At 33.5% G+C, this 461,373-nt stretch carries 389 protein-coding genes, 5 tRNA genes and 9 pseudogenes; 256 read left to right on the forward strand and 147 right to left on the reverse strand.

The window, feature by feature from the left end:
* Positions 1-108: 108 nt before the first annotated feature.
* Positions 109-828 (reverse strand): DUF1349 domain-containing protein, encoded by a 720-nt coding sequence (locus tag BXU10_RS00005; protein WP_223255355.1) that lies wholly within the window; start codon positions 826-828, stop codon positions 109-111.
* 237 nt (positions 829-1,065) lie between these two features.
* On the opposite strand from BXU10_RS00005, the gene BXU10_RS00010 reads away from it, so the two are divergent.
* Together BXU10_RS00010 and BXU10_RS25705 are read left to right on the forward strand one after the other, a co-directional pair.
* A complete protein-coding gene (locus tag BXU10_RS00010) occupies positions 1,066-1,590 on the forward strand; it encodes a hypothetical protein (protein WP_223255356.1) in 525 nt (174 codons plus the stop codon).
* 33 nt (positions 1,591-1,623) lie between these two features.
* Positions 1,624-1,737, forward strand: coding sequence for a hypothetical protein (locus BXU10_RS25705; protein WP_369803399.1), 114 nt, complete (start codon positions 1,624-1,626; stop codon positions 1,735-1,737).
* A 60-nt stretch (positions 1,738-1,797) separates the two neighbouring features.
* Here BXU10_RS25705 and BXU10_RS00015 read toward each other — a convergent pair whose 3' ends face one another.
* From BXU10_RS00015 to BXU10_RS00050, 8 genes are all read right to left on the reverse strand, one after another.
* Entirely contained in the window at positions 1,798-2,901 is a 1,104-nt protein-coding gene (locus tag BXU10_RS00015; RefSeq protein WP_078225588.1) for a pectinesterase family protein, read from the reverse strand.
* An 88-nt stretch (positions 2,902-2,989) separates the two neighbouring features.
* Positions 2,990-4,294, reverse strand: a complete 1,305-nt coding sequence (gene fucP, locus BXU10_RS00020) for an L-fucose:H+ symporter permease (RefSeq protein WP_078225589.1) — start codon at positions 4,292-4,294, stop codon at positions 2,990-2,992.
* A gap of 21 nt (positions 4,295-4,315) precedes the next feature.
* Positions 4,316-4,756 carry a MaoC/PaaZ C-terminal domain-containing protein gene (locus BXU10_RS00025; RefSeq protein WP_007809657.1) on the reverse strand — a complete coding sequence of 147 codons (441 nt, stop codon included), beginning with the start codon at positions 4,754-4,756 and terminating at the stop codon, positions 4,316-4,318.
* 185 nt (positions 4,757-4,941) lie between these two features.
* Positions 4,942-6,006: a Gfo/Idh/MocA family protein gene (locus tag BXU10_RS00030; protein WP_078225590.1), complete on the reverse strand. Its 1,065-nt coding sequence runs from the start codon at positions 6,004-6,006 to the stop codon at positions 4,942-4,944.
* A gap of 2 nt (positions 6,007-6,008) precedes the next feature.
* Complete coding sequence (locus tag BXU10_RS00035) at positions 6,009-7,232, reverse strand: extracellular solute-binding protein (RefSeq protein WP_078225591.1); 1,224 nt, start codon at positions 7,230-7,232, stop codon at positions 6,009-6,011.
* A gap of 2 nt (positions 7,233-7,234) precedes the next feature.
* A complete protein-coding gene (locus BXU10_RS00040) occupies positions 7,235-8,371 on the reverse strand; it encodes a CaiB/BaiF CoA-transferase family protein (RefSeq protein WP_078225592.1) in 1,137 nt (378 codons plus the stop codon).
* A gap of 4 nt (positions 8,372-8,375) precedes the next feature.
* A complete protein-coding gene (locus tag BXU10_RS00045) occupies positions 8,376-9,518 on the reverse strand; it encodes a CaiB/BaiF CoA-transferase family protein (protein WP_078225593.1) in 1,143 nt (380 codons plus the stop codon).
* Positions 9,519-9,521: 3 nt separating this feature from the next.
* Positions 9,522-10,661: an ABC transporter substrate-binding protein gene (locus BXU10_RS00050; RefSeq protein ID WP_078225594.1), complete on the reverse strand. Its 1,140-nt coding sequence runs from the start codon at positions 10,659-10,661 to the stop codon at positions 9,522-9,524.
* Positions 10,662-10,948: 287 nt separating this feature from the next.
* Here BXU10_RS00050 and BXU10_RS00055 point away from each other — a divergent pair, with 287 nt between their 5' ends.
* The 6 genes from BXU10_RS00055 (at position 10,949) to BXU10_RS00080 (ending at position 16,540) form a co-directional block, all read left to right on the forward strand.
* A complete protein-coding gene (locus tag BXU10_RS00055) occupies positions 10,949-12,136 on the forward strand; it encodes a glycoside hydrolase family 105 protein (protein WP_078225595.1) in 1,188 nt (395 codons plus the stop codon).
* 17 nt (positions 12,137-12,153) lie between these two features.
* Positions 12,154-12,918 (forward strand): SDR family NAD(P)-dependent oxidoreductase, encoded by a 765-nt coding sequence (locus tag BXU10_RS00060; protein ID WP_078225596.1) that lies wholly within the window; start codon positions 12,154-12,156, stop codon positions 12,916-12,918.
* A 96-nt stretch (positions 12,919-13,014) separates the two neighbouring features.
* Positions 13,015-13,869, forward strand: coding sequence for a fumarylacetoacetate hydrolase family protein (locus BXU10_RS00065; RefSeq protein ID WP_078225597.1), 855 nt, complete (start codon positions 13,015-13,017; stop codon positions 13,867-13,869).
* A 1-nt stretch (position 13,870) separates the two neighbouring features.
* Positions 13,871-14,884 carry a zinc-binding alcohol dehydrogenase family protein gene (locus BXU10_RS00070; RefSeq protein WP_078225598.1) on the forward strand — a complete coding sequence of 338 codons (1,014 nt, stop codon included), beginning with the start codon at positions 13,871-13,873 and terminating at the stop codon, positions 14,882-14,884.
* A 19-nt stretch (positions 14,885-14,903) separates the two neighbouring features.
* Complete coding sequence (locus tag BXU10_RS00075) at positions 14,904-15,701, forward strand: SDR family oxidoreductase (protein ID WP_078225599.1); 798 nt, start codon at positions 14,904-14,906, stop codon at positions 15,699-15,701.
* Positions 15,702-15,706: 5 nt separating this feature from the next.
* Complete coding sequence (locus BXU10_RS00080) at positions 15,707-16,540, forward strand: amidohydrolase (RefSeq protein WP_078227861.1); 834 nt, start codon at positions 15,707-15,709, stop codon at positions 16,538-16,540.
* 76 nt (positions 16,541-16,616) lie between these two features.
* Here the strand turns inward: BXU10_RS00080 and pelA are convergent, their stop codons facing one another.
* Both pelA and BXU10_RS00090 read right to left on the reverse strand, forming a co-directional pair.
* On the reverse strand, positions 16,617-17,822 hold the full coding sequence (gene pelA, locus BXU10_RS00085) for a pectate lyase (protein ID WP_078225600.1): 1,206 nt from the start codon (positions 17,820-17,822) through the stop codon (positions 16,617-16,619).
* 70 nt (positions 17,823-17,892) lie between these two features.
* Positions 17,893-19,581, reverse strand: a complete 1,689-nt coding sequence (locus BXU10_RS00090; RefSeq protein ID WP_078225601.1) for a glycoside hydrolase family 28 protein — start codon at positions 19,579-19,581, stop codon at positions 17,893-17,895.
* Positions 19,582-19,986: 405 nt separating this feature from the next.
* On the opposite strand from BXU10_RS00090, the gene BXU10_RS00095 reads away from it, so the two are divergent.
* The 5 genes from BXU10_RS00095 to BXU10_RS00115 all read left to right on the forward strand — a co-directional run bounded on the left by BXU10_RS00095 (position 19,987) and on the right by BXU10_RS00115 (position 28,617).
* On the forward strand, positions 19,987-22,491 hold the full coding sequence (locus BXU10_RS00095; RefSeq protein ID WP_078225602.1) for a right-handed parallel beta-helix repeat-containing protein: 2,505 nt from the start codon (positions 19,987-19,989) through the stop codon (positions 22,489-22,491).
* A 170-nt stretch (positions 22,492-22,661) separates the two neighbouring features.
* On the forward strand, positions 22,662-23,726 hold the full coding sequence (locus BXU10_RS00100; protein WP_078225603.1) for a Gfo/Idh/MocA family protein: 1,065 nt from the start codon (positions 22,662-22,664) through the stop codon (positions 23,724-23,726).
* Positions 23,723-25,303, forward strand: a complete 1,581-nt coding sequence (locus BXU10_RS00105; protein ID WP_078225604.1) for a sodium:solute symporter — start codon at positions 23,723-23,725, stop codon at positions 25,301-25,303. The genes BXU10_RS00100 and BXU10_RS00105 overlap by 4 nt, the downstream gene beginning before the upstream one ends.
* Before the next feature lie 148 nt (positions 25,304-25,451).
* Entirely contained in the window at positions 25,452-26,867 is a 1,416-nt protein-coding gene (gene dgt / locus BXU10_RS00110) for a dGTP triphosphohydrolase (protein WP_078225605.1), read from the forward strand.
* Positions 26,868-27,102: 235 nt separating this feature from the next.
* On the forward strand, positions 27,103-28,617 hold the full coding sequence (locus BXU10_RS00115; protein WP_189328043.1) for a right-handed parallel beta-helix repeat-containing protein: 1,515 nt from the start codon (positions 27,103-27,105) through the stop codon (positions 28,615-28,617).
* Positions 28,618-28,788: 171 nt separating this feature from the next.
* On the opposite strand, the gene BXU10_RS00120 is transcribed toward BXU10_RS00115, so the two are convergent.
* Positions 28,789-29,997 (reverse strand): MFS transporter, encoded by a 1,209-nt coding sequence (locus BXU10_RS00120; protein WP_078225606.1) that lies wholly within the window; start codon positions 29,995-29,997, stop codon positions 28,789-28,791.
* A gap of 100 nt (positions 29,998-30,097) precedes the next feature.
* Between BXU10_RS00120 and BXU10_RS00125 the strand changes: the two genes are divergently transcribed.
* From BXU10_RS00125 to BXU10_RS00315, 40 genes and pseudogenes are all read left to right on the forward strand, one after another.
* Positions 30,098-30,895 carry a helix-turn-helix domain-containing protein gene (locus tag BXU10_RS00125; protein ID WP_078225607.1) on the forward strand — a complete coding sequence of 266 codons (798 nt, stop codon included), beginning with the start codon at positions 30,098-30,100 and terminating at the stop codon, positions 30,893-30,895.
* 255 nt (positions 30,896-31,150) lie between these two features.
* A complete protein-coding gene (locus BXU10_RS00130; protein ID WP_078225608.1) occupies positions 31,151-33,334 on the forward strand; it encodes an alpha-L-rhamnosidase C-terminal domain-containing protein in 2,184 nt (727 codons plus the stop codon).
* A gap of 244 nt (positions 33,335-33,578) precedes the next feature.
* Positions 33,579-35,252 carry a hypothetical protein gene (locus BXU10_RS00135; RefSeq protein ID WP_078225609.1) on the forward strand — a complete coding sequence of 558 codons (1,674 nt, stop codon included), beginning with the start codon at positions 33,579-33,581 and terminating at the stop codon, positions 35,250-35,252.
* 185 nt (positions 35,253-35,437) lie between these two features.
* The gene (locus BXU10_RS00140) at positions 35,438-36,562 is read left to right on the forward strand and encodes a glycosylase (protein ID WP_078225610.1); all 1,125 of its coding nucleotides are present in this window, start codon (positions 35,438-35,440) and stop codon (positions 36,560-36,562) included.
* A gap of 153 nt (positions 36,563-36,715) precedes the next feature.
* Positions 36,716-40,033, forward strand: coding sequence for a glycoside hydrolase family 2 TIM barrel-domain containing protein (locus tag BXU10_RS00145; RefSeq protein WP_078225611.1), 3,318 nt, complete (start codon positions 36,716-36,718; stop codon positions 40,031-40,033).
* Positions 40,034-40,227: 194 nt separating this feature from the next.
* A complete protein-coding gene (locus BXU10_RS00150) occupies positions 40,228-43,680 on the forward strand; it encodes a glycosyl hydrolase (RefSeq protein WP_223255357.1) in 3,453 nt (1,150 codons plus the stop codon).
* A 235-nt stretch (positions 43,681-43,915) separates the two neighbouring features.
* On the forward strand, positions 43,916-45,340 hold the full coding sequence (locus BXU10_RS00155; RefSeq protein ID WP_078225612.1) for a sialate O-acetylesterase: 1,425 nt from the start codon (positions 43,916-43,918) through the stop codon (positions 45,338-45,340).
* A gap of 208 nt (positions 45,341-45,548) precedes the next feature.
* Complete coding sequence (locus BXU10_RS00160) at positions 45,549-47,879, forward strand: DUF5703 domain-containing protein (protein WP_078225613.1); 2,331 nt, start codon at positions 45,549-45,551, stop codon at positions 47,877-47,879.
* A 15-nt stretch (positions 47,880-47,894) separates the two neighbouring features.
* Positions 47,895-50,342 carry a polysaccharide lyase family 1 protein gene (locus BXU10_RS00165; RefSeq protein ID WP_078225614.1) on the forward strand — a complete coding sequence of 816 codons (2,448 nt, stop codon included), beginning with the start codon at positions 47,895-47,897 and terminating at the stop codon, positions 50,340-50,342.
* Between the two features lie 146 nt (positions 50,343-50,488).
* Entirely contained in the window at positions 50,489-52,507 is a 2,019-nt protein-coding gene (locus tag BXU10_RS00170; RefSeq protein ID WP_078225615.1) for a glycoside hydrolase family 127 protein, read from the forward strand.
* An 89-nt stretch (positions 52,508-52,596) separates the two neighbouring features.
* Positions 52,597-53,589, forward strand: coding sequence for a pectinesterase family protein (locus BXU10_RS00175; RefSeq protein ID WP_078225616.1), 993 nt, complete (start codon positions 52,597-52,599; stop codon positions 53,587-53,589).
* Between the two features lie 847 nt (positions 53,590-54,436).
* Complete coding sequence (locus BXU10_RS00180; RefSeq protein ID WP_078225617.1) at positions 54,437-57,802, forward strand: SusC/RagA family TonB-linked outer membrane protein; 3,366 nt, start codon at positions 54,437-54,439, stop codon at positions 57,800-57,802.
* A 19-nt stretch (positions 57,803-57,821) separates the two neighbouring features.
* A complete protein-coding gene (locus BXU10_RS00185) occupies positions 57,822-59,792 on the forward strand; it encodes a RagB/SusD family nutrient uptake outer membrane protein (RefSeq protein WP_078225618.1) in 1,971 nt (656 codons plus the stop codon).
* Positions 59,793-59,940: 148 nt separating this feature from the next.
* A complete protein-coding gene (locus BXU10_RS00190) occupies positions 59,941-61,650 on the forward strand; it encodes a polysaccharide lyase family 1 protein (RefSeq protein ID WP_078225619.1) in 1,710 nt (569 codons plus the stop codon).
* A 117-nt stretch (positions 61,651-61,767) separates the two neighbouring features.
* Positions 61,768-62,439 carry a DUF3826 domain-containing protein gene (locus BXU10_RS00195; protein ID WP_189328044.1) on the forward strand — a complete coding sequence of 224 codons (672 nt, stop codon included), beginning with the start codon at positions 61,768-61,770 and terminating at the stop codon, positions 62,437-62,439.
* A 102-nt stretch (positions 62,440-62,541) separates the two neighbouring features.
* Positions 62,542-64,242, forward strand: a complete 1,701-nt coding sequence (locus tag BXU10_RS00200) for a polysaccharide lyase (RefSeq protein ID WP_078225620.1) — start codon at positions 62,542-62,544, stop codon at positions 64,240-64,242.
* A gap of 87 nt (positions 64,243-64,329) precedes the next feature.
* Positions 64,330-67,482, forward strand: a complete 3,153-nt coding sequence (locus BXU10_RS00205) for a DUF6298 domain-containing protein (protein WP_078225621.1) — start codon at positions 64,330-64,332, stop codon at positions 67,480-67,482.
* A 71-nt stretch (positions 67,483-67,553) separates the two neighbouring features.
* The gene (locus BXU10_RS00210) at positions 67,554-68,948 is read left to right on the forward strand and encodes a glycoside hydrolase family 140 protein (protein WP_078225622.1); all 1,395 of its coding nucleotides are present in this window, start codon (positions 67,554-67,556) and stop codon (positions 68,946-68,948) included.
* A gap of 48 nt (positions 68,949-68,996) precedes the next feature.
* Entirely contained in the window at positions 68,997-70,571 is a 1,575-nt protein-coding gene (locus BXU10_RS00215) for a glycoside hydrolase family 28 protein (protein ID WP_078225623.1), read from the forward strand.
* A 471-nt stretch (positions 70,572-71,042) separates the two neighbouring features.
* A complete protein-coding gene (locus tag BXU10_RS00220; RefSeq protein ID WP_078225624.1) occupies positions 71,043-71,960 on the forward strand; it encodes a glycoside hydrolase family 43 protein in 918 nt (305 codons plus the stop codon).
* 58 nt (positions 71,961-72,018) lie between these two features.
* The gene (locus BXU10_RS00225; RefSeq protein ID WP_078225625.1) at positions 72,019-73,893 is read left to right on the forward strand and encodes a six-hairpin glycosidase; all 1,875 of its coding nucleotides are present in this window, start codon (positions 72,019-72,021) and stop codon (positions 73,891-73,893) included.
* A 229-nt stretch (positions 73,894-74,122) separates the two neighbouring features.
* Positions 74,123-76,867, forward strand: a complete 2,745-nt coding sequence (locus BXU10_RS00230) for a glycoside hydrolase family 78 protein (protein ID WP_078225626.1) — start codon at positions 74,123-74,125, stop codon at positions 76,865-76,867.
* Between the two features lie 9 nt (positions 76,868-76,876).
* Positions 76,877-78,304 carry an acetylxylan esterase gene (locus BXU10_RS00235; protein WP_223255358.1) on the forward strand — a complete coding sequence of 476 codons (1,428 nt, stop codon included), beginning with the start codon at positions 76,877-76,879 and terminating at the stop codon, positions 78,302-78,304.
* Positions 78,305-78,534: 230 nt separating this feature from the next.
* Positions 78,535-81,000 carry a glycoside hydrolase N-terminal domain-containing protein gene (locus BXU10_RS00240; protein ID WP_078225627.1) on the forward strand — a complete coding sequence of 822 codons (2,466 nt, stop codon included), beginning with the start codon at positions 78,535-78,537 and terminating at the stop codon, positions 80,998-81,000.
* Positions 81,001-81,347: 347 nt separating this feature from the next.
* On the forward strand, positions 81,348-82,916 hold the full coding sequence (locus tag BXU10_RS00245; protein WP_078225628.1) for a glycosyl hydrolase family 65 protein: 1,569 nt from the start codon (positions 81,348-81,350) through the stop codon (positions 82,914-82,916).
* Positions 82,917-83,132: 216 nt separating this feature from the next.
* Complete coding sequence (locus tag BXU10_RS00250) at positions 83,133-83,594, forward strand: transglycosylase domain-containing protein (protein WP_223255359.1); 462 nt, start codon at positions 83,133-83,135, stop codon at positions 83,592-83,594.
* A gap of 95 nt (positions 83,595-83,689) precedes the next feature.
* Positions 83,690-86,164 carry a family 78 glycoside hydrolase catalytic domain gene (locus BXU10_RS00255; RefSeq protein WP_223255360.1) on the forward strand — a complete coding sequence of 825 codons (2,475 nt, stop codon included), beginning with the start codon at positions 83,690-83,692 and terminating at the stop codon, positions 86,162-86,164.
* A complete protein-coding gene (locus BXU10_RS25115) occupies positions 86,161-86,448 on the forward strand; it encodes an alpha-L-rhamnosidase C-terminal domain-containing protein (RefSeq protein WP_255405965.1) in 288 nt (95 codons plus the stop codon). The genes BXU10_RS00255 and BXU10_RS25115 overlap by 4 nt, the downstream gene beginning before the upstream one ends.
* A 128-nt stretch (positions 86,449-86,576) precedes the next feature.
* On the forward strand, positions 86,577-87,725 hold the full coding sequence (locus BXU10_RS00260; RefSeq protein WP_078225630.1) for an exo-alpha-sialidase: 1,149 nt from the start codon (positions 86,577-86,579) through the stop codon (positions 87,723-87,725).
* Between the two features lie 54 nt (positions 87,726-87,779).
* Positions 87,780-88,673 (forward strand): sugar phosphate isomerase/epimerase, encoded by an 894-nt coding sequence (locus BXU10_RS00265; RefSeq protein WP_078225631.1) that lies wholly within the window; start codon positions 87,780-87,782, stop codon positions 88,671-88,673.
* 102 nt (positions 88,674-88,775) lie between these two features.
* The gene (locus tag BXU10_RS00270; RefSeq protein ID WP_078225632.1) at positions 88,776-91,508 is read left to right on the forward strand and encodes a glycoside hydrolase family 20 zincin-like fold domain-containing protein; all 2,733 of its coding nucleotides are present in this window, start codon (positions 88,776-88,778) and stop codon (positions 91,506-91,508) included.
* A 263-nt stretch (positions 91,509-91,771) separates the two neighbouring features.
* Positions 91,772-95,260, forward strand: coding sequence for a malectin domain-containing carbohydrate-binding protein (locus BXU10_RS00275; RefSeq protein WP_078225633.1), 3,489 nt, complete (start codon positions 91,772-91,774; stop codon positions 95,258-95,260).
* Between the two features lie 189 nt (positions 95,261-95,449).
* Complete coding sequence (locus BXU10_RS00280; protein ID WP_078225634.1) at positions 95,450-97,873, forward strand: sugar-binding domain-containing protein; 2,424 nt, start codon at positions 95,450-95,452, stop codon at positions 97,871-97,873.
* Positions 97,874-98,024: 151 nt separating this feature from the next.
* Positions 98,025-98,831, forward strand: a complete 807-nt coding sequence (locus BXU10_RS00285) for an SDR family oxidoreductase (RefSeq protein WP_078225635.1) — start codon at positions 98,025-98,027, stop codon at positions 98,829-98,831.
* A 12-nt stretch (positions 98,832-98,843) separates the two neighbouring features.
* The gene (locus BXU10_RS00290) at positions 98,844-99,149 is read left to right on the forward strand and encodes a hypothetical protein (RefSeq protein ID WP_078225636.1); all 306 of its coding nucleotides are present in this window, start codon (positions 98,844-98,846) and stop codon (positions 99,147-99,149) included.
* A 17-nt stretch (positions 99,150-99,166) separates the two neighbouring features.
* Entirely contained in the window at positions 99,167-100,081 is a 915-nt protein-coding gene (locus BXU10_RS00295; RefSeq protein ID WP_078225637.1) for an AraC family transcriptional regulator, read from the forward strand.
* Between the two features lie 3 nt (positions 100,082-100,084).
* Entirely contained in the window at positions 100,085-100,354 is a 270-nt protein-coding gene (locus tag BXU10_RS00300) for a MazG-like protein (RefSeq protein WP_223255361.1), read from the forward strand.
* A 222-nt stretch (positions 100,355-100,576) separates the two neighbouring features.
* Positions 100,577-102,024 (forward strand): annotated as a pseudogene (locus tag BXU10_RS00305) (IS1182 family transposase).
* A gap of 415 nt (positions 102,025-102,439) precedes the next feature.
* Positions 102,440-103,612, forward strand: coding sequence for a hypothetical protein (locus BXU10_RS00310; protein WP_078225638.1), 1,173 nt, complete (start codon positions 102,440-102,442; stop codon positions 103,610-103,612).
* Positions 103,612-106,071, forward strand: a complete 2,460-nt coding sequence (locus BXU10_RS00315; RefSeq protein WP_078225639.1) for a tetratricopeptide repeat protein — start codon at positions 103,612-103,614, stop codon at positions 106,069-106,071. The genes BXU10_RS00310 and BXU10_RS00315 overlap by 1 nt, the downstream gene beginning before the upstream one ends.
* A gap of 63 nt (positions 106,072-106,134) precedes the next feature.
* Here the strand turns inward: BXU10_RS00315 and BXU10_RS00320 are convergent, their stop codons facing one another.
* Positions 106,135-107,391 carry an MFS transporter gene (locus tag BXU10_RS00320; RefSeq protein WP_078225640.1) on the reverse strand — a complete coding sequence of 419 codons (1,257 nt, stop codon included), beginning with the start codon at positions 107,389-107,391 and terminating at the stop codon, positions 106,135-106,137.
* 381 nt (positions 107,392-107,772) lie between these two features.
* Here BXU10_RS00320 and BXU10_RS00325 point away from each other — a divergent pair, with 381 nt between their 5' ends.
* The 9 genes from BXU10_RS00325 (at position 107,773) to BXU10_RS00365 (ending at position 115,442) form a co-directional block, all read left to right on the forward strand.
* Positions 107,773-109,014, forward strand: a complete 1,242-nt coding sequence (locus tag BXU10_RS00325) for a ribulose-bisphosphate carboxylase large subunit family protein (RefSeq protein ID WP_078225641.1) — start codon at positions 107,773-107,775, stop codon at positions 109,012-109,014.
* Complete coding sequence (locus BXU10_RS00330) at positions 109,014-110,393, forward strand: four-carbon acid sugar kinase family protein (RefSeq protein WP_078225642.1); 1,380 nt, start codon at positions 109,014-109,016, stop codon at positions 110,391-110,393. The genes BXU10_RS00325 and BXU10_RS00330 overlap by 1 nt, the downstream gene beginning before the upstream one ends.
* Positions 110,390-111,052, forward strand: a complete 663-nt coding sequence (locus BXU10_RS00335; protein ID WP_078225643.1) for an aspartate/glutamate racemase family protein — start codon at positions 110,390-110,392, stop codon at positions 111,050-111,052. Before BXU10_RS00330 ends, BXU10_RS00335 begins: the two co-directional genes overlap by 4 nt.
* 136 nt (positions 111,053-111,188) lie before the next feature.
* Positions 111,189-112,472, forward strand: coding sequence for a bile acid:sodium symporter family protein (locus tag BXU10_RS00340; RefSeq protein WP_223255362.1), 1,284 nt, complete (start codon positions 111,189-111,191; stop codon positions 112,470-112,472).
* 254 nt (positions 112,473-112,726) lie between these two features.
* A complete protein-coding gene (locus BXU10_RS00345) occupies positions 112,727-113,035 on the forward strand; it encodes a hypothetical protein (RefSeq protein WP_078227865.1) in 309 nt (102 codons plus the stop codon).
* 56 nt (positions 113,036-113,091) lie between these two features.
* The gene (locus BXU10_RS00350; RefSeq protein WP_078227866.1) at positions 113,092-113,841 is read left to right on the forward strand and encodes a hypothetical protein; all 750 of its coding nucleotides are present in this window, start codon (positions 113,092-113,094) and stop codon (positions 113,839-113,841) included.
* A gap of 34 nt (positions 113,842-113,875) precedes the next feature.
* The gene (locus tag BXU10_RS00355; RefSeq protein WP_123921929.1) at positions 113,876-114,526 is read left to right on the forward strand and encodes a hypothetical protein; all 651 of its coding nucleotides are present in this window, start codon (positions 113,876-113,878) and stop codon (positions 114,524-114,526) included.
* 51 nt (positions 114,527-114,577) lie between these two features.
* Complete coding sequence (locus tag BXU10_RS00360) at positions 114,578-114,961, forward strand: hypothetical protein (RefSeq protein WP_123921930.1); 384 nt, start codon at positions 114,578-114,580, stop codon at positions 114,959-114,961.
* Between the two features lie 112 nt (positions 114,962-115,073).
* On the forward strand, positions 115,074-115,442 hold the full coding sequence (locus BXU10_RS00365; protein ID WP_031455587.1) for a hypothetical protein: 369 nt from the start codon (positions 115,074-115,076) through the stop codon (positions 115,440-115,442).
* A 107-nt stretch (positions 115,443-115,549) separates the two neighbouring features.
* On the opposite strand, the gene BXU10_RS00370 is transcribed toward BXU10_RS00365, so the two are convergent.
* The gene (locus tag BXU10_RS00370; RefSeq protein ID WP_078225647.1) at positions 115,550-115,828 is read right to left on the reverse strand and encodes a hypothetical protein; all 279 of its coding nucleotides are present in this window, start codon (positions 115,826-115,828) and stop codon (positions 115,550-115,552) included.
* 316 nt (positions 115,829-116,144) lie between these two features.
* Here BXU10_RS00370 and BXU10_RS00375 point away from each other — a divergent pair, with 316 nt between their 5' ends.
* Positions 116,145-117,509: a hypothetical protein gene (locus tag BXU10_RS00375; RefSeq protein ID WP_078225648.1), complete on the forward strand. Its 1,365-nt coding sequence runs from the start codon at positions 116,145-116,147 to the stop codon at positions 117,507-117,509.
* 43 nt (positions 117,510-117,552) lie between these two features.
* Here the strand turns inward: BXU10_RS00375 and BXU10_RS00380 are convergent, their stop codons facing one another.
* Both BXU10_RS00380 and BXU10_RS00385 read right to left on the reverse strand, forming a co-directional pair.
* Entirely contained in the window at positions 117,553-118,752 is a 1,200-nt protein-coding gene (locus tag BXU10_RS00380) for a PQQ-binding-like beta-propeller repeat protein (protein WP_078225649.1), read from the reverse strand.
* A gap of 200 nt (positions 118,753-118,952) precedes the next feature.
* The gene (locus BXU10_RS00385) at positions 118,953-119,750 is read right to left on the reverse strand and encodes a winged helix-turn-helix domain-containing protein (RefSeq protein ID WP_223255363.1); all 798 of its coding nucleotides are present in this window, start codon (positions 119,748-119,750) and stop codon (positions 118,953-118,955) included.
* Between the two features lie 231 nt (positions 119,751-119,981).
* Here BXU10_RS00385 and BXU10_RS00390 point away from each other — a divergent pair, with 231 nt between their 5' ends.
* Positions 119,982-120,578: a hypothetical protein gene (locus tag BXU10_RS00390; protein WP_078225651.1), complete on the forward strand. Its 597-nt coding sequence runs from the start codon at positions 119,982-119,984 to the stop codon at positions 120,576-120,578.
* Positions 120,579-120,819: 241 nt separating this feature from the next.
* Here the strand turns inward: BXU10_RS00390 and BXU10_RS00395 are convergent.
* Positions 120,820-120,890, reverse strand: a tRNA-Gln gene (locus BXU10_RS00395).
* A 248-nt stretch (positions 120,891-121,138) separates the two neighbouring features.
* On the opposite strand from BXU10_RS00395, the gene BXU10_RS00400 reads away from it, so the two are divergent.
* Positions 121,139-124,417 carry a DUF2723 domain-containing protein gene (locus BXU10_RS00400; RefSeq protein ID WP_078225652.1) on the forward strand — a complete coding sequence of 1,093 codons (3,279 nt, stop codon included), beginning with the start codon at positions 121,139-121,141 and terminating at the stop codon, positions 124,415-124,417.
* 92 nt (positions 124,418-124,509) lie between these two features.
* Positions 124,510-125,145, forward strand: a complete 636-nt coding sequence (locus tag BXU10_RS00405; protein WP_078225653.1) for a polysaccharide deacetylase family protein — start codon at positions 124,510-124,512, stop codon at positions 125,143-125,145.
* Positions 125,146-125,164: 19 nt separating this feature from the next.
* Here the strand turns inward: BXU10_RS00405 and BXU10_RS00410 are convergent, their stop codons facing one another.
* The 7 genes from BXU10_RS00410 to BXU10_RS00440 form a co-directional block, all read right to left on the reverse strand.
* Positions 125,165-125,464 carry a co-chaperone YbbN gene (locus BXU10_RS00410; RefSeq protein ID WP_078225654.1) on the reverse strand — a complete coding sequence of 100 codons (300 nt, stop codon included), beginning with the start codon at positions 125,462-125,464 and terminating at the stop codon, positions 125,165-125,167.
* 73 nt (positions 125,465-125,537) lie between these two features.
* Positions 125,538-126,773 (reverse strand): metallophosphoesterase, encoded by a 1,236-nt coding sequence (locus BXU10_RS00415; protein WP_078225655.1) that lies wholly within the window; start codon positions 126,771-126,773, stop codon positions 125,538-125,540.
* A gap of 174 nt (positions 126,774-126,947) precedes the next feature.
* On the reverse strand, positions 126,948-127,148 hold the full coding sequence (locus BXU10_RS00420) for a hypothetical protein (protein ID WP_078225656.1): 201 nt from the start codon (positions 127,146-127,148) through the stop codon (positions 126,948-126,950).
* A 100-nt stretch (positions 127,149-127,248) separates the two neighbouring features.
* The gene (locus tag BXU10_RS00425; RefSeq protein WP_223255364.1) at positions 127,249-128,592 is read right to left on the reverse strand and encodes a cell wall metabolism sensor histidine kinase WalK; all 1,344 of its coding nucleotides are present in this window, start codon (positions 128,590-128,592) and stop codon (positions 127,249-127,251) included.
* 10 nt (positions 128,593-128,602) lie between these two features.
* A complete protein-coding gene (locus tag BXU10_RS00430) occupies positions 128,603-129,277 on the reverse strand; it encodes a response regulator transcription factor (protein WP_078225658.1) in 675 nt (224 codons plus the stop codon).
* A 187-nt stretch (positions 129,278-129,464) separates the two neighbouring features.
* Positions 129,465-129,698, reverse strand: coding sequence for a hypothetical protein (locus BXU10_RS00435; RefSeq protein ID WP_078225659.1), 234 nt, complete (start codon positions 129,696-129,698; stop codon positions 129,465-129,467).
* A 49-nt stretch (positions 129,699-129,747) separates the two neighbouring features.
* On the reverse strand, positions 129,748-129,945 hold the full coding sequence (locus tag BXU10_RS00440) for a hypothetical protein (RefSeq protein WP_078225660.1): 198 nt from the start codon (positions 129,943-129,945) through the stop codon (positions 129,748-129,750).
* A 267-nt stretch (positions 129,946-130,212) separates the two neighbouring features.
* Between BXU10_RS00440 and polA the strand changes: the two genes are divergently transcribed.
* From polA to BXU10_RS00460, 3 genes are all read left to right on the forward strand, one after another.
* Positions 130,213-133,056, forward strand: a complete 2,844-nt coding sequence (polA, locus tag BXU10_RS00445; protein ID WP_078225661.1) for a DNA polymerase I — start codon at positions 130,213-130,215, stop codon at positions 133,054-133,056.
* An 810-nt stretch (positions 133,057-133,866) separates the two neighbouring features.
* Positions 133,867-134,097, forward strand: coding sequence for a hypothetical protein (locus tag BXU10_RS00455; protein WP_078225662.1), 231 nt, complete (start codon positions 133,867-133,869; stop codon positions 134,095-134,097).
* A gap of 105 nt (positions 134,098-134,202) precedes the next feature.
* A complete protein-coding gene (locus tag BXU10_RS00460; RefSeq protein ID WP_078225663.1) occupies positions 134,203-135,009 on the forward strand; it encodes a hypothetical protein in 807 nt (268 codons plus the stop codon).
* A gap of 247 nt (positions 135,010-135,256) precedes the next feature.
* Here the strand turns inward: BXU10_RS00460 and BXU10_RS00465 are convergent, their stop codons facing one another.
* The 5 genes and pseudogenes from BXU10_RS00465 to BXU10_RS00480 form a co-directional block, all read right to left on the reverse strand.
* The gene (locus tag BXU10_RS00465) at positions 135,257-135,547 is read right to left on the reverse strand and encodes a hypothetical protein (protein WP_123921931.1); all 291 of its coding nucleotides are present in this window, start codon (positions 135,545-135,547) and stop codon (positions 135,257-135,259) included.
* Positions 135,548-136,055: 508 nt separating this feature from the next.
* Positions 136,056-136,241: pseudogene (locus BXU10_RS25710) on the reverse strand (hypothetical protein); the annotation flags it as partial.
* Between the two features lie 65 nt (positions 136,242-136,306).
* Positions 136,307-139,477: an ABC transporter permease gene (locus BXU10_RS00470; RefSeq protein WP_123921933.1), complete on the reverse strand. Its 3,171-nt coding sequence runs from the start codon at positions 139,475-139,477 to the stop codon at positions 136,307-136,309.
* Positions 139,470-140,354 (reverse strand): ABC transporter ATP-binding protein, encoded by an 885-nt coding sequence (locus BXU10_RS00475; protein WP_078225666.1) that lies wholly within the window; start codon positions 140,352-140,354, stop codon positions 139,470-139,472. The genes BXU10_RS00470 and BXU10_RS00475 overlap by 8 nt, the downstream gene beginning before the upstream one ends.
* 60 nt (positions 140,355-140,414) lie before the next feature.
* On the reverse strand, positions 140,415-142,571 hold the full coding sequence (locus BXU10_RS00480; RefSeq protein WP_078225667.1) for a TonB-dependent receptor: 2,157 nt from the start codon (positions 142,569-142,571) through the stop codon (positions 140,415-140,417).
* A 122-nt stretch (positions 142,572-142,693) separates the two neighbouring features.
* Here BXU10_RS00480 and BXU10_RS00485 point away from each other — a divergent pair, with 122 nt between their 5' ends.
* From BXU10_RS00485 to BXU10_RS00500, 4 genes and pseudogenes are all read left to right on the forward strand, one after another.
* Entirely contained in the window at positions 142,694-143,662 is a 969-nt protein-coding gene (locus BXU10_RS00485; protein WP_223255365.1) for a helix-turn-helix transcriptional regulator, read from the forward strand.
* 229 nt (positions 143,663-143,891) lie between these two features.
* Complete coding sequence (locus BXU10_RS00490) at positions 143,892-144,320, forward strand: hypothetical protein (protein ID WP_078225669.1); 429 nt, start codon at positions 143,892-143,894, stop codon at positions 144,318-144,320.
* 52 nt (positions 144,321-144,372) lie between these two features.
* Positions 144,373-144,546 (forward strand): annotated as a pseudogene (locus BXU10_RS00495) (conjugal transfer protein TraD); the annotation flags it as partial.
* Between the two features lie 29 nt (positions 144,547-144,575).
* Positions 144,576-145,928 (forward strand): hypothetical protein, encoded by a 1,353-nt coding sequence (locus BXU10_RS00500; protein WP_078225670.1) that lies wholly within the window; start codon positions 144,576-144,578, stop codon positions 145,926-145,928.
* A gap of 281 nt (positions 145,929-146,209) precedes the next feature.
* On the opposite strand, the pseudogene BXU10_RS00505 reads toward BXU10_RS00500, so the two are convergent.
* The 6 genes and pseudogenes from BXU10_RS00505 to BXU10_RS00530 form a co-directional block, all read right to left on the reverse strand.
* Positions 146,210-149,309 (reverse strand): annotated as a pseudogene (locus tag BXU10_RS00505) (type I restriction endonuclease subunit R).
* Positions 149,296-150,453 (reverse strand): AAA family ATPase, encoded by a 1,158-nt coding sequence (locus BXU10_RS00510; RefSeq protein ID WP_078225671.1) that lies wholly within the window; start codon positions 150,451-150,453, stop codon positions 149,296-149,298. Before BXU10_RS00510 ends, BXU10_RS00505 begins: the two are co-directional and overlap by 14 nt.
* 1 nt (position 150,454) lies before the next feature.
* Positions 150,455-151,627, reverse strand: a complete 1,173-nt coding sequence (locus BXU10_RS00515; protein WP_078225672.1) for a restriction endonuclease subunit S — start codon at positions 151,625-151,627, stop codon at positions 150,455-150,457.
* A pseudogene (locus BXU10_RS00520) lies at positions 151,624-153,170 on the reverse strand (type I restriction-modification system subunit M). The gene BXU10_RS00515 and the pseudogene BXU10_RS00520 overlap by 4 nt, the downstream one beginning before the upstream one ends.
* Before the next feature lie 48 nt (positions 153,171-153,218).
* Positions 153,219-153,908, reverse strand: coding sequence for a nucleotidyl transferase AbiEii/AbiGii toxin family protein (locus BXU10_RS00525; protein ID WP_078225673.1), 690 nt, complete (start codon positions 153,906-153,908; stop codon positions 153,219-153,221).
* Entirely contained in the window at positions 153,901-154,422 is a 522-nt protein-coding gene (locus BXU10_RS00530) for a hypothetical protein (RefSeq protein ID WP_078225674.1), read from the reverse strand. The genes BXU10_RS00525 and BXU10_RS00530 overlap by 8 nt, the downstream gene beginning before the upstream one ends.
* A gap of 278 nt (positions 154,423-154,700) precedes the next feature.
* Between BXU10_RS00530 and BXU10_RS00535 the strand changes: the two genes are divergently transcribed.
* The 5 genes and pseudogenes from BXU10_RS00535 to BXU10_RS00555 form a co-directional block, all read left to right on the forward strand.
* Positions 154,701-155,006: a DUF4134 domain-containing protein gene (locus BXU10_RS00535; RefSeq protein ID WP_078225675.1), complete on the forward strand. Its 306-nt coding sequence runs from the start codon at positions 154,701-154,703 to the stop codon at positions 155,004-155,006.
* Positions 155,007-155,017: 11 nt separating this feature from the next.
* Positions 155,018-155,347: a DUF4133 domain-containing protein gene (locus BXU10_RS00540; protein ID WP_078225676.1), complete on the forward strand. Its 330-nt coding sequence runs from the start codon at positions 155,018-155,020 to the stop codon at positions 155,345-155,347.
* A complete protein-coding gene (locus BXU10_RS00545; RefSeq protein WP_078225677.1) occupies positions 155,344-157,848 on the forward strand; it encodes a TraG family conjugative transposon ATPase in 2,505 nt (834 codons plus the stop codon). The genes BXU10_RS00540 and BXU10_RS00545 overlap by 4 nt, the downstream gene beginning before the upstream one ends.
* A 92-nt stretch (positions 157,849-157,940) precedes the next feature.
* A complete protein-coding gene (locus BXU10_RS00550) occupies positions 157,941-158,555 on the forward strand; it encodes a DUF4141 domain-containing protein (RefSeq protein ID WP_223255444.1) in 615 nt (204 codons plus the stop codon).
* Between the two features lie 2 nt (positions 158,556-158,557).
* Positions 158,558-159,040, forward strand: a pseudogene (locus BXU10_RS00555) (conjugative transposon protein TraJ); the annotation flags it as partial.
* A 203-nt stretch (positions 159,041-159,243) separates the two neighbouring features.
* On the opposite strand, the gene BXU10_RS00560 reads toward BXU10_RS00555, so the two are convergent.
* From BXU10_RS00560 to BXU10_RS00570, 3 genes are all read right to left on the reverse strand, one after another.
* The gene (locus BXU10_RS00560; RefSeq protein ID WP_078225678.1) at positions 159,244-160,566 is read right to left on the reverse strand and encodes a site-specific integrase; all 1,323 of its coding nucleotides are present in this window, start codon (positions 160,564-160,566) and stop codon (positions 159,244-159,246) included.
* A gap of 267 nt (positions 160,567-160,833) precedes the next feature.
* Positions 160,834-160,911, reverse strand: a tRNA-Val gene (locus BXU10_RS00565).
* A gap of 175 nt (positions 160,912-161,086) precedes the next feature.
* Positions 161,087-162,313: a folylpolyglutamate synthase/dihydrofolate synthase family protein gene (locus tag BXU10_RS00570; protein ID WP_078227868.1), complete on the reverse strand. Its 1,227-nt coding sequence runs from the start codon at positions 162,311-162,313 to the stop codon at positions 161,087-161,089.
* Positions 162,314-162,442: 129 nt separating this feature from the next.
* On the opposite strand from BXU10_RS00570, the gene BXU10_RS00575 reads away from it, so the two are divergent.
* Both BXU10_RS00575 and BXU10_RS00580 read left to right on the forward strand, forming a co-directional pair.
* Complete coding sequence (locus tag BXU10_RS00575) at positions 162,443-163,138, forward strand: MotA/TolQ/ExbB proton channel family protein (protein WP_078225679.1); 696 nt, start codon at positions 162,443-162,445, stop codon at positions 163,136-163,138.
* Positions 163,139-163,141: 3 nt separating this feature from the next.
* On the forward strand, positions 163,142-163,537 hold the full coding sequence (locus BXU10_RS00580) for a biopolymer transporter ExbD (protein ID WP_031455604.1): 396 nt from the start codon (positions 163,142-163,144) through the stop codon (positions 163,535-163,537).
* A 396-nt stretch (positions 163,538-163,933) separates the two neighbouring features.
* On the opposite strand, the gene BXU10_RS00585 is transcribed toward BXU10_RS00580, so the two are convergent.
* From BXU10_RS00585 to BXU10_RS00595, 3 genes are all read right to left on the reverse strand, one after another.
* On the reverse strand, positions 163,934-164,836 hold the full coding sequence (locus BXU10_RS00585) for a hypothetical protein (protein WP_078225680.1): 903 nt from the start codon (positions 164,834-164,836) through the stop codon (positions 163,934-163,936).
* A 248-nt stretch (positions 164,837-165,084) separates the two neighbouring features.
* On the reverse strand, positions 165,085-166,311 hold the full coding sequence (locus BXU10_RS00590) for a Glu/Leu/Phe/Val dehydrogenase dimerization domain-containing protein (protein ID WP_078225681.1): 1,227 nt from the start codon (positions 166,309-166,311) through the stop codon (positions 165,085-165,087).
* A 101-nt stretch (positions 166,312-166,412) separates the two neighbouring features.
* Positions 166,413-167,000, reverse strand: coding sequence for a chalcone isomerase family protein (locus BXU10_RS00595; protein ID WP_078225682.1), 588 nt, complete (start codon positions 166,998-167,000; stop codon positions 166,413-166,415).
* Positions 167,001-167,417: 417 nt separating this feature from the next.
* On the opposite strand from BXU10_RS00595, the gene BXU10_RS00600 reads away from it, so the two are divergent.
* The 5 genes from BXU10_RS00600 (at position 167,418) to BXU10_RS00620 (ending at position 171,387) form a co-directional block, all read left to right on the forward strand.
* Positions 167,418-168,560: an acyl-CoA dehydrogenase family protein gene (locus BXU10_RS00600; protein ID WP_078225683.1), complete on the forward strand. Its 1,143-nt coding sequence runs from the start codon at positions 167,418-167,420 to the stop codon at positions 168,558-168,560.
* 125 nt (positions 168,561-168,685) lie between these two features.
* Complete coding sequence (locus BXU10_RS00605) at positions 168,686-169,663, forward strand: M20/M25/M40 family metallo-hydrolase (RefSeq protein ID WP_078227869.1); 978 nt, start codon at positions 168,686-168,688, stop codon at positions 169,661-169,663.
* A 35-nt stretch (positions 169,664-169,698) separates the two neighbouring features.
* On the forward strand, positions 169,699-170,376 hold the full coding sequence (locus BXU10_RS00610; RefSeq protein WP_078225684.1) for an SDR family oxidoreductase: 678 nt from the start codon (positions 169,699-169,701) through the stop codon (positions 170,374-170,376).
* A 27-nt stretch (positions 170,377-170,403) separates the two neighbouring features.
* Complete coding sequence (locus BXU10_RS00615) at positions 170,404-170,769, forward strand: four helix bundle protein (RefSeq protein WP_078225685.1); 366 nt, start codon at positions 170,404-170,406, stop codon at positions 170,767-170,769.
* Positions 170,770-170,784: 15 nt separating this feature from the next.
* On the forward strand, positions 170,785-171,387 hold the full coding sequence (locus BXU10_RS00620; protein WP_078225686.1) for a SprT-like domain-containing protein: 603 nt from the start codon (positions 170,785-170,787) through the stop codon (positions 171,385-171,387).
* A gap of 69 nt (positions 171,388-171,456) precedes the next feature.
* Here the strand turns inward: BXU10_RS00620 and BXU10_RS00625 are convergent, their stop codons facing one another.
* The 7 genes from BXU10_RS00625 to gcvP form a co-directional block, all read right to left on the reverse strand.
* Complete coding sequence (locus BXU10_RS00625; RefSeq protein ID WP_031455613.1) at positions 171,457-172,218, reverse strand: ABC transporter ATP-binding protein; 762 nt, start codon at positions 172,216-172,218, stop codon at positions 171,457-171,459.
* On the reverse strand, positions 172,218-172,964 hold the full coding sequence (locus BXU10_RS00630; RefSeq protein ID WP_031455614.1) for an ABC transporter permease: 747 nt from the start codon (positions 172,962-172,964) through the stop codon (positions 172,218-172,220). The genes BXU10_RS00625 and BXU10_RS00630 overlap by 1 nt, the downstream gene beginning before the upstream one ends.
* An 80-nt stretch (positions 172,965-173,044) precedes the next feature.
* Positions 173,045-173,893: a glycosyltransferase family 2 protein gene (locus BXU10_RS00635; RefSeq protein WP_078227870.1), complete on the reverse strand. Its 849-nt coding sequence runs from the start codon at positions 173,891-173,893 to the stop codon at positions 173,045-173,047.
* A 95-nt stretch (positions 173,894-173,988) separates the two neighbouring features.
* Positions 173,989-174,510, reverse strand: coding sequence for a methyltransferase (locus BXU10_RS00640; protein WP_078225687.1), 522 nt, complete (start codon positions 174,508-174,510; stop codon positions 173,989-173,991).
* A 236-nt stretch (positions 174,511-174,746) separates the two neighbouring features.
* Complete coding sequence (locus BXU10_RS00645) at positions 174,747-175,805, reverse strand: 3-oxoacyl-ACP synthase III family protein (protein WP_078225688.1); 1,059 nt, start codon at positions 175,803-175,805, stop codon at positions 174,747-174,749.
* A gap of 258 nt (positions 175,806-176,063) precedes the next feature.
* Positions 176,064-177,353, reverse strand: coding sequence for a hypothetical protein (locus tag BXU10_RS00650; RefSeq protein ID WP_078225689.1), 1,290 nt, complete (start codon positions 177,351-177,353; stop codon positions 176,064-176,066).
* A 355-nt stretch (positions 177,354-177,708) separates the two neighbouring features.
* Positions 177,709-180,558, reverse strand: coding sequence for an aminomethyl-transferring glycine dehydrogenase (gene gcvP, locus BXU10_RS00655; protein WP_078225690.1), 2,850 nt, complete (start codon positions 180,556-180,558; stop codon positions 177,709-177,711).
* 220 nt (positions 180,559-180,778) lie between these two features.
* On the opposite strand from gcvP, the gene BXU10_RS00660 reads away from it, so the two are divergent.
* The 4 genes from BXU10_RS00660 to BXU10_RS00675 all read left to right on the forward strand — a co-directional run bounded on the left by BXU10_RS00660 (position 180,779) and on the right by BXU10_RS00675 (position 184,037).
* On the forward strand, positions 180,779-181,591 hold the full coding sequence (locus BXU10_RS00660; protein WP_078225691.1) for a hypothetical protein: 813 nt from the start codon (positions 180,779-180,781) through the stop codon (positions 181,589-181,591).
* Positions 181,592-182,032: 441 nt separating this feature from the next.
* The gene (locus tag BXU10_RS00665) at positions 182,033-182,584 is read left to right on the forward strand and encodes an inclusion body family protein (protein ID WP_078225692.1); all 552 of its coding nucleotides are present in this window, start codon (positions 182,033-182,035) and stop codon (positions 182,582-182,584) included.
* An 83-nt stretch (positions 182,585-182,667) separates the two neighbouring features.
* Positions 182,668-183,207, forward strand: a complete 540-nt coding sequence (locus tag BXU10_RS00670) for an AidA/PixA family protein (protein ID WP_078225693.1) — start codon at positions 182,668-182,670, stop codon at positions 183,205-183,207.
* Positions 183,208-183,629: 422 nt separating this feature from the next.
* Complete coding sequence (locus tag BXU10_RS00675; protein WP_078227871.1) at positions 183,630-184,037, forward strand: DUF1842 domain-containing protein; 408 nt, start codon at positions 183,630-183,632, stop codon at positions 184,035-184,037.
* Positions 184,038-184,318: 281 nt separating this feature from the next.
* Here BXU10_RS00675 and BXU10_RS00680 read toward each other — a convergent pair whose 3' ends face one another.
* The 13 genes and pseudogenes from BXU10_RS00680 to BXU10_RS00740 all read right to left on the reverse strand — a co-directional run bounded on the left by BXU10_RS00680 (position 184,319) and on the right by BXU10_RS00740 (position 193,509).
* Positions 184,319-184,777 (reverse strand): SRPBCC family protein, encoded by a 459-nt coding sequence (locus BXU10_RS00680; RefSeq protein ID WP_078225694.1) that lies wholly within the window; start codon positions 184,775-184,777, stop codon positions 184,319-184,321.
* Entirely contained in the window at positions 184,774-185,727 is a 954-nt protein-coding gene (locus BXU10_RS00685; protein WP_078225695.1) for a hypothetical protein, read from the reverse strand. The genes BXU10_RS00680 and BXU10_RS00685 overlap by 4 nt, the downstream gene beginning before the upstream one ends.
* A 48-nt stretch (positions 185,728-185,775) precedes the next feature.
* The gene (locus BXU10_RS00690; protein WP_078225696.1) at positions 185,776-186,180 is read right to left on the reverse strand and encodes a hypothetical protein; all 405 of its coding nucleotides are present in this window, start codon (positions 186,178-186,180) and stop codon (positions 185,776-185,778) included.
* Entirely contained in the window at positions 186,177-187,088 is a 912-nt protein-coding gene (locus BXU10_RS00695) for a TIGR01777 family oxidoreductase (RefSeq protein ID WP_078227872.1), read from the reverse strand. Before BXU10_RS00695 ends, BXU10_RS00690 begins: the two co-directional genes overlap by 4 nt.
* A gap of 2 nt (positions 187,089-187,090) precedes the next feature.
* Positions 187,091-187,912, reverse strand: a complete 822-nt coding sequence (locus BXU10_RS00700) for a hypothetical protein (RefSeq protein ID WP_078225697.1) — start codon at positions 187,910-187,912, stop codon at positions 187,091-187,093.
* Between the two features lie 11 nt (positions 187,913-187,923).
* The gene (locus BXU10_RS00705; RefSeq protein ID WP_078225698.1) at positions 187,924-188,310 is read right to left on the reverse strand and encodes a hypothetical protein; all 387 of its coding nucleotides are present in this window, start codon (positions 188,308-188,310) and stop codon (positions 187,924-187,926) included.
* Positions 188,311-188,328: 18 nt separating this feature from the next.
* Positions 188,329-188,676, reverse strand: a complete 348-nt coding sequence (locus BXU10_RS00710; RefSeq protein WP_078225699.1) for a hypothetical protein — start codon at positions 188,674-188,676, stop codon at positions 188,329-188,331.
* 7 nt (positions 188,677-188,683) lie between these two features.
* Complete coding sequence (locus BXU10_RS00715) at positions 188,684-189,427, reverse strand: YqjF family protein (RefSeq protein WP_078225700.1); 744 nt, start codon at positions 189,425-189,427, stop codon at positions 188,684-188,686.
* Positions 189,428-189,432: 5 nt separating this feature from the next.
* Positions 189,433-189,759, reverse strand: a complete 327-nt coding sequence (locus tag BXU10_RS00720) for a hypothetical protein (protein WP_078225701.1) — start codon at positions 189,757-189,759, stop codon at positions 189,433-189,435.
* 68 nt (positions 189,760-189,827) lie between these two features.
* Positions 189,828-190,330: pseudogene (locus BXU10_RS00725) on the reverse strand (GbsR/MarR family transcriptional regulator).
* A gap of 89 nt (positions 190,331-190,419) precedes the next feature.
* A complete protein-coding gene (locus BXU10_RS00730) occupies positions 190,420-190,911 on the reverse strand; it encodes a hypothetical protein (protein ID WP_078225702.1) in 492 nt (163 codons plus the stop codon).
* A gap of 2 nt (positions 190,912-190,913) precedes the next feature.
* A complete protein-coding gene (locus BXU10_RS00735) occupies positions 190,914-192,080 on the reverse strand; it encodes a hypothetical protein (protein ID WP_078225703.1) in 1,167 nt (388 codons plus the stop codon).
* A gap of 16 nt (positions 192,081-192,096) precedes the next feature.
* On the reverse strand, positions 192,097-193,509 hold the full coding sequence (locus BXU10_RS00740; protein ID WP_078225704.1) for a hypothetical protein: 1,413 nt from the start codon (positions 193,507-193,509) through the stop codon (positions 192,097-192,099).
* A 172-nt stretch (positions 193,510-193,681) separates the two neighbouring features.
* Here BXU10_RS00740 and BXU10_RS00745 point away from each other — a divergent pair.
* Positions 193,682-194,943 (forward strand): annotated as a pseudogene (locus BXU10_RS00745) (cation:proton antiporter).
* 47 nt (positions 194,944-194,990) lie between these two features.
* On the opposite strand, the gene BXU10_RS00750 reads toward BXU10_RS00745, so the two are convergent.
* Positions 194,991-195,650, reverse strand: a complete 660-nt coding sequence (locus tag BXU10_RS00750; protein ID WP_078225705.1) for a vancomycin high temperature exclusion protein — start codon at positions 195,648-195,650, stop codon at positions 194,991-194,993.
* Positions 195,651-195,780: 130 nt separating this feature from the next.
* Positions 195,781-197,808: a M3 family metallopeptidase gene (locus tag BXU10_RS00755; protein WP_078225706.1), complete on the reverse strand. Its 2,028-nt coding sequence runs from the start codon at positions 197,806-197,808 to the stop codon at positions 195,781-195,783.
* A 220-nt stretch (positions 197,809-198,028) separates the two neighbouring features.
* Between BXU10_RS00755 and BXU10_RS00760 the strand changes: the two genes are divergently transcribed.
* Complete coding sequence (locus tag BXU10_RS00760) at positions 198,029-198,697, forward strand: hypothetical protein (protein WP_078225707.1); 669 nt, start codon at positions 198,029-198,031, stop codon at positions 198,695-198,697.
* Between the two features lie 115 nt (positions 198,698-198,812).
* On the opposite strand, the gene BXU10_RS00765 is transcribed toward BXU10_RS00760, so the two are convergent.
* From BXU10_RS00765 to BXU10_RS00800, 8 genes are all read right to left on the reverse strand, one after another.
* Complete coding sequence (locus BXU10_RS00765; RefSeq protein ID WP_078225708.1) at positions 198,813-200,009, reverse strand: IS256 family transposase; 1,197 nt, start codon at positions 200,007-200,009, stop codon at positions 198,813-198,815.
* Positions 200,010-200,114: 105 nt separating this feature from the next.
* Positions 200,115-200,600 (reverse strand): 5-(carboxyamino)imidazole ribonucleotide mutase, encoded by a 486-nt coding sequence (purE, locus tag BXU10_RS00770; RefSeq protein ID WP_078225709.1) that lies wholly within the window; start codon positions 200,598-200,600, stop codon positions 200,115-200,117.
* A gap of 98 nt (positions 200,601-200,698) precedes the next feature.
* Complete coding sequence (locus BXU10_RS00775; protein WP_078225710.1) at positions 200,699-201,295, reverse strand: HNH endonuclease domain-containing protein; 597 nt, start codon at positions 201,293-201,295, stop codon at positions 200,699-200,701.
* Position 201,296: 1 nt separating this feature from the next.
* The gene (locus BXU10_RS00780; RefSeq protein WP_078225711.1) at positions 201,297-202,598 is read right to left on the reverse strand and encodes an AAA family ATPase; all 1,302 of its coding nucleotides are present in this window, start codon (positions 202,596-202,598) and stop codon (positions 201,297-201,299) included.
* A gap of 78 nt (positions 202,599-202,676) precedes the next feature.
* Positions 202,677-203,825: a 5-(carboxyamino)imidazole ribonucleotide synthase gene (locus BXU10_RS00785; protein WP_078225712.1), complete on the reverse strand. Its 1,149-nt coding sequence runs from the start codon at positions 203,823-203,825 to the stop codon at positions 202,677-202,679.
* 54 nt (positions 203,826-203,879) lie between these two features.
* On the reverse strand, positions 203,880-204,431 hold the full coding sequence (locus BXU10_RS00790; protein WP_078225713.1) for a hypothetical protein: 552 nt from the start codon (positions 204,429-204,431) through the stop codon (positions 203,880-203,882).
* Between the two features lie 24 nt (positions 204,432-204,455).
* On the reverse strand, positions 204,456-206,552 hold the full coding sequence (locus tag BXU10_RS00795) for a TonB-dependent receptor (protein ID WP_078225714.1): 2,097 nt from the start codon (positions 206,550-206,552) through the stop codon (positions 204,456-204,458).
* 219 nt (positions 206,553-206,771) lie between these two features.
* Complete coding sequence (locus tag BXU10_RS00800) at positions 206,772-208,049, reverse strand: sorbosone dehydrogenase family protein (RefSeq protein ID WP_078225715.1); 1,278 nt, start codon at positions 208,047-208,049, stop codon at positions 206,772-206,774.
* Positions 208,050-208,234: 185 nt separating this feature from the next.
* Between BXU10_RS00800 and hpt the strand changes: the two genes are divergently transcribed.
* The 5 genes from hpt (at position 208,235) to BXU10_RS00825 (ending at position 214,372) form a co-directional block, all read left to right on the forward strand.
* The gene (gene hpt, locus BXU10_RS00805) at positions 208,235-208,765 is read left to right on the forward strand and encodes a hypoxanthine phosphoribosyltransferase (RefSeq protein ID WP_078225716.1); all 531 of its coding nucleotides are present in this window, start codon (positions 208,235-208,237) and stop codon (positions 208,763-208,765) included.
* Between the two features lie 131 nt (positions 208,766-208,896).
* Positions 208,897-209,469 carry an adenylate kinase gene (locus BXU10_RS00810; RefSeq protein ID WP_078225717.1) on the forward strand — a complete coding sequence of 191 codons (573 nt, stop codon included), beginning with the start codon at positions 208,897-208,899 and terminating at the stop codon, positions 209,467-209,469.
* Between the two features lie 200 nt (positions 209,470-209,669).
* The gene (locus tag BXU10_RS00815) at positions 209,670-210,944 is read left to right on the forward strand and encodes a hemolysin family protein (protein ID WP_078225718.1); all 1,275 of its coding nucleotides are present in this window, start codon (positions 209,670-209,672) and stop codon (positions 210,942-210,944) included.
* A 105-nt stretch (positions 210,945-211,049) separates the two neighbouring features.
* Entirely contained in the window at positions 211,050-212,051 is a 1,002-nt protein-coding gene (obgE, locus tag BXU10_RS00820) for a GTPase ObgE (protein WP_078225719.1), read from the forward strand.
* 176 nt (positions 212,052-212,227) lie between these two features.
* The gene (locus tag BXU10_RS00825) at positions 212,228-214,372 is read left to right on the forward strand and encodes a S46 family peptidase (protein WP_078225720.1); all 2,145 of its coding nucleotides are present in this window, start codon (positions 212,228-212,230) and stop codon (positions 214,370-214,372) included.
* Positions 214,373-214,431: 59 nt separating this feature from the next.
* Here the strand turns inward: BXU10_RS00825 and BXU10_RS00830 are convergent, their stop codons facing one another.
* Together BXU10_RS00830 and BXU10_RS00835 are read right to left on the reverse strand one after the other, a co-directional pair.
* Positions 214,432-215,022 carry a Uma2 family endonuclease gene (locus BXU10_RS00830; protein WP_078225721.1) on the reverse strand — a complete coding sequence of 197 codons (591 nt, stop codon included), beginning with the start codon at positions 215,020-215,022 and terminating at the stop codon, positions 214,432-214,434.
* Positions 215,023-215,089: 67 nt separating this feature from the next.
* On the reverse strand, positions 215,090-221,362 hold the full coding sequence (locus BXU10_RS00835) for an alpha-2-macroglobulin (protein WP_078225722.1): 6,273 nt from the start codon (positions 221,360-221,362) through the stop codon (positions 215,090-215,092).
* Between the two features lie 129 nt (positions 221,363-221,491).
* On the opposite strand from BXU10_RS00835, the gene BXU10_RS00840 reads away from it, so the two are divergent.
* The gene (locus tag BXU10_RS00840) at positions 221,492-222,178 is read left to right on the forward strand and encodes a lipopolysaccharide assembly protein LapB (RefSeq protein WP_078225723.1); all 687 of its coding nucleotides are present in this window, start codon (positions 221,492-221,494) and stop codon (positions 222,176-222,178) included.
* Between the two features lie 67 nt (positions 222,179-222,245).
* On the forward strand, positions 222,246-223,601 hold the full coding sequence (gene murC / locus BXU10_RS00845) for a UDP-N-acetylmuramate--L-alanine ligase (RefSeq protein ID WP_078225724.1): 1,356 nt from the start codon (positions 222,246-222,248) through the stop codon (positions 223,599-223,601).
* 86 nt (positions 223,602-223,687) lie between these two features.
* Here the strand turns inward: murC and BXU10_RS00850 are convergent, their stop codons facing one another.
* The gene (locus BXU10_RS00850; RefSeq protein WP_078225725.1) at positions 223,688-224,323 is read right to left on the reverse strand and encodes a DUF1287 domain-containing protein; all 636 of its coding nucleotides are present in this window, start codon (positions 224,321-224,323) and stop codon (positions 223,688-223,690) included.
* Positions 224,324-224,413: 90 nt separating this feature from the next.
* Here BXU10_RS00850 and BXU10_RS00855 point away from each other — a divergent pair, with 90 nt between their 5' ends.
* The 4 genes from BXU10_RS00855 to BXU10_RS00870 all read left to right on the forward strand — a co-directional run bounded on the left by BXU10_RS00855 (position 224,414) and on the right by BXU10_RS00870 (position 227,117).
* Positions 224,414-224,875, forward strand: a complete 462-nt coding sequence (locus BXU10_RS00855) for a GNAT family N-acetyltransferase (RefSeq protein WP_078225726.1) — start codon at positions 224,414-224,416, stop codon at positions 224,873-224,875.
* Between the two features lie 13 nt (positions 224,876-224,888).
* The gene (gene radC, locus BXU10_RS00860) at positions 224,889-225,578 is read left to right on the forward strand and encodes a DNA repair protein RadC (RefSeq protein ID WP_078225727.1); all 690 of its coding nucleotides are present in this window, start codon (positions 224,889-224,891) and stop codon (positions 225,576-225,578) included.
* 3 nt (positions 225,579-225,581) lie between these two features.
* Positions 225,582-226,268 (forward strand): YjjG family noncanonical pyrimidine nucleotidase, encoded by a 687-nt coding sequence (locus BXU10_RS00865; RefSeq protein ID WP_078225728.1) that lies wholly within the window; start codon positions 225,582-225,584, stop codon positions 226,266-226,268.
* Positions 226,269-226,361: 93 nt separating this feature from the next.
* Entirely contained in the window at positions 226,362-227,117 is a 756-nt protein-coding gene (locus BXU10_RS00870; RefSeq protein ID WP_078225729.1) for a hypothetical protein, read from the forward strand.
* A gap of 12 nt (positions 227,118-227,129) precedes the next feature.
* Here BXU10_RS00870 and BXU10_RS00875 read toward each other — a convergent pair whose 3' ends face one another.
* Positions 227,130-228,407: a replication-associated recombination protein A gene (locus BXU10_RS00875; RefSeq protein ID WP_078225730.1), complete on the reverse strand. Its 1,278-nt coding sequence runs from the start codon at positions 228,405-228,407 to the stop codon at positions 227,130-227,132.
* Between the two features lie 215 nt (positions 228,408-228,622).
* On the opposite strand from BXU10_RS00875, the gene BXU10_RS00880 reads away from it, so the two are divergent.
* Complete coding sequence (locus tag BXU10_RS00880) at positions 228,623-229,390, forward strand: rhomboid family intramembrane serine protease (RefSeq protein WP_078225731.1); 768 nt, start codon at positions 228,623-228,625, stop codon at positions 229,388-229,390.
* Between the two features lie 109 nt (positions 229,391-229,499).
* On the opposite strand, the gene rlmB is transcribed toward BXU10_RS00880, so the two are convergent.
* From rlmB to BXU10_RS00910, 6 genes are all read right to left on the reverse strand, one after another.
* Positions 229,500-230,234, reverse strand: coding sequence for a 23S rRNA (guanosine(2251)-2'-O)-methyltransferase RlmB (gene rlmB / locus BXU10_RS00885; protein ID WP_078225732.1), 735 nt, complete (start codon positions 230,232-230,234; stop codon positions 229,500-229,502).
* A gap of 88 nt (positions 230,235-230,322) precedes the next feature.
* Positions 230,323-231,714 carry a SusD/RagB family nutrient-binding outer membrane lipoprotein gene (locus tag BXU10_RS00890; RefSeq protein ID WP_078225733.1) on the reverse strand — a complete coding sequence of 464 codons (1,392 nt, stop codon included), beginning with the start codon at positions 231,712-231,714 and terminating at the stop codon, positions 230,323-230,325.
* Positions 231,715-231,731: 17 nt separating this feature from the next.
* On the reverse strand, positions 231,732-234,797 hold the full coding sequence (locus tag BXU10_RS00895) for a SusC/RagA family TonB-linked outer membrane protein (RefSeq protein WP_078225734.1): 3,066 nt from the start codon (positions 234,795-234,797) through the stop codon (positions 231,732-231,734).
* A gap of 301 nt (positions 234,798-235,098) precedes the next feature.
* Positions 235,099-236,559 (reverse strand): SusD/RagB family nutrient-binding outer membrane lipoprotein, encoded by a 1,461-nt coding sequence (locus BXU10_RS00900; protein ID WP_078225735.1) that lies wholly within the window; start codon positions 236,557-236,559, stop codon positions 235,099-235,101.
* 11 nt (positions 236,560-236,570) lie between these two features.
* Positions 236,571-239,894 carry a SusC/RagA family TonB-linked outer membrane protein gene (locus BXU10_RS00905; RefSeq protein WP_078225736.1) on the reverse strand — a complete coding sequence of 1,108 codons (3,324 nt, stop codon included), beginning with the start codon at positions 239,892-239,894 and terminating at the stop codon, positions 236,571-236,573.
* An 86-nt stretch (positions 239,895-239,980) separates the two neighbouring features.
* The gene (locus tag BXU10_RS00910; protein WP_078225737.1) at positions 239,981-241,684 is read right to left on the reverse strand and encodes a hypothetical protein; all 1,704 of its coding nucleotides are present in this window, start codon (positions 241,682-241,684) and stop codon (positions 239,981-239,983) included.
* A gap of 175 nt (positions 241,685-241,859) precedes the next feature.
* On the opposite strand from BXU10_RS00910, the gene rpsL reads away from it, so the two are divergent.
* From rpsL to ctlX, 37 genes are all read left to right on the forward strand, one after another.
* Entirely contained in the window at positions 241,860-242,243 is a 384-nt protein-coding gene (gene rpsL / locus BXU10_RS00915; protein ID WP_007136570.1) for a 30S ribosomal protein S12, read from the forward strand.
* A gap of 116 nt (positions 242,244-242,359) precedes the next feature.
* The gene (gene rpsG / locus BXU10_RS00920) at positions 242,360-242,836 is read left to right on the forward strand and encodes a 30S ribosomal protein S7 (RefSeq protein ID WP_017495022.1); all 477 of its coding nucleotides are present in this window, start codon (positions 242,360-242,362) and stop codon (positions 242,834-242,836) included.
* 11 nt (positions 242,837-242,847) lie between these two features.
* Entirely contained in the window at positions 242,848-245,004 is a 2,157-nt protein-coding gene (fusA, locus tag BXU10_RS00925) for an elongation factor G (protein WP_078225738.1), read from the forward strand.
* A gap of 11 nt (positions 245,005-245,015) precedes the next feature.
* Positions 245,016-245,321 (forward strand): 30S ribosomal protein S10, encoded by a 306-nt coding sequence (gene rpsJ, locus BXU10_RS00930; RefSeq protein ID WP_007803605.1) that lies wholly within the window; start codon positions 245,016-245,018, stop codon positions 245,319-245,321.
* A 405-nt stretch (positions 245,322-245,726) separates the two neighbouring features.
* Positions 245,727-246,344, forward strand: coding sequence for a 50S ribosomal protein L3 (gene rplC, locus BXU10_RS00935; protein WP_007803612.1), 618 nt, complete (start codon positions 245,727-245,729; stop codon positions 246,342-246,344).
* Entirely contained in the window at positions 246,344-246,973 is a 630-nt protein-coding gene (rplD, locus tag BXU10_RS00940; RefSeq protein ID WP_031456040.1) for a 50S ribosomal protein L4, read from the forward strand. The genes rplC and rplD overlap by 1 nt, the downstream gene beginning before the upstream one ends.
* A 7-nt stretch (positions 246,974-246,980) precedes the next feature.
* Positions 246,981-247,271, forward strand: a complete 291-nt coding sequence (gene rplW, locus BXU10_RS00945; RefSeq protein WP_007803621.1) for a 50S ribosomal protein L23 — start codon at positions 246,981-246,983, stop codon at positions 247,269-247,271.
* 9 nt (positions 247,272-247,280) lie between these two features.
* The gene (rplB, locus tag BXU10_RS00950) at positions 247,281-248,105 is read left to right on the forward strand and encodes a 50S ribosomal protein L2 (RefSeq protein ID WP_007803623.1); all 825 of its coding nucleotides are present in this window, start codon (positions 247,281-247,283) and stop codon (positions 248,103-248,105) included.
* Positions 248,106-248,111: 6 nt separating this feature from the next.
* Positions 248,112-248,390: a 30S ribosomal protein S19 gene (rpsS, locus tag BXU10_RS00955; protein ID WP_012022488.1), complete on the forward strand. Its 279-nt coding sequence runs from the start codon at positions 248,112-248,114 to the stop codon at positions 248,388-248,390.
* 6 nt (positions 248,391-248,396) lie between these two features.
* Positions 248,397-248,810, forward strand: a complete 414-nt coding sequence (gene rplV, locus BXU10_RS00960) for a 50S ribosomal protein L22 (protein ID WP_007803631.1) — start codon at positions 248,397-248,399, stop codon at positions 248,808-248,810.
* A gap of 5 nt (positions 248,811-248,815) precedes the next feature.
* Complete coding sequence (rpsC, locus tag BXU10_RS00965; protein WP_007803635.1) at positions 248,816-249,577, forward strand: 30S ribosomal protein S3; 762 nt, start codon at positions 248,816-248,818, stop codon at positions 249,575-249,577.
* A gap of 19 nt (positions 249,578-249,596) precedes the next feature.
* The gene (rplP, locus tag BXU10_RS00970; RefSeq protein WP_007803637.1) at positions 249,597-250,022 is read left to right on the forward strand and encodes a 50S ribosomal protein L16; all 426 of its coding nucleotides are present in this window, start codon (positions 249,597-249,599) and stop codon (positions 250,020-250,022) included.
* Positions 250,023-250,035: 13 nt separating this feature from the next.
* On the forward strand, positions 250,036-250,227 hold the full coding sequence (gene rpmC / locus BXU10_RS00975; protein WP_007803639.1) for a 50S ribosomal protein L29: 192 nt from the start codon (positions 250,036-250,038) through the stop codon (positions 250,225-250,227).
* A gap of 17 nt (positions 250,228-250,244) precedes the next feature.
* Positions 250,245-250,505: a 30S ribosomal protein S17 gene (rpsQ, locus tag BXU10_RS00980; RefSeq protein WP_007803646.1), complete on the forward strand. Its 261-nt coding sequence runs from the start codon at positions 250,245-250,247 to the stop codon at positions 250,503-250,505.
* A gap of 2 nt (positions 250,506-250,507) precedes the next feature.
* Positions 250,508-250,876, forward strand: coding sequence for a 50S ribosomal protein L14 (gene rplN, locus BXU10_RS00985; protein ID WP_007803649.1), 369 nt, complete (start codon positions 250,508-250,510; stop codon positions 250,874-250,876).
* An 11-nt stretch (positions 250,877-250,887) separates the two neighbouring features.
* On the forward strand, positions 250,888-251,202 hold the full coding sequence (gene rplX, locus BXU10_RS00990) for a 50S ribosomal protein L24 (protein WP_007803650.1): 315 nt from the start codon (positions 250,888-250,890) through the stop codon (positions 251,200-251,202).
* Positions 251,203-251,204: 2 nt separating this feature from the next.
* Positions 251,205-251,756: a 50S ribosomal protein L5 gene (gene rplE / locus BXU10_RS00995; RefSeq protein WP_017495015.1), complete on the forward strand. Its 552-nt coding sequence runs from the start codon at positions 251,205-251,207 to the stop codon at positions 251,754-251,756.
* A gap of 3 nt (positions 251,757-251,759) precedes the next feature.
* The gene (gene rpsN / locus BXU10_RS01000; RefSeq protein WP_031456037.1) at positions 251,760-252,029 is read left to right on the forward strand and encodes a 30S ribosomal protein S14; all 270 of its coding nucleotides are present in this window, start codon (positions 251,760-251,762) and stop codon (positions 252,027-252,029) included.
* 105 nt (positions 252,030-252,134) lie between these two features.
* Positions 252,135-252,533 (forward strand): 30S ribosomal protein S8, encoded by a 399-nt coding sequence (rpsH, locus tag BXU10_RS01005; protein ID WP_007803657.1) that lies wholly within the window; start codon positions 252,135-252,137, stop codon positions 252,531-252,533.
* 18 nt (positions 252,534-252,551) lie between these two features.
* Complete coding sequence (gene rplF / locus BXU10_RS01010; RefSeq protein WP_078225739.1) at positions 252,552-253,094, forward strand: 50S ribosomal protein L6; 543 nt, start codon at positions 252,552-252,554, stop codon at positions 253,092-253,094.
* 11 nt (positions 253,095-253,105) lie between these two features.
* The gene (rplR, locus tag BXU10_RS01015; protein WP_031456035.1) at positions 253,106-253,456 is read left to right on the forward strand and encodes a 50S ribosomal protein L18; all 351 of its coding nucleotides are present in this window, start codon (positions 253,106-253,108) and stop codon (positions 253,454-253,456) included.
* 3 nt (positions 253,457-253,459) lie between these two features.
* Positions 253,460-253,984 carry a 30S ribosomal protein S5 gene (gene rpsE, locus BXU10_RS01020; protein ID WP_085950271.1) on the forward strand — a complete coding sequence of 175 codons (525 nt, stop codon included), beginning with the start codon at positions 253,460-253,462 and terminating at the stop codon, positions 253,982-253,984.
* 12 nt (positions 253,985-253,996) lie between these two features.
* Positions 253,997-254,179: a 50S ribosomal protein L30 gene (gene rpmD, locus BXU10_RS01025; RefSeq protein ID WP_078225740.1), complete on the forward strand. Its 183-nt coding sequence runs from the start codon at positions 253,997-253,999 to the stop codon at positions 254,177-254,179.
* 11 nt (positions 254,180-254,190) lie between these two features.
* Positions 254,191-254,643 (forward strand): 50S ribosomal protein L15, encoded by a 453-nt coding sequence (gene rplO / locus BXU10_RS01030; protein WP_017495009.1) that lies wholly within the window; start codon positions 254,191-254,193, stop codon positions 254,641-254,643.
* 12 nt (positions 254,644-254,655) lie between these two features.
* Positions 254,656-256,002, forward strand: coding sequence for a preprotein translocase subunit SecY (secY, locus tag BXU10_RS01035; protein WP_031456034.1), 1,347 nt, complete (start codon positions 254,656-254,658; stop codon positions 256,000-256,002).
* 7 nt (positions 256,003-256,009) lie between these two features.
* Positions 256,010-256,225 carry a translation initiation factor IF-1 gene (gene infA, locus BXU10_RS01040; RefSeq protein WP_007136545.1) on the forward strand — a complete coding sequence of 72 codons (216 nt, stop codon included), beginning with the start codon at positions 256,010-256,012 and terminating at the stop codon, positions 256,223-256,225.
* Positions 256,226-256,237: 12 nt separating this feature from the next.
* Entirely contained in the window at positions 256,238-256,354 is a 117-nt protein-coding gene (gene ykgO / locus BXU10_RS01045) for a type B 50S ribosomal protein L36 (protein WP_002987490.1), read from the forward strand.
* Between the two features lie 2 nt (positions 256,355-256,356).
* Entirely contained in the window at positions 256,357-256,731 is a 375-nt protein-coding gene (gene rpsM / locus BXU10_RS01050; RefSeq protein ID WP_031456033.1) for a 30S ribosomal protein S13, read from the forward strand.
* 8 nt (positions 256,732-256,739) lie between these two features.
* Positions 256,740-257,123, forward strand: a complete 384-nt coding sequence (gene rpsK / locus BXU10_RS01055) for a 30S ribosomal protein S11 (RefSeq protein WP_007803677.1) — start codon at positions 256,740-256,742, stop codon at positions 257,121-257,123.
* A 91-nt stretch (positions 257,124-257,214) separates the two neighbouring features.
* Entirely contained in the window at positions 257,215-257,820 is a 606-nt protein-coding gene (rpsD, locus tag BXU10_RS01060) for a 30S ribosomal protein S4 (RefSeq protein WP_031456032.1), read from the forward strand.
* Between the two features lie 21 nt (positions 257,821-257,841).
* The gene (locus BXU10_RS01065) at positions 257,842-258,834 is read left to right on the forward strand and encodes a DNA-directed RNA polymerase subunit alpha (RefSeq protein ID WP_026109818.1); all 993 of its coding nucleotides are present in this window, start codon (positions 257,842-257,844) and stop codon (positions 258,832-258,834) included.
* Positions 258,835-258,870: 36 nt separating this feature from the next.
* Entirely contained in the window at positions 258,871-259,362 is a 492-nt protein-coding gene (rplQ, locus tag BXU10_RS01070) for a 50S ribosomal protein L17 (RefSeq protein ID WP_078225741.1), read from the forward strand.
* A gap of 246 nt (positions 259,363-259,608) precedes the next feature.
* Entirely contained in the window at positions 259,609-260,718 is a 1,110-nt protein-coding gene (gene carA / locus BXU10_RS01075) for a glutamine-hydrolyzing carbamoyl-phosphate synthase small subunit (RefSeq protein ID WP_078225742.1), read from the forward strand.
* Between the two features lie 112 nt (positions 260,719-260,830).
* Entirely contained in the window at positions 260,831-262,123 is a 1,293-nt protein-coding gene (gene eno, locus BXU10_RS01080; RefSeq protein WP_078225743.1) for a phosphopyruvate hydratase, read from the forward strand.
* Positions 262,124-262,278: 155 nt separating this feature from the next.
* Positions 262,279-263,556, forward strand: a complete 1,278-nt coding sequence (locus BXU10_RS01085) for a citrate synthase (protein ID WP_031456028.1) — start codon at positions 262,279-262,281, stop codon at positions 263,554-263,556.
* A 60-nt stretch (positions 263,557-263,616) separates the two neighbouring features.
* Entirely contained in the window at positions 263,617-264,531 is a 915-nt protein-coding gene (locus BXU10_RS01090; RefSeq protein ID WP_078225744.1) for a dimethylarginine dimethylaminohydrolase family protein, read from the forward strand.
* Between the two features lie 14 nt (positions 264,532-264,545).
* Positions 264,546-265,481: a citrulline utilization hydrolase CtlX gene (gene ctlX / locus BXU10_RS01095; protein WP_078225745.1), complete on the forward strand. Its 936-nt coding sequence runs from the start codon at positions 264,546-264,548 to the stop codon at positions 265,479-265,481.
* Positions 265,482-265,564: 83 nt separating this feature from the next.
* On the opposite strand, the gene BXU10_RS01100 is transcribed toward ctlX, so the two are convergent.
* A complete protein-coding gene (locus tag BXU10_RS01100; protein WP_031456025.1) occupies positions 265,565-266,194 on the reverse strand; it encodes a MarC family NAAT transporter in 630 nt (209 codons plus the stop codon).
* A gap of 155 nt (positions 266,195-266,349) precedes the next feature.
* On the opposite strand from BXU10_RS01100, the gene BXU10_RS01105 reads away from it, so the two are divergent.
* The 59 genes from BXU10_RS01105 to BXU10_RS01395 all read left to right on the forward strand — a co-directional run bounded on the left by BXU10_RS01105 (position 266,350) and on the right by BXU10_RS01395 (position 331,536).
* Positions 266,350-266,715 carry a CoA-binding protein gene (locus BXU10_RS01105; RefSeq protein WP_031456024.1) on the forward strand — a complete coding sequence of 122 codons (366 nt, stop codon included), beginning with the start codon at positions 266,350-266,352 and terminating at the stop codon, positions 266,713-266,715.
* A gap of 166 nt (positions 266,716-266,881) precedes the next feature.
* Positions 266,882-267,502 carry a recombination mediator RecR gene (gene recR, locus BXU10_RS01110; RefSeq protein ID WP_031456023.1) on the forward strand — a complete coding sequence of 207 codons (621 nt, stop codon included), beginning with the start codon at positions 266,882-266,884 and terminating at the stop codon, positions 267,500-267,502.
* Between the two features lie 69 nt (positions 267,503-267,571).
* On the forward strand, positions 267,572-268,360 hold the full coding sequence (locus tag BXU10_RS01115; protein WP_078225746.1) for a polysaccharide biosynthesis/export family protein: 789 nt from the start codon (positions 267,572-267,574) through the stop codon (positions 268,358-268,360).
* Positions 268,361-268,376: 16 nt separating this feature from the next.
* Positions 268,377-270,827 (forward strand): polysaccharide biosynthesis tyrosine autokinase, encoded by a 2,451-nt coding sequence (locus tag BXU10_RS01120; RefSeq protein ID WP_078225747.1) that lies wholly within the window; start codon positions 268,377-268,379, stop codon positions 270,825-270,827.
* Positions 270,828-270,840: 13 nt separating this feature from the next.
* Positions 270,841-271,824, forward strand: a complete 984-nt coding sequence (locus BXU10_RS01125; protein WP_078225748.1) for an SDR family oxidoreductase — start codon at positions 270,841-270,843, stop codon at positions 271,822-271,824.
* Positions 271,825-271,862: 38 nt separating this feature from the next.
* Positions 271,863-273,254, forward strand: coding sequence for a UDP-glucose 6-dehydrogenase (locus BXU10_RS01130; RefSeq protein ID WP_078225749.1), 1,392 nt, complete (start codon positions 271,863-271,865; stop codon positions 273,252-273,254).
* A gap of 11 nt (positions 273,255-273,265) precedes the next feature.
* A complete protein-coding gene (locus BXU10_RS01135; protein ID WP_078225750.1) occupies positions 273,266-273,742 on the forward strand; it encodes a UpxY family transcription antiterminator in 477 nt (158 codons plus the stop codon).
* A gap of 273 nt (positions 273,743-274,015) precedes the next feature.
* A complete protein-coding gene (locus BXU10_RS01140; RefSeq protein ID WP_078225751.1) occupies positions 274,016-275,299 on the forward strand; it encodes a nucleotide sugar dehydrogenase in 1,284 nt (427 codons plus the stop codon).
* A gap of 30 nt (positions 275,300-275,329) precedes the next feature.
* A complete protein-coding gene (locus tag BXU10_RS01145; RefSeq protein ID WP_078225752.1) occupies positions 275,330-276,331 on the forward strand; it encodes a mannose-1-phosphate guanylyltransferase in 1,002 nt (333 codons plus the stop codon).
* A 4-nt stretch (positions 276,332-276,335) separates the two neighbouring features.
* Positions 276,336-277,382, forward strand: a complete 1,047-nt coding sequence (rfbB, locus tag BXU10_RS01150; protein ID WP_078225753.1) for a dTDP-glucose 4,6-dehydratase — start codon at positions 276,336-276,338, stop codon at positions 277,380-277,382.
* A 48-nt stretch (positions 277,383-277,430) separates the two neighbouring features.
* On the forward strand, positions 277,431-279,854 hold the full coding sequence (locus tag BXU10_RS01155) for an SLBB domain-containing protein (RefSeq protein ID WP_078225754.1): 2,424 nt from the start codon (positions 277,431-277,433) through the stop codon (positions 279,852-279,854).
* Positions 279,855-279,864: 10 nt separating this feature from the next.
* A complete protein-coding gene (locus BXU10_RS01160) occupies positions 279,865-280,926 on the forward strand; it encodes a Wzz/FepE/Etk N-terminal domain-containing protein (RefSeq protein ID WP_078225755.1) in 1,062 nt (353 codons plus the stop codon).
* Between the two features lie 21 nt (positions 280,927-280,947).
* The gene (locus BXU10_RS01165) at positions 280,948-281,667 is read left to right on the forward strand and encodes a hypothetical protein (protein ID WP_078225756.1); all 720 of its coding nucleotides are present in this window, start codon (positions 280,948-280,950) and stop codon (positions 281,665-281,667) included.
* A 46-nt stretch (positions 281,668-281,713) separates the two neighbouring features.
* Positions 281,714-283,189 (forward strand): lipopolysaccharide biosynthesis protein, encoded by a 1,476-nt coding sequence (locus BXU10_RS01170; protein ID WP_078225757.1) that lies wholly within the window; start codon positions 281,714-281,716, stop codon positions 283,187-283,189.
* 5 nt (positions 283,190-283,194) lie between these two features.
* Entirely contained in the window at positions 283,195-283,965 is a 771-nt protein-coding gene (locus BXU10_RS01175) for a glycosyltransferase family 2 protein (RefSeq protein WP_078225758.1), read from the forward strand.
* The gene (locus tag BXU10_RS01180; RefSeq protein ID WP_123921934.1) at positions 283,958-285,328 is read left to right on the forward strand and encodes an O-antigen ligase family protein; all 1,371 of its coding nucleotides are present in this window, start codon (positions 283,958-283,960) and stop codon (positions 285,326-285,328) included. Before BXU10_RS01175 ends, BXU10_RS01180 begins: the two co-directional genes overlap by 8 nt.
* A 48-nt stretch (positions 285,329-285,376) precedes the next feature.
* On the forward strand, positions 285,377-286,759 hold the full coding sequence (locus tag BXU10_RS01185) for a hypothetical protein (protein WP_078225760.1): 1,383 nt from the start codon (positions 285,377-285,379) through the stop codon (positions 286,757-286,759).
* Positions 286,725-287,849, forward strand: a complete 1,125-nt coding sequence (locus BXU10_RS01190; RefSeq protein ID WP_078225761.1) for a glycosyltransferase family 4 protein — start codon at positions 286,725-286,727, stop codon at positions 287,847-287,849. The genes BXU10_RS01185 and BXU10_RS01190 overlap by 35 nt, the downstream gene beginning before the upstream one ends.
* 55 nt (positions 287,850-287,904) lie before the next feature.
* A complete protein-coding gene (locus BXU10_RS01195; protein WP_078225762.1) occupies positions 287,905-289,038 on the forward strand; it encodes an SDR family NAD(P)-dependent oxidoreductase in 1,134 nt (377 codons plus the stop codon).
* Positions 289,035-290,057: a hypothetical protein gene (locus tag BXU10_RS01200; protein WP_078225763.1), complete on the forward strand. Its 1,023-nt coding sequence runs from the start codon at positions 289,035-289,037 to the stop codon at positions 290,055-290,057. The genes BXU10_RS01195 and BXU10_RS01200 overlap by 4 nt, the downstream gene beginning before the upstream one ends.
* A 15-nt stretch (positions 290,058-290,072) precedes the next feature.
* Positions 290,073-290,975 (forward strand): NAD(P)-dependent oxidoreductase, encoded by a 903-nt coding sequence (locus BXU10_RS01205; RefSeq protein WP_078225764.1) that lies wholly within the window; start codon positions 290,073-290,075, stop codon positions 290,973-290,975.
* Positions 290,976-291,089: 114 nt separating this feature from the next.
* Complete coding sequence (locus BXU10_RS01210) at positions 291,090-292,052, forward strand: glycosyltransferase family 4 protein (RefSeq protein WP_078225765.1); 963 nt, start codon at positions 291,090-291,092, stop codon at positions 292,050-292,052.
* The gene (locus BXU10_RS01215; RefSeq protein ID WP_078225766.1) at positions 292,052-292,477 is read left to right on the forward strand and encodes a WxcM-like domain-containing protein; all 426 of its coding nucleotides are present in this window, start codon (positions 292,052-292,054) and stop codon (positions 292,475-292,477) included. The genes BXU10_RS01210 and BXU10_RS01215 overlap by 1 nt, the downstream gene beginning before the upstream one ends.
* Entirely contained in the window at positions 292,470-293,618 is a 1,149-nt protein-coding gene (locus tag BXU10_RS01220) for a DegT/DnrJ/EryC1/StrS aminotransferase family protein (RefSeq protein WP_078225767.1), read from the forward strand. The genes BXU10_RS01215 and BXU10_RS01220 overlap by 8 nt, the downstream gene beginning before the upstream one ends.
* A 25-nt stretch (positions 293,619-293,643) precedes the next feature.
* Positions 293,644-294,192, forward strand: coding sequence for a dTDP-4-dehydrorhamnose 3,5-epimerase (rfbC, locus tag BXU10_RS01225; RefSeq protein ID WP_078225768.1), 549 nt, complete (start codon positions 293,644-293,646; stop codon positions 294,190-294,192).
* The gene (rfbD, locus tag BXU10_RS01230; RefSeq protein WP_078225769.1) at positions 294,192-295,037 is read left to right on the forward strand and encodes a dTDP-4-dehydrorhamnose reductase; all 846 of its coding nucleotides are present in this window, start codon (positions 294,192-294,194) and stop codon (positions 295,035-295,037) included. The genes rfbC and rfbD overlap by 1 nt, the downstream gene beginning before the upstream one ends.
* Positions 295,038-295,115: 78 nt before the next feature.
* Positions 295,116-296,000, forward strand: coding sequence for a glucose-1-phosphate thymidylyltransferase RfbA (rfbA, locus tag BXU10_RS01235; RefSeq protein ID WP_078225770.1), 885 nt, complete (start codon positions 295,116-295,118; stop codon positions 295,998-296,000).
* Between the two features lie 82 nt (positions 296,001-296,082).
* Positions 296,083-298,050, forward strand: a complete 1,968-nt coding sequence (locus tag BXU10_RS01240; RefSeq protein ID WP_078225771.1) for a nucleoside-diphosphate sugar epimerase/dehydratase — start codon at positions 296,083-296,085, stop codon at positions 298,048-298,050.
* 103 nt (positions 298,051-298,153) lie between these two features.
* Positions 298,154-299,017: an ABC transporter permease gene (locus BXU10_RS01245; RefSeq protein ID WP_078225772.1), complete on the forward strand. Its 864-nt coding sequence runs from the start codon at positions 298,154-298,156 to the stop codon at positions 299,015-299,017.
* Positions 299,018-299,078: 61 nt separating this feature from the next.
* Positions 299,079-300,344: an ABC transporter ATP-binding protein gene (locus BXU10_RS01250; RefSeq protein WP_078225773.1), complete on the forward strand. Its 1,266-nt coding sequence runs from the start codon at positions 299,079-299,081 to the stop codon at positions 300,342-300,344.
* On the forward strand, positions 300,341-301,063 hold the full coding sequence (locus BXU10_RS01255) for a hypothetical protein (RefSeq protein WP_078225774.1): 723 nt from the start codon (positions 300,341-300,343) through the stop codon (positions 301,061-301,063). The genes BXU10_RS01250 and BXU10_RS01255 overlap by 4 nt, the downstream gene beginning before the upstream one ends.
* Positions 301,064-301,071: 8 nt before the next feature.
* Positions 301,072-302,067, forward strand: coding sequence for a glycosyltransferase family 2 protein (locus BXU10_RS01260; protein WP_078225775.1), 996 nt, complete (start codon positions 301,072-301,074; stop codon positions 302,065-302,067).
* On the forward strand, positions 302,068-303,009 hold the full coding sequence (locus BXU10_RS01265) for a glycosyltransferase (protein WP_078225776.1): 942 nt from the start codon (positions 302,068-302,070) through the stop codon (positions 303,007-303,009).
* Entirely contained in the window at positions 303,010-304,158 is a 1,149-nt protein-coding gene (locus tag BXU10_RS01270) for a glycosyltransferase (protein ID WP_078225777.1), read from the forward strand.
* On the forward strand, positions 304,142-305,164 hold the full coding sequence (locus BXU10_RS01275; RefSeq protein WP_078227873.1) for a glycosyltransferase family 2 protein: 1,023 nt from the start codon (positions 304,142-304,144) through the stop codon (positions 305,162-305,164). Before BXU10_RS01270 ends, BXU10_RS01275 begins: the two co-directional genes overlap by 17 nt.
* Entirely contained in the window at positions 305,161-306,234 is a 1,074-nt protein-coding gene (locus tag BXU10_RS01280; RefSeq protein WP_078225778.1) for a glycosyltransferase family 2 protein, read from the forward strand. The genes BXU10_RS01275 and BXU10_RS01280 overlap by 4 nt, the downstream gene beginning before the upstream one ends.
* 18 nt (positions 306,235-306,252) lie before the next feature.
* Positions 306,253-307,068 (forward strand): polysaccharide pyruvyl transferase family protein, encoded by an 816-nt coding sequence (locus tag BXU10_RS01285; RefSeq protein ID WP_078225779.1) that lies wholly within the window; start codon positions 306,253-306,255, stop codon positions 307,066-307,068.
* Between the two features lie 10 nt (positions 307,069-307,078).
* A complete protein-coding gene (locus BXU10_RS01290; protein WP_078225780.1) occupies positions 307,079-308,173 on the forward strand; it encodes a glycosyltransferase family 4 protein in 1,095 nt (364 codons plus the stop codon).
* On the forward strand, positions 308,174-308,836 hold the full coding sequence (locus BXU10_RS01295) for a cytidylyltransferase domain-containing protein (protein ID WP_078225781.1): 663 nt from the start codon (positions 308,174-308,176) through the stop codon (positions 308,834-308,836).
* Between the two features lie 22 nt (positions 308,837-308,858).
* Positions 308,859-309,899, forward strand: coding sequence for an N-acetylneuraminate synthase family protein (locus tag BXU10_RS01300; protein ID WP_078225782.1), 1,041 nt, complete (start codon positions 308,859-308,861; stop codon positions 309,897-309,899).
* Positions 309,892-311,034 carry a UDP-N-acetylglucosamine 2-epimerase gene (gene neuC / locus BXU10_RS01305; protein ID WP_078225783.1) on the forward strand — a complete coding sequence of 381 codons (1,143 nt, stop codon included), beginning with the start codon at positions 309,892-309,894 and terminating at the stop codon, positions 311,032-311,034. Before BXU10_RS01300 ends, neuC begins: the two co-directional genes overlap by 8 nt.
* Positions 311,024-312,418, forward strand: a complete 1,395-nt coding sequence (locus BXU10_RS01310) for a UDP-glycosyltransferase (protein WP_078225784.1) — start codon at positions 311,024-311,026, stop codon at positions 312,416-312,418. Before neuC ends, BXU10_RS01310 begins: the two co-directional genes overlap by 11 nt.
* Entirely contained in the window at positions 312,415-313,053 is a 639-nt protein-coding gene (locus BXU10_RS01315; protein WP_078225785.1) for a CatB-related O-acetyltransferase, read from the forward strand. The genes BXU10_RS01310 and BXU10_RS01315 overlap by 4 nt, the downstream gene beginning before the upstream one ends.
* Before the next feature lie 55 nt (positions 313,054-313,108).
* Positions 313,109-314,536, forward strand: a complete 1,428-nt coding sequence (locus BXU10_RS01320; protein WP_078225786.1) for an MBOAT family protein — start codon at positions 313,109-313,111, stop codon at positions 314,534-314,536.
* 6 nt (positions 314,537-314,542) lie between these two features.
* A complete protein-coding gene (locus BXU10_RS01325; protein WP_078225787.1) occupies positions 314,543-315,523 on the forward strand; it encodes a hypothetical protein in 981 nt (326 codons plus the stop codon).
* Positions 315,524-315,532: 9 nt separating this feature from the next.
* Positions 315,533-316,984 (forward strand): MBOAT family protein, encoded by a 1,452-nt coding sequence (locus BXU10_RS01330; protein ID WP_078225788.1) that lies wholly within the window; start codon positions 315,533-315,535, stop codon positions 316,982-316,984.
* A 153-nt stretch (positions 316,985-317,137) separates the two neighbouring features.
* Positions 317,138-317,911: a hypothetical protein gene (locus tag BXU10_RS01335; protein WP_123921935.1), complete on the forward strand. Its 774-nt coding sequence runs from the start codon at positions 317,138-317,140 to the stop codon at positions 317,909-317,911.
* Positions 317,912-317,975: 64 nt separating this feature from the next.
* Entirely contained in the window at positions 317,976-319,409 is a 1,434-nt protein-coding gene (locus BXU10_RS01340; RefSeq protein ID WP_078225790.1) for an MBOAT family protein, read from the forward strand.
* Positions 319,409-320,290 carry a hypothetical protein gene (locus BXU10_RS01345; protein ID WP_078225791.1) on the forward strand — a complete coding sequence of 294 codons (882 nt, stop codon included), beginning with the start codon at positions 319,409-319,411 and terminating at the stop codon, positions 320,288-320,290. Before BXU10_RS01340 ends, BXU10_RS01345 begins: the two co-directional genes overlap by 1 nt.
* Positions 320,290-321,207 carry a hypothetical protein gene (locus tag BXU10_RS01350; RefSeq protein WP_223255366.1) on the forward strand — a complete coding sequence of 306 codons (918 nt, stop codon included), beginning with the start codon at positions 320,290-320,292 and terminating at the stop codon, positions 321,205-321,207. The genes BXU10_RS01345 and BXU10_RS01350 overlap by 1 nt, the downstream gene beginning before the upstream one ends.
* On the forward strand, positions 321,204-322,370 hold the full coding sequence (locus tag BXU10_RS01355; protein ID WP_369801753.1) for a glycosyltransferase family 4 protein: 1,167 nt from the start codon (positions 321,204-321,206) through the stop codon (positions 322,368-322,370). The genes BXU10_RS01350 and BXU10_RS01355 overlap by 4 nt, the downstream gene beginning before the upstream one ends.
* Entirely contained in the window at positions 322,367-323,902 is a 1,536-nt protein-coding gene (locus BXU10_RS01360) for a glycosyltransferase family 2 protein (RefSeq protein WP_078225792.1), read from the forward strand. The genes BXU10_RS01355 and BXU10_RS01360 overlap by 4 nt, the downstream gene beginning before the upstream one ends.
* The gene (locus tag BXU10_RS01365; protein ID WP_078225793.1) at positions 323,899-324,897 is read left to right on the forward strand and encodes a glycosyltransferase; all 999 of its coding nucleotides are present in this window, start codon (positions 323,899-323,901) and stop codon (positions 324,895-324,897) included. The genes BXU10_RS01360 and BXU10_RS01365 overlap by 4 nt, the downstream gene beginning before the upstream one ends.
* Positions 324,894-325,682: a hypothetical protein gene (locus BXU10_RS01370; protein WP_078225794.1), complete on the forward strand. Its 789-nt coding sequence runs from the start codon at positions 324,894-324,896 to the stop codon at positions 325,680-325,682. The genes BXU10_RS01365 and BXU10_RS01370 overlap by 4 nt, the downstream gene beginning before the upstream one ends.
* The gene (locus BXU10_RS01375; RefSeq protein ID WP_078225795.1) at positions 325,669-326,508 is read left to right on the forward strand and encodes a bifunctional 2-polyprenyl-6-hydroxyphenol methylase/3-demethylubiquinol 3-O-methyltransferase UbiG; all 840 of its coding nucleotides are present in this window, start codon (positions 325,669-325,671) and stop codon (positions 326,506-326,508) included. Before BXU10_RS01370 ends, BXU10_RS01375 begins: the two co-directional genes overlap by 14 nt.
* 6 nt (positions 326,509-326,514) lie before the next feature.
* Positions 326,515-327,639 carry a glycosyltransferase gene (locus BXU10_RS01380; protein WP_223255367.1) on the forward strand — a complete coding sequence of 375 codons (1,125 nt, stop codon included), beginning with the start codon at positions 326,515-326,517 and terminating at the stop codon, positions 327,637-327,639.
* On the forward strand, positions 327,636-328,715 hold the full coding sequence (locus tag BXU10_RS01385) for a glycosyltransferase family 4 protein (protein ID WP_078225797.1): 1,080 nt from the start codon (positions 327,636-327,638) through the stop codon (positions 328,713-328,715). Before BXU10_RS01380 ends, BXU10_RS01385 begins: the two co-directional genes overlap by 4 nt.
* A gap of 16 nt (positions 328,716-328,731) precedes the next feature.
* A complete protein-coding gene (locus BXU10_RS01390; protein WP_078225798.1) occupies positions 328,732-330,081 on the forward strand; it encodes an O-antigen ligase in 1,350 nt (449 codons plus the stop codon).
* 60 nt (positions 330,082-330,141) lie between these two features.
* The gene (locus tag BXU10_RS01395; protein WP_078225799.1) at positions 330,142-331,536 is read left to right on the forward strand and encodes a sugar transferase; all 1,395 of its coding nucleotides are present in this window, start codon (positions 330,142-330,144) and stop codon (positions 331,534-331,536) included.
* 6 nt (positions 331,537-331,542) lie between these two features.
* On the opposite strand, the gene BXU10_RS01400 is transcribed toward BXU10_RS01395, so the two are convergent.
* The gene (locus tag BXU10_RS01400; protein ID WP_078225800.1) at positions 331,543-332,673 is read right to left on the reverse strand and encodes a DUF4105 domain-containing protein; all 1,131 of its coding nucleotides are present in this window, start codon (positions 332,671-332,673) and stop codon (positions 331,543-331,545) included.
* A 25-nt stretch (positions 332,674-332,698) separates the two neighbouring features.
* Positions 332,699-333,682: a PorV/PorQ family protein gene (locus BXU10_RS01405; RefSeq protein WP_078227876.1), complete on the reverse strand. Its 984-nt coding sequence runs from the start codon at positions 333,680-333,682 to the stop codon at positions 332,699-332,701.
* Between the two features lie 273 nt (positions 333,683-333,955).
* Between BXU10_RS01405 and BXU10_RS01410 the strand changes: the two genes are divergently transcribed.
* Complete coding sequence (locus tag BXU10_RS01410) at positions 333,956-334,672, forward strand: phosphatidylcholine/phosphatidylserine synthase (RefSeq protein WP_078225801.1); 717 nt, start codon at positions 333,956-333,958, stop codon at positions 334,670-334,672.
* A 7-nt stretch (positions 334,673-334,679) separates the two neighbouring features.
* Positions 334,680-335,531, forward strand: coding sequence for a GH25 family lysozyme (locus BXU10_RS01415; protein ID WP_078225802.1), 852 nt, complete (start codon positions 334,680-334,682; stop codon positions 335,529-335,531).
* Positions 335,532-335,622: 91 nt separating this feature from the next.
* Here BXU10_RS01415 and lptB read toward each other — a convergent pair whose 3' ends face one another.
* The 4 genes from lptB to BXU10_RS01435 form a co-directional block, all read right to left on the reverse strand.
* Positions 335,623-336,363, reverse strand: a complete 741-nt coding sequence (gene lptB, locus BXU10_RS01420; protein ID WP_012022391.1) for an LPS export ABC transporter ATP-binding protein — start codon at positions 336,361-336,363, stop codon at positions 335,623-335,625.
* A gap of 166 nt (positions 336,364-336,529) precedes the next feature.
* Positions 336,530-336,880 carry a carboxymuconolactone decarboxylase family protein gene (locus BXU10_RS01425; protein ID WP_078225803.1) on the reverse strand — a complete coding sequence of 117 codons (351 nt, stop codon included), beginning with the start codon at positions 336,878-336,880 and terminating at the stop codon, positions 336,530-336,532.
* Positions 336,873-337,688 (reverse strand): twin-arginine translocase subunit TatC, encoded by an 816-nt coding sequence (gene tatC / locus BXU10_RS01430; RefSeq protein ID WP_078225804.1) that lies wholly within the window; start codon positions 337,686-337,688, stop codon positions 336,873-336,875. Before tatC ends, BXU10_RS01425 begins: the two co-directional genes overlap by 8 nt.
* Positions 337,688-338,653 carry an SIS domain-containing protein gene (locus BXU10_RS01435; RefSeq protein ID WP_031455963.1) on the reverse strand — a complete coding sequence of 322 codons (966 nt, stop codon included), beginning with the start codon at positions 338,651-338,653 and terminating at the stop codon, positions 337,688-337,690. The genes tatC and BXU10_RS01435 overlap by 1 nt, the downstream gene beginning before the upstream one ends.
* 84 nt (positions 338,654-338,737) lie before the next feature.
* On the opposite strand from BXU10_RS01435, the gene recQ reads away from it, so the two are divergent.
* From recQ to BXU10_RS01450, 3 genes are read left to right on the forward strand one after another with little or no spacing between them, the layout of a single operon-like run.
* A complete protein-coding gene (gene recQ, locus BXU10_RS01440; RefSeq protein ID WP_078225805.1) occupies positions 338,738-340,930 on the forward strand; it encodes a DNA helicase RecQ in 2,193 nt (730 codons plus the stop codon).
* 9 nt (positions 340,931-340,939) lie between these two features.
* Positions 340,940-341,698, forward strand: a complete 759-nt coding sequence (locus BXU10_RS01445; protein ID WP_078225806.1) for a hypothetical protein — start codon at positions 340,940-340,942, stop codon at positions 341,696-341,698.
* 4 nt (positions 341,699-341,702) lie between these two features.
* Entirely contained in the window at positions 341,703-342,125 is a 423-nt protein-coding gene (locus tag BXU10_RS01450) for a hypothetical protein (protein ID WP_123921936.1), read from the forward strand.
* A 72-nt stretch (positions 342,126-342,197) separates the two neighbouring features.
* On the opposite strand, the gene BXU10_RS01455 is transcribed toward BXU10_RS01450, so the two are convergent.
* Complete coding sequence (locus tag BXU10_RS01455; RefSeq protein WP_078225807.1) at positions 342,198-342,437, reverse strand: hypothetical protein; 240 nt, start codon at positions 342,435-342,437, stop codon at positions 342,198-342,200.
* A gap of 111 nt (positions 342,438-342,548) precedes the next feature.
* Between BXU10_RS01455 and BXU10_RS01460 the strand changes: the two genes are divergently transcribed.
* The 3 genes from BXU10_RS01460 to BXU10_RS01470 all read left to right on the forward strand — a co-directional run bounded on the left by BXU10_RS01460 (position 342,549) and on the right by BXU10_RS01470 (position 346,597).
* Positions 342,549-344,108 carry an NAD(P)/FAD-dependent oxidoreductase gene (locus tag BXU10_RS01460; protein ID WP_078225808.1) on the forward strand — a complete coding sequence of 520 codons (1,560 nt, stop codon included), beginning with the start codon at positions 342,549-342,551 and terminating at the stop codon, positions 344,106-344,108.
* 77 nt (positions 344,109-344,185) lie between these two features.
* Positions 344,186-345,277, forward strand: coding sequence for a hypothetical protein (locus tag BXU10_RS01465; protein WP_078225809.1), 1,092 nt, complete (start codon positions 344,186-344,188; stop codon positions 345,275-345,277).
* A 510-nt stretch (positions 345,278-345,787) separates the two neighbouring features.
* The gene (locus BXU10_RS01470) at positions 345,788-346,597 is read left to right on the forward strand and encodes a polysaccharide lyase family 7 protein (RefSeq protein ID WP_051872889.1); all 810 of its coding nucleotides are present in this window, start codon (positions 345,788-345,790) and stop codon (positions 346,595-346,597) included.
* 91 nt (positions 346,598-346,688) lie between these two features.
* Here the strand turns inward: BXU10_RS01470 and msrA are convergent, their stop codons facing one another.
* Together msrA and msrB are read right to left on the reverse strand one after the other, a co-directional pair.
* Positions 346,689-347,309, reverse strand: coding sequence for a peptide-methionine (S)-S-oxide reductase MsrA (gene msrA, locus BXU10_RS01475; RefSeq protein ID WP_078225810.1), 621 nt, complete (start codon positions 347,307-347,309; stop codon positions 346,689-346,691).
* Between the two features lie 11 nt (positions 347,310-347,320).
* Positions 347,321-347,872 (reverse strand): peptide-methionine (R)-S-oxide reductase MsrB, encoded by a 552-nt coding sequence (gene msrB, locus BXU10_RS01480; protein WP_078225811.1) that lies wholly within the window; start codon positions 347,870-347,872, stop codon positions 347,321-347,323.
* Positions 347,873-348,168: 296 nt separating this feature from the next.
* On the opposite strand from msrB, the gene idi reads away from it, so the two are divergent.
* The 7 genes from idi (at position 348,169) to BXU10_RS01515 (ending at position 351,274) form a co-directional block, all read left to right on the forward strand.
* Positions 348,169-348,696, forward strand: a complete 528-nt coding sequence (gene idi / locus BXU10_RS01485) for an isopentenyl-diphosphate Delta-isomerase (protein ID WP_078225812.1) — start codon at positions 348,169-348,171, stop codon at positions 348,694-348,696.
* 23 nt (positions 348,697-348,719) lie between these two features.
* Complete coding sequence (locus tag BXU10_RS01490) at positions 348,720-349,130, forward strand: 6-carboxytetrahydropterin synthase (RefSeq protein ID WP_031455952.1); 411 nt, start codon at positions 348,720-348,722, stop codon at positions 349,128-349,130.
* A 3-nt stretch (positions 349,131-349,133) separates the two neighbouring features.
* Positions 349,134-349,592 carry a peroxiredoxin gene (locus BXU10_RS01495; RefSeq protein WP_078225813.1) on the forward strand — a complete coding sequence of 153 codons (459 nt, stop codon included), beginning with the start codon at positions 349,134-349,136 and terminating at the stop codon, positions 349,590-349,592.
* A 60-nt stretch (positions 349,593-349,652) separates the two neighbouring features.
* Positions 349,653-350,621 (forward strand): type I phosphomannose isomerase catalytic subunit, encoded by a 969-nt coding sequence (locus tag BXU10_RS01500; protein ID WP_078225814.1) that lies wholly within the window; start codon positions 349,653-349,655, stop codon positions 350,619-350,621.
* 56 nt (positions 350,622-350,677) lie between these two features.
* Positions 350,678-350,944, forward strand: a complete 267-nt coding sequence (locus tag BXU10_RS01505) for a hypothetical protein (RefSeq protein WP_031455949.1) — start codon at positions 350,678-350,680, stop codon at positions 350,942-350,944.
* Positions 350,945-351,022: 78 nt separating this feature from the next.
* Positions 351,023-351,096: transfer RNA gene (locus tag BXU10_RS01510), tRNA-Thr, on the forward strand.
* Positions 351,097-351,200: 104 nt separating this feature from the next.
* Positions 351,201-351,274: transfer RNA gene (locus BXU10_RS01515), tRNA-Thr, on the forward strand.
* A 150-nt stretch (positions 351,275-351,424) separates the two neighbouring features.
* Here the strand turns inward: BXU10_RS01515 and BXU10_RS01520 are convergent.
* A complete protein-coding gene (locus tag BXU10_RS01520; RefSeq protein ID WP_078225815.1) occupies positions 351,425-352,144 on the reverse strand; it encodes a DUF4369 domain-containing protein in 720 nt (239 codons plus the stop codon).
* Between the two features lie 180 nt (positions 352,145-352,324).
* On the opposite strand from BXU10_RS01520, the gene BXU10_RS01525 reads away from it, so the two are divergent.
* From BXU10_RS01525 to BXU10_RS01545, 5 genes are all read left to right on the forward strand, one after another.
* Complete coding sequence (locus BXU10_RS01525; protein WP_078225816.1) at positions 352,325-353,227, forward strand: DMT family transporter; 903 nt, start codon at positions 352,325-352,327, stop codon at positions 353,225-353,227.
* A 66-nt stretch (positions 353,228-353,293) separates the two neighbouring features.
* Positions 353,294-353,647: a DoxX family protein gene (locus BXU10_RS01530; RefSeq protein ID WP_078225817.1), complete on the forward strand. Its 354-nt coding sequence runs from the start codon at positions 353,294-353,296 to the stop codon at positions 353,645-353,647.
* Between the two features lie 30 nt (positions 353,648-353,677).
* On the forward strand, positions 353,678-354,382 hold the full coding sequence (gene aqpZ, locus BXU10_RS01535; protein ID WP_078225818.1) for an aquaporin Z: 705 nt from the start codon (positions 353,678-353,680) through the stop codon (positions 354,380-354,382).
* 305 nt (positions 354,383-354,687) lie between these two features.
* Positions 354,688-354,966 carry a DUF2805 domain-containing protein gene (locus BXU10_RS01540; protein WP_031455944.1) on the forward strand — a complete coding sequence of 93 codons (279 nt, stop codon included), beginning with the start codon at positions 354,688-354,690 and terminating at the stop codon, positions 354,964-354,966.
* A 98-nt stretch (positions 354,967-355,064) separates the two neighbouring features.
* Positions 355,065-356,918, forward strand: a complete 1,854-nt coding sequence (locus BXU10_RS01545; RefSeq protein ID WP_078225819.1) for a peptidase M61 — start codon at positions 355,065-355,067, stop codon at positions 356,916-356,918.
* Between the two features lie 78 nt (positions 356,919-356,996).
* Here the strand turns inward: BXU10_RS01545 and BXU10_RS01550 are convergent, their stop codons facing one another.
* A complete protein-coding gene (locus tag BXU10_RS01550; protein WP_078225820.1) occupies positions 356,997-359,408 on the reverse strand; it encodes a prolyl oligopeptidase family serine peptidase in 2,412 nt (803 codons plus the stop codon).
* Between the two features lie 262 nt (positions 359,409-359,670).
* Here BXU10_RS01550 and BXU10_RS01555 point away from each other — a divergent pair, with 262 nt between their 5' ends.
* Together BXU10_RS01555 and BXU10_RS01560 are read left to right on the forward strand one after the other, a co-directional pair.
* Entirely contained in the window at positions 359,671-360,678 is a 1,008-nt protein-coding gene (locus tag BXU10_RS01555; RefSeq protein WP_078225821.1) for a 3-oxoacyl-ACP synthase III family protein, read from the forward strand.
* 90 nt (positions 360,679-360,768) lie between these two features.
* Positions 360,769-361,440 carry a copper homeostasis protein CutC gene (locus tag BXU10_RS01560; protein ID WP_078225822.1) on the forward strand — a complete coding sequence of 224 codons (672 nt, stop codon included), beginning with the start codon at positions 360,769-360,771 and terminating at the stop codon, positions 361,438-361,440.
* A gap of 93 nt (positions 361,441-361,533) precedes the next feature.
* Here the strand turns inward: BXU10_RS01560 and BXU10_RS01565 are convergent, their stop codons facing one another.
* Entirely contained in the window at positions 361,534-363,930 is a 2,397-nt protein-coding gene (locus BXU10_RS01565) for a TonB-dependent receptor domain-containing protein (RefSeq protein ID WP_078225823.1), read from the reverse strand.
* A 285-nt stretch (positions 363,931-364,215) separates the two neighbouring features.
* Here BXU10_RS01565 and argS point away from each other — a divergent pair, with 285 nt between their 5' ends.
* Positions 364,216-365,997: an arginine--tRNA ligase gene (gene argS, locus BXU10_RS01570; RefSeq protein WP_078225824.1), complete on the forward strand. Its 1,782-nt coding sequence runs from the start codon at positions 364,216-364,218 to the stop codon at positions 365,995-365,997.
* Between the two features lie 91 nt (positions 365,998-366,088).
* On the opposite strand, the gene BXU10_RS01575 is transcribed toward argS, so the two are convergent.
* Positions 366,089-366,991, reverse strand: coding sequence for a DUF6607 family protein (locus BXU10_RS01575; RefSeq protein WP_078225825.1), 903 nt, complete (start codon positions 366,989-366,991; stop codon positions 366,089-366,091).
* 103 nt (positions 366,992-367,094) lie between these two features.
* On the opposite strand from BXU10_RS01575, the gene BXU10_RS01580 reads away from it, so the two are divergent.
* The 3 genes from BXU10_RS01580 (at position 367,095) to BXU10_RS01590 (ending at position 372,443) form a co-directional block, all read left to right on the forward strand.
* On the forward strand, positions 367,095-369,227 hold the full coding sequence (locus BXU10_RS01580) for a TonB-dependent siderophore receptor (RefSeq protein WP_078225826.1): 2,133 nt from the start codon (positions 367,095-367,097) through the stop codon (positions 369,225-369,227).
* Between the two features lie 17 nt (positions 369,228-369,244).
* Entirely contained in the window at positions 369,245-370,684 is a 1,440-nt protein-coding gene (locus BXU10_RS01585; protein WP_078225827.1) for an HmuY family protein, read from the forward strand.
* A 190-nt stretch (positions 370,685-370,874) separates the two neighbouring features.
* Positions 370,875-372,443 (forward strand): hypothetical protein, encoded by a 1,569-nt coding sequence (locus BXU10_RS01590; protein ID WP_123921937.1) that lies wholly within the window; start codon positions 370,875-370,877, stop codon positions 372,441-372,443.
* Between the two features lie 207 nt (positions 372,444-372,650).
* Here the strand turns inward: BXU10_RS01590 and BXU10_RS01595 are convergent, their stop codons facing one another.
* The 9 genes from BXU10_RS01595 to BXU10_RS01635 form a co-directional block, all read right to left on the reverse strand.
* A complete protein-coding gene (locus BXU10_RS01595) occupies positions 372,651-373,442 on the reverse strand; it encodes a T9SS type A sorting domain-containing protein (RefSeq protein ID WP_078225829.1) in 792 nt (263 codons plus the stop codon).
* A gap of 6 nt (positions 373,443-373,448) precedes the next feature.
* Positions 373,449-373,964 carry an ankyrin repeat domain-containing protein gene (locus tag BXU10_RS01600; RefSeq protein ID WP_078227877.1) on the reverse strand — a complete coding sequence of 172 codons (516 nt, stop codon included), beginning with the start codon at positions 373,962-373,964 and terminating at the stop codon, positions 373,449-373,451.
* Positions 373,965-373,983: 19 nt separating this feature from the next.
* Entirely contained in the window at positions 373,984-374,529 is a 546-nt protein-coding gene (locus BXU10_RS01605; protein WP_078225830.1) for a YceI family protein, read from the reverse strand.
* A gap of 11 nt (positions 374,530-374,540) precedes the next feature.
* Entirely contained in the window at positions 374,541-374,888 is a 348-nt protein-coding gene (locus tag BXU10_RS01610) for a hypothetical protein (RefSeq protein ID WP_078225831.1), read from the reverse strand.
* 25 nt (positions 374,889-374,913) lie between these two features.
* Positions 374,914-375,777: a DUF5777 family beta-barrel protein gene (locus BXU10_RS01615; RefSeq protein WP_078227878.1), complete on the reverse strand. Its 864-nt coding sequence runs from the start codon at positions 375,775-375,777 to the stop codon at positions 374,914-374,916.
* Between the two features lie 10 nt (positions 375,778-375,787).
* Positions 375,788-376,177 carry a hypothetical protein gene (locus BXU10_RS01620; RefSeq protein ID WP_078225832.1) on the reverse strand — a complete coding sequence of 130 codons (390 nt, stop codon included), beginning with the start codon at positions 376,175-376,177 and terminating at the stop codon, positions 375,788-375,790.
* A 127-nt stretch (positions 376,178-376,304) separates the two neighbouring features.
* Entirely contained in the window at positions 376,305-378,755 is a 2,451-nt protein-coding gene (locus BXU10_RS01625; protein ID WP_223255368.1) for a TonB-dependent receptor, read from the reverse strand.
* 84 nt (positions 378,756-378,839) lie between these two features.
* A complete protein-coding gene (locus BXU10_RS01630; RefSeq protein ID WP_078225834.1) occupies positions 378,840-379,739 on the reverse strand; it encodes a FecR family protein in 900 nt (299 codons plus the stop codon).
* Positions 379,740-379,789: 50 nt separating this feature from the next.
* A complete protein-coding gene (locus BXU10_RS01635) occupies positions 379,790-380,305 on the reverse strand; it encodes an RNA polymerase sigma factor (protein ID WP_078225835.1) in 516 nt (171 codons plus the stop codon).
* A gap of 415 nt (positions 380,306-380,720) precedes the next feature.
* Here BXU10_RS01635 and BXU10_RS01640 point away from each other — a divergent pair, with 415 nt between their 5' ends.
* The 10 genes from BXU10_RS01640 (at position 380,721) to BXU10_RS01685 (ending at position 391,384) form a co-directional block, all read left to right on the forward strand.
* Positions 380,721-381,599 carry a hypothetical protein gene (locus BXU10_RS01640; protein WP_223255369.1) on the forward strand — a complete coding sequence of 293 codons (879 nt, stop codon included), beginning with the start codon at positions 380,721-380,723 and terminating at the stop codon, positions 381,597-381,599.
* A gap of 164 nt (positions 381,600-381,763) precedes the next feature.
* Positions 381,764-383,116 (forward strand): signal recognition particle protein, encoded by a 1,353-nt coding sequence (gene ffh, locus BXU10_RS01645; RefSeq protein WP_031455924.1) that lies wholly within the window; start codon positions 381,764-381,766, stop codon positions 383,114-383,116.
* Between the two features lie 130 nt (positions 383,117-383,246).
* Positions 383,247-384,131, forward strand: a complete 885-nt coding sequence (locus BXU10_RS01650) for a bifunctional 5,10-methylenetetrahydrofolate dehydrogenase/5,10-methenyltetrahydrofolate cyclohydrolase (protein ID WP_078225837.1) — start codon at positions 383,247-383,249, stop codon at positions 384,129-384,131.
* Between the two features lie 212 nt (positions 384,132-384,343).
* Positions 384,344-385,270 carry a magnesium transporter CorA family protein gene (locus tag BXU10_RS01655; RefSeq protein WP_078225838.1) on the forward strand — a complete coding sequence of 309 codons (927 nt, stop codon included), beginning with the start codon at positions 384,344-384,346 and terminating at the stop codon, positions 385,268-385,270.
* Between the two features lie 406 nt (positions 385,271-385,676).
* Positions 385,677-386,291, forward strand: coding sequence for a hypothetical protein (locus BXU10_RS01660; RefSeq protein WP_078225839.1), 615 nt, complete (start codon positions 385,677-385,679; stop codon positions 386,289-386,291).
* 4 nt (positions 386,292-386,295) lie between these two features.
* Positions 386,296-386,586: a transcriptional regulator gene (locus tag BXU10_RS01665; protein WP_078225840.1), complete on the forward strand. Its 291-nt coding sequence runs from the start codon at positions 386,296-386,298 to the stop codon at positions 386,584-386,586.
* A gap of 136 nt (positions 386,587-386,722) precedes the next feature.
* The gene (locus tag BXU10_RS01670; protein WP_078225841.1) at positions 386,723-388,105 is read left to right on the forward strand and encodes a DUF4173 domain-containing protein; all 1,383 of its coding nucleotides are present in this window, start codon (positions 386,723-386,725) and stop codon (positions 388,103-388,105) included.
* Between the two features lie 255 nt (positions 388,106-388,360).
* Positions 388,361-388,834, forward strand: a complete 474-nt coding sequence (locus BXU10_RS01675; protein ID WP_078225842.1) for a hypothetical protein — start codon at positions 388,361-388,363, stop codon at positions 388,832-388,834.
* A 65-nt stretch (positions 388,835-388,899) separates the two neighbouring features.
* Entirely contained in the window at positions 388,900-390,645 is a 1,746-nt protein-coding gene (locus tag BXU10_RS01680; RefSeq protein WP_078225843.1) for an ATP-binding protein, read from the forward strand.
* Positions 390,638-391,384, forward strand: coding sequence for a LytTR family DNA-binding domain-containing protein (locus tag BXU10_RS01685; protein WP_078225844.1), 747 nt, complete (start codon positions 390,638-390,640; stop codon positions 391,382-391,384). The genes BXU10_RS01680 and BXU10_RS01685 overlap by 8 nt, the downstream gene beginning before the upstream one ends.
* A gap of 39 nt (positions 391,385-391,423) precedes the next feature.
* Here BXU10_RS01685 and rluF read toward each other — a convergent pair whose 3' ends face one another.
* The 4 genes from rluF to BXU10_RS01705 all read right to left on the reverse strand — a co-directional run bounded on the left by rluF (position 391,424) and on the right by BXU10_RS01705 (position 395,187).
* Positions 391,424-392,236, reverse strand: a complete 813-nt coding sequence (rluF, locus tag BXU10_RS01690) for a 23S rRNA pseudouridine(2604) synthase RluF (RefSeq protein WP_078225845.1) — start codon at positions 392,234-392,236, stop codon at positions 391,424-391,426.
* A 166-nt stretch (positions 392,237-392,402) separates the two neighbouring features.
* Complete coding sequence (locus BXU10_RS01695) at positions 392,403-393,254, reverse strand: alpha/beta fold hydrolase (RefSeq protein WP_078227879.1); 852 nt, start codon at positions 393,252-393,254, stop codon at positions 392,403-392,405.
* A gap of 55 nt (positions 393,255-393,309) precedes the next feature.
* Positions 393,310-394,089 carry a zinc ribbon domain-containing protein gene (locus BXU10_RS01700; RefSeq protein ID WP_031455912.1) on the reverse strand — a complete coding sequence of 260 codons (780 nt, stop codon included), beginning with the start codon at positions 394,087-394,089 and terminating at the stop codon, positions 393,310-393,312.
* Positions 394,090-394,092: 3 nt separating this feature from the next.
* A complete protein-coding gene (locus tag BXU10_RS01705; RefSeq protein WP_078225846.1) occupies positions 394,093-395,187 on the reverse strand; it encodes a Nif3-like dinuclear metal center hexameric protein in 1,095 nt (364 codons plus the stop codon).
* Positions 395,188-395,290: 103 nt separating this feature from the next.
* On the opposite strand from BXU10_RS01705, the gene BXU10_RS01710 reads away from it, so the two are divergent.
* From BXU10_RS01710 to lpxK, 3 genes are all read left to right on the forward strand, one after another.
* Positions 395,291-395,542, forward strand: a complete 252-nt coding sequence (locus BXU10_RS01710; protein WP_078225847.1) for a DUF2683 family protein — start codon at positions 395,291-395,293, stop codon at positions 395,540-395,542.
* A 64-nt stretch (positions 395,543-395,606) separates the two neighbouring features.
* Positions 395,607-395,798, forward strand: a complete 192-nt coding sequence (locus tag BXU10_RS01715; protein ID WP_304529078.1) for a Txe/YoeB family addiction module toxin — start codon at positions 395,607-395,609, stop codon at positions 395,796-395,798.
* 4 nt (positions 395,799-395,802) lie between these two features.
* Positions 395,803-396,813: a tetraacyldisaccharide 4'-kinase gene (gene lpxK, locus BXU10_RS01720; RefSeq protein WP_078225848.1), complete on the forward strand. Its 1,011-nt coding sequence runs from the start codon at positions 395,803-395,805 to the stop codon at positions 396,811-396,813.
* Positions 396,814-396,826: 13 nt separating this feature from the next.
* On the opposite strand, the gene BXU10_RS01725 is transcribed toward lpxK, so the two are convergent.
* The 3 genes from BXU10_RS01725 to lipA all read right to left on the reverse strand — a co-directional run bounded on the left by BXU10_RS01725 (position 396,827) and on the right by lipA (position 400,678).
* Positions 396,827-398,725 carry an ATP-binding protein gene (locus tag BXU10_RS01725; protein WP_078225849.1) on the reverse strand — a complete coding sequence of 633 codons (1,899 nt, stop codon included), beginning with the start codon at positions 398,723-398,725 and terminating at the stop codon, positions 396,827-396,829.
* Between the two features lie 26 nt (positions 398,726-398,751).
* Positions 398,752-399,750, reverse strand: a complete 999-nt coding sequence (gene gap, locus BXU10_RS01730; RefSeq protein ID WP_078225850.1) for a type I glyceraldehyde-3-phosphate dehydrogenase — start codon at positions 399,748-399,750, stop codon at positions 398,752-398,754.
* A 61-nt stretch (positions 399,751-399,811) separates the two neighbouring features.
* Positions 399,812-400,678 (reverse strand): lipoyl synthase, encoded by an 867-nt coding sequence (gene lipA / locus BXU10_RS01735; protein WP_031455905.1) that lies wholly within the window; start codon positions 400,676-400,678, stop codon positions 399,812-399,814.
* 238 nt (positions 400,679-400,916) lie between these two features.
* On the opposite strand from lipA, the gene BXU10_RS01740 reads away from it, so the two are divergent.
* Positions 400,917-401,780, forward strand: coding sequence for a M48 family metalloprotease (locus BXU10_RS01740; protein WP_078225851.1), 864 nt, complete (start codon positions 400,917-400,919; stop codon positions 401,778-401,780).
* A 53-nt stretch (positions 401,781-401,833) separates the two neighbouring features.
* On the opposite strand, the gene BXU10_RS01745 is transcribed toward BXU10_RS01740, so the two are convergent.
* The 11 genes and pseudogenes from BXU10_RS01745 to BXU10_RS01795 form a co-directional block, all read right to left on the reverse strand.
* Positions 401,834-402,214, reverse strand: a complete 381-nt coding sequence (locus BXU10_RS01745; RefSeq protein ID WP_078225852.1) for a PH domain-containing protein — start codon at positions 402,212-402,214, stop codon at positions 401,834-401,836.
* Positions 402,215-402,262: 48 nt separating this feature from the next.
* Complete coding sequence (locus BXU10_RS01750) at positions 402,263-403,012, reverse strand: DUF4184 family protein (protein WP_035136608.1); 750 nt, start codon at positions 403,010-403,012, stop codon at positions 402,263-402,265.
* Between the two features lie 88 nt (positions 403,013-403,100).
* Positions 403,101-403,943: an energy transducer TonB gene (locus tag BXU10_RS01755; protein ID WP_078225853.1), complete on the reverse strand. Its 843-nt coding sequence runs from the start codon at positions 403,941-403,943 to the stop codon at positions 403,101-403,103.
* A gap of 158 nt (positions 403,944-404,101) precedes the next feature.
* Entirely contained in the window at positions 404,102-404,653 is a 552-nt protein-coding gene (locus BXU10_RS01760) for an RNA polymerase sigma factor (protein WP_078225854.1), read from the reverse strand.
* A pseudogene (locus tag BXU10_RS01765) lies at positions 404,644-405,749 on the reverse strand (glycosyltransferase). Before BXU10_RS01765 ends, BXU10_RS01760 begins: the two are co-directional and overlap by 10 nt.
* An 82-nt stretch (positions 405,750-405,831) precedes the next feature.
* Positions 405,832-406,446: an FMN-binding negative transcriptional regulator gene (locus BXU10_RS01770; RefSeq protein ID WP_078225855.1), complete on the reverse strand. Its 615-nt coding sequence runs from the start codon at positions 406,444-406,446 to the stop codon at positions 405,832-405,834.
* A gap of 82 nt (positions 406,447-406,528) precedes the next feature.
* Positions 406,529-407,026 (reverse strand): hypothetical protein, encoded by a 498-nt coding sequence (locus tag BXU10_RS01775; RefSeq protein WP_031455897.1) that lies wholly within the window; start codon positions 407,024-407,026, stop codon positions 406,529-406,531.
* Between the two features lie 30 nt (positions 407,027-407,056).
* Positions 407,057-408,070: a UDP-N-acetylmuramate dehydrogenase gene (murB, locus tag BXU10_RS01780; RefSeq protein WP_078227881.1), complete on the reverse strand. Its 1,014-nt coding sequence runs from the start codon at positions 408,068-408,070 to the stop codon at positions 407,057-407,059.
* Positions 408,071-408,387: 317 nt separating this feature from the next.
* Entirely contained in the window at positions 408,388-409,446 is a 1,059-nt protein-coding gene (locus BXU10_RS01785; protein WP_078225856.1) for a glycosyltransferase, read from the reverse strand.
* A gap of 9 nt (positions 409,447-409,455) precedes the next feature.
* Positions 409,456-410,133, reverse strand: a complete 678-nt coding sequence (locus tag BXU10_RS01790; RefSeq protein WP_078225857.1) for a DUF2461 domain-containing protein — start codon at positions 410,131-410,133, stop codon at positions 409,456-409,458.
* A 51-nt stretch (positions 410,134-410,184) separates the two neighbouring features.
* Positions 410,185-411,264, reverse strand: coding sequence for a DNA replication/repair protein RecF (locus BXU10_RS01795; protein ID WP_078225858.1), 1,080 nt, complete (start codon positions 411,262-411,264; stop codon positions 410,185-410,187).
* Between the two features lie 241 nt (positions 411,265-411,505).
* On the opposite strand from BXU10_RS01795, the gene BXU10_RS01800 reads away from it, so the two are divergent.
* From BXU10_RS01800 to BXU10_RS01825, 6 genes are all read left to right on the forward strand, one after another.
* The gene (locus BXU10_RS01800; RefSeq protein WP_031455892.1) at positions 411,506-412,285 is read left to right on the forward strand and encodes a hypothetical protein; all 780 of its coding nucleotides are present in this window, start codon (positions 411,506-411,508) and stop codon (positions 412,283-412,285) included.
* Positions 412,286-412,368: 83 nt separating this feature from the next.
* On the forward strand, positions 412,369-412,941 hold the full coding sequence (ribH, locus tag BXU10_RS01805) for a 6,7-dimethyl-8-ribityllumazine synthase (RefSeq protein WP_078225859.1): 573 nt from the start codon (positions 412,369-412,371) through the stop codon (positions 412,939-412,941).
* A 174-nt stretch (positions 412,942-413,115) separates the two neighbouring features.
* Entirely contained in the window at positions 413,116-415,029 is a 1,914-nt protein-coding gene (gene mutL, locus BXU10_RS01810; RefSeq protein ID WP_078225860.1) for a DNA mismatch repair endonuclease MutL, read from the forward strand.
* Positions 415,026-415,838 carry a rhomboid family intramembrane serine protease gene (locus BXU10_RS01815; protein ID WP_078225861.1) on the forward strand — a complete coding sequence of 271 codons (813 nt, stop codon included), beginning with the start codon at positions 415,026-415,028 and terminating at the stop codon, positions 415,836-415,838. Before mutL ends, BXU10_RS01815 begins: the two co-directional genes overlap by 4 nt.
* 45 nt (positions 415,839-415,883) lie before the next feature.
* On the forward strand, positions 415,884-416,747 hold the full coding sequence (locus BXU10_RS01820; protein ID WP_078225862.1) for a rhomboid family intramembrane serine protease: 864 nt from the start codon (positions 415,884-415,886) through the stop codon (positions 416,745-416,747).
* A 16-nt stretch (positions 416,748-416,763) separates the two neighbouring features.
* The gene (locus BXU10_RS01825; RefSeq protein ID WP_078225863.1) at positions 416,764-417,810 is read left to right on the forward strand and encodes an endonuclease/exonuclease/phosphatase family protein; all 1,047 of its coding nucleotides are present in this window, start codon (positions 416,764-416,766) and stop codon (positions 417,808-417,810) included.
* 68 nt (positions 417,811-417,878) lie between these two features.
* Here BXU10_RS01825 and BXU10_RS01830 read toward each other — a convergent pair whose 3' ends face one another.
* From BXU10_RS01830 to BXU10_RS01865, 8 genes are all read right to left on the reverse strand, one after another.
* Positions 417,879-418,499 carry a WbqC family protein gene (locus BXU10_RS01830; RefSeq protein ID WP_078225864.1) on the reverse strand — a complete coding sequence of 207 codons (621 nt, stop codon included), beginning with the start codon at positions 418,497-418,499 and terminating at the stop codon, positions 417,879-417,881.
* 115 nt (positions 418,500-418,614) lie between these two features.
* Complete coding sequence (gene lepB, locus BXU10_RS01835) at positions 418,615-420,309, reverse strand: signal peptidase I (protein WP_078225865.1); 1,695 nt, start codon at positions 420,307-420,309, stop codon at positions 418,615-418,617.
* Between the two features lie 47 nt (positions 420,310-420,356).
* Positions 420,357-421,064 carry a 4-hydroxy-tetrahydrodipicolinate reductase gene (gene dapB, locus BXU10_RS01840; protein WP_078225866.1) on the reverse strand — a complete coding sequence of 236 codons (708 nt, stop codon included), beginning with the start codon at positions 421,062-421,064 and terminating at the stop codon, positions 420,357-420,359.
* Between the two features lie 43 nt (positions 421,065-421,107).
* A complete protein-coding gene (locus BXU10_RS01845; RefSeq protein WP_078225867.1) occupies positions 421,108-421,674 on the reverse strand; it encodes a DUF5683 domain-containing protein in 567 nt (188 codons plus the stop codon).
* Positions 421,674-422,576, reverse strand: a complete 903-nt coding sequence (locus BXU10_RS01850) for a ParB/RepB/Spo0J family partition protein (RefSeq protein ID WP_031455882.1) — start codon at positions 422,574-422,576, stop codon at positions 421,674-421,676. Before BXU10_RS01850 ends, BXU10_RS01845 begins: the two co-directional genes overlap by 1 nt.
* A 5-nt stretch (positions 422,577-422,581) precedes the next feature.
* Positions 422,582-423,349: a ParA family protein gene (locus BXU10_RS01855; protein ID WP_031455881.1), complete on the reverse strand. Its 768-nt coding sequence runs from the start codon at positions 423,347-423,349 to the stop codon at positions 422,582-422,584.
* Between the two features lie 216 nt (positions 423,350-423,565).
* Positions 423,566-424,825, reverse strand: a complete 1,260-nt coding sequence (locus tag BXU10_RS01860) for a hypothetical protein (RefSeq protein WP_123921938.1) — start codon at positions 424,823-424,825, stop codon at positions 423,566-423,568.
* The gene (locus tag BXU10_RS01865; RefSeq protein WP_078225869.1) at positions 424,779-427,274 is read right to left on the reverse strand and encodes a DUF2339 domain-containing protein; all 2,496 of its coding nucleotides are present in this window, start codon (positions 427,272-427,274) and stop codon (positions 424,779-424,781) included. The genes BXU10_RS01860 and BXU10_RS01865 overlap by 47 nt, the downstream gene beginning before the upstream one ends.
* A 487-nt stretch (positions 427,275-427,761) precedes the next feature.
* Between BXU10_RS01865 and BXU10_RS01870 the strand changes: the two genes are divergently transcribed.
* Complete coding sequence (locus BXU10_RS01870; protein ID WP_189328045.1) at positions 427,762-429,525, forward strand: tetratricopeptide repeat protein; 1,764 nt, start codon at positions 427,762-427,764, stop codon at positions 429,523-429,525.
* 187 nt (positions 429,526-429,712) lie between these two features.
* Complete coding sequence (locus BXU10_RS01875; protein WP_078225871.1) at positions 429,713-430,180, forward strand: hypothetical protein; 468 nt, start codon at positions 429,713-429,715, stop codon at positions 430,178-430,180.
* A 9-nt stretch (positions 430,181-430,189) separates the two neighbouring features.
* Here the strand turns inward: BXU10_RS01875 and BXU10_RS25715 are convergent, their stop codons facing one another.
* Both BXU10_RS25715 and BXU10_RS01885 read right to left on the reverse strand, forming a co-directional pair.
* Positions 430,190-430,516, reverse strand: a complete 327-nt coding sequence (locus BXU10_RS25715) for a GIY-YIG nuclease family protein (protein ID WP_078227882.1) — start codon at positions 430,514-430,516, stop codon at positions 430,190-430,192.
* A tRNA-Pro gene (locus tag BXU10_RS01885) sits at positions 430,476-430,550 on the reverse strand. Before BXU10_RS01885 ends, BXU10_RS25715 begins: the two co-directional genes overlap by 41 nt.
* A gap of 152 nt (positions 430,551-430,702) precedes the next feature.
* Between BXU10_RS01885 and trxB the strand changes: the two genes are divergently transcribed.
* Entirely contained in the window at positions 430,703-431,650 is a 948-nt protein-coding gene (gene trxB, locus BXU10_RS01890; protein ID WP_078225872.1) for a thioredoxin-disulfide reductase, read from the forward strand.
* A 93-nt stretch (positions 431,651-431,743) separates the two neighbouring features.
* Here trxB and BXU10_RS01895 read toward each other — a convergent pair whose 3' ends face one another.
* From BXU10_RS01895 to BXU10_RS01920, 6 genes are all read right to left on the reverse strand, one after another.
* On the reverse strand, positions 431,744-432,250 hold the full coding sequence (locus BXU10_RS01895) for a DUF6756 family protein (RefSeq protein ID WP_078225873.1): 507 nt from the start codon (positions 432,248-432,250) through the stop codon (positions 431,744-431,746).
* A 33-nt stretch (positions 432,251-432,283) separates the two neighbouring features.
* The gene (locus BXU10_RS01900; RefSeq protein ID WP_078225874.1) at positions 432,284-433,117 is read right to left on the reverse strand and encodes a GIN domain-containing protein; all 834 of its coding nucleotides are present in this window, start codon (positions 433,115-433,117) and stop codon (positions 432,284-432,286) included.
* An 85-nt stretch (positions 433,118-433,202) separates the two neighbouring features.
* On the reverse strand, positions 433,203-433,934 hold the full coding sequence (locus tag BXU10_RS01905) for a head GIN domain-containing protein (RefSeq protein ID WP_078225875.1): 732 nt from the start codon (positions 433,932-433,934) through the stop codon (positions 433,203-433,205).
* Positions 433,935-433,937: 3 nt separating this feature from the next.
* Positions 433,938-435,656 (reverse strand): PspC domain-containing protein, encoded by a 1,719-nt coding sequence (locus BXU10_RS01910; protein ID WP_078225876.1) that lies wholly within the window; start codon positions 435,654-435,656, stop codon positions 433,938-433,940.
* Positions 435,657-435,659: 3 nt separating this feature from the next.
* A complete protein-coding gene (locus BXU10_RS01915) occupies positions 435,660-435,992 on the reverse strand; it encodes a PadR family transcriptional regulator (protein WP_017498072.1) in 333 nt (110 codons plus the stop codon).
* Between the two features lie 223 nt (positions 435,993-436,215).
* Complete coding sequence (locus tag BXU10_RS01920; protein WP_223255370.1) at positions 436,216-436,695, reverse strand: DUF4870 domain-containing protein; 480 nt, start codon at positions 436,693-436,695, stop codon at positions 436,216-436,218.
* 230 nt (positions 436,696-436,925) lie between these two features.
* On the opposite strand from BXU10_RS01920, the gene BXU10_RS01925 reads away from it, so the two are divergent.
* A complete protein-coding gene (locus tag BXU10_RS01925; protein ID WP_078225877.1) occupies positions 436,926-437,378 on the forward strand; it encodes a DUF4442 domain-containing protein in 453 nt (150 codons plus the stop codon).
* Positions 437,379-437,448: 70 nt separating this feature from the next.
* Here the strand turns inward: BXU10_RS01925 and BXU10_RS24910 are convergent, their stop codons facing one another.
* From BXU10_RS24910 to BXU10_RS01965, 8 genes are all read right to left on the reverse strand, one after another.
* Positions 437,449-437,604, reverse strand: coding sequence for a hypothetical protein (locus BXU10_RS24910; RefSeq protein WP_189328046.1), 156 nt, complete (start codon positions 437,602-437,604; stop codon positions 437,449-437,451).
* A 195-nt stretch (positions 437,605-437,799) separates the two neighbouring features.
* Positions 437,800-438,468, reverse strand: a complete 669-nt coding sequence (locus BXU10_RS01935) for a hypothetical protein (protein ID WP_078225879.1) — start codon at positions 438,466-438,468, stop codon at positions 437,800-437,802.
* Positions 438,469-438,548: 80 nt separating this feature from the next.
* Positions 438,549-440,789 carry a multicopper oxidase family protein gene (locus BXU10_RS01940; protein WP_078225880.1) on the reverse strand — a complete coding sequence of 747 codons (2,241 nt, stop codon included), beginning with the start codon at positions 440,787-440,789 and terminating at the stop codon, positions 438,549-438,551.
* 6 nt (positions 440,790-440,795) lie between these two features.
* Entirely contained in the window at positions 440,796-443,213 is a 2,418-nt protein-coding gene (locus BXU10_RS01945; RefSeq protein WP_078225881.1) for a heavy metal translocating P-type ATPase, read from the reverse strand.
* A gap of 216 nt (positions 443,214-443,429) precedes the next feature.
* Entirely contained in the window at positions 443,430-443,990 is a 561-nt protein-coding gene (locus BXU10_RS01950; RefSeq protein WP_078225882.1) for an AraC family transcriptional regulator, read from the reverse strand.
* A gap of 2 nt (positions 443,991-443,992) precedes the next feature.
* Entirely contained in the window at positions 443,993-444,523 is a 531-nt protein-coding gene (locus tag BXU10_RS01955; RefSeq protein WP_078225883.1) for a DUF3347 domain-containing protein, read from the reverse strand.
* 98 nt (positions 444,524-444,621) lie between these two features.
* A complete protein-coding gene (locus tag BXU10_RS01960) occupies positions 444,622-444,981 on the reverse strand; it encodes a hypothetical protein (protein ID WP_223255371.1) in 360 nt (119 codons plus the stop codon).
* Positions 444,982-445,051: 70 nt separating this feature from the next.
* On the reverse strand, positions 445,052-445,885 hold the full coding sequence (locus tag BXU10_RS01965) for an AraC family transcriptional regulator (RefSeq protein ID WP_078225885.1): 834 nt from the start codon (positions 445,883-445,885) through the stop codon (positions 445,052-445,054).
* Between the two features lie 101 nt (positions 445,886-445,986).
* Between BXU10_RS01965 and BXU10_RS01970 the strand changes: the two genes are divergently transcribed.
* From BXU10_RS01970 to BXU10_RS02000, 7 genes are all read left to right on the forward strand, one after another.
* Positions 445,987-447,153: an MFS transporter gene (locus BXU10_RS01970; RefSeq protein WP_078225886.1), complete on the forward strand. Its 1,167-nt coding sequence runs from the start codon at positions 445,987-445,989 to the stop codon at positions 447,151-447,153.
* Positions 447,154-447,824: 671 nt separating this feature from the next.
* A complete protein-coding gene (locus tag BXU10_RS01975) occupies positions 447,825-451,076 on the forward strand; it encodes a TonB-dependent receptor (RefSeq protein WP_078225887.1) in 3,252 nt (1,083 codons plus the stop codon).
* A 17-nt stretch (positions 451,077-451,093) separates the two neighbouring features.
* Positions 451,094-452,884: a RagB/SusD family nutrient uptake outer membrane protein gene (locus BXU10_RS01980; RefSeq protein WP_078225888.1), complete on the forward strand. Its 1,791-nt coding sequence runs from the start codon at positions 451,094-451,096 to the stop codon at positions 452,882-452,884.
* A gap of 39 nt (positions 452,885-452,923) precedes the next feature.
* A complete protein-coding gene (locus BXU10_RS01985; RefSeq protein WP_223255372.1) occupies positions 452,924-454,483 on the forward strand; it encodes a DUF5123 domain-containing protein in 1,560 nt (519 codons plus the stop codon).
* A gap of 209 nt (positions 454,484-454,692) precedes the next feature.
* Complete coding sequence (locus tag BXU10_RS01990; protein WP_078225890.1) at positions 454,693-457,941, forward strand: pectinesterase family protein; 3,249 nt, start codon at positions 454,693-454,695, stop codon at positions 457,939-457,941.
* Between the two features lie 209 nt (positions 457,942-458,150).
* A complete protein-coding gene (locus BXU10_RS01995; RefSeq protein WP_078225891.1) occupies positions 458,151-459,017 on the forward strand; it encodes a T9SS type A sorting domain-containing protein in 867 nt (288 codons plus the stop codon).
* A gap of 141 nt (positions 459,018-459,158) precedes the next feature.
* Entirely contained in the window at positions 459,159-460,058 is a 900-nt protein-coding gene (locus BXU10_RS02000) for a carbohydrate kinase family protein (protein WP_078225892.1), read from the forward strand.
* 37 nt (positions 460,059-460,095) lie between these two features.
* On the opposite strand, the gene BXU10_RS02005 is transcribed toward BXU10_RS02000, so the two are convergent.
* A complete protein-coding gene (locus BXU10_RS02005) occupies positions 460,096-461,316 on the reverse strand; it encodes a DUF763 domain-containing protein (RefSeq protein WP_078225893.1) in 1,221 nt (406 codons plus the stop codon).
* Positions 461,317-461,373 lie beyond the last annotated feature (57 nt).

Here is a 461,373-nt window from a genome sequence, read left to right on the forward strand (position 1 = left end):
ATTCAAACAAATAAAATCTAAGAAGAGTTTTAATTATTTAAATATGTGCTATTAGAAAAGGGGATAAATTATATAGATCCACTTTTGTAATAGCACCTTTTCGTATTTCTAGATTCCTAAACGAAAATCTTTTACACTTTTTTGTTCTAAGCAAATATCTTCGAAATAACTTGTTGTTCCTATATCTACCGGGCATTGTGCACTGATTCCTGTCCAAATTTCTGCAGGATAATTGTTTTTATATAAACGAACCATTTGCCAATTTTTATTGTCAAGCGAATAATAGCTGGCAACTGTTTCTGTATCTGATGAAATTTTCATGTAAACAGTTTTGCCATCAACAATGTCATGATTATTATCGTCTGAGGTTCCTATGGTACGGACTGTGACAATTCTGTGATTACCGCGTTCATCCTGCTCAAAGCAAAATTTTTGATAAAAACTGTCGTTTACATATAGGTATAATACACCGGCATTGTATAAACCGTTTTTAGTGAATTTCGGGCTTATTTTTGCTGTTAACGTAAAGGGTTTTGTGTTATCAACTTTAGATAAAAGAATAGGTGCCGAATTATTTGATAGTTTATTATTTGGATCTGAGAAATAATCTTTTTTCTCTCCCACATGAAATAGTATGTTTTCTTTATTATCCACTTTTGCTAGCGTATCAGCTCCATTAATTGATTTTGTAAAATGTATTTGGCTTAGTTTGATATCGCATGGAACTCCACGGACAATCGCTGAGTCTTTTGGTTTTGTTGCAGTATTTTTCGCTGTTTTATTTTCTTTAGAAATATTGTTACAACCTGTAAATAAAATAATTTGCAAAAGACTGCAGAAGATAATGGATTTAGATTTTATAAATGTTTTTGTTAAAAGTATAAATAGTCTAACTTAGTTTTTCAAAATTTACATTTTACTTCTAATAACGACAATACGTAAAATTAACCAATTTTATTTGAACAACTATTACAGATATATCCATTGAAGATCAGTTAACTTCTACTTTATTAAAACAAACTTTTTTGAATGAAGAGGCATTACACGTAGAAGATTATAAAAAAAATGGCTGCTGCTTATGTTTCTATAGAGCAATGTGTCGCAGTACTTTCGGATTTTCAGGCTGACTGTAGTTATATTTATGCAGGTAATTTTGGTAAATTGCTCGGACTCTTAGGTGATTTGTTTATCGATTCTGCTTTTGAAGACTGCATATTTGATAAGTTAAATTCTGAGGATGTAATCGAGCGCCATGCCTTAGAACTTCATTTTTTTCAATATCTTAAAAATCTTCCTGAAGAAGAATATAGAAATTACAGTACTTTTAGCCGTTTACGTTCTTCTGATAAGAAAAATGTGTATTACATTATCCATAGAACTATGTATCTTAAAAGATCGCCAAATGGGAGTGTTTTATTTGCATTGTGTTTGTATGCAGCATCAACTAATTCAGAATTTAGAAAGGGGATTGATGGTAAAATTGTAAATATTAAAACAGGAGAAACCATATCATCTGAAAAATATAAACCTTATACAGAAAGTCTGCTGTCTCAAAGAGAGTTAGAAATTCTGACTCATCTTGCAAAATGAAGCAATAGTGATCAGATTGCAAGTCTGTTAAGTATTTCGGTTTATACTGTTCGTCGCCACAGACAGAATATAATTCAAAAACTGCAGGTTGCGAATACAACCGAAGCTTTAAAAACAGCTTTTGTTATGGGATTAATAAAGGTATAAGTTTGAGAAATAAAAAAAGCCTTTAAATATGATTTAAAGACTTTTGAATGGCGGTTTATTTTAAAATCCTTTTTCAAAATTTGAATCGGCATTTTTGGCTTTTTTTGAAGGTAAGACAGAATCGCATTTGTCTTTTTCAATTACAGGATTCCAGTCACCTTCAAGATTACTTGCAGTTGTTGTGTTGGCAGCAAATATTTTTTCTTTGGTATATTCTGCAGCTTCTGTTTTGTTTAACTGTTTAGACCATGCTATTCGATTATCAGATTTGGAACCTGGGCCATAACAATTATATTCTGCATAGAATGAGTTTTTCCAGTTGTCATATCCCTTGTGTTCTGGATCTTTTGACCATATAGACCAGCCTTCGGGAATAATAGTTGAATCTTCATAAGAATTAATGAAAACCGTATTTGCACCTGCTCCCCATGGTCTTCCAAGAGATACTTTTGAAACGGTTGTTTTAGGATATTTCATTATGACACAATCTTTAAACACAAAACCATATTTGCTTTTTCCTGCTTCGTGATTTCCTGCAGTGATATAAGAGTCTTTTCTAGACTGAATAAAACAATTTTCAAACAAGGCTATTCCTGCGCCAAAGATGAAGTCTGTCGTTCCATCAATGATACAATCTTTGATGTAGGTTCTCTTATTTGCTTTAAGATAAAATGTATCTTGAAAACCGCTCATTTTGCAATTGTGAAATATGGCCCTGTCGCCGTTTACCATTAAAGCTACAGCCTGTCCCCCTTTTTTATACTGAGGTAACTCGCTACTAATAGTGTTTTCAAAGGTTATGTTTTCTGCAAAAAAATCATTTGCTTCAATTGATATACTGAATGATTTGCTTGTGCCACCGGCAATTTCAGCATAATCATCGTAGGTAAGAATAGTGTTTTTGTAAGATTCGCCTATTAAGGATACATTTTTCTTTCCTGAGGTTAGTTTTAATTTCTCTTTATAAGTGCCAGGTTTCACAAAAATGAGGGTACGTTTAGAACTATTCTCAGGTACAGCATTAAAAGCATCCTGAATTTTTGTGTAATTACCGCTTCCATCAGCAGCCACTACAATATCATAAGCAGTTTTGTTTTTTTGGGCGTATAAAACCACGTTGAAACTAATGAGCAAGAAGTAAAAAGTAAGTAGCGTTTTTTTCATATTAGATTTGAATGATAGCAGTTAAAAAATAAATTTCCAAGGAACAAATTTTGAACCTTGGAAATTTATAAAAATAATTGAAATTGAACTAAGAAACGATATTTTTTACTTTATGTCCAAATATTCCGAAATAAAGAATAATCACGAAACATACTAACGGAATTATATAACCTGACTGAATATCGTCATGTTTCATGTCAATTAAAGTTCCCATTGCATAAGGAAGGATTGCTCCACCCACAATAGACATTACCAGCCATGAAGAACCCGTTTCGGTATTCGATTTTAAACCCACCAATCCTAAAGAGAAAATAGTTGGGAACATGATTGACATAAAAAAACCTAATCCGCCCAATGCGTAAATAACTGTAATACCTGATCCGTAAATCGCTACTAAGCAAAGCAAAGCACTAATTATACAATAGATAGAAAGTAAAACATAGTCTTTGACAAATTTCAAAAAGAATGTTCCACTAAAACGACCTATCATAAACAGAAGTCCATATATGCCAAGGTAATAAGCAGCTGTTTTTTCATCTAATCCAGCTTCTTTTTGAGCTATTCGGACAAAAAAGCTGGTTACACATACTTGGGCTCCAACATAAAAAAACTGTGCTACAACTGCCCAACTTAAGTGAGAAAATTTTAAAACAGAGAAAAAACCTGGTTTAACTTCGTTTTCTGTTTGTTTAGACTTCATTGATGGCAAATGCATAAAATAAAATATTATAGCTACCAACACCAGAACACTGCCTAAAATAATATAAGGCAATTTTACTGCCGAAGCCTCTTCTAATAAGTAGGCTGTTTTTGCCGTATCTGACATTGCGGCCATCTCTGCTGGGGTGTAGTTAATTCCTGAAAGTATAAAAATACCTCCCAAAATGGGGCCTAACATGGCTGCTAAACCATTAAATGAGGCAGCCAGATTTAATCTAAATGAAGAAGATTCTGCAGGACCTAAAATAGCTGCGTAAGGATTTGCACTAGTTTCTAAAATAGTCAAGCCGCAACCAATTACAAATAAGGCAAACAAAAATAATTCATAAGTTCTGCTGTTTGCGGCGGGTACAAAAAGAAAAGCTCCAATTGCGAAAACTAATAATCCAGTGATAATACTGTTTTTATAACCAAATCGTTTAATAAGCATTCCAGAGGGAATCGCCATAATAAAATAAGCAAAATAGATAGACGTATCAATCAATGTTGATTCTCTGTTGTTGAGCTGACAGGCTTTTTTTAGATGTGGAATCAAAATACCGTCAAGACCATGAGCCATTCCCCAAAGGAAAAATAAGCTGGTAATTAAAATAAAAGGCAAAAGATATTGATTTGTTTTGCCGCCTTCTGTTGGGATTTCGTGTTGGTCACCTGTTTGGTTAGTTACTTGCATAGTTAGATTTTTATTTTAGGGTTATTTCTTTTTTACTAATAAAAGATGGTCACATACCAAAACCACTTCACCTCTCTGGTTGATGATTTCTACGTGTTCGGTCACCGTTCCCATATCCGGTTTTTTAGCTTCTCCTTTTTCAGAAATCGTAATTTCTGAATGAATGGTATCACCAATATGAACGGGTTTTACAAATCGCATTCGGTCATAACCTTTAGAGAAAGCCTCCGGGTTTATTTCAGATGCTGTCAAACCTATACCGATACTAAAAACCATTGTTCCATGTGCAATTCTTTGTCCGAAAGGCTGTGTCTTACACCATTCTTCATCCATATGATGCGGGAAAAAATCTCCGGTATGTCCTGCGTGGACTACAAAATCAGTTTCTGTAATTGTTCTGCCTAATGTAACTCTTTTATCGTTAAGTTGATAGTCTTCGAAAAATGTGGATTTGAAATACATGTTTTTTTAGTTTTTAAGTCCTTAGTGATTAGTCCTTAGTGATTAGCTAATTACTATGGACTAGCGACTAATTACTATATTTATATAATTTTTTTGGGCGTTTTAACACGCTTTCCGCTGTATCTTTTTTGGCAGAAAAAGCCAAAAAAGGATGCCGCTTCAATCGTTAACGCAGGCAAACGTTCTTATAATTCATTTAGTGGAATTCCACCTTTTTGATTACTGATATAACAAGCTTCAACAACCTTCATCGTATCTAGCACATCCTGAACACTTGCTAATAATTTGTCATCAGAACCTTCTTTGAAACGCATCAGGTTTGACATAGTACCAATGAAAGCCTCCGGAAACCAGGAACCTTCCAAATTGATTTTTTCCCATTCGTATGTACCATCTTTTTCCAAAGCAACTTCAAATTCGTCCGGCATACCGTCAGGGTAATTCATCAATAAGCCCATTTTGGCTTTAATCGCTCCTTTTGTTCCTTCCCATTTGATGTAGCTTTCTTCGTGTTTAGAGCCAAAATGATGATCGTGATTGGTATTGATAACCACACGCATCGAATCGCCATAATCCAAAATAATCGAAGAACGGCACGAAGATAATTTTTTCAAAGGATGATGAGTCGTTTTGGCATAAACCCCTTTTGGGGTTCCTAAAAACGAACGAGTGCAGTCAATATAATGCACACTGTGAAATAGAATCTCCAATCTTGGATGCTCCTTAATCAGTGGGAACAATTCCCAAGGGGTATTTACCGTAACTTTAAATTCTAAATCATACAAATCGCCAATCATACCCTGATTTATTATGTATCGTGCTGCACTGACAAAAGAGGCAAAACGCAACTGAAAGTTGATTGCTGCGACTAATTTTTTTCTTTCACAAACTGCTACAATTTCTTTGGCCTGGGCCAAATCATTTCCCATAGGTTTTTGAATCAGCACTGCAGCACCATCTGGAAGCTGTTCTAATATTTCTATATATTGATCAGGTAATACGGTAATGTCGTACACTGCGTTCGATGGCGCAATTTTTACAGCTTCGGCTACATTTTCAAAAACATTCGGAATGCCAAATTGTTCTGCCATATCCTGTGCTTTCGAGAGCGTTCTGTTGGTAATACCAAAAACACTCATGCCAGCCATTTTATAAGCTGGAAGATGAGCATCTTTTACTATACCGCTTGCGCCAATAATAATAATCGGTTGCTTTGTTTCTGGCAATAAGGGTTTATATGGAATATTCATAATTATATAATTTGCAGAATAAGATTCTGTGTTTCTTCTAATAATTTTTCGGATGGAATGTTGCTTTCTAATGATTTTAAAACCATCTTGTCAATAAGCTCGGCTACTTTTGGCCAAACCGGAGTTTGAGGAAGTGTCAAAGCATTTTCATGCAATGTTTCCAGTTTATGATAAAACGGAATCATTTTATTTATTTCAACATCATTCCAGGTTGATTTTCTGCACCCGATTCCACCTTCATTAGTTAGCAATTTATCGCTTTCCGGCGTAGTGGCAAATCGCAGAAAATCGTACGCCAGTTTTTGATGTTTGCTTCCTGTGCCAATGGTGTATAGCCAATATACATTCAACGAAGCCGTTTTATGGTTTTCGTTATGCGGTAATTCCGTGATATCTACTTTTCCTTTTATTTTCGATTCTTCAATCACTTCGCACATCGAGGCAAATCCAAACCAGTTGATTGCCATTGCCGCTTCTCCTTTGGCAAAAGCTATACCGGCTTCAACAGAACCAAAATTTTTTGATTGCGGATGAATGGCTTTTTTATTGTTGGATATTGTTCTGTAAAAATCCAAAGCATCAATCGCCGCTTTGTGGTTAATATCGATTTGATTTTGAGGGCTCAATAAAGAACCGCCTCTTGTCCATAACTGTAGACAGAAATCAAAAACCATGTTATGACCGTCAGGATAATGCGCAAAAACAGAACCGTATAAATTTTGCTCAGGGCGGTTGAAAAATTCTGCAATTTGAGTAAATTGTTCCCAGGTTTTGGGAGGAAGTAATTCGTATCCAAATTCCTTTTTGAAATTTTCTTTTTCAATCGGATTTTCAAATAAATCTTTTCTATAAATCAGACATTCCGGGCCATCATGAAAAGGGAGCCCGTAAGTCCCGTTATTAATCTGCTGTAAATTCAATAAAGACTGATGCCAGCCTTCAGGATAATTTTGAGGAGGATTGTCAGAAATTAATGAAGTCAAATCCAGAACCGCTTTTTCATTCGCAGCATCAAAAATCCAGTCGGTATTGATGTGAGCAATATCCCAGTTTCCGTTTATTAAACCTTTATTGGTAATGGTTTCTTCGTATAAATCGTGCAGTTCCAGCGGAATCATTTCTGCTTCAATGGTAATCTTGTTTTTCAGGCAGAACAAATCCCACAGCTTTTGCAATGTACTTTCAAAAGGATCAAATTTCCGGACAGCGATTCTTAACTTTTCCATTATTAGGCTATAAATTCTTTAATAATTCGTTCGTTGTCCTGTCCTAATTTTGGAGAACCTTTACCTGATGTAAAAATTTCTCCGTCAATTCTAATAGGACATCGGGTTGTTTTATAAGTGTAGCTGTCCAGCATTTCAACTCGTTGCACGAAATTCAGAACCTGAAAACCCTCTTCTGCAAAAAGCTGTTTATAGTTCAGGACTTTGGCACACCAAATATCAGCGGGCTCCAAAATATCCAGCCAGTGTTGCGTTTCCTGAGTCTGCAAATGAGTTGCCAGAATGTTTTTGATTTCATCCCTCAATTCAAATTTATTTTCAGGAAATTGCAATAATTCATCACATTTTAAAAGCGAAGCCAAAACCGGAATCGATCCCATAGCCAGGGCTAAGTAGCCATTTTGAGTTTTGTAAATTCCGTAAGGTGCACCCAAATAAGCATGAGCATTATTGGATTTTGTTCGAACAGGTAATTCACCTCCGTCATTAAAAAACGTGGTAATCGTTTCAAACTGAAAATCAAAAGCCGATTCCAGCATACTTACCTGAACTTTGGCTCCGATATTATGGGTTACTTTTCTATATAAAGCAGCTAAAATTCCTTGTGCCAAATGTGCTCCCGCCAACATGTCTACAATCGATAATCCCATCGGAACCGGACCATCTTCCTGATTTCCACTTAACCAGGTTAAGGCTGTCAGTGATTGTAGTAATAAATCCTGTCCGGGTAAATCTTTTAGTCTGGATTTTGTACCGTAGCCTGAAATTTCAGCATAGACAATATTCGGATTGATTTCTTTTACTTCGTCATAACTCAAACCTACACGTTCCATTACGCCGGGTCTGAAATTGTGCATGACCACATCGGCCTTAGCCAGCATTTTTTTTAGCTTTTCGAGTTCATTCGGATCTTTAAAATCGATAGCGAATGATTCTTTGTTTCTGTTGATGGTATGAAATACAGAGGATTCTCCATTCATAATCAAATCAGACGTATATAAGGTTCGGCAGATATCTCCAGTTCCAGGTTTCTCAATTTTTATCACACGGGCACCCAGATCTGCCAATCGCAGACTAGCTGAAGGCCCGGAAAGAAACTGGCTAAAATCTACTATTAAATAATCTTCTAATGGTTTCATTCTGCTAGTTTAAAAATTGTTCGTTTATTGTTAAATTGTCTTCACCAACTTTAGGCGCTGCTTTAGTACTTGTTAAAATCTCACCATCCAGTTGAATTGGGCTTCTGGTTGTAACCAATTTTTTGCCTGCCGAATTTTCTACCGTTTGTTTCAATTGCAGTTCATTCACAAAGGATTGGCTGTCTAATTCCTGGTAATTAAGTACTTTGCCACACCAAACTCCTTGTTTTTGAAGTAATTCAATCCAATAATCTGCTTTTTGAGTCAATAATTTTTCGGCTAATAATTCTCTGATTTCATCTCTTTGCGAAAACCATTTGTGTTTATCAGTGTAATTTTGGAAATCGATTTCCAAAATACTTCCAATAAAAAGCAAATCGCCCATTGCTAAAGAAATGTAACCGTCCTGAGTTTGGTAAATACCATAAGGGGCACTCAGAAAAGCATGAGCGCTTCCTTTTACATTACTTCTTTGAGGCTGTTGTCCGCCGTCATTTAAATAGGAAGTTATTGCTTCAAACTGAACATCCAAAACCGATTCGAGTAAACTTACTTCTACCAAAACCCCTTTTCCTGTTTTGGCTCTTTTCAATAATGCAACCAAAATTCCCTGTACAAAATGATTCCCACACATCAAATCGGCTACAGCCAGACCAAACGGAACTGGTCCCTGACTTTTTCTCCCACTCAGCCAGCTTAATCCTGAAAGTGACTGCAGTAATAAATCCTGTCCCGGTTTGTTTGCCCAGGGGCCTTTGTCTCCGTAACCTGTTATGGTTCCGTAAATTATTTTTGGATTGATATTCAAAACATCGTCAAATGTCAAACCAATTTTATCCATTACGCCCGGCCTGAAATTATGGGTCATAATATCAGCTTTGGTAATTAATTTCTTTACTAAAATTAAATCCTCAGGATTTTTAAGATCAGCTGCAAAAGATTCTTTATTTCTGTTAATGGTATGAAAAAGCAAACTGCTGTCATCCACAAAAAGATCTTTGATGCTCAATTGGCGACAGGCTTCACCTTTTACGGGACGCTCAATTTTGATGACCCTTGCTCCTAAATCAGCTAATTTTAATCCGGCAGAAGGTCCCGCCAAAAATTGGCAAAATTCCAAGACAACTAATCCTTCTAATGGTTTCATCTGTTATAAGTTTAAAGACTTTATGTAATGTGTATCCATTGCGGATAAAGCAGCTTTTTCATCACCTCCATTCATTAAATAATCACGAACCACATCTCCCGCATGATCCTGAAAATACATGTGTCCGGAATATCTTGGTCTTAAAAAAGCTCTTTCTAAAGCAGGCAATGTATTTTTGAAATAATCATGGGTTATGCCGTTAATTCGGTCATTTTTCCAGGCTTGCAAATGCCCCGGTTGTCCGCCATTATCTGAAAAAATATTTTGTTGTACCTGAGAAGACCCTGTAAATTCAGCATATTTTATTGCTTCCGGAATATGCTGACTGAAAGAAGAAACAGCCAAACCGGTTCCGCCCAAAGAACTAATCATCGGTTTGTCATTCAATTTTACCAAGTCATAAAAATGAAGTAAATTTTTGCTATAACCAGTTCTTGAATAATTAGAATAACCGTACGCAAAAGGGCAGTAAGCAATTTCATCAGTATTGACCATCGCTTCATATACCTGAATCGGGTTTCGGTTAAAATTTGCCGGATCCATTAGCTGAGCAAGTTCACGATGCATCTGCAAAGCTTTTTTTCCTGTTTCCACAGAAATTACTTTTTCCTGAGACTGAAAAGGAGTTTCACCTAAACTGCAGCAAAAAGAGTAAAAAGTCATTAGCGAATCTACCGGAATTCCTGCAAAAGCGATCAGTCCTTTTTTTGCTAAAGCCAATAAATCATCATAGGTCTGCGGAACTTTTAACTCATTTTTTTCCAAAATATCTAACCTTGCGGCTGCTACAGGAGTTGCTGCATCTATTGGTAATGCCCATAATTTATTGTGAAAGACGTAGCTTCCGTAAGACTTACCAACGGTATTAATTTCCTGATCTTTTATATATTCGGCAGGAAGATAATCTGATAAAGGTAAAATTGTTTTGGTATCGGCACCAAATCCTGTCCAGGGATGATCTATAACCAAGAGGTCAAATCTTTTAGCTAAATCTTCAATAGAAGCATCTGCAAATTCCTGTAAACTCCTTTTTTCCCAACTTATTTCTATATCAGGATTCAGCTCTGTAAAACGCTGAGCTGTGGCCACCATTGGCAATAATCCTCTGGTGTGGTTCCACGTAATCCCTTTTAGTTTTTTCATTTTGATAGTATAAATATAATAAATGTAATTTTCACATTTACAAATATAGAAATTAGATTCAATTGCTAAGATTATATGATTTATTTTTTCTCAAATAGTGCAGGCTTTTTTTATATTTTGTACAAATTACACATAAAATGTGATATTGTTTTTAATTATATCTATTTTTAAGCACTGATCCTTAAAATAAGTGTCGGGTATTCATATTAAGTTTTATATTTGTAAATGTGAAAATCACATTTATTTTCACATCAATTTCACATCAATACAATTTTTAAAGTAGCGATATGCTTAAAATTTCTTTTCTTTCCAAAATGATTGTCTTACTGATTTTTGTAACGGCAATTTCAAATGCTCAAAATACAATTCCAACGAAGCTAAAATGGTCAGAAAGAATGGCTTTAACATTAATGCAGCGTCATCCGCAATCGTATATGCTTGATGATGCTCCAATAGCACATATAAGTTATGTCCATGGTTTGGTTACCTATGCTTTTCAACAATTAGGCGAGCAAAAAAATGATGAAAAATACGCAGTTTATGTCAAACAATATGCTGATGAATTGATTGATGCCGACGGAAATATTAAAACGTATAAATACGAGTCATTTAATATCGATAATATCCCTACAGGCCGAATTTTGTTTGATATCTATGAACAGACTAAAGACAAACGATATTTAACTGCCATGCAGACTTTGCGTAAACAATTAGAAGAACAGCCTCGTACTCCAAGCGGTGGTTTTTGGCACAAAAAAATATATCCTAATCAAATGTGGCTGGATGGTTTGTATATGGGTGAACCATTTTATGCAAAATATACCGTAACGTTTGAAAACGGTGTTAAGTTAGATGATGTTGCTCATGAATTTGAATTGATTCAGCAAAAGGCAACGGATCCAAAGACAGGATTGTTATACCATGCTTGGGATGAGAGTAAACAAATGCCATGGGCAAACAAAGAAACTGGTGTTTCACCTAACTTTTGGTCCCGATCAATGGGCTGGTATGTGATGGGATTGGTAGATGTTCTGGATTATTTTCCTAAAGATCATCCAAAGCGAAAAGAACTAATTTTGTATTTAAATAATATTTCGAATGCCTTAGTGAAATTTCAGGATCCATCAGGATTATGGTATCAGGTTACGGATATGGGAACAAGAGAAGGTAATTATTTAGAAACTTCAGGTACGGCTATGTTTGCTTATGCTTTTGCGAAGGGAGCAAAAAAAGGATATTTGCCTAAAAAATTCAAAAAAATTGCTGAAAAGGCCTTTGATGGTATTACTTCAAAATTTGTTAAAGTATATCCAAATGGAGAAATTGAAATTACGAATGCCTGTGCTGTTGCTGGTTTAGGAGGAAATCCATATCGTGATGGTTCGTATGAATATTATATTAATGAAAAAAGAAAAGATAATGATCCTAAAGTAACCGGACCTTTTATTCTGGCTGCTTTAGAACTAAATAAATAATACTATAATTTAAAAATATGTTTTCATTACAAAATAAAAAAGCCGTCATAACCGGCGGAGGAAGTGGGATAGGAAGGGCTATTGCAACTTTGTTTGCGAAACAAGGAGCAGAAATTCACATTATTGATTTAACTATTGAAAGTGCTCAGGATGCAGTTGCTGATATTGAGCAATTGGGAGGAAAAGTATTTTCATATGTGTGCAATGTAGTAAATCAGAAAGAGGTAGTCGATACATTTGAAAAAATTGGAAATATCCATATTTTGATTAATAATGCCGGTATTGCACATGTGGGAAAAGTCGACACAACTTTGGAAATCGATTTCCAAAGAGTAATGGATGTAAATGTAAAAGGCGTTTACAACTGTTTGTATGCTGCAATTCCACAATTTAGATTGTCAAACGGAGGTGTTATTTTGAACATGGCCTCTATTGCATCATGGGTTGGGATTCAGGATCGTTTCGCTTATTCAACTGCTAAAGGAGCTGTAATGGCAATGACTTTATCAGTAGCCAGAGATTACATTGATGAAGGGATTCGATGCAATTCGATTTCGCCTGCGAGAGTGCATACTCCTTTTGTAGACGGATTTATCAATAAAAACTATCCGGGCAAAGAAGCTGAAATTTTTGAAAAACTGTCTAAGTCGCAGCCAATCGGACGTATGGGACAACCTGACGAAATTGCTGCACTGGCTTTGTATTTATGTAGCGATGAAGCCGGATTTATTACCGGAAGTGATTATCCTATTGATGGAGGATTTATAAAATTAAATAATTAAAAAAGAGATGCTAAGGTTCTGAGATACTAAGCTGCTAAGATTTTAGCCTTAGAAACTCAGAACCTTAGAATCTTAGTAACTTAAAAAATTAAGAAAATGAAATTAATACGTTTTGGAGCTGCCGGACAAGAAAAACCGGGTGTTATTATTGGAGAAAAAAGATATGATGTTTCTTCAATTGTTTCGGATTTTAACGAAGCTTTTTTCGAAGACAATGGTTTAGAGAAATTAAAGAAAGCTTTAGAAAGTAATCCAGCATTACCGGAAGTAGGAGCAGATGTACGTTTAGGTTCTCCGGTGGCAAGGCCTTCAAAAATAATCTGTATTGGATTAAATTATGTAGATCATTGTCATGAAACTGGCGCTCCGATTCCAACTGAACCAATTATCTTTTTCAAATCAACTACCTCTTTATGCGGTCCGAATGATGATTTGATTATTCCAAAAAACAGTGAAAAAACTGACTGGGAAATCGAGCTGGCATTTGTGGTAGGTAAAAAAGCAAGTTATGTAGAAGAAGCAGAAGCTTTGGATTATGTTGCCGGATATGCTTTATTGAATGATTACAGCGAAAGAGCTTTTCAAATCGAAATGGGCGGACAATGGGCAAAAGGAAAAGGTTGTGATACTTTCGCTCCTCTTGGACCCTTTTTGGCTACACAGGATGAAATTGTAGATGTAAATAATTTACCAATGTGGTTAACAGTTAACGGAAAGAAATTCCAAAACAGTAATACTTCTAATCTGGTTTTCAAAATACCATTTTTAGTGCATTATCTAAGTCAGTTTATGACCTTGCTTCCTGGTGATATCATCAGTACAGGAACGCCTCCGGGAGTTGGATTAGGAATCAAGCCGGATCCAATCTATATCAAACCGGGCGACGTTATTGAATTGGGTATGGATGGTCTGGGATCAAGTAAACAAGTAGCTAAAGCTTATTCTAAATAAAATGAAATATATTGTTTGCGAAAAACCGCAGGAGTTTCTAATCAAAGAAAAACCAATGCCGGAACCCAAAGAGGGAGAAGTACTTTTGAAAATTAGAAGAATTGGTGTTTGCGGAACCGATATTCATGCTTTTGGAGGAACACAGCCTTATTTTGAATATCCGAGAATTCTGGGGCATGAATTGGCTGCCGAATATATCAAAGGAAACGCCAAAGGTTTCGAGCCGGGTGATAAAGTAACATTTATTCCTTATTTCAGCTGCGGAACATGTGTGGCCTGTCGAAATGGTCTGACTAATTGTTGTGCCAATATTAAAGTCTTCGGTGTGCATATTGATGGCGGAATGGCCGAGTATGTTACGATTCCTGAACAGTATTTACTTCACGGACAAGGTTTAGATTATGATGAACTTGCTTTGGTTGAACCATTAGCGATTGCAGCTCACGGAGTAAGAAGAGCAGCAGTACAAGCAACGGATACGGTTTTGGTAATGGGAGCAGGTCCTATTGGATTAGGATTGATTCAGTTTGCGAAAATTGCGGGTGCAAAAGTAATCGTTATGGATATCAATGAGTATCGTCTTAATTTTTGCAAAGAAGCACTTCAGGCTGATGAAACTATTAATCCGTTACATGATGATGTGGCTGTAAAATTAGCAGAATTGACCAATGGCGATATGGCGAATGTAGTCATTGACGCTACCGGAAATCAAAAAGTGATGAACAGTGCTTTTAATTATATTTCGCATGGTGGAAGATTCGTATTGGTGGGACTTCAAAAAGGAGAATTGAATTTCAGTCATCCTGATTTTCATAAAAGAGAATCTACTTTAATGAGCAGCCGAAATGCGACTATCGAAGATTTTGAATATGTAATGCAATGTCTGAAAGCAGGTAAAATCGATCCGAAAAAATACATTACACACAGAGCTGATTTTTCGGAAATGATAGGTGAATTTACAAAATGGATCGACCCTAAAAACAATACTATAAAAGCAATTATAGAATTAAATTAATTCTGAAAAATATAATATTATGGATTTACATTTAAAAGGTAAAATTGTAGTCGTATCAGGTTCTGCCGGAAAAGAAGGAAGTATCGGCGAAACTATCATCAATCGATTGGCAGATGAAGGTGCTATTCCGGTTTTGGTAGACAGAAACAGCAGAGGTATTGGCTATGCAGAAGCTTTGCAGAAAAAAGGAATTGACTCTTTGTTTGTACAAACGGATGTTACCAATCCGGATGAAATGCAAAATGCAGTAAACAAAATTGTTGAAAAATACGGCAAAATTGATGTTGTTATCAATAATGTAGGTGTCAATGACGGTGCCGGATTAGATGCTACCTACGAAGAATTTATGAATTCATTAAAACTGAATGTAGTAAGTTACTTTTTATTGGTAAAATTTGCACTTCCCTACCTAAAAGAATCAAAAGGAAATATTTTGAATATTGGTTCAAAAGTAGCTTTGACAGGACAAGGCGGAACTTCAGGATATGCCGCTGCAAAAGGCGGTGTTCTTGGGCTTACGAGAGAGTGGGCTGTAGATTTGATTCAGCATGGAATTCGTTCTAATGCCATTATTATTGCTGAATGCTATACACCTGCATACGAAGACTGGATCAAAACAGTACCAGATGGCGAAGCCGTTTTGAAAAAAATAAATAAAAGCATTCCGTTTGAGTCCAGAATGACTACAACAGAAGAAATCGCAGATACGACACTTTTTATTATCTCAGATCGTTCTTCTCATACTACTGGACAGTTTGTTTTTGTAGAAGGAGGTTATGTACATTTGGACCGTGCTCTAATCAGTGATGTAAATTAATGAGTATGAGCCGAATTGACTCCCATCAGCATTTTTGGATATTTGATCTGGTTAGGGATAGCTGGATTGACGATTCGATGCAAAAGATTCAAAGGGATTTTTTACCCGAAGATTTATGGCCGTTGCTTTCCCAAAATGAATTTTCAGGCTGTGTGGCTGTTCAGGCCAGTCAGTCTGAAGAAGAAACCAATTTTTTATTGGATCTCGCTTCAAAAAATGATTTTATAAAAGGAATTGTAGGCTGGGTTGATTTGAGAAGCGAAAATATTTCAGAACGATTAAATCACTTTTCGAAATATCTAACACTCAAAGGCTTCAGGCATGTTGTGCAGGGAGAACCGGATGATTTTATGTTCGGGGAAGCTTTTCGTAACGGAATCAAGGCTTTAAAAGAATTTAATTTTACTTATGATATCCTGATTTTTCATCATCAGTTGCCGGCTGCCATAGATTTGATTAAAACTTTTCCTAATCAGCCTTTTGTAATTGATCATATTGCAAAACCGGATATAAAATCGGGTGATATTGTATCATGGAAAAAAGGAATTGAGGAGATTTCAAAATTCGAAAATGTAAAATGCAAAATTTCCGGAATGGTGACGGAAGCTGATTGGAATAATTGGAAACCATCCGATTTAAAACCGTATCTGGATGTAATTTTTGAAAACTTCTCTGCAGATAAATTAATGTTCGGATCCGACTGGCCGGTTTGCAATGTAGCTTCCGACTATAACGAACTGGTAAAAACATTAGAAGATTATATGTCTCAGCTTTCAATAGAGGATCAGAATAAAATCTGGTCTGAAAATGCGAAATCATTTTATAAGTTGAATGACTAAAATATTAATTTCAGTTAATAAAAAAAGCGTGAATTTCTACAATTCACGCTTTTTTTATATTTAGTTTGGGCTTTTATTATTTCAAAACATCAGTTTCAGGAGTCCATTTTTTCTGCCACTCCGGATATTTTTTCAATGCTTTTTCAGGGTTATAAGTATACCATGCATAACCGCTTCTGCGTTCACGGCTAACTTCTGCCAATGAATACAAGTATACACTGTCTCTGTCACAAAACAAAGGTTTTCCTGTTCCTAATTCGTAATAGCGTGTCCAAATTGGCGGTGCTGTCGAATCGGTTACAACACGACGATCATCTTTAACTTTCTTGAATTTCGAATCAAATTCCGGAGCTTCAAAAGTTTCTACTCTGGTATTGTATATTTTAGAATCCTCAAACCATCTAACCGCACTTTGTACCGATCTGATAATTTGTTCGTTCGGATTTTCAATTTTCATTAAAAATAAGACAATATCAACACTTTCTGCATTACTCACACTTGGCGGTTCAAACTTTCTCGCCCATACAGGAAGCAATGTTACCTCGTCATGTTGCTGACACCAGGCACTCAGTTTTCCATGGTCAGAAATTTGTGTTTTTAAAATGCAGTCAATTCCTTTTTCATAAGCTGTATTTACTTTGTTTTTTGTTTCAGCATCTATAAAACTAAAATTAGGATCGTTCTGTACTATTTTATCCAGCAAATTCATAATCCCCATATAGGCGCCGTCATTAAAAGTAATATGACGGCTATATCCTTTTTCCAGTGGATAATATTGCGGCCATCCACCGTTAGGATATTGGGCTTCCAAAATAAAATCGATACCTTTCAGACAGGCTGTTTTGTATTTTTCTATTTTAGTCAGAGTGTAAACCTGCGCCAGATAATAGACATGAGTATAAGTGGTGCCGTTGTCAAAAGTGGTATGTAAAACAGATCTTGAACCTACAATATCATTTATCTGCTCAGGCGTCAAAATAGCACGCATGTCATAATTTTTTGGCCATCCGCCATTATCGCGCTGAAAATAGATGATGTTATCCGCAATTTTGGTGTATTCGGATTCTTCATATTTCGGCTGATTCGGAATCGGATTTACAATATTGTTTTTATCAGCAATACCATACCAGTGATTCATACTGTCGCTAAATGGTTTTGTACTGATTACTGTCGTCTTTTTCTCTTTTTCAGATTGAGCGACTGAATAAAGAAATGAAAAAGAGGTGAGTAGGATTCCAAATAATAAGCTATTATTTTTGGACAGACTTTGTGATGTTTTCATAGTAATTTGATGAACTTCAGTTGTGCTTAGTTTAAACTTAGACACAACTGAAACTTAAAGGTTTAATTAACTATAGTTTTACCGCAGATTTTGGAACAGTTTCTCCTATAACCGTTTTTTTGGCAAAATCGGAATTGGCTGAAGGAACAAATTCTACATTCTCAGTAGCTTCTCCATTAATAGTAATGGCGTTAGATGAAGTAGAGTTGAATTCAATATCCTTGAATGACATGTTTTTACCGTTATAAATATCAATTACATTCGGTTTCTCAATATCAAGTTTTGCATTGTGAATTTTGATTCCGTTAGCATCCACAATGGTAAAGCCTTTTTCTGCTTTAGCAATTAAATTAGAGATTTCTATATTTTCAAGGTTCATTTCAGGTAGTCCTTGTAAAAATACTGCCTGTTGCGCACCTTTGATCGTTACATTTTTTATCGAAATGTTTTTGAACTGAGGCGTTTTTTCATCGACAGGCATCTTTTGATTAACAATTTTATCACCGCCTTCTTCCAAAGTTTCTGCGATGGATTTTCCTCCATAATAAAGGTTGAATGAAATCGCTTGTGACGGAATATCGGTCATGAAAATATCAGAAATAAAAATATTTTCAACAACGCCTCCGCGTCCACGGTTACTTTTAAAACGCAATCCAACATCAGTTCCCATAAAAGTACAATTTGAAACGTGCATGTTTTTTACTCCGCCCGACATTTCACTTCCCACAGTAACACCACCATGACCATGATACACGATATTGTTTTTTATGATAATATTTTCACAAGGCACACCTCTGTCACGCCCGTCTTTATCTTTTCCTGATTTAACACAAATTGCGTCATCACCTACATCAAAACTTGAATTTTCAACAATCACATTTTTGCAGGATTCAACGTCAAGACCATCTCCGTTTTGTGAAAACCAAGGATTACGAACCGTTATATTTCGAACAATCAAATCTTCAATCATTAAAGGATGAATATTCCATGCTGGTGAATTTTGAAATACAGGTCCGTCAAATAATACTCTTTTGCTGTTTTGAATACTCACCAATACCGGACGAAGGAAATCATGAATGGCTTCAAACTCTTCTTTAGTTTTTAAATCCAAACGTACATTCTGATCCGCTCCAACTGAAGCTTTCATGAATGTTTCTGATGGATACCAGCTCGTTTTACTTTCGTTAAGCACTCCGCCTGAAGAAACAAAATCTTTCCATTGGCTTTCTGTTAGTTTACTTTTTTTAACTTGTCTCCAAACTTCGCCTGAACCATCCCAGACACCATTTCCTGTAAAGGCAACGTCCTCAAGGTTTTTTCCGTAGAGTGGAGAGATACAACGCCAGGTGTTTAAACCTTCAAAGCTGGTTTCAATGATTGGGTATAAACTTTTATCAGGAGAAAATTTGATTAAAGCTCCGGTTTGTGCATGTAATTCGATTTTGCTTTTTAATATGATTGGACCAGTTAACCAGATTCCCGGAGGAATAATAAGTTTTCCGCCCCCTTTTTTTGAAAGCGCATTAATCGCATCTTCAAAAGCTTTTGTATTTAAAACATATCCTCCGTTGACAGCACCAAAATCTTTTAAGTTGACAGTGTTTTTTGGAATTTTTGGTTCATTGACCTTTGCCATTTTAAATTCAATGTTATCGTAGGTACCATTGGATTTTAACTTTTGGGCTACCGCATTTCCTGAACAGCTTATGGTTAGAACCGCCATAAGCATAAGGAAAAAATGTGTTGGATTAGTTTTCATTCGTATTGAATTAGTTAAAGTTTGATTTTTTTAATTACCAAAATAATAGGATATGTCTATCTTAGTAAAACTTTTTTTATAAATAGTAGAATAAGTTCCCTAAAAAAACGAAAATACAATAATGTAATCGATTGCACAAATTTAATAAAATTTTTACAATATATTTAATAGGTGGAATAGTAATCTGATTGTCCGCAAAGCAAAATTTGAATCTTTTTTACTTATTATTTAATGCATATTGATTATACGTATTTAAAGAATGCAGGAGGGAGCAGGACACTTATATTTTTATGTTCTATTAAATTGTACCCATTATTTGGTAAAAGTGTAAAAAACACATTTATTTATGAGTCTAATACAGTCAAGAAATAAAAACCTTTGCGGCTTTACCTAAAAAAGAAAAAAATGCGTTTAAATATTTTTACTAAAGTTCTAATTATTTTTTTAATAACAATTTGCACATTCTCATTGCATGCTGCTGAAATCTGGGTTTCTCCTCAAGGAAAAGATACTAATGAAGGAACAAAATCGAATCCTTTGGCAACAGTTCAGATGGCGGTGCGAAAAGCCAGAGAACTACGCCGTCTGAAAGATCCATCCATCAAAGACGGAATCCGTATAATTGTCATGAACGGAACGTATTATTTAAACGAACCTTTATTTATAAGACCTGAAGATTCCGGAACAGTAGACAGCCCGACAACTATTCAAGCGAATGCCAATGCCAAACCAATATTAAGCGGAGGTGTCGAAATTAAAAACTGGAAAAAATCTACACTTGCTGTAAACGGCTTAAAAGCCGGAACAATTTGGGAAGCCAATGCTCCTCAGCAGGCAGGTGAAATTATCAATTACCGACAATTATGGGTAAACGGAAAAAAAGCCGTTAGAGCGAAAAGTACTTCTGGAAACCAAATGGACAGAATTTTGTCCTGGGATGCAGCAACAGAAACCTGCTGGATTCCATTCAAAAATAAATCCCTTAAGTTTGAACCGGGAATGGAAATGTTCATCGTACAATGGTGGGCGATTGCCAATCTTCGAATCAAAAATATCGAAATCAAAAAAGACAGCGCGAGACTTTCATTCGAACAGCCTGAAAGCCGAATCCAGAGCGAACACCCTTGGCCGGCTCCGTGGATTTCTAAAAATAACGGAAATTCGGCTTTCTATCTCAGCAACGGAATCACGATGCTGAACGAACCGGGAGAATGGTTTTTAGACAGAAAAAAGGCGAAAATCTATTACATTCCAAGAAAAGGCGAAGATTTGGCTTCTGCTAAAGTGACTGCGCCGGTTTTGGAAAATTTGGTAAAAATTGAAGGTACTTTAGATACTCCGGTACATCATTTTAATTTTAAAGGAATTTCATTCCAATACAGCAACTGGCTTCATCCCTCACAACAGGGTCATGTGCCTTTGCAGGCGGGAATGTATTTATTGGATGCCTATAAATTAAAAACTCCGGGAACTCCAAATCAGGCGAGTTTAGAAAATCAGGGCTGGGTGGGAAGACCAAGAGCGGCTGTTGAGGTAAATTATGCTAATAATACACTTTTCGAATCTTGTAGTTTTGAACATTTGTCATCTACAGGTTTGGATTTGCACAGAGGAACGAATCATAATATTGTGAAAGGAAATTTATTCAAAGACATTGGCGGAAACGGAATCAATCTGGGTGTTTTCTCTGAAGAATCTTTTGAAGCGCATTTACCTTATACCGTAAAAGATGATAGAGTAGTTTGTTCAGATGAATTGATTACCGATAATTTAATTACCAACGTAGCCAACGAAGACTGGGGATGTTTGGGAATTGCAGCAGGTTTTATAAAGAATCTGACGATTGAACACAACGAAATTTCAGATGTGGCGTATAGCGGAATTTCGATGGGCTGGGGCTGGACGCACACCGAAAACGTGATGCGAAACAATAAAATTCAGCGAAATAAAATTCATCATTACGCCAAACATTTACACGATGTAGCCGGAATTTATACGCTTTCATCACAGCCTGAAAGCAGCATAGAAGAAAACTATATTGATAAAGTGTACAACAGTCCGTATGCACACGATCCGTTTTTGTGGCTGTATTTGTATACCGATGAAGGAAGTCAGGGCTTTACGATTAAAAACAACTGGATTCCGATTCAGAAAATATTGAAAAACAACAATGGTCCGAAGGGCAATATCTGGCAGGATAATTATGCTTTTGTTGATCCAAAAATCAAAGAAAGTGCTGGAATTCGTGCGCCATACAACGACCTATTAGCGAAAGAAGTTGTTGTTGACGAAGCCTGGGGATTACAGGAAATGCCTAAATCGGTAGCGATTGAAGTAATCGGAAAAGATCTGGATATCGAAAAAATCAAATCGACGATAAAAGGTTTCCGAATTGTTGGCGAAGAATTGTACCAATGGGAAAATCATCTGGTTATTTACGGATTGATGAATCAGCCGGAAAGAACGAAACGAAAACTGGCTCTGGCTTTTCCTAAACTGGAAATTAAAATTTACGAGAACCCGGTTTATGATTTTCAGAATTTCCAAAGATGTAAAGATGCCAAAGTAGTTTCTGAATGGGAGAATATCGTTTTGACTGCGAATTTGGTAGAGGACGAAAAACTGCAAAAGGAGTACGTAGATTATCACACAACCCAATTCGAAAAATGGCCTGAAATCGCAAAAGGTTTCTGTAATGCCGATTTTCAGCAATTGCAGGTTTTCAAAAACGGAAGACAATTGATCCTGGTGATTAGTATTCCAAAAGGAGAAAGTTTAGATAAACTGAATCCAAAAACCACCGAAAACAATCCGCGAGTAGACGATTGGAACACCTTAATGAAAAAATACCAAACTGGAATCGAAGGCGCAAAACCTAATGAAACCTGGATATTTTTGAAGAAGATTTAGAAAGAGAAAATAGAGAATGTAGTGATCTTAAACACTCACTTCTCGATTAGCAAGTTCATTGCGAGGAACGAAGCAAACTCACTATGTTGCTCACATTTATTACTCTCGTAATGTGATTGCTTCGTTCCTCGCAATGATTTAATAAATATCGTTAATAAATAATATTACAAATGTTAAAAATAGCCATTTTAGGACTTGGAGAAGGTCGAAGTACCATGTCGGCCGCTTTGTCGAGCTCAAAATTAGAGCTGGTAAAAGTATGTGACAGAAATGAGGAATTGTGCCAGCAAAGAGCAAAGGAATTTGATTTCCATTCCTACACTACCAACTATGATGATTTATTAAAAGATGATTCCATCGACATCATCGCCATTTATACGCCCGATCATTTACACGCAGACCACGTTAAACAAGCTTTACTGCACGGAAAGCACGTCGTGTGTACTAAACCGTTTATCGATGATCTTTCGGATGCCAAAGAACTATTGGAACTAAGCAAAACAACCGGTAAAAAGGTTTTCATCGGACAAAGTTCAAGATTCTTCGAACCGGCCAAAAGACAAAGAGCCGATTATGAAGCCGGATTAATAGGCGATTTAATTACAATCGAAGCGCAATATCACGCCGATCACAGATGGTTTTTGAAAAAAGAATGGTCGCTTTTACAGTCTTTCAAATGGTTATACGGAGGTTTGAGCCATCCGGTAGATTTCATTCGTTGGTATCTCCCAAACATTCAGGAAGTAATGGGTTACGGAATGATCAGCAGTAATGGAGCAGTTGCAGGTTTGAAAAACGAAGATACGATGCATTTTATCTTCAAAGCGACAGACGGCAGAATTGCGCGTGTAAGCGGAGTCTATACTTCACCAACACAGCCGGCACAGCGCGATAGCGGAATGAGTACGATTTTAAGAGCAACAGAAGGAGCCAGTCAGGCCGATTATCACGAATTGCGTTATGCTGTTACAGATAAAACCGGTGAAGAAAAAGTAATCACCTGGGGCGACAGCACTATAAAATACTATTTCCGTTTTGAAGGTCAAAGTCATCACGGTGGAGAATATCAGAACTATCTGGAATATTTTGTGGATAGTATCGAGCAGAATTTTGAAGCCTATCCAAATATGGAAGAAGGTATCGGAACAGTGGCGTTGCTTCAGGCAATGGATCAGTCTTTACAAACCGGAATGCCAGTAAAAATTGCTGATGTTCTTAACGAATACGGACTATGAACAGCATCTACGATAAGTTAACGGCCTTAGATTTTATGATTGTTGCGGCCTATCTGGTGATTTTATTGGTCATTGGGTATGTGGTGAGCGTGAAGCAGAGTAAGAAGAACGAAACGCTTTTTATGGCGGGAAATTCCCTGAACTGGTACAATATCGGATTCAATATGTGGGGGACCAATGTGGGGCCATCGTCGTTATTGGCTTTTGCGAGTATTGGTTATGCAACCGGAATTGTAGCCGGAAATTTCGAATGGTATGCTTTTGTGTTTTTATTGCTTTTGGCGATCGTTTTTGCACCAAGATATATTGCCAGTAAAGTCAGCACGATGCCCGAATATATGGGGAAACGCTATGGCGACAGTACTCAGACAATTTTGGCCTGGTATGCTATGGTGAAAATTTTGGTAAGCTGGCTGTCACTGGGATTGTTTAGCGGAGGCATTTTGGTACGCCAAATTTTAGGCATTCCGATGTGGCAGAGTGTTACCGTTTTAGTGATTTTCTCCGGAATTTTTACGTATGCCGGAGGATTGAAAGCTATTGCCAAAGTGAATGTTTTTCAAATGATTTTATTGATTGTCGTTTCACTAACCTTATCGTATTTAGGGTTACAGAAAGTAGGCGGCATCGAAGCTTTGATTGCCAAAACACCTTCTAATTTCTGGAATTTAGTACAACCTGCAGACGATGCGAATTATCCGTGGCCTGCTATTTTATTGGGATATCCTGTGGCGGCAGTTGCCTTCTTTTGTACCGACCAATCGATGGTGCAGAGTGTTTTGGGGGCTAAAAATCTGGAGCAGGGACAATTGGGAGTAAACTTTATTGGCTGGCTCAAAGTAATGGCTTTGCCGTTGTTTATTTTACCGGGAATCCTGTGTTCGGTTTTGTTTCCTGAATTGGAAAAAAACTCGGATTTGGCTTATATGACCATGGTGACGAATTTATTCCCAAGCGGAATGAACGGTCTGGTAATTTGTGTTATGATTGCCGTTTTGGTAGGAACTATTGGTTCCTCATTGAATGCCTTAAGCACCGTTTTTACGAATGATATTTATGTAAAGAAAATGAATCCGACAGCTTCTATCAAAGAACAGATTAAAATCGGAAGATTGACGATTGGAGCAGGTTGTCTGTTCGCCATTCTGATAGCCATTGCGATTGACAATATCAAAGGGCAGAATTTATTCAACATCTTTCAGGCTGTTTTAGGTTTCCTTGCGCCATCATTATCGGTTGTTTTCTTATTGAGTGTTTTCTGGAAACGCACCACAAAAAAAGCCGTTAACGCTACTTTGTCCTGGGGTTCAGCCTTTAGTTTATTTGTTGGGGTTTTATATCTATGGATTTTTCCGGCAGATAAATACCCGGTTTGGCCACACTTTTTATTGATTTCGTTTTACATTTTTGCTGTGCTTTTAATTGCGGCAGTGCTAATTTCATTAACCGATAAAAATCCTGAGGTTAATTTTTCAGATGAAAGGGATATTCCTAAAGCGAGTAAAAAGGTGAAACTTTTGTTTGGCTTTTTGGGATTGACGATTTTGGTTTTGTATTTGGTTTTTAATGGGAATTAAGTAGGTTTTAAATATATAATAATGAAGACGCTTTCTTTTTTAAGGGAGCGTTTTTTAAATGTTTGAAGTAAAGAAATATAAAAATGATTTTAATCCATTATATTTGAAAATGAATAAACAAGAAAAACCATCATAAATTTAAAATAATATGAATAATTCAGAAACATGGAAGAAATTACTATCTCCAAATAGAATTAAGGATGCAAAAAAGAATAAACAAACTGCTGAAGGTGGAAGCCATGATATGCGAAATCCATTTGAGCGAGATTCTGACAGGATTATTTATTCTTATCCATTTAGAAGGCTTCAAGATAAAACCCAAGTAATACCTCTACCTATAATTGATTTTGTACATACAAGGTTAACTCATAGTTTAGAAGTGGCTACAGTAGGTAGAAGCTTAGGTAGGATAGTTGAAACTTTCTTGTTAAAAGAAAAGGATATTACAAGTGATCAGATTGGACATATACCAAGTATAATTCATGCGGCTTGTTTAGCACATGATATTGGAAACCCACCATTTGGGCACTCGGGAGAAGATTCAATTTCTGATTATTTTAGAAATGATAAAGGATTTGATTATATTGAAGAATATTTTCATAAAGATGATGAATTTTATAATTCAAAAATTAATGATTTACAATGTTATGAAGGAAATGCATTGGGATTTAATTTGTTAACTAAATATGAAGATGTTGGTTTGAATTTGACTTGCGCTACTTTGGCAACTTTTACAAAGTATCCAAGATTATCATATATAAATGGTGATTCGAATAAAGATAATAGGTGGAATAATGATAGAGTAAGTCAAAAAAAATATGGTTTTTTTGTTACCGAATTGGAAGAATTTAAAATTGTAGCTGAAGAAACAGGAATGATCCCATTAAAATTAGGAAATGGAGATTTTTCCTGGTGCAGACATCCTTTGTCTTTTTTATTAGAAGCTGCTGATGATATTTGCTATAGAATAATTGATTTAGAAGATGGTTTTCGTATAAAGAAAATACCATTTGTAGAATGTGAAAAGGATCTTATGCCTATAGCAGAATTAGATAATAATTTCAAATTAGATAAATATAACTTGCTGACCACCGAAAATAGAAAGTTTTCATATTTAAGAGCATTAACTATAAATGTTTTAATTAATAAATGTAGTGATGTTTTTCAAGATAAATATCCGGAAATCCTTTCTGGAGATTTTGATAAAGATTTAATAAAATGTATTGATAATGTAGCTATACAAGCTTCAATAAGTGGAATCAAAAATACTGTTAAAAAATATATCTATATTTCTTCAGACGTGTTAACATTAGAAGCTGCAGGATATGACGTCTTAGGCGGTCTATTAAGTGAATTTATTGAAGCTTCAAATTTTTGCCTGAGCTGTTCTGAACCATATTTAAGTAAAAAGGCAAGTAAATATTATGATTTATTACCAGATGAGTATAAATCTAAAAATGATGATTATTATATTCGCTATCAAAAAATTGCCAACTATGTGGCAGGTATGACTGACTCTTACGCATTAAATTTATTCCAAAAAGTAAAAGGAATAAAATTATAATGTTCATTTCAAAAATATCTTTAGGAAAACACATAGTTTTAAAACAAATTCTATGTGTTTTTAAATTAATGGAAAGTTCTTTCCAAGACAATCCAAAAGTTATACACAACCCAATTCAAAATCTTCTTCAATAATTTTCAAAATCAAATTCAATTTCACCAAAACCATTGAATTAATTCAATATTTTTATAAAAAACCATAAGTACCTTGTGCTGTTCAAACTAACACAAAACTTATGAAAAAAATCTACTATTTCATGCTGTCCCTTTTAGTATCGGGATCAGTTTCAGCAGCAACTTATTATGTAACACCAACCGGAAGTGCTTCTAATTCGGGTTCGAGTTTCTCTAACGCCATGAATTTTAAAACCGCTGTTGGCAAAGCTGTTGCCGGAGATGTTATTTTATTACAGGCCGGAACGTATACCATTGCGTATACTGCGGGTGCCAAAAACACTATTTCGTTTACAAAATCGGGAACTTCTTCAAGTCCTATTAAGGTAGAATGTGTAAACAACGGAAGAGCCGTAATAGATTTTTCGTTTCCGGATCAGGAATGGGTACAGGATTCGTATGGTTTTAGCATTACAGGTTCTTATTGGAGTTTCAAAGGAATTGCCATTACCAGAGCAGGTTATCAGGGTGCTTATGTAACAGGTTCTAATACTACTTTTGAAAATTGTGCTTTTTACAACAATCGAAATACCGGTCTGGAAATTAACAAAGGAGGTTCGAATACAACGGTAAAAAACTGCGATGCGTACAGAAATTATGATCCCAAAAAGAAGGGAAGCATGGCTGATGGTTTTGGCCCAAAACAAGAACAGGGACCCGGAAATAAATTCATCAACTGCCGTGCCTGGGAAAATTCAGATGATGGATACGACTGTTTTGACAGTACCCAAAAAGTAACTTTCGAAAACTGCTGGGCGATCAGAAACGGAGTTGATGTTTGGAATTATGGAGGCTTTACCGGAAACGGAAATGGTTTTAAAGTAGGTGGAAATTCTGTTCCGGCAGACAATGTACTGACCAAATGTGTTGCAATAGGACATCCCAAAAAAGGATTCGATCAGAACAACAATACCGGAAGCATAACACTATATAATTGTACAGGATTCGGAAACAACATCAACTTTGGTTTTGGAAATCCGGTGCAGTCGGGAAAGAAACATATTTTCAAAAATAATATTTCATTATCCGGAACAATTTCTATTTCAAACGCTACACAGCAAAACAACTCGTGGAATCTAAGTGTCACTGTAAATACCTCCGATTTTACAAGTACCAGTACTTCACTTGCCATCGGAGCCCGACAGTCAAATGGTGATCTTCCGACTAACTTGCCTTTCAAATTAGTTCAGGGAAGCGATTTGATTGACAAAGGAACTAATGTTGGTCTTTCGTATTCCGGCAGTAATCCTGATTTAGGTTATTCCGAAAGTAACTTTACAACTGCTAAAAAAATAAATTCAGATCTAAATGTGGAAACAATAGAAGATGTTAATTCTGATTTCACATTTAATTATTATCCAAATCCGGTAAAAAACATCCTGACAATAGAATTAGACAACGAAATGGCAAAAGGCACTTTAATTGAGCTGTTTGATTTGTCCGGTAAATTGATTGTTACTAAAACTGTGAATAGGCAAACAGAAAACTTAAGTTTAGAAAATCTTCCATCTGGAGCTTATATTTTGACTTTAACAACTAATGGAAATAAAATTAGTAAACGTATTATTAAAGATTAAAGGGGTACAATTTTAGTGTTTCACTTTGAAAATTAGATACAAAAAAACAGATAGTTTTCAGTTAGAGAACTATCTGTTTTTTTATGAAATACTGTAAGATTGTTTGCAAAACTTGCTTTAAATGCCAAAAAAGAAACCTTTGCGACTTCGCGACTTTGCGAGATTAAAAAATTAGGCCTTTTTTCTTGCCTCAATATTCGGCAGAAACCCAGTGATAACTCCTATCAACGGCAGAAACGCACAAATCTTAAAAACATATTCGATACTGGTGGTATCGGCAATTTTTCCTAAAACAGCAGAACCCAAACCGCCCATTCCAAAAGCAAATCCGAAGAAAAGACCAGCTACCAGCCCCACTTTCCCCGGCATTAATTCTGTTGCGTAAACTAAAATCGCAGAGAAAGCAGACGAAAGTATCAGACCAATAATTACAGATAAAATTCCAACCCAGAATAGAGAAACGTAAGGCAGCATCATCGTAAAAGGAGCAACACCCAGAATCGAAACCCAGATTACATATTTTCTTCCAAAGCGATCACCAATTGGTCCGCCAATCAAAGTTCCGGCAGCGACTGCACCCGAAAATAAAAATAAATAAACCTGAGACTGCTGAATCGAAATATGAAATTTATCAATCAAAAAGAACGTATAATAACTCGTAATACTGGCCATGTAGAAATATTTGGAGAAAATCAAAACCAACAAAATAATCAGGGAAACGATTACTCTGTTTTTAGACAAATGATGCGTTTCAATTTTATGCGCTGCTTTATTGGCATTTCTTAAAGCCAGATGTTCCGTGTACCAAAGTGCAATTTTATATAAAGCAAGAATTCCGATCAGGGCAATAAGACAAAACCAAGCAATATAATGCTGGCCATGCGGAATCACTATAAAAGCCGCTAACAAAGGTCCGATGGCACTTCCGGCATTTCCGCCTAACTGAAAGATAGACTGCGCCAGCCCTTTTTTACCGCCCGAAGCCAGATGGGCTACTCTGGAAGATTCAGGGTGAAAAATAGAAGAGCCGATTCCAATTAAGCTCACAGACAATAAAAGGTAAGTAAAACTCGAAGCAATCGAAACAAGAAATAACCCGGTCATGGTAAAACACATTCCGATAATTAACGAATAAGGTTTTGATTTTTTGTCGGTATACATGCCCACAAATGGCTGTAGAATAGAAGCAACAATCTGATAGGTAAAAGTGATAATTCCGATTTGGGAGAAACTTAAATTGAAATTGTCTTTCAGCAACGGATAAATTGACGGGACCACCGCCTGCAAAAGATCATTGATCAAATGCGAAAAACTGATGATGAATAAGATTGAATACGTCGTTTTTTTAATTATTTCAGGATTGGCTTTAATGGTTTCCATGAGTTGTTTTTTAGGTTACGACAGATTTTAAAAATGACATCTGTAATTATTTTACAAAGGTGAAAAGAAATAACAATGTCTTAATTACTATATTTGGACAATGAATAACGATGTTCGGACATATAAAGTAGTCGATTTTGGATTTCAAATAAATCCTGAATTACCCGTTGTCGGTTATACCGAAGTGGTAAACGATGCTGTTTGCGTTTCGCATTCGCACCCGCGGGCACAACTTATTTACGCAACAAGCGGCGTGATGAATGTTGTGGTCGACAATCAGATTTGGGTGGTTAATCCGTTGCAGGGACTTTGGATTCCTGGTGGTTTGGAGCATCAGGTTACATTTCAGAAAGATGTCAATTTGTACAGCATTTTTATTGACCCATCGTTTACGGACGGACTCCCAACTTCTAGCTTTTCTTTTGATATTTCGATATTCCTGAAACAATTGCTTTTTAAAATCATTTCTTTTGGAACTGAAGGGAATCTTACACCTGCAAAAAGAAGAATTATTGACGTGTTTTTAGATGAACTAACCTTAATTGAACCGAGCGCTACTTTCCTGCCTACAACGAATCATGAGAGACTGCAAAAAGTAGTAGAGCTTCTGCTCAACGATGTGGCCAGTAAAAACACAATCGACCATTATGCAGAAATTTCTTTTATGAGCAGCAGAACCTTATCCCGATTATTCATTAAAGAACTCGGAATGAATTTCAGCGACTGGCGCACCCGCTTAAAATTACTCGAAGCCATAAAGCGACTGGGCGAAAAACAATCTATAAAAGAAATCGCACTCGATTTGGGTTATGAAACTGCCAGTGCGTTTATTTATATGTTCAAAAAACACTTGGGTACGACACCTGCTAATTATATTTTGGAAGATCAGAAATTATGATATTGCTGAAATTAAGATAATAAATTGTTCTATTCCAGATTCCTTCTTCATCTCACATATAGTTTTATTTGTTGTAATTTCTGTTTTTAAGTTTTACTTTATGAGCTTTTATTTTTTTAGTGCAACAGTTGTTTCTAATTGTGTTTTAAAATTCTTTCAAAACGGCAATATTTTGTTAATTTCAGGATGGTACAGGACAGTACAGGTTATGAAATGTAAAAGGAACACTTATCTTTAAACCCAAAATATCTTTTTATGCGAAATCGATTTCTAAATTTCAAAAAATTATTTGTTTTTATTATTTTATTTTCCTCAGCTTTTGTATTTGCTCAGGAAAATAAGCCTGCCACATGGATCTGGTATCCAGGCGATTTTGAAGTTTGGTTAAGCAATAAAATGCAGGTAAGACGCACAGAACGCGAAGCTGTGTTTCCTCCACTTTGGCAATATTATAGTCCTTATGCTTTGGTCACTTTTCAAACAGAAGTAGATATTCTAAAGCCTGACGAAGTAAAAATCTTCTCAGAAGGACCTTTTCAATTACTTTTAGATGGCGTTCAAATTTACGGACAGCCAAAATCGATTACTGTTCCTGCCGGAAAACACAAAATTTCCTTTAAAGTTTATAATCAGGAAGTGTTGCCGGCTATTTATATTTCAGGTCAATACGTTAAATCTGATGCATCTTGGAAAGTAACAAATGAAGATAAACTTTGGATTGATGAAACTGGAAAAGCACAACAATCCGGTACACCATGGGTGCCTGTTGGTTCTTGGAATTTTAATTCGCCAGAAAATAAACCTTCTGAGTTTAAATTAACAACGAAACCTTTAAGCGCTAAAAAAACAGAAAAAATAGGAGATGGTCAGTTGGTAGATTTTGGAAAAGAAACTTTTGGTTACATTAAAATTCACGGTTTAAAAGGAAAAGGGAAACTAGCACTTTATTATGGAGAATCTCGCGAAGAAGCTTTGGATTCTGCCAAATGCGAAACCTTAGATCATTTATCTTTTGATGGAAAACAGCCTGAAATATACACGCATAATGGTTCGAAAGCATTCCGTTATGTTCAGGTACAAGCAGATGCAGGTGTAAAATACGATTCGATTTCGATGCTTTATGAATATTTGCCATTAGATTATCGTGGTGCATTCAAATCATCTGATGAACAATTGAATAAAATTTGGGATGTGTCGGCTTACACAATGCATTTAACGTCTCGTGAATTTTTTATAGATGGAATCAAACGTGACCGCTGGGTTTGGTCTGGCGATGCTTATCAAAGTTATTTAATGAATTATTATTTATTCTTTGATTCGGCTTCTGTAGAACGAACGCTTTTAGCACTTCGTGGAAAAGATCCTGTAACGGCTCACGTAAATATCATCATGGATTATTCGCTGTATTGGTTTGTAGGTGTTTACGATTATTATTTACACACAGGCGATACGAAATTCATCAAAACTTTTTATCCAAGAATGAAATCACTTATGGATTTCTGTTTAGAAAGAAGAAACAAAAACGGATTCCTGGAACCATTAGAAGGTGACTGGGTATTTATTGATTGGGCAGACGGACTTCCAAAAACGGGCGAAGTTAGTTTTGAACAAATGCTTTTAGCGAGAAGTTTAGAAGCAATGGCTGTTAGTGCTGAAATTGCAGGTAAAAGTGAAGACCAAAAACAATATCAAAAATTAGGAGATGATTTAAAAACGAAATTATTTGATGTCTTTTGGGATAAAAAAGAAAACGTCATGAAGCATCAGCGCATCGACGGTAAAATGCAAAATATTGTAACCAGATATGCTAATATGTTCGGTATTTTCTTTAATTATTTTAATGAAGAACAGAAACAAAGTGTAAAAAATAAGGTGTTGCTTAATAAAGATGTTCTTCAAATTACAACTCCTTACATGCGTTTTTACGAATTGGAAGCATTGTGTGCCATGGGCGAACAAGATTACGTTTTAAAAGAAATGAAGGACTATTGGGGAGGAATGCTAAATGAAGGCGCAACCTCTTTCTGGGAAGAATACAATCCGAACAAAAAAGGAACGGAACATTTAACGATGTATGGTCGCCCTTACGGAAAAAGCCTTTGCCACGCATGGGGCGCAAGTCCGATTTACTTATTAGGAAAATATTATTTAGGTGTAAAGCCAACTGCGCCGGGTTATTCCCAATACGAAATCAAACCAAATTTAGGAGGTTTAAAATGGATGGAAGGAAAAGTGCCAACGCCAAACGGAGAAGTTGCCGTGTATTGCAATACCAAAGAAATCAAAGTAAAAGCAGGCGAAGGAGAAGGAAAATTGATTTTTGAAAGTGCCAGCAAACCTAAAACAAATTCAGGGACCATTACAGAATTAGCAAAAAATAAATATCAGTTGATTCTAAAACCGAATGTGGAGTATAAAGTGAGTTATAAGGCTATTTAAGTTATAAGTTATGAGAGATTAGCCGATAGTTTATAACGTCTAATTTGTCATTCTGAGGAACGAGGAATCACACTCGTAACCACAAAGATTGTCACGTCAGTTTTGTCATTTCGACGAAGGAGAAATCTTCGCAAGAGGCTCCACAAAGTTTGATCTGCAAAGCGTGCTCAGCAAACGAAGATTTCTCCTTCGTCGAAATGACAAGATTGGGGAAATTTAGAAGTCAATAAAAAATAAAAAAACAATGTTTTCAAAAAATAATAAATACAACTTCAAAGTAAAAGCCATTTTCCTAATGCTGTTAATTGTCTGCATCCAAGCCACAGCACAAACCGCATGGAAAACAGCATCATTTGAAATTGTAAAATCCAATTACAAAACGTTCAAAACCACGCAATACGCTCATGTATTTTCAGGAAGCAAACACAATATTGTTCGTTTAGCTCCAGAACTTCAAGGTTTGACAGGGATTGAACTTCCTTTAGACAAATATAAAAATGGAACTAATGCTTCATTGCAATTAAAATTTAAAGAACCTGTTACGGTTTTAATAGGTGTTTTTCAGGATAAAAATGCGGAATATCTTCAAGCTGATAAGCTTCAAAATGCCAAATTAATTTTAGAAAACGGATTGACGATTACAGGTTTACCTCCTGTAAATGTGTATGCAGTTTCATTTGCAAAAGGAACTCAAACAATAAATCTGGGAAAAGGATTATTTGCTGTTTTAGGAGTCGTAAAATCTTCTGAAAAATTAGAAAAAAGAAATGCAGAATTTCCAGACGGAAAACTCTGGAATCCAACTTTTATCGTTGAAGGATTTTCAGATGAAAAACCGCTTTTCGAAATCATAGGCGGAGAAAATAAACCGGTTATTGATGAAGGAATGTCTGGAACAGAAGGAATTCAAGGTGGTTTCGAAGGCGGACGAGTAGTAAAAGTTGGCGATACGTATCATATGTTTCCAACCGAAAGAGCAGGAGAAAAAGGTGTTGATTACTATTACGATCGTGTAAAAACTAAAATTGGACATTGGACAAGTAAAGATGCAATCCATTGGAAAAGAGAATCAACCATTTATAAAGCAAGCGGAACTTACGCTGTAACGGAAGACGATAATCCAATGAATGATCGCCGTGCCGCAATTTGGTCGTATATGCCGGTTTTTAACGAAAAGGCAAACAAATGGTACGGCTATTATTTGGCTTATACGGTTAGCAAAGAAATAGAGCCAAATCATTCATTTGGAAGAATATGGCGTTGCGAATCAACGGTTGAAGGAATCAATGGAATTGGCGGACCTTACAAAGATATGGGAATTATTATGGAACCGGGATTGGACTCTCAGCCTTGGGAAGGACGTCAGGGTGTGGCTTCATTTTTTCCATACCAAGTTGGAGATAAATACTTCGGATTTTACAGCGGTGCTTATCCGTTTAATTCATGGGCAGATTATCCGAAGAAATCAGGAAAAGGCTGGTTTGTGGCTTTAGCCGAATCCAAAAGTTTAGAAGGCCCTTGGTTAAGAATGAATAAAGGTTTGGAACCCATTAAAACAATGCATCCGTTATTCGTAGAAAACCCAATTGTAAGTCAATTACCAAACGGTTTGTACATCGCGATTTTCGATGGAGGCCCAGACGGTTGGGGACATCATTTACCAAATATGATTGCGTACTCGTTATCAGCAGACGGAGTTAATTGGGCAGAAGCACATTATTTACCAATAGAAACCAAAGTTGATAAATGGTGGGATATTATGAGAACGCCTTTGTGTTTAATACCTGAAGGAAACGACGTCTACACAATAGTTTATAATGCAATCGATTTGAAAAGAAGATTTCATCCAACCGGAATGGTAAAAGTAAAATTAAACAAAGACGTGATGGAGTCTAAATTAAGGGAATTGAAAAAATAAATTAAAGTTTCCCGCAGATTTTGCAGATCAGGCAGATAAAAAAATCTGCAAAATCTGCGAGAGAAAAATAAAAAAAACTCTGTGTCTTAACGACTTTGCGAGAGCTAAATGTAAAGCTTAGAAATTAATCTCACAAAGACACAAAGTAAAAATACTTAGATCCTTCGTGGCAAAAAAACATAAAAATGAAAATTAAATACCTAATTCTAACCATTTCAGCACTTCTCTTATCAAGTTGTGCAACCAAATACAAGAAAAGAGAAATTACCGACAGCGTAATGCAGGAGATTTATGAGGAAATTAAAACACCTTATAAATACGGTTTGGTGATGGTTCCTACCGACAACTCATACAAAATGGATTGCCCGAGTGTATTTAGAAAAGACGGAAAATGGTATATGACGTATTTAATTTACGACGGAAGAGGTTATGAAACATGGTTAGCAGAAAGTGACAATCTTTTAGATTGGAAATATTTAGGTAAAGTAATGTCTTTCTCAGAAAATGAAAAACATTGGGATGCCAACCAAAAAGCAGGATATATTTCGTTGCAAGATCCAACTTGGGGAGGAAGTTACGAATGGGAAAAGTACGATGACAAATATTGGATGAGTTATTTTGGCGGAGACAGCAAAGGTTATGAAGCAGGCGTTTTATCAATCGGAATGGCGTATACCAAAGAAGAACCGACAAAACCACACGAGTTTCAAAGATTAGAAAATCCGGTTTTAACACCAAAAGATAAAGACGCCAAATGGTGGGACAATAGTACGATGTACAAAAACAGTGTGATTAGGGATAAAGATAAGTTGACAGGACACAATTTCATCATGTATTATAACGCTCGTGGTGATAGTATAAATCCTGCTAAAGGCGCAGAACGCATTGCGATGGCAGTATCAAACGATATGAAAACATGGAAGCGTTATGGCGATAAACCATTAATCAACCATCATAAAGGAATCTCAGGAGATGCTTATATTCAGCGAATTAATGATACTTGGGTGATGTTCTATTTTGGAGCTTTCTGGACGGGTTGGGATCAGGGTGCGTTTAACCGTTTTGCCGTTTCGAATGATTTAGTAAACTGGATGGACTGGAAAGGCGACGATTTAGTTAAATCTTCTGAACCTTATGATGATATGTTTGCCCATAAATCTTTTGTGGTAAAACACGATGGTGTTGTCTATCATTTTTATTGTGCCGTAAACAAAGCAGAACAAAGAGGAATCGCCATTGCAACGTCTAAAGATTTAGGGAAAAGCAAATTGAATTTTGTGGCTCCGCCGGAGAAAAAGATGAAGAATTAAGTAAAAAGAATTAAGTATTAAGACCAAGTTTGTCATTTCGACGAAGTAGAAATCTTCACAAGTAGCTCCTCACTGAAGGGTTACCAATTTTTGTAGAATGTAGTAAGGAGATTCCTCCTTCGTCGGAATGACAAAAGAACTAAAAATAAAATAATGTTTAAAACCAATCATATTCAGCAATTTTTCAACTTTCGACTTTCGACTTTCGACTTTTTGATTGTAATTTTACTATTCACAACTTACACACATGCCCAATCCGTAACAGGAGAACCAGCGGGAATTCCAGAATTGCATAAAAAATACCAGTTTGCACCTTGGGAAGATCCAACTGTTACAAGCATCAACAGACAGGCGTCAAGAGCAACAGCTTATTCATACGCAAGTGTTGAAGACGCATTAAAAGGCGACAGAACCAAAAGTAGAATCCAAATGCTAAATGGCGATTGGGATTTTAAATATGCCGTTAATCAAAAAGAAGCTCCAAAAGATTTCTATAAAAATACTGTTTCAGGCTGGGATAAAATCGAAGTGCCTTCTAACTGGGAAATGAAAGGTTATGATAATCCAATTTACAAAAGTGCGGTTTATCCATTTAGACCCATAAATCCGCCTTATATCCCTAAAGATTATAACGGAGTTGGTTCGTATCAGCGCAGTTTTATCGTACCGGAAAATTGGAAAGATATGACCGTGACTTTACATTTTGGAGCAGTAAGTTCCGGTTTTGAAGTGTGGTTAAACGGAGAATTTTTGGGATATGGAGAAGATAGTTTCCTGCCATCCGAGTTTGATATTACACCTTATTTAAAAGCAGGAGAAAACGTAGTTTCTGTTCGTGTAATCCGTTGGACGGATGGTTCTTATTTAGAAGATCAGGATCACTGGCGTATGAGCGGAATCCAGAGAGAAGTTTTTATTATGGCTGAGCCAAAACTGCGTATTCAGGATTTCTTTGTTCAAACGAAATTAGACAAAGAATACAAAGATGCTATTTTCAAATTGCGTCCGAAAGTTGAAAATCTTACAGGAGAAAAAATCAAAGATTATACGATGAATGTTCAATTGTACGATGCCAATAATACGGCAATGTTCAAAGTACCACTTCAAAGACCTGTGATTGATTTAATCAACGAAAGTTACCCTCGTCTGGATAATGTACGTTTTGGATTCTTCCAAGAAACCATTAAAAATCCGAAGAAATGGAGTTCAGAAGAACCGAATTTATATACAATGGTTATTTCGATAAAAGATAAAAACGGAAATGTTACCGAAGCCAAAAGCTGTAAAGTTGGTTTCCGTTCGATTGAATTTTCGAAAGAGAACGGAAAAATGCTCATTAACGGAAAAGAAACCTATGTGTATGGCGTAAACCGTCACGATCATCATCCAACAAGAGGAAAAGCGGTTACGAGAGAAGATATCAAACAAGATATTACAACGATTAAGAAGTTTAATTTCAACTTTATACGAACAAGTCACTATCCAAACGATCCTTATTTTTACGAATTGTGCGATCAATACGGAATCATGGTGATGGACGAAGCCAATCAGGAAACTCACGGAATTGGTGGGAAATTAAGTAACGATCCAAAATGGACGAACGCTTATTTGGAACGTATGACCCGAATGGTCGAAAGAGATAAAAACCATCCATCGGTCGTAATGTGGAGTTTGGGTAACGAAGGTGGTAAAGGACCAAATCATTCCGCCATGTCGGGTTGGGTTCATGATTTTGACATTACACGTCCCGTACATTACGAACCAGCGCAGGGAAATGCAAAATTAGACGGATATATCGATCCGCTTGATCCGAGATACCCTAAAACAATCGATCACGCTTATCGATTCGAAAATCCGCAAGATGATTCGTATGTAGATATGGTGAGCCGTTTTTATCCTGGCGTTTTTACTCCGAAATTTTTAGTCGATCAAAAGAAAGATACAAGACCGATTATTTTCGTTGAATATTCTCATGCAATGGGAAATTCAGTTGGGAATTTAAAAGAATTATGGGATGAATTTCGTTCGCTTCCAAGAGTTATTGGAGGTTGTATCTGGGAATTTAAAGATCAGGGATTAGTAAAATTCGATTCCAGATCAGGACAGAATTATTTTGCTCACGGAGGCGATTTTGGTGAAAAATACCACGATGGAAATTTCAATACAAAAGGAATTGTAGATTCTAACGGAAAACCAAAAGGATCAATTTTTGAAAATAAATGGGTATATCAGCCAGCGGTTTCAACTTTAAACGGGAATCAGTTAGAAATCAAAAATCGCAGTGCTGTAAAATCTTTGGCAGGATATATTCCGGTTTTAAAAGTTTTGGAAAACGGAAATATCATTAAAACACAAATTCTAGAACCATTCAATTTAGAGGCAGGACAATCCACAACATTAAATGTGACTCAGTATCTTCCAAAAATGAAAGCAGATGCAGAGTACATTTTGAATATCGAATTCCAGCTTTCGAAAGATGAAATTTGGGCTTCTAAAGGATACGCTGTCGCAGAAGATCAGTTTCTGCTGAAAAAGAAAGAAGTTGTTTTAGAATCCAAAAAAGGAAATCTAAATGTTTCCGAATCAGATTCAGATTTTAACATCAAAGGAAAATCTTTCGACATCAAAATCAACAAAGCAAACGGAGCCTTGAGTTCATATGTTTTCAATGGAGAAGAACAGGTTTTTGCACCTTTACTTCCGAATTTTGTTAGACCTTTAACTGACAATGATAAACGTGGTTGGAAATCGCAAAAATTGTTGAAACAATGGTATAAAGCAAAACCAAAATTGGTTAACATTTCAATTGATAAATCAGCTTCTGAAATTAAAATCACAAGTAATTATGAAGTTATAAAAGACAGCGCAAGCGTAAATGTAGTATACAACATCAAACCAGATGGACTGATAAAAGTAGATTACAGCTTGAAAGCTTCAAACAAACTGCCAAACATTCCAAAAGTCGGAATGCAGATGGGAGTTCAAAGAAAATTCGATCAGATTTCTTGGTACGGAAAAGGAGAATTAGAAAATTACAGCGACAGAAGTTTCGGTTCGTTTGTTGGGAAATATTCACTTCCATTAAATGATTTTATCGAACATTATCCAAAACCACAGGAAAACGGAAACCGATGTGATGTAAGATGGATGGCATTAAGTACTCCGCAGAAAAATAATGGTTTTTTAGTAGTAAACGACACTAAAGTTTTAAGCATGAGTGCATGGCCTTATACACAAGAAAACTTAAGCTCAGCAGGACATACGTATGATTTGAAAGACCCTGGATTTTTGACGGTAAACATCGATTTAATCCAAATGGGAGTAGGAGGAAATGATAGCTGGACGATTGTTGCACAGCCATTAGAGCAATATCAGATTAAATCTGGAAATTATGAGTACAGTTTTTATTTGACGCCTTTCAGCGGTTCAAAAAATCAATTGGAAAATAGTTTGAAGAAGTTTAAATATTAATTGATAATTGATAATTGATAATTGATAATTGATAATTGATAATTGATAATTTTAAAATTAAAAACTAAAAGTTAAAAGATACAGTTTGTCATTTCGACGTAAGGAGAAATCTTCGCAAGAGATTCCACAAAGATTGGACTTTCGTTACGGAGCTACTTATGAAGATTTCTCCTTACGTCGAAATGACAAAACAAATGAAAAATAATAGTAAAATGTCTAACCGCAACCAAATTTTTCTTTTCAAAAAAGACTTTCGACTTTGGACTTTCCAACTTTCGACTATTATCTTTTTACTCCTCGCAGGCTTCGTCTCTGCACAGGAAATCCATAAAAAAGAATCTTTTCAGCCAACACTAGAATCCTCAAAACCTTGGGTGTATTGGTATTGGATGAAATCGGCGTATTCTAAAGCAGGAATCACAGTCGATTTAGAGGCTATGAAACAAGCCGGAATTGCAGGTGCGTATTTAATGACCATTAAAGGTCCAGTAAATCCACCATTAATTGATCCTCCTGTTTTACAATTGACTCCTGAATTTTGGGATATGATTCATTGGGCTTTTAAAGAAGCAGATCGTTTAGGTTTAAAATTGGCTTTTCATGGAGCAGATGGATTTGCTGTTGCAGGAGGTCCGTGGATGACGCCCGAAATGTCGATGCAGAGAGTGGTTTGGTCCACAACTGAAATTTTAGGAGGAAAAAAAGCAGCTTCAAAACTTCCCGTTCCGGAACATTACAAAGACTATTATAAAGACATTGCGACTTTTGCTATTCCGATAAAAGAATATCAAACAACATCACAAATTCAATTGCCAAAAGTTACAACATCAAATAATTCAGATGCTTCATTTTTGGCTGATCCTAAAAAAGACGAAAATTTCAAGTTTGCCGATGCAGGCTGGATTCAGTACGAATTTGCTCAGCCTTTTACCTGCAAATCGATTGTAATTGAAACCAAAGGAAGAGATTATCAGGCACAGCGCTTAATTGTGGAAGTGAGTGATGACGGAGTTCATTTTAAATTCCACGAAAGACTGATTGCACCGCGTCACGGCTGGCAGGATATGGATTTTCCAAACACGCATACCATTGCGCCTGTTATGGCAAAATATTTCAGGTTTGTTTATGATCCAGTAGGAACAGAACCTGGAGCAGAAGATTTGGATTTTGCAAAATGGAAACAAAACCTGAAAGTAAGTAAAATTACACTTTCAAATCAGTCCTTAATCAATAATTACGAAGGAAAATCAGGAGCAATTTGGCGTCTGACTCCAGAAACTACTGAAAAACAAATACCAAATACAGATGCATTCAAAAAATCAGAAATTATTAATATTTCCAATTTTGTTGATGCTGACGGAAATCTGAACTGGAAAGCCCCAAAAGGAAAATGGAAAATTATCCGAATGGGACATACTTCGACCGGACATGAAAATGCAACGGGCGGAGCAGGAAAAGGATTAGAAGTAGACAAATTTAATCCAGAATTAATCCGTTTTCAATTAGATCATTGGTTCGGAGAAGCCGTTCGTTCTGCTGGTCCTGAACTGGCTTCAAAAGTTTTGGAAATCCTTCATTTTGACAGCTGGGAATGCGGAAGCCAGAACTGGTCTTCGGTTTTTCAGTCCGAATTTAAAAAGAGACGTGGCTACGATCTTGTAGATTATCTCCCAGTTATGGCTGGAATTCCGATAGAAAGTGCCGATTTCTCAGAGAAAGTTTTATACGATGTTAGAAAAACAATTGCCGATTTAGTTGCCGATAATTTCTACGGAACTGTCGCTCAGATTGCAAAAGAATACAACGTTAAGTTAAGTTCAGAAAACGTTGCGCCAACAATGATGAGTGATGCGTTGTTGCATTATAAATATGTTGATTATCCAGGTGGAGAATTTTGGCTGAAAAGCCCAACGCACGACAAACCTTTTGATATGGTCGATGCCATTTCGGGCGGACATATTTATGGAAAAGATATTATTCAGTCGGAATCTTTTACGGCTTTGCGAATGGATTGGGATGAACATCCCGGAAATCTAAAAACAACTGCAGACCGCAATTACGCTTTAGGAATTAACCGTTTATTCTATCACGTTTTTGTGCATAATCCCTGGACGGATAGAAAACCTGGAATGACTTTAGACGATATTGGAACTTTTTTCCAGAGAGACCAAACTTGGTGGAAACCCGGAAAAGCCTGGTTTGATTATTGCCAAAGAGTGCAGTTTCAATTGCAAAAAGGAAAACCAGTAATTGATTTGGCAGTTTTTATTGGTGAAGATTTTCCTTCTCGTTCTTTTGTTCCAGATCGTTTGATGCCTTTTATTCCGAATGTTTTTGGAAAAGAAAGAATCGAAAGTGAGAAAATACGTTTGGAAAATGAAGGTCAGCCTACGGCTAAAATGCCTAAGGAAGTGACCTATTCTAAAAATATTACCGATTTATCACAATGGATTAATCCGTTAAATGGTTATCAATACGATTCTTTCAATGCCGATGTTTTAATCAACAGAGCAAAAGTAATAAACGGAAAAATTTCATTTGATGGAGGAATAGAATATGGCGCTTTATTCTTTCCGGGAAGTCATAAAATGGCGCCAAATAAGATTTTATCTTTGGCTTCCGCCGAAAAAATCCTGCAGTTGCTTAAAGACGGCGCAACGATTTTTGTAGATGAAAAACCAAACATTCAACCCGGAATTCAGTCAGAAGCGGATCAAAAAAAATGGCAGAATATAATTGCTGAAATCTGGAATAATGCCAATTCATCAACATGGAAAATTGAAAAAGGAACGGTTATCAAATTACCTTATTTAGGAAATGATTTTGCTTCCATCGGAATTACACAAGATGTTTATTTTCCGAACCTGAACAGAACCGATTCAGAAACTATTGCCTACACACACCGAAAAGCAGAAAACGAAGATTTATATTTCCTTTCAAATCAAAATTCAGCAAAGAGAATATTTGATGCTTCGTTTAGAATAGCAGGAAAAATTCCGCAATGGTACAATCCGGTGACTGATAAAACGACAACTTTAGCCAATTGGAAAATAGAAAACGGAAGAACAATCGTTTCAATAAATTTAGAGGCCAACGAATCCGGTTTTGTGATTTTTAAAGACGAAACGAAAGATGTTTTAGCTAAAGGAAAATCTTCTGAATTTGAAAAAGTTCAGACTTTAGATGAGAATTGGGAATTACAGTTTGATACTGAATTTAAAGGTCCGAAAGAAGTCGTAAAAACAAATAAACTTTTTGACTGGAGCACTTCTGAAAACGATCAGATTAAATATTATGCAGGAACTGTGGTTTACAAAAAAGACTTCATTTGGAAAGGAAAAGATGCTAATAAAATATGGCTTGATTTAGGCGAAATAGCCAATATCGCAGAGGTTTCAATCAACGGAAAAGACTGCGGAACAATTTGGACTTTCCCTTTCAAAACTGATATTTCACAGGCATTACAAAAAGGAAAAAACACAATCATAATAAAAATTACGAATACCTGGGCAAACCGTTTAATAGGCGATCAAAAACTTCCAAAAGAAGATAGATTGACATGGACAACAGCGCCATTTAGATTGGAAGGAAATCCGTTATTGAAAGCGGGATTGTTAGGACCGGTTGTGATTGTTAAGGAAAAATAGATATATGTACCGAGCCTACGGCTCTTTTTTATGATGGTTAGCATTATAAACTGGACTAAAGTCCAGCCTTACAAAATGTTTCGAGCCGAAGGCTCTATTACATAATGTTAGAGTTCAGAAGGAACGGTTTATATTGTAGCGTCGGGTTTTAACCCGATGAATAGGAAGAAATGATTCATATTGTATCAACGGATTTTAATCCGATGAAATACAGATTAAAATAAAAATAATAGAAATGAAAAAATTAATTATTGCATTATTAACGATTTTAGTAAGTTTTCAAATCAATGCCAAAATCAAATTACCAGCATTGTTTACCGACAATATGATCCTGCAGCAAAAATCTATCGCACCAATCTGGGGATGGGCAGAAAAGAATGCAAATGTTACGGTTAAAACATCATGGAATTCTAAAATTTATAAAACAAAAGCAGATGCTTCCGGTAAATGGAAAACTGAATTACAAACGCCAACAGCAGGAGGACCTTTTACAATTGAAGTTAAGGAAGGAAACGAAAAAATAACCATCAAAAATATTTTGATTGGCGAAGTCTGGCTTTGCTCCGGACAATCGAATATGGAAATGCCGTTGAAAGGATTTCAAGGACAACCCGTTAAAAACGGAAATGAAATCATCGTAAGATCAGCAAATAAAAACATTCGTTTAATTACAATTCCAAGAGCAACTGTTTTAGAACCTTTACAAGATTTTGAAGGAAAATGGGAAACAGCTTCCCCAAAATCAACATCTAATTTTAGTGCAACAGCTTGGTATTTTGGATCGCTGTTACAAGAAGTTTTAGATGTTCCGGTTGGTTTAATTCATGTTTCTTACGGAGGTTCGAGCATGGAAGCGTGGATGAACAAAGAAATGCTGAAAGATTTCGCAAGTGCCAAAATCCCAACTACCAAAGAAGAATTAGCAAAAGATCCCAATCGTGTGCCGACAACTTTATTTAACGGAATGCTTTCGTCTGTAATTGGTTACGGAATCAAAGGTTGTATTTGGTACCAAGGTGAATCGAATTACGAAAGAGCTTCGGAATATAGTGCTTTGATGAAAAAAATGGTCAGCAGTTGGAGAACGATGTGGAATCAGGGCGATTTTCCTTTTTATTTTGCTCAGATTGCGCCATTTAATTATGCCTCATTTCATCCAAAAGATTATTTAGAAAAATACAATTCAGCTTATTTAAGAGAAGCGCAGTTTAAGGCTTCAAAGGAAATTCCAAACTCAGCAATGGCAGTTTTAATGGACGTTGGAGAAGAAAACAATATTCATCCGATGGACAAAGAAAAAGGAGGAAACCGATTGGCTTTTCAGGCTTTAGCAAGAACTTACGGAATCGAAGGTTTCGAATTTGAAAGTCCGAAATACAAATCAATGGAAATAAAAGACGGCGCTATAACGGTTTCTTTTGATGATGTTGCAAACGGAATTACGTCTTATGATAAAGAAGTTACCGGTTTTGAAATTGCTGGTGAAGACAAAGTTTTTTATCCGGCGAAAACTGTGGTAAGAAGAAAATCAGTGGTTTTGACTTCTGATAAAGTAAAAAATCCAGTTGCAGTAAGATATTTATGGAAAGATTTCGCTAAAGCGGAATTGTTTAGTGCAGGAGGTTTGCCGGTTTCTTCTTTTAGGACGGATGAGTGGTAATTTATAATTGTTTAATGGTTTTTTAACCTCTAGTTTGTCATTTCGACGAAGGAGAAATCTTCGCAAGTAGCTCCGCAATCTTTGTCGATTATGCAACGAAGATTTCTCCTTCGTCGAAATGACAAAGAATGAGAATAAATCTGTGAGAGAAAATAAAAAAAAAATAAAATAACTGCAAGGTTTTCAGAATCTTGCAGGAGATAGAACGATGAGAAATAATATACTATTAATACTTTTCTTTACCACGCTTTGCCTTAAAGCACAAATCCCTGCGCTTGATAATTACAATCAAATATGGACAACGCAAAGCAACAATTCATCAGAATCTATGCCTTTGGGTGGAGGTGATATTGGTATGAATGTCTGGGTGGAGAAAGGCGATTTGTATTTTTATTTTTCACGAAGTGGGACTTTCGATGAGCATAATACTTTATTGAAATTAGGAAGAGTAAAAATTAATTTAAGTCCGAATCCGTTTGAAGGAAAAGATGGCTTTCATCAGGAATTAAAACTGAAAGATGGATATGTTTTAGTTGGACAGAATAATACTAAAATAAAACTTTGGGTGGACATTTTTAAACCGATTATTCATGTTGATTTAGAAAGTAAAACTTCGCTTAAAATGACTACTTCTTATGAAAGCTGGCGTTTTCAAAATCGTTATCCGAAAGGAAAAGAAAACAACGCTAATTCCTATAAATGGGCTCCTCAAGGAGAGCTTATTACGTATAAAGATTCCATTTCGTTTGAAAATAACGGTATAAAATTCTACCACAGAAATAGAGAAAATACTGTTTTTGATGTCGCAGTTAAGCAACAGAAAATGGAATCGGTTAAAGACCAAATGCTGAATCCGATTACGAATCTGACTTTCGGCGGATTTATTAAAGGCGAAAATTTAAAACCAAACGGAACTTACTTAGGAAAATACCAGTCAACTGATTTTAAAGGTTATAACTTATCAAGCATAAAACTATCGAAAAAACATTCTTTAGAAATTTATTTAAATACCAATCAATCTGATTTTTCTACTTGGGATAATGGATTGAAAAGTTTGATTTCATCCAATAAAAGCACTTCAAAACAAGCTAAAAAAAACACTCAAAAATGGTGGAATAATTTCTGGAACCGCAGTTTTATTTTTACACAAAAAAATCAATCGACTGCAAAAGATTCGTTGTATCAAATAGGGCAGAATTATCAGTTATTCCGTTACATGTTAGGATGCAATGCCTACGGGAAATATCCAACCAAATTCAATGGTGGATTGTTTACAGTTGATCCCGTTTTTACAAATCCCGATTTGAATTTTACACCTGATTTCAGAAATTGGGGAGGCGGAACGATGACGGCTCAAAATCAAAGGTTAGTGTATCATCCGATGGTAAAAAGCGGTGATTTTGATATGATGAAATCACAGCTTGATTATTATTTGAGCCTTCAGAAAAATGCTGAATTAAGAAGCAAAGTCTATTGGAACCACAATGGAGCATCGTTTGCCGAACAATTAGAAAATTTTGGTTTGCCAAATCCTACAGAATACGAATGGAAACGTCCAGTAGATTATGATCCGGGAATGGAGTATAATGCCTGGCTCGAATATGAATGGGATACTGTTTTTGAGTTTTGCCAGATGATGTTGCAGCAGAAAGAATATGCAGGAGAAGATATTCAGAAATACAATCCATTCATCATCAGCTGTCTTCGATTTTTTGACGAACACTATCAATATTTGGCTAAAAAAAGAGGCAGAAAAGCTTTGGATGGAAACGGACATTTAGTACTGTTTCCGGGTTCTGCTGTCGAAACGTACAAAATGACCAACAATGCCAACAGCACTATTTCGGCATTGAAAATAATTACGGAAAATCTTTTAAACCTTTCTGAAAAAGAATTGTCCAAAGAAGACACAGAATACCTGAAAAGTTTTCAAAACCGGATCCCTCCTTTGAATTTTGGAACTATCGAAAACCACAAAGTGCTACTTCCGGCAAAAACATGGGAACGAATTAATAATACCGAAGTGCCACAATTGTATCCGGTATATCCGTGGGGAATTTACGGAGTTGGAAAACCCGATTTAGAAACGGCTTTGAATACATGGAAATACGATTCGGATGCAATAAAATTCAGAAGTCATATCGGCTGGAAACAGGATAATATATTTTCGGCAAGATTAGGCTTAACCGAAGAAGCAGCAAAATATAATTTGTTGAAAATGGCCAATTCAGACCGACGTTTTCCTGCATTTTGGGGACCAGGATTTGATTGGGTTCCAGATCATAATTGGGGCGGATCGGGAATGATTGGCATGCAGGAAATGCTTTTACAGGAAGTCAATGGAAAAATTTATCTCTTTCCTGCCTGGCCAAAAGAATGGAACGTTCATTTTAAATTACATGCTAAACAAAATACAACAATTGAGGTTGAATTAATTAATGGCGAATTGAAAGTTATTAAAGTAACTCCGGAAGGAAGAAAAAAAGATATTATAAATCTGTTAGGGATTTCAATAGAAGAAAAGAAAAAATTAAACTAACTATTACTAATTAAAATGATAAAGAAATTTTTTAGCACTGCTGCTTTAGCATTGCTTTTAACTGCCAACGGACAGGCACAAAATAAACAAATTATAAAGGTCGATTTTGATTTTTTTCAGAGGAGACTGGAAGAAGTTCATGCTCCGGGTTATGACTCATGGGTTGTAAATGAAATGAAAGAAGACCAAAAAACTTTTAATGGTGTAACATTTAAACTGAAAGGAAATTTTAGTTCGAAATGGTATAAAGTGGGGATGAATGCTCCATTTTACAATAGATTGGGAGCTGACGGACTGGTTACAGCAGGAAATCTGGAAATGAAAATCAGTGGGTTAAAGCCAGGAAAACACACGCTTTTAACTTTTCACAATGCTTTTGATGTTATCGCCGGAAAAACTTTTTCACCAATAAAAATCTTTGTAAACGGAAAATTAGCGGAAACAATCAATGCCAGTGAGAGAGCGAATGCGAAAATAGATGCCTCTATGGCATATATTATTTTTAATGCAGTAAAATCGAAAGAAGTTATTATTCGTTTTGAAATTGACCTAACAACAAATCCTGATATTGTAAAGCAAATCGTAATCAATGGTTTTGAAATTGATACACCTAACTTAATGAATCAGGCGCGTTCTCCAAAACCGGAAAATGCAAATGAACATGTTGTTACAACAGACAAAAAGTTTTTGCTGGAATGGGATGCTCCAAAAAACGCAGTGGCACATAAATTGTTTTTTGGAGAAGATAAAAATGCTGTTGCCAATGCTGTTGAATCATCAAAAGAATTCAAAGGTAAATTAATGGACAGAACATTTTCAGTTTCTGATTTATACAGCGGTTCAACGTACTACTGGCGTGTTGATGAAATAGATGCTAAAGGAAATGTCACTCTAGGAAATTTGTGGTCTTTCAAACCGGCTCAATTGGCTTTTCCGGGAGCAGAAGGTTACGGACGTTTTGCCGTTGGAGGCCGTGGCGGGAAAGTCGTTGAAGTAACCAATCTTAACGATGACGGACCTGGAAGTTTACGTGACGCCATTAATCAGCAAATAGGACCAAGAACCATTGTGTTTAATGTTTCGGGTAATATTCAATTGAAATCAAGATTAGTGGTAAATCAGCCATACATTACCATTGCAGGACAGACAGCTCCGGGCGAAGGAATTACGATTAGCCGTGCACCAATTGGTTTGACGGGTGATGACAGTGTTATTAGGTTTTTGAAAGTTAGAATCGGTGGGGGAACTACTTTTGACGGTATGGGACTAACAGGTGCTAACTTTAGCATAATTGATCATTGTTCCATCAGCTGGACTATTGATGAATCGTTCAGTTCCCGTGGCGCACATCACATTACATTACAGAGAACTTTAATTTCGGAGGCTTTGAATGTGGCAGGACACGATAAATATGAAGCAGGAAAAATGCACGGATATGCTGCTACCATTGGAGGTGATATCGGAAGTTTTCACCACAATTTACTGGCACATAATTATGGCCGTAACTGGAGTGTTGGAGGAGGTTTAAGCGGTGACGGATTTTATACCGGAAGAATTGATATTCGAAACAATGTCGTTTACAACTGGGGAAAAAGAACTACTGACGGTGGAGCAAACGAAGTGAATTTTGTAAATAATTTCTATAAACCGGGTGCTTCAACAGGGATTTTTGTAGCACTAAATGCACAGCACGAGGGAGTTGGTAAAGGAATGCAGCGTTACTTCTTTGACGGAAATGTAATGCCTGGCTATTTTGATGAGAAATCTCAGGAAAAAGGCAGAAAAAGAACCATTACTAATAACGATAAAGTAGACTATGAGACATTTGTAGACAAACCTTTCTTTGATTCTTATGTAAATACGCAGTCAGCAAATGGAGCTTATAAAAATGTGCTTTCAGATGTTGGTGCGAATCAGCCATTTTTTGATAAACACGATAACCGAATTATAGAGGAAACTTTAAGAGGGACTTTTACATACAAAGGAAGTAAAAGCGGTTTAGGCGGAATGATAGATAACGAATCTGATGCCGGAGGATGGCCAGATTTTGCATCAGAAACCCGTCCTGAAGACTGGGATACGGATCATGATGGTTTGCCGGACTGGTGGGAAAAAGCATTCAGTTTAAACGAAAATTCTAAAGCAGGAGATTTTTCAGATGCGAATTTAGATTTAGATGAAGACGGATTTACGCAATTAGATAATTATTTAGACTGGATGGCACAGCCGCATTTCTTTATAAAATCGGGTGAGAAAACAGTTTTAAATGCTGCAGACTATTTTAAAGGTTACGAAACAACCCCGGTATTTACTTTTTCCGATCTTACTAATGGGAGAGTAGTCTTAAAAGGAAAAGAAGTTCAGTTTACGCCTATTGAACCAGGATTAGCATCTTTTGTATTAACAGTTAAAGATGCAGATGGTGATACAATGAGCCGTAAAATTAATTTCCTTGTGAAATAATAGAAAGATTTGAAGCAGATTTGATTTAAGAAATTTGCTAAGATTTCAATTTAAAAGCAAAAAATAATCTCCCAAATCTGCTAAATCTGCGAGAAAAATTAGCCTCCACAGATTCAGCATATCAAGGAGATAAAAAATTATATCAAATGAAAAAGCACATTATCCTATCGTCTTTATTCCTTTCAACAGTAATTTTTGCCCAAAACAAAGGTTTGGTAGCCAATTCTGAAAGCCCTTATTCTAAATTACAGAGTGTAGGTTTGCAGGATGTAAAATGGACAAACGGTTTTTGGAAAGAACAATTTGATGTTGAAACCCAGAATACATTACCTTATATGTGGGACTTGTATCATAATGATGAGGTTTCGCACGCTTACAAAAATTTTGAAATTGCAGCTGGAGAAAGCAAAGGAACTTTCAAAGGACCATCTTTTCATGACGGGGATTTTTATAAAATTTTTGAAGGAATGGCAGCGACATATGCAGTTACTAAGGATAAAAAACTTGATGCAGAAATGGATAAAGCCATTGCACTTTTCGCGAAAGCACAGCGAAAAGACGGCTATCTGCATACACCGGTTTTAATCGACGAACGCTGGGGAACGCTTGGGCCGGAAGAAGTGAAGAAACAATTGGGTTTTGAGAAATACAATATGGGACATTTAATGACTGCAGCTTGTATTCATTACCGGGCGACAGGAAAAACTAATTTCTTAAACATTGCCAAAGGCGTTGCCGATTTCCTATATGATTTCTACAAAAAAGCTTCACCGGAATTGGCAAGAAATGCAATCTGCCCTTCACATTATATGGGAATTGTCGAAATGTACCGTACGACGAAAAATCCAAAATATTTGGAATTGGCCAATAATCTAATCGATATCAGAGGGACGACCAATGATGGAACAGACGATAATCAGGACAGGATTCCGTTTAGACAGCAAACTACCGCAATGGGTCATGCCGTACGAGCTAATTACCTGTACGCAGGTGTAGCCGATTTATACGCAGAAACCGGAGAGAAAAAATTACTGGATAACTTGGAATCAATTTGGGATGATGTAACATATAGAAAAATGTATATCACAGGAGCCTGCGGTTCTTTGTATGACGGGGTTTCTCCAGATGGAACTTCGTATAATCCAACCGATGTGCAAAAAATTCATCAGGCCTACGGAAGACCTTTCCAATTGCCAAATGCTACAGCTCATACCGAAACCTGTGCTAATATTGGAAATGTGTTGTGGAACTGGAGAATGCTTCAGATTACAGGAGATGCCAAATATGCGGATATTGTGGAATTAGCTTTATACAATAGTGTTTTGTCAGGAATCAGTCTGGAAGGAAAAGAATTCTTTTATAACAATCCGCTGAATGTTTCCAAAGATTTGCCTTTCAAACAAAGATGGAGCAAAGAACGTGAAGGTTATATCGCTTTGTCAAACTGCTGTGCGCCAAACGTAACCAGAACGATTGCTGAGGTGAGCAATTATGCTTATAACTTTTCGAAAGAAGGCTTGTATGTGAATTTATACGGAAGTAATAATCTGAATTCAACAACACTTGCAGGAGAAAAAATTGAAATTGAACAGCAGACAAATTATCCCTGGGATGGAAAAGTTACTTTAAAAATAGTAAAAGCTCCGAAAGAGGTTTATACTTTTTTATTGAGAATTCCAGGATGGAGCCAGGGGACAACGATTGCTGTAAATGGCAAAAATATTAGTGATGCAATTGCTTCCGGATTCTACCAAAAAATAGCACAAAAGTGGAAAAAGGGAGATGTCATCGAATTGAATATCCCAATGCCGGTGGAGTTGATGCAGGCAAATCCATTGGTAGAAGAAGTAAAAAATCAGGTTGCCGTAAAAAGAGGTCCGATTGTGTATTGCTTAGAATCTGATCAGCTTCCGGCCAATACAAGTATCAACGAAGTTGTTTTAGATGTAAATTCGAAATTCACTACCGATTTTATCAAAATTCATGACAGACAACTGCTTAGTATAACTGCCAGTTCATCAATTAATAATGATACTTCCTGGGATAAAAAGCTGTACAAACCTATTTCTACAAAAGACAACAAGGAATACAGTATCAAATTAATTCCTTATTTTGCATGGGGAAATCACGGAAAAGGCGAAATGTCTGTGTGGCTTTCTCATTAAAAAATAATTTACCATATAAGTCATATAAGTTCTGTTTTTTAAAACTTAAAGAATGTTATATAATTTACATGGCTAAAAAATAAAATCTTATGAAATATATTGTTACTTTATTTTTAGCATTCATATCTGCTTTATCATCAGCGCAAACAACAGATAACCGATTTGAATTAACTGTGGCACAGGATGGATCCGGAGATTTTAAAACCATTCAGGAGGCTATTAATAAAGTAAGGGATCACGCAGAAAAACGAGTTATCATTACAATCAAATCGGGTATTTATAATGAAAAGGTAGTGATTCCGGCTTTCAAAAGAAATATTACTTTAAAAGGTTCAGACAGAGAAAAGACGATTATTTCATACAACGATTATTCCGGAAAACCCTTTAGAGGAATTGACGTTACGGGAGATACAAAATTTAGTACTTATACGTCTTATACTTTGTTAGTTCAGGGAAATGATTGTTCGGTAGAAAATCTGACTGTAGAAAATACAGCTGGTAAAGTAGGTCAGGCAGTGGCCTTGCATACTGAAGGTGACAGGGTTTTTGTGAAAAACTGTTCAATTTTAGGAAATCAGGACACTTTGTATTTAGCAAAAGGGGGAACCCGAAATTATTTCGAAAACTGTTATATCAATGGTACAACTGATTTTATTTTTGGTGCAGCAACAGCATACTTTTATAATTGTACTATTGAAAGTTTAAGCAATTCTTATGTGACTGCGGCATCAACACCCCAGGAAGATAAATACGGATTTGTATTTGTAGATTGCAAGCTTACTGCAAAAGAGAGCACAGTAGATAAGGTTTTTCTGGGACGTCCGTGGAGGCCATATGCAAAAACAGTGTTTATCAATGCAGAATTGGGCGCACATATTGTTCCCGAAGGTTGGAATCCATGGAAAGGTGATAAAAATTTCCCTGACAAGGAAAAAACGGTTTATTATGCAGAATCAGGCAGTAAAGGGGAGGGCGCAAAAGATATGTCTAAAAGAGTTTCATGGTCACATCAATTGAAAAAATCTGATCTAAAAAACTACGGTTTGGAAAAGGTGTTAAATGGCTGGAATCCTAAAAATTAAACATGATCATAATTATTAAATACTTACAACCATTTTATTTTCAATATTAGTTTTTAAGTCTATAAACTGTCTATCAACTTTTTTACTAATAAAGGTCAGGTGTATGTAACTCTAAATCATTTTAAGAACTTTGAAGCAGGTCATTTTCCTGCTTTTCTTTTTGGAAAAAGGCAATACTCATTTTCAGACTTCAGGAAAGAAAAGTAGACAGATTAGCGTTTAAGGGAATGAAGAAGTACAGTTTTAAACGGACTATAATTCTTTATTAATGTTGTAATAGTCTTAACACTCAAAACTTACGATAAATCTTAAAGGGCATTAATAAGTATTAACCTATATAAAAGTTGGTTTTAATTTTTTTTATAAATTTTTTTGATTTTTTATTATTATCCCGAAATGCTATTTTTTGTAAGATGTTTCGCTGAAAGAAATCGATTTCCTACAATGTTTTTAAGAAGAAAGAATTAAATTAAATTACTGTTTTTTTAATGTGTTTGCTAAAACCTGTCTATTTGTGGGTATTTTTTCTTACTTATTTTATTTGTATATTGTTATATTCAAAATTTCCTCATTTTTTTTAGTGTTACTCTATTTTGTCTTACATTTTTTTGTTGATATAGTTTTTTTATTGGATTTTTTTTGATGATAATATCGAAGCAGGATGCCACAGGACAGTTGTGATTTTCAATCATTATATTTTTGAAACCAAGTAATAAATGTAGTTTTAACGTTTAAAATTTTGCAGGTATTTAAAAGCCGTATAAATGCAGCATTTTTCAACAACAATAAAAATATATTTTTATAAACTAAACTAACCTAACTATTAATCTAACTAAATCAAAAATTTATGAAACAAGCACTTATCAAAAGATGTAGTTTTATTTTGTTTGCATTGATGAGCATTGTCACTTATGCCCAAAATGGAAGCAGTCAAATTAAGATCACTGGTACCGTTACAGATAATTCAGGGCTGCTATTACCTGGAGTTAACGTAACTGAAAAGTCATCGAAAAATACCGTTACTACGGATTACAGTGGTAGGTATGAAATTATTGTAAAGCCTGGTGCAACATTAGTTTTTTCTTTCATTGGAATGAAGAAAACAGAAATACCTTTGAATGGACGTACTAATTTAGATGCTAAGCTACAAGAAGATTCTAATGTATTAGATGATATCGTAGTTGTTGCATACGGTACTCAGAAAAAGAATAATATCACTGGTGCTATAGCAACTATTGATATGGAAAAAATCCAGGATTTACCCGTGTCGAATTTATCAGAGGCTCTAAGAGGCCAGGTTCCTGGTGTTTCGATTAATGGAGGTTCTGGCCGCCCGGGAACAGCAGCAGATATTCAGATTCGTCAAACATTTTCTTTGTCAAAAGATGGGGGTTCTGATCTTCCTTTGATTGTAATTGATGATATGGTTCAGATAGATCCTACTACAGGTAGATCAACACTGGAAACTTTTAATAGATTAGATCCTTCTGAGATAGAAAGTATGACTGTATTAAAGGATGGTTCTGCAGCTATTTATGGTTCTCGTGCATCTCAGGGAGCAATAATTGTTAAAACTAAAAGAGGGAAAGCTGGGGTTACTAAGTTTAATTACATTAGTCAATTTGCAGTAAATGATGCTGTAAGTCATAGTAAAACAATGAATTCGTATCAGTATGGACTTTGGGCCAATCGATTTATGATTGCTGATAATAGAGCTGGAACAAATAATTCAAGTCTTTTCTCTGCAGATGAGTTAGAGCAAATGAAGAGTTTGAATTATGACTGGTTAGATAAAGCATGGAAACCGGCTATACAACAAAAACACGCACTTACTGTTAGTGGAGGTAATGATAAAGCCACTTATTTCGCGGGTGCTAATTATTTTACACAAGGGGCTAATCTTGGAGAACAAAAGTATGATAAATGGAATTTCCGTACAGGAATGACTGCTAAGGTTTCTAAAAACTTAGATTTTTCAGCTTCTGTTTCCGCCTTGACAGGTCATACACAAAAGTCATATTCTAAAGCTTCTGCAAACATTAATGACAGTAGTTATGGTTCTAAAGCTAATGGAGGAGGTGAACAACAGGATTATGGATATTTGGTTCATATGCCAAAATATATTCCTTGGCAAACAACAGTTAATGGCCAGGAATATTGGATGTCGCCTTTTCCTAGAACTGATCGAAATTTAGGAAGTGCGAATGCAAATACAACTATTGCGGGTTGGAATTACTTTGCAACTTTAGATAACGGATCTAAATCGGTAAATGATGATTTTGGTTATAATGTTAATATGTCGTTGAATTATAAAGTGCCTTTTATTAAAGGACTGTCTTTCAAAGGAACTTTTGCAAGAAGTGAGAATATTGATAAAACTGAACAAATTCAGTTGCCGTATGTTATGGCAAGAATTAAAAATTATGAAACTCAGGATAATCACTTAGCTAGTGGGGCAACTGATTCAGATTATTCTATAGATACTAACGTAAGAAATTCAAGAGTGTATTATGATACTGCTTTTAATAAAAGCACGCAAACTAACTTTTTTGCTAATTATGACAGAACTTTCGGAAACCATGAAATTAGTGCTATGGCAGGTGTTGAAAAATCAGAGGCAGAGTATAGCAGTACGCGTTTGGCTTATGAAGAGACAACAGCAGATTATGCAGGTACTTATTTGACAGCAGGGAAATTATCTACTTCAAATTCTACAGCATTAAGAGGTGAATCAGGAACACTTTCGTACTTAGGTCGTTTGAACTATAGTTATAAATCAAAATATTTATTTCAGTTTGTTTTCCGTACTGATGCATCTACAAAATTTGCACCTGAAAATTATTATGGCTTTTTCCCTTCTGTACAAGCTGGTTGGGTAGTATCTAAAGAAGATTGGTTTCGAGATTTGTTACCAGGTGTAAATAATTTGAAATTACGTTATTCTATTGGTAAAACCGGAAAAGATAATATTTTACCTTGGCGTTGGGCAACATACTATGATATTATTGCTGATAAAGGATACGTGTTTGGAACAACAGCTGGAGGGACTTTAGGCAGCGGAATTAATACAAGAGTATCGCCAAACAGAAATGTAGGATGGGATGCTACTGTAAAAAATAATTTTGGTATTGATTTAGCATTCTTGAGAAACAGACTGCAAATTACAACAGATTTGTACTATGACAGAAGTACTGAAATGCTAACAGCTGCGGCAAGCACAGTTGGTGTGCCAATATCTGTAGGAGGAGGGTTTGCAGAAGAAAACTTAGCGACTATTAATGCATGGGGTTCTGAATTCAGTATTAATTGGAATGATAAAATAAAAGAAAATGTTAAGTATAATATAGGGTTAAACTTTGGCTTTTCTAGCGCTAAACAAGGAGCTTATTACGATGTTCCTTATGCATTGCCATCAACTAATCAAAGGAGAGAAGATACATCTTTGGTTTATCCACAATGGGGATTCCAAACTTGGAAACAAACCTCGACACATGATGGAATTTTACGTACTGATGAAGATATTCAAAGCTATTGGAGTTACTTGACAGAAAGAGCTACAGCTGCTGGAGGTACTCCAAATTATAATGGAATTACAGATGTATCAGGAATGAGAAAAGGAATGTTGGCTTATAAAGATTTAGGAGGTGTTTTTGACAGTACAACAGGAGTTCAAAAAGGACCTGATGGAAGAATTATGACAGGAGAGGATTTTACGAAGTTAGTTAACAAAAATAAAACTTATGGGTTTACAACTAATTTAGGAATGTCTTATAAATCATTTTTTATGAAAACTCAAATCGCTACTTCTTGGGGTGGTTACAGATCTATCGATGTTGTGAAACAAGGTGTTGGTTCGACTCATAATATGTGGGCACATGAGAGTTATTGGAGTGATATGTATGGCGATGATAACACAGATGGTAAATATCCTAACTTAGCTTATTATGATTCATCAATGCTTGGTTCTGCTTCAGATTTCTGGCAATTAAATACTTTCCGTTGTACAGTAAGAAACTTAACTCTGGGTTTTCAGCTTCCTAAAGAAATTTTGTCTGAGCTTAAAATTTCTAATGCAAGTATTGGTGTTACAGGAAATAATCTTTGGGATTTGTATAATCCATACCCAAATCATTATCGTAACATGTATGATACTTCGTATGAAGCATACCCTACACTTAGAACATGGTCAGTTAACTTAAACATTACATTCTAAAATTTAAATTATCAGAACAATGAAAACAAAGATTAATTTATATATAATGTTAGCACTTTTACTGGTGGTAGGTGCTTCATGTAGTGATGATTTCTTAGAAGATAAGAAAAATTACGGTCAGATTGATGATTCATTTTATGAAAGTGAAATACGTACAAATTGGTATATTAATAATGTATATTATGATTTCTTTTCATCATATACATCACCTTTAGCCAATACGGTTGGTTTATATAATACAGATCAGTCAAAGTTGACCGAAGAGATAGGAGGGATTACAGATTTGATTAACCCAAGTAAGACATTTGTTAATGCAGCTGACGGCTCTACTTATTATGGAACTACAATAACTTCGAGCACAGCAAATAATGCTTATAGTAGAATTAGAGATATTAATGGTTTTTTACGAGACATAGATGTAAAAGGTGCAGGTTTAAGTCAAACATTTCGTGATAAGGCGAAGGGACAAATGTATTATTTGAGAGCTATCCAGTATTTTGATTTGATGCGTACATATGGAGGAGTGCCAATTGTACTTACCGTACAAGCCGCAAGCTCAACGGATGAAAGTATTAAATTACCTAGAGCAACTGTTGCTGAGGTTGTAGTTCAAATAGTTGCTGACTTAGATTTGGCTGCTACTTTATTACCAGGACAATGGGATGTTGCGACAGATTATGGCCGTTTTACAAGAGGAGCAGCTTTAGCTCAAAAATCACGTGTTTTGTTAACCTATGCTAGTCCTTTATTCAATAAAAACTGGGATAGCGCAACAGAGCGTTGGGATGCAGCATTACAAGCTGGATTAGCTGCAGAAACACAATTAACAGCAGATGGTTTTGGTCTATATGGTACATCGGCTAAAGATTGGGCTAGTATGTTTTTGATTGATAATGGTTTTTGTAAAGAAGCAATTACGATTCAGATGTTATCTTCTAATACTACTGTTGCCTTAAATAATTCATGGGAGAAATCGATTCGTTTAAAAAGCCAATCCACTGCTACTGGAGGAATTTCTGTTCCAAAAGACATGATTGATTTGTTTCCTATGAAAGACGGTTCTAAACCAACAGCAGGTAATGGTTATGATCCATTTCTTTTCTTTAAAGATAGAGATCCTCGTTTCTATAGAACATTTGCATTTTCAGGGGCTAAATGGCCATACAAAGAAGCTACATCTAATACTGTATGGGGGTATCGTTGGGTTGATGCTTCTAATAAAGAATACTTTAGTGATGGAAATCAAACATCAAGTCCTGCTTATGTACGTAAAATGTCTAACCCTGCAGCTTCAAATGCGACAAGTTTTCAATATTCAAGTACAGATATTTTTGAATACCGTTATGCTGAATTATTATTAAATATTGCTGAATGTTATGCAGCAAAAGGAGATATTGGAAATACTTTAGCTTATTTAGGTAAAATTAGAAACCGTGTAGGTATTCCATCTACTAATAACTATGGTATAGGTACATTAGCCGATAAATATGCAGCTATAAATGCTGTTTTGTATGAAAGAAGAGTTGAATTAGCTTATGAAGGAAAACGTTTTTGGGATGTTCAGCGTTGGATGCTGTATAGTGATGATGCAGTTGATGGTACAGTCGACAATACTAATCAAAAATTAGGATTGGCACCTATAAATGGTACTCAAAGAATTGGTCACTTTTTGCAATATAAAAATACTGCAACATCTACTGATCCTTTAACTGCCGCCAGAGCGAGTATTACAGTAGATCCGGATGATGCAAACTTTAATGCACAAATAACAGCTTTAGCGAATTTTTATACTACTAATTTTGTATTAACTAATTTGGTAACTCCTATGGATAACAATGGTACTACTACAGCAGTAAATATACTTTGGCGACCAAATTATTATGTAAAAGGATTGACCTTAACTATTCTAACACAAAATCCATGGTTAAAACAAACGATTGGATGGAATGATGCAGCTAATGCAAATGGAACTTTCAATTACCAAGAATAAACTTATAAATTAAAAATGCCTGAAAATAATCAGGCATTTTTGTTAATATCTTAATAAAACGTTAACATTAAAATTAGACTTTTCACCTGTATTCCCTCAAAAAGATACAGGTGATTTGTTTAAAACGAATTACCAAATTAAAATTAACATGAAAAATTCAGCATTATTTATCTTATCGCTGTTGGTTTTAGGGAATGCAAAATGCTTCGCTCAATATCCAAAAATAAGTCCTGAAATGGCTGCGCAATCAAAGGCTTTTATAGATGAAGCTGATAAACGTTCAGATGAAGCCTGGGAAAAAGCATTAGTAATTATCGAAGAAGAAGCCAAACACGGGAAGCCTTTTATTCCATGGGCATCAAGACCAAACGATTTACCACAGGCGTCTATACCTGCTTTTCCAGGAGCTGAAGGAGGAGGTATGTACACTTTTGGGGGTCGTGGCGGAAATGTTTACACCGTTACAAGTCTTGAGGACAGAGGTCCGGGAACTTTGAGAGAAGCATGTGAGCAAGGAGGTGCCAGAATCATTGTATTCAATGTATCAGGAATTATCAGAATAAAAACGCCGTTAATTATTCGGGCACCTTATATTACTATTGCAGGACAAACCGCTCCAGGAGATGGAATTTGTGTAGCAGGAGAATCTATCTGGATTAATACTCACGATGTAATTATAAGACACATGCGTTTCCGCAGAGGAGAAACTTTTGTTGGTCGTAGAGATGATTCAATAGGAGGAAATCCTGTTGGAAATATTATGATTGACCACGTTTCTGCAACTTGGGGATTAGACGAAAACATGTCAATGTACCGACATATGTACAGCCCGGGTGCAGGTTATCCGGACGAAAAGAAACCTACCGTAAACATTACTATTCAAAATAGTCTGTTCGGAGAGGCATTGGATACCTACAATCACGCTTTCGGAAGTACATTAGGTGGGGAAAATTGTTCATTTATGAAAAATATGTGGGCCAGCAATGCAGGTAGAAACCCTTCAATTGGGTGGAACGGAATCTTCAATTTTGTGAACAATGTGGTGTACAACTGGTACAACAGATCAACAGACGGAGGTGATTATACAGCGAACTACAATATCATCAATAACTTTTACAAACCGGGACCAGTAACAAATTTAAACGAGCCTATTAGCTACAGAATCTTAAAACCGGAATCAGGAAGAAGTAAACTGCCTTATATGGTTTTTGGTAGAGCTTATGTAACAGGAAATATAGTGAATGGTAACGAAAAAGTAACCAAAGACAACTGGGATGGTGGAATCCAGATCGAAAATAAAAAAGGGGAATTAATGGGGTATGATGAAGCTAAAACTTATTTCGATAAAATGAAAAGCGACACACCTTTCCCAATGCCTTGGTTTTCTAAAATCATGAAAGCAGAAGATGCTTATGAATTTGTTTTGAAAAATGTAGGTGCAACATTGCCAATCAGAGATAAGGTTGACGAAAGAATTGTAAGAACCGTTAAGACAGGTGTTCCTGAATACGCAAAAGGTTTGGAGAAAAAAGAGTTTTATCAATTCGAACACAGACGTTTACCGAAGGATTCTTATAAACAAGGAATCATAACGGATATTTCACAAGTGGGCGGATATCCGGAATACAAAGGGAAACCTTATGTTGATACAGACAAAGACGGTATGCCGGATGCATGGGAGAAAAAATACGGTCTGAATCCAAAAGATCCATCTGATGCAAAAGGAGATTTAAACGGAGACGGTTATTCTAATATAGAAGATTACATCAACGGTGTAAACCCGGCTATCAAAGTAGACTGGACTGATTTAGCCAACAACAAAGAAACTTTGGTAAGACCTTTGTTAGATTTAAATTAAAAAAATAATCTGCTCAATCTGCGAAAGTAATTTTTTACGCAGATTGAGCAGATCTGATAAAATCACTGATTAGTCGATTTTAAATTATAAAAATAGACTAACTTAAAAGTTTTAAAAATGACATCAATTAAGAAATTAGCTGTATTGTTTTTGCTTTTTGCCTTTTGCAAATTAAGCGCACAACAATATGCAGATCCAGAATACATCAAGGTTACCAATGAAAGAGCTTCGAAAATTGTCGAAAAATTAGCTTTGAACAATAAGGAAAAAGAAAACGCTGTAAATAATATTATCGCGCAGCAATTCCGTGATTTAAGTAAAATTCAGGACACAAGAGATACTGAAATCAAAAAGGTAAAAGACGATACTACTTTAGCCAAAGAAAAGCAAAACAAGAAAATCGACAAGCTAAAGGCTGATGCCGACAAATCAATTGCCAAATTACACAAAACCTATTTGAAAAAATTAGGAACACAATTAAACGAAGCGAAAATCACTGAAGTAAAAGACGGAATGACTTACGGCGTACTTCCAATTACGGTAACCGCTTATAATGATATGATCCCTACTTTGAACGAAGCTCAAAAAAAATATATTTATGATGCTTTAGTTGAAGCCAGAGAACACGCCATGGATGGTGGTTCATCAAAAGAAAAGCATGCCTGGTTTGGTAAATACAAAGGAAGAATCAACAATTATTTGTCTAAAGAAGGTTATGATTTAACTAAAGAGCGTGAAGGCTGGAATAAACGTATTGAAGAAAAAGAAAAGAATAAAAAGAAGGAATAATCGTTGTTTTTCTTTATAAGTGTGTTTTTAACATTTTTAAGTTAAACCTTTTGCGAATTACAGTGTCAAACTATTCTAACTAATAATTTCATATTAACACTCATGCAAAACAATTTACAAAAGACCACTCTTAGAAGAACAATTATGGTAGCTTCCTTTTGTTCTCTTTTTTCATCAGCCTATGCGCAATATCCTGATATTCCAAAACCAATTCAGGAAAAAACCGATGCCATGATGAAAGCTGAAAGTGAGCGTTTGGATCAGATTTGGAAAGCCAATGAACACATCATCAAAGCCGAAGAATTGCAAGGACGTCCTTATGTACCCTGGGCGGCATTACCAACTGATTTAGTTCATGCTGATATTCCTGCTTTTCCAGGTGCAATGGGTGGCGGAGCTCAGACACCAGGTGGACGAGGCGGTAAAATATTTGTTATTACAAGTTTAGAAGACAGTGGAAAAGGAACTTTTCGTGAAGCACTCGAAGCCGTTGGAGCCCGTACAGTAGTGTTTAATGTTTCGGGAATCATTCGCCTTAAAAAGCCAATTACTGTTCGTGCACCTTACATCACTATCGCGGGACAAACTGCACCGGGTGACGGAATTTGCGTTGCGGGAGAATCTGTTTTATTAGACACACACGACATTATTATTCGTTACATGCGTTTTCGCCGTGGAGAAACCGAAGTGACCCGTCGTGACGATGCTTTGGGAGGAAACGTAATCGGAAACGTAATTATCGATCACTGTTCCATGAGCTGGGGATTAGATGAAAATATTTCGCTATACCGTCACCAGTTCCAGGCGAATGAAAAATCAAAATTAGAGAAACTCCCAGCAGTTAATGTAACCATTCAGAATACCATTTCGGCAGAAGGTCTGGATACCTACAATCATGCTTTCGGAAGTACTATAGGTGGTTTAAATAGTATGTTTATTCGCAATTTATGGGCCGATAATATTTCGAGAAATGCCTCAGTTGGAATGTATGGAAGTTTTAACTTTGTGAATAACGTCGTTTTCAATTGGTGGAACCGTACCCTTGATGGAGGTGATTATCGTTCACAATACAACATTATCAATAATTATTTCAAACCGGGACCAATCACCCCAACTGATCAGCCGATTCGTTACCGAATTATCAAACCGGAATCTGGTTCTATCAGTCCTAAAACATTCGGAAAAGCTTTTGTTGACGGGAACTTTATTGTGGGTTCACCTGAGGTGACAGCCGATAATTGGAACGGAGGAGTGCAATTAGAAGATTTGTCGTCTGAAATAACCAAAGACTTTTTAGCACAGATTAAACAAAATAAGCCTTTTAAAACGCCACCAATTTCTATTATGAAAGCTGAAGAGGCCTACGAATTTGTACTACAGAATGCCGGAGCAACACTACCAAAACGTGATGAAGTAGATGAAAGAATCGTTAAACAGGTTCGTACAGGGAAAATTGAGGTAAAAGACGGCCTGGAAAATACAATTGGTGCAGCATACATCAAAAGGAGATTACCAGCCGACTCTTATAAAAAAGGAATTATAACGCATCCAGATCAAGTAGGCGGTTATCCCGAATACAAAGGAAAAGCTTATAAAGATTCAGATAACGACGGGATTCCGGATGCGTGGGAAAAGAAATTTGGTTTGAATCCAAACGATGCGTCAGACGCAAATAAAGATTCAAATGGTGATGGTTACACGAATATTGAAAAATATTTTAATGGTATAGATCCAAAAGGAAAAACAGATTGGACAAAAACAGAAAATAACAAGGATACATTATCAAAAATATTATTACAATAGTTTTTTAAGTTAGTTGACAAGACCTGACAGAATTAAAAAGCTGTCAGGTCTAAGTTTAAAATGAATAACCTATAAATAAAATTTAAAGTGAATTTTATCCAGTTAAAAAATATCATAACAAAGCAGGATTTACTCGTTTTATCCTGTTTTGTTATTTTCTTTAGTGCCAATTTTACTAATGCACAAAATACATTTCCCGATATTACAAAATCCAAAGAAGGAAAACTGGAACGAACAGCCGATACACAAGGAAACCAGATTCCGGATTTTTCTTTTGCCGGTTATAAAGCTTCTTCGGTTGTGATTCCAAATGTGGCTGTTAAAGCTTTTGTACCGCATATGGATGGTGATGCCACAAAAACAATTCAATCCGCAATAGATTATGTTGCCAAATTGAAAGCCGATGCAACTGGTTTTAAAGGAACAGTACTTTTAGATAAAGGAACTTTCAAAGTTTCGGGAGAAATTAATATTAAGGAAAGCGGAATTGTACTAAGAGGAAGCGGTTCAGGAAATAACGGAACAATACTTTTAGGAACTTCAATTAACAGAAAAGCCATTGTCAATATCAGCGGAATTAATAATCAGCTTTTAAAGGAAACATTCCAATTAGATGCAAATTATACGCCATTAGGAGTAACAGTTTTAACCGTAAAAAATGTATCCAATCTCAAAAAAGGAGATCATATTTTAATCAATACTCCAATTACCAAAAAATGGATTGATCTTTTATTCATGAATGATTTCGGAGGGGAAAGCGGTTGGATTGGCTGGAAAGCCGATGATTTCGTGATACGTGCGGACAGAGAAATTATAAATATTCAGGGAAATAAAATTACAATTGATGCGCCTTTAACGAATGCTTTAGACGAAGAATTATCAAAATCAACTGTAGTAAGTTACATCTGGTCAGGAAGAATTAATAATTCAGGTGTTGAAAACCTTACTTTGAAATCAGATTACGATACCACAAATCCAAAAGACGAACAACACAGATGGACAGGAATTTCTATCGAAAATGCAGAAGATATTTGGGTACGACAAGTCAATTTTGAACAGTTTGCAGGCGGTGCGGTTTCAATTCTAAAAACGGCCAAAAGAATCACTGTTGAAGATTGTCTGGCTTTAAATCCAATTTCGGAAATAGCAGCACATAGAAGAAATACTTTTTATACAGAAGGACAGCAGACTTTATTTCAAAGATGTTATTCTGAATTCGGATACAATGATTTTGTAGTGGGAGGTTATGCGACTGCAGGACCCAATGTCTTTTTGCAATGCGAATCACATTTACCGTATAGTTTCAGTGGATCTGTTGGAAGCTGGGCAACCGGAATTCTTTTTGATGTTTCCCTAATTGATGGAAATGCCATTAGTTTTAAAAACAAAGAACAGGACGGAAGAGGTTTAGGATGGAATGCTGCCAATAGTGTCATCTGGGAAACCTCGGCATCAAAAATTGAAAATTACAGTCCGCCAACGTTCAATAACTGGGCGTTTGGAGTTTGGGCGCAATGGGCAGGAAACGGACATTGGAAAGACGTGAACAATCACATCAGCCCAAGAAGTTTATTTTATGCTCTGCTTGAACAACGTCTGGGAAAATTACCGATGGATGCCCAAATTATGGATTTAGGTTCTGAACCTTCTTCAAGTCCAACGTTGGAACAAGCAGCCACTTTAACAGCCGAAGCTTATAAATTAAATGAAACTTTAAAAGAGTTCATTACTAAAGCTTCAAAAAGAAATCCAATTGCGATTGATTATGCCAAAGCAAAACGCATTGACGAAGTAAAAGCCGATGCAGTTGCAAATACCAATACCGATAAAATTACTATCACCAATGGATTATTAACCACTTCAAAAGGAGTAATCACCGGAGAAGTTGTAGACGTTCCTTGGTGGAGAGGCAGTTTACGCGAATCTGAAATTGCAAAATCAAGACCGCATATTACCCGATTTGTACCGGGACATTATGGAGTGGGTTATACCGATAATCTGGAGGAAACCGTAAACTATTTAGTCGAAAACAATAAATCGGCAATTGATCATAATTACGGATTGTGGTACGAACAAAGAATGGCTGATCACGAACGCATCAGAAGAATCGATGCCGATGTTTGGGCACCATTTTACGAACAGCCTTTCGACAGAAGCGGACAAGGAATTGCCTGGGATCATCTGAGCAAATACGATTTGACCCGATACAACGCCTGGTACTGGAACCGATTGAAAACCTTTGCAGAATTAGCGGGTCAAAAAAATAAAATCTTATTAAACGAAGCTTATTTTCAGCACAATATTTTAGAAGCCGGAGCACATTGGGCAAGTTCCCCTTGGCGTCCAGCCAATAATATCAACACAACCGGATTACCTGAACCACCGCCTTATGCAGGTGACAAAAGGATTTTCCTTGCCGAACAATTTTATGATATAAAAAATGCAGACATTCGAAAACTGCACGTAGCATTCATCGAAAAAAATCTGGAAAACTTTAAAGATAATGCTAACGTTCTGCAACTTACAAGTGCCGAATATACAGGTCCTTTAAGTTTTATGCAATTTTGGATTGATGTAATAGCCAATTACGAAAAGTCGAATAAAAATGAATCTAAAATTGCTTTAAGTGCCACAAAAGATGTTCAGGATGCCATTCTAAATGACGAAACAAGAGCCAAAACTGTTGATGTAATTGACATCAGATATTGGTATTACAGAGAAGACGAAACATTATATGCCCCAGAAGGCGGAAAAAATTTAGCACCACGCCAACACGCCCGTAAAATCAAAACCGGAAAAGAAACAGATGATCAGGTGTATCGAGCCGTTCGCGAATACCGTGAAAAATATCCGGAAAAAGCAGTATTGTATTCAACTATGGGAGCACCACGATTTGGCTGGCCGGCGTTAATGGCGGGAGCGTCTTTGGCAAATGTTCCAAAAATTGAACTTTCTGCCTTTCATTCTGCCCTTGCTGGTATGAAGTTTGCAGCAGGAACTACTTTTTCAGACAAGTTCTGGACACTGGAAAATAAAGGCAATGCCTATCTTTTTTATCTGAAAAATGACCAGGATGTTTCAATCGATTTATCCAATCATAAAGGAACTTTCGAAGTATATATAATCAATGCTTCCAATGGAACTATCACCAAAAAAGCAAATGTCAGCGGAGGAAAAAAAGTCGTAATTCCACAAGCTGAAATCAAGGAAAAAGTACTTTTTGTAATGAAGAAAAATTGACGACTGATAATAAACAATAAGCAAAATAAATCTGCGCAAATCTGTTGGATCTGCGTGCAAAAATAAATATAATGAACCTGAAAATTAAATACCTATTCGTCCTTTGTATACCCTTTATGTTGACAGCACAAAGCGGATTTTCTCAATCCAAAAACCTGCCAAAACTTAAAGTTTCCGAAAACAAACATTATTTTGTGACCGAAGATGGAAAACCTTTCTTTTGGTTAGGCGATACAGGCTGGCTGACATTCGGAAAACTAGACAGAGAAGGCGTTGTTAAATATTTAGAAGACCGAAAAGCAAAAGGATTCAATGTCGTTCAGGTGATGGTGTTGCATAATGTGAATGCTGTAAATGCGTATGGCGATCAGGCATTAATGAATGATAATCTGGCCCAGCAAATTACTTCACCCGGCAACGATCCAAATGATGCTCCCGAATACGATTATTGGGACCACATAGATTACACTTTAGATGTAGCCCAAAAAAACGGAATCTACCTTGCAATGGTGCCGGTTTGGGGAACTAATATTAGTAGTGCTAAAAGTAAAGTAACAAAAGCGGATGTTGAAAAATATGCAAAATTTTTAGCCGATCGATATAAAAAAAGAACGAATATAATCTGGCTGAACGGTGGCGATACCTACGGAGATAAATTTCAGGACATCTGGAACGCACTCGGAAGTACTTTAAAAACCAGTAACCCGGATCAATTAGTGACTTTCCACCCATTCGGAAGAACCGATTCATCAGAGAATTTTCACAATGCAAGCTGGCTGGATTTCAATATGTTTCAGTCCGGTCACAGAAGATACGATCAGGATTCGGTGAAACCTTTCAAAGAAGATAATTACAAATTTGTGCAAAGAGACTGGGATTTAAAACCAACAAAACCAACCCTTGACGGAGAACCATCATACGAAGGAATTCCACACGGTCTGCACGATACGTTACAGCCAAAATGGACGGCCAGCGATGTACGTCGCTACGGATACTGGTCCGTTTTTGCAGGTGGAGCAGGTTACACTTACGGGCACAATGCCGTAATGCAAATGTTCAGAAAGGGTGACAATCCGGCCTACGGAAACAAAGAATTATGGAATGACGCTATCAATGCACCTGGAGCCGGGCAAATGATTTATATTAAGGAATTGATGGAAAGATATAATTCGTTGGACCGTATCCCTGATCAGACCTTAATTGCAAATCAAGGTAAAAAATATGATTATTTAGTGGGAACAAGAGGGCTTAATTATGCACTAATTTATACGTATAATGGCAGAAAAATGTCCATTAATATGGGGAAAATCTTGGGAGATAATGTTCACGCAAGTTGGTATAATCCAAGAAATGGTGAGAGAAAACAGATTGGTTTTTTTCAAAATAAAGGGATAAAAGATTTTCAACCAACAGGTAAAAAAGAAGATGGCAATGACTGGGTACTTATTTTAGAATCTGAAGAATAAAAAATCTGCTAAAATCCGCATAATCTGCGTGCTAAAAAAAATATCAAAATGAAAATCAAAAACATCATAATCATACTTTTCTTCATAACCGGACTAAACACCGCTTTCGCAAACGATGGCTGGCTAAACATCCTGAACGAAGGCGGAAACAACAAAGGAATAAAATGCACTGAAGCCATTCAAAGTGCCATCGAAAAAGCATCTAAAAACGGAGGCGGAACCATCTTTTTCCCAGCTGGAGAATATTTAACAGGAGCTTTAAAACTAAAAAGCAACATCACCATCCATTTGGATTCAGGAGCACTTTTGAAATTTTCAGAGAATTTCGACGACTATCTTCCGTATGTAGAAATGCGTTACGAAGGCATCGTGATGCAGTCGTTCTCCCCATTATTTTATGCCAAAGATGTCGAAAATATCACCATCAAAGGTAGAGGCGTAATCGACGGACAAGGAAAAGCGTGGTGGAATGAAGTCTACCGAATCGAAACCGCCAAAGGGCCGATTCCGGAAACCAAATACCAAAAAATGTGGACCGAGCAAAACAAAGGAATCGTTTACGAGCCTTATTATAAAAGAACAATTGACAAACACTTTTTCAGGCCTTCTTTTTTCCAGGCTTACAATTGCAAGAATATTTTAATCGAAGGAGTAACCTTCAAAAACTCGCCTTTCTGGACCATAAATCCTGAATTTTGCGACAATGTAACCGTAGCGGGAATTACAATTAATAATCCGCATTCCCCAAATACAGACGGAATCAACCCTTCGTCCTGTACCAACGTTCACATTTCAAATTGCCACATCAGCGTAGGCGACGACTGTATTACCATCAAATCGGGTCGCGATGCAGACGGTCGTAAATACGGAAAAGCAACCGAAAATGTAACCATCACCAATTGCACAATGTTAAGCGGTCACGGAGGTGTCGTTATCGGAAGCGAAATGTCAGGCGGAATCAAAAAAATCACCATTTCCAACTGCGTTTTCGACGGAACCGATCGTGGAATCCGTATCAAAGCCGCTCGTGGAAGAGGTGGAGTTGTAGAAGACATTCGCGTCGACAATATTGTAATGAAAAACATCAAGGAAGAAGCCATTATTTTGGATCTTTTCTACGACAAAGACAATCCCGTAGAGCCCGTTACAGAGCGTACGCCGATTTTCAGAAACATCCACATCAGCAACGTTACAGGCGGAAACGTCAACAAAGCCGGATTCGTTCGCGGAATCGTTGAAATGCCAATCCAGAACATCACCTTCTCCAACATCAATATGGACGGCAAGGAAGGTTTTACTATAAACACAGCGACCGATGTAGAATTTCACGACGTAAAAGTCAACGCAACCGTGGGTTCCTCTTTCAAAATCAGCGATGCTAAAAACCTGATTTTAGACAACGTAGGTTCATCGACACCGATAAAAGGAGTTCCGGTTATCAAAATCGACAACGCCTCGAACATTATGATCAACAACAATTTTTCGTTCAACGCCACCGATATTTTCATCGAAGCCAATGGAAAAGATACCAAAAATATTTTTCTAAAAAACAATGTATTCAACAATGTGACTACGGTTGTGAAAAAAGGAAAAGACCTGGATAAAAAAGCAATTACAGAATAACGTAATTATTTTCAGGAGCAGAAAAATTGGGCATTTTAGGAAGCATCGTCCCGCTTTCCGTTACAAACGAAGTTCACTGAACTCCGATGAAAATAAAAGTATAGTGAAGTAATCTTTTGTGCCGAACACCGGCACAAAAGGATTTCCACTGCAATCGGGGCTAAAGAGAAACATTTGGATTTTTTGACATTAAGAAGAAATACCAAATCCTTTCAGAAATGGTTTTAAAAATAGAATACACCAATTTTTTAATAATTAAAATTTGCGAAAATTTGTGCAATTTGTGGTGAGAAAAAATAAACACCAAATCCTGCAAGGTTTCCAAAGCCCGGTATTAGTTGTCCACATAGCTCTGTGTTTTTATAAAAGTGAAACGCCTTTTTAGATAAAGAAAACTATGTTTCTATGTGTTAAAAATATATTGAACACCTACAAGGTTTTTTGGAAACCTCGCAGGATAAAAAGATAACAATGAAAAAAATATTCATCATACTAACGCTTTCACTTTTCGCTGTAAGCTATTCCCAGAAAAAAAAGGAAATTTTCCTTTTCACCTCTTTCAGGGAACCCGCTACCGAAGGTTTATACCTAGCCTACAGTGAAGACGGCTACAACTGGAAAGGTTTGGAAGGATCCTTCCTAAAACCCGAAATCGGAGCCAGCAAAATTATGCGTGATCCCTCCATCACCAAAGGCGCAAACGGAACCTATCACATGGTCTGGACAACCGACTGGAAAGGCGGAAACGGATTCGGATACGCCAGTTCAAAAGACCTGATTCATTGGTCAAAACAGGAATACATTTCCGTAATGAAACACGAACCCGAAGTCGTAAACGTATGGGCGCCCGAGATTTTTTATGACGATGTCAAAAAAGAATACATTATTATTTGGGCATCCACAATCCCATTCCGATTCGAAAAAGGAGTAGAAGACGAGAAAAACAACCACCGAATGTATTACGTAACCACCAAAGATTTCAAAACCTTTTCTGATACCAAATTGTATTACGACCCAGGTTTCAGCGTCATCGATTGTGTAATTGTCAAAAAAGGCAAAAAGGATTATGTTTTGGTTCTAAAAGACAACACCAGACCAATGCGAAACATAGAAGTAGCTTTCGGAAAATCACCATTAGGACCATTCGAAAAAAGATCAAAACCCTTGACGGAATATTTATCAGAAGGTCCAACGGTTGTTAAAGTCGGCAAAAACTGGTTGCTGTATTATGACAACTATGGATCCAAAAATTACAAAGCCTTAAGCACCTCAGATTTTGTAAAATTCGAAGATGTATCATCAAAAATATCGCTTCCCGAAGGACACAAACACGGAACAATTACAACAATTTCCGAAGAAGTTCTAAAAGGATTAATTGAAAAGAAATAATGGATTTACTCGACCGCAGGGTTCATAATCCTGAGTTGGTGAAATAAATAAAATAAAAATGATTGCATTTCAAAACATAAAAACCAATATCGTATCAGCAACAACCATTTTGTTGAGCTGTGTCGCAGTCAATTCGGCGCAAGCCCAACAAGACACGATACGATATACAGGAAAAACACTTTCCAATGTCGATTACCATCACGGACAATTAAGTCCGGCAGTTGGCGTTCACGCCACACAAATTATGCGTGCCAGCCGTGAACATCCGGAAAAAGCAGATGGTTTTGGCTGGACCTACAACCACCAGTCGATGATGGCGTATTGGAATAATACATTTTACCTACATTATTTAAGCGACCCTTCAGGAGAACACATTCCGCCGAGCCAGACTTTTATAATGACTTCGAAAGACGGTTTAACCTGGACAAAACCAGCCGTACTTTTCCCAATTTACCACGTTCCTGACGGCTTTAAAAAAGAAGGAGTAGAAGGCGTAGCCAAAAACATCGATGCCATTATGCACCAGCGGATGGGCTTTTACGTTTCATCCGACAACAGATTACTGGCAACCGGTTATTACGGAGTTGCCTTGGACAAAAAAGACGATCCGAATGACGGAAAAGGAATTGGTCGTGTAATTAGAGAAATTTATAAAGACGGAACTTTTGGACCTATTTATTTCATCAGATACAACAAAACTGGAAACCCGTTGCCAACGACCTTCCCGTTTTACACAAAAAGTAAAGACAAAAAATTCATCAATGCATGCGACGAATTGCTGTCAAAGCCTTTGATGATGCAACAATGGGTCGAAGAAGCTGATCGTGATGATGCTTTGGTGCCATTAAAAAAACAGTACAAAGCCTTCAATTATTACCATTTACCAAACGGAAACGTAGTTGGTTTATGGAAATTTGCTTTAACATCATTAAGTAAAGACGAAGGAAAAACCTGGGAATACACACCGTTAAGAGCACCCGGATTTGTAAACAGCAATGCCAAAATCTGGGGACAAAAAACTTCGGATAACCGTTATGCAACCGTTTACAATCCGTCAGAATACCGCTGGCCATTGGCGATATCAACCAGTGATGACGGACTGAATTACAAAGATTTATTATTGGTTCACGGAGAAGTAAGTCCGATGCGTTACGGAGGAAACTACAAATCTGCCGGCCCGCAATACGTCCGCGGAATCCTCGAAGGAAACGGAACTCCGCCAGACGGAAAATTGTGGGTAAGTTACAGTGTGAACAAAGAAGATATTTGGGTGGCTTCGGTACCAGTTCCCGTAACAAGCGAAGTAAAAGAAAACGCGAATGATATTTTCAATGATTTGCCAAACGGAGAAGAATTAAAATTATGGAATACCTATGATTTGTCCTGGGCTTCCGCCAAAATCGAAAAGAAAACAGATGGAAAAAAATGGCTGACCTTAAGAGATCAGGACTTTTTTGATTATTCCCGTGCCGAACGTGTGATTCCGTTTGCACAAAAAATGGAAGCGACTTTAACCGTTAAACCTGAACAAAACAATCATGGATTATTGCAGGTAGAGTTCCAAAACAAACAAGGATTGCCTGCGATTCGCATCGTTTTCGATTCGGATGGAGAAATAAAAGTAAAACACGGAGCCCGTCACGGCGGAATTGGAAAATACGAAGCCGGAAAAGAATATACAATTACAGTAAAATTAGACGTGACTTCCCGTTGGTACACCGTAAAAGTGAATGACGGCAAAGAAACCAACAAAATATTCTATGCTCCGGTTGATGGTATTTCGCGCATTATGTTCCGCACAGGCGATCAGCGTTACACACCAAATGCAGATACAGAACCGGACACACCAGATTTTACCGATTTACCGGATACAGGAAAATTAATTCCCGAAGCAGTTTTTAATATTCAGTCTTTGGTTACGAAGAAATTGTAATACTAAGATTAAGACCAATAGATTTTACACAATATTGTCATTCCGACGGAGGAGGAATCTCCGTAAGAAGCTCTACAAACAAAGTCCTCAACAGTGCGGAATAGCAAGCGGAGATTCCTCGTTCCTCGGAATGACAAAAAAGAGGCTTTGGCATGGTAATAAACGGGTTGAATACTTTAAAAAAAAATAAAAAATAAAATCTGCTCAATCTGCGAGTAAAAAAATAAATATGAAGAATTTAAAAAACATATTTTATCTCTTTTTCCTATTAGTAACTTTCATCTCGAAAGGACAAATTTCTGCTGAGCATTTACGATGCGAAATGACAGAAAATCCATTGGCTGTAAACACTAATCAACCAAGATTAAGCTGGCAATTGGTTTCCCAAAAATCAAATGTATCACAAACTGCGTATCAGATTTTGATAGCTTCTTCAGAAGAAAAACTAAAGAAAAATGAAGCCGATTTCTGGAACAGCGGAAAAGTAGTTTCCAATAAAAATCTTCAAATTACCTACAACGGAACTCCATTAAAAACCGAATCCAAATATTTCTGGAAAGTAAAAGTCTGGAATCAAAAAGAGAAATCTTCCAATTGGAGTAAAACAGCTTCTTTCAGAATCGCACCTTCAGCATTAAATCCAACTTGGATTGGCGCCATTACCAAAGCCGACAGTCATTTACCGGAAGGCAGAAATTACCATACCGCGACTTTCAAACGAGAAAAAAAAGATGCTCTAATCAATGCTTCCGATTCGTTGTCGCGCAGAAGTATTATGCTTCGTAAACCATTTTCGGTTAACAAAGAAATAAAAGAAGCAGTAGTGTACATTTCAGGTTTAGGACATTACGAATTAATCATTAACGGAAAGAAAATTGGCAACAGCGATTTTGCCCCTTTATGGACAGATTACGACAAAACGGTCAACTTCAACACCTATCAATTATCTGCTAATCAACTAAAAAAAGGCGAAAATGTAATTGGAGTTTTATTAGGAAACGGAATGTACAACACACTTGCCGAGCGCTATTCGAAATTCTATGTAAGTTTTGGTCCTCCAACTTTGTTTTTCAAAATGAAAGTGATTTACAAAGACGGTTCCGAAGACATTATAAAATCAGATGAAAGTTGGAAATACAGTAAAAGTCCGATTACCTACAACAGTATTTTTGGAGGCGAAGATTACAACGCCAATTTAGAACAAAAAGGCTGGAACGAAAAAGGATTCAATGATTCGGCTTGGAAAAAAGTAATCGTTCAGGAAGCACCAAAAGGTGTTTTAAGACCACAGATTACAACACCCATTACAATCCAAAAGCAGTACGAAGTTAAAAAGGCAAAAGAACTGAAACCTAACTTTTTTGTTTTCAATATGGGACAAAATCTTTCGGGATTTACCACCATAAAAGTCAAAGGAAAAAAAGGACAAACTGTTCGTGTTTGGGTAGGTGAAAGCCTGAATGAAGACGGAACAGTTAGTCAGGGAAAAACTGGAAAACCATATTATTACGACTATACATTGAAAGGTGAAGGCGTTGAAGAATGGCAACCGAAATTCAGTTATTACGGCTTTCAATATGTGCAAATAGAGAACATCAATTATAAAGAAACTAATAACGAAAATCTGCCAACATTGGTAGATTTGAAATCGAATTTCATTTACAATTCGGCAGGAGAAGCAGGAACTTTTGAATCGTCCAATGACATTTTCAATAAAACACACTTGCTGATTAACAACGCTATCAAAAGTAATTTTCAAAGTGTTTTCACCGATTGCCCGCAACGCGAAAAATTGGGTTGGTTGGAAGAAATTCACTTAAACGGACCCGGATTATTGTTCAATTATAACCTCGAAAGTTTTATTCCGGCGACAATGCAAAACATTTCCGATTCGCAACGAGATAACGGTCTGATTCCAACCATCGTTCCCGAATATGTAGTCTTCGGAGGCGATTTTACAGACTCACCGGAATGGGGTGTGACAGGCGTGATTCTGCCTTGGATGTATTACGAATATTACGGCGACGCTTCGTTAATCGAAAAATATTATCCCGTAATGAAAAGATATGTGGATTATTTGGGAACCAAAGCCACCAATCATATCGTTTCACACGGTTTGGGCGATTGGTACGATTATGGAACGCATCCGGCGGGTTATTCCAAAAACAGCCCGATTGCGCTTTCGGCCACTTCTCATTATTTTTATGGAGCGAGTTTGCTGGCAAAAGCCTCCAAATTATTGAACAAAACAGAAGATATTGCAAAGTACGAAAAGCTGACTTCAGATATCAAAAACGCTTTCAACAAGGAATTTTTCAATCCCGAAACCAAACAATACGGAACCAGCAGTCAGTTCAGCAATGCCGTTCCCGTTTTTATGGATATTGTAGAACCGCAATACAAACAGGCGGTTATGCAGAATTTATTAAACGACATCAAAGCAAAAGGCGACCGATTAACAACAGGCGATGTCGGAAACCGTTATTTATTTCAGGCTTTGGCACGAAACGGCGAAAACGAAACGATGTATAAAATGAACAATCACTACGATGCGCCGGGTTATGGTTTTCAGATTAAATTTGGCCTGACTACTTTGACCGAGCAATGGGATCCGCGCAAAGGAAATTCGTGGAATCATTTTATGATGGGACAAATCGAAGAATGGTTTTACCAAAGCCTGGCGGGAATCGTTCCCGATGATCAAAATCCGGGATTTAAACATTTCTTTATTCAGCCGGAAATCGTGGGCGATATGACTTTTGTAAAAGCAACCTACAAATCCATTTACGGAAATATTGCTTCGGCCTGGGAAAAGAAAGACGGTAAGTTAATCCTGAGAGTGGAGATTCCTGCCAATACATCAGCGACCATAAAATTGCCAATCGAAAAGAATTCAGAAATAAAAGTCAACGGAAAACTGACTAAAGATTTGAAATTAGGATGCGGAAAATATACAATTGAATGCAAATTATAAGATTTAAAAATGACGACAATTAAAAACATACTTTTTGCTCTACTGGTTTCAATCTTTGGATTGACACTTGCAAACGCGCAATGCACATCCGATACGAATTTCAGAAAACCGGTTACGGAAACCATCAAAAACATCGAAACCATTTTCAAAATCACCGTAATTGATGACAGAGGTTTATTGAAAGGAAAAGAACTCGATTACGCTGATTGGCGAATCGAACAAGGCAATCTGGAAGTTTCTCTGGCGAATGTTTTAGTCCCTTTTGAATTGACGTATTTCAAACAGCCGGACGGAAAATACCAAATCCGAAAATATGAAAACCATAAAGTTTCAGTCGATAAAGGAAAAGAGCGTTTAGATTATTTGACCACTTTATATTCCAATGTTGCCGACTGGGAAAAACGAAAAAAGGAGTTAAAAGCTTGTATGACCATGTCATTTGGTTTAGACAAGGCGCCCCCAACACCAAAGTCTAAACCACTTTTAACGCCAAAAAGAATCTATAAAGATTACAGCGTCGAGAATATAGCTTTAGAAATACTGCCTGGCGTTTACACAACGGGATCGATTTACAAACCCTATCCGTTAAACAAAAAATCAGCGATTATCTTAACGCCCGATGGACATTTTGGTGACGGAAGATACCGAAAAGACGAGCAATACCGTTGCGCCATAATGGCCAAAATGGGCGCGATTGTAGTAAGTTATGACCTGTTTGCCTGGGGCGAATCCTTATTGCAATTCCCCGAAGAAACCCACCGAAATAGTATCGCCTCAACCGTTCAGGTCTTGAGCGGAATCCGATTATTGGATTATCTGGCAACCATAAAAAATGCCGATGTTTCGCGAGTTGGCGTTACCGGCGGTTCCGGCGGAGGTTCGCACACGATGTTTTTGGCCGCTTTAGACGATCGAATCACGGTTTCGGCTCCCGTGGTGATGGTTTCTTCGCATTTTTCGGGCGGTTGTCCGTGCGAGAGCGGTCGCGGAATCCACCTTTGCGGAAACGGAACCAACAATGCAGAAATCTCCGCAATGATGGCGCCAAAACCACAGTTAATCGTTTCAGACGGAAAAGACTGGACCTTGGCCGTTCCCGAATTAGAATTCCCTTTTATCCAAAGAACCTACGAATTATACGGCAAGAAAAGTCTCGTAGAAAACGCCCATTTTGCCAAGGAAGGCCACGATTTTGGCGTTTCAAAACGTATGGCACTGTATCTGTTTATGGCGAAATATTTAGGCTTGGATCTGAACAAAGTGAAGAACGAAAAAGGCGAAATCGACGAATCGACTTGTGTGATTGAGCCTTATGAAAAATTATATGTTTTTGGCAACAAAGCCGAAAATCTACCTAAAAATGCCCTGAAAGACATCAACAAATTATATGAAATGTTCGGAGAAAAAAATCTGAAAGTGTATGAAGTCAAGAAGTAATATTTGGGCGTGACCCAATTTGAAAAAGGGGCAACTCTCGAAACCGCTTAGTCGCCCCTTTCCCAAATCGGGTCGGGCTATCCGCGCTACTTCGGTAGCCAGCTTCTATCCCTCACGCACTCTCGTAAATCAAGAATATTTGTCTTTGATAAAAATTTAGGAATAAAAAAATATGAATTTAATAATTGATTAGCCAACAACAATCAACTATTAACCATCAACCATAAGTTATGAAGTTAAAAAGTAAAATTACAGCAATCTGTTTGGGAATTGTTTCCTTCGCTACAACGGCGCAAACCAACAGCCAACTAAAATTGTGGTACGACAAACCCGCCACCATCTGGAATGAAGCTTTGCCTTTGGGTAACGGCCGTTTGGGTGTAATGGTTTTTGGAGATCCTGCTGTGGAGCGTTTGCAATTGAACGAAGAAACCATTTGGGCAGGTTCACCAAACAGCAACGCGCATACCAAATCAATTGAAGCATTGCCAAAAGTAAGACAGCTGGTTTTCGAAGGAAAATTTGATGAAGCACAAGCATTGGCAACACAAGATATTATGTCGCAAACCAATGACGGAATGCCGTATCAGACTTTCGGTAGCGCTTACATTTCGTTTCCGGGACATCAAAAATATACCAATTATTACCGTGACTTGGATATCGAAAACGCCACTGCAAAAGTAAAATACACCGTAAATGGTGTAGAATTTACCAGAGAAATATTGACATCATTTTCAGATCAGGTGATTGTGGTAAAATTGTCGGCAAGTCAGCCGGGTCAGATTACGGCGAATGTTTTTATGAACAGCCCTATTGACAAAACCGTTCCGTCAACTGAAGGTAACCAAATTATCCTTTCGGGAGTTGGGACTAATTTTGAAAACGTAAAAGGAAAAGTAAAATTTCAGGGCAGAATCGAAGCCAAAAATAAAGGCGGTGAAGTTTCAGCAAGCAACGGAATCTTAATCATCAACAAAGCCGATGAGGTAACACTTTATATTTCGATAGCGACCAATTTCAAAAACTATCAGGACATTACCGAAGACGAAATAGCAAAAAGCAAATCGTATTTGGATAAAGCTTTGCCGAAAAGTTTTGATGAAATCAAAAAAGCGCACGTTGCCTATTATCAAAAATTCTTCAACAGAGTTTCATTGGATTTAGGTTCTAACGATGCCGTCAAAAAACCAACAAACGAAAGAATTCGTGATTTCAAAAATCAATTCGATCCGCAGTTGGCGAGTCTGTATTTTCAATTTGGACGTTATTTATTGATTTCGAGTTCACAGCCGGGAGGTCAGCCTGCTAATTTACAGGGAATCTGGAACGATATGGTAACGCCTCCGTGGGATTCTAAATACACTACAAACATCAACGCCGAAATGAATTATTGGCCGGCAGAAGTCACCAATCTTACCGAAATGCATGAGCCTTTTATCCAAATGGCAAAAGAGTTAAGCGTTACGGGAGCAGTAACGGCAAAAACAATGTACAATGCGAACGGCTGGGTTTTGCATCACAACACGGATATCTGGCGCGTAACTGCTCCGGTTGATTCGGCTGCGTCAGGAATGTGGATGACTGGTGGAGCCTGGATTTCGCAGGATTTGTGGGAACGTTATTTGTACACAGGCGATATCAATTATTTAAAAGAAATATATCCAATAATTAAAGGCTCTGCCGATTTCTTTTTGGATTTTATGATTATGGATCCAAACACAGGATATTTAGTGGTAGTACCATCAAGTTCTCCTGAAAATACACACGCTGGTGGAACAGGAAAAGCAACGATTGCCTCCGGAACTACGATGGACAATCAGTTGGTTTTTGATTTGTTTTCGAATGTGATTAAAGCTTCGAAACTGGTTGCTCCGGATGACAATTATACAAAAAAATTAAGTGAAGCTTTAGCAAAAATGCCTCCGATGAAAATTGGAAAACACAATCAGTTGCAGGAATGGCAGGAAGATTGGGACAATCCGAAAGACAATCACCGACACGTTTCGCATTTGTACGGCTTATTTCCGAGTAACCAGATTTCGCCAATCAAAACACCGGAATTGTTTGAAGGAGCTAAACAATCTCTGATTTACAGAACAGACGAATCGACAGGCTGGTCAATGGGCTGGAAAGTAAATTTATGGGCCAGATTATTAGACGGAAATCACGCTTATAAACTGATTCAGGATCAATTGCATTTAGTAACCGCTGACCAAAGAAAAGGTGGTGGAACCTATCCAAATATGTTGGATGCTCACCAACCGTTTCAGATTGACGGTAACTTCGGCTGTACTGCCGGAATAGCCGAAATGCTGATGCAGAGTCAGGAAGATGCGATTCATTTATTGCCTGCTTTACCAACGGTTTGGAAAGACGGAAGCATCAAAGGCTTGGTAACCCGAGGCGGATTTGTAATCGATATGACGTGGAAAAACAATAAAGTTTCGACTTTGAAAGTGTATTCAAAATTAGGAGGAAACTGCCGATTGAAATTGGAAAACACCTTAAGAGCAGAGAAAGGAATCGTGCTTAAAAAAGCAAAAGGTAAAAACCCGAATCCGTTGTTTTATGATGTGGAAGTAAAAAAACCGATTATTTCTAAAGAAGCAAAATTGCCTAAAGTGCAATTGCCGAAGTACACTGAGTATGATGTGGAGATGAAAGCGGGGCAGACTTATAGTTTTTCGGCGAATTAATTATTGATCATAATAAGTCATATAAGTTTAGTTTGTCATTCCGACGGAGGAGGAATCTCCGTTGCTAGATCGACAAAGATTGGAAGCTTTTGATTGTGGAGTTACTTGCGGAGATTCCTCCTCCGTCGGAATGACAAAAATGAGACAAAAGAATATAAAATTTAAGGTCTTGAAACCTTAAAGAAGTAGAAATAAAAATAAACGTGATCGTGAGACTGCGTGAGTGATGGCAGTGGAGCTCTTTTTTTGAGAGGCTTTTTCAGCCGAACAAAAAAAAGCGGGAACGTACAGCACGACCCGAAGTTTTTCACGGAGGGTCACGCCCAAAAAATTAAAATAAACAGAATATGTTACACCAATTTAAATACAAAATAATGGCGATTGTCATCCTGATTTCGGCTTTGAACAGCGGTTGTAAATCGGGAGCGGGGCATTCTAAAAAAGGAACTTCCGTAGTTTTGAAAGCGGATGATTTTAAGCATTATGTGGATTATTTCAACACGATGGAAGACGAGAATTTGAAATTTGCGATTCCGAATGACAGTGCGTGGGCGTGGATGGAAAAAAATGTTCCGTTGTTTGAATGTCCACAGCAGAATTTTGAGGAGATTTATTATTACCGTTGGTGGACGGCTCGAAAACACATCAAGAAAACGCCACTTGGTTTCGGAATTACTGAGTTTTTGGTAGATCGTTCGTATGCCGATAAATACAATTTGATTGCTTGTGCGGTGGGGCATCATATTAATGAATTTCGCTGGATGCACGATCCGCAGTACATTGAGCAGGATGTGAAAATTTGGTATCGTGGCAATGAAGGAAAACCGATGAACAAATTGTATAAATTCAGCAGTTGGACAGCTGATGCGTTGTACAATCGTTATTTGGTGAATAAGGATGAAAAGTTCTTGTTGGATATGTATCCGGATATGGTTATAGATTATGCGGTTTGGGAAAAAGACCGTCAGCGCAAAGATGGTTTGTTTTGGCAACACGATGTAAAGGACGGAATGGAAGAATCGTTGAGTGGTGGGCGAAAAGTACAAAATGCAAGACCGACGATAAACAGTTATATGTTTGGAAATGCTGTGGCGATTTCGAAAATGGCCGAGATGAAAGGCGACAAAGAAGTAGAGTCGAAATTTAAAGCTAAAGCCGATGTTTTACAACAATTGGTAGAAACCAAATTATGGAATCCGAAAAGTGAATTCTTTGAAACGTTTACCGAGAAAGATACTTTGGCACAAGTTAGAGAAGCGATTGGATTTATTCCGTGGTATTTTAATCTGCCACAAAAAAATAAAGGTTTTGAAAAAGCCTGGGAACAGATTAAGGATGAAAAAGGGTTTTCGGCACCTTTTGGATTGACAACTGCCGAGCGCAGAAGTCCGCGTTTTAGAACTCACGGAACCGGAACCTGCGAATGGGACGGAGCGATTTGGCCTTTTGCGAGTTCGCAGACCTTGACTGCTTTGGCAAATGTTTTGAATAATTACAATCAAACTTTCGTTGCGAAAACCGATTATTTCAAACAAATGGATTTGTATGTGCAGTCGCAATATTACCGAGGAAAGCCATACATTGGAGAATATCTGGATGAAAAGACAGGCTATTGGCTGATGGGAGACAAAGAAAGAAGCCGTTATTACAATCATTCGACTTTTAACGATTTGATGATTACGGGATTAGTTGGTTTACGCCCGAGAGCAGATGAAAAGATTGAAGTAAATCCGTTAGTTCCACAGGGAAAATGGGATTGGTTCTGTTTGGATAATGTGTTGTATCACGGGAATATTATCACGATTCTTTGGGACAAAACTGGGGAGAAATATGGTAAAGGAAAAGGGTTTAGGGTTTTTAAGAATGGTAAGGAAATTGCGGTTTCAGAAAAATTGGAGAAATTAGTTTCGGAGTAAATTTGTATTAAAATGGTTCACGCAGATTTGGCAGATTGAGCAGATTTTATTTCTGTCCAGTTTGTCATCCGAGTTACGAGAGTTATTTCTAAGTAACTCACAAAAAACTAGATAATTTATTATTGATAAATGTTAAAGAAAACAACTAAAAATATTGCTTTAATTTTAATTCTATTTTTTGTAGTCTATAATTTCTTGCTGAGTGATTTTAATCCAATGTTTAAAAATGAAAGGTTTGTTTATTTGACAAGTGCGTTAAAAGAAACTGAGAAAGAAGATTTAAAATCGATTGTTGAGATTTACAATAAAATTCATAAAACTGTAAAAGAAAGACAATGTATATCTGAATTTGCAACTTCACATATTGGTCCAAATAGACACGGATTTTCATTGACTAAAAAAATATATACATTAAAAATTGAGAAAGATTTCAGTAAAAATCATTGTTTGAAATTTGGATTATTAAACTACGATTTTGGGTATAAAAATATCGGAATAAAAAATGCTTCAAAATTTTATTTTGGTAAGAGTATTGAAAGTCTTAATGAGGATGAAAAGATCACTCTCGTTGCGATGTTTGAAAATTCAAGTTTATATAATCCATTAAGAAATAAAGATTTTTTGATGAATAAAGTGCGACTTTATAAAAGAATCTTACATCAAAAAAAGGATAACTAACATCTTAGCTAAATTGTAATTCTAAGTATATTTTTAGTCAATAAAATAATCTGCCGAATCTGCTAAATCTGCGAGAACAAAAAAATAAAAATAAAATGAAAAAGTTTTTTTTACATCTTACATTCATCATTATAACCCTGATTTCACTTTCGGCGAAAGCCCAAACAAAAATCAGCGTAACAAACCTGCAATGCGAAATGCTGAACAATCCCGAAGGAATTGATGTGGTACAACCGCGATTGAGCTGGCAAATAAAAGCCGATGTGAATGCCGTTAAACAAACGGCCTATCAAATTATGGTTGCCTCGACTTTAGAAAATCTAAATGCGAACAAAGCTGATTTTTGGGATAGCGGAAAAGTAACAAGTGACGAATCTGTCAATATTATCTACAACGGAAAAAAGTTGGGAGACCGACAAAATGCGTTTTGGAAAGTAACTGTTTTCACGAACAAAGGAGAAGTTGAATCGGCTACAACTGCTCATTTCAGCATTGGAATTTTAACCTATGCTGACTGGAAATCGACACGCTGGATTGGGTATGAAAAACTGTCGAAAGATGATAGCGTTTCGCAGTATTCGAGATTGTCTGCGCGTTATTTGCGAAAAGAAATTGATTTAAAAAAACAAGTCAAAAGTGCCAAAGTGTATATAATGGGAATGGGTTTGTATGAGCTGTATATCAACGGAAATAAAATTGGCGATCAGGTTTTGGCACCCGTTCCGACGGATTATACAAAAAATGTAAAATACAATGTTTTTGATGTGACTTCACAATTGAAAGAAGGCAAAAATATGCTGGGAACGATTTTAGGAAACGGACGTTTTTTTGCAATGCGTCAGGATTACAAACCCTATAAAATCAAATCATTTGGTTTTCCGAAAATGGCTTTGCAGTTGTTTGTTGAATATACCGATGGAACCAAAGATATCATGCGAACAGACGACACCTGGAAATTAACTACTGACGGACCGATTTTATCGAACAATGAATATGACGGTGAAGAATACGATGCCCGCAAGGAAATGAAAGGCTGGGCGACGACCAATTTTGACGATAAAAACTGGGTAAACGCCAGATACGTTCAGGAACCGGGTGGTTTTTATGAAGCACAGATGATGCCGAATATGAAAATAATGGGCGAGGTAAAACCAATTTCGATAAAAGCGACTGCCAAAGGAACTTATATTTTGGATATGGGTCAGAATATGGTGGGCTGGTTGCAACTGAAAGTCAAAGGAAAAAGTGGCGACCAAATCACAATGAAATTTGCCGAATCTTTGCAGGCTGATGGTTCGTTATACATTGCCAATTTGCGTGATGCGAAAACTACTGACGTTTATACTTTAAAAGGTGAAGGCGAAGAAATATGGGAACCTCGTTTTATATTTCACGGTTTCCGATTTGTAGAGATTTCAGGTTTTCCGACCAAACCAACTTTGGATAATTTCGTTGGAAAAGTGGTGTATGACGATATCAAAACGACTGGAACTTTCGAATCTTCAGATGCGACGATGAACCAGATTTTTAAAAATGCGTGGTGGGGAATCAGCGGAAATTACAAAGGAATGCCAATCGACTGTCCACAGCGAAACGAACGTCAGCCTTGGTTAGGAGATAGAACAACAGGTGCTTATGGCGAAAGTTTTTTATTCGACAACCAGACTTTGTATGCCAAGTGGCTGGATGATATTAAATATTCCCAAACACAGGATGGAGGATTGCCAGATGTGGCGCCGGCATTTTGGCGCTATTATGGGGATAACGTGACCTGGCCGGGGACGTATATTACTGTGGGCGATATGCTGTACCAACAATTTGGTGATGCAGAAGTGATCAAAAAACAATATCCGTATATGAAAAAATGGATGGTGTATATGGAAGAAAATTATCTGCAAAATGATTTAATGGACAAGGACAAATACGGTGATTGGTGTGTTCCGCCGGAATCATTAGAGTTGATTCGTTCCAAAGATTCTGCCCGTTTAACGGATGGACAATTATTATCAAGTGCGTTTTATTATCAGCTTTTGGGCATTATGAAAAAGTTTGCCAAAATCGCAAGTGCCGATGCCGATATTGCCCATTATGATAATTTGACAACAAGAATCAAAAAAGCATTCAACGCCAAATTTTTAAATACCGAAAAAAACTACTATGCCAATAATACCGTAACGGCAAACGTATTGCCTTTGGCTTTCGGTTTGGTTCCTGAAAACTTAATTGACAAGGTTTTCCAAAATATGGTTAACGAAGTGGAGGTTACTAAAAACGGTCATATCAGCACGGGAGTTATCGGAACACAATTTTTGATGCGAACGTTAACGAACTTCGGAAGAGGGGATTTGGCTTATAAACTCGCTTCCAACAAAACATATCCAAGCTGGGGTTATATGGTCGAAAACGGAGCGACAACCATTTGGGAATTATGGAACGGAAATACTGCTGATCCAACAATGAATTCTCAAAATCACGTGATGCTTTTGGGTGATTTATTGATCTGGTACTACGAAAATATGGGGGAATCAAGAGCAATCCCGAAACTCCGGGTTTCAAACAAATTATTATGAAACCTGATTTCAGAGCGGGATTGACTTTCGTAAACGCCTCTTACGAATCGATTTACGGATTAATTAGAAGCGACTGGAAGAAAAACAAAAACACTTTAGAATGGAAAATTACCATTCCGGCCAATTCATCGGCTGTGGTGTATTTGCCAACAGCGAATGCTTCATCGGTAACGGTAAACAAGCAAAAACTGGCTCAGTTTTCATCTTCTTATAAAACAGAAAATAACAACATAGTCCTGACTTTAGAATCGGGTTCTTATACAGTAAATCTAAGGCTTCAATAAGATAATTCGGGACAGTACAGGATGCTTGTCTGATTATTTAGTGTCATTTTTACACTTAATATTTTTTTTCCATTCTTATAATTGTATAGTATTGAAAATAAACACTATAATATTTTAAAATATAAATAATGAAATTGAAACAAATAACTATCGCTTTTTTTGGACTGCTACTTTTGGGAAGCTGTAAATCGGCTTTGGAAAAAAAGACCTGGAAAGAAGGAATTTTGGTAGATGAATTCATTTACGAAAAAGCACCTTATCCGTCCTGCCATTCCGTAACGATTGTGGAAGCAACCAATGGAGATTTGGTTTCGGCCTGGTTTGGAGGATCACACGAAAGACATCCGGATGTTTGCATTTATTCGGCCATAAAGCCAAAAGGAAGCGACAAATGGGGTGAACCCATTAAGGTAGCTGATGGTGTAATGAAAGACGGCACAAGATTTCCAACATGGAATCCTGTTTTATACCAAATTCCGGGTGGCGATTTGATGTTATTTTATAAAATCGGACCAAAACCATCTGAATGGTGGGGCATTTACAGAACTTCTTCTGATGGCGGAAAAACCTGGTCTGATAAAATTGATATGCCAAGTAAAGATTTTCTGGGTCCAATCAAAAACAAACCGGTTTTATTGAGCAACGGAAACTTATTACTTCCTTCAAGTACCGAAGGAAATGGCTGGCATTTGCGTATGGAATCCACTCCTGACTTCGGAAAAACCTGGGTGATGGGAGATACCATTTCAAGAGGGAAACAAAAAATCAACGCCATTCAGCCAAGCATTCTGTTTCATAAAGACGGAAGCATTCAGGCGATTGGGAGAACCAAAAACAGAGCTATTTTCAGTACATTTTCTAAAGACAACGGAAAAACCTGGTCGGATTTAGAACTAATCGGATTGCCAAACAACAACTCCGGAACCGATGCGGTAACGCTTAAAAACGGAAAACATTTATTGGTTTACAACCACGTTTTGCCTCCCGGAAAAGAAGCCAAAGGACCAAGAACACCTTTGAATCTTTCTATCTCAGATGACGGAATCAATTGGAAAGCAACATTAGTTTTGGAAGATTCAAAAATCAGTCAATATTCTTATCCGTCAATAATTCAAAGTTCAGACGGAATGGTGCATATTGTGTACACCTGGAGAAGAGAAAAACTAAAATACGTAAAAATCGATCCAAGTAAGTTAAAAGCAATTCCAATCAAAAATGGAATCTGGCCAGGACAAGAAGGTGTTGAAGTGAAAGCTGTTAAAGCGGAAGAAGAGTAAAAATTAATTATGAATTACGAATTGAAAATTACTAATTCGTAGTAAAAATAAAATATGAAAAATAGTAGTTTCATTAAAACTATCGCTGTAGTTCTGACAATTGTTTTGGCGGGAACATTCAACAGCGAAGTTTCAGCTCAATCATCCAAAAAGCAAAAATATAAAGTGGCCGTTTGTGACTGGATGATCTTAAAAAGACAAAAACTGGGAGCTTTTGGTTTAGCCAGTGAAATAAAAGCAGACGGAATCGAACTAGATATGGGCGGTTTGGGAAAAAGACCCACTTTCGACAGTAAACTGGGTGACCCGATTGAAAGACAAAAGTTTCTGGATAAGTCCAAAGAATTAAATGTTGGAATCAGTTCCATCGCAATGTCTGGTTTTTATGCACAGTCTTTTGCCAAAAGAGAATCCATAACACTTATGATTGAGGATTGCGTCAAGGCAATGAAAAATATGAAGGTAAAAGTCGCTTATCTACCATTAGGTACAGAAAGCGATTTGAATAAAAATCCCGAATTGCGTCCGATAATTATTGAAAGATTGAAATGGGCAGGAAAACAAGTCGGTAAAATTGGAGGAGTTATCGCCATTGAAACTTCATTAAACGCCACCGAAGAGAAAAAACTGTTGGAAGAAATTGGCTGTAAACACATCAAAAGCTCTTTCAATTTTGCGAATGCCGTGGATAACGGAAGAGACATCGCAACCGAATTAAAGATTTTAGGCAAAAAACATCTGGCACAAATTCACGCTTCCACAACAGATAGTGTTTGGCTGGAAAACGATAAAAATGTCGATATGCCAAAAATCAAAAAAACGCTGGACGAAATGAAATGGAGTGGCTGGCTAATCGTAGAACGTTCCCGTGACGTAACGCAGGTTCATAACATAAAAGCGAATTACGGAGCCAACGTTGCTTATTTAAAACGCATTTTTCAGAATTAAATTAATTACCGCAAAGACGCAAAGGCACAAAGAAAATTTAGCTAAGGATTAAATAAATTAAAACTTTGCGTCTTCGCGTCTTTGCGGTTAAAAAAAAATACAATGAAATATTTAAGCTTACTTTTTTTAGGACTATATGTAACTTTTGCATCAGCGCAAAACATCACCATCGTTCGTGATGCGAAAGCACCAAGAGCGCAATATGGTGCCGAAAAACTATCAGAAACTGTAACAGCAAAAGGACTCAAAGTAACTTTCGCAGACAAAACTCCTAAAAAATCAAAAGATAAAGTAATCGTTATTGGCGAAAAAGGAACTGATTTCTGGAAGCAAAATTCAAAAAGCGCTAAAATTGACGACAACAAACTGACCAAAAAAGAAGGCTTTCAAATCCGCACGCAAAAAAACATCATTTTCATTGAAGGAACAGATGCAACCGGAGCTTTGTACGGAGCTTTGGAATTGGCAGACCGAATCAAAACTTCAGGTGAAATTCCATCCGAAATCAATATCGAGGACAGTCCCGAAATGGTATTGAGAGGGTCTTGCATCGGAGTGCAAAAACCGGTTTATCTTCCGGGAAGAGACGTTTACGAATATCCATACACGCCCGAGTCTTTCCCTTGGTTTTACGATAAAAAACTATGGACAAAATACCTGGATATGATGGTTGATAACCGACTAAATTCCCTGTATTTATGGAACGGACATCCTTTTGCTTCGTTGGTAAAACTAAAAGACTATCCGTTTGCTGTGGAAGTAAGTGAAGAAGATTTCAAAAAGAACGAAGAAATTTATAATTATCTGACTGTAGAAGCGAATAAAAGGGGAATCTGGGTGATTCAGATGTTCTATAATATCATTGTTTCCAAACCTTTTGCAGAGCATTACAACATTAAAACACAAGATCGTTCACGTCCAATCACACCAGAAATTGCTGATTATACCAGAAAATCAATCGCGGCCTTTATCGAAAAATATCCAAACGTGGGATTATTGGTTTGCCTTGGCGAAGCAATCAACACGATTGAAGATGACGTAGAATGGTTCAATAAGACCATTATTCCGGGGGTTCAAGGCGGAATGAAAGCTTTAGGCAAAACCGAAGAGCCACCAATTATCGTTCGCGCTCACGATACCGATGCACCTTTGGTAATGGAAAAAGCACTTCCGTTGTATAAAAATTTATACACGATGCACAAGTACAATGGCGAGTCCTTGACGACTTACACGCCACGCGGCCCTTGGGGAGAAATTCACAAAAAGTTAAGCGCTTTGAATTCGGTTCATATTTCAAACGTTCATATTTTGGCTAATTTGGAGCCTTTCCGTTACGGTTCTCCCGACTTTATTCAGAAAACGGTTCAGGCAATGCATAGTGCTCACGGTGCTAATGCGCTACATTTGTATCCACAGGCATCCTATTGGGATTGGCCTTACACGGCCGATAAAACCAAAACAGGCGAGCGATTGCTCGAAATGGATCGCGACTGGATTTGGTACAAAGCCTGGGCAAGATATGCTTGGAACAGCAAAAGAGATCGAAACGAAGAGATTCAATATTGGAGTGAAGATTTAGCTGCTAAATACGGAACGGATGTAGAAGCAGCCAATAACATCCAAAAAGCATACGATGAGTCTGGAGAAATTGCCCCAAAAACATTAAGACGTTTCGGAATCACAGAAGGAAATCGTCAGACTTTATTGTTAGGAATGTTTGAAAGTCAATTAGTAAATCCAGCCAAATGGAGAGTCTATCCCGGATTCCACGAATCTTGTGGGCCAGTGGGCGAATTGCTTTTGGAATACGCTAAAAAAGAATGGAACAAAGAACCACACGTTGGGGAATTGCCAACACAAATCATTGCCGAAATCACGCAACACGGAAAATTAGCCGTTGAAGCCATCGACAAAGCCGAGTCAAAAGTAACCAAAGACAAGGAAGAATTTCTCCGCCTCAAAAACGATATGCACGCTTACAAAGCCTTCGCCGATTTCTTTTCGGAGAAAGTGAAATCCGCGATTTTGGTCTTGCGTTACAGTTATTCCAACGAAATTGCTGATTTGGACAAAGCCTTGCCGCATTTGGAAAAAAGCATCAAACATTATGAATTATTGGTGAGTCTGACCAAAGATCATTATTTGTATGCCAACAGTATGCAGACTGCACAACGCCGAATCCCGATTGGTGGAGACGACGGAAACAACAAAACTTGGGCCGAATTATTGCCACATTACGAACGTGAATTGGCTAATTTTAAACGAAATTTAGAATTGCTGAAATCGTCAAAAGATGGTAAAATTGTAACTAAAGAAGGTAAACCGTGGCAAACTGCCGAAGTAACTTTGTTGTCAGAATCAAAAGGAACTTACGCAGTCAAAAACGGAACAAAAGTGTATGGAACAGCAATTTCAGAGTTCACAAAAGTAGCTCCTGAACTGCAAAACCTAAAAGGAATTGCATTCGACGAGACAGCACAAAACGAAAAGGGAACACAGCTGAAATTCAAAAATACCAAAGCAGTAAAACTGGTGGTAGGTTATTTCAATTCCGACCAAAAGAGATTTTTATTTCCGCCAAGTCTGGAGACAGACGCAGCCGGAAATGCCCACGGTCAGGCCGAAGTAATCCTGGCAAGCGCAATGAATTTGAAGGAATTGCCACGAATCAACATTCACACCTACACCTTCCAACCGGGCGAAAACAAACTCGATTTGGGTAAAGGAAGAGTCCTGATTTTGGGCTTCATCGACGCCAATCAAACCATTACAACCCGTGATGTCGGCTACATCGACGAAGGCGAAAAAGGTGCGGTAGACTGGTTGTTTTATTAGGATAATTTGGGCGTGACCCTTCGTAAAAACTACGGGTCGGGCTGTACGTTCCCGCTTCCCGATGAAAAATCGGGAGAGCTCCACTGCCATCCCTCACGCAAAATGATTAGAGTGGAAATTTCCGATTTCCTGCAAGGTCTTTTTTTGACCTTGTAGGTATTTGAAATTAAAAATTATACTTACAAGGTTTTGGAAACCTTGCAGGATGTAAAAAAATAACCCAACTTAAATGACCTTATATGACTTATATGGTTTGAAAATATATGAAGAGATTAATTTACATACTATTTTTTATAACTGCTTTTTCTTCGTCGCAAACCCAAGAAAAAGGAGCGACCTTTCGTAAAGAAATTTCGCTGAACTCCTCTTGGGAAACTATTGTTTTGGACAAACTTCCTGAACAGGAAGAAACCTTTGTGCAAAATCCAAAAGTAGATGCACAATGGCAAAAAGTAAACGTACCCCACAACTGGGATCAGTATTACGGATTCCGAAGAACCAAACACGGCAATTTACACGGTACAGCTTGGTATCAAAAAACTTTAAAACTAGATAAATCCGATTCAGGAAAACGACTTTTCCTCTTTTTCGAAGGCGTAAGTTCCTATGCAACAGTTTGGGTAAACGGTAAAAAAGTCGGTGAACACAAAGGCGGAAGAACCACTTTTACAGTCGATATCACCAATGCTGTTTCTTTCGAAAAAGAAAATAATATAATCGTCAAAGCAGCACACCCATCTTTCATTGCGGACTTGCCTTGGGTTTGTGGCGGTTGTTCGGGAGAATGGGGATTCTCGGAAGGTTCACAGCCAATGGGTATTTTCAGACCAGTAACTTTAGTCGTTACCGATGAAGTTCGCATAGAACCTTTTGGTGTTCATATCTGGAATGACAAAGCAACTTCCAAAGAAAAAGCAATCCTGAACATTACGACCGAAATCAAAAACTACGGAACTTCAAACCGAAACTTAACTATCGAAAACACCCTTTTTGATAAAAACGGAAAAAAAGTAGTTAGCATAAAAAGTGATATCAAAAACACTTCAGGAGAAACAAAACAAATAGCACAAACACTTCCTGAAATTGCAAATCCAAAATTGTGGTCGCCAGCCAATCCGTATTTATATGAATTGGTCACTACAATTTGGGAAAATGGAAAAAAAATAGACGAATTAAAAACACCATACGGAATCCGTTGGGTAAGCTGGCCAGTTAGCCGTGACGGAAAAGACAATCGTTTTTATATTAACGATGAACCCTTATTCATCAACGGAACCTGCGAATACGAACATTTAATAGGAAACAGTCATTCATTTTCCGACGAACAAATCCATTGCAGAATCGAGCAGATAAAAGCAGGAGGATTCAATGCTTTTCGCGAAGCACATCAGCCACATAATTTAAAATACCAGGAAGAACTGGACCAAAACGGAATCCTGTTTTGGAGTCAGTTTTCGGCACATATTTGGTACGACACACCCGAATTCAAAGAAAATTTCAAAACCTTATTACGAGAATGGATTAAAGAACGCCGAAATAATGCATCGGTAGTAATGTGGGGATTGCAAAACGAAAGTACGATTCCAAAAGAATTTGCCGAAGAATGTACTCAAATCATTCGCGAAATGGATCCAATGTCGGCTTCGCAACGCATCGTTACGACCTGCAACGGTGGCGAAGGAACCGATTGGAATGTCGTGCAAAACTGGTCGGGAACTTACGGTGGCGATCCGTTCAACTACGATGTCGAAATGAGTACGCAATTGCTAAACGGAGAATACGGTGCCTGGCGTTCACACGATCTCCACACCGAAGGCGAATTCGACCAAAAAGGAGTTTTAAGCGAAAACCGTTTCTCTCAACTAATGGAAATCAAAGTCCGCGAAGCTGAATCGGTAAAAGATAAAATCGCAGGACAATTCAACTGGCTTTTTGCCTCGCACGAAAATCCGGGACGTGTACAAAACGGAGAAGGATTCAGAGATATTGACAAAGTTGGACCAGTAAATTACAAAGGACTTTTCAGCATTTGGGGTGAACCTCTGGACGCGTATTATATGTACCGCGCCAATTATGTTTCGAACAAAACCAATCCAATGGTCTATATCGTTTCGCACACCTGGCAGAACCGTTGGGATGCTCCGGGAATCAAAAATGGCATCGATGTTTATTCGAATTGCGATGAGGTCGAATTGTTCAATGACATCAATAAAGCATCACTCGGAAAACTAAAAAATCCGGGATTGGGGCAGCACTTTCAGTGGAATAATATCAACATTCAATACAATGTTTTATACGCTGTAGGTTATGTAAACGGAAAAGCGGTCGCCAAAGATTATATCGTTTTGAATAGTTTGCCAAAAGCACCTAATTTCAAGGTATTAGAAACCAAAAAAGAAACGCTATTACAGCCTCAAAAAAACTACAATTACATTTACAGAGTCAATAGTGGCGGTAGCGAAATCACGGATTCTTTCGGAAATTTATGGCAGGCAGATGTTCACAAAAGCGGAGACAATACGTGGGGTTCTTTGTCGTGGACAGATAATTTCAAACAACTGCCGGACTTTTATGCCAGTCAAAGAAGCACTTCCGACCCAATTTCGGGAACAAAAGACTGGAAATTATTTCAGAGTTTCAGATACGGAAACGACAAATTGCGTTACGAATTCCCAGCTCCCGACGGAGAATATCTGGTAGAATTGTATTTCACAGAACCCTGGTACGGAACCGGTGGAGGACTGGATTGCAAAGGCTGGCGTTTGTTTGACGTAGCGATAAATGACAATGTGGTGTTGAAAGATTTGGATATCTGGAGTGAAGTCGGACACGATTCGGCGCTTAAGAAAGCCTTCGTTGTAAAAAGTGTAAATGGAAAAATCGTTATCTCTTTCCCTAATGTAAAAGCAAGTCAGGCTATTATTTCAGCAATTGCCATTGCAACCAAAGATAAAAATGCAAAAGGAGCTTCGCCTTCGCCACGAAATATTCAGAACGTTGCAAGTAATTCACAAACTAAAATTGGTTCCTGGCTGGATATAAATTCTAAACAATATTCAGATTCTGAAGTTGTTTTTACGCAATTACCTGCTGAAGTTTATGGAGCAGATTATTTGCAAGTATCATCCAATGCAAAAAGTTCAGGTTCATTCGTAACCAAAGAAGATTCAGAAATTTATCTTTTTACTCAATCAAAAGATTCTATTTCAGGTTATAAAAGAATATACGAAATCGCTAAAAATTCAGATAAAGTGGAGTTTTCGGTTTTTCATAAAAAAATAAAAAAAGGAGAAAAAGTAGTTTTTGAAAACAGCACAATTGCTGTAGTTCCAACTTATGATATGGGAGAAAAAGACGATTCAAGACCAGTTGTACTTTTAGAAGCGGAAACCGCCAAAACCACCGGAACCGGAATCGAAAAAGGCAATTTCAAAAAAGCCGATTATATCGAGTTTACACAAAAAACAAAAAACAGCATTCAGTTTGAAGTAAAACCAGGAGTGGCCGGAATTTACCTGATGCGTTTCCGATTTATGAACAGAAACGAAACTCCGTTAAAAGTCAAATTCAAAATGGAAGACGCCTACGGAATCCTGATGCGAAATGATACGATTGAGTTTCCTTCAGCAACAGAAAAATGGAAGATATTGAATACAACTTCCGGCGGTTATATTAATGCCGGGACCTATAAAATCACAATAGAATCAGAGGATATGAAAGGCTTGCTTTTGGATTCTTTTGAGTTTCAGTAAATAATTTAAACCATATAAGTTATATAAGGTCATTTTAAGTTTGATTTTGCGTTGTTTTGTCATTCCGACGAAGGAGGAATCTTCGTTGCAAGATCGACAAAGATCGACTTTGATTGTGGAGTTACTTGCGGAGATTCCTCCTTCGTCGGAATGACAAACTGGTCGTAATTGGATTATAATAATAAGTTTATGAATAAAAATATTCTACAAAAAATAACAATTGTATTGGCATTGTCGCTTTTAGTTGCCTGTGCATCAAAAAGTAAAAACGCCAGAATCGTTGAAGATTTCAATCAAAACTGGAATTTCAAATTAGGCGATCATCCAACGGCAATTCAACCTGATTTCAATACTTCCGATTGGAGAAATTTGCAATTGCCACACGACTGGAGTATTGAAGGTACTTTCGATAAAGACAGTAAAACCAAACAGGCACAGGCATTTTTGCCGGCAGGAAAAGGCTGGTACCGCAAAACATTTATACTTCCGGAAGATTGGAAGAACAAAAACGTTTCCATAGAATTTGACGGTGTTTTCAAAAACAGTGAAGTCTTCATCAACGGACATTCGTTAGGAATGCGCCCGAACGGATACATTTCATTTACTTATGAATTGTCGCAATATCTGCATTTCGGAAAGGAAAACGTAATCGCCGTAAAAGTCGATAACGATGCACAGCCCAATTCAAGATGGTACACCGGTTCCGGAATTTACAGAAACGTGCGATTGGTGGCGAGCGAAAAACTGCACGTTGCGAAATGGGGAACGTATGTAACGACTCCGGAAGTTTCGGCAGAAAAAGCATCGGTTCGCTTGGAAGTAATGATTGAAAATAAAACCAATTCCGAAAAAGAATTTCAATTGGTAACTTCTATTTTGGATGCGAATAATAAAGAAGTCGCGAATGCTAAAACAACAGAGAAAATCGATGCGAATTCTAATGCAAAAAAAATCCACAATCTAAACGTAAACCAGCCAAAATTGTGGGATACCGAAAATCCGAATCTGTACAAAATTGTCACTACGATTTACGAAAATTCAAAAGCAGTTGATAATTACGAAACACCTTTAGGATTTAGATTCTTCAATTTCGATGCTGAAAAAGGATTTTCATTAAATGGAAAACCAACCAAAATATTAGGCGTTTGCCTGCATCACGACAATGGAGCTTTGGGAGCTGTGGAGAACATTCACGCACTCAAAAGAAAACTGAAAATCATGAAAGAAATGGGGGGCAATGCCATCCGAATGGCTCATAATCCGCACTCTTTAGAAATGATGCAGTTGTGCGATGAAATGGGATTTATTGTTCAGGATGAGTTTACCGATGTGTGGAAAAAGAAAAAAGTAACCAACGATTACCATAAAGACTGGGATGCGTGGCACAAACAGGACTTGGAAGATTTCATCAAAAGAGACCGAAATCATCCTTCGGTAATTATGTGGAGTATTGGAAACGAAATCCGTGAACAATTTGACAGCACCGGAATTGCGATTACCAGAGAACTGGCTCAAATCGTAAAATCGCTCGACATGACTCGTCCCGTTACGAGCGCTTTGACCGAAAATGTTATCGAGAAAAATTTCATTTACCAGTCGGGAGGTTTGGATTTGTTGGGATTCAATTACAAACACGAAGATTACAAAGACTTTCCGGTTCGTTTCAAAGGGCAGAAAATATTGGCTTCCGAAAGTGTTTCGGCACTTGAAACCCGTGGACATTACGATTTTCCTTCGGACGGAATTAAGGCCTGGCCTCCAAAACACGGTGCGCCTTTTGACGGAAACGCTGACTGGACCGTTACGGCTTTCGATCAGGTGCAATCCTATTGGGGAACTACGCACGAAGCCAATTGGAAAACCATCAAAAAACAGGATTTTATGGCGGGAACTTTCATCTGGACAGGCTTCGATTATCTGGGTGAACCCGATCCGTATCCGTATCCGGCACGAAGTTCGTATTTCGGAATCGTAGATTTGGCGGGCTTTCCCAAGGATGTTTATTATATGTACCAAAGCGAATGGACGACCCAACCCGTTTTGCATCTTTTCCCGCACTGGAACTGGCAAAAAGATCAGGAAGTCGATGTTTGGGCGTATTACAACAATGCCGATGAAGTAGAATTGTTCTTAAACGGAAAATCTCTCGGAAAAAAATCAAAGCAAAATGATGATTTACATATTTCATGGCGCGTAAAATTCGAACCCGGAACGATAAAGGCCATTTCCAGAAAAGACGGAAAAGTAGTTTTGGAAAAAGAAATTCATACTGCCGGAGCAGCTTCCAAAATTGATTTGAAAGTAAATAAAGCAACTATCAAAAATGATACTTACGATTTGGTTTACGTCACCGTTTCGATCACAGATAAAGACGGAAATCTGGTTCCGAATGCCGATCATAAAATCGATTTTGAAGTAACCGGAGGCGGTAAACTCGTTGGACTCGACAATGGTTATCAGGCCAATCTGGATTCTTTTAAAGCTTCATCCTACAAAGTGTTTAATGGAAAATGCATCGCCATCATCCAATCCAACGGGAAGAAAGAAAACATTCAGTTAAAAACTTCCACCGTAAACGGAATGTCAGCTACAATACTTGTAAAAGTAGAATAAGAACTTCAAAAAATAATTGTATTCAAAACTCCATTAGCGATAATGGAGTTTTTTTATGCACGTCATTTTGGCTAATCCAAACTCCAAAACGGCTAATTCCAACTTGAGACTTCGGCTGATCTTTGCATTATAAATTTAAAACAATCAAAAAATGCAAAAGACAATTTTTATTACAGGAGCTTCATCAGGATTAGGAAAATCAACAGCAAAATTATTTCAAAGCAAAGGCTGGCAGGTAATCGCCACCATGCGTAATCCCGAAAAAGAAACCGAATTAAATCAATTAGAAAACGTAATTGTACTTCCGCTTGACGTTTCAAATTCAGGTCAAATAAAAGCAACAATCAAAAATGTCACAGAGAAATATACTGTTGATGTCGTGTTGAACAATGCCGGATATGGTTTAATTGGTGCTTTAGAATCTTTGGAAGAAGAACAAATTGAACGTCAAATCGAGACTAATTTATTGGGTGTTATTAAAGTTTCAAAAGCTTTTGTATCTCACTTTCGTAAAAAGAAAAGCGGCACTTTTATCAATGTCACTTCGACATTTGGCTTAATGGGTTTTCCGACTTGTTCGATTTACAGTGCTACCAAATTTGCGGTTGATGGTTTCTCTGAAAGTTTAGCTTCAGAATTGGTTCAATTTGGTATTCAGGTAAAAGTAGTCGCGCCGGGCGGAATGCAGACAGATTTTGCAGTTCGATCTATGGAAGTTGCACAACATCCTGCATACGAAAAACTAACGGCTGAAGTAAGCAAAGGTTACAGCGCAGAAAAACTGGAGAATTACACCAAAGCCGAAGATGTTGCCCAAATTATCTACCAAGCGGCAACTGACAATAAAAACCAACTGCGATATGTTGCAGGGAATGATGCCAATGCTTTGTATGATGAACGTTTGAAATTGGGTGCCGAAACGCAGGTCCAAAACATCAAAACTATGTTTACTTTTTAATTTTAGAATCACATGAAAAATAAAGCGATAGAATTGACTACTTTTAAACTAAATGGTTTTACAACACAACAATTTATTGATGCGAATGCTGAAATTGATGCATTTTTACAACGTCAAAAAGGATTTTGTTCCCGAACTATTTTCGAACTCAAAAAAGGCGTTGTGTATGATATGCTCGTTTGGGACAGTGCCGAAGATGGAACCAATGCCATGCACAAATTAATGTCAGAACTTAGTGATTCTGTTGTTCACGACATGATCGATCAAAGTACCGTGAGCTGGAACATTGCGCCAGTAGAACATTTCGTAAATTTGTAAAACAATCGTACTTCAAAATGAAAAATCAGCCTAAAATATTCCAGTCGATATCAGAATTGCATAAAGCGATGGGACAGCCAAAACCCATGCATCCGCTAATTAGTGTTTTGGATTATGGCAAAGCGATTTTTGATCCAAAGGATTTTGAGCAGGGCATCATTTTAGATTTTTATAAGATATCTTTTAAAACTAATTTCTCCGGAAAATTGCGTTACGGACATGGTTTCTATGATTTTGAAGAAGGCGGAATGTCATTTGTGGCACCCGGACAAATTTTGAAAATGCAGGAAGAAGAAGCCGATTACAGCGGAATGTCACTAAATATTCATCCTGATTTTATTCGGCCTTATACATTAAATGAAAATATTAAAAAGTATGGTTTCTTCTCGTATTCTGCTGCCGAAGCTTTGTATTTATCAGAGAAAGAAAAGGAAACAATTTTCGCTGTTTTTGCTAATATTCAGGACGAACTCGATCAGCGAATTGACAATTTTAGTCAGGACGTAATTATTTCGCAATTAGAGCTTTTGCTGAATTACAGCAATCGTTTTTACAACAGGCAGTTTATTACCCGAAAAGCGGTTAATAACGATGTGCTTTCTAAACTCGAAAACCTGCTTGAAGATTATTTTAATACCGAAAAATCGCTTGAAAATGGCTTGCCAACGGTACAATTTGTCGCAGATGAACTGCAATTGTCATCAAGATATCTGAGCGATTTATTGCGAAGTGTTTCGGGGCAAAATACACAACAGTTTATTCATGATAAACTGATCGAAAAAGCAAAAGAATACATTGCAAAAGGAACTTGGTCTATTTCTGAAATTGCTTATAAACTTGGGTTTGAGCATCCGCAATCGTTCAATAAATTGTTTAAGAAAAAAACGAATGTGAGTCCGGTTGCTTTTCAGGAATTATTCAATAAAAATTAAATTATGGCATCAATAAATTTTGAACAATTAAAAGAACGTTCTTTAAAAATAAGAGCAAAATATAGGGAACTTGAACTTACACATCACGGCAGCGAATGGACGGTTGAAGAAGATGCATTGGCTTTTTTAACCGATGCAGGTTTGGTTGGACGTCACGTAATGTCTCAGCAAGGAAGATGGCCAAAAGGAAATACAGAAGAAGAATTGAAATACAAATTAGGAGAATCTATTTGGTGGCTTACCGTTTTAGCCGAAAGAATGAATATTAATTGAAGAAGCAACCGAAGAATTTTTAACTAAAACAGAAGAATTGTTTGAGTAATACATTTGATTGATTTTCTTCGATGTAGATGAACATATCAAAAAACTCCGTTAGCGATAGAGGGCACTGAAAAAGTCTTTTCACAAATAAATTGTTAATTAATAAGGAGCAGAAGCTAAAAGTTTTCTGCTCCTTTTTTTGTATCTTTTTAGTGTAATCATAAGGCTTTTTAGATGTTAATTCAACAGCACCAAATTCAGTTTAGTCCCTACTCTTCATTATATGATTTAATTGTTCCTCAGGATAATCTCCTTAGAAAAATCAACGAACTCATAGACTTTTCATTCATCTACGATGAGTTGTTAAATAAATATTGTACAAATAATGGTCGCACAGCAGAAAGCCCAGTGCGTATGTTTAAGTATTTGCTTCTAAAAACAATTTATGATGTCTCGGATGTTGATATAGTAGAACGTTCACGTTTTGACATGTCTTTTAAGTATTTCTTAGAAATGACGCCAGAAGAGAGCGTTATTAATCCAAGTTCATTGACTAAATTTCGTAAACTTCGTCTTAAAGATACAGACTTATTAAATCTACTCATTGGTAAAACAGTAACTATAGCTGTTGAAAAGGGAATCATTAAATCCAGGTCTATTATAGTAGATGCTACACATACTTTATCGAGATCAAATCCATTTGCAGCAATTGATGTATTAAGAGAGCGCTCTAAACTTCTACGAAGAACAATATATTTATTTGATGATAAATTCAAAAAGCATATGCCTGAGAAGAACACTACCAATGAATTAGAAAAAGAATTAGCTTATTGTAAAGAACTGGAGCAGCGTATAGAAAAAGAAGAATCTTTGAGTTCTATACCTGCTGTAAAAGAAAAGCTAAACCTGCTTAAAGAAACTATAGAAGATACTCAGGAAAATTATATTTTATCAAAAGATACAGATGCTAAAACGGGTCATAAATCCGCTGATAGCTCTTTCTTTGGATACAAGACTCATTTAGCGATGACCGAAGAGCGCATCATCACAGCGGCTGTAGTAACCTCAGGAGAGAAAGGAGACGGACCAGAATTACCTAAACTTTTGAAGATTAGTCAGGAAAATGGAATCGATGTTGATACTATTATTGGTGATGCAGCTTATGCAGGGAAAGAAAATCTTAAACTTACAAGTGAGCAAAACATTCAAATAGTAGCCAAGCTAAATTCTTCCATAACACAAGGATTCAGAACAGATCAAGACAAATTTGACTACAATAAAGATGCTGATAGAATGGTTTGTCCCGCAGGACATATGGCTATACGAAAATCGAAACAGGGTAAAAAAAATGTAGGAAGAAATCAAGTAGAGACCCATTATTTTGATGTCGAAAAATGTAAGTCTTGCCCATTAAAAGAAGGATGTTACAAAGAAGGATCAAAAACAAAAACATATTCAATATCGATAAAATCAGAATTACACAAAGAACAAATTGCTTTTCAAGAAACCGACTACTATAAGGAAAAGGCAAAACATCGATACAAAATAGAAGCTAAAAACAGTGAGTTAAAAAATGTACATGGCTATGATAGAGCAATATCATATGGCATCACCAATATGCAAATGCAAGGACAATGGCTATTTTTACAGTCAACTTAAAAAGAATACTGAAATTAATATAAGAAACCATAAAATAAGTATACTTCTATAAAATGCCCCTCTATAAATCAAAAATCAACACATATAACGTCAAATAAAAAACAGTTATAAAACGAAAAACGCTTATAGCGGATTTTTTAAAGTCCTGTTATAAGCGGTTTTTTATTGTCCAAAAAATAAACCTGATCAAAATAAGGGATGTTTTTCAGTGCCCTCTAGCGATAATGGAGTTTTTTTGTGGAATTTCGTTTATGATTTGGGCATATCCCTACGGGTCGGGCTGTCCATTATATCTTTTGTTCCCTAAAGAAGGAAAACAAAAGGATGCCATTTCCATCCCTTATGCGGGAGTTGGTTTCAGAAGATGTTAATTTTTAATATACAAATTTGTATACATACAAATTTGTATATATATTTGTCTGAAATAAAAAATGTAATATGATAAATAATATAACTGGTTCTCCTGTAGAAGGCAACAATTTTTTTGGAAGAGAAAAGGAATTAGAATATGTATGGAAACATATTCAAAAAGGAAATTCAATAATACTATCTGCTCCTAGAAGGGTTGGGAAATCTTCTTTAGCAAAAAAAATAATAACGCAGGCTCATGCTGCAGGTTGGAATACTTTGGAAATTAATCTGGAAGAAATTAAATCTGAAGAAGGCTTTTTAAAAGTCTTTATTAAGGAATTACAAAAGCAGGATTGGTGGGAAAAAGCAAAAAGTACTTCTTCCGATTTAATTGAGTCATTACTATCTGGAATTAAACTGTCAGGAGAAGTATTTGGTGTAAAAGGGAGTTTTGAATACCAAAAAGAAAAAGAGGATTCATATGATAATTTAAAAAAGTTACTTAATCATGGAGAAGAAACATTAATAATGGTTGATGAACTAACAGTATTATTAAATAGTTTTATAGAAAGCGATCCTGTTAATGGAAAGAAAAATGCTGAATTCTTTTTGAACTGGTTAAGAAGCTTTAGACAAGTTTCAGGAACTAAAATTCATTGGATATTTTGTAGTTCAATAGGGATAGATAATTTTACAAGTCAACATAATTTGAGTCATACATTTAATGATGTTGATCCTTATTCAATTGGGGCATTTAAAAGAGAAAAGGCTAAAGAACTGCTATTTGAATTAGCAAAATCAGATCAAATTGTACTTTCCGAAGAAATAATTGATTATAAATTGGATAAGTTAGGATGGTTACTTCCGTATTTTATACAGATTTTATTTTTTAAATTCTATCATTTAGTACAGGTTGAAGATAAAGAAATTACAAATGAAACTGTTGACGAAGCATACAATTTATTAATAAGCGAAAAACATCTGAACACTTGGGAAGAAAGGTTGCAAGAGTATAACGAATTAGAAAATTATGCCCGAGAATTGTTGAAAAGGCTTTCAAATAATAAACAAGGAGAGAGTAGAAGTGTTCTTGTTTCTTTTTTAAATACTAAAATTAATGATCCTGAAAAGGCGGATTCAACTTTAAGTAAACTTCTTTATATGTTGCAAAACGATGGCTATTTAATTGAAGAAGAATTAAAGTATAGTTTTCGTTCTCCGCTATTAAGAGATTTTTGGTATAACAGATTTTCAAAATAATGGATAAAGTAAAACACATATCATTAAGTCAATTAGGCTTATACAATCCACAGAGGTTGGATGATGAAACTGTTGAAAGTTTGTTTGTTGTGAGACAAAAATACTTTCAGTTATTGATGGATAAGATTAATAAGGAAAAACCAAATAGTATTCCACAGCATTATTTGTTTATTGGTCAGAGGGGAATGGGGAAAAGCACTTTATTAAAAAGAATAGAAGTGGAGTTAAGAAAGGATGATTCGAAATTTATTCCATTACTTTTTCCGGAAGAACAATACAACCTAAATAATTTATCAGAATTCTGGCTGAACAGTTTAGATGCTTTAGCCGATGTTTTGGAGTTGATAAAAATGAAAGACGAAGTTAGGTTAATTGACTCAAAAGTTAAAGAACTTGGCAGTATTAAAGATGATGAAGAATTGGCAAGACAAGCTTTTCAATTTTTGATTGAAATGTCAAAAAAAATCAACAAAAGACCCGTGTTGTTAATCGATAATATGAGTTTTATTTTTGATAGATTAGATAAAAGTGAGCAACATAAATTGCGTGCATGGCTGATGCAAAACGAGGCACCAATTCTTATTGGAGCAAGTGCTGTAGAAATTGAAGATACTTTTGATTATGGTGCGCCTTTTTATGATGCTTTTCAGATTAGTTACTTAAATAAATTGAGTTTTGAAGAGCTTCTGGATATTTTAAATAATCTGGCAAAATTGACCAATGCGCAGGAAATTTTAGCAAATATTAATGAAGAGATTGCTCGCCTAAAAACTATACATCAGCTTACAGGAGGCAATCCAAGAACAGCTGTAATGCTTTTTAAAATTATCGTTAAAGGATTTTCCAAAGAAATTAATGACGATTTGGAAGCATTATTAGATGAGATAACACCGTTGTATAAAGCTAGATTTGAAGAGTTATCTGTACAAATGCAGATTATTGTTGATGCAATAGCTTTACATTGGGATCCAATGAATCTGGAACAACTGAGAGCCGAAACCAGATTAGAAAACGGTCAACTTTCACCTCAATTAAAAAGATTAGTGGAATTAGGCTGGCTAGAAAAATTAGATGCTTATAAAGCTAAAGGAAGCGCTTATCAAATTAGTGAACGATTTTTTAATATCTGGTTTTTGATGCGCCGAAGCAGTCGCAGACAAAAGAAAGAATTATATTGTTTGTCTAAATTTTTAGAAACTTTTTATGGAGAAGATTTATATACGATGGCTAAAAATAGTTTAGCGATAGAGAGTAAAAGTCTAAATCATATTACGTACAATTTGGCAATGGCAGAAGTGGTAAAAGATAAAGATTTGAAAAAACAACTTACCGATAAATGTTATAAAGACTTAAAATATGAAGCTAAAGAGAATCCTGAAATTTATGAAAAATTTGGTTTGCCTAAAGATTTGGATCTAATTAACATATCGAATGATGAATATTTAAATCTTGAAAAAGAATATTTAGATGAAGCCATGGCAAGACATACGGATGCTAATTCTTGGTTTAACCTAGGATGTTTTTATCAAGAATTCAAAAAGAATAAAAAATCTGAAAATGCGTATTTAACAGCAATAAAGTTAACTGAATATAATTCAGGAGCGTGGAATAATTTAGGAAATTTATATAGAAATGATTTAGAATTGAACGGAAATGCAGAAGAGGCCTATTTGAAAGCTATTGAATCTGATGTAAATAATCCATTGCCAGTATATAATTTGGGAATATTATATCAATATGATTTGGAAAAATATGAACAAGCTGAAAAGATGTATCTTGCTTGTAATAAAATGAATCATAATGATTTTGAATCGTTTTTTAATTTAGGTAGGCTATATCATCAAAATTTGCTAAAGTATAATGATGCTGAAAAAATGTATTTGAAAGCAATTGAAATAAATCAAGATGATTCTGATACGTGGAATAATCTAGGAAATATATATCACGATAATTTACAAAATGAAGAAAAAGCTGAAAAGGCATATTTAAGAGCAATAGAATTAGATCCTAATTCGCTAATACCAAAGTATAATTTAGTTTTCTTGTATAGAGATAAAATGAATAAGCTTAATGAGGCAGAACTTTATTTTAGCAAACTAGAAATTGATAAAGAGGCAGAAGATAGTTATTGGTTAAATAAATCACTTTTTGAATTGTATAAGCGAAATGAAGGTATTGCAAAAGAATATATTGAAAAAGCATTCAAGAAAATAGAAGATATTCTTCCTGTAGATACTCAGGATGATTGGTGGCGTTTTGGAGCAGTTGCTATAAAATTAGGTTACGCTAATTGGTTTTTATCTATTCTTGAAGAAAATGGTTTTGATACTATTTTAGCGCCTTATTATGTAGCCATAAAAGCATTAACTGAAAAAGATAGCAAAGGTTATCTAAATAGTAAAGCAGTAGAAATACGGGATCCGGCAAGAAAAATAATGGAGATTATGGAAAAGTATTAATCAAATTTTAAATCAAAACCTCATTTTTAATTTAATGAGGTTTTGTGTTTATTTGCTCAACCCTCATTCCCCCTCTGTCATATCTATAGTTTTTGGATGCAAACTCAACAGTTGTAAAACAATCGCAGTAACCACAACAAATAACAGCAATACAAAAACGTGTCTCATTCCTCCATTATCAGCAGCTTTTCCTAAAAACTCGGTGATAACAGCCCCGGCCGAAATACCTACAAAATTCATAATTCCGTATCCGGTAGCACGGTAGCGGGGTGCAACAAACTGGCAAAGAATAGGCATATTGTTCGTGTCGTATATTCCGAATCCAAGTCCAAAAAGAATAGCACCAAAAATAATAGCTGCTGTGTCGCAGCAGTAGCCAAATAAAAACAATGCCGGAATGGTAAGAAACAATCCAATAGCGCTGGTGTAAATTCTTCCTTTAAGATGTTTCATCACCCATCTGTCTGAAATGGCACCACCAATTAAAACGCCAAAAAAGGAAGACATCGAAATGGTTACTGTTGCAATTGGTCCCGCCAGAGACATGTCTAAATGTAACGTTTCAGTAAATAAGGTCGGTAACCAGTTTTTGGCGGCCCAACCGGGTAAACTTGGTGCAGAGAAATAAAAGAGTATAACCCAAAAGGAAATATTACCAAATAATATTCCCAATCCTTTAAACATCTGTCTGAATTCAGAGATTGTAGATGACTTTTTTGCAGGATCAAAAAAATACGTTTTCTTTTCCTGTAAAAAAAAGATCAGTACGAAACTGTAAAGTACACCAAGTAAGCCTACGGAGTGAAAGCTGAAATGCCAGGAAAAATGCTTAGAAACAGTCGCTCCAAAACCGCCTAGTGCCTGTCCTAAATAAATTCCGGTGGTATGAATGGCAATAGCAAAAGAGCGTGTTTTTTCCTGATGGTAATCTGCAATTAAGGATAATGCTGCCGGAATATAAAAAGCTTCACTAAAACCCATAATGCCGCGCAAAATATAAATCTGATTGAAAGTGGTGGCATAACCCATCGCCATAGTCACCCCGGACCAGATAAAAAGACTTGCTATGATGATTCTTTTTCGGTTAAACCGGTCCGCTATAATTCCGGAAACAGGGCTCATAAGCGCATAGATCCAAAGAAAAATAGCCATTAGGAGACCGAAATTTTCAGCTTTAGCCAATTCAGGAATGTCATCCATCATGGCTGACTTCATAGTGGAAAGCATTTGTCTGTCTAAATAATTCAATAAAGCAACAAACCACAACAATCCCACAACAATCCATGGATAGGATTTTTTTTCATTCAATTTTGCAATCATTTTCTTTTTTCAAAATAAAGGCCGAATATACGAATTCAAACGCAACAGGAAATAATTGTTTTTCGATCTGATTTGTTTGTGGTGTTTGCTATTTGATTCTTACTTTGTTTTCTTTTTTGAAAGATTATAAAAATGTAAAATGTTGTTTTCTAGCCCCGATCGCAGTGAAAATCCTTTTGTGCCGGGGTTCGGCACATAAGATTGCAACGAAGAGCGGGACTAATGTTTACTGATAGTTCCCAATCTTTCTGCTCCTGAAATTAAAATATAGGATTCAGGTTATTAACTTGACTTCAAAAATAAATTCGCATACAGTACACAGCAGGACACTTACTCCCTATAAATTCATTTATTTAGGATTTCTTAAAAAATTGAAAAACAATGGAAAGAGTTTTTGCAGAATATCTTATCGAGACGCCTTATGATGTAGAACAGGCTTCGGCGGTTTTGGCGGGCGAGCAGTCCTCGGGAACTTTTGTATCTGTTCCGGGCGAAACCGAAGAATTGAAAAAACGTTTTGCCGCAAGGGTAGAGGATATTCAGTTATTGGATTTGGCAGACAAACCATCCATTCCGGGCGGAAGTATTCCAGGGAAAAAATACCAGAAAGCAAGAGTAAAAGTAAGCTGGTCGATAGAAAACTTTGGCTATAATCTGCCGGTTTTGATTAGCACTTTACAAGGAAATCTATACGAAATCACACAATTTACCGGATTGAAACTAATGGATTTTGAAGTGCCGGATTCTTTCGCAACTCATTTCAAAGGACCAAAATTCGGAATCAAAGGCTCTAAATTATCCTGTGGCGTAACCGACAGGCCGATGATTGGAACGATTATAAAACCAAGTATCGGAATGAGTGTGGAGGAAACCGCGACTTTGTTAAAATCACTGATTGATGCCGGAATCGATTTTATCAAAGACGATGAATTGATGGGATCTGCCGCCAATTCGCCTTTTGATGAAAGGGTAAAAGCGATTATGAAAGTCATTCGTGACAACGAACAAAAAACAGGTAAAAAAGTAATGTACGCCTTCAATATCAGTGATGAAATTGACGAAATGCAACGAAAATACGATTTGATTAAAAAAGAAGGAGGAAGCTGTGCGATGATCAGCATCAACAGTGTGGGGCTTTCGGGAACAAAGAAAATCTGTGATCAGGGCGAACTCGTTATTCACGGTCACAGAAACGGCTGGGGAATGCTGAACCGACATCCGCTGTTGGGAATTGAATTTCCGGCTTATCAAAAAATTCAGCGTCTGGCAGGAGTCGATCAACTGCATGTTAATGGCATCCAGAATAAATTTTGGGAATCGGATGATTCGGTAGTGACTTCGATAAAATCCTGTTTGAAACCCTTTTTGGGCGGATACGAAATATTACCTGTAGTATCTTCGGGACAATGGGGCGGACAAGCCGTAGAAACCTACAGAAGAACCCAAACCACCGATTTGCTGTATATGGCAGGCGGTGGAATCTTGGCACATCCAATGGGGCCAAAAGCCGGAGTAAATGCATTACAGCAAGCCTGGACAGGAGCCGTTGACGGTTTGTCTGTAGAAGAAACCGCTTTAAAATATCCGGAATTTGCAGAATCAGTTAAGAAATTTTCGAAATAATGAAGGACGATAAATTGCTATTGGCCTATTATGGCGACGACTTCACGGGCTCTACGGATGCCCTTGAATTCCTTACCCTGGCCGGAGTGAAAACCGTTCTCTTTCTTCGAAAACCGGAACAAAAAGACCTGGATCGTTTTCCGGGAATTAAGGCGATTGGTCTGGCTGGAAAAAGCCGATCGATGTCACCGTCGGAAATGGGCACAGAACTTTATAGTGCTTTTGAAAATCTGAAAAGTTTTGCCCCAAATCACTTTCATTATAAAGTCTGTTCCACTTTCGATTCGGCACCACATGTGGGAAACATCGGAAAAGCAATCGAAATCGGAAGCGAAGTTTTCAATCAGAAAACGGTTTTGGTTTCACCATCAGCACCACATTTAGGGAGATTTTGTGTTTTCGGAAATCTGTTTGCCCGAATGAGAACGATCGGAAACGGCGAAATTTATCGTATCGACCGACATCCATCCATGATCAAACATCCTGTTACACCCGCTTTGGAAGGCGATTTGACTTTGCATCTGGCAAAACAAACGGAGAAATCCATCAATCTTGTCAATTTAACAACAATCGAAAAAGGCACATCAGCAGTTCTCGAAGCGGTAGAAAACAACAATGCTGAAATTCTGTTTTTTGACGGTTTCAATTTGGAACATCTCAAAACCATCGGAAGTGTTTTTAACCAATTGACAACTGACAAAACATTGTTTTCAGTAGGTTCATCCGGAATCGAAATGGCTTTGGGACTGGCTTGGGAAGACGAAAAAATCATCGGAAACGAAGCGATATTCGAATCAGCAGGAGAAGTTTCGCCCATACTCGTTTTATCGGGAAGCTGTTCTCCGGTAACATCCAGTCAAATTGAATATGCACTCGAAAATGGGTTTCTGGAAATCGCTTTAGAAAGTAAAGCTGTCGATATTCAACGTCAGGAAGCAATTATAAAAAACGCCGTTGCTCGAATTGTTGACAATTTCAATCAGGGAAAAAGCACGATTTTGCATACCAGCACAGGTTCAAGTGACCCGCGTATTGCTGAAACAGAGGCGTATTTCAGATCAAAAGGAATTTCGGAAAATGATATTCAGAAACAATGCAGTACTCTTTACGGAAGTGTTTTGGGGAGAATCACCAAAGAAGTTTTAAAAGCAGTTCCACTAAAAAGAATCCTTTTTGCAGGTGGCGATACTTCCAGTTATGCTGCCTCCGAATTGGAAATTCTGGCATTGGAAATGATCGCGCCAATAGCGCCCGGAGCACCGCTTTGCAAGGCCGTTTCGGACAATGAATGGGTTAATAGAATAGAAATGAATTTTAAAGGCGGACAAGTAGGTACGGCCGATTATTTTATAAAAGTATTAAAAGGAGAAAAATTATGAGTGCAAAAGTTTTAGGTTTCGTACATACATCAGCAACATTGGTTCCGTTGTTTCAGCAATTGAGTAATGAGTTTTTAGAGGGAATTGAAACATTCAATATAGTCGATGACAGCCTGATTAAAGACGTAATCAAAAAAGGAAAATTAATGCCCAATACGGCTTCCAGAGTGGTGAGTCACGTTAAACTTGCTGAATCAGCAGGTGCGGATGTAATTTTGGTAACCTGTTCGTCTATTGGTGTAGCGATTGAAACCGCTGCGACATTGAGTAACGTTCCGGTAATTCGTGTAGATCAGGCAATGGCGGATGAAGCAGTACAGATCAGCAATAAAATTGGAGTGATTGCCACTTTACCGACGACTCTTGAGCCAACGAGCGACCTGGTACGAAGAAGAGCCGAACTGGCAGGTAAAAATGCAACAATTACTTCCAAATTATGCGAAGGCGCTTTTGAAGCTTTAATGAGCGGAGATGCCCCAAAACATGACGAAATGGTAGCCAAAGCCCTAAAAGAATTAATGCAAGAAGTTGATGTAATTGTTTTGGCACAAGCTTCAATGGCGCGTGTAGTTGACGGTTTAAGCACCGAAGAAAAACTAGTGCCAATCTTAGCAAGTCCAGCCATTGCCATGAAAAAACTGGCAGAGCTTTATTTCTAACAAAAAAAATCATCATATAAGTTATATAAGGACATTTAAGCTAAGCGCAAAAGGCAACAACTTATATTTACTTATATAACTTATATGGTTTAAAGAAAAGTTCTGAATAAAATAATATGTTTTAATAATGTTTAGTATGCGTAAATATTTTCTTTGGGCTGCCCCACTATTTTTCATCGTTGCCGGTTTCGGCTGGTTACAGCAAATAGAAATTCTTTGGAAATTGGGTCTAATCTTTGGATTTTCCAGTATTGCCATTGGGGTAGGGCATCTGAAAGCATTAAGCGGCTATCAATATACGTTTTGGATTATCACAGCTGTCTGTGCCGGACTAATCTATCCTGATTTTTTCCTGCACGTCGGCAGTTTCGATATGCGCAACAAATGGCTTATTCTGATCATCATCCAAATGGTAATGTTCGGAATGGGAACTCAAATGAGCATTGAGGATTTTACAGGCATCCGAAAATCAGGTAAAGGTGTTCTGATTGGCTTGCTAGGACATTTTACCATCATGCCGATTATGGGTTTTTTAATTGCCAAAACATTTGCTTTTGAACCCGAAATCGCCGCCGGAATTATCCTGATAGGCTCCTGCAGCAGCGGACTGGCTTCCAATGTAATGACGTATATTGCAAAGGGAAATCTGGTTTTGTCCGTAACCGTAACGGCAATGTCTACTTTGGCAGCACCGATTATGACACCTTTCCTAATGAAAATATTTGCAGGAACTCTGGTTGAGGTACATTTTTTCAATATGATGATGGAAATTATCAAAATTGTGCTTGTGCCTTTGGCTGCAGCCATGATTCACGATATTCTGAAAAACTATGGAGCTGTCGCAAAAAGAAGAATTTATGTTTTGACTATTTTTTCAATAATTTGGTTGGCAGTTGTTGTTTTCTTCGGAAATTCTTTTGCTGTATCGGAAGACAGTACAGCAGCTCACGTTTTAGAAATCGTAAATTTCAGCTGTGGTGCTTTTATCGTGGGAGTATTATATCATTTATTGTATAAGGTGTATTCAAAAATTGATACGATTATGCCGTATTTCTCGATGTTCGGAATCATCTATTTTACGTTGGTGACTACCGCTGCGGGAAGAGATAACTTAATTCAGATTGGATTTTTGCTTTTCTTGGCTTCGGTACTGCACAATGGAGCAGGTTACTTTTTTGGTTATTGGCTCAGCAGATTAAGCGGTCTGGACAAAAAAAGCAGCCAGACAATTGCTTTCGAAGTCGGTCTTCAAAACGGCGGTATGGCTTCCGGATTGGCAGGAGCGATGGGAAAGCTGGCAACCGTTGGTCTGGCCTCAGCGGTATTCAGCCCGTGGATGAATGTTTCAGGTTCTCTACTCGCTAATTACTGGCGAAAAATAGGCAATCCCGAAGAGGAAACTACTACTGATATACATTAGAAAATAACAACTCCATTTTAACGATGGAGTTTTTTATAGGATTTAGTTTTATAATTTGGGCATAACCACAAGGGTCGGGCTGTCCATTGTATCTTTTGTTTCCTAAAGAAGGAAACAAAAGGATGCCATTCCCATCCCTTATGCAACAAGCAGTTTCATAATCAGGTTTTGGTTGATTTGTTTAAAATTTGTACTAAAAATAATGTTATATTAGCAGTATAATGTTAAAAATTGAGACGCAAAATAAAACATATATGATAACGGTGAAAGTAACCTATACAGTAAAATCTGAGTTTGTAGCAACAAACAAAGAGAATATTAACAAATTTCTGAGCGACTTCAAAAAATTGAACCCGTCTGAATTTAGTTACAACGTTTATTTACAGGAGGACGGAATAACTTTTCTTCATTTTTCAACCTACAAAAATGAAGAAATACAAAAGCAAATCCTCAATATTCCATCTTTTAAATCTTTTCAGGAACAAAGAGATAAAAGTGGATTAGATAACACACATAAAGTTGAAATTTTAAGTCTTGTAGGTTCTTCGACTGATCTTTTATAAAATTGGTGTAGAAAAGTGAAACATTAAAAATGTTGATGATCATTCAAATTAAAATTATGAATAAAAAATATTTCGTTTCAATTATAGCAGCATTTTTTGTTCTGTTGCAGAGTTGTAACAATTCCAATAAAAGTCAAACTCCTATTGAAAAAGAACAGGTTTCAATCAAAGAAGAAAAGAAATCAGAGGCAGTAGGGCGAAATTTAGAAACCCGAAAAACAATAGCCGATTTTATTCCGGCAGGCTACAAGATTTTTCAGGAAATTAAAGGAGATCTCAATAAAGATGGAGTAGAAGATCGCGTAATAATCATTAAAGGAACCAATAAAGAAAACATTATTACAGATGAATATCGTGGTGAATTAGATCGCAATAGAAGAGGAATAATTGTGCTTTTTAAGGAAAACGGCAATTACATTCAGGTAGTAAAGAATTATGATTGCTTCTCGTCTGAAAATGAAGATGGCGGTGTTTACTTTGCACCTGAATTAGACGTTAGTATAGAAAAAGGAAAACTCTATGTGCACTATGGTCACGGAAGATACGGATATTGGACTTATACTTTTAGATTAAAAAACAATGATTTCGAATTGATTGGATATGATTCGAGCGACAATTTCGGACCAAGAATTGATAGCGAAACCAGTATTAATTATTTAACAAAGAAGAAAGTAACTAAAACAAATACCAACCAGGAGGGAGAAGGTGGCGATGAAGTATTTGAAGAAAAAACAGAAAAAATAAAAGTGAATAAACTGGTTCAGTTATCAAAAATTAAGGATTTTGATGAGCTTGAAAGTACATAAAATCTATAAGTTGTTATTGTAATTAAATCAAAAAATGCAGAAACGAAAGAGAATATATTACTCAGCAGGATTAATCAGTATCATACTGCTTCCTATTTTATGCTTAATTCATATCAAAAACAGTAAGCCATTTAGAAATAGCTATTCGATGAGTTTTCAAAATTGGGACGGACAGGAAAATTCAGAATTCTTTAAAAATAATATAGCTTTTTTAAATACTAAAAAATTTACGACTGTTGCCTTAACGGGCAATACTATTTCGGATAGTATTAAATTAGAAGAGGCTCAAAAAAACATCCAAGTATTAGTGAAATCAAAGGATTCGGTTAGCGGAATTAAATTTCACTTTGGGCAAAAATCGCAATACTGGACTTATATTAGAGTTTTGGATATTATAAACATAGAACAAGGAGGGAATTATTTTAGTTATAAAAATGATATATTATTCACAAATCCAAAGCCCCCAAAACCTGTAAAATTTGACAAAAATGCAGAGCCTTTGCGAATTATTATTTGTGGTTCTGGTGGTTTTGATTCTGACTTTGAAGAAGATGTGTGGGGGCCAATATGGCAAAAAACAATTGAAATAGGCAAAAAATATTACCTGCCTATTATAGCGTATATCCTGATGCTATTTTTTACTTTTAGAAGAATCGTAAAAGAATATAAAGAGCCTGTAATATGAAATATTCAGATGGTAAATTTATTAAAGTTAAAAACAATAGATAAACAAAAAATGAAAAAAATCAGTATTGCCCTGTTGGGAATTTTAGCAGTAATTTTAGTTGGATGCAGTGGTTCAGATACCTATCGAGGTTCATGGAAAGCAACCGATTCGAAAGGCGTAAAGTCTGATTTATTTTTCAATGCCAAAGATTTTACAGTAACAAACAACAGTGGAAAAAAAGAAAAATTTGAATATACCCAAAATTCTGTTGAAGTTATAAATTCAGTTTCTACCTATGGAATTCAATTGGAAGATGGAAGAGGCTATAAAATCAGTTTTCCGAAATCTGATGACGAAAGTATAGGGATAATTACGGATCAAAATGGAAATCCGTTATACGCCATCAGCAGAAAAAAATATATCAAATACGAAGATATTTTTAAATTGTATTAAGATAGAAAACAGCTTTGTTTGTTGTTTGGTTTGTTATAAATAATTGACTACAAGTATTTTGTGTTTATTTTTTTTTGTAACTTGTTTCCTGTTTAACCTATAATCTAAAATCATGAAAAAATCTAACTTATTTATTTATGTGATTGTATTATTAGCAGTATTAATGGTTTCATGTCATAAAGGACGAAACAAATTGGTAAATTCATGGAAAATCACCAATGTGGAAGCAAAATTACCGCTTTCGGATTCTTTAAAAAATGAAATTCTTACTAAAGGAACCTTAACTTTTACAGAAGACGGACATGTAACAGGTTATCTTCAAAGTGAAATAACAGATGGTACTTTTGTTTTAAGTAAAGGAGGGAAAAGTTTAGTGATTAAAGACGAAACGGGAACTCCTTACCCTTGCGAAAGCACTATTACAAGTGACAAGCTCATATTAGAGAGTAAAGAGATGAAAATCACACTAGATAAAATATAATAATTAAAACCCTCCCAAAATCAACTGATTTGGGAGGGTTTTAATTACATGTTTGGATGAGATTTTTTTAAATAGTAATCATTTATCAATTTCAGAATTAATCCCAATTATTGTTTTTTGAAACGGCAATTTTGCCTACTCCCATAAAAAAAAACATACTCGAGCTCAAAGAGATACAGACCAAGTACTTCTATAGCCCATCTACCTGTTTTCCATAGAGAATATTTCAGAACTGTGAGCCATAAAATGATCATTAAACAATTGAAAGCGTATACAGCCGCCGTAATTATGGTTCTGAAATCAATTAAAATAACAATAGGAGTAAGCGCTTCAACTCCTGACATTCCATAGGCAGGAAAATCAGAAAGTCCTTTTTTTGAAAGCATTGTTTTAATGAATTTTAAACCGTCACTAAATTTCGAAATACGAAGGAAGAGTATTAAAACGATAACCGTACTAGAATTATTTTTCGGCGATTTAAAGCATATTTAGATAAAATAATGCGGGTAATGTATCAAAAAAGTAATTAATTTTTGTAGTAAAATTAATTTTATATTAGCGCATAAGAAAAGCTGACTCATAACTTTAGATGATTTGTATATCAATACTTAAAAGTTTACTGAGAGACTATAGCTGTAAACCGTTATTTTAATCTGAATTGCTGAAAAAATGAAATCAATTAACCAAAAATAAACAATATTGATGAATGCTGTACTTTGGGAAGAAGTTTTAAAATTTGAATTGGATAATCCAAATGATGAATATGGTTTTTTGACTAGATTAGCTTTTGATAATAAATGGACTATACATTTTGCAAAAACTGCAGTCCTTGAGTATAAAAAATTCATGTATCTGGCCGCTGTTACTAATGAAATGGTTTCACCTTCAGAAATCGTCGATATTGTCTGGCATCAACACCTCATTTTCACGGGTTCATATTCTGATTTTTGCTCACTATTGTCTAAAAGGATTGAACATATTCCGTCGACTCATAACCGGTCTGAGGCAGAGAAATTCCATAAGGCTAAAGAAAAGACAAGAGAATTGTATGAGCAGAATTTTGGAAAACAACCTCAGGAAATTTGGGAACATTCGAATGCACTTGATTCTTTAGGTTTAGATAGAAGCAAGATTGAAATTGTCAGACTTAAAAAAGTGTTTTTAGGATTATTTGCACTTCTCATTTTCCCAATTTATTATTGTGTCAAGCCAGTTTTAATACAAATTCAGAATCCTGATTTTTTGATTTTTTATATTTTATTGTTTGCAGTGGTAATCACTTTGTTGATGCGCTTTGTAAAAACAGCCTTAAATTCCTTTTATGAGAATATAAAATCAAATTTAATTTTGTTAAATCTTAGTCCTTTTGAACTTGTTTTTCTTCAAAAAAATAAATTAGAATTTGTTATTCACGGGGTTGTAAATAATTTAATCAGCAATAATAAAGTGGAGGTTTTAGGGAATAATAGGCTGAACCTCATTGATGAAGGGTTAACTGATAATAAATATGAAAATTGTGTTATTGAGATCATGAAAGAATATGAGCCCATGCCTTATCCTCAATTGTTTAAAATAGTATCCCAAAAACCAATATTTGGACAATTAGAAAAAGCAGTTGTTGGAATTAGGCAAAAAATTACAGAATCTAAGCAATTTATGCAAATTATAAAAAGTGCTATGTTGATTTTGGGTCTGGTTTTAAGTATTGGTTTTAGCAGACTTGTTTCGGGTGTTTTAAGAGATAAACCAATTACTTTTTTGCTTTTTGTGCTTTTTGCATTAGTGATAATATCTAATTTTTATTTTCACAAAATAATAGATTACTTGTTTAGTGATACAATTCCTATGTCTTTTAAAGATGAAAAAAAGAGTACTGAAGCTGAAAAAGACTGGCAATGGAATTATTTTCTGTATGGAGAAGTGATACTGGCAACTTCTTTCATTCCTTTAACAGGTTATGTAAACAGAAATGCAGGTTCAAACGGAGGATCTGGCTGTGGAAGTTCTTGCGGAAGCTCCTGCGGCAGTTCTTGTGGTAGTTCCTGTGGCGGGTGTGGTGGAGATTAAGAAGAAAAGAAGCTACTCATTACTGAAACAGCTTCTTTTTTTGCTATCGAATTATTTTTAAATATCCGCTATAGATGTCGTCCTTAATAGAGGTTCTCATGTACATCATGTTTTCGTCTTTTGTTTCAAATTCAAATTGAATTAACCCGGCATCACAATAATAAAACACGGACACATCATCCGGAAATTCAAGATTTGAAATAGGTAAGGTTGTTAGTTTTGCTTCGAATAATAGTTTACCATTCTCTAAATCTATCTGAAAAAGTTTTCCTTTACGGGTATAGCCCCAAAGCGTATCATCATGTTCAGTAATGTATTGAATATTATCTTCCATAAAATCAGTTTTCCATATCTGAGTACCTGTTTTTGAGTCAACAGAATATACAGAAGAAACTGTTGAACCTTGTGTCCCAAAATATATTTTTTTGTCTTTGCAAAATATACGTTCCTTAATGTTGTATTGATTTTCGTCTAATTTAAATTGCCACAGATTATCTAATTTATTAGGGCCTAAAGCAAAAAGTACATCCTTTTCATTTGCTATAAATACATTTTCACCATCTGTTACAGGTTTTCCGTTCATAGCGGTCTCGAAACTTCTTTGAGAGAGAGGTTTACCTGTGTTTGCTTCAAAACTGTAAAAACTGGATCCACTTGGTGTAAAAATTTTATTGTCAAAATAGAGAGCCGGAATATCGTTATTTAAGCTGTCAAACTTATAATTCCATACTAAAGCTCCATTTTTTATATCAAGAGCATAAATATTGCCGTTCTGAGCATTTACATAAAGTTTTCCATTATTTACGATTGGAGTTTGATTTTTGAGTATGATCTTATCTGTGCTATTTCCTATTCTGGATTTCCAAAAAACATCACCACTTTGGTTGTCAATTGCGAAAATTTCACCGTTAATAAAAGGAACGTATACAACACCGTCATGTAGCGTTACTGCATTTGCACACATTTCTGTATAGGAATCAGTTGCTTTTACAGTCCATACAATTTGTTCGGAATCTAAATCAAATGAAAAAAGGTTGCCATCGTAATCATAAATCAGGATTCCATTATCGTATAACGGAACTTTTGCAAACGGATTTATGATTTTGTTTGTGACTACATCATTAATTGGTGAAACTTCCTCATTAGAAGGATTCGTTTTGCCAGGTTCTGAAACGGTTGGCACTTGTCCAAAGACATTTATAACTGTAAATACAAATAAAAGAATTATGAGTTTTTTTTTCATTTTTAAAGTTTTGGTTGATGAATTGATTTCTTTACAGCAATAAAGTTGCCAAACAAAACAATATCTATGTCAAATGTAATAAAAAATTATTACAGCGTTTTTAGAAGAAAATAACCTTGGGGAAAATCCTGTTTTTTAACAGATGAGATGTGAATACACTCAATGTCTTCTTCTAAAGTAATTTAGGGTAATGTGGTACTTTACTGACTGCTAATTTCAAGCTTATATCCTTTGCTGCGTATAACAACAATGTTGATATTTGGATCTGATTCTAGTTTTTTTCTAAGCTTAGATATAAACATATCCAAACTACGGCCTACAACAACACCTTCATCTTCCCATATCTCTTTTTGCAGGCGGCTTCTCTCTATGGTCGAGTTGGGTGACAATGCAAAGATGAGCAATAAACGGGTTTCCGTTCCGGTCAGGTCTGTTGTGTTTTCATTTATAATGAGCTTCCGATTCTTCGCGTCGAACAGCACCGAGCCTAAAGTGTACATATTAGTGTATTGACTCTCGGGCAAAACTTTTCGTGGCTTAACAGATCTCAAAAAAATAAATCCGGTAAATACTAAAAATGACAGGCTGCCCAGAAGATATCCGTTTTTTGCAGTATTTATTCCCGTCGGTTTGAATTTAATATTCATCATGTAACATGCTTTGGGTTGCTTTCTTCCTATACATGTTACAATATCATCTTTTTTATTTTTGGAGATGGCATATCCATAAACTATACTGGAGTTGCCGCAGTTCAGGATGTTAACAACATAATCACTTGCGAGCGGGTCTTTTGCCAACAAACGCCGGGTTATATTCACTAGTGAGGCCGGTTGAAAAGTAAGATCGTTCTCAAACCTGATCTGGTATTCATTTTCGGCGATCTTTTTTACCGCTAGCACCCTTGATATACTATCGCCCGACTCTAAAAGTAGTTCGTGTCCAATCTTGCGGAGTAAAACTTCTCTTTTGGCAAAGTCAAAGTCTTCACGATCTTCCATACTGAAAGCGGCACAGATTATACAGATAAACGAAAGTAATAGTGACCCGAACACGTATTTGCGTTTTCCTGAGATTAGATTTCGACTAAGTTGCATTGTGTCAAGTTTTTATTTACAAAGTTTACATTTTTATTTACAATTTTAATCTCTCAAACCGAAAAATATCAAAGTAATTTCGCTGCATAAACTTTAAGAGATAAAACTATATTATTAATTAAATCTACAAAAAACATGAAAAAAATAATTTATGTGTTGATCTTACCTCTGGTTGTGGTAAGTGGACTTGTATTTAGCTTCGCTCCGTTTCCCAATGGCTCGGATGCTAATCGTGAAATTAAAAACGAGACTTCTAAAAAGTCAATCCCAAATCCCCTCTCTGCTGCTGAAAGAAAAACGGTGTTAAAAAAATGGGAGGCTACCCCTGATGGTATAAGGTACAAAAAATGGGAAGCATCTCCTGCGGGTAAAAAAGTGTATGCAAGTGCTGCCAAAATAAGGATGGCTGTCAGGGATTATACCAATATGAAGGGAGTTGTAACGTCTCTTTCTCTTCCACCAGGTTCAAGATTAGGTTTCGGAGTGATGGTCAGGATTAATGGGGATGATTATATACTTAGTTTTGGGTCGGAAAAGTCTGATAATAGTTTTTTAAACTTTAACAATGAATTTCAGCAATTGCATAAACTGAAAGTTAACGACAAAATAATTATAAAAAGCCATGCGGTATCACATGCTCCCAAGTATTTATATCCAATAGTATCGGGAGATTATGTAGAATTAGATAGTAAAATAATTTATAAGCGTGCACCTCGCAACGGCGGTTGCTGAGTAAATCAGGAAAATTCTATGACCTTTTAGCTGATCAGGCTATATCGGATTCTATTGAATTTCATATTAAGATCACCGCAAAAAAAATCTGAATACTGAATGTGTTATTATGATGACATCATTCTATTTATGCTTAAAAAATGCATTGATTCGTTTTGGCATTGATTTCAAACTTCTTCTGTCTTTTTTGGAGGAAAAAATTGGCATAAAAAAAAGCCTCTCAGTTGAGAGGCTTTTTATGTTGGTCTACAAGGACTCGAACCTTGAAAGACTGCACCAAAAACAGTTGTGTTACCATTACACCATAGACCAATAATATAGCGGTTAAGCGAGTGCAAATTTAAAGCTTTTTTTAGTTTGCGCAAATTTTTTTGATAAAAAATTTAATTATTTTTTGTTTTTTTTTCTTTCGAATTCGTAATAAAGTTACAAGTATTTCACAAACAGCAGGTTACTTTTGCTAAATACTTTTGTAGAATTTTTTGTTAATGCTCGTTTCTTTACACAAAAAAACATTTTCTTTGTAACATAGAAAACATACAAAATTTTAACATCTAAATATGGCACAATTCAATTTCAATAAATGGAATACAATTATTGGTTGGTTTGCATTTGCAATCGCTTTAATTACCTACACACTAACTGTTGAACCAACCATGAGTTTCTGGGATTGTGGCGAATATATTGCCACAGCAGCTAAACTTGAAGTTGGCCATCCACCAGGAGCACCGTTATTTCAAATGATGGGTGCCTTTTTTGCGATGTTTGCTTTAGATAATCAACATATTGCTGTAATGGTAAATATGATGTCTGTTTTTTCAAGCGCTTTTACTATTTTGTTTATGTTTTGGTCATCCTCAATGATTTTAAAAAAAATCATTGCACGTTTTGCAGAAATCGATCAAAATAATTCAATTGTAATATTGGGAAGTTCTTTTGTTGGGGCTTTAGCGTATACGTTTTCAGACAGTTTTTGGTTTAATGCTGTTGAGGCTGAAGTTTATGCCATGGCTTCTTTATTAATCGCGTTGCTTTTTTGGCTTGGATTGCGTTGGGAACAGGATATGGATAAACCAAAAGGAAACAAATGGTTATTAATCATTTCTCTTGTTGTTGGACTTTCGTTTGGGGTTCACTTTATGGCTTTATTGACAATTCCTTCTATAGGATTTCTTTATTACTTCAAACACTACGAAAAAGTTACTATAAAAAACTTCATTATTGCCAATGTTGTAGTGATAGGTATTTTGTTGTTTATCTTTAAATTACTTCTTCCTTTAACAATGGCTTTTTTCGGTAAGACCGAAATTTTTATGGTTAACAGTATGGGACTTCCTTTTAACTCAGGAACCATTTTCGTTGCTTTGCTCTTTATTGCTTTCTTTTATTTTGGTTTAAAATTTACCAAACAAAAAGGGCTCATTTTCTACAATACCATTATTCTTTGTATCTTATTCATTTTAATTGGTTTTTCTACCTGGATGATGCTGCCTGTACGCGCAAATGCCAATACAGTTATCAACGAAAACAAACCATCAGATGCTATAGAAGTTCTTGCTTATTATAATCGTGAACAATATGGAGTAAATCCTTTATTTTATGGCCCTCAATACACCGAGGTTTTTGCCGGATTAGATGCCAAAACCCCTTATTTGGACAAAGCGCCTAATTACGAAAGGGATTATAAAACCGGTAAATACATCATTACGAATAATTATAAAAATGCAGATCAAAATAGTGATGATAATCAAAAAACAATTCTGCCTAGAATGTGGAGCACAGAAACAGCTCATATTCAAAATTACATCAACTTTACAAATCCGCCACAATTTAAAATAAACCCTAATTACCCTTACGAGGATGATTTAGCAAAGTACGGAATTGATGCTAGTCAGTTAAGTGAAGATGAATACAATAAAGCCACTGCTCAATTACGTAATGAAGTTGAGAAAACGGTTCACGAATTCAGACAGGCTTATGCTCAAAAGCAAATTGATAACGAAGGGTATATCAAGTTTTTAAGAAGTTATGGGGATTATTTAATTATCGAAAAACCAACAACTGTTGATAATTTCAGTTTCATGTTTGAATATCAGTTTGGATATATGTACTGGAGATATCTGATGTGGAATTTCGTTGGAAGACAGAGCGATGTTCAGGGAAAATATGATAATTTAGACGGAAACTGGATCAGCGGAATCAAAGCTTTAGATTCAGTACATTTGGGCTCACAAGACAATCTGCCTTCTGACGTACTAAATAATAAAGGACGAAATGCCTACTATTTCCTTCCTTTTATCCTGGGATTAATAGGATTGATGTATCATGCCAATAAAGATCTTAAAAGTTTTTATGTTCTTTTGGCGCTGTTTCTGTTTACAGGAATTGCACTGAAAATTTACTTAAACGAAAGGCCTTTTGAACCTCGTGAAAGAGATTATGCCTTGGTTGGTTCTTTTTATGTGTTTGCAATCTGGATAGGATTTGGAGTTTATTCATTATATGAGACCATTCAAAAATATCTGGCTCCAAAAATTGCCGGTCCAATTATTATTGCCGGAAGTTTATTGGCAGCCCCTGTTTTAATGGCTTCTCAAAACTGGGATGATCATGACAGATCAGGCAAATATACAGCTGTTGCAATGGCAAAAGCATATCTGAGTTCATGCGACAAAGACGCTATTTTATTTACCATTGGAGATAATGACACTTTCCCATTGTGGTATGCACAAGAAATTGAAGGTATTCGTACCGATGTAAAAATTGTAAACACAAGTCTTTTTATGACCGACTGGTATATTGACCAAATGAAAGCCAAAGCATATGAGTCAGATCCTTTACCAATATCTTTTACACATGATGAATATGTTGGAGATAAATTAGACTATGTAGCTCATATTCAAAAAGTGGAAACACGTTGGAATATTAATGATTTCATTACTTTTATTAAGCATCCTAAATCGACTGTTACTTTACAAAACGGTCAAACCATTCACTTTTTCCCAACTAATAAAATAAGGGTTCCGGTTGATAAAAATACAATTATCAAAAACAAAGTGATTAATCCTAAATACAATGATTCTATAGTTCCCTATTTGGATATAGATATTAAAGGGACTTCGATATATAAAAATCGCCTAATGATGTTAGATATCTTAGCAAATAATAACTGGAAGAGACCAATTTATTTTAGCGGCGGTGCTTTTGATGATGAAGATTATTTATGGCTGAAAGACTACTTACAGCTTGACGGAATGGTATACAAATTAGTTCCAATCAAAAATACACCTTCAAAAGATGGAGGGCCAATGGATATGGGGCAAATTGATGCTGATAAAATGTATGACATCGTAACAAAATGGGATTGGGGTAATAGCAATGGAGATATTTATCATGACCCTGAAACCAGAAGAAACAGTATTACTTATCGTACCAATCTTTCTCGCTTAATGAATCAGCTTATTGCTGAAGGCAAAATCGACAAAGCTAAAAATATAATCAATCTTGCCATGACGAAAATGCCGTTAGACAAATATGGATATTATTCATTAGTAGAACCTTTTGCGGGCGGTTATTACAAAGTAGGAGAAAAAGAAAAAGCCCAGGATTTGCTAAATAAATTGGTTCAAAAATACAAAGAGAACCTGAATTATTATGGAACCTTAAGCGGTGCTGATCAATCTGATCTGGCCATTGACATAATAACAGATATAGAACGTTACAGAAGCTTGCTTCAGGTTATGAAAGAAAATAAAGACAATGCTTTTTTTAACAATCATAAAACAACCTTTAATACGTATGTAAATGTATTTGAACGTTTTGGTCGTGAAAAAGAATAATATACGAAAAAGATATTGATTAAAAAAATGCAGCGCTGTTAGATAAATAGCGCTGCATTTTTTAATTTTACATATCTCTAAATTGTTTCAAAATGAGCTTTTATTGGGTCAAAACAAATTCATTTATAAAAAGGGTATTTTCTAAATATTGTTGGGATATTCCAAACAAAGAAAAGAAAATATACCTAACATTTGATGATGGTCCGACTCCCGAAGTTACAGACTGGGTTTTATCTGAATTGAAGAAATTTGATGCAAAAGCGACTTTTTTCTGTATTGGAAAAAACATTAATGCAAACACTTCTTTGTTTGAAAAATTAATTTCAGAAGGTCATTCAATAGGAAATCACACCATGAACCATGCAAATGGATGGAAAAGCAAAACAAATGATTATATTGAAAATGTAAAAAATTGTGCTGCTGTATTGGCCGGGAAAAAACTGAGTAGCTCACTATTTCGTCCTCCTTACGGAAAAATCAAAAAGGCACAATCTAAAATCTTACGAAATTTAGGCTATAAAATAGTGATGTGGGATGTTTTAAGTGCCGACTTTGATCAAACTATTACACCTGAAAAATGTCTGGAAAATGTTACTAAAAATGTAAAATCCGGAAGCGTAATTGTTTTTCATGACAGTATAAAAGCATCACAAAATTTAAAATTTGCACTACCTAAGACTTTAAGCTATCTAAAAGAAAATGGATTTGTATTTGATGTTGTCAGCTAAAACAATCCCTGGTTTTTCATTAGCCAAGCTGTTCCTGAACGATTCCAATAATGGTATTAGCATCCAATTCACCGGATTGTCTCCAGATCATTTGGCCTTCTTTGTAGATCATCAGAGTTGGAAGTCCTTTAATTCGTAGAGCTTCTGCTAATTCCTGATTTTTATCAACATCTATTTTAATTACCTTGGCTTTATCACCAAGCGCTGCTGCTACATCCTTGATTACAGGATGCATAGAAACTGATGATTCGTTCCAGTCTGTGTAAAAATCTATTAACACTGGAACCTGAGCATTTATTAGTTCTCCAAATTTTGACATAAAACCAAAAATTTAAATTTTTAAATCTACTAAAAAGAGATTAACATTATACAAATGTAGCATTTTTACCGAATTAAGCCACATTGTTACCCTTTTTTAGTTCAATAACCGTGATTTCCGGCATAATACCAACACGCCCCGGATAGGCATGAAAACCAAATCCTCTGTTTACATAAATGTACCTTCCTAAATTTTCGTAAAGCCCTGCCCATTGCTTGTAAATGTATTGTGCCAGACTCCATTTAAAATATCCTGGAATTTCAATACCAAATTGCATTCCATGAGTATGTCCTGATAATGTTAAATGGAAGTTTTTAGGGTGGTTTTTAATTTCGGCCTCCCAATGGCTTGGATCGTGACTCATTAAGATTTTAAAATCATTCTGAGCAACTTCTGCAGACGCTTTATTTAAGTCTCCGGCTTTCTTAAAATTCACCCCCCAGTTTTCTACTCCTATCAACGCCATTTTATCATTCCCTTTTTGAATATAAGTATGCTCGTTCAGCATTAATTTAAAACCAATTTGTCCGTACAGGTTTTTTATTTCCTGAAAATTTTCATCCTTTTGTTTCTCTGAAGGCCAGGTAACATATTCTCCATAATCATGATTTCCTAAGATCGAAAACTTGCCGTATTTGTACTCTTTTATCCGGTTAAAAGCATTGATCCAGGGATGCATTTCTTTAGCATGTGTATTAACAATGTCCCCGGTAAATAAAATCATGTCAGATTCCTGCTCGTTAATTAAATCGATAGCATAATTTATTTTTTCTGAATCGTCAAAACTCCCACTGTGAGCATCTGAGATCTGAGTAATTTTAAATCCATCAAAAGCATCCGGCAAATCAGGAAAAAAAATAGTTTGTTTAAAAACTTTAAAATTATATTTTCCTTCAAAAATTCCGTAAATCAACGACAAAAAAGGAACTGCAGCCAATCCTAAAGCAATTTGACTAACAAACCTTCGTCTGTCCGGCATCATTTCTTTTCGTGGTGCATTATACATGAAATAGTTTAAGATACTAGCTCCTATTCTAAAAATGTCTTCTCCAAACAAAATAAGCGTAATTACAATTTTAGGAACATAAACCAATAACATTAAACCCATTGTAAACATGGTATATTTGGTTTGCCCAACTGAACGGTCAAATTGCGTAAAAGAATAGATGATAAAAACCAAAAGTAATACACTGATTAGCTGATAAGCCATTAAAACCCATCGTAATTTGATTAAAGTGCGCAAGGCCTGGTAAGAATAGAACTCAATAAATAAAAAAAGAGCACACAGAATTATAAAACGAAGAATCATTATTTACAGTTTTAAACAAAGTAACAAAGAATGAAAATTTTACCGCTTTCTATTATCAAAATTTTAACTCAATAAACAGCAAAAAGCTGATGAATTACTCCATCAGCTTCCGCTACAATTTTTTTTTTAACCTTTTATAATCCACAACAAAGTCTGACTTGCAAACTTTACTGTTTACTTTTGAACTTTTGCAGCTTCTGGCTTAACAGCATTAGTTTCTGTTTTTTTGTCAGCTTTTGCTTTTTTATGTTCTTTCTTATTAGGCTTAGTAGCCTTAACTTCTTTTGATGCTGTTGTTTGAGCAGGAGTTGTTTGGGCATTTACCATTGCAGCTGTTCCTATAACAAACACTGCAAACATTACTAACTTTTTCATAATTGTCTATTTGTTTAATTTGTATTGTTTCATTTATTTGATTCAAAGATAGAATCGCTAAATGAAGACAAAATGAATATTGAGGTTTTCAGGAAAAAAATTAACTTTTAATTTTATCTTCAGTTTCGGAAAACAATAAAGTGAATGTTGTTCTCTTATTTAAAATAGAGAAAATCTTAATTTCAATATGATGAAAAACAGCGATACTTTTAGCAATAGCCAATCCAAGTCCCTGTCCTTCCTGATCAGAACTCACTCTTGCAAATCGGTTAAAAATATTCTCGATTTGAGATTCACTTAACCCAATACCGGAATCTTCTATCGCAATAAAATATTGATTGTTTAAAAAACCATCAGAAACCATAATGCTTCCATCAGTTTTATTATACTTTATGGCGTTTGTAACCAAATTATAAAACAGGATATGAATTAAGGTTTTATTTCCTGTAAAAGAAAAATCATCTTTCATTTTATTGACAAACGCAATTCTTTTATCATCAATTCGATCCTGAAGATCTTCTTTCAGATCATTAATTATTTCCTTAAAATTAATGTGTTCATTTGATTCGTATTGGTTGTTTTCAATTCTTGAAATCAGTAATAAATTATTGATAATTTTTTTTAACATGTCTAACGTTTTCAAAGAACCTGCAATTTTATCAATGGCATTGTCATTTAAAGATTCATTTTGCAGCAAATTTTCCAGCTTATTTTTTAATAAAGCAATTGGCGTTAAAAGCTCGTGGGAAACATTCGAAATAAATTGTTTTTCTTTTTTAAAAACTTCAGCGATACGATCCATCATTTGATTCAAAACAAAATCAAGTTCTTTAAAATCTCTGGATTTTGCATTAATAGGCGTGTGATCAAAAGCTTCCGGTTCGTTGACACGCCTTATTTTAGTATCAATAATTTTATAAAAAGGCTTCAGTAAATATTCGATATAAACGGTATCCGCCAAAAAAGTAATCAAAAGAATAACAACCAAAACGATAATAATAAAAAGCCTAACACTAAACGTAAGGTCGTTTACTTCGCTGAGACTACTTCCAATTTCAAGCTGATAATCCTGATTTCCATAAGTAAAATGATATTGCAGAATTCTATATTCATTTTCTTCTCCTTCTATAATTCGGTTATCATTACTAAAAGTTGTTTTTTTCTGACTGGGTTTTGAAGACAATCTGGAAAGAACCAAAAACTCGCTGTGTAAAGTAGTAAACTGCGAATATGTTTCGGTCGAATCATCTGAATTTTCTATAAGATCATTAATTTCCTTTTGATTGAGGAGGTCAATAAATTTTTTCTTTTTTTCGATCAATCCATTATTTATGTGCCGATACACAACATTTTCAACCAAAATGGGCAGCATTAACCACAAAACCAAAATAACCAACAGTCTTGTCAGTGCATTAAAAATGGCTAATTGATGTTTTATTTTCACAAAAAATTATTTATTCATTAATTCTATACCCAACATTGCGAACTGTTTCGAACCAATCTATCGAATTGTGCTTGTCCAATTTCTTTCTGAGATTTCGAACATGAACGTCAATAAAATTCGAATCTGAATTTACCTCCAAAATGTCTCCCCAAATATGTTCCGTTAATTGTAGTCTTGTAATTACCCGATTTTTATTTAAAACCAAATATTGAAAAATATCAAACTCTTTTTTGGTAAGGTTTATTGGTGTTTCGTTGTAGCTTACTTTGTAATCCTGAAGCTGAAGTATAAATCCGTGGATGCTTAAATTATTTAAAGTAAAACCATGAATTCTTCGAATAACAGCAAATAACCTGGCGGCCAATTCTGTCAACGCAAAAGGTTTTGTCAGATAATCATCAGCACCAAGGTGAAGACCATTGATTCTGTCATCTAATTCTCCACGTGCAGTAATTACAATAACAGCTATTTTTGATTTTGTTTTTCGAATAGCTTTCAAAACCTCAAAGCCATCACCATCAGGCAATCCTAAATCCAGAAGGATTGCATCATAATCATTACTGCCAAATTCCTCCAACGCATCTTCGCAATTATTTGCAATTTTACAGATATATCCTGTAGTACAAAGAAAGTCGTAAACTTCTCCGGCAAGCTCTTTATTATCCTCAACAATCAAAACATTCATAAAAACAACAATTTAAGCACAACTAAAATTAATCAATTATAAAAAGTCCTGTCGCGCATTATTAAAAAATTAACGAATGAAAAAAAGCTGACAAATTTCTTCATCAGCTTCTTCAATCGCATTCTTATAATCATTATTCCTGTTTTGCCTCCGTTACAATAGTTCGAAAACAAAACAAAAGCAATTCTTATTTTTTCACGCTGGCTGCTTCTTCTTTTGAAGCTTCAGCTTTTGCTTTTTTATTCGCTTTATGATTATGGTGTTTTGTTGCTTTTACCTCTTTGGCCGGAGTTGCCTGCGTTGGAGTTGTTTGCGCACTAACCATTACACTTGTTCCCAGAACAGCTGCTAAAACAATCAATAAATTTTTACTCAGACTAAGTGTGTTGCTTTTTTTGTTTTCGTGAATCTGTGATTTCATGATTTCTTAAGCTTTAAATTAATTACCTTTTATTCTAAATTACTTTTTGTTATTTTTTTACTTTTGCTGTTTCTGCTTTCGGAGCTTCACTTTTTTCTGATTTTGCTTTTTTCTCAGATTTGTGTTTCGGATGTTTTGTTGCTTTTACTTCTTTTGCAGAAACTACTTTAACTTCTTTTGCTGGAAATGCGCTAACCATTGCACTTGTTCCTAAAACTGCTACTAATAACATCAATAAATTTCTCATGATTTCTAAGTATTTAAATTAATAATATTTATTTTTTACACTCCAAAATTACTTCTGTAAAATGAAGACAAAATGAAGAAAGTACTGACCAATAAAATTTTAACTTGATATTAACTTAAGCTTTTTCATTGTACAACATCTGGAAGTTCATGAACCTCCTGTTTAATTAAAAAAACATCTGATTAAACTGTCACAAATATTTAAATTCATAAAACAGAATCATTTTTAAAACCCAATTGTTTATTTTTACAGACTAATATTTTTTTTATGTCAACTCAAAAACGCCTTTTTCTTTTAGATGCCTACGCTTTAATTTTTCGTGGTTATTATGCTTTTATAAAAAATCCGAGAATCAATTCAAAAGGGATGGACACATCTGCTATTATGGGTTTTATGAATTCCCTTTTGGATGTTATTAAAAGAGAAAAACCAGATCATTTGGCTGTTGCTTTTGATAAAGAAGGGAGCCAGGTAAGAACCGAAATGTACTCAGATTATAAAGCAAACCGCGATGCTACTCCTGAGGCAATCAAAATTGCGATTCCCTATATTCAGGATTTACTAAAAGCCATGCATATTCCAATTATTGAAATTGCCGGCTGTGAAGCAGATGATTTAATTGGAACAATTGCCAAACAAGCCGAAAAACAAAACTATAAAGTTTTTATGGTAACGCCCGATAAGGATTTTGCCCAATTGGTTTCTGAAAACATATTCATGTATAAACCAGCCCGAATGGGTAACGGGATTGAGATTTGGGGGATACCAGAGGTTTTGGCAAAATTTGAAATTGAAAGACCAGAGCAGGTAATTGACTTTCTTGGTATGATGGGAGACGCCGTAGATAATATTCCGGGATTACCGGGCGTAGGTGAAGTTACAGCCAAAAAATTTCTTAAAGAATTTGGCACAATGGAAAATCTTCTTGAAAATACTCATTTGCTAAAAGGCAAAATGAAAGAAAATATCGAGGCTAATAAAGACAAGGGGATTTTATCTAAAAAACTGGCAACTATTATCTGCGACTGTGATGTGATTTTTAATGAAGATGACTACGAACTTTCGCGTCCCGACATTGAGAAAACCGATGCTATTTTTCAGGAACTGGAATTTAGAAGAATGGCAGAACAATTTGACAATTTATTTAAAGTAGGAGGAGGGAATGAATTAGCCGAAAATAATGCTCCGGATGCTAAATTATATAAAAAGCCTCAGCCTAAAAATGAGGATCAATTTGATCTTTTTGGAGGAGGAACAACTGAAGAAAATCCTGAAGCAGCAAGAGCTTCATTTTACAATACTTTAGAAAATACACCTCACTCGTATCAGGCAATTGAAGGAGATTTAGGAATTAAGTTGCTTTTACAAAATCTGCAAAAACAAATTTCGGTTTGTTTTGATACGGAAACTACAGGTTTGGATGCTTTGCATGCTGAGTTGGTTGGAATTTCCTTCTCCTATGAAAAAGGAAAGGGATATTATGTCCCGTTTCCGGAAAGTCAGGAAGAAGCTCAGGTTTTGATAGACAAATTCAGACCCTTTTTTGAGAATGAAAACATCGAGAAAATTGGTCAGAATTTAAAATATGATTTAAAAATTCTTTCTAATTATGGCATTACAGTAAAAGGAAAGCTTTTTGACACCATGATAGCGCATTACCTGATTAATCCTGATATGCGTCATAATATGGATATTTTAGCCGAAACGTATTTAAAATATTCGCCTAAATCAATCGAAACCTTAATTGGAAAAAAAGGTAAAAATCAGATTTCGATGCGCGATGTTGCACTTGAAGAAATTAAGGAATACGCAGCTGAAGATGCTGATATTACATTACAATTAAAAGAGATTTTTACAGAAGAATTAGATAAAACAGAAACTAAAAAGCTTTTTGAAGACATCGAGATTCCGTTAGTAAGTGTTTTGGCTGCTATGGAAACAGAAGGAATTCGTTTAGATGTTGAGTTTTTAAGTGCCATGTCAAAAGAAATGGATGTTGAAATTAAAACTTTAGAACAAAATATTTACGAAATAGCTGGCGAGAAATTTAATTTGGCTTCACCGAAACAATTAGGCGATATCTTATTTGACAAGCTTAAAATTGGTGGTGCTAAACAAAAGAAAACCAAAACCGGTCAATATGCTACCGGTGAAGAAGTTTTGACGTATTTAGCAAACGACAACCCAATCGTAAAAGAAATTTTAGACTGGCGACAGATGGTGAAATTACAAAGCACTTATATTTTGGCTTTGCCAGAACAAGTTGATAAAAAAACTTTACGTGTTCATACTGATTATATGCAGACAGTTGCTGCAACAGGTCGTTTGAGTTCTAATAATCCAAACTTGCAAAATATTCCGATTCGTACCGAAAGAGGTCGTCAGATCCGTAAAGCTTTTGTGGCACGCGATGAAAACCACACTTTAATTTCTGCCGATTACTCCCAGATAGAATTAAGAATCATTGCCGCCTTAAGTGGTGAAGAAAACATGATTAAAGCATTTCAGGACGGAGAAGATATTCACAAGGCAACAGCGGCAAAAGTTTTTAATGTGCCGTTGGATGAAGTTTCCCGTGAACAGAGAAGCAATGCCAAAACTGTAAACTTTGGAATTATATATGGCGTTTCAGCTTTTGGATTAAGCAATCAGACTTCATTATCAAGAAGCGAAAGTGCTGCTTTGATTGAAGCTTATTACAATACTTATCCAAGATTAAAATCATACATCTCAGACCAGGTAGAATTTGCCCGCGAAAACGGATATGTTCAAACTATTTTGGGACGCCGCCGTTATTTAAAAGATATTAATTCAGCTAACGCCGTAGTAAGAAGCGCTGCAGAAAGAAATGCTGTTAACGCTCCAATTCAGGGAAGTGCTGCGGATGTGATTAAAATTGCGATGATCAACATTCATAAAAAACTTCAGGAAGAAAATTGGAAATCAAAAATGTTGCTTCAGGTACATGATGAGCTTGTATTTGATGTTCATAATGACGAATTAGAAAAAATTCAACCCATGATTAAGCACGAAATGGAAAATGCTTTTAAAATGGCCGTTCCTTTAGAAGTTGAACTTGGTTTGGGTAAAGACTGGCTGGAAGCTCACTAGAAAATAACAGTGATAAATTTGTTTTTCAGATGGAGGGTATTTGTTTAAGGAAATTTAATATGTAAATCTAATCTTTCTAGAAGGTAATTACCATATAAAGTTTTCTAAAAAAAAAATTTAAAGATAACAAGCAATGTCCAGAAATCTCAGGGCGTTGCTTGTTTTATAAAAGATAATCTCAAATTTTTAATTTTTTGAGAAGATAACTTTTAATTACCAGTCAATCTTAAACTATTTTGAAATACTTCGGCGGAATCTTTCAATGCAAAAATAAAAGCATTTAGAGCGCAGTTCAGAGGAGTAAGGAATGTAGAGTTTTTCCTTTTTAGACTAACTAAAATTTATGCATAAATTTTTATAAATCCACAGGTTTTTGTAATAGATCCCAAAGGTCGAATGAAAATATAAAGTATAAAGTATAAAAAAAACTCCTTAATTTCTTAAGGAGTTTCTTTGTGGGCGATGAGGGGTTCGAACCTAATTAGCTTAACCCGCACCAATACCGTCTTTTTATTTTTAGAAAATAGCTGTGCCATGATTCTGCCACAATTATCATTTTTATACAATATCTTAAAAAAAGCTCCTGCTAGAAACTTCTTGTATTTTAAAGAACGTTATAATCCTTTTATTTTAAACAAAAATACAACTTATTTTTAATTTTCATCTAAATGGCAAAACTCTTTTTGTCCTTACATATCTGATAACCAAGGCAAGCAAAATGGAAGTGTATAATTACTTATCGTGCATAATTTAGATTGGCATTTTTTCTTTGCCCTATTTTTGAAGTATAAACTATATAAATATCAAAAAATGTCAAAGAAAAATCAAATTGCTTTCAGTAAAATCAGTGCACAAAAAATCAAAATAAGTCCAAGGAAGCAAAAATCAATAGATAATAGATCTAATCAACTAAATCCTAATAATATTGAATATAAGAAAGTCCATCTAAACAAGAATGAGATAGCAAATTCTAAGAAAGAAGATTACTGTGACTGGGATGATGATAGTTTTGGGGACGATTGGGAATTTAATCATGATTAACTTGAAAATAAGTGCGCAATATTATTCAGAGTTTTATAATCAGACAGTGATATAATTTACTAGTTTTGATTCTGTTACTTTTTCATTTTATAAACAATTCTTTTTATGGTAAACAAACTTTTAGAAAATTATAAGAAACTGTCTTTTGAAAAAGAAGAGGAATTGATTACTATTTTCTTCGTTATGGTTTATGGAGGTGAAAAAGAATTGATATCCAAATTAAATGAATTAAAAAAACAATCAAAAACTGATGAAGAAATTTTTGAAATTTTGAAAATTGAAACTAATTTTAATTTTTGGCTGAAATTATCCGAAACATTAAGATTTAATAATATAACAGATTTAATTGAGACTACATGTAGACTAGAAGTGAACAGCGAGTTAGCTAGTTCGATTACTGATCATGAGCGCTTGACAAGAATGTTTACGATTCAGAAATCATTTGGAGAATCTGTTTTAGCAACTTCATTTGATATTAATTTAAAAGGCAAAACCAAGGAAGAAAGCAAAATACTTTTAAAAAAAATAGCTTATATAACCAAGGAGACTATTGCTGCAGAATTTAAATGTAATAAGAGAACCTTAACAAAATGGCTTAAAATTTATTTTGGGGATAGATTTGTTAGAAAAGATCGAAAGATTACTATAGATGAATATGTAGAAATTTTTGAAGCGTTCTTTTTGAATGATGATGAAAGCCTAAACTTGAATAATGATCTAAGTAAATATTTAAAAAGATTGCAAGAAGGTGTCAATTTCAACAAAAGTGATTTAGCCCTTTTATGTGATTCTGACTTGAAAACTCAAAGAGAAAACCTGAAAAAAATAGCTTATTACTCATATTTAGATAAATTTCCATATTCCATTTTTAAAAAATTAGCAGGTGAAATGGGATATGAATTAGAGTTTTAGTTTTTATAGAATTTATTTTCAAAAATTAAAAAAATAGAAACTTATCGATGGTTTAAAGTTAGAATAATTCTTGTGTAATTACTTTATTAGATTTGTTGTATTGCATATATAAGTAGTAAATAACAACCTTAAAAAATAACAAATAAATATTGTTTTAATTTCATAAGAGAAATAGCAGTTGTTTTTTAAAGTTGTTATGAACTATAATTCTAAAAATGTACTAATGTAGTTAGTGAGACACTGCTGACTATTGAAATAACCTGGTCAGTTCTTTATCAACATTAGTTTCTAATTTGTTTTTATAATTATTCATGAAAATTGTCAGTTCATCAATCGTCTTGATATGCGTATAGTCTTCAGAAATTATTTCTATCCAATCTTCATTAATTTTTTCTTTAATTGTAAAATATCCAGTTGCTCCAAAAATTATTACAAATAGACGTTCATCAAAATGTTTTGTAAATTTTATATTTTCTTCTTTGAAAAACATACTATTGCCGCACTGTTTACCCTCAGAGTTTAATTTAAATTCAACCAAAGCAAGAGCAATTAATTCGTTTCTATAACTGTAGCAACATTCTTGCTTTTATAACTATATTAGTTAACGCAACATTATTGCTTTAATTGTGGAAATAAAAAATTATTTACAAAATTTATTAATAACGCTTTTGAGAACTTGTAAATATTTTTTCATCCAAATCAATTCAAAAAAATGTAGTGTCCCTGTTTTTCTTTTTTGAGTAACCTTTTTTGCTTCATTAAGTACCATGTAAAACAATATTGGCTTGGTCTAAATTTATTATGATAGGTGTAATTATACTCGAAATAGAGACAGTTTTTCGTGAGAAAGAAACAGATATCATAAAGAAAGCTAATAACAAAAAGTGGTATTCTACTTGTATGAATTGAGTTTTAGCCAAACTAAAAATTATATTTTAGTAATATAAATGTGAAGTGTTTTGTTTTTTGAATTTAAAAAACGGCTCATTACAATAATGAACCGTTCTACCAACTAAAACAAAACAAAATATGATTTTTGATAAAAGTTAATCGTTTAAAAAAGCAGTTTCTGCTGTTGTGTTAGTAGCTCTAGGGATAGGAAAAGGGTCTTTGTTGGAGAAAAAAACATCTTGTAAATCCATAATTTCATCAGCGGTGCAAATGCAGTTTTCTAATTGCTGGCGTACTTGTTTTTCGTCGAAAGAAATGCCAATAAATACCAATTCGTTTAATCTGCCCCCATAATCGAGCGTTCTTCGATACTATTTTAATTATCCACAAAACTTTAGAAGTTTATTTATTCTAAAAATGTAAAATCTTTAGCCGAAATTTTCTTGTCTTTGTTTACCGAATAGAATGTCCTTAATTTATCTAAAAACACTGTGGCTCCTTGTGTTTTAGACAATTTATAAAGTTCTAATCCTCCTTTTGATTCTGAAATATAATCTGCATAATCGTCACTTTGTTTCCAATATATTTCTTGATTGCTGGCAGAAGAAATTCCTTTTTGATAATCATCTTCTAAATTTTTTAGATGCTGTTCTAAAATAGTATTCCCAAAATCTTTTTGCACAAAATGTAAAGCCAAATATTCCGGGATTGATTTTATTACTACAGGAAAACCTTGTGATTGCGTTAGATATAATCTTTGTACATATTGTTTTGCAATCATTTTAGTAAACAAGTAATTGATAAATTCATCATTTGCATTATTACTGGTTTTAGCAATCCAAGCATAGTTTTCGGGCAAATAAATTATATTATCAGCTGTTTCTAATTTGTTATCGTATCGTGGACGTTCAGCAATTATTATTGTGGGATAAGGATAATTTCCAAAAATTGGATACAAATTCTGCAATGCTTTTTTTACTGCATTTTCAATAATATCAAGATTATATAAATGATTTGGGTGTGCATAAATTTCAATTTTTTGAGGCTTCCTATCCAATGTTTTAGTAATCTCAATTTTCTTGGAATAGAATTTGGCCGATAGAATTGTAAAATCATACCAAGTACCTGAAAAGGATTGGTAGTTATAATAATTTCTTTCACTGCTTACCCACACTTTTTTGAGTACTCCTGGAACAATTATATGTTGCTCTTTTGCTGTACTTATTGTAAAATTATAGCTTATACTATCCGCTAATGATGAGGCATAAACATTATCACTAAATTTAGGAAAACGATTTTGCAATTTGGTTAAACCTAAGAGTGAACGGTATTGATTTTTAGGAACAATTCTATCAGTATCAAAACCAATAAATTTTGGAAAAATATCGTTTTTAAAATAAGATCCGTTAAAAGTTAAATGCTGTTGTGGATCATTATTTGTAAATCCTTTGTGCTGAATGTTTGCTTCTACTACAAGTTCTACCTGTTGATTTTTTTCTATGGCAGGCGTTATCAAATAAATAGCGTGCTTTAGTTTTTTATCATCTTGAATTTTTTTCAGATTATGTTTTTTTACTGCCAATTTTTTGATAGTATAAAAGTCAATCCATTCAATATGCAAGGTGTCTATTTTTTTATTGTTTTTATTTTTTAAGGTCATCTCTGCATTTAGCAATAAATATCTCTCATTTGGGAACAAATCTATAGTTGCCTTTATGTTTGTAACTTTAACCTGCTTGCTATTACTATATTTACTGTATTTTTTTTCATACAAAGCGTTTTCTTCCCGTTGTTGCTCTTTGCTTAAAAATTCATTATCGATTACTGTTGTTTGATTTATTTTATTGGCATAAATAATAAAAATTGTTCCTGACAATAATAAACCCAATAGAATTGTATAGCTAAATCTCTTTTTGCTGTTTTTCACTCTTTGCAATAGTGATAATGGAATACCTCTTTGCCAAACAATAAAAGAAAGAAAAAACAGGAATAAAGCGAATGATGACCAGTAAATTACAAAATAGCTATTTGCTTGTTTAAATATGCCATATCCATTCATATCGGTATAAAAATCGCCTCCTGGAGCAAATGTAAACAGGTATTTGAATTGTTCAATCATTCCCATTTCTTGCGCAACTGCTGTAAACATAAGCAACATACAAGTAATAATGTAAGTAATGTGTTTTTTTGCCGTTATTGATGCAATAAAAACGGTCAATAATACATACTGAAAATATTTTGGCAACCACCTGCCAATCAATTCTCCTATATATACATCTATTTGATAATCATAAAAGCCTTTAAAAGTTTGCACTACAATTCCCATTACAATAAAGCTTAATGAAAGCAGTAGAGATAATAAAAACATTGCCAAAACTTTTGATAAAATTACACTCCAATTTGTTATAGGGGTAACGTCTGAAATTAACCAAAAATCAACTGTTCGGTCTTTATATAATAATTCTGTTGTAGAAACAATAAGGAATAAATAAATAAAAAAAGCCAATGGTTTGGTTACTTTTAGAATTTCTGAAGTAATGGGTAATGTTTGCGTTTCTGAATAATAGGTTTGATGGTATATGGTAACATAAACGATAAAAAGCGTGAAAATGAAGCCCATAAAAATTTTAAAACCAATAGGCCGAATTGAATTTTTAAATTCAAATAATGCCATACGCAACATCGATGATACATTGCTTTTTAAGGATAAATCGATTTTAATTATAGGCAGATTTAATGGTGGAATTATTGTATTTGCTGGTTCATCATTTTTAAATTTAATTTTTTTCTCACTAAATTTTAAAAACGAAAACCCCTTGTAAGCAACAAGAAGCAAAATGGTAGCAATGCTATACCAAATAAGTCTATTGATGAAGAAAGATCCTTCGAGAGGTAATGTAAAACTGTTTTTTTGTAAAGCAGTAAGATTTTCTAATTTTAAATGCAAATTGGCAAAACCAGAGGCATCAACCATAGTATATACTTCTCCATAATCTTTGGAAGAGTCTCCAAAAATTAAAAGAACAAAAAATAAGAGTGTTCCTATGTAAGCACCCATATTTTTTTTCATTATTGTTGCAAGCGAAAAACTTACACTAAAATAAACAAAAATATTAGGTAAAAAGATGTAAAAAATAGCTTTAAAAAAATTAGCCAAATCAAAAGTCATCAGCTTTTCTTGAGGCGAAATACCAGTGTAAGGATATATTAAAATACCAATAAGGTAGCCTGTAGAGAGTGCTAATAAGATAAAAAAAGAACTCAAATAACGACTCCAGAAAAAAGCAGATTCACTTACAGCTGTGGTGTAAAACAGTGAGGCAGTTTTATCATCTAAATCTTTGCCCAATGCTTTGGATGCAAAAAAAGCTACCAGAATAAAAGTTAAGTATCCTGTTCCTGCCAGCACAGCGTAAACAATTGCTGGTGCATTATGAAATGAAGTGTCGGCACTAAAAAAGTCTGAAGTGTGTTTTATATAAAAAACCCCTTGCAGTACAAATAAAATAAAGAAAACGTAATTGATTCTTTTTTTTGATTGTTGTTTCAGCTCAAATAAAAAAATATTTTTAAACATATTGATTTCTTTTAACATTTATTACTGAAAAGTAGGCGTCTTCTAAATTTGTTGCTTTTGGCCAAAAGCTACCATTAGGCATTTCAGGATCCAGTACAGTGATGATGACTTCACCTCTATATATACGTGAAGAAATAATATTATACTCTTGATTGTATTTTTTAAAATCATTTTTTTTAATTTTTCTCTCCCAAATTTTATTCTCTAAACTCATTTCAATATCATCTGGATCTCCGGTTATTAGCACTTTTCCGTTTCCAATAATAGCCATATCATTACACAAAGTGTTTACATCTTCAACAATATGTGTAGATAAAATTACAACAGCATTTTCTCCTATTTCACTCAAAATATCATAAAATCTATTGCGCTCTACAGGATCTAATCCTGCCGTTGGCTCATCTACTATTATAATTTTAGGGTCTGAAATAAGTGCTTGCGCAATGCCAAAACGCTGTTTCATTCCTCCTGAAAAAGTTCCTAGTTTTTTATTTCTTGAGTCCCATAAATTAACCTTATTCAAAAAATAATTTGTTACTTCTAGAATATTTTTTTCGTTTTCGATTCCTTTTAAGCGGGCAATATGACGCAGTAAATCGGTCGCTGAAACATCAGAGTACACTCCAAATTCTTGGGGTAAGTATCCTATTATTTTTCGCATTTCATTGGGCTGTTTAAAAACATCTATTTCATTGAATTTAATGCTTCCTGAATCAGCTTCTTGCAGAGTAGCAATTGTTCGCATCAGGCTTGACTTTCCGGCTCCATTTTGCCCAAGCAAGCCAAACATTCCTTTTTTAATCGTTAAATTTATATTATCTAGGGCTTTGTGTCCGTTTGAATAGGTTTTCGAGAGGTTTTTTATTTCGAGTTGCATATTTTTTTATTATGAGATAATTATTCTATCTATTGATTCGTTTTTTAGATTTTTTCTTACTTATAAATCTACTCTAAACGTAGTTCCAAAAGTTTGAGGAGCACCTAACAAAGAATAACCGTTACTTGCAGATGATGCGTTAAAGAAGGCCAGATATTTACTTTTTGTGGCGTTTTTTATCCAGAAACTCAATTCCCAGCAACCGTGTTTTACAGCTAGATTTGCATTGAGGATATGAAAAGGGGCTTGCTCTACAGTATTATAATAATTCATATATTGCTGTCCGTAATATTTCCATTCTGGTGTAAATCGTATATCGGTATTTTTAAAAATAGTGTGTTGATACGAGAACGAAAGTGTGGAGGTAATATTAGGCGTAAAAACCTGTTTGTTTCCTTTATAATCCAAAACAGTAGTTGGATTGCTCGGATCCAAAAGTAATAAAGATTTGAATTCTGTTTGTGTGAATCCTAGATTATAATCCACTTGAAATCCTTTGAAAATAAGAGCCGAAATTTCGGCTTCGGCACCATACAAATTAAGTTTTCCGTTGTTTGTAATTGCTTGTTCTAAATAATCAGGAGGCAAAAAACCAGTTTGCTGTTGATCATTCCATATACTGTAAAAAAAGGTGGTGTTTGTTCTCAATTTATTACCCAGCCATTGTGCTTTTTGCCCTATCTCAAAAGTGTTTAAATACTGTGGTTTGTAGGAAGTATAATTTGGGTTTGTAGTGTATTGATTCAAACCGCCGGGATTAAATCCTCGTGAATAATTAGCAAACAACAAAAAATCATCTTTTAATTTGTAAGCAAAACCGACCCTTGGAGAAATTGCTACATCTTTTCCAGAGAAGTTTTTTTCTGGATTCATCATAGGTGGATAGGGTTCTTTTATAAAATCTCCTTTCAACACCATTTCTCTCCAAGAATAATCTAATCGCAGTCCGGCAATAACATCTAGTTTATCGGTAAGGGCATAATTTATATTGGTGTAAACGGCTAATCCGTATTCTTTTCTGGTAGATTGATTTCCTGTACTAAAAGGCGCACTTGCATAATTGGACCCCAAAGCCACCGCATCGCTACCAACAAACGTTCGTGTTTCTGTATTGTAATGATCATCCAAAAAACCATACAATCCTATTACATATCGCAATTTGTCTTGATTTTTGGTCGCTATTTTAAACTCTTGCGTAAAAGTGTTTATAGGGTCATTTTGTGTGAATTTAAACCAATCATATTTCGTAAAATCGACATCATAATCGTCATATTTATCATTTAGGAAGGTGTAACCACTAACAGACGAGAAAATATGTTTGTCTGTTTCGTATTTTGCCAATAGCGAATTACTAAATAACATTCTTTTTTCAATATTGCTACCATTAGCTGTATTGGTATAAGATGGGGCAAAAGCTTCTTCTTTTGTGTTCACATACGGAAAAATTCCTTTCAAATTATTGTATTCAATTCTGGAATTTAATCGCAACGAAAATCCATTATTTCCAACATATTTCAAGAAAATATTACCACCCGTATTTTGTGTTTTATCATAATTCCGATTCAGAGTAGTATTGTAATAAATACCCTCAAGACCATTATGATATAGTGAAGCTCCCGCAAAAAGTTTATCTTTTATAATTGCTCCAGATGCCCCAGCTTTTGTGCGCAGTAAATTATAATTTCCAACACCTACCTCGGCAAAACTGTGAAAAACATTGGTTGGTTTTTTGGTAGTTATTGCAATTATACCACCAAAAGCATTTCCGCCATACAAGGTACTTTGTGGGCCTCTAAGAATTTCTATCCGTTCTATATTCTCAATTTGACTAGACATAGAATAGGCATTTAGCATAGGAACGTCATCTACACTGACTCCTACCAATGATAAATTGGCACTAAATTGAAAAATCCCTCTTAAAGATATAAAATTAAGTGTTGGACTTCCAGCATTTGAAACATAAAGGTTTGGCGCAAATCCTGAAATATCATTTAGTGATTGGATAACACTGCTTTTTATTTTTTTCTCATCAATAACCGTAATTGGAGTGGCTGTTTTTTGTACTTTATTTTCCCTTTTTTCTCCATAAACGGTGACTTCATCGAGTACATTTTGTTTTGAAATAGGAATTGTATCCTGGGCATTTATAATTTGGGTAAAAAACAGAACAAATGATAAGTATAATAGTTTTGAATTCTTGAATTTAATAATTTTCACAACGACTTATTTAGAATGTTTATAAATAATTTTTTAACTTTGCGAAGTTAGTTTTAGATAAACAGAACAGCGTACGCCAAAAGGAATAAAATCTACGTAATACGGAAAAAATGAAAATACGATTGCATAGTGCAGACCTAGGAGAAATATTTTTAGAATCTAGTCATAATGGTTCAATTACTAAACAATCAGATATTGTGGAAGTAACCCATAAGAATGAATTTTTTTTTGGAAAAGGAGAATATAAAGAATTATACTTTGATGGAATACATATTGGCTACGGCAATATAGAGGTAGCCAAAACTACTATTATCCAAGTAGATACTGATATGGAAACCGTTGAGATGCATTTTGCGCTGTCAGGAAACAGTCAGTCCATTTGTAATGACACCAAAAAGAGCATAGAATTTGGTATTAATCAGCATAATATTATTTATGCTAATCAATTTAAAGGGGAAATGATATGGAGTCCTAACACAGGATTGCAAATTTTTGAAGTAAATTTACTTCCTCAATTTTTTGCAAATTTTTTACCGGAACAAGGCGTATTGTTTAAAAATTTTGCAAAAATAATTAATAAAAAAACTACAGGATTTCTCAATAAACATAATTTGAGAATAACCGTTAAAATGCATTCTGTAATAAATGAAATTATCAGTTGCAATCGAAAAGGAATATTCAAAAAAATGCTAATTCAAGCCAAAGTTATTGAATTACTCCTTTTACAATTAGAACAAATGAGTGAGCACGAATGCGAAGTATTTTGTTCTCTGAAAAAAAAGGATATAGAAAAAATGCACAATGCAAAAGAACTTATTTTAGCCAATTTAAACACTCCTTGTTCACTCATTACGCTAGCACACCAAGTTGGCACGAATGAGTTTACGCTGAAAAAAGGATTCAAAGAAGTCTTTGGAACAACGGTTTTTGGATTAATCAATGATGAAAAAATGGAACTTGCAAAAAAAATGCTCCTTGAGGAAGGTTTTGCAGTTAATCAGGTGTCCGAATTAATTGGATATAAAAACCCCCAACATTTTACTACAGCCTTCAAAAAAAAATATGGAATAGTACCTAGTGCTATAAAATAGTAGTGATTTACATAACTCAAAGAAATATATTATAAGTTTTGGTTGTAAAAAAGTACAGTTTTGAAAATTATTGTAAATCTAATAGAATGAAAAAAACGGCTCATTATAATAATGAACCGTTCTACCAACTAAAACAAAACAAATTATTAGAGCTTTTAATTTACGTATAAATAAGGGACTCCTGCCCACTATAGAAATTGCAGGGTATACTTTTTATGTTGATTTACGAATGGACAAGCTAAGACCCAAAGATGATTTCCTTTCCCAAGGCATTGTATTTTCAGATATTGAAAGCTACTATAACGGAGATAAAAGAACCTACACCATTCCTTATAATCCCAAGACACGCGAATTTCAGGAGCCTGATTATCTAAATTTAAAAGAGTTTCCCAAAGATTTAATCGCTGTGAGATTTCCCTCCGAAAGATTATTGGACAGGATTGGTTGGAACCGGAAGTATGGATTGGACATAAAGCATGGACTGGTAAAGCAAGGATTAAAATTGCAGTTTACAGCAAAGAATGTTCCGTGGAAAGAAACTTTTCTAGTCGACTTAATTAAAAGTAATCTTAGAGCAGAAAAACGGCTAAAAAAAGAGGACGAAAAACAACTGCCAATCCAGCCAAAAAAAAGTAAACAAAAAGGTAGAAAAATGTAAAGCGAAAATGCTAAACAATAAAAGTTTGACATTTTTTTTATACCCAATTTCTGTTCAGAAAGTACAGGGTACTGAATTATTCAGCCTGCTGGAAAATTCCATTGAGGGTGCTTCCCGAAAAATTGCCGAGCTTTTGGATAGCACACTTTCATTTGAAACAGAAGCGGGTTCTTCCTTTTTGCGGAATAATGATTTAGGAGATTTTGATATTGGAGCGTTTGTATAGACTTCTTTATCATTTATAAATAAGAAACTATGGAAAGAGAATTGCAGACTATCAACATAGAACCAGTAAGTTTGCTTGACTTGCGGTTGAATAAAGGCATACTGCCTACGCTTGATATTGCAGGTCATACATTCTATGTGGATTTACAAATGGACAAACTGCGACCAAAGGACGATTTTAAATCCAAAGGCATAAACTTTACTGAAATAAAAGACTACTATGACCGTGATAGACGGGCGTATGTCATTCCCTATAATCCTACTACACACGAATTTCAGCAGGACGATGTTTCTGCAATGACCGAACTGCCTAAAGATGTTATTATCGTACAGTTCCCCAATCAGTATGAATTGGATATAGTGGGATGGAATAAAAAGTACAACAATAGTTTTATTAATCAAGACGTAAAGCAAATGCACTTTGAAGCCCGCACCCTGCCGTGGGTAGATACCAATTTAATAGAACATATAAAGCGTAATGTTGCGGAACAGCTACAACCAAAAGAAGAATATATCGTCAATGAGCCAAAGGACAACTTGTACAGAATACCCACCGATACCGCAAGGGTACTTCCAACATATAAAATACACGAAACGGAATTTATCGTAGATGTCAATCAGTTGAAACTTCGGGGAAAAGACAATCCGAAAAATGTAATTTCTATATCGGATATGGATGAGAAAGCAATACAGGGTTACAAATTTTGGTACAGCCCGAAAAGCAAGAGCTTGACAACATACGCTGAACAGGGAGCAAAATTGGCAGAGATACCCGATTTTGTAAAACTTGACCCAATAGGAATGGCAAAGAAACATAACATTTCCGAAGATAAAATAGCGGAAATGGACGATTTTAAATTAATGGTTAATCAAGATGCGTTTGATAAAATTGCCTATAAAGGGATTATACCAACGATAGATATTGCAGGACACACCTTTTATATTGACTTGTTTAATGACAAATTACACCCTAAAGACGATATTTGGTCACGTGGCATCATCTTTTCCGAGCTCAAATATTATTATTCGCATAAAGACAATACCTTTACCATTCCTTACAACCAAAGAACACATACCTTTCAGGAAGTGAGCCTGAATGTTAAGGAAATTCCCGAAGACCTTATTGTTGTACAAATACCCCAGAAACGTACCCTTGACCCAATTTGGCAAAATAAGTCAGGAAACTTAAATAGTTCGGATTATCTTAAAAAAGAGGGTGTACATCTGCATTATGAAGCCAAAGTAATACCGTGGCATCAAACCCGCTTTGCCGAAACTATCAAAAGAAATAATAGTCAGCAGGTAAAAGCAGAGCAAAAACCGTCCATTAGTCCAATGCCAAAAGAAAGTACAGTAAATAAAAGAAAAGGTCGCAGAATTTAAATCCAATATCCTAAATAAATAGTTAAGCTATTGCGCAGTTGCCTTTGCACTGAAACGGAAGCTAGTTCTTTCACTTTGCGGAAAAATTATTTGGAAGGGTTTGATATTGGGGAGTTTGTGTTAACTACCCAATATCATTTTTTGGTTCTACCCATCTTTCAAAATCAAATAGCCTTCTAAGTGTAACTGTAAACATTCTATCAATATTAAATTCTAGAGGAATCCAAAATGCTTGATAGAATGCTTGTTTTATCCAGATTTTCAAAGTACAATGAAGTTTTTTATATTTGGCCACCAACACCTTTAAACTTCTCAACAAATGATGCGATTTTTTGAAAAACACTCTGTTTTTTACTCAAATATTGAGGATTTAAAGGACTCATTTTAGGTAAAATGGTATTGAGTTCTGTTCCGTTTTCATTAGCAAATTCACGCTTTAGAGATGCAGAAATATATCGTTTTGCTGCTTCCTCATTTAAATTCTCCTCTGTAATTAATTCTGAAGCCTCTTTATTCTGTTTTTCTTGCGCATATTTGAAAAATGAATCTATAACATTCGCTTTATCTTGAATGGTTTCAAGGTCTGTTTCATTTATAAAATCTACAACTAAACTCTCTTTTGCTCTGTTACCTATACTCGCTCGAATAACCCTACGAACTTCTTCAATCAAAATGGCTTTATCTTTGGTCTTTTTGTTATGCTCAAAAATCAATTCAAGAATATAATCAAGGTTTATTTCTTGAGATTTAAGCAGGTCTATTTCAAAGACAACATCATCCCAATCAATATTTGATTCTTCTGATTCTTTGCCATTTTTTTCACGTCTTAACCAATCACGTATATCATTATAAGTTGAGCGATAATCTTGAATTGTTCGTTCTGGAAGCAAGTGTATCTCTCGCATCGCAGTTATTTCTTCGTCTGTTACATAGTAAGCTTCTTTAAATGCTTCAATGGATTCAGTGTCGTTTATATCTATTGTTTGAAGTGCTTTAAGATTGGTAAACTCAATTCTGTAGGATGTTTTCAACTCGCAAGTACTCTCCAAATAGTTTTGAGAACTCTTTTTTATCCTTTTCTGTTACTATTTCATCGGGATTTGAGAACTTTTCATTTAGCTCCTGTACGACATCTACAAAACCTCTGCGTGCTTCTCCTGTGGTAATATCTGTAAAGCCTTCTAAAAATTCTTTGTAGCTCTTTTCGAGTACAACATTTTTAGTGTTTTTGTCTCCAAATAACGTTATGGCATTAACAGTAGCTGTTTCTAAATCTCTAAAAGTAATAATATTTCCAAAGGTTTTTGTAGCATCATAAATACGGTTGGTACGAGAAAAAGCTTGCATTAAACCATGATAACGCAAGTTCTTATCTACAAATAAGGTATTAAGTGTTGGAGCATCAAATCCAGTAAGGAACATACCCACTACAATGATAAGGTCAATTTCTTTATTCTTTACACGTTTTGCTAGGTCACGATAATAGTTTTGGAACTCTTTACTTTCGACTCCAAAACTAGTTTTGAACATTGCATTATAGTCTTTTATTGCTTCAGTTAAAAATTCTTTAGCACTACTATCCATTGCAGAAGGTTCAAAGTTTTCATCTACTATTTCACCAATGGCACTCTGTTCTTCGTTTGCAGCATAGGAGAATATTGTTGCAATTCTTAAAGGCTTTTCATTATCTTTTTGCTGGTTGTTTAATTCCTCATAATAACATTTAGCAGCATCCACACTACTTACTGCAAACATGGCGTTAAACCCTTTGTTCCCTCCTTGATTTCTGTGTGTTTTTATTCTAAAATTCTTTATAATATATTGTGAAATTTCTTTGATACGTACTGGATGTAAAAATGCTTTTTTGTTTTCAGCAGCCGTTAACTTTTTCTCATCAATTTCTGTTTCTATACTCTTAAACTGTGCTCGTACATCATTGTAATCTACTTTGAATTTAAGCACTTTTTCATCTCTAATAGCATCTGTTATTACATAAGAATGTAATTCACGACCAAATACACTTGCTGTTGTTTCTGCACCTAAAGCATTTTCAGGAAAGATTGGAGTACCTGTAAAACCAAATTGATAGAACTTTTTAAATTTTTTGTTCAGATTCTTTTGGGCCTCACCAAATTGAGAACGGTGAGCTTCATCAAAAATGAATACCACTTGCTTTTGATAAATAGCTAAATCATTCTCGCTTTTCATTAGATGGTTTAGCTTCTGAATGGTTGTGACAATTATCTTATTGTCCTCTTTTTCAATATTTCTCTTCAAACCTGCGGTACTGTCGGAACCGTTTACGCTATCTGGCGAAAATCTTTGGTATTCTTTCATTGTTTGAAAGTCCAAATCTTTACGATCTACTACAAAGAAAACTTTGTCAATGAATTCTAAATCAGTAGCTAAGCGAGCCGCTTTAAAACTGGTAAGTGTTTTACCCGAACCTGTGGTGTGCCAAATATAACCACCACTTTCGACTTTCGACCACTTTTTGGCTTGGTATGAACTTGAAATTTTCCATAGCATTCTTTCAGTTGCTGCAATTTGATAAGGTCTCATGATAAGTAATGTATCACTTGTATCAAAAACCGAATACGTGAGCAACACATTTAATAAAGTGTTTTTTTGAAAAAAGGTTGTTGTAAAATCTTTAAGATCTTTAATCAATGTATTATCGGCTTTTGCCCAGTTCATAGTAAAGTCAAAGCTGTTTTTATTACGCTCCACGGTGTTTGCAAAATAACGGCTATCAGTTCCATTTGTAATAACAAAAATCTGTAAGTATTTATATAGCGAGTTGCTGCTATTAAAACTCTCTTTAGAATAACGATGTAATTGATTAAAAGCTTCGCGAATAGCAACGCCTCGTTTTTTAATTTCTACCTGTACCAATGGTAAGCCGTTGACTAAAATGGTAACATCATAGCGATTGGAATGGGTTCCTTTTTGTTGAAATTGTGAGATGACCTGAACCTTATTACGAGCAACATTTTTTTTGTCAACTAAGTAAATGTTTTGAATATGTCCGTCATCAAAAACAAAATCGTAGATGTAATTGTCATGAATTTTTCTTGTTTTTTCGACCAAATTATCACTTGGCTTATCTAAATATTCCTCCAAAAAACGAGACCATTCACTATCAGAAAACTCCATGTTGTTAAGCGCTTGCAATTGTACTCTTACATTTGCCAACATGGATTCAATAGTAGTCAGATTAGGATTTTCATACCCTTGATTGATTAAATCTTGAATAAATTCTTTCTCAAGAGCGGTCTCTGTTTGGTAAACAGCTGGAGTTTCATTTACCTCTAAATATTTTGTGTATGCGTCTAAAACAATAAAATTGTTCGATTCTGCTATGGTTTTATACTGTGTCATTTTCTGTTACAATTGGGATAATAGTTGATTTAAAACTGTACATTCTTTTTATTTCTTGCACTAAGAAGCCAAGAACTCTCTTATCATTTTCATCAACAATTGAAATTTCTTCACCATGATGTTTTGAATGGCTAGAAAGATTAAGTATACGATCATAATATGCTTGGCGTGAATCTTGTGGCAAAAGCTCTTCCCATTTATTGTAACCTAGAAAAGTGGATGTCTTTTCTAGTATGTTACGAAGAAAATTAAAATGATATTTTTGGATATTAACTGGTGGTTGTATGGCTTTTTCTAGTTCTGACAATAGAAACAGATGATACGAGAATGGAGAGTCACTCAATTGCTCAACTATTGAAAAAGTACCATCATCCATTTTTTCTAAACGCCACTTCATAGTTTTTTTTACTCTATTAAATTCATTGTATAAAACATTATAGAAAAGTGGATTGTGTGTAGTTATGATGAACTTCAATTCCGACGTACTGGACTTAATTTGTTTAGCAATATTTACAGCCAATTCAATCAAATGCGCATCATCTAAAGAGCTAACCGGGTCATCAATAAAGATATATTCTAAATTATTAAAAGCTGGTGTACTACGCTCCTCTGGTTCAGGAATATTCAATATTCCAATAACTTCTTCCAATAAACTATAAAATACACACCAAATAAAATTACTTTCTTCTCCCTTTGATATTTTTATATTTTCAAGACTGTCGTCACCTCCACGCTCCATAGAAAAGGTAACTTCTGAAAAGTCTTCACTGAATTTTGGTGTTATAAATGGACTAGTATAATGCTGAAAATTGGAAACTATGTTACCATCTTGACCTTGTTCTTTAAGAAAATTGAGTGCTAAATTTGTGAAACCATTTGGTCGAATTGTAAGTTTTCTATTTAAATCAGCATCCAAGTCATTATCCCAGGAGAATAGGTCTTCTGTGAACGCATTATAATAAAGCACTTTAATTCCTGTCTCCTCTTCTAACTCCTCATCACCTTCAATATCTTTCGGTGCTACCAAAAGTCTAAACTCACGTGATAACCGTGTTTTTCCTGTGCCATTAAAAGCATAAATTAATTGCACTCTTTTATTAGCATCGATAAGAGATTGTGCTATTTGAGTTAATGATTGTGCCATATTATTCTACTAAATTATCTTTTGGGAATGTTAACAACAAATCTCTATAATACTCATATTGTTTTTTTCTTAATGCTATTTCTTTTGGCAAACCTTCGCTGATAGAATTAGTTAAAATGTCAAATTTGTCTAGTATGGAAACTATTTTTTCTTGTTCTTCTGGAGATGGATATGGGATAGCAAAATTATTTAACTGTTCTAAATTCAGATTTGGTTGTGCAGAACCTTTTATATTTAGTTCTATATACCTTGTCATATGACTAGATTTTATCAGATGATATATATATTTTAAATTAACATCATCATTCAATCTAATTATTGCTAAAGCTTGATTTGTATTTGCAGGCAAAATCTCTTTTGGAACAATCGTACATTTGCCTATTGTTGCTCCTGCAATTGTTATCAATATATCATTATGTTTTAAAATTGACCTTTTCAATTCTTTATTATGTGTATCTTCATCAATGAATGATAATTTTTTAGAGTTAATATTTGAACCATCGAATGCTTCTGTTTTTATGAAAGCGATTCCAGTTTCAGTATATTTTCTTGGTGTTGTGCCTTTTGTTATCAATGAGGTCAATTTCCCCAAACTTTTCCATTCCACTTCTCCCTTTTCAAAACTCAACAATTGCTCTCTGTAAAATTGGTATTGTTTTTGACGCGCTGTAAGCTCCGAAAAGGTATCGAGAATTGCAACTATTTTTCGTTGAATTTCAAGAGATTTTTTAGGATTATCCGGGCATGGAATTGGGATTAATTTATTTGCATAATTACTAATCCATTGTCTTTTGTGGTCACCATCAACTAATTCACTAGGTAAGGTATTCATCCAATAGTAAATATATTTTAATGATGCTTTAGATTCATCTTTAGATGTAATCATCTTCATTGCCGATGACTTTGCTTTAAAATCAAAATCAACCCATTTATTGGCTGTAGTAAAATCATCAAAAATTATAACAGGGTTTTCTGATGCTTTATTAATACCATCAGTTTCGTCTGTATATCCGAGAATAAAAGTTTTACCAGCTGTCAAAACTGGAGTTTTAAAATTATCACTATAATTTTTTGAATTTACTAAATATCTAGTCGGCTGCTCATAATCAGCAAACTCTTCCAGTGGTTTCCATTCCACTGTAATACCGTTTAATAGTTTTTCTAAATAACTCATGCTTCAATATCATTTATAATTGCATCTATCTCAGCACGAAGTTTATCTATTTTTTTTACTGTTTTGGCAACTTCTTTGTTCAACTCCACTATGTTAGTTTTTTCTCGTATGTTTTTCGGTTCTACATAGGAACTTACAGATAAATTATAATCGTTTTCAGCAATTTTAGTATTGTCAATAGATTTTGCAACATGCTCTACATTAACTTTACTATCAAATAAGGCCATTATTTTTTCAATATGTGCATCTGTCATCATATTGTTGTTGGTCACCTTCTTGAAGAAATCTTCGCCACTTGCATCAATAAATTGTGTTGTATTATCTGTCTTATGTTTTGAAAGTACCAGAATTGTTACCGCTATAGAAGTTCCATAAAACAAATTGGGTGCTACTGAGATTATGGTTTCTACAAAGTTATTATCCACTAAGTACTTTCTAATTTTTTGTTCGGCACCACCACGATAAAAAATACCTGGAAAACAAACTAAGGCTGCACGTCCTTTACCGGAAAGATAACTAAGAGCATGAAGGACAAATGCAAAATCTGCTTTTGATTTAGGAGCTAGTACACCAGCAGGTGCAAAACGGTCATCATTTATAAGTGTTGGATCATCATCTCCAACCCATTTTACCGAATAAGGCGGATTTGAAACAATGGCATCAAAAGGTTTGTCATCAATAAAGTGAGGATGATGAAGCGTATCTCCTAAAGCTATATTAAACTTGTCGTAATTGATGTTGTGTAAAAACATATTCATACGAGCCAAGTTATACGTAGTATGGTTTATTTCTTGACCAAAAAATCCCTCTTCAATGATATGCCATCGAAATGCTTTTTTGCTTGAAGCAGTAAAGAACCTGAACCCGCCGCAGGATCATAAATTTTATTTACTTTTTCTTGTTTGTGCATTGCCAATTGAGCAATAAGTTTAGACACATGCACAGGTGTAAAAAACTCACCGCCAGATTTTCCTGCATTGGCTGCATAATTGCCAATAAGAAATTCATAAGCATCACCAAAAAGGTCAATTTCGTTGTCTTCAAAATTACCAAAATTTAATTCCTCAACACCTTTCAAAACAGAAGCTAAACGGCTGTTTTTACTTTCAACGGTATTACCTAATCTTGAACTAGTGGTGTCAAAATCGGCGAATAATCCTTTTATATCTTCTTCTGATGGATACCCATTTGCAGAACTTTCGATTGAAGTGAAAATAGTTTTTAAATCTGTATTCAGGTTTGGATTTGTATTGGCAGTTTTAGCAATATTTACAAAAAGTTGGCTAGGATAGATAAAATATCCTTTTGATTTTATTGCATCATCTTTTATTTCTGGTGTTATTACCTCGTCTAATAAATTTAGATAGTCAACGCTATCATCTCCACCTTCTATATATTTTGTGAAATTTTCGCTAATAAATCTATAGAAAAGTGCTCCCAACACAAAGTGCTTGAAATCCCATCCATCAACAGATCCTCTTACTTCATTGGCAATTTTCCAAATTTTAGCTTGTAATTCAGCTCTTTGTATTATACTTGTCATTGTTTTTATTTTTGTAAATCTTTATTTTTAAGTATTCTTTATTAACTTTCAACGTGTAATTATTTCTATTTTCTCCATTAACATTTGAAATCGTTCCTCTCTAATTAACGGATGGATGTGCATGGCTAAAATTTCGTTTGCTTGTGGATGGTTTTTAATAGTTGTAAGTTCTTGCTTTATGTATTGTTTCAAATCCTCTTCGCTTGCGAGGATTTCTTCGACTATTGTTGTTCTATTGTCAATCAAATAAATGATGTCTTCGTAGTCGTGGCTTCCGTAAAAGTCATTTTGTCCTCGGTCTTTAAATGCTTCTAATTTGGTAGCCAGAAAATAAGGGGATGGTAATACGTTGATCTTAATTCCTTCGGGCAATTCTATTTGTTGCAGGTGTTTGAATCCAGGTTTGTACCATTTATTGGATATACCAATGCTACTATCGTCAGCAGGCATAATGTCTATGGCGATATTTTCAAACTGATACGAACATATAGATTGTCCTTGAGGATCTGGATAAAAATTAAGTTCAGCTAATCGTTCTTGCATTCGTGTCCATTCATAATAATTCGCTAAATTAATGGTCATGTCTATGTCAGAAGTTGGACGAATTTCTTCAGCAGCTGGATCATCAGTATATAAACTAATTACTGCTCCTCCAATGAAGACCATCTTTTCATTTAATTCCTTTAAACCTTTCGCTACTTGAGCAACTAATGCTAGATTGATTATTTTATTATACATGCAGTATTCTTTTTTCTAATTCTCTTTTTGCCATTTCTTTTTCTCTTACTCTTCCCACTCTAATAGCATCAACTAAAGTTAACAATTCGTATAAATCGTTGTCTTTTAATGAAGCTGCTACGAGCGTAGGGTATAAAGGTTCTATTGCTTGACCACGGTCAAATCCTTTTGCATAAGGCCAAACATATTTATCAGTTGCTTGAATTATTTTATTTAAAGGCTCTGCTGAATGAGCTGTTAGCATTCCTCTAACTAATGCCCCAGGTTGTTGCGGAAAAGCATAGGCTACACCATGAATTAAAAATTCGTTAAAAGCAATTTTGTTCACTTTTTTTCTGGCATCATCAATTAGTCCTGCATATTTGGAACGATTTAAAGACTGGCTTACTTCCGATTGACTCATGCCTAATTCCTGAGCAATAGTATGGTGAAACCAAGATTTTTCACCTAGTGCAATTATTTTTAACAGAATTACAATGTCTTGCGGTTTAAGATTGTTTTTTGCTTGTGTCATTCTAATATTTCATATTGCGATATGCAATATTAACTATAAAATATAGAATAAGCAAATTTTTTAAATCCCTTATATTGCATATTGCGATTTTCGATATACAAATATTTGGTTGCTGAATTTTAGTGATTATTATAATCCTAAAGTAAAATATAACGCCACTAACCGCCAAACAATTCCTTTGACTGCCACTTTGTTATAACTCCTCAATTTCCATAACACCTTTGTCTCAAAATCCCGCAAAGTGCGGAAAAACAGTAACAAATTAATGTGTTTCAATTATGGAAAAACAGAGAAAAAAAGTTTTGCTGGTAGCCGTGGCAATACTGTCAGGAATTGGTGCGTTCGCACAGGGAAACGGTACCGCGGGTATCAACGAGGCTACCCAAATGGTAACGTCTTATTTCGACCCAGCAACCCAATTAATTTACGCCATCGGTGCGGTGGTCGGGTTAATCGGAGGAGTTAAAGTGTACAACAAATTCAGTTCGGGCGACCCCGATACAAGCAAAACAGCGGCATCGTGGTTCGGTGCGTGTATCTTCTTGATCGTTGCGGCGACTGTTCTACGTTCATTCTTCCTTTAATCTTTTGCCTTATGAATTACAATATCAACAAAGGCATAGGAAGAACAGTTGAATTTAAAGGACTGAAAGCACAATACCTGTTCATCTTCGCTGGCGGATTGCTCGGAACGCTAATTCTCGTGATGATACTGTATATGGCTGGCGTAAACTCTTACGTCTGCCTATTCATCGGTGCGGGCGGTGCAACGCTGATCGTATGGCAGACCTTTTCACTGAACAAAAAGTACGGTGAACACGGACTAATGAAAATCGGGGCAGGAAAAAAACATCCCCGATACATCATTTGTCGCAAGCCTGTACACCGCTATCTAAAATTCACTCCAAAATCGAATGCTCTATGAGAAACGTATCAAAGACAACAACGCTGGAAAACAAATTTCCTTTGTTGGCAGTAGAAAACAACTGCATCCTTTCCAAAGATGCCGATATTACCGCCTGCTTTGAAGTTCGTTTACCGGAACTGTTTACGGTAGCTTCTGCAGAATATGAAGCCATTCATTCCGCTTGGCACAAGGCTCTTAAAACTTTGCCCGATTTTACGGTTGTTCACAAACAGGATTGGTATATCAAAGAAAACTACGCTCCCGATTTGGCAAAGGAAGACCAAAGTTTTTTGGCTAAATCCTACCAACACCATTTTAATGAGCGAGCGTTTCTAAACCATTATTGTTACCTATTCCTGACCAAGAGCACTAAGGAAAAAATGCGGATGCAAAGCAACTTCAGTTCGCTTTGCAAAGGTACATTGATACCAAAGGAAATCAGGGATAAGGAAACGATACACCGCTTTATGGAAGCAGTTGCACAATTTGAGAGGATTGTGAATGATAGCGGTTTTGTAAGCCTGAAACGATTGACGGAAGATGAAATCATCGGTACGGATGAAAAACAGGGATTATTGGAACAATACTTTACATTGTCGAGGGAAGCAGGAACACCGATGCAGGACATCGCTTTGGGAAGTGAAGAAGTCCGCATCGGAAACAAAAGGTTGAGCCTGCACACCTTGTCCGATACGGACGACCTGCCCGGAACGGTATCCGCTGATACCCGTTTTGAAAAACTATCTACTGACCGGAGCGACTGCCGTTTGTCGTTTGCCTCACCTGTTGGATTGCTGTTGAGCTGTAATTACATTTACAACCAATATTTATTCTTAGATAACAGTGAAGCCAATCTCCAAAAGTTTGAGAAGTCCGCAAGGAATATGCACTCTTTAGCAAGGTATAGCAGGGCAAACCAAATCAACAAAGAGTGGATAGAAAAATACCTGAACGAAGCACATTCGTTCGGTCTTTCTTCCATAAGGGCACACTTCAACATTATGGCTTGGTCGGAAGACCCGACAGAACTGAAACAGTTGAAGAACGATTGTGGTAGTGCATTGGCACTAATGGAATGTAAGCCCAGACACAACACTACGGATGTAGCCACTTTGTATTGGGCAGGAATGCCAGGCAATGCTGGTGATTTTCCGAGTGAGGAAAGTTTTTACACTTTTATCGAGCCTGCTTTGTGTTTTTTCACAGAAGAAACCAATTACCACAATTCGCCTTCGCCATTTGGTATCAAGATGGCAGACCGCCTGACAGGGAAGCCTATCCATTTGGACATATCGGATTTGCCAATGAAGCGTGGGATTATCACGAACCGCAACAAGTTTATACTCGGTCCTTCTGGAAGCGGAAAATCGTTCTTCACAAACCACATGGTTAGGCAGTATTACGAACAAGGTGCTCACGTACTACTCGTAGATACGGGTGATTCCTATCAGGGCTTATGTGAACTCATCAAAGGAAAAACCAAAGGCGAAGACGGTGTGTACTTCACTTATACAGAAGACAACCCCATTGCCTTTAATCCTTTCTATACCGATGACGGCGTGTTTGATATTGAGAAGCGTGAAAGTGTCAAGACTTTGATACTGACCTTATGGAAACGTGATGATGAACCACCAACTCGTTCAGAAGAAGTAGCGTTGTCCAATGCCGTAAGCGGTTACATCGACCGTATTAAACAGCACAGCGAATTTCCTTCCTTCAATGGCTTTTATGAATATGTAAAAGGAGATTACCGCAAGGTATTGGAAGAAAAACAAGTTCGTGAAAAAGACTTTGACATTGCCAATTTCCTTAATGTATTGGAACCCTATTACAAAGGTGGTGAGTATGATTATCTGCTCAATTCCGATAAGCAGTTAGACCTGCTTTCCAAACGCTTTATCGTGTTTGAGATTGATGCGATTAAAGACCATAAAATCCTTTTTCCCATCGTGACCATCATCATTATGGAAGTATTCATTAACAAGATGAGAAGATTAAAAGGGATCCGTAAACTCATACTAATTGAGGAAGCGTGGAAAGCCATTGCCAAAGAAGGTATGGCAGAATACATAAAATATTTGTTTAAAACCGTCAGAAAATTTTTTGGTGAAGCTATTGTCGTAACGCAGGAAGTGGATGATATTATTCAGTCGCCCATTGTCAAAGAAAGTATCATAAACAATTCTGACTGCAAAATTTTGCTTGACCAACGCAAGTATATGAACAAATTCGATGACATACAGGCAATGTTGGGGCTTACTGATAAAGAGAAAGGGCAGGTACTTTCCATCAATATGAACAACGATGCAAGCCGACTCTACAAAGAGGTTTGGATAGGTTTAGGAGGTACGCATTCGGCAGTTTATGCCACCGAAGTTAGTTTGGAGGAATATCTCGCATACACCACCGAAGAAACCGAAAAACTGGAAGTGATGCAATTAGCTTCAGAATTGGACGGCAACGTAGAACTCGCCATTAAGCATATCGCAATGGAAAGGCGGGACAAAGCAAATCAATAGTCATTAACATTTTAAAATTCAAGAAAATGAAATCAAAGATTCACGAACACAAAAATCAAATAAAGATGAATGTGAGTAAAAAAATTCTTTTTATGGTATGTACGGCACTAATGCTCGCCGTAGCACCGTCAGCGAAAGCCCAATGGGTTGTTACAGACCCTACAAATCTGGCATCGGGTATTCTTAATAGTGCCAATGAAATCATACAGACTTCCTCCACGGTATCGAATGTAATTAAAAATTTCAAGGAAGTGGAAAAGGTGTATAAACAAGGTAAGGAGTATTACGACAAGCTACAAGCTGTAAATAATCTCGTAAAAGATGCTCGTAAGGTACAGCAGACCGTCCTGCTTGTTGGAGACGTATCCGAAATGTATGTACAGAATTTCGGTAAGATGATGAACGACCCAAATTTTTCTGCACAGGAATTAACAGCTATCGCCAACGGCTATTCGACACTATTGAATGAAAGTACCGAACTGCTGAAAGAACTCAAACAGATTGTAAGCTCTTCAAGCCTTTCGCTGAACGACAAAGAGCGTATGGATATTATTGATAGAGTGTACAAAGAAGTAAAAGAATACCACAGTTTGGTACGCTACTACACCAATAAAAATATCTCCGTGAGCTTTTTGAGAGCAAAAAAACAGAACAATACCAAAAGAGTGCTTGACCTATATGGAACTCCTAACCAAAAATACTGGTAGATATGGAATTTCAAAATCTTCACGAAGTCCTACGATCATTATATGATGAGATGCTTCCACTGTCCGCCGATATGGCGGCAGTGGCTAAAGGAGTAGCAGGTTTGGGAGCTTTGTTCTATGTCGCCATAAAAGTATGGCAGGCCTTGAGCAGAGCTGAACCCATTGATGTGTATCCTTTGCTCCGTCCGTTTGCTTTGGGCATTTGCATTATGTTTTTTCCAACTATGGTATTAGGAACAATCAATGCCGTGTTAAGTCCAATAGTACAAGGCACACACACAATCCTCGAAAATCAGGTGCTTGACCTCAACGATTTACAGGCTAAAAAAGACCTGTTGGAAAGGGAAGCGATGTTGAGAAATCCCGAGACGGCTTATCTCGCTTCTGATGAAGAATTTGACAAGAAGCTCGAAGAATTGGGCTGGTCGCCCTCTGATTTGGCAACAATGTCGGGAATGTATATGGAACGTGGTATGTACAGTATGTGCACAGATAGCCCACAGCCAACCGTAAAAGTGGTAATTAATCCTGCTACAGCAATTAAGGAAGGACAATTAGTACCATATAAGCCTTGTTTGGAAATTTAGTTATAATCTTACCATAGAACGGATGAAAAACAGGAACTACAAAAATCCCACTACTAGTGGGATTTTTATATAACAACACATTTAAAATATTCTAGAGAAATTTAGTAACCACTTTTTCCGCTGATAGCAAATTTTTTCTTTAAATCTAGAATTTCATTTTCAAGTTTTTCCAAAATTAACAAACCATTATCGGAGTCGAAGGATGCTTTTTTATTTAGTTTATTTCTCAATTCAATCATCTGTTGACCAACTGTCTGCTGCTCGGTTATTGCATATTCTTCCGTTTGTTGTACCGATTGATGCCCTAGCATTTCTTTTACAATGTGAATCGGTACGTCATTAGCAAGTGTAACTGTACTGCCAAAAGTCCTTCTGGCTTTGTGTGTATTTAAAATAATATTCAATCCACATAAATCAGCAATTTCTTTTAGATAAGCATTCATTTTCTGGTTTGATTTTACTGGAAGGACAGTTCCTCTGCTAAGACAAAGAGGATGATTTTTGTATTTTTCTATAATTTCAAGAGCCTTTGGCAGTAATGGAATATTTGTTGCTGATTCTGTTTTTTGACGGTCAGACATAATCCAGTATTCGCCATCAATGCCTATCTTGATATCTTCCTTCTTAAGTTGAAACGCATCAATGTAAGCTAAGCCAGTGTAACATTGGAATATAAATACGTCACGTATAACAGTCAATCTTGGAGTAGAAAAAGTATGATTCTCAATCTTATGCAATTCTATTGCTGTGAGTGGTTTTTTCTTGGTTTTTGTCTTTTTCCCTTTGAATTTTTTGAAAGGGTCCTCCTTAATGATTTCCTTATCAATTGCCCGTCTCACAATTTTCCTGAAATTCGTAATGTACTTTAATGCCGTATTGTTATTACAACTTTTTACTGTCTTAAGATAAAACTCATAATCTTTTATAAATTCATAATTCAAGTCCCTGAATTCCATATCTTCCAAGTTGAATTTAAATAATAGAAATTCTTTTACATGTTTTTTAGATATTTCAAAACGTTCATGAGTACCAATAGCATATTCTCCCTTGCCTACAAGAGCTAGTAATTCGTCATTATGCTTTAGGAATTCTTCAAGCACTTTTACTTTTGGTGCTAGTCGTCCCATAACAAAGTCTATTATTTTTTGAGACGTAATAGAATGTTCTGCATAAAGCAAATCATTTCTATACTTGTTGATCTTAGTTTCAATTGCATCAAGGAAAAAATTAATGATCCTGGCGTCTTCTTTTGAACCTACAGCTCTTTCAGCTTTTTGATCCCATCGGGTCATATCCCATCTACGTTTTGTAGAAGTTTCCTTGGGAATTCCATCAACGATAATTCTTAAGTAAATATACCTAAGATTGCTTTTTTTTCGTGGAACCTTCAAAAAGAAGGTTAATCCAAAACTGCTTTCTATCATAATTCAACAATTTAAATGAGTAAATGTCGAAATATAACGTCCTAAAATCAAGTCGTTAACGTATTTTACATGTTGATTATCAATGTTTTAATTGTTGTTTTGTGGCGCATTTTTTTTAAATTTAAAAGTGCCATAAAAATGCCATGTAATTTTGAGCGTTTTTGAAAATTTTGTAGAAATAGATATAAATAAAAAATACCTGCAAAATTTAAATTTGCAGGTATTTAGTAAGATTGTGGAATTTTATGTACTCATTCCTTAAATAGGTGGTGGGCGATGAGGGGTTCGAACCCCCGACCCCCTCGGTGTAAACGAGGTGCTCTGAACCAGCTGAGCTAATCGCCCTTTCGGGTTGCAATGTCTTGCGTTATTGCGAGTGCAAATATACGTTAGTTTTTTAGTTCTCCAAAGAATTTTCAGTAAAAATTCAAAGAATTTGCATTAAAACTTATATTTTACTGGAATTGAATTTGTTATAAAACCATTTTTTTTCGAACTTTTTACACTAATTTCAATTTGATTAGTCCAAAGGCAATTCGGCAACAACAAAAGTGCTTCCGCCAACGTAAATAAAATCGTTTTTAGACGCATTTTTCTTTGCCTCCTCAAAAGCAATTTCAACCGAATCATATTTTTCGCCAATTAAACCATGTTTTTCTGCAGCTTCTTTCAGTATTTCGGTTGGCAAACCTCTTGAAGAATCCGGTCTACAGAAATAATATTTCGCCTTTTTAGGGAAAAGAGGCAAAATAGAATCAAGATCTTTGTCATTTACAACGCCCAAAACAATATGCAGGTTTTCAAAGGTTTCTTTCTGAATCTGTTTCATCACAATTGCCAGACCATGTTTGTTGTGTGCCGTATCGCAGATTATTTTCGGATTTTCTCCTAATTGCTGCCATCGTCCCTGTAAGCCAGTGTTTTTAGAAATATTTAATAAACCGGTTTTTAAATTCTCAATAGAAACTTTAAATTCTTTTTGGGCATTTAAAACAGCAATGGTCTGCTGAACCGTTTTTTTGTTATGAAACTGATAATCCCCAATTAAATCTGAAGGAAAAACTTCGGAAATTAAATCAGCTGCAAAATAAATCGGTGCTTTATTTTCTTCGGCTTTAGCCAAAAAAACAAGCTGTGTTTCCGGAGTATATTCTCCAATTACCACCGGAACATTAGGTTTTATAATACCGGCTTTTTCTCCTGCAATTTCTCTTGGTGTATTTCCTAAAAACTGCATATGATCCAAGTCAATGTTGGTAATCACCGAAACAAGGGGAGTGATAATGTTAGTAGCGTCAAGTCTTCCTCCCAAACCTACTTCAATAATGGCGATATCTACATTTTCAGAAGCGAAATAATCGAATGCCAAACCAACAGACATTTCGAAAAAACTCAGGTCATTAGCTTCAAAAAAATCTTTGTGTTTGGCAATAAATTCAACAACAAAATCTTCTGAAATGTTGCTGCCGTTAATTTTTATCCTTTCTCTGAAATCCTTTAAATGTGGAGAAGTATACAGTCCAACTTTGTATCCCGACTCCTGTAAAACTGAAGCCAGCATATACGAAGTTGATCCTTTGCCGTTAGTTCCTGCTACATGAATACATTTTAGTCGGTTTTGCGGATTGCCAAGATGCGCCGTCAATATTTTAATATTGGTCAGGTCTTCTTTGTAAGCCGAAGCGCCCTGAAGCTGATACATGGGCAATTGGTTAAACATCCAATTAGTAGTTTCCTGGTAGTTCATTTTTTGAATAAAATAGCGGTTAATTGAAATAATTTTCAATTTTATTAGTTTAATATTACAGTGAAAATTATCTTTATTGCAAATTTGAAATATTTTTTAGAATTAATTATTATAAACCAGAATTAATATATGTTTAGCTTCATTCAATTACAAACAGATACCATCGCAAACGCTGCATCTAACGTAGTTATCGAAAAAATTGCACCCAATACCGAAATCTCAGTTTTAGGATTTATTTTAAAAGGAGGTTTTTTCTTAATACCAATTGCCATTTTATTATTTTATACTTTTTACGTAATTATAGAGCGTTATTTATACATTACAAAAGCCTCAAAAATCGATAACAGATTAATGCAGGATGTAGGTGATAAGCTGAATGCCGGAAATATAGAATTGGCCAGAACAATCGTAGAAAGAAGTGATACTGCAGCTTCAAATATTTTGAAAGAAGGAGTTTTGGTTATTGGAAGACCTATTGCAGAAATCGAAGCCAACATGGATCGTGCTGCAGATATAGAAATTGGCGAAATGGAAAGCCGCTTAGGACATCTTGGACTTATTGCAGGTATAGCGCCAACGCTCGGGTTTGTTGGAACTATTTCAGGAGTTATTAAGATTTTTTACAGTATTTCTGTAACTGAAAATATTAGTATCGGAAACATTTCCGGTGGATTGTACGAAAAAATGATCAGTAGTGGTGCAGGACTTATTGTAGGTATTATTGCTTATAGTGCTTATCATATTCTGAACGGTAAGATTGATGATTTTGCTTTAAAAATCCAGAAACAAATATTAGCTTTTGTCAATATAATTCAAAGAGCATAAGGTATGTCTATTAAAAGAAAAAGAAGATTTCATGCTGAGGTGGCAACATCCTCATTAAGTGATATTATGTTTTTCCTGCTGTTGTTTTTCCTTATTATTTCAACGCTTGCAAATCCTAATGTTATTAAGATGACTTTGCCAAAAGCGAAATCTAACGAAAAAACGAATAAACAATTAATCAGTTTATCGGTTACCGAAGATAAAAAGTTCTACATCGACAAACAGCCGGTAGAGTTCGAAGAATTAGAAACCAGCCTGATGTCGAAAATAGGAGACGATAAAGCGCAAACTGTTGTCGTTCGTATTCCTTTTAACTTACAGGTTCAGGATTTAGTAGATGTGTTGCAGATAGGAGTGAAGAACAATCTAAAATTTGTAATTGCTACGAGTCCGAAGTAAATTTGGGCGTGACCACAATAAACATAATGGGCTAATCAGCAGTGTGTTGATTGGCCCATTATGTTTATTCCGGTCGGGCTATTCGCGCTACTTCGGTAGCCAGCTGCTATCCCTCACGCGAGAAAAGAGAGTATGAAAGAAAGAAAAGACATAGAGGAAAGAACATAGAAGAAAGAGGAACGAGGAAGAAGACAGATTAAAGAAATAGTAGCCATAGCCATAAAGTATGTCATTTCGATGTAAGTAGAAATCTTCGAAAGTAACTCCGCAACGAGAATCCAATCTTTGTCGAGCTTCTCGCTAAGATTTCTCCTTACGTCGAAATGACAAAAGTCAATAAGAAAGGCCTTCTGAAAATTTCCAGAAAGCCTTTCTTATTTAAGTTTTATATGTTTTTTAATTCAAACTAAAATTATAAATAATTTTACCAACTTGTTTGGCAGGAGCATTATTGTCAGCATCCCATTTCGTATTCATTGCAGCAATTTTTGCCTGATCTAATAAGCATCTGGCCAAATTTGTAGTTCCTTTTATTCCAGGTGTTGCACTTATTGTTCTTCCACTTTGATCTACTGTAACTTCAACGACTACTTTTCCGGCCTCATCACAGGTATATTTTGGTGCCGGTTTCGATAATGCTTTTCGGTTTCCTAAAGAATATCCTGATCCGCCGCCAGAGCCTCCACCAATTCCTGCTCCGTATCCGCTTCCTGTACCAATACCATTTCCGGTTCCGTTGCCACCACCAGTTCCTCCACCGGAACCTCCTGAGCCATAATATCCGTTCGATCCTAAACTTCCGTTCGCTTTTCCTTTGTTTCCTGCCACTTTATCATCTCCGTCACCACCTTTATTCGAACCTTTTAAAATGCTGGATAAAGCATCGTTTGTAGAATTAGAAACTTTTGGTTTTTGAGGAACAGGTTTTTCTTCCGGTTTAACAACTGGAGTATTTTTTTTAGGTTTTTCTTTTACGGGAATAATCACATCTTCCTCAGCAGCAGTTGAGTTTTCCTGAGTAATAATTGCTTCGTCCGGAGTTGCTTTTGCAGGAGCTTGTTTCGCATTGTTTTTTACATCAAGAACTTCACTTTTATAATTGGCTCCTGAACCTAAATCGCTGTCTCCAAAATTTACGGTTATACCTCCACCTCCCCCACCTTCAGCGAGAGCTACATTGTTTTCAGGATTATAAGGGGGCCAAAAACGTATAAAAAACAACAGCAATAATAGGACACCATAAATTGCCGTAGAGATTAATAGTGATTTCTTTTTATCTGAAGAATCGGTAGAAGTCATTTTGATTCTGAATTTTGTAATTGTATTTAATAAAAACGTCTAAAAGTACTAAAAATTGTTTAAAACGAAGGGAGGATTTAAACTCAGAAATGAACTCTATATTTTTTTTTCCAAAGATCTTGCAGATTTAGCAGATTCATTTTTTGTTGCATTGAATGAAAAGTCTCCCTAATCTGCTAAATCTGCGAGCAATAAAAAAAGGACCAAATTTTATTATTTGATCCTTTTGAAATAGGGTGTGAAAATTTTTATACTAATTGTTTCAATGCAATCTCAAAAGCAGTTGCACTAATATTTGTTTTTGACGAGTTTAAGGCATGTGCTTTTACAATCGCACTTTTTATGATTTCTGAAGTATCATTAAAAATTGCTTCATCTGTCATTTGAACTTTTTTCTCCATAAAATATGCAAAAACTCTGGCCATACCACAATTGGAGATAAAATCAGGAATTAAACTTACTTTACTGTCTACTTCTTCCATGATCGATCCGAAGAAAATTTCTTTGTCTGCAAATGGAACATTAGCACCACAAGAAATAACTTCTAAGCCATTTTCAATTAAACTGTCAATTTGATTTTGAGTAACCAATCTTGAAGCAGCACAAGGCGTGAAAATTTCAGCCCCAATGGTCCATATTTTTGAGTTGATTTCCTCAAACGGAATCATATTTTCGGCAACCAGTTTGTTTCCGTCCTTGTTTAAAAACAAAGTTCTGATTTCCTCAAACGAAAAACCTTCTTGTTTGATAAGGCCTCCGTCACGATCAATAATTCCAATTATTTTGGCACCCATCTCAGCTAAATAAAAAGCGGCAGCAGAACCTACGTTTCCAAAACCCTGAACAATTGCTTTTTTGTCTTTTATATCTCCGCCGTAAGTTGCATAAAAATGGAGAACCGCTTCAGCAACTCCAAAACCGGTAATCATATCTGCAACAGTATATTTGCGGGTTACATCTGGTGAAAATTTTGGATTTTCTATAACTTTAATTACTCCCTGGCGTAATTGCCCAATTCTATTAATTTTATCAGCTTCTGTGGGTTTGAAATGGCCGTTAAAAACGCCTTCTTGAGGGTGCCATACACCACATTCTTCGGTCATTGGAATTACTTCGTGAATTTCATCTACATTTAGATCTCCACCGGTTCCATAATAACTTTTTAACAAAGGCGAAACCGCTTTATACCAACGCTGTAAAACGCCTTTTTTTCGGGGATCGTTAGGGTCAAAATTAATTCCTGACTTTGCGCCTCCAATTGCAGGTCCCGAAACAGAGAATTTAACCTCCATTGTTTTGGCCAATGATAAAACTTCGTTAACATCGAGGCCTTTTCTCATTCTGGTACCTCCGCCCGCAGCTCCACCACGGAGAGAATTAATAACAGTCCAGCCTTCGGCTTCTGTTTCAGAATCTTTCCAGTTAAAAACAATTTCAGGTTCCTTATTTTCAAATTGCTGCAATAAATCTTTCATTTTGTTGAGATATGTTTATTTAAAGCAAATATATAGAATAGATTAATGTGAATACTTTATTGTTTACAGAAATCTGAAATTTATATTTCAACCTTTTTAAATTAGTTGTTTTTACCCAATAACTCCTCTTTTAGATCCTTATCAACCGGGTTTTCTGAAAGCCAGATACCAAAAAAAGCTTTTTTAAACTCGAAGCTTTCAATTTTTCCTTCGTATTTATCATTTTTATAAATCCATAATGATTTATCTAAAGGGTTGTAGATTAGGTTAAAACTATCACCTGCTTTTGTAACTTCTCTGCCTATTAAAGCTTCTAATTCTTGTACTTCTTTATTTAATTTTAGTATTCCGGCTTCACCAACAGATTTTTCCATTCCTTTTGCCAATGCTTTTGATAGTTTTTTTGATGTAACAAGCGATGACGTTATCTGAATTCTGATCGCCATTTCGATATCACTTTCTAAAATGACATGGGCATCCTGAGTCAATTGTGATAAATATAAGGCCTGAACGTATAATTCTGTAAACATCTTAGAACGTTCCCCAACACCATTTAAGGTCAAGGTGTTGCCTTTGAAATCAAGAGTTCTTGGAACAGTAACTCCGCCTACTTCTAATTTTTTTTGTGCATTAACAGTGGAGAACTGTAAACTTAAAATGAATGTAAGTAATAGTACAATATTTTTCATAATCTTTCGGTTTTGTTTTTTGTAAAATTAATGCTAAATTGTTAAAATTCATCTCTTAAGTTAAATGTTTTTTATATTTTTTAAGGCTATTGAGTTAATAATCAAAATGGTAAGAGTAATTTTACTGCAGATTTGTATTCTTTTATATTTTTACCATATTGTCTTTACATAAGTATGTACAGTAGTTTGTTTTACGTTCTATTGTCTATAATTTTACGCTTAAATTCTGAGTAATGTGTTGTGAAATTAAAGTTTATTTGTTTTTTTTTTAACGCAGTAACGAAAACGTTATAGTATTTTTGGATAAAAACCTAAAATACTATGCACGCATTGTTATTTGACATTTAAAATTTATCTTTGAAAAGCTTTTATATGGATAACAAGAAGAGCACTTTAACAACTTAAAGAACCACTATTATGGATTTTAATCTAACAGAAGAGCATTTAATGATTCAGCAGGCTGCAAGGGATTTTGCTCAAAATGAATTGTTGCCGGGTGTAATTGAAAGAGACGAAAAACAGATTTTTCCGGCTGAACAGGTAAAAAAAATGGGACAGTTAGGATTTATGGGAATGATGGTTGATCCTAAATACGGTGGAAGCGGTCTGGATACAGTTTCGTATGTAATTGCGATGGAAGAAATTTCTAAAGTTGATGCATCAGCTTCGGTAGTGATGTCTGTAAATAATTCTTTAGTGTGCTGGGGATTGCAGGAATTTGGAACCGAAGAGCAGAAACAAAAATATCTGCCGGGTTTGGCTTCGGGAGAAATTCACGGCGCTTTTTGCTTAAGTGAGCCGGAAGCCGGGAGTGATGCAACTTCGCAAAAAACAACAGCTATTGATATGGGAGACCATTATTTAGTAAACGGTACAAAAAACTGGATTACTAATGGAAATACGGCTTCAGTTTATTTAGTAATCGCACAAACGCATGCTGAACTGAAGCATAAAGGAATAAATGTTCTGATTATGACCAAAGATATGCCGGGTTTTTCTGTTGGGCCAAAAGAACAAAAAATGGGAATTCGCGGTTCTGATACACACTCATTAATGTTCAGTGATGTAAAAGTTCCGAAAGAAAATAGAATCGGGGAAGATGGTTTCGGATTTAAATTTGCTATGAAAACGCTTGCCGGAGGCCGCATCGGAATCGCTTCACAAGCATTAGGAATTGCATCCGGGGCGTATGAATTGGCTTTGAAATATTCAAAAGAACGTAAAGCTTTCGGAACCGAAATCTGTAACCATCAGGCCATTGCATTTAAATTAGCAGATATGGCCGTAAATATTGAAGCTGCCCGTCACTTATGCATGAAAGCTGCCTGGGATAAGGATCAGCATAAAAATTATGATGTAAGCGGTGCTATGGCAAAATTATTTGCTTCGCAGGTGGCTATGGATACTGCGGTTGAAGCCGTTCAGATTCATGGAGGGAACGGATATGTAAAAGAATATCATGTAGAACGTATGATGCGTGATGCTAAAATTACGCAGATTTATGAAGGGACATCTGAAATTCAAAAAATTGTAATCTCGAGAGCAGTTATCGCCGAATAATTTTTCTCTTTTTAATATCCTGAACCCTTTCTGCTTTTTTAGCTTTGAAAGGGTTTTTTTTACGATTATTTTTTTTAATTTTCAGAAGTTTTGTTCATCAGAACACAAATTTAAATATTCTTTTTATGAAAAAAATGTACTTTCTTCTCTCATTAGTTTTATTGGGCTGCAAATCTAATATGCCAATAGTTGGTGAAAAAACTTCAAAGACAGTATCAGAATCTGTTGAAAACACTTATATAGTAGAACAAAATGAGGTTTCAGATTTTTTAAAATTTCTTTCTTCAGATGAACTCGAAGGAAGAGAGACAGGAACACGGGGTATCGAAAAAGCAGCTGTTTTTTTAGAAGATTTTTTTAAGAATAATAATGTAAAACCCTATTTCAGTACATATCGTGACACACTTACAAATTTTAAATCACCGGCCTATAATATTGTGGGATATTTAGAAGGAACCGATCCGGAACTTAAAAAAGAATTCGTGGTTTTAAGTGCGCATTACGATCATATTGGTCTGCTAAAAAATAAGCAGAATGATATGATTAATAACGGTGCAAACGATGATGCTTCCGGAGTAACCGTGGTAGCAGAAATGGCTAAGTATTTTGCGAAGACAAAATCGAATAAAAGAAGCATCCTTTTTGTGTTTTTTGCAGGAGAAGAAAAGGGACTCTTAGGATCTAAAAGTTTGGTACAAAAACTTAAAGAGAAAGACTTTAATTTGTATGCCCAGTTAAATATTGAAATGGTTGGTGTGCCAATGAAGCGTGATTATCTGGCCTATATCACAGGTTTTGATAAATCAAATATGGCAGAGCGAATTAATCAGTATACAGGAAAAAACACGATTGGCTTCCTTCCCAAAGAGGCAGAATATGAACTTTTTTACCGTTCTGATAATTATTCTTTTTATGAAGTTTTCAAAAAACCATGTCAGTCCATAAGTACTTTTGATTTTGAGAATTTCGAATTTTATCATCATCCATCAGATGAATTTCAGGTAATGGATATTCCGCATATAACTAAATTTACGCAGGAGTTTTTACCGGCTATAGCTATAATTGTATCATCTCCGACTCAGGAAATTACGATGACCAAATAAGAGTTGTATTCATAAGATTTGATTATTTTTGTTTTATGAAAAATATTATTATTACCGGAACGAGCAGAGGAATAGGTTATGAACTGGCTCTGCAGTTTGCAAATGCTGGTTATCAGGTTTTAGCCATTTCAAGAAAAATTCCACAAGCACTTTTAGAACACCAAAACGTTACTTGTCTTTCAGTTGATTTGGCAGATGAAACCCAACTTGATACTGTGAGCCATTTTCTTTCTTCAACGTGGAAAAAAATAGATGCTGTAGTACATAATGCAGGAGCTCTTTTACTAAAACCTTTTGAAGAAACTACTCAGACAGATTTTGAAAGTATTTACAAAGTAAATGTTTTTGCTGTCGCCAATCTTACCCGGATTTGTTTACCGTATCTTCAAAAAGGAAGTCATGTCGTAACCATCAGTTCGATAGGAGGGGTACGGGGTAGTCTTAAATTTGCAGGACTTGCGGCTTACAGTTCAAGCAAAGGAGCCGTTATTGCTTTGACAGAATTATTGGCTGAAGAATATAAAGAAAAAGGTATTTCATTTAATGTTCTGGCGTTAGGATCTGTTCAGACCGAAATGCTAAATGAGGCTTTCCCCGGCTATCAGGCTCCAATTTCTGCAGAAGGAATGGCGACTTATATTTATGATTTTACTCTTAACGGGAATAAGTATTTTAACGGAAAAGTCTTGGAAGTTTCTTCGACAAATCCTTAACTAATTATAAATTATGAGTTATGAATTATGAGTGAAAGTATTGTAAAAACTAAAAGTTTTGAATTAGCTGTAAGAGGGGTTAATTTTTATAAACATTTAGTTTCTGAAAAAAAGGAGTTTGTAATGAGCAAGCAATTTTTGCGTTCTATTACTTCCGTTGGCGCAAATGTTCGTGAAGCTGTCAATGCTCAGAGCAAAGCTGATTTCATTCATAAATTATCAATTGCCCAAAAAGAGTGTGATGAATCTATGTATTGGCTTGAAATCTTAAAAGAAACGGATTATATTTCTCTAGCAGAGTTTGATTCCATACATCAACAATGCAATGATGTGCTAAAAATAATTAGAAGCATTATAATTACGTCCAAAAAAAAACTTATAACTCATAATTAATAATTTATAACTATTGTGAGCGAAACATTAGCCAAATATATTCCGGAGCATGCGGTAAAGCCCGTTTTCGATTTGATAGTTGCCAATCAGGTGCATCTGAAAATTGTAAATGAACGCCAAACGCGTCATGGAGATTATAGAAGAGGTTCAGGTGGTAAACATGAAATAACGGTAAATGCAAGTTTGAACAAGTACAGATTTTTAATTACACTGGTTCATGAAATAGCACACTTGGTAGCTTTTGAAAAGTTTGGCAGGAATATAAAACCACACGGTAATGAATGGAAACTTACTTTTCAGCGTTTGATGGTACCGTTTATTCGTCCAGAGATATTTCCTAATCATATTCTTCCCTTATTGGCCAGACATTTTAAGAATCCATCTGCAAGCAGCGATACGGATACCACTTTGTCTTTGGCTTTGAAGCAATATGACAAAGAAAATGATAAAAACTACGTTTTCGAAATTCCCTATGGCAGTGTTTTCAGAATCAAAAACGGAAAAATTTTCAAGAAGATTGCCGTTCGGACAAAACGTTTTGAGTGTCTGGAAATTAGTTCCGGAAAATTGTATCTTTTTAATCCGAATGCTGAAGTAGAGCTAATCAATATTCAATAAAAAGAAATTCCAAATTCCATTTTTTTAAGTTTGGAATTTGGAATTTTTATTTTGAACATTTAAAAGATTTTACCCTTTCAAATAAGCTTCTCTTACCTTTTTGAATAAATTTGAAGAATAAACAAATTTTACGATGTCTTTATTCTCTGTTCTAAAGATTTCTTCTTTAGTTCCCTGCCACGCTTTAAGCCCTTTCTTTAAAAAAACAATATTTTCTCCAATCTCCATAACCGAGTTCATATCGTGGGTATTAATCACGGTTGTAATATTGTATTCTTTGGTAATTTCCTGAATCAAATTATCAATCAATGTTGAAGTATTAGGATCCAGACCAGAATTTGGCTCATCACAAAATAAGTATTTTGGATTATTTACGATAGCACGTGCAATTGCCACACGTTTCTGCATACCTCCTGAAATTTCAGATGGCAGTTTTTTGTGAGCCTCAACTAAGTTTACCCTTTCCAGAACAAAGTCAACACGTTCTTTGATTTGGGCTTTGTTATTATTAGTGAACATTCTTAATGGAAACGCGACGTTTTCAGCAACAGTCATCGAATCGAATAAGGCACTTCCCTGAAAAACCATTCCAATTTCAGTTCTTAGTTCTCTTTTTTCATCAGGATCTAAATCAGAATAAATTCTTCCGTCGAACTCAATCGTTCCTGAATCAGGAGTATGAATTCCTAATAAGGTCTTTAGTAGTACCGTTTTTCCGGATCCACTCTGACCAATAATCAAATTGGTTTTTCCGGATTCAAAAACGGTCGAAACGCCTTTTAAAACCTTACTGTCACCAAATGATTTTTCTATATTTTTTACTTCTATCATTATCCTAATAATAATTGGGTTAATATATAATTAAAAAGAATGATACAAACCGATGTCCATACAAACGATACCGTACTCGCTTTACCAACTTCCAGTGCTCCGCCTTTCATGTAATATCCATGAAAGGATGGAATCGTGGCCAATAACATAGCAAAAATTAAAGTTTTGATAAAAGCGTAGGTAATATGAAAAGGTATAAACTCCCATTGAGCTCCGGAAATAAAATCCTGACTTGTCGAAAATCCACCATAAGCAGAAGCAAGCCAACCTCCAAAAATACCTAAAAACATACTGATTCCAATTACAAATGGATACATGAACAAAGCTATAATTTTTGGAAAAACAAGATAGTTTAAGGAGTTGACTCCCATAACTTCTAAAGCGTCAATTTGTTCTGTAACGCGCATCGTTCCAATGCTGGAAGTAATATATGACCCCATTTTTCCGGCCATAATTACCGAAATAAAAGTAGGAGCAAATTCCAGAATTACCGATTGACGTGTTGCAAAACCAATTAAATATTTAGGAATTAACGGATTGGTTAAATTTAAAGCAGTCTGAATGGCTACAACTCCTCCGATAAAGAAAGATATAAAGCAGACAATTCCAAGAGAGTCAATAATCAGGTCGTCGATTTCTTTTAAGATTAAACTTTTCATTACAGGCCATTTGGTCTGTTTATTGAAAATTTCTTTCAGCATTAAAAAATATTTCCCTACCTGGGATAAATAACGAATTAACATCATAGTTTTACAAATATTGGCTAAGGTAAAAAGAAGTTATGAGTTTTGGGTTATGAGTTCCCGTTTTTCGGTTTCTTTGGCAATCAAATTAACTTTTGTTTCATTTTTTGAAAACGATACTTTCTAATAAATTTAGCCTGTTCAGGGGTAACCAATAATGGTGTTTTGGCTTTTTTTGCCTTCCAGAAACCTTTTATGTAATCTAAGAAAAGAAGTGGTTTTTTCTTCATCATCGCCAATTTTGCAGAAGCAATTGCAGTAATCCAAAATCCATATCCTAAAGTGTAAAAAGCTTCACCTTGTTTATAACGGGCTGTTTTATTGTAATTGGCACCGGTTGGTTTTAGGTGTTTTACATGTAAAGATTCGTCTGTGACAATTTTCCAGTCGTAATATTTACAAAGCAATTCATCTACCGTGTCCCAACCCATTGCAGGGCGTAATCCGCCAATTTGTTGATATGTTTCTTTTCTGTAAGCTTTTAAGGCTCCTCGAATATGATCTTTATCGGTTAGGTTTTCCAGGATCCAGTCGCCGTTTTTTTCGATATAGCAAAACCCGCCTGCCATTCCCACTTTTGGGTCAGATTCGAAATGTTTGATAATGGATTCAAAATAATTAGCAGGAAAAATCAAATCGCCGTCTATTTTTACGATGATATCATATTCGGTATCTAAAGTTTCAAAACCTTTTTGAAAAGCCTGAATCACTTTGCTTCCCGGCATATGAATGGCGTCTGAAGTTTTGTTTACAACAGAAATAAACGGGTTTTCTTTTGCAAAACTTAATACAACTTCTTCTGTTTTATCGGTAGAATTGTCATTGACAACTACAACCTTTGAAGGTAAAACGGTTTGTGATACCAGAGATTGTAAAGTAAGGCCAATTAAATCCTGTTCGTTATGAGCCGGAATGACGATGTAATATTTCATAATTTTCAATTTAAATTCCAATTTTTTAAAATTCCAAATTCCAATTCAAATAGTTTTAAATTGGAATTTGGAATTTATTTTTTTGAAATTTGCTATTAGGCTTTTTCCGCGTATACAATATAATAACGATTGGTGAAACTGCGTAAAAAAGGTCTTAATCCAAACTTTTTTACTGGGTTTGTCCATTTTTGTCTGTCGATGATTTTCCAGCCTGTTTTTTCCAGAAGCCAGTCTAACTGCCAGTCTTCAAATTCGTGATAATGCCTGTCCCACATATCTGTTTTAGAACGATAAGCAGGTGAAAACCACAAACGCATCGGAATTGAAATCAAAAGTTTGTCTGATTTGATTTCGTTTAAAATTGTAAACGGATTCAATAAATGTTCGAATATTTCGAATGCGGTCACCACATCTGAATTGGCATTTTTCAATGAATCCTGATTTAAATCCAAATCTTCACCAATTGTATTGTTTACGGAGTATCCAGCTTCTTTCATGATTTTTGAAAATGGATTTTCGACTCCCAGATCCAGGATCGTTTCAGAGGTTTTGATGTGTTTTTGTAAAAATTCTAAGGTAAGTTTGAATCTTTTATTCGGAAACGTTTTTTCGTACATAGTATGGATGTGAACGAAGCAGGGCCAGTTCTTAATTTTATGATTAGGTCGCAAATATACAAAGATATCTTCTGATTTTGGTGTTTTTTAGCCCGGATAGAAATGAAAAGCCCACGACTTAAAAAGTGTAGTTTTTGCAGGTTTAAAGAAGCGACTGGAAGAAGCTTTTTTAAAGCAATAAAAACACATTTTTTAAGTGTGGACTTGTAATGGATAGCCGGAATAGCTGCTAAAATTTAATATCGGTATACAAATGCATTAATGTTCATTCCTGCTCCAACCGAAGCGAAAATGACCACATCGCCTTTGTTGATTTGGTGATTTTCCAGTTTTCCCTGAATTAACAGGTCATATAGTGTGGGTACAGTTGCAACACTGCTGTTTCCTAAATCGTGTATACTCATAGGCATAATATCTTTAGGGGCTGTTTTGTCGTATAATTTATAAAAGCGATCAATTATGGCTTCATCCATTTTTTCGTTTGCCTGATGAATAAGGATTTTTTTTACCTCATCGATAGCAATTCCGCTTTTATCCAGACAGTCTTTCATGGCATTTGGAACATTGCTTAATGCAAATTCGTAAATTTTACGGCCATACATTTTGATGTATTTGATATCGGGATCTAGATCCGGATTGTATGATTTTCCGAAGAAAAGGAAGTTGGCTTCATCATTTGCAAAAGTGGCACTTTCGTAAGATAATAAACCGGCTTCATCTGTCGAAGCTTCTAAAATTGATGCTCCGGCACCATCTGAGTAAATCATCGAATCGCGGTCGTGTTCGTCAACTACTCTCGAAAGGGTTTCTGCCCCTATGACCAAAACTCTTTTTGCCATTCCGGATTTTATAAAAGCATTGGCCTGCAATACACCCTCAATCCATCCCGGACAGCCAAAAAGAATATCATAAGCAACACACTTAGGATTTTTAATATTTAATTTGTTTTTGACACGCGTAGCTAAACTAGGGATCATATCAGACTGATTGGTGCCGGTTTTTACGTCACCGAAGTTGTGCGCAAAAATGATATAATCTAAAGATTCTTTATCGATGTTGGCGTTTTCGATTGCTTTTTCAGCTGCGTAAAATGCCAAGTCAGATGTAGTGTGTTTGTCTTCGGCATAACGGCGGTTTTCAATACCCGTTATTCCTTTGAATTTTTTAATTACGACTTCGTTTGGGTATCCAAAAGGTGTTCCATCTTCATTAAAAAAAACATGTTTATCAAAATCGGTATTCTTAACTTCTTTTTGCGGAATATAGCTTCCGATACCTATAATCTTTATTTTCATTAGTTTCTTTTTCCAAAATTTTAAGCTAATTTATAAATAAATATATTATTTAAAGGATAAAAATTACTATGCATGCATATAATTATGAAATAGTAATTTTTTAAGTGATATAATGATTATTTTTTAATGATTTTTTAATTTTACAGAGATTTCAAACGATTGAAATAGGTGTTCTATAGTAATTATTTTGATTTCAATTTAAAAAAATACCCCAATCTGAATTTTCGAATTGGGGAGGTTGCAATACTTTATTTTGTGCTATTTGTCAATTCTTTCGAGGCTAACAGCTCTTTTATTAATCTCTTCATTTACAGTTTTAAATTCGCCTTCTTTACTGATTTCTGCAAATATTTTTTTACCATCTTTTAGTCTTAAAGCACTAAATTGTACTTTATCATTATTGTCAGCATTTAAAGTGTAAACTTCATATTCTCCAGAGTTGAGCAATTTAGTATATTCATGTGTGTTTAAATTGACTTTATATAATTCTGTTTTTGTTGCGATATAGTAATTTTCTTTAGAAGTTACAATTTTTGCACCTTGATCAATAGCTGGCAAATTAATAGGCTTGATAGAATTATCGTCTTCAAAGAATTCCCAATTCATTACTCCCCAGCTGTAGTAAGTGTCTATAAATATAACTGATTTTTCTTTTTTTATCATATAAGAACCCTGACTAGATGTTCTAAACATGTTGCCTATATCTGCATAAGGCGTATTGCCTTTAATAGCCCATACCATAGTGGTACTTATGTTATCACCATCTATATTTATCTTGTTTATTTGTGGGTGGTATCCATCATTAAAAGTATAAGTAATGAAATAAAAGTTGCCATTGCTTCCTAACCAAAATTCACGATTATCTTTTCCCTCTACCTTAACTTCATAGATACCACCATTAGCTTTTCTTATACGAATACCATATTTATCATTGCCATTGCTCATGTCATATTGATACATACAGTTTCCTTTTGAATCAACTTCAAAAGCCATAGCAGATTGTCCACTTGGCAGATAATCTAATACATTAATATCATCTGGGTTGTTTAATGATAATTTCCCGATTGAATTAGATGCTTTGTAATAATATATATTTCCTTCAGAATCATTTTTAGGTAAAATTTCACCTAATTTTCTACTGCCAAAAGAAAAGTTAATTGACGAAGCATCATAAATAGCACCATCGCTTTTTCGTACTAAAATATTCGTATACTTTTTATCTGATATGTTAAATACACCTGAAAGTAAAATATAATCAGAGTTTAAATTTTGCACACTTGATACAATTGGGGCAGTAGCATCTGAACCGTCTTCATTGGTGAGATTTAAAGGAACAAAAGTACCATCATTTAAAACTTTAAATAAATTTGTTTCGTTTGCGAGTGATTTATTTGTAGTAGAGCTTTCAATAACAGCAAGACTTTTTGCATCTGAAATGTTTAAAACAGTTTTTTGAGATCCGCTTTCACCGTTTTCTCCATTATCGTTGGAACAACTAATGAATGTTAATAGAATGATAGTACATAATGGATGTAGAATTTTTCTCATATTGGCTTTTATAAATTAAAATATATTTTGTGCTAAAGTAAAAAAAAACGGTTACTATTTCCTGCAAAAATAATTTTTTTTAACAGAGAAATAATAAAAAAAAGAGGCTGTCCGAAAAGTAAAATGAATTGTTATATTTCTTTATTTCAATGATAATTTAGTAAAAAATGTCTTCTAAAAGAGTTTTTACTGATATATGACTAATAAAAGAGGCTGTCCGAAAAGTATGGACAGCCTCTTTTTTATACTAAAATATTTGGCCTCCTATTGGAGACGAATTTCATTTATGCAACTCTCAGAGGCTAGCTTCGACTTTTCGGACAGCCTCTTTGGTGTTATAAATAAACTAAAAAAATTAATTCTCTATATATGCTTCAATAGGAGCACAAGAACAAACTAAGTTTCTGTCACCATAAGCGTCATCTACACGACGAACTGATGGCCAGAATTTATTGTCCGCAATGTAATCTAACGGGTAAGCTGCTTTTTCTCTGGTGTATGGAAAATCCCAGGTATCGGCTGTAAGCATTGCTAAAGTATGCGGTGCATTTTTCAAGACGTTGTTTTTATTCTCTGCTGCAGCGGTTTCAATTTCTTTTCTGATTGCAATAAGAGCATCACAGAAGCGGTCTAATTCGGCTAAGTCTTCTGATTCAGTTGGTTCAATCATAAGTGTTCCTGCAACAGGGAAAGAAACTGTTGGTGCGTGGAAACCGTAATCCATTAAACGTTTTGCGATATCACCCACTTCGATTCCGTTTTCTTTGAATGAACGGCAATCTAAAATCATTTCGTGAGCCGCTCTTCCACATTCTCCTGTGTAAAGAATTGGATAATGTCCTTCGAAACGGGATTTCATATAATTGGCATTCAAAATAGCATGTTCGGTAGCACTTTTTAATCCTTCAGCTCCCATCATGGTGATGTAGCCGTAAGAAATCAAACATACCAAAGCTGATCCGTAAGGTGCAGATGAAATGGCTGTAATCGCTTGTTCACCGCCTACATTAAGGATTGGGTTTGTTGGTAAAAACGGTACCAGTTTTTCGTTCACACAAATTGGTCCAACACCTGGTCCGCCGCCACCGTGAGGAATAGCAAAAGTTTTGTGTAAGTTTAAGTGACAAACGTCAGCACCAATAGTGGCAGGATTTGTTAATCCAACTTGCGCGTTCATATTAGCACCGTCCATATAAACTAATCCGCCGTTTTCGTGGATTAATTTTGTAATATCGATGATAGTAGACTCGTAAACTCCATGAGTAGAAGGATAGGTTACCATTAAACAAGACAAATCGTCTTTGTGTTCAATCGCTTTTTCTTTCAAATCTTCAACGTCGATGTTTCCTTCCGGAGTCGTTTTGGTAACTATAATTTTCATTCCGGCCATAGCTGCAGAAGCCGGGTTGGTTCCGTGTGCCGATGATGGAATTAAACAAACATTACGGTGACCTTCGCCACGTGAAATATGATAAGCACGAATAGCCATTAAACCAGCATATTCTCCCTGAGCTCCAGAGTTAGGTTGTAGAGTAGTGCCTGCAAATCCTGTGATTACGTTTAATTGCTCTTCTAATTTTTTAAGCATGGTGATGTAACCTTCTGCCTGTTCAATTGGAGCGAATGGGTGAATGCTGTTCCAGTTTGGCATTGATAAAGGCAGCATTTCTGATGCAGCGTTTAATTTCATGGTACAAGAACCTAACGAAATCATCGAGTGATTCAATGATAAATCTTTACGCTCTAATTTTTTGATGTAACGCATCAACTGACTTTCTGAATGATAATTGTTGAATACATCATGCGTTAAAAAAGAAGATGTTCTTTCTAATGAAGCAGGTAATTGACTCGTCTCAGTTAACTCAGAAATCGTTAAAGTTTCTTTTCCTAATGCTTTAGCAAAAATGGCAACAATTTGATTGATGTCTGCTACTGAAGTTGTTTCGTTTAATGAAATAGAAATCGTATCGGCATCAATATAGAAGAAATTTACTTCGTTTGTTTCTGCAACAGCTTTTACTTTTTGAGCATCTGCTTTAACTAAAATTGTATCAAAGTAAGCTGTGTTAGTTTGGTAAACTCCTAATTTATTTAAAGCTTCAGCAGTAGTAACCGCCGATGCGTGAACTTTATTTGCGATGTATTTTAAACCTTTTGGTCCGTGGTAAACGGCGTACATTCCGGCCATAACGGCCAATAAAACCTGTGCTGTACAAATATTTGAAGTCGCTTTTTCACGTTTGATGTGCTGTTCACGGGTTCCCAAAGCCATACGTAACGCACGGTTTCCGTTCACATCAATAGAAACTCCAATGATACGTCCTGGCATAGATCTTTTGTATTCATCTTTAGTTGCAAAAAATGCAGCGTGAGGTCCGCCATATCCCATTGGAACACCAAAACGTTGCGTAGTTCCAACCACAACAGCAGCTCCCATTTCTCCCGGAGAAGTTAAGGTAGCTAAAGATAAGATGTCAGCAGCAACAGCTACTTTAATTTCGTTTTCTTTTGCTTTAGTGATAAAAGCGGAATAATCGTTTATTTGTCCGTATTTTCCAGGGTATTGTAAAATAGCTCCGAAGAATTCATTAGAGAAATCAAATGTTTCATGGTTTCCAACAACCAATTCAATTCCAATTGGAGTCGAACGGGTTTGTAATACTGATAATGTCTGAGGTAAGATTTCTTCAGAAACGAAGAATTTGTTTACGTTGTTTTTCTTTTGATCACGGGTACGAACATCAAATAATAACGCCATAGCTTCAGCAGCTGCCGTTCCTTCGTCTAGTAAAGAAGCATTTGCAATTTCCATGCCTGTCAATTCGATAACTGTCGTCTGGAAATTTAATATCGCTTCAAGGCGTCCCTGAGCAATTTCAGCCTGGTAAGGTGTGTAAGCTGTATACCATCCCGGGTTTTCGAAGATGTTTCTTTGAATTGGAGCTGGTACAATCGTGGGGTGGTATCCTAAACCAATATATGATTTGAAAACTTTATTTTTTTTGCCTAATTCCATGATATGGGTAGCATACTCATATTCGGTCATTGCCGGATCAAGGATTAAATCATTTTTTAAACGAATTCCATCAGGAAATGTTTCATAAAGTAATTGGTCCATGTTGTTAACACCAATTGTTTTGAACATGTGTTCAAGGTCATTTTCTCCTGTCCCAATGTGTCTTAAAGCAAAAGCATCTGTTCTCATTTGTAACTTTCTGTATTTTTAAGAGAATGTAATTTACAAAGTATATTTTCCTGTTTAATGGTATGCTATACAAGGTTTATTACATTTTATAGTAAATGTGTTGTTTTTTTGTGGCGCAAAATTAAGTATTATTAATAATTTAATGGGTATTTTTAACTTCAATTTTTATGAATTTTTCAACCAATAGGTGGGTTTGTTAACAATTGATTAGATTTGAGAGATGAAATTACTGAAACACATATTTGATTTTTACTTAAACAGCAGTATTCACGTGGCTTTGTCCTGTTATGCTCTTGTACGGATTACGTTTCATGTATTTCATATACAGTACGATGAATCGATGGCATTGTTTGTGTTTTTTGGAACAATTGTAGGATATAATTTCGTAAAATATGATGCGTTGGTTCGGGTTAAGAAAAATCCAATTGGAACCCAGCTTAAAATTATTGCTGTTTTGAGTTTTATTTCGGTGATTTTAGTTGGTTATTATTTTTTTCATCTTAAACGTGTCACTCAAATTGTTTCTGTTGGAATATTTGCCATAACAGCACTTTATACCTTACCTTTTTTTCCAAATCGTAGAAATGCCAGAAACTGGGCAGGAGTAAAAATTTATATTGTAGCCCTTTGTTGGGTAGGGGCTACGCTGGTTTTACCTTTAATAAATGCGGAACTTCCGTCAACATTGGATTTTTTTATTAAATGCCTGCAACGATTTGTATTGGTTTTTGTATTGATTTTGGTTTTCGAAATTATTGATTTAGCCAATGATGATCCGCATTTACAGACTGTACCGCAAACCATAGGCGTAAAGCGAACAAAATATTTAGGGTTTTTATTGCTGGTTCCGTTTTGGTGGCTAGAGGTTTTTATCTCTACATTTAATTATCATGATGCCATTATTAATCTTATAATGGTCATTATCTTAATGCTTTTTATTGCATTTGCAAATCCCAACCGCTCTAAATATTATACTTCTTTCTGGGTCGAAAGCGTGCCGATACTTTGGTGGCTGATGATTGTTTTATTATAACTCTTTCCCTTCATTACTATTTTATTCTACTCAAAATAGGTGTTTTTTTAATATTTAAAATTTCTCTGGACGAGATATGGATCGTTATATCTTACTATAAAGTCTGTTTTAATTTTAAAATTATAGAAATAATCGTACATATGTTTTGCCTCTTTCGTAACTAAGAACTTACGTTTTATGACATTTATTCATTTAAAATTATATATCTGATATAGTTTTGGGTATGAAATAAATGCTAGCAATAATTTATTCTAATCTTTTTTTATTGATTTTCAGTTAATTACTGTTTTTTTTTAGCACTGTTTTTTGAGATTCAACTTAAAAAAAAATCAAACCAACAGGTGGAGCAGAACCCACTAAAAAAACGAACTGTTTCGTACAGTAAAAAACGAAGGCGTAACCCAAAAAGCCTTATGAGTAGGGAAATAAATAAATCAAATCATGAGTCAAGCTTCTTCAGCAGCCTCAGCTGCACAGATCGATATTCTTGTTGTAATAGACACAGAATATATTAAAAGTCATTTTCCTAGAAACACTGATCCTAATAATGCTCCTGGAATAGATCATAACAGCCAATATATGATAGGTTATAGCCCAAGAGGAATTGTTTCTGGTCAGGGTACAGCAGATTTAAGTTTTAGAGCAAACGTAGGAGATTATGTTTCTTTTAGAGGATCATCAATTCAGCAAAACTCTGATGATTCTGTAATCCTTTACGGAATCAAATACTGGGTAGGAGATAAAGTATTTAATACATTTACAACAAACATCGTTACAAGAAACAGAGCTGTACAGCCTAATCCTGATCAGCCAAATGGTATTCCTCCAGTTTTAACAGTTCAAAATTTTACTAGTTATGACTCTAAAATAGCCAGAGGCGGAACAGAGAATTTTTATGTATACATCGCTGTTTATACTCTTGCTTCTGATGGACAGACTCAAGAATTATATGGTTACTACTATTGGGATCCACAAGTTGTAGTTCCAGCTTAATTCTTATTAAGCCCTAATAAACTTTTAGAAAACACGAACTGATTTTTTTTGTTCGTGTTTTTTTAATCATAAAAACAATTAAAATGGACAATTCTTTATCAACTCTTCAGAAAAAAACGGTTTGCAGAATTTTGATTGTTATTGATACAGCCGCAATTAAAAGTAAATATTTTAATCAGGATATTGATCTGGAAGAACCAATTAAAATAGAACAGGCTAACTGGTTTGCAATTTGTCAAAAAAAGAATCCTAAGGCTGTAAATTCGTTGCATACGATTAGTGTTGATTCTAAAAAAAATGACAAAATCATAATTTCGGGAATTTCTATTGATGGAGACTCATCAGATGCCATTATTCTAAATCAAATATTAATTAAAAAAAAGGATATTAATTTTGAGTCAGTTTGTTTAACAAAGAAAACGGTTTCAAATAATGAAAATAGTGAAAATGGATTGCCTGTAATTAATACAGAGCAAAATGTAATATGGTTTGAATCGATAGTTTCTCATTCTGGAAAACGCAAAATTATAATATACTTCTCATTATATTATTTAAACTCAGATGGTAATCAACAGGATTTATACGGCCGTTTTTGGTTTCCTTTAGAAATTAATATTTTATGATCATTTGGGATTAAAATTTTTTAAAAACTAATTTTTAATTCTGTCAAAACATTCAGTGTTTTTAGTCAGGATTTTTTGTTTACTTCATCTCTTCTTGTTAAGAGTTTATTTAAGAGTGTTTTATCATTATTGATGCTTATGTTAAAAATGAATTAAATAGGATAATTGCCTGTATATCAATATTTATCGCATTCATGCCTAAAAATCTCCCATTCATAACATTTTTATATTTAAATCTATTTGTCTGATATAGTTTTGATGTGGAAAGTTAAGGTAGTCATGATAACAGTCTTTCGTTTTCTTTTCAATATGATAAAACAATTAATATCTATACAAGTCAAGTAGTGGAGCAGATACCACTAAAAAAAAACGAGGCGGTTCTGAAAAGCCTTATGAGTAAGAAAACATATAAATTCAAAGTTATGTCAGATTTATTAGCAGGTGCTTATTTAGCAAAAGGCACAATCGGGAATGTTGGGATGCCGGGTGCTCCAGTTGCATCATTTGTTTTAGTTGTTGTACCATCTCAACATTCTGTGTCAGGTACAGTAGTAATTACTCAGGCTATACAAGGTCCTGATAGTTATATCGTAGTTCCGGTAACAGGAAAAATATTTTCAACCGGAATAGGAAAAGTGACACAAGTTGTTGGTTTAAAAGGGCAGTATGTGCACTCAGTTCCTCCACCGGCATTTGGTTCTTTCCTTGCCGACTTTGAGGCTAATTTAGCAATCGACAACGAATGGAACGGTACTGGAGGGTTCTCATATTATGAACATAATATAGAAAACGTTCCGGTTAAAGCTGCAAATCAGGTTGAGTTAGTATAAAAATTAAGTAATTCAATTATAATTTATACTTAAGAGGCTCGTATAATAACAAGCTCTTTTGTTAAAGATTTAATTTTAAAAATGCTTAAAGGCTGTATGTTTTTTGCGTGATCCTGTTCTGAATGCTAATTATTTAAAAACAAAGTGCTTCGAGAAAATAGAAAACGAAAATAAACAGTATCAAGAGTTTGTTCGTACCAAACAATAATAACACTAGCAGATTACTCTTTTTTGGGGGAAAGTTAATTCGTTTTGGGGAATTAAAGTTGTGACTTTTAAAATTAAATCTCTTTATTTTCTGCTATTTTTTTGAGCGTTTTATTTCTTTCCAGAAGAAAATAAATTAGATGGTTTTTTAAAAGCAGGGTATCGAATAATTTTCCGATAATGCCAAACGGAGTTTCATATTGCAGTTTATCTGTCATTATGGTAACTCCGTTTTTTTCTTCAAAAAAATGCTCATGTTTGAAGGTTTTGAATTTTCCTTCCTCCATTTCATCCACAAAATAGTCATAAAAATTCATTGCGGTAATCCGGCTTTTGTGAGTCAGGTAAAATCCGAAATGTTTGCCACGCCAGGTTACTGTTTCATTTAAATTGATTAAACCCGAAGTCACACCAGCAATTGCTTTTTCTTTTGAAGGAGCTGCAGATTTTTGGTGAATATCGATATTTCGTGATACGTCAAAAGCGATTTTTAACGGAGCATTTATTTTTGTGATGAGATGAATGGTTGTCATTTTTGATTTTCACTTCTTTCTTTAATTACTTTTAAAATATTGTTTTGGATATCTTTCATGACCCATTTTCCCCAAATTCCGGCATATGAATTGAATGTGGTTTTCATTGAAAAATTGCTGTACAAAATCAATTTGTATTGGTTATTTGCTATTTTTTCTAATTCATAAGTACCGTCCAACATATCAAAATATTCTCCACCAATTAAAATGTGTTCATCTAATGTTGTTGAAGGAATTTCAAAAGTATTTGCTTTTATTCGGAATTTCATAAGCTTTAAATCTTTGTATTCTGTCACTGTCTCATTAAAAACAAGACCTTTTTCAAAAATTGCTTTTCGATAACCTCCAACCTCTTGTTTGTCTAATTCGGCTTTGATTGGTTTTGGGAAACCAAGCCACTTCGTCAACTTCGAAGAGTCTTCTTCTTTTTTAATCTCCTTAACAGAAGTTACATTATTCCATATTGTTGCATCATTAGCATTAATAATTATGGAAGTATAGGTTTTAAAAACTTCAGGGTTTCTTGGAATGTTGTTCTCAATTGGACCAATTATAAAAGGAAGTAAAACAAGAATTGATAGATTTAAATTTTCCTGCTTTTTGGATTTTTTTACTTTAAAATGTCCCGCAATTAATCCTCCAATAGAACTAAAAATCAAGAATAAAGGTGAAATCATTATCCAACATGCCCAACCTTCCAAACCAATTAATATGGTTAAGAAAATGACCAATATAATCGGCAGCCATGGCGCAAAAAATCTATAGTTTACAGATTTTACTTTTTCGATGCTTGAGTAATAAACTGTAAGCGCTCCAATCGCAACAGGAACCAGTAAGAAAAATGTCCAAGTCATCACTGATAAAAAATCATCAAAAATAGAAGCACCAAATATGATTCTTAGCAATAAGGCAAATAAAACGGGGATTATAATTATTTTTAAATATTTCATTGGTTTAGTTTTGTTTAGTTTTTTTGTAAAATAGTATCATTATTGTGGTCATGATTGTTCCTCATGTTTGAAATTTAAGTTAAAAATTGACCCAGTAATAATTGATGAAATCAAATAAGAAATGGCTATGAAATGCGATAAAGTACCGCCTATGAAGGCTGTAGTTATAAAAACCCCAATTGCGGTTATTAAAATTAAAATGGCTTTCGAAAACAAAATCGGTAAATCTTTAGTGGAAAAATAATAATAAACAAAAGCATATACTATATATGTTGGTATTGAAAAGATAAGGCTGGCGATAAGTACTACGGGATAAAATTCTAATAAACCAAACGATAGATTAAATCCTAAAACAGGAATAAATGCGATTATTTGTGAGACAACTGGGCCTATTAACAGATTAAAAATCCAATGTTTAAATAAATAACTCCAATCTATTTTTTGTGTTTTCATTTGTGCAATAAATTTTTAAAAGCTTCATCAATAGCTCTAAACTTAAATTGAAACCCATTTTCTAAAAGTCGTTTCGGAATCACATTTCGACTTTTTAAAACCAATTCGGTTTCTGTTCGAATAAAAAAAGAGCCGATTTCCAATAAAAAATTACTCATCGGAATTCCGAAAGGAAAACCAACCGTTTTTCGAAGTTTCTGCATGAAGTCTACATTTCGAATGGGTTCCGAAGAAACGACATTAATAACGCCTATAATTTCTTTTTGAATGATAAAATCAACCGCATTCGCAAAATCCTCTTCGTGAATCCAGCTGACAAACTGATTACCTTTTCCTTGTTTCCCTCCAAAACCAATTTTTGCCAAAGTTTTCAACGGAATAAATGCACCTCCTTTTTTCCCTAACACGATTGAAGTTCGCAAAGCGGTTTTTAAAGTATTCGGTGTTTCTGTTTTAAAGAATGCTTTTTCCCATGAAAGCGCCACATTGATAGAAAAATCGTTTCCAATTTCGCCATCAGTTTCATCCATTTGTTTGTCTAAAGAGAAACGATAAATGGTTGCGGTTGAAGAATTCAGCCAGTGCTTCGGTGGGTTTTGACAATTTAAAACTGCTTTGTTCAGGATTTTGGTACTTTCAATTCTGGAGAGCAAAATTTCTTTTTTATTTTTTTGAGTATAACGGCAATCGACAGATTTACCCGCCATATTGATTAAGACAGCAGCGTTTTCCAGTTCTTTTTCCCAGCCGGAGAAAGTTCTGGCATTCCAGTTTACATATTTAATTCCGTCGATTGTTTTTGAGTTTCCTCTTGTCAGAATTACGATTTCATCAAATTGATTTTTAAAATGATTTACCAAAACCTGTCCTAAAAAACCCGTTCCGGCTGCGATAATGAGTTTTTTCATCATTAGAAATTTAAAATTAAAAACAGGGCAATAATTCTATAGAGAACCCAGGTGTAAGATAGATAAAATGGAAGTTTTAAAATTTTAATTCTTCTAAAATGTTCCAAAAACATAATGATTACCGTTACTCCAAACCAACCTAAAATTATCACTTGCGAAAGTTGAATAAATGGACTCAAAATTAAAACCGGACTTAAAATTAAAGATCCCAATAAAGAAACCGTCATTAAATTTCCTGCATAATTGAGAATCGTTTTACTATCAAACTTTAAAAGAAACAAACTTTGGAAAACAATTTGTCCAAGGGCTAAAATGAGTTCTCTTGTAATAGTACTTTTCGGAAAATTCAAAATCAAATTAGAATATCCAAATAATATAAAAGTTGTTACTGTTACAGCAAATCCGATAAACAGAAATCTGTATTTATAATTGAAATCAGGAATGCATTGCAGTTTGTTTTCTTCTTTTATGTTTCCCGGAATAATTACTTTTCGGTTATAAGAAACAAAAGAATACAGTTTTTTAAGAATGAAATGAATAGGTTTTCTAGTTGCAATTTTTTCAATTACAGGAAAAGAAAAACCAACAACTTTAATTAAACTATCAATTCCGTAAACTACAGTTTGTGCCTTGTTGTCAATCAAAGCAATTTCGTTTGGAGCACGTTTTAAGTCTACAAAATTTTGCTCCTCTTCAGATAATAGACAATAAGATTTTCTTCCGTTTTGATCTAACATTCCGCTTTTTACAAACCCGGTTGTGTACAAATTGCAAAGCGGGCAATCTTCGTCATAAAGCAAGGTTTGGTTTTCGAGCGTTTTCATGAGATAAATGCTTAAGCTTTATAAACCAGTCTTTCTTCTTCCTGAGCTTCTTTCGCTTTTCTTTTTCCTCTAAAAAAGAAATACAAATTAAAGAATAACATAATACCCAAATAAATAGAAAATCCTCCTATTTTGTAGCTTAATCTTTCAATCAGTTCCTGATAGCTGTTTTCGCTGATATTCATTTGAAGAATCATAAGGGCAAAACCAATATTTAAAAGATAAAAACCGGTTTCAAAAAGTTTGTTCGTTGCATCGGCTATATCTTCGCGGCCTTTAAAAATATCCAGCATAAAGATTTTGCCATTTTTGAAAAGCGTTTTAGAAACATAATAAGTAAGGAATAATGCAATTGGTAAATAAATACTGTAACCGATTAAAATTTTTGTAGTTTCCATGATATTTGATTTTAGTTGTTATTTAATGAGTTTATGAATGTACTTTGTTATAATTATAATATTTAAATAATGTAATACTGATATAATAAAAATAATGACAGCCGTTTTGAAACAGATGATTTCGGTTAATTGCGTTACCGATATTATTTTTTGCCATGAAATCAATGTCATCGCACAATAACCAATATTTAAAAGATAGTAGCCTAATAGTAAAACCTGATTGATTTTTTGACAGATGTCAGCATGATTCGGAATTAGTTCTGCGACATAGATGTTTCCGTTTTTGTAGCAGATTTTTCCAACTCTCAGGATAATAAATATTGTAATGCTGAGATAAATGAAGTAGGCGATGATGTTGAGGTTCATAATGATTTCAGATTAACATTTCGTGTTCTAATACATTTAAAAATTCCAGTTTTCGTTTATTCTTTACTGTGATTTTTGAACCTTTTGCCAGAAATACAGAGGTTGGTTTTTGAGTCTGAAGAAATCCAAAATCGGTTCCGTATGTGTTTTCAAAATCAATATCAACATGATGCTTTAAAACCTCAAGCTGTTCCCATCTGGGATGTATTACTTCGTATTCAAAAGTGGTTTTTTGATTGATTTTTGTATAGCCGAAATAATGTTCTGTAATAAACTCAGCTTCAGAATCAACCTCAATTTCTTTAAAATCTTTTGTAGTTTTTAAATGAATTGTATTCCAGTTTTTATCGTTTTTCCATTGATATATAAAAGTTTTTGTCCCCACATTTTCTACAACTTCATGTCGCATTTCTTGAGTCTCATAATGTTCCTGATACAATGTATTGGCAATAAAAGTGATCGCTTTTTTCGGAACAATTTCTTTAATAAAAACAACGCCTCGTTTCCATTCGCGATTCTCAAAACGTTTTACATAGAATCTCAAATTAACTTCTTCAAAATTGACATGAAACGGAACTTTCAACCCTAAAACTTTGGTATTTTTAAACATAAAGCCAACTAAGCTGACATAACATTTGTTATTCCAAAGATCAATTTCAGTTCCGGCTGGAACATATTTTTCTAAAACTTCACGATTAACCTCGTAATTGAATAAGGCTAAGTTTTTCCATTCTGCTTTTAAGAAGTTCATGATTATTATATTTTATAAATTAATAAAGAGAGGTAAATGGCGAGGATTAACGGAATTGGGACTAAAATATAAGTTAAAAAGTGATTATAATCTATGATATGATTCATTAGCCAAAGTCCAAAAAAGAAAGCAACTCCGTATATGTACATTTTAAGGTTTTTATTTTTTGGATTATCAGCAAGCATTTTTACTCCTATACAAAACTGAAGAAACCCGGTAACCATTGTTGATAATAATGCTATTAGTAGGGCATATTTAAAAAACGGATATGTTATTGCAATTACAAATGGAATTAAAATGGCTATTGTGTTAATACGCTTGATGGTTTTCATAATTATAGTTTGTTTTAAACTTTCAGAAAAAAATGAAAGTTTTGATTAAATTTTTTTAAGTTGTAGAATTATTTCATGATTTTCATAACCAATTTCCCTAACCAGTTATCATTAAATTCAGTCATTTTGTCCAGCATATTATCTGCTTTTAGAACAAAATCATACAATTTTGTGGTTTGATCTACAAAGTGTTTTTCTTCTGCTGAATCTTTGGCTTCGATTGTCGAAACTTCTTTTAAAATTTTAAGAGCAGGTTTGATTTCTCTTTTGCTTCTCTCTCTCGAAATTTTCACAGCTAATTCGTCTAAATCTTTTTCGGCTGTAAAGAACTCTTTTCGTTCTCCTGCTTTATATTCTTTATACACAATTCCCCAATCCATTAAAGCACGAAGGTTCATACTGGCATTTCCTCTGGAAATCTGCAATTCTTCCATAATATCTTCCATAGAAACAGCTTCGTTGGAGACCATTAATAAAGCATGAATCTGTGCCATGGTTTTATTAATTCCCCATTGAGAACCTAATGCTCCCAGGTTTGTACAAACTTATTTTTTGCTTCTTTGAATTCCATGAAACAAATGTAAGTAAAAGTTTTTAAACTTTCAAAAATAATTGAAAGTTTGTTTCTGAAATAGGTATAAAATGATGAAACGGAATTTCTTATTTTCTTAAAATGATAGACATACCGCTGCCGAAAAAAGATTCCGAATCAGATTCATACTTTGTGAGTTTAAAATCAAAGGTGTATTTACCGTCCTTGGGAGCAGTAAATTTTTTATTTTCAAATTCAAATTCAAATTTTTCACTATGTATTATGGTGTCTTTTTCTTTCGATGTCTTTTCAGTTATATCTTCAGAACTTGCTGTAGCGTTTATTATGTGATTTGTTCCAGAAAATCTGCTGATACTATCAAATTCAATTGCTTTTTTATTTTCTTCAATTAGATATTTAATGGTGTAGTCTGGATATGGCGTAGTGCTAATTATTTTGGTCCAAAATGAAATGGTTTCTCCTTTTTTTAAACTGATTTCTCCAGAAGAAGTAATTTCATCTTTTGATATAGGTACTTCAATTAATTCTTCTCCGATAGAATGACAACTGGAGAATGTTATTAATGTTATTAATGGAATAATTTTTAGTATGATTTTCATATTTATTTTTTTGGGGAAAGAATATCCAACGTTTTGTTTTTTGAATAATAATTGAACATTTTAATGTAAAAGTCTCTCGTAAGATCTGAAACTTGATTTGTAATTAAGTAAAAACTATTTCCGTTATATTGTACATTACAAATCAATTTTTCAAAAACACGATCATTATATTCTGGATCCGTAATTTTTAAATCGGTAAGATTCTCTATTTGAGAATAGTTGTAATTATTGGATCGCGAGTATCTATAGTCAATAAAATTTTTTTCAAAATCGTTACCGATATTTTCAGGCAGTTCGTAAGTCTCTATGGTATTTGTTTTTACTGCATTTAGAAAATTAAGATAAACTAAATCCATTGCATTATTTGATCTGTAAAACGTTACATAATCATAGTTTCCTTCTGATCTTGGCGAAACTGACTGGTTTGTATCCAGGAAAGCTTTCATCTCTTTGTCTATTTTATTAAAAATAGATTTGAATAAATAGATTTCAGCATAGGGATTATTTATTACATATTCTTCCCATGAATTGAAAGGTTTATTTTTGAAATCCTTTTTTAATAAATTTTTACCATTCTTAAGCATATGAAGGGCAAGATTTTCTTTTTCAGGAAATTTTTCAAAATGATCGGATGCTCCATTGAAAATAATATAGCTTTTTGTGGCAGGATCGTAATCGTAATGTATGACGGTAAAATTTTCACCGTAAATAATACTGTTTGAATCTTCAAAGTAGATATTGTTTTCTTTTACAAGCTGGTTTTTGATTTGTGAAATGCTTATTAGATTAGGGTTTTCATCTTTGATGATATAAACGCTTTGTGAGCAAAACCTTTCATTTGGAAGTAAAGCTGAAGTTAATTCAATAGCGATAACATCTTTTCGGGTTTCAAAATCTATTTTTCCAAATTCCAAATCAATATTACCCTGCTCATAGACTGTAACTTCGGCAATGTAATTTTCCGGAATAGCAATATTATATTTACCCAGTTCCGATAATGAAGTCAGATTTACTTTTAAATTAAAAATCTTTTGAGCATCTTCTTTGGTAATTTTTGTCCCTTGCTCAATTAATTCGTTATTGGCTTGATTTTCTTCAAGATTATACCTTTTGCAACCTGATAATGATAAAAGGAATACCAGTACATATATTATTTTGATAGTTTTCATGATACGCATTTATTGTTTAATTAAACTTATCAGTATTTGCTGTTACCTTTTCTTCGTTTTGGGTGTTTGAATACACAACATAAAAGGATTTATGTAAAACATAATACAGGACATAATACAGAATAAAAACACCAAAACTGGAGAGCCATAGAAAGGATAAAATCTTGTCTTTAAAAAAAATGAGATAGCCTTCTGTAAAATCAAAAAAGCGTTTTATGTCTTCAAAATATAAAAACAGAACTACTGCAAAAGGAACAATTTTGGTCATGATTTTATAATTCGCAACCAAAAGTATTGCTAGTATAAATACAGGAATTTTTATCAAATCGTTGATGGTTTTTACTTCATTTGTAAAATATTCATATATTAAAAAAGCACTTAGTAAAAAGCAATAAATAGCTAAATGAAGTTTTTTGTTTTTCTTTAAATTAAGAAAATATTGCGTAACGTTTTCTGTTTTTTTTGTTAGCAGTAAAAATATAAAACTAAAAATATTCAAGATAGGAATAAGGCTAAAAGCATTTATAATTCCGAAATATTTTTTTAAGGAATAGCCGCGAAATTGAATCAAGTTGCCTAAAAATCTTCCTGAATACACTAATAGAAAATAGTTTGACACTAATTTGATTACTTCAGCTAAATCAAAACTTGAAGAAAAAAGAGAAATTGTAAATATCGATTGGGCCAGATTTAAGAGCGTTAGAATCAAGAGAAAAAAACTGATTATAAAGCCCCATTTAAAGAATTTTGTATCAATAAATTCTTCGTCAATTGGTTTTCGAATACTTTTTATTCCTCCAGATCTATTGGTAATGTAGAAAAAGCCAACAAGTGCAAATAAAATTTTGAAGGTTTTGATAAATTCCATAATGGTTATGAATATATCCTGTAAATAAGGTTCACTGAAGTTTAAAAAGGTAAAATTTCCAAATGCATCGGTAACTTCTAAATCAATAACATTGAATAAAAGTATAGATATCAGTATTGGAAAAAACCATTTTGTTTTTTTGGAAACATTAAAATTTTCTAGCGTAAAGTAGTGCTTAACAAAATAAAGAAAAGGAATAATAAATGATAAAAAACTGATGGTTTTGTAAATGTAACCGCTTTTATACCAGGTTAAAAAGTAAAGATAATGTGTGAAGTTATAGTCTAATAAAAATGAAATATTATTTTTGAAAAAATAAAGAGCACTCAATAATTGTAAAATGATTCCAGTCTTAATTTTATTGTTTTTATAAAAATACCAGGAAAGAATTAATGAGTTGGAAAACCAAAAAAGTACACGCCAAATTTGTTTAAATATAAATGTGTCCGGGGTAAAAACTTCGATGTAATACTGGAGCATACTTAAAGAGAAAAGTATAATTCCGAATACCCAAATTTTATTAATTACATTATTTTGGGTTTCGCTAAAAGTTAATTTCATAAAGTGGTTTAAAAAAAAGAGTAATTACGTACAAAAATATTCTTTTTAAAACGATATCAAAATTTATAGCTGTAGAAAGTTATTTTTTTTAAATAATTATAAAGTTGTGTTAATTCAGCCCTCGAATTTTAGATTAAATAATGAGAAGGATATTTTTGTAAAAATCACTTTTATGGAATTATACTACACCTTTTCGGTACTTATTGTACTGGCTTCTTTCTTCGCCTATTTAAACCTAAGATTTTTAAAACTTCCGGGAACGATCGGAATAATGATTATTGCCATGTTGGTTTCTGTCGGAATACGTCTTCTGGGAGATTCTTATTTTCCGGTTACAACCAAACACTTTTTTGAGTTAATAAAACAATTTGATTTCAACGAAATCCTAATGGGCGCTGTGTTGAATTTTCTTTTGTTCGCAGGAGCACTGCACGTAAATATGGCTGATCTCAAAGAACAAAAAGTGCCAATAATGATATATTCGACATTAAGTGTCGTATTGTCGGCATTAATTATTTCGATGCTGCTGTATTATATCGCACCGCTATTAGGAATTAATATTCCTTATGTATTTTGCCTTGTTTTCGGAACTTTAATTTCGCCGACTGATCCAATTGTAGTGTTGGGAGTTTTGAAACAAGCAAAAGTTCCTAAAAGAATCGAAACTAAAATTGTGGGAGAATCGTTGTTTAATGATGGAGTAGCAGTGGTTATGTTTGCGGTTGTTTTAAAAATGGCTACAGATCCAACATTTGATATGAGTTTTGGCTCAATTGCCTGGCTTTTCGCAAAAGAAGGAATTGGTGGGCTTTTATTAGGAGCTGTTTTAGGCTTTACGGCTTCAAAAGTTATCAAAAAAATTGACGATTATAACGTTTCTGTTTTAATAACCTTATCTATAGTAATGGGGGATTTTTGATTGCCAAAAGCTTACACGTTTCAAGTCCGCTGGCAATGGTTGTTGCCGGTTTGATTATCGGAAATTATGGTAAAAAAGTAGCGATGAGCGAAGTAACAAAAGATTATCTGGAGAAATTTTGGGAACTTATAGATGAAATATTAAATGCGATTTTATTCTTATTTATCGGATTTGAATTATTGCTTTTGCCAAATCTGGACAAACAATTAGTAATTGGTTTGGTAACTATTTTAATTGTACTGTTTGCCAGAGTTTCGTCAATCGTTTTACCATGGAAATTCTTTGATATCTTCAAGTTCTTCGGAATAAAATCTGCCTACAATAAAGGCTCTTTAACTGTATTGGTGTGGGGTGGAATACGTGGAGGAGTTTCTATTGCTTTGGTACTTTCACTGCCTGATGGAGAATATAAAAACCTACTTTTGGAAATCACCTATATTGTTGTTTTATTTTCAATTGTAGTACAAGGATTAACAGTTGGAGAAGTTGCCAATAAAGTTTTAGAGAAAGAATAAAACAATGAACATAAAAAAAACGAAGCCTTATTTTTGCTTCGTTTTTTTTACCTTTTATCCTCTTTAGAATAATTGGACTGACCATTTATATGAATCGGATTTCCTAAAAAATGAGGCTCTCTATTTCTTAAAACATCAAAAAAGGATTTGAATGTCGAAATATATTCCCTGAATTTGACATATTGATAACCGTGGTATTCTCCTTTGTTAGCCGAATAACCTGCCGATTTTATTCCAAGACTTCTTCCGATATAAATGGCGCGGTTCAAATGATACTCCTGTGAGATTAAAGTTGCCTTTTTAATTTTAAAGATATATTTTGCTCGGTACATCGTAGAGTAAGTATCAAAACCCGCGTAATCAATAAAAATTTTTGTGGTGTCAACTCCATGTCGCTGGCAATAATTTTTCATAACTGTCAATTCATCGTATTCATTGCGTCCGTTGTCTCCTGAGAGCAGAATTTTATTGATTCTTTTTGCTTTGTACAAACGAATCCCGGCATCTAGTCTGTCTTTTAAATATTTGCTGGGCTGGTCACCATTGATTCCGGCTCCAAAAATAATTCCAACATCATTTTTTGGAAATTTTCTTAAAGAATAATGAATATATTTTTTGGCAGATGATTTTACGTGATAGTTTATAGAAACAATTGCAATCAATCCAATAATGGCAAGATAGAGCGCTATTTTAAAATATTTTTTCAAAATGTATAGTGTAATGTTAGGTTCAATGACGAAGATAACTAAAATTATTTTTAGATAAAATCAAATAAAAAAACCGAAGCTGCAAAGCCTTGGTTTCTAAAATATCTAATTTCTAAAAATCTAAGAAAGTCTATAACAGTCCCGCTCTTTTCAACAAAGCCTCAGGCTTTGGTTCCTGACCTCTGAAACGTTTGTACAAAGTCATCGGATGTTCTGTTCCTCCTTTAGAAAGCACATTGTCTTTAAATTTTTTCGCTATTTCTGTGTTGAAGATTCCATTTTCCTGAAAATATTCAAAAGCATCAGCATCCAGAACTTCAGCCCATTTGTAGCTGTAATATCCGGAAGAATATCCACCCTGGAAAATATGTGAAAAAGCTGTACTCATGGCATTTTCTTTTACATCCGGATACAATTGAGTGTTGGCAAATTGTTCTATTTCGAATGCCTTTAAATCAGTAATTCCGGTCGGATCCTGTCCATGCCACGCCATATCTAATAATCCGAAACTTAACTGACGTAAAGTTGCCAAACCTTCCTGAAAACTGGCACTTTCCTTAATTTTCTGAACATACTCAATCGGAATAATTTCTCCGGTTTCATAGTGGTTTGCAAACAAAGCCAAAGCTTCCGGTTCGTAACACCAGTTTTCCATAATCTGACTTGGCAACTCTACGAAATCCCAATAAACAGAAGTTCCTGATAAACTTGGGTACGTTGTGTTGGCCAGCATTCCGTGTAATCCGTGACCAAATTCGTGAAATAAAGTGGTTACTTCATTAAAAGTCAATAACGAAGGCTTTGTTTCGGTTGGTTTTGTAAAATTGCAAACGTTCGAAATATGCGGTCTTTCATTTACACCGTCTTTTACATATTGTGATTTAAATGAAGTCATCCATGCACCGTTTCTTTTTCCTTTTCTTGGAAAGAAATCAGCATAGAAAATCGAAATCAAATTATTTTCAGCATCTCTTACTTCATAAGTCGAAACTTCTTCATGGTATTTATCGATATCAAAAACTTCGGTAAATGTTAATCCGAAAAGTTTATTTGCAACTGTAAATGCACCTTCTAAAACTTTTTCCAATTGAAAATACGGTTTTAGTTTTTCATCATCCAAATTGAAAAGCTGTTGTTTTAATTTTTCAGAATAATAAGCACCGTCCCATTTTTCCAATTGTTCGATTCCGTCTAATTCTTTTGCAAAAGAAGTCAATTCTGAAAATTCTTTTTGTGCTGCAGGTTTAGCTTTTGCCAGTAAATCGTTCAAAAAAGTAAAAACTTTATCAGGGCTTTGCGCCATTCTCTCTTCCAGAACAAAATGTGCATGTGTTTTATACCCTAATAAATTCGCTCTTTCAAAACGTAATTTGGCAATTCTCAATACATTTTCCTGATTGTCAAATTCATTATTCTGAAATGATCTTGCTCCAAAGGCAATCGCCATTTTTTTACGAAGCTCGCGATTGTCAGCATAAGTTAAAAATGGAATGTAGCTTGGGTGATCCAATGTGAAAATCCAGCCTTCTTTTTCCTGACTTTTGGCCAATAATCTTGCTGCTTCAATTGTGCCTTCCGGTAAGCCGGCTAAATCACTTTCGTTGGTTAAATGCAATTCAAAAGCATTGGTTTCTGCTAAAACATTCTCTCCAAACTGTAAACTCAATTTAGATAATTCTTTGTCGATTTCGCGTAAGCGGTCTTTTTTATCTTCGGCAAGATTAGCTCCGTTTCTGGAGAAACTTTTGTATTTTTTGTCTAAAAGCGTAGTTTGTTCCGGATTGAGGTTCAGACTTTCTTTTTGATTGTAAACAGCTTTTATCTTGGCGAATAATTCAGCGTTTAATGTTATGTCATTTCCAAATTCGGCTAATAAAGGAGAAACTTCCTGAGCGATTTTCTGCATTTCTTCATTCGTTTCTGCCGAATTCAAGTTGAAGAAAATACTAGAAAGACGGTCCAGAATCTCACCTGAATATTCCATGGCAAGAATAGTATTCTCAAAAGTTGGTGCTTCAGGATTGTTTACGATCGCATCAATTTCGGCTTTAGCCAAAGCAATTCCTTCCTGAAAAGCTGGAAAATAATCTTCGATTTTAATTTGTGAAAAAGGTGCAGTATTATGTTTGGTTATAAATTTTGAAAGTAAGACACTCATTATGATATAATTATTTTATTTGTTGAAGTCAATATTTTTGAATTTCAAAGATAGCAATTTATAAAAATTCAGCGACCTAAATAAGATTGATTCTTGGCATAAAACCTTCTTAAATTGTGTTAGAGTTATGTTATTTATTCTTGTAGGCGGTTTTAAAAGCGTAAATTGAAAAAATACGTTAGCATCATAAAATGTTAATCATAATTATAAAAATTAAAAGATGAATTATCAAGTTATAATAAAGAATATCGATACGGTGAATGAAGTGGAAGGATATTGGTCTGATGAAGATTTAATTCAGTTATTAGGAAAATTCAATTATCCCGATGGTACGACAGCTGAGAAAAGCAGTTTACCGGAATTATTAGAAATGGCTATTTCGGATTATGAGCCTAATGAAGCTGCCGCAATAGTTTTGGAATATAAATTAGGAGATCAATTAAGCGAAGGACAGATTGAGCAAATTTCGAACAACATGTTAATCGATAAGGTTTGTGAAGAATATCCGGAAATACACATGCAAGGTACTTTATTCAATGTCAATCAATTGCTTTTTAAAGCATACAATGGAAAATTTCCAAATGCAAAAGCTTCTGTAGTTCATTTTTCAATGACGCCAACGGATGGAGAAATACAAAAATTGACTGAAGAAAATGTACTGAAATTGTTGAATAATGGTTTGTCAGACAGAAATCTTATCAAAAGATTGTTTGAAAATCAAATATCTCAAAACATTCCATTCACTGAAGCAGAAAGTATTATCTGGGAATTGACAACAGAAGATGATGTAAATTATAACTTGGTTACGTCAGAAAATTGGATAAATAAAGAAGATATAACGGATTATGAATTTGAATCTGTTCTTCAAGCAATTGAAGATGAAGCGTAATTTCTAAAACGCTATAAAAGTAAAAAGGCTTCCGTAATTGGAAGCCTTTCTACTTATAGGTGACACTGTCCTAAAAAGTGTGTAAGTTTAAAAATAACGGGGTTTGGCTTTTTAATTAAAGTTGAACCCTTTTTTCAAATATAGTTAAGAACTGATTAAGTATTAATCCCCAATTATGGATTGGCATTGTCCATTTTTTAGTAGCTTCTCTTAAAGCCAAATATACCGATTTTAAAACAGCTTCGTCCGTGGGGAAAGACAATTTATTTTTAGTGTATTTTCTAATCTTTCCATTAAGATTTTCAATCAAATTTGTTGTGTAAATGATTTTTCTAATTTCTAACGGAAAGTCAAAAAAGATAGTGAGTTCTTCCCAGTTTTCCTGCCAAGATTTGACGGCATAAGGATATTTCTGATTCCACTTAGATGCAAAATCTTCAAGAGCAGCTTTAGCTGAATCTTTTGTTGGAGCATCATAAATTTGCTTCATATCTTTGGAAAATTCTTTTTTATCTTTCCAGACTACATAACGAGCTGAGTTGCGTATTTGATGTACTACACAGATTTGAGTTTGTGATTCTGGAAATACATTTTTGATAGTTTGAGTAAAGCCATTTAAGTTGTCAGTAGCTGTAATTAATATATCTTCAACACCTCTGGCTTTTAAATCTGTTAAAACTCCTAACCAAAAACTGGCACTTTCATTCTTACCCAGCCACATTCCTAAAACTTCTTTCTTGCCTTCTCTGTTCAGACCAACAGCCAGATAAATAGTTTTGTTAATCACTTTTGAGTTCTCTCGAACTTTAAAGACAATTCCATCCATCCAAACTATTAAATAAACAGCATCTAAAGGACGATTTTGCCAGGCTATAATATCATTAGAAACCGATTCAGTGATTCTTGAAATAGTAGATGTAGAAACATCAAAATTATAAACTTCTTTAATCTGTTCTTCAATATCACTAACGCTCATCCCTTTGGCATAAAGAGAAACAATTACATTCTCTAAACCATCAATCATACTATGACGTTTTGGAACGATAAGAGGATTAAATGAAGCTTCCCTATCTCTGGGAATTTGAATCTGAGACTCACCAAATGAAGTTTTTATTTTCTTATTGGAAAAACCATTTCGAGAATTGGATGAACTAGATTTTTCATGTTTGTCATAACCTAAATGAGAATCTAATTCACCATTAAGAATGGCTTCTAATCCTCTTTTTTGAAGTTCTGCAAGAAAACCATTTAGGTCTTCACCTGTTTTGAATTGTTTTAAAAATTCAGCGGATAATAAATCTTCTTTTTTCATAAGACTGTGTAAAATTTAAAATTAAACAAAAAAATAATGAGGTATTAAACCCCATTATTTTTTACTTACACAGTTAGTGAGACACTACCTTATAGGTATAATTTTTTATTTTTTCAATCCTTCAGCAGCTTTATTAACCGCTGCTTTCAATTCTTCTTTGTATGAAATAATCGTATCCAATACTTTTTTATCGTGACTTCCAATAATTTGTGCAGCCAAAATTCCGGCATTTTTTGCCCCGTTTAAAGCAACAGTGGCAACCGGAACGCCACCCGGCATTTGCAGAATCGATAAAACTGAATCCCATCCATCAATAGAATTGCTTGATTTTACAGGAACTCCAATTACAGGAAGCGGCGACATCGAAGCTACCATTCCAGGTAAATGCGCTGCACCTCCTGCTCCTGCAATAATAACCGAAATCCCACGTTCGTGAGCGTTTTTACTGAAATCGAATAATTTCTCCGGCGTTCTGTGTGCCGAAACAATATCTACTTCAACTTCAATATTAAATTGTTTTAATATGTCGATTGCATCCTGCATGACTGGCATGTCGGAGATGCTTCCCATTATGATGGCTACTTTGCTCATTTGTTTTTATTTTGTTGTGTTTTGTTTGCTTCGCCAATTCGGCTAAAGCCTCGTCAGGTTTAAAGTTTCAAGTTGTTGGAAACTGAAAACTATTTGTTTTACTCTATTTCTGGAATCATGTTCCAAATGTCAATTTTAAATTCTTGATCAATTGCTCTTAGATATGATATTTGTTTGATATCATCCTCAATTAATATTTTAAAAAACTCTTTTGGAGAAACTCCATATATAGAAAGTTCTTTGGCTTTTCTTTGAATATACTTTTTTCTTTCGTCTGCTAAAATGATATCATCAAGCTTTAATAATTTAATCAAGTTAGTAGCTTCCTCATCATCTATTTCAGCAACTCGATAATCTCCACTATCATAAACTATTCTTTGATCGAAATCATTTGCAGTTGGATGTAAAACAGGTTGATAATCTTCCCATTTAGATGATTTCTCCTTATTCCATTGGTGTTTGACTAAAAACCAATTTGAATATGAATCTTTAGGAGTTCCTTTTAAAGTTGGATCAAAATGTTCGATATCTCTTGCATCAGCTCTTCCTAAATATTCTTCAGTATAAATGCAAAAACCTTTTTGCTCTTTATATAAGATTTTCGAAATTTTTAAATTATTATTTGAATTGCCTTCGATATAACCCAAATTACTTTTTTTAACTTCGGAATCGTCATTTTTAGTAACTCTTCTCATATTAGAAATTATAAGTATCGCCAAGTTTGACAGTTTCTAATAGTAATTCTTTTTTTCTTTTAGGGTCAGTTTCGTTTGCTACTTCCTGTTTTAGAGCAATATATTTTTGATAAGCTTCTTCACCATGTTTGTTGTAATAATTAACTCCAAAATCATTTTTAAGCATATCATTGGGATCGTCTCCAATTGGTGAACTTCCTCTTCTCACTGCCACTTTTCCTTCTTCATCAAAATATAAAATAAATCTTTCGTCTGGTTCAAAAGATGCTGCAATAAAAGGAGAATGAGTAGCAATAATAAATTGGGCTTCTGGAGCAAGATTTTGGTAATGATCCATCAAATCCATTTGCATATCTGGATATAAGGATCGTTCAGGTTCGTCAATTAAGATTATGGAGTTATTAGTATTTAGTTCATACAATGGGAGCGATGTTAGTAAAAGCTGTTTGGTTCCTGTACTTAAGTCGCTTATTTGGATTACTTCATCTTTTCGAATATTCTTAATTGGAATAGAAAAACGTGTGTCTATTTTATCTATTTCTAGCCCAATTTTACTTAAAAGAGGATTGAATTTTTCCGCAAACTCTAATAATTTTTTTGGATTTTGTTTTTCCCAAATTTTATATTCTTTCTCTAGTCTTTTCGTGTCTGAAAGCAATCCTAGATGAATTAGTTCAGACATTTTTTGAGTGAAATTCTTAAGATAAATTATATAGTCATTGAGTATATTTAACCAAATTTTTTCATCAATTACACTATCAAAAATATAACGATTTTCTTGAGGGAATATAGTGTTGAGAGAAATTGTATTTAGCGAGTCTAGATACTCCTTGTTTTTTTCGTACAAATCATTCGGGTGAGTACTTATTAATTTTAAATTTCCTTCTGATAAAATATTTGCTTTAAAATAATATAAAGGTTCATTTTCTTCTAAAGGAATAAGTTTACTAACCATTCCACCACCAGATCCTTTATATGAATAAATGTGATTATCAATGACGACAGTATCATATTCTATTTTAATACTTTTTTTATTGTTTAAATTGAACTCTAAAATTCCATCAAGTTTTTTTATATTAAAACGAGATCCGCTAAATGAATTATTAATCAATTCACAATTAAAAGTATAATTGATGTAATCATAAATCAACTCCAACAGTCCCGTCTTCCCAGTAGCACTTTGCCCAATAAAACATATTTTATCCAAAGGTTCGCCTTTGCGCTCACCACTTTGATAAGTAAAATCAAAATCCAGATTTTCTAAATGTCTAAACTGATCGATATGTAATTTTGAAATTTTCATGAATTGAATTTTTACAAAGCTAATTAAAAAATCATAGCTAAATTGGCAACACGACTAAGGACTAATCACTAATAAGGACTAGTTACTAATCACTCTAATAGTATTCTTAACTTCCTCTGCAATTCGTCTCGCTTCCTGCATATCTTCATTTACAATCGTAACATGACCCATTTTTCTAAAAGGACGCGTTTGTTTTTTACCGTAAATATGTGGCGTAACGCCATTCCATCCTAAAATGGTTTCGATGTTTTCATAAATAACGTTTCCAGAAAAACCTTCGGCTCCTACCAAATTGACCATGATTCCGGCCACTTTACTGTCTGTATTTCCTAACGGAAGATCTAAAATAGCACGTAAATGATTTTCGAATTGAGAAGTATAACTGGCTTCAATAGAATAATGACCTGAATTGTGCGGACGGGGAGCAACTTCGTTTACTAAGATTTCATCGTCCTGAGTCTGGAACATTTCAACAGCCAGAAGACCAACGTGATTAAAATTCTCCGAAACTTGTAAAGCAATTGCTCTGGCTTTTTCGGCAACTTTTTCGTCGATTCTTGCCGGGCAGATTACATATTCTACTTGGTTTGCTTCCGGATGAAATTCCATTTCAACAACCGGATACGTTTTTATTTCTCCTGATGGATTTCTGCAAACAATGACCGCCAATTCATTTTTGAACGGAATCATCGTTTCTGCAATACATTCTACATTTGGCAAACTTTCCAAATCAGAAACTTGTCGAATCACTTTCACACCATTTCCGTCATAACCAAATTCGGTGCATTTCCACACGAAAGGCAATTTTAAATCATTGATTTTAGATTTTAGATGGTCTAAATTTTCAAATCGTTCAAAAGGTGCGGTTGGAATAGTATTATCTGCGTAAAATTGTTTTTGAGTTCCTTTATTCTGAATTCCTTTTAAAGTTTTTGGAGAAGGATACACTTTTACCCCTTCATTTTCTAATTGTGTTAAAGCTTCAAGGTTAACCAATTCAATTTCGAAAGTCAAGACATCAACTTGTTTTCCAAAATTGTAAACCGTTTCATAATCCATCAAATCGCCCTGAAAGAATTTATTACAGGCAATTTTACTTGGAGCTTCGTCGCTCGGATCTAAAACGTATGTTTGTATGTCAAATTTTCGCGTGTCAAACAACAGCATTTTGCCTAGCTGACCACCGCCTAATATTCCTAATTTAAAATCAGAAGAAAAATAATTCATTGTTGTGTGTTTGTGATGCGCAAAGATACTTTATAATGATTGAATAGGAAAATGCTATTTTATTTTCTTCAAAACTTCACGTGCAACCGCTTTATACGCAGCAGAATGATCGCCATAATCTTTATCCAGAATAATTTTTAGTTCAGGATGAATCCAGTCATAATGGTTTCCTAAAACATACAAAGTTCTTATCGAATACGCTTTTGTGGCAACCTTAACATCATTTATCAGCCAGTCAAAAGACGCTTCGATACAATCCTGAAGATTCTCTTCGGAAAGTAAAATGCTGTTTTTATCTTTATTGTAATGTGATTTTATTAAAAGCTGAACGACTTTTGCAATGGGACGAATCGAACTTTCATCTTTCAAAATTTTTAAATTCGAACAGAAAAAATCCAAATGTGGCTGAAGCCAAATCAATTCTTCATAAGATACAAATTCTAAAATCCAGCAGGCTTTATGATTGTTTTTATCAGATGGCGAAAAGCAAATTGAAATTAATTCATCAAATAAAGACGGATTTTCTAAAATATCTTGTGCAGCAATGAGCCGATTTTCACGGTAAGCATTTACGTAATCCAGTTTGATTTGCAATTCAGATGGCATCTTTAATTATTTAATTACAGGAAACTAAAATAAATAATTTAATGAAACAGATCCGTAATAATTTACAGGAAGTCCCGGGTAATAATATCTTGGAGATGAAGTCCCGACAGGAAGTGCATTTGGTAATATTAAAGAAGCATATTTTTCGTTGGTCACATTATTAACTCCAAAAGCTAAATTAGAACTTAGATTATGAAGAATTTCAAAACGATAACCTGTTTTTAAGTTTACAATATTATAAGAATCTGAAAAAGCTGTATTCGAATCGTTCATCGGAATCTCATCTACAAATTGATAATCGGCATTTAAATAAATTCCAAAATGTGTATTTAAAACCAGTCCCGCATTGACTTTGTTTGCAGGAACTCCGGTTAATTTGTTTCCGGAATAATCATTTCCACTATCAACGAATTCCTGAAATTCATATTTTCCGATTGATGTTCCAACATAAGAATTCAGATTGAAAATCCGATTAATTTGCCAATTGTGTTTCAACGTAATTTCAATTCCTTCATGCAATGTTTTTCCCGCGTTTACACCTTCATATTGATCATCGCCAATTCTTTTGGCAACCAATAAATCTTTAATTTCCATTCGGTACAAAACAATTTCTGTATAAAGATTTTTGTTGAAGAAATAGAATTTCCCGCCCAATTCAAAATTATAGCCGTTTTCAGGTTTAATATCCGGATTGATGGTTCCATTGCTCGTCAAAGTTTCTTCGGTTGCTGGTAATGAAAATCCACGACTTGCTGAAAAATAGATGGTTTGTTGTTGATTTGGTTTGAATAATAAAGAAAGCTGTGGGGAAAAAATGCCGTCATAACTGTATTTTTCAGTTGAAGTTTTTTGCGGAAGAAGGTTCGTCAGTTCAAAATGCGTTTTATTATAATTTAAGCCAAATTGAAGCTCGAATTTTTCAGAAAGCAACGATCTGATTTGCGAAAAAATATTATAAAAATGTCTTTTCTGATCGCTTTCCGTCAATTGATTTCCCTGTAAACTGCCTTTTCCGTTATTTTGTTTGTATAGATTTTCAAAGGTATTTCCGTTGTAATTGTCTGTAAAATATTCCATTCCCAAAATGAATTGATTCTTCAATTTTCCAATTTCGAAATTTCCTGAAAATTGCGTTCTCGCGCCCGTCGCAAAAGTATATTGTCGCAAAACATCAAAAGGTCGCGGTTCGTTGCTGTCTTTATAATTGATAAAAACAGAAGTTGAGTTACTCAGGTTGTCATTAATTTTAAAATCATAAGCCAGTCCTGCCAGAGTCGATTTATATTCTTTAAATCCTTTTGAAGCCACCCAGGTTGCTGCGCCCAATTGCGGATTTGAATCGTAAACTTCTTTACTAATCGAACTCGGAATAAAACCTTTTAAATAAGTGTAATTAGTGAAGTATGTCAGTTTGCTGTTCTGTCTTCTGAATAATTCTCCCGCGAGCGTAATCCCTTCTCGTTTATAAGAACTGTTTTCGCGCCAGCCATCTGATTTCAAATTGTGATAACTTAAATTCAGACTTGAATTTTTGGCATCTAAACTATAATTCAAAGTATTTTTCAATAATCCAAAAGAACCGAAAACAGAACTTATTCCGACAGTTTGCCCTTTTGTTTTAGAAAGTTGAGGAGAAATCAAAATCGCTCCACCCAAACCTGCACCGTAAATACTTGAAAGCGGTCCTTTGATAATTTCAATCTGGTTGAGGTTTTCCAGATCAATATCATCAATAACGGTTTCGCTGTTTCCCGAAGTCAACGGAATACTGCCATAAAAAGCCCTTATTTTATTAGTTCCATAGGGCGTTCGCGCGCCAATACCCCGAATCGAAATTCGGGTAGTCGTAAAATTGGACGATTGCATAAAAACACCCGGAATCGTATTCACAACAGTCGTAATGTCTGTGGCGTTATTTTGAGTCAGTTCTTTTCTGGATAAAATTCCAATCGAAGCCGGCGCATTTTGCAAGCTGTCATTAATATGAAAGGAACTGATAATAACTTCTTCGAGTTTTTCTGTTTTCACAGAATCAATAGATTTGCTTTTTTCTTCCTGTGCAAAAGTGTTTTGGAAGACAATTATGGCGAGAAGAAAAAAGCAATATTTTTTTAAAAGCATAAAAGGGTTTTAATTTTTGAACTTAATTTTTAAACACATAGAGACATAGTTTTGGATTGTCTATAAAGGCGTTTCACTTGCTAAAAGACACATAGCTATGTGTTTTAAAACTAGTGAAATGCCTTTTTAAGTTCCCGTAATACGATGTTTCTATGTGTTTAAAAATTAGCGTAAAGTTTGGAATTTAGAATTTATCCCGATAGTTATGAGATTGGAATTTTACTTGTTAGCAGTTACTTTCCAAATCGTATTCCCGCTATCATCATTTACTAAAAGCGATCCGTCATTCATAACCGTAACCGCTACCGGACGACCATAAACTTCCGCTTTGTCTGTATCTGAAATAAATCCGGTTAAAAAATCTTCCGGTTTTCCGGATGGTTTTCCGTCTTTAAAAGGAACAAACAGCACTTTATAGCCGGAAATTACAGAACGATTCCAGGAACCGTGCTGTCCTACGAAAGCTCCGTTTTTATATTTTGCCGGAAAAGCATTTTTTGTATAAAAAGCCAATCCCAAAGAGGCAGTATGTGCACCAACCGGAACATCAGGAACAATTGCTTTTTCGACTAAGTCTTTTCGCTCGCCTTTTAATCTTGGATCAGGAATATTTCCAAAATAAGAATACGGCCATCCATAAAAACCGCCTCTTTTTATGCTTGTAATATAATCCGGAACCAGGTCATCGCCCAGCTCATCGCGCTCATTAACTGCGGTCCAGAGTTCTTTTTTATTGGCTGGATTCCAGTCCATTCCCATTGGGTTTCTAAGGCCTTCAGCATAAATTTTCTCATCGGTTCCGTCAGGATTGATTTCTAAAATCGCAGCGCGTCGAATTTCTTTATCCATTCCATTTTCTCCAACATTGCTTCCTGAACCCACGCCAATATAAATTTTTGTTCCTTCAGGGTTCGCAAGCAGGCTTCGGGTCCAGTGATTGTTGTATCCACCCGCCGGAAGTTCAACAATTTTGACTCCCTTGGTTTCTAATTTCAATGGAGCGTTTTTATAAGGATAGCGGTAAAGTCCGTCCGTATTGGCAATATAAAAAAAGTCTTTCAGGATAAGCATTCCCAAAGGCCTGTTGAGGTCTTTCAAAAAGACTTCACGGGTTTCAAAAACGCCGTCTTTGTCTTTGTCACGCAAAATTATAATTTGGTTTTTGCTTGTTCTTGTTCCGCTTTCAACAACAAAAATGTCATTGTTTGGACCGATGTAAGACCAACGCGGATTCTCAAATCCGTCAGCAAATTTTGTAACCGTAAAACCTTCAGGTGCTTTTGGTGTTTTTCCTTCCGGCCAGCCTATAACTTTACTGTTTTTGGATTTAGATTCTGTTGCATAGGGCGGAGGAAGTGTAATATTTCCAATAGCAGTTTTTACAACATTGCCCGGCTGTTTTGCCAGAGCTTCTTTTTCTTCTTTTTTAACCTGGCCATTGCAGGCTGTTATTATAGTTAATAAGGATATGGATAATAATTGTAGGGCAGTTTTCATGGTATTTTAGATTAAATATTTGTCAGACAACAATTTAATGAATTCTGAAATAGTTGCTGGAAACCGTTTGTAAATATTAACTGATATTTAACATTCTCAAAAAAGTACCGTTACTATAAAATTTAGATACTTACAGTTTGGTTGTAATTCTGTATCTTTGTCCATTATTTTAAAGAACAAAAATAATGATACAACTTCACGATAAACAATTTGTTCCGTTTATTTCGGCTAAAGAAATTGATTTCGCTTTATCCAAAATAGTGGCACAGGTAGAAGATGATTTTGGAGATAATACGCCCATTTTTGTTGGTGTTTTGAATGGCGCATTTATGGTTGTCGCTGATTTTCTGAAAAAATATAAAAGTCCCTGCGAAGTTTCATTCATCAAAATGGCGTCGTATGAAGGAACAGAAAGTACAAATTCGGTTAAGGAATTAATCGGAATCAATCAGGATCTTTCAGGAAGAACGGTTGTCATTATCGAAGATATTATCGACACAGGAAACACAATCGAAGAATTAAAACATAAGTTTAAGGAGCAAAATGTAAAGCATTTTAAAATTGCAACTTTGTTCTTTAAGCCGGAAGCTTATAAAAAAGACATCAAAATTGATTATGTCGGAATCAGAATTCCAAACAAATTCATTGTGGGCTATGGTCTTGACTATGATGGTTTAGGAAGAAATTTACCCGAAATCTATAAGCTTGCCGAGTAGATTTAAGCATTTAAAGATTAAAAAATTAAAAAATAACATAACTACATTAACAACACGATTAGAGAATTTCAAATTATTTAAGATTACAAAAATCTTTCAATTTTAAATCTTTTAATCATTAAATTACTTTTATGATTAACATTGTTTTATTTGGAAAGCCGGGAGCAGGAAAAGGAACTCAGGCAGAATTTTTAAAAGAAAAATACAATTTAACACACCTTTCAACAGGAGATATTTTTCGTTTCAATTTAAAAAATGATACTGAACTAGGTAAAAAAGCAAGAGTTTTTATGGACAATGGAGAATTGGTTCCTTGCGAAGTAACAACAGCAATGTTAATTGATGAAGTAAAGAAACACCCTGATACAGCAGGATTTTTGTTCGATGGTTATCCAAGAACAATCAATCAGGCAGAGGCTTTAGATAAATTTTTGCCAACAATTGGGTCTAGTGTGGCAGCAACAATCGCTTTAGAAGCTGATGACGAAATTTTGGTAGCACGTTTGCTTGAAAGAGGAAAAACAAGCGGAAGAGCTGATGATCAGGACGAAGAAAAAATTCGTGTAAGATATCAGGAATACAACGAAAAAACAGCTCCGCTAATTGGATATTATAAAGAGCAAAATAAATTTCATGCCGTAAACGGTATCGGAACAATTGAAGAAATTACAGAAAGATTAACGTCAGTTATAGATAATTTGTAGAAGCTTTTCCAGCTGTACGTTACAAGTCCTCGCTAAAAAAACTATTTTTCCAAACCATAAAACGAGCTTCCGCCGGTCGCTGTTTTCTGGCAGGAAAAATTAGTTTTTTTAGCTCCGGGCTTTTCTCTTCCATCTGGGCTATAACACGATCAGGGTTACAAATTACATTAACGACTATTATATAACGAACAAGCCACAAATTGGAAATACTAATAATATTTTTTCTAATACTACTAAACGGAGTTTTCTCGATGTCAGAAATTGCATTGATTTCGGCTAGAAAAAACAGACTTGAAACTGCTGCAAAAAAAGGAAATAAAAGCGCTAAAACAGCACTCGACTTAGCCAATTCCCCAAACAAATTTTTATCAACCGTACAAATCGGGATCACCTTAATCGGAATTTTGACGGGTATTTATTCAGGGGATAAAATCACAATGGATGTCGAAATCTTTGTTAGCGGATTTGAAGTTTTAAAACCTTACGCGCATTCAGTTGCCGTTGGAATTGTGGTTGTTGTTTTAACTTTTTTCTCATTGGTTTTAGGGGAATTACTGCCAAAACGAATTGGTTTAAATTATCCGGAATCTATTGCCAAAATGGTAGCCATGCCAATGAAAGTGATTTCGATTATCACGGCACCGTTTATTTGGCTGCTTACCTCTTCAACAGATTTTTTATTGAATGTTTTTCAGATAAAACCAACTGCTGACGGAAAAGTTACGGAGGAAGAAATTAAAGCCATCATCAAAGAAGGAACTGAAGTAGGTGAAGTTCAGGAAATTGAGCAGGACATTGTGGAGCGTGTTTTTCACATTGGAGATCGTAAAGTAAGCTCTCTTATGACACACCGTAAGTCAGTAGACATGCTTCCTTTGAAAGAAGATAAAGCTAAAGTTAAAGAGCTTGTTGTTCAGGATTTGCATGCAGTTTATCCGGTTTACAATGACAATTATGATGATATCGTGGGAGTTGTAACCTTAAAAAATATTTTTGCCAATATCGAAAAAGATAATTTTGATCTGGCTACTATAATGACGGATGCACCTTATTTAATGGAACAAACCACTGCTTACAAGGCGCTGGAGAATTTCAAAAAAACAGGCGTTCATTATGCATTAGTTTCAGATGAATATGGCATTTTTCAGGGAATGATTACGCTGAACGATATTCTTGAAGCGCTGGTTGGTGACGCATCTGAATTTTACAAAGACGAATTTCAGCTTATAGAAAGAGAAGACGGTTCATGGCTGGTAGACGGACATTATTCATTACACGATTTCTTAACGTATTTCGAATTAGACGAATTAACAAACGATTACGAAGTAAACACCGTAAGCGGTATGATTATGACTGAGCTATCACATATTCCAAAAGAAGGAGAAAAGCTAATTTGGCAAAAATTTATATTAGAAGTTGTCGATATGGACGGTGTGAAGATTGATAAAGTGCTTGTGAAAGCATTAAAAGAGTAGAGAGAATTTTGTTTCAAGTTTAAAATGTTTCAAGTTTCAGGTTAGCGTACTGCATAACTTGAAACTTGGAACCTGAAACCTGAAACTACAGATAAACAAGAAAAAATGACAGAAGGAAATTTTGTAGATTACGTTAAGATATATGTCTCTTCCGGAAAAGGAGGAAAAGGATCTACGCATTTACATAGGGAGAAATTTATTGAAAAAGGAGGACCGGACGGAGGTGACGGTGGTCGTGGTGGACACGTATATTTAGTGGGAAATAAAGGTCTTTGGACACTATTTCATTTAAAATTTGCCCGTCACATTAAAGCAGGACACGGTGGAGACGGAGGAGGAGACCGTAGTACAGGTGCTGATGGAGATGATAAAATTATAGAAGTGCCGTTGGGAACTGTTGTAAAAGACAAAGAAACCGGAGAAACACTTTTTGAAGTTACTGAACACGGCGAAAAAAGGATTCTGGCAAAAGGAGGAAAAGGAGGTTTAGGAAACTGGCATTTTAGAAGTTCAACAAACCAAACGCCTCGTTACGCGCAGCCGGGTTTACCTGGTTTAGAAATGGACGTAATTCTGGAACTGAAAGTTTTGGCCGATGTTGGATTGGTAGGTTTTCCAAATGCAGGAAAATCAACTTTACTTTCTGTATTGACTTCGGCAAAACCAAAAATTGCCGATTATCCGTTTACGACTTTAAAACCAAACTTAGGAATCGTAGCTTACAGGGATTTTCAGTCTTTTGTAATTGCTGATATTCCGGGAATTATTGAAGGTGCTGCAGAAGGAAAGGGTTTAGGGCATTATTTCCTGCGTCATATTGAGCGTAACTCAACGTTACTGTTTTTAGTTCCTGTAGATACGCCGGATATTAAAGCGGAATATGATATTCTGGTTAATGAATTAACCAAATACAATCCTGAAATGCTGGACAAAGAACGTCTTTTGGTAATCTCAAAATGCGATATGCTGGACGATGAACTGAAAGCAGAATTGAAAGCAGAGCTAGACGTTTCGTTTAAAGATGTTCCGTATATGTTTATTTCATCTGTCGCTCAACAAGGTTTGACAGATTTGAAAGACAAACTTTGGAAGATGCTTAATGAATAATAAAATACTGAAATTTTTCAAAAGGTGTTCTGTACTGCAGGACACCTTTTGTTTTTAATAAAATGTTAAATCCGCAAAAAAGTAATAAAAAGAGACGGTTGAATTTAATTTTCAATGTAAATTGAGTGTTATGATTGTGAAAATGAATTATCTTCGCAAGACTTAAACAAAATAACATGAAAAAAATAATTTTATTCTTGACGATGTGTCTTATGGCTTTTCCCGTAAGAGCTGATGAAGGAATGTGGTTCTTAATGTTTATTGAAAGACTGAACCATAGGGATATGCAGAAAATGGGCTTGCAATTGACAGCCGAAGAAATTTACAGCATTAATCACCACAGTTTAAAAGATGCTATTGTGCAGTTTAACGGAGGATGTACTGCTGAAATCGTTTCTAAAAACGGTTTAGTTTTAACCAATCACCACTGTGGTTACGACGCGATTGCCGAGCTTTCAACTGCAGAGCAAAACTATTTAAAAGATGGTTTCTGGGCAAAAGAAAAAAGTGCCGAGATGAAGCCAAAATCGTTGTACGTTCGTTTCTTCGTGCGTATGGATGATGTTTCAAAAAGAATTTTGTCAAAAGTAAATCCTACAATGACAGAGACCGAAAGAAATAAAATCATTCAGCAGGAAATTGCTTTGATCGAAAAAGAAAACAACGAAGGCGGAAAATACACTGTTTCTGTTCGTCCTTTCTTTCAGGGGAATGAATATTATTATTTCGTTTATCAGGATTATACAGATGTTCGTTTAGTGGGTACGCCTCCTGAAAGTGTTGGTAAATTTGGTGGCGACACAGACAACTGGGAATGGCCTCGTCAGACAGGAGATTTCTCAATGTTCAGAGTGTATGCTGACAAAGATGGTAATCCTGCAGCATATTCTAAAGACAATGTGCCTTTACAGCCAAAACATTATCTTCCGGTAAGTATCAAAGGTGTAAAAGAAAATGATTTTGCCATGATTTTAGGTTATCCGGGAAGAACAAACCGCTGGATGCCGGCCGGAGGAATCGAACAAAATATAAAATATGCTTATCCTGCCTGGGTTGAAGGTGCTAAAACCGGAATGGATCAAATGAAAAAGTATATGGATAAGGATGCAACTGTTCGTTTACAATATGCTTCAAAGTATGCTTCGACTGCCAATTACTGGAAAAACCGTCAGGGTATGATTGACGCCTTGACAAAAGCAGGAACAGTAGACATAAAAGCAGCTCAGGAAGATAAATTCTACGAATGGGCAAGTAAACCAGCTAATAAAGAAAAGTACGAAAATGTTATTCCAACAATTAATGATTATTACAGAGAAACAAATTTAAAAGCGACTCACGATAATTACCTGATTCAGCTTTTGCGTACTTCAGCGTATGCAACCGGACCTGCCAATTTAGGAAATGCATTAATAGCATACTCTAAAGAAAATGACGCTAAAAAAGCAGAAATGCTGCCGAAAATCAACGCGATGGTTGAAGATATCTACGGTGAATTTTATGCTCCGTTAGAAAAAGATGTATTAACGGCACAATTAAATTTATATGCTGCAAAAGGAGCTGAATATGGTTTGGCACCACAAATTGCTAAAATGAAAGCGGCTAATAACGGTGACTTTACTGCTGATATAGCAAAAGCAACTGAAACAAGTTTTTTTACTTCTAAAGAAAAAATTTTAGAATACTTAGCAAGTCCAAAACCGGCGGCTCTTCCACTTGATCCTTTGTATATTATCTCTACTGATTTACTGACAAAATATCGTACTAAAACAGATGATCAGGCAAAAGCTGATGACGGATTTGCTACTGCTTACCGTGTATTAGTTGAAGGTTTAAGAGAATCAAAATTAAATGCAGTAAAATATCCGGATGCAAACTCTACTTTGAGATTAACTTACGGAAAAGTTCGTGCTTTGCCTGCAGATCCTCGTAATGATGCTAAGATCAACAATTATACTACCATGGAGAGTATGGTGAAAAAGTATAAAGCAGGAGATCAGGAATTTGACTTACCGGCTCGTTTGTTAGAGTTGAACAAAGCAAAAGATTACGGACAATATGCTGATAAAGCTGGTTACATGCCAATCAATTTCCTTACGGATAACGATATCACAGGAGGAAACTCTGGTTCACCTGTTCTTAATGGAAAAGGAGAATTAATCGGAATCGCTTTTGACGGAAACATCGAAGCGATGGCTGGAGACGTAATTTTTGACTCTAAATTGCAAAGAACAATCAACGTAGATATACGCTATGTACTTTGGTTAATCGATAAATATGCTGGTGCCCAAAATATTATTGATGAATTGGCGATTGTAAAATAATCTCAATTTAGTATAAAAATTAAATCCGACAGGTTTCAAAACTTGTCGGATTTTTTTATCTAAGCAAATACTTCTTCTAGTACAAAGTCTAATTGAGGGAATAAAGGACTCTTAATTTTATCTTCTTCAATTAAAGGATGTAAACCGATAAACTCATTATCTCTAAGAACGTAAATTAAAAAAGTTTTGTCTTCGGGATTTACAATCCAATATTCTAAAACTCCCGCTTCTTCATACAAATCAAATTTGTATTTTAATTCTTTTTTCGGGTTACCTGGCGAGAGTATTTCTATTACTAAATCAGGAGCGCCAAAAGCACCTCTTTTATCTAATTTATTGTCGTCACAAATCACACACAAGTCAGGTTGAACGACAGTAAAAATTTCGTTGTCACTGGTCGAGTTTTTTTTATCTAACAGGCGAACATCAAATGGAGCATTAAATAAATTACATGGACGATTTTTAAAACTATTCCATAAAATTCCATGTAGATTTCCCGCTATTTTTTGATGAGAAGTACTGGGTGCGGGACTCATTTTTGAAATTTTGCCTTTAAAGATTTCAAGTCTTTCCTGAAATCTCCAGGTCAGATAATCAGCATAAGAATACGTTTTGCTAAAATCTAATTGATTAATATCTGTTATCATAATAAATCTATTTAATACAAATGTAGCTAAATTTGAGTTTTAAAATTTATTTATCGAAACAAGAGCTTTACTATTCAACTTTCACCCGAATCCCTTTTGTATGACTTGTAAATTCCGGAGCATACATACTTTCTATAGTGGTAATTCCGTTAGAGAATTCACCGCTGTTATTTACTCTGATTTCGTATTCTAAAACATAAGTTCCTTTGTTGATTTGGTCAAAAAAGAAATGCGTTGCAGCATCTTTGGTACTCATATAATATCCCAATCGATCTTTGTATTGATATTCTGAAAGAACATTTACAGGTTCAAAACACGAAGCTCGCATATCTTTTAGATGCACGAATTCCATATCTTCTTTTGAGTTAATTACTAATCTTACAGTAACTAAATCTCCCGTTTTTAAAGGATTTTTACTTGTAATTCTTTCCAGTTTATCACCTTTAAGGGAGTTTTTCTTTAGATATAGTTCTTTCTTAACCGATAAAGTAGATCCGGAATTGGTTTTGATTTTATCCAAATCCTCAAAATATTGCCAGTAAACTCCGCCAAATCCCGGAACTTTCGATTTGTTTTCGATAGTTATCGAAGCCATTTCTTTTTTAATTTCATTCGCTTTCCAGTTCATTTTGATGTAACCTGTTGCAGCTTCTTTTTCGTTTTCTGCTAATTTTTTAGTCATGATTTTTTCATCTCCGAGTTTAATGACTGTATTGTCTTTTACAGAAAGCCAGTCGGTTCCCTGCATCAATAACGCATAAATTGCTTCGGTGGTAGATTTTGTCGTTGGCCAGTTTTTGGTTTGTTTGTTTTTTAATAACCACACTTTCATTGCATCAACAGATTTGGTATCGTTTGTCACTTCGGCGAAAGCCTCAATCAATAAAGCCTGAGTTTCTATTGGCGCCTGATACCAATACCAGCCTGGTTTATTGGCAATCCAGTACATTCCCCAATCTTCATTGTTAGATGCTGTTTCTTTTAAGCTTTCTATGATTTTTTTAGCAGATTCAGCTTCTCCAAAACGATTTAACGTTAAAGCAGCCAATCCTTTTTCGTATAGCGAATATTTTAACCAATCTTTTTTAGCCGTTTCCAAATACAGCTTAGTTGCTTTTTTTAAAGTATCAGAAAGGGGATATTTCTCTAAATAAAAACTTCTGGTGTAGAGGTAATATAAATCAGAATACGGATTGATCCAGAAAAATTTATCAGCCTTTTTTACATTTTTGGTCATGATCTTATAGGATTCCAGAAATTTTGAATCTAAATACGGAATTCCGTTTTTTGCAATTTCATCCATTTTAGAAGCATTGATTTCATCTTTGTTTAGTTTTGATAAATGTCCCAAACCTGCTAATATATGTCTGGTAATGTATTCGCTTTCGTTGCCACCTTCAAACCAAGGAAAACCTCCCGAACTGTTTTGTTTCTTTTTTAATTTTTTGAAAGCGGCTTCCTGCGATGTTTTCATTTTTTCCAAATCAAACAAAAGAGCCAGATTTTTTTTCTTTTCGTCTTCGCTTTGTGCATCATTTAGCCAAGGCGTTTCTGCCAGAATAATCGATTTTAATTCTTCGTTTTCTTCTAGTTTAGAATTCAGTTTTCCATTTTTTCTCCATTCTTCAAAAACAGTTGCAATTTTAGGATTACTTGAGATAATTTCTGAAGCTAAGGTATTCGAATAAAAACGGGCAAAAGTCTGTTCCGCACATTCGTGCTCATATTCCATTAAATAAGGTAATGACTGAATCGCAATCCACGTTGGGTTTGAAGTGTATTCTAAAGTAAACTGATGGTTTCTTAAAGTTGTAGAAGTATTGTTTTTTAAATTCGCAAATGTGTATTCTTTGGTTGAATTCTCCCGAACCCAAATCGGAATACTTTCTGTAACGAGCATATTGTTGGTTAAAACCGGAAGTATGTTTTCTTCTCCATCAGAAAAATTACCTGACTTAGCCAGAATTTTATATTGAACACCTTGCAATCCTTCAGGAATTGAAATTGTCCAAGTTGCTGTTGTATTTCCGAAAGCACCAACATTGAAATTACGAACATTTTTTGCATTGAGCATTTTCGCATCAATTGGCTGCAGGGTTACGGCATCAAAAAACTGTAAAATCGCAATTCCGGTTTTTGCTTCGGCTGTAATATTTGAAATTTTAGCGCTTATTACAATAGTATCTTTCTCTCTAAAAAAGCGAGGGAAATTCGGTAAAACCATCAACTCTTTTTGAGTGATGACGCTTTTCTCTAAATAACCGGAAACCGCGTCTTTATTATGCGCCAACAAACGAAGTTTCCAAGCCGTTAAAGCTTCCGGAGAAGTAAAGTTGAAACTTACTTTTCCTTTAGAATCTGTTTTTAAATGTGGTAAAAAGAATGCGGTTTCAGACAGATTTTTTCGGGTTTTCACTTTGGTTAAGGCTTCTAAGGCTTTTTTTGTTGTAATGATTATGGCACCGTTTGCGCCTTTGGTTCCGTAAAGAGCTGTTGCTTTTTCAGCAATCATTGTTTCTGCGGATAAAATTTCGCTTGTATCTAAAGTATTAAATTCGTTTTCAGAGGCAATTTCACCATCAATAATATATAAAGGTTTTCCAGTAGAATTTGAAATACTTCCCTTTATTTTGAAAGAAGATTTTCCTGAACGACTGTTATACATTAAGGCTTTTTTTGTTTTGTATCCAGGCATGTATACTGAATCTTTCTCAATGACAATAGCATTAGGAGCAGCACCAAAAGGCTCAGCAACAGTTAAAACAGCATCAGGATCTCCTTTAATAGTTTCGCTTCCAATTTTCCTGTCTTTTATGTCATAAATATCTCTTCTATAAGACCCATACATATAACCATTGTCATTAAAATCAAATTCAAACCAATTTAATTTTGTTTCTTCAATGCGGGAAACAGTATCATCTATTCCTGTATTTAAATTTTGTAATGAAGCATTTACGGTATCAAAGCCTAATCTTTCTTTAAAATTAGTTCCGTTGTAATTGAATTGTCTAAAATTTAAGGTTTCCCATTCTTTTTTAGAAAATTGATCTAAAGAGCTGTCATACATAGAAGCTAAAACTTCAGCTTCGGTTTGTGTATTAAAAGCGTTTAATTTGAATGACCAATTTTCACTTGTTCCCGGTTGTATCTTGTTTCTAAAACTTTCTACTGTCCACTCTAATTTTGGTTCTTCGTCTTTTAACTCTATGCTAATTTCTTCCATAAAATTCTCGTTTTCAAAAACACTTTCAAAACCTAATTTTATGCTTTTTTCAAAGTCATTTTTCAACGGAATTCTTATAATAGTTTCGTTATTCTGTAAATGAAAAGTATCTTCAAAATATACTTTGCTATAGTAATTCCCATTCACCGCAATATAAAGTTCAGGAATAACAGAAGATAATTTTACTTCTACATATCCATCTTTTTTAGGGTTTTGATTAATTTGTTGTGCAGTAAATAATTGGCTCGGATCAAATTTATCCTTGCTTTGAATAAGTTTAAAGTTTGAGATAGTTTCAATAGGATTATTAAAACTGTCTTTAGCAGAAAAAACAATTTTATAACTACCGGATTTGTAATTTGAAATAAAATCTAATACTATTTTTTTGTCTTTTTGAGTGTCTATTTTCTTAGTGAATAATAAAATTTCAGATCGTTTTTCTTTTGTTTGTCTTTCAGATTTCTCATAAGGAAATAATCTTTCAAAATCTTCTGGCGTAATAGTTTCAATTTCCGGTTTTTCCCAAATACGGCTTTTAAATTTATTCGACAAAGGTTCTATAAAGTAGAGTTTAATTTCGCCTTTGGCAGCTAAAAATTCTCCATTTAAATTAGTGCTAGATAAGTTAATTTCATTTTTGTCTTTGGTTTTAATCTCATTTGGTATGCTCGCATTAATGATTAAATCGTGAAAACCTACTTTTATTATGCTTACTGCAGAATGGGTTTCGCCATTAACGTCAGTAATCGTTGCATATATTTTATAATTGAACACTGGTAATTGTTCTTTTTTACTGTTTTTTGAAGGCAAAGCAGTAAAGTCGATACTAAATTTCCCGGAAGCATCGGTTTTTGTTTCGCCAAAGGTTATAACTTCGTCTTCTTCATTCCCAAAATAATTCCTATAATAGCTTGTATATCTTGTAACGGTATACGTAACTTTTGCATCTGAAATATTGCTTCCGGCAAATGCTTTTGCATTTCCTTTTACTTTAATGGATTGATTTATTTGAAAACTTTCTTTTTTAGGATCAAATGTTACTTCAAATTTTGGACGTTTGTATTCTTCAACATTAAAAGAAATTTCAGAATTTGCGAAATTTACATCTTCTAAAAATGGAGATTTGACTTGAGGTTTAAATGCGTTAAGGCTAAATTGTCCTGTTAAACCATTTTTCGGTAAAGTAAACTCGCCCGAAAATGAACCAAACTCATTTGTAGTAACTTCAAATTCTTTTATTATTTGAGCGTTCGAATCGTTTACAGTAACCTTAAAAGTGGCATTGGCAATAATGCTTGTTTTGTTTTTAGTTTTTTGAATTGCAATTCCTTTATAATAAACAGTTTGTCCCGGTCTGTAAATAGCACGATCTAAATAAAATTCAATTTTTCCGTTTGTTTTTTCGTTTTCAGATTCTTTATAATCCACACTCTGGCGGATAAATTCTTTATCAATGAAAATACTATCGTTTTCTGTTAAAATTTCGATAGTTTCATTGTTGTATCTATCGCTGACTTTGTTGAAAAATGCTAATCCTTTAGAATCAGTTTTAAGCGTAAAACTTGCTGATTTTATAATTGCATTTTCTATAGGTTTTCCTGTCTTTCGATCTAAAACCTGATAGTTTTCTATGCTTTGTGTTTGATTGGCAACAACTGCGATATTTGAAACGGTAATGATTTGATAATCATAAGCTTTTTCTTTTGAATCTGAATCAGTTTCAAAATAAGCTAAATAATTTCCGGTTTCTAATTTGGGTAAAATAACTTCGGTACTATATTCAAAATAATCTCCTTTATTTTCAAACTCATATTTTTGAGATGCGATTTCACTTTGTTTTTTAATAATTAGAGGCGCTATACTATCTAGTAAATCATGATTTTTCCTGAGTTCTTGTGTTTTTTTCTGAGTAATTTTAAAAAAAGAAATGGTTAGATAATTTACATTTTTATAATGAACTAAAGCTCGTGTATTTTCATTTTTATAAGTATATTTTTGGAGTTCAACTAACAATGTTTTCGAAATAGTTTCCTGTTTTTGAGCTAAAGCTGATTTTGCAGTATTAGATTGGCTATTTATTTTTATTATATCATCAAATATGGCAACGGCTTCAATATTATTCTTCGGATATGTTTCTTTTGAAGCTTTGTTCAGAATAATATTGCCTATTTCTAATTTTATTTTCTGAGTTAAAATTTCATCTTTAGATCTATTTTCAATTTCTTTTAGATATTTTATAAAGTCTTCTTCTGACTGTAGTAGGTAAGTATTACAAAATTGTACACGCTCAAATTCATTTTCTAATGTCGGATGGTTGACTTCTTGTTTTTGATATAAAGACAAAACCTTTTTTACATTTTCGTCTTTTAGAAAATCTAAATTAAGTTTTGTAAAAGCAGAAGAATCTCCTATTAGTTGCTCTTTATAATGCAGAAAAATGTTTTTTTCAATTTCCCATTTCTCAATTTTCTGAATGAAAAAAGTGATATTTTCTTTTAGTAAATAATCGTATAGATTTTCACTTTTAAGTTTTTCCAGAGTTAAATATTCAAATATAGGCTGATAATTTGTTAAAGGAGTCGCTTTTAAAATGGTTTCGTTTTCTAATGTTTTTTTAAAAAGAGAAATTACGCTTCTTTGAGTTGAAAAGCCAACATTAAAATTATTTGTTTTAGAAATTCCATCAACTTCAGAAGTGTCTATAGTGGCAGCGGCTAAATTTATTAGAGCAGCTTCAACAACCGTTGAAGCGCTATCTACAGCATATGAATAGTCATCATATTGGTAATAATTATCAAGACATTTTGCGTAAATCAAATTCAAGATTGCTTTTGAAGGAATAGAAACGCGATCAATATCTGTTTTTAGATTACTTAAAATTGTTTTCTTAGCATTTTCATCTACAACCTGCAAATATTTAGATTGATAAAAAAAACATTTTATCATTTGTGCCTCATCCTTATCTGAAATTGCTTTTTTGTAAATTTTGACAACAATCTTATTGGCAGATTTTATTCTTCCTTGGTTTTCAAAGGCTGTAACTTTCTCCCATTTTTTATCTGTTTGTTGTGAGAATAGTGCTGTAGAAAGCAATAAGAATACAAATAATATGTTTTTCATAAGTCGGTTTTAGTATGTAGAGAGCGGTTTTGGATAAAGGTTGGGAAACGGATAAAATAAATTTCGTACAAATTACTAATTTATCTCTAAAAACAAATGATGCGTTTTATATTTCCTTATTTTTGAAATATGAAAAACTTTTTGTTTCTTTTTTTGCTTATGCCAATTTTAATTTGGTCGCAGTCTAATTTTGAGAAAGCTGAAAAGTTATTCCATGCCAAAAAGTATGATGAAGCCAAATCTCTTTTTGAAGAAATTTTAAAAATCAAACCTTCAGATAGTAAGACACTTGAATATTTGGGTGATATTGCCACACTTCAAAAAGCATGGGTAATAGGAGCAGAGTATTATAATAAGCTGAAAGAATTAAAACCTACTGAAGCGGATTATTTTTATAAATATGGCGGCTGTTTAGCAATGAGGGCTATGGAAGTCAATAAATTTAAAGCTTTAGGTATGGTCGACGACATGAAGCAGGCATTTGAAAAAGCAATAATTCTCAATCCAAAACATATTCCTGCTAGATGGGCTTTGATTGAAATTTATTTGCAATTACCCGGAATTGTGGGCGGAAGTGAGTCAAAAGCAATTTCATATTCAAATGAATTAGCAAGGATTTCGCCTGTAGATGGTTATTTGTCAAAAGGAAGAATAGACGAATATTTTAAAAGATTCACATCTGCAGAAAAAAATTATCTAAAAGCAAATGAAATTGGCAAATCAAAAGTTACGTTTCAAAAATTATATAATTTATATTTGAACAAATTAAAAGATGCTAAAAAGGCACAGGAATTAAAACGAAAATTTGACTCATAATAATCAAATCTCAAATACTGAATTCTAATACATAATTGGAATTTAGAACTTAAATTTAGAATTTTAAATGAAAACACATTTCATCGCCATAGGCGGAAGTGCGATGCACAATTTAGCATTAGCGTTGCATAACAAAGGATATCAGGTAACAGGAAGCGATGATGCAATTTTTGAACCTTCAAAATCAAGATTAGAAAAAAAAGGAATTCTTCCTGCAGAAATGGGATGGTTTCCTGAAAAAATTACTGCCGATATTGAAGCAGTAATTTTAGGAATGCATGCCAAGGCAGACAATCCTGAGTTATTAAAAGCACAGGAATTAGGCTTGAAGATTTATTCGTATCCGGAATTTTTATACGAACAATCTAAAAATAAAACCCGAGTTGTAATTGGTGGTTCTCACGGAAAAACGACAATTACTTCGATGATTTTGCACGTAATGCATTATCATAATATTGAGGTTGATTATATGGTGGGAGCACAGTTAGAAGGTTTTGATACCATGGTGCATTTAACAGAAGAAAATGATTTTATGGTTTTAGAAGGAGATGAATATTTGTCTTCTCCAATTGACCGTCGCCCTAAATTTCATTTGTATCAGCCTAATATTGCTTTAATTTCAGGAATCGCCTGGGATCACATTAATGTGTTTCCAACTTATGAAAATTATGTTGAACAGTTTGAAATTTTTATTTCTAAAATTACAAACGGCGGTATTTTGGTTTACAATGAAAATGATTCTGAAGTAAAACGTGTTTCAGAGGCTGCAACCAATCCAATTCGTAAACTACCTTATCATACACCGGAATATTCGGTAAGCGATGGTGTAACCTTATTAAAAACGCCAGAAGGAGATATGCCAATCGAAGTTTTCGGAGCACATAACTTAAATAATCTTGCCGGAGCCAAATGGATCTGCCAAAATATGGGTGTTGATGAAGCCGATTTCTACGAAGCGATTGCAAGTTTTAAAGGTGCTTCTAAACGATTGGAAAAAATTGCAGAAGGAAAAGGAAAAGTCGCCTATAAAGATTTTGCGCATTCACCAAGTAAAGTAGCTGCTACAACAAAGGCAGTAAAAGAGCAATATCCAAACAGAACTTTAGTAGCTTGTTTAGAACTTCATACTTACAGCAGTTTAAATGCCGAATTTTTAAAAGAGTATGAGGGCGCACTAGAGTATGCTGATGTTGCTGTTGTGTTTTATTCACCTGATGCTGTAAAAATTAAACAATTAGAAGAAGTGACTTACGAACAAATCGCTAATTCTTTCAATAGAGAAGATTTGATTATTTATACCAATCCAGCTGAATTCAAAAAATATCTATTCAATTTAAATCTGGACAATTCAGCCTTGCTTTTGATGAGTTCAGGTAATTATGGAGGTTTGAATTTCGATGAAGTTAAGACCTTGATTGAGTAAATTAATTCGTTAATCAGATAATTTGATAATGTGCCAATTGCTATGCAGTTGGCATTTTTTTTAAAATTATCTAATTGACAAATTTTCTAATTTGAAGCCCCTTCGTATTTAAAGTGCCCCACAATCTTATACTCAAACAAACAGTCTTCCAAAACCTGACCGCCACCAATATTATGAACAATAAGATTTCGTTTGCCGTCTTCTGATTTTTTGTTTGTGATAATTCCAATATGAGGTAACTTTCCATTAATCATCCAGGTTACAATTTCTCCTGTTTTATAATCTCTTGCATCTTCAGAAACAGGTAATTTTGTTCCTTTTCTTTCAAAGAAAACTTCTAGATTAGGAACTCTGCGATGATCTATGTTGGTATCGGTCTTGGTCATTTCCCACTTTTTTAAGTTTGGATATTTAGAGAAATTTTCGATCATGTCTTCATGTACTTCTTTTTGTAAATCAATATCTAATTTTCGATAGCTGCGAATAACAACATCCGTGCAAACACCTTTGTTTACCGGGATGTCTCCATTTGGGTATTCTATTGCAAAATAAGTTGGATCATAATCTATCGAGGGGTCAATTATAGATATTGCCGCTTCTGAAAGTTTTTCTTCGAAAGTTTTTACGACAGGGTTGTTGTTTTTAATAGCTAAATTGCTGTTTTCTTTTTGATTACAAGAAAAAAGGCAAATCATGATTAAAAAGATATAGTTGAATTTCATTTTTTTTGTTTTAAAATTAAGGATTATCAGAATAGTAAATGTATTTTAATGAATGATTTTTCTTATTTTTGAAAATATTGATAAAACTATATGCCTGAAAAAATTAAAGTTGTTCATACAACAAGCGAAAATCCTGATTTCATATTTTTATACAACACCTTTGATACTTTTTTGTGGGAACGCTATCCTGAATTAAAAACGGATTATTGGAGTAATAACGTAATTGAATTCAATCCAAATGTGGTTATCGTTTATTTAGATGATAAAGCGGTGGGTTGTGGCTGTTTTAAAAAGTATCATGAAACTGCTGCCGAATTGAAAAGAATGTTTGTTTTACCAGAAGGAAGAGGGTTAGGAATAGCTCAGCACATTATTAAGGAGGTTGAAAGTAAAGCAATTGAACAAGGTTTTAAGATGTTGATTTTAGAAACTTTGTATAAGCAACTTGAAGCAATTAATCTGTATCAAAAAATGGGTTTCGAAATAATTGAAAATTATGAACCTTATGTAGGCCTTACAAATAGTATTTGTATGAGCAAGAACATTATTTAATATATAGCCCTGAATGGAAGTAGCACATTTTCCTATTACAAACTGGTCAGAAGACGACCGTCCACGTGAAAAACTAATGCTGAAAGGCAAAAATGCTTTGAGTGATGCCGAATTAATTGCCATTTTGATTGGCTCCGGTAGTAGGAATGAATCGGCGGTTGATTTAAGCAAAAGAATTTTAGCTAGTGTAGATACCCTGAATTCGTTAGGCAAGATGTCTGTTTCCCAATTGATAGATTTTAAAGGAATAGGTGAGGCTAAAGCTATTACTATTATTGCAGCATTAGAATTGGGCAGAAGACGTAGGGCAGAGGATTCAGTTGAATTAACAAAAATCACATCCAGTAAGTTGGTTTTTGAAATCATGCAGCCTGTCATTGGTGAACTTCCTCATGAGGAATTTTGGGTGCTTTTTCTGAATAATTCAAATAAAGTTATTTTAAAATCTCAATTAAGTAAAGGAGGTATTTCCGGAACTATTGTTGATGTTCGTCTGGTTTTTAAATTAGCACTTGAATCTGGTGCTACAGGGTTAATTTTATGTCATAATCATCCTTCCGGTACTTTGATTCCAAGTGATGCAGATAAACACATTACCAAAAAATTAAAAATGGCAGGAGATAGTTTAGATGTTAAAGTTTTGGATCATGTGATTATTACTGAAACAAAATATTATAGTTTTGTAGATGAAGGAATTTTATAAATTATGCATACAAATATTACCGATATTTTTTTTGACTTAGACCATACACTTTGGGATTTTGATCGAAATTCAGAAATGGCTTTTAACCGAATTTTTAAAAGCAAATTTCCTGAAATCAAATGTCAGGATTTTATCCAAAAATATATTCCGATAAATCAGGCCTGTTGGAAGTTATATCAAAATGATGCAATTACACATTTAGAATTGCGTTACAACAGATTAAAGTTTTCTTTCGATGCCTTAAATATTGTTATTTCTGATGCAGATATTGATCAGATTGCGAATGATTATATTGAATTTCTGACAGAAAATAATCATCTTTTTGATGGGACGATTGAGATTTTAGACTATTTAAAATCAAAGTATAAATTACACATCATAACAAATGGATTTGCTACTGTTCAGGAAAAGAAAATAAACAATGCAGCTTTGCGTGATTATTTTACTACAATTACAAATTCAGAACTGGCAGGTGTAAAAAAGCCAAATAGTATTATCTTTGATTATGCAATTAATTCGGCAAATGCTTCAAAAGAAAATTGTATTATGATAGGTGATTGTCTGGATGCTGATGTTAACGGTGCCCTGAATGCAGGATTAGATGCTATTTTTTTTAATGATAAAAAAATCCAGGCTCCGGAAAATATTAAACAAGTTAATCATTTATTAGAACTCAAAAAATATTTATAATTATTAAAATCGCCATTATAACAAGTTTGTTGTAAATCTTATTAAATAATTGGCAATAGGATATGTTACCGCTAACAAATAAATTTTACATATATGAAAATTAAACTTTTTTTAATAACACTTTTTATTTCTGCTTTAGGTTTTTCTCAATCAATTAATGATTATAAAGCTGTTATTGTGCCTATTAATTTTGATTTTGCAAAAGGGATCAACCCATATAGGCTTTCAACTATGACAAAGGCAAATTTAATAAAAGCAGGTTTTCAGGCTTTTTATGAAAATGAACAGCTACCGGCAGAATTTTCAAATCGCTGTGATTTATTGTATGTTGATGTAAAAAGAGACAATGCTTTTTTAGTAACAAAACTTTTTGTAGAATTTAAAGACTGTTACGGAAAAGTAGTTCATACTTCTGAAACCGGCAAAAGCAAAGAGAAAGAATATGAAGCAGCCTATCGTGAATCATTAGATATGGCATTTATATCGATATATGGTTTGAATTACAAGTATAGTGGAAAAACTGCAATAATAACTTCTGGTGTTGCTTCAAATGTTGCTGTGAATGCCCAGGCAGTTACTGCAAATTCAGTTTCTACGCAAGTGGCTACACCAATTGCAGATGTTTCTGATCCAAATTTATTGTATGCACAACCAACTGAAAATGGATATCAATTAATTGATAAAACACCAAAAGTGGTTATGAAATTGCTTAAAACCTCCCGTCCGGATTCATACATAGCAATAAAAGATGGTGTTCAGGGAACTTTGAATGCAAAAGACAATCAGTGGTTTTTTGAATATTATCAAAATGATAAATTAGTTTCTGAGAAAGTTTCAGTTAAATTTTAAATATAATTTGGTTTAATAACCATATTTATCTTTCCAACGGTTCTTTAAAAATTCACGGTTGCTATTCTCTCTGGAATTCTGACCTGGATTATAAAGAACCGTTTCTTTTATAGCATCTGGCAAAAATTCTTGTTCTGCAAAGTTATTGGCATAATCATGCGAATATTTATAGTCTTCACCATAACCTAATTCTTTCATTAGCTTTGTTGGAGCATTGCGCAAATGAATAGGGACAGGTAAATCACCGGTTTGTTTTACCAATTGCTGTGCATTTCCAATAGCCATGTAAGATGCGTTACTTTTAGGTGAGGTTGCCAGATAAATAGCGCATTGACTTAATATAATCCTGCTTTCAGGATAACCAATTGTAGAGACTGCCTGAAAGGTATTGTTTGCCATAATGAAGGCAGTAGGATTGGCATTTCCAATATCTTCACTCGATAAAATCAACATTCTTCGGGCAATAAATTTAACATCTTCACCGCCTTCGATCATTCGGGCGAGCCAATAAACAGCACCATTAGGATCACTTCCTCTAATTGATTTGATAAAAGCAGAAACAATGTCATAATGCTGCTCTCCGGTTTTGTCATACAAAACAGTGTTTTGCTGAACAAGTTCAAAAACCCTATCGTTTGTAATAATGATTTCATTGCTATCAGAAGCGTTAACTACCAACTCAAAAATGTTTAATAGTTTTCGGCCATCTCCGCCAGATAATCTTAGGAGTGCTTCGGTCTCTTTTAGAGTAATATTTTTTGTAACTAATTCTGCATCCGTTTTCATGGCACGATGCAACAACGCTTCTAAATCGGTTTTTGTAAAAGCATTTAGTATGTAAACCTGACAGCGTGATAATAAAGCAGGAATCACTTCAAAACTTGGGTTTTCTGTCGTTGCACCAATTAATGTAATCCACCCTTTCTCGACCGCAGCCAAAAGAGAATCTTGTTGGGATTTGCTAAAACGATGAATCTCATCAATAAACAAAATTGGATTTTTAGCAGTGAATAAGCCACCACTTTGTTTGGCCTTTTCAATTACATCCCGAATGTCTTTCACACCAGAATTTATGGCACTCAAAATATAAAAAGGACGCTTAGATTCCTGAGCGATAATTTGCGCCAGAGTAGTTTTTCCGGTTCCCGGTGGCCCCCAGAATATTAACGACGGAATAATTCCTTTCGAAATTTGTTGCGTTAAAGAGCCGTTTGGTCCCACCAAATGATTTTGACTAATGTAGTCTTCTAATTTCTGTGGACGAATGCGTTCTGCTAAAGGTGCTTCCATTTTACAAAATTACGAGTTTCAATTTAAATTTAATTTTTTCAGGAGCTATTTCCTGCTGTCCGCTATATCTTTTTTGGCAGAAAAAGCCAAAAAAGGATGCCGCTTCCATCAGGGCTATGAATTGTATCTTGAGAAATTTATATTTTGCTGACAAATTATCAGTAAATTGTATTTGGATAGTTTTTTGATGAATTATTAATTTGATTGTTAAAAATATGAACGATAACCATTTTAAATTTTCAACTGCAGTTATTGGACTTCCAATAATTTTTGTCCTTTTTTTGTGGATTGTTTATTGGGTTCAGATTCGGTTTGATTTTGATTTTTATCAAAACGGAATTTATCCACGGGATTTCTCAGGTTTACAGGGCGTATTGTTTAGTCCTTTTATTCATGAAAATTTAAACCATCTATATAATAACTCGATTCCGCTTTTGGTATTATTGGCAGCCTTACAGTTTTTTTATCCAAAGCAATCCTTTGCTGTTATAGCTTGCGGAATTTTATTTTCAGGTTTGATAACATGGATTATTGGTAGGGAAAATTATCATATTGGGGCAAGTGGACTAATTTATGTTTTGGTAAGTTTTATATTTTTCAAAGGGATTCAGACCCGATATTATCGTTTAGTAGCGCTTTCATTTGCGGTAGTTTTGCTTTATGGCGGAATGATTTGGTACGTTTTTCCGGATGTAGATCAAAATATTTCCTGGGAAGGGCATTTGGCAGGTTTTATAACAGGGTTTGTAATGTCTTTGTTTTATAAAACTCCGGAATATGCTAAACCAATTGTTTATGATTGGCAAAAACCTGATTTTGATCCTAATGAAGATGCTTTTATGAAGCACTTTGACGAGAATGGTAATTTCGTTAATACTGAAATTCCTGAAGAAGATTCTGAAATAGTATCTTCTTATTTCAATTCTAATATTTCAGTTAATTATATTATAACTAATTTAAAATCAAAAGATGAATCTTTGTAAATGAAAGGTTTAATGATGAAGCGATGATTTAAAATAGTTTCAGAGAACCTAAGTTAACAAAAAAACACCTCAAATTAGAGGTGCTTTTCTATTCTTTGTAATGATTCCTTTAGTTTCTTTGGCGAACAGCTTCATATAAGAATGCTCCACAGGCAACAGAAACATTTAAGGATCCAATGGTTCCAAACATGGGTAATTTCGCTTTTTCATCAACAATTTTAAGCACAGATGGATTAATTCCCCTGTCTTCAGATCCCATGATGATTGCCAAAGGTTCATTCAATTCTAAATCATAAATATTTTGTTCTGTTTTTTCAGTGGCAGCAATGGTTTTTATTCCTGATCCCTGAAGATAGAAAATAGCATCTTTAATGTGTTCAACTTTACAAATAGGGACATTAAAAACAGCCCCTGCTGAAGTTTTTACAGTATCTCCGTTTACAGGGGCAGATCCAGCTTTTTGAACAATAATTCCGTTTACACCAGTGCATTCTGCAGTCCTTATGATGGCTCCAAAATTTCTGGCATCAGAAATTTGGTCTAATATTAAAAACAAAGGTTTAGAACCGGATTCAATTGTAGATTCAACAAGATGTTCTAAATCTATGAATCCAATCGGAGATATTGTTGCAACTGCTCCCTGATGATTATTAGGAGTTAAACGATTCAGTTTTTCAACAGGAACGTAGGAGAAATTAATGTTGGCACGCTTCATGACTTTCATTAAATCCTTCATTAACTCACCCGAAATTTCTTTTTGGATGAATACTTTGTCTACTTCTTTTCCTGCCTGAATTGCTTCTATAATAGCTCTGATTCCAAATATTTGATGTTCTTTTTCCATATCGCAAATATAGGTATAATGTTTATATAAAAAAAAACCACTCTGAATGAACAGAGTGGTCCTATGATTTAAGAGTGTTTCTTTAATATTATTTATCCCACCATAAATTAGTAGTTACATTACTAACTACAGTTGCATTTGGATTGTAATTTCTCTCATCTGATGGAGTTGGGAATCTTACAGGAATAGTTTTTGTATTTGATGATTGGTTTGGAACCAAAGCAGGAAAGCCGGTTCTTCTGTAATCATTATACGGCTCCATAGTTAAGAAAAGAGCCAGGTATTTTTGCTGAATAATATTTGCTAAAGTAACAGTTGTAGCTGCTGTAGCTAAGAAAGCTGGTGTAGCTGCAGTTCCTGTAACTTTTAAAACAGAGGCTGCAACAGCCTCTTCTAAAGCTGGTTGGGCATTTTGGCCTAATCTGAATTTTGCTTCTGCTTCGATAAATTTAGCTTCAGCATAAGTTACCATACCAACCGCAGAATTAGCACTTGCATACGCAGAACCAATATATGAAGATGAAAGAGTCTCGATGTCATCTGGTTCATTCCCTATATAAGTTGGAGTTTCATTTTCATCTTCTGGATTGTTTAATGCTATTGAAAATGTTAATCTAGGATCGTTAGAATTTTTTAAGCTATTAACAAAATATGCTCCCGTTTTTAGATAATTAGCACGGCTATTATCAAAAGCATACCATTGATTAAGTTCGTTTGCCTGTTCGGTAAAAAAAGTATTAGCATCATCTGCATTTGAGCTTATTCCGGATGCTGTAATGTAATCAAGTGCTTTTTGTGCAGCATTAGTATCTACCTGAGTTAATCTTAAAGCGTATCTCGCTTTTAGAACATAAGCAATTTTAATCCATTTAGCAATATTTCCTTTAAAGATATAATCATCATTACCAGGAACTGAAATATTGCTTGAAGCAGGTTTTTTTAAATTAACAATGGCTTCATCCAGAGTTGTTTGTAGTCTTTGGTAAATTTCTTCTTGTGTATTGTAACGTGGTGCTTTGTTTCCCTGTTCTGCTCTAAAAGCTTCGTCATAAGGAACATCTCCCCAAGCATCAGTTGCATATCCTAAGTTTATGGCAGTCAATATCTGACCTATACCATTGTAATAAGGATAGCCTGCTGCAAAATCACGGCTTAAAATATGACCGCTTATTAAAGTTGTTCCGTAAATAGTATTCCATTCGTTATTTACGTCTTGTTCGGTAAGAATGTAACGATGAATTTCTCCTAATTGACCAACACTTGTACCAGCAAGATGCTGATCAAAAATACTTGCAGTTCTGATTAGACCACTGGTGTGTGTAGAGAACGTTGAAACTTCCATAGCAGCCAACAACAATGTTGGAGTAGTTGTAATTGGGTCGTTAGGATTCTCATTAAAGGTGTCTAATTCTGTCTGACAGCCAGTTAGCAAGCTAATACTAACAGCTGTAAGAATTATACTTTTTATATATTTTTTCATTTTGATTTGTTTTAAATTTAAAATCCTACTTTAAGAGTCATTATGAATGATTTGCTGCCCGGATTATTAAAGTAATCTAATCCATTAATTCTGGAACCTGCACCAGTTAAACTAGTTTCAGGATCCACACCTTCATAATTAGTATCTAACCATAGGTTTCTCCCTGTAAATGATATTTGAGCTGAATTGATAGCTGTAAATTTTTTTACATTAAAATCATAGGTTATGCTAACATCACGCAGTCTAATCCAGTTTACATCTGTAACTGCTTGTTCAGCTGCTCCTCCTGCATCACCTAAATAAAATCTATAATAGCTTTTTGCATCTATTTCTTTAGTGTTAGGAGTTCCGGTTTCTGTTACACCTTCAATTACATAGGTTCTCTCACGATCGGCAGATGCTTCAGATACACCAAAATTGTGCAATCTGGCTAATGTTCCATTGTAAACCGTTCCACCATGTCTAATATCTAATAAACCAGATAGGGTAACTCTTTTGTATGTAAATGTGTTTCTGATTCCTCCAGTCCATTTTGGAGCGGAATTACCTAAGTTTCCTGTTTCGTCAGCAATTTTTGCTAAACCATCAGTACCAATAATTTTGTTTCCGTTTGCATCACGAGCCCATTTTGTGCCATAGAAACTTCCGAGTGGTTGTCCTTTTACAGCGTAATATCCAATTGATCCAAATGCAGCTTCAATCTGAATATCGTCTAAACCACCGGCTATGTCGGTTACTTCATTTTCGTTTTTAGCCCAGTTTAAATTAATGTTCCATTGAAATGGATTGCTTTTTTGGAATACGTCATATCCAAATTCTACCTCAAGACCTTTGTTTACTAATTCAGCACCATTTTGATATACTGATGAAAATCCGCTTGAAGATGGTAATGGTAAAGTGATTAATAAATCCTTAGACGTTTTGTAATATGCGTTTACATCTAATGAAAGTCGGCTGTCAAAAAATTTAGTACTCAAACCTACTTCGTGTCCTGCAACTATTTCTGGTCTTAAGTCTTGATTTCCTAATCCGCCAGATACAGTCATACCATTTACGTTATTGTATGGAAAGCTAAGACCGTCAGTAAAACCGTCAGTCATGAATGGTGCGGTGTAAGTGCTTATAGTTCTGTAAGTTGCTGGAGCGATACCCACTTTGCCATATCCATAGGTTACTTTTGCAAAGCTGATTGCTTCAGGCAAATCGAATGAGCTTGTTATTACCCATGAAGCTGAAGCAGATGGGAAAATTGCACTATTTGCATTTGTACCGTAGGTAGAAGACCATTCTTTTCTCACCGAACCTGTTATGAAAAGTTGGTTTTTAATATCAAATTCCAATTGTCCAAATAATGCTCTAGACATTATGTTTTCTTCTGAATTAGAAGCATATCTCTGAGTTGTATTAGACAGGTTGTAAACTCCTCTTACTGCAAGCTCTTTACCTCTTGAGAATACATCAGTATTTTGAAATGAACGTAAGTTAAGACCTGCTGTATAGTTGATTTTTAACCATTCTGATTTTATTGGTAGTAATCCGCTTGCAATGAAATCTCCGTAGAATTCTTTATTCGTTATATTATTATAAGCAACTTCACCAATACCGGCAAGGTTGTCTCCGTTAGATGAAACTGCAAATATTTGTTTACGGTAATCTGAATAGGTGTCAATACCTGCTTTAGCAGTTAAGGATAACCAATCTGCAGGCGTATATGTTAAAAACATATTTCCGAAAACACGATTTACATCACTGGTTGCGGGATTTTCATTTACAGTAAAATATGGGTTGTCATAAGAAGCAAAGTAATTTTTATTGTTTCCTGCAGCATCTTTATAGTTTCTTAGATCGTAGTTTCCTACTGAACGTAGTAAACTCAACATTACACCAGAAACATTACTTCCGTTTTGAGCTAATGTGTTTGTTGTATGGGTGTATTGTAAGCTACCTCCTGTTTTCCATTTTTCGCTTAACCTCAAATCTCCAACAACTCTAAGGGTATTCCTTTTTAAACCTGTTTCCGGTACCATACCGGTTTGTGTTACATTACCATAAGATGCTCTGTAGGTTGCTTTATTATCTCCTCCATAGAAAGAGATATTGTTTGTGTATGTTAACCCATCTTGAAAAAAGTTTCCAACATTGTCATACATTGGTACCCCTAATGATTCTGCTGATGGTCCCCAGCTTTGTGGTGTATTAGTAGGTATTGTAGTTGCGGTAGCACTTGTACCCTGAACATATTTGTTTTGTCTTGCCGGTAATTGACTTACTTTGTCAATTGCCATAGAAGTTGAAAAGTCAATTCCTAATCCTTTACCTGCTTTCCCTTTTTTTGTAGTATAAAGTATTACACCATTACCAGCTCTTTCTCCATAAAGAGCGGCAGCTGCAGGACCTTTAAGTATAGAAACACTTTCTACATCATCAGGGTTAATGTCTAATGCTCTGTTAGAGTTATTGATACCAGATAAATTTGCATTAAAAGGGTTGTCTCCAGCGGTTGTTTGGCTTGTCGTATTGTCAACAGGTACGCCATCAATAACTATTAAAGGATCTGAAGCTCTGTTAATACTATTAACACCTCTAATAATGATTTTACTTGATGCTCCTGGTGTACCTCCGGATCCAATTACCTGAACACCGGCAGCTTTTCCTGCTAATCCTTGCAGAACGTTTTGTTCTCCTGATCTGGTAAGTTCTTCGGAAGTTACTTTTGATACTGCATATCCTAAGGTCTTTTCTGATCTTTTGATACCTAAAGCGGTAACAACAACACCCTCTAGTTCTACAGAATCATCTTTTAATTTTACGCTAATTGAGGTTGAACTCGCAGCTACTTCCTGGCTTTTCATGCCAATGTAGCTAAATACCAAAACCTGACTTGGTGCTGCTTTGATTGTAAATTTACCGTCAAAATCTGTTTGTGTTCCTGCTTTGGTTCCTTTAACTAATACACTCACACCCGGTAAAGGCATGCCTGAATTGTCAGAAACTGTACCAGAAACAGCTCTTTCTTGCGCAAAAGTAAGTTGCGCTACTAGTACTAATAAGAGTACTAAGAATCCATTGAACTTTAGTTTCATTTTTAAATATTTTGAATTAGTATCGCAAAACTCTTAATAATTTGTTAACTATCCTAATATAAGGAGCTTTTTTTTTAGTTAAATTATAGTTTTATAATAGGAAATTGTTTTTTTAATGTTAAAAAAGACTATTAAATTCGGTATTCTTAATTTATTGATTTAAATATGATAATAATTAAATATACCTCAGTTCTTGTGAATGTTAAATTTTATGTTACGATTATTGAAATTGTTTTTTTTGTAACTTTTAAATAAAAAATCCACCCTAAAAGAGTGGATTTTGTTTTGTATTAAGGTTTTTCTAAAATTTATCCCAAAATAATTTAGTATCAACATTATCTCCGCCGATTGCCTGGCTTGCTGCTGTGTAACTGCTTTTATTTAATGATTGTTCTATAATTGGATAAGTGAAACGAAGCGGAATTGCAGAAACTGCTTCAGCAGGAGCAACTAAAACAGGATAATCCAGTCTTCTATAAACAGACCAGCCTTCAAATGAATTGTTGTAATATGCTATCCAACTTTGAGTTCCTATTTTTTGTTTCCACGTTCCTGGAGCAGTTGAATATGCAACATTTGGTGTTGCAAGGTAAGTTATCGCTTCTGCTTCAGTACCGCCCCAGTCTAAAATGGATGCTGTAATGGCCGCATTGTAATGTGCTGCAGCTGTTGCAGGAGTACCATATAAATTTCTTTCTGCTGCTTCTGCTAATAGAAATTCAGTTTGTGCATAATCTAAAATTGTTCCAGGGAAATCCGGTACTTGTATTGTTGGGGTGATATGTGTAAAGTTTTTAAATGTATTACTCCCTCCGTTTGTACCGCCAATATATTCTACTTCCGGAGTAGCAGGATTATCTACATTATTGTCGAAATATTTAGAACGTCTCGGATCATTTAAATCATTCATAACGTCTACTAATGTATTAGCAGGAACAAAATCTGAACGACCACTAGCAACAAGGTCCACGTATAAAGGATTTGTATTTGGAGTTGCTGTTAAGTATTTGAAATCAGCATTGTCAAGATTTGATGAAAAAACAAATGGCGCTGCACTAGATACAGTTGCTTGTGCAAGAGCTGCTTCTGATGGTATGTCTGAGATCGTGATGCCTAATCTTAATTTAAGAGTATTTGCAAACTTAATCCATTTGCTTATATCACCTGAATAGATTCTGTCATTACCACCAAAGCTTTGGCCCGAAGTATTTAGGTTTGTTATAGCTTTGTTTAATCTTACTATTAAATCTTTGTAGATTGTTAAGCCATCATCATATTTAGGCGTTTTGTAGGCTAAATTTAATGCTTGTGAGTAGGGTACATCTCCAAAAGTTTCTACTAATATTGCATAAGTATAGACGTTTAATACCTCAATTATGGCAAGTTTGTTTTGCTTATCCAATGGGTTTTCTGTTAATCCTAATGGGGTATCAGTAATGTTTTTTGCACTTTGATCTAAATCTTTCAGTACATCTTTGTATAGATACTGCCAGTGTTGTTCCGGGATTGTTCTGGTAACTAAATCGTAATTACTTTCATCTGTATATACAGTTTCTGTCCAATATTGATTTAATAATCTAAAAATATTGTCATTTACATTGGTGCTCATCATTTGATCCACCAGACTTTTTTGGGCACTTGTAAATAAAACTTCCCCAGGTACATTTGCCGGGTCTTTTACGTTTTCGTTTAATTTTTCTAAATCATCGGAACAAGATGTTGTTATTATTGCCGTGAAGAGAATAAAGAATATTTTTTTCATGATTTCTAATTTTAAAATTGGATTTTAACGTTAAAGCTAATGTCTCTGGTGGATGGTAAAGATCCTGTTGAGTAGCCTTGTAGATTACCTGCTCCTAATCCTGATTCTGGATCTGCATCCGGTAAGTTTTTGTGAATAATCCAAAGGTTAGTTCCGACAACACTTAAAGTCATTCCGTTCATAAATGTGTTTCTTAAAATTTTTTCTGAAAATGAATAAGAAATTGCAGTTTGTCTTAATTTGATATAGCTTGCATCATATACAAATGCTTCATCTGGTAATCCTCTTCTGTATCCCTGAGCCCCAAATCGACTGGCTACAATTCTTGTTGTGTTTACTGAACCATCTGGATTTACTCCGGGATTGATAAATCCTCCTGACGCTGATGTATATCCTCCTGCTGGAATTCCAACCCCGTCAACATCGTATTGATTGAATACAAGTGGATCTCTGATAGGGTTTCCAAGTTCATTAATAAATGCGGTATCATCGGGTAAGCCTGTGGCTAAACCATAATAACGGTCTAGTGAGAATATTTGCCCGCCTTTTTGCATGTCAATTAAGAATTCAAGTGAAAAATTTTTATAAGTGAATTTGTTGTTGAGGCCTCCTGTCCATTCTGGATTTGCACTTCCAATTGGGTTATCAGATGTTGAAGTTTTGATATATTGACCATTATCAGGATCCACTACTCTTTGCCCGTTTAAATAAGTGTATTTGGTGCCGTAGATTACACCATAAGGCTGGCCGACTGCTGCATTTATTGTAACACCTCCCTGGAAAGAGCCTAATTGTAAATTGCCAATGCCGTCCAGGAGATCTAATACTTTGTTTCTGTTCCGTGCCCAGTTCAAATTAACATCCCATGAAAAGTTAGCTATTTTTATTGGTGTGCCATTTAAAGAAACTTCTATTCCTTTATTTTCTATTTCTCCGGCATTAATTAATTCGTATAAATATCCGGTTGAAGATGTTAATCGTAATGGAATAATTTGATCAATTGAGTTAGATTTATAGTAGGAAACATCTAATCCTAATCTCTTTTTAAAGAATGATAGTTCTATACCTGCTTCGTAACTCTTAGTCTTTTCTGGTTTTAGATTTGGATTGTTTTTAGTGTCTTTTACAGATGCAGATCCGGCTCCGATAGCTGTGTTTACAGCGTAAGTGTCTAATATTCTGTCAAATCCGGGGCTGTTTCCAACTTCAGCATAGTTAAGTCTTACTTTACCAAATGATAACCAATCTGCTTTTACAAATTTAGAAAATACAAAACTTGATGATATTGAAGGGTAGTAGTATGAGCTGTTAGCTTCCGGAAGAGTTGAAGAATGATCTCTTCTTATTGTTCCTTCCAGGTATAGATAATCATCATACCCCAAAGAAGCACTTCCGTAAACACCGTCTACTCCTATTGATTCGTCTCTTTCTATTGGCGCAAGCATGGGAGCTGCTGTATTTTGTAAAGCATACAAACCAGGTATTGCAAGACCGCCATTTGTTGCAGCCCATATAGAGTTGTAATAACTTCTTCTAACGTTTATACCAACAACTCCTTTTAGGTTTAATTTTTCTGTTAAATCTTTATTGTAGTTTAACATGAAATCATAGTTGTATTCGCTAAAGCCAATATTTCTTCTTGAATAACCTGATGGGGCTGGGTTTCTGTTAGTGCTACCGTCACCTCCGCCAGTTCCAATACCAAAGTTTGAAGGTACACTTCCTACTGCTCTTCTTTCTTCTTGCAATTCATCATAAGTATCTACAGACATTCTTCCGTATGCGTCTAACCAGCTTGTAATTTTATAGTTTAAAGAAATATTACCTATGAATCTGCTTCTGCTATCTGATTCATAATTTTCATAGCGTTGAAAGTAAGGGTTGTCCCAGAAAATTGGTCTAGGATCGTCATATGCATTAGGATTCCATGTTACATTTCTTCCTGTAAGTTCATAAGCTTGCTTTAGATCTTTAAGGTCAACGTTTGTTTGCCACCATTGTCTAAAATTACCGGCAATATTGTCATTGTATCCTGTGGTATTTCTTCCTATTGTGCTTGTTTTTGTGAAGTTTCCATATCCGGACACAGTTAGCTTGTCGTTAATTAAAGTTGATGCATTTAAAGTAATAGTATTTCTTTTTAATGAACTGTTAGGTAAGAGGCCTTTCTGGTCAAGATTGTTAACTCCTAATCTTAAATATCCATTTTCAAGTCCTTTATCTATCGAAATAGAATTTGTTAACGCTACTGGTTTTTCAAAAAATGTTATAGGGCCATTTTTTGCATTTATCCATGGAGTTGCTTTCATGTAATTTGGAGATTCAGGATAGAAAGCATCCCATTGATACACTAATAAATTTGGATCAAATGCTTGTCCATATGAAGCATCTTCTGTTAATGGTGTTACATTGTCTAAAATTCCGTCTCCATTAATATCTCTGTGATCAAGGTAAGAGTCTTCATCTGGCCCATAATAGGGTCCGTATCCTGCACCGTATTGGTTTTGATATTTTATAAAAGTGCTTTTGTCAACAGATCCCATGCTTACTCCTGAGTTTACTGTTATAGAATATCCTTTTCCTTTTTTATTTCCTTTTTTTGTTGTAATTACTACAACACCATTAGCGGCTCTGGATCCATATAATGCACTTGCGGCAGATCCTTTAAGTACATTTATTGATTCAATGTCTTCTGGGTTGATATCAGATGCAGCATTCCCGTAGTCGTAACCAGACCCTGATTGTTCCTGATCTCTTGAGTTTGTGTTGTTGTTACTTACCGGAACTCCATCAATCACAAATAAAGCCTGATTGTTTCCTGTTAATGATGCGTTCCCTCTAATTACTATATTAGTAGACCCGCCAAAATTTGTTGTTCTTTTTACTTGAACACCAGAAACTTTACCGGATATAGAGTTTACAAAGTTGTCACTTTTAACTGCAGAGAGACTTTCTCCTTTTACTTCTTGTGTAGCATATCCAAGTGATTTTTTTTCTCTTGATAGTCCTAATGCTGTTACAACAACCCCTTCGAGTTGCATTGTGTCTCCTGATAATTTTGCATTGACTTCTGTTGAATTTGCATTAGCTTCTTGAGATCTCATCCCAATGTAGCTAAAAATTAAAACTTGACTTGGTGATGCTTTGATGGAGTATTTACCATCAAAATCTGTTTGTGTTCCGGTTTTTGTACCTTTAACTAATACACTTACGCCTGGTAAAGGTAAGCCTGCGTCATCGGTGACAATTCCCGAAACAGTTCTTTCTTGCGCAATGGTTAATTGCGTCATTAGTACTAATAGCAGTACTAAAAATCCCTTGGATTTTGGTTTCATATTAATAATTATTTTGAATTAGTAATACTAATCTCATAATAATTTGTTAATATTCCAAGTTTTTGTTAAAGTTTTTTTAAAAGCAACTAAAATTTAACACTATAACAAATATTAACAATACTGTTATAAAATTTTATTTCTCCTTTATTTGTACTGCCATTGGCTATCTGTATTTTTAAAATGCCACTTTTTGTAGCTAAACCCACACCTATTCCAATAGATAGTATATTTCTTACTTTTTTAGGGTTTTCTGTAATCGTTTGATCTTGAAATAGTCCGTAATCAAATATGGTGTGAATGTATAAATTTAATGTAGGAAGATATCTATATTCGGTTATAAGTAGATTGGAATTATTTGCTTGTAAACTGTTCTCTGAAAAGCCTCTTATTGAGTTTATACCACCAAATCTAAATAGTTCGTTTGTTATATAGCTGTCGCTCTTTAAAAAGTAATTTTGTGAGTTGATATAAATATAATTCTTCTCGTTAAGCTTAAAGTAGTAAGATAAGTTCGAAGAGATGAAAAATTGTTTGCTTGATTTAGAGGTTTCTGGTTCATTGTTTGTATTTCTTTTTCCGTACCCAATAATGAAGTTTAAAGATGTTTTTCTCGGAAAAAGATTGTTGTTGTCTGGTTTGTTGTAATTATAGCTGGAGGTGAGGTATGAATTGTTGAAATCGCTTATGCTTGAGCTGTTTGTGTTTTGAATATCGCTGGATTCTGTTGATTGGTAGCCTAAGTATAGTTTTGAATTATAATTTATATAATAACCTAAGTCAATTGATGTTTTTGTGTTTTGAAAAGTACTGTCTTGTTTGAAGATGTTTAATTGTGCTTTAATTCCAAGAGAAGATTTAAAGATGTAAGGGATTTCTAATTTTGTGTTAAAGGTTTTTTGTTGGTTCCCATCGCTTTTCCAATATAAAGAAAACTGTTCGCCTGCTTTAAGTATATTTTGTAGGGTTATGTCAAGGTAGCCATTTAAACTCAGTTTTTTGTTTTCATTATTTGAAAATCCTATGTAGCCATCAAAAGTATTTGCTTTTCTTTTTTCGAGGTAGATATAAACTTTAGTTGAATCGTTTGTGAATAGTATTTCAGGATATTTTGTCTGGGAAACAAATTCATAATTATTTAGATCTTCATAAAGATCTTTGATTGTTTTTTGATTAAATGTTTTACTTATGTATTTTTTGTTAAGTTGTTTTAAATGTCCTTTAGGAAAATCCCTGATGTTATTATTGGTGTAATTTATTATGATGGAGTTTACGCTGCGCTTTTTTTCGTTATTAAGATTTAAATCGGCATAAATTATCGAATTCTTTTTTTTGATGTTTTCTAGTTTTATTTTGCTTAGTGCAAAACCTTGCTTTTCTGCATCATTAATTTTTTGATTTATATAGTTTTCTGTTTCTTCATATGGAATAATTAAGGTGTCATTTTTTGTTTTGAACAGATCAAAAAATGAATCATTTTTACCTATATATATATAGGTGTATTTTATTTTGTTTCCAAGTGATAATTTGTATGTGTATGTTGAATCGTTTTCTTTATGGTTTTCGAGTGTTTTTATGTCCAGGTATCCTTTTTTGTAAAGATTTTCAATAGTACTAATTGATTCGTTGATAACAGACTTTATGTTAGGGTGTTTTTTAATGTAATTTAATGAATCGATAATTGTGTTTTCTGTTTTGTTTGTACCGTTTATTTTTAAATTAAAATTTTGAGCATAATTCGAAATGCTTATTGATGAAAAAATGATGATTTGTAATAGCTGTTTCGAAAACATTTGTTTGTTAATTAAAAGTTTTGCAAATATCCATCTTTTGTTTCTAAAAAGATAAGCTTAAATAATGTTATTGAAAATTAATAGATTAACGTTTGTATAGTGGAAAATATTTTATACATTTGCAACCCCGTAAAAAGAGGGAATTTTATAAACAAGTAATTTTTAGTATTTAATTATGCCAACTATTCAACAATTAGTAAGAACAGGAAGAACTCAGATCACTAAGAAGAGTAAATCGGTTGCTTTAGATTCTTGTCCTCAAAGAAGAGGGGTTTGTACGCGTGTTTACACTACTACACCAAAAAAACCAAACTCTGCAATGCGTAAAGTTGCGCGTGTACGTTTGACAAATGGTAATGAAGTGAATGCTTACATCCCTGGAGAAGGACACAATTTACAAGAGCACTCGATAGTATTAGTGCGAGGTGGAAGGGTAAAAGATTTACCAGGTGTTAGATATCATATCGTTCGTGGAGCGCTTGACACGTCAGGAGTTGCAGGAAGAACGCAAAGAAGATCTAAGTACGGTGCTAAACGCCCAAAAGAAGCAAAAAAGTAATTTAAAAACGTTAAGAGTTCGAGGTTAGGAGTTGAGGGTTAAAGATTATGCGATAGCAAAAGTCGATAAGCACAACATTTAACGGATAACCTATAACTTTTTATTAAAAAAAAGACATGAGAAAAAGAGCGGCAAAGAAAAGACCACTTTTACCAGATCCAAGGTTTAACGACCAGTTGGTAACGCGTTTTGTAAACAACTTAATGTGGGATGGTAAGAAATCTACAGCTTTTAAAGTATTTTATGATGCAATTGACATCATTGAGTCTAAAAAGCAAAATGACGAAAAAACTTCATTAGAAATCTGGAAAGATGCTTTAACAAACGTTATGCCTCACGTAGAAGTGCGTAGTCGTAGAGTGGGAGGAGCTACATTTCAAATTCCAATGCAGATTCGTCCAGATAGAAAAATTTCTATGGCAATGAAGTGGTTGATACTTTATTCTAGAAGAAGAAATGAAAAATCTATGGCACAACGTTTAGCGTCAGAATGTTTAGCTGCTGCTAAAGAAGAAGGTGCTGCTGTTAAGAAAAGAATGGATACTCACAAAATGGCAGAAGCTAATAAAGCTTTCTCTCACTTTAGATTTTAATTCGTAAAGAAATGGCTAGAGATTTAAAATATACAAGAAATATCGGAATTGCTGCTCACATTGATGCTGGTAAAACAACAACAACTGAGCGTATCCTTTTTTATACTGGAAAGTCACATAAAATTGGTGAAGTACACGATGGTGCTGCAACAATGGACTGGATGGCTCAAGAGCAGGAAAGAGGTATTACAATTACTTCTGCTGCAACAACTTGTGAGTGGAATTTTCCAACTGAACAAGGTAAGCTTTTGCCTGAATCATTGCCTTATCATTTTAATATTATTGATACTCCTGGGCACGTTGACTTTACTGTAGAGGTAAATCGTTCTTTACGTGTACTTGATGGGTTGGTTTTCTTGTTTAGTGCTGTTGATGGTGTTGAGCCTCAATCGGAAACTAACTGGAGGCTTGCTGATCAGTATAGAGTTCCACGTATGGGATTCGTTAATAAAATGGACCGTCAAGGATCTAACTTTTTGGCGGTTTGTCAACAAGTTCGTGATATGTTAAAATCAAATGCTGTTGCGATCACTTTGCCGATTGGTGAAGAGAATGATTTCAAAGGTGTTGTAGATTTGGTGAAAAATCAAGCAATTATTTGGCACGATGCAACTCAAGGGGCAACTTTTGATATTGTTGAAATTCCTGCCGATATGGTTGCAGAGGTTAAAGAATACAGATCGATTCTTATTGAGGCAGTTGCTGACTACGATGAAAATCTTTTAGAGAAATTCATGGAAGATGAAAACTCTATTACAGAGGAAGAAATCAACAACGCTTTAAGGGCTGCTACTATGGATATGGCTATCATCCCAATGATTGCTGGTTCTTCTTTCAAAAACAAAGGAGTTCAATTCATGTTAGATGCAGTTTGTAAATACTTGCCTTCTCCAATGGATAAAGAAGGTATTGAAGGTATTCATCCTGATGATGCTGAATTATTAGAAGAAGATCAAACTAAAATCTTGCGTAAGCCAGATGTAAAAGAGCCGTTCGCTGCTTTGGCATTTAAAATTGCTACTGACCCATTCGTAGGTCGTTTAGCTTTCTTCCGTGCTTACTCTGGACGTTTAGATGCTGGTTCTTATGTTTTGAACACTCGTTCAGGAAATAAAGAAAGAATTTCTCGTATCTACCAAATGCACGCTAACAAACAAAATCCAATCGAATATATTGAGGCTGGAGATATTGGAGCTGCTGTTGGATTTAAGGATATCAAAACTGGAGATACATTGTGTGATGAAAAACACCCAATCATTCTTGAGTCTATGAAATTCCCTGCGCCGGTAATTGGTATTGCAATTGAGCCTAAAACTAAAGCTGACGTTGATAAAATGGGTATGGCTTTGGCTAAATTAGCTGAAGAAGATCCAACATTTACTGTTAGAACGGATGAGGCTTCAGGGCAAACTATTATCTCTGGTATGGGTGAGCTTCACTTAGATATCTTGGTAGATCGTATGAAACGTGAATTTAAAGTTGAAGTTAATCAAGGTGAACCTCAAGTTGAATATAAAGAAGCGTTTACAAGAACTGCTATGCATAGAGAAACTTATAAGAAACAATCAGGAGGTCGTGGTAAATTCGGTGATATCGTATTTACACTTGAGCCAGCTGACGAAGTTGATGGTAAGGTTCCTGTAGGATTACAGTTTATTAATGCAGTAAAAGGTGGTAACGTTCCTAAGGAATATATCCCTTCTGTAGAAAAAGGTTTCCGTGAAGCTATGAAAACTGGTCCTTTGGCTGGTTATCAAGTGGATAGTTTGAAAGTAACTTTGACAGACGGATCTTTCCACCCTGTCGATTCTGATGCTCTTTCTTTTGAATTAGCTGCTAGAATGGGTTATAGAGAAGTGGCTAAAGCTGCTGGTGCGATTATTTTGGAGCCAATCATGAAAATGGAAGTTATTACGCCAGAAGAAAACATGGGAGATATCGTAGGTGATATCAACCGTCGTAGAGGTCAGGTTAATGACATGGGTGACAGAAATGGTGCTAAAACTATTAAAGCTGATGTGCCTTTGTCAGAAATGTTTGGATATGTAACAACATTAAGAACATTATCTTCTGGTAGAGCTACTTCAACAATGGAGTTTTCACATTATGCAGAAACACCTTCTAATATTTCAGAGGCTGTAATTAAAAAAGCAAAAGGTAACGCTTAATTCTAAAGAAAATGAGTCAAAAAATCAGAATAAAACTAAAATCTTACGATCACATGTTGGTAGACAAGTCTGCTGAAAAGATCGTAAAGACAGTAAAAACTACTGGAGCAGTTGTAACAGGTCCAATTCCGTTACCAACTCACAAAAAACTTTTCACTGTTCTTCGTTCTCCGCACGTTAACAAAAAAGCGAGAGAGCAATTTGAAGTAATGTCATACAAGAGATTGATTGATATTTATTCATCTTCATCTAAAACTATTGATGCATTAATGAAACTTGAATTGCCAAGTGGGGTTGAAGTAGAGATAAAAGTATAATTTTTTATTATATTTTATAAAAAAAAAGCGAGACAGAAATGTTTCGCTTTTTTTGTTGGTTCAAAGTTTTTATTTTATGATTATTAAAGTGTTTTTGTTATTCTTGATTGTGTGATTTTTTGTTGAAGCGCCTTTGTTTTAGGAGGTTGCCGAAGTTTTGTGTATTTTGTTTAAGGAATTGTTACGGCTAATGGTGTTGTAGGTTTAAAAAGATATAAGTCTCTTTGTTTTTAAAAATTAAACATGATTACAGTCAAGTTTGATGCTTGGATTTTGATAATGAGCTATTTAATTTTTATAACTGTTTGGTATATTCAATTTTAATATCTACTTTTGCACTCCCTGTTTGGAAATTTATGTGATTTTCAAATTGAAGGGAATTTTAGTAATTAATAATTAATATTTATGTCTGGGTTAATTGGTAAAAAAATCGGCATGACTAGTATTTTCGACGAAAACGGGAAAAATATTCCTTGTACAGTAATCGAGGCTGGGCCGTGTGTTGTTACCCAAGTCAGAACCAAAGGTGTTGACGGGTACGAAGCGTTGCAACTTGGTTTCGATGACAAAAACGAGAAACATTCCACTAAAGCGGCTTTAGGTCACTTTAAAAAAGCTGGAACTGTTGCTAAGAAAAAAGTCGTTGAATTTCAAGATTTTGCAACTGAACAAAAATTAGGAGATCTTATTGATGTTTCTATTTTTGCTGAAGGAGAATTTGTAGATGTACAAGGTGTATCTAAAGGTAAAGGTTTTCAAGGGGTTGTTAAACGTCACGGATTTGGTGGTGTTGGACAAGCAACTCACGGTCAACACAACCGTTTAAGAGCGCCAGGTTCTGTAGGAGCTTCTTCTTATCCATCCAGAGTATTCAAAGGAATGCGTATGGCTGGAAGAATGGGAGGAGACAATGTAAAAGTTCAAAACCTTAGAGTTTTAAAAGTAGTTGCTGAAAAGAACCTGCTTGTTATTAAAGGATGCGTTCCTGGACATAAAAACTCTTATGTAATCATTCAGAAGTAATGGAAGTAAAAGTATTAGATTTCAACGGAAAAGATACTGGAAGAAAAGTTCAACTTTCTGATTCAGTATTCGCAATTGAACCAAACAATCACGCTGTATACCTTGATGTTAAGCAATATCTTGCTAATCAAAGACAAGGAACTCACAAAGCTAAAGAAAGAGCTGAAGTGACAGGAAGTACACGTAAGATTAAAAAACAAAAAGGAACTGGTACAGCTCGTGCGGGAAGTATCAAGAATCCATTGTTTAAAGGTGGTGGAACAATTTTTGGGCCAAGACCAAGAAGTTATTCATTTAAATTGAATAAAGGCTTGAAAAGATTGGCGAGAAAATCTGCTTTCTCTATCAAGGCAAAAGAGTCAAATGTTATCGTTCTTGAAGACTTTAATTTTGAGGCGCCAAACACTAAAAATTTCATTAACGTTTTGAAAGCTTTAGGGTTAGAAAATAAAAAATCTCTATTTGTATTGGGTGAGTCGAATAAAAATGTATATTTGTCGTCACGTAATTTAAAGGCTTCAAACGTCGTAACTAGCTCTGAATTAAGCACTTACGCAATATTAAACGCTAATAATTTAGTGCTTTTAGAAGGTTCTTTAGAGTTAATTGAAGAAAATTTAAGTAAATAATAGGAATATGAGCATCATTATCAGACCTATAGTAACGGAAAAAGTAACCAAAGAAAGTGAAGTTTTAAATCGCTTCGGATTCGTTGTTGACAAAAAAGCAAACAAAGTTCAAATTAAGAAAGCTATTGAAGCTGCTTATGGTGTAACTATTGTTTCAGTTAACACGATGAACGTAAGACCGGATAGAACTACAAAATACACTAAAAGTGGTTTAATCAGTGGAAAGACAAATGCAATTAAAAAAGCGATTGTTCAAGTACAAGAAGGAGAAACAATTGATTTTTACAACAATATCTAAGATAGAAAAATGTCAGTAAGAAAATTAAAACCTATTACCCCAGGTCAGCGATTTAGAGTTGTGAATGGTTATGACGCCATTACAACTGATAAGCCGGAACGCTCTTTGATAGCGCCGATAAAAAACTCTGGAGGTAGAAATAGTCAAGGAAAGATGACCATGCGTTATACGGGTGGTGGTCACAAGCAGAGATATCGTATTATTGATTTCAAAAGAACTAAAGACGGAATTCCGGCTACAGTGAAATCAATCGAATATGATCCAAATCGTACTGCGTTTATCGCTTTATTAGCTTATGCTGATGGAGAGAAAACATACGTTATTGCACAAAACGGATTGAAAGTTGGTCAGAAATTAGTTTCTGGTCCAGAATCTCAACCTGAAATTGGTAATACATTGCCTTTAAGCAGAATTCCTTTAGGAACTGTTATCTCTTGTATTGAGTTACGTCCAGGTCAAGGTGCGGTAATCGCTCGTTCAGCTGGTACATTTGCACAATTAATGGCAAGAGATGGAAAATATGCTACAATTAAAATGCCATCTGGTGAAACAAGATTAATCTTGTTAACTTGTTCGGCTACAATTGGAGCTGTTTCTAATTCAGACCACCAATTAGTTGTATCTGGTAAAGCAGGTAGAACAAGATGGTTAGGAAGAAGACCTAGAACAAGACCTGTTGCAATGAACCCTGTTGATCACCCAATGGGTGGTGGAGAAGGACGTTCTTCTGGTGGACATCCACGTTCAAGAAATGGAATACCAGCAAAAGGTTATAGAACTCGTTCTAAGAAAAACCCGAGTAACAAGTATATCGTAGAACGTAGAAAGAAATAATAAGATATGGCACGTTCATTAAAAAAAGGACCTTTCGTTCATTATAAGTTAGACAAGAAAGTTCAGGAAAACGTAGAAAGTGGTAAAAATAGTGTAGTAAAGACTTGGTCTAGAGCTTCTATGATTACTCCAGATTTCGTTGGACAAACTATCGCAGTTCATAACGGTCGTCAATTTGTACCAGTTTACGTAACAGAAAACATGGTAGGTCACAAATTAGGAGAGTTTTCACCAACTAGATCTTTTAGAGGTCATGCTGGAGCAAAAAATAAAGGTAAAAAATAAGAAGCAATGGGAGTTCGTAAAAGAGAAACAGCAGATGCGAGAAAAGAGGCTAATAAGTCTATTGCTTTCGCAAAATTGAATAACTGCCCTACTTCACCTAGAAAAATGCGCTTAGTAGCGGACTTGGTAAGAGGTCAGAAGGTAGAAAGAGCACTTAACATCTTAAGATTCAGTTCTAAAGAGGCTTCAAGAAAATTAGAGAAACTATTATTATCTGCAATCAACAACTGGGAGCAAAAAAATAGTGAAGGTAATTTAGAAGAAGCTGGATTATTTGTTAAAGAGATCAGGGTAGATGGTGGAATGATGTTGAAAAGACTTCGTCCAGCTCCACAAGGTCGTGCACACAGAATAAGAAAACGTTCTAATCACGTAACAATCGTGCTTGGAGCTATCAATAACACACAAAGCAATTCTTAAGCAGCATGGGACAAAAGACAAATCCAATTGGAAATAGACTTGGTATCATCAGAGGGTGGGACTCAAACTGGTATGGTGGAAATGATTACGGTGATAAACTTGCCGAAGATCATAAAATCAGAAAGTATATCCACGCTCGTTTATCAAAAGCTAGTGTATCAAAAGTAATCATCGAGAGAACTTTGAAACTTGTAACCGTTACTATCACTACTGCCAGACCTGGTATCATTATCGGAAAAGGCGGACAAGAGGTAGACAAGTTAAAAGAAGAACTTAAGAAAGTTACTGACAAAGAGGTTCAAATCAACATCTTTGAAATCAAAAGACCTGAATTAGATGCTTATCTTGTGGCGACAAGCATCGCTCGTCAAATCGAAAGCCGTATTTCTTACAGACGTGCAATCAAAATGGCTATTGCTGCTTCTATGCGTATGAACGCTGAAGGTATCAAAGTTTTGATTTCTGGTCGTTTGAATGGTGCTGAGATGGCACGTTCAGAAGGTTTCAAAGAAGGTAGAATTCCTCTATCAACTTTCAGAGCTGACATTGATTATGCTTTGGCTGAAGCTCACACTACTTACGGTAGAATGGGTATCAAAGTATGGATCATGAAAGGTGAAGTTTATGGAAAGAGAGATCTTTCTCCGCTTGCAGGAATGGATAAAAAACAATCTGGAACTGGTGGTGGTAAAGGTGGAGATTCTCCGAGAGGAGACAGAAAACCTTTTAATAAAGGTGGTAAACCAGACGCTCGTAAAAGAAAGTAAATTTTTAAACTAAAGAAAAATGTTACAGCCTAAAAGAACAAAATACCGTAAGGTACAGAAGGGTAAAATGAAAGGTAACTCTCAAAGAGGGCATGAACTTTCTAATGGAATGTTTGGTATTAAATCTGTACATGAAGATGGAATGTTCTTAACTTCTCGTCAAATCGAAGCTGCGCGTATTGCTGCAACTCGTTTCATGAAGAGAGAAGGACAATTATGGATCAAAATATTTCCAGACAAACCAATTACTAAGAAGCCTCTTGAGGTACGTATGGGTAAAGGTAAAGGTGCCGTTGAATATTGGGCTGCCGTTGTTAAACCCGGAAGAATTATGTTTGAAGTTGGAGGAGTTCCTTTATCAGTTGCAAAAGAGGCTTTACGTCTTGCAGCTCAAAAGCTTCCAGTAAAAACTAAATTCGTCGTTGCTAGAGATTTCGAAGCATAATTAAATTTATATTATGAAACAATCAGAAATAAAAGATCTTTCTGCAGCGGAGTTGCAAGAAAAACTTAGTCAAACTAAGAAAATATATGCTGACCTAAAAATGGCTCACGCTATTTCTCCAATTGAGAACCCACTTCAAATTAGAAGTGTAAGAAGAACAGTTGCAAGATTGGCTACAGAGTTAACTAAAAGAGAGTTACAATAATTGTATTCTGCTGAAAGATGGAAGAAAAAAGAAATTTAAGAAAAGAAAGAATAGGTGTTGTTACTTCAAATAAAATGGATAAGTCTATTGTTATTGCTGAAGTAAGAAAAGTAAAACACCCATTATACGGTAAGTTCGTGTTGAAAACAAAGAAATACGTTGCACACGACGAAACAAACGACTGTAACATTGGAGATACTGTAAGAATTAGCGAAACGCGTCCTTTAAGTAAAACAAAATGTTGGAGATTAGTTGAAATCTTAGAAAGAGCTAAATAATTATGGTACAACAGGAATCAAGACTAAAAGTAGCAGATAACACGGGAGCAAAAGAAGTTTTAACTATCCGTGTTTTAGGAGGTACCAAAAGAAGGTATGCCTCTGTTGGTGACAAGATTGTAGTATCTATTAAAGATGCAACTCCTAACGGTAACGTTAAAAAAGGAGCTGTTTCAACTGCAGTTGTTGTACGTACCAAAAAAGAAGTGAGAAGAGCTGATGGTTCTTATATCCGTTTCGATGATAATGCATGTGTTCTTTTGAACGCTGCAGGGGAAATGAGAGGAACTCGTGTTTTTGGTCCGGTAGCAAGAGAACTTCGTGAAAAACAATTCATGAAAATTGTATCATTAGCACCAGAAGTGCTTTAATTCGTTTTAAGATGATAAAGCTAAAAATAAAATCAGGAGATATCGTAAGAGTTATTGCTGGAGACCATAAAGGTGCTGAAGGTAAAGTTTTACGTGTTTACCGTGAGAAAAATAAAGCGATAGTTGAAGGTGTAAACATGGTTTCGAAACATACAAAACCAAGTGCTAAAAACCCTCAAGGTGGTATCGTTAAGAAAGAAGCTTCTATACAAATATCTAACATTTCACTAATTGATCCTAAAACTAAGGAAACAACTAGAGTTGGTATTAGAGTAGAAGGAGATAAGAAAGTAAGATTTTCAAAAAAATCTAATCAAGTACTATAGTAATGGCATATACACCTAGACTAAAAGAAGAATATAAGAGTAGAGTAATCTCTGCTCTTAAAGAGGAATTCGGATATACAAACGTGATGCAAGTTCCAAAACTTGAAAAAATCGTTTTGAGCCGTGGAGTTGGTGCAGCTGTATCTGATAAAAAACTTATTGACTATGCAGTTGATGAGTTGACAAAGATCACTGGACAAAAAGCAGTATCTACAATTTCAAAGAAAGACGTTGCGTCATTCAAATTGAGAAAAGGGATGCCTATTGGAGCAAAAGTTACTTTACGTGGTGAAAGAATGTATGAGTTTTTAGATAGACTTATTACTTCTGCTTTACCACGCGTTAGAGATTTTAGTGGTATCAAAGCTACAGGATTTGACGGAAGAGGCAATTACAATCTTGGAGTTTTAGAGCAAATCATTTTCCCAGAAATTGATATTGACAAAGTAAACAAAATTTCAGGAATGGATATTACTTTTGTTACTACTGCAAAAACAGACAAAGAGGCAAAGTCATTATTGGCTGAATTAGGATTACCTTTTAAAAAGAATTAAGACATGGCTAAAGAATCAATGAAAGCCCGTGAGGTGAAAAGAGAAAAAACGGTAGCTAAGTACGCTGAAAAAAGAAAAGCTTTATTGGAAGCTGGAGATTATGAAGGCTTACAAAAATTACCTAAAAATGCTTCACCAGTTCGTTTGCATAATCGTTGTAAATTAACAGGCAGACCAAGAGGTTATATCCGTCAATTCGGTATTTCACGTGTAACTTTCCGTGAAATGGCTAATAATGGATTAATTCCAGGTGTAAAAAAAGCATCTTGGTAATCTCATAATTAGTTTGTACTTTTGCAAACCAAAAAAATAATTTTAATTGATTATAGGTTCGGGAGATGAGTATCTCCCGAAAACCATAATCGCAATCAAATACATATGTATACAGATCCTATTGCAGATTATTTGACTAGAGTTCGTAACGCTGTGGCTGCAAACCACAAAGTTGTAGAAATTCCAGCTTCTAATCTAAAAAAAGAAATAACTAAGATCTTATTTGATCAAGGTTATATCTTAAGTTACAAATTTGAGGACAACACTGTTCAGGGTTCAATCAAAATTGCTTTAAAGTATGATAAAGATACTAAAGAGCCTGTAATTAAAGATATCCAAAGAATTAGTAAACCTGGTTTACGTAAATACGCAGGTGCTGCCAAATTACCAAGAATCCTTAACGGATTAGGGATTGCTATTGTTTCTACATCAAAAGGTTTGATGACAGGAAAACAAGCTAAGCAATTAAATGTAGGTGGTGAAGTAATTTGTTACGTATACTAATTTTAAAGACTAAATAAGATGTCAAGAATAGGTAAAAGCCCAATTGTAATCCCTGCTGGAGTAACTGTAGAAGTTAAAGACGGTATTATTACAGTAAAAGGAAAAAAAGGTCAACTAACTCAGGAGTTTTCGGACGTAACTGTAACAGTTGAAGGCGATCATGCTTTAGTAGAAAGATCGTCTGATCATAAAGACCAAAGAGCAAAACATGGATTATACAGATCTTTAATCAGTAATATGATTGTTGGTGTATCTGAAGGTTTTACAAAAGAACTTGAATTAGTTGGAGTTGGTTACAGAGCTTCAAACCAAGGTCAAAAATTAGATTTAGCTCTTGGATATTCTCACAATATTGTTTTAGAAGTTGCTCCGGAAGTAGTGGTAGAAACAATATCTGAAAAAGGTAAAAACCCTATTGTAAAATTAACATCATTTGATAAACAACTTTTAGGTCAGGTTGCTGCGAAAATTAGAGGTTTCCGTAAGCCTGAGCCATACAAAGGAAAAGGTGTTAAATTTGTAGGTGAAGTATTAAGAAGAAAAGCAGGTAAATCAGCTTAAAAAATAAGATTATGTCATTAACAAAATCTGATAGAAGACAGAGAATTAGATTCAGAATTAGAAAATCGATTAGTGGTACTGCTGCTAACCCAAGATTATCTGTATTTAGAAGTAACAAAGAAATTTACGCTCAACTTATTGATGATGTGAATGGAGTTACTATTTTAGCTGCATCTTCAAGAGAAAAAGAAATAGGAAAAGGTACTAACGTTGAAGTAGCTGCTGCAGTTGGAAAACTAGTTGCTGAAAAAGCGTTAAAAGCCGGGATTGATACCATCACTTTTGATAGAGGTGGATATTTATATCACGGTCGTATTAAATCATTAGCAGAAGGCGCAAGAGCGGCTGGACTTAAATTCTAATATATTATGTCTAAATACAAAAATGTAGAATTGGTAAAACCAAGTGGTCTTGAACTTAAAGATCGTCTGGTAAGTGTTAATCGTGTTACTAAAGTTACAAAAGGAGGTAGAGCTTTCGGTTTTTCTGCTATTGTAGTTGTAGGTGATGAAAACGGAGTAGTTGGTCATGGATTAGGAAAATCTAAAGACGTTTCTGAAGCAATTGCAAAAGCAGTAGAAGATGCTAAGAAAAATTTAGTAAAAATTCCTTTGAACGGTCAATCTGTTCCTCACGAACAAAAAGGTAAATTTGGAGGTGCACGTGTATTTTTAATTCCTGCTTCTCATGGTACAGGAGTTATTGCTGGTGGAGCTGTTCGTTCAGTTCTTGAATCAGTAGGTATTCACGATGTATTGTCTAAATCTCAAGGATCATCAAATCCTCATAACGTGGTTAAAGCAACTTTTGATGCTTTATTGCAAATGAGAAGCGCTTATACTGTTGCAAAACAAAGAGGTGTTTCTTTAGAAAAAGTTTTTAAAGGTTAATTCAAGGAAATTATGGCTAAATTATTAGTAAAACAAGTACGAAGCAAAATCAACTGTCCTCTTTCTCAAAAGAGAGGTTTAGAAGCTTTGGGTCTAAGTAAAATGGGACAAGTTGTAGAGCATGATTCAAACCCTGCTATCCTTGGGATGATAAACAAAGTTAAACACTTAGTTTCTGTTGAAGAAGCTAAATAACAAATACTGTTATGAATTTAAGTAACTTACAACCAGCTGAAGGGTCAACACACAATCAAAATAAAAGATTAGGTAGAGGAGAAGGTTCTGGAAAAGGTGGTACTTCTGCAAGAGGACACAAAGGAGCAAAATCTCGTTCTGGTTATTCTAAAAAGATTGGTTTTGAAGGAGGGCAAATGCCACTTCAAAGACGTGTGCCTAAGTTTGGTTTCACAAACATTAATCGTAAAGAATACGAAGGTGTTAATTTAGATACGCTTCAATTGTTAGTAGACAATGGTGTGATCACTGATTCTGTTTCTATGACAGATTTCGTAGCAAACCGTCTGGCTACCAAAAATGAAATCGTTAAGATTTTAGGTAGAGGAGAATTGAAAGCAAAATTAAAAGTAACTGCTCACAAATTTACTGCTACTGCGAAAGCTGCTATTGAAGCTGCTGGAGGAGAGGCTGTAACAATATAATTTTTCTATTGTATGAAGAAATTTATTGAATCAATAAGTAATGTTTGGAAAATCGAAGAACTGAAAAACAGAATCCTGATTACATTAGGTCTACTTTTAGTATATCGTTTTGGAGCACACGTTACGCTTCCTGGAATTGATGCAACTCAATTAACTGGTTTAGCGGGACAAACAAAAAATGGTTTAGGATCTATCTTAGACATGTTCACCGGAGGTGCTTTCTCTAAAGCTTCAGTTTTTGCTTTAGGGATTATGCCCTACATTTCTGCTTCTATTGTTGTTCAGTTAATGGGAATCGCAATTCCATATTTGCAAAAACTTCAAAATGATGGAGAAAGCGGTAGAAAAAAGATTAATCAAATTACCCGTTGGTTAACTATTGCTATTACATTGGTTCAAGGTCCTACTTATATTTATAATTTATACAGAACATTACCAGGTAATGCATTTTTGCTTGGTTTTAACTCTCCTGAGTTTTTATTTTCTTCTGTTATTATCTTAGTTACTGGTACTATTTTTGCTATGTGGCTTGGAGAAAAAATTACTGATAAAGGTATTGGAAACGGAATTTCATTATTAATTATGGTTGGTATATTAGCGCGTTTACCACAAGCTTTTATACAAGAGTTTACAACCAGGGTTACGAATAACAACGGAGGTCCAATGTTATTGGTTATTGAAATTATTGTATGGTTGTTAGTTATCATTTCTTGTGTATTGCTTACAATGGCGGTACGCAGAATTCCTGTACAATACGCTCGTCGTACAACTACAGGAGATTACGAACAAGATTTAGCAGGTGGTAATAGACAATGGATTCCTCTTAAGCTTAATGCTTCCGGAGTAATGCCAATTATTTTTGCTCAGGCAATTATGTTTATTCCTGCTGCTGTAGCTGGATTGTCTAAATCAGATACATCACAATCTATTGTTGGGGCATTTAGTAATATGTTTGGGTTTTGGTATAATTTTGTTTTTGCAACTTTAATTATTGTATTCACATTCTTCTATACTGCAATCACAGTACCTACTAACAAAATGGCCGATGATTTAAAAAGAAGTGGCGGTTTTATTCCGGGTGTCAGACCTGGCGCAGAAACTTCAGACTTTCTTGATAAAGTGATGTCTTTAATAACTTTCCCTGGATCTTTATTCCTTGCTTTGATTGCTGTGTTCCCAGCTATTGTTGTAAGTATTATGGATGTACAACAATCTTGGGCAATGTTTTTTGGAGGTACCTCTTTAATAATTATGGTTGGAGTTGCGATAGATACTATTCAGCAAATCAATTCATACTTGTTAAACAAACATTATGATGGTTTAATGAAGACTGGTAAAAATAGAAAAGCAGTAGCTTAATATATTTATGGCAAAACAATCAGCAATAGAGCAAGACGGATCAATCATTGAAGCATTATCAAATGCAATGTTCCGTGTAGAGTTAGAAAATGGACATATTGTAATTGCTCATATTTCTGGGAAAATGCGAATGCATTATATCAAATTATTACCTGGTGATAAAGTGAAGCTAGAAATGAGCCCTTATGATTTGTCAAAAGCAAGAATTACTTATCGATATTAAAGGATATTCACTATGAAAGTTAGAGCATCAGTAAAAAAGAGAAGTGCCGAGTGCATTATCGTGCGTAGAAAAGGGAGATTGTACGTTATAAACAAAAAAAATCCTAGATTTAAACAAAGACAAGGATAATTATGGCAAGAATAGCAGGGGTAGATATCCCAAAAAACAAAAGAGGTGTTATAGCACTTACCTATATCTTTGGATTAGGAAGAAGTAGAGCTATTGAGATTTTAGAAAAAGCTCAAGTTAGCCAAGATAAAAAAGTTCAAGATTGGAATGATGACGAGATCGGAGCAATTCGTGACGCAGTAGGATTTTACAAAATTGAAGGTGAATTACGTTCTGAAGTTTCTTTGAACATCAAACGTTTAATGGATATTGGATGTTACAGAGGTATCCGTCACAGATCTGGTCTTCCGTTAAGAGGGCAAAGAACTAAAAACAACTCTAGAACAAGAAAAGGTAAAAGAAAAACTGTTGCTAACAAGAAAAAAGCAACTAAATAATAAGTAATATGGCTAAAGCAACTGCAAAAAAACGTAAAGTTATCGTTGAATCAACGGGTGAAGCTCATATTTCTGCCACTTTCAACAACATCATTATTTCTTTGACAAACAAGAAAGGTGAAGTTATTTCTTGGTCTTCAGCTGGTAAAATGGGTTTCAGAGGTTCTAAAAAGAATACTCCATATGCTGCTCAAATGGCTGCAGAAGATTGTAGTAAAGTAGCTCTTGAGGCAGGACTTAAAAAAGTTAAGGTTTATGTAAAAGGACCAGGAAACGGACGTGAGTCTGCTATCCGTTCTATTCATAACGGTGGAATAGAAGTTACAGAGATTATCGATGTTACTCCAATGCCTCACAACGGTTGTCGTCCTCCAAAGAGACGTAGAGTATAATAATATATTTAAGTATAACAAGGTAGAATAAACGATTATCGAAGGATTTGACCTGAATTCATAATCTCTACCTTAAATTTAATTTTTAGAAATGGCAAGATATACTGGTCCAAAAACTAGAATTGCTCGTAAATTTGGCGAAGCAATCTTCGGAGATGATAAATCTTTCGAAAAAAGAAATTACCCACCTGGACAACACGGGATGGCTAAAAAAAGAGGTAAAAAATCTGAGTATGCTGTTCAGTTGATGGAAAAGCAAAAAGCTAAATATTCTTACGGAATTTTAGAAAAACAATTCAGAGGTTTATTCAAAAAGGCATCAGCTACTAAAGGTGTTACTGGTGAGGTTCTTTTACAATTATGTGAAGCAAGATTAGATAATGTTGTTTTTAGAATGGGAGTTGCTCCATCTCGTAGAGGTGCTAGACAATTAGTTTCTCACAGACACATTACTGTAAATGGAGAGGTTGTAAACATTCCTTCTTACCACCTTAAGCCTGGTGATAAAGTTGCAGTTCGTGAAAAATCTAAATCTTTAGAAGCTATCGAACGTTCTTTGTCAAATTCAAGTCATGTTTATGAATGGATTACATGGAATAATGATCTTAAAGAGGGAACTTTCGTTTCTGTTCCTGCTAGACTTCAAATTCCAGAAAACATTAAAGAACAATTAATCGTAGAGTTGTACAACAAATAATAATTGACTTAGTCGAAATTTATGGCAATATTTAATTTTCAAAAGCCCGATAAAGTTATCATGATCGATTCAACCGATTTTGAAGGTAAATTTGAATTTAGACCTTTAGAACCTGGTTACGGATTGACAGTTGGTAATGCACTTAGAAGAGTTTTGCTTTCAGCATTAGAAGGTTATGCAATTACATCTGTTCGTATCGAGGGTGTAGATCATGAGTTTTCTACTATTTCAGGTGTTGTTGAAGATGTTACCGAAATTATCCTTAATCTAAAACAAGTACGTTTCAAACGTCAAATTGAAGACATCGATAATGAAGCAGTTACTATTTCTGTTTCTGGTAAAGATCAATTAACAGCAGGTGATTTTCAAAAATTTATCTCAGGTTTTCAAGTTCTGAACCCGGATCTTGTTATCTGTAATTTAGATTCTAAAATCAAATTGAATTTCGATTTAACAATCGAAAAAGGTAGAGGATACGTACCTGCTGAGGAGAACAAAAAACAGAATGCTGCAATTGGAACTATTTTTACAGATTCTATTTTTACTCCGGTAAAAAATGTAAAATATGCAATTGAAAACTTCCGTGTTGAGCAAAAAACAGATTACGAAAAATTAGTTTTTGAAATTAAAACTGATGGCTCTATTAATCCAAAAGATGCTCTTACTGAAGCTGCTAAAGTTTTAATTCACCACTTCATGTTGTTCTCTGACGAAAGAATTACACTCGAGGCTGACGAAATTGCACAAACAGAATCGTATGATGAAGAGTCATTGCATATGAGACAATTGCTTAAAACTAAGCTTGTTGATATGGATTTATCTGTGAGAGCATTAAATTGCTTGAAAGCGGCTGAAGTTGATACACTTGGTGATTTAGTATCGTTCAATAAAAATGACCTAATGAAATTCCGTAATTTTGGTAAAAAATCTTTAACTGAACTTGATGAACTTGTTGCGGTTAAAAATTTAACTTTCGGGATGGACTTAGCTAAATACAAATTAGATAAAGAATAATTCAATCCCGCTTGCGGGATTAAATTTAAAATAGCAATGAGACACGGAAAAAAATTCAATCACTTAAGCAGACAGACTGGACATAGAAAAGCTATGTTGGCTAATATGGCTTGTTCTCTTATTGAGCACAAACGTATTAACACTACTGTTGCTAAGGCTAAAGCGCTTAAACAATTTGTTGAGCCTTTAATCACAAAATCAAAAGAAGATACGACTCACAACCGTCGTATTGTTTTTGCTTACTTACGTAGCAAATATGCTGTAACTGACTTGTTCAGAGACGTAGCTGCTAAAGTTGGTGACCGTCCAGGAGGATACACTCGTATCATCAAAGTTGGAAATCGTTTGGGAGATAATGCTGATATGGCAATGATCGAACTTGTAGATTTCAATGAGCTTTACAATGGAGGAAAAAAAGAAGTTAAAAAAGCAAAAAGCCGTCGTGGTGGTAAAGCAAAAAAAGCTGAGGAGACAACTACAGAAGCTCCTGCTGCTGAATCAGAAACGACTACTGAAGCTTCTGAATAATTATGAAAGTAATGATTCTATAGAAATAAAGGATAAGCTAATTTTTAGTTTATCCTTTTTTTTTGATTTTTTTATAAAGAAAGTATAATTTAACTTATTTAAGAGATTAGGTTTTATTTTTATTAATGAAATTTTTAAAAAATCTTGGAGACACTCTTTTAAAAAAGTAAATTTGCAAAATATCTAATTACAAATAAACAAGCTACAGCTTGTTTTAGAATACGATAAAACAATACAAATTAAAGAATGAAATACACGACACGACAGAGCGCCATTTTATTACTAAGTGATGGGACTATTTTTCATGGGAAATCTATCGGTATTAGCGGTAAAACTTTTGGTGAAGTTTGTTTTAATACAGGAATGACCGGGTATCAGGAGATTTTTACAGATCCTTCATACTTTGGGCAAATATTGGTAGCTACAAATGCGCATATTGGAAATTATGGTGTTAATGATTTGGAAATTGAATCGGATAGCGTTAAAATTGCTGGTTTAGTTTGTAAAAACTTTAGCTTTAATTATTCAAGAGAAGATGCTTCGGGAAGTTTAGAAGATTATTTTACAAAACAAAATTTAATCTGTATTTCTGATGTTGATACAAGAGCTCTTGTAAGTTATATCCGTGATAATGGAGTAATGAATGCTGTTATTTGTACAGACGGAACTTCGATTGATGAATTGAAAAAAGAATTGGTTAATGTACCAAACATGGAAGGTTTAGAATTAGCGTCAAAAGTTTCAACTAAAGAACCTTATTTTTTTGGTGATGAAAATGCTACTTATAAAATATCTGCTTTAGATCTTGGAATTAAAAAGAATATTTTGAGAAATCTTGCAAAAAGAGATTGCTATATCAAAGTTTTTCCTTATAATTCAACATATGTAGATTTGACTGCCTTCAGCCCTGACGGTTACTTTTTGTCAAATGGGCCTGGAGATCCCGACCCTCTATTTAGTGCTATACAAGTTGCTAAAGAAATTATAGCAGATGATAAACCATTATTTGGAATCTGTTTGGGTCATCAGGTTATAGCTTTGGCTAACGGAGTTAAAACTTATAAAATGTTTGGAGGTCATCGTGGAATTAATCATCCTGTAAAAAATATTATTACTGGAAAAGGTGAAATAACTTCTCAAAATCATGGATTTGCTGTAAAAAGAGAGGCTTTGGAAGGTCATCCAGAATTAGAGATTACACACGTGCATCTTAATGATGATACAGTTGCGGGAATGCGTATGAAAAATAAAAATTGTTTTTCAGTGCAGTATCATCCTGAAGCTAGTCCGGGGCCGCATGATTCGTCTTATTTGTTTGATCAATTTGTTGATAACATAAAATCTGCAAAGGTCTAAAACGATGTAGTTAATAAATAAAGATGTTTAATGATAAAAATGCGTTTTTAGTATTAAATATTTTTATACTTTCGAAAAAAAAATTATATTTTATTAATAAAAAACAAAAATAATGAGTATTATAATTAAAGTTCACGCAAGACAAATTCTTGATTCCAGAGGGAATCCTACTATTGAAGTTGATGTAGTAACTGAAAATGGTGTATTAGGTAGAGCGGCTGTTCCGTCTGGAGCATCAACTGGAGAGCACGAAGCTGTTGAATTACGTGATGGAGGTAAAGCTTATCTTGGAAAAGGAGTTTTGAATGCAGTGAATAATGTAAATACCGTTATTGCTGAAGAATTGGTTGGAACTTCTGTTTTTGAACAAAATACTATTGATCAATTAATGATTGATTTAGATGGAACACCAAATAAATCTAAATTAGGAGCTAATGCTATTTTAGGAGTTTCACTTGCTGCTGCAAAAGCTGCAGCTAATGAACTTGGATTACCATTATACAGATATGTTGGTGGGGTTTCTGCTAATACATTGCCTGTTCCTATGATGAATATCATCAATGGTGGTTCGCACTCTGATGCTCCTATAGCTTTTCAGGAATTTATGATTTTCCCTGTAAAAGCCACTTCTTTTACACATGCTATGCAAATGGGAACTGAAATTTTTCATAGTTTGAAAAAAGTATTACACGATAGAGGTTTAAGTACTGCTGTTGGTGACGAAGGAGGGTTTGCTCCAAACTTGGCAGGTGGTACTGAAGATGCTTTAGATACTATCAAATTAGCCGTTGAAAAAGCAGGATATACTTTTGGTGACGAAATTATGATTGCTCTTGACTGTGCTGCATCTGAGTTTTATGTAGACGGCAAATATGATTACACTAAATTTGAAGGAGAAACCGGAAAAATCAGAACTTCTGAACAGCAAGCAGATTATTTAGCTGAACTTGCTGCTAAATACCCAATTATTTCTATCGAAGATGGTATGTACGAAGATGATTGGGATGGATGGAAATATTTAACTGAAAAAATTGGACATAAAGTTCAATTAGTTGGAGATGATTTATTCGTAACTAACGTTGCTCGTTTGTCAACGGGAATTGAAAAAGGTATCGCTAACTCAATTTTAGTAAAAGTAAACCAAATTGGTACTTTGACAGAAACTATTGCTGCGGTAAATATGGCTAAAAATGCGGGTTATACTTCAGTAATGTCTCACCGTTCAGGAGAAACAGAAGATAATACAATCGCAGATTTGGCTGTAGCTTTAAATTGTGGTCAAATTAAGACAGGTTCTGCTTCTCGTTCTGATCGTATGGCAAAATATAATCAATTATTGAGAATCGAAGAAGAATTAGGAAGTACTGCTTATTTTCCTGGGTTAAACGCTTTTAAGATCAAGTAATTGTAGCGTTATATTCGTAAAATTAAACCATTCGTATAAACGAGTGGTTTTTTTTTGGGGTTTTAACAAATTCATAGCATTATTCCTTTTTTAATTAGTCTTAAATTCCTTAGATTTGATAAATTATTATTTTAAAGAATTATTTCCCATATATTATGTCAAAAATAGCTACATTAGAAGTAGATGGTAAGAAAATTGAGCTTCCGGTAATCACAGGAAGTGAAAATGAATCCGCTATCGATATTAACAAATTACGTGATTTAACTGGTATTATTACTATTGATCCTGGTTATAAAAATTCTGGTTCCTGCAAAAGTGAAATCACTTTTCTGGATGGAGAATTAGGAATTTTACGTTACAGAGGGTATTCAATCGAAGATCTTGCAGAGAAAGCAAGCTTCTTAGAGGTTTCTTATCTTTTGATTTTTGGAGAATTACCAACCGCTGCACAATTAGAGGATTTCGAAAATAATATTAAAAAGCATTCTTTGGTAAACGAAGAAATGAAAAATATTATTGACGGTTTTCCAAAAACTGCTCATCCGATGGGGGTTTTATCTGCTTTGACAAGTGCTTTAACAGCATTTAATCCTAAAGCAGTAAATGTTGATAACGAAAAAGAAATGTACGAAGCTATTTGTAAAACAATGGCTAAATTTCTCGTAATTGCTACATGGACTTACAGAAAGTCAATGGGGTATCCTTTAAACTATTATGACAATACAAAAGGATATGTAGAAAGCTTTATGCAGTTAATGTTTAAATTGCCTACAGGTCCTTACTCTGCAAATCCGATAATTGTTAATGCATTAGATAAATTATTTATTCTTCATGCAGATCACGAACAAAACTGTTCTACATCTACAGTAAGAATGGTTGGCTCTTCTCATGCTGGTTTATTTGCTTCGGTTTCTGCAGGAGTTTCTGCTCTTTGGGGACCTCTTCACGGAGGGGCAAACCAAGCAGTTCTTGAGATGCTGGAAGATATTAATAAAGATGGTGGAGATACAGATAAGTTTTTAGCGAAAGCGAAAGATAAAAATGACCCATTCAGATTAATGGGGTTTGGTCACAGAGTTTATAAAAACTTTGATCCAAGAGCTAAAATCATCAAAAAAGCGGCTAAAGAAGTTTTGGAAACTTTAGGTGTTGAAGATCCGATTTTAGATATTGCCAGAAAATTAGAAACTGCAGCTCTTGAAGACGATTACTTCAAATCAAGAAACTTGTATCCAAACGTTGATTTCTATTCTGGAATTATTTACAGAGCATTAGGTATCCCAACTGATATGTTTACTGTAATGTTTGCTATTGGTAGATTACCGGGCTGGATTGCACAATGGAAAGAAATGCGAGAAAATAAAGAACCAATTGGAAGACCAAGACAAATTTATACTGGGCATCCATTGAGAGATTTTAAGTCAAATAAATAAAATTGAAAGCTTCACTTAACTGTGAAGCTTTTTTTATATTTGCAACAAAATATAACATATATGTTGCAATTAAATATAAAGAACGAAACCTCAAGATTACGTGCTGTAGTTTTGGGTTCTGCTGTTCATAATGGGCCAACTCCTTCAATAAGGGAAGCTTATGATCCTAAATCATTGGAACATATTAAAGCAGGTACTTATCCTGTAGAAAAAGATATGGTTGCTGAAATGGATGCTTTTAATGCTGTTTTTCAAAAATACGATGTAGTGGTTTATCGTCCGGAAATGATAGAAAATTACAATCAGATTTTTGCCAGAGATATTGGTTTTGTAATTGATGATGTCTTTGTGAAATCAAATATTTTACCTGACAGAGAACGAGAACTTGATGCAATTCAATATGTTATTGATCAGATTGATCCTTTAAAAGTGCTTCGTCCGCCAGAGGAAGTTCATATTGAAGGTGGTGATGTAATGTTATGGAATGATCATATTTTTATTGGAACTTATAAAGGGAGTGATTATAAAGATTACATAACAGCAAGGACTAATATGGAAGGAGTAAACTATATTAAAAATTTGTTTCCGAATAAAATTGTCAAGGAATTTGATTTGGTTAAATCTAAAATTGAAGCCCGCGATAATGCTTTGCATTTAGATTGCTGTTTTCAGCCTGTAGGAAAAGATAAAGGGATTATTTATAAAAGAGGTTTTCGTGAAGAAGCTGATTATATGTATTTGGTAAATCTTTTTGGAAAGGAAAATTTATTTCATATCGAAAGAAACGAAATGTATAATATGTTTTCGAATGTGTTTTCGATTGATGAAAAAGTTGTAGTTTCAGAAAAAAACTTCACACGTTTAAACAATTGGTTACGTGCAAATGGTTTTATAGTCGAAGAAATTCCGTACGCTGAAATTGCAAAACAAGAAGGGTTGTTGAGATGTTCAACTTTGCCATTAATTAGAGATTAATTTTATTTTAAGATATGAAACAAACTACTCACTCGATTGTAATGATTCGTCCAGTTGCTTTCAGAATGAATGAACAGACAGCAGTAAATAATTATTATCAAAAAGTTTTAGATGGCCTTTTGCCAAGTACAGTAAATGCAAAAGCACAACAGGAGTTTGATGAATTTGTAGAAAAATTGATAGCAGTTGGAGTTGATGTTACCGTTATAGAAGATACCTTAGAGACAGATACACCAGATAGTATTTTTCCAAATAACTGGGTGTCGTTCCATGAAAATGGAGAGGTAGCATTGTATCCAATGTTTGCTGAAAATCGTCGCCAGGAACGCCGCGAAGATATTTTGGATATTTTGGAAGAAAAAGGTTTTGAGATTACTGATATCATGGATTATACATCTGCAGAAGAAGATGGTATTTTTCTCGAAGGAACGGGAAGCTTACTTTTGGACAGAGCTAACGGAAAAGCATATTGCGCCTTATCACCTCGTGCAGATGAAGAATTGTTTATCGAATTCTGCGAAGATTTTGATTATGCTCCGGTAATTTTTGAAGCTTTCCAGACTGTTGATGGTGAACGTAAATTGATTTATCATACTAATGTTATGATGTGTATTGGTGAAACTTTTGCGGTTATTTGTGCAGATTGCATTGATGATAAAAAAGAGCGCAAAATGGTCTTGGAAAACCTGAAAGCAGATAATAAAGAAATTATTTTAATTACGGAAGCACAAGTAAATAATTTCGCAGGTAATATGTTGGAGGTTCGAGGATCAAATGATATAAAGTATATCGTTATGAGCTCATCGGCTTATAACAGTTTAACAATAAAACAAATTGAACAATTACAAAAGCATGCTGAAATTTTAAGCTCGAGTCTCGATACAATTGAAGCCTGTGGCGGAGGTAGTGCCAGATGTATGATGGCAGAAGTGTTCTTGCCAAGAAGTTAAAGTTAAATTTTCAATAAAAAATTCCAAATTCCAAAAGCTGAATGCAGTGGGATTTGGAATTTTGTGTTTTGATATTCAAAGGGTTACATTAAATTTGCTTTAACAATATTAATTATAGAACTCACAATATATTGAATTCCAATTGCAATTACAATAAAACCAATAATTCTGGAAATAGCGACAATACCAGAAGCGCCTAATATACGAGCTAAATAATGAGCGCTTTTTAAGATAACAAAAATGGTAATTGCTATAGCTAAAATAGCTAAGCTGGAAATTATTATTTCGTTCACTTCATGATGTTCCTGGTAAAAAGCAATTAGTAAAGAGATAGATCCAGGGCCAGCCAGCATTGGAATTGCCAATGGGGTCAATGCAATATCATTTCTTTTTTGGGCATCGTTTTCTACTTTTTTATTAATTCCTCTTTTTTTGCTGATTTTTCCGGATAATAATGAAAAACCTGAATTTAAGATCACAAGACCACCAGCAATACGAAGTGCATCAATGCTAATTCCAAAAAAAGTTAAAACATATTGTCCAATAAAAAATGAAACAATTAAAATAATGAAAACATTAATAGCTGTCCATAATGATATTCTGGAACGCTCACTATCTGAATCATCATGAGTGAGCCCTACAAAGATAGGAACAGTACCAATTGGATTTAAAACAGAGAAAAGAGCAGCAAATAAATAAATGAATAAATCCATAATGTTTTCGAATGATAAAGTAAAAATAATCAAATTTTAAGATTTTACCCGAATATGATGTTAGGATATTGTTTTTTTTGTCTTTAATAGCTCTAAATCAAAAGACGAAGGTATTTCAGCCTTTTTTGATTACTTTTGTGGCTTATTCAGAAATAATGAAAAATAAAAAAACTTTAGTTTTAGGTGCAACAACAAAACCGGAACGTTATGCTTTTAAAGCCATAAATATGTTGACTCAAAAAGGGCATACAGTTTTAGCAATAGGACAAAAAGCAGGTGAAGTTGCAGGCGTGAAAATTTATACCAAAGCCATTCCTGTTAAAAATATAGATACAGTAACCTTATATTTAAACCCGGCTCGTCAGCGTGATTATTATAATTATATTATCGAAGCACAGCCTAAGCGGGTAGTTTTTAATCCCGGAACTGAAAATCCAGAGTTTTATCAGTTACTTGAACTTAATAATATCAAAGCAGAGGTTGCTTGTACTTTGGTTTTGTTGGCAACAAATCAATATTAGTTTTCTTGGAAGTTATTTCCTTTTATGCACTATGTCTTTTGTGTCAAATGAGGTGTAAAAGGATTTTTTAATAGGGTTAGAAATCACTTTTTAAGATAGCTTTGTGATACTAAGTATGTTTAAAATGTAAGTCCTTACAAACCATATAAATTATTATTTTTGTTTCATGGAATTTTCTTCAAAATTAATAGAAAAAGCAGTCAATGAAATGTCTCAATTACCTGGGATTGGTAAACGTACGGCGCTTAGACTGGTGCTTCACTTATTGAAACAACCTAAAGAGCAGACAGGCTTTTTATCTCAGGCACTATTAAATATGCGTGAAGATATTAAATTTTGCGAAAGCTGTCACAATATTTCAGATACAAAAGTTTGTGAAATATGTGCTAATTCATCCAGGAATCATCAGACTATTTGTGTTGTAGAAGATATCAGGGATGTGATGGCTATAGAAAATACAGCCCAATATAAAGGGATTTATCATGTTTTAGGAGGTAAGATATCTCCAATTGAAGGAGTGGGACCAAGTCAGTTGAATATAGCAACTTTAGTGGAAAAAGTAAAACTAGGCAAAGTTGTTGAAATTATTTTTGCATTAAGTTCCACCATGGAAGGAGATACCACAAATTTTTATATTTATAAACAAATTGCCGATTCTGAAATTATAATATCTACAATAGCGCGAGGGATTTCCGTGGGAGATGAATTAGAATATGCTGATGAAGTTACGCTCGGCCGAAGTATTTTGCATCGTATTCCTTTCGAAAAAACTTTCAAAAATAATTAAATAATACAAACTAAGTAAGATTTCCTGAAGATTAAAGGAATGGTTATATTTGCTTATAAAATTTTTAAAATGACAAAAAACTGTTTTTATTTATTATTAATTAGTACGTTTTTTACATCGTGTATCCCAGTAAAAGATTTGGTCTATTTACAGGATAAAGGAACCGTTGGAAATGAAACTACTGTTTCATCAATTGTATTAAAACCTTACAGATTGCAAGTCAACGATATTTTGAATATAGATATTAAAGCGATAGACCCTAAATTGGTTGCAATTTTTAAATCTACTGAAGTTGAAAATAGTATGGGTAAATCCGAGTCACAGCTATATTTTAATGGTTTTACTGTTGATGATCATGGAAATATAAGAATGCCAATTTTAGGAGAAATCAATGTAATTGGTTATACAATTGAGGAGGTACGCGTAAAGATTGAGAAAAAGTTGATGGAAGAATATTTTAAAACCGAAGCAAATATTTTTCTTACTGTGAAATTAGCAGGTTTCAGATACACAATAAACGGAGAGGTAGGAAGTACAGGTACCAAAACATTGTTTCAGGAACGCGTGAACATTATGGAGGCAATTGCCAATGCCGGAGATATTACTACTGTTGGTAATCGCAAATCAGTAACTGTAATTCGTCAAACACCTACAGGAGTACAAATGAATGATATAGATCTGACAGATGTAAATGTAATGAAATCACCATATTATTACTTACAGCCTAATGATTATGTTTATGTAAAACCGTTAAAACAAAAAACGTGGGGTACAGGTCAGACAGGAATTCAATCTGTTGGTACAATTATAACTTTGTTGTCTTTGGGGACAACGGTTTATTTATTGTTGAAAAATTAAAAAGTAATTACAAGATATGTTAGACATAAAAGATTTTTCAATTTTTGAAAATCATCCCAGTTTTGATTTTAAAGGATTTTTGCTCAAAATCGCTGGTTATTGGAAATTGTTTTTGGTGAGTTTAATTATTGCATTTACGATAGCTTATCAGGTTAATATTCGTAAGGAAAAGATTTATGCCATGCAGACCTTAATTTCGATAAAAGAAGAGAGCAACCCTTTCTTTACCTCGAATACAAGCTTGGTTTTTAATTGGGGAGGTATTTCTGATCAGGTAAGTGGTGTTTCGACTATTTTGCAATCGAGATCACATAATGAATTGGTAGTGGATAAATTGCAGTATTATATTGATTATCTCGCGAAAGGCGAATTTAATATGGTTGATGTATATGGTGCGGTTCCTTTTTATGTTAATATAGATAAAACGAAACCTCAATTAACAGGAGTATTAATTAGTATTAAATTTTTAAGCCCGAATGAATATGAAATTAGAATTCCATTTGAGAATAATTCGGTTTCATTGCTGACTTATTCAAATAATACTTATAGCAGTACTGCCGTTCAGCCTATTGAATTCTTAAAAAAGTATAAAGTTGGGGAACAAGTTGTATTGCCATTTTTGAATTGGAAACTTGAAATAACTGATAATCCTGGTTTCTATAAAGGGAAAGAATATTTTGTAAGATTTAATAATTTCGATTCTACCGTTTCACGTTATCGTGGAATTGATGTTAATTCTGAGGAAAAAGGAGGATCTATACTTACACTATCGATGCAGGGTACAAATAAAGCACGGATGGTTGAGTATTTAAATTCCACAGTCAAAATGTTAATCAAAATTCAATTAGACGGTAAAAATCAGTTTGCTACAAACACTATAGCATTTATTGATAGTACTCTTGTGTCTATGGAATCTCAGTTGAAAGAAACCGGAAATGAACTTAAATCTTTTCGAAAAGATAAAAATATATATGATATTGAAGAAGGTGGAGCTAAGTTTTCAGATAAAATTTTAAATTTTGATGTTGAAAAAGATGTGGTAGCACGAAAAATTGCGTACTACAATTCGTTAAAAGCCTATCTTAAAAACAGTGTTGATTATTCTAAATTACCAGCGCCATCCGTTGCAGGAATTGAAGATCCAAATATTGTTACGAATGTTTCTAAACTTATTGCTTTATCAACCCAAAGATCTGAAATGTCTTATGCAGTAAAAAGTGATAAGATTTTTAAAGATTTCGATAATCAAATGATGGCTGTAAAAAATGTTTTGCTTGAAAATATAGCCTCAGCCAAGTCTTCTTTGCAATATGATTTAGCTTTAGTTAATAATAAAATTGGTGAAGCAGAGAGTAAAATCAAAAAACTTCCTGAAGAACAACAAGAATTGCTGAAGATTAAAAGGAAATATGATTTAAGTGATAATATTTATAGTACATTTCTCCAGAAAAGGAATGAAGCTGATATTGTAAAAGCTTCTAATTTGTCAGATATTCATTTTATAGATCCTGCGAAAGATATTGGAGGAGGTTTAATTGGTCCGAAAACTTCTGTTAATTATGTGTTAGCTTTGTTTTTAGGGTTTTTAATTCCTCTAATTATTGTTTTCATATTTTTCTTTATTAATAATACAATTCAAAATACAGAAGATATTAGTAAACAAACACAAATTCCGTTAATAGGTGTTGTGGGTATTAATAAAGAGAACACCAATCTAGCGGTTTTTGAAAAACCAAAATCAGCATTGTCGGAAGCTTTTAGAGGTATACGTTCTTCATTACAGTTCTTATACAAAAAAAAGCAGTTAGACGGAGCAAAAACGCTAATGATTACTTCATCAATAAGTGGAGAGGGAAAGACGTTCTGTTCTATAAATATTGCGACTGTATTTGCCTTAAGCGAAAAAAAGACAGTTATAGTAGGGTTAGATTTAAGGAAACCACGTCTAGCAGATGAATTTAATCTGGTAAACCAGTATGGGGTAGTCAATTATTTGATAAAGCAAAAAACACTTCCAGAAATAATAAATGAAACTCAGATTCCGTATCTTGATGTTATTTTATCAGGTCCAATTCCTCCAAATCCTTCAGAATTAATTATAAGTGAAGTGATGGGTGAATTGATTGAGGAGCTTAAGAAAACATACGATTATATTATATTGGATACGCCTCCGGTTGGACTTGTTTCGGATGCTTTAGAACTAGTGCAATTTAGTGATGTTACTTTGTATGTGGTGAGACAGAATTATTCAAAAAAGGAAATGATTACATTGTTAAATAATCGTGTCAAACGGGGAGAGCTGAATAATGTTAGTATAGTTTTAAATGGTTTTGAAAATAAAGCTAAATACGGGTCAGCATATGGTTATGGTTATTATGGAGGTTATGGAACGTATTCAAACGGTTATCATGAGGAAGAGGAGAAAGCAGGTTTTTTTAAAAGTGCTTTTAAAAAATTTAAAAAATAATAATTTGAAATAGATGGGAGCAGTTATTCAAAACACTATTTTAATAACAGGAGGAGCTGGTTTTATTGGTTCTAATTTATGTGAGTATTTTTTAAATTCAGGACACAAAGTAATTTGTTTAGACAATTTTTCAACCGGACATTATCATAATTTGGAAGAGTTTATTGTAAATCCGAATTTTAAATTAATTGAAGGAGATATTCGAAATATATCTGATTGTAATTTAGCTGTTACAGAAGTAGATTATGTGTTGCATCAGGCTGCCTTAGGCTCTGTTCCAAGATCAATAAATGATCCAATTACTACAAATGATGTAAATGTTACGGGTTTTTTAAATATGTTGGTAGCTGCTCGTGATGCAAAAGTAAAGCGATTTATTTATGCTGCAAGTTCTTCAACCTATGGCGATTCTGAAGGATTGCCTAAAGTAGAAGAAGTAATTGGTAAACCTTTGTCTCCTTATGCAATAACTAAATATGTCAATGAATTGTACGCTGAAATTTTTAGCAAACAATATGGGCTTGAAACTATAGGTTTGCGCTATTTTAATGTGTTTGGAAGAAGACAGGATCCAAAAGGTGCTTATGCAGCTGTGATTCCAAAATTTGTCATGCAATTAATGAATTACGAAAGTCCGGTAATTAATGGAGATGGAAATTATTCAAGAGATTTTACTTATATTGATAATGTAATACAAATGAATGCTCTCGCAATTTCATCTAATAACTCTGAAGCAATCAATAATATTTATAATACCGCGTTTGGAGATAGGAATACCTTAAATGATTTAGTTGAATATTTAAAAAAATATTTAGCCGTATATGATTCAAAAATAGCAACTGTGCCAATTATCTATGGTGAGACAAGAGCGGGAGATATCCCCCATTCATTAGCAAGTGTAGATAAGGCTAAAAAATTATTAGGATATAATCCCAAATATTCCTTGGAAGAGGGGCTAAAAGAAGCACTGAGCTGGTATTGGAACAATTTAAAATAAAAGGAAACATAATATATAAGAAGTATAATATATAAAATATGAAAATCACAAAAATTTGTTGCATTGGTGCAGGTTATGTAGGAGGTCCAACTATGGCAGTAATTGCACAAAAATGTCCACATATTCAAGTAACTGTTGTCGATTTGAATGAACAAAGAATTAAAGATTGGAATGATCCAAATACGGATAATATTCCAATTTATGAGCCGGGTCTTTCTGAAATTGTGGCAGAAGCAAGAGGGAGAAATCTTTTCTTCTCAACCAATGTAGAAGAAGCTATTGATGAAGCTCAGGTTATTTTTATATCTGTAAATACACCTACTAAGACTTATGGTAAGGGTAAAGGAATGGCAGCAGATTTGAAATTCATAGAATTATGTGCCAGACAAATAGCAAAAGTTTCAAAAAACAATAAAATAGTTGTTGAAAAATCAACTTTGCCTGTTCGTACTGCTGAAGCAATAAAAAGTATTCTGGATAATACCGGAAATGGTGTTCAGTTTCAAATTCTTTCTAATCCGGAGTTTTTAGCAGAAGGAACTGCTGTTACAGATTTACTAAATCCTGATAGAATTCTTATTGGAGGAGATTCAACTCCGGAAGGAGAATCTGCAATTAATGCTTTAGTTGATGTTTATGCTAATTGGGTTAGTAAAGATAAAATCTTAACAACAAATGTTTGGTCGTCTGAATTGTCTAAACTTACTGCAAATGCTTTTTTAGCTCAACGTATTTCATCAATAAATGCAATGTCTGAGTTGTGTGAGAAAACTGGTGCAGACGTAAGTGAAGTAGCACGTGCTATTGGAATGGACAGTCGTATTGGTTCTAAGTTTTTGAAGGCATCTGTTGGATTTGGAGGTTCTTGTTTTCAAAAAGATATATTGAATTTAGTTTATATAGCAAAATCTTACGGATTAAATGAAGTTGCGGATTACTGGGAGCAAGTAATAATCATGAACGATTATCAAAAGAGAAGATTTTCAAATAAAATCGTTCAGACTTTATACAACACAGTGGCCGATAAAAAAATAACTTTCTTAGGTTGGGCGTTTAAAAAAGATACAAACGATACACGCGAATCTGCAGCAATATATGTAGCAGACGATTTGATTAACGAACAGGCTAAGATTTCGGTTTATGATCCAAAAGTTTCAAGAAATAAGATTTTAGGTGATTTAGATTATTTAGAAACAAGAAAATCTTCCGCGAATGCAGATGCTGTATTAACATTTGAAGATTCTTATGAAGCCTGTAAAGGAGCTCATGCCATAGCAATACTTACGGAATGGGATGAATTTACACAATACGATTGGCAAAAAATATATGATTCTATGCAAAAACCTGCTTTTGTTTTTGATGGAAGAAATATACTAAATGCAAAAGATTTAAAATCAATTGGCTTTATTTATAATGGAATAGGTTCTTAAAAATAAATTACATGAATTGGTATGTTGTTTATACAAAACCTAAATGGGAAAAAAAAGTAGCTGAAAAGTTAAATGAAATAGGAATTGAATGCTACTGTCCTTTAATTACTCAGATAAAACAATGGTCTGACAGAAAGAAAAAAGTTGAAGTTCCTCTTTTTAATTCTTACGTTTTTGTTCAATTGTCTGATGCAGACAGAAATTTGGTATTTCAGGTGGCAGGTGTGATCCGTTATTTGTTTTGGTTAGGAAAAGCAGCAATTGTTCGAAATGAAGAAATTACAACGATAAAAAAATGTCTTTCAGATACAAGTATTTCTGATGTTTCAGTTGTATCTTATAAAAAGGGAGATAAAATAAAATTGGAAGCTGGAGTTTTCAGTAGTCAGAATGCAGTTATTCAGGAAGTGACAAATACTCATTATATTCTTGTTTTAGAATCTTTAGGTTGTATTTTGAAAATGAAATATAAAAAAGATGTTGACTGAATATACTGAAGAATGAAACAAAGCTTGAAAAAAGCAAAAAATCACTAAACTTAGTGATTTTTTGCTTTTTTTTTGAAAGTTTTTTCTTTTGTTGGTGACTTTGAGGCTATTAAAATTATTTATTTAATAGGATAATCATAAGATTTTTTAAGGGTTGATAAAATTGACTTATTGTACTATATTTGCTGAAATTGAATTTTTCGATATTCAGGTCATTAGTGTGACTGTGAATCGCGAAGCCGTACAATGTCATAAACGAAATTAAGGAAAAAGATGAATAATAACGTAAAAATTGCCGTTATTGGATTAGGTTATGTAGGGTTGCCTTTAGCTCGTTTATTTGCTACAAAATATCCTGTAGTAGGTTTTGATATTAATGAATCAAGAATTACAAGTTTAAGGCAAGGTACTGATTCAACATTAGAGGTTGAAGATGCTATTTTGCAAAGTGTATTAGTTGATAGTACAAACAAAACAAAAGGACTTTATTGCACTGACAATATAAATAATATTGCAGATTGTAATTATTTTATAATAACCGTTCCTACTCCTGTAGACAGAAATAATCGACCTGATTTAACTCCTTTATATAAAGCAAGTGAAACTGTAGGTAAAATGTTAAAACAAGGAGATATTGTAATTTATGAATCAACTGTATATCCTGGAGTTACTGAGGAGCAATGTGTACCGGTTTTAGAAAAAATATCCGGATTAAAATTTAATGTAGACTTTTTTGCAGGATATTCACCAGAAAGAATTAATCCCGGTGATAAAGAGCATACGGTAGAGAAAATTCTCAAGATTACCTCCGGTTCTAATCCTGAAACAGGTTTAAAAGTTGATGAGCTTTATAAATCAGTTATTACCGCGGGAACTTATCTTGCACCAACAATAAAAGTTGCTGAAGCAGCCAAAGTAATTGAAAATTCACAACGGGATATTAATATTGCTTTTGTAAATGAACTAGCAAAAATATTCAACTTAATGAATATTGATACACAAGAAGTATTAGCCGCTGCGGCTACGAAATGGAATTTCCTTCCTTTTAAACCAGGTTTAGTAGGAGGACATTGTATAGGCGTAGATCCTTATTATTTAGCACAAAGAGCCCAAGAATTTGGTTATCATCCTGAAATAATTTTAGCTGGGCGGCGTTTGAATGATAGTATGGGCGAATACATAGCATCTCAGGTTGTGAAATTAATGATAAAAAAAGGTATTTCAGTAAATAATGCTGAGCTTTTAATGCTTGGAATTACTTTTAAAGAAAATTGTCCAGATGTTCGGAATACTAAAATTGTAGATGTGGTAAGGGCATTAAAAGAATATGGAATTTCGGTTACAATATATGACCCAATAGCAAATATTGAAGAAGTTAAAAAAGAATACGGATTAACAACAATAAATATTTTTCCGAAAGAAAAATTTGACGCAATAGTTTTAGGAGTTGCACATTCTGAATTTTTAGACTTAGATTACTTTGAGATTCAAAAAACAAATAGTTTGATATATGATGTAAAAGGAGTTTTAGGAACTATAGCTGATAATAGACTATAGCCTAAAACTTTTTTATTTAAAATAAAAAATATGAGTAATTCAATTGTACATGTAATTCTTACAGGAGGAGTTGGTAGTAGACTATGGCCGCTTTCACGTAAAAGCCAGCCTAAACAATATCTTGAGATATTTGATGGGAAATCATTATTTGAAATGACAGTTAATCGCAATAGCCATTTAGCAAATAAAGTGATGGTAGTAGGAAATGTCGATAATCATCATTTAAGTGGCAAAGTTATGGATAAATCTCAAACAGCTTATCTTAATATTGTTGAAGCCACACCCAGAAATACGGCTGCTGCTATTGCTTTTGCAGCTTTTGCCAGTGATCCTGATGATATTTTGATTATTACTCCTTCAGATCATATTATTGATAAAATGGAGAATTATAATGATGCGATTAATGATGCAATTAGTAAAGCACAGGAAGGTTTTATTGTAACTTTTGGAATCATTCCTACTAAACCTGAAACAGGTTATGGTTATATAGAATCAAAAGGAGATAAAGTACTTTCATTTAGAGAAAAACCAAATGAAACAACTGCTAAAGATTTTATTGCAAAAGGTAATTTTTTATGGAATAGCGGAATGTTTTGTTTTAAAGCCAGTGTGCTTTTAGAAGAATTGAAACAGTTTCAACCCGAAGTTTACGAAAAGTCCAAAATAGTCTGGGAATCAAGTAAAGAAGGCTTTCTGGACTTAGAAGCATCTCTGGAAATTCCATCGATCAGTATTGATTATGCGGTAATGGAACGAAGTAAAAAAATTAAAGTAGTTCCTGCATCATTTTCCTGGTCAGATTTAGGTTCATTTGAATCTGTTTATGATTATTTATTTTCTAAAGGGCATCCGATAGATAAAAATGGTAATATGGTTATAGGCTGTAATAAACATACCACTTTTTTAGGGTTAAAAAACACAATTTTTGTTTATACAGAAACTGCTAATTTAATTTTACAAAAAGAAAATTCGCAAGATGTAAAAGACATATATAGTGAGTTAGAAAAACAAAACTCAGAATTATTAAATTAAGAAAATGAAAAAAATTCTTATAACAGGCGGTGCTGGTTTTATCGGTTCACATGTAGTGAGGCGTTTTGTAAACAAATATCCGGAATATCAAATTTACAATCTTGATGCTTTGACTTACGCTGGAAATTTAGAAAATATTAAAGATATTGAAAATTGTCCTAATTATAATTTCGTAAAGGGAGATATTGTAAATGAAACTTTTATTAATGAACTTTTTTCAATTCATAATTTTGATGGGGTATTGCATTTGGCCGCAGAATCTCATGTTGACAGATCAATCGAAGATCCGTTAGCATTTGTAAAAACAAATGTTATTGGAACAATGAATTTGCTTAATGCCGCAAAAAAACAATGGAAAGACAATTTTGAGGGCAAAAGATTTTATCATATCAGTACAGATGAAGTTTATGGATCTTTAGGCACCGAAGGGCTTTTTACCGAAACTACACCATACGATCCAAACTCTCCTTATTCAGCTTCAAAAGCAAGTTCAGATCATTTTGTACGGGCATATGGTGAAACGTATGGTTTACCCTACGTTTTGACAAATTGTTCAAACAACTATGGATCTTATCATTTTCCTGAAAAATTAATTCCGCTTTTTATCAATAACATTATTAATAACAAGCCACTACCTGTTTATGGAGATGGTAATTATACTCGTGACTGGCTTTTTGTTGAAGATCATGCCATTGCCATTGATTTAGTTTTTCATGAAGGGAAAAATCATGAAACTTATAATATTGGTGGCTTTAACGAATGGAAAAACATTGATTTGGTTAAATTATTATGCCAGATTATGGATGAAAAACTAGGAAGGGAAAAGGGCAAATCTCAGGAATTAATCACCTACGTGAAAGACAGACCTGGACATGATTTGCGTTATGCAATTGATGCTTCTAAAATTAATAAGGAATTGGGCTGGAAGCCATCGGTAACTTTTGAAGAAGGCTTGGAAAAAACCATTAATTGGTATTTGAACAATGAAGAATGGTTAAAAAATGTAACTTCTGGTTCCTATAAAGATTATTATAAAAAACAGTATTCTTAAAAATAAATCCCATTCTGATTTGAATTTCTTATCAAAACATCATTAAATATGAAAAATATAACGGTTGTTGTTTTATTATTTTTTACTTTTTTATTTTCTTTTCAAGTAAATGCTCAGGATTTAATGAAATCAAGTGATTTGAGTACTTTAAAAGTGGATTATTTGTCTGATAGTGATATTGCTAAAATACGAATTCAACTGCAGAATAACAATATGACTATTGAACAGGCTGAACCTATGGCTTTATCAAAAGGGATGAGTGCTGCGGAATTTTCAAAGCTAAAAGTAAGAGTAAATGAAGGGGTTATTATTAATTTAAATAAAAAAAATAACGAAAATACTGCTACAAACAAAAAAGATTCAGGACGTGCTCAGGACAAAATAGTAAATAATAAAGTTAAAGATTCTGCTAATGCCTTAATATTTGGTTCTGAATTGTTTGATAATCCGACGTTGAACTTTGAACCTGATTCAAATCTTGCCACTCCCATGAATTATTTTTTAGGACCGGGAGATGAACTTCAGGTAAGTGTTTATGGAGTACAAGAATACAATGCCAGTATACCCGTAAGTGTTGAAGGAAAAATTACGATTCAGTATGTTGGTCAAATTTCAGTTTCCGGAATATCAATTGAGGCTGCAACACAAAAAATTAAGGCAGCAATTGCAAAAGTTTACAGTACTGTAAGATCGGGGCAATCTCAAGTAAGTGTGAGTTTAAGTAGAATTAGAACTATTAAAATTACCATTGTCGGTGGAAAACAACCGGGAAATTATTCTATTTCATCGTTGTCAACTGTTTACAACGCTTTACATTTAGCTGGAGGTCCGGGAAAAAATGGAAGTTATAGGAATATAGAATTAATAAGGAATAATAAAATTTATAAAAATATAGATATTTATCGTTTTTTAGTAAAAGGTGACCAGTCTGACAATGTAAGTTTAAAAGAAAACGATGTAATTCGAATTCCGGTTTATATGCAAAGAGTGACGGTTGAAGGAGAAGTAAAGAGACCTGGGATTTTCGAGATGAAGAAAGGTGAAAAATTTTCAGATTTATTAAATTTTGCATCTGGATTTAACGAATTTGCCTATACCGCATCAGTAAATGTTTTACAAAAAACAGGAAAAGAATTTAAGGTTCATGATATTAATGAAAGTGAATTTTCTTCCTATATGCCACAATCAGGTGACGTTTTCAGAATTACTAAAATTTTAAACCGATTTGAAAATCGAATTAAAATAGAAGGAGCTGTTTTCAGACCAGATTATTATTCATATAATGAAGGCATGAGAATTTCAGATCTTATTACCAGAGCAGAAGGTCTTAAAGAAGATTCCTATACTAAAAGAGCCAGAATCATTCGTTTAAAATCTGATTTAACAACAGAAATAGTAAATATTGATTTAGGAAGAGCTTTGTCAGGAGATTTGAATGCTGATATTGAGTTAAAAAGAGAAGACGAAGTAACAGTATACTCAATTTTAGATTTTAGGGAAGAATATAAAGTTACAATTGATGGTGAAGTGAAAAATCCAGGGGAATATCCTTTTTATGATAATCTTACATTGAATGATTTAGTTGTTCAGGTAGGAGGTTTGACAGGTTCTGCTTCGAAAAGAGTTGAAATTGCCCGAATGATTAAATCTGATGAAATTGATGATGCTAATCCAAGACGTATTGAATTAGTAGAATTAGAAATTACCGCAGACAATAATGAGCAGGTAAAAAACTTTGTTTTAAAACCTTTTGATGTTATCAATATTAGAAGAATGGCAGTTTATGAAAAACCACAGATGGTTACAATTAGTGGGGCAGTTGCTTATCCCGGAAAATATGTGTTAGCTAATAAAAAAGAGTCTGTTTATAATGTTGTAATGCGCGCAGGGGGGCTAACATCAGTTGCTAATTTAGAAGGAATGAAAATTAAGAGACCAATTAAACAAGAACAAATAGATGAATTAAAAAGAGTTGATTTGAATTTGTCTAAAAATGATAGTTTAAAAGATGATCTTACTAAAAAATTAAAAGAAGAATTAAAATATGCTACAATTCCTCTAGATTGGAAAAAAATTGTAGACAATAAAGAACATTATTCGAATGTTACTTTATTTCCCGATGACGAATTAGAAGTCTCAACATTAAACGAAGGAGTTAAAGTTACAGGAAATGTATTGCTTAATTCTGAAATTCCATTCAGAAAAGGTAAAAGTTTTAAATATTATATAAATGCAGTTGGTGGAGTTGATAGCAAGGGTTGGAAGAAAAAAGCATATATTATTTATCCTAACGGAAAAGCTTCAGTAACAGGTTCATTTTTATTTTTCAGATCATATCCTAAAGTAACTCCGGATTCTCAGATTGTTGTTCCTGAAAAACCGGAAACGAAGAAAATGAGTACTGGAGAATGGGTAAGTATAGGTAGTGTTATTACTAGTCTAGCATTGTTAATTGTAACCGCATTTAAGTAATTTAGATTCTATGGAAAACAATTTGCCAGTTAAAAGTGATGAAATTTCGTTAAAAGAATTAGTCCAAAAAGGAAAAGAATGGTGGCGCTATTTACTTTTTCAATGGAAAATTATCTTGGCAGCAGCAATAATTGGAGCTTTTTTAGGGCTTGCCTATTCATTTAGTATAAAGCCAATTTATACTGCTACATTATCATTTGCTTTAGAAGATGAAAAAAGTGGAGGTACTTTGGGAGGTGCTTTGGGATTAGCAAGTTCATTTGGTATTGATTTAGATGGAGGTGGAGGTAGTATTTTTACAGGTTCCAATTTAACTGAGCTGTTTAAATCCAGGTCAATGGTAGAAAAAACATTGCTTTCTCCAGTTTTAGTTGAAGGAAAGACAATTTCTCTGGCAGAAATGTTTATTCAGAATAATAACTGGCGCAAAGGTTGGAGTGATAATCCGAAATTTGCGACTTTAGAATTTTTGCCTAATGCAAATCGAAAATTGTATACCCGTATTCAGGATAGTATTTTGGGAAAAATGTATCAAAGTTTGTCAAAAGGCAGCTTGTCAGTAGCTCAAAAAGATAAAAAGATTTCAATTATTAGTATTGATGTTACTTCCCAAAATGAGCTTTTTGCAAAATATTTTTGTGAAGCTTTAGCTAAACAAGTTTCTGATTTTTATGTGGAAACTAAAAGTAAAAAAGCAAGATTGAATATGGCAATTTTACGACGTCAAACAGATTCCATTCGAGGGGAGCTTAATGGTGCAATTACTGGAGTTGCAATTGCTAATGACAATACATTTAATTTAAATCCTGCTCTAAATGTTCGTCGCGCACCTTCAGCCAGAAGGCAGGTAGATGTTCAGGCGAATACAGCTATATTAACGGAACTTGTTAAACAATCAGAATTAGCAAAAGTTACTTTACGCAAAGAAACACCATTGATACAAATAATTGATAGACCTATATTGCCATTAACAATAGATCGTTTTGGAAAAACAAAAGGAATTATTATAGGTGGTTTTTTATTTGGTTTTTTAATTATTTTATTCTTAACCATTAAAAAAATGATTAAATAATCAAAAAATATTTAATTATATATGCAATCTTGCTTAATAATAACATCTTGTATTTATCCATCTTCTTCATTTGTTAAATTAATAAATCCTGATGATAGAGAAAAATTACATGTCGAAGCTTTAAAAAGATGGATTCTAGAATCAGATTTTAAAACTATAATAATATGTGATAACTCAAATTATATTTATTCTAATGAAATTGTTTCCTTAGCTGCTAAAAATGATAAAATTCTTGAAGTACTTAATTTTGAAGGAGATAAAGAAAAGTCTAAAATATTCGGAAAGGGTTATGGAGAAGGTGAAATAATGAATTATATATTAAATAATAGTAAATATATTCAATCTCATGATTCTTTTTTTAAGGTTACAGGGAAATTATTTGTTGAAAACTATAATAATTATTTAAATTTTAAAGACGTTGATTTTGCATTTGATTATTCTTACTCATTTTTTTGGAAAAAAGAAAAGGTTGAGTGTGTTTTTACTAATTTTTATTTTGCAAATTTAATTTCATATAAAAATATTTTAAAAGAAGAATACTTAAAAGTTAAAGATAGCGAAGGTTTGTTTTTAGAGCATGTTTATGCATCTGCTCTTCAAAAAGGAAATTGTTTGAATATAGTCTCAATACTACCTACTATTTCGGGTATTAGTGGATCTTCCGGATTTAGTTATAATAAAAAGCTAATCAACTTAATAAAAAAAACACTTTTGTTATCATCCATAATAAGGAAGTTGTAAATGCTTGTTCAGTTAAATAATTTTCTTATTCTCAAAAGGTAAATTGATGCTAAAAATAAAAAGTGTAGTTATTAAAAACAGCATCTTTTCAGTATTACAAATTGTTTTGTCAACATTTTGTTATGTTGTAATATATTACTTAATTCTCCATAAATTAGGAAAAAATGAATTGGGTATTTGGTCTATAATAACCTCGCTTCCAATTGCTATATCAGTTTTTGGCTCAGGTGTTTCAGGCTGTGTTTTGAGATATATACCTGTACATGCCGCACAAAATGACAAAAAAGCCTTTAATCAAATAATTTTTAATGGATTTGTTTTTAATATTGTTTTTGGTGGACTAATAGTTTTATTAGGATATTGTTTTTCTGCAAATATTTTATGTTTTCTCTTTAACAGCCCAAAAATTCCTGTTAGATATATTCAGTTATTTAGGATATCATTGTGTACTTTTTTTATAAGTTTCATAACCTCTGTCCTTTTATCTGCGATAGATGGCATGCAATTAATATTTGTTAGAAATAAGATTGTTATTTTTTGTTCTATAATATTTTGTATAACCGCTGCTATTTTTGTTTATTATTATGACTTAACAGGTATTTTGATTGCTCAGTTGATTCAATCAATTTTATTACTTTTATGTGCTACAGTAATATTGATTAGGGTTGATCTTTTTGATTTCTCTTTAATGAAGTTTAACCAGCTTTATATAAAATTGTTTCTTACTTATGGACAGGGTTTCCAAGCCATATCTCTAGCTGTTTTGATTTTTGATCCAATAACAAAATATTTTTTAAACAAATATTTTAATCTGTCTACAGTTGGAATTTATGATCTCGCTTCTAGAGCGGTAACTCAGATAAGAGTTCTAATTGTTAGTGCTGTACAAGTTATAACTCCTTTTGTTTCTAAAAGCAATGAAAAGCGTGAATTAGATATTAATGAAATGTTTAATAAGATAAATAGAGGAGCTTCTTTATTAAGTTTTATACTCTTTAGTACCCTTATTTGTTTTAGTATGATTATTGTTGGTTATTTAGATGAAAATAATGCCAATCAATATTTATTTATTTTAATATTATTATGTATATCATATCATTTTAATATTATGGCTAGTACTGCCTATTCAATATTAATGGGTTTAGGTAAATTAAAAAATATAATAATATCTCATATTTTGTCAAGTATAATAAATATTGCTCTATTTTTTTTTATTGGGAAATATTTGATTGATGATTTAGTTGTTCTTCCAATTGCGTTTTCTATTGTTTTATCATCTGAGTATCTTATATTTAAATTTAAAAAAGAGTTTAATATAACTGATGATTTAGTTAAAAGGACAGATTCTTTTGTAAAAACATTATCTGTATTTACTATTATTATGAGCGCCATATTGGTATTGTTAAAAATGAGCACATGTTTTAGAATCATATTGTTTGTTTTTCATCTGTTAGTTCTAATATTTTTAGTAATAAAAAATGATTTTTTTGCTGGTATCTTGAATAAAATTTCCAATAAATAATTTTGATGACAAAAATTTCTATAGTTACAGTTATATATAATGGTGAGCGTTATATTGAAAAAACGATTTTAAGCATTATTGATCAGTCTTATAGTAATATTGAATATATAGTAGTTGATGGAGGTTCTACTGATGGGACGTTAAAAATATTGGAAAAATATAAATCCAATATTGATGTTATGATATCAGAAGTTGATAAAGGATTGTCAGATGCTATGAATAAAGGTGCTAAATTAGCTTCTGGAGATTGGATTTTATACCTTCATTCTGATGATACCTTCACAGATAGTAACTCTATTCAGAAATTGATAGATGCTTCAGTTAAAAATCCTGATGCAAATTGGATTACAGCTTATCTTCGTTTTCAAAATAGTAAGGATGAAATATTTAGAAAGGACACGTACCATAAAATTTCCTGGTCAGCAATGATTATAAGAAATGTTATTCGGCATCAATCTACGATGGTAAGACTGAATGCATCTTTAGATATTGAATTTAATAATACATATAAACACGCAATGGATTATGATTATTTCTTGAGATTATGGAAGAAATATGGGGAACCAACAGTAATCCAAGAATACATTTCTGATTTTAGATTAGATGGTAATAATTTGTCGTCTGATTATTTTGCTTCATTAAAGGACGAAATGAGGGTTAGAATTAATTTCAGAAAGGAAAATTCACAAACATTTAAATTGCCTTTTGATTATTTAGTTTATTGGCTGAGATATTATAAAATTGTTTTCATACATAATAAAAGAAAAAATGCTTAATAAACCATTTAGTTTTGTTGCATTAAACTTGTTTTTTTTTGCAGCAGATATGGTTTTTTTGGGGGGTAATTATGCTTTTTACCTTTCAGTATTTTTTTCTGTTTTTATTTTTATTTATAATTTTAGAACATTTGGTATCAAAGAATCAATTGTATTGTCAATCATCTATTTATTAGCTTTTGATAGTCCATCATTCTGTTTTTTTCAATACAATTTTAGATTTTGGTATTTTTACTTATTATTAATCTATTTTATTGCTGTTTTTCAGGCTGTTAATAATAAGGATGAGATATTGCAGAAATGTAAAAAAAACATCTCTCTGAATGTTTTAATAATAATTGTTTTTTTTATTTGGTCTTTTTTATTTTTTGTTATTGAGAATAAAATATCCAAGTTATATAATTTTAAATATTGGTTTTTTTACGTTGGTTTGATTTTAATTTTAAATGTTTTTTTTAAAAATAACATCAATAAATTTAAAGAAATATCATTGTATTATATTTCAATCACATTTTTTGTAATGGTTTTTGGATTATTAAAAACACTCAACAATATATACTCAATACCATTTAACCAAATTTCATTTTTTAATATTCGACCAGTTGCCTTTTATTCCGAAACCAGTTGGTATAGTGAATTTATATTATTCGGTCTACTATTTGTATTTTTATTATTAAAATCCAAATATAAATTAAATAACTTTTTTTATTTGGTTCCTTTTTTTCTATTAGGGATATTATTTTCTTTTACAAGAAATTCTTTTTTAGGTTTTGTTTTGTTTTTAATAATCAGTTTCGTTACTGATTGTTTCATATTAAAAAAAAGATATATAAAGCCTAAAAACGTTAAGGTAATACTACTAACATTTAGTTTTATTTTATTCGTAAGTCTTTTATTATTTTTTTATTTACCTAATATATTTTCAATTTTTATTTTGAAATTATCGGCAAAAGATCCTTCTGCTTTAGGTAGGATTGATGCATTTAAAATTTCTATACATAATATATTAAATCAAAATTTTTTTGGTGAAGGATTTTATTGGAATTCAGGTTATTCTACTGTTACAGGCTCAGCATTAGGTTCAAAATCTTTTAATTTGTTTTTAATGATTGGCAATATTTTTGGAATACCTGGCCTGATTTTATTTTTAGCATTGATTTTTCTCTATCTTAAAAAACTTATGAAATCATTTTTTATCACTAAATCTATATATATACAATATAGCATTATTGTTATAATTGTTTTTTTACAAATGGCAATGTTTGCACCAATACATCAATTTCCTTTTGGAATGTTAATAGTATCATTGTCTTATTTTTTATATAAAAAAGGAATGTATAATTATCAAACACTTTTAGATTAAAATTATTATAGTCCGTAAAAAATATTAATAGCTTGTGGTTCATAAAAAATGCTAGAAAAACCCGTTAATTTTGTTTTAATAAATTTTGTATCCTATTTTATAGTGTTAGCTATCTTAGGATTTGATGCAGCATTTCCTCTTTGTATATTTTTTTCGATTTTTATAATTATATACAATAAAAAAAAAATAGGATTGAAAGGTTCATTGGTTTTAGCTATTATATACTTATTAGCTTTTGATAATGAAATATTTTATTTTTCAGATTATAATATTAGAATTTGGTATTTTTATTTGGTTATAATATACTTAATTTCCTCCTACGAGATTATAAAGCGTAGACAAAAAGAAATTACTTTAAGTAGGTTGTTTTTATTGGAATATTTATTTGGTTTTGCTTTTTTTATATGGTCACTATATTTTCTGATAATTGAAGATTTTATCTCGAAAATTAATAATATAAAATATTGGGTATTTTATATTGGCCTGATTTTAGTTTTGAATCACTTTTTTATTAAAAAAACCAATTATTATGATCAAATTATTGATTATATTATTTCTATAACTGTTTTTATAATGTTTTGGGGAATTTTGCAGTTTTTTACAAATTTGATCTTTTATCCTAACTTTCAATTAGATTATTATAATATCAGACCTAGTGCATTTTTTTCCGAAACTACTTGGTATAGCGAATTTACTTTTTTTGGCTTATTATTAATTTTATTAAAGGTTTTAACAAAAAATAAGAAGTTAAAATTATTATACCTAATCCCGTTTTATATCTTGGGTTTTTTATTTTCTATTACTAGAAATACTTATTTAGCTTTATTTTTATATTTATTTTTTACTTTTTTTTTAACAATAGTTATTCAAAAGAAAATAAATTTAAAAATAATAAAATCTCAATTTACTATTGTAAGTTTTCTTTTAATTGTATTAATAATAATTACATATGCACCTGAATTATATGAAATTTCAAACCTTTTTGTTTTAAAATTTTCAGGAAATGACGATTCAGCTCAAGGAAGAATTGAAGCTTATCATATTTCTGTTAATAATATTTTAAATGGAAATATTATCGGTAATGGATTCTATTGGGATAAATCACATTCTACGGAAAGCGGATCGGCTTTAGGGTCAAAATCCTTCAATATTTTTTTAATGATGGGTAGTATTTTTGGAATATTTGGAGGTGTTTTATTTATAATTCTAATATTGTCATATCTGTTTAAACTTGTATATTACTATTATTTATGCAAATCAATATATATTAAATATAGCTTTATTGTGTTTTTAATTTTCATTCAAATGGCAATGTTTGCACCTATTCACCAATTTCCATTTGGGATGTTAATAGTATCTATATCAGTTTTTTTATTTAAAAAAGGAATTTTTGATTATGAAGAAAATAATATTCGTAGCTCCTCAATTTAAAAATGGTGGTGGGAATCGCGTTTTCGTAGAACTCGCCAATTCAATTTCAAGAATTGGTAATTATGAATTAGAGATTATTTATCCAAATAATTCAATGGAGATCAATCATTATGAAATTGAACCAAGAGTTCAAATCAAATCCATTGGAGATATTGCTGAAAAATTAATTTCGAAGTTATATAATAGTTTTCTTTTATTTAGGTATATTATAAAGGAATTGAAGATAAATCAACAAACTACAATAATAATTTCAGATCCTATTTTGTCTGTTTTTTTATGGGTCATTCCAAGAAAATATGACAAAAATATTACCCGCTTTATTCAGGCAGATGACTATAGGATTTATGATGATTTGTTTGTATTAAAAAACCGACTTTTTCTTTTTATATTTAAGTATCTAACCCGTTTAAATTACAAATTAAAACTAAAATATATATTTAATTCAAATTTTACATTTGATAGATTTGTGTCTGTAAGTAATAGAAAAGATGTTGCTAAATTAATTGTTCATCCTGCTGTTAATAAAAATGTTTTCTATTATTTGCAACCTCAAAATAATTTGTTAAATGATAAAATTTCAATTTGTTTAATAGCCAGGGATCATCCATTAAAAAAATTAGATAACTTTATAGATGCCTGGTCTGATTTATCAAAAGATATCAAAAATAAAGTTTCACTAGTTTATTTAATTTCTACAGATAAGTTAGAAAAATTTGACTTAAATGAATTTATTTTAATACGGCCAAAGGGCGATAATGAAATTGCAGAGGTTTTTAGAAAAACAGACATTTTTATATCAACGTCATTATGGGAAGGTTTTAGTCTCCCGCCATTAGAAGCATTAAATTGTGGTGTAACTATCCTTTCTAGTGATTCAGGAGGGATTAGGGAATATGCATGTAATGATTTCAATGCATGTTTGTACAGTCCTGGTAATGTATCTGAATTAAAAGAGAAATTAGCTGAGCTTATAAATAACAAAAATAAAAGAGATAAGTATAATGAAAATGCCAAAGAAACAATAAAAGAATTTTCTTGGGATAAATCAGCAAAAAAGTTGATATCTATTATTGAAAATAACAACATATAATTTTTTCTATTAGTATTAATTCTAATATAATTGATTTTTTAAATAAATTAATAAAATGAAAAATATTTTAATAACTGGAGGGGCAGGGTTTATAGGTAGTAATCTTGCACTAAAGCTTATAGAAAAAGGATATAAAATTACTGTTTTAGACAATCTTTCTTTGCAAATTCATGGCGAGGATCCAGAAGAAATGTCTTTCTTATATAAATCTATAAAAGATAAAGTAACCTTTATAAAAGGCACAGTGACTTCTAGGAATGACTGGAAAAAAGCTATTAATGAACAAGATATTATTGTGCATTTTGCTGCCGAAACAGGTACAGGCCAATCCATGTATTGTATTGAAAAATATACAGAAGTAAATATGCAAGGGACAGCTATTATGCTTGACATTTTAGCAAATCAGACACATCAGGTAAAAAAAGTTGTAATAGCTTCGTCACGATCTATTTACGGTGAAGGAAAGTATATACATCCTGAATTTGGTCCTGTTTATCCAAAGCATAGAATTGAAGAAGAAATGATTGATGGATTTTTTGATGTTAAATACAAAGGGATTGCTAATTTAAAACTAGTAGCGACAGATGAAGAATCAAAAATTCATCCTTCTTCAGTTTATGGCATAACTAAGCAAAACCAAGAGCAAATGGTTATGACAGTTTGCCCACTAATTGGAATAGCTCCTGTAGCATTCAGATACCAAAATGTATATGGACCAGGACAATCTTTGTCAAATCCATATACAGGGATTTTATCTATTTTTTCAACTCAAATTAGAAATCATAATGGAATTCAAATTTTTGAAGATGGAAAAGAAAGCCGAGATTTTGTATTTATTGATGATGTAGTCGATGCAACTATTTTAGGAATTGAAAAAGAAGAAGCAAATGGAGAGATATTCAATGTTGGTACAGGAGTAGCTACTGATGTATTAACGGTTGCTAATTCTCTTAAAAAAGCATACGGGATTGAGGTTCCCATAGCTATAACAGGAAGATTTCGTTTGGGAGATATTAGACATAATTACGCAGATATGTCAAAGATTTCAAGGATATTAGGTTTTGTTCCAAAGGTATTCTTTCAAGAAGGAATAAATAAATTCACTTCTTGGGTTCTGAACCAAGAGATACAAAAAGATCGCTTGAGCGATTCATTAAAAGAAATGAAAAAGAAAGGTTTATTAAAATGATAACAGATAATTTTAAAGACCAGAAAATCCTATTTTTATCTGTTAAATTATTTGATTATGAAAATATTATAGCGGATAAATTACGGTCATTAGGTGCAAAAGTAGATTATTATGATGAACGTCCAGCAAATTCAATTTTTGTAAAAGGTATTATTCGGTTAAATAGGGATTTTTATAAAAATAAAATTGATAATTACTATCGAGGTATCGTAACAGAAATTGAAAAAAAGAAATATGATTATTTCTTTTTGATAAAAGGAGAAGTAGTCCCAGCGCATTTTATTGAAAAGGTAAAGGCATTAAATCCCAATATTGTTTTACTATATTATACGTTTGATTCGTTTAGAAATAATTCAAATGGAATTGAAATACTGAAACATTTTGACAGGAAATTTACATTTGATTCAAAAGACGCGAACGATTATAATATAAATCTCAGACCGTTGTTTTTTTCTGATATTTATACTTCTTCTAAATCTACACAAACTTCCAATATTGATTTATTATTTATTGGGACAGCACATTCTGACAGATATGTTATAAGTGAAACACTTGTAAATTGGTGTAAAAATAATAATTTAAGGAGCTATGCTTTTTATTATTCACCTAGTCGGTTGGTTTTTCTTTTTTTTAAATTATTGGACTCTTCATTTAAAAAATTCAAGTACAATAAAATATCATTTAAGAGTTTAAACCACATTCAAATAGCTAAATTATATAATAAAAGTAAGGTTGTTTTAGATATTAATCATCCAAATCAAAAAGGATTGACAATGCGTGTTTTTGAAGTTTTAGGGAGTGGAAACAAATTAATAACAACCAATTCAGAAATAAAAAAATATCCTTTTTACAATAGTAATAATATTTATATTATAGATAGAAATAATATAAAAATAGATAAAAGTTTTTTTGATGTACCATTTCAAAAAATAGAACCGCAAATATATGAAAGTATGTCTATTACAGGTTGGCTCAACGAATTGTTTTTTCAGGGTAATAATTTTGATTGGATTAGTTAATAAAAGTAATAGTATATGAATATTTTACTAACTGGATCTAATGGCTTTTTAGGTCAAATTATAATGAATATATTAGGTAGAGAGCACCAAATATTTGGTCTTTCAAGAAATTCCGGAAATTATAAAGTTTCTTTAGATACACAAATCCCTACCTTTTCCCATGCTTTTGATATTGTCATTCATGCTGCCGGAAAAGCACATTCTGTTCCAAAAAATGATATTGAAAAACAAGAGTTTTATAAAACAAATGTTATTGGTACAAAGAATTTATTGCTAGGATTAGAAAACACTTCTTTACCAAAACAATTTATATTTATAAGTTCAGTCTCTGTTTATGGACAGGAAATAGGGGATAATATAAATGAAGATCATTCGTTAGATGCTAAAGATCCTTATGGCGTAAGTAAAATTAACGCTGAAAAAATCATTTTAGATTGGTGTGAAGAAAATAAAATTATATGTACAATTTTACGTTTGCCATTATTAATAGGTAAAAATCCTCCAGGTAATTTAGGAGCTATGATAAGGGCTATTAATGAAGGATATTATTTTAATATTGATGGTGGAAGGGCACATAAAAGTATGGTGTTAGCTGAGGATGTAGCTGCTTTTATTCCAAAACTGGCATCAATTGACGGAGTTTATAATCTTACAGACGGAATTCATCCTAATTTTTACGAGTTGAGTAAAGCTATTTCAAAACAGAAAAATAAAAAATTGCCTTTTAATTTACCAATAATAATAGCCAAATGTATGGCACTTGTTGGTGACTTAATAGGTGTAAATGCACCGATAAATTCACCAAAGTTAAAAAGGATAACTTCTAATCTTACTTTTGATGATACTAAGGCAATAGAACAGTTGGCGTGGAAACCCCAGAATGTTCTAATGTATTTACGAGATAATGAATTGGAATAATTTTTTAGTAAAGTCTTTATTCGTGTTATATTCAGCCTTTTTTAAATGGAATACAAGCATGTCAACGATAAAAAAAAAGTTACAGAATTAATTTAAAATTTACTTAATAAATACATGGAATATATAATACTTGGCTTTTTACTCATGATTTTAATGCTGCTATATTTTAAAGTAGCAGATCGTTTTAATATTATAGATAAACCCAATCAAAGAAGTTCTCATACTGAAATCACTTTACGAGGAGGAGGAATCATTTTCTGGTTTTCTGCTTTGATTTATTTTATACAGCATATTCAAAATAATTATTTTTTCTTTGTTGGAATTACCTTAGTGAGCTTAGTGAGTTTTTGGGATGATATTCAGAGTTTGTCAAATAAAATTAGAATTTCCATACATTTTTTGTCTATTACTTTGATTTTTTTTGATTTAGGGGTTTTTAATTCTGCTCTTCTTTTAGGAATTATATTGGCTTATATTGTAGCTATTGGGTTAATAAACGCCTACAATTTCATGGATGGTATCAATGGGATAACAGGTTTGTATACGTTAGTAGTAATGGGTTCGTTATTATATGTAAATAAAAACATCCAACTATTTACAGATGCCGGTTTTATAAAGTATGCTATGATTGCGAGTTTGATTTTTCTTTTTTTTAATTATAGAAAAAAAGCTAAATGTTTCGCAGGAGATGTTGGTAGTATAGCAATTGCTTTTTGGATTATTTATTTGGTTTCTAAACTTGTTTTAGCAACAAATTCAATCATTTGGCTTCTGTTTTTAGCAGTTTATGGAGCAGATTCGTGTTGTACAATATTGCACAGATTGTACTTAAAACAAAATATTTTTGAAGCTCATCGCTTGCATTTATATCAAGTTTTAAGCAATGAATATAAAATTCAACACAGATTAGTAGCTCTTTATTATGCTTTAGCACAAATAATGGTGTCAGTTTTAGTTATATTTTTATATCATAAAGTTCATGAGATAGTGATATTTGTAATAATCATCATTCCTTTAGTTTTGATATATACCTTAAAATTCTATTTGTTAAGAAAAAACAATCTAAAATTAAATTAATGGAATCTAGAATAATTCAGGGAGGTAATTTTTCAGATCACCGGGGAACTATTTCGTATGTAAATGATTTCAGTTTTAAGGATATTGAAAGGTTTTATATTATTAGTAATTCTGATGAAAATCCAATCAGGGCTTGGCAGGGACATAAATTAGATGCTAAAAATTTCTATTGTATAAACGGATCTTTTAAAATTCATTTTGTAAAAATTGATAACTGGGAAAATCCTTCAAAGGATTTGAATATTGAAACCATTATTGTGACTGCCTCAGAAAGTAAAATAGTACACATACCTCCTGGTTATGCAAATGCTATTGAATCCTTAGAAACAAATTCTAAGTTAATATCATTTTCGACCTTGCCATTAGCGAATGTTGGTGATGATGACGTACGTTATACTTCGGATTATTGGAAAATTAATGGATAATACTAAAAGAATTTTTTTATCCTTGTCAAAACAAAGTGGTTTTGAACAAAAATATATTCAGAAAGCCTTGGAAGATAACTGGATTACTTCTGGGGGGCCAAATGTAAATGATTTTGAGGAAGTTCTGGAAAATTATCTTGATGATAAAACATTTGTAACAGCTTTAAATTCCGGAACATCTGCAATTCATTTGGCATTGATTTTATTAGGCGTAGGAATTGGAGATGAGGTTATTTGTCAAAGCCTGACATTTTCGGCTTCAGCCAATCCTATTTTATATCAAGGTGCTATTCCTGTTTTTGTGGACAGTGAAATTGAAACTTGGAATATTTGCCCTAAAAGGCTTGAAATTGCAATTCAGGACAGAATAAAAAAAGGTAAAAAACCTAAGGCTATTATAGCAGTTCATTTATATGGGAATCCATATAAGATAGATGAAGTTCATACGATTGCAAAACGATATGAAATTCCAGTTCTTGAAGATAGTGCAGAAGCGCTTGGAAGTTCTTATAAAGGGAAAAAGTGTGGAACTTTTGGCACTTTTGGAGTTTTATCTTTTAATGGAAATAAAATTATTACCACCTCTAGTGGTGGAGCTTTAATTTCTAATTCACAATTATCCAAAGAGAAAGCTGTTTTTTACGCCACCCAATCAAAAGATAAAGCAATACATTATGAGCATAGTCAAATAGGCTATAATTACAGAATGAGTAATGTTTGCGCAGGCATAGGTCTTGGTCAGATGGAGATATTAAAACAAAACATTATTGCCAGAAGAGAAATAAATAGTTTTTATGACAAAATTTTCAAGAATATAGACGAAATACATTTTTTTAAGGTAGCTAATAATGATTGTTTTTCAAATTATTGGTTAAGTACAATTTTAGTTGAACCAAGCGAAAAAAAAAATATAGATAGAGAAAGTTTAAGGCTTGCATTTGAAAGTGCAAATATTGAATGTCGCCCAATATGGAAACCTATGCATTTGCAGCCTCTTTTTACCAATTATCCATATTATGGTAATAATGTTGCTGAATATTTATTCGAAAGAGGATTGTGTTTACCATCAGGCTCCTATATTACAAATGAAGAAAAAGACAGAATTAAAGAAGTGATTTATAACTTCTTTAAAATAACATAAATAAAAAAAGAATTACATTTTAAAAATGAAAATTGAAAAAACCTTTATAAAAGATTTAATAATAGTGGAGCCAACGGTTTTTGGTGATGAGAGAGGTTATTTTTTTGAATCCTACAGCAAAACTAAATTTGAAGATTTAGAAATAGATATTGATTTTGTTCAGGATAATCAATCTTTTTCAAGAAAAGGAACTTTAAGAGGTTTGCATTATCAAAATCCACCTTTTGCACAAACGAAACTGGTTCGTGTTTTAGAAGGAGAAATTATTGATGTTGCAGTAGATTTAAGAAAAAAATCTCCAACTTATGGAAAATCATTTAGCGTTTTACTTTCGGCTGAAAATAAAAAACAATTATTAGTGCCTCAAGGTTTTGCTCACGGATTTTCGGTTATTAGTGAAACAGCTTCCGTGATGTATAAATGTGATCAGTTTTATAATAAAGCTTCCGAAGGTGGGATTAAATTTGATGACCCTTCTTTAAATATTGATTGGGGTATGAACTTAGAACATGCAATAGTTTCTGATAAAGATAAAATACTTCCTTTTATTGAAAATTGTAATAGCTTATTCTAATGGAAAAAATATTGGTGACAGGTGCTAATGGCCAATTAGGCACTGAGCTTTCGGTCTTATCGACAAAACATTCACAATTTGAATGGATTTTAGCAAACAGAACACAAATTACTTTGGATGATTTAAAAGTTTTAGCAAAACAATTAAAAGAAATTCAACCTAACATAATTTTTAATTGTGGTGCCTATACTGCAGTTGATAAAGCAGAATCAGAAAAAGAAATTGCCTTTACTGTAAATCACTTAGCAGTACAATTAATAGCAAAGTATGCTAAAGAAAACAATGCAAAATTAATACACATTTCAACGGACTATGTATTTGATGGAACTTCTTCAATTGCTTTAAATGAAGAAGCTGAAACAAATCCGATCAATATTTATGGTGCTAGTAAGCGAGCAGGTGAGATCGCTTGTCTGACTGAAAATCCAAATTCAATTATAATAAGAACTTCTTGGGTTTACAGTAAGTTTGGTAATAACTTTGTTAAAACGATGCAGCGACTGATGAAGGAAAAAGAATCAATTAATGTGGTAAATGATCAAATAGGCTCTCCAACTTACGCAGCTGACTTAGCTCAAGCCATGTTGGATATTTTGGATTCACCAAATTGGATACCAGGAATCTATAATTATTCCAATGAAGGCGAAATAAGTTGGTATGAGTTTGCGTTAAGTATAAGAGAATTTGGGAAATATAATTGTAATGTTGGGGGAGTTCCATCTGCATCATATCCCACACCGGCAAAACGCCCTCAATTTTCTTTACTGGATAAGAAAAAAATAAAAAGAATCTATAATTTAGATGTTCCGGATTATAGAGAAAGTTTAAGAAAAATGTTTGTTTAAATAAAAAAAGGTTGAAGTTTTCCAAGATTTCTAAAGCAATTTAAAAAGAAATCTAATCCTAAAAAATTACAAAAATATATGAAAGGAATTATATTAGCTGGTGGTTCAGGAACAAGATTACACCCTTTGACTCTTGCTATGAGTAAGCAAATGATGCCAGTATATGATAAGCCTATGATTTATTATCCATTATCAACATTGATGATGTCTGGAATAAATGAAATATTAATTATTTCTACACCCCATGATTTACCAAATTTTAAAAAATTATTAGGTGATGGGGTGAGTTTAGGATGCAAATTTAGTTATGCTGAACAAGCTATTCCAAATGGTTTAGCTCAGGCTTTTGTAATTGGAGAAGAATTTATTGGTAATGATGATGTTGCTCTTATTTTAGGAGATAATATATTTTTTGGTTCTAATATGCAGGAGCTTTTAAAGTCAAATACAAAGCCCAATGGAGGAGTTGTGTTTGCTTATCATGTTTCAGATCCTGAACGTTATGGAGTTGTGGAATTTGATGAAAACCTTAAAGCTATATCAATTGAAGAAAAACCCGAAGAGCCAAAATCAAGTTATGCAGTTCCCGGATTGTATTTTTATGATAACTCAGTTGTAGAAATAGCTAAAAATATTCAGCCAAGTGCCAGGGGAGAATATGAAATTACAGATGTAAATAAAGTTTATTTAGAAAAAGAATCTTTAAAAGTTGGTATCTTAAGCAGAGGAACTGCTTGGTTAGATACTGGAACTTTTAATAGTTTAATGCAGGCCGGACAATTTGTTCAGGTCTTAGAAGAAAGACAGGGATTAAAAGTTGGCTGTATCGAAGAAATTGCATGGAGACAAGGTTTTATTAAGGATGAACAGTTAGAAGAACTTGCGCTGCCTCTGGTTAAATCAGGTTATGGGGCCTATCTGTTAGAATTTTTGAAGCAAAAGAAAAAGGGAGCCAGATTTTAATTCTTTTAAAGAAATATCTTTTTATATGTTAAATTAGTACTTTTGTAATTGTGCTTAGTTGTAAATATTAAATATAACCAATTTGAATACAGATAAACGAAACAAGATGGCGGCTTTGTTACATAACAATTTTTCGCCAAGAAACCTTAAAGCAAACATTAATAATCTTAGTTATTTACCAAGATGGATTATTGTTGCTATTGATGTAATGGTTCTTATCTTTTCGTTTACACTTACTTATATGTTGTTTGAGGGAACAGCATTAGGGTATATTATAACATCATTTCATTTCATTTTTGTTACAAGTCTTATACTTGTTAATGTGTTTTTCTTCTGGCTTTTTAGAACATATTCAGGAATTATTAGGCATTCTTCCTATATAGACGCAATCAAACTACTGTTTTCACAGATGTCAGTTTTGGTTTTCTTTTTGTTCTTTAATTTGATATATGAGTTATATTCAGGACACAAAGCTTTTTTAAATACAGCTCTTTTTATAAACTTAGTCCTTTCTTTTTGTGGTTTGTTTTTATATAGGGTAATTGTAAAACAAACTTTTGAAATTTATTTTTCAGAAAAAACGGATTCTAAATTAATAAGAACAGTTATTTATGGTACAGATGCTAATGCAATTTCAGTTGCCAATGCATTAAAATTTGAAACGCCTTCCAGATTTAAGATTGTTGGTTTTGTAGATAAAAATAATCAAAACGCCTCTAAGCGAATGCTTGATATGCCAATATTGATTCAAAAGAAAAAATTACCAGCATTAATGCGATCAGTAGCTGCAGAAGGAGTTATTATTGCTGATAAAAGTTTATCTAAGGAAGAGCAGTTAATTATTGTTGACCAATGTTTAGAATTTAATTACAAGGTATACACAGTTCCTTTAATTTCAGATTGGGAAAATCAAAAAGAGATTTCTCAAAAAGTAAAAAATATTCAGATTGAGGATTTATTAGAAAGGAAACCAATTGTTTTGGATAGTAAATCTATATCTAAACAATTGAAAGATAAAGTGATCTTAATTACAGGGGCCGCAGGTTCTATTGGTAGCGAAATTGTAAGGCAGGTTTTAGGATTTAATCCTAAAACAATAATTATTTTAGACCAAGCAGAAACACCTTTGCATAATCTATGTCTGGAAACTTTGAGTATGGATTCTCAAACAAAAATAAGGGCCGTTATTGCTGATGTTAAGAGTAAAAAAGCTTTAGAAAAAGTATTTATAGATTATAGCCCCCAGGTTATTTTTCATGCTGCTGCCTATAAGCATGTTCCCCTGATGGAAGAAAATCCCTCACAAGCGATTCTTACAAATGTAAAAGGGACTAAAAATTTAGCAGATTTGGCTTGTAAATACAAGGTTAAAAAATTTGTAATGGTTTCTACTGATAAAGCCGTTAACCCTAGTAATGTTATGGGGGCAAGTAAACGTATTGCGGAAAAATATGTACAGTCTTTATTTTTAAAAAATCAAACTGAAAAATCGCAATGTGTAACTAAATTTATTACAACCCGTTTTGGGAATGTATTAGGTTCCAATGGATCAGTAGTTCCTTTGTTTACTAGACAAATTGCTGAGGGAGGTCCTGTTACTATAACTCATCAGGATATTATACGTTATTTCATGACCATCCCAGAAGCCTGTCAGTTGGTTTTAGAAGCAGGAGCAATGGGAAAGGGTGGTGAAATTTACATCTTTGATATGGGTAAACCGGTAAAGATTATAGATTTAGCCAAAAAAATGATTAAGTTAGCCGGCTTTATCCCTGATAAGGAAATAAAAATAAAGATTGTAGGACTTAGACCAGGTGAAAAATTGTATGAAGAATTATTAAATGATACTTCTAAAACTTTACCAACCTATCATAATAAAATTATGATTGCACAGGAAATCCAGGATGAATATGAAAATCTGCATACTGAAGTTGACGAGCTCATAGAGATTGCTAATTTTCACAGTAATGATGATATTGTTGGTAAAATGAAAAAAATAGTTCCAGAATTTAAAAGTATGAATTCTTCTTTTGAGGTTTTGGATGTATAAAATGCTTATTATATAGTAAATATAGAAGGTGTTTTTATAAAAAAAACGCCTTTTGCTTTTTTAATCTTTTTTTGAATGGGTAAAAACCCTGTTAATTTATGAAATGAATAATATTGATAATAAAGATTGGTTGTTTGAAATAACACCAAAAAATAATTTTTTCGCTCTTAATTTTAAAGAAATTTGGCAATACAGGGATTTGTTGCTCCTTTTCGTAAAACGGGATGTAGTTACAGTTTACAAACAAACAGTTTTAGGGCCACTTTGGTATTTGATTCAACCCTTATTTACTTCCATAACTTTTACAATTATTTTTAATAATGTGGCTGGAATTGATACCGGAACAATTCCTCCTTTTTTATTTAATTTAGCAGGAATTTCAGTTTGGAATTATTTTACCTCTTGTTTAACCGGAACTTCAGATACTTTTAAGGCAAATGCCGGGATATTTGGGAAAGTGTATTTTCCAAGAATTATTACACCTTTATCTATTGTAATTTCCAATCTCATAAAATTTGGTATTCAGTTTTTGATTTTTATTATATTTTATATTTTTTTCTTGATTAAAGGGTCTTATCTAAGTATAAATCCATTAGTCATTTTTTTTCCTTTACTGGTTGTTATAATGGGAATATTAGGCTTAGGCTTAGGTATGATTATATCTTCTATGGTAACAAAATATAGAGATTTAAGCTATTTGATAGGCTTTGGAATACAATTGTTAATGTATTTATCGGCTGTAATGTACCCGATGGCATTAATAAAAGATAAATTACCAAAATTTGGATGGTTAGTGGAGTACAATCCATTAGCGTATATTATTGAAACTTCTCGTTATATGCTTTTAAATACTGGCGAAATTTCAGTTTTAGGATTAAGTTACACCTTGTTGATTACCATAGTCTTATTTTTTATAGGACTTTTAATTTTTAATAGAACAGAGAAGAGTTTCATAGATACAGTATAAAAGTCTATTGTCTACTAATAACATAGTTTTAATTTTACAATTCATAATTTACAGTTCATAATTGAAAAAAGATATTATATTAAAAGCTGAGAATATCTCTAAGCAGTATCGTTTAGGACAAGTGGGAACCGGCACTTTGAGTCACGATCTTAATCGCTGGTGGCACAAAATACGTGGGAAAGAAAACCCATATTTGAAAATTGGTGATACCAATGACAGAGCTACGAAAGGAACATCAGATTATGTTTGGGCCTTACAGGATATTAATTTTGAAGTGGAGCGTGGAGAGGTGCTCGGAATTATAGGTAAAAACGGAGCAGGAAAATCTACGCTTTTAAAAATTTTATCTAAAGTAACTGCTCCGACAACTGGAAACATTAAATCTAGAGGACGTATTGCTTCGCTCTTAGAAGTTGGTACCGGATTTAATGGAGAAATGACTGGTCGTGAAAACATTTTTCTGAATGGTGCTATTTTGGGCATGACCAAAAAAGAGATAACATCCAAACTCGATGAGATTATTGATTTCTCTGGTTGTGAACGCTATATTGATACACCTGTAAAAAGGTATAGTAGTGGAATGACAGTTCGTTTGGCATTTGCTGTAGCTGCTTTTTTAGAACCTGAAATTTTAGTTATTGATGAGGTTTTAGCTGTTGGTGACGCAGAATTTCAAAAAAAGGCAATTGGAAAAATGCAGGATATTTCAAAGGGCGAAGGGAGAACAGTTTTGTTTGTAAGTCATAATATGGCGGCAGTACAAAATTTGTGTACGAGAGGAATAGTAATGAAAAATGGTTCTATTGATTATGAGGGTGATATCGAAAGTAGTATTCAATATTATTTAAGTGATAACAATAAAATTGAAGCTTTTAGTGAAAATGTAGATAGAAAAGGAAATGGACTAATTAAAATTATTACAGTTGAAGTTTTTGGAAGTTCACTTGGAATTTTACCTCAATCCGGAATGCCGTTTCATGTTAAATTTTATTTTGAAAATCCTAAGCAAATCCAAACCCATGAAATCAGATTTGATTTCCGTATCGATGACCATATGGGACAAAGAATTGCTTGGATTAGCAATACAGTTTTACCCATACAAGAAAATAGAATATTAGACAATTTATGCTTTCAAATCAAAAAATTAAATTTGAATAACGGCTTGTATTATGTTACCACATATCTTGAAGTGAATAAAGAAGTGAGTGATTGGGTACAAAATGCTTTTTCTTTTGAAGTGACTGAAGGTGATTATTACGGTTCAGGCAGAAAAACACCTAATATTCAATCTAAAATGTTAATGGATTTTAAACTTTTACTTGAATGATTAAAATTATAAAAAAAATAGTGCGAGAAAATAGGAAGAAACAATCTGAAATTCTTGCATTAACTCAGGAAGTATTATGGGCAAATATTTATCATGATAGTATTAGAGGGAAAGAATATTTAGAAAAATTGTCTTTGAATATTGGGAGATGGGCAGGAAACTATCCTTTTTTTTACTTATTAAACAGGATTATGCACGATGCAAAACCAGAACGAATTTTAGAATTTGGCTTAGGAGAATCTTCAAAATTTATCTCAGTATGTTTAGAGAATAATTTGAAAAGAGGTATTCATCAAATTATTGAGCAAAGCGATGAATGGAATTCTGATTTTAACTCAAAGTTTAAATTAAGTAGTTTTTCGGATGTTGCCGTTTGTCCAATAAAACAAAAAACAATTAATGGATTTGAAGTGAATTGTTATGATTTACTTGAAAATCACATTCATGAAAAGTATGATTTGTATTTGATCGATGGTCCTTTTGGTAGTCCACGTTTCTCTAGGTATGATGTTATAATGTTAGCTGAAAAATTAACAGCATCGGATGAATTCATCATGATAGTTGATGATTCTAACAGACAGGGAGAAAAAGATACTATAAATGAGCTCTGTAAACTTTTTAAGAATAAAAATATAAAAATCTATCAGCAAGTTTTCCACGGTGAAAAACAAACATGGATTGTTACAACTCAAAAGTATAGATTTTTAACTTCAATATAATTGTTGATATGAATGATTCACCACTCGTTTCTGTAATTATACCGATTTACAATCGTGCACATTTGATTGGTGAAACGCTTGAGAGTATTTTAGAACAGAGCTATCAAAATTGGGAATGTATAATAGTTGATGATGGTTCTACAGATACTACTGTAGAAGTTATAAAGGAATATGTTCAAAAAGATAACCGTTTTCAGTTGCATTATCGACCTTTTGATCGTTTGCAAGGTGGTAATGCGGCTCGTAATTATGGTTTCGAGGTTAGCAAAGGTCAATATATCAATTGGTTTGATAGCGATGATTTAATGGCTTCTTTTTTCCTGGAAAAAAGATTGGATTTTATTGAGAAAAATAATCAATATGATTTTGTAGTTTTCTCAATGGGATTGCTTAAAGAAGGAATAAAGCAGGTTGATAAACATCGATCTTCAGTGAATGAAAGCAATATAAATACAATTAAGTTATTTGTAGCTGGAAAAAAAATACCATGGCAAGTTAGTAGGCCTATTTATAAAAGAAATATAATACAGAATATAAAATTTAATGAAAGTCTATTAAGATTTCAAGATATTGAATACAGCATAAGACTTCTAAAGGAAAAGAATCCTATTTATATATCAATTGATGAAACAGACTCTTTTTACAGAATTAATACTGAACCTGAGAAAAGAAATGAGACTTCAGGTTTTCAAAATAAAGTTTTAATAACAGCAATAGATTTTTATACATCTATTTTTGAAATTTTGGATAAAGAGGATTTAGATTCTTTAAAACCGGAGATTTTGTGTAAAGTATATAGTCTTATAAAAGCAAATCAAAATCAAAAGACAAAATTTAAAGTATTATTTAGGTTATTAAAAATTGTTAATGAATATCTCAGTATTCCGGTAAAAATGAAACTTAAGATCTTTTTTATGATAATGATAAACAAAATTTTATATCAAAAAAAAGGACATTACAGAATGCTAAAAATGAATGAAGCCATTTTTGATAATAAGAAATAAATGCAAACTTTGATTTCTATTATCATTCCTACTTACAATAGAGGCCATTTAATTGGCGAAACTCTTAATAGTATTTTAGAGCAAACTTACATTCATTGGGAGTGCATTGTTGTCGATGACGGTTCAACAGATAATACGTCTGATGTTTTAGCTGAATATGTTAAAAAAGATATTAGGTTTCAATATTATGACAGACCTAAAGAAAAAATAAAAGGCCCAAACTCATGCAGAAATTATGGTTTTGAATTAAGCAAAGGCGATTATATAAAATGGTTTGACAGTGATGATTTGATGTATATTAACTTGCTGGAAAATCAAATAAAAGTAATAAATAACAATGTTCATGGTATTGTTTGCAAACTTGTTTGTTATGATTTTAAGAATAATAAACTTTTAAGAGAAAACAAGATTTATTCAGAAACTTTGATAGAGGACTATTTAGTAGGGAATGTTAGTTTTTATATTTCAGGACCTCTATGGAAAAGAAGTTTTCTAAATAAGCAAAACAAATTATTTGATGAACATATTACAAATCTTGATGATTGGGATTTTAATCTTAGAATGCTTTATCAGCAACCTTATATAATTTATTTGGATGAACCTTTAATTAAATATAGAATGCACTCAAGTTCATTATCTCATGAAATAGGTAAGTTTAATTTTAAGGAAATACAATCTGAATTTAAAGCTAGAGAAAAACATTTAAAATTAATTAAAGAAAATAAATTAGCCAATCCAAAAATAATAGAGTACTATATTAAAAATAGATACAAAATTTTATTGAGGAGTTCATTAATCCATAATCACAAAATCAAGTTTTATCTATTGCGAAAACTTTTGTATAAACAAATAATAAGTTTTGATGTAAAAAATTTTGTAACTACATTTTTTGCATTTATTATTTTTTTGATTTTTGGTAAAGGCTATAAATTATTAAAATAAATGAAAATTCTATTTATCTCAATGCCATCAATTCATTTTATTCGCTGGGTTGAAAATTTAAAGCAAACTGACTACGAACTTTATTGGTTTGACGTCTTAAGAAGAGGGGAGATTGGAGAATTATACTTTGTTAGTCAATTTACAGGATGGAAAAAAAGGAAAATTAAATATATAAAAGGAGAGTATTTTTTGAGTAAAAAAACACCTTTACTTTATGAAAAAATCAATCGATATCTTGAGGTTTCGGCTAATGAGGCCCTGGATAAGATTATATTAGAAATTCAACCTGATGTCATCCATAGTTTTGAAATGCAAAGTTGCTCTTACCCTATTTTAAGAACAATGACAAAACATATGTATATTAAATGGATTTATTCCTGTTGGGGGAATGATCTATATTATTACAAGAATTTCCCATCACATTCTAAAAAAATAAAAAATGTTTTACAAAGAATTGATTTTTTGCACACCGATTGTGAACGTGATTTTGTTTTAGCAAAACAGCTGGGTTTTTCAGGACAGCATGTAGGAGTTATTCCGGGAGGAACAGGTTATAAACTTAATGAATTAGAAAAAAATAAATTACCAATTTCTGAAAGAAAAATAATTTTAGTTAAGGGTTATGATCATAAATTTGGGAGAGGTTTAAAGGTATTAGAAGCATTGAATTTGTTACAAAATGAAATTAATAATTATGATGTAGTAGTTTTTGGCGCTCATCAAAAAGTAATTGATTATGTAAAATTAAATAATCTAAATTTTAAAGTTTATAATAGAAATGGACTTTCTCATACACAATTAATGGAGTTAATGGGAAAATCACTTTTTTATATTGGGAATAGTATCTCAGACGGAATGGCCAATACACTTTTAGAGGCGATAGTGATGGGAGCTTTTCCTATTCAGTCTAATCCTGGAAATGTAACGGCAGAAATTATAGAACATGGTGTAAATGGTTTATTAATAAACAATCCGGAATCTATTATTGAAATAAGAGACCTTATTTTAAAGGCAATTGATAGTGGTAATATTTGGGAAACTTCTTTTAAGAAAAATCAAGAAATTGCTTTACAAAAATTAGATTACACGATGAACCAAAATAAAGTAATTGAAATTTATAAAATATTACAAAATGCGAATAGGATTTAATCCAAATAAAAATCAAGAAAATTTTGAGTCGGATTATTTTCACCAAGTAGTAATTCCCGTTTATATTCCTCATCAGGAAGGATATTTTAAGGATAGTTTTGAGATATTAAAAGTTTGCCTGCAATCTTTATTTAAAACTATTCATGATAAAACGTTTATCACAATAGTGAGCAATGGAAGCTCAGTTGAAATAAATAACTACTTGAATGATTTATTTTTACAAGGTATTATTCATGAAATTATTATAACGAATAATATTGGAAAAACTAATGCTGTTTTGAAAGGTATTGTAGGACATGATTTTCCTATTATAACAGTTTCAGATGCAGATGTTTTGTTTTTAAGTAACTGGCAATCATCAACGTATGATGTTTTTGAATGTTTCCCAAAAACAGGAGTAGTTTGTCCCACTCCTTCTTCCCGTTCTTTGAGGACTTATACAGCTAATTTTTATTGGGATGTTTTGTTCTCGAAAAATTTAAAATTTTCGAAAGTGAAAAATAGTGAAGCCTTAAAAATGTTCGCCTTGAGTGTTGGAAATGCAAAATTTTACAATGAAGCTCAATTGCGAAAGTATTTAACCATTTCAAATGAAAATTGTCAGGCAGTTGTGGGTGCCGGACATTTTGTAGCAACTTACAGAGGGGATATTTTTGATACGATCACGACTAAATATTCGAAATTTAAACTAGGTGGCGATAGTTTAGGGAAGGTCTTAGATATTCCAGTTGTAAAAAATGGTTTTTGGCGCTTATCTACTCATGATAATTATGCCTACCATATGGGAAATGTTTTAGAAGACTGGATGCAGGTTGAAATAAATACTCTTCAAAAAAATGATTTTTCAGGTTTAGTAATTTTGAGTAAAAAATCATTGAATTCTAATCTTTCTTATTTTATAAAAAGCAGGTTATTTTCAAAGTTTATTCTAAATAAAAAAATAATGCCTTATTTTTTTATTTATAAAGGGCTTTCAAAATCTGAAGCTAAAGAGTATTTGACATGATTTCTATTATTTACCCTTATCGAAATCGTGAACCTCAACGTATTAAGCGTTCTTTAAATTCATTAGCACAACAAAATGAGCAAAATTTTGAAGTTGTTTTTATTGATTATGGGTCAAAAAAAGAAATAGCATCAGAAATTAAAAAAATAGTTGAAGAATTTTCATTCTGTACCTATCACTATTTGTTTTCAGAATTTCAGCCTTGGAATAAAAGTAAAGCACTCAATTTTGTTATCAAAAATTTACAATCAGATTATTGTTTAGTTGCTGATGTTGATATGATTTTTCATTCTGATTTTACGACTGTCATGAAGCAGTATTGTGCAAATGATAAAGTTACTTATTTTCAGGTAGGGTTTCTTTCAGAACAAGAAAGTAAAAAAGAAAAATCGTTTGAAAAATATAAAATAAATTTCTTTAGCAATGGCGATGCCACAGGGATTTCTCTTTTTCCAGTTAATAAATTAAAAGAAATTAGAGGCTTTGATGAAGTTTTTCATTTTTGGGGAGCTGAGGATACAGATGTTCATAATCGCTTAAAAAATGTAGGTTGCGAAGTGTATTTTTATGATAAAGAAACCATGGTATTGCACCAGTGGCATTTTAATTATCGAAGAAGAGAAACCAAAAAACTTAATGCCGAATTGCAATTATCAGGAATTGTTGAATTCAATAATCAGCATATGAAGCAAAATTTGAAAAATGGAACAACCACAGTTAATAAAGAGTCCTGGGGAAATGTTATCTCAGAATCTGACTTTGATAAATTAAAAGATTATCCAGTTGTTCAAGTGTCAAACAAGAGAGAAAATGTTGATTATTTTTTGTTTCACGAATTGGCTTTAGCTAATGAATGCATCTTGGCTATTCAAATTAAAAATGACCCTTTCGAAAATTCAATAAAATATAAGTTAAAAAAATATTTAGGAAAAAAAGTGCCTCAATTTTATACTTTGAAGGAAGTAAACGATCGAATTTTGCAGCACATGATCTCGTTTTATCATACTAAGCCCTATATTTATAGGATTGAAGAAAATTTGAAAAGTCTCATTTTCAAAATTAAATTTTAAATAATAGTTTAAGATTTTATGAAAAGTAAAAAAAAAATTAGGCTGTTTTGGTGGAGTGAAATTCATTTAGCCAGTAAAAAAGAGGAAAATTATGGTGATTTGATTGGCAGGTATTTAGTTGAAAAAATATCTAATAAAAAGATTATTTGGACACATCCAAAAAAACGAAATTTTTTGAATCATTTTCAAACCGTTTATTTTACAGTTGGAAGTATCCTATCCCAAATAAATGGTAAATGCGTAGTTTGGGGGAGTGGTATTATATCTAAAGAGTTTAAAATTAAAAAGGCAGAATTTTTGGCAGTACGAGGACCTCAAACAAGAAAACTGTTGATAGAACAAGGATATCAGGTTCCCGAAATCTATGGTGATCCTGCCTTGCTGATGCCAAAGTATTACAACCCTGAATATAAAATAAAGTATAATTTAGGGATTATTCCTCACTATATTGATTATAAAAATGTTATGATTCAGTATAAAGGATTAAAAGATATTCTGGTTATTAATTTAATGACTAATAATGTCGAAGAAGTCACAGATGCTATTTTGTCTTGTAAAAAAATAATCTCTTCCTCGTTACACGGAGTAATTGTATCACATGCGTATCAAATTCCAGCAGTTTGGGTTGAATTTTCAAATAAAATTTTTGGTGATGGAATTAAATACCAGGATTATTTCGAATCGGTAGATCTCGCAATGTATAAGCCACTTTTTTTAGAAGCACCAATTACTAATGATCAATTAGAGATTGTTTTTAGTTCAAGTAATATGTTGCCAAAAAAGGAAAGAATTGTTCAGATCCAAAAACAATTAATGGATGTTTGTCCATTTTAAATAAATTCATATGCCAAAAGTAATTTTGATATCTCAATTTGCATTACCCTATCATAAGTCAGGAAGTTGGACTACTTTGTATGCTAATTATTTAAGAGGAATTAATCAAATAGACTATGTGATTTGTGAACAACCTGAAAAAGTTTTTGATAATGTTAAATATGAATTTGTAAGTCAAAGCAAAAAATATAAGTTTTTTAAAAGATGGAAAAAAAAACCATACTTTAATTATTTGCAGGCATTAAAAAAAAATCTGAATGAAGAAGAGAAATACGTAATTCAAATTGTAGATAATTTTGGGATTGTAAAACCTCTTCAAGAACTTTTGTTACAGTTAGGACTCAGGAAAAACTGTTTTCTTCAGTTTTTCTATCATGGTTTTGCTCCTTTTTATGGAAATTTGGCAAGTCGATATTTTTATGAAACTATTGACGAAATGGTTTTGCTTACGCATGACAGCTACAAGGCTCATAAAGAATATTATACTATTTTACCTTGTAGGTTTTCTGTACTTCATAACGGAATTGACACTTCAAAATTTCAAAAAATAAGCAATGAGCAAAAAGAAATTTTAAAAGATGAATTAGAATTAAAAGATAAAAAAATTTTCATCTGGTGTTCAAGAGATGTTCCTAAAAAAGGATTAGATTTTATTTTACCAATTTGGAAAAAGATTAATACATTTCATAAAAATGCAATTTTATTAGTGGTTGGCGCTACCAGAAATACTCCGGTAGAAGGAGTTCAGTTTTTAGGACAGATTCCAAATGATACGCTTCCTAAATATTACCAAATAGCAGATTGTTATTTGTTTCCAACCTTGTGGCATGAAGGTTTTGGTTTGAGTTTGATAGAGGCTTTGCATTCTGGTTGTTACTGTATTGCTTCGGCTTTAGGGGGAGTTCCTGAAGTTTTGCAATATGGAAAATTAGGAAAGTTGATTCAAAATCCACATTTTGAGCAAGAATGGGAAGATGCTATTTTGGAATTTTTAGATCAAAATAAAAAAAATTCAGCACCAGTTTTAGAAGAATTATACAGTTCGGAAAGCTGGAATTCAGGAATGAATGTAATTATTGAAAATGCTAAAAACAGATTGCAATAAATGAAAACAATAGCAATAATTCCAGCCAGAGGAGGTTCTAAAAGACTACCGCAGAAAAACATAAAATTTTTGGGTGAGATTCCGTTATTGGCACATAGCATTTTGTATGCTCAGGCAAATAATGATATTATTCAAGAAATTTATGTTTCTACAGATGATGAGCAAATAAAACAAGTCGCTTTACAATTTGGGGCTAAGATTGTAGATCGGCCTTTATCATTGTCGGGTGATTTGGAACCTACAGTTTCTGCATTAAAAAATGTTCTGGAACAAATAGATAAGAAGATCGAAAATGTAATTTTATTACAAGCTACAAATCCATTAAGACCAGTAAATTTATTAAAAGAAGCGTTTGAAATTTACAAAGAAAAAAAAGTGGACAGTTTATTTACCGTTAGCCAGAATTATCAAAAGTTAGGAAAAATAGAAAATAATAAATTTATTCCGTTCAATTATACAATCGGTCAGCGAAGTCAGGATTTAGAGCCTTTATTTTATGAAAACGGATTACTTTATATCAGTAAAGCAAAACTGATTTTAAAAAGCAAAATTTTATCAGAGAATGCTTTTCCTTTAAAAATGAATCATATTTTTGCTAATGTTGATATCGATGATCAAAATGATTTTGATTATGCAGAATATCTTCTGTACAAGAAACAATAATCTATTTTAACATAATACATTTATGAATCCATATATAGAAATTTCCGGACGAAAAATAGGAGCAGATTTTCCGCCTCTAGTTATAGCTGAAATAGGAATTAACCATGAAGGGTCTCTTCTGGTTGCCAAAGAAATGGTTGATGCTGCACATAGGGCAGGAGTTGAGGTTGTAAAACACCAGACCCATATTGTTGAAGACGAAATGAGTGGTGCTGCAAAAAAAGTCATTCCAGGTAACGCAGATGTGTCTATTTATGAAATTATGGAACGCTGTTCTTTAAATGAAACGGATGAATTAGAGCTTAAAAAATATGTTGAAAGTAAAGGAATGATTTTTATTTCAACACCGTTTTCGCGTGCAGCTGCAGAACGATTAAAAAAGTTTGATATTCCGGCTTATAAAATAGGTTCTGGAGAGTGTAACAATTATCCATTACTTGAACATATTGCATCTTTTGGAAAACCTGTAATTTTAAGTACGGGAATGAATACAATCGAAAGCGTACAAAAAGCAGTTGCTGTTTTTGATAAATATAATATTCCGGTAGCACTTTTACATACTACCAATTTATATCCGACACCAATTCATTTGGTTCGTTATGGAGCTATGATAGAATTACATGAAGCTTTTCCCGATAAAGTTTTTGGATTAAGCGATCATACATTAAATAATAATGCCTGTCTGGGCGCAGTAGCTCTTGGAGGAAGTATTTTAGAGCGCCACTTTACAGATCATATGCAGCGTACAGGACCAGACATTGTGTGCAGCATGGATGAAAAGACTTGTCAGGAATTAATTGTTTCATCTGCAGAAATTGCTTTAATGCGGGGTGGAACAAAAAAACCGGCACTCGAAGAACAAGTAACAATCGATTTTGCGTTTGCGACTGTGTGCTCTATTAAAGATATCAAAAAGGGGGATACACTAAATAAAGATAATATCTGGGTAAAACGTCCGGGAACTGGTAAAATTTTAGCAGAAAACTTTAATAATATCCTCGGAAAAGTTGCTTTGCGTGATATTCAAAACGATGAACAATTAGACTTTTCGGATTTTGAGTAGTTTACAAAAAAAGATTCTTTTCCTAACAGGTACACGTGCTGATTTTGGAAAAATAAAATCATTAATTCAAATCCTTGAAATACAACAGGATTTTGAAGTTTTTGTTTTTGTTACAGGGATGCATCTGCAGGAGTTGTATGGTTATACTTTAATTGAGATTGAACGCTGTAATTTTAAAAATGTTTTTATTTTTGAGAATCATACTCATGAGACTACTATGGATTTAACCCTGGCCAGAACCATAGAGGGATTGTCAGGCTATTGCAAAACAATTAATCCAGATATGATTGTGGTACACGGGGATCGTGTAGAGACGCTTGCAGGAGCCATTGTAGGGTCATTAAATAATATTTTAGTTGCACATATTGAAGGGGGAGAAATTTCAGGTACTGTAGATGAATTAATCAGACACAGCGTGAGTAAGTTAAGCCACATTCATTTTGTATCAAATAAGCAGGCCGCCAAGAGATTACTTCAAATGGGAGAAATCAATGAATCTATTTTTACTATTGGTTCTCCTGATATTGACATTATGTTTTCAGACCTATTACCGGATTTGGATGTAGTAAAAAAATACTACCAAATTCCTTTCCAAAAGTTTGCAATTGTAATGTTTCATCCTGTCACTACAGAATTTAAAGCAATGCAAAAATATGCTCAGGATTTTGTTGAAGTTTTATTAAATGACAATCACAACTATATAATAATTTATCCAAATAATGATTTAGGAAGCCAATTTATTGTAGAAGAATATGAGAAACTAAAAGATAATCCAAGATTTAGAATTTTTCCATCGCTTCGTTTCGAGTATTTTTTGATGTTATTAAAAAACAGTCAATTTATTATAGGCAATAGTAGTGCCGGAATTCGAGAAGCACCCTATTATGGAATCCCAATTATAAATATTGGAACAAGACAGCAAAATAGAGCTATTCATGCAGATATCATAAATACAGACTATTCTGGAACAAACATAAAAGAGGCTCTGAATTTAATAGTTTCGCATAAAGTTAATCCTTCCAATGAAGATTTTGGACAGGGAAATAGTAAAGAATTATTTCTTGAGTGTATAAAAAACCAAGATATTTGGAAGCTTAATCATCAAAAACAGTTTAGGGATTTTAATGAAAAATAATAAGATTTTTATTTTATTGCCAGATGGCGTTGGCTTACGAAATTTTGCATTTACAAATTTTCATAAGCTTGGTATTCAAAATGGTTTTGATATTACATTTTGGAATAACACTCCTTTTCAATTAAAGGAACTAGGTTTTAAAGAAATTAAAATTGAAAAAGCCAAAACGCATTCTTTTACAGATATTTATAAAAATGTGAGAAAACATATTGAACTCGATTTAAACATTAAAAAGAGTAATGATATTGTTTATGATACCTATAGATTCCCATTTAGTTATAAAGGAATTAAGAGCAAGATAAAGAGTTTTACTGCAGAGGTTCTAATTAAGTTTTTTTCCTCAGAAAAAGGATTAAAAGTTATTCGTGAAAAGATCAAAAAAAGCGAAAAAAAAACAGCTTATTATCAGAAATGTTTAGAAACACTTCAAAGCGAAAAACCTGCTATAGTTTTTTGCACAAATCAACGTCCTATCCTTGCTATTGCTCCAATTTTGGCTGCGAAACAATTAAGGATTCCCACAGCGACTTTTATTTTTTCCTGGGATAATTTGCCTAAAGCCACAATGGTTGTTGAAACGGATTACTATTTTGTGTGGAGTCAGCATATGAAGAACGAATTACTTAATTATTATCCCTATATAAAAGAGAAACAAATATTTATTACAGGAACACCTCAGTTTGAAACGCACTTTGATATAGATAATTTAGTTTCACGTGACCTTTTCTTTGAACAAAATAAATTAGATGTAAATAAAAAATATATTTGCTATTCAGGAGATGATATAACAACCTGCCCTGATGATGCAGAATATTTAAAAGATGTTGCAGAAGCAGTTCGTAAGCTTAATGATCAAGGAAATAATTTAGGAATTGTTTTTAGACGCTGTCCCGTTGATTTCTCTAAAAGATACGATAAGACACTCGAAGATTACAAAGATATTATTAGACCAATTGCTCCTGCATGGCAAAAAATAAGTGAGGATTGGAACACAATTTTACCAACTCAGGCTGATATTATTTTGCATGCGAATACTATAAAGCATACAGAAATGGTTGTAAATCTTGGTTCTTCGATGGTTTTTGATTATGTGAGTTTTGAAAAGCCATGTGCTTTTATTAATTATGATGTTGTTAGCAAGAAAGATAAAAACTGGGCGGTAGCAAAAATTTATAATTATATCCATTTTAGATCAATGCCTGACCAAAAAGCGGTAATATGGTTAAACTCGCGTGAGGAAATTGGTCAAAAAATAAACACTAGCTTGTCAAATACAGAGACAACAATTGAATACGCTCAAAAATGGTTTGAAAAAATAAATCAACCCCCACCACAGTTAGCATCTCAACGTATATGGGACGGTATTAAACATATAGTAAAATGAAATTGCTTTTACGTAAAATAGCGTGGAAAATATTAGGAAAAAACTACCATGATTTTCTAATAGGTCAAAATAAAACATATTTGCATCAGGCAAAAAATGTGACGATCGGATATAAGACATATCATAATGGCGCATTTGTATGGCAATGGCATAATAATTCACACTTAGAGATTGGCAAATACTGTTCTATAGCAAATGATGTTAATTTTATATTAGATTCTGGTCATCATATGATGAGTGACATTACAACATTTCCTCATTTTAACCATATGGTAAATAAAAATTTGCTCATTGGTACTAAAATGCAATCTGAATTTAAGCAAGAAATAAAAACAGATCCAAGTAAAACTAAAATTGGCCATGATGTATGGATTGGCATGAATGCAGTAATTTTGCCAAATATAACAATTGGTAATGGTGTAACAATTATGGCTGGTGCAGTTGTAACGAAAGACGTTCCTGATTATGCTATTATTGGAGGTGTTCCGGCTGAGATTGTCAAAATGAAATATGATTTGGATACAATTTCAAAAATGAAACAAATAGAATGGTGGAATTGGAACCCGGAAAAAGTTGAAGAAAATGTAGGAGATTTTTATATTCCGATTCAGGACTTTATAATCAAGTGGCTCTAATACTTTTATTTCATGACAATAAGAATCTATTTGTGATTAATAACTAACTTAATTTATGTTTTTTAACTCTTTGGCTTTTGCCATTTTTTTACCAATTGTTTTTTTCTTGTATTGGTTTGTTTTTAATAAAAGCAAAAACGCTCAAAATGCTTTATTGATAGTTGCCAGTTATTATTTTTATTCTTGTTGGGATTGGAGATTTCTTTTTTTATTGGTTTTCTCCACATTTCTGGATTATTATACCGGAATTCAAATCGAAAAAGGAAAATCAGATAAAAGCCGAAAATTCTGGTTTTGGTTAAGCATTATAGTTAATTTAGGATTTTTAGGAGTCTTTAAATACTATAACTTTTTTGCTGCTTCATTTTCAGAATTATTAAATACTGTAGGAATTCAGGCAAGTCCAATTTTGTTAGAAGTCATTTTGCCAGTCGGAATTTCATTTTACACCTTTCACGGTTTATCGTATGTAATTGATATCTATTACAAGCGTATTAAAGCCGAGTACAATTTTATAGACTACTCTTTATTTGTGAGTTATTTTCCACTTTTGGTTGCAGGACCAATTGAAAGAGCCACACATTTACTTCCACAGGTAAAAGTAAAAAGAGAATTTGATTTTGAAAAAGCCAAAGAAGGTGTTGGACAAATTGTTTGGGGATTGTTTAAAAAAATTGTGATTGCGGATAGTTGTGCAATTTTAGCCAATCAAATATTTGATAATTACGAAACAATGAATTCCTTATCATTGATTTTAGGAGCAGTATATTTTGCTTTTCAGATTTATGGTGACTTTTCAGGATATTCAGATATTGCCTTGGGGGTTTCAAAATTATTTGGAATTGACTTACTGAAAAACTTTAATTATCCTTATTTTTCAAGAGATATTGCCGAGTTCTGGCGCCGTTGGCACATTTCGCTTTCGTCATGGTTTCGGGATTATCTGTATATTCCATTAGGGGGCAGCAAAGGTTCTAAATTCATTCAGATTAGAAACGTATTTATCATTTTTGTGATTAGCGGATTTTGGCATGGTGCAAATTGGACTTTTATTGTTTGGGGATTATTAAATGCGGTTTACTTTTTACCTTTATTACTGTTAAATAAAAACAGAAACAACTTAGAAGCAATAGAATTAAAAGCAAATTTTAAAAGCGTTCAGACTTTGGTAAGCATTCTACTTACATTTGGATTAACTACTTTTGCCTGGATTTTTTTTAGGTCTGATTCTATAGGAAATGCACTTGGTTATGTGAAGAGAATTTTTCTTTTAGATTTTAATTTTTCTGTTACTAAATCCTATTTTAGGATAGACTTAATAGTATTATTGTTGTTGTTTAATATAATTGAATGGGTTAATAGAGAGAATAGTTCACCTTTAAATAAAGGGCTTTATAATTTAAAACTAATTTTTATCATTATATTGATTATTTTATTTGGACAGTTTGGGTTAAAAAATGAATTTATTTATTTTCAATTTTAGATTATTATGAAAAAATTCATTTTATTTTTAATAGGTATTATTGTGATTGTTTATCTGATCACTTTCAGTATTCAGTTTTTCGCAGATAAAGGATTAAAAAATCAAAAAAATAGTATTTACGCTGATTGGAATGCTATTCTTAAAGGCGAAATCAATGCTGATATTGTTATCAATGGATCCTCCAGAGCTAAGTTTTCATATGATACAAGGAGTATTTTAAAAGAAACAAAACTCAAAACTCAAAATTTAGGTTTCAATGCAGGAGGTTATAATCTACAGAAATCAAAATTTGAGATTTATTTGAAAAATAATAATTTTCCCAAAATTATTATCCAAAACATTGATTTGGCCAATTTTAAGGAAAGTAAGGTTTTGCCTGATGAAGACCAGTTTTTTCCTTTTGTAAACAATGCAGAGATCAACAAGTTCATCAGTAAATTTGATGATAAGTTTAGTTATGTTGGTTATATACCTTTATTAAAATACAATCAGAATTTTTCAATTCTAAGGACGGGATTATTAGCAAACGTAAGTGGTAAAGCGCCAGCTAAATCATTATATTTCGGTTTTTCACCTAAAAAGCAATCCTATAAATTAGATTTACATAATTTTGATAAATTAAAATCAGATGTACAGGAAAAAGAAAAAATTAATATCAGAAATCTATCAAGGCTCAATGAAATGATTCGTTTTTATCAATCAAAAATGAATCAGAATACATTGCTTATTTTTGTCTGGGCCCCGGAATATAAAGAACGGCTAAATGTGATTTATGATCCTTTAAAAGCACCATTGATAAAACAATTGAAAACGGTTCAGGCAAAAAATAAGAATATCTTTTTTATAGACTTTTCTCATGACGTTATAGCTCAGAATTCAGATTACTTTTATGATAGTTTTCATTTGAATGATACCGGGGCAAAAGAGTTTTCAGGAAAGCTAGGACATGCTATCCAGGTTATTCTGAAAACAAAAAACAAAAATTAATAAAACAATATGTTTTTCAACTCTTTAGCGTTTGCTATCTTCTTACCAATTGTTTTTCTTTTGTATTGGTTTGTTTTTAATAAAACCAAAAACACTCAAAATGCTTTATTAATAGTTGCCAGTTATTATTTCTATTCCTGTTGGGATTGGAGATTCTTATTTTTATTGGTTTTCTCCACTTTTTTAGATTATTATACCGGAATTCAAATTGAAAAAGGGAAATCTGAAGTGAGCCGTAAATTTTGGTTTTGGTTAAGTATTATAGTCAATTTAGGATTTTTAGGAATCTTTAAGTACTATAATTTTTTTGCTGTTTCTTTCTCAGCATTATTAAATTCTGTTGGAGTAAAAGCAAGTCCAATCTTGTTGGACGTGATTCTGCCGGTCGGGATTTCATTTTACACTTTTCATGGTTTATCATATGTAATTGATATTTATTACAAACGTATTAAACCAGAATACAATTTTGTAGACTATTCTTTATTTGTGAGTTATTTTCCACTTTTGGTAGCAGGGCCAATAGAGAGAGCAACACATTTGCTTCCGCAGGTAAAAGAAAAAAGAGTATTTAATTATGCAATTGCAGTTGATGGCTTAAGACAAATTTTATGGGGACTGTTTAAGAAAGTAGTTATTGCAGACAATTGTGCTGATTATGCTAATATTGCTTTTGATAATTCTGGCTCAAATCCAGGTAGCATTTTAGTTCTTGGAGCCATTTTTTTTGCATTTCAAATTTATGGAGATTTTTCAGGTTATTCAGATATAGCATTAGGAGTTTCAAAGTTGTTTGGTATAGATTTACTTCGAAATTTCAATTATCCCTATTTTTCAAGAGATATTGCCGAGTTTTGGCGACGTTGGCATATTTCACTTTCTTCCTGGTTTAGAGATTATATTTATATACCGTTAGGTGGTAGCAAAGTGTCAAAGTTAAAGCAAATACGAAATGTATTCATTATTTTTATTGTTAGCGGATTTTGGCACGGGGCTAATTGGACTTTTATTGTTTGGGGATTACTGAATGCATTATTTATTTTGCCTTCTATTATTTTTAAAACAAATAGAAATAATTTAGATCTTATAGCTAAAGACAGGGTTTTTCCAAGTTTTAAAGAATCATTTCAAATAATAAGGACTTTTGCTATAACTTGTTTTGCCTGGATATTTTTCAGGGCAAAAGATTTGGATAGTGCATTTAGTTATATAAAAGGAATTTTTTCAAGTAGTTTATTTACAATACCCAGATTTGATTCAAAGCAAATTTCTATAAAAATACTTTTAGTGTTAATATTGTTTTTTGTGATAAAAGAATGGACTTCAAGATCATATAGTCACGTATTATATTTTTCAGATTCAAAGCCAATATATTATAAATGGGGATTATACTTTTTACTTTTTATGGTAATAATTATTTGGGGAGTTACAGCAAAAACAGAGTTTATTTATTTTGCTTTCTAACATGATGAGATTATGATTAAAAAATTTATTCTTAAAACGATATTGACAGGCATAGGTTTTTTTATAATTCTGATAATTGTTTTACTGGGAAGTTCAAGCTATGTAAAAAACAGAAAATTTAAAAATTCACAAACAGAAAGTAATACATTATTTATGAAATCAAATGAAAAATTTGATTTGATGTTTATGGGGATTTCTCATGCTAGAAATTTTTCAAGATATGGTAATGATAAAATTGTAGAAAATATTTTGAAAAGAAAAATTGTTAATATTGGGCAGGGAGGAGGAAAGTGTGGTGTAAATGAACAATTATTTTATCTTAACTATTTTTATTCCAAAAATAATAAAGTGGATACCATTTTTTTTATATTAACACCTCCAATATTAACTTCTGACAAATTGCCTTTTTCAACCAATACTTTTGATGAAGAGGCATTTGATTTGAATTTTTTTTCTCAGTATTTGATGTTTGATACTGAAAACAAATATGAAAGGATTATTCAATATGGGCAAAGTAAATTAAAGGCTCCATGGATAAATTTAAAACCAGATTATAGAATTGGCAAGTTTGATTCTTTAAAAAAAATAAATATTGAGTCAGTTATAAAAGGAATCAAATTTGTTCACGGAGATAGCATTAATGTTGAAGTGCTTAACAAAGCGTGTCTTGGAGTTGAGAAAATTGTAAAAACAGCAAAACAAAACAAAACAACCATTATAATGATAATTCCACCTGCTTTGTTTGGAAAATGGCCAGAGCACTATCTTGCTGTTAATCTTGCAAAAAAAATGAAGAAAATGTATAATGTAAATTATTATGATTTTTCTGAATCGGTATTAAATCCAAAATATTATTATGACCATCATCATTTAAATACTAATGGTGTTGTATATTTTACTAAAGGTTTTTTAAAGCCTTTGTTTTAAATTATTCAAATCGATTAAGTATCATTACGCAGATAACTGGTCTTTTATTTTTAAAAATTACTTTATGTTTTTTAATTCCATAGCATTTGCTATTTTTTTACCAATCGTTTTTTTCTTGTATTGGTTTGTTTTTAATAAAACCAAAAGCACTCAAAATGCCTTATTAATTGTTGCCAGTTATTATTTTTATTCCTGCTGGGATTGGAGATTCTTGTTTTTATTGGTTTTCTCTACTTTTCTGGACTATTATACAGGCATTCAAATCGAGAAGGGAAAATCAGAGGGAAGTCGGAAATTTTGGTTTTGGCTTAGTATATTCGTTAATTTAGGTTTTCTGGGAGTTTTTAAATACTATAACTTTTTTGCTGCTTCATTTTCAGAATTATTAAATACTGTCGGAATAAAAGCTAGCCCAATTTTGCTAGATGTGATTCTTCCGGTGGGAATTTCATTCTACACTTTTCACGGTTTATCGTATGTAATTGATATCTATTATAAACGAATAAAAGCCGAATATAACTTTGTAGATTACTCCTTATTTGTGAGTTATTTTCCACTTTTGGTAGCAGGCCCAATAGAAAGAGCGACACATTTATTGCCGGAAATAAAAGTCAAAAGAGAATTTGATTTAGAAAAAGCTAAAGAAGGTATTTATCAAATCATTTGGGGGCTAGTCAAAAAAGTAGTAATTGCTGATACATGCGCAACTTATGCCAATGCTATTTTTGATCATTATACTTCAATGAATTCATTTTCATTAATTCTGGGGGCAGTGTACTTTGCATTTCAGATTTATGGAGATTTTTCAGGGTATTCAGATATTGCATTGGGAGTTTCAAAATTATTCGGATTAGATTTACTACGAAATTTTAATTATCCTTACTTTTCAAGAGATATTGCAGAGTTTTGGCGTCGATGGCATATATCACTTTCGTCTTGGTTTCGTGATTATTTATACATTCCATTAGGTGGAAGTAAAGGCGGAATTTGGATGAAAATCAGAAATACATTTATCATTTTTGTAGTCAGCGGATTTTGGCACGGAGCCAGTTGGACATACATTGCATGGGGATTTATTAATGCTGTTTATTTTTTACCATTGTTATTATCTAATAGCAATCGAAATAATATGGATGCTGTTCTGCTAAAATTCAATTTAGATTCGGCAAAAGTTATAATAAGCATTCTTTGCACTTTTTTATTAACTTGTTTGGCTTGGGTATTTTTCAGAGCCAAAACAATTACGGACGCAGTTTTATATTTAAAGAGAATTTTTACTAATAGAGATTTTAGCTTTCAATATTTAGACAACGAAAGATATAGTTATGAAATTTTGCTGATGATTGGTGTATTTGTTTTAGTCGAATGGAATAATCGTACCAAGGTTGAGCCACTTTCAGGAAAAAGAAGTATGCTTAAAATAGCTTTGGCTATTGGAGCGATAATAGCTTTCGGAACTTATTCAGATTACAAAGAATTTATTTATTTTCAGTTTTAATGAAACAGTTTTTGACTTATACGCTCAAGATTTTATGTATCACAATCTTAATAGCAATCATTCTTGACGGATTTTATACTTATGTTTTTTTGCAATCTAAAAATAGAGGAAAAATAGAGGATGTTTTTAATTCAAAATCCAGAAATTTTGATGTGGTAATCTTAGGTTCATCAAGAGCTAATAATCATTTTGTGCCTGAAATGTTTGAAGAAAAAGGATTAAAAACTTTTAATTATGGAATGAGTGGGGGACATTTATTTGAGGCTTCCTTACTTCTAAAGTTAATGATTGAGAGAAAATATAATATCAAAAATGTAATTCTGGAGGCAGATTTGAATTTGTCCAGCCAACATGAAGCAGAAGGAATATCAGCTTTGTTTTTACCTTACATTCACAATTCTAAAATCATAAAAAAACATTTTGAAGGAAAGGAAAACTTTTCTGAGTTGTATTATATCCCCTTTTACCGATATATTAAATATGAAACTAAAATAGGGTGCAGAGAGACATTTTTTGCAGCTATTCACAAAAAAACAAACCAGTTAGATAACTTAGGATACCATGGATTAGAAAGGCATAAAAATGCTAATATGAAAAATAATATTTCAAAACTAAATCCGTTAGCTCATAATAAATATTATGAAGAAATCAAGATCATCTGCAAGACCAATAAAATTAATTTTATACCTATAATGACACCCATGTGCGAAAATGTGGTGGGTATGAACTATTTTGAGAAAGTAAAAAAAGCTTATCCGGAAATTCATAATTATGAGAATATAGTAATTGAGGATAAATACTTTTCGTCATGTGGTCACATGAATGATGACGGGGCAAAGATGTTTACGGCTAAAATTTTAAAAGACTTTTTCAAGAAATAATGAATATCTCAATCTTTTTTAATGAGGAGTTTATCATGAATATGAAGAAATTTTGTTTTTTTATTTTTAAGATATTACTTTTGGTTTTCACGCTTTCGGTATTGATAGACTACATTTATTCTACATGTTATCTTCAAACTAGGCAAAGAGGAAAAATAGGTTTTATTTTTAATTCAGAGCCTCAAAAATTTGATGTTATTATTTTGGGATCTTCAAGAGCTAATAATCATTTAGTGTCTAAAATGTTTACTGATAAAGGGTTAAGAACATTCAATTTTGGAATGCAGGGATCTAAATTATTCGAATCAGATTTGGTTTTAAAATTGTTATTAGAAAGAAAATGTATTATAAAAAATGTAATAATTGATGTTGATGTAACACTAAAATCGGAACGGAAATCAGAGGCCAATTGTTTAAAATTCTTACCTTATTTCCATCGGTCTCAAGTAATAAAAAAACATTTTGAAGGTTTAAAAGATTATAACGCATTTTGTTACATTCCTTTTTATAGATATTTAAAATATGACACTAAAATTGGTTTTAGAGAAGCATTTTTTTGTAGTATTAATAAAAAAAGCCATGAATTAGATTATGGAGGATATAATGCATTACCTTCACTTAATCAAAAACTGAAAGTAGAAAATTTGAATTTTAACCCTAAACCCAATCGATATTACGAGGAAATAAAGGAAATTTGTAAAATCAATCGTATAAATTTGATTGCGATAATGACCCCAGTTTGTGATAATGTTAAAGGAATTGATTACTTTAAAAAGGTAAATAAATTATACCCCGAAATTCATAATTATGAGAATGTAGTAATCGAGGATAAATACTTTTCGTCATGTGGTCACATGAATGATAACGGGGCAAAGATGTTTACGGCTAAAATTTTAAAAGACTTTTTCAAGAAATGATTCATATAGCTTTTCTAACTCCAGAGTTCCCTCATACCAAAGTGGCAAATGCGGCTGGTATTGGTACAAGTATCAAAAATCTTGCAATAGCTTTGGTTAAAGAAGAAGTAAAAGTTTCTGTATTTGTTTATGGCCAAAAATCACAAGAAATCATTATCGAAAATGGAATTAAAATTCATTTGATAAAAAATAAAAAATATAAATTATTGAGTTGGTTTTTTCATCGAAAATATATTCAGAATTATTGTAATACGATTATTGAAAAAGAAAAAATTTCGCTCATTGAAGCTCCTGATTGGACCGGAATTACAGCTTTTATGAAGTTTAAGATTCCGCTGGTGATTCGTTTTCATGGTAGTGATACCTATTTTTGTCATTTAGAAAAAAGACAACAGAAGCTTAAAAATTTTTGGTTTGAGAAGCTGGCTTTGCAAAATGCGAAAGCCTTTATTGCACCAACTGTATTTGCCAGAGATTTAACTTTATCTCTTTTTAAACTAAGAGGAAAAAAAGTAGAAGTTATCTCAAACGGAATCGAAATTCAGCATTTTAAAAATACCAATCCAAATGAATACAAAAAAGATTTAATAGTATACATCGGAACTTTGATTCGTAAAAAAGGGGTTCTGGAACTTCCTGAAATCTTTCGTAGAGTGCAAAGGGAGTCTGCTGAATCCAAACTGGTTTTAATAGGTGGTGATTCTTTTGATATTCGAACAGGATCAAAATCGACCTGGCAATTGATGCAAAATCAATTTCAAAAAGAGGATTTGAAAAATGTTGAATACCTAGGGAAAATTCCATATGAGGAAGTGAAGCATTATATAAAAAAAGCAAATGTTTGTGTCTTTCCAACTTTTGCAGAAACTTTAGGAATGGTAACTATCGAATCGATGGCGATGCAAAAAGCAGTGGTGAATAGCAATATTGGTTGGGCTCAGGAATTAATTGTTGATGGAGAAGACGGTTATCTGGTGCATCCTGAAAACCATGAATTATACGCAGAAAAAATTATTCAGTTATTAAATAATAAAGGACTTTCTTTGAAAATAGGGCAAAATGCAAGAGCAAGTGTTGAAGCTAAATTTGATATTGAAAAATTAGTAAAAAAAAATATTCAGTTTTATCAGGAAATCATATCTAAAAATCAAAAGCTAACATGATTATTATTTATCATTATAATGCTCAGGTACTGGGAATTGATGGGGGTCAAGGGATTTCTTTTTCACAAAAAAATATTTCTCAGGTCCTATTAGAAGTTGCTGTAGCCTATCCTAATGAATTATTAATCTGGTGCCATAATGATTTGAAACAAAATCTTAACATTGCTGGTTTTCATGATATTTTTCATCATAATAAGATAGTAGCCTCTTACGATCCTTCTGGAAATGGTTTTCTTACTGAAGAAATTGGGTATTGCGAATTATCCTCTTTTATAAACATCAATAAAGAAGTGATTTATCCAACATGGAGAATGAGCAGTTTTGTGGGAGGAATTCATACTTCGGTTATAATTGCTTTAAAAGATAACCTTAAAACATCTGCCAGCTTTGATTATTTTTTGCATTCTTTAGCTAAACTAGCAATGCCTGAGGGGCTTTTATGTTACTCGCAACCTCAGTTATTGCATTCTTTTTCAGGAATTATTCAGTCGCATAAAAAGAATTTTTATATTTTATTTCGGTTTGTAAAACAGCATTATAAAATACATTGGGTTTTTTCACTATTATTAGATTTGTTTTTATACGAAAGAAAATTAGCAATCCTGCCTCTTGTTTGTAGTTTATTTTATAGCAGACGAAAACTAAAAGTAAATGTTTTAAATGAGATTGAAGTACAATCTGAAAAAGTCTTAATTAATAAAGGAACTATAGATGTCATTATTCCAACTATTGGAAGAAAGCAATTTTTATATGATGTTTTGCAAGATTTAAAACAGCAAAGCCATTTACCGCTAAAAGTTATAATTGTAGAGCAGAACCCAAAATCGGATAGTATTTCGGACCTTGATTATATTACGCAAGAAAATTGGCCATTTGAAATAAAACATATTTTCACACATCAGGCAGGAGCCTGCAATGCGCGAAATTTAGCATTTAAGGAACTAAAGAGCGAATGGGTTTTTATGGCTGATGATGATATTAGATTTGAAAAATGTTTTTTAGAAAAAGCTTTGGAAAAAATAAAATTAAGTGGAAACAAGGCTGCTACTTTTAGGTGTTTTCAAAAAAACGAAAAATTAGTCTTTAAAAAAATGTTTCAATGGTCTACTTTTGGCTCCGGTTGCAGCATTGTCCAGCATCAGGCTATGAAAAACTTACAATTTGATATGAGATTCGAATTTGGTTTTGGCGAAGATGCAGATTTTGGTATGCAGCTTCGTAATCAAGGTGTTGATGTTATTTATTTTCCAAAACCTGAAATTTTGCATTTAAAAGCTCCAATAGGAGGGTTTAGAACTAAACCTGTTTTACCTTGGCACAATGACAAAATTCAGCCTAAACCTTCACCAACGGTTATGTTGTTTGATCTGCTGCATTTGTCTAAACAACAGGTAAAAGGATATAAAACCATTTTATTTTTTAAGTTTTATAAATTACAGACTATTAAAAATCCAATACGATATTTTTTGAATTTTAAAATGCAATGGAAACAAAGTGAATATTGGGCGAATGAATTAAAGAATAAAAAATGAAGTTTTCACTAATAGTTTGCACTTATATGCGGCCAGAGCCTCTACTGAAACTCTTAAAATCGGTTCAGGCGCAAAGTTTATATCCAAATGAAATTTTAATTGTAGACGGATCAACTAACAATAAAACGGAAACGATTTTAAAACAAAATTCATTTCAATATTTAAAATACGAATTAGTTTCTGATGAAAATAGAGGACTAACCAAACAAAGGAATTTTGGTATTTCTAAAGTAGCAAAAGATATTGATGTTGTTTGCTTTCTTGATGATGACACCATTTTAGAACCTGATTATTTTAAAAATCTACTTTCTACGTATGAGGTATATCCGGAAGCTTTAGGGGCAGGAGGCTATATTAACAATGAAGTTAAATGGGAGCAAGTTGGCTTGGATTACCATCCCAATATTCGGGAATTTTATTTTGATGGATGGAAACGTAAAGATGGGAGCCGTTTTATTTTAAGAAAAAAAATTAATTTAGATAGTGATCGTCCACCTGGTTTCTCTCCTTCTTTTTCACACGGAAGGAGCGTTGGTTTTCTACCTCCAAGTAATAAAATATATCAGGTTGAACAATTAATGGGAGGGGTTTCGTCTTTTAGAAAATCTGTTTTTGAAAAGTTTTCATTTTCTACTTACTTTGTGGGTTATGGTTTATATGAAGATGCTGATTTTACATTAAGAGTTTCAAAAGCGGGAAATTTGTATTTAAATACCGCAGCTCAATTGTCACATTTCCATGCTGAATCCGGGCGGCCAAATAAATATCAATACGGGAAAATGGTAGTACGAAATGGCTGGTATGTATGGCGTATTAAAAATCCAAATCCAAATGTTGGAGATTTTTTTAAGTGGAATGCTATAACCATTTTATTAACTCTAATCCGTTTTACTAATATAATAACAGAAAAAAATAAAAAAGAAGCTTTTACAGAATCGATTGGGAGAAGTGTTGGCTGGTTAAGTTTGTTTTTTAAAAAACCTAAAATACAATGAAAATAACATCCTTTTTTACTGCACGAAACTATACATATCTTTATTATCTTCTTAAACCATTTCCAAAAGAAGTTAAAAAGGATTGTAATACATATGATGAGTTTACGAATCTTTCAAATATTATTGATTACCTTACTGTAAAAAAATACAAGAAAATAGTTGTTGTGGCTAGTGGGCCCTCAGCTAAAAATGTAAAACTAGAAAAAGATGCCTTGTATTTTGTAACTAATAGTGCACTTGAATTAGTTGAGTCTGTTCCGCATGTTTATGTATTAAATGATTCCTATTATATTTTGAAATATTTAAAATCGATTACAAATTCTAAAGAATGGAAAACAACTGTTTTTTGGTATGTTTCTACTACATCAAAAAGAAAAGAACGTGCAGTAAAACTATTAGAGGAATATTTTGAAACAAAATCCAGAGAGAAGAAGGAATTTTTAATTACAAATATTGATAAGTCATTTATGCTAAAAAATGTTCATGTTGAGCTTGTCGAATTTTTGAAACAAAATTTGGGTATTAATTATTATGGTGTGAATTCTGGTTTTGTCACCCTTGTTTTTGCTTACATTATTTCCGTTATTTCGAATCTTAAAATTGAAATTTATGGTTTGGACATGGGAGAAAAAGGAGAAGGATATTTTGATAAGAAAAAGAAGCTTGGTAAAAGCGTAAAAGGAGAAAAAAATCGAGAAGTTGTGAAGTCTTTTTTACTAAAAGCGTACCAATCTAAAACTGAAATTATTAACCATTCAAATTTTATGACTTATGGAAATAATTAACGAATTTGCACGTTGCAAGGTATGCAATGGTGAAATTGATAATGTAAATTCAACTTTTGATCTTGTTAAATGTCAAGAATGCAAATTTATATTTTCGAAAAAAAAATTTTCAACAGAAGATTTTATCTTAACCTATGATAGATTATATAATGCAAAAGAAAATTTAATATATAAAAAGCATTCAATAGAAGAATATCATCAACTCCAAAAAGGTATAATTCGTATTGGGTATAATAGGAAAAGAATTATAAAAAGTATTATTACAAAACATACTCAAAATGTTTTAGAAGTTGGATCGGGCATTGGGTTGATTGGAATGTACTTAAAGAGATTTAATAATTTGTCTTATTATGGTTTAGAACTCGATGAAAAAACACACCAACGTGCCCTGTCTCTTGGTGTGAATTCTGTTAATGGAGATTTTTCTAAAATGGAAACATTTAATGAAAAATTTGATGTAATTATGATGTGGGAGGTTTTAGAGCATTTACAAGATTTGCAGTTGTTTTTTCAATTGGCTAAAGAAAGATTAAACACTAAAGGTGTTTTTGTGTTTTCAGTCCCTAATTTTGCTAAAATTGATAATTATAGAAATGCTAAAGATAAAATATATCAGAGTGGTCCTCCTGTTCATCTTAATTTTTTCACAAAAGAATCTTTAAAAGAAGTTTTAAATTGGTATGGATTTGATTACGTTATGATTAAAGAAAAGAAATTTCCGTATTTTAATTTTAAATCTTTAAATTTTTATAAAATGTTTTTTAATTCTTTAATAGGAAAATATAATGGGCCTACATTATATGTTACTGCTAAGTTAAATAAGTAAAGTAATTTGTCATTCAGTTTTTGTATCATAACGCATGTCATTCATCAAAATAAAGCAGAAAGGTATTTTGCCTATTCGCCTTATGTTTGGGAAATGAACATATGGCTTAAATATGTTGAGGAGGGAATTTTGGTTGCTCCATTGGAAAACAAAGAGATAACACCGATTGATTTGCCCTATCATCATGAAAAAATTGATTTTAGAGTTATTCCGAATTTTAACTTTTTAGACACTAAGAATATTCTTTTGTCAATATTTAAATTACCAAAAATTTTCTGGGAGGTATTTTGGGCCATGAAAAATGCTGATCATATTCATTTGAGATGTCCTGGTAATGTTGGACTGATTGGTTGTTTGGTTCAGATTTTATTTCCAAATAAAATAAAAACTGCGAAATATGCAGGAAATTGGGATCCCGTAAGTAAACAGCCTTGGACTTATCGTTTTCAAAAATACATTTTGAATAACACTTTTTTAACTCGAAATATGCAGGTATTGGTTTACGGAGTTTGGGAAAACCAATCAAAAAACATAAAATCTTTCTTTACTGCGACATATTCAGAATCGGAGAAAAAAATAATTGAAAAAACAAGTCTGGATTTAGGAATTCATTTTGTTTTTGTTGGGAGCTTAGTTTTAGGAAAAAATCCATTATATGCAGTCAAATTGGTTGAAGAGCTAATTAAAAAAGGAAAAAAAGTTACTTTGGAATTATATGGTGAAGGTCCGGAAAGGCAAAATTTAGAAAATTATATTCAGGAGAATTTGTTAGCAAACCATGTGATTTTAAGAGGTAATCAGACTCGTGAAGTTATGATAGGAGCATTTCAAAAAAGTCATTTTGTGCTTTTACCATCTAAAAGTGAGGGTTGGCCTAAAGCCATTGCTGAGGGAATGTTTTGGGGTTGTGTTCCTATTGCTACAAAGGTTTCTTGTTTGCCCTTTATGCTTGATTACAATAATAGAGGTATTTTGCTAGAGATGAATATAAAAAAAGATGTAGGACAAATTGAAAAAATATTGAATGATGAAAAAACTTTTTTTTCTAAAAGCAAATTAGCATGTCAATGGTCACAACAATATACTACTGATGTTTTTGAAGCTGAAATTAAAAAATTATTAGTCAAATGAAAGTTATACAAATCATAGATTCTCTCGAGGCTGGTGGTGCAGAGCGTATGGCTGTAAACTACGCAAATGCATTAGCTAAAAAAATAACATTTTCGGGATTAGTTGCTACCAGAAAAGAGGGATTGTTGATAAAACAAATTGATTCAGAAGTACCGTATTTGTTTTTAGGAAAAAAGAAAAGAATTGATGTAAAAGCTGTTTTTAAATTAAGGGAATTTATAAAAAACAACAAAGTTGATATAATACAAGCCCATAGTTCTTCTTTTTTTTTAGCTGTTTTAGTGAAATTGACCTTACCAAAAGTTAAAATTATTTGGCATGATCATTATGGGATTTCTCAAGATTTGACTTTTAGAAAAGACATGGTGTTAAAGTATGGATCGCTTTTTTTTAAAGGAAGCATTGCTGTAAATTCATCGTTGAAAAAATGGGCTGAATCTTATTTATGGTGTTCTAAAATTGTATATTTTCCAAATTTTATTTTAAATAATTTTGAAATTAGTGAAAAAGCGGAATTAAGAGGCATTGCAGGAAAAAGAATAATTTGTCTCGCCAATCTACGACCGCAAAAAAATCACAAATTACTTGTTGAAGTTGCTTCCTTAATTAAAGAAAAATTTCCGGATTGGACATTTCATTTATTTGGAAAAGACTTTGAAGATGATTATTCTCAAGGAATTAAAAATTATATTAAAGAATTAAAACTAGAAAAAAATATTTTTTTTTATGGAACCACTCAAAATGTTAGTTCAGTATTAAAACAGTGTGATATTGCCGTTTTGACTTCTTTGTCTGAAGGGCTGCCACTCGCCATTTTAGAATATGGCTTACACAAATTGCCTGTTATTGTTACAAATGTTGGAGAAATTTCAAAAATTATTACCTCAAATGAAGAAGGTTTAATTGTAGAATCAAATAACGTAGCTCAATTTACAAATGCCCTTATTCAGTTTATTCAGAATGAAAAATACAGAAAGGAAGCAGGATTTATGTTAGAACAAAAAATAGCGTTAAATTTCAGTGAAGAATCAATTATTCGTCAATATCTTTCGTGGTTGGATTCATTGATTCATTGATTTTAAAATATTTTAGATGAAAAACATTCGGTCATTCTACATTTATCTCCTTATAATCCATGCATTAATTGCTTTGGTTGTCTTTACAATTCCTTTTTTATCAAAAATTTATGCATTTTTAATTCCAATCATTGGCTTCTACTTTGTTTACATAAACAAAAATAAAAATAATGAAGTTCTTTTAGTAGCAGCTTATATGGTAGGTGTTGAGGTTTTTTTACGAATGACGGGGGGTAATTTTAATAATGAATTTGTCAAAGTAAATGTGATGTTTTTCATGGTTTTAGGTATGATATATAGTAATTTTTCTATTAATGCTTTTATTTATTGGGCTTTTTTATTATTACTAATTCCCGGTATTTTAATAACATCTTCAAATGCTGATTTTACTGCAGATGTGAAAAAATTATTAGTTTTTAATTTATCGGGTCCGTTTTGTCTAGCAATTTCTGCGATTTATATGTATCAAAGGAAAATTTCATTTACTTATTTACAAAATATTATAATTGCAATGGGATTGCCTGTTGTCACAACTACAGTCTATTTGTTTCTATTTAATCCCAGCGTTAAGGATGTGGTTACCGGAACACAATCAAATTTTGAAACATCCGGAGGATTTGGCCCTAATCAGGTTTCGACTGTTTTAGGTTTAGGAATGTTCATTTTTTTTTCACAATTAGTTTTGTTTTCTAAATCAAAAAAACTGATGGTTTTAAATGGAGTTTTAGTGTTGTTGATCAGTTACAGAGCTATTGTTACTTTTTCTAGAGGAGGAGTTATAACCGGTATAGTAATGATTACATGTTTGTTGTTTTTATTATATTATTTTGCTAATGTTAAAGGCAGAAGTAAATTTATTTTAGTTTTTGTATTAACGGCTTTGATGGCCGGAGGAATATGGAGTTATAGTTCATTACAAACATCTGGTCTTATTAATAAACGCTATGCAAATGAGGATGGAGCAGGAAGAACAAAAAAAGATCGCTTGGGTGGAAGAGAACAAATTATGGATGAAGAGATAAAACTTTTTATGGATAATCCCGTTACAGGTGTGGGACCAGGAATGGGAAAAGGTCTTAGGAAAGAATCATTTGGGACTGAAACCGCATCACATAATGAAATAACACGTATGTTAAGTGAACATGGTTTACTGGGTATTTTAGGGCTTATAATACTTTTTATCACTCCATTTATTCTTTATATTAACAATAGACAGCATTTATATTTCTTGTCATTTTATTTTTTTTGGCTCCTGACAATCAATCATGCAGCTATGCGAACAGCTGCTCCTGCTTTTGTTTATGCCTTATCGCTTCTTTTAGTTCAGGTTAAGAATCCTGAAAAAACAGAAAATTCAGACGGTTAAATTCTGTTTTTTATAATACATTTGCCTCAAATTAAAGAGCTTGAAATTAAAATAGAATATATGCAAACAAACAAAAAAATGCATTTTGAAATTTCAGAAAGAAAAGTACTTCTTAGGCTTTTTGATATTGCTTTTATTTTGTTTGCTCTATATTTAATGGACGAGCTTTTTTACTATCCATACTTCAATTTGGATAGTGCAGATTATTTTAGACCAATTTTATTCATTGTTTATCTAAGTGGTTTCGGAGTGATCTTCGAGATGTATAATCTTCAAGTTGCCAGCAATCAGTTTCAGATTCTTCAAAGTGTTGTTTTAACTGTGACAACTGCTACTTTAGTGTATTTATTTACACCCATTTTGTCACCAGAACTTCCAAAGCAGCGATTGGTTATATTGATTTTTTATTTTACGATTCTTGGTGCATTATTGTTTTGGCGTTTTTTTTATGTTTATTTTTTGGCAACCCAAAGATTTTCTCAAAATGTAATTTTAATTTGCAATAAACATCAGTTAGATGAACTCGTTTTGGGACTTGAAAATGTTGATCCGCATTATAAAATTATTGGTTTTGTAAATTCAGATTTTTTAGCAGAACAAGATTTTTCTTTAAATTATATAAAAGAAATTCAAAAGAGTGATTTATTATCTTTTGTAAGTAAAAATAATATTTCTGAAATCGTCATCGCTTCTCAAAAAACGGAGGGTATTACAGCAGATTTATACCAACATTTGCTTCATTTACTTGAGTCAGGACATATTATTAGAGAATATACTCACGTTTATGAAAGTAAAACGCAACGAATTCCGGTTCAATATATTTCTCGGGATTTTTATCGTTTTTTTCCCTTTAGCCGAAGTAACAATAATAAACTATATCTACTATTGGTAAGTATTCTTGAAAACGTTTTTTCTTTAATTGGTTTATGTTTTTGCGCTGTTTTTATTCCCTTCATTTTTATAGCCAATATCTTTTGGAATAAAGGACCTCTGTTTTATACACAGGAGCGAGTTGGTAAATACGGAAAAATATTTCAAATCTATAAGTTTAGGACAATGACTGAAAATTCCGAAACTAATGGAGCTGTTTTTGCGTCATCAAATGATAAAAGAATCACACCGTTTGGAAAATTCATGCGTAAAACAAGAATTGATGAATTACCTCAGTTTATTAATGTCTTGAAAAGGGATATGGCTGTAATTGGTCCAAGACCCGAAAGGCCATTTTTTGTAAAAGAAATTGCAGATATAATGCCGTTTTATGAAACCAGACACGTCATAAGGCCCGGGCTTACAGGCTGGGCACAGGTTAATTATTCATACGGTGAATCTATAGAGGAAAGTCTTATAAAACTGCAATATGATTTGTATTATATAAAACATCGAAGCATATTCCTTGATCTGAGTATTACTTTTAGAACCATTACAACAGTTTTATTCTATAGAGGACAGTAAGTAATTTTAAATGATTATCGGAATTCTTTTTTTATTTCTGATGGCAACTCTTACCAAAACTATCCCGCTGGTAAAAATCATTGGTAAAACAATAAAAAAGTGTGCTTTGTTAATTATAAAGAGTGTATAAATAAGTAATAAAACCAAATGCAGTACAGCGAATTTATAGGTCCATTTTTTATTTTTAAATGCTGATAAAATAATTAAAATCAATAAAAATGGGCTAAATAACAAGATGTTATAATTCATTGCCAGTTCTTGGTGAAAAGAATAAAAACCAACTGAGAAAAAAAAGATTCCCATTACAGACAAAATAAATAAATAAATTTTATCGATAAATTTTTTGTTTATAAGGACAATAAAACCAAGTAAAATAATATAACTGTAAACGTTATTCCACCACGAATCCGGTGTTTCTTTTTTAAAATCTAATAATGTTTTGCTTTTGCTTACAAAAGCATGATTTTCAAAAGTTGTTTTTTCTAAACTATTTTTTAACTCAAAAGGCAGAAATATTTTAGTGCTTAATTGATCTACTTTTGTCCCAAAAATGATGCTCGTTCCTAACTTTTCATAAAAATGACCGTCAAAATAAGGAAATAAAACGCTTCTGTATGTTTTATCCGTATTTTCCTTTTTGGTAATTACGTCTTTTTTTAATGTTTTATTAATGACATCAACCACCATAGAAGTACAGTTTTTATCAATAAATTTATAGGTGTAATAACGATCCTCGGAAAGTAGAGTAGTATTTAAATTGTCAAAAAGTTTTTGTTTTGCCTCTTGTGAAATAAGCAGTTCTTGTTCAAAGACACTTCTTTTTTCGTAATTATATTCATTTATAAAATCAGCATAAGAATGTGCAATTACGAAATATTGTAAATCGCCTTTTGCAAATTTGGCCACAAAGTTTGGAGTTCTGAAATCAAATGCGCCATAATTGTATACAACATCAATATTGTTTGCAGTATCTGCTACACGAATTGCAGTATGTCCGAAAAAGGAATAAGATTCATTGCCAAGTCCACAAGTTAATACACTTACATGTGCTTCTTTTGATAAGGGTAAACTTTGTCCAAAACTAAAATTGAACATCAGTAATAAAAACATTATTTTTCGAAACGTAAAACCTCTCATGGCTGGATTTTTTTAATAATAAATCTTATCTAAAGATTCCTAAGTCTACTTTAAGCGAAAAAATATTAGAATATAGAGCAGTACTTTGGTTTCCTAAATCTGTAAGAGCATAATCAACCTGGATTCCTTTATATTTAAAGCCAAGCCCAATATTAGGCTGAAAATTTAATTTCTCTGTATTGTCTAATTGCGTCACGTTTTGAAAGTTTCCTACTCCTCCTCTTAAAAAAACAAGCTCAGTATAACCAAATTCAAGTCCAAGTGCAGGATCAATGCTCACAATATTGGATGAAATAATATCGTTAGTCTGTTCAAAACGAATATTTAGGTTTGTTCCAACCAAAAGACTCGTATCATTATGAAATTCAAACTTTTTAGAAATTCCTAATTGTGCTTTTGGCAATGTAATCTCAGTACTTTCCGGTAACTCCTGATTTTCTCCGGGAATAGCATCTGAGATTTTCTTATATTCTTCTTCATCAATATTCCAAACATTGTAAGTAGTTGTAATATCTCGTAACATCAATCCAAATTTCCAGCCGTTTCTTTCAAACTGTAGGCCAAAATCAAATCCAAATCCCCAGGAATTAGCAAATTTACCAATTACACGGCGAATGACTTTGGCATTTACACCGTACTGAAATCCTTCAATTGGCAGTTTTCGGGCATACGAAAATGTAAAACCATAATCAGCTGTCGAGAATAAACTGATACGGTTGTAATCAATATTGCCCTGATTATCTATTAATTCTGTTGTATCTAAAATGTCATCTACCCCAAAACGAATCATTGAAATTCCCCAGGCACTTCTGTCATCAATTGGAATTGCATATCCAATATAATCGTACTGAGCAATATTTGCAAAATAATTGGCATGCATTAATGAAATTTGGTGATCCTCAAGATTTGTCAAACCTGCCGGATTCCAATAAACAGAATTAACATCATTTGTCGAAGCAACAACAGCGCTTGACATTGCCAAAGCTGCTGCATCAACTCCAATATTCATAAACTCGTTCGAATATTTTCGAACAGTCTGTGCATAATGGGAAGCACAATTCCAAAACAATAAAAATACTAAGATTTTTTTCAACGTATTTATTTTTTCAAACCTAGGCTTGTTTTAATTTTTACCAAAAATATAATTTTTTACCGAGCTTATTTCTTCCTTTTCATAAATAATATAAAAGTCGAATATTAGAATAAAAAACTCTATTAAAAACGCAGATAAGATTGACTTATTATGCTAAATTTGCTCCTTGGATCTTCAAAATTATAAAAGATGAATATTAAAAAACACATTCCTAATTTAATTACACTAATCAATCTTTTTTGTGGCTGTATTGCCGTAGTTTTTGTTTCTGAACAAAATTATGAAATGGCGTTTTATATGGTTTGTTTAGGAATATTTTTTGATTTTTTTGATGGTTTTTTTGCCAGATTATTTAAAGTTTCAAGCCCGCTTGGTTTGCAGTTGGATTCTTTGGCGGATATGGTAACCAGTGGAGTCGTGCCGGGATATGTTATGTATAGTTTATTTGTAAAAAGCGCTCATCCGCATGACGTGATTGCATCTGCTTTTATTCCTTTTTTAGGATTTATTGTGACTTTAGGTTCTTGCTATAGATTAGCAAATTTTAATATCGACATTCGCCAAACAGATTCGTTTATAGGATTACCAACACCCGCAAACGCTCTTTTTATTTTGAGTTTACCTTTAGTAATTGAACATTCAGATTCCTTAATGGTATTCGAAATTTTAACAAATCACTGGGTTTTATTGGGTATTGTTTTGTGTAGCGCTTATATCCTGAATGCCGAAGTCCCATTATTCTCATTAAAAATTAAGAAGTTTAATTTTAAAGATAATGCTCTGCAAATAGTGTTCTTATTAGTTTCAATCGTATTGGTTTTAGTGATTCATTATATTGCTATTCCTTTAATTATTATTTTCTATGTCCTATTATCGGTTGTAAATAATACGTTTTTGAAAAAGTAGTTTATCAATGGCAAGAAAAACGACTTATCGCAAAACCACGTCCAAAAAATCAGGGAGATCATTCTTTGGTAAGATACTGCGTTTTGTTTTTTTATCCCTATTTGCATTATTGTTTGTTTTTGCAGTTTATCATTACCGTCGCGGATTAGCGTATTATTTAGGTTTTAAAACTAATAAGCTGTCCGAAAAAGAAATTGAAGATAAACGATTGTCAGATATTCGTAATTTTCAGGTACTGGCAAAACATCAAGGAAAATCAATAGGGTTGGATGTGTCTGAGTATCAGGGCGAAATTAGGTGGTCTTATGTAGATACTTTAGAACAAAAATATCCTCTTGATTATGTGTTTATAAGAGCAACTATAGGAAGAGACAGAAAAGATTTTCAGTTTAAACGAAATTGGATTGGTGCCAAAAAAAATAAAATGATCCGTGGGGCTTATCACTATTACAGGCCAAACGAAAATTCTATTGAACAGGCCGATCTTTTTATTAAAACGGTTAAACTTGAAAAAGGTGATTTGCCTCCAGTTTTGGATATAGAAAAATTGCCAAAAAATCAATCTTTGGATAGTTTGAAAAAAGGATTGAAACGCTGGCTTTTAAAAGTAGAAGATCATTACAAAGTACGCCCAATCATTTATACAGGGGAGCGTTATTATTCAGATTTTTTAAAAGATGAATTTGGGGAATATTTATTTTGGATAGCCAATTATAATTTCTACAGAGAAAAAATTGAAGATGACTGGTTATTTTGGCAGTTTACAGAAAAAGCAAATGTACCAGGAATTGATCGTAATGTAGATATAAACATTTATAATGGTGATCTACAACAATTGCAGTTCATCACAGTCGATTAGTTTTTTTTGTAAAGAGTAGTGAAAAGAAAAATGGGAAGAATTAAAATAAATGTTTTAGTTCTTCCCATTACTATTTTACTATAAATTATTTTTAAAATTCCAATTTCTTCTTACGCAGCTCAAAATTTTGCCCAAGGTAAACACGGCGAACCATTTCGTCTTCAACTAATTCTTCCGGAACTCCTGCTTTCAAAATTCCACCTTCAAACATTAAATAGGTTTTGTCTGTGATAGCCAAAGTTTCCTGAACGTTGTGGTCGGTAATTAAGATTCCAATATTCTTGTTTTTTAACTGAGCTACAATTCTCTGGATATCTTCAACCGCAACTGGGTCAACTCCTGCAAAAGGTTCGTCTAATAAAATGAATTTTGGATCTGTGGCCAAGGCACGAGCAATTTCAGTACGTCGTCGTTCTCCTCCTGAAAGTAAATCACCACGATTGGTACGAATATGTTCTAAACTGAATTCTTCAATTAAACTTTCCATTTTTGCAATCTGTGCTTCCTTTGAAAGTTTAGTCAATTGTAAAACGCTTAAGATATTATCTTCAATGCTTAGTTTTCTAAAAACGGAAGCCTCCTGTGCTAAATAACCAATTCCTTGTTGTGCGCGTTTGTACATTGGATAATCGGTAATATTCAAATCATCCAGATAAATGTTTCCCTGATTTGGCTTTACTAATCCCACAATCATGTAAAAAGAGGTTGTTTTCCCGGCACCATTTGGCCCCAAAAGCCCAACGATTTCTCCCTGATTTACTTCAACGGAAATTCCTTTTACAACACTGCGGCCTTTATAGGTTTTGATTAAATTATCGGCTCTTAGCTTCATTTTTGTTTAATTAGATAATGTGTCAATTGGATAATTAGATAATTCAATTCTGTAGAAATATATCTTTTATCTTTGAGAGAGGCAAAATAAGTTAAAATAAATTAATCAATTAAGAGAATTAACAAATCATGTTTAAAATTATCTAATTGACTAATTATCTCATTGTCTAATTACCTGCTTCTTCAAGAGCTTCCCAAAATTCATATGCTCTTCTTAAATGCGGAATTACAATTGTTCCTCCAACCAAAGTTGCGATTCCCATTGCTTCCATCATTTCTTCTTTGGTTACTCCTTCTTTATGACTTGTTTCTAAATGATATTTTACACAGTCGTCACATCGTAAAACAGCAGAAGCCACTAAACCTAAAAGTTCTTTTGTTTTTACATCCAAAGCTCCTGGTGCATAGGCATTAGTGTCAAGATTAAAAATTCGCTTTACAATTTTATTGTTATCAGCCAGTAATTTTTCGTTCATTTTAGAACGATAGTCGTTAAATTCTTGAATAATATCAGACATTTTCTTTGTTTTTGTTTTTATAAACAATTTTGGATATAAGAATACTAATTTCGTATATAATTAACATTGGTATCGCTACAATTGTTTGACTTACAACATCTGGGGGAGTAACGATTGCAGCTACAATAAGAATGATAACTACAGCATATTTCCAGTATTTTCTTAAAAAATCAGGTGTTACCAAGCCTAATTTGGTTAAAAAATAAATAATGATTGGTAACTCAAAAAATAATCCACTGGCAAGAATACTTGTTTTTACCATCCCCATGTAAGAGGACAAGGTAAATTGATTCTGGACAACATCACTCACCGAAAACGTGGCAACGAAATTTACTGACATTGGAATTACCACATAATAGCCAAATATAACACCTAAGAAAAAAAGTAATGAAGAGGCAAAAATAAACAACTTTGCATTTTTTCTTTCTTTCTCATATAAAGCAGGACTGATGAACTTCCATATCTCCCATAATATATAAGGGAAACCCAGAATAAATCCGCATAAAATACACATCCATACAAATATGTTAACCTGACCTTCCATTTCAGTATTTTGAATTATAAAATTCATTTCAGTAATACAAATGCTGTCAGCAAATCCTAATTGATGTGATAAGTCGCAAAACCATTGATAGGTAAAAAATGAAGGTCTTGTAGGTCCTAATAATATGACATCGAACAGATAATCGCTAATAAAATAGGCAAAAAAAGCCATTACAAGTATGGCAATTGTACTTCTTACCAATAACCATCTTAATTCTTCAAGATGATCTAAAAAAGACATTTCGTTAAGGTTTTTCTTTGTCATTATACAATTCCTTCTTTTAAAATGTCATGTAAATGCAATACTCCTTTGTATTGGCCATCGTCAGAAACAATCAATTGTGTTATCGAAAAATCTTCCAAAATATTCAGGGCATCTACAGCCATGGTATTTGAAGAAACTAATTTTGGATTTTTACTCATAATATCTTTGGCGGTTAAATCTGCAATCGAATCTCTGTCGTTCAGCATTCTTCTAATGTCCCCATCTGTTATAATTCCTATTATTTTATCATTTTCGATAACGGCAGTTACACCAAGTCTTTTTTCGGAGATTTCAAAAATTACCTTTTTAACAGATGTGTCCGGTGAAACCATAGGTTTTAAGGAATTCTCAATCATATCTTTTACACGCAGTAATAATTTTTTGCCTAAAGCGCCCCCTGGGTGATAAACGGCAAAATCTTCGGGTTTAAAGTCACGCATTTCCATAAGGCAGACTGCAAGTGCATCACCCATGACAAGTTGTGCTGTTGTGCTGTTTGTAGGAGCAAGATTTATGGGGCATGCTTCCATATCAACAGTGGTGTTTAAAACATAATCAGAACCTTTTGCTAAAAACGAAGTTATATTTCCTGTCATTCCAATCAAAATATTTCCAAAGCGTTTTAGTAAAGGAACTAAGGCCTTAATTTCCGGGCTATTTCCGCTTTTTGAAATACAAATTATAATGTCGTCATTTTGTATCATTCCTAAATCTCCATGGATCGCTTCAGAAGCATGAAGGAACATAGAAGGGGTTCCGGTAGAATTGAATGTGGCAACCATTTTTTGCGCAATAATGGCGCTTTTTCCGATTCCTGTAACAATTAATCTGCCTTTTGTTTGGTAGATGCGTTGTGTTGCTTCGTAAAAATTTTCATCAAGAAAATCAATTAATTTTGTAATTGCCTCACTTTCAGAGAGTATTGTTTTTTTTGCGATAGCTAAAATATTTTCTTTTGTAATCAAAACAGGAAAGTTAAAATTTGTGAATGTGAAAGAAATTCGTATCTTTATGATGCAAATTTATACAAAATACCATTAATATAAAGAATGAATTCAAACGAAATTGAAATACATAAAGAATTAAAGAAGTATTTCGGCTTTAGCCAATTTAAGGGTTTGCAGGAACAAGTTATTACAAGTATTTTAAATAGAAAAAATACTTTTGTCATTATGCCAACCGGGGGTGGTAAATCTCTTTGTTATCAACTACCTGCTTTAATTCAGGATGGAACAGCAATCGTTGTTTCTCCTCTAATTGCTTTAATGAAAAATCAGGTTGATGCTATTCGAAGTCTTTCTTCTGAAAATGGAATTGCACACGTACTTAATTCATCTCTCACAAAAACAGAAATTGCTCAGGTCAAAAAAGATATTACATCTGGTTTAACTAAACTTTTATATGTTGCGCCGGAATCTTTAACAAAAGAAGAATATGTGGCTTTTTTACAAAGTGTTCCTATTTCATTTGTAGCAATTGATGAAGCGCATTGTATTTCAGAATGGGGTCATGATTTCAGACCTGAATATCGAAATCTGAAAAACATCATCAAACAATTAGGACAGGTTCCTATTATAGGACTTACTGCTACTGCAACTCCAAAAGTTCAGGAAGATATTCTGAAAAACCTTGATATGTCAGATGCGAGTACTTTTAAAGCATCTTTCAACAGACCAAATTTATATTACGAAGTACGTACAAAAACTAAAAACATTGAGTCGGATATTATTCGATTTATTAAACAGCATAAAGGAAAATCAGGAATTATTTACTGCCTGAGTCGTAAAAAAGTAGAATCGATTGCTGAGGTTTTGCAAGTCAACGGAATCAGTGCTGTTCCTTATCATGCAGGTTTAGATGCAAAAACCCGTGCCAAACATCAGGATATGTTTTTGATGGAAGATGTAGATGTGGTGGTTGCAACAATAGCATTTGGAATGGGAATCGATAAACCGGATGTTCGTTTTGTAATTCATCACGATATTCCAAAATCTCTCGAAAGTTATTATCAGGAAACAGGTCGTGCCGGACGTGATGGAGGAGAAGGACATTGTTTGGCTTACTACTCTTATAAGGATGTGGAAAAGCTAGAAAAATTCATGTCTGGGAAACCAGTTGCCGAACAGGAGATTGGTTTTGCTTTGTTGCAGGAAGTTGTAGCTTATGCCGAAACCTCAATGTCAAGAAGAAAGTTTCTTTTGCATTATTTTGGTGAAGAATTTCCGGATAATGGCGATGGGGCTGATATGGATGATAACGTGCGAAATCCTAAAAACAAAATTGAAGCGAAAGATCAGGTTGTTAAGTTGTTGGAAATTGTTCGCGATACCAAGCATATTTACAAATCAAAGGAAATTGTATTTACTTTAATTGGCCGTATAAATGCGGTTATTAAGGCACATAAAACAGATACGCAGTCGTTTTTTGGTTCAGGATCTGACCACGACGAAAAATATTGGATGGCACTTCTTCGACAAGTTCTCGTAGCCGGATATTTATCTAAAGATATAGAAACTTATGGAGTAGTTAAAATCACCAAAAACGGATTGGATTTTATTGAAAAACCAGTTTCTTTTATGATGTCTGAAGATCATGAATATAATGAATCTGAAGATGAAGCTATTGTCACTGCTGGAAAATCATCAGGAACTGCAGATGAAGTTTTGATGGGGATGTTACGTGAATTGCGTAAAAAAGTAGCCAAAAAACTTGGAGTTCCTCCTTTTGTCGTTTTTCAGGATCCTTCTCTTGAGGATATGGCTTTAAAATACCCGATTACTTTAACAGAATTGTATAATATTCATGGAGTTGGGGAAGGAAAAGCCAAGAAATATGGTAACGATTTTGTTGCTTTAATTAGTCGATATGTAGAAGATAATGATATTATTCGCCCCGATGATTTAGTGGTAAAATCAACCGGAGTTAATTCAGCTAATAAATTGTATATTATTCAGAATATAGATCGAAAATTACCATTAAGTGACATTGCTTCTGCCAAAGGACTTTCCATGGATGCCTTGATTAAAGAAATGGAAATGATTGTGTATGCAGGAACCAAGTTAAATATCAAATATTGGGTTGATGATATGCTTGATGATGATCAGCAGGAAGAAATTCACGATTATTTCATGGAATCAGAATCCGATAAAATCGAAGATGCACTTAAAGAATTCGATGGAGAATATGATATTGATGAATTACGACTGATGCGAATTAAGTTTATTAGTGAGGTTGCAAACTAAAATGTTTCTATGAGTTTAAAGTTTTTTTTTACCTTTATTTTTCTTCTTGCAACGGTAAATTTATTTGCGACAGCCCAAGTTCCAGATTACTTAATAGTAGAAAAGGACACTTTAAGCATACAATCAAATCCATTAGAAGGTTATTTTAAGGAACATCCAATTCCTGCAAATTTAATTACCTTAACGTCCAGTGCTAATTGGAGAGGTTATATTGCTTATTTTAAATTTTTGGATGGGAAATTAGTTGTTGAAAATATTTATAAAGAAGAATACAAAGAAGATGATAAGGGAAATTCTCATTTCTTTTTGACGTCAATATATAAGAACATTTTTGGTGAAAATAAAAATTTTGAATGCAGTTATTATTCCGGCCTTTTGATTTGCCCTTCTGGAAAAATATTGCAGTATGTTCATATGGGGTATAGTTCTTTGTATGAAAATTACAATCTTATAGAATTAAAAGATGGAGTTAAGGTAAAATCTAAAAAGTTAACTGCTCAGGAATTTATGGATTATAAAAAGGATTATTTTAAATACTATAAGAAAACTGAAGAATACCAACAAAAAGCAAAAGAATTTAAAGAAATGACAGATGATGTTGATAAAAAGCTGGATTTGAGCATTTCTGGAAATTCAAAGAACAAAAAGAAAGAAAATAAATATTTGAAGGAAAAAGAAGCTGCTTACAAAGCAGATAAAGAAGTAGAATCTTTTATGTTTATCTTTTTAAATGATTATATGAAAACAATTGAAATACCAGTTAATTAATTTTATGAAAAAAGCTTCCTTATTATTTGCGCCAGTAGGTTTGATTTTATTATCACTCTTAATTTTTAGTTTTTCATCAAATCTAAAAGAACAAGACTCAAAATTAATTGGTGTTTGGAAAGGTTTCGAAGTTGAGAAACAAATTGAAGGTGTAGAAAAACATTGGATACAGCAAAGATTTGAAAATGGCACCTATGTTATTATGTTTACAACAAAGCAGGACTGTCAAATAGAAACTTTTACAGAAAAAGGGAAATGGTGGACAGAAAAAGGAAAATTCTATGAACTTTCATCCAATGCAAAAGATCCTGAAATATACATATACAATGTAAAAAATGAGGATGAAGTGGTAGATTTTAAAAGTGTTAAGATGTCAGGAGAAAAAAATGAAAGTTATACCTTTAGTGACTACAAAATTAGTTTCTAATCCCTAAAAAAATAAAAAATTCCAAATTCAAACTGAAAACTCAGTTTGAATTTGGAATTTTTTATTTACATCTTACTCAGAATACAGTTCTCCTCGATGTGGTTTCAAAGCATCTCTTACCAGAATCATGTTTTCATCAGTAACAACCATAAAAGCAATTGCCAGCATTTCGGTGATGACTTCAAAACCCGTTATATTTAAGGGGAGTTTTTCGATTGCGATATATTCTTTCAAATGAATTTCATGATGTTCCGCTGTTTTTGCAGAAGCAGGACCACGAAAATCCCAAATTAGTTTTATTTTTCTGGACATTATTATTGGTGTAAAGTTTCAAAGACACAAAGGTACAAAGTCTCACTTCAAAATGTTATTTTTGCATATTCTTTTCATAAATAGAAAAGCTAATCGAATAAATAAAATACAATGCCAAGAGAACTTTTACTTCAGGTAACTCCCGAAATAGCAGCAAATGAATTATTGCTAAAAGACTATTTGTCCAAACAAATAAAAGTATCTCCCCAGGAAATTCAACATGTTTCGATTCTGAAGCGATCAATTGATGCGCGGCAAAAAGCGATAAAGATCAATTTAAAAGTATTTATTTATTTAAAAGGAGAACCATTTCAGGAATCTAAAATTGAACTTCCTGTATATAAAGACGTTTCAAAATCGCAGGAAGTAATTGTTGTTGGTGCTGGTCCGGCAGGGCTTTTTGCAGCTTTGCAATTAGTTGAATTGGGTCTAAAGCCAATTGTAATCGAACGAGGAAAAGACGTGCGCGGACGCCGACGTGACTTAAAAGCAATAAATCGCGAACATATAGTAAACGAAGATTCTAATTATTGTTTTGGAGAAGGTGGCGCAGGAACTTATTCAGATGGGAAATTATATACTCGTTCTAAAAAGCGTGGTGATGTTACCAGAATCTTAGAACTTTTAGTAGCTTTTGGAGCATCAGAAGATATTCTGGTAGAAGCGCATCCTCATATTGGGACCAATAAATTACCTAAAATAATCGAAGACATTCGTAACAAAATAATCGAATTTGGCGGTCAGGTTTTGTTTGATACCCGTGTGACCGATATATTATTAAAAAACAATGAAGTTGAAGGAATTGTAACTCAAAATGGAGATACGATTCTTGCCAATAAATTGATCTTGGCAACGGGTCATTCTGCACGTGATATTTTTGAGTTATTAGATAAAAAGAAAATTTTTATTGAAGCAAAACCTTTTGCATTGGGTGTACGCGCAGAGCATTCTCAGCAATTAATTGACAGTATTCAATATAGTTGTGATTATCGTGGTGAACATTTACCCCCCGCGCCATATTCTATTGTAAAACAAGTTAACGGACGCGGAATGTATTCATTTTGTATGTGCCCCGGAGGTGTAATTGCTCCTTGTGCTACAAGTCCGGGAGAGGTTGTTACAAACGGCTGGTCGCCTTCTAAGCGTGATCAGGCAACGGCAAATTCCGGAATTGTAATTGAATTGAAATTAGAAGATTTTAAACCTTTTGCAAAATTTGGCGCCTTGGCCGGAATGGAATTTCAAAAAAGTATTGAACAAAAAGCATGGCATTTAGCAGGAAGAACGCAAAAAGTTCCGGCACAGCGTATGATTGATTTTACTCAGAATAAAGTGTCAGCAGATATACCAAAAACATCTTATGTTCCCGGAATCACTTCGGTAGAAATGGGGCAGGTTTTTCCAGGATTTTTATCGCAAATTTTGCGTGAAGGGTTTAAAGAGTTCGGAAAATCCATGCGGGGTTATTTGACCAACGAAGCAATTTTGCATGCACCGGAAAGCCGAACTTCATCACCGGTTCGTATTCCAAGAGATCCTATTACTTACGAGCATTTGCAAATAAAAGGTTTATATCCGTGTGGAGAAGGAGCGGGCTATGCGGGGGGAATTATTTCTGCGGCAATTGATGGTGAAAAATGTGCTTTGATGATTGCGGAAACTTTAAAATAATTTTAGAGCAGAAAATATTTAATGTCTGTATTTCTTATTACTTTAGAGATACAACATGTGAATAATAATTAACTGCTATGAAAAACTTTTTATCAAATTTATTTAATAGAAACAATGAACCAAAATCAATAATTTCTTTTGATGTTATTGAGCCAATTTATTCATACTTATATAATCAAAATGGAAGTCTTGAATTCAAAATAAAAGGGATTCAGGAAACAATATCGGTTAATTTATTCTATTTTCCAGGTTCGTTTGATTATAACGACGGACATACAGAAATTAAAAAAGCGGGTTTCAATAACGCTTATGAAGTTTTAAATGAACTTTATAAAAAGATTGATATCGGTGGTGTTTCTGAAGAAAATATACAAGAAGGCCTGGAATATGATTTTATTCATATTCAGTTTTATTCAGTACCAGGTGCTCAAATGAAAACACATTTTAAACGTATTCTGAATAACTTTGTCATCTTTTTTTGCTGTACAAACAGTACAGAAATAAACGATTTTAAGATTTTATATTCAAGTGGTCATTTTATAGATTACACAAAAGGTTTGTTGGATTCAGAGTATCTGAATTTTAATAATCCAAAAAATGAAACGCAGGAAATTGGCATCAAAGATTTTAAAACTGTTTTGCAGGGGATCTGTCAATATATGAATATTGAAATTCCGAAAGATATTGAGTTGATTTCTTCAGAGAATTTACTACAAGCAGAAGAAGTTACAACAGAAACTTTTGAAGAGTTTATAAAACTTGTTTCAAGAGGGAATGTAGATCAAAAACTACTGACGAAACATTCTAAAAAGCTGTTTAAAGATTTTCAAAAAGAAACAAAAGAGTATCATGCACAAGTTGAAGGTCATTTCGATTTTTTTGAAAGTATAAATGCATGGAACAGCGACTGGAAATTTGATCCCGAAGATGCTGAATATTTTATTTCTGAAATGATTGGTGAGGATTTAAATTTTGAATACCCGGAAGAAACGTATAGTCATGAATTATTCCCGTATATTCAATCTGCTTTAGGGAAATTAGATTTTGAATTAATGACTTACGATACAGGTGGGGATAATTATTTATTTTTTGTAGTAAATAAAAGTGATTCAGAAAGGATTTTAGAATTATCAGACATTATTAAAATAAAAATAGATAAACTATATTAATCAATTTAGCTGATGTTTATTTGTGTAATAAATGTCAATTTTACACTTGTGTGTGAAAACAAACAAAACATTTGTTACATTCTGTTTTTAATTTTTTTTCTTTTGTAAGAGTAAAAAATTCATAATCACATATTTTTTTTGTATGTAATTACTTTGTAATTCTGTTTTTTTTAGTTAATTATAGGTTTTTCATTTAAAAAATCCATAGTTTTCTATTTTAAATTATTCAATGATTTGCTATTTCTTTCTGTTATTTCTTAATGATGCTTATTTATTTTTGATTTTTAATCGTGAATTGTTATTTTTAAACTGTTTTTTTTAAGGAATAAAAAAAAATATTAAAAAAAATATAAGAATATTAAAAAAAAAATATATTTTTATGCAATCGATTACAAAGAAAAATATGCAAAAAAAATTATTCTGAAAAAAATATTTTGAACTTGATTTTATTTTTTCCCTGCGTATTTCTCTTAAAATCAAATATTATTTTAATCCAAAAACAGCAAAAAAATGAAAAAAATTAGAACTTATCTTTTATTACTATTAACAAGTACTACTTTTCTAATTCATGCTCAAAAAGCACCAAAAATAGATTTGACTTTATGGAAATTAACAATTCCTGAAGGTTCTGTTACTACATATAAAGCGCCAAAAATTTTGGATTATGCTGAAAATGTGGAAATCCAAAAATTCATGTTCAATGACCTGACTGACAGGTCTTTGGTTTTTTATGTTTATCCTTCAATAAAATCCAAACGATCTTTTAATAAAACAGATTTAAAAGAGCAAAATTCATTTGGAGGAGATGCAAGCTGGTCTTTTAAACAAGGAGCTAAATTAAAAGCGTCGCTTAAAATGGGAGAGATTTATAAAAAGAACGATCAGCACCCACGTGTTATATTTGCCCAAATAGGTGGCAGATTAAAAGAAGATCAGGTTAATCAAATTGGTGCAAAAGATAAATCTGCTCCGTCAATCTTAAAAGTTTTTTGGGATAATGGATATGTAAAATTAAGATCAAAAAGACTTGCCGATCCCTCTATTACAGGAGTTGATATTTTAAAAGAAGATTCCTGGATTGATGATGATGGTTATATATTTAAAAATAAAGTTGGTTTTGACAAATTTACATTTCAAATTGAAATTAGTGATGGAAAGATGGAGGTTAGTGTAAATGGTGAAAAAAAGGTATATTCCGGAGGTGATTATAAGTTATGGAATTCATTTGATAATTATTTTACTGTAGGATGTAATCTTCAGGGTGATGAAACCGGAGCTTATGCAAATGTGAAATTTTATTCTTTAGATGTTACTCACTAAGAATCTGATTTTTTAATAAAAAACAGAAAGTCTGTGTCGTATTTGATACAGACTTTTTTGTTTGTAATTATTTGAAGATAAGATCTTTATTTTAAGGTTTCTTTTTTAATTTAGCTTTAAAAATTTTTTCAAATTTTTCTATTTTTGGCTGAATTACCATCTTGCAATACGGTTGGTTTGTGTTGTTTTGGTAATAATTCTGATGATAATTTTCGGCTTTGTAAAATTTTGTAAGAGGTTCGATTTTTGTAACAATAGGGCTGTCGTAAACTTTTGCTTTATTAAGGTCATTAATAATACGTTGAGCTGCTTTTTTTTGTTCCTCATTTTTATAAAAAATTACAGATCGGTATTGAGTTCCTATATCTGCACCTTGTCTGTTTAATGTTGTCGGGTCATGAACCGTAAAGAAGACTTTGAAGATTTCATTGATGTCGGTAATATTTTTATCATACGTAATCTGTACTACCTCCGCATGACCGGTTGTTCCTGTGCAAACGTCTTCGTAAGTAGGATTTGCAGTTTTTCCTCCTGAAAAACCTGAAACTACAGATTTTACACCTTCTAAATTTTCATAAACAGCTTCAACGCACCAATAACATCCTCCGCCAAGAGTAATGTTTTCCAGATTAGAAGTGCTTTTTGTTTTGTTTTCCTGTGCAAATCCATTAAGCGTGAATGCTATCAGTAAACATGAAATTATGTTTTTCATATATATAATATTTATTTTTTAGAATCAGGAATGAAGTCAAGGGCAATCGAGTTCATGCAATATCGTTTTCCTGTAGGTGCCGGGCCATCATCAAATAAATGACCTAGATGGCCATTACATCTTCCGCAGAGAGCTTCGATTCTTTCCATTCCAAGAGAGTTGTCGTTTTTATAAACAACACTTTTTTTATTGTCTTGTTCGAAAAAACTTGGCCACCCGCAGCTGCTCGCAAATTTTGTTGTTGATCTAAAAAGTTTATTTCCGCATGAGACGCAATAATAAGTTCCTTTCTCATCTGTGCGCCAATATTTTCCTGTAAAAGGTCTTTCTGTATCTGCTTCTCTCATGACAGCATAAACATCTTCGGGTAAAACTTTTTTCCATTCTGCATCGCTAACATTTAATTTGGTTGTAGCTGTATTTGAATAATAAGGATTTCCGGGTTTGTTGATTTTGTTTTCCACAACTTTATTTTCAGGTTCTTTTTTAGTGTTTTGTCCGCAAGCCTGCAAAATAAAAAGAGGCATTAGGAAGAATAGGCTGATGAGATTTTTTGATTTCATGTTTTTGGAGATTAATCTGAATTCCAAAGATACGATGAGATTTCATGCAGAAATATCTTTACATTGTAATTCAGATATATTTAAGTGTGTTTTAACTTTTTGTTTATTTACGTAAAAATATATAGTTGTAGTTTTAAAAGCTTGGTTTTAAAAGGTTTTTTTTGAAAAAATAATGAAATATGACATTGAAAATCAATAAAGTATAATAAAATCAGGCTTAGTTAAACTTTTCACAATCTTTTCTGAAATTTTCAAGCCATTTCTTTTTTCGTATTTTTGTTACATCAACACGCCTTATGATAGAAGAAAACGTAATATTAGTTAATACAAATGATGAGCAAATTGGCTTAATGCCAAAATTAGAAGCACACGAGAAAGCGGTTTTACATCGGGCTTTTTCAGTTTTTATTTTAAACAGTAAAAATGAAATAATGTTACAGCAGCGTGCTCATCAAAAATACCATTCACCTTTACTATGGACAAATACTTGTTGCAGTCATCAACGTGAAGGGGAGTCGAATATAGAAGCTGGAAGTCGCAGATTGTTTGAGGAAATGGGTTTTAGAACCGAATTAAAAGAACTATTTCACTTTATATACAAAGCGCCTTTTGATAATGGTTTGACTGAACATGAACTTGATCACGTGATGATTGGATATTATAATGATAGTCCAGCCATCAATTTAGAAGAAGTAGAGGATTGGAAATGGATGGTGATAGAAGATGTAAAAGATGATATTGAAAAGCATCCCGAAATTTACACTGTTTGGTTTAAAATAATTTTTGATGAATTTTATCATTATTTAGAGGACCACAAACTATAAAAAACCTACTAACTAAAACCTAAATGAGAGTAACCATATCAAGAAAGGCACATTTTAATGCTGCGCATCGATTACACAGGAAAGACTGGACATCTGAAAAGAACGATTTAGTTTTTGGAAAATGCAATAATCCCAATTTCCATGGTCATAATTATGGTTTAACAGTAAGTGTTACAGGAAAAATTGATCCGGAAACTGGTTTTGTAATGGATGTAAAAGTGTTAGCGGATATTATACTTGCTGAAGTGGAAATTCCGTTTGATCACAAAAACCTGAATCTGGATGTTCCTGAATTTCAGGATTTGAATCCAACAGCTGAAAATATTGCTGTTGTGATATGGAATAAAATTAGAAAAAGAATTCAGCCCGATTTTGATTTAGAAATCGTTTTGAATGAAACGGAACGTAATTTTGTAACTTATAAAGGAGAATAAAGCATGTCATTAAAAATAGGAGATATAGTTCCGAATTTTACTGCGAAAGATAGTCACGGAGAAATTTTTGAAAGCCAAAGTGTTTTGGGGAGAAAGCCGCTCGTGATTTATTTTTACCCTAAAGATAATACACCTGGGTGTACTACCGAGGCTTGCAGCTTTAGGGATCAATATGAAGATTTTAAAGATTTAGGAGCAGAAGTAATTGGGATAAGCAGTGATAGTGTGAAATCCCATCACAAGTTTGCTAAAAAACATGAGTTGCCATTTATTTTGTTATCTGATGAAAATAAGAAATTGAGGCATCTTTTTGGAGTTAAAAATAATTTATTCGGACTCCTTCCTGGAAGAGTAACGTATGTAATTGACAGAAATGGTCTTGTAATTTTAATTTTTGACAGTATGAATGCTGCCAGCCATATTCCGAAAGCGTTGCATACAATTAAAGAATTAGTATTGTAAGTTAAAAAAATAGTATTAGATAAATATTGTATTAATAAAGATATTAGCCAAAAAAAAACTATGAAAACAAAATCATACCCTTTGCAATTTGAACCAATTTTAAAAGAAAGAATTTGGGGAGGAGAAAAACTGAAAACGATTCTTAACAAGCCAATTGTTTCAAAAATTACCGGAGAAAGCTGGGAGTTATCAACTGTAGAAGGAGATGTGAGTATTGTAGCTAATGGAGAGTTAAAAGGTAAATCATTAATGGAGCTTATTGATGAAATGCCAAATGAAATTTTGGGAACCGAAGTTTACAAGCGTTTCGGGAAACAATTTCCTTTGCTTTTTAAATATTTAGATGCTAGAGAAGATCTTTCTATACAAGTTCATCCAAATGATAAATTAGCCAAAGAACGTCATAATTCATTCGGCAAAACCGAAATGTGGTATGTAACACAGGCTGACCCGGACGCAAGAATTATTGTTGGTTTCAAAAATGATTCCAGCAAAGAAGAGTATTTGCAGCATCTTAATGATAAAAACCTGGTTTCTATTCTTGATACTGTAAAAGCTAAGCCTGGAGATGTTTTCTTTTTAGAAACCGGAACGGTTCATGCAATCGGAGCAGGGCTGGTTGTGGCCGAAATTCAACAAACTTCAGATATTACATATCGTTTGTATGATTTTGATCGTAAAGATGCTCAAGGAAATACAAGAGAACTACATGTAGATTTAGCGCTTGACGCAATAAATTATAATAAAGTAGATACACAAAAGAAATACGAAACAAAAACGAATACATCAAATATAGTAGTTGATTGTCCTTATTTTACAACCAATTTTTTGCCGTTGGAAAATAAGGTTTCTATTTCTAAATCAGGAGAGTCTTTTACGGTTTATATGTGTATAGAAGGGGCTTTTGAAATTGAATTTGATGGTTTTAAAGAAGTGTATGAAAAGGGAGATACTGTTTTGATTCCGGCTGAGATAAATGCATTTATTTTGAATGGAAAGGCTTCAATTTTAGAAATTTATATTTCATAGCGCTTAATATAAAGATTATGTGTACTTTTGCAAACGCAAATTAAAATTAAAATAAAATGGCAAACGTTAAGAATTTAAAGAAAGACATCAATTTCGTATTAGGAGATATTATTGAGGCAATTTACTTATTTGAAATGTCTACTACAGGAAATCCTACACCTGAAACGAATGCTTTGATCGATCAGGCAATCGCTGCTTTTGATACTTTGATCACAAAAGTGAATGCTAAAAATGTTGAAAACAAAAAGGCACACTTCAAGCAAATCAATGTTGAGTTGGAACAAACTGCTAATCAATTAATTGCTAAAATCAACGAATTGTAAGCCAAAAAAAAGTATAAAAAGTTCAAATATATTTTGGAAAAACCAAAAACCGCCTTATATTTGCACCCGTAATGAGTCGCCAGCGTAGCTCAGTTGGCTAGAGCAGCTGATTTGTAATCAGCAGGTCGTGGGTTCGAGTCCCTCCGCCGGCTCAACAAAAAAACCATCACCTTTGTGATGGTTTTTTCCTTATAATGAAGGGCAGTCTTATTTTTGGGACAACAAAACCATTAATAATTGTGCTTTAAAATGAGTCGCCAGCGTAGCTCAGTTGGCTAGAGCAGCTGATTTGTAATCAGCAGGTCGTGGGTTCGAGTCCCTCCGCCGGCTCAGCAAAAAACCATCACTTTTTGTGATGGTTTTTTTTTGGAATAAATTAAGTTTTAGATTCAATGGTTTATGCGATATGATTTTTAATGTCTTGTAATAAAACAAAAAGTCCTGAAAATTTTCAGGACTTTTTTGTTTAAAATATTCAAATTATTTTTTTTCTTCTTTTTTGATGTCATTAACATACTTGGTTAGCTTTTTACCGTATAATGATTTAGCTACATTAGGAGTCATCGACTTTTGAATAGTATCCAGAAATTTAATATTGATATCATAAATTTCTGCCAAGGCTATATAAGGTGCTATTTCATGATCTTTATTGTTAATTGCAAAGTTGGTAGCGAATAAATATTTTCGTTTAATATTCGAATTACCTTTTGCTTCAATGCTATCCATTGCTTTTTGATCCTGTCTTTTCAATGCTTTAAATTTTGCTTCTATCAATGAAAGACTTTCGTCTTTAAAGCGGGAGTTTACTTTTTGATATTCTTCATATAGCTCTTGGTTTTTTGAACCGGTAATCTTGGCGCCATTAATAAAATTATCAAGATTTGCATCGATATTTATGTTTCCCGGTTCAGCAAAAAACATGATGTTATTGTCTAATGAGTTGGTAACGCCACGATCCAGGAATAAATAAAGCATTTCCGGGGATTCTAATTTTATAGTAGTTTCAAAAGCTGAATTTCCATCAATCTTAATGCTGTCAATAGCTACCAAAGCTGTGTCATTATATCTTTGTATATATAATTTTCCTTCTTTTAATCCTTTTATGTTTCCTGTAATATGTACACTGTCAGTTGGTTCTTTTTTATCACATGAGACAGCTAATAAGGTAATTGCAATAAATGCAATAATTGATTTTTTCATTGTTTTTTAGATTTGGGTGCAAAATAAAGAAATTTTTTAAATGAAGTTGATTGAAGGTTTGATTTTTCAGAAATAAATTTTAAACAGGCTCTTAAGTTAAAATTTTGTCTTTTCTGTTTTTTGAATAGTAAGCCCAAAACTATGTGTTATCTTTGCAGGCTCAATTTTAAATAAAGTAAAATGTCACAAAAAAATATACTGAAAGGAGTTTTTCTGGTTGGTTTAGGTGCTACAAGTTATGGTATGCTGGCTACATTTGTAAAAATGGCTTATGCGGAAGGTTTTACGACTGCAGAAGTTACTACTTCTCAATTTATATTAGGCATTTTAGGTGTTTTGTTGATTAATGCTTTTCAAAAAGCAAAGCATAAGGAAAATGTAGTAAAAGCAACGACGAAAAATATTTTCAATTTAATGTTGGCCGGAACTTCATTGGGTATGACTAGTTTGTTTTATTATTTAGCTGTAAAGTATATTCCTGTTTCAATAGGTATTGTTTTATTAATGCAGACTGTCTGGATGGGGGTTTTGCTTGAAATGGTTTTAGAAAAGAAACTGCCATCAATTCAAAAGATAATTGCTGTTTTTATTGTTCTTATTGGAACTGTGTTAGCAACTAATATTCTTAACAATAATGTTGCGTTAGATTGGCGTGGAATTGGCTGGGGCATTCTGGCAGCGGCATCATTTACTACAACCATGTTTACAGCAAACAGTATAGCTGTCAAAATTTCTTCGGCGCAAAGAAGTTTATATATGCTTTTGGGTGGTTCTGTTATTGTTTTTTCGTTTGCTCTGGCTACACAAAATGCACCTTTTGATTTTTCAATTTTCTTTAAATGGGGGATTGTACTTTCTCTTTTCGGGACTATAATTCCTCCGATGCTTATGAATGCCGGTTTCCCTTTAACCGGAATTGGATTAGGAAGCATTGTTTCTGCTCTTGAACTGCCGGTTTCGGTAATGATGGCGTTTGTTTTATTAAATGAAAAAGTCATTTTTTTGCAATGGATCGGAATCGTACTAATTGTTTTGGCAATCATTATAATGAATGTTAATTTTAGAAAAACAATTGTTTTGTAAAAAAAAATCATACTTTCGGGTAAAAGTCCTTGGGATTTATTAAATTCGTGCTAAAATCTGATTATCATGGATTTACCCTGGCATTTGTATCTAATGGCTTTTCTTTATATTGTTGCCGGAATTAATCATTTCAGATCTCCGGGGATGTATCTTAAAATCATTCCTCCTTATTTTCCAAATCCCGGATTACTAAATATTATAAGTGGAGCCGCCGAAATAATTTTGGGTTTTCTTCTCACTCTTCCTTTCATGAGCCATTTTGCTGCATGGGGAATTATAGCTTTGCTCGTTGCAGTGTTTCCGGCAAATCTTTTCATGTATCAAAATAAAAAAGCAGGTTTTGGTTTGCCAAAATGGATTTTATTGCTGCGTATGCCATTACAGCTTTTGTTGATTTTATGGGCATATCAATATACCTAAATTACTAACCATTAATTAAAACCATTTATTATGAAAAAATTATTTGCAGAGTTTTTTGGAACATACTGGCTTGTTTTTGGAGGCTGTGGAAGTGCACTTTTTGCAGCCGGAATTCCTGAATTAGGAATTGGTTTTCTTGGGGTTTCATTAGCATTTGGTTTGACCGTATTAACAATGGCCTATGCTGTCGGGCATATTTCAGGGGGACATTTTAATCCTGCAGTTTCAATTGGATTATGGGCAGGTGGAAGATTTTCGGCAAAAGATTTGATTCCGTATATTATAGCACAATGTATTGGTGCTCTCGCTGCAGCAGGAACATTGTTTATTATCTGGTCAGGGAAAGCCGGAAATGCAATAGACAATACTAAAGCCGGAGCTTTTGCATCTAATGGATTTGGCGCATTTTCACCAGAGGGTTATTCTATGTCATCAGCATTTATTACTGAGTTCGTGCTTACATTTTTTTTCCTGCTAGTAATTTTGGGTGCTACAGATAAATTTGCAAACACAAGTTTTTGTGGTATTGCAATTGGTTTAGCCTTAACATTAATTCATTTAATCAGTATTCCAATTACAAATACTTCAGTTAATCCTGCACGTTCATTATCTCAGGCTATTTTTGTCGGAGGTGAACCTTTGTCACAGGTTTGGCTGTTTTGGCTTGCTCCGTTTTTAGGCGCAATTGCAGCAGGATTTATTTATAAAACAGTATTGCAAAATAATGAAAAATGAATAGTTTAATATTAGTTTTTAAAAATAGAGAGAGGAAATCAGATATTGGTTTTCTTTTTGTATGTAGAAATTTTATTTTATAAGATTTTAAAATGCATATATGGGTTAAGAATAAATTATAAATTATAAATTATAAAATTTACAAATATGTCAGGCAAAATTCAGATACCGTAAAAAAATGCTGAAATCAATAAAAAAAATATACTCAATCTGATCAACTAATTATTTTTTTTATTAATATTGATACTTAAATTGAAAATCAATCTATTAATCATTAACCTCTATTTTGAATTAATTTTCACGTGATGAAAAAGAGTAACCGCAAAGAATTGAATTGGGAACAAACTGAAAAGCTTGTTTCGTTGGCACTAGAAGAAAAGAATCCATTCGAAATTATAAAAAAAGAATTTGGGTTGTCAGAAAAAGAAGTTCTGGAAATAATGAAAAAGAAAATGCCTCTTGAAAAATTTGAGATGTGGAAAAAAAAAGCAATTGCAAATAAACCAAAGCCCAAACCGGTTAAAATAGATGATTTTGATGAAGATTTGGACGGCAAATATTATATCAAAAATAAATTAGATTAAACAAAAACTCCTGAATTACAGGAGTTTTTTTATTTTATATCTTTACTGTAACAGTTTTACATTTTGTAAGACTTATATAAAAATTAAACTTTTAATAAATGAAAAAAATAATTTGCACATTAGCTCTCGCAGTTACACTTTGGAGCTGTAAAACCGGGACTTCAGGTGCTACGCAAAAAAATGTGGCTGTCAATATTAATCTTACAGATATAAAGGATGATAAAGTTTTGGTAACAGTTACTGCACCTGAAATAAAAACTGATGAAGTAATTTACAGTATTCCTAAAACTGTTCCGGGAACCTATTCTACGGATAATTATGGGAAATATTCAGATGGTTTTAAAGCATTTGACGCTAAAGGAAATACTTTAAGTGTAAGAAGAATTGATGATAATTCCTGGTCTATTTCTGATGCAAAAAAATTAAAAACGATTACTTATTTAGTGGGTGATACTTTTGATACTGAAAAAGGAACCGGTTTTGGTAATGATGATGTATTTTCGCCAGCCGGAACAAATATAAATGCAGGAATCAATTTTATGGTTAATACACATGGTTTTGTTGGATATTTTCAGGATAAATTAGATGTTCCTTACAAAGTTACCATAACACATCCTGAAACACTTTGGGGAGCAACTTCAATGACTGATGAAGATGCAAGCAAAACAAGCGATGTTTTTACAACTCCCCGTTACGCTGTTTTGGTTGAGAATCCAATTATGTATTCTAAGCCTGATTATACTACATTCAACGTTAACGGAATGGATATTTTGATTGCTGTTTATTCTCCTACAGGAAAATTTACCGCTGAGAGTATTACTCCGGAAATGAAAACGATGATGACGGCTCAAAAAAACTTTTTAGGAAAAGTAAACGCTACTAAAAAATATACAGTTTTGTTGTATTTGTCAAGTATGGCAAAAGATGACGCACATGGTTTTGGCGCTTTAGAACATCCAACTGCTACAACTGTAGTTTTGCCGGAATCGATGCCGAAAGATAAATTGGTTGAATCGATGAAAGATGTAGTTTCTCATGAGTTTTTTCATATTGTAACTCCATTAACTATTCATTCTAAAGAAATTCAGTACTTTGATTATAATGCTCCAAAAATGTCTGAACATTTGTGGATGTATGAAGGTGTAACAGAATATTTTGCCAATCTTTTCCAGATTAATCAGGGATTAATTGATGAAGCTGAATTTTATACCCGTATTGCCGATAAGATCGAACAGGCAAAAGGTTTAAATGATACTATGTCGTTTACTGTTATGAGTAAAAATGTGTTGGAACAGCCGTATAAAGATCAATATTTAAATGTATATCAAAAAGGGGCTTTGATTGGAATGTGTATCGATATAATAATCAGGGAAAAAAGTAACGGAGAACGAGGAATTCTTGATCTAATGCACAAGTTATCTGAGGAATACGGAGTCGAAAAACCATTTAATGATAATGAACTTTTTGATAAAATTACAAAGTTGACTTATCCGGAGGTTGGGGAATTTTTAAAAACTTACGTGGCCGGAACAACTCCTATTCCGTATGATCAATATTTGGCAAAAGTGGGGGTAACCAAAGCTTCTGAGAAAAAGGCAGGATCAGTTTTCTTAAAAGGACAGGTGCCGTATATAGGTGTAGATCAAAAAACAAAAGAAATAAGTGTTCGACCGGATATTGAGTTAAATCCGTTTTTTACTAATTTGAATCTTAAACCATCAGATGTTATTTTGTCTATAAATACTAAACCATATTCATTAGATAATATTTATGACTTAATAGGTGAGAGTGAAAACTGGAAAGATAATGATCCAATTACTGTTCAGATAAAGCGTGAAGGAAAAGTGCAATCTATTAAAGGAACTGTAAAATTACCATACGAGGAAAGCGAAACTTTTAAAGCTACAGATATTTCAAAAGAAAAACTAAGAAATGCCTGGCTGAAAGGTTAAAGTTTAAAAAACACAAATAAAAAAGTCTCTGAAGTTTATCAGAGACTTTTTTGTTTGTGAATAGAAGACCAAATATCATTAGTTTTTTAAATATTTTTCCAGAAATTGATCCTGTTCCCAAAGTAAGTGCAGGATATTTTCTTTAGCAACATAACTGTGCGCTTCTTTTGGCAGAATTACCATCCTCGCAGGAGCGCCTAATCCTTTTAATGCCTGAAAATAGCGTTCAGTTTGTAAAGTGAAAGTTCCAGGATTATTATCTGCTTCTCCATGTACTAATAAAATAGGTGTTTTCATTTTGTCTGCATTCATAAAAGGAGACATCGTATTATAAACAGATGGAACTTCCCAGTAATTACGCTGTTCAGTCTGAAAACCAAAAGGAGTCAGAGTTCTGTTATACGCTCCGCTTCGTGCAATTCCGCAGGCAAAAAGATTAGAATGGGTTAATAAATTCGCTGTCATAAAAGCGCCATAAGAATGTCCGCCCACAGCAACTTTCTTGCGGTTAATATATCCTAATGCATCAACGGCATTTATTGCTGCTTCAGCATTATCAACTAATTGAGAAATAAAGTTGTCATTTGGTTCTGTTGTACCTTCTCCAATTATAGGAAAGGCAGCATCATCCAAAACAACATATCCTTTTGTTACCCAATATACAAATGAACCATAGTACGGAAAAGTAAATTCATTTGGGTTTTGACTTGTTTGTCCGGCACTGCTTTTATCTTTGTATTCTGCCGGATAAGCCCAGATTAATAAAGGCAATTTTTCTTTTTTGACTTTGTCATATCCTGCCGGCAGGTATAAAGTGCCTGATAATTCAACACCGTCTTTACGTTTGTATTTAATTACTTCTTTGCTGACATCTTTAATGCTTTCAAACGGGTTTTTAAAACTGGTAATTGGAGTCAGGGCGTTTTGTTTTTTGATATTTTTGAAATAATAATTTGGATAGTCATTTTTGGATTGGATCTGAACTAAAACTTTTCCGGTTTTAAAATCTTCAATTTCCAAAAGATCCTCTTTTTTATCTTTATAAGCAGAAGTATATAAACGTTTGGTTTGTAAAGTTTTTAGATTAAACTCATCGATAAAAGGAAATTGCCCGTCCTTGGTAAAACCTTCACCAATTCGATAAGCAGTATTATTCTCAATTGCTAATACATATTTGTTATAAGCATTTTTTCTGGTTTCAAAAATACCAGGGTCAGAATAGATGTCCTGCGAATTCCTGTCTGAAATTACCTTTGGCTGTTGATCCGGATTTGACGGATTTATGAGGTATGTTTTTGTATTTCGAGTATCATACCACTCATCAGAAACAATTGCTGTATGGTCATCACCCCAGGTAATATTGTTAAATCGTTGAGGTATTTTTAATAATGTATTGGCATCCTTTGTGAATGGTGCTTCCCATAAAAATAGTTCATCTCTAAAATCTGCTTTATTGGCAGGGTCGCCCTCGTCTAAAGCTACAACGTATGACAGAGTAGCTGGTTTGTCATTTCGCCATGCCATTTCTCTTTTTCCTTTTCTGACTGCCATGAAGCCTTTTGGTATAATTTCATTAAGCGGAACTTCGTTTACCACTTTTATCTCTACCCCGTTATTATCATAAACCACCGTTTTAGAAGGGAATCTGTTTAAGGGTACAACATACGAAAAAGGCTTTTGGATAGTGGTTAATAGTATGTAATTTCCATCAGGCGAAATTCGTTCTCCGGCATACATAGCAGCTGCTTTAAACAAGGTAGCAGTTCCGTTAAGATTGACTTTATATAATTCAGAAGTGATAATATTTTCAAAATTTATTTCATCATTTTGATTTTTTAACATATCAGGATAGGTTCTGTTTTGCGATTTTGTTCCTGATGTATTCGAAATAATAGGTCCAGTTGGCAAATCTTTTTTGGCATCAAGTAAAGGCTGTCTGTTTTTTGGAAGCATTTTAACCAAAATAGTTTCGCTGTCTAAAAACCAACTGAATGGATTTCCTAGATTTGCATTGACAATTCCCTCAGTAAGTTTTTTAGCTTTTGCTGAAGCAACATCCAAAACCCAAAGTTCAACTCCTGAATTTGTTGTATGAGAGAATAAAATTTTCTTATCGTTTGGAGACCAAAGAATATTACTTATTTTTGGATTGTCCGGCAAGCCCGAAACCTGTATTTCCTCTGTGTTATTTATTTTTCTTATTTTGAAATTGTTTATATAAGTTACAGTGCTGGAAATATTAGTGTTAGGGTTAATTCTTAAACCAGCCAGTCTCAGTTCATCCTGATTTAAATCATCTAAAGTTTTATAGGTGCTTCTATAGGATAAAAGCAAATATTCTTTTTTAGTATCCATAGATACACTAGGTGCTCTTTCGTAATCAGCCAGATCCAAAATTGATTTGGATGGTTTTTGATACATGAGGTTTTCTTGTGTAAAAGCAATAAAACTCACGTTTAAAAATAGAAGCAGGGTAATTTTTAATTTCATAATTTCAATTTTTGTGTTTAAAAATGAAGGATGTATTTTGTTAGTCTAAAATATCGTAATCTTGTTACATTTCTTGTGCTTTTTACTTCTTTTTTAAATTTATTAAACAAAACAAAATATAAAAAAAAGAGAAATTAAGATAATGAATAGTTTTAAGAAAGTATTGAATTGTTAATTGCGAAAAAAACAGTAATTTGTATACTTATGTTTTTAAGTATACTTAAATTTGTAGTCCAAATTTTTAACAAATAATAAAAAAAATATGTATCATTCAAAAATAACGGGCTTAGGATATTATGTTCCTTCAAATGTTGTGACAAACGATGAATTGTCTAAGATTATTGATACCAATGATGAGTGGATTCAGGAAAGAACAGGAATTCAGGAAAGAAGACATATTATTCGTGGAGAAGATACCACAACTTCGATGGGAGTAAAAGCGGCTAAAATAGCAATTGAGCGTTCTGGTGTTGCCAAAGAAGATATTGATTTTGTAGTTTTTGCTACATTAAGTCCGGATTATTATTTTCCTGGTCCCGGAGTTTTAGTGCAACGTGATTTAGGATTAAGAACTGTAGGAGCATTAGATGTTCGAAATCAATGTTCTGGTTTTGTGTATGCAATTTCTGTTGCGGATCAATATATTAAAACCGGAATGTATAAAAACATTTTGGTAATTGGTTCTGAGGTGCATTCAACAGGATTAGACATGACAACCCGTGGGCGTGGAGTTTCGGTTATTTTTGGAGATGGAGCAGGAGCGGCAGTCTTAAGCCGTGAAGAAGATTTAACGAAAGGAATTTTATCTACTCATTTGCATTCCGAAGGGCAGCATGCTGAAGAATTAGCTTTGCAGGCTCCGGGGATGGGTGCGCGCTGGGTAACAGATATTATTGCAGATAACGATCCTAATGACGAAAGTTACTATCCCTACATGAATGGTCAATTTGTGTTTAAAAATGCAGTTGTTCGTTTTGCAGAAGTTATTAATGAAGGTTTAGAAGCAAATGGTTTACAGGTGTCAGATATTGATATGCTGATTCCGCATCAGGCGAATTTGAGAATTTCACAGTTTATTCAAAATAAATTCAAATTATCAGATGATCAGGTTCACAACAATATCCAGAAATACGGTAATACAACCGCTGCGTCTATTCCAATTGCTTTGACAGAAGCCTGGGAACAAGGGAAAATTAAAGCAGGAGATACTGTTGTTTTAGCAGCCTTTGGAAGTGGATTTACGTGGGCAAGTGCAATTATCAAATGGTAATTAGTTTTCACAACCCTAAAATAGTAGAACCTGCTTTATTTGAAGCAGGTTTTTTTATAAATTTAGCGGGTAATAATTGTTTTTAAGAACATGAAAAAAAATCAACTCGAAATAGCATGTTTTAATTACGAATCAGCTTTGATTGCTCAGAATAATAGAGCTGATCGAATAGAGTTGTGCGAAAATATGCATCTTGGTGGTACAACACCTAATTATGTTTTGGCGGTAAAGGTTCGTGAAAAACTTTCTATAAATATGCACGTTATAATAAGACCCAGAGGTGGAGATTTTGTTTATTCAGATGAAGAAATTGTCGAAATGAAGCAAGACATAAAACAATTTAAGAAATTAGGTGTTGATGGTTTTGTTTTTGGAATTTTAAACGAAGACGGAAGTGTAAATAAAAAGAAAAATCAGGAATTAGTCAATTTAGCTCATCCTCTTTCCTGTACTTTTCATCGTGCTTTTGATGTGGTTAAAAATGTTGAGCAGTCTTTAGAAGATGTTATATATTGTGGTTTTAAAACCATTTTAACTTCCGGACAGCAAATAAATGTTGAAGAGGGAATTTTCAATTTAGAGAAAATTCAAAAATTAGCCAATTACAGAATTGAAATTATGCCTGGCGGAGGATTACGATCATCAAATATTAAATTATTGCAGGATAAATTAGAACCTACTTTTTATCATTCATCTGCCATTACAGATAATACAGAAACAGCAAATCCCGAAGAAATAAAAGAAATTCGAAATTTTTTATAAATGTTAATCAATAAAAAATGCCTGAAGTTGGCAAACTCCAGGCATTTTTCTACAAGTACTAATAAAAAAAAAATTCAAAATTAAAAAGTAGGACTAAAACATTCCGCCACCACCTTTATTAGTGTTATCTTCTCTTTGTTTACGTTGCAGGTTTTTAATTTTTCCACCTCCAAAATTATAGGTTAAACCTAAATAAACTGTTTGACTTTCCCATGTAAATTGTCCTGATTGCGGATAAGGATATTGGGTATCAAAAGCATATTTCATAGTGTTGAAAACATCATTAAAACGTAAGCTAATATTCATTTTGTTGTCTAATAATGTGTAACGTGACCCTATATCCATTTTGTACATTTCATGACTGTTATTTTGAACTCCATCAACAGCCCCTCTGTAAAAACCGAACAATAAGAAACTTAAACGTTTATTTGCTTTAAAGTTAGAGTTCATGCGTCCGTTGAATGCTGCAACTGTAACCGGATTGTTTTTTGATGTTCCATTTGCTAAAAACACAACGCCATCCTGATCTATGCTTGAAAAATCGATAGACGGCTGGATATCCCACCATTTTGTAATTTTATAATTTAAAGAAACTTCAAAACCATATGCTGTATTGTGATCATAGTTGGCAAACGTTAAAATTTGTTTATTCCCGTTTAAATCTGATGGATCCGGACGTAAAATTCTGCCAATCTGATCATTGATGCTTCTAACAAAAACACCTGTAGTAAAACTGCCTTTTTCGAAGGTTTTAGTATAATTTACTTCAACAGAATTAGTAAACTGAGGTCTTAGTTCCTGATTCCCAAATGAAGTAACCAACGGAGTAGAAAACTCACGAATAGGTTTTGTCTGTTCTAAACTCGGACGGTCAACACGACGGCTGTAGCTAAGTTGCAAAGTGTTTTTCTCATTTAAATTATATGTTAAATAAGCTGATGGATATAAAGTAATATAATCATCATCAAACTTTTTCGAACCATTATTTAAATTAGCTGCCACATTATAGCTTTCAAAACGAGCTCCTAATTGGTAACTTAATTTTTTAAATTTCTGTCCAAATGTTAAATAAGCAGAATAAATATCGGTATCATAAGTATAATTAACAACTTTGTCAGTAACTATAGGATTGTTGGTTGTATAGTTATTTTCAGTACGGGTTATTCTGGCTTCTGCACCCGCTTCAAGGGTCGTCTTTTCGTTTAACGGATTTACATAATCAACATTAAAAGTGCTTAATTTTCGTTTATCATTTATGAAATCATTGTAAACAATATTGTTGGATGTATTATCCGTTTTTGTTGTTTCAGTATCAAAAGCCGCATTTTGAGTTTCTTTTGTATCACTATAATTTCCTTCAAAATCTAATGTATGACCTTCTTTTTTGAAGATGTGTTTGTAAGCTAAATTATATGTACCAGTTTTGTTTGGTCCCTGATATCTTGATTTTTGATACATATTTAAAATGTTATCCGCTGAATTAACATAATCAATATTAGTATTTACAAAGCCAAGTCCTGTTGCTTTATTTTGGGTGGTGTAAAAAGATAGAGTATTATGATCATTAATTAAATAATCCATCCCCACTTTGTACAAGTAGGACTCGTCTTCGTTTGAAATGTCTAAATCCTGTGTAATACTCTTGTCTGTTTTTTTGATAAATCCATCGTTAAAATGTGTTCCAAAGTTATTACCTGCATTCCCAAAGAAGTTTACTTTTCCGGTCTTATAATTCAAATCTAATGACTGATTGTATTTTGCAGTTTGTCCGAAGGTGATACCCCCGCTGTAAGTTCCGTTAAAACCGGTATTCGCATTTTTGTGCAAAACAATATTAATGATTCCTGACATCCCTTCCGGATTGTATTTTGCACTCGGATTAGTAATCAATTCAATTTTTTTAATCGAAGTTGACGGAATCTGTTTCAGTAATTGAGCCGGATCAAGATTTGTTGGTCTTCCGTCAATTAATACACGTACATTCTCATTTCCACGAAGTGAAAGCTTTCCGTCCTGATCTACGTTTACAGAAGGAATATTATTCATGATATCAGATGCCGAAGCTCCTGCAGTTGTCAGGTCTTTACCAACATTGATCACTTTACGGTCAATTTTTTGTTCAATTGTAGAACGTTCAGCAACAACATTAACGCCTTTGAGCTGAGTCGCTTCTTCTTCAAGAGATACATTAAAAGTAGCCGTTTTTTTATTGTCGCTTAAAATTACAGATCCAATATATTTTCTAAAACCAATATACTGAATTTCGATTGTGTAACTTTTTAGAGGAAGGTTTTTAATTGTAAAATCTCCGTTGTCATCTGTGTTTACCCCTGATACCACTTTTCCATTGTCTTTAATCGAAACTGTAGCATAAGAAATGGGAGCCTTATTGGATTTTTCAATAATTTTCCCGGAAACCGTTCCTGTATTCTGGGCCTGTGCTGCTGCAATAAAACTGAATAATGCAAACAGAAAGAATTTTAATTTCATAATTTGATAATTGATTATTTTGATTTGATTGATGATTGATTGTATTCAAATTTCCTAATAAGACATTTTTACTAACAATTTGTTACAAGAAATTAATAAGAAAAAATTAGTATTTTCTTAGATGTTCTGTTTTGTAAGGGATTAGTGGTTTTTTTTTGATGATTTTAACAATTATAACAAGTCTGTTTTTGAGAATTTCTAATTATTCTTTGGTATTTAATATGTTTTTCGTTTTCTCTAATTGATGAATAAGCAGTATATTTGCTCACTTTAAAATAAGTTTACATGTCATTATCACAAATTCTTACTCCTTCTATACAAAGCGCTATTCAGGCATTATTTGATGTTACTGTTGATAAAATCGAATTCCAGACTACCAGAAAAGAGTTTGAGGGAGATATTACCATGGTAATTTTTCCTTTATTGAAATTGACTAAAAGCAATCCTGTAGAATTAGGAAATAAAATTGGAGATTATCTGGTTGAAAATGTGGCTGAAGTTGCAAGATTCAATGTTGTTTCCGGTTTCCTTAATATCGTAATTGCAGATCGCTATTATTTGAATTTCTTTAATGAAATAAAAGACAATACTAAATTTGGTTTCATAACTCCAAACCCTGAAGATAAGGCGGTAATGGTCGAATATTCTTCGCCAAATACCAATAAACCTTTGCACTTAGGTCACGTTCGTAATAATTTGCTGGGATATTCTGTGGCTGAAATTATTAAAGCTTCGGGTAAAAAAGTATATAAAACACAAATCATCAACGATCGCGGAATTCATATTTGCAAATCGATGCTGGCCTGGGAAAAATTTGGAAATGGAGAAACTCCGGAAAGTTCAAATTTGAAGGGAGATAAACTAGTTGGTAAATATTATGTTGAGTTTGATAAAGCCTATAAAGGTGAAATCAATAAATTAATAGAAACCGGTAAAACGGAAGAAGAAGCTAAAAAACAAGCCCCAATTATTCTTGAAGCACAAGATATGCTTAAGAAATGGGAAGCCGGAGATGAAAAAGTAATTGCACTTTGGAAAAAAATGAACCAGTGGGTTTATGACGGTTTTGCTGTAACATACACCAATCTTGGAGTTGATTTTGATAAATATTACTATGAAAGCAATACGTATTTATTAGGAAAAGATGTTGTTCAGGTGGGACTTGACAGAGGAGTTTTCGAAAAAGATCCTGACGGTTCAGTATGGATTGATTTGACAGACGAAGGTTTAGACCGTAAAATTGTACTGCGTTCTGACGGAACTGCGGTTTACATGACACAGGATATCGGAACTGCAATTCAGCGTGTAAAAGACATGCCGGATGTTGGTGGAATGGTTTACACCGTAGGTAACGAGCAGGATTACCATTTTAAAGTATTATTCTTAATTCTGAAAAAGTTAGGTTTTGACTGGGCTTCAAGCTTATATCATTTATCATATGGAATGGTTGATTTGCCATCCGGAAAAATGAAAAGCCGTGAAGGAACTGTTGTAGATGCTGATGATTTGATGCATGATATGACGGCAACAGCAAAACAAATTTCTGAAGATTTAGGAAAACTGGAAAGTTATTCTGCTGAAGAAAAAGCTAAATTGTACAAAACAATTGGGCTAGGAGCTTTAAAATATTACATTTTAAAAGTAGATCCAAAAAAACGTATTTTATTTAATCCGGAAGAATCTGTAGATTTTGCCGGAAATACGGGTCCGTTTATTCAATATACGTATGCGCGAATTCAATCGATCATTCGCAAAGCTGATTTTGACTACAATGTCACACTGAGCGGAGTCGAAGTGATTCACGAAAAAGAAAAAGAACTGGTAAAACAAATCGAACTTTTTCCTGAAGTAATTCAAAATGCGGCACAAAACCATAGCCCGGCTTTGATTGCGAATTATACCTATGATTTGGTAAAAGAGTATAATTCATTCTATCAATCAGTACATATTTTGGGAGAGGTTGATTTGATTAAAAAGATTTTCAGGGTACAGCTTTCGAAAAAAGTAGGTGAAGTTATTAAATCTGCTTTTGCGTTATTAGGAATTGAAGTTCCTGAGAGAATGTAAATTGTTCTTTAATGATTTTTGAATCAAACAACAACAAAAAGAGCCGATAGTTTAGGACTATCGGCTTTTTTACAACTAACACAAACATTTTTTATTTTACGAACTTTTGAATGATGGCATCCGTTTCTGCTTTTGTTGCATTTGGTTTCAAATCAAACAAAAGAGAATAAAGCGCTTTTTTCTCTACTTTGGCTTCTAGGCTTAAGTCCTGGTGTCTGTCAAAAAGAGTTTGCCATTTATCACGAACATTTTTCCAGAGTGCATTATTTGCTGCCCACCATTTTTGACCGGCAATACATTTAATATCCGGAACTTTGGTATAAACGTCCATTCCTTTTTCTTGCGCTAATAGAACATCTTTTCCGCTGTCATCTCTGATCAGTTTATCATTGTCCTGTTCATGGTTCCATCCGGTAGCAGTAATTTCATGAATGTTTCTTCTTTTTAAAACATTATAATCATTACGTTTTGTGTGTTCTCTTCTTGGCAATGGGGCATCTGTTACATTTGCCCAGTAATTATGACCGTCAACATGTACCCAGGTTGCAGACCCTTCGTATCTTGGGCTGTCGTCTACCTGATATACTTTTTGAGTCCATTGTCCTTTTACAGCTTTTTTATCCAGTTTTTTATACTTCCAGGATGTGTTTTTATCGAACAGATATAAATCCGTGTTTTCATACAGCCAGTCTTGTCTCCAATGCTTGATGATCATATCGTCACTTACAATTAATAAATGCTGCATGACAATTTTATTTGGTGTGTCCTCAACCAATTCCACCCATTCTAAAGCAGATTCGTGCTTTGTCTGTGAAGGTTTATAAGAAGCTGAATCCTTTGCATATTGAAACGTTTCTGCAAAATTAAATTTCACTTCATAACAACCACACATCGATTTGATTGATTTAATGTCTTGCTGTTTTTTATCCTGACTGAAACCAAGACCGCAAGTTAAAGCCATAACGGCTGATAAGTAGAGGCTTTTTGTAATCATACTATTTAGAGGTTTAAATTTTTTTGGCAAATATATAAACTTTATTTAGAATAAATAAAAATAATTATATATTTGCAGGGATTATTAAGACTTAATAAAAATAATGAAAATTAAAATTACCTTTTTTACTGGATTACTTTTTTGTCAAATTTCTTTTTCTCAGGAAAAGCAGAAGGATACAATTACATCCAAAGAAGAGTTGTCTGGAGTAGTTGTTACAGCGCAGTTTGAGCCGCAATCTGTAAAGAAATCTGTTTATGATGTTACCGTAATTTCAAGAAAAGATATTGACCAACAAGCAGCAAATAATCTTGCAGATCTTCTTAATCAATATTTGAATATTACCATTACTCCAAGCTCAGGAACAGGCAGATCTACAGTATCTATGTTTGGTTTAAATGGTGAATATTTTAAAATTTTAGTTGATAATATTCCTTTAGTAAGTGATACTAGTTTAGGTAATAGTGTTGATTTAACGCAGATAAATCTTGATGATATAGAGCAAATCGAAATCATTGAAGGCTCAATGGGAGTTACAAATGGAGCAAATGCCGTAACAGGAATTCTTAATATAATTACTAAAAAATCTTCACGATATAAATGGGAAATAGACACAACACTTCAAGAAGAGACCGTGGGTGAAGAATATGCCGCTTTTAATAAAGGACGACATATACAGTCTTTAAAAGTTGCACATACTCTTAATGATAATTGGTTTGTTTCTGCAGGACTCAATAGAAATGATTTTGATGGTTATCTTGATAATAGAAAAGGAAAAGATTATAATAATACTGACCTACAAAGAGGATATACTTGGTTGCCAAAGCTACAATACATTGGTAATGGAATGTTGAGTTATAGAAAGAACGATTTTAGAGTCTTCTATAAATTTGATTATTTAAATGAAAATATTGACTACTACAATCCAGTTGTTATTGTTACGACAAACCCTCCTTTTGGGGATATCCGTTACTCAGAAGATAAACGTTATTTGACAGAGCGGATCGTCAATAATTTAAATTTTTATGGCAAGTTAGCTTCTCAATATATCTATAATGTCTCATTTTCTCAACAAAAACAAACGCGATCTACAGAATCCTTTGAATATAATTTGAGTCTAAGACAAGAATCGAAAGAGAGAAAAGAAAAGAATCAATCAACAGAACTTTTATACTCTACAGGTACATTAGGTAATTTTTTTCCTGGCAAATCTTTTGATTTTCAATTAGGATATGAATATGTTAATAATTTAGGATTTGCAGTAGTTAACGGCGAAAATCAGTCATTTGTACCAATCGAAAAAAGATTTGAAAATTATGATGTTTTCCTTTCATCAGAAATTAAAGCTACAAAGAGTTTTTCCATTAGACCCGGAGTAAGATATTCATTCCAAAATAGTTTTGATAATCAGTACGCAGCATCTTTAGGTCTTTTCTATTTATTTGATAAAGGTATTGAAGTTCGAGGATCGGTGGGGAGAGGATTTCGTACACCTGACTTCGAGGAATTATATTCAAAAATTAAATTTTCCGGACATCAATTTTATGGTAATGAAAATTTAATTCCTGAGACAAGTGTATCTTATGATTTCAGTATTAAAAAAATGACATCATTAAAATCAGGATTAATGCTTTCTAATAATTTATCCGCTTCTTATTTGAATGTAAAAGATAAAATTGATATGGCATTTGTTGGATTTGAAACGGGTACTACAGATCCAATATACCAATACATAAATATTAGTGGTTATCAAATGTGGAATGCCGCTGTAACGAATCAACTGAATTATAAAAATTTGACTTTTAATCTTGGAGCTTCTTTAGTCGGAATTTCACAAGAAATACAAAATGGTGAAAGCGTTTCTGATGATAAATTTTTATGCGCCCTACAAATTAATAGTAATGTAACCTACAACTTAGCAAAGTATAACACCTTGTTTGCAGTTTACTATAAGTTTAATGGAAAAAGACAACAATTTCAGCAAGTTACTGAAGGAGGTGAAAATGTTTTTAAGCTTTCAGAATTAGATCCATATAGTTTCCTGGAAGGCTCTGTCAGAACATCTTTTTTTAAAAAGAAATTTGATGTCACATTTGGTGCCAGAAATATTTTAGATGTAACCAATATTCAGCAAAGTATAGCATCTGGAGCAGATGCACATACGGCTTCAAATAATATTCTTTTAGGATATGGTAGGTCTTATTATCTAAAACTAACATATAATCTTAATCTTTAATTTAATAAATATTCAAAATGAAAAAAAGTGCTCTTTTTATTCTTTCATTTATACTTGTTGGTATTGCAGCTTGTAATAATGATGATAATGTTGTAGATAATTCTAATGCGGCGGCATTTGTTAATACTGCTTCAAATCTTACAGAAGCAGAAACAGAAGTAAAAGTTGTATTTGCTAAGCCAACTACATCTGCAGGTACAGTTACTTTAAATGTAGTGCCAACAGCATTGGTTTATGGCACAGATTTTACAACTTCTCCTGCAGTTGCAAGTGGGAAATTAGTATTGCCTTATACAGCAAACGTAAGTTCAGTGTCTTTTAGTTTTAAGAAATTAATTGATGCAATAGAAGGCGAGGTTAAAAATGTAAAGTTTACTATTGCTTTAGTTTCAGATACAGATGTAATTGTAGATGCGGCAACGAGTTCAGCACAACTTAATTTCAACGAAACGGCTGTTGTAAGTAAATCGTTGTCTCCTGAAAATGGAGGAAATACAGTTCCAAATCAAGTATTTATTGATTTAAGTTCTGGTGCAATGACAAAAGTTGTTAGAACTAGTTGGGATTTAGGTTTTTATGCAGGAACTGAATTCCGTGTGATTTCAAACGGAGCTATCAATAAATTTGCTGTAAAACAGTTGAATACTACTAACATTGATGAAGTACAAGTTGAGGATCTAAATGTAACAACAGGTAATTTTGATGCAACTACAGTAAATTATATAGATAATCCTTACGGAAATTTAGCTCCAATTTCAGGAGTTGAAGGAAGTAAAGGTACGGCAATTGCTGAGGTCTCTTCTAACGATGCAAATAACAAAGTTTACTTGGTGAACTTAGGACAAGAAATTTCTACTATTCCTGGAACAGGAACTGGCGTTGCTCTTACCGGAGTAGCAAGAGGGTGGAAAAAAATTAGAATATTAAGAGATGGGACTAATTACAAATTACAATATGCTGATTTAAATGCAACAACTCATAACGAGATTACTATCGCTAAAGATGCTGCATATAATTTTACTTTTTTTAGTTTAAGCACTAAATCAATAGTTAAAGTTGAGCCTGTAAAAGAAAAATGGGATTTGAATATAACTGCTTTCACAGGAGAAACTTTCTATCAAGATGGTTCGTCAGCAGGTGCATATTATTTTCCAGATTATGCAATTACTAACACAAAAGTTGGAACAAAAGCATTTCAGGTGTTAACATCTGAAGTGTCTTATGAGAATTTCACTTTAGCTAATGTAGTTCAATCTAAATTTGAGACAGAATTAGCAAAGGATCAAAGAGTAATTGGTGGAAATTGGAGAGCGACACAGCCTTTATCATTTAGAACAGATCGTTTTTATGTAATAAAAGATGTTGCAGGAAATGTTTATAAATTAAAATTCACTGCCATGTTGAGTGCAGCAGGGGAAAGAGGTAATGTATCATTTCAATATGCTATCTTGAAATAAAAAATAATATTTATTAACCTCGAATATTATTATTCGAGGTTATTTTTTAATCAATAATAAATTTTAACATGAAGAAATTTAATTTTGTTGTGCTCTAAATTTTATTTTAAGCTTTCGTTTCATAAATAGAAGTCTAAAATAAATTTTTGAAACAGATAAGAATAATTTTCTTGTTTAATCAATCATGATTATGAAAATAAAATTACGATTATCAATTTTTGTATTATTAATGGGGCTGTTTGCTATTTCTGGCTATTCTCAAAACCAACAAATGATTTCAATAAGCAATTTAAAATATACAAATGGTAGTGCAATACCAACAGGAACACCAATTCAAATTGCTGAGGGAGGCACTGTTTCTGTAACGTTTGATTTAGGAATCAATAACCCTGGTTTTGCACTAATACAAGGCGGAACGTTATCGGTTTATAGTAAATTAAATAGCAATACAAATTTACAACATGTCTCAATTTTCTATGGTCAAAATGCTATATCAGGATCTGTGAGCAGACAATGCACAATAGAGTTAAAATCCAGCCATTTCCCTTCTGGTTCAGGATCTATATATGCACAATTTTCACCGGTAAATAATAGTCCCATTTTGGGAACAAGTGTAAATGTAAAAACAGTTCCATTAATAACTAGTAACTATATTATAGGAAACCAAACAGTCTACGAAGGAGATCCTGTAGGTTCTATAAACGGACCAACTCCAAACGGTGGAAATGGATTATATGCTTATTCATGGCAGCAAAAAATTGGAAGCGTAGGTGCATGGACAACTATACCAGGAGCAAGTGGAGTTACTTTTAAACCTACAAATGTTTCAGTTTCTACAATATCTTACAGAAGAATTGTTACTTCATTATTTGGTACACTTACTAGCACAAGTAATGAAATAACAGTTACCATATTGCCTAATACACCAATAGAAAATAATACAATTACTTTATCAGGTTCAGAAATACAAGGAAGTACACCTACAGGCGGAATAGGTTCATTTACTTATAGCTGGTATGCTTATGTACTAGAAGGAGAAGATCCAGTACTAATTCAACAAACGACTAAAGATTGTAGTATACCAGCCAGTATTTATCAATTTATGGAAAACATAGGAGTAGCTCAGGCTTCAATTATAAGACAAGTAAAATCAGGTAATAAATTTTCTAATAGTAACGTTGTGACAATTTATCCTTCTCAACCTATTCAAAATAATATAATTACTTTGTCGGGGAATGACATTATAGGAAGTTTGCCAACAGGAGGAACAGGAACTTTTAGATATGAATATTATTCCTATCTTGAACTTCCCGATGGTGAAATCGAAGGACCAAGTATGATGCCAGGGAGTGAGCAAAATTATGCAGGACCAATTCAGAGTTATCTAAATATTAAATATTACAGAAGAGTTATTTCAGGAAATAAGTCTTCTTACAGTAATATAATTACAGCTCCAATAATTCAAAGTTCTGCAAATAAAACATCTCTTACGGAAAATATTGATTCAGACTTAGCAGTTTATCCAAACCCAACATCAGAATCAATAAACTTCTCAACCACTTTTTCTACAGAGAAAGATATAGAAATTATTGTCTATTCTGAAAGTCTGCCTAATACAAAATCTGTTTTTAAAGGGCGTGTTATTCCAAATCAGATTGTAAGTTGGAATATTCCTTCAAATTATTTGAAAGGGATTTATTTTTATAAAATTGTATCAGACAATAAAGAATTTAAAACTGGAAAATTTATTTACAGATAAAAATATTTTCAATTAGTTAATAACTTGGTTTTTTTTATTTTTTTTTTGATAAAGAGGTTAGAATTTTTCTAGCCTCTTTTTTTGGTTTTAAAAACTTCGATTAAAATATTAAACAGGGGTACAAAAAAAGCGTCAAACTATTCTTGGAGTTAAATAGTTTTGACGCTTTATTCTAACAATTAATTTGGCTGTTTGACAGCCTTCCAACTATTTAATAATTATTTTTTTCCAGGTTTTTTCCTGATCGTTTTGCAATTCTATTAGGTAAATTCCCGATTGCAAGTTTTTCAATGACACTTCAACAGTATTAGATTTATCTTTTACTTCAATAGTTTGAATTAGTGTTCCTATTAAAGAGTATACATTTATTTGATCTAAACCTGTTTTTGTTTCAATAGTGAAATTTCCGTTTGATGGATTTGGTGAAATAGAAGAAGCTTTCAAACCAAAATCATCTACACCTAAAGTAGTAGATAAAGGTCTATCAATACCATATCCTCGATTTCCTCCGTGATTTCCCAATCCATATCCTGCATTACTTCTTCTAGCCCAGGCAAAATCAATAGAGGTGTTAGCATAATTGAAGGTGTAATCATTTGCGTCTCCGGTTGAAAAATTTCGTTCTGCCGTTATCGTTCTAATTGCAGGAGATGAAGCAGAGGTTCCTGTGTCAGAAATTATTGTCCAGCTTTGTGATGCATCCGTACTTGGAGGGTCACCATATCCGGTTTGTCTAGCATCGATTAATGTAGTATTATTAGCATATACTAAATCGTGTCCATCAGTCATACCCTGGCCAGCTGCAAAACTTCCGAATTCCAATCCAAACCATCTGTCAGAGGGCCCGGTAAGTTTTAGTGTTGCTTTTTGAGTAGTGTTGTTTAAGGTTAAATTTGCTGTTACACCACTAGTTCCAAAAGTAACATCTCCGGTAGATTTTTGCTGGGCAAAACTGCTCAGGCTGATTGCTAAAAGTGTTAAAAGAGTAATTTTTTTCATAATCGATTATTTTAAAAGGTTAATGATGGTTTCGTTTTGAGAAAAAACAGCATATTCAAATGCTGTTTTTCCTTGATTATCTTTAATTGTTTTATCAGCTTTATACTCTAAAAGCAATTTTACTAATTCAGTATTCTTAAATTGAACTGCTAGTGACAATGCTGTGATTCCGTTTGTATCTGTTGCATTTGGATTTGCTTTTTTCTCTAACAATAATTTTACTAATTGTGGCTGGTTTTTATACGTTGCCGCCATTAGAGCCGTTCCCATATCAGAGTTGTAGTTAATGTTTTTTACATTTTCTATCAGAAATTTGGCAACTTCAATATTTCCTCTGTAACAAGCCAGTATCAACGGACTTGTTTTATTTTCGTTAAGCGAATTGATTAAATCCGGGTTTGATTTGTTGAGGTTTTGAATCTCTGTTAAAGTTCCGCTTCGGGCAATATCAAATACATTTTTTTCTTGTGCCGTAGAGATATAGAAGCATAATAAAGCAGTCAATACTAATAACTTTTTCATAGTAAAATCAGTTGTTGAATTAATTTGGTTCAAGAACAAAATTCATTGTAACTTTTACATTTTCAGCGATTTTTCCTTTAACCAGACTTGGGATTTCAATTTTATAATCTTGCGGTTTAACCGAAATAGCACTTGCTGCAAGAATTTTGGCTCCGCTTAAAGTAAGGCTGATTTTTGTTTTTACCTTTTTTGTAACACCATGTATGGTTAGATCACCTTCTAAGTCATAAGTTGTTTTTGAAGCAGATAATTTTTTAGCATCAAAATTTAAAATCTTTCCTTTAAAAGTGGCTTTTGGAAATTGAGAAGATTCCATATAATTTTCATTAAAATGCTCTTCCATTAATGGTGCTTTGAATTTGAATGATTTTATTAAAGTCAGGGCCACAAAGTCACCTGTACTTTTTTCCAGAATGCAGGAAGCTGTTTTGTTTGTTGCGGCTATTTCTTCAAACGCAGGCATTGAGGCTTCAAATTTTACTTCTCCGGTTCTGGTTACCATTTTTTGTGAAAAGGCCAGGTTTCCTGCCAATAAAAACAATGCTGATATTAGTATTTCTTTCATTTTATATGTATTTAATTTTTATATCCTTCTTTTTGCCAAAGTATAATCATGTCAATAGTTTGTCTTGGCATAGGTCCTGATCTTGGCATTACACTTCCGCAAGACTGAGTCTGATCTATTCTGCAAATTAAATTGCCGTTTTGAGTAGCATCTTTTACCTGATCATAAGTTTGTAAAGTTGGGAATCGGCCTCCTTCTGAATGGCAGCCCACACAATTTGCTTGTATGACAGGCCCAACATTTGCTGTATAAGTAGGTGAAGCAGATGACTCTGACTCTGAAATTTCTTCATAAGTTCTGGTTGTACAGGAAACTAAAAATGCTGTACAGATAAATAATAATACTATATTCTTTTTCATATGTTAACTTAAATGTTTCTTGTTTTTAAAAGGATCTGTACATGTTAAATCCAAAATAAATCTTTCCTTTATTCCAGTCTCCTGAGGCAGTTGAAAATACCGCTACATCATTCATAGGCTGGCTGTTTGAGAATACGAGTTGAAAAACGTGTCCTCCGGTTTCAATATCCAAACCAACCGTAAGCGGATTATGGTAAGGATCTATTGCTTTTTCTTCTGTTATCACCCGCGCAGCATATTCCAGGTTAACGCTCATTCTTTTGGCAATTTTGTATCGTAATCCTCCTGCTGCCGAAAATACATTTTGCTGTTCAATCGAATCATCATATAGATTTTTATAGACATTAATAAGTCCCAATTCGACTGATAATTTTTCATTTACTTTTCTGGAAACCAATAATTGGGTAGTAAAAGCTAAACGATCCGAAAATTGTAAATTTGGATATACTTCTTTTTCCAGTGCGCTGTTGATATCCATTGTATTGTAACCTACAATTGTAACAGGAAAGCCATTTACTTGCTGATTAGCCATTTTATATTTGGCAGTTACCTCATATGTTTTATTGTATGTGTGACGGGTTGCACCAACACTAAGCCAGTTTGTTACACCATAAATTCCACCAAACTTTGTCAGGGCATTATCTAAACCAAAGAAATTATTAAATCCTTCAGACAAATCGCCAAAACGATGTGATACAAGCATATACCATTCACCTTTTGCCGGCAATTTTGTAGATTGCATATTGGCTATCTGCAATCCTTTAAAGGCTGCAATTTCAATTTGTTTTTCATCTGATTTAATGGTATCCAGCTGACTCAGTAAATCATCTTGTGCAAATAGATTTCCTGTTAAAAAAAACACAAGCATAAAGCCTAAAAAATTCTTCATTTTTATTTTATTAATCATTATTTATTACTGTACACTCATCTAATTTGATCTCTCCCATAAGGTCGTCATATCCTACAACTCTGCCTTTAAGAGTTATTTCCAGATCTTCTTTAATCGCAGGATCTAATTCTTTCAAATCACAAACAATTGTGTTGTCCAGAATGACTTGTTTTTGGTCTGCTTTACTGACGATTCCTTTGATGGCAATTGCTTTTTCCAGGTACTTTGCATTTGATTTGTCAATATCAGCATCAAATTCCGCTATAATGCTTTTTGAGTTAACATTAAATACAGCATCTTCAGCAGATACGTTTCTGGCACCTCCATACCAGACGTAGCAGTAACCAAAAATGCCCAAAGCAACTATCGCAAGAATAGTTAATATTAATTTTTTTTTCATTTTTATTCTTTTAGGGGTTCAGTAGTAAAACAGCCTTGATGTAGATTACCCTACCAAAGAGTTGTTGTTTTTTTGAAAAAAAATTGAAAGAAATGTATTGCTTATTTTGTAATCCGGGATATTTGGATTAAAAAGAAACTCTAAAGCTCAGGTTTGGAGTTCTTTGCAGTGAAAATGTTTCGACATCCTCTATCGAACTTGAAAGGGAACTTATTCTGTAATATTCGCTAATTTCATTTTTCCTGTTGAGGATGTTCATGATGGAGATTCCTAATTTGTACTGAATTCCATTAGCCATTTCCCATTTATATGTAGAGGAAAGATTGACTTGCGAAAAAATATTCAAATTCGTATTGTTTGGTTTGTTGTAAACCAACACAGGATCTGAAAGGTCAATTTTAGAAATATCAGGAGATGTTTTTGGTCTTCCTGAAGACCATTTTGTTCCCAAAGCTATTTTAAAATTATTTTTTTCATAACTTCCGGCCCACGATATGGTGTGTATTAATTCGAAGTTGTTCGGAAAACTTGGGTATTCATAATTAGAGAAATGGTAATTATTATTGTTGTAAGTATAGCTAAGCCAGGTCAGAAATTGATTCATCTTTTTTTGAATTAGAAATTCTGTTCCTAAAACTTCATAGTCACCGGTTGTTCTCACAAATTCTAATTGGTTCTGAAAACCCTGACTGGCAGTTGTAATTCCGTTTACTTTTTTATAAAAATTTTCTATATCCAGCAACCAGTCATTTTTTTTATAGAACAGACTCAATGATATTTGCTTGCTTCTTTGTATTGGAATTGTTGTATTATTTGAAATAATCCAACGCCTTTTTTCAATGCCAAAATAATCTTTCTGTAAATCAATAATTTGTTGAGAATTTTGACTTTTTAATTCTCCAAGCAATTCCAGATTTAGATTTTTGTTGAACCCATAATTAAACTGTATGCGAGGTTCAGGAATATATTTTTTAAATTTTTCAATATAATTTAATCGTATTCCCGCATTTAGTATTACTCTGGAAATCGTGTCATTGTATCTTCCTTCTAAAATTAAGGCATGTGTTCTTAAAACGTCTTTGCTCTTACGATAAAAATCAGGGTTAGTTACTTGTTCTAAATTAGTAATACCAATTTCATTAAACTGATAGCCATCATGAAGACTGAATTTTGAATTAATCGTGTGGTTGTTTTCTAAATTAATTCCATTATTAGCGACAGTGTTTTCCTGAATTACTATTTGATTTCCAGTTGTAGTTTTTTGGTCGGCAAGAAGTTCATACGAAGAATTGTAAATATTTATTTTAGTAGTGTTTAAGCTATTCCAGTTTCTTTTCCAGGATAAATTACCACCATAATTTTGTTGTCGTAAAATATTATCCTCAGATTTATTTATGTTGTACGAAGCAGCACTCTGAAATACTTTTAAGTTGTCTTGTATAGTTATCAAATCTAATATTATTTGATCCTTTAAACCTAGTTTTTGAACGTATTTAAGAGTGGCATCGTAGAAATCGAATTCTTTGTCGCTTTTGTAATTAATATTTTGATTTTGAGAAAAATCAGTAATGGTTGTATTTTGAAATACTTTATTAAAATATTCTTTGTAGGTTGGTGTTTCTACAAAATCGGTGATGGATTTTCGTCCTGAAATTTCTATATAACTCTTTTTCGAAAGATTGTATTTTGCATAAATATCAGTATTAATCATATTGATTCCTGCGCTAAAACTATTTTTTTCTGTTGTTTCAGGTGTTGAGGAAATAGCCACTACACTAGAAACGCTTTCGCCGTAAAATGGAGAGCTTCCATTTTTATAGATAGAAATAGTATGTGCCAAATTAGGATTAAATACCGATATTAAACCAAAAAAATGTCCAGTTTGAAACATTCGTATTCCATTCCATAAAAACAAATTTTGATCGTGTGTTCCGCCACGGACATTAATACTTGATACGCTTTCGTCGATACTGTTTACACCTGGAATTTGCTGCATGGTCTGCAAGGCATCTGATTCAATAAGCCCGGGTAAAATACCAAATTTCTTTGGTTTAATTTCAAATGAACCATCACTGTTTTTCGAAATACCGGAAGCTAAAATAGGATTGGTTTTGATTTCTTCAAGTTCGGTAATTTCAGGTTCTAAGATTATTTTGAGACAATTTTGAGAATCTAAATTCGCGGTTGTTATTTTTTTGACCATAAATCCGACATGACTAATAAAAAAAATATTTTTAGAGCCTTTTTCGAATTCAAAATAACCATTTGAATCAGTGGTAATATGAGTGATGCTGTTTAAATGAATATTAGCATTTTCAATAGGTTTTTTATCAATATTAGAAAAAACATATCCGCAAATTACTTTTGAATCGTTATTTTTTTTATAAATGTTGATGAATTTATTCCCCAGATTTTCAAAAGATAAATTGGTTTTTCGGGTGAGATATTGTAGTTTTTGTTCTAAAGAAAGTGAACTTTTAGGAGGCAATAATAAAAAGTTTGCAACATTTTCTTCAGTGTAATTAAAGTTTACCTGATGCTGTTGCTCTATTTCAGTTATAATTTTTTTTAAGGGCATAACATTTCCTTTGTCTTGCGCGTAAACGTTCAGGACAAGAAAAAGGTAAAAAAACAAAAAATGAAATGGTTTGGGGCGTAACATTTATTTTTCGTCAAAAATTATTTTATTTTTTGAAACTTTTTTCGCTTTTAAATGATAGGTTGTACTAATAATTTGTAATGCCATATCAAGGTCTTTCGTAGGCAGTTTTCCTGTAAACAAAGAAGTTGTATCGTCCGCATTTAATTCAATTGTAATGTCGTATTGCCTTTGAAGTTCGTCTAAAATGCTTTTTATATTTTCTTTATTAAAACATATTTGATTGTCGATCCATGCAGGTTTGGATGACTTTATATCCGTATTAAATTGTTTTCCGTTTTCAAAAGTTACACTTTGCCCGCGTGTCAATATGATTTGTGTGCTGGCATAATTTACTTTGACACGACCTTCATAACAGGTTACATCAAATCTGTTTTTTCTGGCTTTTACATTAAATTGAGTTCCTAAAACCGAAACTTTTCCAAGTGGCGTCTGCACTTCAAAACGTCTGCCTTTTGATACCCTGAAATAAGCTTCACCTTTCAGTTCAAGACGTCTGTTAGTGTTCCAGTTCCATTTTTTATAGTTTATTTCAGATCCTGAATTCAGTACAACCTCAGAATTATCGGGTAATGAAAAAGTAGTTTTTTCTCCAAAATTTGCTGTCTGGCTTTGTGGTACAAAATTTTTCATCACAAAAGTTATCCCAAGTGCTAAGACAAAAATAGCCGCTACACGAAATAACCTTTTTTTGTATAACGGAATTACTTTTGGAGCTGTTTTTTTCTGTTGAAGAATATTTGATAGCATCGCATTTTCATCCAGGTCATCTACTTCAAGGTGAGCTGTATAATTTTTTATTTTGTGGTATTTTTCGAAATCAGGACTTGCTTCAAACTCGGCTAATTCTTTCTCGGATAAATCATCGTTAAGCCATTTGGCTAATAAATCATCTTCTTTCATTGTATTGGCATTATAATTTTAAAACAACTAAGGTTGCATTTACCCTACTTTTATAAATCAATTTCTTTACGCAAACTTAACAAAGCCAGATGAATGCGCTTTTCTACTGCTTTTACGCTTATATTCAAATCTAAGGCAATTTCACTATATTTTTTCTTATCAATTCGGTGCATTAAAAATGCCACACGCTGTGTTTCGTTTAAATTTTCAATAGCTTTTAAAAGTTTGACCTGAAATTGCTTTTCCTCCAAAAGATATTCGGGACTTTCATTGGTTCTGTCTAAAGGGGCGAAATTTTTTTCATATCGCAAAACGACTTTTTGATGCGCAATTTCATTTAAAGTGCTATTGCTTGCAATAGTATAAACATATGATTTTGCTTTTTCAACAGGTACAGAAGCACAGTTTTGCCAAAGTTTCAAAAAGGCTTCCTGAGCTACATCTTCGGCCTGATCTTTATTTCCAAATTTGTAAAAAAGAAAATTCCGAAGTGCTTTGATATGACTTTTAAAAAAAGACGAAAATACTATTTCGTCGCAAGTATTTGATTGTTCTATATTTGGCATTAGCAGTAAAATCTTTCAATTTGGATTTGCAAAAGTATTTCTTTTTAATTCAAGTAGGGTATAACCGAAGTAAAATGTTTTTATTCAGGTATAGACTGGTTGAATTATTTAGTATTCAAAATCAGGTTTTACCTTGCCAGCGTTCATTTTAGGCCTAATTTATTCCTTGTAAAAAAAGGATTACTTTATCTAAAAAAATGGGCAAATTACGCAATAAGTGATGGGCAATTTGCCAAAACAATATGTTAAATTATACCTTTGTAAAAATATAAATATGTTTCGTTTTAATAAATATTTATCCATATTAGCTTTTCTCTTCTTTTTCTCTTGTCAAAGTGAATCAGACGAACAAAGCTATAATACCCAGACAGTAAACAGTTCTTCCCCGCTTACATCTTATTTGCAAAGGGTTGCCATGGTAAAAACCGTACAGGATAACGTAATCGACGGGTCAAATTATTGCACTATAAAACTACCTTATACGGTTACTGTTAATAATGCAAGTATTGCGATTAACACTACTGCAGATTATCAAAAAGTGGTTGACAATATAAACGCAAGTACTACTGATGATGATATTGTAAAAATAGATTTTCCGGTAACAATGATTTACTATAATTATATAGAAAAACTGATTCCAAATGAAGCCGACTTTGATTCCTTAATCGATTATTGGAATCTTTACCCTGATCTTTTATCCAAAATAAATGGGTTAAATATAAATTATCCCATAACAATTAATATTTACAACAGTTACAATCAGTCTGCAAGTTCTGTTTCTATTACAAGTGATCAGGCATTTTTTAATTTTATAAAAAATTTAAATGATAGCCAGTATATTTCGTTAAGTTATCCTATTTCAATTACAGAATATAATAATCAGATAAAATCGATAAAGAATAATTTAGAGTTCGAAAATGCAATTAAATATGCAATTGATAATTGCGCAGAAAATAACATTGTATCGCTTGATTTTACAGAAACAATAACTAATGGTTCCTGGAAGATTGCTTATTTTTTTAAGGATTCAGATAAAACTTCTTCCTATACTGGATATGAATTTGTTTTTAAAAACGACAAAACGGTGGTCGCTACAAAAGATGGAATTTCTGCCACAGGACAATGGGATTTTAATATAGTAAACGGTGCCAAAGAGTTCAAAATTTACTTTAGTTACAGTTCCTTACTGCTTCATAAATTAGATTATAACTGGGTATTATTTGAATTTAATAATTCTGTAATACGCTTTCGCGACATAACTAACAATAACTATCTTTATTTTGAAAAAAATTAAATTCAAAAGAGAACATTATTAGCATCAGAATTATAGAGTATAACAAAAAAACCAGTTAGTTAAGCTGGTTTTTTTATTGATATTCTCTAAATTTTACAAGTTGGTATCTTTGTGACTTTGTAACTTTAGTTTATATTTGCACTTCAATAAAAGAAAACAAAATTATGTTTGATAATTTAAGTGATAAGTTAGATAAAGCGTTCCATATATTAAAAGGACATGGTAAAATTACAGAAGTAAACGTTGCCGATACCTTAAAAGAAGTTCGTCGTGCTTTGCTTGATGCCGACGTTAACTTTAAAATTGCTAAAGATTTTACCACCAAAGTAAAAGAAAAAGCAATTGGTCAGGATGTATTGACTACGCTTCAGCCAGGACAATTATTGGTGAAGCTGGTAAAAGATGAGCTGACAGAATTAATGGGAGGCGATGTAGCCGGAGTTAACCTTTCAGGAAATCCAACAGTAATTTTGATGTCAGGACTTCAGGGTTCAGGTAAAACAACTTTTTCAGGAAAATTAGCCAACTTTTTAAAGACTAAGAAAAATAAAAAACCTCTTCTTGTAGCGTGTGATATCTACCGTCCTGCGGCGATCAATCAATTACATGTAGTCGGAGATCAAATAGGTGTTGAGGTTTACTCAGAACCGGAAAATAAAAATCCTGTAGAGATTGCTCAAAACGCAATCAAACATGCAAAAGCAAACGGATTTAATGTTGTTATCGTCGATACAGCAGGACGTTTGGCTGTAGATCAGGAAATGATGGACGAAATTGCGCGTGTACACAAAGCAATTCAGCCTCAGGAAACATTGTTCGTTGTCGATTCTATGACAGGGCAGGACGCTGTAAACACAGCAAAAGCTTTCAACGATATCTTGAATTTTGATGGAGTTATCTTAACGAAATTAGATGGTGATACTCGTGGTGGAGCGGCGCTTTCGATTAAATCAATTGTAAATAAGCCAATCAAATTTGTAGGTACAGGTGAGAAGATGGAAGCAATTGATGTTTTCTATCCGGAACGTATGGCTGAGCGTATTTTAGGAATGGGAGACGTTGTGTCTCTTGTTGAAAGAGCTCAGGAACAATTTGATGAAGAAGAAGCCAGAAAACTTCAAAAGAAAATCGCGAAAAACGAATTTGGTTTTGATGATTTCTTAACGCAGATACAACAGGTTAAGAAAATGGGTAATATGAAAGACCTTGTTGGAATGATACCGGGAGCTTCAAAAGCCATGAAAGATGTTGAAATCGAAGATGATGCATTTAAACATATTGAAGCGATTATTCATTCGATGACACCGGGAGAAAGAAGCAAACCCGCCATTATCGACGTAAAAAGGAAAGCCAGAATCGCAAAAGGCTCCGGGACAAAAGTCGAACAGGTGAATCAATTGATGAAGCAGTTCGATCAAATGAGCAAAATGATGAAAATGATGCAGGGACCGGGCGGAAAAAACCTGATGAAAATGATGGGTGGTATGAAAGGTATGCCAGGTGGAATGCCGAGATAATAAAAAAGAAAGTTTCAAATTTAAGGTTTCAGGTTATGAAACGAAATTTGAAACTTTTTTACTTGAATATACATAAGTGTCGTTTCAACTTGAAACCTGAAACAAAAAATTAAACCTGAAACAAAAAACAATGCAAATACTAGACGGTAAAAAAACATCTGAAGACATTAAAAACGAAATTGTAGCCGAAGTTCAATCCATAAAAGCAGCCGGCGGAAAAGTGCCTCATTTGGCAGCAGTAATTGTTGGAAATAACGGAGCAAGTTTAACCTACGTAGGAAGCAAAGTAAAATCTTGTCAGCAAATTGGCTTCGATTCAACATTAGTGGCCTTGCCTGAAGATATTACCGAAGTAGATTTATTAGCAAAAATAAAAGAGTTAAATGAAGACGATAATTTAGACGGATATATCGTTCAGTTGCCTTTGCCAAAACACATAGATGAGCAAAAAATTTTATTAGCTATTGATCCTGACAAAGATGTTGACGGATTTCATCCAACAAACTTCGGAAGAATGGCATTAGAAATGGAAAGTTTTATTCCGGCAACACCATTCGGAATTATGGAATTGTTGGAGCGTTATAAAGTAGAAACTGCAGGAAAGCATACTGTTGTAATTGGGAGAAGTCATATTGTAGGACGTCCAATGAGTATTCTGATGAGCCGTAAAGGCAATCCGGGAGATTCAACCGTTACCTTAACACACAGCCGTACTAAAAATTTAGCCGAATTTACTAAAAATGCCGACATCATTATAACAGCTTTAGGAGTTCCTGAATTTTTAAAAGGAGACATGGTAAAAGACGGAGTTGTAATTATTGATGTTGGAATTACAAGAGTTGAAGATGCAGCAAATCCAAAAGGATATGTTATAAAAGGAGATGTTGATTTTGATGGTGTAAGCAAAAAAGCATCTTTCATTACCCCGGTTCCGGGTGGAGTAGGGCCAATGACAATTGCCATGTTGCTTAAAAATACACTTTTAGCACGTAAAATGAGAAGCGCAGGAAAATAATATTTTACAGAATATCAATAAACAAGCCCATTCAAAAGAGTGGGCTTTGTTATTTTAATTTTTAGTTTAAAGTTTCAGGTTTTAAAAATAAAAGATACTTTTGCACCACTAAAAAAACACTTCTCCAAATGGACGATTATTATTCGTTAGTATTAAATTAAAGCAGCTTTTGAAAAATTTCAAAATGCTGTGATAACACCCTGTATTTTGAAATGAAAGCCTTTTACACAAACAACAACGGAGTAACAGAAATCCCAAAATGGAATCCAAATTGCTGGATTAGTATTCAGGATCCAACAGATTCAGAAAAGAAATATTTATTAGAAGAGCTTCAGATTCCAGAAGCCTTTTACAATGATATTGAGGATATCGACGAAAGACCCCGTATCGAAATTGAAGATGGCTGGACGCTGATTATTATGCGGGTTCCTATCAAAAGCGATGATGTTAAATTGCCATTTCAGACGATTCCTTTGGGCGTGATTTTTAAAGAAGATATCTGTGTAACCATTACATTTTACAAAACAGAAATCATAGCAGATTTTGTCTCGTATTCACAACGTAAGAATATTGAAATCAAAGACAATCCTGATTTGGTTTTACGATTGCTGCTTTCATCGAGCGTCTGGTATTTAAAATATTTAAAACAAGTCAATCAAAAAATAAAACTTGCCGAAGATAATTTGGAGAAATCCATCAAAAACGAAGAGCTGCAGGCATTACTTCAAATCGAGAAATGTCTCGTGTTTTTTATTACTTCTCTAAAAGCCAACGATGTCTTATTTCAGCGAGTTAAAAACCTAAAAGCACATAAGGCAAATTACGATTTGGATTTGCTGGAAGATGTCGAAATCGAATTAAGTCAGGCACAGGATACGGCTAATATTTACAGCAACATCTTAACAGGAATGATGGATGCCTATGCTTCAGTAATTTCCAATAACATGAATAATATTATGAAGCAAATGACGTCTATCTCAATAATTCTGATGATTCCTACGCTCATTGCCAGTTTGTACGGAATGAATGTACCCAATGGTTTAGAAGAGAGCAGATACGGAATCTGGATTCTGCTTTTGGTTTCCATTATTTTATCTGTTTTAGGGGTTTTATTATTCAAAAGAAGGAGATGGTTTTAATTAAAAATCTCACTATAAAGCAAAAGCCTGTTCACTACAAATAGGCTTTTTCGTTTTTATGTACTTTGGGCGTGACCCTGTTTGCAAAAGGCGCTCCAATCTTGATGTATATTGTGCGCCTTTCCGCAAACAGGGTCGGGCTATCCATGCTACTTCGGTAGCTTATTTCTATCCCTCACGCGGCTCACAGGAAATTATAAACCCATAGTTTCTGCAAGTTTTTCAAAACCTTTCGGGTATACTTTAAGCACTAAAACAATATCATTTTTTATTCTAACAAGACTAATGACCTTTAAGGTTTTAGAAACCTCGAAAGAAGAATCTACATTATCCTTAAAAATATTCTTAGATTTTTATTTGCCAATTCAAAATAAATAATAACTTTGCAACACAAAGTACTTTATTTATGAATCAGAAGCACCAGGAAGATTTAGCTCACATTCGTTCTATGATGGAACGCTCTTCAAGATTTATATCCTTAAGCGGACTCTCAGGAGTTTTTGCGGGATTGTCAGCTCTTATCGGCGGATTGTACGTTTATCAATTATTCAAAGCCAACGGTCTTGATTATTTTGATGGTGATCATAAATTGTATTCCGCCAGTTTAGTTTCAGAGTTAGTTTGGATTGCTCTTCTTATTTTGGTCTTTGCATTTACATTTGGAATCTTTTTTACCATCAGAAAAAGCCAAAAATACAACTTGCCGATCTGGACATCTGCAACAAAAAAAATGCTTTTAAATTTAGCCATTCCACTTTTGTCAGGCGGAATATTTTGTTTAGCGCTTTTATATCACCAAATATATGTTTTAGTTGCTCCTGTGACTTTAATTTTCTACGGTTTAGCCCTTGTAAATGCAGAAAAGTATACATTTTCTGATGTAAAGTATTTGGGATATTGCGAACTGGTTTTAGGATTTATTTCTCTTTTTTATTTAGGATATGGTTTAATTTTTTGGATAATCGGATTTGGTATTTTACACATCTTGTACGGATTAGTAATGTTCAAAAAATACAAATAAGCCCATGGGAATTATTGATAAATTAAATAAAGATTTCGAAAGCCGTGTCAGATTAGGTATAATGTCTATTCTGATTGTAAACGAGTGGATTGATTTCACCGAAATGAAAACACTTTTGAATATCACAGACGGTAATTTAGCAAGCCATTCCTCTGCTCTTGAAAAAGCCCAGTATATCGAAATAAAGAAAGAATTTGTAGGTAAAAAACCTAAAACCTCATACAAAGTCACCGATCTTGGGCGTGCTGCCTTTAAAGAGCACCTCAATTATCTGGAAAAATTAATGAAATTTTAAAGATTCAAATTTTTTTGTCTAAAAACTTTGAAATACAAAGTACTTTTAAGTGTATTGAAATAACATCAAAAATAATATAAACAACATCATAAAAGATATAAATTAATTTCAACACAACAACTAAAATTCTATAACCATGAAAAAACATCAATTTATTCTGGCTAGCAGTTTGATTTTTACACTGCTTTTTTACAATGAGACAATGGGCATTAATCTGGCGCTGTTCGGTTTGGCAATAACGGCGGCCATCTGTTATTTTTTTCAGGACAAATTTACAGACAGAACCCATTTAATATTAGTTGTAACCTCTATATTGTCTTGTCTGGCATTTGCCTGGTACGGAGATTTTGCCTCTTTTTGGGCGTTGTCATTATCAGTTGTCTTTTTACAATTCAAAACCCATGAAAGAGAACTCAAAGTAATTCAGGTAATACCGCTAATCTTTTTAAACGGAATTACTTCCTTAGGACGCATTTTCATGTTTAAACAATGGCTTCCCGAAAAGAAAATCCATAATAATTTTGCAAAAAAACTCGTTGCCTTCGTGATTATCCCAACCGTTTTTTTAGGACTCTTTTTTATTGTCTATTCTTTCGGAAGCGATCATTTTTCTTCACTCTTTACAGATTATACTTTAGATATTGATCTTTGGCAGTTAATCGTTATTTCAGGTTTAGGATTCTATATTTCTTTCAGTTTTTGGAATTACTGGATCCCGGAAGTTTGTTATGAAAAAAAATATGTATTAGATAATGATTTCAGCAATAGAGACACAATCGAAAACCAAAATACATTTTCTTTCCTGGATGTAGATTTTGAAAGAAAGAGCGGAGAAATTACGCTGGTACTATTAAACCTAATGTTGTTGATTTTCATTGGGACCTATAATTACGAGCAGTTTTTTGAAGTGGTCGAGAAAACAAATTTAAGTTCAGACACACACGAACGCGTAAATGCTGTAATCTTCTCCATCGTTATGGCTGTCGGGGTAATTCTGTTTTATTTCAAAGGCGGATTCAATTTTGATAAAAAAGCTGCTCAGCTCAAAAGGCTCACCAAAATCTGGATTGCTTTAAACTGTGTTTTAATTGTAAGTGCGGTGATGAAAAACACTGAATATATTGCCTTTTTCGGGTTAACTTATAAAAGGCTAGGAGTGTACTTATTTTTAGCTTTAGCAATTATAGGTTTAATGCTTTCTTTTCAAAAAATAATCAGACAAAAAACAAACGCTTATCTTTTTAACCACATGATTTGGTATTTGTACGGAACGATTTTGATTTGCAGTTATTTCAATTGGGGAAATTTGATTACCAATTATAATATTTCAGTAAATAAAGGAGTAGAGCCGGTGTTTTTAAGTGATTTGAATTTTAATGATGAATCGCGTAATGCCTATTTTTTAGAGAATAAAATTGAACACAAGAATATTAATTTACATAGAGAAACCCGAATTCAGAATCATCAGAAAAAAACGTTTTTATCAAAAGCATTGTATTATGAGTTTTTGAAGAAATAGTAAAATAACTAAAGAAATCCTATTCAACAACGAGTAGGATTTTTTTTATAAAACATTCTTTTAATCGATTTTCTTCAATTTTTTATTGACAAAAAGCAAATAATAACGTTGAATGTAGACTCAAACAAAACTTATTAAGAAATACTTTGTTATATTTGATTTGTGAAATTTGCTTGTTATGTCAGTTAAATATGGCTTAATTAACAAGATTCATAAAATCTAAATATTAATTAACAAACCTAAAAATTATTTACCATGGAAAAAATTACCCCAACTGAATGTCCTGTAATCATTTATCCTCCAGGAACAGATATTACGCCTATAGAAGGAGCAAATTCAATAGGAAATGTGACATTTCAGGAAACGAAATCCATTGAGATTTTAGCTCCTTATGTTGAAGCGTATTATTCTGCCAGAGAGAATACACTTACGATGAATGCTATTATTTATGTAGCTGCTGAAGCTATCAAAAACGAAGTACTTGATTATAGCATCATTCAGAATACATATATAGATATTGAGGGACAAGCACAATTGCAATTTTTTATAGTATACAATCAGCCTGAAGAATTATCAGGAGATTTGTTTATTTATGAAATAATTTTTCAGGCAGATTCAAATATTTTTATTGGAGGACTTTCAAACCTAACCTCAATTCAGACATTTCTGTGGGATATAGATCCTGTAACTTCTAGAGGAACAGAAACAGCTGTTAAATCAGGAGCTTAATGCCCTAATAGAATTTCTTCTATTTTCGATAGGTTTTACTTAAATTTCTAAATATTACAAGAATAATGATTAGAATTAAATTATTTATTGTTTCATTATTGTTGATTTGTCGTTTTGTTGGATATTCTCAGGAAAAATCTCGTATTGGTAAACTTTTAGAAATTGCAATTAAAGAAAAATCTCAAAAATTTAAAAAGGATATTAATTTTAATAAGGCGCAATCATATTTTATAGCAAGCAGTTGGGATTCAACACTTGTTTATTCAATGAAGTGTTTAGATGGTTTAAAGACAGATCATGAACTCAAAAATTATTGTTATTATTTTAGAGGATGCAGTTTTAAAAGTAAAAAGCTTTATAATCAATCCAAAAAAGAATTTAACAAAGTTTCGTCCGATTTTGCTTTTTTTTATAAAGTAAAAATCAATCTTGGTGAAATTGCATTATTGCAAAAAGATTTTCAAAATGCATTGCAATATTTTAAGGGAATTGAAAGTCTTAATAATTCTCAGATTTATGATTTTAATAAAAATAACGTTTTAGATAATATAGGGTTGTGTTATTTACATCTGAATGAGTTTGATAAAGCAGAGATATATTTAATAAAAAAAACGGAATTTAATAAAACTGAGACAGATACTTTATTACTTATAGAATCTTATATAGATATAGCTAATTTTTACTATTTGCAATACAAAGACAATCAGGCAATTCCATACTTTGAAAAGGCATACGGTTTATCTAAAAAAATAAAATCATTTGATTTAAAAAGGATGGCGACCTTAAACATGGCGGTAGTTGAGGAAAACAGAAAAAACTTTCCTTTAGCCTTAACTTACAGAAAAGAATACGAAGCATGGAAAGATTCCTTAAATGATCAAAACAAAGTCTGGGCGATTGCAGATCTTGAAAAGAAATTTGCCATAAAACAAAAGCAAAAAGAAGTCAACATTCTCGCAGCCGAGAATAAAGCAAAAATAGCCGAAAGAAATGGGTTTCTCATTTCTTCGGTTTTATTGTTTGTGCTGTTGGGTACCGGATTTTATTTTTACAGGCAAAAAATCAGGAGCAATAAAATCATCTTAGCGCAGAAAAACGAACTGGATGAACTCAATGCTACAAAAGATAAATTGTTCTCAATCGTCAGTCATGATTTACGTTCCTCTGTAAATGCCCTGAAAGTGAGTAATAGTAAACTTCTGGACAATCTGGAAAGTAAAAACTACACGGAACTTGATGTTTTACTGCACAAAAACAGCTCCATTGCCAGTGGTGCATACAATTTGCTGGACAACCTGCTCAATTGGGCTTTATTGCAAACCCAGCAGAGCTATTTTTACCAGGAATCCTTGCATTTGTCTTCGATTGTGCAGCATGTAGAGTACAATTACAGACCTTTAATGCTGAACAAGAATATCAGTTTTGTAATCAATGTTACTGCTTCAGATTATGTGTTTGCTGATCTGGATTCGCTTAAAATCATCATTCGGAACTTTTTAGACAATGCGATTAAATTCTCTAAAGAAAACGGAACGATTTCTATTTACAGCCGTCCTGCATCAGAAGAATTTTGTTATCTGGTCATCGAAGACACCGGATTAGGAATGAGCGAAGCAACCAGAAAGGAATTATTAAAAGAAACCATTTTGCTTTCGAAAAAGCAAAACGATGATATCATAGGAACCGGATTAGGAATGCAGTTGTGCAAAAGCCTGATTCGCAAAAACGAAGGAACACTCGATATTCAGAGTGAAGAAAATGTTGGAACCAGGATTATCATTGCATTACCAAAGTTTAAAAACCATGGATAATATAAATGTACTTATTGTCGAAGATACACCGGCCGAAAGCGACGCGCTTGTAAAAGTACTGACCGAAAATAATTACAACATTGTCGGGATTGCCCGTACCTATCAGGATGCACTAACGTTATTTTACCAAAATACAATTGACATCGTCGTTATCGATGTTTTCTTAGACGGAAAACCGGACGGAATTACATTTGCAGAAACAATAAATATTGTTCCTAATAGTGTAAAACCCTTTGTTTTTCTAACCAGTTCAAAAGACCGCCAGGTTTTTGAAAGAGCCAAACTCACCAAACCGTTTAGCTTTTTGTTGAAACCATTTAACGAACTGGAAATTTTGTACGCACTCGAAATGGCTGTCGAAAAGTTTTATGGACAGACCAATGCTTTTCACAGCGAAGATCAAAATGCCGTAATAAGTAATGATTCGCTGTTTATCAAAAAAAATAAATCTTTAAAGAAGGTACAAATTAAGGATATTGTGTACATAGAAGTCGAAGACCGCTATTGCAACATTATAACCGAAGCAGAGAAATTCGTCATTTTAATCTCCCTGACCAAAATCATTCAGCTGCTGGATCCGGCAAAATTTTTTCAGACCCATCGAAATTATATTGTAAACGCTACAAAAATTCAGGAAATAATTGTGAATGACAATTTGATTGTTCTAAAAGGCAATCACAAAGTTACGCTAAGCGATAAGTACAAAGACTTTGTAAAACACTTTAGAATATTAAAATAGAGATTATTTGAAAATCAAGGAGATTGTTATAGCGAAAGCTTAATAATCTCCTCTTTTTTTAAATCGGGGATCGTGTTTTGAAATAAATTCTGTTCTTCTTTTTGGAGCTTCCGGTTTTGGTAAACTGGCTTCTTCAGTTTTACTGGAAGGTTCAATTAACTGATTTAATTCTTTTATTTCAGCATCGGTTAAATCTCTGTAACGGCCAACAGGAACATCCAGTGAAATGTTGATAATCCGGATGCGTTTTAAAGCCGTAACTTCATACCCTAAATACTCAGACATTCTGCGAATCTGACGGTTTAAACCTTGTGTCAGAATAATTTTGAAGGTGTATTTGCTAATTTGCTCTACTTTACATTTTCGGGTAACGGTATCTAAAATCGGAACACCATTTCCCATGCGTTGTATAAAACGGTCGGTTATGGGTTTGTTTACGGTTACGGTATATTCTTTTTCGTGATTGTTTCGGGCGCGCAAAATCTTGTTTACGATATCGCCGTCATTGGTCATGAAAATCAATCCCTCACTTGCCTTATCCAGCCTTCCGATTGGGAAAATACGTTTTGGGTAATTGATATAATCGATAATGTTGTTTCGGACTTCAAGATTGGTCGTACATTCAATTCCCGTAGGTTTATTGAAAGCCAGATACACCATTTTTTCGTGTTTTTCAACGATTAGTTTTCCATCTATGCGCACTTCGTCATCAGGCGAAACTTTGGTTCCCATTTCGGGTACGGCACCATTTATGGTTACGCGTCCTTCTTCGATGAGTTTATCTGCTTCACGGCGGGAACAATACCCTGTTTCTCCAATGAATTTATTAAGGCGTTTTAGATTTTCTTCCATATTGCAAAAGTAGTCAAAAATTAGACTTCTTAGATTTTTAGATTGTTAGACTTTAATATTGTTAGACTGTTAGATTTTTAAAACTAAAAATGAATTTTTAATTTTAACCTCAGAAACTCAGAAAAAAATCTTTGTTCCTTTGGGGCTTAGCAACTTTGAATCTTTTTTAAGAAGAAAATAGAAAATCAATCACTTTCTGATACAACTCGTCATCGTGCATGCCATGTCCTAAATTTTTGGTTTCGATAAACTGACTGTTTTTCCAGTTGCTGGCAATTTTTTTGCCTTCTTCAAAAGCAACAATTTTGTCTGTTGTGTCGTGAGCGATTAAACCCGGTATATTAAATTGAGAAGCAAATTTTTTTCCGGAGAAATCTTCGAGTTTAAAATTGAAATGTGTTAAAAAACGATTTTCTAAAAGCGAAAACATTTTGGTATTTAAACTCAACATCGAAACATAATTGTCAATCAGCGTTTTTAGATCTGAAGGAGCTCCCAAAATTACCATTTTATTAATACTTGTATTTGGAAATAAATACTGATGGTAAACACAGGCAGCACCGCCAATAGAATGCCCGATTATAATATCCGGACGGTATTTTTCTACTGCCTTATTGATGAACTCGGCATAAAGCGGAACGTTAAATTCCTTTCCGCTGCTTTGTCCGTGTGCAGGTGCATCAATGGCAATAATAGTGCTTCCTGATTTTTGAAGATGAGGTAACGTTTTTTTCCAGCGGGAAGAGTTGCTCTCCCAGCCATGAACAAGTAAGATTTTGGTTTCGTTTCCTTTCCAGATATACGTTTGAAAATGATGTTCGTTATGGTGAAACGTTTCTGTTTCTGTGTTTTTTAAAAATTTTGGTAAACTTTCTTTTAGTAATCTGCCGTCCCGTGGCTGGCTGAAAAGTGCGTATGAAAGTTCGACGGCTTTTTGTGGGCGGACATAACTGAGGAAGTTAATGTATTGTCCTACCGATTTTAATGTAATAAAACGAATTCCTTTTTTAATTCCCAAAACCAATAAATTTTATGGTAAAAAAAAGTCCCGATGTTGATCGGGACAATTTTATTTAGATTTTAGCGAACAATTGTTCCATTTTTTCTCTCTCTTCGTCAGCAAGTGCGCTGTCAACTAAGATTCTTCCTGAATGTTCATCAGTGATGATTTTTTTTCTGGAAGCAATTTCAACCTGAGTCTGTGGTGGAATGGTGAAGAATGATCCTGCAGAAGCACCTCTTTCAATAGATACTACCGCTAAACCATTACGAACGCTGCTTCTGATTCTGTTGTAAGCAGCTAATAATCTTGCTTCAATTTGCTCAGAAAACTCAGCAGATTTCTCCGTTAAGAAGATTTCTTCTTTTTGAGTTTCTGCCATAATTGCATCCAATTCAGATTTTTTATGCTTTAAGTGATTGCTTTTAGCTTCTAATTTTTCTTTTAGATTTGAAATAACTTCTTTCTTATGCTCGATAGAAGCTTTCATTTCTTTGATTTGTTTTTCAGCCAATTGAATTTCTAATTCCTGAAACTCAACTTCTTTGGTCAAAGAATTAAATTCTCTGTTATTGCGAACTGATTCTTGTTGTTTTGTGTATTTTTTGATCACTTCTTTGTGCTCTTCAATAGCGTTTTTCTTAGTTTTGATAAGATCCTCAACTACTTCAAGTTCACTTTTAAGTTTTTCTGAACGAGTGCTTAAACCTGCAACTTCATCTTCTAAATCTTCAACCTCTAATGGAAGTTCCCCTCTTACGTTTCTGATTTCGTCAATTCTGGAGTCAATAAGCTGTAAATCGTATATTGCTCTTAACTTGTCCTCAACACTTAATTCTTTCGTATTCGCCATATTCTATAAGTACTTAACTGGATTTGTATTTTCTTCTGATAAAATGATTGCAAAATTAAGGATTTTTTTCCTAAGATAATCAACAATATAATTTTTTGTATACCGTTCGCTCTCAAAATGACCAATATCGGCTAAAAGTAAACGATTTTCGGCTTCATAAAACTGATGATATTTTAAATCGGCGGTCAAAAAGGCATCTGCTCCCGCCTGAAGTGCGTTTTTGATGGCAAAACTTCCTGATCCTCCCAAGACGGCAACTTTCTTTATTTTTTTTCCTGTAAAGGCTGAATGACGGATTCCATCGGCAATCATTTTATCTTTTACGAAATACAAAAAGTCTTTTTCATCCATTTCAGTTTCCAGTTCACCAATCATCCCAAGCCCGATATTTTGATGTGAATTCTGTAAATCATAAATTTCATAAGCGACTTCTTCGTAAATATGATTGGCAAAAAGGGCTTTTAAGATTCCGGATTGCAAATATTTTTCAAAAACAACTTCAATTTTTATTTCGGTTCCGGTATGTAGTTTTCCTTTTTCGCCAATTACAGGATTACTGTCTTCATTTCCCTGAAAAGTAAAAAAGCCTTCAGAGTTAAAACTACAGTTGTCATAATTCCCTATTGTTCCTGCACCAGCTTCAAACAATGCATTTCTAACTTTTTCTGAATTATTGGGCGTTGTGTATGTAACTAATTTTTGAATGAAATTTTGCTTCGTAATCAAAACCTTTGTATGGGTTAAGCCTAAAGCATCACAAAATATTTTGTTTACTCCTTGCAAATGATTGTCCAGCGCAGTGTGAACGGCATAAATGGCGATGTCATTTTTGATAGCTTTTAAAATGGCACGCTCGACATAGTTTTTGCCTGTGAGTTTTTTGATTCCGGAAAATAATATCGGATGAAAACAAACGACCAGATTGCAGTTTTTAGTAATGGCTTCTTCGATTACATTTTCTAATGCATCGTGGCAAACCAAAACGCCCGTACTTTCAGTTTCTGAATTTCCGACTAAAAGGCCCACATTGTCAAAATCTTCGGCATAAGCCAAAGGAGCCATTTGTTCGAGTACGTCTATTATGTTTTTGATTTTCATTTATGAAATTTCAGGTTTTAGTTAGTAACAATTATTGACACAATGTAAAACTTATTGTTACAATTACAAATTTACTACATTTGTAATATAAAATTTAATAATCATGACTACAATAAAAATTAACGAACATACCAAGTCAGGCAAAGCATTCATGGCTATGTTTGACGCTTTTTTTAAAGGTGTTGAAGGAATTGAAATTGTTGAAACTGATGATTATGTACAGGTGAATGAGGAACCAAGTATTTATAGTCCTGAATTTGTTGAGAAAGTAAAAAAAGCGGAAGAGAACATTAAAAATGGTGAAACAACAAGGCTAAATCCAGATGATATATGGGGAAGTTTAGGGTTGAAGTAACTAAGGTGGCAATCAGGATATTGAAAAACATAAAAAATCAGGAAATAAAATCTCTATTAAAAACATTGCTAAAATTTTAATTGATCTTACAGAAAATCCATATGAAGGTTTTGGAAATCCTGAACCATTAAAATATGAATATACAGGATTTTGGTCAAGACGGATAAATCAAAAGGACCGATTAATTTATCGCGTTGATGACGAAATTGTAACCGTATTTGTAATTTCCGCAATGGGGCATTATTCAGATAAATAACTTTATGAACTTACTTCGAAAAATACTTTTCCCATTTGCCATTTTATACGGATTCATTACTTCAATTCGTAATTTTCTTTTTGATAAAGGAATTCTAAAATCTACTTCATTTGATATTCCGGTTATTGCGGTTGGAAACCTCAGTGTAGGCGGAACTGGCAAAACGCCTCAGATTGAATATCTAATTCGATTGTTATCGGATAATTACAGAGTAGCTACTTTAAGTCGTGGTTACAAACGTAAATCTGAAGGTTTCATTTTGGCAGATTCAACTTCGAATGCCGAAATTTTAGGTGACGAGCCTTTTCAGTTTTACCAGAAATTTCCAAATATTCAGGTTGCGGTTGATGCGAATAGAACCAACGGAATTACACAATTGCTTTCACAGAAAATAAAACCGGAAATTATTTTATTGGATGATGCCTATCAGCACCGAAAAGTAAAAGCGGGATTTTATATTTTACTGACTGCTTTTGGCGATTTGTATGCAGATGATTTTATACTGCCAACAGGAAGTTTGAGAGAGAGCAGGAGAGGGGCTAATAGAGCTAATATTATTGTAGTCACAAAGTGCTCAAAGAATTTGTCTGATGAAAAACAAGACGAAATTCGTTCGAAACTAAAATTAAATTGCGGTCAACAAATCTATTTTACTTTTATAGACTATGATGATGCAATTTATAATGTAGAAGAAAAAATAGCTGTAAACGAAATAAAATCAGAACCAAAAGTACTTTTGGCCGGAATTGCAAAACCGAAACCTTTTTTTGATTATTTGAAGAATGAAAATGATGAATGTCTTACTTTTCCTGATCATCATCATTTTTCTGAAAACGATTTAAATGAAATTCGAAATAAAGCTCAAAACAAAAAAATCATTACAACCGAAAAAGATTATGTGCGTTTAAAAGATGCTGAAATAATTTCGAATTTGTATTATTTGCCTATAAAAAGTACTTTTATAAATCATAAGCAAAATTTTGACGCAACTATTTTGCAGTATGTAAAAAGTTAGTTAGATTAAAAAATCAATCAAAAAACGTAGCAATAGTGTTGTAAAATATATCAGGAACAAAAGGTTTTGTAATTACATCATTCATTCCAAAAGATAAAAGCTGCTCTCTGTTTTCATCGAGCGAAATAGCCGTAAGGGCGATGATTGGTGTTGTTTTGTTAAATTCACGTATAAGTTTTGTTGCTGTTGTGCCGCTTATACCAGGTAAATGAACATCCATTAAAATTAAATCAAAAGTTTTTATTTTTAATAATTCAATTGCTTCTTCTCCATTATCAAGTATCTCACAGTATATAGATTTGTTTTCGAGCATTTTACGGGTAATCATCTGATTGATTTTATTGTCTTCAATCAACAAAATGATTTTGTTTTTTAATTGATCATCATTATAAGATTTTGCCTCCTGAATTTTTTCTGACGGGTTTTTACTGATGTCGAAGTTTAATTTAAAATTAAACGTAGAACCTTTGCCTACTTCACTTTCTAAGTGAATTTTACCTCCTAATAGGTGAATGAGTTTTTTTACAATTGTAAGTCCCAAACCTGTTCCGCCATATTTGCGATTAACTTCTATAGAACCTTGTGAAAAACTTTCAAAAACTTTTTTCTGTTTATCTTTAGGAATTCCGATTCCGTTATCCGTAATTTCAAAATAAACTGTTGCTTTTTCGTTTTCCAGAGCATGTAATTTTGCGATAAGTGTTACTTTGCCGTTTTGGGTAAATTTTAAGGCATTGTTAATTAGATTCAGGATTATTTGAGAAAGTTTGGTTGTATCGCCAATTAAATTATCCGGAATAGCATCGTCTATTTCTAGTAAAAAATGATTATTGTTGGCTGCTGCTAATTCCTTTAAAGAATTTTGAATATTGTTAAGTAACGCTTTTAGGTCGAAACAAATTTTTTCTATTTCAATTTTAGTTGAATCAATTTTGTTTATTTCAAGTATTTCATTGATAAAGGTAGTGAGGTAATTTCCTGAGAATTTCAATGAATCTAAATATTTTAGTTGTGATTCTTTTGGGCTTTCTTCAAGTAACAGATGCGCGATACCGTTAATTGCATTTAATGGTGTTCGAAGCTCATGGCTTACTGTTGATAAAAAATCAGTTCTGGCTTTTGAAGCTTCTTCAGCTTTATTTTTTGCCAGAATAAGTTCTTTGTTTTTTTCTCTTAAAACTAAATTATTCTGATTTCTAATAACATTGTTTTTGTAGAGAGCCAGACTCAATAAAGAAAGAATTGAGATTAGCGCAATGGCTAAAATGCTTATCAACTTTGAGTATCGATACGTTTTTATCTGTGCATTTTCCTCGCTTTTTCTTTTTTCTTCATTTAAAAGATGAATTTGATTGTTTTTTTTATGTTTATCAAAATTGAATTTGCTGTCATTTAATTTTAGAATATTATGCTCTATTTGATAATATTCACTCAGGTAATTGTAAGCACGCTCGTATTCTTTGTTGTTTTTGTGATAGTTGCTTATGGCTAATATAATATTTGCTTTTTGTTTTAAATTTTTAGTTTTTGAATTTTCCTCTAAAGCATTATTAAAGTAAAAAATGGCAGAATCATTTCTTTTTAGTTGTGTTTCAATTAATCCAAGTTGATAGTAAGCTTCTGATTTGAGAGCTAAAGTATTATTATTATTATTATTATTGTCAGGGCGTTGAACGATCTTTTTTAGCGTTTTAGAAGCTAATGTGTAATTTTTAAGTGATTTGTATGTCATCGCTTTCTGGAAATTCAGATATTCATAAGAATTCCTGAAATTGGATTTTTGTACAACGATGTCTGCTTTTTTATCGGAGATGGCTAATTTTTTATAATAGGAAGAACTATCTGTATCCGGTTTAGTTTGCGAATACAAAAAAGTGTAAAAAAAACTGATAAACATAAAAAGGTATTTCATACTGTAATACTTTTTATAATGGAATCTTATGTTTTTTTCATCAGTATAATTAAATCGATAAGTCTTGATGAATAGCCTATCTCATTATCATACCAGCCAACGACTTTTACCATTTTATCGATAACAGAAGTTAGTTGAGAATCAAATAAGCATGAATTTGTATTGCCTATTACATCAACTGATACGATTGGATCCTCTGTGTAATCTAAAATGTTTTTTAAATATGTTTGGGATGCTTTTTCAAAAGCATCATTAATTTCATCTATTGTTACAGCACGTTTTACATTAAACGTAATGTCAGTTAAAGAACCGTCAGGAACCGGAACACGAATTCCGCAGCCCCCAATTTTTTGGTGTAAACCCGGAAAAATTTTTGTTAGTGCTTTCGCAGCCCCAGTTGTCGTAGGAACAATAGACTGACTGGCTCCTCTTGCTCTTCTTAAATCTTTATGCGGTTGATCATGTAAACTCTGATCGGTTGTATAGGAATGTATAGTGGTAATATAGGCTTGTTCAATTCCGCATAACTCATCAATTATTTTTATCATCGGAGCAGCATTGTTTGTCGTGCAGCTTGCATTCGAAACAATTTTTTCGCTTCCGTCTAAAATTCCTTCATTTACTCCTAAAACAACAGTTTTTATAGTGTCTACTTCTGACGGAGCAGAAAGAATCACTCTTTTGGCTCCTGCTTCAATATGTGCATTTAACTCTTCGTAGGTTTTGTATTTCCCTGTTGATTCAATTACAAAATCTATATTATGACTTTTCCAGTCTAAATTTGAAATATTTTTTTCATGAAAAAACATATAATGTTTTTCATTAACTATTATGCTTTTTTCGTCATGAGATACCGTAAAAGGTAAAACTCCGTGAATACTGTCATACTTTATCAAATGTGACATCGTTTTGTTGTCTGCAATATCATTAATTGCAATCACTTCAATTTCGGGATGGTTTAAAAGTAATCGAAATAAATTTCTGCCAATTCTTCCAAAACCATTTATAGCAATTCTAGTTTTCAATTTTTTATTCTGTTGGTTTGTTTAATCGGTTAAACAATTAATGATTAACCGAATAAACTTTTTACAATATATGTTTTTGTGCTTTATAAGATGAACGAACAAGAGGGCCGCTCTCTACATGGCGGAATCCAAGTTCAAGTCCGAATTTCTCATATCTGGCAAATTGCTCAGGAGTTATAAACTCTTTTACAGGTAAATGTTTTTTGCTGGGCTGTAAATATTGACCAATAGTTACTACATCAACGTTTGCATTACGCAAGTCAGTCATGGTTTGAAAAACTTCTTCTTCAGTTTCGCCAAGTCCCAACATAATTCCCGATTTGGTTCTGTTAATCCCTTTTTCTTTTAAATAACGTAAAACTTCTAAACTACGATCGTATTTTGCCTGAATACGTACTTCACGGGTTAAACGGCGAACAGTTTCCATATTATGAGAAACAACTTCAGGATTTGCTTCTACAATTCGGTCAAGATTTCTTTCAATTCCCTGAAAATCCGGAATTAAAGTTTCAAGGGTCGTATTTGGGTTCATACGTCGAATTGCTTTTACGGTTTCAATCCAGATAATAGAACCGCCATCTTTCAAATCATCTCTGTCTACACTTGTAATTACAGCATGTTTGATGTTCATTATTTTGATAGAACGTGCTACTTTTTCTGGTTCATCCCAATCTACTGTTTCTGGTCTTCCGGTTTTTACACCACAAAAACCACAAGAGCGGGTACATACATTACCTAAAATCATAAAAGTTGCAGTTCCTTCTCCCCAACATTCACCCATATTTGGGCAACTTCCTGAAGTACAGATGGTATTTAAGCTATATTTGTCTACCAGACCACGAAGTTCAGTATATTTTTGACCAATTGGAAGTTTTACTTTTAACCATTTTGGTTTTCCGGTAGGGATATTTTCTACTACAGTTTCCATACATTAAAATTGAACTACAAATATACGCAAAGTTGTATAAGTTAGAGATGTGTCTAATTGTTATCTTGTCGAGTTTATTTGTTAATTATCGATAATTTGTTAATTTTATATAATAAATTAGATGCTAATTTTAGTAATGTAGAGGATTTATGGTTCTTTAACGGTTAAAAGAAATAAATATAAATCGTTTTATATTTTTAGTTCTAAGTATATTTGTTCTGTAATTAAATTAAAAAAGATGAAAAATAAATTTATAGTTTTAGGAATTCTATTGGCTTCTTTGAGCTTTACAAAAGTACAGGCACAAATTAATTTTGGTGAAAAAGCTATAGGAGCAGTTCAAAAAGGGGTGGCTAGTTTTACCCTTACAAACGAAGATGCAGCTAAATTATCTAAAGAAGCTGTAGCTAAATTAGACGCAGAACACGAAGTTGCAGGTCCTACTGATCCTTACACCTTAAGATTAAACAGGGTTTTTGGTAAGCACACTTCTGGTGAAGGTTATACTTTAAATTATAAAGTGTATAAAATAAAAGAAGTAAACGCATTTGCAACAGCAGATGGAAGTGTAAGAGTCTATTCAGGATTAATGGATATTATGGATGATAACGAATTACTGGCTGTTATTGGTCATGAAATTGGTCACGTTGCTAATAATGATTCAAGAGATGCTATGCGTGCAGCTTATCAAAAAGAAGCTTTGATAGATGGGGTTTCGTCCCAGTCTGCAACTGTTACAAGTCTTACGGATAGTCAGTTAGGGAAAATTGGAAGCGCTATGATTGATAGCAAGCATAGTCGTAAACAAGAAGCTGAAGCTGATTTATTTGCTTATAATTTTATGAAAAAGAATGGTTATAATGTTAATGCCGAAGAATCTGCATTCAGGATATTAGCCAAAATGAGCGAAGGAACTCAGTCTTCTTTTTTAGATCAGATGATGAGTTCGCATCCGGATTCAAAACAAAGAGCTGAAGATGCTAAAAAGAGAGCAGAGAAAGATGGTTTGTATAAAGCGTATGTGCAGCAAAAAATTGTAAATACCGCACCGGCACCTGCTAAAAAAGCAACAACAAAGAAAAAGACAACTAAAAAGAAATAAGAAGTCTGAAAAACAGAAAACCCGACAAGTTTAATATTGTCGGGTTTTCTGTTTTATCCTAAAACATGGTGTGCCAATACTTTTTGCACATCATAAACATTTACTGATTTATTAAATTGTTTTATAATACTAGGCTGTAATTCGCTTGAAACCCAGATTTTTAATTCGGCATCAAGTTCGAACGTTCCGGCAGTTTCTACGCTGAATCGTGTAATGCTTTTGTATGAAATTGACTTGTATTCGGTCTTGCTTCCTGTAATTCCTTGTACATCAACTAAAATTAATCTTTTATTAGTGAAGATAAAAGTGTCCCGGATTAATTTAAAACCCATTTCGATTTCTTCGTTATCGGTTAAAAGCTGTCCGTATTTTTTAATTAAATCCTCCTGGCTTACTGAACCGGCGTTGCCAAGAATAGCTGAAAATATTCCCATTTTTTAGTTGTTTAATTTGATTGATTTCTCTTTTAAGCTTTTACAAAATTAATTGAATTTCCTAGTTTTTTGAAAATTTGCTAAAATATAATAAATAGGGGTTAAAACTAATGCAATCATTATCGATGAAATAATAGAAACAATAATGTTTCCGTATTCTTTAGCCCTTAGTTCTGTTGTAAATCGAAAAAATAAAATTATAGAAGATATAAGCAATAATAAAATCCAGTAAATTTTATTTATTGAGAAAATTGGAGTAGAACCTTTCGGGAGTTTAAAAAAGGTATAAAGAATAACTGTTCCTCCTATAATTGTGCTTGAGTGCTGTGCAATTTTTAATGCTGGGATTTTTATATCAAAAAAGGAAAAAGTTTTTTGCAGCCAGGAAATACGATTGACAAAATATCCATGATCGTGAGTAAAGCTGTCCCAGAAAAGATGCGATGCAGTTCCTGTTAAAATTGAAATAATTATAATAAACCAGTTGTTTTTAAAATAATTATTCCAGTTAAAATCGTTGAAGATTGAAAGCCTTATTTGAAAACTCTTAGGTAAATTTTGGAATAAATACTTTTTTACTATGTTGTGAAAAAGAAAAGCCAACAGAAGAGCGAGAGGTAAATCGAACCAGAATATTCCATCAATCGTGTGACTGTAAATACTTTTTACTTTCATTCTGATAAAATATTCGAAATCCGGAACCATACTGCCAATAACTAATCCTGTTAATGAAAACCATTTTTTTGGAAAATATTTTAATGGTAAAACTATTGCAGGATGAGAAAAAGTGAAAGGCATTAAAATGTGTTTTTGAATAAATTGATTTTTGTGCAAATGTACATTTTTGATCAAAAAAAAGCAGAACCTAAATTCTGCTTTTGTATTGTTATTGTTCCATTTCCGTTTTTATTATTATCGGAAGATTATAAGCGGTTCGCACCGGTTTTCCTTCTAATATTCCCGGAGTCCATTTTGTTCTTAATGATTTTAGAACACGTATAGCTTCTTTTCCTAATCCGTAACCAGGATCGTTTTTTACTGTAATATCAGTCATTGAGCCGTCTTTTTCGATAACAAAAGAAACATATACTCGCAATGTTCTTTCAGCGTCCAGTTCAGGTTTGTTAAAGTTGTTTCCAACATAAGTGTAGAACTTAGCCATTCCGCCCGGGAATTCCGGCATTTTGTCTAATATGGCTGTGCTTACAACCGTATTTCCGTCGCCTGTTGTTTTAGTTGCTTCTCCTCCCGTTCCATTACCGCCTGTTGTTGGCAATACATTGACAGCAGTTCCAGTTCCGATGGAAGTATTATCTACTACCGGAGCATTGTCTTTGTTTGTTGCAATGTCTTGTATAGCATCCTGAGTTACAGCGACAACAGGGTTTACTAATTGACTGGATTGTGTTACTTGGGTAACAGCTTGTTGTTGCTGTGCTGGTGGGGCAACGGCTTCTTCCGTTTTAGGTTTTATTATCTGATCTAAATCAACTGTTCTAATTACTTCGTCTATAGGAGGAAGATTTTCGATTATAGCAGATGATTTTGTAAGTTTACCAACCAACATAGACAAACTTCCTAGTGCAGCTATCAATAGCAACGCCATAAATAGTGCGGTAATTGTTGTTTTGGTATTCTCTTGACGTAATTGGTACGCGCCGTACTCTTTGTTTTTGTTTTCGAAAACAAGATCAGTCCATTTGGTTTCGTAAAGGCTTAATTTAGACATAGTAATTAGATTTAAAAGGTTAAGTAACATTAAATCATAAGCATGACAAGGTTTATAGTTTAACTAATAACGAAAACAAAGAACTTTTTGTGTGTGAAATGTTTGGTTTTTTAAGAATAAATATGCTGATGTCTTATTCTTTTATTAAAGATAGTAAATTATCTATTTCGTTCGATAATTTCTGCTAATAATTTTTTAGCACGAAGTAATTTTACTTTTACATTGCTTAAAGGCTCATTAATTTTGAGTGCAATTTCCTGATAAGTCATTTCCTGAAAATAACGCAACTGAATGACTTCCTGATAATGTGGTTTTAATTCTTTGATACATAAAAGCAAGCGGGATAAATTTTGCTCTTTAATCAGTGCATCTTCTGCAGAGGGAGTAGGGTCGGCAATATTGTAGGCCTGTTGATCTTCATTGTCTGTGATTTCTATAAAAAGATTCGTTTTCTTTTTACGCAGTAAATCAATGTAAACGTTTTTTGCAATACTGATTAACCAGGTGTTGAATTGAAAATCCGGGTTGTAAGTTGCAATCTTATCGAAAGCTTTTGAGAAAGTTTCAATAGTAATATCTTCAGCTGTAGTCTCATTTTCGGTACGTTTCAACATAAATCCGTACACTTCATTCCAGTAAAAATCTAATAAAAAAGTAAAGGCGATTTGATCGCCTTCTTTTGCTTTTTCTATTTTAGAATTTATTTCCAATTTGCTGGTTTTGAAAAAATATTAGTTATAAATATATTAATTTGAATAATTACAAGCACGATTTCAATAATAGGAAACCAAACTTTAAGATCATTTTCTTTTAATTTTCCTGCAGAAAATCCGAATACAATCCATACAATCGTATAGCGGGTTGCTAATAATGCCAGGACTATGATCCATTGAAATTGAAAAGCTAGTAAAAGTATAACTAATAAAAAGAATAATAATTGTGAGCTGTAAAAAAGACCTAATTGAATTTTGTCGAAAAATTTATAATAATTTGCAGTAGCAACGTGTCTTCTTTTTTGTGTAAACCACTCTTTGTAGGTTTCTTTTGGTTTTGAATAAGTAAAACTTTCAGGTGTATATGCAATTGTAGTGTTTGCTTTGTTTGCCGCCTGGTTTACAAATAAATCATCATCGCCTGAACGAACCTGAATGTGTTCAATAAAACCGTTTACATTAAAAAACTCTTCTTTTTTGTAAGCCAGATTTCTCCCGACTCCCATGTAAGGAAGGCCTGTTTTTGCCCATGAAAAATATTGTAATGCTGTAAGAACTGTTTCAAAACGGATAATTTTATTTAATAAAGAACGTTCCGTTTTTTCATAACCTCCATATCCTAATACAATAGTTTTATTCATGGTAAATTGTGAAGTCATGGCAGTAATCCATTCTTTTGAGACTGGATAGCAATCTGCATCAGTAAATAGTAAATAATCTTTTGAAGAGGCTTTGATGCCTAAAGTTAAAGCGTATTTTTTATTCCCCAAAAAGCTTCGTTGTTTTTTACTTTTACTAATCGAATGTTTGAATATTGTTTTTCAAATTCCTCAAAAACTTCTAACGTTTCATCACTAGATGCATCGTCAATTAAAACAATTTCAAAATCAGGGTAATTTTGCTCCGCCAATAATGGAATGTATTTTTTTACATTTTCTTCTTCGTTTTTTGCACAGACAATTACAGAAACCGGAAGTTTTTTTGGTGTAATGGTTTGAGGTTTTCCAAAAGCGAACTTTCCAAAAATCCCTAAGTAATAAAAAATTTGTATGAATACAACAGCAATAAAGAAGTAAAGTAAAAGTATAAGCATCTGTTTTAATGTCTTTTAATTTTTGAATCTTGCGAGTGCAAATGTACTTATGAATTCCTAATTTTCAATGATTAAAACCGATTTACTTTCTGCATTTCGACATTTCTTTTGCAACGGCAATAGCCTGAGGGTTTTCGGTCTTTTTTAACTCTGAAATTATATTTTTATAATTTTGGTCATCACGATTTTGTGATAGTTTTTTAGTAGCCTGAATTTCATCAATTTCTATCTCAAAACCAAAAATACCTTTAGCTTCGCGCATTGTTTTTGCAGATAAGTTTTCTACAATAACAGGGTTTTCTGAGTTGGCTTCATATTTATCAACTAATTTTTTAAGTTGTTCTATTGAAGCAGCTTCGTCTACAATTTTAATTCGTCCGTAAACATGTACGGCTATGTAATTCCATGTAGGCACATTCTCATGATCATACCACGAAGAAGAAATATACGAATGTGGGCCGGTAAATACTGCTAAAACCTGATCATTTTCAGTAAAACCTTCAGCCTGCTGATTTAGTTTTGAAATATGTCCCTGAAGGATTTCTTTTCCGTAAGCATTCACTTCAAGTTCAATCGGAATATGGGTTGCGCATAATTTGCCATTTGTCTGATTGATTAAAATTCCAAAACTGTTTTCTTTTAAAAAAGTTCTGATCGATTCCGGATCTTCATTTTTATATAAGTCAGGTGTATACATTTAGGAATGTTTTAAGTGTTTTTTTGTCTTGCTAAAACTTATAAATCGTTCACATATGCTTTGATTGAAAAAAGGCTTGAAACTAAGTTTTTCTAAAATTAAACAATTTTGGATTAACACTTAGCCATAAAACGATAATTCCAAAGGCAGTAAAAGTAATTCCTCCAATGATAAATCGTAAGGCAAAATCATCAGTAATTGATGAAGCAAAAAAATCGAATAGTCTCGAGAATACTCCTTTTCTGAAGAATTTAAGTCTTATAATAATGTACATTACTATTGAGACTAAAATTGTATTTAGAGATGAAAATTTATACTTCCAATTCAAAAAAGAAATTAGAATGACTCCAGCTGATAAGCCTAAGAATATCCAGATATAAATACTAGGCCAAAAACTGGAAATATCTTCAGTAGTTGGAAATAATCTATTCCAGCATTCCGATTTTTGATCCTGAAAATGATTTGTAGCACAAATGAATTTTTCTGCAACAGTATAAAACCTTAATTGCAGCATGCCATGAATTAAGAAAATTATTCCGATCAACTGAAATAAAATTACTCTAATATTTAGTTTTTTCATTTAGGAGTTAAATAGGTAAAAAAATCTAGTTTAAATAACATTTACTTCCGCTTCGATTTGAATGCCAAAAATTTCAAAAACTGTTTTTTGAACATCTCTAGAAACCGCCAGAATTTCCTGCCCGGTTGCATTTCCGTAATTTACCAAAACCAAAGCCTGATTTTTATGAACTCCGGCATCGCCAAAGCGTTTTCCTTTAAAACCTGCCTGTTCGATTAACCATCCCGCCGGAACTTTTACTTCGGTTTCAGAAACTTCATAGTATTTCATTTCAGGGAACTTTTTATGAATTTTTTCGAAATGAGATTTTAATAAAATTGGATTTTTAAAAAAACTCCCGCTGTTTCCTAATTCTTTAGGATCAGGTAACTTACTTTTTCTGATAGCGATAACGGCGTTACTGACATCTTTTAAGGTCGGAACAGTAATGCTGTTCTTGGTCAATTCTATAGTAATATCGCCATATGAGGTATTGATTTTATGATTGCGTTTTGTCAATTTGTAAATTACCGATGTAATAATGTATTGATCTTTTACTTCGTTTTTAAAAATACTTTCACGATATCCAAAATTACATTCGGTATTTGTGAAGGTTTTCATTTCCTGAGATTCAATGTTTATTGCCTCGCAGGAAACAAAGGTGTCTTTAATTTCGGTTCCGTATGCACCAATATTCTGAACAGGTGTTGTTCCAACATTTCCAGGAATCAGGGACATGTTTTCCAGTCCTCCAAAATTATTGTCTATTGTATAAAGTACGAAATCGTGCCATGTTTCTCCGGCCTGACTTTCGACCCAAACGAAATCATCATCTTCTTTGATCATTTTTTTACCTTTCAAATCAATATGAATCACCAAAGCGTCAATGTCTTGCGTTAAAAGCATGTTGCTTCCTCCGCCTAAGATGAATTTTTTCTCGTTTTTATTTTCCTTCAAAATAGTTTTCAATTCATCAACTGAATGTACGGCAACAAATTGTTTAGCTTTGGCTTCTATGCCAAAAGTATTGTAGTTTTTTAAAGAAAAATTGGATTGGATTTCCATAAATATAACGCTTTTGTAAATCCCGTATTTGGGCATAATTGATTTCAAATGTAATGATTGTAATTTATTATAGTTGGTTTTAATGTGTAATATTATTGCTTTTTTCAGTCTTTTTGGTTATTTTATCAGATTTTTCACGCCTCGTTAATTGGTGTAGATTGTTGATGCTGATGCAATTAAAAAGTCAGCTATTCGATACGAATCTGTTTTTATGAGGTTAGCGAAATATATCTGAAGTGTATTAATTGGAGCTAAATTCTGTTTCTGTAATAAATGCCAAAATAGTACTTAACGTTCAACCGATAAAAATGTTGCAATTATTTATTTAAATTCAATAGGTTATGATACTTGTCTGCTATGACTTTCATATTAATGTCATAATTAGCATTGTCTTCTACAAAGTTTCTATTTTGAAGAATAGCTATATTTCGGGATTCGATATTTTCAATAGCCCAAATCAATTCTTCGGTCAGCATTTCGATATTATCAATTTCAATCAACTGTCCGTTTTTACGATGTTTAATCCAGCTTTGATTTCCCGGAATATCCGAAACTACGGGATAACAATTACAGGCCATAGCTTCAAATAAAGAGGCTGAAACACCTTCGGTAATGGGCATGCTGATATAAATATTCGATTGCTGTAGTAATTTAGGGAGTTCTGTATTCGGAATTCTTCCTGTAAAGATTACTTTGTTTTCGATTTGCAATTCTTTTGCCAGATCTCTCAAAAACTGCAATCTGGTTCCGTCGCCAACGATGGTTAATGAAAAATCAATTCCTTTTTGGTTTAAAATTCCAAAAGCTTTTAGAATAGAATCGTGTCGGTATTCTGGTTGGAGAGAACGTGTTACAATTGCTTCAATTCTTTTTGGATTATGGGTTGACGGAGTAAAAATAGATAAATCAATTCCTTTTGGAAGAACCAGGACTTTATTCATATCCACGCCAATTTCTCTCATCGAAATAGTCATTACAGGTCCCCAGGCGTGAATTAAATCGGCTTTTTTGAAAGCATATTTTTGAATTAATTTTTTTAAGGGATATAAAACAGAAGTTTCAGGCCATAAATCAGTTCGGCCCTGCTGAGCAATTGCAATTGGATGCATTCCGGAAATTGCAGCAAGAAAACCATAACTGGTCGTTCTTTCTGCAATAATCATGTCTGGTTTTTGCTGACGGATTGTTTTTCTAATCGAAACAGGAGAAAAGATATATTCAAAAAGACGTTTGAACCGATTCAGTTTTGAATTGTTTGGTGTTTGAAGTTCCCAGGTGCAGATTTCGAAATCGCCAAATTCTTTCAGGCCTTTCATCCATGTTATAGCATCGGCACGATAGGATTCTCCCAGAAAAAGTATTTTCCTTTTTTTCATTCGATAAACTTAAAATTCCTCTGTTTCTAAAGCACGATTAATGAATTCATTTAAAGGTTTTAGTGCGATTAGTTTCTGACTCATTTTGCCAACAAAATCTTTTTTGGTGACTTCAGAAATGTCATATTTTTGAGTAGCAGTAAAACTTTTTAATTTTAAAAAGGCAATTGCCGGATGATCTTTTTCGTAACCACGAGGCATGCTTTTAAGAGAATTATTTTCGTTTATATCTAAATTTCCAAATTCTTTTTTGAAATTTTTATCAGCTAAAATAGCTTCCAGATCATCGTGAAAAAATGCAATTTCTTTACGGACTTTTTTTAAATCCTCGGCTTCCGGCGAATAAAATCCTCCTGCGATAAAGCTGGCGCCTTTTTCAATATGAACATAATATCCTGCACGATTCGCTCCTTTAGCTCCGGCAGACATCCAAACGCCTAAATGTGCTTTGTAAGGTGATTTGTCTTTTGAGAATCGAATATCACGATTAATCCTAAAAGTACAATTCTTGACTTCTAATAATTCCAGTGAAGGATCAAGGGGTTTCATTACATCCAGGAAATCACTTACCAGTTGATGATAATCTTTTTTGAATACTTCGTACCGTTTTTTATTGTCCTGAAACCAGTCTCTGTTATTGTTCTTTTTTAAATCGTCTAAAAATTGCAATGATTCTTTTGTAAGCATAATCGATTTTTTATTGCAGTTGTTTCTTTAACTTTTGAATTCTTTATAAAATTACAAATTAAATATTTTATAACTCTGATGTGTCGATTTGACAATTTTTTCGGTACGTTCCGGATGTGTATCTGAAATAAAAAGCTGGCCAAAAGTTTCGCTGTTAACCATTTCTATTATTTTGGCGACACGGCTTTCATCTAATTTATCAAAAATATCATCAAAAAGTAACAATGGTTTTACGCCGCTTTGTTTTTTAAGAAACTCGAATTGTGCCAGTTTCAAAGCAATCAAAAATGATTTTTGCTGGCCTTGAGATCCGAATTTTTTTATTGGATGTGAATCGATTTCAAATGATAAATCATCTTTGTGGATACCAACACTTGTGTAGTGCAGCGCACGATCCTTATTGATATTTTCCTGTAAAAGAATCAGGAGATCTTTGTCAAACAAATAACTTTCATAAACCAATTGAACTGATTCTTCGGATCCTGTTATAGCTTGATGGTGTGTATTAAATATAGGTATAAATTGTTCCAGAAAATCTTTTCGTTTTTCAAAAATAGACTGTCCAAAACTATTCAGTTGTTCATTATATATAGATAAGGTGTCATTATCAAAAACATGATTCAGTGCAAAATATTTCAGTAAAGCATTACGCTGAACAATTATTTTTTGATACTGAATAAGCTGATGCAGATAATTAGAATCTAATTGCGAAATCACACTGTCCATAAATTTACGTCGTGTTTCGCTGCCTTCTACAATTAAATCACGATCTGCCGGAGAAATAATCACAAGCGGAATGAATCCAATGTGTTCCGAAAATTTATCATAAGCCTTCCCGTTTCTTTTTAAAACCTTTTTTTGCCCTTTTTTTAAACTGCAGACAATTTGCTCCGTCCTGTCATTTTTTTCTATTTCGGCATCAATCACAAAAAACTCTTCTCCATGTTTGATGTTTTGAACAGCCAACGGATTAAAATAGCTTTTTCCGTAAGCCAAATGATAAATAGCATCGAGTACATTGGTTTTGCCAATTCCGTTTTTGCCAACAAAACAATTGATCTTGTGGTCGAAATCAAAACTAACTTCGGAGAAATTTTTATAATTGAATAGAGAAATTTTGTTTAAATGCATTTTAAGGAACTCTAAAGGTGAATTTTGGTGTTTTGGAAAGCCAAGAATTCGAGGGTGCAAATTATCGAAAATTATCGATATAAAAGGCTTTTGAGGCTTTTTCGAATGATTTATTTTGCAACTGAACTAAAAGGAGTTATGATTGTTGAAATTATTTTTTTTAAAATAGTGATAAAATTGATTTTTTTGACGTCAATTTCAATAAAAATTTTATTTTTGCCGTTCACTAAATTAATTTTAAATGGCAACTTACAATAAAAGAGGATATAAGACACCAAAAGAGAAGGAAGTAAAAGAAGTTAATGAAGAACAAGAGGTAATTATTGACGAAAAAGATAGTACAACTGCCGGTGTTTTCTCAAAGTTAGATGAAACTGCTTCAAGAACTGAGGACTGGGTGGCTAAAAATCAAAAAATCATTATTGGTTTGGTTGCCGGTATTGCTGTAGTAACAATTGGATATTTGGCTTACCAAAAATTTATTGAAGCTCCTAAACAAGATGAAGCTGCAAATGAAATGTTTGTTGCTCAGGAAAATTATAAAAAAGCAACAGAAGGAGTAGCAAGCGATTCATTGTATAAATTAGCTTTAAATGGTTCTGAAGGTAAATTCGGATTTATTAAAATTGCTGACGAATATTCTGGAACAGATGCTGGTAACTTAGCAAACTATTATGCGGGTATGGCTTCTTTGAATATCGGTAAATTTGATGATGCAATTAAATATTTAGGAGAATTCAAATCAGATGAGGCTATCGTTAATGCTTTAGCAATTGGAGGAATTGGAGATGCTTATTCTCAAAAAAATCAACAAAAAGAAGCTCTTGACTACTATGTAAAAGCTGCAGAATCTAATAAAAACGATTTTACAACACCTCGTTTTTTATTAAAAGCAGGTAAAACAGCTTTAGCTTTAGGTCAAAAAGAAGACGCCTTGAAATACTTTACAGATATTAAAGAAAACTTTGATGCAACTCCGGAAGCTGCTTCTGTTGATGTATTGATTGGATTAGCGCAATAATTTTATTTTTTGAGTTCAGATTTAGTTTTTAGATTTGTATTTTTACAATCTAAATTAAAAATCTAAAATCTTAAATATAAAAGATGGCTACTGAAAATAAAAATTTATCAGAATACGATAAAAACACAATCCCAAATGCGAAAGACTTTCGATTTGGGATTGTTGTTTCTGAGTGGAACGAGACTATAACAGAAGGGCTTTATAATGGTGCTTTCGAAGCATTGACAGATTGTGAGGTTCCGGCACAGCAAATTATCCGCTGGAATGTTCCCGGAAGTTTTGAACTGATTTATGGGGCAAAAAAAATGTTGCAAACACAAAATGTTGATGCAGTTATTGTAATTGGTTGTGTTATCCAGGGACAAACCAAACATTTTGATTTTGTATGCGAAGGTGTTACACAAGGAATCAAAGACTTGAATGTTCAAACAGATATTCCGGTTATTTTTTGTGTTTTGACAGACAATACAATGCAACAATCAATCGATAGAAGTGGAGGGATTCACGGAAACAAAGGAACTGAAGCTGCTATTGCTGCAATAAAAATGGCGTACATTCGTCAGCAGGCTTCAATTTCACATCCGTTTAATCAGCCTTTGTTGTCTTCAGGTGCAATTCAAATTGAAGAAACTCCAATCAAAATAGAAAAAGAATAAACACAATTGTTTTAAAAATACTAAAACCTATACTGTGTCAAATAGTATAGGTTTTTTGTTTTTTTTATGACATCACATATTCCAAAAGCCAAGAGAAAATTCTTAAATTTGTACGCCTTGGTTTAGATTTTAAATCAAAATTCTTAAATCGTTAATCTACAATCTTAAATTTTAATGTCAAGTATTATTCAATTGCTTCCTGATCATGTTGCTAATCAAATTGCTGCCGGGGAGGTGGTTCAAAGACCTGCTTCAGTCGTAAAAGAATTGTTGGAGAATGCTGTTGATGCTGATGCAACCGACATTAAACTTATTATCAAAGATGCCGGAAAGTCATTAGTTCAGGTTATTGATAATGGTAAGGGTATGAGTGTTACAGATGCTCGTTTGTGTTTTGAGCGTCATGCAACCTCAAAAATACGTCAGGCCGAAGATTTATTTTCGTTATGCACTAAGGGTTTTCGTGGTGAAGCTTTGGCCTCTATTGCGGCAATTGCGCATATGGAAATGAAAACGAAGCAAGATCAGGAAGAACTAGGTACACACATAATTATTGAAGGAAGCAAGTTTATTTCGCAGGAAGTAGCAGTTTTGCCAAAAGGAACTTCTTTTGCAGTTAAAAATTTATTTTTTAATATTCCCGCCAGACGTAATTTCTTAAAGTCGGATACCGTTGAGTTTCGTCACGTAATGGATGAATTTCAGCGTGTAGCTTTGGCGCATCCCAATATTCATTTTACTTTTTATCATAACGGAAGCGAAATGTATAATTTGCCGGCTGCAGGTTATCGTCAGCGTATTGTTGGAATAATGTCTGGGAAAACCAATGAAAAGTTAGTTCCTGTAAATGAAGATACTGAAATTATAAACGTTCAGGGATTTGTTTGTAAGCCTGAATTTGCTAAGAAAAGCAAGGGTGAGCAGTTCTTTTTTGTAAACGATCGTTTCATAAAAAGCGGTTATTTACATCACGCAGTTATGGCTGCTTATGACGGACTTTTGAAAGATGGTTCTCAGCCAAGTTATTTCTTATATCTGCAAGTTCCGCCAAACACAATCGATATCAATATTCATCCAACAAAAACTGAAATTAAGTTTGATGATGAACAGGCTTTATATGCTATTTTAAGGGCCTCAATTAAACATAGTCTTGGACAATTTAATGTTGCCCCTGTTTTAGATTTTGACAGGGATTCGAATTTAGACACACCATACTATTATAAAGATTTGGAAGCAGAAACGCCAACGATTCAGGTTGATGGAACTTTTAATCCTTTTACAGATGATAAAACAAATCAGCATTATTCAAAAGCCGGTTCAGGATCTGGTTCGGGTTCCGGTTTTAGTTCAGGGTCAAATTCATATTCCGGATATTCTAAAAGAGTAGAACCAACAGCAAGCTGGGAAAGTTTATATGTTGGGTTGGATTTAGATAATGTAGAAAGTATTGAGAGTTCGCCTTTTACATTCGAAAATGAGGAAGTAACATCGTCATTGTTTAATGATGATGAAATAGAGCAGGCAAGTCAAAAAACATATCAGATACATAAAAAATATATTGTTTCGCCGATAAAATCAGGAATGGTAATTGTGGATCAGCAACGCGCTCATCAGCGTATTTTGTACGAACAGTTTTTACTGAATATGACAGTAAATCAGGCTTCAAGTCAGCAATTGTTGTTTCCCTTGAATTTGTTTTATTCTTCAGATGAAATGACATTGATTGAAGAGTTAAAGCCTTCATTAGAAACAACAGGTTTTGTTTTTGAGGAAGCACAAACGGATCATATCGTAATTTCAGGAATTCCGGTAAATATTGCCGAAAGTGAAGTTTCTATAGTAATCGAACAATTATTAAGTGATTTACAAGATGGAATCCCAGCCAATAGTTATAGTCAAAATGATACCATTGCCAAATCAATGGCCAAAAGTTTAGCGGTTAAAACCGGATCTTATTTAACCGAAAAAGAACAGGATAATTTGGTAAACGGATTATTTGCCTGTAAAGATCCTAATATTTCACCTTTTCAAAAACCTACTTTCATCACCATGCGTGTTGAAGATATAGATAAAAAGTTTGCCTTATGATGAATATGACTCCAGTTGTAAAACAACTGATTATTATTAATATTCTTTTTTTTATTGGATCTCAATTGGTCAATGTCTCTTATGGATATTTACCACTGTTTTATCCGGAAAGTAATAATTTCGAAATTTGGCAAATTTTCACCCACATGTTTATGCATGCGCAATGGCCGAATTTTGCGCATATTCTCTTCAATATGTTTGCATTGTATAGTTTTGGATCTGCATTAGAACATTTTTGGGGAGGGAAAAAATTCTTGTTTTTTTATCTTTCTTGCGGTTTAGGTGCTGCATTGCTTCATACAGGAGTGAATTATTTAGAGATACAGAGTATTTTAAATGCTGTAACCAATCTGAATTTGTCTAAATCTGATCTTCATTTGATTTTAAATGCAGATTATCAGTCTTTATTTGATGCAAATGGGAAAATGATACCGGGTCAAATTGCTACTATTTTGGATAAGGCAAACTGTACACAGGAACAATTTAATTCTTTGGTACAAGCAAGTTCAATAGTTCAGTCACCTGTTTTAGGAGCATCTGGCGCTACCTACGGCTTAATGACGGCTTTTGCATTTATGTTTCCTAATGCCCAACTTGGATTTATGTTTATTCCCGTTCCTGTTAAAGCAAAGTATTTTGTTCCGGTAATTTTAGCAATTGATTTGTTTTTTGGATTGAAAGGAAGTTCTTTTTTTGCAAGCGGTAGCACCGGAATCGCACATTTTGCACATCTTGGAGGAGCGTTAACAGGTTATTTAATGATGTTATACTGGAAAAAAAATCAGTTTAATGGCAATCGTTGGAATTAATTTTTAACTTTAAATAATTAATAATAAAACCAAAAAGAATCTTTTATGAATATTCTGGATGATTTAAAATTACAATACAAAATAGGTGGTATTGCACTACGTTTGATTTATTGGAATGTTGCATGTTTCTTAATTTCATTAGTGTTTTTTTACCAATATTCCGAAGGCGGATTTGCTTATCCAAGTTGGCTCGCATTGTCGTCTGATCCTCAGGTTTTTTTATTCAGACCCTGGACATTTATAACCTATGCATTTTTTCATTCTTCATTTTTACATTTATTGTTTAATATGATGGTATTGAATTTTGCGAGCCAGTTGTTTTTGACTTTTTTTACTCAAAAACAATACTTAGGCTTATATATTTTAAGTGCCATTTTTGCAGGGATTACATTTGCATTAAGTTATTACTTTTTGAATATTTCAGCTCCTATTGTGGGGGCTTCCGCTGCAATTATGGCAATTCTTGTTGCTGCAACAACGTATCAGCCATTGATGAATGTTCGTTTGTTATTGATTGGAAATGTAAAATTATGGCATATTACAGGTGTGATACTTATTTTAGATCTTATGCAATTGCGTTTGGATAATACAGGTGGACATATCTCACATTTAGCCGGGGCCTTTTTTGGTTTTATTTACATTAAACTACTTCAAAACGGAACAGATTTAAGTATTATTGTTTCCAGAATAATAGATTTTTTTGTTAACTTATTCAGGAAATCACCTTCGACCCCATTTAAAAAAGTTCATAAAAATTATCAAAAACCTACAGAAAAAGTTACTTCAAGAATTGTTACAAAAGACAAAACACAACAGCAAATAGATGAGATTTTAGATAAAATTAGCCAATCTGGTTATGATTGTCTAACAAAAGAAGAAAAAGAGTTTTTATTTAAAGCTGGAAAATAATTTTAGCAAGATAATTATGAATAACCTTTCGTGGTTTAATAAAATAATGTTCTTTTTAAATATAGTACTAACTATTGTTACATTTAGTGTCTATATTTTGCCTTTTTTAGCACCTAAAAGTTTTCCGCTTTTATCGGTGCTTACGCTGTTTATGCCGGCTTTTTTTGTTTTAAATGGCTTCTTCTTCGTGTATTGGGCAATTCAGTTTAAAAAACGCCTTATTTTGTCTGGTTTGGTGTTGTTGACAGGAATTACATTTATCAGTAAATTCTATAAAATTTCTGGTAAGGAATATGTAGAAGATGAAAAAGATTTTTCTGTAATGAGTTATAATGTGCGTCTTTTTAATGTTTTTAAATGGTTGGATCGTGATGATATCCCTTCAAATATTAAAGCTTTTATTGATGAAAAAGACCCTGATATTTTGTGCATTCAGGAATATTCAAATTCAGCTCACCTTGATTTAAAAGTGTATCCGCACCGTTATATTTTTATTGACGGGAATCAAATAAAAACAGGGCAGGCTATTTTTTCAAAATTCCCAATTATAAATGAAGGAAATATTATTTTTCCTAAATCAGATAATAATGTAGTTTATGCTGATATAAAACGAGGGAAAGATGTTATTCGTGTTTATAACATGCACTTGCAGTCAATTAAAATATCACCTGATGTTGATAAGATTTCGAATGACATTGATAATGTAAACCAACGTAAATCACAACAAATTTATAGCAGAATCAGTGCGGGATTTAGACAGCAGCAGGAGCAGGCAGAAATCTTTAAAGAGAATATTAAACAGTGTAAAAATCCTATTGTTATATGTGGAGACATGAATAATAGTCCATTTTCGTATGTTTACAGAAACATTAAAGGAAAGCTAAAAGATACTTTTGAAGAAGCTGGGGAAGGTTTTGGAGCGACATATAAATTTCGCTACTATCCTGCTAGAATTGATTATATTTTTACAGATCCAAAAATGAAAGTAAAACAGTTTGAGAGCTTTTCTGATTTTGAAAATTCTGATCATTATCCAATAATGACAAGGATTTCGATGGAATAATTAATAATAAATTTCAATTTTTAATGCTCCAAATTCCAATAAAAAAATCCAAAACGTAGATTACCCTATTATTTTACTTCTAATTTCTGTGCTTTTAAATAATCCATTGCAAATTTACCTTCATTGAATAGTAAATCCAAAACGCTTAGGTTATTAATAAAACCATGTTTTTCGTCAAAAACCTGAGGGTATTTTTCGAATGAATTGGTATCTTTCTTTCCATTTGCTAAATATCTGAAATCAAGCATATTTTCTGTTTCATGAAAATATTCGGTTGTTTTACCAAACCCCAATTTCATACGTAAACATTTGGTCACTATATCCAGCACTTCAAGATTTAAATCCATAAGATACATGTGTTTTTTTTCGAATACAGGAAGAATATCGTCTTCAAAAAATTCAAAAAAAGGAGAGCTTCTGTAGGCGGCTTCCAAAGATTTGAAATGCTGTTTTTGCCAGTCAAATTCATTCTCAATTAAAACATCTTTCGTTTTTTGATGTGCCGTTTTAGAATGTTTAACAGGAATATTTAAAAGTTGAATTCCGTTTGGACTGTAGATATAGGTGCGGTTTCTATTAGTCTGTTTCTGAAAATTATCTTCCATTTCAAAAGTGATATTTTCAGATTGAACCATAACTGCAAAATGGCTAATCGACGGAAAATAGGTAGGAAGTAATAAGGAATTCATTTCTTTAATTTTAGGTTAAAAGTTTCAGGTTTCAAGTTGTTTGCGAACCTGAAACTTGAAACCTGACTCAAGAGCTTGCTCGAACAGGCGAAGCAAACAAAAATAACTTTTTTATTTATGCTTTTTTCTCTTGTCTTTTTTTCCAAAAATACTCTCCAATAAAAAATACGGCTAATGCAATCAGAAAATATTTGAAATAGGATTGTGGCTGCCCTTCGCCATCAACAGTGGTGAAAACTCTGTCCCAGCGGATTTTATTAATGCCTTTTCCGTTGGTATCCCAACTCATCCAGATAAAAACAGGTTTCCCTACAATGTGATCAGCTGGTACAAAACCCCAATATCGACTATCTTCTGAGTGATGACGGTTATCACCCATCATCCAATAATAATCTTGCTTAAAAGTGTAATTATAGGTTATTTGGTTATTGATTTTGATTTCATTACCATTTATTTCCAATTTGTTATTTTCATATGTTCTAATTATTCGGGCATATAAAGATATGTTTTCATTATTTAATTGAACTGTTGTGCCGGCTTTAGGAATCAATATTGGGCCATATTCATCCATTGTCCATTTTCCGTTGTGTGGAAAAATTAAATCACCTTCTTTTTCCTTAGCTATATATCTAACAATTGAATCTATTGATTTATTTTTTCTTAATTCTTCTGCGGCTTTTAAAGTCAAATTAGCATTTGTCTCTGCAAGATATTGTTCTTGGGCATAGATACCTGAACTTTGGATTACATTTATAGGTAGACCATTAAATCCTGTTTGTACAGTGTATGAATTGTCAGGATTATGATTTGCAGACATAATGTAAGGTCTTACAGCGTCTAATTGTGCATCGCTATTTGGTTTAATTATGTAGGTTCTTGCAAATTCAGTAGAGCCTGTAGCTTTTAATAATTCGTTAGATACACCTTTAGTAGCATAAATCCGATGCTCATATTGTGGTTTTGCTCTTTCAGGTAGAATTAACTCTTTGTTATTAATGAAAACTAAACCATCTTTAATTGATAAATTATCTCCTGGAATCCCTACACAACGTTTTACGTAATTTGATTTCTTATCGATTGGTTTTATAACGCCAGGTTTTCCTTTTGGTTCAAAGAAGTAATGCACTGTATCAACCGGCCAGTTAAAAACAACAATATCATTATTTTTTATTTTTTCTAAAGCAGGCAATCTAAAATAAGGTAATTGTGGCCAGCTTAGATATGATTTTCTTTTAGTTAACGGAATAGAGTCGTGTACCATTGGTAATGCAATCGTGGTCATAGGTACTCTTGGGCCATAGTTTACTTTACTTACGAATAAAAAGTCTCCAATTAGCAGTGATTTCTCTAAGGAAGAGGTTGGGATTGTAAAAGGCTGTACCACATATGTGTGAACCAACGTTGCTACAATTATAGCGAAAAGGAGTGAACTAACTGTGTCTGCTGTTCTGTTTTCGGGTGTTAATTTTCTATTGGCATTGTACTCTGGTTTTTGAGTATAGTTTACATAATAAACATAAAATCCTAAAGTAAAAATTCCTAAAATAGTATCTAAAGTTGTTTTTTTGCCAAAAGTTCTCAGTGTTTCTACCCAAACAACCGGAAACATAATCAGATTAATAATCGGGATGAAAAGCAGTAGTGTCCACCATGTAGGTCGGCTTATGATTTTCATTAAAACAATCGAATTATAAACAGGGATTGCTGCTTCCCAGGATTTTCGGCCTGCGGCCTGATATAATTTCCAGGTTCCCAGAAAATGAATTATTTGTACGGCTAAGAAAAAAACAAACCAAAGATAAAGTGTCATAGTTTTATATTTTAGTTCTGAAATTTCAGAATATTATTTTTTGGATTTTATTTAGATTCCAGATTTAAAACGTCTTTCATTGTGTAGATTCCTTTTTTACCTGCTAACCATTCAGCAGCAATAACAGCTCCTAAAGCAAAGCCTTCACGATTGTGTGCAGTATGTTTTAACTCGATGCTGTCAACGCTTGAATCATAAGTTACTGTGTGAGTTCCGGGAACATCACCAATTCTTTTGGCTTCGATGTAAATCTCTTCCGGTTTTGGACTTTCCATTGTCCATTTTGCGTAAGCGCTGTTTTCAATCACTCCTTTTGCCAAAGAAATTGCAGTTCCGCTTGGTGCATCTAATTTTTGGGTATGGTGAATTTCTTCCATTGATACTTTATAAGAGTCAAATTGAGCCATGATTTTGGCTAAATATTCATTTAACTCAAAGAAGATGTTTACTCCCAGACTAAAGTTTGAACTCGAAATAAAACCACCTTGTTTTTCTTTGCATAGTGCTTCCATTTCATCATAATGTTCCAGCCAGCCAGTTGTTCCTGAAACTACCGGTACATTTGCATGAAAGCAACTTGAAATATTAGAAACGGCTGCAGTAGGAACACTGAAATCTATGGCGACATCTGCTGTTGAAAGTCCGTCATATGTATTGAATTCATCTTTTTTTAAGACAATTTCATGACCTCTTTCCAGAGCAATCCTTTCAATTACCTGACCCATTTTTCCGTATCCTAAAAGTGCAATTTTCATTTTTTTGTATATTTTTAAATTTAAATAGAGGTAAAAAAGCTATTTAAAAGTTGTAATTAAAAGTTAGTCCAACATTTGGTTTAAAAGTTACATCCGAGGGATAAATTTCCGGACGAAGAGATAGTCTTTCGTTGACGTTAAATTGAATCAAAGCAGCATCAACATTTGCGTCAATGATATTTAAGACGTAAAATCCAACAACAAATAAAGCGGATAAATCACGATTACGCTGGTAAAATTTTTGGCCGGCAATAAGTCTGTCATCACTCAGGTAATCAAAATCACCACTTTCCGCGCTATATCCTTCAAGCCTTCGTTTGTATTCGTCACGATACTGATGGTATTTTTTGTTATTGTCAATATAAAAATACAAACTGGCACCAATTGCACCATAAACCAAAGGGATTTTCCAGTATTTTTTATTGTATGCCTGTCCTAAACCGGGCAAAATTGCCGAATAAAAGGCTGCTTTTGCCGGTGTAAGGGGATCTATTTCCTGCAATTTGGTAGTGTCTTTAGCGACTAAAACCGTTTCTTCTTTTGTTTGTGCAAAAAGAGAGACGGTTCCTAAGAGAAAGAACAATAGGCCTATGGGGACAATTTTATTCACTATCCGTTTATTAGTTTTATAATTCTGTTAAAGTCGGCTTCTGAGTTAAACGGAATCGTAATTTTTCCTTTTCCATTTCCGGCAACTTTTATATCAACTTTTGAGCCAAAATAATCATTAAAGCTGTTTTTTTGTGTTTCTCTGACTACAAAAGCAGCGTCAGATTTTGGTTTTCCTTCTGCTTTTGGTTGCTGCCCTTCATGATAATTTTTAACTAAAGCTTCAGTTTCGCGAACAGATAAATTCTGACTTACAATTTTTTGATAAATATCTGTTTGAACGTCTAAATCCTCTATATTAATAATGGCTCTTCCGTGACCCATACTGATAAAACCATCACGAATACCGGTTTGTATAATCGGATCTAATTTTAAAAGGCGTAAATAATTGGCAATAGTAGAACGCTTTTTTCCTACACGTTCACTCATTTGCTCCTGTGTTAACTGAATTTCATCAATCAAACGCTGATATGAAAGCGCAATTTCGATAGGATCTAAGTCATGACGCTGTATGTTTTCAACCAAAGCCATTACCAATGATTCATTATCATTAGCAATACGGATGTAAGCCGGAACGTGGGTTAAACCAACCAGAGTAGAAGCACGTAAACGGCGCTCTCCGGAAATTAACTGGTATTTGTTGAAATCTAATTTTCGAACAGTAATAGGTTGAATCACACCAAGTTCTTTAATAGAAGTGGCTAATTCGCGTAATGATTCCTCATTGAAATTACTTCTGGGCTGAAACGGATTTATTTCGATAGCACTAATTTCAAGCTCAATGATGTTTCCAACTACCTTGTCAGCATTTTTATCTTCTACTGATGTAATATCGTTTTCCGGATCTTTTAATAATGCTGATAATCCTCTTCCTAAGGCTTGTTTTTTAATTGCTTTTGTCATAAAAACTATTTGCTGTTTTTCTTTATAATTTCCTGAGCTAAATTAATGTAATTCACAGCTCCTTTACTGGTAGCATCATAATTAATGATACTTTCACCAAAACTCGGTGCTTCACTTAATTTTACATTTCTTTGAATTACGGTTTCAAAAACCATATCATTAAAGTGTTTTTGAACCTCTTCAACAACCTGATTTGATAAACGTAATCTCGAATCGTACATGGTTAGTAATAGCCCTTCAATGTCTAAATCAGGGTTGTGGATTTTTTGAATACTTTTTATGGTGTTCAAAAGTTTTCCTAATCCTTCGAGTGCAAAATATTCGCATTGAATAGGAATAACCACTGAATCCGCCGCTGTTAAGGCATTTAGTGTCAGTAATCCTAAAGAAGGTGCGCAGTCGATGATAATAAAATCATATTCTTCTTTAGCCTCTTCTAATGCTTTTTTAAGCATGTACTCACGGTTTTCTTTGTCAACCAATTCAATTTCGATAGCAACAAGGTCAATGTGAGCCGGTATCACGTCAACATTTGGAGCCGTACATTTTAAAATGGCTTCCTTTGGTGTTACAGTGTGTTCAAGAATTTGATAAGTTCCAATTTCAACTGATTCTACGTCAATTCCAAGGCCAGATGTAGCATTGGCCTGAGGATCAGCGTCGATCAATAATACTTTTTTCTCTAAAACACCTAATGAGGCAGCAAGATTTACTGATGTAGTAGTCTTTCCAACGCCTCCTTTTTGATTAGCAATCGCAATGATTTTGCCCATTTATTTTCTGAATTTTGAACCGTAAAAATACAATTATTTATGGTTTTTGAAAATCTATTTTGTTAACATTTGCTAAACATTCTTTAGCCTTTGTTTGGTGGGAGTTTGATTGGATTTATTTTTTAGGTATTACGAAATTTCTTTCTGTTTGTTATATCAAATATCAAACAAACAGGGGAAGAAATTATTTTTTAAAACTAAAATTTAAAATTTAGTCTATTTTTTTTCTTTCAGATCTTTTATAAGACTTGTTGTGAAAAATAAAATCGTAATTCCGCCAAACAAAATACAGAGCCACATAAACCAACCTTGCTGCCAAAAAGATGTATGCTCCGTTTTATTTTTCGCTGTTGAATTTTGCTGAATATTGTAAATATATGTTTGAGGTAAAATTCCTTTAATATTATTTTTAAAATCAGAAAGATCATAATCAGGTTCAGTCAGCTTATTATCGCCTGTTTTTATGCTGTATTTTTCGTTTGCATTCAAATCGGCAATAATTGAAATTGGTTTTTGACTGTATTTTATTGTCGAAACAGACAAAGGAAGATTATCGTGATTTTCTATTTTGATGTAGAATTCTTTTTCGAATATTTCGGGAATTTCAAAACTGTTTTTAGTATTTGAATTTAATTCTAATGAAACAATTTCTTCATCTGCTATTTGCGATTTTCGTTTATTTTGAATAGTTACTTTTTTGTAAATAATTGCTTTACGTTTATAATAGGTTGGTCCTGTAATGTCACAAGTAATCTGGTTGATTACTTGTGGTCCGTCAAAAACAACATGGATTTGAGTTTCTTTTTCAGATGAAATTTCAGATGTTGACGATTTTTTGGGTTTAATTTCCTGTAATGTGTTTTTTTGAAGTTGCGTGTTAAAATTCCCCACTTTTAAAATATTAATTGGAAGTGTTTTTTGATCATCAAAATCAATTTTTAAATATTTATAAGTGCTTAACGGATAGGAAATAGTTTTTACTACACTTGCTTCTGTCGAACTGTTTAAGTCATATAAAACTTGTGAATTTGATATTCCAAACCATTCTTTCTGATCGCTGCTGCCGGATATAGAATACTTTTTTTCAACATCGGCATTAGCAATAAACAGAGAAAGCTGATTGTTGTTTTTGGTTAATGGAATAGCAACAACAATCGAAGTACTTTTCTTAGGGGACACTGTTTTTGAAACAATATTATATTCTTCAAATGTATTTAATAAAGCTTCAGAATTACTTTTTATGAAATATGGAATTTCATTTCCTTTAGAATTAAAAATTCTGATATCGCTTAATTCTTGTTTAGAATGTGAACGGATTTCTGGTGACAAAACAATTTCATGTAAACCATTTTCTTTGACTTCTTTTATTTTTCCGGTAATTTGAAATTGACCAAACGAAAAGTTAGTCAGGAATAAGAGTATAAAAAAATTATTTAATTTCATCAGTTTCATCAGTTTCATTAGGTTTGGTTTCATCAATAACAAGCACTTTTATTTTTTGATAAACGAAAGAAATTATCAAAATTAAGATTCCTAAAAGAATAAAGGATATGATTTTTCCGGTTTCAGAAATGTTGCTGATGTCGTATGAAAATAATTTCAAGATTGTTAATCCAAGTAAACTTAGCGCAATAATTCGAATTGTTTTGACTTGCTTTTTTATTCCGATAATTAAAAATGCAAAAGCCAGAATTCCCCACAGTATTGGGAAGCCGGTTTTTATTATTTTAGTTCTCGCCAATCCAATAACATCTTCTGCTATCAATTCACGAAGGTAAGGGATTTCAGATTTGTAACTTGCATACATTGTGCTGGTTTGTATGTCTTGTAATGTGACTGGTGAATTCATCAATACAAGACCATGAAGCATGACTTCTGAACTTGCAATATAAATAATAAAGAACGCTGCGACCCAGACAAAATAACGATTTTTGAAAAAACTGAAATTGTTCCTGTTTTGAATCTGGAACAATTGATAGCCGGAATATACGATTATTGCTAATGAAATATAATGAAGATAAAATGCTATTGGCTGACCCTTCCCTGTACGAATGATATCCGTATGTTCGAAAAAAGCATAATTTGAAAAACCGAAAGTAAACAAAACAATATTTGTAACAGCAATTATGATAGCCAGCTGAGATCCTTCATTCGTTTTGCTTTTAATTAAAGCAGAACTTAACATGACGCAGAACAATAAATGATAAAGAACAGGTAATGCAATGGCGCTATTAATATTTTCAATATGAGTATTTGACTGGTAAAAAATTTCGAGTAAACCTGTTAAATACAATATAGAAAGCCCTATAATCAAAACGTACTTTTTATACTTTTCAGGATTGAAAGTGATATTGAAAAATGTAATGGTTTCGGTTTCATTTTTTAATAAAAACCAAATTGCAAATAGCGATGAGAAAGCAAAAACGCCTGTTATAAATATTGGATTAATTATAATTTTTAAAGGTAAATCATTGCTGTAAAATAAATCCCAGTCCATTATCAGGCTAATAATCATTAAGATATGAACGATTACAGAGCCAAATCGATAACTTGAAATTTTTGATTTTTGAGAAAGCCACAACAATAAAACAGCTTCTGCAGCCCAGAATAGTGTAATATAATTGCCTTCAAACTGAATAGGGATTGCCAGTGTTATAAAAGTCAGTGTTAATCCAATAAGTAAGTAAACTGCTTTTTTGTCCAATCCGAATTTTTTGTATAAAAACAAGGCATAAGTCAAATTTAACAATGCAATTGCGGTAGTAAACAAACCTCTTAATTCAGGATGAAAATTTGATAAAATTGCCATTCCAGCTGCATAAAACAAGAAGGTGTTGCTTGCTAAAATAGTCAATTGAGTTTTAGAGAATTCTCCTTTTGTTCTTATATTGTTAATGATATTCATTAGGATAAAAATAAAATAGAAGGCAAATCCAAACAGTAAAGCGCCAAGGTAATGTGGTTTTTCACCTGTCAAGTCATCGGCGAGCCATCCTCCATAAAGTAAAACCGTAAAAATATAGGTGAGTATGTTAACAAGATTCCATTTTTTGTAATAGGCAATGGCTAAAATTCCAATGTTTAGAATAGTAATATAACTAAAGAGCACGATGTAATTTCCTTCTCCGGCACTAACCATAAAAGGAACTGAAAAGCCACCAATTAAAGAAAGTACAGCAAGCTCTATTCTATTGTAAGATAATGATATTAAAGCACTAAAAGCTGTGATGACAACCATTATGCTAAAAGCAATGGATTGATTAAACAAATGATAATCATGAAAAGCAATTCCGATTGTAAAATAGAAAATCGCAATAGCCCCGGCTACAATTACCGAACTGAAAGCAGCGTAATTTTTACGTAATTTATGTGCAATTCCCATTACTAAGACACCACATAATACGCCAATTCCAACACGCGCAGGTTCGTTGATCCAATCCTTATCAATCGCATACTTTACAAAATAACTGATTCCTAAAACCAGAATTAAAACACCAATTTTGTTGATCAGATTTTCACCAATAAATTTCTCTAAGTCCGGATTTTGTTCTTTGAAATTTTCCCAAAATGATTTTTTTGGTTCAATAGGAGTAATAGGTTTTTTAATTGCTTCCTGATTAGTAAGGCGCGGTTTCGCCTCCATAGAAAGATCTATTTGTGCAGGCTTAAATTCTGATGTTTTTTCTTTTATTGCAGGAATTGGCGCCTCTTTAATTTCTACATTTTCTTCGAATTTGATTTCTTCTTTTGGAATAACAACAGAAGCGGATATCGGTTTTTCAATAGGTTTTTCAGCTGTTTTTAAAAGATCGATTTTTTTGCTAAGCTTTTGAATATCATTTTCTAGATTATCAAAGCGACTTTTAATTGTATTAAGAATGTAAATAAGAATACCAAATAATCCTGCTAAAAGAAAAACCTCCATATAGTTGTAAATAAATGTTTCTAATTGGTAAATATAATAACATTTTAATGCGATAACAGTTTTTTAATTTTTTACTTTTTGGATTTACATTTATTAATACTGGAAACTTTTTTGGTGTAAAAGAAAAATATCTCTACAAAAAGCGGAATACATTATGTGATTTTTTTTATTTAAATCATGTTAATTGTGTGTTTTATAGATAAATAAGATTTGATTTAAATTTATTAAAGATCTTGTGAGAAAATTGCCTGCTCATGCTGTATATTTGCAGGAATTATTTTAATAATTAGACACATATAATTATTCATTTTTATTTTTAATTGTATATGTTTAGCCAAATTCTAATATAATATTTTCAATTACAAATCTTCTTATAGTTAGAGGAAGTTAAAGCCAAAATTTAATTTGAAGAGTTCATTCAACAACCAATTTTTAGGCTATTCTCGAATTATTAATACACCAAAGCTAAATTTATTTTATGAAACTGATGAACTTCATTTTACATCAAAACCGATGTTTTTTTCTTCTATTTTTTATTGGACTGTCAATCTATTCTCAGCCAAAGCAAAGGGAAGGAGATTTATTAATAAATGATTATCTGACCAAAGGATATGAGTATCAGGTAGAAGGTAAGTCAGATTTGGCAATGATAGAATATGACAGGGTTTTGAAATTGGATAATACTAATAATACAGCCTATTATAACATTGCTTTGATTTATGCAAAATCAGGGCAACAGCTTAAGGCAATAGAAATTTGTGAAAAAGCCTTGCAGTTTTGTACCGGTGATTTGGTTGACTTTTATCTTATGAAAGCCAATTGCTATTCTGACATTGGGAAATTTGAAGAGGCATTACCTTTGTATCATAAAACTTTGTTATTAGAAGTTTCGGACTCAAATAACAATACGCATTATAACCTTGGTTATACTTATTTTAAATTGCATAAATGGGAAAGTGCTATTGTTTATTTAAAAGAATATCTGGAAAAAGGAGAAAAAGAAAATGGTAATTATAATGATGCATTATTTTATGTTGGAAGCTGTTATAACCAATTAGGTAATGACAATGAAGCAATACTTTATTTTGATAAAGCGATTGCTCAGAAACCGTATTATAGTTATTTTTTTAACAAATCAGAGTCTTTGATAAAGCTTAACAGAAAAGAAGAGGCATTAAAAGTTATTGAAACAGGATTGATGAATAATCCTGATAATGCTGAATTATATTTTAAAAAAGCTCAAATCTACAATTCTTTGAAGCAGCCTGAGAAAGCCAACACAGAACTGAAGCGCGCCTATGAAATTAATCCTGCAGATACCGATATCCTTTTAGACATGGGCGTTATGTATGAACACGATAACCAGATAGGGATGGCAATAAAGATGTATAAAAAATGCATTCAGTTAAAGGATAACCTATCAGGAGCTTATGGTAATTTAGCAAATATATATAGCAATAATGAATTAAAGAAAGACAGTGCATTTTACTACTATCAAAAAGCTTTAATTACAGATAATAAAAATGCTAATAATTATTATAATTTCGGTAATCATTATAAAAAATACAAAAAATATGATCTTGCATTAGAAATGTATGCTAAGGCAATAGAAGTTAATCCTTCCCTGACACAAGCCTATATAAATAGTGCCATAATTTATGATGTACAAAAAGATTTTAAAAAGGCAATAGAATCTGTTATAATTGCAATTGATTTGGAGCCGGGAGATTACTCAAATAATGCATTTTTAGCTTCTTTATATTTTGATGCTATGGATTATAATAATACAATTTTGTATACTACTAAAGCCATACGATTGAGTACACCGGAAAGTAAGGATTATGGATTATTGTTTAAAAGAGGGGTAAGTAGACAAATTGTAGGAGAGTATCAAAATGCATTGTATGATTACTTAGATATAGTGAAAAACTATTCAGCCAATGAAAAGAAACAGCATGCAGATGTTTTTTCTAATATTGGGTATTGTTATATGGAAGATGATCAATTGGAGGCTTCTCTTAAATATTTTAAGGAAGCAGTAACCTATAAACCGGAAATTGATCAGCTTGTAGGCTTGTTTACCGTTCAGTATTTGCTTAATGATAAAGTTGGAAGTGAAAAAACGATTAGCAAGGCAAAAACGGTAGAACCCAAATTAAAAGAAGGCTACAGAGGCATTGTAAAACTTGAAAAAGAAGGATATTTTTATACAAAAAGACATAAAGAGTTACTCCAGAAAATATTGAAGTAACTTCAAAAAACCTCAAAACCTAAAAATAGCTAATACATTTGTACTTTTTATAAAAGTATAATCTGCAGGATTAGGTTTGTAGAAAATAATCAAATTGTATTGAAAATTATCTAATTAGTATAATGTATTGAAAAGTAAATATTTTGATCTAAAAAAACATCTTTTTTTATTTTTTCTATTAATAGGGTTGACATCTTGCAAAACATTTCGCGAAAACTTTGAAAACCGAAAAATTGAAAACCGACTTACAGGCGAGTGGATTTTTCAAAGTGGTGCTTTTTTGCCTGGGATTGACTTAGCCAATAAGAAAACTTTCTCAACAATGGGAGTTGACAGTTATATGGTATTAAAATTCAATAAAGACAGAACGGTTTCCGTAACTAGATTTAGAGAACCTGATGCTGCACTAAAAGATTCTACAGATTTAATTACTATTCAAGAATCAAATTGGTTTATTGAAAATCAAAATCTAAGATTAAAAGTTCTTTATACAAATTATATGTGGATAGAGAAGGATAAAAAAATGTATCCCTATAAAAAAGGGATTAATTATTTGTATAGAATTGAATTCAGACAAGATTTTACTAAAAAAGTTGATGACAGGATCTTTTTTTTTCCTATTGTTGAATTTTCGAAGGTTTGGGATCCTAAATAAGTTAAATTCCTAAATTACATTCCATGTAATTGTAATACTTTGAGTTGTAAATTCAAATAAAACAGCTTCAGGTTTTGAATTTAATACAATAGAATAAATGATTTTCCATGGTATGCCATTTTTTGTAGAAAGCGATGCTCTGCTGTTATGTCTTTTTATTCTGTCATGAATATCATTTGTTTGCCCAATATATAACTTTGATTTTTTAGTGCTGTAAAGAATACAAGTGTAATCCGTAATGCATTTACAATTAGGTTTAAAACAAAAAAGCCGAACATTTCTGTTCGGCTTTTTGTCGGGGTGGCAGGATTCGAACCTGCGGCCTCCTGCTCCCAAAGCAGGCGCGATAACCGGGCTACGCTACACCCCGTAAGCGGATGCAAATATAGTAATAAATTCTGTTTTCAAAAGAAAAAACTAAAAATAAATAAAACTTATTTTAAGATAGTTATTTAGGATTTATTTTGAGGGGAATTTTTTGTAATAAAGTTTACATTTGCATCTCTAAAAACTATAAATACTATGTCAGATACAATCGAAAAAATTAAATGCCTAATCATAGGATCTGGTCCTGCGGGTTACACTGCTGCTATTTATGCTGCCAGAGCAAATATGAATCCGGTTTTATACCAGGGAATGCAGCCTGGAGGTCAGTTGACCACTACTAATGAAGTGGAAAATTTTCCGGGTTATGTTGATGGAGTTACAGGGCCGGAAATGATGATTCAGTTGCAAGAGCAAGCCAAACGTTTTGGTTCTGATATTCGTGACGGATGGGCTACAAAAGTTGATTTTTCCGGAGATATCCATAAAGTTTGGATTAACGATAAAATAGAACTGCACTGTGAAACGGTTATTATTTCTACAGGGGCTTCAGCTAAATATTTGGGATTACCATCAGAACAGCATTACTTAAATATGGGTGGAGGGGTTTCTGCCTGTGCCGTTTGCGATGGGTTTTTCTACCGTAATCAGGAAGTTGTAATTATTGGAGCAGGGGATTCAGCTTGTGAAGAGGCACATTACTTATCAAAATTGTGTAAAAAAGTAACGATGCTGGTAAGAAGCGAAAAATTCAGAGCTTCAAAAATTATGGAAGAGCGTGTTCGTAAAACCGAGAATATTGAGATTTTACTGAATCACGATACTGTTGAAGTTTTAGGTGACGGAAATGTAGTTCACGCTATCAAAGCATTAAATAAAACTAATGGAGAAGTTATTGAAATTCCTGCAACAGGTTTCTTCGTGGCCATTGGTCATAAACCAAATACAGATATCTTTAAAGATTACATCACTCTTGACGAAACAGGTTATATTGTAAACACTCCGGGAACATCTAAAACAAATGTAGCAGGTGTTTTTGTGGCTGGAGATGCTGCCGACCATGTGTATCGTCAGGCTATTACAGCAGCTGGTACAGGTTGTATGGCAGCGCTTGATGCAGAAAGATATTTAGCAGCTAAAGAATAATTTAAAGAGTTTCTTCAGGTTTTCTGTTTTTGAAATCATAAAGCTTATCTATAAAAAATCTCCGTCTAAATTTTAGACGGAGATTTTTTGTATTTATCTTATTTCCAATTTTCTTAATTTATCCGGCATTATTTCCCCCGTTGCAATTAAGATATCATGATGATTGATAGCAATTAACCATTTGTACTTCTTTGATACAATATAAAGTTCATCAAACCAACTTTTATCAATAATGGTTTGTATTCCTTTTATTTTACCTTCATAAAACCAAAACTTATCAGTTTCATTAATTGTTTCATTAACAATATACCAAACCTTTTCTTTTTCTTCAACTAATTTGTCTAAGTAAGTTTCGGGTCTATCAATAAAATTTGAAGTTGAAAATGTATCAAGTTTAAAGTTATTCCAAAGCCAGGGAGTTTTGTTAGGAGTATAAAAACAAAATGCTTCTATAATATTATTTTCAATTTGTTTCCAGTCTTCATTTACAGATAATGGACGAAAATCCTCTTTAGAAATTTTATTTTGAATAATTACTGCAGTTATTTCTGCTCTTAAATCAGGCCAGTTTTTGCGGAGTAAATTTCTTTCTTTCCTCATCTTTAAAATGAACGACTTATGAAATAAATCTAACTACTTAAGTTTCTTAATCAATTTTGCTTCTTCACTAAAACGTGTAAGTTGAATTGTTGGCTTACCCAAAAGCGAAACTTCAGCTTTGTCACTAATTGCCAGAGATATTGAGATTTCAGCTAATACAGTCCCTGTAGCATTAGCTTCAGCAGTAAAGTTTGCTTCTTTTATAGTAAACTTTGTTCCCGTAAAAGTAGAATTGTTATCGATACGAATGCTGCCTTTTTCAGCAACTCCTTCTATAGCAGCGTTTGCTTTTTGGTATAAATCACATTTGAATTTAATTGAAGATACTAAGGATTTTATAGATGAGCTTTTGCTTAATTGCAATACAGCATCTTCAGATTTTAAATTTATTTCAGATTTTGATTTATCATCTGCAACTAAATTGAATTTCTTTGCATTCACATTCAAAAGCAACTTAGAATAATCGAAACTATTAAATGTAATATCGTCTAACTGAAGTTCCTGAATAGCATACACTATGGCTTCATTTTTAGTAATTACTTTTGTTAATGATTTTGTATAAGTAACACGAACGGATAGTTTTTTAAAAATGGAAGACTCTTTTGATGTATATAAACGAAGGGTTTTTTCTCTTAAATCCATTTGGATAATCTCGTGCAAATTATCGTCGGCTTCAATTTTTATTTCATTTTTTTCGCCTCTCTCTAAATAGACTTCAATATTATCATCTATTTCCAGAGCATCAAAATCACCAACTTCTTTTATGGATGTTGTGACAATTTTAGAACCTTTTACTTTTTCTCTTTTTTGGGCAAAAGTGAATGTAGTAACTAATAACAATAAGATAAGGGCTGTATTTTTTTTCATTAATTCTAGATTTTGATTTTGACAAATATAAAAAAATCATCCACTTTTGATGAATGATTTCTTTTATATTTAACACAAAATAGCGTTATCCTCTGCTGACACTCCCACCTGAATTTTCAGTTTTTTCGATTGTTTTAGGTGATGAGTCATAATTAATGCTTCCACCGCTTGAAGCTTCTGCTTTTAAATTTACGATTGGATGCACATGTACACTTCCGCCGCTTGATGCTTCTGCTACAACATCGTTGGCCTGCATTTGTTGAGCATTGATACTTGCACCACTTGATGCCGAAGCTTTAATTTTTAATGCTTTTCCTTCTATATTAATTGTGCTTCCGCTTCCTGAATCGCATGTAATATTATCTGATTCAATTTCAATATTTATTGTAGCTGCACTTGATGCTTCCAGGGCAATATCTTCTCCCAAAATAACTCTTTCGGTTTGTATAGTAGATGCACTCGAAGCTTCCAGTTTGTTAATAACAGGCATTTTTACAGTTACTCTTTTAGTAACATCGCCAAACGAACTGTATTTGCATTTAATAATCAATGTTCCGTTTTCTACTTTCGTAATAATGTCTTTTTGCAGATTATCATCAGCCTCAACTGTAATTTCAGTTGAATCAGACTGTATGATTACCAAATCAATTGCATTGCTCACAGATACTTTTTTAAAATCACCCTCAACGATTCTTTTTTGAGTGGTTACATTCCCGCTGCCTTCAATTGAGTTCACGTTGAAGTTACAAGAGGCAAACAATAATGCAGTGATTGCTGCAATAATGAATTTCGTAATATGAATGATTATTTTTATCATGGTTTAGTTAATTTTGATTATAACTCCGTTTTTATCAGTGGTTAGCCTTCCTTTGTTCTTTTTGGCATTTAAAACTTCTTCTCCATTAATCTTAATCGACACTTCTTTTATAGTATCATTTTCAATAGTTTCTTGTTCTTCGGCATCATTATAATCGTCTTCATCTACAGGGCAGTTCAGACATTTAATTTTGGAACCCTGTACTTTATAGCTATAGTTACCACTGAAATGTAAATTGAAAAAATCATTTTCAGAATCATCATAATCCTGTATAGAAGCATCCGGTTTAAATAATTGTCCTTCTGGTAAATATAAAAACACATCTACTTCCTGACCTCTGAATTTATTTTTAACGTCTGTAAGAAAATAATTATCCAAAATTAAATAATTTCCTTTAATGTCAATATTATAATTGATTTTTTCTGCTCTTTTTTTAGCACTTGTAAACGAGTTTCCTCTGGCGCTTTTTTCTATTTGTAAATAAGGAGCGGCCTGGTCGGTATGCAATACATGCAAACGAACATCATTTGAGTAAATTAAAGCATTATTGGCAGAATCCTGTACAAACTCAAATTCTTTATGATGATCTAAGTCTTTCGCATAGTAATCATTGTATCTAAACTTTACATACAATGTGTCATTAGGAGTAATGTTGATTGCTTTTTTCTCTGCCGTTTTATTGTCGTATGAAATTTCAGTAGCCTGTTTGATTCCGATGCTGATGGCAACTGCGACTGCGATAATCCAAATTGCTAACAGAGTATATTTGGCAATGTTTCCGATTGTTTTTGTATTTGGCGATAACAATTTGAAACCCAAAAGTGTCATAAAGAAAAACGGAATTCCAACAGCAAAGAACATTAATAAGCCAAATGACCAGATAGGATATTCAGTAAAATTTCCGGCTTCAATAAAGTTTTCCCAAGGAAAATCAAGAAAAACATTTGTACCTAAAGTGAACACTCCAATTAATAATAATATTAGAACAGTGATTCCGGACATAATCAGAATTACTCCTAAAAACTTAGCGAAGATTTTAAAAACCGTCATGACAAAGTCTCCAAATGAACTACTTATTCTCTCAGCTCCCGACTTTACCTGGTTTCCCATTTTGTCATAATCTGCATTTTTAAATTTATCAGACAATGAGTCAATTTCTTCACGAACTTTTTTTTCTATGTTAGAAATCGTTACCGGTTCTCCAGTCATCTCCAGTTTTTCTGAGGTTGTAACCGCCTCAGGAGTTACAACCCATAATACAAAATAAGCTAAGATTCCAGTTCCAAAACCTGCAAAAACAAATATTAAGAACACGATTTTAATCCATACAGCGTCTATTCCAAAATAATGTCCTAAACCTGTTGCTACACCGCCAATCATACCTTTTTCTTTGTCACGGTATAATTTTTTATGTTTTCTGTTATCAGAATTAAAAGACTGATTAGTACTTCCTTCGTCTTCAAGTCTGTAATCTTCAGGTTGTCCCATTACCGCAATCACCTCGTCAACATCTTTCAAGCCAACAACATGTTTTTCGCTCTTCTGTTTTTCTGTTAAAAGTTCAGAAACACGCATTTCAATATCTTTAATAATTTCATCCTGACCAGATGAGTTGTTTAATGATCTTTTTATAGCGTCAAAATAGCGTGTCAATTTTAAATATGCATCTTCATCGATGTGAAAAAACATACCGCCTAAGTTAATATTTACTGTTTTGTTCATGACTTATTGATTTTGATTGGTGATTAGTTTTACGGCGTCAGACAATTCTGTCCAGGTTCCGCTAAGTTCGTTTAAAAATGTTTGTCCTATTTCGGTTAATCCATAATATTTTCTTGGTGGCCCCGATGTCGATTCTTCCCATCTGTAATTGAGTAAACCGTCGTTTTTTAGTCTGGTTAAAAGAGGGTAAACAGTTCCCTCAACAACTAATAATTTTGCGTTTTTTAAAGTGTCTAGTATTTCAGATGTATATGCGTCTTTTTCTTTTAGTACCGATAAGATGCAAAACTCAAGAACACCTTTGCGCATCTGTGCTTTTGTGTTTTCAATGTTCATAATTTCATTTCATTTTTTTTAGATTGAACAATTCGTTTTTTGATTGATGATGATTGATGATTGATGATTGATGATTGATGATTGATGATTGATGATTGATTGTTTTTTAGGAGCTGTTTCCTGCTATCCGCTTTATCTTTTGTGGCGAACCCCGCCACAAAAGGATGCCGCTTCTATCAGGGCTAGGGCTCTTGGGAATCTATAACTTTTAATGTTTAGCAGATTACTTTATAAAAGGAATTGTTAGCGGATATTTGTATAATTCTCCGTTTGAAGCTTTTATCGAAGCATAAATCACTAAAAAGAATTCAACAAATTTTAATAATCCAAAAAGAACTACTGCTGTAATTCCAACACTTAAAAGACCAATGTTTCCCTCAAGATTAAAATTTCTGATGATAAAATCTTCATCATTAATAATCGCTTCGATTGGAAGATTCTGCAAAAATACAGTTACAAAAATCGGAATTGCAATAAGTGCTAAAATCAAAGTGTAAAGCAATAAGCTTAACTGAAAGTTCAAAGCCTGTTTTCCGTGGTGATCTGCAAATTCAGATTTATCTTTATAATTTGTCCAGATGATAAGTGGAAAAATATAATTCCCAAACGGAATGATGTACTGACTTAATGTACTCAAATGAGTAAATGCTGCTGTATTCTTTTCTGATGTTTTTTCCATGATGAGTGGTGTTGATGTTTTCATGATTAAAAGTATATAGTAATTTCTTATGCAAATATATATCTAAAAGACAGTATCTTGTTTTACATAGTACCAAATATTAACATTATTTTAACAAAAACAAAATTTATATTTGAACTCTAATTGATTGAAAATCATTCTCAAGTATTGATTTTATTGGGGCTTTTAGAAAGTACACTCAATTTATTGTGCACGCATAGTTTTTTTGTATTTTTACATAAAAAATATATCAAATGGCAGTTTCAGTTTCAAAACTCAATAAATTTGTGTTGTTCAAATTACCATCAGCTTACTTTTGCGGGGTACGTGTTAAAGCTATTAATCAGAATAGTTGCACTGTAACGGTAAAGCACAGATGGATCAATCAAAATCCTTTTAACTCGATGTATTTTGCTGTTCAGGCAATGGCAGCTGAGTTAACGACCGGAGCATTGGTCATTTCACAAATTCAGGAAAGCGGAAAGAAAATTTCGATGTTGGTTGCCAACAACAAAGGAAACTTCACAAAAAAGGCTACAGGCAGAATTACATTTGTCTGCAACGATGGGCATTTAATTACAGAAGCTATTAAAAGAACAATAGAAACAGGCGAAGGACAGACCTTCTGGATGAAATCTATAGGAACAAATGAAGAAGGTGCTCAGGTTTCTGAAATGGATTTTGAATGGAGCGTTCGTTTGAAATGATTTTATGCAAAAACTATAAATAACAAAAAAGACCTCAATTGAGGTCTTTTTTGTTGAAATACAATTCGAATTATTTTTTTGCACAACAGGATTTTTTCTCAGCAGCTGTTTTTTTGCAGCAAGATTCTTTTTTAGGTTTTTCTTTTTTAGGAGCTGATTTTGTGTCTTGTGCTTGTAATCCAATTGTGAATAAAGCGATGGCTAAAACAGTAAATAATTTTTTCATTTTTGTTTAATTTAATTGTTAATTATTTTTCTTTTTTTTGATTGAAGATTTGATGTCAAAATATTTTAAACATATGTCTATAAGTAAATATAAACTAAAAAGTTAGAATTTTTTTAATCTTTCTTCTCTATCCAATTTTATTTTGTCATTCTTTTCTTTTTGTAATTTTTCCATATTAGGAATGATTTTATCACTTTAACTTGTATAAATATCGAAATCAAAAATTTCAATTCTATTATTTATCTCTACTTCACAATATTTATTTATTTTTAAATCAAACGTAAGTAATGCTCTTATTTTATTCTCTTCGGAAGCAAAGAAATACTGGTAAAAGCTATTTTTATACTTTTTGAATTTTAAATCCTTACAAGTATTGGGTGTTGTTTTTTCTTCTGATTTATGTCCTTTTCCCTTGTATTTTTCCAAAATAATATCTCTGTACTCTTTTGATAAACTGGCACTCATGTAAAACAAATTATCATTTTTAAATTTTAAAAGGGGATTCTTTATGTATATACCATTGGTTAAAAAAATAGGAATAAAAATAACTTTAATGGAATCGTTTAATGAAGCTATTTCCATATTGTATGAACTTTTTATGTTCTCGAAATCTGGTTTGACTTCATATGCTATTGATTCATCTAGTGGATCATTATTAAGTTCACTTTGAGCAACTTTATATAATAAATAATCCTCTTTATTTTTTATTGTTGGTAATCCATAAATGTTACAGCTGAGACATATGTTCGAAAAATACCGGAATGTTGTAGAATTAATTACTAAAGATCCAATACGATTTGGACAATCTTGTGCATAATCAATATTGGATATTAGTAAAATGTATAAAAAAAATATTTTTTTCATAAATTAATAATTTTAAAAACACAAATTTAGTGACTATCTAAAGCATAATCTTATGGTAAACCGTAATTTTTTCTTTTTTACTAATAATTCAAATTAACCCCAAAACCAATTCCCATATCACTATCATAGTGCGTCGTGATTCCGAAGTTTCTGGCAACGATATATTTCAAACCAGCCATATATTCTTTATCAGTATTCCACATTAAATTCATTCGTAAACTTCTCGCAAGCGGAATGTCTTTTCGCTCAAATTGTAAACGAACATTTCCATCGGTATAAACCTCAACTTGTGCTTTTACCAGCATTGGCAACGTATATTCAAGACCAGCACTAAAAACTGAACGATTGTCTTTGGTATTACTTTGTCCAAAAAGATTTTCTTCATGCTCGTCCATTCCCATTTTTCGGTAACGCCAGTCAAAACCGATAAAAGGCATTAACCATTGATTTTTTCCGATATATCTTCCAATATGGGTTTCGGTTTCGTAGCCATGTTCGTTATTATAACCCAGCCTCCATTCCGTTCCGATGCTCCAACGCGTATTGCTAAACATCGCTTCACCATCATTTCCATTTGTAGCAAAATCATTTTCGCCCATAAAATGAAACATACGATCATCCATTTTTAGCATTTTATAAGCCATTTCAGCATGGTGAATTAGCGGATTTGGAGCTGAATTTTCGTAACTAAAAATACGTCCCATTCCTGCCATCATGTGATATAAAATATGACAGTGAAAAAACCAGTCGCCGTCTGCATTTGCCTGAAATTCGATCGTATCGGTTTCCATTGGCATAATATCAATCACATTTTTTAATGGAGAATAATCGCCATGTTCGTTTAGAATTCTAAAATCGTGTCCGTGTAAATGCATTGGGTGGCGCATCATCGAACCATTATATAATGTAATACGAATGTTTTCTCCTTTTTTAATTAGAATCTTATCTGTTTCAGAAACTACTTTATTGTCTAAACTCCAAACGTAGCGATTCATATTTCCGGATAAAGTGAAACGTAATTCCTTTACTGGCGCATCTTTTGGAAAGTTCGTTTTAAGAGGAGATTTCAGCATTCCGTAATTCAAAGTCACAATTTCTGAAGTTTCAGTACTGTCACTTTCCATTTTCATTCCGTCCATATTATGATTCGAATGGTCCATTACAGGTTTTGCATTTTCATCTTCCCCCGAAATTTCAGGATACATTACGGCATTCATGTCCATTTTATTCAAAGACATATTCATGCCCATGTCATTCATTTCGCCGTTCATTTTCATCATGTCGTTCATCATTTTCATGCCTTCAAAATATTTTAATTTCGAAAGATGATGAACGGGCTGTTTTTCACCATTTCCTAAAAACAAAGACGCAGATCCAGTTCTGTCTTCGGCTGTAGCCAAAAAAGCAAAAGATTTATGGTCTTCAGGAATCGTAACGACAACGTCATAGGTTTCAGAAACGGCAATTATCAAACGATCGACTTGTACAGGCTCAACGTCATTTCCGTCGCTGGCCACAACGGTAATTTTTCCTCCGCCATAAGTCAGCCAGAAATAACTGGAAGCGCCTCCGTTGGCAATTCTTAAGCGGACTTTTGAGCCGGGTTTAAGGTCTGAAAACTGTTGCTCGTTTTTACCATTAATGAGGAACTTTTCATAATAAACATCGCTTACATCCATCGCGTTCATTCGTTTCCATTCGTTGGTTACTTTGGTCGAAAAATGGCCTTGTTTTACAGCTTCGGCATAACTTTGAGTCGTGCCCTTTTTTATGGCAAACCAATCGTTGGCATTGTGCAGCATTCGCTGTACATTTTCCGGCTTAAGATCGGTCCATTCGCTTAAAATGACTGGAATTGTCGGCAAATCGTCAATGCCTTTTCGAATAGTCGGATCGTCTTTTTTCTTATTGATAATGAAAAGTCCGTACAAACCAATTTGCTCCTGCAGACCAGAATGACTGTGATACCAATAGGTTCCATTCTGAATAATTGGAAAAGTATATTTATGAGTCGTTCCAGGTTCAATCGGCATTTGTGTTAAATATGGTACGCCATCTTCTTTATTGGGTAAAAACAATCCGTGCCAGTGCATCGAAGTGGTTTCTTTTTTGAGTTCGTTATGCACATAAATTTCGGCAATATCGCCTTCGGTAAAAGTCAAAGTCGGCATCGGGATTTGTCCGTTAACCGAAATCGCACGTTTTTCTTTCCCCGAAAAATTGACAATCGTATCAAGAACGTGCAAATCGTATCGCACCACTTTTTGGGCTTTTAGCTGAAAAGAAATTAGTGAAAGTATAAAGAGGTATTTGATTTTCATATTAGATTATAATTTTAAATTTCTCAATCGTAAAGCATTTACGATTACCGAAACAGAACTTAAACTCATAGCAACCGCTGCCAACATCGGCGAAAGCAAAATCCCAAAAATTGGATATAAAATCCCTGCTGCAATTGGCACTCCTAAAGTATTATAAATAAAAGCAAAAAATAAATTTTGTTTGATATTTGACATTACAGCATGGCTGAGGTTTTTGGCTTTGACAATTCCGTTTAAATCTCCTTTTACCAAGGTAATTTTGGCACTTTCAATCGCAACATCAGTTCCTGTCCCCATCGCAATTCCGATATTAGATTGTGCTAAAGCAGGCGCATCGTTGATTCCGTCTCCGGCCATTGCAACAATCTTTCCTTCAGCCTGAAGACGTTCGATTTCTTTCAATTTATCTTCGGGAAGACAATCCGCTTTAAAAGAACTCAAATGCAAATGATCGGCAACCGTTTTTGCTGTGTTGTAGTTATCTCCAGTCAGCATAATTACTTCAACGCCTTGATCTATTAATTCTTTGATGGCTTTTGCACTGTTTTCTTTAATCGCATCGGTAATGGCAACATATCCTAAAACTTCTTTTTCAATAGAAATGTACGAAATTGTTTTTCCAAGATTTTGTTCGGCAGTTACTTTGTTTTCTAAATCTGAGTTGATCGAAACTCCAATTTCATCCATTAGTTTTTTGTTTCCTAAAGCTACTTTTTTGCCTTCTATAGTTCCTAAAACTCCTTTTCCGGCAATAGTTTCAAAACCCTGAACTTCTTTTAATGTAGTATTTTTTGCTTTTGCGAAATTGACTACGGCCTGCGCCAAAGGATGTTCACTGTGTTGATTTAAAGAAGAGATGTTTTCAAGGAGATAATCTTTGTCATTATTAATGGCATAAATTTTTTCTACAGATGGTTTTCCTTCCGTAATGGTTCCTGTTTTATCAGTAATTAAAACATCAATTTTATTCATGTTTTCTAAAGCCTCGGCATTTTTGATTAAAATTCCGTGCTGAGCACCTTTTCCTACACCAACCATAACCGACATTGGAGTTGCCAATCCAAGCGCGCAAGGACAGGCAATAATTAAAACCGCAATAGCATTGATCAATCCGTAAACATAAGCGGGTTCCGGGCCAAATTTTGCCCAAATAAAGAATGTCAAAATCGAAATAAAAACAACTGTCGGAACAAAATATTTAGAAACACGATCGGCTAATTTCTGAATTGGCGCGCGAGATCTGCTGGCGTCATTTACCATTTGGATAATCTGCGAAAGCATGGTTTCTGAACCCACTTTCTCAGCAATCATCACAAATGATTTGGTGCCGTTTATCGTTCCTGATATTACAACATCTCCAACTTTTTTATCTACCGGAATTGGTTCTCCGGTAATCATCGATTCGTCTATGCTGCTTTCGCCAGAAGTTATTTTTCCGTCAACCGGAATTTTTTCTCCTGGTTTTACTCGTAATAAATTTCCTTTTTGAATGTTGTGAATTGAGATTGATTTGTCGTTTCCGTTTTCTACTAAAGTTGCTTCGGTTGGTGCTAATTTCAATAATTCTTTTATTGCGCCGTTTGTTTGTCCGTGTGCTTTTGCTTCCAATAATTGCCCTAATAAAACTAAAGTGATAATTACGGTCGCAGCTTCAAAATACAAATGAATCGTTCCGTGATGCGATTTGAATTCCGATGGAAAAATATCCGGAAAAAACATTCCGACAATACTAAAGAGAAAAGCAACACTGGTTCCAATTCCAATTAAAGTAAACATATTCAGATTCCAAGTCACAATAGATTTGTAAGCGCGAACGAAAAACATCCAACCCGCATAAAATAAAACGGGAAGAGAAAATAGAAACTGAACCCAATTCCATTTTTCAATAGATATTATATTGTAAAGTGGATTATTTGGAATCATTTCTGACATTGAAATGATGAAAATAGGAAGCGTAAACAAAATCGCGATTTTCATTTTCTTCAATAAATCAGTATAGGTTTTGTTTTCTTGACTTTCTGAAGCTTGCATTGGAACTAAATCCATTCCACAAATTGGACAATCTCCGGGTTTATTATAGGTTTTATCGCCTTCGCAATGCATTGGGCAGTAATAAATGCCATTTGCACTGTGCTGATGTACTTTTTTAGTATGCTCGTGATTGTCTTTTTTATGGACAGAACAGCAGGATTTAGCAGCTTCGTCATGATTTTTAGGAGAATCCATTTCAATAGTATAATTTCCAGCAGCTGCTAAAACTTCCTGAAATTTCTCTGTCGGAACATGTTTTTCCATTGTTATCCTAGCCGTTGGCGGATTCAAAGTTACTTCTGCCTGAACGCCTTCGATTTCATTCAAAGTTTTTTCTACTTTGGTTCGGCATCCGTTGCAAGACATTCCTGAAATTATATATTGATGAGTCATTGTATTGGTTTTAAGTATTACAATGCAAATTTCTGAACTATTGACGAGTTAGGTTTGTAGAATTTTGTGAATGATTTGTAAGATTTACGAAGATTTACGAAGATTTTTGTTTCACGCAGATTCTGCAGATTGAGCAGATTTAATTTTGATAATTTTAAATATCTGCTCAATCTGTTTAAATCTGCGAGAGAATAATTTTTTCGACTTTGCGAGAGATTATATATTCTCGATCTGAATACGCTTTTTATCTTTTGATTGTTTGAATGAAGTAGGCGTAAAACCCGTAATTTTCTTGAACTGATTGCTCAAATGTGCCACATTGCTATAGTTTAGAATGTCTGCAATTTCACTTAACGAAAGCTCATTATAAATCAATAACTCTTTTACTTTTTCAATTTTCTGACTGATGAAATATTTCTCAATCGTGGTGTTTTCAATTTCCGAAAATAGATTACTCAGCGAATTATAATCCTGATTTAAGTTTTCAGCTAAATAATCAGACAAGTTAATTTTGAGATAGTTGTTTTTATGATGAACTAAATCGACGATTAAGTTTTTTATTCTTTCGACAGTTTTTGTTTTTTTATCATCAATTAAATCAAAACCTAAAGTTTGAAGATTTACTAATAAAATTTCTTTTTGCTTATCGTCTAGTTCTTCTTTTAATTCAACTTCACCAAGTTCTACAGAAATAGTATGAAGTCCAAGTTTTTCAAACTCAGACTCCACAACCATTTTACATCGCGCGCACACCATATTTTTGATGTAGAGCTTCATATTTATTTGATTGTTTCTACCACGTTTCCGCAAGTCAGCATCGAAGAACCGTAGTATGGATTCTTAACTGCTTTTTCTTTGCTTAACCAATCAGCGTCTGCCATTGGGCAATATTGTTTGTAGATTGGCTGATCCGGATTTGAAACTTTTATTAAATCATAAGTGCTTTTTGATAATGATTTAAAAGTATCGCGTTGTTTTTTAAGATCTGTTGTAGCTAAAATACTTTTTGCATCAGCAGTTAGTTTTTTAACCACTTTCATCCAAACTGTATGTTCATCGCTTTTCAGTTTATCCATTTTTACAGATGAAATTGCAGTAACCAAATCTTTGGCTTTTGCCGAAGTCAATTTGCTGTCACTTTTTATAAGTGCATCTTTTACATTAAAATAAGCATCATAAACCGGTTGAAGCTGACTTGCATCAACGATTTCTATTGTTTCTGATTCTGATTTTGCGGTATTTGCCTGAATATTGTTTGCACTAAATAATAGAGTTAGTGCTGTTGCTAAAGCTATGATTGATTTTTTCATTGTGTATAGTATTTGAGTAAAGGATTTTATTTCCTTTAAAATTAATTAAAAAAGTTGATTTCAAAAATACCCAATATGGGCTGTCACAAATACAATAATTATATTTTCGGCTTCAGCCAGATTGAAGTAAATCCAGAAGAAATATTGGATTGACTATAAGAAGAAATAGTATTTTTTAAAGAAAAATTGAAAACATCGTTTTGAAAATTAATTTCATTTGAAGTCAAAATAACGAATTGTAACGCTGAGGTACTGCAGCCTGAATGTTGACATTTTCCATCACAATTGTGTTTTTGCTCTTTTGAAGATTTCTTCTCACAGCATTTTTTAGAACAGCTGTTTTCTTCTTTAGCATCAATTTCTTTTTTATGCTCCATATTGCATGCATAAGTATAACTCGGATTCAAAAAGAAACTAAGTGTTATAAAAAGCATTATTATATGGATTTTCTTTTTCAAAGAAATTATTTTTATGAGTACAAATTTAGTTAAAAATGTTTGAGAAAATCACTTTTTAAGATTTCAATAACTACAGTTTCTTAAAATCGGTTGGTTTCATGTTTTTACGCTTTTTGAAATAATTGGTCAAATGACTTTCATCAGTAAAACCAAATTCGTATGCAATTTGCTTAATCGGCAATTGATTGTTGTGAAATCTTTTTTCGATTAAAGTCGTTTTCAGATTATGGATATATTCACGATAACTAATACTGAATGTCCTTTTGAAGTAAGCGCTAAAATACGTTTGCGCAATGTTAAAATGATCTGCAATCACTTTCACCTGAACTAACTTGGGCTTATAAATATTTTGATGAATATAATTGGCAATTTGTTCGTTATCCAAATGCGTCGATTGCATTTGTAGATTCATGCAACGAATGGTTTCTTTAATCAAACCAAAAATCGACAGAATCTGATAGAAAACAATTGGCGAAGAAGTGACATCAATATAATGATTGTAGGTTACGATGTTTTCGACTGTGTTTTTTAAAATCGTTTTACAAGGTTCATCAAACTTCAAAACCGTTTCTTTTAGGATTTTGTCTCGCATGAAACTTTCTGGAGTATTGACTAGGAATTCATCACAAGTCAGATTCTGTTTTGAGTTGAAATAATTATCAGTGAATTTGATAAAAATGAAGCGTGTACTTTTTTTAATATCGAAATAATGTTGGTCATCTGGAGAAATAACAAAAAGATCTCCTGCTTTATAGGGTAACAGATTGTTATTTAAGTGATGAATACCGCTCCCTTTTTTGATATAGATGATTTCGTAATACGTATGTGTATGTGGAGGAAGGTGAAACTTCTCTTCTTCAAATTCATCAAGGACAAGTGTTTTAAACTGATTTAATTTTGGCATAACTTAAATGTACAACTTTATATCGCAAATTTACAATTTATATTGTATGCTTATGACGTAAATTTGCGGTATAGAAAACCTATTCTTTTCTTATCAAAAAAATGAAAAAAAGTCTTATTGCACTCTCATTAGGAGGTTTGACAATTGGCATAACCGAATTTGTAATGATGGGTTTACTGCCCGATATTGCTTTAGATATGAATGTTTCGATTCCGGTAGCCGGATATTTAATTTCAGCTTATGCTTTGGGCGTTGTTATTGGAGCGCCATTATTGGTTATCCTGGGAAGAAATTTTCCTCCAAAAAAAATGCTTTTAATTTTAGCTTTGATGTTAACTCTTTTTAATGCGCTTTCGATCATAGCACCCAATTATAACATTTTATTTGCTTCCAGATTTCTTTCCGGATTGCCACACGGAGCATTTTTTGGGGTAGGAGCGGTAGTCGCAAGCCGTTTGGCCGATAGAGGTAAAGAAGCTCAGGCAATCTCAATAATGTTTTCAGGTCTGACATTAGCAAATTTAATAGGGGTGCCAATCGGTACTTATATTGGACATCATTTTATATGGCGTTATACTTTTATATTAATTGCCATTGTAGGACTGCTGACTTTTTTGTTTATTTTTCTATGGATGCCGAAGTTAGAAAAAAGCAGTGATGTAAATATGAAAACGCAATTGTTGTTTTTCAAAAAAACAGAAGCGTGGCTAATCATTGGAATCACGGCAATTGGTTTTGGAGGATTGTTTGCATGGATTAGTTACATTGCGCCTTTGTTAATCAATATCTCGGGATTTTTACCAGAAAATGTTTCTTATATATTGATATTAGCAGGATTCGGTATGGTTGTAGGTAATTTTGTCGGAGGTAAACTGGCTGATAAATTTTTACCAGCCCCAACAGTTTTCGCCTTATTGTTTATAATGGTTCTCGATTTAATTATGGTTTACTTTTTCTCCTTTAACCAATATGTATCGTTATTTTTTACATTTTTAACAGGAGCCATTTCTTTTTCAGTTATAGCACCCATTCAGATGTTAATGATTAAGACAGCTAAAGATGCAGAGATGATTGCATCTGCAGCACTTCAGGCGAGTTTTAACATTGGGAACGCTTTAGGAGCTTTTTTAGGCGGTTTGCCTTTGGCAGCCGGTTATAGTTATGCATCGCCAAACCTTATAGGTGTTGGTATGGCAATTATAGGGATGATTATAACTTTTGGTTTAATACAAAAACAAAAAACCGTTTTGAAATTACAAACGGAATAATAAATAATCACAATTAGATTTTACTACCCTTAAATTTTATTTAAGGGTTTTTTTATAGCCAAATGTTAAATGATGTGAAATATTTTTTTCTGATTAGAAGAATTAATCTTTATAGAATTCATTTGTGATGTATAATTTTGTTATTTTATCTTTTTAATGTTAATGAATTCTTAAGAAAAGGTTTTTACTCATTTTTGATTCCAATTGACTGTAGGGATTTTTAGAGAAAAATTATGAGAAAATTTCCTGAAAAATGTATTTTTTATTGGGATCGTTAAAATATTCACAGATGATGTAATCGATTGAATTTTGTGCAATAATTTTATCTCATTAAAAGTATAAAAGAATATTTCTTAGTTTTAAAGCAGATAAATTGAATATATGGCATTTTAAAACTGATTATTTTTTTATATGTAATTTTTTTTATGATTATTTTGTGAAATTTAATTTTTTATATAGAATTTTTTTTTATGTTTGTGTAATCGATTACACATTGCTTTTCAATATTTTAAAATATCTATTTTTTGTTTGTTTTCAGGGGTTGCGGAAATAAATTGAAAATTAGTTTTTAACTAAAAATTATATTTTTAAAATATTTTAGAAGTAAAGTGTGATTTAAAAAACCATAAATAAACTTTATAAACATTAATAATTTAACTAAACACTACACTATGAATTTGAAAGATTTATTTAATAAAGGAATAAAGTGCTGTTTTGCATTTGTTTTCTTATTATGCTTGCTTGCCAGTAATAAGGCAAACGCACAAGAGGTAACAGTTGAAGGTGTTGTAAAAGATGCTTCAGGTTTAACCTTGCCAGGGGTTAACGTTTTGGAAAAAGGTACAAAAAATGGGGTTTCAACTGATTTTGATGGAAAATACAAATTGAAACTTTCAAGTTCAAAAGCAATTGTAGAATTTTCTTTTATAGGTTTTACAACTCAGTCAGTTGCTGCGTCTGGCAAAAAAACAATTAACATTGTTTTGGCAGAAGAAGCAAATTCATTGAATGAAGTTGTGGTAGTAGGTTATAGCTCAGTTAAGAAAACTGATTTAACAGGTGCGGTTGCTTCTATTTCAGGTAATGATTTGAAAAAAGTTCCGGTTGCAAACGTTGCTGAAGCCTTAACAGGTCGAATTGCGGGGGTACAAGTTACTTCGACAGAAGGTTCTCCTGATGCAGAAATTCAAATTAGAGTACGTGGAGGTAGTTCACTTACTCAAAGCACGTCTCCATTAATTATTGTAGATGGATTTCCTGTAGCTAGTATGAGTGATGTTGCTGCATCTAATATTGAGTCTATGACAATTTTGAAAGATGCTTCTGCAACAGCAATTTATGGTTCTAGAGGGGCTAACGGTGTAATTATTATTACCACCAAAAGTGGTAAGGACGGTAAAATCGCAGTGAATTTCAACATGTTTTATGGATTGAAAACGATGGCAAATCAAATTGATGTTTTGTCTCCTGAAGATTATGTGAAATTACAATATGAATATGCTTTGCTAAATCAATCAGATGATACAAATTTGACTAACCCAAGTTCATATACCAAATATTTTGGAAACTGGCAAGATGCCGATATGTACAAAGGTCTTAAAGGTAATGATTGGCAAAAACAAATCTTCGGACGTAAAGGTGAAGTACAAAGCCGCGATTTAGGAATTAGAGGCGGGACTGAAATGTTAAACTACAACTTTAACTATACGCACTTTGATGAAAAGGCAATTATGATTGGTTCTGATTATAAAAGAGACAACTTATCTTTGGCGTTAAAAAGTAAAGTAAATGATAAAGTAGAACTTGCATTTACGGCACGTTACTCAGATACTGAAATTAATGGTGGAGGTGTAAACGAGCAAACAGAAAAATCTTCTACTGATTCTCGTATGCGTTCGATTGTTGGTTATGCGCCAATTCCGGTTTCAGGCTTAACATCTGTTGATGATGGAATTGGAGATGGTTCGGATGTATTGGTTAATCCAATAACATCTGTTTATGATAACGATCGTCAACAGTTTCGTAAGAACTTCAATATGTTAGGTAGTATTTCTTGGAAAATTGTAGATAATTTAAAATTAAAAGTAGATTTAGGATTGGATAACTACAATTATTTAGATTATCGTTTTTACGGAAGAACTACATATTATGTTAAAAATACTCCTGCTGCTACCTTACAAGGCTTGCCTGCTTTAATTATGGGGGATGAAAAACAAGAAGGTTTTAGAAATGCAAATGTATTGTCGTACGATTTTAAAAAGGTATTGGGTGATAGTCATCATTTAACGGCTTTATTAGGGCAAGAAACGATTACATCTTCAAAAAATACAGTTACAACTACATTGCATGGTTTTCCATCATTTTTTGATTTTGATTTATCAAGAAGGTTGACAACAAAAGCTACTCCTCAATCTGTAGATAATTTTTATAACCCGGATGATAAATTGTTCTCGTTTTTTGGTAATGCTGTTTACGACTACAAAGACCGTTATTTTTTAACAGCTACATTCCGTGCTGATGGATCTAGTAAATTTTTAGGAAATAACCGTTGGGGTTATTTCCCGGCAGCAGCAGCAGCTTGGAAAATCTCTGAGGAAAGTTTCCTGAAAGATGTTTCATGGATAGATCTTCTTAAAGTAAGAGCAAGTTACGGAGAGGCAGGTAATAACAATATTCCGGTTGGGCAAATGGTACAAACTTACCAGTCTTCAAATACAACTTGGATTAATGGTGTTCAAAACGTAACAGCGGCTTCAACAGTAATGGCAAATCCTGAATTAAAATGGGAAACTACCGTTACACAAAACGTTGGTTTGGATTTTGGATTTTTCAAAAACCGCCTGAATGGTAATGTAGATGTATACAAGAATGTAACAACCGACTTGTTGATGAATTTCTTAACACCAGGTACAGGATATGTGTCTCAATATCGCAATATAGGTGAGATTCAAAATACAGGGATTGAAGCTACTTTAAATATTGTAGCTATAGAAAAAGCGAAATACGGATTGAATTTTTCATTTAATGTTGGAGTAAATAAAAATCGTATTAACTCTCTAGGTCCATTAAGTGAATTCGGGTTCACACAAAATTCAGCATGGACATCTACTATAACTGGTGACTATCAAATGACTGTTGGGTCTTCTATAGGAAATATGTATGGTTATAAAAATGATGGCAGATACGAAGTTTCAGACTTTGATTTTGTTGCAGGTAAATATGTGTTGAAAAGTGGTGTGACTGATTCTAAAGGACTTGTTGGGTCAGAGACTACTGTTCAGCCAGGAGATATGAAATTGAAAGATGTAACAGGTGATGGAAAAGTAGATGCAAGTGATTTATCTGTTATTGGAAATTCTAATCCTAAAAGTACAGGAGGTTTTGTAATAAACGGGAATGCTTATGGATTTGATTTAATGGCAGCATTTAACTGGAGTATCGGTAATGAAGTCTACAATGCTGATAAAATTGAATTTTCAACATCGCTTCCTGGTACAGCTGGTGAATACAAAAATTTAAGTACTGTTATGGCAGACGGAAAAAGATGGACCAATTTAGATCCGTCTACAGGACAATTAGTAACTGATCCAACCGCATTAGCAGCATTAAACGAGAACACGTCGATGTGGTCTCCATTTATGAGCAAAGCAATATTTACAGATTGGGCTGTTGAAGACGCATCATTTTTAAGATTAAATACTTTAACATTAGGGTATACTACTCCTGAAACGGTAACTTCTAAAATTGGACTTTCTAAATTGAGATTTTATTTAACAGCAAGTAATGTTTTTGTTTGGACAAACTATTCAGGTTCTGATCCTGAGGTTTCAACAAAAAGAAAAAACCCAATGACACCTGGAGTTGATTCAAGTCCTTATCCAAGAAGCAGACAAATGATTTTTGGAATGAATCTTAATTTCTAATTTTAAATTACTACAAAATGAAACATAAAATAATAATAGCAGGATTGATTATTTCTGGTTTATTCAGTTCTTGTCAACAATTTGAAGAGGATTATTTAGATGCTCCTGCACAATCGACCATTGATGAGTCTGTGCTTTTTTCTACTGCAGGACTTGCTGAAGCAGCTATAGATGGGATAAAAGTGCCTTTTGCTGAAACTAATTCTTATAGAGGTCGTTTTTTACCATATTATGGTTTAAATACTGATATCGAATGGTATACTGCATCTACTTCTGGAGATGTTAAAGCAGATTTATGTGTCTACGATGCGAAACCTGAAAATACTGAAATGAATACCGCAAACAACGCTTATGCTATGATGTTCTCAGGAATTGAGCGTGCTAACATTTGTATTCGTGGTTTACGTAGATATGGTAATCCATTACCTGATACGCAAATGGGGCAATTATTAGGAGAGGCTTTGACTCTAAGAGCAATTTATTATGCTGATTTATTGAAAGCCTGGGGAGATGTCCCTGCTCGTTTTGAACCAATTACTAGTGAAACACTGTATTTACCTAAAACAAGTAGAGATGTAATTTATAAACAATTAATTGCAGATTTAGGAGAAGCTGCTACTTTGGTTGCTTGGCCAAATGCAACTACATACACTAATACAGTAGAACACGTAAACAAAGCTTTCGTAAAAGGGTTTCGTGCTCGTTTAGCGATGGTAGCTAGTGGGTACCAACAATATCCTGATGGTATCAGAAGAAGTACAGATCCGGAATTATCTGTTGCAAATATGTATGCTTTAGCTTTAAAAGAGTCACGTGAAGTGATTGAAAGTGGTTCAGCAAAATTGGAAACTACTTTTGAAGGTTTTTGGAAAAAATACAATCAGGAAGTAGTTACATCTGGAGGAGAATCTCTTTGGGAACTTCCTTTTTCTGATGGACGCGGGCGTATGTTATTTACGTTTGCTGTAAAACATACTACAAATGATCAATGGCATGCAAATGGTGCTGGACGTGGAGGAGTAGCAGGTCCATTACCTTATGTTTTTTATGATTATGATTTGGCCGATACCCGTAGAGATGTAACTTGTGTACCTTACAAATGGGGAACTGCTGTTAATAACGTTGCAAAGCAAGAGTTAAATGCATTAGATACCTGGTACTTCGGTAAGTATCGTTATGAGTGGATGAAACGTTTTGTTACTTCTACAAATGATGATGGTGTAAATAAAATATACATGCGCTATGCAGAAGTTCTTTTAATTGCTGCCGAAGCTGCAAACGAATTAGAAGGACCAACTGCTGCTGCTCCATATTTAAAAGAAGTTAGAAGAAGAGCTTTTGCTTCGACAAATCATGCTACAAAAGTAGATGCTTACGTAAATGCTTTGACAGACAAACAATCGATGTTTAATGCTCTTATTGAAGAAAACAAGTATGAGTTCACTGGAGAAATGGAGCGTAAACAAGCTTTAATTCGTTGGAATTTGCTAAAAACTAAAATGGATGAAGCAAAAGTAAAAATGACAGATTTGAAAGCTCGTACAGGTGCTTATGCAGATGTGCCATCTACCTTATACTATAAATATGCCGCAGACAATGTTTCGTTAATAATATATGGTTTGAATCGTGGTGAAAATGTTAACCCTGGTGTTGATTATACTGCAGCTATCTGGACTAAATTAGACGACGCTAAAATTGCTTCTGTTTATAAAGCTGGAGTTAATCCAGATAATAGACAATTTTGGCCAATCTGGAAAGTATTTATTGAGACGAGTAACAATCAGTTAGTAAACGATTACGGATATTAATAGCTCATTAGAAAATAAAAATCATAAACAGATATAATTATGAAAGTAAAAAATATAATTAAAGGACTAATTGCTTCTTTTTTGCTTGTAGTACTAGCAGCCAGTTGTGATAGTTTAAATGATGCTTTAATTGACGAACTTGGAAATACAAGAGTGTTTTCACCTGTAGACGTTACAGCAAAAGTTAGAAATCAAACATCAGTTGAGTTGAATTGGACTGCAAATGCACAAGCGGATCATTATGTTGTAGAATTTAGTGCAGATGATCCAAACTTTACGACTATCTTCAAAACTGTAGAAGTTACAGCTGAGGATTTGCCGGTAACTGTGGCTTTAGAAGGTGAAACACTTTATTCTATAAGAGTGAAAGCTGTAACAACGGGGTTGGAAGATTCTAAATGGACTGTGACAACTGCTACTACATTATCAGAAGAATCATTTTTACCATTTCAGGATGGTGACATTCAGGCAAAAAAGGTTACTTTAAGATGGACTCCGGGCATTAATGTAACTAACATAGTTTTAACTCCTGGTGACATAACACATGTAATTACAGCTCAGGAAAAAGCTGCTGGTATCGCAACTATTGAAGGATTAACTGCAGAAGTAAATTATCAGGCAACTTTATACAACGGTGCCAAGAAAAGAGGAGCTAAAACTTTCCAAACGGCTTATGATTTAGCTGCAGGAGCAATTTTGCTTACTACTTCGGATGATATTAAAGCTATTATTGAAGCTGGCGGTTATACTGAATATGTATTTGAACCCGGAGATTATACCTCTCAGGGGGTAAATATTACTCTTCCGGCTGGGGCTGCTACTTTACGTGGTTTAAGAAGTTATGACAAACCAAAATTAAATGTTGCTTTTATACTTCCGTCAGGGTCTTCTAATGTGAGTTTGATTGATCTGGATTTATCTGGTAATACTAATACAGCTGCTCTTAAGCCTCAACTTGTTGATTATACAGGTTCTTCAACTTATGGTAACTTGTTGATTAATGGTTGTGCAATTCATGGTTATGATAAAACATTAGTAGGAGCGGCTACAGCTGTAAACGCTAAGATTGAATCAATAACAGTTGAAAATTCTATTGTAACAAATGTTGGTATTGTAGGTGCAACAGGAGATTTTATTGATTTTAGAGCATCTTATGTTGGATTAATTGCTTTAAAAACTAGTACTTTTAATAATTGTGCGACCGCAAGAGCTTTTATTCGTGAAGATGCTGGTACAGGATCTGGTACTGGTACAGGTCTTACATCAAATATTTTAATTGATAGTTGTACTTTGTATGGTGTTACCAATACAATTGCTGCAAGTGGTTATAATATTATTTATGTTCGTTTTGCTTCAAATGCCACTACAATACGTAATTGTATTTTTGCTGAAACTGTTGCCAGATTTACTAATAACTCTGCAACTGTTGCACCGACATATTTAAATAATAACTATTATAATGCAGCTACGCTTAATTCTGCAAATGCAGCAGGTACGGCTTTAAATCCGGGTTTTACTAATGCGTCTGCTGGTGACTTTACAATTAGTAATCAAACCTTAAAAGACAATAAAGTAGGAGATCCACGTTGGATTAAATAAAAAACTTATTTGTTAATTATAAAAGGCATGCTGAATTTAAACATTTGCGCATGCCTTTTTTAGTAGAAGATATCTTGTTAAGAAAACTTAATTTGGATGAAATGAGAATAAAGATAATTCGTTGGATTAGTTAGGTTATTAATGGCATCCAACGAATTCTAAAAATAAAGATTAAAAATTAAAATTTTACTAACCAATTAATACCACTTATGAAAACAAAATTACGATTACTCTTTTTTACGATATTGCTTTCAGTATCGTATATCCATGCTCAAAAAACAGATGTTTGGGATTTTGGAGGCGCAACATTGGATGTTAATTTGTATAATAATAAATTGACTGCCACTGATATTAACACTTGGTATACCTATAGTGCAACAATTGTGCAAGGGACAGCAAGTTCTGCTAACGTTCTAAGTGGCTCAACAGCTTTGACACTAACTTCTGGAGCACTAACACTTAAAACAGGCAATAATGACAGATTGTATACAACGAATACAGCTATTACAAGATATGCAACAGGTAATTTAGGGACAACAGACGCTAATTATACTGCAAGATATTATTGTAATGGTAGTGCGAGTGCTACAACACGTTTTTTTACTCTAACATTAAATGAAGATGATGAAGTAACGGTTGTTGCAAGTATAGAATCAGCTGCTTCAAGTAATAACTTAACAGTTGTTAATACTACAACAAATACCCAAACAGAGTTGATTCCATTAGTAACGTCAGGTACTAGTGTTACACTTGCAAAATTTCAGGCAAAACAAGCTGGAAACTTTACAATAACTTGTTTGGGAGGTAAAGGGAATTATTACCGAATTTATAGAAAACCAGCTTCTTATGCTGCAATAACAGGAAATCTAGATGTTTCACAAGCAGCAGACATTCCTAATGGATATTCTGTAGTATTTACAAATACGGCAGGAAAATCATGGACGGCTCCTGTTACTAATGGTACTTATAATGTGAGCCTTCCTAAAGGTTTTACTTACAAAATGACTTTGCTTAATGCCAATGGTTATATTATTAGTAATGGCGAATACTTAGCTGTTTCAGATGCAACTACGACTTATGATATTGCGATTTTAAAAGTAGATTTATATACAGTAAGTGGTTCAATCACAGGATTGGGAACAGATATTTCAAAATTAAGTTTAACATATACTCCAGATGCTTCTGCTAATAAAGTGTATATTCCTAAACCTGTAATTAATACCGCTAATGCGACTTATAGCGTAGATTTGGAAGCAAATACACAATATGTTGTTTCAGGTCAGGGAGTTAATGATTATGAAATTTTATCAAACGTTGTAAATATTACAGGTGCTACTTCAGCAAATGTTGCATTTACAGCAAAACCTGTTTATGGTGTAACTATAAATGCCACGGGTTTAGATGTTACGCAATTAAGTAATCTAAAATTAACTTTTACCAACTTAAACGAAAGTGGATATGTTTATAATTTTAACTCAACAACCGGTATTTCTTTGCGTAATGGTACATATGCAGTTAGCTATACTGGCTTAGATGCTTATTCAGTTGAGCTTGGTTTGGTTTCTAATTTAACAGTGAATGGTTCAGCAGTTACAAAAGTTTTAGCATTCAAACCGGTTTCTGTTTGGTCTTTTGATGATAAAACAATAACAACTTCTACTACTGCATACAAAGGGATGGTGTTTGGAGGAACTGCTGCGACTATTTCTAACAGTGTTTCTTCAGGTCATTTATTAGCAAAAACCGGTGGTACTATTCAGGTTCCGGTAAATGTTGGAGATAAAATTACAGTTTCATATTATTACACGGCTAATTTCTCTATTGATGGAGGTACAGCAATTACAACTGCAACTAACAGTACAGCAAATGTAGAAAAAGTAGAATATACATACCCGGGAAGTACATCTGGATATGTAACCATTACTATGGGCGGTTCAGCATTAACAACTTATATTACTGAAATTAAAATTGGTGGCAGTATACCTTATGTTTCTACAATTACTGTAGGAACTGACAAAACATACAAAACCATAAATGCAGCATTAGATGCTATTGCGAAAATGCCGCGTACCGCTTCAGATCGTGTTACAGTTATGATTGATCCGGGAAACTATGAAGAAATGTTAGTAATAAATCAGGCGAATGTAACATTAAAAAATGCGGCATCTAATCCAACGATAGAATTATTAAATAAAGGGGTTGATATTGGAAGTTCTTCGGTTAGGGTTACTTCATATTATGGTCATGGATATAGCTATTACAGTATGTCATCAGATCAAAAATGGCATGAAGATGTTTTAAAAGTAAACAAAGAAAATGGTTATTTATCTTATGCTAATGCAGGTTCCGGAACTACTAATGGATCTTATTGGAATGCGACTATAGTGATAAATGCTAACGGTTTTGAAGCAAATGATATTATTTTTGAGAACTCTTTTAATCAGTACATTTCTAAAAAAGAATCCGAAGATGTGGTTGAAATGTGGGCAGTAGGAAATAAAGGACTTCGCCCAACAGATATTGGAAATACTGCTGTTCAGAACAGAAGCTTTGTAGAAAGAGCAGCTGCTATCTCAATTCTTAACAATGTTGATAAAGTAATATTGAATAAATGTAGAGTGATAGGTCGTCAGGATTCATTTTATGGAGGAACCGGTGCCAGAGTAGTAGTATATAAAGGCGCTATGATGGGGGCTGTAGATTATATTTTTGGTGGAATGAATGCTGTTTTTTATAAAACTGATTTGTCAATGAATACAAGTGATGTAAGTAGCGATCAGGCTTATATTACAGCTCCTCAACAAAGTACCGGAAGAGGCTATTTAATGTACGAATGTAAAGTTACAACAGCCACCCCTGGAATAGAAACAGCTTCAGCTTATCGTGCAAAACCAGGTTATTTTGGTCGTCCTTGGGCTGCTAATACAAGTGAAGTTGTTTTTTATAATACTACGATTGAAACATCTAATTATCCAAGTAGTGAAAATCTTTCTTTAATTGTACCTGCAGGCTGGAATAATTCATTGAGCGGAGAATCTGTAAAAATGTATGAATACGGAACTATAGAAAACTCAGGGGTAAACAATAGTACAAGTCGTGCTGCATGGTCTACTAAATTAGCAGCACCTATATTAAATGATGGTACAGCTATTACAACTTTTAATTTTACAAAAGGAAGCGATAATTGGGATCCTTTACCACAATTAATTGCTAATGAAAGTTTAGGGGTTAAAGATAATACGCCAACTTCTGCTGTTAAGGTTGTTGGATATAAAAACAGAATTGCAATTTCAAATGTAAAATCAGAAACGGCTGTGGCTGTTTACAGTATTACAGGAGCTAAGGTAAAAACATTCAAAACAACTCAGGATGTTGATTTTGAATTCCAAAATGGTATTTGGATTGTGGTTGTTAAAGCTGAAGATGGTCAAAAATCTGTGAAAGTTATTACACATTAATTTCAAGTTTCAATTTATTTAAAGCATGCCTATTATTTTAGGCATGCTTTTTTTGTTTTAGGTTTATTCTTTTCCTGCCAGGATGTATGAAATGGATTGTATAATAAAAATTTTAAAATAAACACATATTTTTTTACATTTTAATAAAAAAATATTAACTTAGAAAATCGATTACAATTGTGATTATTAAACTATTAAAACCATAAATTATGAAAAGAAAATTACTTTATTTAACTGCTGTTTTGCTTTTTTCAGTAGGATCTATTAATGCACAAACTACAACTTGGAATTTTAGCGACAATACTGTTAGTGGTACCGTTACAGTTCCAAGTCCAGCGTTTCCTACTGCAGGGGTTCTTACAAGCGCTTCGGGTAGTACTGCAGGAACTTCACCAAATACTATAAACGTTGGTGGTTTGAATTTATATGGACATACTGCTGTTGGTGCTTCAGCTTTTGCTGCTATATCAGGGAATAGCCAAACTTTTTCTGATGGATATGTTGGTGCAAATAGAGCAAGTACTGGAGGTTCAAGTGCAGCGGCAACAGGGACTTTTTTGCCTACTATTCGTTATTTTTCTTTCAATGTAAGTGGTCCATGTACAGTTAAAGCTTGGATAAAACATACAACAGCGATACCTACTAATGGTACAGTACCTACAACACGTACTCTTTATGTGTCAGATGGAGCGGCTCTTTATGGAAGCGGTTCAGTTACTAATGACGTAACTGCTAATTTATCTAATGTAGTTACCGTTAATGTTACAAATTCTGGTTTGGTTTATATTTATGGGGATAGTTCTTTTGCAGTTTATAAGATTGAAGTTTCTGGAGCAACACTTTCAACTAATAATTTTCAAGCAGATTCTAAAGTAACTATATTTGGTGCAGATGGAAAAATCAATGTTGCAAATGTAACTGCAGCTGCTAAAGTTAGTGTGTATAGTATAACAGGTGCACTGGTTAAATCTACTGCAACTAGTGAAGATGTAAGTTTATCTGTTAAGAGTGGTGTTTATATTGTAAAAGCACAATCTGAAGAAGGTACAAAAACAGTAAAAGTTTTAGTGAAATAAGCTAAATTGTAATATTAAAAGGGAATATTCGGATAACGAATATTCCCTTTTTTTGTAGAATACAGATAGCTAATTTGTTTGTAGATTTGCTATAAGGTTGATTGTTTTTACTTTAAATTGTAATTTTAGAAAAAAATATAAATGAGTAATAACAAAAAACTTAAAGTCGCAGCCTTCGGAGAAATTCTTTGGGATGTTTTTGATAACGAAAAAAAGATTGGCGGAGCACCATTAAATGTGGCTTTGCGAATGAAAAGCCTGGGGTGTGAGGTCACCGTGATAAGCAGTGTGGGAAATGATGAAGATGGAGTTGCTATTCTTAATGAAGTAAAAATATTAGGGGTGGGGACGGATGTAATATTGCAATCGGAAACGTTTCCAACAGGTTTGGTAAACGTAACTCTGGATAAAAATGGTTCTGCAACTTATGATATTCATTACCCGGCAGCCTGGGATAAAATCGAAATAAACGATTTGGGTCAAAATTTGGTAAACAATTCAGATGTTTTAATTTACGGAAGTTTGGTTTGCAGGGATGAAGTATCCCGAAAATCTTTAGAAATATTATTGCAACACAGAATTTATAAAGTATTTGATGTTAATTTAAGAAAGCCACATTATTCATATGAAATTCTTGAAAGATTAATGAAGTCTGCCAATTTTATCAAATTCAATGATGATGAAATTCTTGAAATTGCTAGAGCTTTGCACTCTCCTTTTACAACACTCGAAGATAATATTGAGTTTATAGCTTCCAGAACAAATACATCATCTATTTGTGTAACAAAAGGAAAAGATGGGGCTTTGTTCTTATGGGAAGGAAAATTGTATAAAAACGACGGTTATCTGGTTCAGGTTGCCGATACAGTAGGCGCAGGAGATTCATTTTTAGCATCATTAATAACTTCTTTGCTTACAGGAAAACTGCCTCAGGACTCTATTGATTTTGCTTGTGCTGTTGGGGCATTAGTTGCTGCATCGACTGGCGCAAATCCGGTTATTTCTTTTGGTGAAATTGAAAAATTGATTTCAGGAAAGTAATAATTGACGTAAAATTAAATCCCGCTATCTAATCAGTTTAAAACAATTCCAGTTGATTATTTGGATGAATAGGCTTGTTTTTAGGTGGTTTAGTATCTCCAAAAACAGTTCTTCCTCCATATTGGTGCGATTCGTCTCTTTCTCTTTGAATTAGTGCATCAAAATTGGAGTTTGGTGTAAAACTTTCTTCAGCCTTTCTTGATATTTCGGACAATTTTTGAATCGCTTGTATTTTATCGCTATTGCCTATTTTAGCACGATTAATAGCTCTTTGCAAAGTATCAATTGTTTCATCGTATATTTTTACCGGAACAGGAAACGGATGTCCGTCTTTTCCACCATGGGCGAATGAAAAACGTGCCGGATCTTCAAATCGGGTAGGAGTGCCGTAAATGATTTCACTAACCAATGCTAATGATTGTAAAGCTCTTGGCCCCATTCCTTTTAAAAGCAGCAGTTCTTCAAAATCTTCCGGTTTATTCTCATGAGTTGTCCAGAGCATTGAGCCGAGCCTTTTCATATTAACATCCTCCATCCTGACATCATGATGTGCAGGCATAGAAAGGTACTGCATCTCCTTCATGATTTTTGCTGGAGATTCTTTCGATAATTCCAAAATACCTTCTCTGGATTTGGTCGCTGCATGAGCTGTAAGATTTAAGATAGTACCCTGATTTTCGCCATAAATAAAAGTGTGCGGTTCATTTATAAAAGACTTTAAATCTTGCGAATGCCAATGGTATCTTCTCGCTGTTTTAGAGTTGGGATTCATTCCCTGTTGAATAACGGCCCATTGCCCTTTATTGTCCACAATAAAATTATGCTGGTACAATTGAAATCCGTCCTGAATGGCTGTATTGTCAACTTTGGCGGCAAGCCTGCTGCAATTCGCAAGATTATTGCCGTCAAGACCTGTTTTTTCACCAACAGATAAAAGCTCCTGTGGTGTTAACATGGAATGTTTGCCTTTGCCGCCACAAATGTATATACCTAATTCTTTCGAATGTGGGTTTACCGACTTTTTTAAGGCTCCAAGTACTGAAGTTGTAATTCCGGATGAATGCCAGTCCATTCCCATCACAGCGCCAAAACTTTGAAACCAAAACGGATTGCTTAATTTGCTTATTACTTCTGAAGTGGAAAATTCCATGGCAATCGTTTCTACAATTGCAAAACCAAGTTTAGACATTCGTTCGGCAAGCCATAATGGAACATGTCCATAATGTAAGGGAAGATCTGCTGTGCCGGAACGTTTCATTTAGTGAAATTTGTATCTGTACAAAAATAAATAAAATACTTTTAAATGCCGGTAAGG

Origin of the sequence: Flavobacterium sp. LM4, assembly GCF_002017935.1 — a bacterium.
Lineage (GTDB): Bacteria > Bacteroidota > Bacteroidia > Flavobacteriales > Flavobacteriaceae > Flavobacterium > Flavobacterium chungangense.

Excerpts from the sequence above, each read along its gene's own strand:
- BXU10_RS00010 (WP_223255356.1), top strand. The coding sequence starts at position 1,066 with ATGGCTGCTGCTTATGTTTCTATAGAGCAATGTGTCGCAGTACTTTCG.
- BXU10_RS00015 (WP_078225588.1), bottom strand. The coding sequence starts at position 2,901 with ATGAAAAAAACGCTACTTACTTTTTACTTCTTGCTCATTAGTTTCAAC.
- fucP (WP_078225589.1), bottom strand. The coding sequence starts at position 4,294 with ATGCAAGTAACTAACCAAACAGGTGACCAACACGAAATCCCAACAGAA.
- BXU10_RS00025 (WP_007809657.1), bottom strand. The coding sequence starts at position 4,756 with ATGTATTTCAAATCCACATTTTTCGAAGACTATCAACTTAACGATAAA.
- BXU10_RS00030 (WP_078225590.1), bottom strand. The coding sequence starts at position 6,006 with ATGAATATTCCATATAAACCCTTATTGCCAGAAACAAAGCAACCGATT.
- BXU10_RS00035 (WP_078225591.1), bottom strand. The coding sequence starts at position 7,232 with ATGGAAAAGTTAAGAATCGCTGTCCGGAAATTTGATCCTTTTGAAAGT.
- BXU10_RS00040 (WP_078225592.1), bottom strand. The coding sequence starts at position 8,371 with ATGAAACCATTAGAAGATTATTTAATAGTAGATTTTAGCCAGTTTCTT.
- BXU10_RS00045 (WP_078225593.1), bottom strand. The coding sequence starts at position 9,518 with ATGAAACCATTAGAAGGATTAGTTGTCTTGGAATTTTGCCAATTTTTG.
- BXU10_RS00050 (WP_078225594.1), bottom strand. The coding sequence starts at position 10,661 with ATGAAAAAACTAAAAGGGATTACGTGGAACCACACCAGAGGATTATTG.
- BXU10_RS00055 (WP_078225595.1), top strand. The coding sequence starts at position 10,949 with ATGCTTAAAATTTCTTTTCTTTCCAAAATGATTGTCTTACTGATTTTT.
- BXU10_RS00060 (WP_078225596.1), top strand. The coding sequence starts at position 12,154 with ATGTTTTCATTACAAAATAAAAAAGCCGTCATAACCGGCGGAGGAAGT.
- BXU10_RS00065 (WP_078225597.1), top strand. The coding sequence starts at position 13,015 with ATGAAATTAATACGTTTTGGAGCTGCCGGACAAGAAAAACCGGGTGTT.
- BXU10_RS00070 (WP_078225598.1), top strand. The coding sequence starts at position 13,871 with ATGAAATATATTGTTTGCGAAAAACCGCAGGAGTTTCTAATCAAAGAA.
- BXU10_RS00075 (WP_078225599.1), top strand. The coding sequence starts at position 14,904 with ATGGATTTACATTTAAAAGGTAAAATTGTAGTCGTATCAGGTTCTGCC.
- BXU10_RS00080 (WP_078227861.1), top strand. The coding sequence starts at position 15,707 with ATGAGCCGAATTGACTCCCATCAGCATTTTTGGATATTTGATCTGGTT.
- pelA (WP_078225600.1), bottom strand. The coding sequence starts at position 17,822 with ATGAAAACATCACAAAGTCTGTCCAAAAATAATAGCTTATTATTTGGA.
- BXU10_RS00090 (WP_078225601.1), bottom strand. The coding sequence starts at position 19,581 with ATGAAAACTAATCCAACACATTTTTTCCTTATGCTTATGGCGGTTCTA.
- BXU10_RS00095 (WP_078225602.1), top strand. The coding sequence starts at position 19,987 with ATGCGTTTAAATATTTTTACTAAAGTTCTAATTATTTTTTTAATAACA.
- BXU10_RS00100 (WP_078225603.1), top strand. The coding sequence starts at position 22,662 with ATGTTAAAAATAGCCATTTTAGGACTTGGAGAAGGTCGAAGTACCATG.
- BXU10_RS00105 (WP_078225604.1), top strand. The coding sequence starts at position 23,723 with ATGAACAGCATCTACGATAAGTTAACGGCCTTAGATTTTATGATTGTT.
- dgt (WP_078225605.1), top strand. The coding sequence starts at position 25,452 with ATGAATAATTCAGAAACATGGAAGAAATTACTATCTCCAAATAGAATT.
- BXU10_RS00115 (WP_189328043.1), top strand. The coding sequence starts at position 27,103 with ATGAAAAAAATCTACTATTTCATGCTGTCCCTTTTAGTATCGGGATCA.
- BXU10_RS00120 (WP_078225606.1), bottom strand. The coding sequence starts at position 29,997 with ATGGAAACCATTAAAGCCAATCCTGAAATAATTAAAAAAACGACGTAT.
- BXU10_RS00125 (WP_078225607.1), top strand. The coding sequence starts at position 30,098 with ATGAATAACGATGTTCGGACATATAAAGTAGTCGATTTTGGATTTCAA.
- BXU10_RS00130 (WP_078225608.1), top strand. The coding sequence starts at position 31,151 with ATGCGAAATCGATTTCTAAATTTCAAAAAATTATTTGTTTTTATTATT.
- BXU10_RS00135 (WP_078225609.1), top strand. The coding sequence starts at position 33,579 with ATGTTTTCAAAAAATAATAAATACAACTTCAAAGTAAAAGCCATTTTC.
- BXU10_RS00140 (WP_078225610.1), top strand. The coding sequence starts at position 35,438 with ATGAAAATTAAATACCTAATTCTAACCATTTCAGCACTTCTCTTATCA.
- BXU10_RS00145 (WP_078225611.1), top strand. The coding sequence starts at position 36,716 with ATGTTTAAAACCAATCATATTCAGCAATTTTTCAACTTTCGACTTTCG.
- BXU10_RS00150 (WP_223255357.1), top strand. The coding sequence starts at position 40,228 with ATGAAAAATAATAGTAAAATGTCTAACCGCAACCAAATTTTTCTTTTC.
- BXU10_RS00155 (WP_078225612.1), top strand. The coding sequence starts at position 43,916 with ATGAAAAAATTAATTATTGCATTATTAACGATTTTAGTAAGTTTTCAA.
- BXU10_RS00160 (WP_078225613.1), top strand. The coding sequence starts at position 45,549 with ATGAGAAATAATATACTATTAATACTTTTCTTTACCACGCTTTGCCTT.
- BXU10_RS00165 (WP_078225614.1), top strand. The coding sequence starts at position 47,895 with ATGATAAAGAAATTTTTTAGCACTGCTGCTTTAGCATTGCTTTTAACT.
- BXU10_RS00170 (WP_078225615.1), top strand. The coding sequence starts at position 50,489 with ATGAAAAAGCACATTATCCTATCGTCTTTATTCCTTTCAACAGTAATT.
- BXU10_RS00175 (WP_078225616.1), top strand. The coding sequence starts at position 52,597 with ATGAAATATATTGTTACTTTATTTTTAGCATTCATATCTGCTTTATCA.
- BXU10_RS00180 (WP_078225617.1), top strand. The coding sequence starts at position 54,437 with ATGAAACAAGCACTTATCAAAAGATGTAGTTTTATTTTGTTTGCATTG.
- BXU10_RS00185 (WP_078225618.1), top strand. The coding sequence starts at position 57,822 with ATGAAAACAAAGATTAATTTATATATAATGTTAGCACTTTTACTGGTG.
- BXU10_RS00190 (WP_078225619.1), top strand. The coding sequence starts at position 59,941 with ATGAAAAATTCAGCATTATTTATCTTATCGCTGTTGGTTTTAGGGAAT.
- BXU10_RS00195 (WP_189328044.1), top strand. The coding sequence starts at position 61,768 with ATGACATCAATTAAGAAATTAGCTGTATTGTTTTTGCTTTTTGCCTTT.
- BXU10_RS00200 (WP_078225620.1), top strand. The coding sequence starts at position 62,542 with ATGCAAAACAATTTACAAAAGACCACTCTTAGAAGAACAATTATGGTA.
- BXU10_RS00210 (WP_078225622.1), top strand. The coding sequence starts at position 67,554 with ATGAACCTGAAAATTAAATACCTATTCGTCCTTTGTATACCCTTTATG.
- BXU10_RS00215 (WP_078225623.1), top strand. The coding sequence starts at position 68,997 with ATGAAAATCAAAAACATCATAATCATACTTTTCTTCATAACCGGACTA.
- BXU10_RS00220 (WP_078225624.1), top strand. The coding sequence starts at position 71,043 with ATGAAAAAAATATTCATCATACTAACGCTTTCACTTTTCGCTGTAAGC.
- BXU10_RS00225 (WP_078225625.1), top strand. The coding sequence starts at position 72,019 with ATGATTGCATTTCAAAACATAAAAACCAATATCGTATCAGCAACAACC.
- BXU10_RS00230 (WP_078225626.1), top strand. The coding sequence starts at position 74,123 with ATGAAGAATTTAAAAAACATATTTTATCTCTTTTTCCTATTAGTAACT.
- BXU10_RS00235 (WP_223255358.1), top strand. The coding sequence starts at position 76,877 with ATGACGACAATTAAAAACATACTTTTTGCTCTACTGGTTTCAATCTTT.
- BXU10_RS00240 (WP_078225627.1), top strand. The coding sequence starts at position 78,535 with ATGAAGTTAAAAAGTAAAATTACAGCAATCTGTTTGGGAATTGTTTCC.
- BXU10_RS00245 (WP_078225628.1), top strand. The coding sequence starts at position 81,348 with ATGTTACACCAATTTAAATACAAAATAATGGCGATTGTCATCCTGATT.
- BXU10_RS00250 (WP_223255359.1), top strand. The coding sequence starts at position 83,133 with ATGTTTAAAAATGAAAGGTTTGTTTATTTGACAAGTGCGTTAAAAGAA.
- BXU10_RS00255 (WP_223255360.1), top strand. The coding sequence starts at position 83,690 with ATGAAAAAGTTTTTTTTACATCTTACATTCATCATTATAACCCTGATT.
- BXU10_RS25115 (WP_255405965.1), top strand. The coding sequence starts at position 86,161 with ATGAAACCTGATTTCAGAGCGGGATTGACTTTCGTAAACGCCTCTTAC.
- BXU10_RS00260 (WP_078225630.1), top strand. The coding sequence starts at position 86,577 with ATGAAATTGAAACAAATAACTATCGCTTTTTTTGGACTGCTACTTTTG.
- BXU10_RS00265 (WP_078225631.1), top strand. The coding sequence starts at position 87,780 with ATGAAAAATAGTAGTTTCATTAAAACTATCGCTGTAGTTCTGACAATT.
- BXU10_RS00270 (WP_078225632.1), top strand. The coding sequence starts at position 88,776 with ATGAAATATTTAAGCTTACTTTTTTTAGGACTATATGTAACTTTTGCA.
- BXU10_RS00275 (WP_078225633.1), top strand. The coding sequence starts at position 91,772 with ATGAAGAGATTAATTTACATACTATTTTTTATAACTGCTTTTTCTTCG.
- BXU10_RS00280 (WP_078225634.1), top strand. The coding sequence starts at position 95,450 with ATGAATAAAAATATTCTACAAAAAATAACAATTGTATTGGCATTGTCG.
- BXU10_RS00285 (WP_078225635.1), top strand. The coding sequence starts at position 98,025 with ATGCAAAAGACAATTTTTATTACAGGAGCTTCATCAGGATTAGGAAAA.
- BXU10_RS00290 (WP_078225636.1), top strand. The coding sequence starts at position 98,844 with ATGAAAAATAAAGCGATAGAATTGACTACTTTTAAACTAAATGGTTTT.
- BXU10_RS00295 (WP_078225637.1), top strand. The coding sequence starts at position 99,167 with ATGAAAAATCAGCCTAAAATATTCCAGTCGATATCAGAATTGCATAAA.
- BXU10_RS00300 (WP_223255361.1), top strand. The coding sequence starts at position 100,085 with ATGGCATCAATAAATTTTGAACAATTAAAAGAACGTTCTTTAAAAATA.
- BXU10_RS00310 (WP_078225638.1), top strand. The coding sequence starts at position 102,440 with ATGATAAATAATATAACTGGTTCTCCTGTAGAAGGCAACAATTTTTTT.
- BXU10_RS00315 (WP_078225639.1), top strand. The coding sequence starts at position 103,612 with ATGGATAAAGTAAAACACATATCATTAAGTCAATTAGGCTTATACAAT.
- BXU10_RS00320 (WP_078225640.1), bottom strand. The coding sequence starts at position 107,391 with ATGATTGCAAAATTGAATGAAAAAAAATCCTATCCATGGATTGTTGTG.
- BXU10_RS00325 (WP_078225641.1), top strand. The coding sequence starts at position 107,773 with ATGGAAAGAGTTTTTGCAGAATATCTTATCGAGACGCCTTATGATGTA.
- BXU10_RS00330 (WP_078225642.1), top strand. The coding sequence starts at position 109,014 with ATGAAGGACGATAAATTGCTATTGGCCTATTATGGCGACGACTTCACG.
- BXU10_RS00335 (WP_078225643.1), top strand. The coding sequence starts at position 110,390 with ATGAGTGCAAAAGTTTTAGGTTTCGTACATACATCAGCAACATTGGTT.
- BXU10_RS00340 (WP_223255362.1), top strand. The coding sequence starts at position 111,189 with ATGCGTAAATATTTTCTTTGGGCTGCCCCACTATTTTTCATCGTTGCC.
- BXU10_RS00345 (WP_078227865.1), top strand. The coding sequence starts at position 112,727 with ATGATAACGGTGAAAGTAACCTATACAGTAAAATCTGAGTTTGTAGCA.
- BXU10_RS00350 (WP_078227866.1), top strand. The coding sequence starts at position 113,092 with ATGAATAAAAAATATTTCGTTTCAATTATAGCAGCATTTTTTGTTCTG.
- BXU10_RS00355 (WP_123921929.1), top strand. The coding sequence starts at position 113,876 with ATGCAGAAACGAAAGAGAATATATTACTCAGCAGGATTAATCAGTATC.
- BXU10_RS00360 (WP_123921930.1), top strand. The coding sequence starts at position 114,578 with ATGAAAAAAATCAGTATTGCCCTGTTGGGAATTTTAGCAGTAATTTTA.
- BXU10_RS00365 (WP_031455587.1), top strand. The coding sequence starts at position 115,074 with ATGAAAAAATCTAACTTATTTATTTATGTGATTGTATTATTAGCAGTA.
- BXU10_RS00370 (WP_078225647.1), bottom strand. The coding sequence starts at position 115,828 with ATGCTTTCAAAAAAAGGACTTTCTGATTTTCCTGCCTATGGAATGTCA.
- BXU10_RS00375 (WP_078225648.1), top strand. The coding sequence starts at position 116,145 with ATGAATGCTGTACTTTGGGAAGAAGTTTTAAAATTTGAATTGGATAAT.
- BXU10_RS00380 (WP_078225649.1), bottom strand. The coding sequence starts at position 118,752 with ATGAAAAAAAAACTCATAATTCTTTTATTTGTATTTACAGTTATAAAT.
- BXU10_RS00385 (WP_223255363.1), bottom strand. The coding sequence starts at position 119,750 with ATGGAAGATCGTGAAGACTTTGACTTTGCCAAAAGAGAAGTTTTACTC.
- BXU10_RS00390 (WP_078225651.1), top strand. The coding sequence starts at position 119,982 with ATGAAAAAAATAATTTATGTGTTGATCTTACCTCTGGTTGTGGTAAGT.
- BXU10_RS00400 (WP_078225652.1), top strand. The coding sequence starts at position 121,139 with ATGGCACAATTCAATTTCAATAAATGGAATACAATTATTGGTTGGTTT.
- BXU10_RS00405 (WP_078225653.1), top strand. The coding sequence starts at position 124,510 with ATGAGCTTTTATTGGGTCAAAACAAATTCATTTATAAAAAGGGTATTT.
- BXU10_RS00410 (WP_078225654.1), bottom strand. The coding sequence starts at position 125,464 with ATGTCAAAATTTGGAGAACTAATAAATGCTCAGGTTCCAGTGTTAATA.
- BXU10_RS00415 (WP_078225655.1), bottom strand. The coding sequence starts at position 126,773 with ATGATTCTTCGTTTTATAATTCTGTGTGCTCTTTTTTTATTTATTGAG.
- BXU10_RS00420 (WP_078225656.1), bottom strand. The coding sequence starts at position 127,148 with ATGAAAAAGTTAGTAATGTTTGCAGTGTTTGTTATAGGAACAGCTGCA.
- BXU10_RS00430 (WP_078225658.1), bottom strand. The coding sequence starts at position 129,277 with ATGAATGTTTTGATTGTTGAGGATAATAAAGAGCTTGCCGGAGAAGTT.
- BXU10_RS00435 (WP_078225659.1), bottom strand. The coding sequence starts at position 129,698 with ATGAAATCACAGATTCACGAAAACAAAAAAAGCAACACACTTAGTCTG.
- BXU10_RS00440 (WP_078225660.1), bottom strand. The coding sequence starts at position 129,945 with ATGAGAAATTTATTGATGTTATTAGTAGCAGTTTTAGGAACAAGTGCA.
- polA (WP_078225661.1), top strand. The coding sequence starts at position 130,213 with ATGTCAACTCAAAAACGCCTTTTTCTTTTAGATGCCTACGCTTTAATT.
- BXU10_RS00455 (WP_078225662.1), top strand. The coding sequence starts at position 133,867 with ATGTCAAAGAAAAATCAAATTGCTTTCAGTAAAATCAGTGCACAAAAA.
- BXU10_RS00460 (WP_078225663.1), top strand. The coding sequence starts at position 134,203 with ATGGTAAACAAACTTTTAGAAAATTATAAGAAACTGTCTTTTGAAAAA.
- BXU10_RS00470 (WP_123921933.1), bottom strand. The coding sequence starts at position 139,477 with ATGTTTAAAAATATTTTTTTATTTGAGCTGAAACAACAATCAAAAAAA.
- BXU10_RS00475 (WP_078225666.1), bottom strand. The coding sequence starts at position 140,354 with ATGCAACTCGAAATAAAAAACCTCTCGAAAACCTATTCAAACGGACAC.
- BXU10_RS00490 (WP_078225669.1), top strand. The coding sequence starts at position 143,892 with ATGGACAAGCTAAGACCCAAAGATGATTTCCTTTCCCAAGGCATTGTA.
- BXU10_RS00500 (WP_078225670.1), top strand. The coding sequence starts at position 144,576 with ATGGAAAGAGAATTGCAGACTATCAACATAGAACCAGTAAGTTTGCTT.
- BXU10_RS00510 (WP_078225671.1), bottom strand. The coding sequence starts at position 150,453 with ATGGCACAATCATTAACTCAAATAGCACAATCTCTTATCGATGCTAAT.
- BXU10_RS00515 (WP_078225672.1), bottom strand. The coding sequence starts at position 151,627 with ATGAGTTATTTAGAAAAACTATTAAACGGTATTACAGTGGAATGGAAA.
- BXU10_RS00525 (WP_078225673.1), bottom strand. The coding sequence starts at position 153,908 with ATGTATAATAAAATAATCAATCTAGCATTAGTTGCTCAAGTAGCGAAA.
- BXU10_RS00530 (WP_078225674.1), bottom strand. The coding sequence starts at position 154,422 with ATGACACAAGCAAAAAACAATCTTAAACCGCAAGACATTGTAATTCTG.
- BXU10_RS00535 (WP_078225675.1), top strand. The coding sequence starts at position 154,701 with ATGGAAAAACAGAGAAAAAAAGTTTTGCTGGTAGCCGTGGCAATACTG.
- BXU10_RS00540 (WP_078225676.1), top strand. The coding sequence starts at position 155,018 with ATGAATTACAATATCAACAAAGGCATAGGAAGAACAGTTGAATTTAAA.
- BXU10_RS00545 (WP_078225677.1), top strand. The coding sequence starts at position 155,344 with ATGAGAAACGTATCAAAGACAACAACGCTGGAAAACAAATTTCCTTTG.
- BXU10_RS00550 (WP_223255444.1), top strand. The coding sequence starts at position 157,941 with ATGGTATGTACGGCACTAATGCTCGCCGTAGCACCGTCAGCGAAAGCC.
- BXU10_RS00560 (WP_078225678.1), bottom strand. The coding sequence starts at position 160,566 with ATGATAGAAAGCAGTTTTGGATTAACCTTCTTTTTGAAGGTTCCACGA.
- BXU10_RS00570 (WP_078227868.1), bottom strand. The coding sequence starts at position 162,313 with ATGAACTACCAGGAAACTACTAATTGGATGTTTAACCAATTGCCCATG.
- BXU10_RS00575 (WP_078225679.1), top strand. The coding sequence starts at position 162,443 with ATGTTTAGCTTCATTCAATTACAAACAGATACCATCGCAAACGCTGCA.
- BXU10_RS00580 (WP_031455604.1), top strand. The coding sequence starts at position 163,142 with ATGTCTATTAAAAGAAAAAGAAGATTTCATGCTGAGGTGGCAACATCC.
- BXU10_RS00585 (WP_078225680.1), bottom strand. The coding sequence starts at position 164,836 with ATGACTTCTACCGATTCTTCAGATAAAAAGAAATCACTATTAATCTCT.
- BXU10_RS00590 (WP_078225681.1), bottom strand. The coding sequence starts at position 166,311 with ATGAAAGATTTATTGCAGCAATTTGAAAATAAGGAACCTGAAATTGTT.
- BXU10_RS00595 (WP_078225682.1), bottom strand. The coding sequence starts at position 167,000 with ATGAAAAATATTGTACTATTACTTACATTCATTTTAAGTTTACAGTTC.
- BXU10_RS00600 (WP_078225683.1), top strand. The coding sequence starts at position 167,418 with ATGGATTTTAATCTAACAGAAGAGCATTTAATGATTCAGCAGGCTGCA.
- BXU10_RS00605 (WP_078227869.1), top strand. The coding sequence starts at position 168,686 with ATGAAAAAAATGTACTTTCTTCTCTCATTAGTTTTATTGGGCTGCAAA.
- BXU10_RS00610 (WP_078225684.1), top strand. The coding sequence starts at position 169,699 with ATGAAAAATATTATTATTACCGGAACGAGCAGAGGAATAGGTTATGAA.
- BXU10_RS00615 (WP_078225685.1), top strand. The coding sequence starts at position 170,404 with ATGAGTGAAAGTATTGTAAAAACTAAAAGTTTTGAATTAGCTGTAAGA.
- BXU10_RS00625 (WP_031455613.1), bottom strand. The coding sequence starts at position 172,218 with ATGATAGAAGTAAAAAATATAGAAAAATCATTTGGTGACAGTAAGGTT.
- BXU10_RS00630 (WP_031455614.1), bottom strand. The coding sequence starts at position 172,964 with ATGATGTTAATTCGTTATTTATCCCAGGTAGGGAAATATTTTTTAATG.
- BXU10_RS00635 (WP_078227870.1), bottom strand. The coding sequence starts at position 173,893 with ATGAAATATTACATCGTCATTCCGGCTCATAACGAACAGGATTTAATT.
- BXU10_RS00640 (WP_078225687.1), bottom strand. The coding sequence starts at position 174,510 with ATGTACGAAAAAACGTTTCCGAATAAAAGATTCAAACTTACCTTAGAA.
- BXU10_RS00645 (WP_078225688.1), bottom strand. The coding sequence starts at position 175,805 with ATGAAAATAAAGATTATAGGTATCGGAAGCTATATTCCGCAAAAAGAA.
- BXU10_RS00650 (WP_078225689.1), bottom strand. The coding sequence starts at position 177,353 with ATGAGAAAAATTCTACATCCATTATGTACTATCATTCTATTAACATTC.
- gcvP (WP_078225690.1), bottom strand. The coding sequence starts at position 180,558 with ATGAGAACAGATGCTTTTGCTTTAAGACACATTGGGACAGGAGAAAAT.
- BXU10_RS00660 (WP_078225691.1), top strand. The coding sequence starts at position 180,779 with ATGAAATTACTGAAACACATATTTGATTTTTACTTAAACAGCAGTATT.
- BXU10_RS00665 (WP_078225692.1), top strand. The coding sequence starts at position 182,033 with ATGAGTCAAGCTTCTTCAGCAGCCTCAGCTGCACAGATCGATATTCTT.
- BXU10_RS00670 (WP_078225693.1), top strand. The coding sequence starts at position 182,668 with ATGGACAATTCTTTATCAACTCTTCAGAAAAAAACGGTTTGCAGAATT.
- BXU10_RS00675 (WP_078227871.1), top strand. The coding sequence starts at position 183,630 with ATGTCAGATTTATTAGCAGGTGCTTATTTAGCAAAAGGCACAATCGGG.
- BXU10_RS00680 (WP_078225694.1), bottom strand. The coding sequence starts at position 184,777 with ATGACAACCATTCATCTCATCACAAAAATAAATGCTCCGTTAAAAATC.
- BXU10_RS00685 (WP_078225695.1), bottom strand. The coding sequence starts at position 185,727 with ATGAAATATTTAAAAATAATTATAATCCCCGTTTTATTTGCCTTATTG.
- BXU10_RS00690 (WP_078225696.1), bottom strand. The coding sequence starts at position 186,180 with ATGAAAACACAAAAAATAGATTGGAGTTATTTATTTAAACATTGGATT.
- BXU10_RS00695 (WP_078227872.1), bottom strand. The coding sequence starts at position 187,088 with ATGAAAAAACTCATTATCGCAGCCGGAACGGGTTTTTTAGGACAGGTT.
- BXU10_RS00700 (WP_078225697.1), bottom strand. The coding sequence starts at position 187,912 with ATGAAAACGCTCGAAAACCAAACCTTGCTTTATGACGAAGATTGCCCG.
- BXU10_RS00705 (WP_078225698.1), bottom strand. The coding sequence starts at position 188,310 with ATGGAAACTACAAAAATTTTAATCGGTTACAGTATTTATTTACCAATT.
- BXU10_RS00710 (WP_078225699.1), bottom strand. The coding sequence starts at position 188,676 with ATGAACCTCAACATCATCGCCTACTTCATTTATCTCAGCATTACAATA.
- BXU10_RS00715 (WP_078225700.1), bottom strand. The coding sequence starts at position 189,427 with ATGAACTTCTTAAAAGCAGAATGGAAAAACTTAGCCTTATTCAATTAC.
- BXU10_RS00720 (WP_078225701.1), bottom strand. The coding sequence starts at position 189,759 with ATGAAAACCATCAAGCGTATTAACACAATAGCCATTTTAATTCCATTT.
- BXU10_RS00730 (WP_078225702.1), bottom strand. The coding sequence starts at position 190,911 with ATGAAAATCATACTAAAAATTATTCCATTAATAACATTAATAACATTC.
- BXU10_RS00735 (WP_078225703.1), bottom strand. The coding sequence starts at position 192,080 with ATGAAAACTATCAAAATAATATATGTACTGGTATTCCTTTTATCATTA.
- BXU10_RS00740 (WP_078225704.1), bottom strand. The coding sequence starts at position 193,509 with ATGAAATTAACTTTTAGCGAAACCCAAAATAATGTAATTAATAAAATT.
- BXU10_RS00755 (WP_078225706.1), bottom strand. The coding sequence starts at position 197,808 with ATGAGTGTCTTACTTTCAAAATTTATAACCAAACATAATACTGCACCT.
- BXU10_RS00760 (WP_078225707.1), top strand. The coding sequence starts at position 198,029 with ATGAATTATCAAGTTATAATAAAGAATATCGATACGGTGAATGAAGTG.
- BXU10_RS00765 (WP_078225708.1), bottom strand. The coding sequence starts at position 200,009 with ATGAAAAAAGAAGATTTATTATCCGCTGAATTTTTAAAACAATTCAAA.
- purE (WP_078225709.1), bottom strand. The coding sequence starts at position 200,600 with ATGAGCAAAGTAGCCATCATAATGGGAAGCATCTCCGACATGCCAGTC.
- BXU10_RS00775 (WP_078225710.1), bottom strand. The coding sequence starts at position 201,295 with ATGAGAAGAGTTACTAAAAATGACGATTCCGAAGTTAAAAAAAGTAAT.
- BXU10_RS00780 (WP_078225711.1), bottom strand. The coding sequence starts at position 202,598 with ATGAAAATTTCAAAATTACATATCGATCAGTTTAGACATTTAGAAAAT.
- BXU10_RS00785 (WP_078225712.1), bottom strand. The coding sequence starts at position 203,825 with ATGAATTATTTTTCTTCTGATTTTAAATTAGGAATATTAGGCGGTGGT.
- BXU10_RS00790 (WP_078225713.1), bottom strand. The coding sequence starts at position 204,431 with ATGCCATCTGAATTGCAAATCAAACTGGATTACGTAAATGCTTACCGT.
- BXU10_RS00795 (WP_078225714.1), bottom strand. The coding sequence starts at position 206,552 with ATGCTTTTAAAAAAATATTGCTTTTTTCTTCTCGCCATAATTGTCTTC.
- BXU10_RS00800 (WP_078225715.1), bottom strand. The coding sequence starts at position 208,049 with ATGAAAACTGCCCTACAATTATTATCCATATCCTTATTAACTATAATA.
- hpt (WP_078225716.1), top strand. The coding sequence starts at position 208,235 with ATGATACAACTTCACGATAAACAATTTGTTCCGTTTATTTCGGCTAAA.
- BXU10_RS00810 (WP_078225717.1), top strand. The coding sequence starts at position 208,897 with ATGATTAACATTGTTTTATTTGGAAAGCCGGGAGCAGGAAAAGGAACT.
- obgE (WP_078225719.1), top strand. The coding sequence starts at position 211,050 with ATGACAGAAGGAAATTTTGTAGATTACGTTAAGATATATGTCTCTTCC.
- BXU10_RS00825 (WP_078225720.1), top strand. The coding sequence starts at position 212,228 with ATGAAAAAAATAATTTTATTCTTGACGATGTGTCTTATGGCTTTTCCC.
- BXU10_RS00835 (WP_078225722.1), bottom strand. The coding sequence starts at position 221,362 with ATGAAAAACATATTATTTGTATTCTTATTGCTTTCTACAGCACTATTC.
- BXU10_RS00840 (WP_078225723.1), top strand. The coding sequence starts at position 221,492 with ATGAAAAACTTTTTGTTTCTTTTTTTGCTTATGCCAATTTTAATTTGG.
- murC (WP_078225724.1), top strand. The coding sequence starts at position 222,246 with ATGAAAACACATTTCATCGCCATAGGCGGAAGTGCGATGCACAATTTA.
- BXU10_RS00850 (WP_078225725.1), bottom strand. The coding sequence starts at position 224,323 with ATGAAATTCAACTATATCTTTTTAATCATGATTTGCCTTTTTTCTTGT.
- BXU10_RS00855 (WP_078225726.1), top strand. The coding sequence starts at position 224,414 with ATGCCTGAAAAAATTAAAGTTGTTCATACAACAAGCGAAAATCCTGAT.
- radC (WP_078225727.1), top strand. The coding sequence starts at position 224,889 with ATGGAAGTAGCACATTTTCCTATTACAAACTGGTCAGAAGACGACCGT.
- BXU10_RS00865 (WP_078225728.1), top strand. The coding sequence starts at position 225,582 with ATGCATACAAATATTACCGATATTTTTTTTGACTTAGACCATACACTT.
- BXU10_RS00870 (WP_078225729.1), top strand. The coding sequence starts at position 226,362 with ATGAAAATTAAACTTTTTTTAATAACACTTTTTATTTCTGCTTTAGGT.
- BXU10_RS00875 (WP_078225730.1), bottom strand. The coding sequence starts at position 228,407 with ATGGAAGCACCTTTAGCAGAACGCATTCGTCCACAGAAATTAGAAGAC.
- BXU10_RS00880 (WP_078225731.1), top strand. The coding sequence starts at position 228,623 with ATGAACGATAACCATTTTAAATTTTCAACTGCAGTTATTGGACTTCCA.
- rlmB (WP_078225732.1), bottom strand. The coding sequence starts at position 230,234 with ATGGAAAAAGAACATCAAATATTTGGAATCAGAGCTATTATAGAAGCA.
- BXU10_RS00890 (WP_078225733.1), bottom strand. The coding sequence starts at position 231,714 with ATGAAAAAATATATAAAAAGTATAATTCTTACAGCTGTTAGTATTAGC.
- BXU10_RS00895 (WP_078225734.1), bottom strand. The coding sequence starts at position 234,797 with ATGAAACTAAAGTTCAATGGATTCTTAGTACTCTTATTAGTACTAGTA.
- BXU10_RS00900 (WP_078225735.1), bottom strand. The coding sequence starts at position 236,559 with ATGAAAAAAATATTCTTTATTCTCTTCACGGCAATAATAACAACATCT.
- BXU10_RS00905 (WP_078225736.1), bottom strand. The coding sequence starts at position 239,894 with ATGAAACCAAAATCCAAGGGATTTTTAGTACTGCTATTAGTACTAATG.
- BXU10_RS00910 (WP_078225737.1), bottom strand. The coding sequence starts at position 241,684 with ATGTTTTCGAAACAGCTATTACAAATCATCATTTTTTCATCAATAAGC.
- rpsL (WP_007136570.1), top strand. The coding sequence starts at position 241,860 with ATGCCAACTATTCAACAATTAGTAAGAACAGGAAGAACTCAGATCACT.
- rpsG (WP_017495022.1), top strand. The coding sequence starts at position 242,360 with ATGAGAAAAAGAGCGGCAAAGAAAAGACCACTTTTACCAGATCCAAGG.
- fusA (WP_078225738.1), top strand. The coding sequence starts at position 242,848 with ATGGCTAGAGATTTAAAATATACAAGAAATATCGGAATTGCTGCTCAC.
- rpsJ (WP_007803605.1), top strand. The coding sequence starts at position 245,016 with ATGAGTCAAAAAATCAGAATAAAACTAAAATCTTACGATCACATGTTG.
- rplC (WP_007803612.1), top strand. The coding sequence starts at position 245,727 with ATGTCTGGGTTAATTGGTAAAAAAATCGGCATGACTAGTATTTTCGAC.
- rplD (WP_031456040.1), top strand. The coding sequence starts at position 246,344 with ATGGAAGTAAAAGTATTAGATTTCAACGGAAAAGATACTGGAAGAAAA.
- rplW (WP_007803621.1), top strand. The coding sequence starts at position 246,981 with ATGAGCATCATTATCAGACCTATAGTAACGGAAAAAGTAACCAAAGAA.
- rplB (WP_007803623.1), top strand. The coding sequence starts at position 247,281 with ATGTCAGTAAGAAAATTAAAACCTATTACCCCAGGTCAGCGATTTAGA.
- rpsS (WP_012022488.1), top strand. The coding sequence starts at position 248,112 with ATGGCACGTTCATTAAAAAAAGGACCTTTCGTTCATTATAAGTTAGAC.
- rplV (WP_007803631.1), top strand. The coding sequence starts at position 248,397 with ATGGGAGTTCGTAAAAGAGAAACAGCAGATGCGAGAAAAGAGGCTAAT.
- rpsC (WP_007803635.1), top strand. The coding sequence starts at position 248,816 with ATGGGACAAAAGACAAATCCAATTGGAAATAGACTTGGTATCATCAGA.
- rplP (WP_007803637.1), top strand. The coding sequence starts at position 249,597 with ATGTTACAGCCTAAAAGAACAAAATACCGTAAGGTACAGAAGGGTAAA.
- rpmC (WP_007803639.1), top strand. The coding sequence starts at position 250,036 with ATGAAACAATCAGAAATAAAAGATCTTTCTGCAGCGGAGTTGCAAGAA.
- rpsQ (WP_007803646.1), top strand. The coding sequence starts at position 250,245 with ATGGAAGAAAAAAGAAATTTAAGAAAAGAAAGAATAGGTGTTGTTACT.
- rplN (WP_007803649.1), top strand. The coding sequence starts at position 250,508 with ATGGTACAACAGGAATCAAGACTAAAAGTAGCAGATAACACGGGAGCA.
- rplX (WP_007803650.1), top strand. The coding sequence starts at position 250,888 with ATGATAAAGCTAAAAATAAAATCAGGAGATATCGTAAGAGTTATTGCT.
- rplE (WP_017495015.1), top strand. The coding sequence starts at position 251,205 with ATGGCATATACACCTAGACTAAAAGAAGAATATAAGAGTAGAGTAATC.
- rpsN (WP_031456037.1), top strand. The coding sequence starts at position 251,760 with ATGGCTAAAGAATCAATGAAAGCCCGTGAGGTGAAAAGAGAAAAAACG.
- rpsH (WP_007803657.1), top strand. The coding sequence starts at position 252,135 with ATGTATACAGATCCTATTGCAGATTATTTGACTAGAGTTCGTAACGCT.
- rplF (WP_078225739.1), top strand. The coding sequence starts at position 252,552 with ATGTCAAGAATAGGTAAAAGCCCAATTGTAATCCCTGCTGGAGTAACT.
- rplR (WP_031456035.1), top strand. The coding sequence starts at position 253,106 with ATGTCATTAACAAAATCTGATAGAAGACAGAGAATTAGATTCAGAATT.
- rpmD (WP_078225740.1), top strand. The coding sequence starts at position 253,997 with ATGGCTAAATTATTAGTAAAACAAGTACGAAGCAAAATCAACTGTCCT.
- rplO (WP_017495009.1), top strand. The coding sequence starts at position 254,191 with ATGAATTTAAGTAACTTACAACCAGCTGAAGGGTCAACACACAATCAA.
- secY (WP_031456034.1), top strand. The coding sequence starts at position 254,656 with ATGAAGAAATTTATTGAATCAATAAGTAATGTTTGGAAAATCGAAGAA.
- infA (WP_007136545.1), top strand. The coding sequence starts at position 256,010 with ATGGCAAAACAATCAGCAATAGAGCAAGACGGATCAATCATTGAAGCA.
- ykgO (WP_002987490.1), top strand. The coding sequence starts at position 256,238 with ATGAAAGTTAGAGCATCAGTAAAAAAGAGAAGTGCCGAGTGCATTATC.
- rpsM (WP_031456033.1), top strand. The coding sequence starts at position 256,357 with ATGGCAAGAATAGCAGGGGTAGATATCCCAAAAAACAAAAGAGGTGTT.
- rpsK (WP_007803677.1), top strand. The coding sequence starts at position 256,740 with ATGGCTAAAGCAACTGCAAAAAAACGTAAAGTTATCGTTGAATCAACG.
- rpsD (WP_031456032.1), top strand. The coding sequence starts at position 257,215 with ATGGCAAGATATACTGGTCCAAAAACTAGAATTGCTCGTAAATTTGGC.
- BXU10_RS01065 (WP_026109818.1), top strand. The coding sequence starts at position 257,842 with ATGGCAATATTTAATTTTCAAAAGCCCGATAAAGTTATCATGATCGAT.
- rplQ (WP_078225741.1), top strand. The coding sequence starts at position 258,871 with ATGAGACACGGAAAAAAATTCAATCACTTAAGCAGACAGACTGGACAT.
- carA (WP_078225742.1), top strand. The coding sequence starts at position 259,609 with ATGAAATACACGACACGACAGAGCGCCATTTTATTACTAAGTGATGGG.
- eno (WP_078225743.1), top strand. The coding sequence starts at position 260,831 with ATGAGTATTATAATTAAAGTTCACGCAAGACAAATTCTTGATTCCAGA.
- BXU10_RS01085 (WP_031456028.1), top strand. The coding sequence starts at position 262,279 with ATGTCAAAAATAGCTACATTAGAAGTAGATGGTAAGAAAATTGAGCTT.
- BXU10_RS01090 (WP_078225744.1), top strand. The coding sequence starts at position 263,617 with ATGTTGCAATTAAATATAAAGAACGAAACCTCAAGATTACGTGCTGTA.
- ctlX (WP_078225745.1), top strand. The coding sequence starts at position 264,546 with ATGAAACAAACTACTCACTCGATTGTAATGATTCGTCCAGTTGCTTTC.
- BXU10_RS01100 (WP_031456025.1), bottom strand. The coding sequence starts at position 266,194 with ATGGATTTATTCATTTATTTATTTGCTGCTCTTTTCTCTGTTTTAAAT.
- BXU10_RS01105 (WP_031456024.1), top strand. The coding sequence starts at position 266,350 with ATGAAAAATAAAAAAACTTTAGTTTTAGGTGCAACAACAAAACCGGAA.
- recR (WP_031456023.1), top strand. The coding sequence starts at position 266,882 with ATGGAATTTTCTTCAAAATTAATAGAAAAAGCAGTCAATGAAATGTCT.
- BXU10_RS01115 (WP_078225746.1), top strand. The coding sequence starts at position 267,572 with ATGACAAAAAACTGTTTTTATTTATTATTAATTAGTACGTTTTTTACA.
- BXU10_RS01120 (WP_078225747.1), top strand. The coding sequence starts at position 268,377 with ATGTTAGACATAAAAGATTTTTCAATTTTTGAAAATCATCCCAGTTTT.
- BXU10_RS01125 (WP_078225748.1), top strand. The coding sequence starts at position 270,841 with ATGGGAGCAGTTATTCAAAACACTATTTTAATAACAGGAGGAGCTGGT.
- BXU10_RS01130 (WP_078225749.1), top strand. The coding sequence starts at position 271,863 with ATGAAAATCACAAAAATTTGTTGCATTGGTGCAGGTTATGTAGGAGGT.
- BXU10_RS01135 (WP_078225750.1), top strand. The coding sequence starts at position 273,266 with ATGAATTGGTATGTTGTTTATACAAAACCTAAATGGGAAAAAAAAGTA.
- BXU10_RS01140 (WP_078225751.1), top strand. The coding sequence starts at position 274,016 with ATGAATAATAACGTAAAAATTGCCGTTATTGGATTAGGTTATGTAGGG.
- BXU10_RS01145 (WP_078225752.1), top strand. The coding sequence starts at position 275,330 with ATGAGTAATTCAATTGTACATGTAATTCTTACAGGAGGAGTTGGTAGT.
- rfbB (WP_078225753.1), top strand. The coding sequence starts at position 276,336 with ATGAAAAAAATTCTTATAACAGGCGGTGCTGGTTTTATCGGTTCACAT.
- BXU10_RS01155 (WP_078225754.1), top strand. The coding sequence starts at position 277,431 with ATGAAAAATATAACGGTTGTTGTTTTATTATTTTTTACTTTTTTATTT.
- BXU10_RS01160 (WP_078225755.1), top strand. The coding sequence starts at position 279,865 with ATGGAAAACAATTTGCCAGTTAAAAGTGATGAAATTTCGTTAAAAGAA.
- BXU10_RS01165 (WP_078225756.1), top strand. The coding sequence starts at position 280,948 with ATGCAATCTTGCTTAATAATAACATCTTGTATTTATCCATCTTCTTCA.
- BXU10_RS01170 (WP_078225757.1), top strand. The coding sequence starts at position 281,714 with ATGCTAAAAATAAAAAGTGTAGTTATTAAAAACAGCATCTTTTCAGTA.
- BXU10_RS01175 (WP_078225758.1), top strand. The coding sequence starts at position 283,195 with ATGACAAAAATTTCTATAGTTACAGTTATATATAATGGTGAGCGTTAT.
- BXU10_RS01180 (WP_123921934.1), top strand. The coding sequence starts at position 283,958 with ATGCTTAATAAACCATTTAGTTTTGTTGCATTAAACTTGTTTTTTTTT.
- BXU10_RS01185 (WP_078225760.1), top strand. The coding sequence starts at position 285,377 with ATGCTAGAAAAACCCGTTAATTTTGTTTTAATAAATTTTGTATCCTAT.
- BXU10_RS01190 (WP_078225761.1), top strand. The coding sequence starts at position 286,725 with ATGAAGAAAATAATATTCGTAGCTCCTCAATTTAAAAATGGTGGTGGG.
- BXU10_RS01195 (WP_078225762.1), top strand. The coding sequence starts at position 287,905 with ATGAAAAATATTTTAATAACTGGAGGGGCAGGGTTTATAGGTAGTAAT.
- BXU10_RS01200 (WP_078225763.1), top strand. The coding sequence starts at position 289,035 with ATGATAACAGATAATTTTAAAGACCAGAAAATCCTATTTTTATCTGTT.
- BXU10_RS01205 (WP_078225764.1), top strand. The coding sequence starts at position 290,073 with ATGAATATTTTACTAACTGGATCTAATGGCTTTTTAGGTCAAATTATA.
- BXU10_RS01210 (WP_078225765.1), top strand. The coding sequence starts at position 291,090 with ATGGAATATATAATACTTGGCTTTTTACTCATGATTTTAATGCTGCTA.
- BXU10_RS01215 (WP_078225766.1), top strand. The coding sequence starts at position 292,052 with ATGGAATCTAGAATAATTCAGGGAGGTAATTTTTCAGATCACCGGGGA.
- BXU10_RS01220 (WP_078225767.1), top strand. The coding sequence starts at position 292,470 with ATGGATAATACTAAAAGAATTTTTTTATCCTTGTCAAAACAAAGTGGT.
- rfbC (WP_078225768.1), top strand. The coding sequence starts at position 293,644 with ATGAAAATTGAAAAAACCTTTATAAAAGATTTAATAATAGTGGAGCCA.
- rfbD (WP_078225769.1), top strand. The coding sequence starts at position 294,192 with ATGGAAAAAATATTGGTGACAGGTGCTAATGGCCAATTAGGCACTGAG.
- rfbA (WP_078225770.1), top strand. The coding sequence starts at position 295,116 with ATGAAAGGAATTATATTAGCTGGTGGTTCAGGAACAAGATTACACCCT.
- BXU10_RS01245 (WP_078225772.1), top strand. The coding sequence starts at position 298,154 with ATGAATAATATTGATAATAAAGATTGGTTGTTTGAAATAACACCAAAA.
- BXU10_RS01255 (WP_078225774.1), top strand. The coding sequence starts at position 300,341 with ATGATTAAAATTATAAAAAAAATAGTGCGAGAAAATAGGAAGAAACAA.
- BXU10_RS01260 (WP_078225775.1), top strand. The coding sequence starts at position 301,072 with ATGAATGATTCACCACTCGTTTCTGTAATTATACCGATTTACAATCGT.
- BXU10_RS01265 (WP_078225776.1), top strand. The coding sequence starts at position 302,068 with ATGCAAACTTTGATTTCTATTATCATTCCTACTTACAATAGAGGCCAT.
- BXU10_RS01270 (WP_078225777.1), top strand. The coding sequence starts at position 303,010 with ATGAAAATTCTATTTATCTCAATGCCATCAATTCATTTTATTCGCTGG.
- BXU10_RS01275 (WP_078227873.1), top strand. The coding sequence starts at position 304,142 with ATGCGAATAGGATTTAATCCAAATAAAAATCAAGAAAATTTTGAGTCG.
- BXU10_RS01280 (WP_078225778.1), top strand. The coding sequence starts at position 305,161 with ATGATTTCTATTATTTACCCTTATCGAAATCGTGAACCTCAACGTATT.
- BXU10_RS01285 (WP_078225779.1), top strand. The coding sequence starts at position 306,253 with ATGAAAAGTAAAAAAAAAATTAGGCTGTTTTGGTGGAGTGAAATTCAT.
- BXU10_RS01290 (WP_078225780.1), top strand. The coding sequence starts at position 307,079 with ATGCCAAAAGTAATTTTGATATCTCAATTTGCATTACCCTATCATAAG.
- BXU10_RS01295 (WP_078225781.1), top strand. The coding sequence starts at position 308,174 with ATGAAAACAATAGCAATAATTCCAGCCAGAGGAGGTTCTAAAAGACTA.
- BXU10_RS01300 (WP_078225782.1), top strand. The coding sequence starts at position 308,859 with ATGAATCCATATATAGAAATTTCCGGACGAAAAATAGGAGCAGATTTT.
- BXU10_RS01310 (WP_078225784.1), top strand. The coding sequence starts at position 311,024 with ATGAAAAATAATAAGATTTTTATTTTATTGCCAGATGGCGTTGGCTTA.
- BXU10_RS01315 (WP_078225785.1), top strand. The coding sequence starts at position 312,415 with ATGAAATTGCTTTTACGTAAAATAGCGTGGAAAATATTAGGAAAAAAC.
- BXU10_RS01320 (WP_078225786.1), top strand. The coding sequence starts at position 313,109 with ATGTTTTTTAACTCTTTGGCTTTTGCCATTTTTTTACCAATTGTTTTT.
- BXU10_RS01325 (WP_078225787.1), top strand. The coding sequence starts at position 314,543 with ATGAAAAAATTCATTTTATTTTTAATAGGTATTATTGTGATTGTTTAT.
- BXU10_RS01330 (WP_078225788.1), top strand. The coding sequence starts at position 315,533 with ATGTTTTTCAACTCTTTAGCGTTTGCTATCTTCTTACCAATTGTTTTT.
- BXU10_RS01335 (WP_123921935.1), top strand. The coding sequence starts at position 317,138 with ATGAAATCAAATGAAAAATTTGATTTGATGTTTATGGGGATTTCTCAT.
- BXU10_RS01340 (WP_078225790.1), top strand. The coding sequence starts at position 317,976 with ATGTTTTTTAATTCCATAGCATTTGCTATTTTTTTACCAATCGTTTTT.
- BXU10_RS01345 (WP_078225791.1), top strand. The coding sequence starts at position 319,409 with ATGAAACAGTTTTTGACTTATACGCTCAAGATTTTATGTATCACAATC.
- BXU10_RS01350 (WP_223255366.1), top strand. The coding sequence starts at position 320,290 with ATGAATATCTCAATCTTTTTTAATGAGGAGTTTATCATGAATATGAAG.
- BXU10_RS01355 (WP_369801753.1), top strand. The coding sequence starts at position 321,204 with ATGATTCATATAGCTTTTCTAACTCCAGAGTTCCCTCATACCAAAGTG.
- BXU10_RS01360 (WP_078225792.1), top strand. The coding sequence starts at position 322,367 with ATGATTATTATTTATCATTATAATGCTCAGGTACTGGGAATTGATGGG.
- BXU10_RS01365 (WP_078225793.1), top strand. The coding sequence starts at position 323,899 with ATGAAGTTTTCACTAATAGTTTGCACTTATATGCGGCCAGAGCCTCTA.
- BXU10_RS01370 (WP_078225794.1), top strand. The coding sequence starts at position 324,894 with ATGAAAATAACATCCTTTTTTACTGCACGAAACTATACATATCTTTAT.
- BXU10_RS01375 (WP_078225795.1), top strand. The coding sequence starts at position 325,669 with ATGGAAATAATTAACGAATTTGCACGTTGCAAGGTATGCAATGGTGAA.
- BXU10_RS01385 (WP_078225797.1), top strand. The coding sequence starts at position 327,636 with ATGAAAGTTATACAAATCATAGATTCTCTCGAGGCTGGTGGTGCAGAG.
- BXU10_RS01390 (WP_078225798.1), top strand. The coding sequence starts at position 328,732 with ATGAAAAACATTCGGTCATTCTACATTTATCTCCTTATAATCCATGCA.
- BXU10_RS01395 (WP_078225799.1), top strand. The coding sequence starts at position 330,142 with ATGCAAACAAACAAAAAAATGCATTTTGAAATTTCAGAAAGAAAAGTA.
- BXU10_RS01400 (WP_078225800.1), bottom strand. The coding sequence starts at position 332,673 with ATGAGAGGTTTTACGTTTCGAAAAATAATGTTTTTATTACTGATGTTC.
- BXU10_RS01405 (WP_078227876.1), bottom strand. The coding sequence starts at position 333,682 with ATGAATATTGGAGTTGATGCAGCAGCTTTGGCAATGTCAAGCGCTGTT.
- BXU10_RS01410 (WP_078225801.1), top strand. The coding sequence starts at position 333,956 with ATGAATATTAAAAAACACATTCCTAATTTAATTACACTAATCAATCTT.
- BXU10_RS01415 (WP_078225802.1), top strand. The coding sequence starts at position 334,680 with ATGGCAAGAAAAACGACTTATCGCAAAACCACGTCCAAAAAATCAGGG.
- lptB (WP_012022391.1), bottom strand. The coding sequence starts at position 336,363 with ATGAAGCTAAGAGCCGATAATTTAATCAAAACCTATAAAGGCCGCAGT.
- BXU10_RS01425 (WP_078225803.1), bottom strand. The coding sequence starts at position 336,880 with ATGTCTGATATTATTCAAGAATTTAACGACTATCGTTCTAAAATGAAC.
- tatC (WP_078225804.1), bottom strand. The coding sequence starts at position 337,688 with ATGACAAAGAAAAACCTTAACGAAATGTCTTTTTTAGATCATCTTGAA.
- recQ (WP_078225805.1), top strand. The coding sequence starts at position 338,738 with ATGAATTCAAACGAAATTGAAATACATAAAGAATTAAAGAAGTATTTC.
- BXU10_RS01445 (WP_078225806.1), top strand. The coding sequence starts at position 340,940 with ATGAGTTTAAAGTTTTTTTTTACCTTTATTTTTCTTCTTGCAACGGTA.
- BXU10_RS01450 (WP_123921936.1), top strand. The coding sequence starts at position 341,703 with ATGAAAAAAGCTTCCTTATTATTTGCGCCAGTAGGTTTGATTTTATTA.
- BXU10_RS01455 (WP_078225807.1), bottom strand. The coding sequence starts at position 342,437 with ATGTCCAGAAAAATAAAACTAATTTGGGATTTTCGTGGTCCTGCTTCT.
- BXU10_RS01460 (WP_078225808.1), top strand. The coding sequence starts at position 342,549 with ATGCCAAGAGAACTTTTACTTCAGGTAACTCCCGAAATAGCAGCAAAT.
- BXU10_RS01465 (WP_078225809.1), top strand. The coding sequence starts at position 344,186 with ATGAAAAACTTTTTATCAAATTTATTTAATAGAAACAATGAACCAAAA.
- BXU10_RS01470 (WP_051872889.1), top strand. The coding sequence starts at position 345,788 with ATGAAAAAAATTAGAACTTATCTTTTATTACTATTAACAAGTACTACT.
- msrA (WP_078225810.1), bottom strand. The coding sequence starts at position 347,309 with ATGAAAAACATAATTTCATGTTTACTGATAGCATTCACGCTTAATGGA.
- msrB (WP_078225811.1), bottom strand. The coding sequence starts at position 347,872 with ATGAAATCAAAAAATCTCATCAGCCTATTCTTCCTAATGCCTCTTTTT.
- idi (WP_078225812.1), top strand. The coding sequence starts at position 348,169 with ATGATAGAAGAAAACGTAATATTAGTTAATACAAATGATGAGCAAATT.
- BXU10_RS01490 (WP_031455952.1), top strand. The coding sequence starts at position 348,720 with ATGAGAGTAACCATATCAAGAAAGGCACATTTTAATGCTGCGCATCGA.
- BXU10_RS01495 (WP_078225813.1), top strand. The coding sequence starts at position 349,134 with ATGTCATTAAAAATAGGAGATATAGTTCCGAATTTTACTGCGAAAGAT.
- BXU10_RS01500 (WP_078225814.1), top strand. The coding sequence starts at position 349,653 with ATGAAAACAAAATCATACCCTTTGCAATTTGAACCAATTTTAAAAGAA.
- BXU10_RS01505 (WP_031455949.1), top strand. The coding sequence starts at position 350,678 with ATGGCAAACGTTAAGAATTTAAAGAAAGACATCAATTTCGTATTAGGA.
- BXU10_RS01520 (WP_078225815.1), bottom strand. The coding sequence starts at position 352,144 with ATGAAAAAATCAATTATTGCATTTATTGCAATTACCTTATTAGCTGTC.
- BXU10_RS01525 (WP_078225816.1), top strand. The coding sequence starts at position 352,325 with ATGTCACAAAAAAATATACTGAAAGGAGTTTTTCTGGTTGGTTTAGGT.
- BXU10_RS01530 (WP_078225817.1), top strand. The coding sequence starts at position 353,294 with ATGGATTTACCCTGGCATTTGTATCTAATGGCTTTTCTTTATATTGTT.
- aqpZ (WP_078225818.1), top strand. The coding sequence starts at position 353,678 with ATGAAAAAATTATTTGCAGAGTTTTTTGGAACATACTGGCTTGTTTTT.
- BXU10_RS01540 (WP_031455944.1), top strand. The coding sequence starts at position 354,688 with ATGAAAAAGAGTAACCGCAAAGAATTGAATTGGGAACAAACTGAAAAG.
- BXU10_RS01545 (WP_078225819.1), top strand. The coding sequence starts at position 355,065 with ATGAAAAAAATAATTTGCACATTAGCTCTCGCAGTTACACTTTGGAGC.
- BXU10_RS01550 (WP_078225820.1), bottom strand. The coding sequence starts at position 359,408 with ATGAAATTAAAAATTACCCTGCTTCTATTTTTAAACGTGAGTTTTATT.
- BXU10_RS01555 (WP_078225821.1), top strand. The coding sequence starts at position 359,671 with ATGTATCATTCAAAAATAACGGGCTTAGGATATTATGTTCCTTCAAAT.
- BXU10_RS01560 (WP_078225822.1), top strand. The coding sequence starts at position 360,769 with ATGAAAAAAAATCAACTCGAAATAGCATGTTTTAATTACGAATCAGCT.
- BXU10_RS01565 (WP_078225823.1), bottom strand. The coding sequence starts at position 363,930 with ATGAAATTAAAATTCTTTCTGTTTGCATTATTCAGTTTTATTGCAGCA.
- argS (WP_078225824.1), top strand. The coding sequence starts at position 364,216 with ATGTCATTATCACAAATTCTTACTCCTTCTATACAAAGCGCTATTCAG.
- BXU10_RS01575 (WP_078225825.1), bottom strand. The coding sequence starts at position 366,991 with ATGATTACAAAAAGCCTCTACTTATCAGCCGTTATGGCTTTAACTTGC.
- BXU10_RS01580 (WP_078225826.1), top strand. The coding sequence starts at position 367,095 with ATGAAAATTAAAATTACCTTTTTTACTGGATTACTTTTTTGTCAAATT.
- BXU10_RS01585 (WP_078225827.1), top strand. The coding sequence starts at position 369,245 with ATGAAAAAAAGTGCTCTTTTTATTCTTTCATTTATACTTGTTGGTATT.
- BXU10_RS01590 (WP_123921937.1), top strand. The coding sequence starts at position 370,875 with ATGAAAATAAAATTACGATTATCAATTTTTGTATTATTAATGGGGCTG.
- BXU10_RS01595 (WP_078225829.1), bottom strand. The coding sequence starts at position 373,442 with ATGAAAAAAATTACTCTTTTAACACTTTTAGCAATCAGCCTGAGCAGT.
- BXU10_RS01600 (WP_078227877.1), bottom strand. The coding sequence starts at position 373,964 with ATGAAAAAGTTATTAGTATTGACTGCTTTATTATGCTTCTATATCTCT.
- BXU10_RS01605 (WP_078225830.1), bottom strand. The coding sequence starts at position 374,529 with ATGAAAGAAATACTAATATCAGCATTGTTTTTATTGGCAGGAAACCTG.
- BXU10_RS01610 (WP_078225831.1), bottom strand. The coding sequence starts at position 374,888 with ATGAAAAAGAATATAGTATTATTATTTATCTGTACAGCATTTTTAGTT.
- BXU10_RS01615 (WP_078227878.1), bottom strand. The coding sequence starts at position 375,777 with ATGAAGAATTTTTTAGGCTTTATGCTTGTGTTTTTTTTAACAGGAAAT.
- BXU10_RS01620 (WP_078225832.1), bottom strand. The coding sequence starts at position 376,177 with ATGAAAAAAAAATTAATATTAACTATTCTTGCGATAGTTGCTTTGGGC.
- BXU10_RS01625 (WP_223255368.1), bottom strand. The coding sequence starts at position 378,755 with ATGCCCTTAAAAAAAATTATAACTGAAATAGAGCAACAGCATCAGGTA.
- BXU10_RS01630 (WP_078225834.1), bottom strand. The coding sequence starts at position 379,739 with ATGAAAGAAGATGATTTATTAGCCAAATGGCTTAACGATGATTTATCC.
- BXU10_RS01635 (WP_078225835.1), bottom strand. The coding sequence starts at position 380,305 with ATGCCAAATATAGAACAATCAAATACTTGCGACGAAATAGTATTTTCG.
- BXU10_RS01640 (WP_223255369.1), top strand. The coding sequence starts at position 380,721 with ATGGTAAAAACCGTACAGGATAACGTAATCGACGGGTCAAATTATTGC.
- ffh (WP_031455924.1), top strand. The coding sequence starts at position 381,764 with ATGTTTGATAATTTAAGTGATAAGTTAGATAAAGCGTTCCATATATTA.
- BXU10_RS01650 (WP_078225837.1), top strand. The coding sequence starts at position 383,247 with ATGCAAATACTAGACGGTAAAAAAACATCTGAAGACATTAAAAACGAA.
- BXU10_RS01655 (WP_078225838.1), top strand. The coding sequence starts at position 384,344 with ATGAAAGCCTTTTACACAAACAACAACGGAGTAACAGAAATCCCAAAA.
- BXU10_RS01660 (WP_078225839.1), top strand. The coding sequence starts at position 385,677 with ATGAATCAGAAGCACCAGGAAGATTTAGCTCACATTCGTTCTATGATG.
- BXU10_RS01665 (WP_078225840.1), top strand. The coding sequence starts at position 386,296 with ATGGGAATTATTGATAAATTAAATAAAGATTTCGAAAGCCGTGTCAGA.
- BXU10_RS01670 (WP_078225841.1), top strand. The coding sequence starts at position 386,723 with ATGAAAAAACATCAATTTATTCTGGCTAGCAGTTTGATTTTTACACTG.
- BXU10_RS01675 (WP_078225842.1), top strand. The coding sequence starts at position 388,361 with ATGGAAAAAATTACCCCAACTGAATGTCCTGTAATCATTTATCCTCCA.
- BXU10_RS01680 (WP_078225843.1), top strand. The coding sequence starts at position 388,900 with ATGATTAGAATTAAATTATTTATTGTTTCATTATTGTTGATTTGTCGT.
- BXU10_RS01685 (WP_078225844.1), top strand. The coding sequence starts at position 390,638 with ATGGATAATATAAATGTACTTATTGTCGAAGATACACCGGCCGAAAGC.
- rluF (WP_078225845.1), bottom strand. The coding sequence starts at position 392,236 with ATGGAAGAAAATCTAAAACGCCTTAATAAATTCATTGGAGAAACAGGG.
- BXU10_RS01700 (WP_031455912.1), bottom strand. The coding sequence starts at position 394,089 with ATGGCGAATACGAAAGAATTAAGTGTTGAGGACAAGTTAAGAGCAATA.
- BXU10_RS01705 (WP_078225846.1), bottom strand. The coding sequence starts at position 395,187 with ATGAAAATCAAAAACATAATAGACGTACTCGAACAAATGGCTCCTTTG.
- BXU10_RS01710 (WP_078225847.1), top strand. The coding sequence starts at position 395,291 with ATGACTACAATAAAAATTAACGAACATACCAAGTCAGGCAAAGCATTC.
- lpxK (WP_078225848.1), top strand. The coding sequence starts at position 395,803 with ATGAACTTACTTCGAAAAATACTTTTCCCATTTGCCATTTTATACGGA.
- BXU10_RS01725 (WP_078225849.1), bottom strand. The coding sequence starts at position 398,725 with ATGAAATACCTTTTTATGTTTATCAGTTTTTTTTACACTTTTTTGTAT.
- lipA (WP_031455905.1), bottom strand. The coding sequence starts at position 400,678 with ATGGAAACTGTAGTAGAAAATATCCCTACCGGAAAACCAAAATGGTTA.
- BXU10_RS01740 (WP_078225851.1), top strand. The coding sequence starts at position 400,917 with ATGAAAAATAAATTTATAGTTTTAGGAATTCTATTGGCTTCTTTGAGC.
- BXU10_RS01745 (WP_078225852.1), bottom strand. The coding sequence starts at position 402,214 with ATGGGAATATTTTCAGCTATTCTTGGCAACGCCGGTTCAGTAAGCCAG.
- BXU10_RS01750 (WP_035136608.1), bottom strand. The coding sequence starts at position 403,012 with ATGCCTTTCACTTTTTCTCATCCTGCAATAGTTTTACCATTAAAATAT.
- BXU10_RS01755 (WP_078225853.1), bottom strand. The coding sequence starts at position 403,943 with ATGTCTAAATTAAGCCTTTACGAAACCAAATGGACTGATCTTGTTTTC.
- BXU10_RS01770 (WP_078225855.1), bottom strand. The coding sequence starts at position 406,446 with ATGTATACACCTGACTTATATAAAAATGAAGATCCGGAATCGATCAGA.
- BXU10_RS01775 (WP_031455897.1), bottom strand. The coding sequence starts at position 407,026 with ATGAAAAAACTAAATATTAGAGTAATTTTATTTCAGTTGATCGGAATA.
- murB (WP_078227881.1), bottom strand. The coding sequence starts at position 408,070 with ATGGAAATCCAATCCAATTTTTCTTTAAAAAACTACAATACTTTTGGC.
- BXU10_RS01785 (WP_078225856.1), bottom strand. The coding sequence starts at position 409,446 with ATGAAAAAAAGGAAAATACTTTTTCTGGGAGAATCCTATCGTGCCGAT.
- BXU10_RS01790 (WP_078225857.1), bottom strand. The coding sequence starts at position 410,133 with ATGCTTACAAAAGAATCATTGCAATTTTTAGACGATTTAAAAAAGAAC.
- BXU10_RS01795 (WP_078225858.1), bottom strand. The coding sequence starts at position 411,264 with ATGCATTTAAACAAAATTTCTCTATTCAATTATAAAAATTTCTCCGAA.
- BXU10_RS01800 (WP_031455892.1), top strand. The coding sequence starts at position 411,506 with ATGGCAACTTACAATAAAAGAGGATATAAGACACCAAAAGAGAAGGAA.
- ribH (WP_078225859.1), top strand. The coding sequence starts at position 412,369 with ATGGCTACTGAAAATAAAAATTTATCAGAATACGATAAAAACACAATC.
- mutL (WP_078225860.1), top strand. The coding sequence starts at position 413,116 with ATGTCAAGTATTATTCAATTGCTTCCTGATCATGTTGCTAATCAAATT.
- BXU10_RS01815 (WP_078225861.1), top strand. The coding sequence starts at position 415,026 with ATGATGAATATGACTCCAGTTGTAAAACAACTGATTATTATTAATATT.
- BXU10_RS01820 (WP_078225862.1), top strand. The coding sequence starts at position 415,884 with ATGAATATTCTGGATGATTTAAAATTACAATACAAAATAGGTGGTATT.
- BXU10_RS01825 (WP_078225863.1), top strand. The coding sequence starts at position 416,764 with ATGAATAACCTTTCGTGGTTTAATAAAATAATGTTCTTTTTAAATATA.
- BXU10_RS01830 (WP_078225864.1), bottom strand. The coding sequence starts at position 418,499 with ATGAATTCCTTATTACTTCCTACCTATTTTCCGTCGATTAGCCATTTT.
- lepB (WP_078225865.1), bottom strand. The coding sequence starts at position 420,309 with ATGACACTTTATCTTTGGTTTGTTTTTTTCTTAGCCGTACAAATAATT.
- dapB (WP_078225866.1), bottom strand. The coding sequence starts at position 421,064 with ATGAAAATTGCACTTTTAGGATACGGAAAAATGGGTCAGGTAATTGAA.
- BXU10_RS01850 (WP_031455882.1), bottom strand. The coding sequence starts at position 422,576 with ATGACAAAAGCAATTAAAAAACAAGCCTTAGGAAGAGGATTATCAGCA.
- BXU10_RS01855 (WP_031455881.1), bottom strand. The coding sequence starts at position 423,349 with ATGGGCAAAATCATTGCGATTGCTAATCAAAAAGGAGGCGTTGGAAAG.
- BXU10_RS01860 (WP_123921938.1), bottom strand. The coding sequence starts at position 424,825 with ATGAAACCAAACCTAATGAAACTGATGAAACTGATGAAATTAAATAAT.
- BXU10_RS01865 (WP_078225869.1), bottom strand. The coding sequence starts at position 427,274 with ATGGAGGTTTTTCTTTTAGCAGGATTATTTGGTATTCTTATTTACATT.
- BXU10_RS01870 (WP_189328045.1), top strand. The coding sequence starts at position 427,762 with ATGAACTTCATTTTACATCAAAACCGATGTTTTTTTCTTCTATTTTTT.
- trxB (WP_078225872.1), top strand. The coding sequence starts at position 430,703 with ATGTCAGATACAATCGAAAAAATTAAATGCCTAATCATAGGATCTGGT.
- BXU10_RS01895 (WP_078225873.1), bottom strand. The coding sequence starts at position 432,250 with ATGAGGAAAGAAAGAAATTTACTCCGCAAAAACTGGCCTGATTTAAGA.
- BXU10_RS01900 (WP_078225874.1), bottom strand. The coding sequence starts at position 433,117 with ATGAAAAAAAATACAGCCCTTATCTTATTGTTATTAGTTACTACATTC.
- BXU10_RS01905 (WP_078225875.1), bottom strand. The coding sequence starts at position 433,934 with ATGATAAAAATAATCATTCATATTACGAAATTCATTATTGCAGCAATC.
- BXU10_RS01910 (WP_078225876.1), bottom strand. The coding sequence starts at position 435,656 with ATGAACAAAACAGTAAATATTAACTTAGGCGGTATGTTTTTTCACATC.
- BXU10_RS01915 (WP_017498072.1), bottom strand. The coding sequence starts at position 435,992 with ATGAACATTGAAAACACAAAAGCACAGATGCGCAAAGGTGTTCTTGAG.
- BXU10_RS01920 (WP_223255370.1), bottom strand. The coding sequence starts at position 436,695 with ATGAAAACATCAACACCACTCATCATGGAAAAAACATCAGAAAAGAAT.
- BXU10_RS01925 (WP_078225877.1), top strand. The coding sequence starts at position 436,926 with ATGGCAGTTTCAGTTTCAAAACTCAATAAATTTGTGTTGTTCAAATTA.
- BXU10_RS24910 (WP_189328046.1), bottom strand. The coding sequence starts at position 437,604 with ATGAAAAAATTATTTACTGTTTTAGCCATCGCTTTATTCACAATTGGA.
- BXU10_RS01935 (WP_078225879.1), bottom strand. The coding sequence starts at position 438,468 with ATGAAAAAAATATTTTTTTTATACATTTTACTAATATCCAATATTGAT.
- BXU10_RS01940 (WP_078225880.1), bottom strand. The coding sequence starts at position 440,789 with ATGAAAATCAAATACCTCTTTATACTTTCACTAATTTCTTTTCAGCTA.
- BXU10_RS01945 (WP_078225881.1), bottom strand. The coding sequence starts at position 443,213 with ATGACTCATCAATATATAATTTCAGGAATGTCTTGCAACGGATGCCGA.
- BXU10_RS01950 (WP_078225882.1), bottom strand. The coding sequence starts at position 443,990 with ATGAAGCTCTACATCAAAAATATGGTGTGCGCGCGATGTAAAATGGTT.
- BXU10_RS01955 (WP_078225883.1), bottom strand. The coding sequence starts at position 444,523 with ATGAAAAAATCAATCATAGCTTTAGCAACAGCACTAACTCTATTATTT.
- BXU10_RS01965 (WP_078225885.1), bottom strand. The coding sequence starts at position 445,885 with ATGCCAAAATTAAATCAGTTTAAAACACTTGTCCTTGATGAATTTGAA.
- BXU10_RS01970 (WP_078225886.1), top strand. The coding sequence starts at position 445,987 with ATGAAAAAAAGTCTTATTGCACTCTCATTAGGAGGTTTGACAATTGGC.
- BXU10_RS01975 (WP_078225887.1), top strand. The coding sequence starts at position 447,825 with ATGAATTTGAAAGATTTATTTAATAAAGGAATAAAGTGCTGTTTTGCA.
- BXU10_RS01980 (WP_078225888.1), top strand. The coding sequence starts at position 451,094 with ATGAAACATAAAATAATAATAGCAGGATTGATTATTTCTGGTTTATTC.
- BXU10_RS01985 (WP_223255372.1), top strand. The coding sequence starts at position 452,924 with ATGAAAGTAAAAAATATAATTAAAGGACTAATTGCTTCTTTTTTGCTT.
- BXU10_RS01990 (WP_078225890.1), top strand. The coding sequence starts at position 454,693 with ATGAAAACAAAATTACGATTACTCTTTTTTACGATATTGCTTTCAGTA.
- BXU10_RS01995 (WP_078225891.1), top strand. The coding sequence starts at position 458,151 with ATGAAAAGAAAATTACTTTATTTAACTGCTGTTTTGCTTTTTTCAGTA.
- BXU10_RS02000 (WP_078225892.1), top strand. The coding sequence starts at position 459,159 with ATGAGTAATAACAAAAAACTTAAAGTCGCAGCCTTCGGAGAAATTCTT.
- BXU10_RS02005 (WP_078225893.1), bottom strand. The coding sequence starts at position 461,316 with ATGAAACGTTCCGGCACAGCAGATCTTCCCTTACATTATGGACATGTT.